The following is a 461,373-nucleotide window of genomic DNA, read 5'->3' on the forward strand; positions in this document are numbered from 1 at the left end:
CTGGATGTAGTCGGCCAGCACCTGATCCTGGATCTCTTCATAGGGAACCACCATGGGCGGAATATCCTGTTCCTTCTTCACGAGGTAGAGCTTGTCCTGCCCGCGTATGACATTGGTGTAGCGTCCCTGGGGCATCAGGAACGCCTCGCGTATCAGGCGGGTCTCACGCAGAAGGTCTTCGGGGATGGAGTTCTGGTCGAAGATATACGAGGTGACAAATTCCACCTCCATCTCTTCGGCAGTAGTGGCGAAATCCTTCTGTTGCTGAACGACGGCTTCGCGCAGGCTTTGCAGCACTTCTGAGGCCGTCTCCTGGGTTGAGCTGTCCTGCGGGTCGTAGGGAACAAAGGCGTAGGATATCTGGATGCTCTTGGGCGTTTCATACTGTTTGGCGTTGGTCTCATGGTAGGCGCGCAGTACCCGCTCATTGGTCTCTACGCTGTCAGCGAACAGCTCGGGGAAGAGGATGATGTAATCAAAGGCCACTCTGCCCTGCTGCCACTGGAATTCCTCCTGCAGATCGTCCTCGGTTATGCGCACTTCGGCAACGATCTGGTTCTGAATTTTTTCAACCAGCAGTGACTCTTTCTGCATTTCCTCGAAAATGGCGGGGGAGAGCTTGTTGGCTTCGAGAACATTGCGATACAGGGTGCGGCTGAATACGCCTTCTTCCTGGAACGCCTCAATGGCGGCAATGCTGTTGAAAAGCTCCTGGTCGGAGACGCGCAGATTGCGACGCTGCGCTTCCTGCAGGAGCAGCGCTTTTGATATGAGGTTGTCAATGACGATTTCGCGGATCTGGCGATTGATTTCCGCGTCACCCTGATTGCCGAAAAGGGCACTGATATTCTGGTGAACCTGATTGTAAGTGCGGTTGAACTCATTGGGGCCGATTTCAATGTCGTTGACCTTTATGACGTACCCACGGGAGCGCTGGTCACCACTCTGAATGCCCCAGACCACGAAAATTGAGCCGACAAAGGTGGCGATGACAAACCAGAGGAGAATCTTGACGGGAGCGCTGACGTTACGAAACTTGTGGATCATCTATATACCTCATGGTGAAATTTCTGATTCAGGACGATGGCCGTTCATGCTGTCCCGGAAGTTTTTAGCGGGTGAAAATATAATACATATACCACACATATGCCACAAGAAACAGCAGGCCCTCAATCCGTCCCAGTGCCTGCTTCTTGCGGGCGATGGGGTAGAGGACCGCGGTTATGAGCAGCATAAAGGGGATATCGAACTGGATCAGCGTGTGTTCAACGCTGATGGGGGCAAACAGGGCGATGAATCCACAGACGAAAAGAATGTTAAAAATATTGCTGCCGAGAATGTTCCCGATACTGATGTCCGCACGCTGTTTCATAGAGGCGATGATACTGGTTACCAGTTCTGGCAGGCTGGTGCCGACGGCGATGATGGTGATGCCGATGACCAGCTCGCTTACCCCAAGAAACCTTGCGATCTCTATGCCGTAGATGACCATGAATCTCGCGCCCAGCAGCAGTCCGATGCCGCCGGCCACGATGAGGCCCACATGTTTCCATGAGCCCGAGCCGCGCAGTATGTGTTCCGTTTCCACATCATCACTGACCGTGCGTCCCGAGCGCAGACAGTAGACGAGAAATGCTATCAGGGCGCAGAGCATGATGATGCCATCAAGGCGAGTGATGGTGCCATCCAGGCACATGAGGAAGAAGACCACGCTGGTGACCAGTACGATGGGAAGCTCAATGCGGGTAATGGAGCCATCCATGCGCACCGGACTGATGAGGGCACACAGGGCCAGCACCAGAGCGATATTGGCGATATTGCTGCCGACGATGTTGCCGATGGCTATATCGCTTGAGCCTTGAAGTAAACCGGTGAAGCTGACCAGAAACTCAGGCAGACTGGTTCCCAGCGCCACGATGGTCAGGCCGATCACCAGTGGCCGTATGCCACGGGTCAGGGCGAGGGCTACGGAGCCGCGAACCAGGAACTCTGCTCCAAAGTAGAGAATGACAATGCCCAGGGAAAACAGAAGGGCGGGAAGGAGGAGTGTCATGGTTTCGCTTGTCCGCACTCCAGCTGCGCGGCAGAGAAGACAGGCCCCTCTTTGCAGACAGTTTTGCGCTGCATCTGACCAGAATCATAGGTGTCGGTGACGCATCCCAGACAGACGCCGATGCCACAGGCCATGTGCGTTTCCAGGGAGAGCTGACATGAGGCTGCGCCAGCCTTGAGGGCCAGCGCGCCCACGGCGTTCATCATCACATCGGGACCACAGCAGTAGACGTGCCGGGAAGTGAGATCGCCGCCGATGGCCTGGGTGACAAAACCCTTATGGCCTCGGGTGCCGTCGTCGGTGGTGACGATCAGTGAGTCGCACACGCGATCCAGCTCTTTTTCAAAGAGCAGGTTCTCGGCTGAAGAGGCGCCGATAATGGCGTTGACGGTATTTCCAGCTGATTTGAGGTGTTCAGCCAGCATGAGCAGCGGTGCTATGCCGATCCCGCCTCCGATGAGCAGCGCGTCGCCCGACTGCAGGGTAAAACCATTGCCCAGCGGGCCGAGGATATCTATGGGCTGCCCTTCGCGGAAGGTACTGAGGATGTGGGTACCACGACCGACCACCTTGTAGGCGAATCCCATGACGCCGTCACCGGCAGAGGCGATGGAAAGGGGACGCTTCAGCAGGGGATCATAGCCACTGACACTGGCCTGCAGCATGCAGAATTGTCCCGGGGCTACGGTGAAGTCTTGGGGGATGGCGACTTCCAGCAGGAAATTGGAACCACTGAGGTGTGTGTTGCGGAGAATGGTGAAGGTATGCAAAGGGCACTCCTGATCGGAAAGTTTCCGGAAAAATGATAGGACGAGGATACTGCAGACGGCGAATCCAGACAAGTCCTGAAACAAAAACTCCCGGGCGAAGACGCGCTGTGCGTGTTCCCGCCCGGGAAAGTGATATGGCAGAACTGTAAGCCGGGTTCTGTACCCCCCACAGGGGGGTGATAGTCATTTCTCTAGGCTGTCAGTCACCCGACAGCTCAAGCAACCTACCCGAAGGCGAAGCGAGCCACTCCATCTGCCTTCCTATATGGTCTTGCACCGGGTGTGGTTTACCTGGCTTCCCCTGTCACCAGGGGAACCGGTGGTCTCTTACACCACCCTTTCACCCTTACCGGGCCGATGCCCGGCGGTCTGCTCTCTGTTGCACTTGCACTGGGGTTGCCCCCGGTTCGCGTTACGAACCACCCTGCTCTGTGGTGCCCGGACTTTCCTCCCGTGGATTTCTCCACCAGCGACTATCCGTTCTGCCATATCTCCATGAGCATACCAGACACGGGCTGCTCCCGCATCAAGAATCCTCAGGAGTGTCAGCTGCTGACAGGTTCCAGCAGTTCATCGTTTTTGTAGATTTCCACACCCTCCTGGGTGACCTTGCGGTAAAAGCTGCTCTCCAGGTGCGCTTCGGCCACATATTCTTCCAGGGAGAGGATTTTCAGGTCGAGCTTAATCTTCTTATCTACCTGTTCAAGCACTTCCTCCAGTGAGCGTGCCACATCGTTATCCTTCTGGTTCATGATCACCAGCACATTGAGGTCCTTGCGCTTGACGGGTTCGCTTTGTTTAATGGTGCTTCCGTAAATCACCGCATTGGTCACCACTTTTGCAAACTTTGTCTTAACCTGTTTCAGAGCCTTTTCCAGGGCTCGCGTTTCCTCGGCTGTGAGATTGGTTTGCTTCAAAGCTTCGTGCAGCACATTGTACTCCTTATCGTTATATGTTGCGTAATACCCGGTTTTCACGGACATCAATGATGGAAATAACATTTTGTGACTCGTCAAGGATAACAGCCGTTGGATTATCCTGCAAGTCTCCTTTTTGCAAGAGGCTCAATGCTGACATGTCCAATGGTCTGCCCTGCCGCAGATGGGTAATGACAGCGGCATCGGCGGTGTACATATCGTGATCGGCCAGGACGCGGGCTGGCGGGATGCTCCAGTGCTGCCATGGCGTGTCAGGGTCGAAATCCGTGAGGCTGACACACTCCTGGACGCTGATTCCGCAGCAGCGTGTACGCTGCAGCATGCACAGATGGCCGACAGTGCCCAGTCGTCGCGCGATCTCTTCACCCAGGGCGCGGATATAGGTTCCGCCGGAAACATCAACATCGATTTCGATGCCGTCGGGCTTTTCCTGCCACAGGCGCAGCGAGTGGAGTGTCGTGGTACGCGTTGGCATCTCGACCGACTCACCGCGGCGCGCGTACTCATAGGCTTTTTTGCCGCCTATCTTGACTGCCGAATAGGCGGGAACCTGCAGGGTTACGGTACCGGTCAGCTCCCGGCTCAGCTGCTCCAGCAGCTGTGGACTCAGGGTTGGAACTGGCTGCGTCTCCACCACCTGGCCTTCTGTATCCGCAGTTTCAGTGCGGGTTCCCAGGCGCAGGGTGGCCCGGTACTGCTTGTGAGAGTGGCTCAGGTAGGACATGAGCTTGGTGCAGGAACCCGTGACTACAATAAGGACGCCACTGGCGAAGGGATCCAGGGTCCCGCCATGACCGACCTTGGGGAGCTTGAGAAGTTTTTTGATCCGGTGCGTGATATCGTGGCTGGTGGGGCCAACCGGCTTATTGACGGCGAGAATGGCACCTGCCATTAGAGTTTCTCACAGATCTGTTCCATGACGCGGTTCACATCGGTGCACTGAATCTGGAAACCGCCGGCATTGCGGTGACCGCCGCCGCCAAAAGCTTCGCTGATCGCTGAAACATCGATATTGCCCTTGGAGCGAAAGGAGACTTTAAAGGAGTCGGCGGTGTCCTGGCGTACGAAGACCGCAACCTCGACACCGTCAATGGCCCGCAGACTGTTGATGAACCCGTCGGTATCGCTTGCCACCGTGCCCGTCTCCTGAAGATCCGAGAGGGTGAGGTAGCTCCAGGCTATCGCTTTCTTTCTGTCGAAGACCACCCGATCCAGGCAGCGCTTGTACAGCTGCACCTTCTCCCAGGTCATGGACTCGTATATCTCCACGGTGACCTGCCAGGGGTCAATTCCCTTGGCCAGGAGCTTGGCGGCTATCAGATGGCTCTGCACATTGGAGGAAGCGTAGCGGAAGCCTCCCGTATCGGTGAACAGTGCGGTGTAGAGGCACAGAGCCTCGTCAAAGACAAGAGGGCCAAGCTTCTCCAGCAGTTCATAGATGAGGGTTGCCGTGGCGGGTGCTTCACCGATGACGTAGTTATAGTCAGCGTAGCCACGGTTGGTGATATGGTGATCGATGTTGACCGTGGGGACACCCGGGGGGAGTTCAAAGTTACCGAAGCGGTCAACGGTTGAGGTATCCACGATGAACAGAGCATCCACATCTGCGGGGATCTGTTTGCGATAGTTTCTGGCGCCAGGGAGAAAGGCATATTCGCGGGGAATACTGCTTTCGCACAGCACCACCGGATCCTTGCCCATGGCGGTGAACCTATGGTAAAGGGCCAGGGCGCAACCGATGGTGTCTCCATCGGGGTTCACATGGGAGAAAATACCTGGGCGCTGGCAGGAGCTCATCAGGGAGAGGATCTCCTCGCGGTCATCAAAGAGTGTCACCGACATCAGTCCTCCTCTTTGTTTTTGAGCTCATCCAGTATCCTGGCAATGCGCACGCTGTGCTCAGAGCCCTGGTCAAAGATAAAGCGCAGTTTCGGTACGGTCTTCATATGGCGCAGCTGCTGGTTCAGCAGGTGCTGCAGGGAACGGCTGTGCTGGTCAATATAGTCGATGGCCATAGCCACCTGATCCTCACTGCCCAGAACACCGTAGTAGACTTTGGCCATGGAAAGATCCCCCGATGTCTGCACCGAGTTGACATTCACCAGTCCGTAATCCAGCGGAATCTCCTTCTGGATGATCTGAGAAAGCGTTTGCAGGACGAGGCTGTTGACTTTTTCCGTACGTATGCTCATTGAAGTTCCTCGACTTTCTGTTTCAGGGCATCCAGGCTGATGCCACATTTCTGGCGAATGGACTTCTGGTCACCGTGTTCCACAAAAACATCGGGCAGTCCCATCAGGTGGAGATGGGCAGGGAAATTTCCACTGCAGTGGAATTCGGCAATGGCAGAGCCAAAACCGCCCATGGCACTGTTTTCCTCAATGGTAATGACATGGGGATATTCCTGGAGAATTCCCTGCAGGCATGGGCCATCCAGGGGCTTGATGCTGCGACCGTTCACCAGGGTGATATCGTGCTCCTGGCAGAGGTTCAGGGACTCGGTGACCAGGTATCCGGTGGCAATGAGCGCGATGCGTTTTTTCTTTGAGTGGTGGAGAATCTCCCAGGATTCCATGTTGATGGGGGACTCCACTATCGGTACGCCAAAACCATTGCCACGGGCGTAGCGGATGGTTACAGGGCCGTCCAGGGTATTGGCCTGGAGCAGCATGTTGTAGAGTTCATTCTCATCCCTGGGAGAAAAAATCCGCATGTTGGGAATGCAGCGCAGGAAAGAAAGGTCGAAGGAACCGTTGTGTGTCTCGCCGTCGTTACCGACTATGCCAGCGCGATCAATGCAGAAGACTACCGGCAGGTTCTGCAGGCACACATCGTGGATGATCTGGTCATAAGCCCGCTGGAAAAACGTGGAATAGATAAAGACATGGGGCCTCAGGCCTTCCAGGGCGAGTCCGGCCGCAAAGGTTACGGCATGCTGTTCGGCAATACCCACGTCAAAAAAACGCTCAGGATACGCCGTCTTGAAATTCTGAATGCCGGTTCCTTCTGGCATGGCGGCTGTGATGGCGATGGTGCGCTGATCACGCCTGCCCAGCTCGACGATGGCCTGCCCGGCAATGGCCGTGTAGCTGGGAGTCGCAGTGGCGCCGTGAATCACGCCGCTTTCACGGTCAAAGGGGCCGACTCCATGGAATTTCTCGGGGTTGGTTTCCGCCGGCGCGTAGCCGGTGCCTTTTTTGGTGATGACGTGGAGCAGCAGGGGGCCCTCGATGCGCTTAATGTTTTCCAGAAAGGGAATCAGGCTCTCCAGGTCGTGTCCGTCCACGGGTCCGAAGTATTTGATGTTCAGCTCTTCAAAGAGAATTCCCGGAGTCATGAATCCCTTGATACCCTCTTCCACCTTCTTGGCGGCCCGCACCAGCCGCTCGCCCCGTGGCAGAATGTGGAGCATGTTTTCCAGATCCTTGCGGAAGCGGTTATAGACCTGGCCGGTGATGATTTTGGAAAAATAGTTGGAGAGTGCCCCCACGTTTTCGGCAATGCTCATCTCGTTATCATTGAGAATAATGATGAGATCCTTGTCCAGGTGGCCAGCGTGGTTCAGCCCCTCAAAGGCCATGCCGGCCCCGATGGAACCATCGCCGATCACGGCGATGACCTTGCCGGGGATCTGCTGGATATCGCGGCCAACCCGCATGCCCAGGGCGGCGGAAATGGAGGTGCTGGAGTGGCCGACATCCAGGTGGTCATGGGGGCTTTCATGGCGCTTGGGGAAGCCGCTCAGTCCACCGAGCTGGCGAATGGTACCAAACTGTTGGCGGCGTCCGGTCAGGAGCTTGTGGGGATAGCACTGGTGGCCGACATCCCAGATGATCTTGTCGCGGGGAGACTCAAAAACCCGGTGCAGGGCTACTGTGAGCTCGACAATTCCTAGATTGCTTGCCACATGTCCACCGACGCGACTGGTGGTGTCGATGATGGTTTCACGAAGCTCAGCGCACAGCTGTGTCATCTCCTGTCCGTCCAGGGTTTTGACATCCCCGGGTTCTTCTATGCGATCCAGCACTGACATCAGTTCTTCCTTTCGATGATAAAGCGTGCCAGATCCCGGAGCGCCGTAACGGCGGGTGAATCTCCCAGTGGATCAAGGGCGCGGTTGGCTTCATCGATCATTTCTTGCATGGCCTTGCGGGCACCGTTCATGCCCACCAGGGCGGGCCAGGTGGATTTGCGATTCTGCAGGTCACTGCCAACGGGTTTGCCCATCGTCGCCTCATCGCCTTCTATATCGAGGATATCATCGGCGATCTGGAAGGCCAGGCCGATATTATATCCATAGCGGTCAAACAGTTCAATTTGCTCCGCCGTGGCCTGACAGGCAATGGCGGAGCTGACCAGACAGCTGCGGATGATCCTGCCGGTCTTGTTTTCGTGGATATAGCGCATGGTGGGCATGTCGATGGATTTCCCTTCTGACTGGATATCCACGACCTGGCCACCGATCATTCCGGCGGTGCCGCTGGAACTGGCGATCTCTGCAATAACCCTGATGACCAGCTCCGGAGCCAGGGGGAGCTGGCAAAGCACTTCAAAGGCGCGATTGAGCAGGGCATCACCGGCCAGAATAGCCATGGCCTCGCCATAGACACGGTGATTCGTGGGCTTGCCACGGCGCAGGTCGTCATTGTCAAGGGCGGGCAGGTCATCGTGAATCAGGCTATAGGTGTGGATCATCTCTATGGCGCAGGCAATATCCAGGACGCGGGATTCATCCTGGCGCAATGCTCCGGCAGTCAACAGGCAGAGCAGGGGCCGCAGGCGTTTGCCTCCAGCACGCACCGAATAGAGCATGGCTTCGTGGATGGTGGTGAGCAATGGCTCGTCTGAAGGCGACAGAAGCTCTTCCAGGCGCTGATTGATCAGCGGGATGGCGTGTTGAAGGGACTGCTCAAGGCTATTCATGGCGCTCCTCCTGTGCGGTCGTGGTGGTTTCGGGAGCATAGGGGTGCAGTTGCCCATCACGCAGCACCTGGATTTTCCCCCGTGCCTGGGCCAGGTAGTCCTGACACTCCTGCAGGAGCCTGCGCCCCTTTTCATAGAGCTCCATGGAGCTGTCCAGCGTAATGGAATCGGACTCCATCTCCGTGACAATAGCTTCAATGGTCTTGAGCTTCTCTTCAAAGTTCATATCAGATCCCATAGAGTACGAGGTTGTGTTTCCGAGCCAGGGCGATGGACTCTTCGCGCTGAAAGAAGAAGACCTTTTCCGCTTCCATGGCCAGGCAGCGACAGCGTGCCTGAACGGCCCAGGTGACCGTCTCCAGGCCTACCACGGGAACATCAAAGCGCAGATCCTGGCGGGTTCTCTCCACCTTGACAATGGTGGTATCCCTGGCCAGTTCACCAGCGCGCACGATGGTGCGGTCAGTTCCCTCCAGCGCCTCTGCCGCTACCACGGCTTCCCGCAGCACGGCAACTGTCTGGCCGATCTCCTCATCAGCCAGCATCCGCGCGATGCGATAGCCGTACTGAATATCGCGGGCCAGATCCGGTTCTATCTTTCCCCAGATCACGCCCTTGGGAGCCAGAAGCTCTTCGAGGTACTGTGTCTGTGGGAGGATACGGAATCCCTCCTCCTCGAGAAAGTACATGATGACATTCATCATGGAGGCGTCACGGTGATCCTTGAAGCGGCGCAAAAGGCGCATGGCGGTGATATCAGTGAAGATGGTGCGGTAAACCACCTTCTTGTGCACCTTGCCGGCAAAGAGCAGATCCGTGACACCATGATCACGGAAAAACCGGATAATGCGTCCGATCTTCTCAATGGGCAGCTCCATGGAACGGTCGGCCTTGTCTGCCACTTCCATGGTGTTCTCTTCGCGCAGCACAATGGCAAAAGTGCGATAGCCCTTTTTCCGGTACGCGTCTATGGCGAGCCGGGCAAAATCCCCCTGCCCGCAGATGATTCCTACTGACGGTTCCTGCAATGGGCCAATCCTCGTTGTGAGTTACGGTAAAACTGCAGCATTTTTGCCACTGGAGGAGCGCTGGCAGCCAGCTCCTCCAGAGCCGCTTCGCGACTTTCTTTGGTCATGGTGGTGCGGAAGAGGATCCGGAAGGCCTTCTTGGTGGCGCTGATTTCATCGGCACTGAATCCACGGCGCTGCATGCCGATCTTGTTGATGGTGATCACCCGGGCGTGGTTGCCCTGGGCGATGACAAAAGGGGTGATATCCTGCACCACAATGGAGCCGCCGCCGAGCATGGCACCTTCGCCGATGGTGCAGAACTGGTGCACGGCACTCATACCCCCAAGGATAGCATTGTCCTGTACGGTGACGTGACCAGCCAGAATCGCGTTATTGGCGAAGACATTGCCACTGCCGACAACACAGTCGTGGGCCAGGTGGGAGTAGGCCATGAAGAGATTGCGGTTGCCGACGGAAGTCACGCCGCCTCCATGGGTGGTGCCCCGGTTCATGGTCACGAATTCGCGGATGGTGTTGTTGTCGCCGATGATCAGGCGCGTGTCCTCATCGCGTTTGAATTTCAGATCCTGGGGAATCTCACCGATGCTGGCGAAGGAGAAGATCTCATTGTCCCTGCCGATGGTCGTGCCTGAGCGCACGCACACATGGGCGTGGATGACAGTGCCGGCACCAATGGTGACATTGCCGTCTATGATGCAGTAAGGGCCGATGGAGGCGCCGTCTTCAATGGCGGCGTCCGGTGATACAAGAGCCGTAGGGTGGATGGACATCTCAGGTATCCCCGTTGACTTTGATCATGGCTTTGAGCTGGGATTCGCAGACCATCTCATCGTCCACAAAGGCTTGGGCTTCCAGCTGGCAGATGGCTCCCTTGCGTCTGGTCATGTGTATCTTGAAGGTCAGGGTATCGCCGGGAACCACGGGAACGCGAAATTTGGTTTTGTCCACGGTCATGAAGTAGATGAGGCAGTTATCCGTGCTGTGTCCTTCATGTTGCAGCAGCTTCAGGCCCAGTATTCCGCCCACCTGGGCCATGGCCTCAACAATCATCACGCCGGGCATGATGGGGTGGCCGGGAAAGTGCCCCTGGAAAAAAGGTTCGTTAAAGGTGACGTTCTTCATGGCCGTGATCTTCTGGCCTTCCAGGTCAATATCCAGAACCCGGTCGATGAGGAGGAAGGGGTAGCGGTGGGGCAGGTATTGCATAATCTCAGTCACGTTCATGGGCATTCCTTTCGAGCAGGGCAGCCAGAGTGCTCTCCAGCTGCTGTACTTTTTTTTGCAAAGCGTCCAGGCGCCGTATGCCGGCGACTTCCCGCTGCCATTGTTTTTGAGGGACTGCGGGATATCCCGCGTAAGTTCCCGGTTCATCGATGGATTTTGTGATGCCGCTCTTGGCGGCGAACATGGTGCGGCTGGCGACACTGAGATGGCCACTGACGCCACACTGGCCTCCCAGGGCCACATAGTCGCCGATGGTGGCTGAGCCGGCAAATCCACACTGGGCCGTAATGAAGCAGTGGGCCCCGATCCTGGCATTGTGCCCGATATGCACCAGGTTGTCGATTTTTGTTCCGCGGCCGATGCGGGCTTCGCCGAGCACAGCCCGGTCGATCACCGTTGAACCGCCGATTTCCACATCATCTTCAATGACCAGGGTGCCCACATGGGGGATCTTATGGTGAACGCCCTGGTGGGTTGCATAACCGTAGCCATCACAGCCCAGGACGCTGTTGGCGTGAACAATGACATTACTGCCAATGTGGCAGCCCGCATAGATCACGACACCGGGGTAGAGCAGGCAGTTTTTTCCGATGGTGACGCCCTCGCCCACATGCACGCCGGGGTGGATCACGCAGCCACTTTCAATGGTGGCCCCCCGTGCGACAAGGGCTCCACTGACAATGGCGTCTTCCGCCACGTGGGCTTCGGGGTGGATATGGGAGGGCAGAATATCCACTGGTTTTCTGGGGGGATGAAAGAGCCACAGCACCCGGGAGTAGGCGTAATAGGTGTCGCTGACGATAATCTGAGCCGCCGGGCACTGGGGATGGTGGCGATCCACCAGCACGGCTGCCGCCTGGGTTGTGGTCAGGTATTTCTGGTATTTGCTGTTAAGAAAAAAGGTGATGTGCTCCGGCCCGGCGTGCTGTATTTCCCGCACTCCGCTGACGGGGCGGTCATAACCGACCAGCTCCCCCTGTACATGGGCCGCGATTTCACTGAGGAGTATCGTGTTCACCGACGTGAGTTCCTTCCGTTTTGCTGCTGATCATAGAGTCTGACTATAATGCTGGTGATATCCTGGGCCTCATTGGCATAGAGGATGCCGCTGGTCTTCAGCTCGAAAATATAGCAGTAATTGTTTTCCTGGCCATACTGATGAACCAGGGCGCTGATTTCGCTGACAATACGGCTGGTGAGAGTGCGCTCCTGGGCTTCCAGCTGCCGGTTGGCATCTTCCACGAAGTTGCGCAGATTGAGCAGGTCCACGTTGTACATATCCACCGAGCGCTTGCGCTCTGACTCGGACATGGTGCCAAGGTTACTGTCAAGACGCTCCTTGACGCGCGCCAGTTCGGCTTTACGCTCCTCAATGACCTTGCGTTTCTGTTCAAACTCCTGCTTGACCTTTTCGATGGCCTGACTGCCGGAGCGGGAGCTGTCGATGGCGCGCTGTACGTCGATATAGCCGTAACGGCAGTCCCCCCCCTGCTGCGCCATGACGGTGGCCGGGATCATAAGGGCCAGCATCAGAAAGACGATCAAGATCTGTATGGTGCGGTGCTCTGTTGCCATAGAGAAACTCCTGGTCGGCCGTTTTCCTTTGTTGCCTATAGTACACCAGAAATTCGGAAAAGATAAGGAGACTCTTCGCGGTCTGCCTTGGGATATCTTATCAGAACGTAATTATTCACGGTACATTGGCAATCGTGCCAGCATTCCTCCCAGAGACGCTCACTTTCATCCATGGTTCGAGTCTCTGCCGCTCGCCATCCAGGCTCGCTCTCGGAACGCTGGCGCTCATGCGTAAAAATCGCAGGTTGGATGTGAATAGTTACATCAGAACATGGTTCCGATGGTGAAATCAAGGCGGCTTCGGCTTTCACCCGGCTCAGGGTCGACCTTATAGCCATACTCCAGGCGCAGGGGGCCAACGGGAGTCAGCCAGCGGATACCATAGCCGTAACTGCGCAGCACGTCGTCCAGGTAGTTCTCTCCGCGGTCGTAGACGTTCCCGATGTCGTAGAAGAGCACAAAGCGCAGGGAGCCGTCTTCGTTCAGGGGGTAGAGCATTTCCAGGTTCGTCAGGAAGCTTTTGTAGCCGCCCTGGGCTTCGCCTGTCTTATCCTTGGGCCCCACTTCGCGGAAGCGATAGCCGCGCATGGAGTTGATGCCGCCCATGTAGAGCCGTTCGTAGGGGGGGATCGAGGTACTGCCGGAGTGCCCCTCGGCAAAACGCATCTCCACGTTGACCGCGCCGATGAGTCTGGCCCAGAGCGGGTGGTAGATACTGTGAGTCAGGCCGTACTTGATGAAGTTATTGTCTCCGCCGATATCGCCACCGGCATACTCGACGAAGAGGGTTGAGCGGGTGCCACGCGTGGGCAGCCAGCGGTTGTCGAGGGTATTGCGGCTGAGGGAGGGCATGATGCTGCGGGTGGTGGCGCTGCCTTCCATCTCTTTGATGACATCGGCAGCCTGACTGTCCACATCGCGAATATTGATCTCCTCGTGCTTGACGCGGATGTTCCCCCGCACTTCTTCAAAGAGGGGGCGACCGAGGGTGACGGAGAACCCACGACGATGGTCGTCGTAGTAGGTGTACTGCCGCACCTGATCATAGAAGGAGAGCGAGAAGTTGATGTCGCGGTCAAACAGGTAGGGCTCCGTAAAACTCACGGAGTAGTAGGTGCGCTCGGAGCTTTTTTCCAGACTGAAGTTCAGCACCTGGCCACGCCCGAAGAGGTTCCCCTGGCTGACACTGGTGGTGCCGACAATCTTGTCCACGGTGCTGTAGCCGATACCCAGGTTGAACATGCCGGTAGGGGCCTCGCGTACATCGACGACAATATCCATTTCGCCCGGCTGATCGGTCTTGCGTTCCTGCAGACGCAGCTCTTCAAAGAAACGCAGGTTGTTCAGACGGCGCCTGGACTCATCGACGGCAGCGGCGCTGTACTCATCGCCCTCCAGCAGTTGCATCTGGCGTCGGATGACCTTGTCACGGGTCTTGTTGTTGCCAGTGATATCCACAAAACCGATAGTATAGGGTTCACCTGGCGTTATCTGGAAGGTCAGGTCGACGACCAGGTTATTGGAATCCATGGCATCCATGGGGCGAACGCTGGCATCGGCATAACCCTGATTCGCGAAGAGTCGGGTGATGGCAACGATGCTCTCGTGCACCCTGGACGAGTTGAAGTATTCACCTTCCTTGACCTTCATGGCCTCCTGCAGCTGCTCCTGGGTGACGAGATCGCGGGCACCGCGGAACTGCACTGTGCGCAGGCGGTAGCGATCTCCCTCTTGAATCTGGTAGCGGATGATATAGTTGCCGTTATCCTGGAGCAGATATTCGGGGCCGCTGATGGCGACATCCAGGTAGCCTCGGTCGAAGTAGAACTGCTGGAGACGCTGAACATCCATTTCCGCCTTGACCCGCGAGAGGTTTCCGCGCCCGGTGAGCCAGGAGTACCAGCGCTCTTCCCGGTTCTCCATATAGCGGTAGAAATCCTTGCGCTTGTAGGAAGCACCTTCAAAGATAAAGTCGGTGATACGCGCGCGGGTGCCCTCCTGTACGCGGAAGACGATGTCATAGGTGCGGGTGCTGGCGCGGAATGTGGACTCATCGGTGATGACCACATCCTGCATTCCCCGGCTGTCATAGATCTGTCTCAGCCCTTCGCGCAGTCGGGCGACCAGTTCGGGGCTGTAGATGGCATTGGGCTCCACAGAGAGCGCCTCTTCAATCTGGTCGGTTCGAATGCGTCTGTTTCCCTCTACGCTGAAAGAGCCAACACGGGGGCGTTCGACAAATACAAAGCGCAGCACCTCGTCGCCATCAACACTGGTGCGGTAGACACGGATATCCTCGAAATTTCCGAGCTGGTAGAGGCTCTTGATATCTTCGGTCAGAATGGTCGGGTCAAGGGCCTGGCCAGGCGAAATGCGGATGCGATCCAGGAAGGCACGGTGACTCATGGTGGTCAGGCCTTCGGTTTCTATGCGGTCTATGGGAGGAGCGGCCAGAGCAGAGAGGGAGAATGTGACACAGGCAAGAAATACAAGCAGAAATGTATGGAAATGCTTCAGCACAGATCCCTCCAACAAAAAATCGTGGGCCCTTATATCATCTTTCCCATAGCTGTGTAAACCGTGATATAAAGGGCAAACTTTTTGTGGAGCACGAAACATGCAGGCATTTTACATAAAGACCCTGGGATGTCGACTCAACCAGGCGGAATCAGCCATGATGAAAGAAGAACTTATCCTCAGCGGAATGCGCCAGGCAGAGCATCCCGGTCAGGCGGATTTTGTGCTGGTCAACTCCTGTACCGTAACCGCACGGGCCGATAGCAAGACCCTTGCCTACGCCCGCCGGGCCCGCCGCGAAAATCCCGCTGCCACCATCGCCATCATCGGCTGCATGGCCCAGACGGCCATGGAAGATCTGTTGGCACTGCCCTACGTGGATATGGTCTTCGGGAACCAGGAGAAAAATGCCCTGGTCACCACGCTGCTGCGTCAGGTTCCCCACAGTGTCGGGGTGCTTTCGGAGCACAGTGCTCCCCTGAAGCTCATCGCCCAGGCCAGTGGCGATGAACGGGTGAACCTGAAGATACAGGACGGCTGTGATAATACCTGCAGCTACTGCCTGGTGACCATTGCCCGTGGCCCCAGCCGCAGTATCGAAATGGAGCACGTCTTGGAAACAGCGGCGGAGCTGGCTCACACCTTCGACGAGATTATCCTGACCGGCGTACACATCGGCAGCTACGGGAAGGATCTGGCGGAGCCATCCAGCCTGGGGCGCCTGATGGAGCGCCTGCTGGAGATACCCCACCTGGGACGGCTGCGCCTGTCCAGCATTGAGCCTGCGGAAATCGACGAGACTATCCTCGGGCTGCTGAACCACCCCAAACTCTGCCGCCACCTCCATATTTCCCTGCAGAGTGCCGATGATCGTATCCTGGCCCTGATGAATCGTCATTACCGCTGGTCGGAGGCTCTGAAGGTCATGGAACAGGTGAAATCCATTGACCCGTTCCTGAAAATTGGCACCGATATCATCGCGGGGTTTCCCGGTGAGAGTCCAGCCACCTTCGAAAGCATCTGCCAGCGCATTGAAAGCTCCCCGCTGGACTATCTCCATATCTTTCCCTTCAGCGGGCGTCCCGGCACCCAGGCAGTGGATCTGCCCGACCAGTGCCCGGACCATGAGAAACACGCGCGCGTGCAGCGGCTGCAGGCGGTTGCCGCGCACCTGCAGGAACGATTTCATCGATCCTGCCTTGGCCAGCAGCGATGGGTTCTTCTGGAGAAGGGAGCGGGGTACCTCAAGGGTGAGACGGACAACTATATCAGCGTCCGTTTGAGGGAGAACCCCACTGGCCGCTCAAAGCAGCTGGTGCGACTGAGTGGCCTGGCGGACGATGGTCAGTCCATGGAAGGGGAAATCGTCACCGGCAGTTGAGGGCCGGTGATATCTCAGGACGTACCGTTCGCACTCCCGCAAAAGCGGGTTGTCGGCGTCTGCTCTGATGAACTGCTGAAATGAGGGAGTGGCTCTGTACAGACGGCGTCTCACGAAAAGAGAAATACCCGATGAGTCAAGCATGCAAAAGCAATACGGTTTCCGCGTGGTCAACATCAGAGCAATAATGTCTGAACCCAGGACGACAAGATGCCAAACCTGACTCAGGAGTGCTCGATGCGGTTGCGGCCGTTGTTCTTGGCTTTGTAGAGGGCATCGTCGGTGCGCTTGATCAGCTCGAAGGAGGTCAGCTCGTTGTTGAACTCCGCAACGCCGAAGCTGCAGGTCAGGTGTTCAATGAAGTCGAAGATGTGGCTGTCGATGGTCTCGCGAATCTTCTCTGCCAGAGCGCAGGCCCCTTCAAGGCCGGTCTCCGGCAGGAGAATGATGAACTCCTCGCCACCGTAGCGGCCAAAGACATCGGTGCGGCGCATGTGGAAACTCACCAGGGTGACGACTTCCTTGAGCACATAGTCACCCACCTGGTGGCCATAGGTATCGTTCACCGGCTTGAATCGGTCGATGTCGAACATGACCAGGGAGAAGGTGTGGTTGTAGCGCACCGAACGGGCGATTTCACGCTCCAGCTCCTGGACAAAGAACTTGCGGTTGAGGATATCAGTGAGGGGGTCGCGCATGGCCAGTTCCTGGAAGCGCTGCTTCTCCATTTCCAGCTCAGTTACATTGGCAAAGGTCACTACACAGATCTGGTGGGCTACATCAGGGTTGGCGGAAGCGGAAATGAGATTCGCCCTCACGATGTAGGCCTGGGCGTCAAGTTTCAGCTGTTCAGGGCTTTTGACAAAGACAATGTGCTCCTGATCCGGGTTCTGCTGAACCTGTTGCAGCCAGGTTTCACGGCCTTCCTGGGCGTAGAAGACGCCATCTTTTTCCACAAAGAAGTCACTGAGCTGGCTGTGCTCCGCCATCAGGTCAGGCAGGCAGGTGTAGCCCAGATACTGCAGGAACGATTTATTCATGTAGGTGATCTGGTTATTCACAAAGGTGGCAATGAAACCGGGGCTGTTGTCCAGAATGGCTTGGATAATGCGGTTCTGCTGCTCCAGCTCGCGTTTTTGCAGCAGGGTCTGGGCAGCGCGGTCGATGGCCGTGAAGAGCATCTGGGTGCGCAGGGGCTTTTTGATGTACTTTTCAATGCCCAGGTCGATGGACTCCATCATGAAACTGGAATCATCGTAGGCCGTGGTGATTATGATGGGGGTGGTGATGTCGATGGCCTTGATGTGCCTGGCCAGTTCCAGACCATCCATGACCGGCATTTGAATGTCGGTCACCACGACATGGGGGCGGTGTTTGCGGAACAGCTCAAGTCCTTCCTGCCCATTGGATGCCACATGAACCTCTCTGGCCCGCTTCTGCAGAAAGCGGGTCAGGGTATGGCGTATTTCGTCTTCGTCTTCCACATAGAGAATGGAGATACGGCTCATGTACTGGAAATCGTCCAAGGGGGCACATCCTTCCCGGGTTATATGACCTTGTGCAGCCAGTGGGAGAATTCTTCGTCTTTGCCCAGCTGAATGTCAAGCAGACGTTCATAGAGGCGGGTCGTCATCTGACCGGCGGAAACTCCATCACCAAACTGGTACGTGCGCTCGCCACTGGTCACGTGGCTGATGGGAGTGATGACAGCAGCAGTGCCGCAGCAGCCGGCCTCCACGAAGTTTTCCAGCTCGCTGAGGGCCACTGGCCGCTGTTCCACCTTCATGCCCATACTCTGGGCCACCTCAACCAGCGAGAGGCGGGTGATGCTCTCCAGAATCGATGAGGACACCGGTGTGATCAGGGTATTGTCAGCGGTAATGCCGAAGAAATTTGAAGTTCCCACTTCGTCAATATAGGTGCGGGTGGTGGCGTCCAGGAATATGGCTTCGGCAAAACCCTTCTGGCGGGCTTCCTGACTGGCCAGCAGGCCTGCAGCATAGTTACCGCCCACCTTGACGTTGCCGGTTCCGTGGGGAGCCGCGCGGTCATAGTCGGAAACCATCAGGTGAATGGGCTTGAAGCCATCTTTATAGTAGGGGCCAACGGGGCTGCAGTAAACCGTGAAGAGAAACTCCGAAGCCGATTTCAGCCCCAGGTTGTCGCCGATGCCCAGATAGAGTGGGCGCAGATACAGTGAAGCTCCATGGCCATAGGGGGGCACAAAGGCGTAATTTTCACGGACAACACGCTCCAGTCCCTCCATGAAAATATCAGCCGGAATCTCCTGCATCAGCAGGCGGCGGGCAGAGCGGTTGATGCGGGCTAGGTTCATGTCCGGGCGGAAGAGCACCACGTCACCGCTGGCAGTGGTGTAGGCCTTTAGCCCTTCAAAACACTGTTGCCCGTAGTTGAGGGCCTGTGAGCCCTCCGGCAGGGTGATGTTCTTGTCCGCTGACATATGGGCATCCCAGGAACCATTGCGGTAACAGGCACGGTAGCGGCTGCCGGTGTCCATGTAACTGAACGAGAGATTGCTCCAGTCGAGTGATGCCTTGGTCTGGGGAAACGCACACATATTCAATCACCTATGCCTTGAACTCAGTTCCCGTATTCGGGGTAAAACGTATCATAGCCAATTGCGCACCACGAGAAAAGTCTTTTCTCATGGCAGGACCGTTCAAAACACTTCCGCCGGGAATTCTTTCCATATGCACTTTTATTGATGTTCACGGTACCACTGACGCATCTGTTCCAGCATTGCGTACTCAAGCTGCAGACTGCCGTCGCCACGACCAAGCTCTATGCCTGGCCGGTTTTGTCCGTGATAGTCGGAGCCGCCGGTGACGACAACCTGAAGACTTCTGGCGATCCGACAAAACAGGGTGCGCTGGGATGGGCTATGGAACGGATAGTGGGCTTCAACGCCGCCGAGCCCCTTGCTCACAAGATTTTCAATGAAGGGATAATATTCGCTGTGTCCCCGCAGCGGCAGAGTACCCGGATGGGCCAGCACGGCATACCCCTGGTGGCTGCGGATCAGGTCGATGGCCTGCTGGGGATTGAGACGCTCCTTGGGCACATAGGCCTTGCCACCCGGACCCAGATAGCGGCTGAAGGCTTCGTTGATGGATCGGCAATGACCGGCAGCCATCAGGGCCTGGGCCATGTGGACCCTGCCCACCACATCGCCCTGTGCCAGGGCGCTGACGTCCTCAAGCTCAATGGCAATGCCCAGACGCTGCAGTTTGGTGATCATGGCCAGGTTGCGTTCCTCCCGGGCCTCCATCATGCAGCTGAGCGCCTCTTCAAAGCCATCGGAAACGCCATCGAAGAAGTAGCCGAGGATATGCACGCCCAGCGGTATGGTGCCGCGCAGAATGTGCAGTGCCGAAATTTCCACTCCGGCGATCCCCTCAACGCCACAGAGCGCGCACGCCTGCATGAAGGGCTCAACCCCCGCCACCGTGTCGTGGTCGGTGAGGGCCAGGGCCGACAGATGGGCCTCGGCAGCGCGGCTGGCCAGCATTGCTGGCGAATCGGAGCCGTCGGAAGCCGTGGAGTGTGCGTGCAGATCGATGGGCATCAAACCCCCCGGAAAAAAATATGGCGAATGTCTATCGAATTTGTTATGTTTCCGGCGTCCCGTTTCCGGGTATCCGGACGTTGTCAGGAGAAATGCTGGCAGTTTTCTCCCCGTGCCTGGCGACCATATCAGGAATACCTCACAACACTCTAACGAATCAAGGTGTATATCCATGAAAAAACCGAAAGTACTGGCAGCGTACAGCGGTGGCCTCGACTCAACCCTGGCGGCCCGTGTCATGGTGGAGCTGGGCTTCGAAGTGCTTGCCATCCAGTTTACTTCACCCTTTCTCGGGCGCAGCTACCTGAAAGAAAGCCCCGAAGATTATATTCGCGCCAAGGAGGCCACCATCGGCTGTACCCTGCGCCTGGTGGATATGGCCATCCCCCATATCGGCATCGTCAGGAATCCCCAGTATGGCTACGGTTCCCAGGTGAACCCCTGTATTGACTGCAAGGTTCTCTTTTTCAGCACCCTGCGCCGCATGATGGAGGAAGAGGGTGCCCTGGCCATAGTGACCGGCGAGGTGATGGGCCAGCGCCCCATGAGCCAGATGCCGAAGTCCCTGCGTCGCATTGAAAAGCTCGCGGGACTGGAGGGGAAAATCGTGCGCCCCCTGAGCCAGCAGCTGATGCCCGAGGTGGAGCTGGAAACCCTGGGACTGCTGGACCGGGAAAAACTCTACGCCTTCAAAAATCGCAGTCGCAAGCCGCAGATGCAGCTGGCAAAGGAGCTGGGGATCACCGAATACGCCAGTCCCGCCGGAGGATGCTTCCTTACCGATCCAGGCATGGCGCGACGCATTCGCCACCTGATGGAGAGCCCCTTTGAAGAGATGGATGAGGCCACCGTGCGCCTGAGCATGATCGGTCGCCAGCTTATCCTGGATGAAGCCCGCCTGGCCATCGGCCGCAATGAAACCGAGTGCCGCTACCTGCCGCATCTGCTCCGGGAGGGGGACGCCTTCCTGCGCATGGAAGATGAGCGCGGCGCCGTCGCTATCCTGCGCGGCAAGCAGAGCCCTGCCAACCACGAACTGGCTGCGCGCATCCTGGCCCGCTATTCGGCGCGCAGTGTGGAACGTGGCAGCCGTGTGCTCATGGAGTACCGGGGGCAGACCACCATGTTCCCGGCCGATCCTGTGGAAGAGCAGCGTCTTGAAAGGCTGCTGGTGGTCTGAGCGCCACTGCGGCCTGCGGTCGGTGGATCACCATTGGTCCAGTGCCCGCATCAGCAGTTCTCGATCGATATTTCCCCCGGTCAGGAGCACGGCAACGCGCCTGCCCTGATTGCGGGGCCTCTCCTGCAGAGCTGCCGCCAGAGCGGCGGCTCCCGCCCCTTCCGCCACATTGTGGGTGCATTCGTAGAGCATGCGTATGGCCGCGGCAACCTCCTGGTCGGAGACTTCCACAATGCGCTCCACTGCCTTGCAGATAACCTCAAGGGCCATTGGCTCCGGCGTCCGGCACGCCATGCCGTCGGCCAGTACTGTTGAAACGGCAGCTTCCGTCATCTGCTTGCGGGTAAAAGACTCGCTGTAGGCCCGGGCGTGGGATGACACCACGCCGACAATTTCCGTGGCAAGCCCCAAAGCCTCCCGCGCCGCCACCATGGCGCATATCCCCGATCCAAGTCCAATCGGCACATAGACGCGCTGCAGGTCAGGGACAGCGCGCAGCAGTTCCAGCGCGCCCGTTGCCACTCCGGCCACCAGCAGGGGATGGTAGGAGGGAACCAAGTGCAGATCGCGCTCTGCGGCCAGCTGCCGCGCGTACTCCAGGGACGCCTGGAAGTCTGCGCCATGTTCGATGAGCGTGACCCCCTGGGCTCCCATGGCGGCATTCTTTTCCCGGCTGTTGCCATGGGGCACGACAATGGTGGCCGCAATTCCCGCCAGGCGCGCAGCCAGACCCACCGACTGCCCATGATTGCCCCTGGTGGCGGCAATCACGCCATGGGGGCGAGCTTTGCTGGCAGCCAGATCGGCAAAATAGACCAGGCCACCCCGCACCTTGAAGGCACCCACGGGCGTGTGGTTTTCGTGTTTTACCCAGATGTCGGCGCCAAACTCCCGGCACAGCAGCGGCCAGCGGTACTGGGGTGTGGGCGGCATGGAGCGGTAGACGACGGACGCCGCCTGTTCCATGGCATGTAAAGCTGGAAGTGATGGCTTCATGGTGTCTCCTTGGTTGCCTGGGCTTCCATGGCGACGCGTCCGTCGGGCAGAACGGCCAGCAGGGTCGCTGCGCCATTGGTCAGCCGTGTCTCCATGGAGATGGTGTCGCCCAGAAATGCTGGATTGAGGGCGCGGTAGTGGAACGATTGCATATCTCCCTGAAGGCACTGGCGGGCCAGCCCTGCCAGCAGCGTGGCAATAAGGGGCCCGTGGATGACCAGGTCGGGATAACCCTCTTCGCGCCGGCAGTAGTCGGCATCGTAGTGGATGCGATGGCCGTTGAAGGTGAGGGCGGAGTAGCGAAACAGCGTGGTCGCAGCGGGGGTGAAGGTTTTTGCCCCGGATGAGGGGGTGTACGGTGTTTCCGGCAACGGGTCACGCTGACCCACAGGTCGGGGCTGGCGGTAGACGATGTCATGCTCTTCGCGCAGCAGCAGCTGGTCCTCGCGGCAGCGCAGTTCATGAAGCACGGTGACGAAGACCAGCTCGCCCCAGCTGCGGCTCTGCTTGTGCTGCACATCCAGTACGCGGGAATGCTTGTGTACGCTGTCGCCGATGATCAGGGGGCGGAGGAACTCCACCCGGCCACCAGCCCACATGCGGTTGCGCAGGGGCACCGGAGGCAGAAAGTCGCCACGGGGGCCATGTCCATCGGGGCCAAGGTCAGCAGCGTGAGCTCCTTCGCGAAAGTAGATCCAGTGCCACAACGGAGGCAGGGGTTCGCCTGGTCGTATGGCATTCCCATGGTCGATGGTGGCAGCCATCAGCTGTGCCTGGCGAATATCCAGGGTGTCTTCATCGTGTTGCTGCCTGCCAATCCAGCTGCGCAGGTATTCCATATTCACGGTTTTCATAGGTTGCCCCAGGCAGGTGAAAGAGTGGGCTCCAGGGAGCCGGTATCAGCGTAATACAAAGCGCACGGGGATTTCAACCAGACTGGACATGGTGCGGCCACCCAGCACTGCCGGGCGATAGCTGGAGGCGAGAGTGGCTTCCATGGCACTGCGGTCCAGCACCTGGTAGCCGGAGGTCTGAACGATTTCCAGGTCAGAGATCTGGCCCGCCTCGTCAATGATGGCCTGCAGGATGACGGTGCCCTGCCAGCCCTGGCGGCGGGCCAGGGCTGGATAGACGGGCTGAACCTGTCGGTGGTAGTCGGGGCCGCTGGGGCTGCCGAAGGTGGCTGCCACGGGTGCTGGGGCGGCTGATGCCTGTGGGGGTGCCACCAGGGTCGGGGTGCTCACTGGGGCCGCCTGCCTTGGCTGCTCGGTGCCTGCCACATTCATTGGCACGCTCTCAGAAGCAACCGCCTTCTGGGGCTTCCGTGGGGGCGCGCTGATTGTGAGGGGCTCAGGTGTCGGTTCCCGCGTCACTTGGGGCGCGGTCTGTTTGGCGGGTTCGGCAATGGTTGTCGGTGGTTCGGGCTGGGGTGGTGTCCCAGCCATTGCTGTTTCAGCCGGTGGCTGGGGGCGCTTCAGCAGGTGTACCATCACCTGGTTCTCTGTCTGCCCGAGTGTCAGCGTCGAGGGCAGCTGCCAGCTGTTGGCTGCCAGCAGCAGTGCCACGCTGTGCAGGCCCAGGGAGAGTGCCATCCACCACTTCATGGTCGGGCTCAGCAGGCGGTCCATTTCAGCTGCTCCCATGGCTGCGCAGGCTCCCCAGGGGGGTGACCCGGGGCGTGCCGCTGTGGGGGTTGATATCGACGGCCACGTGCACCCGCAGGGCGCTGGCCAGGTGTTCGGGGGTATAGACCTGGGTGGGAGTGCCGCTGGCCACGATCTGCCCGGTGGCGTTCAGCAGGATGATGCGGTGGGAGGTGGCGGCGGCCAGGTCCAGGTCGTGGGAAACCTGCACGATGGTGGTGGACTGCTGGCGGTTCATGTGTTGCAGCAGCCGGGCCGTATCCCAGCGGTGGTCCAGATCCAGGGAGCTGGTGGCTTCATCCAGCAGCAGCACCGTGGCCTGCTGGGCCAGGGCACGGGCCAGGTAGACCCGCTGGCGTTCGCCGCCACTGATGCGCATGATGGACTTGTGGCGCAGGTGGACGATGTCGGTGGCCTGCAGGGCCTCTTCAATGGCCTGCTGGTCACTGGCTCCCATAGTGCCCGTCAGCCCCAGGCGGGCGAAGCGGGCCATGCTGACCATCTCCTCCACCGTATAGCCAAAGAGGGGCTGTTCCGACTGGGAAACCACGGCGCAGCGGCGGGCCATTTCCCGGCGCTTGATGGCATGGGGCGGCTGCCCCTGCCAGCTCACCGTGCCCTGCTGGGGTTTCAGCACGCCGCGCAGCAGCTTCAGCAGGGTGGATTTGCCGCAGCCGTTGGGGCCAAGGATGCTGACGATCTCCCCCTGGCTGATGGTCATGGTGATGTCCCGCAGCACCGGGTTCGGGCCATAGGCAAAGTGCAGGTTTTCAAGGTGAATCACAGGTGCACCTCCCGCCGCCGCAGCAGGTAGAGGAAGCAGGGAGCGCCGATGATGGCGGTGATCACGCCCACGGGCAACTGGGCCGGGGCGAAGATGGTGCGTGCGATGGTGTCGGCCAGCAGCAGAAAGGTCGCCCCCAGCAGGGCCGAAGCGGGCAGCAGGAAGCGATGGTTCGGCCCCCACAGCAGGCGCACCACATGGGGAATCACCAGCCCCACAAAGCCGATCAGTCCCGCCAGTGCCACCGCCGTGGCTGTCAGCAGCCCCGCCGCAAAGAAGATCCCCAGCCGCGCCCAGGCCACACTCAGGCCCAGGTCAGCCGCGCTCTCCTCCCCCTGGGTGAAGATATCCAGAGCGGGAGCCATCAGCCACAATCCACCACAGGCCAGCAGTACACCCACAGCACCCGGCAGCAGCCAGCGGGTGTTTTCGGCGCTCAGGTCGCCCGCCAGCCAGAAGATGGCCCCGCGCACACTGTCGGCGGGCATGCTCCACAGCACAAACAGCAACAGGGCCGCCGCCAGGCTGCCCACCATGACACCCGCCAGAATCAGGGTCGGGGCCGCCGTGCGCTGGGTGCCCCCCACCAGATAGACCACCAGCAGCGCCAGCAGGGCACCGCCAAAGGCCAGGGCTGGCACGCTGAAGGTGAGCCACATGCCGAGGGCAAAGGCGCTGACGGCTCCCAGGGCGGCACCACCGGAAACTCCCAGAATATACGGATCGGCCAGAGGATTGCGCAGAACCGCCTGGAATGCTGCCCCCGCCACAGAGAGGGCGGCCCCCACCAGGAGGGCTAAAAGGCTGCGGGGCAGGCGGATTTCCTGCACGATGGTGCGATGAATATCCTCTGTACCCGTGCTGAACAGGGCGCTCCACACCTGCCCCGGCCCGATGTCGTAGGGGCCGGTGGTCAGGGATATACCCAGGCTCAGCAGCAGAGCCAGGGACAGAATCGCGAGGGACAGGGTGGCGCGCAGCATATGCCTACTCCTTCCCGTGCAGGGCCTGGTGCAGGGCTTCCAGACCCTGAACCAGGCGGGGGCCGGGGCGATGCACCCAGTCGGAGTGAATGCTGACAATGCGGTTCTGCTGTACGGCCTGCAGCTGGGGCCAGGCCAGGAAGTATTCGTGGGAAGTGGAATAGGCGGTGTGGGGCGTGGCGACAATCACCTCGGGATCGATGGCCAGCAACCCCTCGATGCCCCAGGTGGGATAGCGGGAAGGGCCGTCGGGCACCACATTGATGCCACCCGCCACCCGCAGCAGGTCGTCGGTCATGGTGCCGGGTCCGGCCACCACCAGGGGATTGACCATAACGCTGAAGAGCACACGGGGCGGCACCTTACCGGCAGCCCGCTCCTCCACCGCGCGGATGCGCTGTTCCATGGACGTTGCCAGCTCTTCCGCCTGGGCAGCCCTGCCCGCCACACGGCCCACGCCGCGCAGGGAAGCAACCACTTCCGCCATGGTGCCGGGATTGACCACATAGACCGCAATGCCCATGCGCTGCAGGCGCTCCACAAAACCGGGCCGGTGCATCTCCGCCGAAGCGAAGACCAGGTTGGGGCGGGCGGCCACAATGGCCTCCAGGCTGGGGTCCGAGTAGGCCCCCATCTGGGGTTTGCGGCGCGCCTCGGCGGGATAGTCGCAGAAGTCAGTTACGCCGACCAATTGCCCATCGGCCCCGATGGCGAAGAGGATTTCCGTCACACTGGGCACCAGGGAGACAATGCGCTGGGGTGGGCTGTCCAGCCGTACGCTGCGCCCCATATCATCTGTCCACTGGCCCGCAACGGCAGACCAGTGGAGGGTGGTGAGGCACAGCAGGACCAGCAGGGCCCGTATGGTGACAGTCCGGCCGTTCATCAGAAGCGGTAGCTGGCGTACAGATAGGCGCTGCGGCCGGGGGTGTTATAGGTCGCCACTTCTTCGTACTCCTTGTCCAGAACGTTTTCTATACGGGCCTGCAAGAGCCAGTTGGGGGCAATGTCATACTCGCCCCGCAGGTGCAGCAGCCCATAGCCGGGCAGGCGCACCGTGTTGGCCCCATCGTCGTAGCGCTCGCTGAAGCCCTGGGCCGTAACGCCCACGCGGGCCTTGCCGAAGTCGCCATCCAGGTTCACCGTCGCCATCTGCTCCGCGCGGCGGGCCAGAAGATTGCCCGAATCCCGGTCTTTGGGATCCTGCAGGGTAATGGCGGCGCTGATGTTCCACTGGCTGGTCAGCCGGTAGCCCCCATCCAGTTCCACCCCGTCAATGCGGGCGCGACTGATGTTCTCCGCTGGCCAGCCGCTGATCATATTGTCAATTTCCGTGCGGAAAATACTGGTGCGCCAGTAGGCATTCGGCAGGGACTGCTGCAGCGAAATCTCGTAACTGGTTGATTCCTCAGGTTTCAGGTCGGGGTTTCCACCGCCCCAACCCCAGGGATCGGGGTAGTACAGCTCGTTAAAGGTGGGGGCGCGGAAGGCCGTACCATAGTTCAGGTCCAGCTTCAGATCGTGGGGAAGGCGCAGGCCATAGCCAGCGTTGTACGTGGTGTGGCTGCCGAACTGTTCATTATCGTCGTAGCGCACACCCACCAGGATGCTGTGGTTCATATGCTCCAGCTGGTACTGGGTGAAAAGGGCGCTGTTATCGCGGCTGCGCTCGTCGTAGTCCGTGTCGCTGCGCACCTTGTCCTTCGTGTAGTCGTTACCGATGGTAAGCACGTCGCTGTCGCGCAGGAAGAGGTCGCCCTGCACGCTGAACTGCTGTTGTTTGGTGTCAAAGAGGCTGGAGAAAGTGCCATCCAGAAAGTTTTCTGAACGATCCTGGCTCTGGCTGGCCTGAGCAGTCACACTGAGCGTATCTGTGGGCAGCAGGTGCAGGGTGAGGCCCAGGGCCTGCTGAATAAAGTCGGCAGAGTTCTGACTTGTGCCGTCATACTCGCTCTCACCCTCGGCATGCAACCCGGTGAATTGCAGGGAATTGCCCGGTGAAAACTCATGGCCGAAGCGCACACTCAGGGAATCCTCCCGGTAGCCATCCTTGTCCGGTTCATCGGGGGTATTGCCCCAGCCAAAAGCGTCGGGGACATCGTTCTTCTGGGCATCAATGCCGTCACTGCGCAGGTGCCCGATACCCAGGCTGTAGTGGCTGTTGCCGCTGGCCGTGGCAAAAAAGGCCCGCCCTTCAGCAGTGCCGTGGCTGCCACCGCCCACCGTGACCTCGCCCCGCGTACCGGCCTCGCCGCTGCGGGTGAACACCTGAATAACCCCACCCACGGCATCGGCCCCATAGAGGGTGGAGCGGGGACCGCGTACCACCTCGACGCGGTCAATCTGACTGAGGGGAATATACTGGAGGGAAGCGGCTCCCGTAGTAGCCGAACGAATGCGGATACCGTCAACCAGCACCAGGGTCTGGTTGGTGCTCGTACCCCGCAGATAGATACTGGTGTTTGTCCCCAGACCACCATCCTGATTCACCTGCACCCCCGGAATGGTCGCCAGCAAATCGGGCAGGCTCTGGTACTGGCCACGCTCAATCTCCTCGCGGGTGATAACCGTGACCGAAGCCAGGGTTTCATCCACGGTCTGGGCCGTGCGGGTGGCGGTGACGACGGTGGTCTCCAGTCTGACGGGGGCTGCCTCTTCGGCAAGGACGGATACCGCTGCAAAGGACATCAGTGATGCACTGATGGCAGCGGGATACAACAAGGAACCAATACGCATGAAAATGCCTCCTGTGTATCCCGGTTGTGGGGAGGACGCAGGAGGCGTTATGGCTGTGTTCAGCAATAGACCTGCAGCACCCACCTTCCATACCCGGGAAGGATAGTGTAGTGACCCTTTCCGGCAGGTCTCCTGGCTCACGATTCGTCCTCCGGATCGCCTTCCCGGCCCGTGGCCAGTGGCATGTGATCCCTTGTCGTCGCTTACAGTGGCGGGTCCGCGGGGGATTTACACCCCTCTTCCCTTTTCATCCACACCTGTGGACACCGGAAAAAAGCTCGAACAGCTTAAAGAGTGCAGCGGGGGGATGTCAAGTGCTCATCACACATGGCGCTTGAGTGCGGGCGGCAGGGAAACCGGAGAAGTGAACCATGGAAAGCACGGAGGGCACGAAAGGAACCGCGAATGGAAAGGCAGGGTCTCACCCCCGTTCGCTGCGCTCACGGGGGTCGCAAAGCCCGCCAAGGTAAGGCAAGGGAGATTAACCACGGAAGGCGGCACCAAAAGTGGGTGTCCTTTTATAGTAGTGTTCTCGTTTTAAACTGTCCTCTTGACGGGAAAGCTTACCTCATTACTTGCATTTTCCCCGATATTTCCCGTATCTTGGCGCGATGAAAATTGCACCCATGAACCATACCAACCAGGTATTCCTCCACTTCCGAAGCCAGGGCAGCAAAGTTGAGCGCTACGGACTGGTGGAGCATACCGGAGTCCAGGCCATTGCGGGAAGCCTCTTCCATGAATGGATAAGAACTCCCGAAACCTCTGACATTTCCTCACTGGAAGGCATTCCCTTCTGTTACAGCGAAAACATCTACTTTCTTCAGAGCGACGGACAGGTCACCCACCATAAATCCGCGGCCCACTTCCGGACGGATATCCTCGCGCCCTCCATGGGTGAACCAGTTCTCCATATTGCCCTGGTTTGCGGCAATCGATGCGGCTATGGCTCAAGCAGCCAGATGCGTATCCTGGGGTTCACATGGCTGGCAGACCACCAGTGCGCAGCCTCGCCCTGTTATGCTGCGCAGACGCTACAGCTTTCGAGCTTCCTTCTGTGTTCGGCTCCCAAAGCCCTGGAAGTGGAGACGACAGCAGGCAGACAAGTGCTTCCCTTCGACTCCGGGATGCTTTTTCCTCTGGCAGGACAGATGGGAAGTGCGTATACTTTTTACCCCGGAGATATCATCGCCCTGCCGGTTACTCCACCAGTTCCCCCTGTGACCGCCGTCTTCTGCGGCAACCACAGAGAACCCCTGATCAGGTGAAACCCACATGAAAGCCCTTGTACTGACAGTGCTGGCCCTGCTGCTTCTGGGGGCCCCACTAAGCTATTATGCCTATACCTCCATCATTCACAGGCCATTGCCGCTGGCAGAGCCCGTTATCACAGAAATACCCCGTGGCGCGTCCCTCAACCGGATCGCTTCCATCCTCGAAGAGGATGGAGTGCTGCCGTCAAAGCTCCCCTTTGTGCTGTACAATCGCCTGCACCGCAACACCCTGAAAAGCGGAGAGTACCTGTTCCCCGCTGAAATATCACTGGCAGGCGCGTCGGCGATACTCATGCAGGGCATCCCCTATCAGCGTTCATTCACGGTCACCGAAGGAACAACCTATCGCGATATCCTCATGAGCGTTGACCAGAACCCCATCCTCGACGCCACCCTCTTCCACCAGCTTGTCCAGGATGCCGTGGAAGCATCAGCGCTCTTCTCCACCCCGGAAGGCCTGCTTTTCCCCGAAACCTACGCCTACTCGCGGCACAGCGCGGAGACACAACTGGTGCAGCGCATGAGCAACACGACGCTCCAGCACCTTGAGCGCTACCAGCGCCCCGGATGGAGCAAGATGGACATCCTGATCCTCGCTTCCATCATCGAAAAGGAAGCGGGCAACCGTGATGAAATGCCCCTGATCTCCTCGGTCTTCCATAACCGTCTGGAGCGGAGAATGCGGCTGCAGGCAGACCCAACCGTTATCTACGGTCTGGGGGATGACGACGTCCTGGAGGATCGCCTGCGCCGCAGGCACCTGGAGCAGGATACCCCCTATAACACCTATACCCGCCATGGGCTCCCGCCCACGCCCATCTGTTCGCCCTCCGAAGCCGCCATTGCCAGCGCCGCCAATCCCGCGCAGACGAACTACCTGTATTTTGTCGCGGCCCCGGGGGAATCGGGCCATGTATTCAGCACCACCCTTGCCGAGCACAATCGCCATGTCCAGCGATACTGGGACTTCATACGCTCCCAGCGCGCCAATCAGCCATAAACCAGCACAGGAGCAGCCATGATACGCCTCTACAACACCCAGAGCAGCAGCAAGGAAGACTTTATCCCCATAGAGCCCGGCAAAGCCCGCATCTATGTGTGCGGAGTCACCACCTATGACCACTGCCACATCGGTCACGCCCGCAGCGCGGTCGCCTTTGACAGTATCCGCCGCTATCTGAGCTATCGCGGATTCGAAGTCACCTTTGTCAAGAACTACACGGATATAGACGACAAAATCATTAACCGAGCCCGCGAAAATGGCGAAGAGTGGAAAGCGCTGGCCGAGCGCTTTATCAGCGAGCACGACCGCGATATGGCGGCGCTCTATGTGCTTCCGCCCACCATCGCACCACGGGCCACTGAGCACCTTCCTGAAATGATTGCCCTGATTGAAAAGCTTCTGGACAACGGCTACGCCTACAAGGGTGGTGATGATATCTTCTTCCGGGTTCACCGCTTCACCGAATATGGCAAACTCAGCCACAAGGCCCTGGAAGACCTGCAGAGCGGCTCACGGGTCGAGGTTAATCCCCTCAAGGAAAACCCCCTTGACTTCGTCCTCTGGAAAGGCAAAAAAACAGGTGAACCCTCATGGGAGGCCTCTTTTGGCGCCGGGCGTCCCGGCTGGCACATTGAGTGCTCCGCCATGGGCCACAAACACCTGGGCCGCGTCTTTGACATCCACGGCGGTGGCAAGGACCTCATCTTCCCCCACCATGAAAACGAGATAGCCCAGTCCCAGGCCGGTTACGGCTGCGCCCCAGCCCGCTACTGGATTCACAACGGCTTCGTCAACATCAATAACGAAAAGATGTCAAAGTCCCTGGGGAACTTCTTTACCATCAAAGAGATCCTGCAGCACTATGACCCGGAAGTCCTGCGCCTCTTCCTGGCCCAGACCCATTACCGCAGCCCCATCGACTTCTGTGAAGAGAACATGACCATGGCGCGCCAGGCACTGGAGAAGCTCTACCGCTTCCTGGAGAACTTTGAAAACCACGAAGACACCCGCACCTCGGGTTCCATCGCCCCTGTCCTCAGTGACATCACGCGGAAATTCGAGGAGGCCATGGATGACGACTTCAACAGCGCCCTGGCCCTGGCGAGCCTCTTTGAAGGGGTCCACACCCTCAATAAACTCAATCCCTCCAGCGCTGATGCCAAGGGCATCTATGACACCTACTGCCGCTTGGGCGACGTACTGGGAATCTTCCAGTCTCTGCCATCACAGTGGTTTGCCAGGCAGAGCACTTCACAGCTCAGCGCTGATGAAATTGCCGCCCGCATTGAAGCACGCAATGCCGCGCGCCGCGATAAGGATTTCGCTACCGCTGATCGCATCCGTGACGAACTGCTGGAAAATGGCGTGGAAATCAAGGACTCAAAAGAAGGAACAAGCTGGCGCTATCGCTGAAATCCATCAAAAAAAACCCCCGCCCTTCCGGACGGGGGTTTTTGCATTTTCATTCAGAACGCCTCGAACATGAAGTCATTGCCACCGTCGGAGGTGTCTTTCACCTCACGATCGTCCTTCAGGGGCAGGCTCACCGTGAACACGGTACTCTTGCCACCGGGGGCGGAAGTACAGTGAACACTTCCGCCAAGCAGATCGACCAGGCCCCTGGCCACATTCAACCCGAGGCCAAGGCCTTTCTGTAAACGGGTTTTCCCAGAGTGATACTGGTAGAATTTCTGAAATATATGCTCAAGGTGCTCCTCGGGGATCCCCTCGCCGGGATCTTCCACGCTGACCAGAATCCTGTCGCCTTCCACCGTGCCGCGAATGCGGATCGTGTCGCCACCATAGGAGTACTCACACGCATTGGACAGCAGGTTCATCAGCACCAGCTGCATTTTCCCGGCATCCGTGACCAGGGTCCCCTCCGGCAGGTCTATGGTACTTTCAATGCGCAGCTGCTTCTGCTTGACAACGTACTGCAAAATAGCCAGGGCATCTTCTATCAGACTCTCAAGACGCACCTTCACGTATGCATTCCGGGTCTCGCCAGCCTCAAGTTCAGCGGCGGCAAATATGTTTTTCATATGGAAATCTATGCGCAGAAGCTGCTGGTGCAGGTGGCTTCCAGTCGCCACCACATCGGTATTCCCGATATTCTCCACAAGCTGCTGGGACTCCTGGAGCAGCGAACTGATCGGAGTACGAAATTCCGTTTTGATAAGGGAGATAAACTCACTCTTGATGGTTTCGGTATGGCGAATCTGCTCATTGAGACTCAGCAGACGCCGAGTCATCTGCTCCATTTCCAGCAGTGAGGCACTCTTTTCATTGAGGCGCCGCTGCAGCTCCTTGACAATGGAAGCATCTTCAAGCTGGTTCAGTTCCTGTGCCATGGCCCTTCTCCTTATCCTATGCGTTCATAAATTGATGGTTGAATCATGCGAAAAAGCTTGTTGTTGCGGGTCAGAGATTCCGAGTGCCCGATAAACAGCAGACCACCCGGCGGCAAAACACGAGCAAACTCCGCGATAAGCTTATCACGGGTGGGCGTATCAAAGTAAATCATGACATTGCGGCAGAAAATCATATCAAAGGGATTAGTGAAGAGGGAGAAGTTCCCGTACACCAGATTGAAAAGGCGAAACAGCACCATCTCGCGCACAAAGGCCTTGATCTGATAAGACTCGCTTTTGCGATCCCGATCAAAGTACTTACTCACATAGTTTTTGGGAAGAGGTTCAACGTTCTTCGCCACATACCGCCCGCTGGTGGCGCGACGCAGGATATCAGCGGAGATATCTGTCGCCAGTATCTTGCACTGACGGACACTGACCGCTGGCAGATTTTCCAGCAGGAACATGGCGATGGAGTAAGGTTCCTCACCACTGGAGCACCCTGCCGACCAGATACGGAAAGCCGAGTTCGATCGCTTGGCGAAGATATCCTCAACATGGATCTTCAGGTACTCCCACTGTCCCCGTTCCCGAAAAAATGAGGTCACATTGGTCGAAATAGCATCAATCAGATGTATCAGTTCATCACCCGTATCATCAGAGACCAGATGATCGTAATACTGCTTATAGGAGTTCATGCCCAGTGTGCGCAGACGCTTGGAAAGCCTCCCCTGCACCAGAGCCATCTTCTGGTCAGAAAGGGAAATTCCGGCATTGGTATAGACAAACTTGCGCAGCAAGTCAAATTCCCGCTTCGTGAGAGCCTTCTCATCAACCATTTCAGTAGAGTCCTTCCACATTGAGGATAAGGGAAACCATTCCATTGCCCATCACTGCCGCACCGGAGACCTGGGGCACCCGGATGCTCCCTTCACCGATGGGCTTGATCACCACCTGCTGACGGCTGATCAGTTCGTCAACCAGCAGCGCGAAGTGGCCGTTGTCGTTCTCTACGTGCACCAGCGTGGCCTCTGCGGCTTTCAGGCGTTTTGCAGCCCTGATATTCAGCACTTCATCAAGGCGAACGATGGGCAGGATCTCTTCGCGCAGCTTCACAAACTCGCCCTTGCCCTGGTAGGTGAACACGCTGTCATTGCTGGGCTGGAAGGACTCCAGAATCGACAGCGTCGGGATGATAAAGGTCTCGTGCGCGCAGCGCACCAGCATGCCATCGATAATCGCCAGCGTCAGCGGAAGCTGCAGGCTGAAGGTCGTGCCCTGCTGGGCCATGGACTGGATTTCCACTTTCCCGCGCAGCTGTTCTACGGAGCTGCGCACCACATCAAGGCCAACACCACGGCCAGAGAGGTCGCTGATGGCTTCGGCGGTGGAGAAGCCTGCCTGCATGATCAGGCTGTACACCTGGGTGTCGCTGAGTTCCTCTTCGGCGCTCACCAGGCCCTGCCTGATGGCTTTGTGCAGTACTTTCTCACGGTTGATCCCACGGCCGTCGTCACTGATTTCGATCACGATGGAGCCGCCTTTGTGGAAGGCCCGCAGGAAGATATTCCCCTGGATCGGCTTGCCATGGAGGGTGCGTTCGGCGGGGTCGGATTCGATGCCGTGGTCGATGGCATTGCGGATCAGGTGGATCAGCGGGTCGCCAAGGGCGTCAACCATGTTCTTGTCGATTTCCGTGTCTTCGCCGCTGATGTGCAGCACGATGTCCTTGTCGATTTTGCGCGAGGCGTCGCGCACCACCCGGCGCATCTTCTCGAAGGTATCCCGGATGGGGACCATGCGCAGGGACATGACCCGGTTCTGGATCAGGCGCGTGATCTTCGACAGCACGTCCAGGGTCTTCTTCACGTGTTCGTCGGCGATGTCCTGAATGGTGGGGTTCTGGGTCAGGAAGCTCTGGGCGATCACCAGTTCGCCGACGGAGTCAAAGAGTTCGTCCAGTTTCTTCGTGTCGATGCGCACGAAGGAGCGTTTCTCGTCGCGACCGCGATTGGCGGGGGCGCTGCGCTCTGCGGCACGGTCCGCTTCGACCTCGGACTCTGCGGCAAGAGCAGTGGGTGCTGCGGCAATGGCGTCTGCACTCTCCGGGGCGGTGGGTGGCTCTGTGGGGAGCTCTGTGGATGCCTCTGCCGGGGCGGTGGGTGGTGCGCTGGCGGCAGTGTCCGGTGCTGGCGGTTCACGGTGCCCCTCATCAGGGCTTGTAGCTGCAGCGGTAACAGGAGCTGCCGGTGAAGGTGCCGGAGTCGGCGCGGGTGCGCTGTCGCTCTGGGCTATGGATGCCGGCTCGCTCGTTTCGTCGTCTACGACGCGAACGCGGTATTCAAAGTCGTCAAGGAATTCGAAGATCTCTTCGATTTCCCCCTGGGGATGGTCGCTGGCCATATAGATGTCCACGATGCCGATGTCGCAGCGCAGCGGGTCGATGTCGCTCAGGTGGCTCACCCGGCTGAGGTCCCAGCGGACACTCAGGATGCTGCCCTGTTCGCGCAGCAGGCGCAGGAAGATGGCGTGGTCGTAGCCGCGGATGTAGATGTCGCTGTCAAGGGTCAGCTGGATGTGATACAGGTGCTCGCCGGGGCCTTTGCGGCTCTGCAGTTCACCAAGGTCAATGTGGTCTGCGCCCTCACGGCTGCCGGGTTCTGACGGCGCGCGCCCTCCAACGGCGCTGGCACTGTCGGTGCTGTCGTCATGCTCTTCGGGCACGCTGGCAAACTCTTCGGCAAGGTCACGCAGCACTTCGCGGTAGGCGGTCTGACTGGGTCGTTGGTCGCTGGTGTCTTCTGCGGCGGCACTCCCGGTTTCCTCGGTGGGGCTGACGCGCACCAGCAGCTGGCGGATGTGCTCAAGGCTCTGTTCATAGCGGGCAGGATGGGTCAGTTCTGAGCGTTCCTGCACTTCGTCGTCAAAGACGTCCTTGATCACGTCCACCGCGTCAAGGAAGGTGTCGATCACGGCGGTGTTCACGGTGCCCTGGCCCGCGCGGTAGTAGTCAAGCGCGTCTTCAAAGCTGTGCACAAAGGTGCCAAGACGGGTGAAACCGATGGAGTTGGCGCTGCCCTTCAGGGTGTGCACGCCACGGAAGAGTTCGTTCAGGGTGTCGCTGTTGCCCGGGTCGCTCTCAAGGTCCATCACATCGCTGTCGAGCTTTTCGATGATTTCGCTGGCTTCCTCTATGAAAATCTGGCGCAGGCGCTCGCGGCTCATGGCACGCTCCAGTACTGACGACCAAGCTCGGGATGCTCAAGGGGCATGTCAAAGAGGTCGATCACGATGTCACGATGGCTGCGGCGGATCGCCCCGAGCAGCTGCAGAAGGCTGGAGCTGCCAAGGCTTTCACGGGGGTCCTGGATGCCGATGTGCTCGATGTACTCGATGCGGCTCAGCAGAAACTGCCGAAGCTGCTCCACGTCCTCGGCGTCCATGCCAAGGCTGATATTCAGGGTTTCGCCGTCTATTTCAAACATCGCTGTCCTTTCTGGAGAAGAGAAGCAAACCACGAAATACGCCAAACTGTTTGCGCCTGTATGCTCAGTTTTTTCTTCCCTTGGCGTCCTTCGCGTCTTTGCGAGAGAAATGGCTTTTTTTCTGGCTTTTCTTTATGCCCGAGCGATCTTTAGCGGCCTGCTTAGAATTCCTTCAGGTCGTCTTCATCCAGGGGAAAGATATCGTCGTTCTCGTTGCGCGCTTTCTTGCTGCCCCTGCCACTGCCGCTGCTGCCACGGGGATCATGGAAGGCCGGGGCAAGCTGCTTGGAGCCTGAGGGCTTCGCCGGGCTGCCCGGGGCGCTGACGCGCACACGATTACCGGCGGGCGGAAGCGGAGCACTCACACGGCTGCCGCTTTCGCTCTCCATGCGAAAACCTACGAAGTTCGCCACGGTGGAGACGCTGTTGAGCATGGCCACGGCCTGAGCGTTCAGTTCTTCAGCCGCGGCAGCGGCTTCTTCAGAGTTGGCGGCGTTCTGCTGGGTCACTTTATCTATCTGGCTCATGGCTGTCGAGATCTGGTTCATGCCTTCGGACTGCTCTTTCACCGAAACGGTGATCTCGCCGATCAGGTCCGAGGTCTTCTTGATCTGCTGACGGATTTCATCAAAGGCGCTGTTGGTCTCTTCGGCCACGCTGTTGCCCTGACGAATCTGACTGATGGTGCGCTGGATGATGTCGGCGGTCTCACGCGCTGCGTTGGCACTGCGCTGCGCAAGGCTCTTCACTTCCTCCGCCACCACTGCAAAACCAAGTCCGTGCTCGCCGGCGCGCGCCGCTTCAACGGCCGCGTTCAGCGCGAGAAGGTTCGTCTGGAAGGCGATTTCGTCGATGGTCTTGATGATCTGCGATATGCGCTCCGAGGACGCGGTCACTTCCTCCATGGAGCTCATCAGCTGCTGGACCTTCTCATAGCCCTCATTGGCGGCCTGCGTCGCCTGACCGGCAAGAATGTCTGCCTGACGCGTGTTCTCCGCATTCTGATTGTTAATCGATGTCGCTTCCTCAACGGTCGCCGTCACTTCCTCTACACTGTTGGCCTGCTCAGAGGCGCCTTCTGCAAGTGAACTCGACGACGACGCAATCTGGTCAGAGGCGCTTACCACCTGTGAGTTTGCTTCTGATATATTGCGGATCGCGGCGGTGAGAAGTCTGGATGAAGAGCGTATGATAAAGAAGGCGATGACCAGGGAAATAAGCAGGGTCCAGAGTATCGCCGCCACAATGGTTTTCTCGAGGAAAATGCCGAACTCAACGGCTCCATCCACCTGCTGACGCGTCACCGCCATGTTGTTGTCCACCATCTGCTGCATGGTACTGCCCATGGCGTCGGAGATGGGAACCATGCGCTCGACGGTTTCGCGATAGCGGGCAAAGAGCTCACGCTGGGTGGCGGAGTCGCGATTGGCGGCCAGCTGATCGATAATGCGATCAAGATCGACATAGATGGCACGCCAGGCGTCATACTGTGTCTGCAGCTGCTCCCATGCCCGGCGACCGGCTTCTGACTGGCGGGGTGTCTGTTCCAGGGTCTGCCAGTGTCGCTCTATGATCTGCCAGGAGTGCTGCCGCTGTTCGGCTATGGAGCGAAAGCGCTGCTGTGCTGCCATATTATACTCATACTGCAGCACATCAAGGGTCTGGGCGCGGATAGCCATACGCTCGCCATTCAGGGTGGACAGGGCGATCAGGGTCGGTATTCGCACCTCACTGGTATTGGCGATGCGATCCTTCAGGATATCAAGACCCCAGTACCCCATGCCCCCTATCCAGACAGTGCCGCACAGGAGTATTGCGGTCAGGGCGATGATGCGGGTGCGAAACTTCAGCTGGCGGAACCATTGCATAGTGTCACTCTTCCTATGAGGTTTTGGCGAGATTTTCCAGATCCCTGAGTTCATCGAGGTTGAAGGCCTTGTCCACATCAAGAATCATGATGACCCGATCATCGTAACGGGCAATTTTGTGGATAAAGTCTGTATTCACGGTGGTGCCGAAAGCAGGCGCATCGGAAAGCTGCTCATCGCCAATGGTGGCGACCTCTTCCACGTGATCAACAATAAAGCCGATATCCGCTTCGCCAACCTGAAGAATGATAATCGCGGTATCCATCTCCGGCTCTTTCTCGGGCATCTGAAATTTCAGGCGCAGGTCGATAACGGGAATGATATTCCCCCGCAGATTCATAACGCCCTTGATGTAACGGGGTGTCTTGGGGATCGGTGTGGTTTTCATCATGGCGATGATCTCGCGTACACTCATGATATCCACGGCAAAAACTTCATCTTCCAGGTGAAAGATAAGGTAGCGACTTCGGTGGGAAAGATTGGCATTGTTTTTCTTTTGATTCATTTCACAACCCCAGTACGAGTTTTATGGATTTTACAAGTTTCTCGTCACTGAACGGCTTTACCATCCAGCCGGTTACCCCGATGGCTTTGCCTTTTTCCTTCATCTCGGCGGAACTCTCCGTTGTAAGAATAAGGATAGGCTTACTCTTGAAGCGTGGATCCTGTTTGAGTCTGGCCGATACCTCCAACCCGCTGACCTGGGGCATGTTGATATCGGATATCAGCAGGTCGTAGTCCACCGAACCGGCGAAGACTTCATCCAGAAACTGCTGCGGATTGCTGTAGGTGAGAAAATGTATCTGCCCTGCCTGGATGATATCCTCCAGGGCCAGTTCCGCTGATGCCAGTATGGTGCGGGAGTCATCCACAAGTATAACTGTTTTGGCCATTATCACTCCTCTGCGTTGAAACCCGGCATGGGCAGTGTGACTTCCCTGGCCCAGCCGTGCACTCTCGTGCGGTGGGTTCTTCTTTCCTGCGCGATACGATACTGGAAATATTTCACAGAGTGTACAATAAAAGCGCAGAAGGTCACAGGAAAAACTGGTGAGATCGTTTTTGTGCCTTCCTGAGCCCTGAGTGCTCTGCTTGAACAAAGTCAAAGCACCCGCGACATCTGCGCCCGAACAGCTTACTCTCCCCCGGAAGTGTCGCTGCCGCCCGCTTCCGACTTGAGCTCGTAGAGAATCTGCAGCGCCTGTCGCGGTGTGCACTCATCCAGATTCAAGCCTCGAATTTTCTCCACGAGCGGATCTTCCACGGCACCGAAGAGAAAGGGAGGATCCTGGGAATGCACCACGGAACTGCGACCCTCGGGGGAGTACTCCCGCGCTTCCAGGTTCTGCAGAATCTCATGGGCGCGCTCGATGACTGACAGGGGAATCTGGGCCAGGCGCGCCACCTCTATGCCATAGGATTTGGGGGCTGCCCCGGGTGCCACCTTGCGCAGAAAGTGCAGGGTACCGTGGTTCTCGCGGATAAGAATATGAAAATTCACCACCCCGCGCAATTCGCGCTCCAGGTCCGTCAACTCGTGGAAGTGCGTGGCGAAAAGGGTTCGCGCGCCAATGGGCCCCTGGGAACTCAGGTGTTCCGCCACGCTCCAGGCGATGGAAATACCATCAAAAGTACTGGTTCCCCGCCCGACTTCATCAATGACGATCAGCGAGTTGCGGGTGGCATGGTGGAGGATGTTGGCCGTTTCGCTCATCTCCACCATGAAGGTGGACTTGCCTTCGGCCAGGTTGTCGCTGGCCCCGACACGGGTGAAGATGCGGTCGCACAGGCCTATCAGGGCTTCCGTGGCCGGCACAAAGCAGCCCATCTGGGCCATGATCACGGCCAGGGCGGCCTGACGCATATAGGTTGACTTCCCCGCCATATTGGGGCCGGTGATAATCATCAGCTGCTGGTCATCGGTATTCAGTACGAGGTCATTTGCCACAAAGGGTTCGACAGAGAGCTTTTCAATGACCGGATGGCGCAGACCCTGGACATGCAGCACCGGGTCCGGGCTGATGCGGGGCTTGCGGTAGTCATAGGCGACTGCCACTTCCGCGAAGGTGCTCAGCACATCAATGCAGGCGATGGATCGGGCAGCGCTGATAATCGGATCAAACCACTGGAGCACCTGCTGGCAGATATCGGCATAGATGCTTTCCTCGTAGGGAATCAGCTGTTCTTCTGCCTCCAGAATACTGGTTTCCAGCTCTTTAATGGCCTCGGTCACATAGCGTTCGGCGTTGACCAGGGTCTGCTTGCGTATGTATTCGGCAGGCACCCGGTTCTGGTGGGTTTTCGGAACCTCAATGTAATAACCGAATACTCTGTTATAGCGGATCTTCAGGCTGCTGATTCCCGTAGCCTGCTTCTCTCTGGCCTCCATGTGCAGAATCCTGTCACGGGCGTTGCCCCGCACATCCCGCAGCTGGTCGAGGTGCGCGTCATAACCGGACCGGATCACCTGCCCGTTTTTGACGGTCACTGGCGGTTCATCGCACATGGCTCGATCCAGCAGATCAAGCAGGGAGGTAAAGTCCTCCATATTGCCAAACTGACTCTGCAGCAAAGGAGAGTCCGCGCAGTGGGGAGCCTGCAGGCGCAACTCCTGAGTAAAGCGCAGAGACTGACGCAGAGCCACCAGATCGCGTGGTTTATGCTGATCAAGGGATATGCGGTTGATGAGCCGCTCAAGGTCGTGAATGCGGCCCAGGGTATCGCGAATACTGCCGGTGAGGGTGTACTGTCCGGCCAGGAGTTCAACCGCGTCCAGGCGCTGCTCGATGGCATGCTGCTGATAGAGCGGATGGCGCATCCAGTCCCGCAGCAGGCGTCCCCCCATGGCAGTGCGGGTGCGATCCAGCACCCACAGCAGGGTGTGTTCACGACCACCCCCCATATTGCGCAGCAGTTCGAGATTCACACAGGTATTTTCATCCATGAGCAGGAGTTCACGGGCGCTGAGATCTTCAATACTGCGCGGACGCACCGTGCGCAGCTGCGTCCCTTCCAGATAAGCGCTGGCCATGGTCAGTGCCATGGCATGGCCGTGCTCAAAGCGGGCAAAGTCTGCGGCGCTCTGCTGGGGCGCCTGCACCAGCTGGCCCTGCTCCAGCAGGCCATCGCGACATACCAGATACTCGGAGACGGGGTAACGGCGCAGGTCATCGGCCAGCTGCTCGCGGTTTGAACGCAGCAGTTTCACACTGGCCGTGGAGAGATCCCACAGGGCGATACAGATGTCATCGTCGTCGCCATGGAGTGCCGCCAGAAAATTATGCTGTGACGGGTCGACCCCGTCATGGTGAATGATCGTCGAGGGAGTCACAATGCGGGTAACACCGCGTTTGACAATACCTTTGGCCTGGCGCGGATCTTCCAGCTGATCACAGATAACCGCCTTATGCCCGGCTTTGACCAGCTTGTACAGGTACCCTTCCAGAGCGTGGTGTGGCACACCCGCCATGGGCGTCTTCTTCTCTCCCTTGTCCCGGGAGGTGAGGGTGATCTTCAGTATTTCCGATGCCAGGACGGCATCCTCGCCGAAAAGTTCATAGAAATCCCCCATGCGGAAAAAGAGCATGGCATCGGGGTACTGATCTTTGATTTCCATGAACTGACGCATCATGGGGGTCAGGGTATCGGACACGTGTGCACTCCTTCTTTACGCTTGCCTGTGCAGAATAATACGGCTCTTGCCGGGAAGCAACCGACACTTGAAGCCGGCGACGAAACTTTGCCATCGGCGGCAAAAAGTGGTATAGAGTATTGTTCTGCACAAAAAAGTTTGCTGGGAGGAAGACCCCCGTGAGTGAAGAAACACTGTTCCCTGAGGATATTCAGGTCGTCGATATCAAGCGGGAGATGGAAAGCGCCTATATCGACTACGCCATGAGCGTTATCGTCGGTCGGGCACTCCCCGATGTGCGTGACGGCCTTAAACCCGTTCACCGCCGGGTGCTTTTCGCCATGCACGAGCTGGGGGTTGCCTACAATAAGCCCTACAAGAAATCGGCCCGCATCGTGGGTGACGTGATCGGTAAATACCACCCCCACGGCGACAGCGCGGTCTATGACACCATCGTGCGCATGGTTCAGGACTTCAGCCTGCGCTACCCGCTCATTGACGGACAGGGAAACTTTGGCTCCGTGGACGGCGACAGTGCAGCGGCCATGCGTTATACGGAAGTCCGCCTCAAGCGCATCAGCGACGAGCTGCTGACAGACCTGGAAAAAAACACCGTTGAATTCCAAAGCAACTACGACGATACCATCCAGGAGCCCAAACTCCTGCCCGCCCGCATCCCCAACCTGCTCATCAATGGCTCCAGCGGGATTGCCGTGGGCATGGCCACCAACATCCCTCCCCACAACCTGGGCGAAGTGGTGGATGGCCTGCTCCTGCTGCTGGACAAACCGGAAGCGGATATTGCTGAGATCATGCAGCTCATCAAGGGGCCGGATTTTCCCACCGCGGGCTTCATTACCGGCAAACAGGGCATCATTGACGCCTACCGCACGGGTCGTGGCCGCATTCGCATGCGCGCCCGCGCCCAGATCGAAACCAGCAAGTCCGGCCGCGAAACCATCATCGTCACGGAAATTCCCTACCAGGTCAACAAATCCCGCCTGCTGGAGAAGATCGTCGAACTGGTCAAGGAAAAACGTATAGAAGGCATAGCCGACCTGCGCGATGAGTCCGACCGCGAGGGCATGCGCATTGTGGTTGAGATCAAAAGGGGCGAGCACGCCGAAAGCATCCTCAACCGCCTCTACAAGTTCACACCCATGGAAGGGACCTTCGGCGTCATCAACCTGGCGCTGGTGAACAACTCTCCCCGTGTCCTCAACCTCAAGGAGATCCTCGAATACTTCATCGAGCACCGCCGCGAGATCGTTATCGCCCGCATCAAGTTCGAACTGGCCAATGCCATCAAAAAAGCCCATATCCTCGAAGGTCTCAAGGTGGCCATCGAAAACCTGGATGAAGTCATTGAGCGCATTCGCGCCAGCGCCACCGGCAAGGAGGCCAAAGAGGACCTCATCGCGCGCTTCCAGTTCTCCGACGAGCAGGCCCAGGCCATCCTGGATATGCGTCTGCAGCGCCTGACTGGCCTGGAAATTGAAAAGATCATCCGCGATTACGAGGAAGTGCTCGCCCTCATCGATGACCTGCAGGATATCCTCGCCAACGACAGCCGTGTCATTGACATTATCCGCACCGAACTCCATGAGATCCGCGAAAAATACGCCGACCCCCGTCGCACCATCATCATCGACGACCACGAGGAGATCGACCTGGAAGACCTCATCGCCGATGAGCCCACGGTCATCACCCTCACCAATGACGGCTACGTCAAGCGCACGCCCGCTGACACCTACAAAAGCCAGCACCGTGGCGGCAAGGGCAAAGTGGGCCTCGATATCAAGGAAGGTGATTTCGTCACCGATATCTTTGTCTGCAGCACCCACGAATACCTGATGATCTTCACCGATCGCGGCCGCGTCTACTGGATCAAGGCCTACAATATCCCCGAGCAGGGACGTAACAGTCGCGGAAAGGCCATCGTCAATTTTGTCGATCTCGAGAAGGATGAAAAGATCAGCACGGTGTTCCCGGTGCGCGAATTCTCTGAAGACAAATTCCTGCTCTTCATCACCAAAAACGGCATCGCCAAGAAGACGCCCCTCTCGGAGTACGCCAATATCCGCAAGAAAGGGGTCAACGCCATCAACCTCGATGACGACGATGAGCTGATCCAGGTCATGCACACCAATGGCAGCAACAGCGTCATGGTCACCACCCGCTTTGGCGCCAGCATCCACTTCGAGGAGCAGGAAGTGCGCGCTGTGGGACGGGTCAGCCGTGGCGTCAAGGGCATCACCCTCGTCAATAACGACTATGTGGTGAGCGCCGAGACCATCTCCAAGGACATCGACCCTTCCTATATCCTCACGGTCACCGACCTGGGTTACGGCAAACGGACCATCACCGATGAGTACCGCCTGCAGAGCCGTGGCGGCAAAGGCAATCTGACCATCAAGACCACCACCAAAAACGGCCTGGTCGTACGGGGCCTGCAGGTGGTCGACGGCGATGAGATCCTGCTGCTCTCCAAGGAAGGCAAGATCATCCGCCTTGACTCCAAACACATTCGCATTACCGGACGCAACACCCAGGGCGTCAAGCTGGTCGACCTCTCCAGGGACGATCGCATTATCAGCGTCGCCGTTGCCAAAACTGACGATGAAGAAGAGGCCCAGCAAGCGTGATCTGTCAGGAAACCATAACGGCCGTGGCTACGGCACCCGGTGAGGGTGCCGTAGGCATTGTCCGGGTCAGCGGCCCTGCTGCCCCGACCCTCTTTCAGCAATTCTTTCGTTCCAGAAACCTGCAGCCAGTTCAACAGCCCAAACCACGCCACCTGTACTTCGGTCTGTTTCTCGATGAGGGTGGACACCCCCTAGACCAGGTGCTGGCAGTGCATATGCCCGGCCCCCACTCCTTTACCGGAGAGGATGTGGTGGAGTTCCACTGCCATGGAGGCAGCACCATTATCAGCCGCATCCTGGAGCTGTGCAGCACCCGCTGTCGCCTGGCCCAGCCCGGTGAATTTTCCCGGCGCGCCTTTCTCAACGGAAAACTCGACCTCACCCAGGCTGAAGCCATCATCGATGTCATCCGCTCCAAAACCCCCGAAGCCGCCCGCATCGCCAGCGATGTCATGCAGGGGAGACTGCGCGACACCCTCCAGGAACTTCGTGGGGAGCTGATTGCCATTCAGGGCAACCTGGAAGCCACCATGGAGTTCAGCGATGAGGACATCGCCCCCGCCAGCACAACGGCGCTGGCGCAGCGTTTGACCGGCGTCCGGCAGCAGCTGGAAACCCTGCTCGCCCACTCCCGTACGGGCATGCTCATGCGTGATGGCGCCGCCGTCGCCATCGTCGGCAAGCCCAATGTCGGCAAGTCGAGCCTGCTCAACGCCCTGAGCCGCAGTGAACGCTCCATCGTCACCGCCATCCCCGGCACCACACGCGATATTGTCGAACAGTATATCAGTGTCCACGGCCTGCCCATTCGTCTGCTGGACACCGCGGGCATTCGCCAGTCCCAGGATGCCGTGGAGCAGATCGGCATCGAACGCACCCGCAGCGCCATTCAGCAGGCGGATATTATCCTGTGGCTGCTGGACACCTCCAGGCCCGCCGATGAGGAAGACCATGAAATCGCCCGTCTCGTCCAGGGCAAACCCTGCCTGGTGCTCCTCAACAAGTCGGATCTGCCCCGCGCCATGGATGAAAGCATCCTCCACGCCATGGACCACGACACCATTCTCACCACCAGTCTGCAGACGGGAGACGGACTGGAAAAGCTCATGGATACGCTCTTCCGGAAGCTCAGCGGCGCGCATCACGAAAGCCACAGCAACCCGCTGCTCAGTCGCGCCCGGCAACGCGAAAGCATGGCAAATGCTCTTGAATCCCTGGGCCATGCCCAGGACACTTTGATCCGGGGGCTCGGGTACGAGCTGGTCAGCATGGATATCCAGCACGCCTTCAGCTATCTGGGGGAAATTCTTGGGGAAGTGGTCACCGACGATATCCTTGACACCATCTTCAGTGAGTTCTGTATCGGCAAGTAGGCGGCTCTGATACCGCAAAGGATACCTGGCATGTCACGATTGATACTGGAGAAGTTCCAGATTCTGTTTTACCTGTCCGCCATCGCCCTGGGCCTCGGCATCGGCTCGCTGGCGCACACGACACCCCAGGTGCTTGACGCCCTTCTGTGGCCACTACTTGGCCTTCTGCTCTACAGCACTTTCACCCAGGTCCCCCTTGAGGGCCTCTGGAAGCAGGGGCTGGCTGACCGACGCTTTCTCTGGGCCGCTGTAACCGGAAACTTTCTCCTTCTGCCCCTGCTGGTGCTGCTCATGACGTCCCTGCTGCCGGACTCCCCGGGACTGCGCCTGGGCGTCCTGCTGGTGCTGCTGGTGCCCTGCACCGACTGGTTTATCACCTTTACTCAGCTTGGCGGAGGCGACACCAGACGCGCCATTGCCTTTGCGCCGGTGAGCCTGCTGCTGCAGATGCTCTGCCTGCCCGCCTACCTCTGGTTCTTTTCCGGGGAGAGCGCCATGCTCGCCAGTACCGGCCACAATATGCTGCTCGCCTTCGGCGGGCTGATCCTCCTGCCCCTGGCGCTGGCATACCTGACACGCAAAAACGCCCACCAGAGCCGCAAGCGCCAGACACTCCTGGAAGGGCTCGGATGGCTGCCGGTACCCCTGCTCAGCATTGTGGTCTGTCTGATCGCCATCACCCAGGTGCATGTGGTTCTGGAGGCCGGAGCGCTACTGCTGCCAGCGGCCCTGGCCTTCATCGCCTTCCTGGTGGTGGCTGCACTGGCGGCGCGCCTGATGGCGCACTGCTTTCGCCTGCCCGTGCAGCAGGGCCGAGTGCTGGCTTTCAGCTACGGCACCCGCAATTCCTTTGTGGTGCTGCCCCTGGCACTGGCCTTACCCCAGGGCTATGAACTGGCGGTCAGTATTGTCGTCCTGCAGTCGCTCATTGAGCTCTTCGGGATGGTTCTCTACCTCTGGTGGGTTCCCACCAGACTCTTTCCCCCAGGACCACAGAAAGCCCACCCCGGGGGAGAGTAACACTGCGGCGTGCCTCAGCAGCAGGTTCCGCTTGAGCAGCAGCCATCTTCTTTTTTGCCCAGCATGGACATCATGGCCATCAGCTGGGACATATCCATGCCCGCCATCTGCTCCTGGCAGGCGGCAAAAATCTCCAGGGCGACCAGTGGGCTGGTACGCATCATTTCAAGGGCCTGAGGCATAATGGCCTTCAGGCATTCCACCTGCTGCTGCGGATCAAGTTCACTATAGGCTTGCTGTAACTGAGAAGGGGTCATGTTTTCCTCCATGGAATGGTCATTGCGCATTGACTGTCAGAGCCCGAGGGCTCATAATCCGTCGGCCCTGCATGGTAGTGTTCCGCGGGGATGATGTCAACGACGGGAGCCCTGTCACCGCCATGGTCTTTTTCCACCGCTACTGTACTGAACTCAGACATCTGACACGCCTGAGCCTTCCCCTCATTCTGGCCCAGGTGGCCCATATGGCCATGGGCTTTGTGGATACCGTCATGGCGGGGCGAGTCAGCCCGGCCGACCTGGCGGCGGTAGCCATTGGCAGCAGCATCTGGTTCCCCGTCTTTCTCTTTGCCGGAGGGGTACTGATGGCCGTCACCCCTATTGTCGCCCAGCACTTCGGGGCAGGAAACGTTTCCGCTATTCCCTCAGCCCTGCGTCAGGGCTTGTGGATAGCTCTGCTGCTTGGCATCGGAGGCTTCTTCCTGCTGCGCCATGTGGAGTGGATTCTCGACCTGCTGGAACTTGAAGAGGATGTCCAGCGCCTGGCGGTAGGCTATCTGAATGCCATTGCCTGGGGTCTGCCGGCGCTGGCACTCTACCAGGCACTGCGTTCCTTCAGCGAGGGAGTCTCCATAACACGTCCCATCATGGTCATCGGATTCATCGGCCTGGCCTTCAATGTCCCGGCAAACTATATTTTGATTTACGGCAAACTGGGTTTCCCCGCCATGGGTGGCGTCGGGTGTGGCTGGGCCAGTGCCCTGGTCATGTGGGTCATGCTTGCCACCATGACCTGGTTCGTCTGGCGAAGCCGCGGGTACCGTTTTCTGCCATCACTTCTGCTCTGGGAGTACCCCAACCTCCGTTCACTGTGGAGAATCATCCTGCTGGGCTTTCCCATCGGCATGTCCATTTTCATTGAAACCAGCATGTTCGCCGTCATTGCGCTGCTGGTGGCCTCCCTGGGCGCCGAAGTGGTGGCGGGACATCAGATCGCCCTGAACTTCACTTCTTTGCTCTTTATGGTGCCCCTGAGTATTTCCATGGCCATCACCATACGGGTCGGCCAGGCACTTGGGGCACGGCAGGGACAGGCTGCCCGCTTCAGCGCCTTTGCCGGCGTGCTGACGACCCTGGTCACGGCGCTGCTCTTCTCCACGATGATCATGCTCTTTTCACCCCAGATAGCGGCCCTCTACTCGCCCGATCCCCGGGTACAGAGCATAGCCGTCAGCCTGCTGTTTTTCGCGGCCCTCTTTCAGATATCAGACGCCGTCCAGGTCAGCGCGGCCGGCGGCCTCAGGGGCTACAAGGATACCCGCGTCCCCATGGTGATCACCTTTATCGCCTTCTGGGTCATCGGACTCCCCCTTGGCGTTCTGCTGGGCATATCGTCATGGGCCGGAATTCACATGGGCGCCCAGGGCTTCTGGACAGGCCTGGTGGCGGGCTTGAGTTGTGCCGCCCTGCTGCAGGGGTGGCGCCTGTGGTCCGTAGGCCGCCGCAACCTCTCCCTCTGACAGCCACCAACCCTGCTTCTCTGCCACCCAGGATTTTTTTCAACGCCATTTGATGCACTATGTTATAAAGATGTTATCTTTTTCGCAATCTCACCCAACTCTGTACTTTGAGGTTACCCATGGGAACTGATGAGCGCATACGCGACATGCACATCCTGCTGGTAGATGATTCCACCTACAATCTGGCCCTCTTCGAAACCATGCTGATGGACGACGGCTACACCCGCATTTCCACGGCGCTCAATGCGACCAGCGCCTATGAGCTTCTGGCAAGGCACGATGACATCGCCCTGGTGGTTCTGGACATCATCATGCCCGATATCGATGGACTGGAAGCCTGCCGTTATATCAAATCCCAGGCGCCACTCCAGGACATCCCCATACTGATAGCCACCGCCAAGACGGATCTTGAGACCCTGCAGTCGGCCTTTGACCTGGGCGCCAGTGACTATGTGCGCAAACCCCTGGTCAACAGCATTGAATTGCTGGCCCGCGTGCGTAACCTGCTCAACACCCAGCTGGAGCTCCAGCTGCGCCGACAGGGGGAGGAGCAGCTGCGAAAGCTGAATCAGGAGCTGGAAGAGCGGGTTCAGGCCGAGGTGGAAAAGAATCGTCAGAAGGATCAGGTCATGCTTCACCAGGCCCGGCTGGCAGAAATGGGCGAGATGATCGGTTACATTGCCCACCAGTGGCGGCAGCCCCTGAATGTGGTGGGACTGCTGTGCCAGGAGCACTACGATCACTACTGCAATGGTGAACTCTCCCGGGATATTATGGAAAGTGGAACCACAAAGATACTCGATCAGCTGGAATTCATGTCTCAGACCATCGACGACTTCCGCGACTTCTTCCGTCCCGACAAGTCCAAATCCCGCTTTTCCATTCGGCACGCCATTGAAACCACCCTGTCACTGGTAGGTGCCGCCATGGAAAAAAACAATATCCGGGTGCAGGTACAGTGCGACGCCACCCCCGAGGTGGAAGGCTATCCAAAAGAGTACGCCCAGGTGCTCCTCAATATCATCAACAATGCCCGCGATGCCATCATTGACAATAAGGTCGCCGACCCACGGATTCACATCCGCGTCTACACTGACCATGGCAAAGCGGTCGTGTCCATCCACGACAATGGCGGCGGCATTCCGGACGAGATCATCGAAAAGATGTACTACCCCTACTTTTCCACCAAGCAGGAAGGGCATGGCACCGGCCTTGGCCTCTACATGTCCAAGATGATTATTGAACGCAATATGGGTGGAAAAATCTGGGCCCGCAATCGCGATGGCGGTGCCGAGTTTTTCGTGGAAATGCCATAATCAGGAGCAACAATGCATATTTTTCACTATGTTGAGCGGGCTGCCCAGACAAGTCCGAGCAAAACTTTCCTCAAATTTGAAAAGGAGCGCATATCCTTTCGCCAGTTCCACAGGGAAACAGAGCGCCTGGCCAGCCTGCTGCGCCAGCACGGCGTCCAACCCGGCGACCGCGTCGCGCTTCTCATGGAGAATCACCCCCACTTTGTCATCAGCCTTTTCGCCATAGTCCGCCTCCAGGCCATCTTCATCCCCATAAACACTTTCCTCAAGCACGAGGAGGTGGAGCATATCCTCGACGACGCCACGCCCAGGCTGCTGATTTGCGGGGGCCGCTTTTCCCGCATCGGAGCCCATGCTTCCAACAAAGGCATTCCCGTACTCTATGGTGGCAAGGAGAGCGAATCGCGCACCCCCCATATCCTTGGCACACCAACAACCGCTGAACTGCCAGCCCTGGATGTGCAGGAGGCGTCCCAGGATGTGGCTTTCCTGCTCTACACCTCCGGCACGACAGGACAGCCCAAAGGGGTCATGCTGACCCATGCCAACCTCAGCGCCAACCTGGCCTCCATCGACCGCGCATTTTCGCCGGTTGTCAATTCCAGGCGTCGGTTCCTGCTCTTCCTGCCCCTGTTCCACACCTTCCCCCTGACGGCGAACCTCCTGCTGCCGCTCTACTTCGGCTGTACCATCCGCATGTTTGCCAGCCTGCGCCCCTTTTCGCCGATTTTCCGCAGCCTGCTGACAGAGCGCATGGACGTCTTCATTGCCGTACCTGCCATCTATTCCGTGCTCGCGCGCACGAAAATCCCCTGGTACGTGCGCATGCTGCTGGGCAAGAAGCTGTATATATCAGGAGGCAGCCCACTGCACGAAGATACCTGGACCACCCTGCAGGCAAAGCTGCCGGGGATGGTACTGGAAGGGTACGGCCTGAGCGAGTGCTCGCCCGTGGTCGCCTTCACACCGCCGGGCAAGCCCAAGGTCCGCTCCGTCGGACCAGCCCTGCCCGATGTGGAAGTCAAGGTAGTGGACGAGGACCTTTGCGAGCTGCCACGGAATGTGGATGGCGAGCTGATCGTGCGGGGACCGAACGTCATGAAGGGATACTACAACCGACCGGAGGAGACCGCCTCCACCATCATCAACGGCTGGCTGCGCACCGGCGATATTGCCAGAATCGATGAAGATGGCTATATCTACATTGTCGACCGCCTCAAGGATCTCATTATCACCAAGGGAATGAATATCTACCCCCGTGAAATCGAAGAAGTCCTCTACCAGCATGGAGCCGTGGAGCACGCTGCCGTGATCGGTATTCCCGATGAACACCTGGATGAAATTGCCGTGGCCTATGTGGTTCTCAACTCAGAGTATCCCGGCAAGATCGATGAGCTGATCCTCAAAAAATACCTGCGCCAGCATATGGCCAATTACAAGGTGCCAAAGCAGATTCACTTTATCGACGAAATCCCGCTGAATGCGGCTGGCAAGGTCATGAAACGTTTCCTCAAGGAAGAAGTGCTGGCCGCGCTGGACTATGTCAAAAATCACACCGGTGCTGAAAGCGTGAACGCCGCCGACCCGCAGTCCACTGTGCAGCCCCTGCCGGAAACTCCCGCTGAAGACAAAAAAACTGATGCCAATCGCAACGAAGAGTGATATGTGTTGTCTGGGAACCCGTCGATTATTTGTTTGCACACAGCTCCCATAAACAGGATATGCGGTAAATACCCATGAGACTTATGCACGACTATCACAACCAGTTTGACCGCGAGCCAGGCATGAAGCGTGAACTCTCACCCGATCAGATGCTGAAAGTCATCTTCGAGTATGTGGCGAAAATCTCCAATGAAAAGCAGGTTGACCGCATCCTGATGCTGATGGCAGATATGGGCCGCCAACTGGTGGTTGCCGACCGCTGCACCCTGTGGCTCCTGGACGAACAGAGCGGTGAACTCTGGACTAAAGTCGCCCACGGCATTCCGCCGATCCGTATTCCGGCCGGCACTGGCGTGGTTGGACACTCCATGAGCAGTGGTGAGGATATCATCATCAACGACGCCTACGCCGACGCCCGCTTCAACCAGGAAGTGGACAAGCAGACCGGCTACCGCACCCGCAATATCATCGCCCTGCCCATCCGTAATAACGATGGCGATATCATCGGCGCCTACCAGGCCATCAACAAACTCACCTCCCAGGGATATTTCACCGACAAGGACCGCGAGCACCTGGGCCTGGCGGCCTCCTACTCTGGCAAAGCCCTGGAGTCGGCCCTGCTCTACCAGGAAATCGAAGACACCCAGAAGGAGATCATCTTCACCATGGCCGAAGTGGGCGAAAGCCGCTCCAAGGAGACCGGCAACCACGTCAAGCGGGTGGCGGAATATTCCTATGTGCTCGCCCGTGGCCTGAATATGGATGAACGGGAACGCGAGATCCTGCGCATGGCCTCCCCCATGCACGATATCGGCAAGATCGGCATTCCCGACGCCATTCTGAAAAAACCCGGCAAACTTACCGATGAGGAATTCGACGTCATCAAGAGCCACTCCACCATGGGCTACGAAATGCTCAGGAAATCGCGCCGCTCCATCCTCAAGGCCGCCGCCACCGTGGCCCACGAACACCACGAGAAGTTCAATGGCCGTGGCTATCCCCGCGGTCTGGCCGGCGAGGAGATCCACCTCTTCGGGCGCATCACCGCCCTGGCCGACGTCTTCGACGCCCTTGGCAGCGACCGGGTATACAAGGCCGCCTGGCCACTGGAGCGCATCCTCAACCTCTTCAAGGAGGAGCGAAGCCAGCACTTTGACCCCAATGTGGTGGATGCCTTCTTCGAGAACCTCAAGGATATTCTTGAAATCCGGGACACCTTCCAGGACACCATGCCCGAATCTTCCAATGGCGGGGCAGACCAGTGAGTATCGTGCGCCTTTTCTGCGGCACGCTGCTGCTCCTTGGCCTGCTTGGCACGGGCCTCCTGGCCTCCACGGCGCAGCAGGTCACCCTGATCATCAAGTGGAGTGACAACCTGGACCCGCGTCAGGATGCCTCACTGGTGCAACAGCTTGAAGAGATAACCGAAACCCGCCTGCGCTATGTGCGTCCCACCTCCGGTGGCGCGCACCTGCTGCGCACCCAGGAAGCCCTGAACAGCCTGCAGCTGCGTCAATTGCTTTCGGAGCTGAACAGCCTCCCCCAGTTGGACTATGCCGAAGAGGATGCCCCGGTGCGCCTCAACCTCCCCAGCCCTGCCGGTGATCCTTCGCCATGAAATTTCCCATTCGCCTGAGTTGCCTGATCGCCATATTCTGCCAATGGGCAGCGGCCCAGGCTCCCATAGAACATATTATCATCAAGCCGACTCCAGGAGCACTGGCCACATCCCTGTCGGCCATCCATCAGGACGAATCCCTGAAAGCCGCTGCCCCCTCCCTGGAATTTGACAGCGCCCTTGCCGGCGGAGCCTACCGGCTGCGCCTGCCCTATGCCATGTCGCCAGCCGAAGCCGAAGCGTATGTGCTGAGCCTGCACAGCCACCTTGACCTGGAATATGCCGAGCCGGACTGGCGGGTGTATCCGGCGGTGATACCCAATGATTCTTACTACCAGCATGAGCAATGGAATCTGCATTCCCCAAACACTTCCAACTACGGTATCGACATGCCCGGAGCATGGGCGATCACCACGGGCAGTGCAGAAATTACGGTCGCAGTTATCGACACGGGAATTGTGTCACATGAGGACATTGAAGATAACAGAATACTGCCAGGATTAAACCTTCAAAACAAGCTACTTGCTCCTATTGACCCAGATGGTGGTGACGTACATGGCACCCATGTTACAGGGATAATTGCAGCGCAAAGTGACAATGGTATAGGTATTGCCGGTATAGACTGGAATGCTCAAATATTACCAGTCAGAGCTATTGGATTTAATTTTGGAAGTATAACAACACTCTCTGAGGGGATTCGATGGGCGGCAGGGGATGATTCAGTCTATAACTCAACAGTAAACTTAAATGTTGCCAATGTAATTAACCTAAGCGTTCAAACAGATGGTGATCGTGAGTGCTCAAGAACTCTTCAGGATGCTATCAATTTTGCTGTTGCGAATGACATAATTGTTGTTGCTGCTGCTGGAAATTTTAATTTAGATTCAACAGGTACTTCGCCAGCTAACTGTAAAAACGTAATTTCTGTCGGAGCAACCACATATGATGGCAACCGTGCTAGCTATAGCAATTATGGCAATATGGTGACTCTAAGTGCTCCAGGTGGCGCTATCGTAGGCAACTATAAAATCTTATCCACCATGTCAAATAATAATTATGGCTACCTTTCCGGCACGAGCATGGCCGCGCCCCATGTGGCCGGGGTCATCTCCCTGATGCTGGCGGCGAACCCCCTGCTCACTCAGGAGGATATTGAACTGATCCTCATCGGCAGTGCCACCCTGTATCCGGCAGATTCCGACTGCCACTCCAAAGGCTGTGGCGCCGGAATTCTCAACGCCCACCGCGCCCTGGAGTTTGCCAGCACCTATGACGAGCATCTGCGCAGCCTGCTGCAGAATTATGCCCGTCTGGTCAAAAACACAGACTACACCAATCTTCTCGTTCAATATGAACACCTGCAGGCGCAGTACGAGCAGCTGCAGCAGCAGATTCTGGAGCAGGAGCAGCTGCAGCAGTCCCAGCAGGAGCGTATTGAAAAACGGCTGCTGGGATCGTCAGGTTCATCGTCCAGTGGCGGCTGCGGCGCGGGGAGTTCTTCCGACGCCACCCTGCCGGCGGCCTTTTCCCTGGCCGGTATCTATCTCCTGCGACCTCGGAGGAATCCGTGAATCTTCCTCTCAGGCTGCTGCTCCCCATCCTGTGCCTTGTGTCCATGAGTGCCATGGCGCAAGCAGATACCGGCCAGATCGAAGTTTTCAGCGGCTACAATGCCTACGACAAGGGCATGGACAGCAGTTACCCCTTTGGGCTTCGCGTCGGCAGCGAGCTGCAGCCGGGGCTGCAGGCGGAAGTCGGATACATGCACATGGGAAAATCAGTGAACAGCAGCGCTGCCGGAAGGTATCGCTATGAAACGGCAACGTTCATGCTGGGAGCCAGAGGAGCCTGGCAATACGATGAGGAGGTGCCCATACGCGTCATTGGACGGGTGGGGCTGGGCATCTACGAAAACAGCCTGCGTGCCGACTGGTTCAGTGGCGAGCGCAGCAGCAGCGGCGAAGGCCTCTATGTGGGCGTGGGTGTGGAAGTACTGCTGAACGCCAGCAGCACGTTTTTTGTGGAGTGGCAACGGCACCAGGTCCACAGCATTCACCCCGTTCAGGTGCTCATGGGCTTTGGCAGAAGGTTCTGATCCTCAGGGAACTGACTCGAGGCGCACCACATCAATGGCGGGCTCCTCGTAGGGATGGGCCGCCCGCAGGGCGCCCAGAGCGTTTTCCAGGCTGCTCTGCACGCAGATCATCTCCACTTTGTACTCATCCACCAGTTCCAGCTGTCCGGGCACGCCACGGTAGGGGGTGCTGCCCGCCAGGGGACGGAACTGCCCCTGGCCTGGTGTCTGCCAGCAACAGGAGTCATAATTGCCCACCCTGCCGGCACCGGCGTCGAAGAGCGCCTGTTTGGTGGATTCCAGATAGCTGACGGGCACGTAGTATGAAAGCTTGTACATGTGCATACCTAAAAAAAATCGCCCCATGTGGGGCGATTTCAGTTTGTGTTTATTATACCTGCTGTTCCATCAGGTCGATGAAGTTGGTTGAGATGTCGCCTTTGATAAAGCTGTTCTCCCGCAGGACTCGTTTATGGAAGTCAATGGTGGTCTTGATACCGGTGATCTCGAATTCCGAGAGGGCACGACGCATGCGCCAGATGGCCTCTTCACGATCCTTTCCGTGCACGATGAGTTTCCCCACCATGGAATCGTAATAGGGCGGAACGCGGTAACCGGCATAGGCGCCGGAGTCCACGCGCACTCCGAAGCCACCGGGCACGATGTACTGTTCGATCGTCCCCGGACACGGGGTGAACTTCACCGGATCTTCGGCGTTAATGCGGCATTCTATGGCGTGGCCGGTGAAGGTGATATCCTCCTGGGTAAAGGAGAGGGGGTGGCCAGCGGCTACCCGGATCTGTTCCTTGATCAGGTCGATGCCGGTGATCATCTCCGTGACCGGATGCTCCACCTGGATGCGGGTGTTCATCTCGATAAAGAAGAACTCTCCGTGCTTGTCCACCAGGAATTCCACGGTGCCGGCATTCTCATAGCCGATATGCTTCAGGGCCTTCACGGCGGCTTCACCCATGCGCTTGCGCAGGTCGGGGGTCAGAAAGGGGCTGGGGGCTTCCTCCAGGAGCTTCTGGTGGCGGCGCTGGATGGAGCAGTCCCGCTCGCCCAGGTGTACGGCGTTCCCCTGGGAGTCGCCGAACACCTGAAATTCAATGTGCTTGGGCTCTTCGATATACTTTTCGATATAGACGGAAGCGTCGTTGAAGGCGTTGCGGGCTTCGTTCTGTGCCATGTTGAAGCTCGACTGCAGCGAAGCGTCATTGCGGGCAATGCGCATTCCTTTGCCACCACCGCCGGCAGAGGCTTTGATGATGACCGGATAGCCGATTTCCCGCGCGGTTTCCAGGGCGTCGCGTTCGTCGGTGATGGTGCCGTAGCTGCCCTGGATGACGGGAACTCCGGCTTCCATCATGGTCTGGCGTGCCCTGGCCTTGTCACCCATCAGGGTGATGTGATTGGCGGTTGGCCCGATGAACTTGATGGTACAGTCGTTGCAGATGTTGGCAAAGTTGGCGTTTTCGGCCAGAAAGCCATATCCGGGATGGATGGCGTCCACATTGGTCAGTTCCGCTGTGGCAATGATATTCTTGATATTCAGATAGGACTGGGAGCTCGGGTGCGGGCCGATGCATACGGCCTCATCGGCCATGCGCACGTGCATGGAGTCGCGATCGCCTTCTGAGTAGACGGCCACGGTGCTGATGCCCAGCTCACGACAGGCGCGTATGATGCGCACGGCGATTTCGCCGCGGTTGGCAATAAGAACTTTGCGAAACATGGGCTACTCTTCTTCGATCAGGAAGAGGGTCTGGCCGAATTCCACAGGTTTGCCGTTTTCCACCAGCACCTTCACGATGGTGCCGGAAAACTCTGATTCGATTTCATTCATGATTTTCATGGCTTCCACGATGCACAGTACCTGGCCCTTTTTGACTTTTTCACCGGGACGGGCATAGGGAGGGCTGTCGGGGGAGGGTGCCGAATAGAAGGTTCCCACAATGGGGGATTTGAGCTCCGCGTAGTTATGGGAGGGCGCGTCGGCGGCGGATACTGGCGCTGCCGATGCAGGTGCGGGCGCGGGCGCGGCAGCAACGGGAGCGGCCACCTGAACCGGGGCTGCCGCCACGGTGACATTGGGTGCCAGCTTGCGGATCTGGAGTTTAAAGCTATCCTGTTCGATACACAGCTCATTTACACTGGATGAGTCAACTTGTGCCACCAGGGCCTGAATGTCTTTAATGTCCATAGGTTATACCCTTTCCAAATATTCTGCAGTTCGTGTGTCCACTTTGACCACCTCCCCTTCGTTGACGAAGAGGGGTACCTGAATTTTCTTGCCGGTTTCCAGTATTGCCGGTTTCGTGCCGGCGGTAGCGGTATCACCGCGCAGGCCGGGCTCCGCTTTGGCGATAAGCAGTTCCATGAAGGTGGGGGGCTCAACGCTGATGGCCTTGCCGTTGAACATCATGATCTGGTAGTTCTCGTTCTCCTTCATGAAGTCCTTGGCGTTCTCAATCTGGCTGCCGTTCAGGGTTATCTGCTCATAGGTGCCGTTATCCATGAAGTGGTAAGCGTCATCGCCGTCACTGTACAGGTACTGGTACATGCGCTCATCCAGGTCCGGCTTCTTGACCTTTTCGCCACTGCGCCAGGTGATTTCAATAATCTTGTTGCTGAGCAGGTTGCGCACGGTTGCCCTGACAAAGGCTCCACCCTTGCCGGGCTTATAGTGGACAAAGTCGATAATGCTATAGGGTTCGCCTTCATGTTCGATTTTCATTCCTTTGCGAAAATCGCTGGTGGTGATCATGATTCCTCCGCATGACGTTTATTCAAAAGATTTCATCCTGTTTGACTCAACCAAGAAGCGCACTTTCATAGTCTTTCGGCATTGCAGCGGTCAGGATCTCCAGGCGGTCCGCGTGGACGACGATCAGATCTTCAATGCGCACCCCACCTTTGCCGGGCAGGTAGATTCCCGGTTCGATGGTCAAAACCATTCCCGGTTGGGCTGTGACCTCCGCGCTCCGGGGCGAAATGGCCGGGAATTCGTGGATATCGATACCCAGGCTGTGACCGGTTCCATGGCCAAAGAATTCCGCATAACCGGAGGACTTTATCACACTTCTGGCAGCATTATCCACATCCAGAAGTTTAACTCCCGGTTTTAACTGTTCGATGGCGCTCAATTGGGCTTCAAGTACAGTACGATAGATGCGGGACAGCTCCTCGTCCGGCTCTCCCAGGAAAAAGGTGCGCGTCATATCGGAGCAGTAGCGCTTGCGGGCACCCCAGTCCAGAAGCAGGGCATCCCCCTGCTCCACCACAGCACTCCCGGTCTGGTGGTGAGGGACGGCGCTGGACGGCCCTGCCGCGACAATGGTGTCAAAGGACATCTTGCGCGCGCCCAGCCTGCGGCAGCGGTACTCCAGTTCAGCGGCAATCTCTTCTTCGCGCATACCAGGAGCCAGCAGCGGACGGAGCTGCTCAAAGGCATTGATGGAAATGGCGCAGCTCTGGCGGATCTCCTCGAGTTCCAGCTCGTCCTTGATCATGCGCAGCTCTGCCAGTGGCTTCACCAGAGGTCGAATTTCCAGAAAAGAGAGATTTTCCTTCCAGAGCTGCCACTGTTCAAGGGTCAGACTGGGTTCAACGTGAAGCACCCTGATGGGGCGACTCTTCAGAAAGTCCGTCAGGAAGGGATCAAAGGCTCCCTCAAAGCAGACGATTTCATCGTAATAGCACTGCCCGCAGGCAGCGCTGTAATAGCGGGGGTCGGTAAAGAAAATCAGCCGCTGACGCCACAGCAGGCAGGAGCCGCTGGTCCCCTGGAAATCATTGAAATAGGCGAGGTTCGAGCGCTTGGTAATCAGCAGCGCTTCGCTGTCCGGCAAGGGATAGCGCTGACAGAGCTTTTCCTTGCGCGCCTGCAGGCAGGCTTCTGTGGAAAGGGTCACGGCTGGCGCACCTCGAAGGTGATGCGCGAGATCATGATGCCGCGGCGATCGGGCTGATCCATCAGCACGTCGATAAACAGGTCAGTGCGCTCGCCATAAAAGTTTTCAATGAGGTTCTCCACGTAGCGGGCGCGTTTCACCGCCAGGCCCTGTTGCTTCAGATCTGCCAGGGGAGGAGCATAGGCCAGCTCATCGGTGATACCCACGATGAGATAGACGGTCTGCTCCGACGGCATGGCAATTTCATTGAGAATAGCCTGGCGCTCCGCTTCCGGAAGAATCGCCTCACCGACGGGCATGCTGAAGTACTCATAGGACAGCTGCTCAACACGGCGCACCTTGAGGTCGCGGTGCACTTCAAGCCGCCGCTGAATCCACTGTTCCGTGACATCCTGGGTTTCCTGGACAACCGGTGCCTCAGCCAGCTCCAGACGCATGCGATCGTAGTCCTCGCGCAGGCTGTCAATTTCCATCAGCAGCATATTGTTGCGGTCGGCAATCAGACGACTTTCGTCCTTGCTGATGAAGTTCTCAGGCACATACCACTGAAAAAAAAGCCAGAAGAGGGCTGCGGAAAGAGCAATGCTGATCAGACCACCAAAGAGAAAGGATTTCATTCTGTGCCTCCTGCGCGGGCAATGGTCATTTCCAAAAGTCTGCGACTCCCAGTACCCTTTTACTATAGATGGCTTCAAGAATCAAAACCCACATGTTCGCATCACCGAAATCCCTTGGCTTTCCCGCTGCATTGCTTTATTTTACCCCAAAATCATTTTCTGCCTGTGAGGATACAGAATGGAATTCAGCATCGCCAATGTCTTCTCCCACGCCGACTTCTTCGGTAAGTTCATTATGATTTTCCTGCTGGGCATGTCGATTGTGAGCTGGGGAGTCATCATCCAGAAATTCCTGTACCTGCGTAACGTCAGCCAGATGAATGACCGCTTTCTCGATATATTCTGGTCCAACCAGTCCCTTTCCAAGGTCACTTCCTCCGCCGGAAGCATGAGCGCGCCCCTGCTTGATGTCTTCCGGGTCACCCACAAGAACTTCCAGGCACTCCCCCAGGAAACCGCCAGCGATGAAAAAGTGGCCTATGTGGAACGCATCGTGCGCGCGGAATCCATGGCCAAGGTGCGCGACATGGAATCGTCCCTCAGCACCCTGGCCATCATCGCCTCGTCGGCCCCCTATATCGGCCTGCTGGGGACCGTCTGGGGCATCATCCAATCCTTCCACACCATCGGTGCCATGCGCAGCGCGTCGCTGGCGGTTGTGGCGCCAGGGCTCTCCGAAGCGCTGGTGGCTACGGCCCTGGGCCTTTTCGCCGCCATCCCCGCCGTTATGTTCTACAATGTCTTTGCCGCCCGCATCAAACAGCAGGTCAGCATCATGGAGAGCTTCGCCGATGAACTCATGGCTATTCTCATGAGGAAGCAATGAAGATTCAGCGCAATCTTTACCCGGCCATGCCGGACATCAACGTCATTCCGCTGGTGGATGTGGTGCTGGTTCTGCTGATTATCTTCATGATCACCGCGCCCATGCTCCAGCACGGTATGAATGTCGACCTGCCCGAATCCCAGGCTGAGCTCAAGGTTGATGACGCAAAGCAGCAGATCATCATCACCGTTGACGAACAGGGTCAGGTATTCATCAATCAGAATGCCATCACCGTGGCTGATCTCCCGGTTCGTCTCCAGGGCCTCAAACAGCTGGGACAGGAGTACGACGTCATCATCGAGGGTGATCGCAAGGTCAACTATGGTGCCGTCGTGGCGGTTATGGATATTCTTCAGTCTGAAGGTTTTTTTAATATCGGCCTGGTAACTCAATAAAAGACTGGTTGCTGAAACTGATGCTTCAATGGATAACCCCACTGCTCTGCCTGCGTAACTCCACTGCCGCCTCCGTGGCACTGCACGGCGTCTTCATACTCATCTATGCCCTGCTCAGCCTGAGCAGCAGCGTAAGCCCGCCGGTTACGCCGAATATCCGTGTTCACCTCATCCCCGAAGTGGCTGACCGCACCACCACAACCCAGGCGACACCCCAGGAAGCGCCGGTGATCGCCACCTCCAGCAAACAGGCTTCCACCACGCCCCCCACCAGTGTGCAGCCACCGGCTCCAGCCCCTGACGTACGCCAGCAGGCCCAGGCTGCCGTTGATCGTCTGCGCCGGGAACAGGAGGGCCAGCGACTGCAGCAGCAGACCCAGCAGGCCATTGACCGCCTGGCCCGCCAGCAGGCGCAGACCGCACCGACACCGCCAGCACCGCCTGCCACCCGGCAGGAAGTCCCGGTCGCACCTCCCCAGGTAACCATTACCGGAAATTCGGGGGCAGAGACTGAAGCGCAGACTGCCTGGGATATGAGCGGTGATCGCGAAGCCATCAGCTATCTGGAGGCCATCACTGCTATCATCACGGAACATTTCAAAAATCGCATTGACCTCAGTGTGGAAGCCACCCGCGACCCGGTGGTGCGCTTCAGCCTGAGCCGTGATGGCCACATCATCCCCGAATCTGTGAGCATCAGAACCTCCAGCGGTTCCCAGATCATAGACCGTGCGCTCATACTGGCTGTCCAGCGAGGCAACCCCTACATGCCCTTCCCCGCCAGCATCCCGCGCCAGGCCATCACCATCGACGTTCGAGGAAACATTCATGACTGACCCCCGTCCATCTTTCTGCTCCGCCATGGGCCACATCAACCGTATCCTTTGCGCCCTGGCCACCGCACTCATCCTGACTGGTGCCGCCACAGCTGACGTTGCAGAGAGCGAAGCCTTTGCCATTGAAGTACGACCCACCGGCATCACCAGTATCCCCATAGCCATACCCACATTCACCTCGGACACCAGCCTCTCCGCCGAGTTCCGCGAAAACATGCGCGCCCTCATCCTGGAGGATCTCAGCTATGCGGGGATCATCAAAGTGCTGCCCCGTGAAGCGTACCTGGCCGAACCCGGCAGACCCGATGTCAATTATGAAGACTGGCTCTTTATCGGTGCCGAATTCATGGCAAGCGTAAGCCTGTTCTCCACGGGAACCCACCTGCGCGCGGAAGTGGCAGTCTATGACATGGCCATGAAGCGCAAGAAGTCCAAACAGAGCTTTGAGATCGCCTTTGATCGGTATGTCACGCTGGCCCATCGCCTCGCCGATCACATTCTCTACGAAGTCAGCGGCGTCCAAGGCTTCTTTGAAGCGCGCATCGCCTTTGTCTCCGACCGGACCAGCTCGGCAAATGCCGTCAGTAAAAATATCTACGCCATGGATTTTGACGGCAGCAATCTGCAGCCCGTTACCACCAACGACAGCATCAACATCAATCCCTTCTGGCACTCCATGAGCAAGGTGGCATTCACCTCCTACATCCGCCAACGACCCGAAATACTCCTGCGGGATCTGCAGTCGGGACGCACAGCACTGCTGGCCGCTTTCGGCGGCACCAATACCGGCGGCATCCCCAGCCCCGACGGCAAGTACATTGCTGTCACCGCGTCCCATAACGGAATTTCCAACATCTACCTGCTGCACAGCGATGGCCGCATGTATCGCCAGCTGACTCGCCACTGGTCCATTGACGTTTCACCCGCCTGGAGTCCCGACGGCAATTTCATCGCCTTTGTCTCCGACCGACCCGGCTCGCCGCAGGTATACAAGATAAACCTGCGTACCGATGAGATTACACGGGTCACCTATGAAGGACGTTACAATGTCTCGCCAGTCTGGAGTCCCGACGGCAATTACATTGCGTACACCTCGCTGGAAGAGAATAAGTTTAATATTTACATTGTCGAAAAGGACGGCTATAATCCTCAGCGTCTTACGTATAACTCTGGGCATAATGAAACCCCCCGCTGGTCACGGGACGGCAATTATCTCCTGTTCACTTCAAATCGGACCGGAGAATTCAAGCTGTACGTCATGGACCGGACGGGAACCTTTCAGAAACGCCTGAAAGACGGGCCGGGAAACAATAATATGCCCGACTGGGTATTTCCAGAGAAGGAAAAATGAGGAGGAAAAATGGCGAAGTTTAAAGGTCTATTTGCCCTGTTGGCGGGCATGATTTTTCTCGTTGCTGTGGGTTGTGCGCCACAGCAGGTAGTGATTGAAGATGGCGCTGTAAGTGAACCCACGGTCAGTGAAACGACCACGCCGACGGAAACCACAACAGCCCCTGAAATGCAGATCGAAGACCGCGAACAGTATGCCTTCACCAGCCCCGTGCTCGGGAAGATCTACCTCGACGGAACAGAACTCTACACCGTACATTTCGACTTTGATCGCTCCAGCATTCGCCCTGATGCACGCAAAGTGCTGGACAACAATATCGCGTACCTGAAGAAAAACCCCAATGCACGCATCGTCATTGAGGGCCACTGTGATGAGCGCGGCAGCAGCGACTACAACCTTGCCCTCGGCGATCGCCGTGCCCAGTCCGTAAAGGACTACCTGGTGACTGGCGGTATTGACGCCTCCCGTCTGACAACGATCTCCTATGGCAAAGAGCGTCCCGTCGACCCACGCAGCAACGAGTGGGCCTGGCAGAAAAACCGCCGTGGCGAGTTTGTCAACAAACGCTGACCACGTGCCCAGGAAACAGCCCAAAGCAAACTGACAAATTGCCTGCTCACCATGAGCAGGCAATTTGCTATGGATGGATACAATGAAACTGTGGACACATCGCCATACCTGGATCGCGGTCTTTTCGCTCATCCTGCTCACCGGATGCGCCAAGCAGGCTGACCTTGAAGCTCTGCAGGTACAGATTCACTATCTGAACGAAGAGCTGAACCGTGTGGAATCCGGAGTTACCGCAGCCTCGACACGGGTCAGCGAACTGGCCACCGACCAGGAGCGCCTGCGCCCGACCATTCAGCGCTCGCAGATGGATGTCTCCTTTCGCCTCGAGGAAGTGGAGCGGGAGATAGCCACCCTGCGCAACCAGCTGGAAACTTCATCGCGACGACATGACACCGGCCAGCGCTCACTGCAGGAGCAACTCGAAAGCAACCAGCAGCGAACCCAGAGCTCCCTGGAAACCATCAGCGGCACCGTTGCGGCCAACGAAAAGAAAAACCAGGAAGAACTCACCCGCATCCAGCAACAACTGCAGAGTATAGCCCGGGAAATCAGCGCCCTCGAGCGAACCCTCGGCGAAGTCAAGGCTGAAAGCTCAGCCACCGCCGCAACCCTGGCAGAAACCCTCACGGAAAGCAGCAAGCAGCCAGCAACCCGCGCCACCGCGACCCTGGACAAACAGGCTGGCGAAAATAATTACGACTACATCCGCCGGCTCTTCCGCGAAGAAAAGTACACCCAGGTCCGTGACCAGTATCCTCAGATCCTGGCCGGAGCAGAGTCCGACAATGAACGGGCAGGTATTATGTACTGGTACGGTAGTGCGGTGCAGCGCCTTGGTGACGAGCGCAATGCCATACTGATCTTTGAAGAGCAGGCGAAAAAATATCCCCGACACTGGAGTACCGCCTTCGCCATCCTTAAGCAAGGCCACGCCTTTCGCGCTCTCGGCGACACGGGCACGGCAAAACTCTTCTACCAGCGGGTACTGAGTGAATTCCCCGACTCCGACGCCGCCAACTATGCCCGCAGAGCCCTGGAATAATTCCACTTGCGCGCATGCTCCACTCATGGTATAGTACGGGCGTTTTGCGAGAGAAAACAGGATAAACCTTTAACAAGTGGGTTTTTATCGCCCACTTTTTTTATTGTGAAATCTGAGGTGAGAGGATGGATAAAGAGCGCATACTTCGCGGCGTCAGCGAACTCCTGCAACCCATTGTACAGGAACTCGCACTTGAGCTGTTCGATGTGGAGCTCATCAACGCCAGCGGTTGGATCCTGCGGGTCTACCTGGACAAGGAGGGCGGGGTATCTCTGGATGAATGCGAACGGGTCAGCATTGAGCTCGGCACCCTTCTCGATGTGGAGGATATCATCGGCTTCCGCTATACCCTGGAAGTATCAAGCCCTGGCGTAAACCGCAAACTGCGCCACCGTGCAGATTTCGAAAAATACCTGGGTCGTCTGGCACGTATTCGTACCAGCGAAGTCCTCCTGAACACAAAACTGCACATTGGCTATCTTGCTGATATCAGCGATACCGAGCTGACCATACGGGAAAAAGACCGGGGTATTCTCATACCGGTACCCCTTGCCATTATAGAAAAAGCCAATCTGGAATACGAATGGGAGTAACAACCTATGAAAAATGAATTCATCAGCTCCATCGAGCAATTGTGCCGCGAAAAGAACCTCGATAAAACTACCCTGCTTGAAGCCATTGAAACTGCTGTGGTTGCCGCACTCAAGCGCAAATACAGCCAGGAATGCGAAATATTCTTCCGCATAGACGACGAGACGGGAGTCTTTGACGTCTCCTTTGAAAAGGAAGTTGTGGAAAAGGTTCGCGATAAAAGCCTGGAAATTTCCCTGACCGACGCAATCAAAATTCAGGAAGACGCCAAGGTGGGACAGCGAATCCACGTCCCCATTGACATCCAGACCATCGCGCGAATTACCGCCCAGACTGCCAAACAGATTATCATGCAGCGGGTACGCGATGTTGAAAAAGCGTCCCTGATGGACGAATACCGCGAGCGCATTGGCGAACTCATCCTGGCGCCTGTTGAACGCGTGGAAGCAAGGCGCGTCGTCCTGAGCATGGGCGAGTGCGATGGTGTTCTGCTGCAGTCAGACATCCTCCCCACCGATACCTACAAACAGGGAGACGTCGTCAAGGCTGTAATCCGCGACGTACAGTTGAGCCGTCGCGGCGACGTGCAGATTCTCCTGAGCCGCACCAGCGAACAGTTCCTGCTCCAGCTTTTCCGCGAGGAAGTGCCCGAAATCTCCTCCAGTAACGTCGTCATCAAAGCCGTTGCCAGGGAGGGAGGCTCCCGCAGCAAGATTGCCGTCAAAGCCCTGAAGTCGGGCATGGACCCTGTCGGCGCCTGTGTTGGCGTCAAAGGCAGTCGTGTCAGCGCGGTGGTGGAAGAGATCGGTGGCGAAAAGATCGACATCATCGAGTGGAGCGACGAGCCCGCCCTGTTTATCTGCAATGCCCTGAATCCGGCTGAAGTCGTCAAAATGGATATTTATGATGAAGAAGGTGTGGCTGTGGTCGTTGTCCCGGAGCGTCAGCTCTCCCTGGCCATAGGTCGCAAGGGTCAGAACGCCCGCCTGGCTGCCAAACTCACCAACTGGAAGATAGACATTTACTCCGAAGAGGAGTACGAAGCATATCTGCGCGGTGAGACACCACAGGCACGCCGATCTTCCGACCCCACACAGTCGGTTCAGATTCAACCTGTTGCAAAGAGCAGCCTGGCTGAAGAGCAGGAGGAGAGCTGAGTTGCCGCAACCCGAACGCATGTGCATAGCCTGCCGCGCCAAAGGGAGCCCCAGGGAGTTCCTGCGGATTGTGGCAACCCCTGACAACACCATCATCTGGGATCTGAAACAAAAGCTTCCCGGACGGGGAGCCCATGTGTGTCCACAGACCAGGTGCGTCAGCAAAGGTCTGGAAAAGAAGAAGCTTATGCATGCCCTGCGGGTTGAAGAGCTGAGCCCTTTCAGTGTACAAGAGAAGTTGACCGAACTGCAGATACTTCTGCGCAACCAGGCACTGAACAGCCTGAAGATCGGAGTAAAAGCCCGCAAGGTTCTTTCCGGCTACACCCAGGTGCAGCAGGGAATGAAAAAAGGACTTGCCAAGGTACTCGTCCTCGCAGATGATATAAGTTTGGATCGCCGCAACGAACTGAGCGCAGATGCTGCACGACTGCAGATCCCCTGTGTCTTCCTGCTCAGCCAGGAGGAGATGGGCTCCCTGTTCGCAACGGCACAGCGCAGTTGCCTGGTCATTACTGATACCGGGCTGGCGTCAACGTTTATTCACAATTTTGAAAGATATAGAACCATGAAGAAGGAAGGGATGTAGATGGCAAAACTGAGAGTTCACGAACTGGCAAAAGAACTGGGTATGAACACCAAAGAAACCATGTCGGAACTGGAGAACATGGGATACCGGGTTACAAGCCCCTTGCAGAGCGTTGAACCGGAAATGGTTTCAAAGATGCGTCAGCACCAGCAAGACAGTGAAGCGCCGACGCCACAGCCCAAAGCATCTGCAGCTGACACTTCACCAGCAGATTCCCAAAAACCTTCCGAAGCAAAGAGCAGCTCACCAAAAGGCAGTGGAGCTTCGACTCCTGCCGAACCGCTGTACAATAAAGAAAGCGCGGCGAAACCTCGCCAGTTCAGTTTCTCCCGCGACAATAAAAAGGGCGCGATCCGCTTCCAGGAGCAGCGCTCAAGTACACCTTCAACAGAACGTCAGGCCGAGCGCCCCTCCCGTCCGGAATCTCCATCACGGGCTGAGCGCTCGCCAATGTATTCCAAGGCCAATGCCACGCCACCAGCTGCGGCGCCTGCCAAGCCGGCTGGACCTCCCCGCAAGGCCCCCGATCGTTCCTTCACGGGCGGCAAGGACGCCTTCGACAAGGACAGCAAGCCCGCATTCGGCCCACGTCCTGTCCGCAAACCGGCACCCGCCGATGGACGCACGGTCCTTGAGGAACTCGACCCCAAGGAAACCCGCAAAAAGGACAAGGTGAAGGAAAAAGAGCGCGACAAAGCCAAAGAGCGCGTCAAGGCAGACGATGTACCGGTAAAAAAACCCATAAAGAAAGCCGAGACCGTCGAAATCGACCCCAATAAAATCCGCAAAATGGACAGCTGGGATGCCGATGAAATCGCCCTGGGACGCAAGCGTGGCGGCAAAAAGAAAAAGCGCAAGGACAAAGGCTCGCAACAGCAGGTATCAACTGTCGAGTCGAAAAAGCAGTTGAAAATTATCGTTCACGAAGCCATCAGCGTTGCTGACTTCGCCAAAGCCGTATCAAAAAAAGCCACAGAAATTGTCGCCAAACTCATAAAACTTGGCGTCATGGCGAACATAAATCAGGTCATCGATGCCGAAACCGCCGAGTTACTGGCCGATGAATACGGCGCCATGGTTGAAATTCGCAAGCTCGACCACGAGCACCTGCTGAGCACCGAGGACGACATCCAGGAAAACCTGCAGTCACGCTCCCCCATTGTGACCATCATGGGTCACGTTGACCACGGGAAAACAAGTCTGCTGGACAGCATCCGTTCCAGTGCCGTAGTAACCGGCGAAGCAGGCGGCATCACCCAGCATATCGGTGCTTATAACGTGGACCTTGGCAGCGGTAAAAAAATCGCCTTCCTGGATACCCCAGGACACGAAGCCTTTACCCAGATGCGTGCCCGTGGAGCCAAGGTAACGGATATCGTTATCCTCGTCGTTGCCGCTGATGACGGCGTCATGCCCCAGACCATCGAAGCCATCAACCACGCCAAGGCCGCCGGCGTACCGATCATCGTTGCGGTCAACAAGATAGACAAGCCCGACGCCAACCCCCAGCGCGTCATGCAGGAGCTGGCTGAGCGCGACCTGCTCCCCGAAGAGTGGGGCGGCACGACCATCTACTGTAACATCTCCGCAAAAGAGCGCATCGGCATTGATAACCTGATGGAAATGATCATGCTGCAGGCGGAGATCCTCGATCTGAAAGCCAACCCCGAACGGGAAGCGCGTGGAACCGTGGTGGAGTCCAAGCTGGACAAACAGCGCGGCGCCGTTTCCACTATACTCGTCCAGAACGGTACCCTGCGCAAAGGGGATATTGTCATCGCCGGCACCTGCTATGGCCGTGTGCGCGCCATGTTCGATGACCGCGGCAAACCTATCAACGAAGCGGGCCCCTCTACTCCTGTCGAGGTGCTTGGCATCAACGGCGTCCCCGAAGCCGGCGATCTGGCTGCCGTTGTGGCGGATGAAAAAACCGCCCGCCAGATATGCACCAGCCGCGAAGAAAAAGTAAAAAACACCGAGCAGACCAGCAAGGGGAAAATGACCCTGGACGACCTGTTCAGCCATATGCAGAGTGGCACCATCAAGGAACTGGGTATCATCATCAAGGCCGACGTGCATGGCTCCGCCGAGGCAATCGCCACGTCCCTGGAGAAATTCCCCAGCGATCAGGTCAAGCTGCGCATTATCCACAAGGGTGCCGGTGGCATCACCGAGACCGACGTGAACCTGGCCAGCGCCTCCAACGCCATCATTATTGGCTTCAGTGTCCGCGCCGAGCCGAAGGCTGCCGAACTGGCTCAGCGTGAAGGCGTTGACGTCCGCCTCTACAACATCATCTATGAGGTGGTGGAAGACATCAAAAAAGCCATGGAAGGCCTGCTCGATAAGCAGGTTGAGGAACTGGTCATCGGTCAGGCCAACGTTCGTCAGGTCTTCCGCGTTCCCAAACAGGGCGAAATCGCCGGCTGCATGATGACTGAAGGCAAAGCCACGCGCAACAGCTTTGCCCGCCTGATCCGCAACGGCAACGTGCTCTTCAAGGGCAAACTGGCCTCCCTCAAACGCTTCAAGGACGATGTCAAGGAAGTGGTCAAGGGTTACGAGTGCGGCATAGGCCTCGACGGCTACAACGATCCCATCGAGGAAGGCGATACCCTGGAGTTTTACATCCTGGAGGAAAAGACCCAGACCCTGGACATCTGATCCAATCAGGACACCATTCCCACCGCAGCCCCCATCGGCTGCGGTTTTTTTATTCATTTACTGCTATTTTACAATGACTTCACACACTTCACGCCTCACTCCCCCATACTCCTGGCATACGCTTCCCAAGGAGTACGATATGATCATCGAAAGCATTCTTGAAGCTCCTGGCCTTACCTCACTGCACAAGACCATCAAAACCGAAAAACTGGTGAACTATCTGGTTCACACAAAAATGCGCAAGTTCACACCCAAATATCCCTTCGTCATTGAAAACAGCAAGTACCTGGTACGAACTGCCCTTGACGGCGAAGACCTGGAAAAGGTACTGACCCTCAGACACGACGTCTTCTACAGCGAGATGCTCAAGAAAAACAGGCCCCTGCAGATCGATATCGACAACTTCGACTTCATCTGCGACCACCTGATGATCATCGATAAGGCGACCGGGAGCTGTATCGGCACCTATCGGGTCAACTCATCTCGCTTCAGCAGCTCCTTCTACTCTGCCACAGAATTCTCCATCGGCAACATCCTGGCCCTGCCCGGCCACAAGCTTGAACTGGGTCGTGCCTGCATCCACCGCGACTACCGCAACAGCTACATGATCGCCCTGCTCTGGAAAGCCGTCGGGCACTATATCCAGCTCACCAAAAGCACTTATATCTTCGGCTGCTCAAGCATTCAGACCACTGCCCTGGATGAAATCGCCTCATTGCACCTCTACCTGAAGTGGAAGCATCGCTGCAGCGCCAACGAAAAAGTTCTCCCCCGCCGAAAATTCCGCATCAGCGGATTGGACGCCTACGCTGAATTTGTCGGGGCCATCCAGGACAGCTTTGCCGAAGATGCCAGAAAGCAGATTCCGACCCTGTTGAAATTCTATCTGAAATCGGGCGCGGTCATCTGCGGCGAGCCTGCACTGGATCGCAAATTCGCCTGTGTGGACTTCTTCACCCTGCTGGACACCACAAAACTCAATAACCGCATTGAGGAGAAATTCTCCGGAGTATGAACCCCCTGCTGAAATACCCCCTGGTAGTGCTCTCTCTGGTCGCCTATGCCCTGACGGGGTGGATAGTGCAGAATCTCCCCCTTCAGGCGCACAGGCGCAAGCGACTGTGCGCTGAAACCACCACCAGATACTGCCGGTGGGGGCTGCGCCTGCTGGGCATCCACGTCAGCCACCATGGCGCCCCCCAGCCAGGCACAGCCGCGTCTGCCTGTATCGTTGTCAGTAACCATCTCTCTTATGTTGACATCCTCGTTATCGCGGCTCAACACCCCACACTCTTCGTATCATCAACGGAAGTGGAACGCTCACCCCTGCTGGGTTTTCTGGCTCGCTGCGGTGGCACCATCTTTGTGGATCGGCGCAATCCCCGCAATATCCACCAGGAGCAGCAGATTATTGCGTCATGGGTAGAGCAGGGCCTGCGCGTCTGTATTTTTCCGGAAGCCACAACCTCCGATGGCAGCAATGTTCTCCCCTTTCGCAGTGGACTGCTGGAGATCGCCTGTCAGCGACATTTCACCATCCAGCCTCTTTGCCTCTGTTATCACACCATCAACTCCAGGCAGGCCAACCAGGCTGAACTTGATGTCATCTGCTATTATGGGGATATGGAATTCCTGGCCCATGTCAGGCGACTGCTCCAGACCCGATCCGTACATGCCTCCATGATTTTCATGGAGCCCGTATACAGTGCTTCGGGCACCAGACGCAAGGAGTTGTCAGACAACCTGCACAAACGCATCAGCAGTACGTACATCAGTGCGCGCACCGAACACGCCAGCACGCTGCTGCCCTGACCCATGAAAATCTATCGCTACTGCCGCCAGACTATGGTGACGGGCCTGATCGTCATCCTGCCCGCCACCGTCACCATTCTCGTCGCGCACTTTCTGTTCCAGAAAATCGACAGTTCCTTTTCCCCACTGGTCACCCATGCCCTCATATCACTGGGCATCAAACTTCCTCACAGTTACCGCATCCCGGGCATCGGAATGGTCGGTCTGCTGCTGCTGCTCTTTGTTACCGGCATGCTTACGAAACACTATGTGGGACGCAGCCTGTTCCACTACACCGAAGACCTTATGGGCCGCCTTCCCTTTGCCGGCTCCATTCACAGCGCCATGCGACAGCTGTTGAACGCCTTTGGCACCGCCAACGGACGCGCCTTCAAGCAGGTCGTCTGCGTGGAGTACCCCAAAGAGGGCATCTATTCCATCGGATTCCTGAGCACCAATGTGGAAAATCAACTGGCAGAGAAAATTGCCGGAACAGAGATGGTCTACGTCTTCATTCCCACCACCCCCAACCCCACCAGCGGACTGCTCATCGCCGTTCCCCGGCAGAACGTCATGCACCTGGACATGAGTGTGGAAGAGGGAATAAAACTGGTGGTCAGCGCGGGCATTGTCACTCCCGGCAATACAGACAAAAAAAAGCCCGCCTGAAGGATTCAGGCGGGACGCGACTGTGTGTTATCAGCTGTTCTCTATGCGCAGGGTCAGCACCGGACAGGTGGCCATGCGAACCACTTTTTCCGTCACACTGCCAATCAGAATGCTGTTCAAGCCAGAGTAACCGTGAGTGGCAATCACAATCAGATCGTAATTTCCATCCCTGGCAAAATCACAGATAACCTGGGAAGCATTGCCCTGCTTGAGCACCGCGTCAATGGCGACACCAGAAGAAGCGTACTTCTGAGCCAGCTGCTGCAGCTGCTCATCCATCTGGCGAGTCACCGAAGCCGTAATATCCTCCAGCTCAAGAATGCGGATGTAATTGCTGGTGTAGAATGAATCCCCCAGCACATTCAGGATGGTAATACTGGCATCACATTTCTTGGCCAGGGAAATCGCCTCCTCCAAAGCTTTCAGGGAAAAATCGCTCATGTCCACCGGAACAAGGATTTTTTTGAACTCTAACATGGTGTACTCCTTTGGCAAATAATGTCGTATGGGGTTGCATTCTGGAAACTTTATCATGCTAAACCACACACCACCATTTGCGGGTAAAAAAAAACCAAAGTGTTCAACAACAGGGGTGACAATCGCCATACGTCCCCCAGCTTACGGAAAGGCTGACCAGAGGCAAAGTCCCCCGCAAATCCCGCAAGAGCTGTGGATTTCACTGGTCATATCGAAACTGCAACTGGGACTTTCAGGAACTCTGCAATAGGTTGAATATATTTCCCGTGACCGAATTCTTCAAGACATGTGCCCCCACGACTACTACATTGGCGCATAATCCTTGAATAGCAAGCCAATCCATGGAGGACACAATGAGCATTGAGTCTGCGAGTCTGACCGTAGTCACGAACCATCTTCCACAAACCCGCCTTTTCTATGAAGCCCACTTTGGGGCATACTCGGTTTTTGATTGCGCCTGGTATGTTGTGCTCCGCTTCAAATCCTCTTCTGGACAGGAAATTTGTCTGATAGAGCCACAATCAGGCATGAATGTATTCGCCGGGGGAGCTTTTTTGAATCTTCAGGTAAAGGATGTTGACCAATTACACGCCAGGTTGAGTGCCGCAGGACTGTCGCCCGTTGTCCCCTTAGAGGACCATCCGTGGGGAGACCGCGGTTTTGGCGTCCTTGACCCAGCTGGTCTCATCGTCTACTGCTACCAGTCGATTGCTCCAGCCGCAGAGTTTCAGAAATACTTCATAATCAACCCCTGAACACCTTTCAGCCCCTCTGCAGTACATCGGGAGCAGCCAGCTGCCTCAGAGCCTGCTCTCGATGCACGCGGAGACTCATGGGCGTGCAGCCAAACCAGCGCTGAATCTCGCGACTCATATGCGCCTGATCGGAAAAACCGTGATCAGCGGCAAGTGACGCCAGTGGAATATCTGATTCGCAAATTTCTAGACCAGCCTTCCGCGCGCGAACCAGACCTTGCCAGTAGCGCGGCGCAGCTCCGGTCATCTGGACCATCTTCCTCCTGACACTGCGCTCACTCAACGAAGAACAGCGCTCAGGCATACCGGCCCGCAAGGCTTCAAAGTATTCCATGAGCCACTGCGGGGCTGGAAAACTCCATAAATCCTCATAGCAGAAGAGCTCAGCGAAAACACTTTCACCTTCAGCGAAAAAATCCAGAGACTGCCCCACTGTAGGAAAATATTGCGACACGTCCACATCAATACACTTTGAACCAACCTCAGCCTTGTCCCAGGGAAAGGCAACCCAAGGAGCAAAGCGGATACCGAAATACTGCGTATCGCCATCACAGACGACCAATCGTGGCGCAGCATCAAGCCCGCTGCAAATCACTTTTGGCGTTTCACCTTTCGGGAAAATCGCGATCACATCCCGGCAGCCATCAGGCCAGACTCCCAGATGCCCCTTCGCCAGATTTATATTCCACGTGCAAATTACCGGATTCATAATGTATCCACGATTATTATGAAGTATCCATGGACAGAACCGGGCACCGTTTTTGCCCCAATCATAATCCTTGCTTCACCCCGGCAAACACCCAGTATTCATCACCATCCAGCACATATCGCACCTCATGCACCTCAAAACCCGATGCGCCCAGAACCTCCCGCCACGTATCCAGTGGAAATATCCCCATGGTCCAGTGGTCTGATTCCACGCGCAGCTTCCCCTGCTCACGAATCAGGTACAGAATGGTGGTTTCATACTGCTCATCGCTGGGGTCGGGGTCGTAGACATTTTCGACAAAAACCACATCCAGACCGTCACGGGAGCCCGTCGTAGTTGTGGTGCGGTTCTGGCAGAAATTTTCCGTCGCCACATCGGGCGTGGCGATCAGTACACCGCCAGGGTGCAGGTGGGCAGAGGCCGTGCGAAAAGCCGCCTCAAAATCCTGCCGACAGGTCATGTGGGAAATGGCGTCGTCCATCAGCACCGCGTCAAACGTCCGCCCCAAGCGGCTTGTACGCATATCACCCTGCACAAAGGTGCATTCCGGGTTCAGCTCCCGCGCCTGGGCCAGCATTGCCGGACTCAGATCCAGTCCCGTGACATCAAACTCCTGCTTCAGATTCAGAACATTCTTCCCACCCCCGCATCCCAAATCCAGCAGTGACACCACCGGACGCCGGGCGTACTGGCGGATCAATCCCGCCACATGCTGACAGTAATCGGCATACTCCACCGTGGCATCGCCCCATAAGGGCCACAGCCAGGCAAGATCAGAGTAGAGGCGACTGGTGCTCATGGCTCCTCCTTGCTTGGCTATATTCATCAATGCATAAGCAACAATTTACTCTATAGGGGTATCACTAGGAGATGAGCGAGTGACGACAACTTTTAGCGACTCCACACTCAGCAGTATTTTTGTTTCCGCCATGGTCAGCACATTGCCATCACAGATATCTAATATTCCACGAGCGATACTTTTCATAAATCGCAGTTCTTCTGTGACTTTCTCGTGACTGCGAGAACCTTGCACAAGCGCTACCCTCATGCCCGGCTGGTCACTAAAGCTTCTTGGTGTATCCCAATTGCCTGGCAGACGATCGTGTCCAGGTCTATTTTTAAGGGCGAGATAGAAGTTATATCTTCAGAGGGTATATTTTGCATGGTTTTGCTCCGAGCGGACGGATTTTGAAATCTGCACTCTTCTTCGCCGTCCATCTCAACAAGGCGTGGGACTTTGGGACTCCCGCCATGACAAAATCTGCTGTCTCATGTCCTCATCAGAAATAACACGTCCACTGCGAGAGTCCTGCAAACCGCGCTCAATCATAAGATCAAAGGCAAGCTTGCGAATGATTTCCTCATAACTTGCATCATTTGAATGGGATTGAATCACTTCTGTCATTTTCTCTTTTACATTTGGCATGCCTAGGATCTCCAATGTTGGGTGCAAATCCAATTTGCTGACCGGACAGGAAACCTGCATTATGTTTAATGGGTTCAGTTTAGCAAAGTTTCTCTGGCAAACCAAAATGATTACTCCACCTGCTGCGTATAAATCTTTTCCTGATGAGCATACCAAGATTTTTTCCTTTCCTTGGCGGGCCAGCGCCTCAAGTGAGCGTATTGCCTTCCTGCTCCCTGCCTTTATCTGCGGAAATCTGCGTAATCTGCGGATAATTCACTAAGGTTCCATTCCCTATTCGCGTCAATTTGTGTTCATTTGCGGTAAAATCTCCCCGCCTTTCAGCACTGGAAATGCCCTCACCTTTCAGCTACCATAGCCTGGCTGCTGAAAACCGTTCTCTCGCGTTCGCTCCTTCTCTCACAGCGGGGCGCTCTGCACCATGAGTTTTTTCTCTTGTCTGATTTGCGGTGTTTCAGCAAGCGGGTATTCAACACAGGACGGAGTTGTATGAAAGCTGAACCGGATTTCTGCCCTTTCTGCGGAACCCAGGGCGAACTGAACGAGATTGAAAGCTCTATGCTTGAGGTCGATAGCGATTACTGGCTGATTTACCACTGGGTGTGCAATTTCTGCGGCGAGCAGTTTGACAAGGTGGAGCTCAGTGACTACCAGGAGATTGAGGAGGTCAGCGCCCTGGAGGATTTCCAGGATATTCCCTGAGGTCTCACTTGATGCGTGGCTGGGGGGGAGAGACGTAGTAGCCCTGGGAATAGTCGATGCCGATTTCCCGGACGATGCGGAAGATCTCCTCGCTTGAGACAAACTCGGCGACGGTCTGCATGTTTGTCTTGTCAGCGAAGGTCTTGATGGTTTCGACGATATGTCGCTTGACGGGGTTGTGGTCGATGTCCTTGACCAGGCTGCCGTCGATTTTCAGTACGTCGGCCTGCAGCTCCAGCAGGCGTTCAAAGTTTGAGTAGCCGCTGCCGAAGTCGTCTATGGCGATTTTCACGCCGTACTGTTTAATCTGATCGATAAACTTCTTCACCTGTCCGAAATTCTGCAGGGACTCATCTTCGACGAATTCGAAGGTCAGTCTCTTTGCGGTTTCGGGGTTTTCCATGATTTTTTTGAGCAGGAAGCCGCGGATAAAATCCTGTTCGATGTCATCTTTGGTGAGGTTGATGGAAAAGCCGGCCTCGCTGTCTGCAAAGATATCAAATGACTGTTCCACGACACTCTGGGTGAGGAAAAAGTAGTAGCGCGACGATTTGGCCACGGGCAGGAAGTGGAAGGGTGAGTGCACGGTGCCATCTTCGTCGATCAGGCGCACCAGCGACTCATAGCGCTCAATGGTATTGGTGGCGTTATTGAGCAGGGGCTGGTAGTAGGCGACAATGTTGTCGTCCTGGATGGCTTCCTTGAGTTTACGCAGCCAGTTGAAGTTGTGCTGCACGCTCTGGTGCACCTGCTCCTGTATTTCTTCGGCCAGGACATGGGGTCTCCGTGTTTTCTGGGCGTAGCGCAGTGCCATACGGGCATTTTCATAGGTGTTGCGCGAGCTGATGGAGTAACCGATGGTGACGCTGATTTCAAAGTCATTCTGATTGATGGTGATGGAGCCGCGCTGCACCAGGTCGTGCAGCTGCTGACAGATGTCCGAAGCCCTTTCAGGCCCCACTTCGCTGGTACCATTTTTCAGCAGCAGGGCAAACTCTCCGTCGCCAAAATGGTAGAGGCTCAGGGGCATGTCAAAGGAGTGCGGTACCGCACTGTAAAGCCGCTGGGCGAACTCCAGTTCAATGGAGTCCACCATTTCCCTGGCGTGTATTTCATGGAACTCTTCGTAACTGTCTATGGCCAGGATAAAAAGGGCGGTGTGCCGCTGACTGCGCAGGTCTTCCAGCAAGGCGGTGCGGTTGGCAAATCCTGAGAGGGGATTCTTGGTTGCCAGGACGTACTGGCGATTCAGCAGGGAGCTCTTGATAAAGGCCCGGCAGCGTACGCGCAGCTCCGTTTTATCAAAGGGCTTGGAGATGAAATCGTCCACGCCGGTTTCCAGCGCCCGCAGCTTGTCCCGTTTTTCGTCCAGGGCCGAGATCATGAGGACGGGAATGCGGCGGGTCTTTTCCTGTTCGCGCAGCTGGCGGGTCATCTCGAAGCCGTCCACCTGGGGCATCATGGCGTCGGTGATGATGAGATCGGGCATATGCGCAACTGCCTGGTCAAAGCCCTCCTGGCCGTTGTGGGCATCCAGAAAGGTGTACTCCTGCTTGCGCAGAGCGGCTTTGATGGCAAGCCGGTTATCTTCTATATCATCGACGATCAATATGCGATACGACTCCTGCCCCATGGTTCCCATCCTTCTCTGGTTAACCTATGCTACTGTGCTGGAGGCGTTCTGTCAAAGAGAAGTCGGAATGTGGTTCCGCGCCCTACTTCTGAGTCTATTTCGATACGGATATCCATTCCCTCGCACATTTTCTTCACCAGGCCAAGCCCCAGCCCGGTGCCCTGATCGAAGCGGTTGAGCTGGGAGAACGGGTCGAAAATCACCGGCATTTTCTCGGTGGGAATACCACGTCCGGTATCGGCGACCTCCACCACGACGCGGCCCGTTTCGTCGCTGGCACGCACGTTGACGCTACCACTGTCGGTGAACTTGATGGCGTTGGAAATCAGGTTCTGCAGTACCTGCAGAAAACGCAGTTCATCAATACAGACGTACAGCTTTTTCGGCACTTCAAGGTGCAGCTGAATATGCTTCTGCTGGGCCATGGGGTGGAAATCCTCCAGGCAGTCCCCCAGGAGAGGCACCACATTCTGCCACTCCATCTCGTAGTCCAGCTTGCTGGAGTCGGCTTTCGAATAGAGCAGGAGATCATTGATCAGGGCCAGCAGATGCCTGGCGTTGGAGAGGACGCGCTCCAGGTAGCCATGGTACTCCGCCTGCAGTTCGTCGTCGCTGAGCATCTCATCAAAGTCTTCAAGGATCTGATCCGTAAAGTTGATGATGGAGTTCAGCGGTGTCTTCAGCTCATGGGAGACATTGGCCATGAACTCCGAGCGGATATTCAGGCTCTGAATAGCGTCTTCCTTGGCCTGGCTGAGATCCTGGTTGATAACCTGGATCTCGCGGATCTTCTCTTCAAGCTCCCAGGTCTTACTGGCCACCAGCTGCTCAAGACTCTGGTTGACTTGCCGCAGATGCTGCTGCGAACGCTGGAGCTGGGCATAGGTGTTTTTCAGGCGCCCATCCATGAACGAAAAGGCAAAGGCGATATCGTGATACTCACGGCTGAAGCTGGAAAGAGCCTTGAAGTCAAAGGGGGCAGCCGGATCATAACTCCGCAGTGCTGCAACGATGGAACTGAGGGGTTTTTTGACGCGCAGGTAGAGGATCGCCAGAATGGCGATGACCAACAGCACAATAAACAGGACGATGATGAGGGAAATCCACTGAAAGGTCGGATAGTAATTGCGGGTAAACTGGGAGCGGGGGATTTCCACCGCCAGGTACCAGCCGATATCCTGCAGGGGAGTTATGAAGGTAAAGGCTTTGTCGCGTCCGTTGAGCGATGGAAAAAAATGCGTTCCGGCAACCCTTTTTTGCCGAACCAGTTCCAGCCAGCGCCGGTTGTCGGAGTGCTCCCCACTGAACCACGCCTGCCCCTGGTCAAAAATCACGTAGCGGGAGACCTGGCCCAGGACATCAAAATCAACCTGTTCCAACACCGTCTCCAGAGAAAAATCCATACCCATAAAACCGCAATCATTGCTTCCATTTTCAGCAGGAACCGACAACCGCGCCTTACGCTGATCGGAGTGAATGGAAAATACTGGGCGCGCCGGCGAAGAAAGCTCCCATGAAGAACGGGAAAGCCCTTGCGGGTTCACATAAGAGGTTCCACTGGCAGGGCAGTACATAAAAACCTCTGCGGCATGGTATCTGTCTTTTAATTGTTCGATATGCTCAGAGAAGGCATCACTGTCACGCCACTGCTCATCCAGAAAGAACCGCTGAGTGGTAAAGCGCATATCCGTGACTATCTGGTCAATATAATAATCAAAATGGACATGGAGGTGGCTGTTGATCACCGATGCCATGCCATCGCGCAAATTTTTCTCCACAGCGGAAAACAAAGAGGCATACATCAGGACATTTACCGCGATGATGGAGAGTGCGCTGAGAGCCAGAACCGGCAGGAGGATGTGACGAGCAAGAGATTTTCTTTTCTGCATGGAACTCCCGTTCTTTTCTCAAGCATCTTTTTGTTGACGAACTGTCCAGACAAACGGTAATGAAAACCCTCAGTCTCTGATAGCATTTTCTCACAGAAGTCACAAATACTCCAGCGGATGGTACCCTTGCAACCACTTGACTACATCAACCTCCTCAGCGGCCTGATGCTCCTGCTCTACGGCATCTCCCAGGTCAGTGCCAATATGCAGATCATAGCCGGTGCCAGGTTGCGCACCTATCTTTCCACCCTCACCCGCAACCGCCTGACAGGCATTATCACCGGCACCTTTGCCACAGCTCTGCTGCAGAGTTCATCGGCCACGACCGTGATCACCGTAACCCTTGTCGGCAGCGGTCTGATATCCTTTACCGCTTCGCTGGGAGTGCTGCTGGGTGCCAATATCGGCACCACCCTCACCGTACAGCTCATCTCCTTCAGCCTCCAGGATTATGCCCTGTTCATGACGGGGGTCGGTGCCGGCATCCGTTTTTTCGGCAAGAAAGACCGCACCATCTATTTCGGCCGCCTGATCCTGGGTTTTGGACTTATATTCCTGGGTATGAAATTCATGGGCGCCAGTGTTGATCCCCTGCGCCACAACGCCCAGTTCCTCTCCTATTTCGTTGAAGGGGGCGTGCCGAAAATCTTCCTGGTACTGGGCGCCTTTCTCTTTACCGCCATGGTGCAGGCATCGGCAGCCACCATCGCCCTGACCCTCTCCTTCGCCGCCAGCGGCCTGATCGACTTTCACTCCGCCATGTATATCGTCGTCGGCTCCAATATCGGCACCGGGGTCACCGCTCTGCTGGCCAGCTTCGGCTCCAACCTCCAGGCCCGCAAGACAGCCCTGGCCAATATCATATTCAATACCCTCGGCGCCCTGGCCATCATCCCCTTCCTGCCCTACATTCACGCCAACTTCTTTACGGAAGGGGATATTGCCCGCAATATCGCCAACTTCCACACCCTGTTCAATATCGCCCTGACCATCGTTTTTTTTCCGCTGATCGGACTGGTAGCCGCCATGATTGACCGCCTGATCAAGCCACGCAAAGTGACCACCGCTCCCGCCGAATATTTCCTTGACCGTTCCCTCCAGTCCTCGCCGGACCTGGCGATCCAGGAAGCCCGCAAACTCACCATCAACATGACGGGCATGTGCCGTGAAATGCTCACCAGCAGCTTTGCCCTGATAGATCGCTACGAAATCGACCGCTCCTGGAAAATCCAGAACATGGACGACCGCCTGGACGCCATGAACCTGGACATCCGCCTCTACCTCACCAGCCTCTCCCACCGCGAAATGAACCCGGCAGAATCCAACCTGCTCTTTGACACCATCAACTACGCCACCACCCTGGAATATGTGGGCGATGTCCTGGTGAAGAACGTCATCAAGCTTTCCCGCAAATTGAATCGCGAAAAAATCCGCCTCAGCGAAGAAGGCTACCGGGAACTGCAGGAACTGGAAGCCATGACCCTGGAAAACTTCGACCTGTGCCACCAGCTCTACCTGACCAGTCAGCGCTCCCTCCATGTGCAGCTGCAGGATAACCACCAGAAGGTGCGCAAAAAAGAAAACCAGCTGATGCAATCCCATATTCAGCGCCTGCAGCAGGGCCTGCAGGCCTCCGTCGCCACCACCACCGTGCACACCGACCTGGTGGCCAACCTGGAACGCATCAATTCCCACCTGTGCCGCTTTGAACCGCTGACCATGGTTGACGATAAAGCCATGGAGGAAGTCTCGTCATGAACGAGCCCCAAGCCACAAAACCCAGCGCACCCATGCGACTCCAGCACAAGCTGATTCTCCTGGTCACTGGCCTGCTGGCTGTCCTTATTCTTATTCTCAGTGCTATTTATGTCTATCAACTCGGCAGCATTATTGAGCAGCAGATTGGCTCAAAGGCTCTGCTGGTCGCTCAGAGCGTGGCCCAGATTCCCGCAGTTCGCACGGGTATCCCCACCGACGATCCAACGGGAGAGATCCAGCGAATTACGGAAAACATTCGAGGCAGAGTGGGGGCAGAGTTTGTGGTGGTGGGGAACCATGAGGGGCGTCGACTTTCCCATCCGAATCCGGAAAATATCGGCAGATTCATGGTTGGAGATGATAATCAACCCGCCCTGGAAGAAGGCCGATCCTATGTTTCGGTGGCAACTGGCACCCTGGGGCCTTCCATTCGGGGCAAAACCCCTGTTTTCTCCGATGATGGCGAAATTATCGGGGTGGTGTCAGTGGGCTTTCTGCTGGAAGAGGTGCGGCAGAGCATCCTGCGATCACGCCTGCAGCTGCTTCCTCTTGTGGCGTCAGTCCTGTTTCTGGGGGCATACGGTGCCATTGTCATCGCCCGGAATATCAAGCGCCAGATTCACGGGCTTGAACCGGCTGAAATTGCCAAACTCCTGCAGGAACGCACCGCCATACTCGAATCCATCCGCGAAGGGGTTATTGCCTGTGACCGGTTTGCCTCTCTGACCATGGCCAACCGCTCAGCACTGCGTCACGCCCAGGCAGAGGATATGGCCGAGCTGGAGCGCCTGCTGACCAGCAACCCCCTGCATGGCAAAATCGTGTCCCAGGTTCTGCATAATGGAGAACGCATATTAGGCCAGGAAATAACTATCAACGGCAACGCCCTGATATTCAACATCATCCCCTCCCGCCAGGAAGCGGTTATTACCGGGGCTGTCGCCAGCTTCCGCCCCAAGGACGAAGTGGACATTCTCTCCCGCGAGCTCTCCTCCCTGAAACAGTACGCCGACCTTCTCCGGGTGCAGTCCCATGAATATTCCAACAAGCTGCACACCATTTCCGGCCTTATTCAGACGGGAGCATACGACGAAGCACTGGATTTCATCGTGAAGGAAGGCAGCCACCTGCAGGACATCGTCAGCAAAATCGTACAGGTTGTCCCCGACCCGCTCCTTTCGGCTATGATCCTGGGGAAATTCACCTATGCCCAGGAACTGAAGGTTGATTTCAGCCTGAACACAGCTTCAGAGAAGTGCGCCGCCTGCAAGACCATTGAAAGCAGCAAACTGATCACCATAATGGGCAACCTGCTCGACAATGCCTTTGAAGCCGCCTCTTTGTGCGAAGAAGGGAAACGTCAGGTACAGCTCCTCATGAAGGAAGTTGGCAGATACCTGATTCTCGAGGTGGAAGACACTGGCACGGGTATTGGAGAAGAGATCCAGCACACCCTCTTTGATAAGGGAGTTTCCACGAAGAGTGGACAAAATCGCGGAATTGGCCTTTACTTGGTAAAGGAAACCGTCCACGATCTGGGAGGAACCATCAGGGTAGGACAGGCAAGCCTTGGTGGCGCCCGCTTTACCATCGCGCTGCCGATTCCGGGAAAGGAGAGCCTGTGAAAACCATCAGCGTGCTGATCATTGAGGACGACAGGAAAATATCCGAACTCCACAAGCGCTTTACCGAGCAGATTGCCGGATTCAGCGTGGTGGATGTAGCCAATACCATCGCCGATGGTCGCATGCTCAACGAAGTCTACGCCCCCAACCTCATTCTCCTGGACATCTACTTTCCCGATGGCAATGGCATTGACCTGCTCTGGGAGCTCCGCAGAAGCAAGCACGATGTTGATATCATCCTCATCACCGCCGCAACGGAAATCGAACCCCTGCGCGAAGCCATGCGCGGGGGCGTCTTTGATTATATCCTCAAACCGGTGGCCTTCGCGCGCTTCAAAGAGACCCTCCTGCGCTACCAGCAAGCCCGTGACAAGCTGAACGAGGAGACCTCCCTTGACCAGCACCATGTGGACGCCCTCCTGAAGCAGCCACTGGGAGCTGTGCCGGAAGCGGAGTTCCTGCCCAAGGGCATAGACGCCATAACCCTGGCACGGGTGCGCGGCGCCTTCACCACCGCCGATATCCCCCGTGGCCTCACCTCCGAGGAGGTCTCTGCCAAAACAGGCATAAGCCGCTCTACCGCAAGGCGCTACCTCGAATACCTTGCGGAAAGCGGCTGGCTGAAAGCCGACCTTGTCTATGGAACCGTGGGGCGCCCGGAGCGCAAGTATTTTCGTTCCTGAGTGCTACTGCCCCTGGATCTTCATGAGGACGAGACGGCTGACAATGGGAACGATCAGGAAAAGGGTAAATACCCTGATCGTGTGGAAAAACGCGACAACCGATGCCTGAAAGCCCTCAGCCTGCGCCAGCAGGCTCATGCCCGACATCCCGCCGGGCGCGAAGCCGAACAGGGCGGTGCTGAAATCCACAATGCCCATGCGCTGCGCCACATACGCCATGGCAATGGAAACCGCCAGCAGCACAACCGTACTCATGATAGCCACCGGAAAAATACTGCCCAGCAGGGGCAGGATGGTTCTGTCAAAGCTCATCCCCAGGGACACCCCAAGGATGATCTGAATGGCCACGGACACCGAACCCGGCACCGCAAAGGTTCCGGGAATCGCTATGGCGGTGAGGCTGGCACCCACCATGGAGCCCACAACAGCACCCCCGGGGAAGTGCACGCTTTTCGCCAGAAGACCAGACAGAATCCCGACACAGATAATGATCCCGATTCTTACCACATCACCCTCCACTCAGTTCCTCCTCCGGTTATGCTGCGGCTTTGCGCGTCCGGTAGCTGCGATAGAGTTTTTTCAGCACTGGCGCCAGGAGCGACACGGCCGCGAGAATCAACAGCCACATGGAGATGGGTTTATTCACAAAGATGCTCCAGTCGCCCCCTGAAATCTGCAACGCCCTTCGCATGGACTCCTCCATCAGGGCACCCAGAATCAGCGCCAGAATCAGAGGCGCTGCCGGAAAACCGTACAGGCGCATGATCAGGCCGATAACCCCAAAAGCCAGCAGCAGCAACAGGTCGAATTCGCTGAAACTCATGCCATAGACACCAAGCATGCAGAAGATGAGGATCATGGAGAGCAGAAGCGCGCGGGGAACATCCAGCAGGCGGGCGAACAGAGGGATGAGTGGCAGATTCAGAATCAACAGAAAGATATTGCCGATATACATGCTGGCAATAACTCCCCAGAACACATCGGGCCGCTGTTCAAGCATCAGTGGGCCAGGGGTCACCCCCATCACCAGCAGAGCCCCCAGCAGAATAGCCGTGGTACCGGAACCGGGCACCCCCAGGGTCAGCAGCGGCACAAAGGAGCCACCACAAGCCGCGTTATTTGCCGACTCCGGCGCGGCAATCCCCTTGATATTCCCCTGCCCGAAGGTACTGCTGTCCTTGGCCAGGCGCTTTTCCATACTGTACCCGAGGAAAGACCCGATCGTGGCCCCAGCACCGGGAAGAACGCCGGTGAAAAACCCGAGCAGTGAACTCCGCGCGATGGGAGCCGCAATCTCCTTCACCTCGCTCCCGCTGAGCTTCAGTGAACCGATGGTATTGCGGGGCTGCGACTTGGTGCTCCCTCGCAGCAGCATATAGAAGACTTCAGCCAGAGCAAATATGCCCAGGGCCACCACCAGAAAGTCAATGCCGTCAAGCAGCTCAATACTGCCAAAGATATAGCGCTCCGTACCCGTCTGCAGATCCATGCCGACGATGGAGATCATCATTCCGACCACCGCCGCAATCAGCCCCTTTACCAGCGACTTGTCCGACAGGCTCACCACCGCCGTCAGACCAAGAACCATCAGGGAAAAGTATTCAGCGGGGCCAAAACTCACCGCCACCTGTGAAAGCAGAGGTGCTACCAGCATCAATCCCACTACCGAAATGGTTCCACCGATAAAGGAAGCATAGGCCGCGATGGCAAGCGCCTTCCCGGCAAACCCCTTTTTGGCCAGCGGGTATCCATCGAACGAAGTTGCCACCGTACCGGCCACACCCGGAGCATTCAGAAGAATGGAAGAGGTGGAACCACCAAAAATCGCACCGTAGTAGACACCAGCCATCAGAATCAGGCCGGAAGAAGGGTCCATGGTAAAAGCGATGGGAATCATCAGCGCAAGCGCGCTGATAGGGCCGAGTCCCGGCAGCATGCCGATAACGGTCCCAGCAAGCACCCCGAGAAATACATAAAAAATATTCATGGGATCAAGGGCAATCTGAAAACCATACAGTAAATTTGTGAGTGCTTCCATAAAGCGGTCCTCATAGAGAATCATTCAGTGTTTTCAATATCTCCGGCAACGCGTACAAACGCCTTACCCTGTGCAGACCATTGCAGCATCCCGTGCACACGGCACCCGCAAAGCCAAGGAAAACCATGTCCGGCAACCACAAACGCCTGCCGGTAACACCGCAGATGAGCGGCATTCAACACTCTGCTAGAAAGGCAGAATGCCACGCGGCAGATAGACATCCATAACCCTTGTCATCAAGAGATAGGGAGCGACAACCACTCCCGCAGACGTCATGAAGTTCACCACATGCTGACGATACCCGTAGTACCAGGCCAGCCCGTAACACAGGAGAAAAGACGCCAGCACAAACCCCAGAGGCTTCAGCAGAAAGGTGTAGAGCACGATGGCAAGGGAAGTGACCACCACCTTCATGGGCGGCCTCACCAGCAAAGGAACTGCCGAGGCTTCCTCGTCTGACACGACACCCGCTTGTTCATCGACATTGTTCTTTTCAAAAAACAACAGCACTGACAGACCCAACAGCACAAACCCCAGCACCTTGGGGAAAAGATCTGAGTCGATGGGACGGGGAAGCGGGAACGCGGGAATCTGATAGGCCATCCAGATATAGAGAACCGCAACCCCTCCTATTACCACCGCTAATACACGATTGACATTCACGCTCTGCACGTCAGCCTCCTTTACCCGTATTTCCAGACACACCAGTGCACCACCGGAGTCCGGCAGTGCACTGTCAAGCATTCTCTGCGTTATTTCCTCAGCAGCCCCATATCGTTCAGGACCGTGCGGAACATTTCCAGCTGCCCGTCAAGGAATTCACCGAACTCCTCGCTGCTCTGGTAGGCATTAATCCAGCCCAGCTGGGTACGCGCCTTCTCCCAGCCTTCTGTCGCCATCATCCTGGCGAAGAGGTCTTCGTAGTAGCGCTGGGCTTCCTTGGGCATATCCTTGGGGCCCATGACCCCCCGCCAGATATCAAAGGTATAGTCCACTCCCTGCTCTCGGTACGTGGGCACATGGGAAAGCGGACCCTCCAGACGCTCAGGGGCAGAAATAGCCAGGGCGCGCATGCGATTTCCCGCCAGCTGTCCACTGGCCTCGCCCGCACCGGTAATCACCGCGTCAATATGATTCCCCATCAGACTGATCATCGCTTCGCCACCACCGGAAAAGGCGATGTAGTTCACACTGGCAGGAGCGATACCCGCCGCCGAAGCCGCCCCCGCAATGGAAATATGATCCATTGAACCCGCCGCCGAACCGCCGCCGATACTCATGCCAGGGTTCTTCTTCAGGGCGTCAAACAGATCGTTAATCGACTGATAGGGGGAATCCGACCTGACAAGCACAATGGAGTAGTCCGTGATCAGGCGCGCAATGGGAGTGAAATCCTGGTGATTAAAACGGGAAGTGCCCATCAGGGGAACCAGGATAATCGGCGGGCTGGTGGCGAAAATCTTGTGGGGGTTGCGGCTGTCACGCGCAATCTGCGCCCAGGCCACAGAACCACCACCACCGGGAATATTGATAGGAGCAAAATTCTGATTGGCAAGCCCCTCGGCCCGGATAACATTGGCCGTGGTGCGTACCAGAGTATCCCAACCGCCACCAGGATTCGCAGGAGCAATGTATTCAACCGTTCGCGTAGGCTGCCAGCTCCCCTGGGCAACCGCCAGCGCCGGCAGAATCAAAGCAATCAAACAGAACGCTTTTACAGATATCATTATCTTTCTCATCTCGACTCTCCTTGAAATTACGCATTGTCAATAAGCTGTTCATGCAATCATCACTTTTGCAACACATTCCCAGCGACGTCCGGATCGTCACTGGAAATAAACGATGTTTGAAAAACATACGGTCGAATAGCGCTCAAGTAAATATTGCAACCGTATTCTGCGTACTGTGCATATTGAGAATTACGCGCATATTCTTCACGGAAAGCCACGCCACTCATGCAGGAGGAGCAGAAAGCACGGACGTGACCGCGAATGAACGCAGATAAATACAGGAAGCAGGTTTCACGCCAAGCTCGCAAAGGAAAGGCAGGGGATTTTGCCACGAATGAACGCGAATACACGCGAATGGGAAAGCACATGGGGCGAAAACAACAGCAGACAAGGCCGCAGATGGGGGGGTTAGTCAGTCAGACGATCTTAACGCAAAGCATTTCCATGAGCCGCTCCAAGGGGAAAGTCACACATCTACCTTTTCCATACCGGTTAACAGAATTTTTGCAAAATTTACTGTGATGCCATGTAGACTGATTCAATTGACGCGACAATGCTTCGCTTCAGGAGGACGGTTTTGCAAACTGCATGTTTGATATCGAAACTGGTTCGGATAAAAACCTGACAGGGAAGTCGCGGTGTATGGAAAAGTTTCAAGACGCGCTGACTTGTGTAGGTTCCAAAACGCGAATAACTCATTCGGTTGACTTAAATCGTCATCAAATCTGCTTGCAAGTTGTGTTCGACTGAAGCGCAATGACCAACTTCGTGGGAGCGGCTGCTCCCCGAAGGTCTGAAGGGGATCGTGGTATCCGTCACCGCTTCGCTGGTGTCATGGGGCTGATTGTCGATGGTGCTACTGGTTGTTGAGCAGCTGTATCAGTCCGCGCGGCATCTGATTGGCCTGGGCCAGCATGGCCCTGGCAGCTTCGCTGAGCACTTGCTTGGAGGTCAGGGTGGATATTTCGTTGGCCATGTCCGTATCCCGTATGCGCGATTCAGAGTGCTGCAGACTCTGTTCCGCGACACTGAGGTTGTTTACGGTGTGGTCGAGACGGTTGCCAATAGCTCCCAGTCGCGAACGCTCGGTATTCACCAGCTCAATGGCCCGATCAACCTGAGTGATGGCCTTGGCGGCGCTCTCTTCAGTGACCAGGACCAGGTTGGCAATACCCAGTGCCCGGGCGTCGAGTTGAGAAATGTTGGCGACAATATCCTGTTCTTCATTGGGACCAACCTGGAAGACCAGCGCGGTATCCACCAGGTTGAGATAGGTGGTGCTCTTTTCCTGGTTCGCTTCAAACTCCAGTAACTGCTGGCGGGAGTTCCAGCTGGCAGTGACGCCGATATTGCCTTCGATCAGGATATCAGCTCCCTGCAGGACTCCCTCCATGATGCCATTGGCCACCAGGGCGCTCCCAATCAGAGTGCCCCGGTGAGCGTCAAAGACCTCAACGGTATATTCGTTCTCCTGGGACTGCTGCAGTTCATGGAAATTAAAGGCGTCGATGACGCGTTGATCGGCAACCATGGAGATCTCGCCCTGAAGGCCATTGAAGAGTGAGCGCAGGAAAAATGTCCCCTCTATAGAGGCCTGACTTTCGCTGATCGCTTCACCCCGTGAGATAAAATCGGCTACGTGTTTGTTTATGGTCACGCTTTCCAGGTTGATGCCCAGCCCTTCGGTCTTGTGGGTGATGGCGCGGGCGAATTTATCCACCATCATGGCAATGGTGTCGTTGCCGTTGAGGACAAGCTCTGTGCGCTTGGAATTTCCGTAGAGCATAATGCGCTGTGGCAGTTCAAAGGTGTTAATGCCTTCGGCAGTCTGGAAGGCCTGAATATCCTTGAGCCTGGTGTAAGTGGATGCGATACCGCCTTCACCGCGCAGTTCGATGGCCAGGTTCGAGTCAGTCATGGTGCCGGTGGAGCTTGGACGCATGTCCAGGGTGATGGAGCCGATGGATATGGCACCAGTGGATTCGTCCAGCTGGGGCAGATGGTAGAGAATCTGCTTGTTGCCGCTGGAAAGGGCGGTGTGCTGCAGCCCATTGGCGGTATAGGAAACATAGTAGGCGCCGCGGATTTCCCGCTCCACACCATTGTCCATGAAACGTTCGTCGATTTTGATGGCACCACCTCCCACGGTGAGGGTGCCATCCAGGTGTTCCGCCGCGTCTATGGAAAGCAGGATCTTGTCTCCTGTCTTTATGGTGCTGCCATCGCCGAAGTAGAGGCGGTTGTCCAGTGGGTCGGTGTTGTCGAAGATGTTGGCAAGAGGTACCTGCCCACCCGAGGTCAGTGTCCGCCATCCATTGACATTATTGGTGTCCAGATCAATGAAACCACTGCGATCCAGAGTCCCCATGGCCCAGTCACCCATATTGCCGGTTTTGACATCGATAAAGCGTATGCGCACACCCTGGGGGTCAACATCGGTGGCGCCACTTTCTATGGTAACGCCGGCCATGAACTCAATTTCCAGGTAGCCATGGACGCCTGCCTGGAGGTTGATGCCGGAACTGAAAACCATTTCACCACTGCTCAGAACGGCGGTATCGGAAAACTCGGTTCCCGTGATCATAAACTGCGAACCGGGCTGCTGATAGGTTCCCATAATACTGCCCAGATCGCCGACGGTGGAAAATATTTCCGGTGGCATGCCCTGGATCAGTGGTGCACCAGCGCTGGCCGCTGCGACGTTCACCTTGTAAATTCGCTGATCAGCAGTGCCAGTACGCAGGTTATCGGCTTCATAGATGCCGACCACACCCGAGTTGTTGGCCACATCACCCAGAAGGGTTCCCGATGTGATGATATCCCCGGCATAGGCGCCAGGCTGCAGAACCATGATGTTGGATTTGAGCACCTGATTCTTGCCGACTTTGGCTTCGACATCAATGCGATAATTTCCGGAGACAACCCGATCGCGGATGATGGCGGAGATACGGTCGGGATCTGTGCTGCGCCATGTGGCAGTGCCTTCACCGCTGAGGAGTTTTTTTGTGTTGAATTCAGTTGAGGAGGATATGCGATCCACTTCAGCGATGAGCTGATCCACTTCCCGCTGGATCTCCTGACGATCGCTGGCGTTAATACTGCTGGTGGCGGCCTGGACCGAGAGCTCCCGCATGCGCTGCAGGATGGCGGTGGTCTCCTGCAGAGCTCCTTCAGCGGTCTGAATCAGAGATATGCCATCCTGGGAGTTGCGAATGGCCCGGTTGATCCCCTGGATCTGGTTGCGCATCTTTTCTGATATAGCCATACCTGAGGCATCATCGGATGCCTGGTTGATACGTATGCCTGAGGAAATTCTTTCCAGTGCGTTTTTCAGGGGTGAGCCATGCATGTTCAGCGCGTTCATTGAACCCAATGCGGTTGCGTTACTATAGGTCTGCAATCCCATGAAAGTGCCTCCGGAAGATGATGTGTTGCGCAGGTGCTCCTGCAGAATATCGGAAAATTTTCGTTTACTTTTTCTGCCCATGACACTATTCCTTCACAGGTAAGGTCGACGAATACGCGGGCTTTCCCGGAACTCTTGCAATAAACTGACCACTTTTATCCGGAGCCATTTTTATGAGCGAAGCCATCTCCCTGTCAGAAGCTCACCCACGGACACACTATCCCATCTCTCCTCTTCACGGCGAGCCAGTACATGCGCTGCCTTCATCCCCTGGCGCCAGGTCGGTACAGCCGCCGGCCGATGACTATACCCGTCACTTTCACCCGCAGATCCGAACGGAACTGTGGCAGCAGGTGCAGCAGGAACAGGAGATCATGACCCGTCTGCAGGTACAGCGACAGGAACATGAATACACCGTCCGGCAACGTCATGAACAGCGCCAGGCGGAAGAGGCGAGCCAGCAGCAGGTGCGGCTTGTGGAGCAGCAGACCCGGGAAACTGTCCAAAGACACGAAGCAGGGGAATGGTATTCCGAAGGTGCAGCGGTGAGCGTTGAGGCGCAGACACCTCAGGCTCCACCGGAAAGTACCGATGTGGGAGGTCGGGAGCCGCTTCCGCCAGAACGGGACGCTGAAGTTACCCTTGCGCCTGAAGCTCCGCAAACCGCTACTGACTCCAGGGTATTGGCGGCTGAGGCCCGTGTCGCGGGGCTGGGGGAAATGGATCGTCTGGGAGCCAGAATCGAAGGCGATCTGCGCGAGCTTTCGCTCTCCCCCCTCCCTCAGTCGGAACCTCCACTGCGTCATCTGTTTGAGGCCCGTGAAGTTCTTGAGCAGATTGCGCGACAGGTGCAGGAGCGTGAAGGGGATTCCGGATTTGCGCAGCGGCTGCATCAGCATATTTCCGGTGCCCAGGTGGGGAAATTGCTGGGAGTGGAACCCTGAGTTTTTCCTTGACCCCACCATGATTGTTTACTATATAGCCATGTAGTTAATAATTACCGGGGAGTTTACCTATGCAGTTTTCTCGACGCTCATTTCTGGCGGGGATGGCTGCCGCGGCCACGGCCACCGCTGTGCCGACCAAGGCCAAGGCGGCGCGGCGCTATTCCGGCGACATATCACCAGATTCCTACGCCACCCTGATTGATCTCACCAAGTGCGACGGCTGTCCCGGCAAAGACATGGCAGCTTGTGTCAGCGCCTGTCGCACTGCCAATGTTCATAAGTTTCCCGAACCCGACCCGGCAATGCTCAAGCCCTACTGGCCCCAGAACTTTTATGATGACTGGAGCGACAGGAGGGATGTTCATGATCGCCTGACTCCCTATAACTGGATCTTCGTCCAGCACATTGCTGTCACCGAGAATGGCCATACCGAAGTGGTGCACGTGCCTCGCCGCTGCATGCACTGTGATAACCCTCCCTGTGCCAAGCTGTGCCCTTTTGGCGTCAAACACAAGCATCCTGAAGGTATGGTGACCATCGACCCCTTCCTCTGCTTTGGCGGCTCCAAGTGCAAGAGTGTGTGCCCGTGGCATATTCCCCAGCGGCAGGCTGGAGTGGGGATTTACACGCATCTGGATCCCCTTCCTGCCGGAGGCGGAGTCATGTTCAAGTGTGATCTGTGCAAGGATCGTCTGGATCGTGGCGAACAGCCTGCCTGTATACCTGCCTGCCCAAAAGATGCCATGACCTTCGGCGCCCGCAGTGAAATTGACGCTTTGGCAGAAAAACTGGCACAGGAATACTCCGGGTATATCTATGGCCAGGCCGAGAACGGCGGAACCTCGACGGTGTATGTTTCCCGGGTATCTTTTGAAAAGATGCAGCAGGCTCTGATGGCCGAGGCCAAAGATCCTCGTCAGGTCACCCAGCTGCATCGCCCTACCAATATGCTGGATCGCACATCGGGCTGGGCGGGCATGACCCTGACCGCCCCGGTAATCGGTGCCGTTGGTGCTTTCGCTGGTGCCATGGCGGCTGGCAGAAAACCTGACGCCAAACAGCAGAAGCCACCTGCCACCGACACTACCCCTTCCCAAGGAGAGTCCACCCATGAGTAAGTCTGCTCTGGTTGTCCGCCATAACCGGGTGGTGCGCGCCACCCACTGGACCATCGCCCTGAGCGCGCTGCTGTTGATTTTCTCCGGCTTTGGTGAAATGCCCATGTATGACCGTTACGGACTGACCCAGGTGCCGGGATTCCGCTGGAGTGGGAACTACGAGATCAACCTGATTCTGCATTACATTGCCGCGTTCTTTTTCACCGCAGCAGTGGTCTTCCATATGATCTACCATGCCATGCGCCGTGAGTTTGCGGCGCTGCCCAGGAAAGGCGATGTCACCGAGAGTGTGCATATCATCTGGGCCATGATACGGGGCAAGGAAGAGCCGCAGCACGGAAAGTTCCTGGCGGAGCAGCGCCTGGCCTACGCCGCCATGGGGTCAGTTTCGCTGATTCTGGTACTCACGGGCCTGATCAAAACCTATAAGAACATGGGTAATATCATCCTCGACCCCATGTTTCTGCAGGTGGTGACCTACGTGCATACCATCGCCGCCATCCCCTTTGTCCTGCTGCTGCTGGCTCACCTGGCAGCGTTTCTGGTCAAGGCCAACTGGCCTCTGTTCCCCTCCATGTTCAGCGGACGGGTCTCCCGCGAGTATGCCCGGCGGAGGCACGGGAAATGGGATATAGAGAGCCAGTAATTAGGCTTTCACCCACGAAACGTCAAATTTTCGACGTCTCCCCTGATGCTATGCTGGAATGGCGGAAATGGTTTTTCACAGACTGAGTCTTTTGACATTCCGATTCCATTGCTCAGGAATTTCCCTTGCCACTTTTTACCCGCAAAAAGTGGCGCAAAAGCGGCCCCCAGTGCTGCCCTTTTCAGCCGTCCGCTTGCCTGGAACTGGGGACCGCAAACAACCGCCCTCCGTGGCTTTTGGTTTGCGGTTGCCGCCCTCGTGGCGGCAACCCTGCGGGTCCATAGCGTTCCAGTTGGCGCGTCCTGGCTGGGCCAGCACACGGGGGAGAGGCAGAAGCAGGCCGCTCCCCCTGAGCCCGTCCGGTGAGTGCGACGCCTGGCTGGCAAGAGCCGAACGGGACACCTGCATGGAAACAGGGGTCAGGCAACGCAAAGAGCCCCAGGTGCAAGGCGTACTTCCTGTACGTCGTAGTGACGAGGTATTTCGCATTGCGTTTTGGATAGAGGCGAGTGTTTCCTGCTGTCCGCAGCACCTGTCGCGCCGCAGGATGGTGGTGAAAACTTCAAAATTTCAGCAGTTGTGAATTTTGTGTCAGATTTCTCAGTCTGACGCGGTTTTTCCCCTCAAGAAAGTGTCGGGGAAATCCGAAAAAAGAGCAGACGAAGCTTTTGCACAGGGAGGTGCGCTCGTGGATAACAAGGAAGTTATGCTTCAACATGCCTATCGTTTTTGCCAGTCAATTCAGAATTCCATCGAAGAAGACATCGAACGGGAAGCGCAGACCGCCAACTCTCCCCCAGATCACTGGTCTGAAGAGCGTATCAAGTGGGAGCTGGAGTATCGGCGTCAGCTGAACCGGCGCTACAGTCTGCTGCGCCAGGCCCAGGATTACAACTGGGATGACGCGTTGCGCTATTACTTGCGTTATCGAAAAAGGTGATCCATTACCTCTTCGACTGAACTGACCCCGGTTATTCCCTTCCGTTCACGGAGGGGAATTTTTTTTGCGCTTTGTTCGGGGACGATGAAGTGATGGAATCCCAGCTTGCGTCCTTCCTGTATGCGCAGCTGGGCCTGGGAGACGCTGCGCACTTCACCGCACAGGCCGATTTCGCCGAAGATCAGCAGCTGTTTGTCCAGGGGGATATTGCGGAAACTGCTGACCAGGGCAGCCGCAACGGCGAGGTCGCCGGAAGTTTCATTGATTTTGATGCCGCCGATGATATTGGTGTAGACGTCATTGTTGCTGATATTCATTCCAAGTTTCTTTTCCAGTACGGCGAGGATCATGTTCACCCGCGAGTGGTCTATGCCGATGGTGCTGCGTACCGGGTTGCCGAAGAACGAGCTGCTGACGAGGGACTGAATCTCCACAATCAGCGGGCGCGTTCCCTCCATGGTGGCGGTGGCCACTGATCCCGAAGCCATCTCCGGCTTCTCTGCCAGCAGCATCTGGCTGGGATTGTCGACGGAAACCAGCCCCTGGGCGGTCATCTCAAAAATCCCCACTTCGTTGGTGGAACCGAAGCGGTTCTTGACACTGCGCAGGATGCGGAAATTCTGGAAGCGGTCCCCTTCGAAGTAGAGTACCACGTCCACCAGGTGCTCCAGCACCCGTGGCCCCGCCAGCACGCCTTCCTTGGTGACATGGCCCACCAGGATGGTGGCCGTGCTGTTGGCTTTGGCCTGTTCCATGAGCGCAGCGGTGCAGTGGCGTATCTGGGAGACGGTGCCGGCGGCTGAATCCAGCTCCTGGGAGCTGAGGGTCTGAATGGAATCGATGATCAGCAGCTGGGGTGTGGTTTGCTGCAGCAGGGCCAGCACCTCTTCCAGGGAGGTGGAGGTGCAGACAAAGATTTTCCCCTGGGCAGTGCCAAGGCGATCCGCGCGCATCTTGAGCTGCTGCAGCGATTCTTCGCCGGAGATATAGAGAATGCTCAGGCCATCCTTGCAGAGGTTGCCGGCCAGCTGCATGGTCAGGGTGGATTTCCCGATACCGGGATCGCCGCCCAGCAGGACCATGCTGCCGGGAACCAGGCCTCCTCCCAGAACGGGCTCAAGCTCCTCCATGGAGGTGGGAATGCGGGAGGTGGCGCAGGAAGTCACCTGCTCCAGGCTGATGGTCTGCTGGGGTGTCGCGGCCGGGGCGCCGGAGGTCTTCTGTACCAGGGGAACCTTTTCCTCGCTGATGGAACCCCAGGTTCCGCAGTCGGGGCACTTGCCGTTCCAGCGGGGGAAACTGCTGCCGCACTGATTGCACTGGTAGACACTTCTGACTTTGGCCATGTGACACTCCATGGGAAAATTGGATGAAAAATACTAGCATACTTGCTACAACAAGCCTATCTGCTTCGAAGGAGGGCAACATGTCATACCGCATTGAAAAGGACACCATGGGTGAAATTGAAGTACCCGCCGAGAAGTACTGGGGCGCCCAGACCCAGCGCAGCCTGCAGAATTTCGCCATCGGCTGGGAGAAGATGCCCCATGGCCTTATTGAGGGCTTTGCGCTGCTGAAAAAAGCGGTGGCTCTGGTGAACCATGACCTGGAAAAGCTGGACCGCAAAAAGTGCGATGCCATTACGGCAGCCTGTGATGAGATCCTGGCCGGCAGCCTGGATGCGCAGTTTCCCCTCTCGGTGTGGCAGACGGGCAGCGGCACCCAGACAAACATGAACCTCAATGAAGTCATCGCCAACCGTGCCAGTGAGATTCTGGGCGCCGACTTCCGTACGGAAAAACCCATTCATCCCAACGATCATGTGAACATGTCCCAAAGCTCCAACGACACTTTTCCTTCGGCCATGCATATCGCGGCGGTCATCGCTGTGGAGAAGCAGTTGCTTCCCGCCCTGGATGCTCTGCACTCCACCCTGAAAGCCAAGTCAGAGGCTTTTGCCGGGATTGTGAAAATCGGTCGCACCCATCTGCAGGACGCCACTCCTCTGACCCTGGGGCAGGAGTTCAGCGGCTATGTGGCCATGCTGGAGCAAAGTCGTCAGCATATTGTGCAGAGTGTCGAGAGCCTGCGGGAGCTGGCCATCGGCGGTACCGCCGTGGGAACCGGACTGAACGCTCATCCCCAGCTGAGCGAGAAGGTGGCGGGCAAACTGACGGCGCTGACGGGCACCGCCTTCCACAGCGCTCCCAACAAGTTTCACGCGTTGACCTCCCACGATGCCCTGGTCTTTGCCAGTGGGGCCACCAAGGGGCTGGCGGCCAACCTTATGAAAATCGCCAATGATATCCGCTGGCTTGCCAGTGGTCCGCGCTGTGGTATTGGCGAAATCACCATTCCCGAGAATGAGCCGGGCAGTTCTATCATGCCGGGCAAGGTCAACCCCACCCAATCAGAGGCGCTGACCATGGTGGCCTGCCAGGTGTTCGGCAATGACAGCGCCATCGCCTTTGGCGCCAGTCAGGGAAACTTTGAGCTCAATGTATTCAAACCCCTGATCATTTATAATTTTCTGCAGAGTGTTCAGCTGCTCAGCGATGCCATGCACTCTTTCAACGACCATTGTGCCGTGGGAATCGAGCCGGATCGCGAAGTGATTGAGCGCAACCTGCACAACTCCCTGATGCTGGTGACAGCTTTGAACCCGCATATTGGCTATGATAATGCCGCCAGAATCGCCAAGACAGCGCATAAGGAAGGTGCCACCCTGAAAGAGACGGCCGTCAAACTGGGTATTCTCAGCGCTGAAGAGTTCGATCGCTATGTGGTTCCCGCTGATATGGTGCGGCCCAGATAATGGCGACACCGCTTCTGCTGGGCGCCCATACCAGCACCGCGAAAGGGCTGCACCTCTGTTTCGAGCGTGCCCAGGAGATCGGTGCCACGGCAGTGCAGATATTCACCCGCAACCAGCGACAGTGGAAGGCCCGACCGGTTACAGCGGAAGAAGTCACCCTTTTCCGGCGCACCCGGGAGAGGGTGGGATTGGCGCAGGTCATCTCCCATGCCTCTTACCTGCTGAATCTGGCTAATCCAGACTCCGGGAAGCGACAGCTCTGCGTGGACGCGCTGGTGGCTGAATACGAGCGCTGTACCCTGCTGGGAATCGAACAACTGGTGCTGCATCCGGGGGCGCATCTGCAATCGGGGTTGGATGTGGGAATCGGGCACATTGCCCAGACCCTGGATGCGGTACTGGAGCAGGTTGACCACAATGTTGGTCCCCGACTGGTGCTGGAGAACGTGGCCGGCCAGGGTACCACCATAGGCTCGACCGTGGCTGAACTGGGCATGATTCTTGAGCGGTGTGCCCACGGTGCCGAGCTTGGAATCTGCATTGATACGGCCCACGCCTTTGCCGCTGGCTATGATCTTCGCCACGCTGATGGCCTGGAGGGATTACTGGCCGAGGTTCAGGATGCCGTTGGCTTTTCACGGCTGAGCATGCTCCATCTCAATGATTCCCAGGCTGTCTTGGCTTCACGTCGCGATCGGCACGCCCGCATCGGCGAGGGTGAAATCGGCCTTGTGGCCATGCGGCAGGTGGTGCACCATCCGCGATTGCGCGGTCTGCCCATGATTCTGGAAACTCCGGCGGGAATGGAAGGCTGGGCCAGGGAAATTGACTTGCTGCGCGTGCCCCTATGATTTTGCTTCCCGTTTCGCTATACTGCCCTGAAACTTTCTGGAGGTGATACCATGAAAAAATCAGCACTCGTGCTCTTTGGTCTGGGGATCCTGTTTGCCCTCAGTACTACAGCTCTGGCCTCCGACAACATGAAGGCACTCATCGACCAGCGCTGTACCATGTGCCATACCACTGAACGCATCTACAATGCACCGCCAAAGTCACTGGATCAGTGGCGTGAAACCGTCCTGAATATGGTTATTAATGGAGCGGCCCTGGACAACGCGCAGATGGAATCTGTAGCCCAGTACCTGTACTCCCAGCAGAATAAGTAAGGTCGAGGTCTCCGTGGGTTTACTCGTCGATGGAAAATGGCATGACAAGTGGTATGACACCGCCAAGCACGGTGGACGATTTGTGCGCGAAGATGCCCGCTTTCGCAACTGGATCACCGCTGATGGCAGTGCTGGGCCAGGTGGCTCAGCTGGGTTTACCGCTGAAGCGGATCGCTATCACCTGTACGTCAGCCTTGCCTGCCCCTGGGCTCATCGTACTCTGATTTTTCGTGCTCTGAAGGGCCTGCAGGAACTGATACCGGTCAGCGTGGTGCACCCCCATATGCTCGCCAGCGGCTGGGAGTTCGCCCCCGATCCGGAACCCCTCCATGGCAGCCGTTTCCTGCACGAACTCTATACCCGTGCAGATGACACCTACACGGGACGGGTTACGGTGCCGGTACTGTGGGACAAGAAGCAGCAGACCATTGTGAGCAATGAGTCTGCTGAAATCATTCGCATGTTCAACGGCGCCTTTGATCATCTTACCGCAAATTCTGAAGACTTCTGCCCCATAGGGCTTCTGCCGGAGATAGACCGCATCAATGAGTTTGTCTATCACCGTGTGAATAACGGCGTCTATCGCTGTGGGTTCGCTACTACGCAGGATGCCTACGAAGAGGCCTTTCATGAGCTGTTTGGGGCCCTGGATGAACTGGAACTGCTGCTGGGAAAGAGTCGCTACCTGGTGGGAGATCGCCTGACCGAAGCGGATTGGCGTCTTTTCACAACCCTGGTGCGTTTTGACGCAGTCTATTTCTGTCATTTCAAGACAAACCAGCGGATGATCTCATCCTATGCCCACCTCCAGGGATATCTCAAGGAGCTCTATCAGTATCCGGGAGTGCGGGAGACGGTGAATTTCGAGCACATCAAGCAGCACTACTTTTTCAGCCACGGTCATATGAATCCGGCACGCATTGTGCCCCTGGGGCCGGTTCTGGATCTCGACTCCCCCCATGGGCGTCATATCTGATCTGCGAGGAGTCAGCCGGTGTTTTTCTCCCTTGTGCTTGATGTGGATATCAAGTCCAACTTCCATCTGTTCATCCAGCTTTTTCAGCAGATCGGTGTGTATGGCATTATTATTCTGCTGCTGGGAAAACACACCTGGGTGCGTCATTGCTTCTATGATCGCACCGATATCAAATGCCAGGCCCGGCTGCTTGTCTTTTTCCTGCTGATTATTACGGTGGGGGAATTTCTGGCCACCGCCTACCATGGAACGCGTCTCTATTCCACTTCGGCGGTGGTCATTGCCGCCGGTTACCTTCTGGGCAGCATGTTCTGGGGCCTTGTCCTGGGGGCTATCGCCGGGCTCTACCACTTCATCCTTGGAGACTGGGCCGGGACGGCCCAGTTCACCGCGTCGGCCATCGTCGGTTTTCTCGCGGGCTACTTCGGCCGTAACGCCTTTCGCTTCAATCTGAAGCTGATTCCTTTCGTCTTCTTCCTGGCATTTCTGAAGGTTCTCATCTTTTATGTGATGCTTTCCGACTATCCGGTGGCGCTCTTTCTGCTGATCAAGAGCGGTGTGGCCACCTTTGCCAGTGATTTTTTCGGTGGGTTGCTGCTGCTGTTCATGCTGAACTTCATGAACTCGGAACAGGAAAAGGAGCACAGTTTTGCCACCTCAAACGCGCTGCAGATTGCCAGCAAGACCATCGTTTTCTTTAAGGGCGGATTTACTGCCGATGGCGCGCGCCAGGTGTGCAGTATCATCCACCGCAGTATTCCCGTGGATGTGGTGGCGATTACTGACCATGAACAGGTGCTCTCCGCTTATGGAGCCATTGATGACGAGGTTCACGGAGACGGAGCGCGACTCTTCGACCGCGATGCCCGCAAGGCAATCCGTACGGGGGAGATTGTGTACAGCAAGCGTGAACGCCGTCGCAAGGGCAACCGGTTGCCGTACCATGGGCTCTATGTCCCCCTCAAGGCCTCCGATGAGGTGACAGGCCTGCTCGTGCTGCGCAACTGGGGCAGTCGCAGTTTCTCCCCCTATGTCATGGAACTCATCTCAGGACTGCAACAGCTGATTGGCGTGCAGATTGAGTTCGCCAAACTGCAGAAGCATAAGGAACTCTCTATTCAGGCGGAGCTGCTGGCTTTGCAGCGGCAGATCAATCCGCATTTTTTCTTTAACTCCCTCAATACCATTATGAGCCTTATTCGCATCGATCCGCCCAAGGCCCGCCGCCTGCTGCTGAAGATGAGTGAGATATTCCGGGTCACTTTCAAGAGCACGGCAGAAACGGTGCCGCTGAGCACGGAACTGGAGATTGTTCAGGGGTACCTGGAGCTGGAAAAAGCCCGCTTTGGCGACAATATCAGTGTGCAGCTGGACATCAGCCCTCCGGCCATGAAGTACCATCTCCCCCAGCTGATTGTGCAGCCACTGGTGGAAAACAGCTTCGCCCATGGTTTCAAGGGTCGTACCGGCAAATGGCTTATCGATATCAAGGCGCACTATGAGGAGGGGAGATTTTCCCTGAAGATCTGCGACAATGGTCATGGCGTAGCCCGTGAGCAGCTGAGGAATATCATGCAGATGGGTGTGGGGAAGGGCTCCGGTGTGGGGCTCAGTAATGTGTATGAGCGGCTGCGCAACCTCTATGGCTCACGCCTGGCGTTTGCTGTTGACTCCGATACCGGGAAAGGATTCACGATCACCATTGTGATCACCGATGCCCAGGAAAAGGAGAGCCGCAACCAGGCTGGTGCCTTTGGTGACCACTGAGCTTTCGCGCCACTTTGCGCAGTCTTGCTCCGGTGATCTCCGCTGCGTGGCAGAAAAAAGTGCATACAACATGGTCCTGTAATGGTAATATTTGCTGCAATACAAAAGCTGTATTATGAATGGCATCATTTGTCCCTCCAGGGGCGTGGTGGGCAAGGATTTTTTCGTTGGAAGTTGAAGAAATACTCAGAAACAAATCAGTTCTGATTGTCGAAGACGAGCCCCTGACCCGACAGATGCTGGCTCGAATCCTGAGTTTTCGCGTGGGTGAAGTGATCGTGGCAGCCAACGGCAAGGAAGGACTTGAGCTGTTTCATTCCCGCAATCCTGATATTATTCTCTCTGATCTGGAAATGCCGGTGATGAATGGGGCCGATATGATCCGGGCCATCAGGCAGGTGAGCCCTGATAAGCCGATTGTGGTGATAACGGCCTTTGACGATGATGAGCATCTCGCGTGCGAGGCTGATTGTGTCCTGGTAAAGCCTATTTTCAAAAAAGAGTTGCTCGGCGTGCTGGCCGCCGTTGCACAAAAACTCTGATGTCAGCAGTTCAGTCATGAGCCGTGCCTGTCCATCCCCAGTGCAGCGGGGGCCGCTGTCTGTCCGTTTAGTCTCGAGATGTCAACGCCTGCGCCACTGCACACGGCAACTCATCGCAATGCTTCTTGTCCTGGGGCTCGTCACGCACGCCTTTTCCCTGGAAGTTGTTAACCTTCAGCTGCGTTGGTATCATCAGTTTCAGTTTGCTGGATACTACGCGGCAGAGCAGATGGGCTATTACACTGACGCCGGACTTGATGTGCGCATTCACGCTGCTTCACCCGGACTGAATGCCACACGGCAGGTTCTGGAGGGCAAGGCAGATTTCGGTGTCGACAACAGCGGTGTCCTGTACGCCCGCATGCAGGGCATGCCCACCGTGGTGCTGGCGGCCCTCTTTCAGCACTCCCCTTCAGTACTCCTCACCAGGGCGCAGAGCCATATCCTTTCCCCTCACCAGCTCGCCGGCAGAAAGGTCATGATCACCGATCCCCTTGCCGAAGCGGATCTCCTTGCCATGATAATCCGGGAGGGGGTTCCCCTTGAGAAGGTTGAGATCATCACCAGTTCGTTCAACCTTGGCGACCTCGTCAGTGGCCAGGTCGACGCGTATCACGCCTATCTCACCAACGAGCCGTTTTCTCTGGGGCAGCGGGGCGTCGACTATCATGTGCTCAACCCGCGCACCTATGGAGTGGATTTCTACTCGGATTTTCTCTTCACTTCCGAAGAGATGCTGCGGCAACGTCCCGATACTGTGGAGCGCTTCCGCAATGCTTCCCTGCGGGGCTGGAAGTATGCCATGGCCAATCCCGATCAGGTGATTGATTGGCTGCAGCAGGTGTATGGCGTGGAGAAGACACGGGAGCACCTTGCATTTGAAGCCGAGGCCATGCGCGCGCTGATCATGCCGGAGTTGATCCCCATAGGCCACATCAATCCCGGTCGTATTCAGTATATGGCTCAGACCTTTGTAGAAGCCGGCCTTTCCGATGGCGAGTTTGACCTGGATGGCTTTCTCTTTACTGGGCCAAATCTCCTGGCAGAGCGCATGGAGCGTTACCGTCAGCAGTTCGCGCTCATGTGGGGGATTATCGGGTTGCTGCTGTTGCTGGCGACGGCGCTGGTGCTGCTGCTGCGCCGAATGAAACTGATCACGCAGCGCCTGGAAAGGAGCGAAGAACAGTATCGCCTGCTGGCGGAAAACGCCACTGACGTGATCTGGGTGATGGATATGCAGGGAAAGTTCACCTATATCAGTCCTTCGGTATTCCAGCTTCGCGGTTATACTCCAGACGAGGTCATGGCTCAGAGTTTTGACGAGGTGGTCTGTGCGGGATCCCGTGAAGTGGTGCTGCGTGGTCTGATGCTCGCCAATGAGCTGGCGGCCAGTGGCCAGGAGCGTCACCCGGTTTATGAGTATGTGGAACAGCCGTGTCGTGATGGTTCCACGGTCTGGACCGAAGTGCTTGCCCACCTCATGTACGATGCCAACGCGAAGGCTGTGGGCATTCTGGGGGTCTCCCGTGACATAACGCAACGTAAACGCACTGAGGACAACCTGCGTAAGCTCTCCCTGGCGGTGGAACAGGCGCCGGTTTCCATTATCATTACCAATGCTGTCGGGCAGATTGAATATGTGAATCCGAAATTTGAAGAGGTGACGGGTTTCAGTGCCAGTGACGTTCTCGGCAGAAATCCGCGTATTCTCCAGTCACAGTCACACCCCGACACGTTCTATCGTCAGATGTGGCAGACCATTGCCAGTGGCAGTCAGTGGAGTGGTGAAATACGCAATCGGCGCAAAAACGGAGAGCTGTACTGGGAACAGGCGACCATATCCTCCATCCGCGATGCTAAAGGTGCCATTACGCATTATGTGGGGATCAAGGAAGATATCACCATTCGCAAGGCCCACGAGCAGATGCAGCAGAATTTCCGTCAGGAGCTGGCTCTCCAGGTTGAGGTGGAAGTGGCGCGCAATCTGGAGAGTCAGAAGCAGTTTCAGGTACTGTTTGAGCAGAACCCTGAAGGCATTCTGATTCTCAATGACGACGGTGCCTTCGTGAAGTGTAATCCAGCGGCTGCGCGGATGCTGGAGTATGAACCCGACGAAATGATCGGAACGCTTATCTGGTCCTTGCAAAGTGTACGTGCTCCATTGAGCCCTCTCCAGGCTGCTGGCCTGGCGCGGCCTGTACATGCTGCCGAACCCGCCCGGTTTGAATGGCTGCTGGTCGCCCGCAGTGGCCGGGAAGTGCTCGTGGACGTGCAGATGGTTCCTTTTCATTACGATGGAAAGCCACAGCTGCTCTGCATCTGGCGCGATATTACTGAACTCAAACAGCTGCAGCAGGAGCGAGACCTGCAGCAGGCCATTGTTGTCCAGCAGGCCAAGATGGCTGAACTGGGCAGTATGATGGGTGCCATTGTCCACCAGTGGCATCAGCCCCTCAACAACGTATCACTGCTGATTCAGGATATGCAGGATCGCTATCACAGTGACGAACTTGATGCCGATATCCTGGATGAAACAGTGGAGAGAATTCTGAAACAGTTCCAGTTCATGAGCCGCACGCTGGATGATTTTCGTAATTTCTTCAAGCCATCAAGGCAAGTGGAGTCCTTTTCCATTGTGCAGTGTGTCGAAGAGGTGGTGGATCTCATGAAACCACAGCTGCAAAAGCAGGGGCTGCGTGTTGAGATCGGTGGTGACAGGGGCGTGAAGGTCATGGGATATGCCAGCGAATTTAAACAGGTCATTCTCAACCTTCTGTCAAATGCCCGTGATGCCCATGGTGTCCATGGAACCAATGACCCCTATGTGAACATTCAGCTGGAATGGTCACGGGGGAAGCCCGTCCTCCTTTTCAGCGATAATGCCGGAGGTATTCACCCTGATCTTTTGCCGGAAAAACTTTTCCAGCCCTTTACTTCCACCAGGGGTGAGCATGGCACCGGGATTGGTCTTTCCCTGAGTCGTCTGATCATGAAAAAGATGGGTGGAACGCTTCGTGTCACCAGCAATGCGCCGGGGGCCTGTTTTCGGATAGAATTTCCAGAAGAGGGTGGCGTGGTTACTGAAGGCTTCCCGGAAACGGAGCATGGATGAACTTTGCTGCTGGGCAGTTTCCGGGGCATTGTGATACTATTCGAGGCAGAGCCAGAATGGCAAATTCATCCGATGCAGTTAATACAGCGCAAGGCACCTGTTTCAGGGTGCGCCTGTGAGAATACCCAGGAGAAAAGGATGACGCCTGAAGAACAGCTGAAAACCAAAACCGTATTGATCGTAGAAGACGACCCCATGACTCGCAGCAGTCTCGCGCGCCTGATAAAGTACCGCGTGAAAAAGGTCTATGAGGCCGTTCATGGTCAGGATGGCCTTGATGTGTGCGAGCAGTTGGGGCCGGATATCGTCCTGACTGATCTGGAGATGCCTGTCATGAGTGGTATGGAGATGGTGTCACACCTGAAGCAGCTGCACCCTGATCTGCCGGTTATCGTGGTCACGGCTTTTGCCGACGAAGATCACCTGGTTCCTGAGGCCGACTTCTTTCTCGTGAAGCCTCTGCTGAAAACACAGCTTATTGATGCTCTGCAGTCTGCTGCCACAAGACCATGAAGCTTCTCATTGTGTTTTTCATAGTGGCGCTCTGGTTCCCCGCACAGGCCACTGAGACTGAGGAGACGCCTACCTTCGGTTATGAGATGTTTCAGCGCCACGGGGCCATTATGCTGCTCATTGATCCGGTGAGCGGAGCGATTCTCGACGCCAATCAGGCGGCGGAAGATTTCTATGGCTACACTTCAGAAGAGCTGCGCAGCTTTCACATTCAGGATCTCAATATGCTCAGTTCTGTCGAAGTGGAGTCGGAACGGCAAGCCGCTGCCGCAGAAGAGCGAAATTTCTTTGTCTTTCCCCACCGCCTCGCCAGCGGCGAAGTCCGCACTGTTGAGGTTTACTCCTGGCCCGTTGAACACAGTGGCCGGATAGTACTTTTTTCTATAATACAGGATATCACCGAAGAGTTGCAGGCCCGTGAGGAGCTGCATATGTATCAGCAGCATCTGGAACAGACCGTTGAACAGCGGACCTCTGAGCTGCGCACGCGCACTGGCTGGTTTGTGACTGCCCTTTCCGGTGCCTTGCTGGTGCAGTTCATCATCATCTTTGCCCTGCTCAAAGTCATCGTGAGCCGCAAAAAGTTAATGGAAGAGCTGCGCCAGAGTCAGGAATATAATCGGGTGCTCTTCCGCCACTCGCGCATTCCGCTGATTGTCATGGATGCGGAAGACTTTCATTATACCGATTGTAATGACGCAGCGGTTGCGATCTATGGAATGTCAAATCGCCAGGAGTTGCTTGGTTCCACGCCAGCCGATGTCTCGGCGGCAACCCAGGAGGATGGAAGTGACTCAGCAACGCTGGCGGTGGAAAAAATTCAACATGCTCTGAAAGAAGGGAATGCTCGATTTGAATGGTGGCATCAGCGTGCCGATGGCAACCAGTGGCTTGCCGATGTCCACTTGATGCGTTTTGAGCATGCGGGCAGGAGAATGCTGCAGTTCAGCCTCATTGATATCACCGAACGTAAACAGGCGCAGCAGGAGCTTCAGGCAACCCTGGCCAGCCTGCAGCAGCAGATCGACGATGCCGTTACCCGCTCGCGACAGCAGGATCGCATAATTTATGAGCAGAGCCGCCGTCAGTCGATGTCCCGTCTGCTGTTGAATCTGGCCCATCAGTGGCGCCAGCCTTTGAATGTGGCCGGTTTGCTGATTCAGGAGATTGAGGAGTGCTTCCTGGCTGAGGATGTTGACCATAAACACATACGCCAGTCGATTGCTCAGGCCATGGAGCAGCTTGTTGACCTTTCAGGCACCATCTCCAGCCTGACGCATCTCTACGAAACCCAGGGCGAGGTGGTTGCGGTACATCTTGCCGCGACATTCCGTCAGAGTCTGGGGTACCTGACCCAGGAACAGCGTGGTATGCTGTGCCTGGAACAGGATATCTGCCCGCACATCACCCTGCAGGCGGTGCAGAGCGATGTGGTTGAGATATTTGTCGAGCTGCTTGCCAATGCCATCTCCATTGCCCGTGCTCGCAAACGCAGTCAGGTGGCGGTGGCAATGACAGTGGTTACCACTGATGACGGTGCTGTCCAGATCGTCTGTCGTGATAATGCCGGCGGTATTGACCAGGAGATCCTGCCCATGCTCTTTGTTCCCTATACCACCAGCCAGTTCAGAAAGCGTGACAAGGGCATGGGCCTGTACTACCTCAGGCGCATGGTGGAGGATAGTTACTGCGGGTCGCTTGAAGCGGAAAATCGTGGTCAGGGGGCCTGTTTTATCGTCCGGCTCTATGACCATATTTCACGGGAGGGGGAGTCTTGTCCATGAAAGGTACAGGAGATTTGACCAGCTGTCATTCCCTATGGATATTGGGATTCGCAGCTTCTGCAGGCAGGGGCAGTGGCTATGAGTAGCGTACCATCAACAGCCTTCAGGCTGCACCCCCAATTGCATGAAGATACCATTCATCTTGGGGATTTTCCCCTGTGCCAGCTGTTGCTTCTGAAGAATGCCACCCTGCCCTGGTACATTCTGGTGCCCATGCTGCCCGGATTGCGGGAAATTCACGACTTGAGCCGCGCTCATCAGCACCAGCTCGTAGATGAATCCTCACAGCTTGCCATGCTCATGCAGCAACTTCATTCACCGTCGAAACTCAATATTGCCGCCCTGGGGAATATGGTTCCTCAGCTTCACCTTCACCATATCGCCCGTTATGAGAGCGATCCCGCCTGGCCTGGCCCGGTATGGGGAAATCTTCCCGCTGCAGCCTATGATGAGGCGGCGCTGGAGCAGCTCGTTGAGAGGTTGCACGCCCATATGCCTGCGTTTTTTACCTTTGCCCGGCCATGGGAGCGATAATGGCTTTCTGGTTAGTAAAAACAGAACCTCACGTATTTGCAATTCAAGATTTTCTGCGGATGCCGGACAGGGTCAGTGGATGGGATGGTGTACGCAACTATCAGGCCCGCAATAACCTGCGGGCCATGTCGCTGGGGGATGAGGTTTTTCTCTATCACTCCAATGTAAAGGAGCGCGGCATTGTCGGTCTGGCAACGGTAGTGCGCGAAGCCTATCCCGATGAAACGGCCCTTGACCCTGGCTCTGCCTCTTTTGATCCGCGCAGTGACCGTGCGAATCCCCGCTGGTACCAGGTGGACCTGCAGCTGGTGGAGATCTTTCCCCGGGTGCTTGAGCTGGGTTTCCTGAAGACGGTACCGGAACTGGCTTCCATGGTGCTGTTGAGCAAAGCGGGGCAACGGCTTTCTGTTCAGCCGGTTACCGGTGAGGAATTTCGGATTATCAGGGGTTTGGGTTGACAGGCTGCTGAAAAAGTCTCATCAGCGGCGCTTCGCGTGTTTTTCAATTGCCTGTCTGTCCTGAGGTGTTTCAGCAAGCGGTTAATGGGCGTGACTGAGAACCTTTGCCCGTCCATCGACGACGGCTATGGTGTGTTCAAACTGTGCAGACAGTGCGCCATCGGCTGTTCTGGCGGTCCAGCCATCATTTTTGTCGAGCACGCTGCGCCAGTTTTTACTCTGATTGACCATGGGCTCGATGGTGAAGACCATGCCATTCTCCAGGATATGGGAGGGGCTGTTGCTGCTGTAGTGCAGCACGGCCGGTTCTTCATGGAAGGATTCGCCAATTCCGTGTCCGCAGTAATCGCGCACCACCGAATAGCCGAAGCGACGAACATATTTCTCGATGGCATCACCAATCACCGTAAAAGGCTTGCCGGCCATTACAGCCTCTATACCTTTGTCCATGGCCTTCTCGACGCGCTCCACAAAGAGGCGTACCGGATTTGGTACTTCGCCGACGCAGAAGGTGCGTGAGGTGTCGCCGTAGTAGCCGCGGTAGATGGCGGTGATGTCGACGTTGATGATATCACCATCCTTGAGAACCTCACCCGTTGAGGGGATGCCGTGACAGATGACGTTGTTGATGGAGGTGCAGACGCTTTTTGGAAAACCCTTGTAGTTCAGGGGTGCCGCTGTAGCTCCATGGTCGGCAATCATCTGCGCGCACAGCGCGTCTATGGTCTCGGTGTCAATGCCGGGTTTGATCTGCTGTTCAATGTCGCGCAGGACGGTGGCGGCTATGCGGGCGGCCTGGGAGATGCTTTCGATCTCTTCCAGTGTGTAGAGTTTCAGGCCGGTGGCTGATCGTGTGCTCATGGGAAACAGTCCTTCTTGGGGAAGTTGCAACGGCGGCTAAATTATCATACCATGAGCACTATGAAAACCTTTTGGGACTACATGGCGGGGCAAAAATGAGAAAAAGCGCGATTCTCCTGTTCATGGTATTGGGAATAGGTGTCTGGGATGCCCAGGCTGTCACCGATCTGCCGCCGGTTCAACTGGATCCCCTTCAGGTGAACGTCCTTATTAAACCAGATACGATAACCGCACCTTTGTTCAAGCCTGGTGGCGAGGCACCCCAGACGGCCCTGATGCGTCTGCAGGTGGAGGAGTATACGGAAAGTCCTGAGATGTTGCGTCGCCCCCTGGAGTATCAGGTTCTGGTGGAAAAACCCGGCGGCTGTCTGTTCACTTCGCGCTTTGGCGCTTCCGTCGCAGCGGCCATGAGTGACGATGGCAAAGTGCGAGCGGCCCGCTTTCACTATGCAGCCCAGGACTATCAACAGGCCCTTGCCACCCTTGAAGGGATCGGGGAATCCTCGCCCCATTACCCTATTTCCCTCTATTTACGCGCCCTGTCCTGGAAAGGGATCGGGGATGAGCAGCAGAGTATCGAGTTCTTCCGCCGCGCAGCACGCTCCGCCTCACCGGAAGTGGCGGCGGAATCCTCCCTGGCCCTGGCGACCCTGCTCTACAATCGTGGCGACATGGAGTACGCTTCCTTTGTCAGGCGTTACCACGAGCGCACGCCAACGCAGAATATCCAGCCGGCACCCTGGCTGTTGCAGCAGATAGCCCTCTTCGATGCAGGGGAGTTTGAAGAATCCGTGCGGGTTGCCCGCAATCTCGAAGGGACGCCCTTCTCGGCCCACTCCCTCTACTTCAGGGGCCATGCCTACGAGCAGCTGCGCGAGCACGAGAAGGCCGTTGAATCCTTTGAAAAGGCCTTTGAACAGGGAATGTCCCTGGCATTTACGCGGGTGCTTGAGCACTACGCCAGCCAGGAAGATGATCGTCGTGTGCTGGGCATGGCCGCGGATCGCCTTGACCTGGCTGATGATGGTGTAGCCCGCCGGGCGGTGGTCAGCGCTGCGCGGCTTGGTGATATGGAGGCAGGGCGTTTCTGGCTTGAGCGTATCGGCTCTTCCACCATGAAATCCAGCGCCGCCTACGAGGCCTATATGGTCCAGCCGGATATCCGCATGCGCGATTACTTTGCCCGTGTGCTGGTCGAGTATTCGCCCTTTGATGTGCGCAATGAGGCGTACCTCCTCCAGGCGGAACACTTTATCAATACCGGGCGCTTTGCCCAGTCCATGTTCGACTCCCTCGAGCAGATTGTCGTGGACGCCCTGAGCAGCGAAAACAAACGCGCCTTCTTCCTGTTCTCCCTGATCAACCGTACGCAGATGGAACACTTTGCCGAATCTCAGCGGGTTATAACGGCAGGGCATCAGCACTTTCGGCCAGGGGTGGATTACTATGACCTGTGGCTCTTTGAAAGTGCCAAGGCCTCGCTGTTGATTGGAAATCTTGAGCGGGCTGCCCAGCTCTATGCCGAGATCCCCTCTTCGTCGGCCTACTACACCAGTGCCCGCTTTCACCTGGCAAACCTCCATACCCAGCGTGAGCGTTATGAAGAGGCCGAGAGAATCTATCGTGACCTTCTGCGCCGCCAGTATCGTGAAGATGACGTGCGCATTTCGCTGGCGATCCTCTATAACAACTGGGGCCGCTATCAGCAGGCCCTTGATACCGTGACGGAGAGCAGTGGCGCCGCCGTGCGCCAGCGCGGACATGCTTTCCTGAAGCTTGGGCACTACCAGGAGGCCACCCGCTCCTACTTCCTGTGCCGCCAGCGTTTTGACGAGCCGTCGGCCGACTATCTGGAGTGCACCTTCTTTCAGGCACTGTCCATGTTCCATGCCCAGGATTATGACCGGACGCTCATGGTGCTGGAGCGCTTTCAGGAGCGTTTTGAAGCCGACGCCTACTACCGAGAGCGTGCCCTGCGCCTCATGGGGGACGCTCACTATAACGCCGGGCGCTATGATCGGGCGCAGCGGTACTACGCCAGGGTGTCCAGCGACAGCTTCCACAGCGGATATTTCAACAGTCTGATCATGCAGGATCGCTTCCGCGAGGTGGAAACCTATGTCAGCGAACACCAGGCTTCCATGGATCGCGCCACACTCAGCAGCGCCTATGCCTACCTCAGCCGCAAGTATGTGGAGCTGGGTGACTATCAGCGGGCCCAGAGTCATGTGGAGCGTATTGGTGACCGGGACGCCTTTGTGGGTTTTGCCCGTGTGCTGCTGGAGCGCGGTGAATATGACCTTGTGGTGCGTTTTGCCGCTCAGCATCGTGAGCAGCACCCACAGCTGCGCTACTACCTGGGTATGGCATATCTGCGCCAGGGTAACTACCGTGATGCCTACCTCTTTCTGCAGCAGATGCTTGAGAACCCCAACTATCGCGAACAGGCCCGCCATCACGCCATTGAGGCGTCCATGGCCCTGGGCACCCCCGATGTCACCCTGCTGCTGCAGCAGGCGGAGTCCACCGGCAGTACCCGCAACCTGGCGGAAGCGCTGCCGATTCTCATGGAGCAGGGCAACGCCCAGGGCGCGCAGTCTATCAGCCGTGCCCTGCTGTTCACCTATACGGCACACCGGGATCTGGCGGGCTACGCCTTTGCGTGGTCCTTTGAAAAAACCGACCCGCAGCGGGCCATTGTGGAATACCTCAAGGTGACCTATCTGCACGAAAGCTCCCCCTATGTGCAGAAAGCCTTCCAAAGGCTCCATGAACTCTATATATTGACCAATCAGCCTGAAAGGGCTCAAGCACTTGAAGAGCGAATGAACCAAGGAGTAAATCGATGATCGACACGCTTTTGCACTACTTCTCCCTCGGTGGTTACTACATCATGACCCCCATATTTCTGTTCAGCGTCCTCTCCGTTGCCATCATTCTGGAGAAGGCCATCACCCTGCGCGCCAGCGTGGTGATCAATCCGCAGCTGGTGGCAAAGGTTAAACGCTCACTGGCCTCTGGCAATATTGATGATGCTGCGAAGTTCTGTGCTGAGCATAACACTCCCATGACACGCATCATTCTGGCGGGCCTTGAGTCCGGTGGCGAGCAGGCCCGCAACCGCATTCTTGACGCGGGGAAACTGGAAGCTCTGCGCCTGGAACGTTACCTGACAACGCTTGGAACCATAGCCAATATTTCGCCGCTCTTTGGCCTGCTGGGTACGGTCAGTGGCATGATCAAGGTTTTTTTCACCATACAGCAGCAGGGGCTTGGCCACTCACAGGCCATGGCCGGTGGTATCTCCGAGGCGCTTATGACCACGGCATTCGGACTCATCGTGGCGATTCCCGCCCTGGCTGCCCACAACTACTTTGAAGCCAAGGCCCAGAACCTGGTCACCCATATGGAAAAACACGCATCGGATATCGCGGGGATGCTATGAATTTCATTCCCAAACGACCGTCCCAGCTGATTATCAATCTAACGCCCATGATTGATGTGGTGTTCCTGCTGCTGATATTCTTCATGGTGACGACGACCTTTAACCCCACGGGTGGAGTTGAGGTGAGCCTGCCCCGCGGTGAGGCGACATCCACGGTCACGACACCGCTGGAGATCACCATCACCGCCGAGGGGGAATACTTCCATGGCGGTCAGCGCAAGACCCTGCAGGAAGTAGTGGAAGTGCTGCGGGGCAACCAGTACCCCTCAATCGTTATCATGGCCGATGAGCATGTCCAGCACGGCAGGGTCGTAGCGGTGATGGATGCGGCAAAGACCCATGGTATCGAAAAAATATCCATTGCCACGGTAGTGGATGGAAACTGAGCGGGCGAGCAAGCGTCTTCGACCGCGCACTCTGTCCTGATGGATGATATATGTTACGACTGCCTTTGCTGGTCTGCCTTTCGCTGCTGATTCACGGGGTTTTCTTCGCGCTCTTTCCCCGTTATCAGTCTCAGGAAATATCTGCGCCACAACCGGTGGCGGTGGAGTTTGAACGGCGCATGCGTCACCCCGTTGCGCCGGTTCCCGTCGCGCGGGAACTTCCGCGTCGCCTTGAGTTGGCTGGCGAAAATATCGATCAGATTTCCGGGCGCACGGTGGCTCTCCCCCGAACGGAGCAACCCGATGGGCAGGTGCGCGAATTTTCGATACCGCTGGCATCGGGTGTCTTCGGGCAGCGGGAGATGCGCGACTCCTCCCTGGAACGCAATCGACGCATGTCTCGCCCCACCCCGCCAGCGGAGCTTGGCTATGTGGATGAGCATATCCAGGAACTTTTCGCCCAGCGCCGCGAGGCCCAGGTCCAGCGCGTGGTGCCAGAGGTCAGTGGCGAACAGCTGGACGAGCGCGTTCAGATTACCGGTGACCTTTCCCAACGCAAGATTACTTTTATGCCGGCCTTTCCCCGCATCAGTGTCGCCTATGCCGTAACCATGGAGATGATGCTCTTTGTGGAGCCCTCGGGTACCGTATCCCAGGTGAATGTATTGCGCCGTACCGGTAACGAGGAGCTGGATCGCCAGGGCATGGGCTACGCGCAGCGTATCCGTTTTGAGTGGCTGCCAGTTAGTCATGTGCAACGGGGGACGCTTATGATAGAATTTTCATCACAGTCGCCTTGATACGTGTGCGGCACTGGTAAGAGACTACAGACAGGAAGTATACATGCATATGCGTTTACAGAAAATTCTGGCCCAGGCCGGTGTCGCTTCACGCCGTAAAGCGGAAGAGTACATACGGCAGGGTCGGGTCATGGTCAACGGCAAGGTGGTGACAGAACTCGGCACCCAGGCCGATCCCGATGAAGACTTTGTGGCCGTTGACGGCAAACGGATTCAGATATTCCACAACCACGCCTATATCATTCTCCATAAGCCGACGGGCTATATCACTTCCCGCTCTGATGACAAGGAACGTCCTGTGGTCATGGATCTGCTGCCCAATATCCGGGAGCCACTGATTCCGGTGGGGCGCCTTGACTGGGATACCTCGGGACTGCTGCTGCTCACCAATGACGGCGACCTGGCCTATGTGCTGACGCACCCCGCCTTCCATGTTTCGAAAACCTATCTGGTGCGCCTTGACAAGCCCATGACGGCTGAGCATATGCAGGTTTTTGAGAAGGGCATTCTCCTTGAAGATGGCAAGACCAAACCCGCCCGGGTACGTCGCGTGAACACCGGCAAACAGACGGCCACGCCCAACCTCTGGTACGAAGTTACCATCACCGAAGGTCGTAACCGGCAAATCCGCAAGATGTTTGAAGCCCTGAAGTATGATGTGCGCAAGCTCAAGCGGGTCAGTCTGGGTGAAATTCTGCTGGGGGGAGTCGGCGTCGGCAAGTATCGCAGGGCTGAAGCCTGGGAGATTGAGTACTTCGAGAAGCTGAAACGAGAAAAACTTACCAGGAAGCGAAAATGAAACCACTGAAGATCGGCAACGCGACTTTTCCCAATCGTGTCATGGTGGCCAGCGGAACCTTTGGTTATGGCCTTGAGTTCAATGAGTATTTCCCCGTGGCGCGCCTGGGCGGTATCAGCGTCAAGGGCCTGAGCCTCGCGGGCAGCCAGGGGAACAGAATGCCGCGTATCGCGGAGACCTATGGCGGCATGCTCAATGCCATCGGGCTGCAGAATATCGGCGTGCGCAGCTTTGTGGAAGAGAAGCTGCCCCGTCTGCGCGAAATCGGTGCCAGCGTGATCGCCAATTTCTATGGGAATACCGTGGAAGAGTACGTGGAATGCGCCAAAGCCCTTTCTGTGGAAGGTATCCAGGCACTGGAGATGAATATCTCCTGCCCTAATGTCAAAAGCGGTGGCATTGCCTTTGGCTCCGACGTGAGCATGACGGCAGCGGTGGTGCAGGCCGTGCGTGCCGCCACCGAAAAGCCCCTGATCGTCAAGCTCAGTCCGAATGTGGCCGATATCCGCCCTTTTGCCGAGACCGCTGTGGCGGCCGGAGCCGATTCCCTGAGCCTCATCAATACCCTGATCGGCATGGCCATTGACGTGGAGACTCGCAAGCCGCGCATCGGCAATCTGACTGGCGGGCTCAGTGGCCCCGCCATCAAGCCGGTGGGAGTGCGTATGGTCTATCAGGTCTGCGGTGTCACCGATGTTCCGGTGATTGGCATGGGCGGCATCATGAACTACCGGGATGCTCTGGAGTATTTCCTGGCCGGAGCCAGCGCGGTACAGGTCGGTACGGTGAACTTCACCGATCCCTGTGCTTCCCTGAATATCCTCGAAGATCTTGAACGGTACTTTTCCGAAAACTCCATTGACCTTGACTCGTACATCGGAGGGATGGTGGTATGATCGCATTTGGCACCAGTGGCTGGAGGGGACATCTGGCCTATGACTTTACCTTTGAAGGTGTATCCTGTGTGGTGAAGGCTATCGCGGAGGTGGTGAAGAAAGACCCCAGGGGCGCCAATGGTGTCATCATCGGGCGCGACCCCCGCTTTCTGGGCGACAAGTTCGCCCGGGATACGGCCCGCATCCTCGCCGCTGAAGGCGTGACGGCGTACCTGGTCGAGCGTGATGTTCCCACCCCGGTACTGGCCCATGCGGTCATTCATAACGAACTGGCTGGCGCCATCAATTTTACGGCCAGCCACAACCCCAGTGATTATGGCGGGATTAAATTCAGCATGTCCACCGGAGGTCCGGCGCTGCCCCATGTTACCAGAGAAATAGCCGACCTGGCCAATCAGCTGCTGAACTCTGGCTGGAAGCCCCGGTTCAGTGAAGACTATCGTACCATGGACCCCTTGGAGGCCTACTTCGACTCTATCGAGCGCATCATAGACTTCAGCCTGCTGCGCAACCACAAGTACGCGGTCAATCCGCTCTACGGAACGGCGGGGGGGGTTCTGGATGCCCTGCTGGAGCGCAATGGGGTGGACTACGACATTATTAACGACTATCGGGATGCTGCTTTCGGTGGCTATCCGCCTGAGCCGGCACCGGAGTATATTCAGGATTTCATCGATTTTATCCAGCCGGAACACACCCTTGGCCTGATGTGCGATGGCGATGGCGACCGTTTCGGCATCCTGACCAATGATGGCACCGTGCTTAACCCCAATGATGTTGCCACCGTTCTGGCGTGGTACCTGATCCGGGAAAAGCAGTTCCCCGGTGGCACGGGTCGCAGCGTGGCCACCACCCATATGCTGGATCGGGTCGCGGCTCATAACGGACGGGAGTATTTCGAAACTCCGGTTGGTTTCAAGTGGCTGGGGGAACTGATTACCCAGGACAAGATCGCCCTCGGTGCAGAGGAGAGCGCGGGGCTCTCCGTCTTTGGCCATGTTCCGGAAAAGGATGGGATTATTGCCGTGCTGCTCGTGGCTGAGGCGTTGGCTTTTTACGAAAAGGATTTTTTTCGCGTTCTGGCGGATATACACGAAACCGTGGGTTCACTTACCTGCAAGCGCATCAATGTGGCTCTGGAAGGTGTTGATATGGCGCAGCTGAAAGCTCGGCTCAGCCATGACACTGAGCGTGTTGGTTCATTTTCTGTGCAGGAAGTGAATCGGGCTGATGGAATAAAATTCCTTTTTGGAGACGACCGTTGGATTCTGGTTCGACTGTCTGGAACCGAGCCTGTGGCAAGGGTTTACGCGGAATCTGGTGATGCCGTCGAAGTAGAACAGCTGTTGGAAGCTGGAAAAAACTATTTACTTGGCCAGTAGAAACATGGGAAAAAACCTGTTTGTACCCGTAACCCTCCTGTGTTTTGCCATCGGTTTCTTTCTGTCATTTCTCTTCAGTGACATGGGGTTCCTGCGTTACCAAGAGATTGTGAAGAATAAAACAGAGCTGGATACGCGCCTGCGCGACCTGGCCTATGAGATCAGCCTGGTGGAAGATCAGATCAGCCGCCTGACCGATGACAAAGAGCACCTCATTCGTCTTGCCCGCCGTGAGCTGGGTATGATGATGCCAGGTGAGCGGGTGATAAAATTACTGGATGGAGAGATGAGTTATGATGAGCAATGAACAGGTTTTGGATGTTTTCAGGGAGACCGGAGCCCTCTTGAAAGGACACTTTCTGCTCACCAGTGGCAAGCACTCCGACAGCTATCTGCAGTGCGCGCGGGTGATGCAGTATCCGAAAAAGGGCGAGCTGCTGTGCTCTGAACTGGCATCCAAGATAGAAGACGCGATCGATGTGGTGCTGGCTCCGGCACTGGGAGGTATTCGTGCCGGACATGAAGTGGCTCGGGCCCTGGGAGCGCGGTCGATCTATGCTGAGCGCGAGCACGGCAAGTTTACCCTGCGTCGCGGTTTTGTGCTGCAGCCCGGCGAGCGCGTCCTGATCGTGGAAGATGTCATTACGACTGGCGGCAGTGTCAAGGAAGTCATCAAGCTGGCTCAGGCCCATGGGGCTGAAGTGGTGCGGGCTGCGTCGCTGGTTGACCGCAGCAACGGCACGGCGCAGCTGGGCGTGCCCTATACCAGTCTGCTGGTCATGAGTGTTCCCGCCTATGCCCCCGAGGAATGCCCCATGTGCCGTGAAGGAAAGATCGACCTGGTGAAGCCTGGCAGCCGTGACCTGATTAAACAGGTCTGACCGGGCAGCAGGGGGACCTTTGATGGTGATCCCGTTTTCTGGAGATATACTGATCGTTTTCTGTCCCGTGACAGAAAACGATTTTTTTGTTATCCTTGGCGCCCATTCCATACCGTGAGGACCTCTTGTGGATATAAAGATCATTCTTATGCCGTTTATAGGCCTATTCATTGGCTGGGGTACCAATATGCTGGCGATCAGAATGCTCTTTCGCCCTCACCGTCCGGTGTATTTTCTGGGCCTGAATTTTCAGGGTATCCTTCCGAAGCGGCGCGGCGAGATCGCCCGCAAAATCGCCGGAACCGTGCAGGACGAGCTCCTGAGCGTAGAGGAGATCACTCGCATCTTTCACGGTTTCGATATCCGCACACAGATTGAGGCCGCTGTCGATGAGCTGATTCGCGAGAAACTGCGCAACAAGATAACCGAGAAGATACCCATGATGGCATCGGTTATCGACAGCCTGATACCCAAGATCCGCCCCGTGGTGGTAGAGGACTTTTACGCCCAGGCCATGAAACTGAAACAGGATATGGTGGATAAGATTCACCGGGAAGTGGACATCGGCAAAATCGTCGAGGAGAAACTGGATCAGTTTGACCTCGATGAGTTCGAGGCGATGATCCTTCGCCTGGCAAAAAAAGAGCTGCGCCACATTGAGCTGCTGGGGGCCGTGCTCGGTTTTATTATTGGCTTGATTCAGTCTGTGATAATCATTTATCTTTAAGATTTTCCGTGTGGGCCTGCTGTATCAGTGCGCTCTTTTGCGTGATGACTGTTCGTCTGAATTTTACAAGGAGCTATACCTATGGAGTTGAAAGATACCCTGAATCTGCCTGTCACTGACTTTCCCATGCGCGGCAACCTGCCCCAGCGCGAACCCCAGTTTCTGGAAAAGTGGAAACAGGAGGACATTTATTCCGCGATTCAGCAGTCACGTCAGGGCAAGTCCCTCTTCGTACTCCATGATGGCCCCCCCTACGCGAACGGGCATCTGCACATAGGTCACGCACTCAACAAGATACTCAAGGACATTATCATCAAGCAGAAGTCCATGCAGGGTTTCCAGGCACCCTATGTGCCCGGTTGGGACTGCCATGGACTACCCATTGAATTGGGTGTTGACAAGGCCCTGGGCAAGGACAAGCATACGACCACGGCCGTTGACAAACGTCAGCTGTGCCGTGAACACGCCGCCAGGTACATTGAGATCCAGCGCGAGGAATTCCAGCGCTTTGGTGTCTTCGGCGCCTGGGATGAGCCGTATCTGACCATGGACTTCGCCTATGAGGCGGATATCGTGCGCGAGCTGGGCAGTTTTATGGCCAAGGGCTCCCTCTATCGCGGACTGAAGCCCATTTACTGGTGCTGCGACTGTGTTACCGCCCTGGCTGAGGCCGAAGTGGAGTACCATGACCACACTTCAGATTCGGTCTATGTCGCCTTCCCCGTTGTCTCCGCCCTTGGTGGCATTATACCGGAACTGCAGGGGAAGACGGATGTGTCCATTGTCATCTGGACGACCACGCCCTGGACCCTGCCCGCCAACCTGGCTGTCTGCCTGAACCCTGAGCTGGAGTACAGCGCTGTGGAGACAAGCCGCGGCATCCTGATTGTTGCCAGTCAGTTGCTGGGTTCTCTGATGCAGATCTTTGGCTTTGATGAGTTCTCCATTCTGGCCACTTTCCCCGGTGCTGTGCTGGAAAACAGCGTCTGTGGTCATCCTTTTATCGAACGCGACTCCATGGTGATCATGGGTGACCACGTGACCACCGAAGCCGGAACCGGCGCGGTGCACACTGCGCCAGGCCACGGGATGGAGGACTATATTGTCGGCCTGAAATATGGTCTTGAGCCCTATAACCCCGTGGATAACCATGGTGTTTTCCGTGCGGAGGTGCCTCACTTCGGTGGCATGCATATCAACAAGGCCAACCCGGCCATTATCGAGCACATGAAGCAGAGCGGTTCCTTGCTGGCGGGCAGTCGCATTGAACACTCCTACCCCCACTGCTGGCGCTGCAAGAAGCCGGTTATCTACCGCGCCACGCCCCAGTGGTTTATCTCCATGGAACACAATGACCTGCGCGAAAAGTCCCTTCAGCAGATCAAGGAAGAGGTCACCTGGGTGCCTGCCTGGGGACGTGACCGCATTTACAACATGATAGAGAATCGTCCCGACTGGTGTGTCTCCCGTCAGCGCCTGTGGGGAGTGCCCATAACGGTTCTGTACTGCTCACAGTGTGAAGAGCCCCTGCAGGATATCGCCGTGTTTGAGAAAGCCGCGAACCTGATTGAGTCCGAGGGCGTGGACGCCTGGTATGAGCGGCCGGTAAGTGATTTTCTCCAGCCGGGGACGACCTGCACCCACTGCGGCCATGGTGAGTTTTACAAGGAAAAGGACATTCTGGACGTCTGGTTCGACTCCGGCGTGACCCATGCGGCAGTGCTGCGCAAACGCGGCCTGCCCTGGCCGGCTGATATGTACCTGGAGGGCAGTGACCAGCACCGTGGCTGGTTCCACTCTTCCCTGCTGACTGCCGTGGCTACCCGTGGTCAGGCTCCCTATAAGACCGTGCTGACCCACGGCTTTGTGCTGGATGGCAAGGGGCGCAAGATGAGCAAATCCATGGGCAACGTGGTGGCCCCTGATGCGATTATCAAGAAATACGGTGCCGATATCCTGCGCCTGTGGGTGGCTGCCGAGGACTACCGTGATGACCTGCGCATCTCCGATGAGATCATCAATCGCCTGGCTGAATCCTACCGCCGCATCCGCAATACGGCGCGCTACATGCTGGGAAACCTGTATGACTTTAATCCGTTGACCGACGCGATTCTCTACGGGGATATGCTGGAGTTTGACCGTTACGCCCTGGCCAGGTACCACGCCTTCGAGAAGAGGGTACTGGATGCCTACGAAAACTATGAGTTCCACGTGATCTACCATGCCTGCAACAACTTCTGCAGTGTGGATATGTCGGCCCAGTATCTGGATATCATCAAGGATCGCCTCTACGCAGAGGATGCCGATGGATTCAAGCGGCGCAGTGCCCAGTCGGCGCTGCACCTCATCCTTTCGGGCATGATGCGCCTGCTGGCTCCCGTGCTCAGCTTCACCATGGAAGAGGTCTATCAGCACCTCAATGAGCCGGAAAAACTGGCCAGCGTGCACCTGCTGGACTTCCCTGAGCCCCGTGGCGAGTTTTTCAATGAAGCTCTCATGGCTCGCTGGGATCGACTGATGAAGTTGCGCTCCGATGTGAGTAAGGCCCTTGAGCTGGCCCGCAATGAGAAAGTCATCGGTCACTCCCTGGATGCCAGGGTCAGGGTATACTCCAACGACCGCGAGACCGTTGCTTTCCTGGAAAGCTTCACAAACGCCGAGCTGCGCGACTCCTGCATTGTCAGTCAGCTCAGTGTGGAACCACTCAGCGGCCTGGAGGAACTGGAGAACGGCCTGCTGGTGGAGGTGTCCAAGGCGCTTGGCGCCAAGTGTGAGCGCTGCTGGATCAGTGATGTGGATACCGGGAAGCAGGAAGCTGGTCTGTGCCCGCGCTGTGCCGCAGTGATTCGCGATCGATGAGGAAATTCGCCGTACTGGTTGTCCTGCTTGTCGTCGCGGATCAGGCGAGCAAGGTTTTTATGGATACATGGCTTTTCCTGGGTCAGAGCGTGCCGGTAATACCAGGTTTTTTTCAGTGGACACTGGTATATAACCCAGGTGCGGCTTTCGGGTTACTTGGTGGTCTGGACGCCAGCCTGCGCATTGGTTTTTTTGTGGTGGTAGGGTGTGTGGCCCTGGCTGTCTGTGTGTACCTCTACCGCCACGGCAGTACCTGGTTTCATCGCCAGGGCGCCTTGCTCATCGCGGCCGGAGCCATCGGCAATATGATAGATCGCGTACGCCTGGGGTATGTCATCGACTTTTTTGACGTTTTTCTTGGTTCATATCACTGGCCGGCCTTTAACGTGGCTGACATATGTATTACGGTCGGGGCAGCGTGTTATGCTGTAGCCCTCACCATGGAATTTCGCGCTGAGCAGCAAAGGAAATCCTCAAAAGAAAAGGAGAGTCTATGAGCACGGTCTTGATTATTGGCGCCGGTGGCGTTGGAAATGTGGTTGCCCGCAAGTGTGTCATGAATCCTCAGGTATTCACGCGGGTGGTACTGGCCAGTCGCACCCTCTCCAAGTGTGAGGAAATACAGCGTGCCGTTGGCACGGAGAAACTTGAAGTCGCCCAGGTGGATGCCGACAATGTTCCCGAGCTCGTGGCCCTGATTCGCAAGGTTCAGCCGGATCTGGTGCTCAATGTGGCCCTGCCCTATCAGGATCTGACCATCATGGATGCCTGCCTGGAGACGGGTGTGGACTATCTGGACACCGCCAACTACGAACCCAAGGACAACCCGGTCTTTGAGTACAAGTATCAGTGGGCCTATCGGGAACGCTACGAGAAGCGAGGCATTATGGCGCTCCTGGGTTCCGGTTTTGACCCCGGCGTGACCAACGTGTTCTGTGCCTACGCCCAGCAGTATCTCTTTGATGAAATCCACTATGTGGACATCCTGGACTGCAACGGTGGCGACCACGGTCTGCCCTTTGCCACCAACTTCAACCCAGAAATCAATATCCGCGAGATTACGGCCAATGGCCGCTACTGGGAGGATGGCGAGTGGAAGATCACCCCGCCCCTCTCCGAATCCTTTGAATATGACTTTGAAGAGGTCGGCCCCAAGCGCATGTACCTGCTCTACCACGAAGAGCTGGAATCCCTGTGCCGCAACATCAAGGGGCTGAAACGCATCCGCTTCTTCATGAGCTTCGGTGAGCAGTATCTCACCCACCTGCGTGTTCTGCAGAATGTGGGGATGACCAGTATTGAGCCCATCGAATTTCAGGGACAGCAGATTGTTCCCCTGCAGTTTCTCAAGGCCGTGCTGCCCGATCCCGGCGACCTGGGGCCCCTGACCAAAGGCAAGACCAACATTGGCTGCAACATCGAGGGCATCAAGGACGGCAAGGTGAAGCGCGTGCGCATCTACAACGTGTGCGACCATCAGGATGCCTACCGCGAAGTGGGCTCCCAGGCCATCTCCTATACCACCGGTGTCCCGGCGGTCATCGGCGCCATGCTCATGGTGCAGAAGATCTGGCACCGTGCCGGTGTGTTCAACATGGAAGAATTTGACGCCAAGCCCTTCATGGAGCTTCTCAACCAGCAGGGCCTGCCCTGGCACATCAAGGAGTACTGATGTCTCTGGATATAGCCCAGGTCCCCACGCCCTGCTACGTGCTGGAAGAGGAGAAACTGCAGCATAACCTGAATATTCTGGACCGGGTTCAGCGCGAGTCGGGGGCCAAGATTCTCCTGGCACTGAAGGGCTTTGCCATGTGGAGCACTTTTCCCATGATCCGCGAGGTACTCCACGGCACCGCTGCCAGCGGACTGCATGAGGCGCGCCTTGGCTGTGAGGAGATGGGACGCGAGGTGCACACCTTTTCGCCGGCCTTTACCGAGGAGTCTCTGCGGGAGATCCTGGGGTACAGTGATCATATCGTCTTCAACTCCTTCAGTCAGTGGGAGCGCCTGCAGCATGTGATCCGGGAAAAAGAAGGTGTCTCCTGCGGTATTCGGGTGAACCCCGAATACTCCGAAGTGGAGCCTCCTATCTACAACCCCTGCGTAGCCTTTTCCCGCTTTGGGGTTACCCGTGATCAGTTCCGTCCCGATCTCCTTGACGGCCTTGACGGGATTCACTTTCACACCCACTGCGAACAGAACTCCGATGCCCTGGAGCGTACCCTTGAAGTGGTCGAAGCCAAATTCAGCCAGTTTTTCCCACAGCTGAAATGGGTGAACTTCGGTGGAGGTCACCATATCACCCGGGCCGATTACGATGTGGACCGCCTGATCCGCATTATTCAGCAGTTCCGGCACCGCTATAACCTGGAGATCTACCTGGAGCCCGGCGAAGCCGTGGGCTGGCAGACGGGCCCGCTGGTGGCCAGCGTGGTGGATATTCTGCACAATGGCATGGATATCGCCATTCTCGACGCCTCGGCTGCTGCCCATATGCCCGATGTGCTGGAAATGCCCTATCGGCCGGCTATTCGTGGAGCTGCAGAGCCAGGTGAGTTGCCCTTCACCTATCGCCTTGGCGGGAATACCTGCCTGGCGGGCGATGTGATCGGGGATTATTCCTTTGCCAGCCCCCTGCAGCCGGGAGACCGCATTGTCTTTGAGGATATGACCCACTATACCATGGTGAAGAACAATACCTTCAATGGTGTCCCCCTCCCCTCCATTGCCATCTGGAGGAAGTCGGGCAGGCTTGATGTCGTCAGAAAATTCGGTTACGAAGACTATCGGATGCGTCTGTCCTGACGACCAGATGCTGTGTATGCATACAATGATGGATATTTTCCCGTGGAGGGGCATACCATGACCCGGTGGAAAGAACTCACAGAAGCACAGTGGCGCGAGCGCCTGACTGCCGAGCAGTATCATATCTGCCGCTGCAGGGGCACAGAACGACCGGGGAGCGGTCGCTATCTTCTCCATCACGAAGAGGGTACCTATACCTGTGCCTGTTGTGGCGCTCCCCTGTTTCACTCCATCTGGAAATACGATTCCGGCTCCGGCTGGCCAAGCTTTTGGGAAGCCATTGATGGTGCGCTGGCGTATCATGTCGACACAAGTCATGAAATGCAAAGAGTCGAGATCGTCTGTGCAGTGTGCAGCTGCCACCTGGGCCATGTCTTTGAAGACGGGCCTGCGCCCACCCACAAGCGGTATTGTACCAACTCCCTGTCCCTCAATTTTCTCGGCACGGGCCCATGAAGCCTGATCGCCTTTTCCTGCTGGCAGCAGCGGCGGTGATTCTCGTCAGCCTGCTTCTGCTGTTGCTGATACCTGTTTCCCATGAGCAGCGCCTTCAGCCTTCTTCCATGAACCGTACATTCCCGGTGGCTCTGGAGACGCCGTTCTCCGCATACCTGCAGCTGACAGAAGCGATGGTGCGTGCCGTGCGCGAGCAGCAGGAACACATAGCTCCCGATATTCTGGAGTTTTCCATTGACGCCAATACGCCCTACGAACTTCAGCCAGCTTCCCACTGCCCGGAGGCGGATGACGACGGAATGCACCGGCAGGGCATACTGCTGGTGCATGGACTGACGGATTCTCCTTACAGCATGCGCGCGCTGGCCGAGCACCTCTCACAACGCTGTTTTCTGGTGCGCACCATCCTTATGCCCGGCCATGGAACCATTCCCGGTGATCTGCTCACGGTGCATCACGATGAGTGGGTCAGAGCCGTAGAGTATGGCCTGCACCATCTGTCCCGCGCTGTGCACTCCCTGTATATGGGGGGCTTTTCCACCGGAGGTACCCTCAGTGTGCGCATGGCCCTGGAGGGCGGACATGACCTGCAGGGCATTGTGCTGCTGGCACCGGCCATCGCCATAGACAGTCCGTTTTCTCATCTGCTGCCACTGGCGGTACAGTTTCGCCCCTGGCTGCGCACTTCTGCAGACCTTGACGCGGTAAAGTATGAATCCTTTGCTCTGAATGGCGCATTGCAGGTATTTCGACTGATTCAGCACAATGACCGGCTCATGCGCAGTTCCGGCAGTTTGGGTCATGTGCCGGTTTTCCTGGCCATCTCCATGGATGATGCCACTGTGAGCGCGCCTGCCGCGATCAGGTTTTTTCAGGAGCAGGCCGTCCACGATGGGAGTCGTCTGCTGCTGTTTCAGAAGTCCAGTGGCGATCAGTTTCTCGCTCAGCAGAGAACGCATATTCTGAACAGTTATCTGCCGCAGCGGAACATCTATCACTTCTCCCACGTCAGCCTGCCCTACCACCCCGATGACAGACACTATGGTGTTGATGGCCGTTACGTGAACTGCCTCCACTACCGCGCTGCCGAAGAGGAAGAACAGTGCCGCAGGGCGCTGCAGGTCTGGTCTGGCGAAGTGTTCGTGCCTTTCAGTCAGGAGGGCGGGTATATGCGTCGGCTGACCTACAATCCCCGCTTCGGGGAGATGATGGATATCCTTGACCTGTGGCTGGAGCAGGTGGTGATCCATGAGTGACGCTCGTCTGCGCATGCTGCTGCACGCATGCTGTGCGCCCTGCTCCGGTCCGGTCATAGAGCAGCTGGTGCAAGAATATCAGGTGACTCTCTACTTCTATAACCCGAATATTCACCCGCGGGATGAGTATATCCAGCGTCGAAACGAACTTGTTCGCTGGGCACACCGCAATCCGGAAGTCGATATAGTCATTGCCGATGATGACAGTAGAACGTGGTTTGAAATAATTCGAGGGTACGAGCAGGAGCCGGAAAAAGGTCTGCGCTGTACCATATGCTATGGTATGCGCCTGGAAAAGAGCGCACAGTATGCCGCTGCCCATGGCTATGACATCTTCACCACGACGCTGAGTATATCTCCCCACAAAGACGCTGAGCGCATCAATGCGCTGGGAGAAGATGCCGCTTCCCGCTCTGGTGTCAGATTTCTGCAGGCGAACTTCAAAAAAAAAGGAGGCTTCCAGCGAAGCCTCCAGATATCACGCGAAATGGGTTTTTACCGTCAACACTACTGTGGATGCCTGTATTCCATGGAACGCCGCTGATCGCTCCTTCAGTTCATCTGCTATATGGCCCTGTCACACTCTTCGGCGTACTCTTCCTGGCTCTGCTGGCCGCCCAGGAGTTTTTGAAGCAGTTCGTGAAGCTGTTCGAGGTCGTGTTGGGAAAGCTTGGCGTTCAGAAGCTTTCCAATATTTTTTCGCTGTTCCGGCGCAATCCTTTTCAGCATTTTCTTGCCATCAGGTGTTAACTGAAGCAGTATTTCCCGCTTGCTGATGGGAGATATGGACCTGTCTATCCACCCTTTCTGAACCAGTTTATCCACCAGGCGACTGGCATTGCTGGGAGAAACCTCCATCAGGGTTGCTATATCCTTAAGGTTAACGCCGCCGCGCTTGCCGTGGGTATAGCGCATGATGCGGAACTGTGCTGGTCCTACATCGTATTTCTTCAGGAATTCCAGATCAGCGTGTTTGATTTCACGCAATGCTGCACACAGGTCCCAGTAAAACTGCATGGGGAAATCAGGTTCCAAAGTGCACCTCCGCTGCGTTAATCAGAACAACGTTTTAATTGAGCTGGAGGATACGGTAATATACTTGAGCTGTCAACACCTTTATATGGAATATTTTACGTGTGAAACTTTTCTCATGGCGCTCCTTACACCAGGTGCACGTCCCAATCTTTCCATACTGCTTCATAACCATGTTCTTTTATTGCCCTGGCTACTTCCCCTGCTGAGCGGGGGTCTTCCACATGAAACTGCTCTTCGGAGGCGTCATGGTCTGAATAACCGCCCGGGTTCGTCTTCGAGCCCGCCGACATCTGGGTAACCCCATAAGGGAAAACCAGGTCGCGAAACTGCGCCGACTCGCGGGTCGAAAGCACCAGTACCCCATCCTGGGTGAAGAGGCGAAAGGCGCAGATCAGCTTGAACAGGTGCTTGTCGCTGACTGGGTCAGATGGCTGGAAACCACCAGCTGCCACGCGCAGGCGGGGAAAGGAGACGGAAACCTGGGTACGCCAGTAGGTCTTCATCATGTATTGCACGTGCAGGGCCAGGTTGCAGGCATCCATGGCCCAGTTGCCCAGGCCCAGCAGAACTCCCAGCCCCACCTTGCGCATGCCACCCCGCGCACCCCGGTCAGGAGTGTCTATGCGGTAGTTAAAGTCGTGCTTGCGCCCCTTGGGGTGTACGTGGGCGTAGAGCTCGCGGTCATAGGTCTCCTGGTAGATGGTCAGGCTGTCCACTCCGGAGGTATTGAGCTGCGCGTATTCAGCCTCTTCCAGGGGTTGTACTTCGACGCCAATGGAACTGAACTGGCCCTTGAGCTGGCGAGCGATCTGGCACAGGTAGGGCGTGTCAGCATAGCGTCGGTCCTCACCGGAGACCAGCAGCAGATGGCGAAAACCCTCGCTGGCGATGATATGGGCATCCTGCATGACCTGTTCTGGTGTCAGCAGCAACCGATCAACCTGGTTGTCGTGGTTGAAACCACAGTAGAGACAGCCATTGGTGCAGTAGTTGCTGACATAGAGCGGAGCATACATCAGGATGGTGCGTCCGAAACGCTGGATGGTGAGCTGGCGGGCCTTGTTGGCAATCTGTTCCAGGTACGGGTCGGCGGCAGGACTGATAAGGGCGGCAAAATCCTTGATGCCAAGGTGCTCCTTCTCCAGGGCGATGCGCACATCCTGTTCACCCACCCCATCCACCATGCGCCGCAGTTCCGTCTGATCAATGCTGGCAAAGTGCTGACTGTACATATTCACTCCCACATCAGGCCCTTGAGGGGGCTGGAAGCTGAAGCCACACTGGATTGGGGGCCAAGTCCCGCCAGATACCCCTCACGGCCCGCCTGAACGGCCTTGGCAAAGGCGCGGGCCATGGCAGCTGGATCGCTGGCAATGGCAATGGCCGTATTTACCAGCACCGCGTCAGCCCCCATCTCCATGGCCTCAGCCGCGTGGGAAGGAGCGCCCAGCCCCGCATCCACAACCACCGGCACATGGGATTGCTCTATGATTATACGCAGGTTTTCGCGGGTCTTGATCCCCTTGTTGCTGCCTATGGGGCTGCCCAGGGGCATGACCGTGGCGCAGCCGATCTCCTCCAGGTGCTTGCACAGCACCGGATCGGCGTTGATATAGGGCAGCACCGTAAAGCCCTCCTTGATGAGGATCTGGGCCGCCTTGTAGGTCTCCAGCGGGTCAGGCAACAGGTAGCGCGGATCGGGCGTCACCTCCAGCTTCACCCAGGAAGGGCAACCCGCCATGCGGGCGTAGCGGGCCAGACGCACCGCCTCCTCCGCATCCCGTGCCCCCGCCGTATTGGGCAGCAGCAGAATGCGCTCCGTGTCAATGGCCGCCAGCATATCGTCCTGGGGCGCATCCAGATCAACCCGGCGCAGGGCCACCGTCACCACTTCCGTCTCGGAAGCGCGGATAGCCTCGGCCATAAGCTGATTGTTGGCGAATTTCCCGGTGCCCATGAGCAGGCGGGAAGTGAATGAACGGTCGGCTATGATCAGTTGGTCTGTTGACATATGAGTTTCCTTATGCAGTCACCATGCTGCGATCGGGTTAAATGGTTAATTGAGTCAGTTGCACCTTTTGACCCGCCAAAAGGTGCGCAAAAGCGGCCCCCAGTGCTTGCAGATTTCTGCCGTCAGCTTGTCTGGAACTGGGGCCGCAAACAACCGTCATCCCTGACTGTGTTTGCGGTCGCCGCCTTCGTGGCGGCGACCCTGCGGGCTGCCAGCGTTCCAGTCGGTGCTGCCTGGCAGAAGCAAGCACACGGGGGAGCAGCAAAGCATCTCACTCTCTCACCCCCCCCTGAGCCCGTCCTGTGAGTGCGAAGCCTGGTTGGCAAGACCCGAACGGGACGCCTGCAGGAGGCAGGTGGTCCGGAAGAGCTGCAGGGATGCAGCTTCTGCCGGATCTCCAGGACAGGCAAGCTAACGAGCTGGGAAAACGGGCGTTCGGGGGGCGGCTTTTTGGTTCCTTTTTGGCCGGTCAAAAAGGAACAGTATCAACCGCCTCCAGCCAGGGTAATAATCTCCACCGTACACTGGTCGTTAATGATCGCTTCCCCGAAGCGGTTCTGGTCGATCAGCTCGCCGTTGACTTCCACGGCCATGCGGCAGGCGTTGACGCCCAGCTGTTCTTTCAGCTGTTCAATGGAGATGGTTTCGGGGATGGGTACGGTGCGTCCGTTGACTTGTGCCATGGTTTCCTCCTTTACTTGGCTGCATTGGCAGCGTCGGCGTTCATGATCTGGTGGCTGATATTCATGGAGCAGAACTTGGGTCCGCACATGGAGCAGTGTTCGGTGCTGCAGTCGTTCCTGAGTTCTTCGGGCATGGATTCCATGCGGTACTGACGGGCGCGTTCGGGGTCGAGGGAGAGGGCGAACTGCTTCTGCCAGTCGAAGGCGAAGCGGGCGCGGCTCATCTCGTCGTCGCGATCGCGGACGCCGGGGAACTTGCGGGCGATATTGGCGCTGTGAGCGGCAATCTTGAAAGCGATGATGCCGTTGCGCACGTCTTCGGCGTTAGGCAGGCCCAGGTGCTCCTTGGGGGTGACGTAGCAGAGCATGGACACGCCGTAGTAGGCTGCCAGGGCGCCACCGATGGCGCCGGTGATGTGGTCGTAGCCGGGGGCTATGTCAGTGACCAGGGGGCCGAGGACATAGAAGGGGGCTTCGTGGCACAGCTCCTGTTGCTTACGCACGTTGAACTCGATCTGGTCGATGGGTACATGGCCGGGGCCTTCGATCATTACCTGAACATCCTGCTCCCAGGCCCGTTTGCATAATTGACCCAGGACTTCCAGCTCGCTGAGCTGGGCTTCGTCGGAGGCGTCGGCCAGGCAGCCGGGGCGCAGGCTGTCTCCCAGGGAGAGGGTGACGTCGTAGGCTTTGCAGATTTCCAGCAGCTCATCGTAGTGGTCGAAAATGGGGTTTTCCTTCTGGTGCTTCTGCATCCACTGAGCCATCAGGCTGCCACCACGGCTGACAATGCCTGTGGTGCGGCCAATGGCCATTGGAATGTGGCGGCGCAGAATGCCGCAGTGCACGGTCATGTAATCCACGCCCTGGCGGGCCTGCTCTTCTATGACATCGAGAATTTTGCGGGCACTCAGATCAAGGGGATCCTCCACTTCCTCTACGGCCTGGTACATGGGCACGGTGCCAATGGGCACGGGAGAGTTTTCAATGATGGCGGTACGGATGCGGTTGATATCCTCGCCTGTGGAAAGGTCCATGACCGTGTCGGCGCCATACCTGATGGCCATGTGCAGCTTTTCCAGCTCTTCACGGCAGCCGCTGGAGAGCTTGCTGTTGCCGATGTTGGCGTTTACCTTACAGCGGGCGTTGATGCCGATGCCCATGGGGACAAGGTTCTTGTGGTTAATGTTGGCGGTGATGACCATGCGGCCACGGGCCACTTCGCTGCGCACGAACTCCGGTTCGAGCTGTTCGCTGGCCGCTACCGTCTGCATGGCCTCGGTGATTTCGCCTTTGCGGGCCCGGTGCATCTGGGTTACATTCATGCTTGCTCCTTTGTGGAAAATAAAAAACCGTTTCCCGACGAAGGGGAAACGGTTGTATGTCGTGAACACGGCACCCGTTTCCCTTCGCCAGCATTACCTGGATCAGGTTCATGGGGTTCTTCTCAGCCTCCTTACGGAAGCGCCCCCAACGGAAAATGTATTGCAAGTATGGCAGTAATTCCGATAATTTCAAGGGGAAATTTGACCGCGAATACACGCGAATGAATACAAATCCAGAAGAGTGAAATCGGTCTCTCGCCCGTTCACTGCGCTCACACGGGACGCGGGGAACGCGGCGAATACACCATGGGGACAGTGTATCTGGCTGTCGTCTTCCCTGCGTTCCCAGCGGATCTGCGAGAGGGAGTTGTCTTTTTTGTATTCGAAAACTTCAAACTGAAGTTTCGCACCCCGAAGCGGCAGGTTGTCGGCGCCGACCTGGATACCATACTGGGATGGCCAAAATGGTTCTGCACAGACTGCGTTTCTTGACATTGCCCTCGCCTTGTCTATGAGTTTCTTTGCCACTTTTTACCCGCAAAAAGTGGCGCAAAAGCGGCCCCCAGTGCTGTCCTTTTCAGCCGTGCGCTTGCCTGGAACTGGGGACCGCAAACAACCGCCCTCCGTGGCTTTTGGTTTGCGGTTGCCGCCGTCGTGGCGTCAACCCTGCGGGTCCATAGCGTTCCAGTCGGCGCGTCCTGGCTGGGCCAGCACACGGGGGAAAGACAGAAGCAGGCCGTTCCCCCCTGAGCCCGTCCGGTGAGTGCGACGCCTGTCTGGCAAGACCCGAACGGGACACTCACAGGAAGTGAGTGGTCCGGCAGCACTGCAGGGAGGCAGTGTCTGTCGGATCTCCAGAACAGGCGAGTAATGATCCGGAAAAACGGGCGTTCGGGGGGCGCGTTTTTGCGTCCTTTTTGCGCGGTCAAAAAGGATAATACCCGGAAAACGAAAAGTGGGATACAGATGAGTCAAGCATGCAAAATCAATACGGTTTCCGCGCGATAAATGTCAGAATAATAGTACCTTAGCCTAAGACGACAAGATGCGAAACTTGAGTGAATTCTTATGAAAAAATTATGCCAGAAACAAGAGGAACACCTATGAAGATAACACACTTGATTTTCTCACTGTATGTGGCCTGCGCCCTTCTCCTTGCAGGCTGTGCTCCTGCCAATATCACCCTCTTCCCCCGCTACTCCGATCCTCTGGAGGAGCAGGTGCTGCAGGGGACTCACCAGGATAAGATTCTGGTTATCCCCATCCAGGGTTTTATTTCCAGTACTCCCCGGGAGGGAATGTTGACCACCAAGCCCAGTCTGGTGCAGGAGGTGGTTGCCCACCTGGATATGGCGCGTCGTGATCCTTTAATCCGGGCGGTTATCCTGACCGTGGACACTCCTGGGGGGACGACCGTTGACAGTGATATCCTCTATCATGAAATTGAGCGTTTCCGTCTTGAAACGGGCACTCCGGTGGTGGTAAGTCTGATGGGAATGGCAACTTCAGGCGGTTATTACATCAGCCTGGCTTCAGATCTTATTACGGCTCACCCGGCAACCATCACGGGATCGGTGGGCACGATCTTCATCCGTCCGAAGGTGCATGGGCTCATGGAGAAACTTGGGCTTGAGGCGCAGGTTACCAGGTCTGGCTCCCTGAAGGATATGGGCAGTCCCTTCCGCCCTGAGCTGCCTGCAGAGCAGGAGCTGATTCAGCAGATGGTTGATGATGTCAATGGCCTCTTTCTTGAACTGGTGCAGCAGCGCCGCAGGCTTTCGGCGGAACACATGGCCGATGTCGCGAGCGCAAGAATCTATACTGCCAGCCAGGCCCTTGAAGTGGGTCTGATAGACGAGGTTCTGCACTTTCCCCGCGTGCTCACACGGGCTGCAGAAATTTCCGGTGCCAGCCCCGATGCCAGGGTGGTTGTTTATCGCCGGAGTGCCTACGCAAATGACAACGTCTATAACACCATGACGAACAGTGCTCCGGGCCCAGCTCTGGTCGATTTTGGCTTTGTGGGCCACATGGCATCCCTGAAGAGCGGTTTTTACTATCTCTGGGCTCCCCAGTACGAATAATCAGGAAGGATCTGACACATACATGTCAACAACTATCTTTATCAATCATCGCAGTTATGAATCCCGCGTCGCCTATATGGAAAATGGTGAATTGAGTGAAATTCTCATCGAACGCAAGCGCGAAGGCGGCATTGTGGGGAATATTTACAAGGGGGTCGTCTCAAAGGTACTGCCCGGAATGCAGGCGGCTTTTGTGGATATCGGTCTGGAAAAGGCAGCCTTTCTCTATGTCGCTGATCTTGGACGCGAGCAGCTGGGTGTTGATGCCGCACTGCCGGATCTTGAAGATGGCGATGCCAACGGCGAAAAAGCCCGCAGCGCGGAATATCCTCCCATTGACGAAATCCTGCGCCTTGGCGATGAGCTGATAGTGCAGGTTTCCAAGGAGCCCATTTCCACCAAGGGCGCGCGTATCACCAGCTACATCACCCTTCCCGGCAGACACCTGGTGCTGATGCCCACCATCGACCATATCGGCATATCACGTCGCATTGCTTCGGAACAGGAACGGCACCGTCTGCGCAGCATCCTTAATGATCTCAAACCGGCGGGCATGGGGCTGATTGCGCGCACTGTTGCCGAGAACCGTCAAAAAGAGGACTTTGCCAGTGATCAGAGTTTTCTGACCAACCTGTGGGATGTGATCATGAAGAAGGCCGGGGAGGTGAAGGCCCCGGCACTCCTCTATCAGGATCTTGATCTGATCCTGAAGACCATGCGTGACCTGTTCACGCGGGAAGTCGCGACGCTCTACATTGATGATGAAGCGGAGTACCTGCGCTGTCGCGAGTTCGCATCGCGGCTGCTGCCCCACCTCTTTGATCGCATTGAGCTGTACCACGGCAAAGAGCCCCTTTTCGACGCCTTTAATATCGAAGTGGAGTTGAACAAGCTCAGTAACAAGAAGGTCTGGCTGAAGTCGGGTGGCTATATTGTCATCGACCAGGCTGAGGCCCTGACGGCCATCGATGTGAATACCGGGCGCTATGTGGGGAAGAAGAATCTGGAAGACACCATTTTGCAGACCAACCTGGAGGCCGCCCGCGAAATCTGCTACCAGCTCAGACTGCGCAATATCGGTGGGATCATCATCATCGACTTCATCGATATGGAGGAAGAGGAGAACCGCCTGAAGCTTTTGCAGGCCCTTGAGGTGAACCTGAAGAAAGATCGGGCCAAAACCAACGTATTACCTGTCAGCGAACTGGGACTGGTGGAGATGACCCGCAAGCGGGTGCGTGACAGCATCGGGCGCGTGTTGTATGAGTCCTGCCACTACTGTGAGGGACGCGGATTCCTGAAGTCGCCCCACACCGTCTGCTACGATATTTTCCGGGAGATTCAGCGTATCGCCGGTATTTACAAAGGCAAGAAGCTCTATATCGAGGCCTATGCCGATGTGGCTGATATCATGTTCTCAGAAGAAGCCGAATATGTGGAAAAGCTGGAAGAGGACTGCTGCGTCAAGCTGGTCATCAAGTCCAACCCCCATTTTCATCAGGAGCACTACGAGATAGTTCCCCTGTAGTTTCCCGCGAAAAGAAGCGGTGGTGCTGCGCGCTCTGGAGGCCACCACTTCTGCCTCGCCTGCGCCGAACTCTTCTGTGCCTGTGGTCGGCACTTCCCCTGTTTTCATTTCTGGCACGCTACATGCAAGACACTCCTGTACGACAGGAGGTGCAGCTTGATCACCCAGATTCTCGACATCGGGAACTTTCCCCTTCTAAAAAAAGCAGATAAAGGTACAGGAAGTGCCATGGCCGATGGCCAGCAAGGTGGTTTCCTGCAGCTCCTCTTCCAGTCCATGGACAAGGGAGCCAGTGAAAAAAATTCTCCTTTGCTTCCTGCAGATGTCCCTGAAGCCGAAAAGGCCATGGAGCGACTGAAACAGGAACTGCAGACAGCTCTTGAGTCACTGCCCCTTTCCGGCCGCAGCCTGCGCCAGCTGGCCCAGTCGGACGTACTGACTCCCCAGTTCAACCATGCCCTGCAGGATATTCTCAATCAGAATGTCCTTCCTCCCGAATCCATTGGACGTGCGCTGATTGCAGAAGTTATGGACTTCAACAGCACCGTGATGAATCTGGAAAAAAGTTCCTTTGAACTCTCCCCCCAACAGCTCCGTGATCTGACGCTCCTGATTGAAAAATTTTCTGCCCACCGCAAGGGCAAAGACGACAAGGATCAGGATGTACAGGCATATCATCACCTTGAGCGCTCCCTGCTCTTTGGTGCCCTGTTCCAGAAACAGGAAACCGTAGTGGCGCCCGATGAGCCTGCAGTGGAAGATCCTGATACCCATATCCCGGCAGACCTTCTCGCCAGAACTGACCTGGCGGAAGAACTCGGCACTCTTGTGCATTTCATGAAGCAGGCAGGTGAGCTCTTCATGCGCCTGATGGATGAGGCGGGCCTGCAGCCCGATGATCTGCCGGCCGGTATCGCCCAGGTATTCCAGGGCCTGATGACCATGAGCGCGATGATGGAAGAGGTACGTCAGAGCCGATCCATGACACCAGAGCATGATGGGCTGATATTGGCCCAGGTGCTTGATGGTGAAGAAGGCATGCAGCATTTTGTGCAGCTGATGCGTGATATCGAAAGCCTGGGGCTGCATGAGAAGCAGCCAGCGACGGAGCAGGTACTGCAGCGCCTTGTGGGCGAAACCGCTGAAGGGACCGAGACAGCCCGTCAGCTTGGCCAATCCCTTGCCGCCATGGGCATGGTGATTCAGGCGAACCAGAATCCTGGACGAACAGCCCAGGCGGATAATATAGCTACACCACGTCAATACGCGGGGTTTGAAGCTCTGCTGGAGAAGTCACCCCTGCGCCAGCTGGTGGAAGCCATGAATCGGGTTGTGGCTTCGGACGCTTCCAGCGAATCCCTGGAGGAGGAGCTCTCCCGAAAACAGCAGAATGCGAACCGACACAATGGGTCTGCTGCTGAAATAACTGTAGACAGGCAGAGCGCGGCAGTCGCACGACAACCGGTTGTCGCCCAGGCGGCCATGGCAAAGGAAACCCAGGGCCGCGACAGCGAGCTTGCCAGGGCTGTTATGAACAAAGCTCTGGAAGCCGAAGATGAGAGCCTGCAGGAAGAGCAGCGGCCCACGCGCACGCTGCCCACGGAAAAAACTTCTGCCACCGGGCGGGAAAACACCGTAACTGCCACCGGAGCCACACCGGTATCGGCACATGCCGAGTCCTCCGTGACTCTTCAGGCAGCAGGGAGCACCAGCTCGACGCCAGCAGGACAGCCGTTTGTCGGACAGCAGGGCAGCAGTGCAACCCAGAGTTCACTGACACCGGAGTCTGCCCCGGAGTCTGCCGGGCGCCGGGTTGACATGGACAGTGTCATCGACCAGATACTGCGCAAAGTCAGTGTCCATCAAAGCGGCTCATTGAAGACCATTACGGTCGCGTTGAATCCGCAGCATCTGGGCAAGGTGCATATCCGCCTCTCCATTGAGAATGCCCAGCTGGTGGGTCGCCTGATGGTGGAAGACAGTGGTCTGCGCGAAAACATGCAGCGCGCGGCTGCACAGTTGCGGGAGGCCCTGACCAACATGGGCCTGCGCGTTGAGCGTTTTGAAATAGTTCAGCCAGCTCATCAATCCGCAGCTCAGGATAACCAAAGTCAGTTTTCCGAGGAATTCCGTCACGCCCGCAATGATCAGCAAGGTGAGCGCGACGGAGGATCGCGGAATCATGATACCGAAACACACCAAAACCAAGGAAACCATGAACATGTCGATGACACTCGTGAAACCGATGCCATCGCTACGTCGGACGCTCTGGATATAACCGTTTGACAAGGAGGCTCTCATGCCAATGAACACATCAGCACCAGTTCGAAACATCGGGAACATTGATGACTGGAGCACCATGAAACCCGAGTTACCCAAGAAGGAGATGGACAAGGATGCTTTCCTGCATCTGATGATTACGCAGCTGCGCAATCAGGATCCCACCAACCCCCAGGACAACTCTCAGATGATTGCCCAGACGGCGCAGTTCTCCCAGCTGGAGCAGTTGACCAACATGACGGCCGCTGTGGATCGACTGGTGGCCATGCAGCAGCAGACCATGAACTTCAACGCCGCTGCCTATATCGGCCTGGAAGCACGCGCCCTTGGCAATACAGTTCAGGCCTACCAGGGCATGACCCAGAATATCGAGTTTAAACTGCCTAAAGCTTCCGATGAAGTACAGATAATGATCTACAACTCCCAGGGTTCGTTTGTGGATCGCCTTGATGTGGGAGCCCTTGGCAAAGGTGTCAACAGCATTGCCTGGGACGCCTATGATTCTTCCGGGCAGGTCCTGCCGGACGGTCACTATACCTACCGGGTGGTGGCGTTTGGTGATGATGGCAATCCCATGGATGTGGAAACCTATACCTATGGACTCATTACCGCTGTGCGCAATGAAGGAGGGGTGAGCTTGTTTATGATGAACAATGAAGAATTCCTGCTGGAGGAGCTGGAGAGCTTCTATATGCCGAATATCGCAGGGGCCATGCCGGATCCGGGCTCAGGGGGTGAGGAAGACGCTGAGTCCGATATGACATAGAGGACTGTGTCCGGTAAGGAGCCGGGCACTTCATGAACACAACAGGGATGGAAAATACAATGCACGGAGGCATACTACACTATTATGGAGCACAAACATGCTGCAATCCATGTATGCCGGTGTATCCGGTCTGGTCAATCATCAGCGGTCGATGGATATTATCGGTAACAACATTTCCAACGTAAACACCTTCGGCTACAAAAAAGCCCGTGCCGGTTTTGCTGATGTCATGAGTATCAGCATCGGCGGATCCGGCGTCAACCCCATGCAGGTGGGTATTGGTACGCGGGTCAACTCCACCAACCTTATCTTCAGCCAGGGCGGTATTGAAGCGTCCAACAAAGTTACCGACATGGCCATTGCCGGACGTGGCTTCTTCGTCGTCTCCAACGGCGCCCAGAACTTCTTTACCCGTAACGGAAACTTCATCTTCAATAAGGAAGGGATGATGGTCACCCCCGATGGTCTGGTCATGCAGGGCCGCATGGCAACCCAGAACCAGTACGGCGAGTTTACCATCAACCCCACCACCGTTGTGGGCAACATCCAGATTCCCGTGGGTATCAAATCCCCGGCCCAGGCCACCAGTAACGTGGAGCTGGGAGGCAACCTGAACGCTGAAGCTTCGGGAACCATTCTCAGTACGCCAGTCATACGTACCACCGCCGATGGCAACAAGGATCTCTCCACGCTCTTCAACGAACAGGGCAATGCCCTCTCCATCCTAGATGACCAGGCGGTGACCTTCAAGTCCCACGCCACGGCGCTTACCAGCATGGGGCAGCTCTACGACTCCGCCGACACCGGGCTGAGCATCGTGGACAACGAAACCTTCAAGGTGACCATCACCAAGGACGGTGTCCAGGAGACGGTGACCTTCCGCTACCGTCCCAGCGCCTCAAATGAATACAGTGCCAATGGCATTCCGCGGGACTTTGATGCCAATGACAACGTTTTCAGTACTCTCGGTGGCCTGGCTCGCAAGATTGAAGAGCGCTTTGCCGGGTATGTCCAGAGCGTTGATATTGTAGAAGGAAAACTGCGCGTCACGGCCCGTGAGAGCATGGACCTGAGCATGGAGTCAAGCAGCGTTCCCGCCAACACTAAATTCAACAACGTCATTTCCAGCCTGAATGGTCAGTACAACGCCAACGGCGTCAAGACATCCAGCGAATTCTTCTTCCAGGAGCAGTACAACAAGGGGCTTGACTTCAATACCCTGGAAGAACTGACTGCCCGCCTCCAGGGCTCAATGCAGAATGTCAGCGCCACCAGCCGCGCCTATATCGGCGATATCAGCGTCTTTAACTTCCAGGACGGCAATGACCGTATCCGCATTTCCATGGAAGTCAAGGGCAACCTGGTGACCCAGGAGTACTACTACTCCACGGCCACCAACCCCCAGGCTCTGGATACCACCGGGATAGGCGGCGTGGATAGCTTTGCCAAGCCCTTCTCGACCCTGGATGAACTGATCATGCAGATCAACTCCGACTTTGCCCCCGGTAATCACACCACCGCTTTCCCGGCCGGCTACGAGGTCAACGTCGATGCTCCCTATACGGGCATGCAGGCTGATGGTGTGCGCCTTTCCGAGCGTCTGGTCAATGGCACCATCGTCACCAACACCAGTGGCGCTCCCATGACCCTCTTTGATGGCAGTAAGGACCCCAATGGTCTCTACCGCAGCATTGAGCTTGCCGCCGGTGACTTTGTCACCATCCACGCCACCGACCCTAACCTGGTGCAGGTCAACGGTGTCGGTGACTGGATTCGCTTCAGCTTCTCCCCTGGCGTGAAGATCCCTGCTGGAGCCACGGTCAGTACCGCGTTCAGCGCCTATACCGTTGGTGACAGCCAGGATGGTTCCATTTCCACCGATGCCATGAACCTCATCCGCGCCTACAATGATGGTGGTCGCCTGTCTTTCGCCAATATAGCCGGGTTTGACCTGGGCAATATTCAGGTGAGCTACAGCGGTACCAATGTGGGTAACGACAAGGCCGTCAACGAGTACCTGGATAACCTGACCGGCGACTTTATCTTCGGCGCCGACCCCAAGAAGTCAGACCAGCTGGGTGGCAAGATCACCTACGACAATAACCACGATGGAGGATTCTCTCTCGAGAAGATGGGCTTTAAGGACGCCAATGATGCCATCTCCGTGGTCACGGGCACGGTAAACGTGGCCGGTGTCGATGTCCCTCAGATCGCCACCTTTGTCTATGACCCTGAAGGGATTCGTGGCAATAACAGCAACGCGGGAGCCTACTACTTCAGCTCCCTGGACGAACTGATCACCATCATCAATACCAACCCTGCCCTGGCCGATGTGAACATCACCCTGGAAGAGGACGGTCGATTGAATATTGATGCCACGGCAACGGGCGCGGTGAATGCTGACTTTGAGGCCACCGACTACTTCGGCTTTAACGGCTTGGGTTTTGACGGAGCCAACTTCGATATCACCTTCCGTCGCCCCGGACAGACGGTCCTGACCACCATTAACGTCGATGCCACCGCCATGACCTCCATGGCCAATATCGCCGCCCATATTCAGGATCAGATTGTGGCGGCAGGTGTTACGGGATTTACGGTGAACTGGACCGGCAAAGACTTTGAGTTCCGTAATCCCAGCAGTGGTGGACTGGCCGAACTGAGCGTTTCCATCAATGCCGGCGTTGATGCGGCCTATCAGGATCTGCTGAATCCCCTGTTTGAACCCCTGAGCAACGTCATCTTCTCACCGGGTGTTTCGGCCCGCACCATGCAGATCGGCATGACAGGTCCCATCAACTATGTGGGCCGGGACATCAATCTGCGCCACCAGCTGAACACCACAGCAAGTGGTCCATTCAGCAACCTGAATGTCAGTGCGGCCGGCACTTCCGGTATCCTGCGTGGCCCCATTAACCACCACATCACCGGTGCCGAAATCATTACCTCTTCGGCGCGCCTGAACCAGGCCCTGAACCTGCCCGCGACCCTGCTGACCGGTTCCATGTCAACGTCGGAGCGATTCCTGACCAGTGCCAACGAAAACACCAAGCTGGCACGTCTCTATAACAGTAATGGCACGAGCCTTGGCCTGGGTACCAACGACCGCATTTCCCTGAGTGCCACCCTTGGTATGGGGCAGCAGTTCAGCTCCTCCATGTCGGTGAACAATAACCTGGGACAGAGCGACACCACCCTGGGAGACCTGGCCTACGCCCTGGAGCAGTCCCTGAACCTCAAGAACAACAAGGGTGTGTATGTCAATGAGAATGGTTCACTGGTCATCAACGGCGACGATGGTGAACACTTCTCCATTCTCGACCTGAAGCTCTCGGTACCGGGCAACGCCATTTTCAATGCCATCACCACCTCCCTGAGTGTGGAACAGCGGGCTTCCGGAGGCTATCACTCCACCACGGTCAATATCATTGACTCCGAAAGCTTTGAACACTCGGTGAACTTTGAGTTCTATAAAGACCCAGATCCACGCAATGTGAACCAGTGGACCTGGAAGGCCAGCGTTCCCAAACCGGCTGAGATCACCGGCGGCGCCGGGTCGCTCTCCCTGCCGGAGGGAAGCATTACCTTCAGCCCCGATGGTGGCCTGGAAATGATGATCGGCGGACCGCTGTTCATCGTTCCCAACAATGGTGCCAGTCCAATGGAGGTTGTCATTGACATGGGCACACCTGGTGGCGGGTTCGACGGCTTTACGCAGTACGCCAGCAAGTCTGACACCACCAAACAGCGGCAGAACGGCTATAAGGAAGGAACACTTGAAGACTACGCCATTGACGAAAATGGTATTGTCTACGGCCAGTTCAGCAATGGGCTTTCCCGGCCACTGGCGCAGCTGAGTCTGGCGGACTTCACCAACCCTCAGGGCCTTTCCAAGGTAGGGAACTCCCTCTTTGTGGCCACCAATGCCAGTGGTCAGCCCAGTTATTCCGCCCCCGGCTCAGCCGGTTTCGGAACCATCATCAGTAACTCCCTGGAGATGAGTAACGTTGACCTTTCCATGGAGTTCACCCAGATGATCATCGTCGAGCGTGGCTTCCAGGCCAACTCGCGCATCATCTCCACCTCGGACAGCATGATTCAGGAAGTTCTGAACATGAAACGCTAAACAATTCCCCCTTCGGGGGGCAACCCGGGGAGCGCTGGCAAGGTGACCAGGCTCTCAGGGTTGCCCCCTTGAGGGGCACGGCAGTGATCTTCCGCGGGCAGACACGCGTCCGTACCTCTGCCCTCGTGGCGTACCAGGCCCTTGGGATACACCAGAGGCAAGTGAAACCCAAAAGATTCGAGCGGCTTTTGTGTGGAACAGGAAGAAAAACATTGCCACTATCCATGGTTCCCGTCAGGGAAGTGGACATGACAATATTCTTCGCTCATCGTATTTGGTTTTTCCCGCCTGCACCGCAGGCGGGAATTTTTTTTCTGCAAACTCAAGGTTTCACCCCCGAAACTGCAGGTTATCGGCACTGACCCTGATGCCATGCTGGAATGGAGGAAGTGGTTCTGCACAGACTGCGTTGCTTGACATTATCCTCACCATATATACGAGTTTCTTTTGCCACTTTTTACCCGCAAAAAGTGGCTGGGAAGCGGCCCCCAGTGCTGTCCTTATCAGCCGTCCGCTTGCCAACTGGGGACCGCAAACAACCGCCCTCCATGGCTTTTGGTTTGCGGTTGCCGCCCTCGTGGCGTCAACCCTGCGGGTCCATCGCGTTCCAGTCTTCGCGTCCTGGCTGGGTCAGCACACGGGGGGGAGGCAGAAACAGGCCGTTCCCCCCTGAGCCCGTCCGGTGAGTGCGACGCCTGACTGGCAAGACCCGAACGGGACACTCACAGGAAGTGAGTGGTCCGGCAGCACTGCAGGGAGGCAGTGTCTGCCGGATCTCCAGAACAGGCGAGCAATGAGCCGGAAGTACGGGCGTTCGGGGGGCGCGTTTTTGCGCCCTTTTTGCGCGGTCAAAAAGGGCAATATCCGGAAACGAAAAGAGATGCCAGATGAGTCAAGTACGCAAAATAAACACTGTTTCCTCGTGGTAAATCTCATTGTAGCAACATCTTAGCCCAGCGCGACAAGGTGCGAAAGTTGAGTTATTTTTAATGTTTTATATGAAAATTCTGGGATACGAAACTTTCGTTCACAGCAAAGGCGCGGGAGGAAAACAGAAGGCATGGAGGGGATTTTGGGGAATGAGGGAAAAAACGTGTCCGCAGATTACGCGGACGTACAGGCATAAAGACAATGGCAAAAGCTGGAAGAGTACTTTTGCAGGCGCAGAGAAAATGGGAAGCCAGGCTTTGCGTACCTCGTCCCCTCAATGGTTCCAGTCAGAGACGGGAGATTACTTGGCGCCCCACAGCAGATCACCGCGAATCCATCCCTGGTGACCATCGGGATGTTCAACCTGATACCAGTTACTGCGCTGACCAATGATGCGGAAGGCAACGCCATAGCTGGTGCGGAAGAGAATATCACTGTTGGTGGAGTTGGAGCTGCGCACATTTACATTGTTGCGGATGACGATGACGCCACGGTTTTCCTTGTTGGCAACACTGTTGTGAATCCACCCCTTGTCGCCCTCGAAGTCTTCCACCTGATACCAGTTGCCCTGTTGCTTCAGCACTTTCAAGGGGAAGTACTTGCCCAGGGTCCAGAGGACTTCGGCATTGGTGGAGGGTTGCGCGCGCAGATTGACCCGGTCGCCGGTAACGGCAACATAATTGTCGGCGATTGCCGTAAGAACCAGAGTGTGTATGAAAATAAACAGAAGCAGCAGTTTTTTCATGGTTCCCTCAATACAAAGTGGTGCTGTTTCGGGTGAATATGGCAGGTACTCTAGCAAAGTGAGCGTATTTTTTCCATGACTTTATCAGCGACAAGCTGGTAGTCAATGGCTTCTTCGTCCTGATTGACGGGGAGTATTTCATCAATGGCAAAGGGTTCGCCGAAGGTGAGAGCACCTTTCTGCCCCAGTTTCCACAGCCTCCAGGTATGCAGCCCATCAACACGGATGGGAACGATGGGCAATCCCGATTCATGCATGAGTTTCCCGATGGCGCGCTTGGGGCGTTTCATGATGCCATCTTTGGCCCTGGTGCCCTCGGGGAAGACAAGAATGGAGTTACCCTGGCGGATGTTCTGGAGGATGGCGGCATAGGCCTTCGCTCCGCTGCCCCGTTTGACGGGAATGATGTGAATGCTGCGCAGGACGCGGCCGATGACGGGTATTTGGAGAAGCTCTTCTTTGGCGGCGATACGCAAGGTGTGCACCTTTTGTCGTCCCACTATGGTCATGGGAATGGCCATGGTCTCAAGGAAGCTGACGTGGTTGGAAACGTACAGGACGGCCCTGGCGTCAGTGGGAATGTACTGATCCCCCTTCACCTGCAGTCTGTTCAGAACAAAGAAGAGCATTCGGCTGAAGTTCACGAGAAAGCCGATATAGAACTGATAAAGTCGGTGTTTCACAGTCTTCCCCATCCGGTGTGATTGTGCATGTATATGACCCAGGTGCCGCGTGTTGTCAAGGGTGTGCGACACTCTGGTTGCTGATGTAGAGGATGCTGGTGTCATCGGAGCCAGGTACCGGCTCCTGATTATTGGTGGCCTTGAAGAAGTCCTGCAGGATGTCATTCAGGCAGTGGCTTTTGACGAAGGATCTCCGCAGTTCCGTACCGCTGAAATCGTCGTTTTCGCACAGTCCGTCAGAGTAGATGAGGATATGGAAGTTGCGGGGAAGCGTGAACTGGTCGATGCGGATATCCTGGGAGTAGATCATAAGCGGCAGGTTATTGGTGCGGCACTCATGGAGGCTGTCCTTGTCGATATCCTTGATGAAGATCGGGTACATGCCGAACGAGCTGTACTCCATCAGCAGGCTCTGTGTGTCGATGCAGGCCATGGCGAGGGAAATGACCTCGTCATCAAGCAGGTAGCTCTTGATATAGTCGGCATAGGTGGTGACGATATCCTGTAATGATGGAGCTGTTGCTTTGGGTGTGGTCTTGAGGTACTGGTTGATGAATGATGCCGACAGAATGGCGGTGACGGAGGCGCCGATCCCCTTGCCCATGCTGTCGATGATATAGAAAAGGGTGCGGCGTTCATCGATTCTGAAAATTCCGTAGATGTCGCCGCTGAGGATATCCTGGGGCTTGTAGAATACCTCGGCTCTGATTCCTTCGAGCGTTGCGGCGTCGTTATGGATGATCAGCTCCTCCTTGGCGAAGGCTTCCTTCTGCTGCTGCTCTTCGCGTCTGCTCTTGTCCTTGAGGGCGAAAAACTCCTCTTCGCGGTGCCGCTGTTCCTCCTCCAGGCGTTTCTGGAGCTGCTGCTGCATCTGGATGATGCGTGCGTAATGTTCAAGGTGCATGCGCAGCTTGCCAAGCTGGACGGGCTTGTTGATAAAACGATCGACGCCGGCGTCGATGGCGCTCAGGATATGGTCCTTGTCGGAGAAGGCCGTTATCAGGAGGATCGGGATGTCGCGGTTGTGCTGGCGGATTTCCCGTGCCATATCGAGGCCGTTCATGACGGGCATCTGGATGTCGCTGAGGATGATGTCCGGATGAAATTTATGGAACAGCTCAAGGCCTTCCTGGCCGTTTTCCGCCACATAGAGGGATTTTGACATGCGCTTGAGCAGGCGAACATAGAGCTCCCGGGTCAGTTCGTCATCCTCTACATAGAGTATGGACACATCCCGCAGCGGTGAGTTCTGCAGTTCTTCCTCCGGGGTCGTTTTCCTGTGCTGAGTAATGGCGGAGAGACTGGTCAGGGAGAGGATCAGGTGAACCTGTCGCCCCTGGTCTGAGTAATACATGCCATCGCTGAGCTCCTGGGTAATTTTGATTCCACGGTTATTGAAGAGGCTTTGGGTTTCTGTCGCCTTTGTCCGCAGGTAACTTTCGTACTCAAAACCGTCACCGCTGTCGGAGATGGATATGCGCAGCACCCGGTTCGCAAAAAGTTCACAGCTGATATCAATCTGGCCGGTACAGGCCTTTTCCTGCTCAATGATAAAGCCTTCGTATTGTCCACTGCGGATCAGCTCCTGCTTCTGTTCCGATGTCATGCGCAGTACACCATGTTCAAAGGCGTTCAGCAGCATTTCATGGAAGATGAGCATGGCATTGTCCGCCAGCTCCTCGTGGAGGCCTGAAGCCGCCAAAGAGGCTTTGAATCGTATTTCAAGGTTGGAAAGGGCATCCAGATTCGGCTGCGTGACAGTCTCGCGGGAGAGGATCGTGACGGAGCCGGCTGGCAGGTGATTGATGAGGAGAAAGGAGCCGGTCTCTGCAGTCGGCTGTACATCCTCCAGTGCACTGTGCACATACAGAAACTGTTTTTTTGTGGTCAGCAGGGCCATATTGGCTTCAGCCATGCTGAGCAGCCTGGAATTGTTGGCAAAGAAGACGCTCTGAATATCGTTGAGGGGGTATACTTGGACGCGAAAGGGCGTAGGCTGTTCGGAAAGGGTGTTTTCGTGATCGCGGGCGGTGAAAATCCGTCCATCCGTATCCTTGAAGAGCACATAGTACATGCCGAAATTGATAAAGCGCAGGGTCTGGCTGCCCTGGTCCAGGACTCCCAGCAGCAGACGGTGCTTCAGGGTGAGTTCGCCCCGTGCGTATTCGCGCAGAAAAGGGACAAAGTTATAGCTGGTGAAAAAACGGTGTTCCGTGACATAGGCGCGCAAGCTTTTCAGCAACAGGTCGCTCAAATGCGTGTCATTGGACAGGGCAAAGAAGGTGAGCTGATCATTTATCTTTTCAATGGAGATGCAGGGGGCTTTTTCAGGAGTATGGTACTCCAGGATAAAGTGGTCAGTGTACTGGTACTGATAGTAAAATGCCATCCGTCCCCCTTTTTTCTCCAGAGTGAATACTAGCACAACAAGGGTGGGAACTACAGGGGAAACAGGAGAGGAACATTGTGATTATTGACGCTGGACCTTGATTTCGTCCTTGCCTTCTTCAACGCAGATCATGATTGGTATCTCGAAGCGATTCAAGTGCTTCGTCTGGGTAATGCCATAGAAGCGAATGCGATTGCCTTCTTCGGCGGCCTCTATGAAGAGGTTGGCTTCCTTGCTGGTTTTGATGATGCGGTCATAGAGTTTTTCTGTTTTGGCAAAATCGACTTTCAGTGTTTCCGTCTCGGTTACGATGGCTTCCAGCTCCGTCTTTTTGTCACGGACACTCTGGATGACGGCGATGGAGGAAGGAGGAATTTTTCTGCCCGCAGCCTTGCACTCCTTGACCGTGCGCATGGCCATTTCCAGGCGGGAGCGATCCTTCTGCAGTTCCGAGGATATGCGCCGCGCCTGCTTGCTCAGCTCGGTCATGCGCTCGCGATCCTTTTCCATGGTGGCCTTGTAGCCTTCGAGAACTTCGTTGACAGCGGGAACCAGGGTCGGATCGGCATGGACGCTGTTCTCATCGCCAACCATATGTCCCAGATGGGCGCTGTTGCCGGAGAAGAATACCTCGGCGTTGCGCATGGTTCCGTGATGGTTGATCTCTTCACAATAAATAGTGGCGTTGAGGATATGCTGTTTGATGAAGACCTGGCGCGCGTAGATGGTGCCCTGCTGGAAGGAGTCGCAGTGGACTACATCGGCTCGTACCGTGCCGCTGCCCAGGGTCAGGCTGACTTTTTCATCGGCCTCGATGGTGGCAGAGCGGTGAATGGTTCCCTCAATCTCCACATTCTCACCGGCAACCTTGGCGTTGGAGGCGATATTGCCCTTGATCTGGACATTTTTGCCCTGAACCGTGCGGCCAGCGCCTACGGCATCCTTGCTGACGCCCTGGTGGTTGATGATGACATCGCGGGCATCTTCCTTGAAGTAGATATCCCCGGTAACCGCCAGGTCAACGGCACCATCAATGGTGACATTATCCTTGATGTCGGCGTTACCGTTGTTGTCGACGCAGAAGAAGCCCTCCTGGCGCGCGTACACTTCGATACGGTCGGGACGGTCCACGACGCTGAGGCGGCTGGTGACCGAGTGGAAGGGGAAGGTGTCCTTGGTCTGCCCCACGTACTGGGGCGTCAACTTACCGTCGGGTAGTACGCCGGGGCTGCCTTTGAGGGCGCGGTAGTAGGTGACAATCAACTGGCCGTCTTCCACGTGCTGGGTAAAGTTCTTTTTGCTGTAATCGATATTGCCCTTTTCATCAATCTGCCCTGCCGTGTTATAGGTCTCAAAGTGGTATTCCGTCTTGGAATCCTTGCCGTTTTTGCGCAGGCGGCCGCGGGCAATGGGGAAGATAAGGGCGGGTTCCTTAACGGAGGAGTGGCTCATGCGGCCAATATCCACGATCTGCTGCGCGATCTTTTCCAGTTCCGGATAGCTGATGATGCCAAAGACGATATGGTTGTAGGCCAGAACCTTGCGTATTTCCGCCACCACCGATTTCAGGAGGTTGGGGTCATTGAGGTCAAACTTGCTCTGGGTCAGGAAGGTCAGCTCGCAGATAAGGGGATTTTCTCGATTGGGAGTGACGCGCATGATAGGGTGGTGCTGGTATTCGCGCAGAGCCTTGCGCATGATTTTGATCTGCCAGTTTTTGGTCACCTTCCCCATTTGCTTGCTTTCGTAGGGGTCGCTTTCAAAGGCAATGGAAAAGTCCAGCTCCTTCAGGGGGAGTTCGTTATCGCGAGCAAACTCTTTTATGGTGGTGGGTATGTCATTGGTTTTGATGATATCAGATACACCGGCAAACGTCCCCATACAAGCGACCCCTTCAAGGATATAATGCGAAAAATGTTACTTATTGTACGATTGTTGTACTTTTCCGAGGATTATAACAGAATAAAAGTATGTCCACTATAAAAATATGACCAGAGCCGCTCCGAGCAAAATCGTTGACGCTGAGCCGGAGCGCGGCTACTATGGCAACCTGGTTACATGCTGGCTGCGACAGCCTTTCGCAGGTGTGTGATCTTCGAACTGGTCTGGTTTTTACACCATGCACCCAAGCTAAGGAGGCCCCATGTTTCGTAAAATTCTCCTCTGCAGTGATCTTTCAGCGGCATCTGATGCCCTGGTTTCCTGCGTCGGCGACCTGCAGCAGCTTGGCCTTGAAGAGGTTATTCTGCTGCATGTGGTGTACGCCGCTGTGGTGCCGGGCCTTGAGAATGCCCTGAGAGCGGAAGCGACGAAGAAATTGACCCAGTACAAAGAACAACTTGAGGAGCTTGGTCTGCGGGTGCAGATTGATATTCCCCTTGGCATGCCGGTGTATGCCATTGAAGAAGAAGCGTCCAACTATGAAGTGGATGCCATTGTCATCGGTTCACGGGGTGAAAGCCTGTTGCGGGCGGCAGCTCTTGGCAGTGTCTCTTTTAAAGTGCTGCAGATAGCGCGTTGTCCGGTTCTGCTGGTGCGGGTGAAGCTGCTGGACTCCCCTGAAGGAGAGGGTGTTGCGCCCTGTCAGCGACTTTTCACCAGCCTGCTGGTGCCCTATGACTTTTCGGCGCTCTCTGCCCTGGCTCTCCAGAAAGCCCGTGATATCGCAATGGTGCACGGATGTCCCATCAGAATTCTCCACGTCAATGACAACCAGCGTCGACTGACCTACCTTTCAGCCGAAGCCATGAAGGAACAGGACGCCTTTGACGAAGAGCGCCTGTGCAAACTCAGGGACGCTCTGATTGCGGAAGGCCTGAGTGTCAGCCATGAACTGGTGGAAGGCGTTGTCCTGCAGGAGATTCTGAAGCGTGCCCATCCCCACGACACCTCGCTGATCATCATGGGCAATCAGGGCAAGGGTTTTCTCCGTGAAGCGGTTCTGGGCAGCGTGGCCAATGAGGTTGCCCGTCAGGCAGAGGTACCCGTGCTCTATGTGACGGCGAGGAGTTAGGCCATGGGAAGTTCTCTTGATGTGCTGTCCCGCAGACACCGTGAAGTGCTGGACGCCTTTGTCGCCTTACTGGAGCCATTGCCAGTGGTTCAGGGGGTCTATATTCTGGCCTTTCCGCCCTCCTCGGAACCTGATGCCATGGTGCGTGTCATTATTCTGGTCAGGGAGCGCAGCAGCGCTGTGCTGGCGGAAATCACCGCCCTGGCGCAGCAGGTGGAGAAGGAGTTTGACGCTGAGGTCCAGCCCGATATTTTTGCCACGGCAGCATTTGTGGGCCTGCTTGAAGCCGGTGCCCCCGACCTGGCGGGCTTTGCCAGCAATGCCGTCACCCTGATTCCTCTTCGTGTGGAGTAATTCACTGTCATTTTTTTGTTCCTCAGCGTGTATATACTTCCTGTGATGGGCTTTTTGTATCAAAAGATGTTGAAGATTGCGTAGGCTCGGTGAGGACTTTCCCTGGGGAAGGTGTGCTATTCACTCATTTATGGAGAGTTGGTATGCAGCGTTGTGATCTTACTCCCCGCGAACACTGGGCTTCGCGCTGGGGCTTTATTCTGGCCGCCATGGGCTCAGCCGTGGGTCTGGGCAACATCTGGCGCTTCTCGTATGTGGCCGGTGAAAATGGCGGTGGAACCTTTCTGCTGGTCTATGTTCTGTGCGTACTGCTCATTGGTCTGCCCATTGTCATGGCGGAATTCACCATCGGTCGGAAATCCCAGTGCGATGTGGTTGGTGCCTTCACCTCACTGGCTCCCGGCAAGCCCTGGGTGGTTGCGGGGATCATGGGTGTCTCCTCGGCCTTTATCATTCTCTCCTTTTACGGTGTTATTGGCGGCTGGACCGTCAAGTACCTGGTCAGTTATCTGACGGGTTCTCTGTGGAGTACACCGGAAAACGGTTATGACGGCTTCTTCATCGGCTTTATCACCAATGCCTATGAACCTCTGTTCTGGCAGTTTGTCTTCATGGCGTTTACCATTGGCATTGTCTTCCTGGGTGTGAAGAAAGGCATTGAAACCGCCAACCGCATCCTCATGCCCCTGCTGGCTATCCTGCTGCTGGTGCTGGCACTCTACAGCCTCAGCCTTGGCGCTGCCCGCGAAGCCATCTCTTTTCTGTTCTCGCCTGACTGGAGCGCTCTGTCCCGTCCGGAACTCTACCTGGCGGCACTTGGACAGGCCTTCTTCTCCCTGAGTCTCGGTATGGGGGCGCTGATTACCTACAGCAGCTACCTCACCCCAAAGGAAAAGCTGCCAGGAGCCGCCGTGGGTGTTGTCTCCCTCGACACGATGTTTGCCATCGTGGCAGGTCTGGTGATCTTTCCCGCTGTTTTCGCCTTTGGAGGCGAACCTGGAGCTGGCCCCGGACTGGTGTTCATCACCCTGCCCGATATCTTCCAGAATCTGGCAATCGGCGTTGTGGTGGGAATCGCCTTCTTCTTCCTGCTGGCCGCGGCTGCCCTTTCTTCCGCCATGTCACTGCTTGAGGTGGCCGTCTCCTATTTCATGCGTGTTTTCGGGTGGGGTCGGCATATGACGACGGTGGTAATCGGTGGTATTATTTTCCTGGTTGGTATACCATCTTCGCTTGGTCTTGGAGTGCTTTCCAACGTCACCATTTTCGGTAAGGACATCCTGGACTCCATGGATTTTCTCGCCTCGAATATCTTCCTGCCGCTGGGGGGCATGATCATCGCTCTCTTTATCGGCTGGGGATGGAAGAAGTCCGACGCGCTGGAATCCTCTGATTTTGGAGATACCCTGTGGGGCAATGCCTGGATCTTTATCCTGCGCTTTGTGGCACCAGTTGCCATTGGCCTGGTGTTTCTGCGGGCCATCGGCCTGTTTTAGGACGTCCCTGGAACCAAGCCACAGATCCTTGTTACCATGAATGCCTCTCTCCGGAATCGGTCACCGGGGAGAGGTTTGTTTTTCAGGAGGTTTTATGATTCGTACCAGTGATCTGAACGTCAGTCGTCTGACCCCCATTATCAGCCCTGCCAGTCTGAAGCAGGTCTTCCCCCTCTCCAGTGAAGGGGCTGCCTTTGTCACCCAGGCGCGGCAGCATATCCGCAATATCCTCTCGGGCAAGGACAGTCGCCTGATGGTGGTGGTGGGCCCCTGCTCCATTCACGACCCGAAAGCCGCCCTTGAGTATGCCCAGCGCCTGGCCAGGCTGAATCGCGAGGTGAGCGATCAGCTGTTCATCGTCATGCGCGTCTACTTTGAAAAGCCTCGGACCACCATTGGCTGGAAAGGTCTCATCAACGATCCCGATCTGGACGGCAGCCACCAGATATCCAAAGGGCTGGGGGTTGCCCGTCAGCTGCTGTGCGCCATTACCGATCTGGAGCTGCCCATTGCCACGGAAATGCTGGACCCCATCACGCCCCAGTATCTCTCGGACATGATCAGCTGGGGTGCCATCGGCGCCCGCACCACGGAGTCGCAGCCACACCGGGAAATGGCCAGTGGCCTCTCCTTCCCCGTTGGTTTCAAAAACGGCACCGACGGAAGCCTGCAGATTGCCATAGACGCTATGAAGGCGGCTCAGCACCCCCACAGCTTTATCGGTATCAACCTGGAAGGTCGCACGGCCATTGTGCAGACCACGGGCAATCAGTCGGTACACATCGTGCTGCGGGGCGGCAGTCAGAAGCCCAATTATGAACCCGCTGATATCAGGGACACCGAGGAAGTCCTCCACAAGGCCGGCCTGGCTCCTTCCATCATGGTGGATTGCTCCCACGCCAATTCCTTCAAAGATCACGACCGCCAGGCTGAAGTGCTGCACTCTGTTCTGGAGCAGATCACGGGTGGCAATACCTCCATTTTCGGCGTAATGATGGAAAGCAACCTGCAGGCCGGCAATCAACCCATGGCCCCTTGTTCCTCCAAACTCTGCTACGGGGTCTCCATCACCGACAAGTGTATTGACTGGCCGACAACGGAAGAATTACTGCGTTCCGCGCGACAGACTCTGGAGCGTACGGGTGGGCGCAATGTCGTCTGAATGGTGTGTCATTGGCTCCTGATATTTTCCGACGCATTGCAGATGGTTTCGGCACCGACGCAGACAGGCACAACGCGCAGCCACTCGCTGTACGTATCCTCGGCTATCACCGTGGGGTGGTGCTGGGTTCCCTGGCCGCTTTTCTCCTCATTATACTGGTGATAGCAGCGGAGGGCTGGCGTTCCCACCGTGATGTGGTGGCAGCGCAGGAGGCAGAAGTTCGGGCAGTCCTGGAAAATGCCCGCCAGGCGCTTGTTCACGAACTGGACTTCCTCAGTCAAAGTGCGCAGTTTCTCGGTCAGCTTCAACACGACTGGGCGCAGGAGCGACAGGTTGAGCTATTCCAGGGATTTCTGACCGTACGCAATTACCAGGCCCTGGCGGTGTGGGACAGAGAAGGTGCCCTGCGCCTGGCAGTGACACGCGATGGATCGATCCTCGTGAATCAGCAGGTACCCTTCTGGAAAGGGCAGGTGAGTGGCCCACGCCTAGAATTTCATGGTGGTGTGCCGGTAAGTGAGTCCATGCGTCTGTCGGTACCGCTGGGGGATGGTTCAGCCATGAGCGTTTCCTTCAGCCCGCAACGCCTCTTTCGGGTGCTGCCACACCAGGTTCTTGTCGTCAATCCGATTTACGGAGAGATTCTCTGGCAGCATGACATGCAAATGCAGGGCGCCTTGCCCCTGAGCGCGAGCCATGGTGAAGGTGCTGTGGTTGATGTCGAGTCATTGCCGCATCTTGCCCATGATTTCATGGGGACTCCCCTGGTTTTTGTGGTGGCTGCTGATCAGCGTTTCGCGGAGAATCAGACCCTGAAGTCGACCCTGCTGATCCTCTTCGCGGTGAGTCTGCTCTATGGCTTGCTGGCAAGCCTTGGGTACGCCAAGTTCCGGCGTTTTCATGAATCCCTGAAAACCAAGAAGGCGACGGTCTTTTCCCTGGCGAATCTGGCGGAGTGGCGCGATCCCGAAACCGGCGATCACCTGGAACGCACCCGCAACTACGGGATGCTCCTGGCGCTGCAGTTGTGCCATAACCCGAAATTTTCCCGTCTGCTGCGCAAAACATTTATTAAAGACATGGCCGACGCTTCCTTACTCCATGACATTGGTAAGGTGGGCGTACCCGACCACGTGCTCCTGAAACCGGGGAAGCTCAGCGATGAGGAGTTTGCCATCATGCGCTCCCACTCCACCATCGGTCGCAATGTGATTCAGTCCATCATCGACCAGTGCGGGCTCCACGACCCCTTTCTGGAGATCGGGCGCAATATCGCCCACTACCACCATGAGCGTTACGATGGCCGTGGATATCCCGATCAGCTCAAAGGCGAAGAGATTCCCCTGGAGGCGAGGATCTTCGCCCTGTGCGACGTGTATGATGCCCTGCGCTCACGACGCCCCTATAAAGAGCCCATCAGCCATGAAAGAACCTGTGAGATCATCCGCAGTGAACGTGGTGGCCACTTCGACCCCGATATTGTAGACGCCTTCCTGGTATGCGAACAGGAGTTCATGGAAATACACGCCGCCTATGACTCCGTGGATCAGTCATTTCATAAACAGTTCAGCGGTCTGACGGCCAGGCATCTGCACATTCAGTGGAGCGAAAATATTGCCGTGGGCATTGCGCAAATCGACCAGCAGCATCGTGAACTGATCAACCGCATCAATAATCTCTTTGACGCACTGCTGCTTGGCCGTGCCAAAGACGCCATTTATCAGACCATGGCGTTTCTTGAAGAGTATATTCACGAACACTTTACCACCGAAGAACGGTACATGCGCGAAAACAGCTATCCGGAATATCAGCAGCATGTCGCCCAGCATGAACACTTTCGCGCGCAGGTGCAGCAGATGAAGCAGCAGCTCCTGGACGAGGGCGCCTCATCGGCTCTGGTGATGGATCTGAACCGGCAGATCGTGCACTGGCTGACGAATCACATAGCTGTTACCGACAAACGAATGGCGCAGTTCATCGCTCATCACACTCTAACCCGTTAAGGAGGCCTCATGGAAAGCCCTGTGAAGGAATACACTGACCACGGGCACTGGGGGGAATTTACCTTCCCGTGCCATCAGTCGTGCCACTGGCTGATCCATCAGCTTCAGCTCTCGCTTACCCGTCTGTCCCGGGAATGGCAGGTGTCTTTTCAGTACAAGCTTGAAGAAAATTCCGGGAATATCCCCCTTCGCTTTCAAGAGCGAACAACCACCAGTAGCAAGCTGCAGCGACACCTTTTCCGGGAAACCGAAGACACGCTTTCCCTGCTGCCGTGTCTCCCGGATCGCTCTGTGGTTATCCGTCCGGCCCAGCCAAGCACCATCCATCCGGGGGAGAAAGTGACCCTCTACGTCGGCACACCGGTGTGGGTGAAGCTGGTGACCGGCTCTGGGAATCACCTTCTTCAGGAAATTCCTACCCAGCCGCTCTCGGATACCTGGTTTGGAGCGAATACCCGCAGTGGCGAACTCTGCTACCTCCTGCGCACCCGTGGACGCACCCAGACTGGTGATATCAGTTTTGAACGCTACCGGGCACTCACCCCCGTGACCATCGAAAATCACGCGTCCACCCCATTGAACTTCGAACGATTCTGCCTGCCTCTTCCCATGGTCAGCCTGTATCAGGACGAGTCCACCGGTCAGCTCTCCACCCAGGAAATCCTGGTGAAACGCGGTGATGACGACCAGGCCGCCGAGCTGAAAATCCAGCCCGGTGCCCCCTCCATATGCGGGCAAAGCGTGGAGATAGCGCCGCCACGCCGTAAACCGGATCGTCAGGTACTCGTCAAGGCATTCAGCTCCATATTCTCGGGAGGAGGTTCGTAACATGGAATGGGAAAAACTTTTACACGCTGACCTGCTGCTGCACCTGCTGCGGGCGTCCCTGTACCTGCTGGCAGGCTTTGTGGTGGCGCGCATCGTCTCGCGCCTGATGGGAAAAGTGGCCAGCAGAAAACTGGATTCACACCAGGTGCTGATCCTTGGCAAGGTCATCCGCTACGCCATTCTCCTGCTCTTCTTCATCTCTGCCCTGAACGAGCTCGGCTTCAGCCTCAGTATTCTGCTGGGCGCCGCCGGCATCCTGACCGTGGCCATCGGCTTTGCCTCCCAGACTTCGGCATCAAACCTCATCAGCGGACTCTTCCTGCTGGGTGAACGTCCCTTTTCCGTGGGCGATGTGGTGAAAATAGGAGGGACCACCGGGGAAGTCATCGCCATAGACCTGCTCTCCGTGAAAATGCGCACCTTTGACAACCTCTACGTGCGCATACCCAATGAGAGCATCCTGAAATCAGAAGTGACCACCCTGACCAAATTCCCCATCAGACGAATGGAAATAGCCGTTGGCGTCGCCTACAAAGAAGACCTGCGACGGGTAAAGGAAATCCTGCTGGCCGTCGCCAACGCCAACCCCAACTGCCTGGATGAGCCAGCGCCCGTCTTTATCATCACTGGCTTTGGCAGCTCTTCCATGGATATTCTCTTCTGTGTCTGGGCCAGGCGCGAAATCTTCCTGGATGCGCGCAACGCCCTCTACGAGGAGATCAAGGAAGCCTTCGACCGCAATGGCATCGAAATCCCCTTCCCGCACCTCTCACTGTACACCGGTGAAGTCACGCGCCCCTTCCCCGTCACCCTCGACCAGGGCAGAACCGATTAAACGCAGAACACCCCCGCTGCCAGACAGCGGGGGTGTTGAAGTCTACCGGGAAAATGCTTTCATCGGCCAGTGCTACGAGCGGGCCGCCTTCTCCTCGTGACCACCCGTGCCGAAACGCCGTGCCAGCTCATCCTTGATCAGACCCAGGCCAATACCCTTGTCGGCCATGCACACCGCCATGTGAAAGAGCACATCAGCCGCTTCCGCCACCACCCTGGCCGAGTCCCTGTCCTTCACAGCACAGGCAAATTCCATTGACTCTTCGCCAACCTTCTTCAGTTGCGTATCCTCGCCCTTTTCCAGCAGACTCTTGACATAGGACTTCTCGCCGGTGGAGAGACGACGTTCTTCAATAACCCCCTCCAGACGCTCCAGAACATCAAAAACCGACTCACCCGCACGCATCACCTCGAAAAAACAGGAACGCTCACCCGTATGACAGGCACCACCGCCCAGCTGTTCAATCTTGATCAGCAGCGCGTCGCGATCGCAATCCGTGCGGATTTCCTTGACCAGCTGGAAAGCCCCGCTGGACTCCCCCTTGAGCCACAGTGACTGACGGGAGCGGGAATAGTAGTGCACCCTGCCCGTTTCAAACGTCTTCTGAACCGCCTCGCGATTGGCAAAAGCCACCATCAGGACCTCGCCCGTGCGCCAGTCCTGAGCAATCACCGTCAACAGACCACGATCATCAAATTTTAAATCATCAATCACCATAAATATTCATCCTTGGCAGAGTATATGTACTTGCTATCGCGGAAAAAGGTATGGTATACCATCTCCCGTTGAAACGGAAGAGTGGCCGAGTGGTTTAAGGCGGCGGTCTTGAAAACCGTTGAGCGAAAGCTCCGTGGGTTCGAATCCTACCTCTTCCGCCATTTTGATTATGACACAATTCAAGAAAGCCCCTGAAATCTTTGTTTCAGGGGCTTTTTCTGTTGTTTATCATGTGATCAATCGGATGAAATTTTTTCTTGTTTGATCTCAACTTTCGCACCCCCGAAACGGGAGGTTGTCGGCGCCGACCCTTATGCCATGCAGTAATGGCGGAAATAGCTCTGCACAGATTGCATTTCTTGACATTGCCCGTGAGTTTCTTTTGCCACTTTGGACCCGCAAAAAGTGGCTGGGAAGCGGCCCCCAGTGCTGTCCTTATCAGCCGTTCGCTTGCCTGGAACTGGGGACCGCAAACAACCGCCCTCCGTGGCTTTTGGTTTGCGGTTGCCGCCGTCATGGCGTCAACCCTGCGGGTCCATAGCGTTATGCAGGCAATTGAAAAGCTCTCAGGTGCAAGGCGCGAGCAAGGTGAGGAGTGAGGCGTACTCCCTGTACGTCGCAGCGACGAGCACTGGTGAGCAACGCCGCAGATGAGGGCTTTTCAGCAGCCTGACAGTCGGCGCGTCCTGGCTGGGAAAGTACACGGGGAGAGACAGAAGCAGGCCATTCCCCCCTGAGCCCGTCCGGTGAGTGCGACGCCTGGCTGGCAAGACCCGAACGGGACACTCACAGGAAGTGAGTGGTCCGGCAGCACTGCAGGGAAGCAGGGGTCAGGCAACGCAAAGAGGCCCAGGTGCAAGGCGCGGGCAAAGCGAGAAAGGAGGCGTACTCCCTGTACGTCGCAGTGACGAGCGATGCCCGGCAACGCAGCAGATGGGGGTTTTCAGCAGCCTCTCAGGAGATACCGATTTCTCATTGGTGTGTATGGGGATTTTTGGATTGGCTCTCTCTCATGCTTTGCCAGGTAAAACGCAGAAATACGATGCCGTATGTCGTGAAATGCTGTTTGAAAATATGATTTCCGCAGATTTCCTGGTTGTTGTGGTGGTGGGTTCGCTTATGGGGATAAATTAATTGTAAACGCATGTCATGATTGACAGGGCAAGTGAGCGAGTCGTTTAAGGTCATTGAGGATCTTTAAATGCAGTGGTATTCCCTGTAGAAGATTGACAGGGTAAATATATCTGATTGAGTAGGGGATTATCGAAGGCGTCAAGATTATAAATACGTTTTATTTTGATGTTGACATGAACGTAAAGGGTCGATAAACTTGATGCTGTTGCTTGCCTGTATCATGTGATAATCTTTGAAAACGTTATCAGCGAGGTGGAGAGATGAGTGGAAAGAGAATGGCGTTTGCGGTAAGTGCGCTGCTGTGCAGTGGAATTACCCACGCTTATGGCGCAGGTTTTGGTATAACGACCCAGGGGGTGAGCGGGCTTGGGAACGCGTATTCCGGGGGTGCCGCTATTGGTGCTGATGCAACGACGGTTTATTTTAACGGTTCATCCGGTTAAAGCGTACTTTGAATTATGGAGGGCCTTTATTCTGAGCTCGAAGAATTCCATATCTCTGTATCCATAGGCTTGCCTTTTGAGGGTATCAATTTTGTTGTTGATCCCCTCAAGTGGTCCTGTTGATATGGGGTGATCATACCAGTTCAGGATTCCCTCTCGGTGCTTCTCCAGCGTTTTGGCCATTTTCTTCAACCCTTTGATGGCTGATGCCTGAGCCCTGTTGATCCAGTCATCGAGGAATACCGTGGCAGCTACCTTGTCAGTTTGTTGCCATATCTGGCGGAGATCTTCTTTCATATAGTAGGCAACCGCCAATGGTCGATTGGCCTGCAGGGCAAGTTCAAGGCGTTCATGATCGCTGGTTTGCTCGCCAATGCTCTGCGGATTTTTGAGAAGCATCCAGCGAGTGCCTTTGAGAATGCTCTTGTCATGCTGACTTGTGAGCTCATGGTACAGCTCGCGGCGAATATCGGTAAGGCGTTCATTCATAAGCTTGACGACATGGAAACGATCAAACACCAACGCAGCAGATGGAAGGTGTTCGAGCACTGCCGACCGGTAAGCCGGACTCATGTCAGCAGCAACGGCTTTGATAGATGACTTGCGACGACCAAGGCGTTTCCAGAAACCATCAAGCGCTTCTGCCTGTTTGCCTGCTCCAACGTATACGACCCTGGCTGAACCAAGGTCAATGACGAGAGTAATGAAGCCATGTTTGCGTCCGGTGTATTTCTCATCAATGGCGATATACTCAAGCCCAGCAAGTGAAGGGCTACTATAGTGATGATGCAGATACCGCTTGAAAATGGACTTGACCAGGTCCCAGCCTATACCAAGAAGCCGTGCTACATCAATGAGGCTCATAGCTTGGGCAAGGGAGACCACATACCGAGCAAATGCATGGGTGTAGGAACACCGTGGAGAGGCTATTTTCAGACTCACCCGCCTGACGCTACCGCACTGAAGGCACTGGATGCGTGGAACGTGGACGTGCAACCAAGTGGACTTGATCCCCAAAGGCAAACCTCGTAACCGACGAATGCTACTGCCTCGCAATATGACAGAACGGCCAAGGCACGCAGGGCAGCGAATCAGCTTTTTACGGGGCCGGACATGGAAATTGATGGTATTGCCGCGATACTGTGTACGGATGTAATCGTAGCCAGCAAGGCCGTAGGCATGGTAAAGAACACTGGTGGGCATGGTGCTTCTCCCGGAATTATTTGGTTGTAATCCCGATAAATGGCACCATGCTCACTTTTTTGTCAATGTATCCTCAATACGGAAGAGCCATTTTAACCCTGCGGCTATGACGCTGCTGAAGGGGAAGCAGGTTGTTGGTGGCATGACGCTGATTGTTCCTGATCTGAAGTTTAAGGACGATGGTTCGACGACGGGTGGAAGCACTGGCGGGCAGCTTGGGCAGAACACGATTGTGCCGAACTTTTACTCTGTGGTTGAGCTGGAGAATGGTCTGTACGTCGGACTGGGGATTAACGCGCCATTTGGCAATGCCACGGATTACAAGGAAGACTGGTATGGCCGTTACTATGCCATTAAATCGGATTTCATGACCGTGAACGTCAATCCGTCCATCGCGTGGCGCGTCAATGATCAGTTCAGTGTCGGGGCCGGCCTGAGCCTGCAGTACCTGGATGCCGAGCTCTCCAACGCCATAGATTTCGGGACTATCGCCTATGCGCAATCTGGTTACAACGAGGCACTGGCTCCCCTGGTGCATAACCGTGATGGCAAGGTGGTGCTGGAGGCGGACGATACCGGCTATGGGTTTAACTTCGGGTTCCTCTATGAGTTTAACGATCAGACCCGCATGGGTTTTGCCTATCGTTCCACCATCAGCTATACGGCCAGCGGCAGTGCCAAGTTCACAGTTCCGGAAACCATATCGGGAAATCCAGCTCTTGATGGCGCCATTGCCGCTTCGCCCAATTTTGCCAACGGCAGCGCCAAGGCCAAGATCAAGGTTCCCGATAGTGCCTCCTTGAGTGTGCATCATCAGGTGAATCCCGACTGGGCAGTTATGGCTGACGTGACCTGGATGGGCTGGAGCTCCTTTGATGAGCTGCGGGTGCAGTTCAGTGACGGTCGTGATGACAGTGTCACCACCTTCGACTGGGAAGATCAGATGCGCTATTCGGTGGGAACCACGTATCGCCTGAGTCCACGCACGATTCTGCGCGCCGGCCTGGCCCTTGACGAGGAGGCGATTCCCGATGCTCAGGCCCGTCAGCCACGGGTCCCCGGTAATGATCGCACCTGGATTTCTGTTGGTCTTGGGTACCAGGTGAATGAGCGTATGGGTATTGATGTGGGCTACGCTCACCTCATGGTGAAGGACGCAAAAATTGACCAGCAGCAGAGTGTTCCCGAGAATACCCTGAAAGGTTCTTTGCGGGGTGAGTACAGTAACACCATTAACATTGTCGGTGTTTCATTGACCTACTCCTTCTGAGTTTTTTTACGGGGCGCGCCTCAGGTGCGTCCCGTTCTCGCATTTATAAAGACGTTTGTTTTTTGGTTGACTTGCACGTAAAGGTTATGTATTTTCGACCCATGCTCCAGGAGGCTGTGCTATGGATATGATGTCATATGGTTCCATATTAAAAATCCTGCAATTGAACGCGAAGCGCCATGCCCATAAGGCAGCGGTGACCTTCAAGCGGCGTGGTGAGTGGGTGACGCTGAGCTACGCGCAGTTTTATGATCGCATTCTGATGGCCTCCAGGGGGTTGCGCAAGGCTGGTATCAAGCCTGGTGACCGGGTGGCTATTTTCTCGGAAAATCGTACCGGTTGGGCAATTGCGGACTTTGGTGTCCAGGCGGCGCGGGCCATAACGGTGCCTATCTACGCCACCAATACAGCTGAGCAGGCAGAGTATGTGATCAACCACTCCGAATCGCGCATTGTGTTCGTCTCCACGCGGTTGCAGTACGAGAAGATCCTGCAGATCCGGCAGAATATTCCCCATGTGGAGCGGGTGGTCTCTTTTGAGCAGTTCCTCGGCTCCGATGATCTGCCGGTGAATACCCTTCAGCAGCTTTCGGAAGTATCCCATCCCCTGACCGATGAAGAGCGTGTTGAGCTCGAAGAGGAGATAGCACAGATCACACCTGAAGATCTGATTACGGTTATCTACACTTCCGGTACTACGGGTGTACCCAAGGGTGTCATGCTTACGCACTCCAACATGCTTTTTGACGCCTGCGCCGGTGTGCAGAAGCTTGGTGGCATGGCGGAAGACGAGGTCTTCCTCAGCTTTCTGCCCCTGAGCCACGTTCTTGAGCGCACGGCGGGCTACCATGCTCCGCTGATGTACGGTGCCCATGTGGCCTTTGCGGAAAACGTGGACAAGGTGGTGGAGAATATTCTGGAGATTCGTCCCACGGTCATGGTCAGTGTGCCAAGGCTCTTTGAGAAGATCTATTCCCGGATTTACGAAAATGTGCACCAGGCGCCGGCGGTGCGACGCAGTCTGTTCCACTGGGCAGTGGATGTCGGCAAACAGTACGTCTATCGCCGTTATATAGAAAAGCAGCCGGTCGGTTCGCTGGGCGTGAAGTACGGGCTCGCGAAGCGCCTGGTGTTCAGCAAGATCAAGCCTCGCTTCGGCGGCCGCATGCGGTTCTTTATTTCCGGTGGTGCTCCATTGGACAAGACCATCAACGAATTTATGTGGGCAGTGGGGATTCCCGTGTTTGAAGGGTATGGGCTCACCGAAACCAGTCCGGCTCTGACACTGAACACCATTGCCGATAACCGGTTTGGTTCTGTGGGTCAGGTACTGGATCAGACGGAAGTCAAAACTGCCGAGGACGGTGAACTGCTGGTGCGTGGCCCTCAGGTGATGCAGGGGTATTACAAGAATCCTGAAGCCACTGCCCAGACGATCATCGATGGCTGGCTGTACACCGGCGATATTGCGCGGATTGATGAAAACGGCTTTGTGTATATCGTCGATCGCAAAAAGGAGATCATTGTCACCGCTGGTGGCAAGAATGTGGCTCCCCAGCCGATTGAAGATGAACTCAAGCTGGACAAGTACATCTCCCAGGCGTTTGTGTATGGCGATCGCAAGCCGTACCTGGTAGCGCTCCTGACGCCCAATGTTGAGCGGCTGCTGGAATTCGCCCAGGACAAAAAGCTGAACTATATCGAAATTCGCGACCTGGTTACCCATAAAAAAGTTCATAAGCTCTTTGAAGAGCGGGTGCGCGATGTGAACGCGAAGCTGCCCTCTTACGAGACCATCAAAAAATTCGTCATTCTGCCCCGCGACTTCTCCATCGAAGATGGCGAGCTCACGCCGACCCTGAAGCTCAAGCGCAAGGTCATTGCCGAGAAGTATCGGGTCAGCATTGAGGGCATGTTCGACGCCAACGGTAACGGCAATGGCAACGCTCAGAAGTAAACTGAATGAATACAGGCCAGTGAACAGAGAAACTATGCGTATATGGAGGAAAACATGAGGCAAATCAGAAGGGTAGCCGTGCTCGGTTCGGGTGTGATGGGTGCCACCATTGCTGCCCATTTGGTCAATGGAGGGTTCGATGTGCTGTTGCTTGACATCGCGCCCCGTGAAGCCAGCGAGGCTGAAAAAGCCAGTGGCCTCAGCGTGGAGAGCGCCACAGTGCGCAATCGCATCGTCCGTGGCGGTTATGAAGGGCTGCTGAAGATGAAGCCCGCGCCGTTCTATTTGAAGGAAGATGCCCGGCGCATCGAAACCGGCAACTTCGAAGACGATATGGGTCGACTCCGGGAGTGCGACTGGATCATTGAGGTGATTATCGAAAATATGGCGATCAAGAAGCAGTTCTTCACGGAAAAGGTCGTGCCGAATCTGTCAGCGGGAGCCATTCTGTCCACCAACACCAGCGGCCTCTCCGTCAACGAGCTGGCCAGTGTACTGCCCATGGAAGTGCGCCGGAATTTCCTGGTGACCCACTTCTTCAACCCACCCCGTTACATGCGCCTGCTGGAAATTGTGGGCTGCAGTGATACGGACCCCGAGCTGCTGAGCTCAATGTCAACTTTCCTGGGCAAGAGCCTCGGCAAGGGCATTGTCTCGGCCAAGGATACTCCGAATTTTATCGCCAACCGCATTGGCGTGTACGCCATCTTTAAATCCATGCGTCACATGCTGGACATGGGCATGAGCGTGGAAGAGGTAGACGCCGTCGCCGGAACCGCCACCGCCCGGCCCAAAAGTGCCGCATTCCGTACTGCTGATCTGGTGGGTAATGACACCCTGGCCCATGTGGGTTCCAACTCCTATGACGTACTGGTGAATGACGAAGAGCGGGATGTCTTCCAGGTGCCCGATTTCCTGCGCGCCATGATCGACAAGGGGCTGCTGGGCAACAAGACCAAGGGTGGTTTCTACCGCAAGGAAAAGGGAGAGGGCGGTTCAAAGGTCTTCTACTATGACTACATCAGTGGCGAATACAAGCCCTCCGAGCGCCCCCGCTTTGGTTCCGTGGATGCGGTCAAGCAGGTTGACGACCCGGCGCAGCGCCTCAAAATGGTGGTCAACGGCAGTGATAAGGGCGCCGAGTTCGCCTGGAAGAGCATGCGCGACACGCTGATCTACACCTTCAACCGCATTCCTGAAATCGCCGATGATATTGTCAACGTGGACAATGCCATGCGCTGGGGCTTCAACTGGGAGATCGGTCCCTTTGAGATGTTTGACGCCATCGGCGTGGCAGAATTTGTCAAGCGGGCCAAGGCCGACGGAGTCGCCGTGCCGGCTGCCCTGGAGAAGATCGAAAGCTTCTACCGGTTTGAAGGCGCCACCCGCCTCTACTACGACATCCAGAGCGGACAGTACCGCGAAGTTCCCATGGACCCAGAGCATATCCACTTTGATATCCTGCGACGGGCCGGAGCGGTGGTGGAGAAGAACAGCAACTGCTCCATCGTGGATCTGGGTGATGGCGTGTTCGCCTTTGAGTTCCACTCCAAGATGAATGCCCTCAGCGGCGATATTCTCTCCATGACCCACAAGGCCATCAAACGGGCTGAGAGCGAAGGGGTTGGCCTGGTGATCACCAACCAGGGTGCCAACTTCTCGGTCGGTGCCAACCTGATGATGCTGGCCGTGGCGCTGGCCGAAGGTGCCTACGATGACGTCGCCATGGTCGTCAAGGCCTTCCAGCAGGCCACCATGGCCGTCAAGTACTCGCGGGTTCCCGTGGTGGTGGCGCCCTTTGGGATGACGCTGGGCGGTGGCTGTGAATTCGCCCTCCATGGCGACGCCATAAACGCCCACGCCGAAACCTACATGGGCCTGGTGGAAGTGGGTGTCGGCCTGCTGCCCGCCGGTGGCGGCACCAAGGAGATGTGTCTGCGGGCTGTAAGCCTGGCCCAGCAGTTTGATACGGATGTCTCCCCCTTCATCTTCAAGAATTTCCAGAATATCGGCATGGCCAAAGTTTCCATGGGAGCCGCAGAGGCTTTTGGCATGGGGTACCTGCGCCAGGGCGACTCCATCTCCATGAACATCGATCGTCTGGTGGCCGATGCCAAGAGCAAGGTTCAGAGCCTGGCCCGCACCTACCGTCCCGCTAAACCACTGGAGAATATCCCCGCGCCTGGCCGCAGTGTTGCCGCCAGCATCAAGAGCCAGCTGTGGAATATGGCTCAGGGTGGGTTTGCCACAGAATACGAAGCCGTCATGGGCAGTGTGATTGCCGATGTCATCTGCGGTGGTGATGTGCCTGCGGGAACACCCATCAGCGAACAGTATCTGCTGGATCTGGAGCGTGAAGGCTTCCTGAAGCTCTGCGGCAATAAAAAGACGGTGGAACGTGTTCAGCACATGTTGAAAAAAGGCAAGCCATTACGCAACTGATGAGGAGGGATACATGAAGACAGCATACATACTGGCGGCCTACCGGACTCCCGGCTGCCGCGCGAAAAAAGGCATGTTCAAGGACATGCGCCCCGACGATCTGGCCGCCGCCGCTATCAAAGGGCTGGTGGAGCGCACGGGTATTGATGGAAACGATGTGGAAGATATTATCCTCGGCTGCGCCTTTCCCGAGGGCGAACAGGGCATGAACTTTGCCCGTGTGGCTGCCATGAAGGCGGGGCTGCCCTACCAGGTGCCTGGTCAGACGGTGAACCGTTTCTGTTCTTCGGGCCTGCAGACCATTGCTCAGGCAGCGGAGCGCATCATGGCCGGCTTTGGTGACTGCATTATCGCCGGGGGTGCCGAGTCCATGACCATGGTTCCCATGGGCGGAAACAAGTACAGCGCCAACCCCGATCTGGTGAACAACTGGCCCGAAGCCTACGCCTCCATGGGCATAACCGCAGAGAAAGTAGCCGAGCAGTTCAACATCGGCCGCGAAGACCAGGACACCTTTGCGGTGGCCAGCCATCGAAAGGCCGCCGATGCCATCGCCTCCGGGCGCTTCACGGATGAGATTCTGCCCGTGGAAGTGGAGCAGGTGAGCCTGGCTGGCAGCAAGGTGCAGAGAAAGAAGGAAGTGGTCAGTGTTGACGATGGTGTGCGGGCGGATACTACCCTGGAGGGCCTGGCAAAGCTGAAGCCCGTCTTCCGCATGGGAGGATCGGTTACCGCCGGCAACTCTTCGCAGATGACCGATGGGGCCGCTGTGGCCCTGGTGGTTTCCGAAGCGTACCTGAAGAAGATATCCAAGGACCCCATTGCCCGTTATGTCAGTTTTGCCGTACGGGGAGTGGCACCGGAGATCATGGGAATCGGCCCCGTGGCGGCCATTCCCGCTGCCCTGGCAATGGCCGGCCTGAAACAGAGCGACCTGGGGCTCATTGAGCTCAACGAGGCCTTTGCCGCCCAGTCGCTGGCCGTGGTGCGCGAACTCGGACTGAACCCGGACATCATCAACGTCAATGGTGGAGCCATTGCCCTGGGCCATCCCCTGGGCTGTTCCGGCGCCAAGCTCACCGCCACACTGCTGGCCGAAATGGGACGCCGCAAGGAACGCTTCGGCATGGTTTCCATGTGTATTGGCGGCGGCATGGGCGCAGCAGGTATCTTTGAGCGCCTGTAGGCAGCTGACTGACACGCTGGATTCTGGCACCACTGCAGGTGTCTTTCTGAAAATCACACAATGGCGAGGTTGACATGGCACGAATTTTCAAAGGCGGCGAATACCTGATCACCGAGATGGATCCCGCAGATATCTTTACTCCCGAAGACTTTACCGATGAGCAGCGACAGATTGCCGATACCACGCAGCAGTTTGTCACCAACGATGTCATTCCCCATATTGACGAGATCGAACAGCAGAACTTTGATCTGGTCGTGGAGCTGATGGGCAAAGCTGGTGAGCTTGGCCTCCTGATGACCGACGCCTCCGAGGAAGAGGGCGGACTGGAGCTTGACAAGGCCACCAGCATGCTGGTGGCGGAGAAAATTGCTCCCGCCGGCAGCTTTTCGGTGGCCTTTGCCGCCCATACCGGCATCGGCACGCTGCCCCTCATCTACTATGGCACAGCGGAGCAGAAAGAGCGCTACCTGTCCCGAATCATCACCGGCGAGTGGATGTCCGCCTACTGCCTGACCGAGCCTGGTTCCGGTTCCGACGCCCTGGGCGCTCAGGCCACGGCCGTGCTGTCCGAGGATGGCAAGTACTACATCCTCAACGGCACCAAACAGTTCATCACCAATGGCGGTTTTGCCCAGCTCTTTACGGTCTTCGCCAAGATCGACAAGGAGCACTTCACCGCGTTCCTGGTGGAAAAGGATTTTGAAGGGCTGGAGATTGGCGCCGAGGAAAAGAAACTCGGCATCAAGGGCTCTTCCACCACTCAGGTTATTCTCAATAACTGCAGGGTCCCCGTGGAAAACCTGCTGGGGGAGATCGGCAAGGGTCACAAGATTGCCTTTAACGTCCTCAATGTGGGTCGCTTCAAGCTGGGTGCCGCCGTGAGCGGCGCGGCCAAGATGGCTTTGCAGGAGGGCATCAAGTATGCCAATGAGCGCAAGCAGTTCGGCAGGCCCATCAGCTCCTTTGGTGCCATCAGCGAAAAGATTGCAAATATGACCGCTGATATCTTCGCCGCCGAAAGCCTGATCTATCGTCTGGCCGGCCTGCTGGATAACAAGCTGGCCACCATTGAGAAGGGCATTGACAATTATTACGAAGAGTATCAGAAGGGCATTGAGGAGTATGCTCCCGAGTGCGGTATCGCCAAAGTCTTCTGCAGCGAGGTGCTGGCGCGAACCGTCGACGAAGTGCTGCAGATTCACGGTGGTTACGGGTTTGTCAGTGAATATCCGGCAGAGCGTTTTTACCGAGATGAGCGAATTAACAGGATATTTGAAGGAACTAACGAAATCAACCGACTGCTGGTTCCCGGCATGATCCTGCGCAAAGCCATGAAGGGAGAGCTTCCCCTGCAGAGTGAAGCCATGAAAGCCTTTGAACAGCTGATGACTCCTTCCTTCGAAGAGCTTGACGAAAATGACCCCTTTGCCCGTGAGAAGCAGCTGGTGAAGAACCTGAAAACCCTCTTCCTGATCCTCTCCGGTGCGGCGGTACAGAAGTACATGGACAAGCTTCAGGATGAGCAGGAGATTCTGCTGGCCGCCGCCGACCTCTGCATTCAGATTTTCGCTCTGGAGAGCGTGCTGAAGCGGGTGGAGAAGGCCCAGTCCAGCCAGCTCAGCGCCCAGAAGAAGGAACTGATGGCGGCAACCCTGAAGATCTGCGCCTTCAGCGCCTGTGAAGCAGCGGGAGCAGCCGCGCAGCGCGGTGCCTTCTATGCGGAGGAGGGTGATACGCTGACCATGATCCTTTCCGGTATCCGACGCTTTGCCAAGTACGACGCTACCGGGTTGCTGCAGGCCAAGCGTGCCCTGGCGGCAACTGCCATTGAACAGGAAAAGTATATCTTCTGAGCCGCAACGACTCCGGCAGGACACCCGGCAACGGGTGTCCTTTTTCTTTCCCTGCTGCCGGGCAGAAAGAGCATTACGTCTGGAAGGACAAACCCATGCAACAACACTCCATAGACACACCCTACATTGCCGGTGAGGTGCACTGCTACAGTATGGAAACCGATGGCGAGATCATTCTCTTCGACAGCGGTCCCCCTACTCCGGCAGCTCAGCGCTACTTCCAGGAACATATGGATCTGGAGCGCCTGCGCCATGTGATCATCACCCACTGCCATATCGACCACTATGGCCTGGCCTCGTGGCTGCAGGAGAACAGTCCCGCCCAGATATGGCTCCCCTATCGCGACAGCCTCAAGATTACCCGCCACGGCGAGTGGCTGGATGGCCTGGGAGACCTGCTGGGCAGTCTGGGTTTCAGCCCTGCCTATGTGAAGCAGTTCCGGGACTCCATGGATGAGGGAACCATTTTCCCCCGGGTGCCTGAGGAGTACCGTATTCTCGAGGAATCGGATCTGCCCGCGCGTCTGGGGTTCGAGGTTCTCCCCTGTCCGGGACACTCCCAGAGTGACCTGGTGTATGTGGGAAGCGACTGGGCTGTCACCGGCGATACCCTCCTCCAGGGAATCTTCCAGTCACCCCTGCTGGACGTGGATCTGGAAAGTGGAGGGCGTTTCCACAACTACCATGCCTACAGCGAAACCATCGGCAAACTGGCGACACTGCGGGGTAAGGAGATTTACCCCGGCCACCGCACCCGCATCAGCGGTGTGGATGACACCATCCTCTTCTATGTCTCCAAACTGCTGGAACGGGCGCGTCGCCTGCTGCCCCTCATGGATCGTCCCAGCGTGGTGGCCATCATCGAAGAGCTCTTCGGCTCCACCCTCAAAGACCCGTTTCACAAGTATCTGAAGGCCTCGGAAGTCGTCTTCATGCAGGACTTCCTGCAGGAGCCCGAACCCCTGCGGCGCGCGCTGGAAAACAGTGGCCTGCTGGAGCCGGTGGCCGCCGAGTTCGCAAGCCTCTTCGAATCCAGCGGGCCCTCGCCCAAAGCCTCCCAGTGCTTTACGGAAACAGATACTGCTGAAGATATCCTCTTCACGCCGGTGCAGATTGGCACCATGGAAATCCCCAATCGCATCTGCATGCCGGCCATGCACATGAACATGTGTCGCAACTACCAGGTGACTGATGCCCTGGTGGCCTTCTATTCCGAGCGTGCCAAGGGCGGGGCAGGCCTGATCTGTGTCGGATATGCCACCGTGGACGAGCTTTCCGGTAATCCCGGTAATATAGGTGCCCACGATGACCGGTATGTGGAAGGACTGCGTCGCCTGGCCCTGGCCATTCAGGAGCATGGTGCCCGCAGTGCCGTGCAGATCAACCATGCTGGACGTTACAACCACTCCATGCTGCTGGGCGGCAAAAAACCCGTGGCTCCGTCTCCAGTGGCATCGCGGCTTACCGGCGAGACGCCCCGCGAACTCAGCGCCCAGGAGATTCAGGACATCGTTGGTCGCTTTGCCAGCAGTGCCGCGCGGATCCGTGAGGCGGGCTTTGATGCCGTGGAGATTCTGGCGGGAACCGGATATCTCATCAGCGAGTTTCTCTCACCCCTGACCAATCAACGTCAGGATGAATACGGAGGAAGCCTGGAGAATCGCATGCGCTTTGGCCTGGAGGTGGTGCGTGCCGTCAAGGAGGCCACGGGAAATGCCTATCCGGTGATGGTGCGTCTCAACGGCAACGACTTTATGCCCGGTGGTATCGGTCGCCGCGACCTGCAGACCTTCGCCCTGGCTCTCGAGGCCGTCGGGGCCGATGCCATCTGTGTCAATGTGGGCTGGCATGAAGCCCAGGTTCCGCAGATAGTTACCAAGGTGCCACGGGGTGCCTTCGCCTATTTGGCCCGTGAAATACGCACCCTTGTGGGGATTCCCGTCATTGCCAGCCATCGTATCAACGATCCTGCGACAGCGCGCAGGCTGCTTGGGCAGGGCATGTGCGATATGGTGGCCATGGGGCGCGCGTTGATTGCCGACCCCTGGCTGCCCCGCAAAGCGGCGACCGGCCGCGAGCGGGAGATCATTCACTGTGTGGCCTGCGGTCAGGGCTGTTTTGACAATCTCTTCAAGATGAAATCGGTGGAGTGCCTGTGCAATCCCGAGGCGGGCCATGAGCTGGAGACCATGCTGGAGCCAGCGGAAACCCCGCGCAGGGTACTGGTGGCCGGTGGTGGCCCTGCGGGCATGAGTGCCGCGCTGGCAGCCGGGCGCCGTGGACATCGGGTACTGCTCTGCGAGAAGGGCTCACGGCTCGGTGGACAGTTACTCCTGGCCGGGGCTCCACCGGGACGCGAAGAGTTTGTACAGTTGGCGAAGGATCTTGCCCATCAACTCAGTCGCCAGCGGGTGGAGGTGCACCTCAACCGCGAAGTGGATGAGGAACTGCTGAAAGCCCAGCGCCCCGATGTTCTGATCGTGGCCACCGGTGCGCAGCCGGTGCTGCCAAAAATCGCCGGTGCCGAAAAACCCCATGTTGTTCAGGCGTGGGATGTGCTCTGTGGTAAAGCCCAAGCGGGCCGAAGGGTCGTGATCATCGGCGGTGGCGCGGTGGGAATCGAAACCGCCCTGCTGCTGGCCGAGTCCGGCACGCTCAGCGGTGAGGAGTTGAAATTCCTGCTGGCCCATCGCGCCGAGGAACCCGCAGAACTGCTGCGCATGGCGACCCGAGGCGAGAAGGATATCACCATCGTTGAAGCCACAGACAAGCTCGGACGCAACTTTGGCAAGACGACCCGCTGGACCATGCTGCAGGATCTGCAACGCTTTGGCATTCGCACCCTCACCCAGACGAACGTGGAGCAGATCGAAGAGGCCAGCGTGCGCGTCAGTGGATCTTCGGGCAGTCAGCTGCTGGCAGCGGATACCGTGGTGCTGGCAGTGGGCAGTCGCAGTGTGCGCGGTCTGCAGACCCTGGCATCACAGCAGCACATTGCCTGCCATGTGGTGGGAGACGCCCATGAACCGGCCATGGTTATTGACGCTGTACATCAAGGCTTTGCAGCCGGGAGGAAAGTGTAATGAAAGGATTTGCTCTGTTGCGTACACTGCTGGGGCGCGCCCGGCACTCGAAATTCTGGTTGTGGGTGCTGAACCTGGTGCTTGGGAGGATGATCCCCTTTAACCGGCCCCACGGCTTCTGCATCCTCAGTATTGACGAGAAGGGCATTATGACCACAGCGCCCTATAGGCGCAGTAATTTCAACCATATCCGTGGCATACACGCCTGTGCCATTGCCACCATCGCCGAATTTTCTTCGGGCATAACCCTGCTGAGCCATATAGACCCTTCCCGGTTTCGCCTGATTATGGCGCGTCTGGAAGTGGAGTATGCCTATCAGGCGAAAAGTCGTCTGCGGGCCGTTACCGATCTGACGGAGCAGCAGATTGCCGAAGAATTTCTCAGACCGCTTCAGACAGACGGTGTGGTCCAGCGACAGGTGCAGACACGCGTGTACGACCAGGATGACAGGCTGGTGGCGACGGGATTCATCACCTGGCAGGTCAAGAGCTGGGAGCTGGTGAGAACCCGGGTTGAGTAGGGGTCTGATGTATGGTGAAACTGAAGAACATGTGAGGGAGAGAGTCATGAGAGTTCTGTCAATCGTACTGCTGATTCTGCTGACCGGAACAGGTGCCGGTGCTGTGGAGGTTGCCGGAGTGCGTCTGCCCGCGGTGGTGACCCTGGAGAATGATGAGTTGAAGTTGAACGGATATGGAGTGCGTAAACGCATGATTTTCGATATCTACATTGGCTCACTGTACACCGCTGCTCCCGTGCGCAGTTTCCAGGAAGCCGTAAACGAGCCAGCTGGCAAGATCATACGCATGGACTTCCTCCATCGCAGGGTCGGCAAACAGAATATCGTGGAAGCCTTTGAGGCAGGGCTGCGAAACAATTCACCCGAAATGGCCGCACAGGCAGACACGGTCGCGTTCCTTGATTGGTTCACTCAGGATTTTGTCCGGGGTGATCAGGTGGAATTGCGGTTGCTGCGCGATGGAACCATCACCGCCCTGCAGAATGGAACCGTACTGGGTTCCCTGCGAAACCCTGAACTGGCGAAAGGCATCCTGGGGATCTACCTAGGCCATACTCCGGCTGACCCCAGCCTGAAGCGAGGAATGCTGGGACTTTAGCAGGCTGCTCTGCAGGCGCCTTGCACCTGTGGATTTTCAATTGCCTGCGTGTTTAAGGTATCTCAGCAACCTGTTAGGGCGGGACAGCATGATCGCCTGTTTTGTGTCTCTGATGGCTGCGCGCGCGGTGCGCTTTTTCGATGGAAGATTGGACGATAACACTTTGAAGAGTCACCTGGATAACAAGAAAAGCTGAAGAGAACCTCCTTGTTTTGGGAAGCCTGCGGGCTTCCCTTTTTTCTGCAGGTGGGTCGGTGCTGATAATGGGGAGTGAGGGGAAAAGCAGAACAGCCGAAACATGCCCCTCCCATGTCGTTGAGGGGCAGTGTGTTCAGGCTGGTGCGGTCAGGTGCTCTGTCAGCAGGGTACGCAGCTCTTCGGGAATGGACACGGGTTTGCCCGACTGTTTTTCGAGGCAGACCATTGTGGTTTTGGCTTCAGCGTAGAGGGAGGTTCCGTCATGAATGCGGTAGGTGATCGTAAAGCTGCTGCGGCCAATGTGGGCGATATCCATGTCGATGTTCACCGATTCACAGAGCGGGATGGACTTGCGGTAGGTACATTCTGCATGGGCGACCAGAAAGAGCAGCCCCTGGTCAAGGAAGTGGCGGAACGACTGAAGGAAGAAGTTGGTGCGGGCTGTCTCCAGGTAGGTAAAGAAAACAGCGTTATTGACATGACCGTAAGCGTCAATATCAGAAAACCGCATTTGCACAGGGTACTGAAAAGACATTATGATCCTCCGGTGAATCCACGGGTTATTGTATGGGTTGCGTTTTTCCTTTGAGAATGTCCACGATGCGCGCGCGATACTCGACGACTTCCTTGCGCAGTGAACTGAGTTTCGCGATCTTTTCATCGACTTTGTTGATATGGCTGTCGAGTATGTCGAGCAGCTTCGGCGTAATGGTGGCAAAATCCTGATTGTGGACGTCGAAGTTCTCCGCCAGTTCCTGCATTTCCTTCAGGGTGATGCCGAGCTCCTTGAGCTTCAGGATGAATTTCAGTCGCAGTATGTCGGGGCGACCGTACATGCGAGTGTTGCCGCTGAGTCGCTCAGGGCAGCCCATCAGGCCGATTTCCTCGTAATAACGGATGGTCCTGGTGGTTATTCCCAATTGATTTGCGACTTCGCCGATGGGGATGAGGGCACTTTTCTGAGTTGGCATTGAATTACCTTTACGTAAGATTTTCTGCAAATTATCACTCCATGGCGAAGTTGTCAATTGCCGAATATGGTTAACTGGTTGGTTAGCTGCTGCTTTACTGGGAATATAATAGCGTTTTGTTTATAGTTGACATTAACGTAAAGATGATGTAATCAGGTCTGCATGCATATGGAAAACCTGCGCGAATCATGGAAGTCAAAACTGGCGCGACTGGCCTTCAATATCTTTCCTGCCTATCGCCGAACCGGCGCGCGGGTGGTGTTCATATCCCACGACTGGAAACGGGTGAGGGTGAAGCTGCCTTTGAATATCTGGACGCGCAATGCTGTGGGAACGCTTTTTGGCGGTTCCATGTTTGCCGCCGTTGACCCGGTGTACATGGTGATGTTCATGCGCCTGCTCGGGAAAGCGTATGTGGTGTGGGACAAGTCTGCTGAAATCGCATTTCTTAAACCTGGCAGGACAACGCTGTACGCTGAGTTCTCCATTGAAGACGCGGAGCTTGAGTATATCCGCAGGGAGCTGGAGTCAGCGCACTCCCTGGATCGCGTCTATCGGATCAGCCTCTGTGACCATGACCACGTTGAGCATGCCGTAGTGAATAAAACGCTGTATTTTCGCAAAAACCGAGAGCGGTAAGTGATGGAGGTTGCTGGAAAATGATGCCCTGTGTATTACGTGAACGTAAAAGAGTGGTGGTGCTATGAACGAAACAGTATATGTTGTAGATGCACGAAGGACGCCCTTTGGCAGTTTTGGCGGCCAGTTGTCGGATATGCCCGCTCCAGAACTGGCGGCAACGGTCATGCGCTGTATGCTGACCGAGGCGGGCCTTGAGGGGGAGCAGGTCAGCCAGGTGATCATCGGTCAGGTGCTGACCGGTGGAGCCGGGCAGGCCCCGGCACGTCAGGCCATGCGCGCTGCGGAGGTACCTGACAGTGTTCCGGCGCTGACGGTGAACAAGGTTTGCGGGAGTGGTTTGAAGGCGATCATGCTCGGGGCCGATGCCATTCGCCTGGGTGACTCGTCACTGGTGATGGCCGGGGGTATGGAGAATATGTCCATGAGCCCTTACGCTCTTCCATCCATGCGGTTCGGTGCGCGCATGGGCGCGGTACAATCCGTTGATCTGATGCTCCATGACGCCCTTATCGACCCGTACAGCGGCCGTCATATGGGTCTGGTGACGGAAGAACTCATAAAACACCATCGTATCTCCCGTCAGGAACAGGACAAGTATGCCATCTGCTCCTATGAGCGATCCCAGTCGGCGACCCGCGACGGCCGCTTTTTTGAGGAAATGGTTCCCATTCTCAAGGCTGTGCGTAAGGGGGAAAAGCTGATCTCCGATGACGAGGAACCCTTCAAAGTGGTCTTCGAAAAGATTGAAGGGCTGAAACCGGTCTTTTCCAAAGAAGGCACCATCACGGCAGCCAACGCCTCGACGATCAATGATGGTGCGGCCATGGCGCTGCTGGCTGACGAGGACTCGGTGCAACGGCACGCTTTGCAGCCACTTGGACGCCTTGTGGCCTACACCACCTTCAGTACCCATCCCGATCGCTTTGCTGAGGCGCCCATAGGGGCTATCGAAAGGGCCTGCGCTCTGGCGGGGTTGAAGACAGGGGATATCGATCTCTTCGAGGTCAACGAAGCATTTTCTGCGGTTCCACTCATGGTGATGAAGTCCCTGGGCATAGATCTGGCAAAAATGAATGTCAATGGGGGAGCGGTTTCCATCGGTCATCCTGTCGGTGCCAGTGGTGCCCGCATTGCCGGAACCCTGCTCCATGAAATGAAACGCGAAGGCCTTCGCTATGGACTGACTACCCTGTGCATTGGCGGGGGCGAGGCGGTTGCCGCCATATTTGAACGGGTGTAGGAGCAGGATATGCAGTATATCGGAGTTGTCGGCGCGGGGCAGATGGGCAGTGGAATCGCCCAGGTGTGTGCTCAGTACGGATATAAGGTTATCATTCACGATATGAGTGAAGAGCAGTTGAAGCGGTGTGTCGCGGGCATTGAAAAAAACCTTATCCGTCAGGTGGAGAAGGGCAAGCTGGAAGAAAACGCCATTCGACCGATTCTCGGGCGTATAGGGTGCACCCGTTCCCTGAAGGAATTTCAGTCCTGTGATATGGCCATAGAAGCGGTAACAGAAAAGTTCATGGCCAAGCTGGAAACCCTGCAGCACCTTGATGACATTCTCAAGCCGGAAGCGATTATCGCTTCCAACACTTCTTCCATTTCCATCACGCGCCTGGCCAGCAACACCAGGCGCCCCGAACGATTTATCGGCCTGCACTTCATGAATCCCGTGCCGGTCATGGGCCTTGTGGAAATCATCCGTGGCCTGGGGACTTCCGAAGAGACCTTTTCCCGTGCCCGTCAGCTGGTGGAATCCATGGACAAGGAAGTGGCCATCTCCGCCGATTACCCCGGATTTATCGTAAACCGCATCCTGATTCCCATGATCAACGAGGCCATCTGCACTCTCCATGAGGGGGTGGCCACTGCAGAAGATATAGACCTGGCCATGCGCCTTGGCACCAATCAGCCCATGGGCCCGCTGGCACTGGCGGATCTGATTGGTCTTGACACGGTGCTTTCGATCATGGAGGTGCTCTTTGACGGCTTCAAGGACAGCAAGTACCGCCCGTGTCCGCTGCTCACCCAGATGGTGGCCGCCGGGCGACTGGGCCGCAAGAGTGGTCAGGGATTTTATTCATACCCTTAGCAGGCTGCTGAAAAAACCAAGTGGACGCGCCTGCAGTTATTTTGGCTGCCGGCCTGATTTCATGTATCTGCGCACACTGTGAGGAGGTTCACGTGCAATACCGGCATCTGATTCTTGAAAGAGACGAACACACCGCCCTGGTCAGCATTCACCGGCCCAAGGCGCTGAACGCCCTGAACGCCGAGGTTGTCATGGAGCTGCAGCAGGCGCTGCAGGAGCTTGAAGCAAACAGCGCCATAGGTGCCATCATCCTGACAGGTGCTGGCGAGAAGGCCTTTGTGGCGGGCGCGGATATTGCCGCCATGGTTGCTATGACACCCGCCCAGGCACTGAACTTTGCGCGGCAGGGGCAGGAGCTCCTGCGTCGCATTGTCTCCATGAAGACGCCGGTGCTGGCGGCAGTCAATGGGTTTGCCCTGGGGGGAGGTCTGGAACTGGCCATGGCCTGTGATTTCGTTTACATGAGCTCCACGGCCAAAGTGGGGCTGCCGGAAGTGACCCTGGGAATCATGCCGGGATTTGGTGGAACCCAGCGGCTGCCACAGCTGGTGGGGCGCAACCGTGCCAATGAACTCATCATGACCGGACGCATGATAAGCGCCCGTGAAGCCTGTGAATGGGGCATTGCCAACGCTCTGTGTGAGCCCGCTGAACTGCTGGAGAGAACCCGGGAGTGTGCCCGGCGGATAGCCGCAAACAGTCGCAATGCGGTGGCCAGTGCCAAGGAGGCCATTGCCCGTGGCCTGGATATGGGTCATGACGATGGACTGGCCTATGAAAGCGCGCTGTTCGCAGGACTCTTTGCCGGTGCTGACCAGCGTGAAGGCATGCAGGCTTTTTTACAGAAGCGAGCGCCTCAATTTATACCAGGTGGGGAGTAGACCATGCACTTTACCTTGAACGAAGAGCAGCGATTGATCCGTGATACCGTGCGCGAATTTGCCACGCAGGAGGTAGCGGCGACAGCTGCCCAGCGTGACGAGACAGAAACCTTTGACCGCGAGCTCATGTTTGATCGCCTGGCGCAGCTGGGGCTGACCGGCATTCTTTTTCCGGAAACCTATGGCGGGGCCGGTGCTGACTATCTGAGTTATGCACTGACGGTGGAAGAGCTCTCCCGGGTGTGCGCCTCCACCGGGGTGACCCTGTCGGCCCACGTCTCCCTGGGGGCCAACCCCATCAATCTGTTCGGTACGCCACAGCAGAAGGAGCGTTACCTGAGACCCCTGGCAACGGGTGAGAAGATGGGCGCTTTCGGGCTGACGGAACCCTCGGCGGGTTCCGATGCCGGTGGTACCCGTACGACGGCGGTGCGGGATGGGGAGAGCTGGATCCTCAATGGCAGCAAGAACTTCATCACCAATGGCGGCGAAGCTGACATCTATGTGGTGTTCGCCCGTACCGATCCCCAGGCCCGCAAGCACCATGGTATCAGTGCCTTTCTGGTGGAAAAGGGGACACCTGGCTTTTCCTTTGGCAAGAAAGAGGTCAAGATGGGCATCCGCTCGTCGCCCACCACGGAACTTGTCTTTGAAAACTGCCATATCCCGCTGGAAAACCTCCTGGGCAGTGAAAGCGAAGGCTTCAAGGTGGCCATGAAGACCCTTGATGGAGGCCGTATCGGCATAGCCGCTCAGGCCCTGGGCATCGCCCAGGGGGCCCTGGATCATGCTGTTGCCTATGCCCGTGAACGCAGGCAGTTTGATCAGCCCATCGGCAATTTCCAGGCAATCACGTTTGCGCTGGCGGATATGCAGACGCGGGTCGATGCGGCCCGGATGCTGGTATACCGCGCGGCGGTTCAGGCGGACAGCGGCAGTTCCTACTCTCGGGAGGCCGCCATGGCCAAGCTCTTCGCGTCGGAGACTGCCATGGATGTGACCACCAGAGCCGTACAGATTCACGGTGGCTATGGATACACGCGGGAGTACCCGGTGGAGCGCATGATGCGCGACGCCAAGATCACGGAAATCTATGAAGGCACCAGCGAAATTCAGCGTCTGGTGATCGGTACCGCGCTGTTACGGAACTGATGACAACTTCACAGCCGCAAGAGAAGTTTACCCAAGGGGGAATTATGGAGTTTACACGGGAAATTTACTGGAATGTCGGTGGCAGCGCACTCACGCTGGTGCCCATGTACCTGTTGAGCTTTCTGGCAATCGGCATCATGGCCTGGGGCTTCTGGCGCCGTATAAAGGTGTATCGCCAGGGTGGAGAGTTGACACGCACCGATAATCTGCGCGAACGCATCATCAGTCTGCTGAAGAACATGCTGCTGCAGACCAGGGTCATGAGGGTTCGGGGAGCCGGAACGGCTCATGGATTGTTCTTCTGGGGCTTTGCCATCCTCTTTATCGGCACCTGCCTGATCCTGCTGCAGGCCGATATCACTGACCCCATTTTCGGCATACAGTTCCTGAAGGGGAACTTCTATAAAGTCTTTTCCCTCAGCCTCGATATTGCCGGACTCGTCGCCATGCTCATGCTGCTTGGCCTGCTGGTGCGGCGCTATCTCGTTCGCCCGCGGGGCCTTGAAACCAGCTGGGAAAACGCCTTCATGCACGGACTCCTGCTGTTGATTCTGTTCAGCGGATTTGTGCTGGAAGGGGCGCGTATGGCCGTGACCGAGCTGGGCACCCCCCTGGCCATCTGGTCGCCGGTGGGCCTGGTGTTCGCCCATGGTCTGAAGGGGCTGGGTGAGTCCACACTGCTGAACCTCCACCTGTATCTGTGGTGGGTGCACTTTGCCCTGGCGCTGCTGTTCATCGTGTCCATACCCTTTACCAAGCTGCGCCACCTCTTCACCACGCCTGCCAACTCCCTGCTGGCCTATCGTGGGCCCATGGGGAAAATGTCCACCCTGAACCTGGAAGATGAAAGCGCGGAGCGCTTCGGTGCGGCCACCGTCAAGGATCTGACATGGAAAGATATCTTTGACGCGGACGCCTGCACACAATGCAAACGCTGCCAGGATCGCTGTCCGGCCCATGTTACCGACAAACCCCTCTCGCCCATGAAGGTTGTCAACCAGGTGGGTGAGGTCGCCTTTGCTGGTGGTGAGGCGAACCTCATCGACACCGTGTCGCGGGATGCCCTGTGGTCGTGCACCACCTGTCGTGCCTGTGAGGATATCTGTCCCGCCTCCATTGAGCATCTGCGCAAGATTCTCGACATGCGTCGCAATCTGGTGCTGATGGAGGGCGAGTTTCCCGGTGAAGAGGTCATGGCGGCCATGGAAAATACTGAGGTAAATGGAAATCCCCTGGGTATGCCCTTTGCTGCCCGTGGCGACTGGGCACAGGATCTGGGCATCCGGACTCTGGCTGAGGATGCTGACGTGGATATACTGTTCTTTGTGGGCTGTTACGCTTCCTTTGACAAACGCAATCAGAACGTGGCCCGCAGCTTTGTGAAGCTGTGTCAGCAGGCTGGCGTACGGGTGGGTATCCTGGGTAAAGAGGAGAAGTGCTGTGGTGAGCCGATGCGCAAGCTGGGTAATGAATATCTCTACCAGACCCTGGCGGCGGAGAATATCGCGCTGATGGAGGGGTATGGTGTGAAGAAGATCGTTTCCACCTGCCCCCACTGTTTCAATACTCTGGCCAAGGACTACCAAGACCTGGGACTGAATGTGGAGGTGGAGCACTCCACTGTCTTTCTGCAGAAACTGCTGGAAGCGGGGCGACTCAAGCTCAGCTCCCGCGATTTCGAGTGCACCTACCACGACTCCTGCTACCTCAGCCGTCATAATGAGATACTCGACCCGCCCCGCCAGCTGCTCAAGGCTGCTGGTGCCCGCATTGTGGAGATGGAGCGCTGTGGTATGGAGAACTTCTGCTGCGGAGCTGGAGGCGGGCGAATTCTGGCCGAGGAGAATCTGGGCAGCCGCATCAGCCAGCATCGGGTGGAAATGGCTTCACAGACTGGCGCGCCGGTGCTCATCTCCAACTGTCCTTTCTGTCTGACCATGTTTGAAGATGGCGTGAAGGGAGCCGAGCTGGAGGGTGACCTCAAACCGCTGGATATCGCGGAAATCCTGGCCGAGCGCCTGTGATGTATACCTGTAGAATAAGGAAACCGAAGGTTAATGGGAGGCTATGATGAAAATTCTCGTGTGTATCAAGCAGGTTCCCGATATGGAATCGCGCTTCAAGGTTAATGGCGAAGGCACCTGGTATGAGGACAGCGATCTGGCCTGGCGCATGAACGAGTACGATGAGTACGCCGTGGAGCAGGCGGTACAGCTGCAGTCCCAGGGTGGTGGCGCGGAAATCACAGTGCTTTCCATCGGCCCTGACCGGGTCAAGGAGGCCATGAAGAAGGCATTGGCCATGGGCGCGGATAAGGGGCTGCATATTCAGGATGACAGCAGCCACAAGCGCGACCCCTGGGAAATTGCCACCATGATTGCCAATTTTGCCCGGAATGAAGGGTTTGATCTGATCTTCACGGGAATGCAGTCCCAGGATCGCGGTTCAGCACAGGTGGGGATTCTGGTGGCGCAGATGCTGGGTATTCCCGCAGTCAGCACCGTGGTCAGCTTCCATTACGACGGTGGCACCGTGACGGTGAAGCGTGAACTCGAGGGCGGTACCAAGGCGGTGGTCAAGGTGCCCACGCCGGCTCTGTTCACCTGTCAGCTGGGGTTGAACACTCCCCGTTACCCCACCCTGCCCAACATCATGAAAGCCAAAAAGAAGGAGCTGACCAGCATTCCGGCGGCACAGGTTCTGCCTGAGCCTGCTGCGGTTGTGAGCACCCGGGCCCTCTTCGTTCCGCAGAAGAAGGGCGGCGCCCGCGTGCTGGAAGGGGAAGTTCCTGTCCTGGTAACGCAGCTGGTGGGCATACTCAAAGAAAAAACCGGCCTGGTGAAGTAAGGAGGCAGCCATGAACGTATTACTGATAGGAGAATCTCGCGAAGGAAAGATACAGGACTCCACATACGAGCTGGTGGCATTCGCCCAGGCGCTGGGTGCCGAAGCCACCATGTTTCTGGCTGGCAGCGCTGAGCAGCTTCCCGCCTGGAATGGAACCCTCCATCTGCTGGAGACGCCAGCTGGCAGAGAATTTCAACCAGATGCCCACGCCGATGCCATAGCCGCGATTGTTGACCAGCTGAAGCCGCAGATGGTGGTCTTCTCTCACTCCTCCTCTGGATGGGATCTGGCGCCACGGGTGGCGTTCCGACTGGGAGCCGGACAGATTTCCGAAGTCATGGAGGTGGCGGAGGACGGCTATATTGTTCCGGCATGTAATGCCAAACTGCGACGCACCGTCCAGGCCACCACCGAGCTGACGGTGCTGACGCTGCAGGCGGGGGCGTTCAATCCCCAGGCGGAACCAGCGGGTACACCCGATGTGCGGAAAGTGGACGCCGTCGGCCAGGGAAAAATGGAGTTCGTGGGCTATGAGGCCGCCGAAGCAACCGGCGTGGATCTCAGCCGCGCCGAAATCATCGTCAGCGCTGGCCGTGGTATCGGCAAGGCTGAAAACGTGGAGATGGTTCAGGCCCTGGCCCAGGCCCTGGGCGGCGAACTGGGCGCGAGCCGTCCGGTGGTGGACGCTGGCTGGGTCGATCACAGCCGTCAGGTGGGTAACACGGGGCAGACGGTCACGCCCAAGCTCTATGTGGCCTGCGGGATTTCCGGCGCCATTCAGCACCTGGCGGGCATGAAGAATTCCGACTATGTGGTTGCCATCAATACCGACAAGGACGCGCCCATCGGCGAAGTGGCCGATGTGCTGGTGGTGGCTGATGTGAAACAGTTTGTCCCTGCGTTGACGGAGGCCCTGCGCCGTTAGGCGCAGGGTTCTTCCCTGGTGAGCGCCATGATTGCCGATATCTTTGCCAGCCTGGATCAGCACTTTCAGCCCCAGGCTCTGCAGAAACCACAGAGCTACTATTTTTCCATTGATGATCAGAAAAAGACGGTGCTCCTGAGCCCGGAGGGCTGCCGGGTGGAGGAGGGCAAGACCCTGGAAAACGCCGACTGTGTCTGCAAGACCAGCGCCGAATTTTTCCTGAAGGTCTGGAATGACTGCTACCAGCCCAGCCTCAGTGATTTTCTCACCGGCAGGATCAAATCCAACAACCCCGACATGCTCAAACTCTTTCTGCGCGCATTTGGCAAATGAATCCCCTGAACCTCTATGTCAATCTCTTCACCCCGGCTGGCCAGAGCTTCCATGATGGACACCATCCCCAGGAGAAGATGGCGCTTCTCTTTGGCTTCTACGGCGTCCTGGTGGCTCTGTACAGCTTCTTTAAATGGTCGGGCCTGGGGGGAACCAGCCTGGCTGCTACCTCGGCACTCATGCTCCTGCTGGTGCTGTTCTCGGGTCTGCTGCTGCGCTGGCAGGCGCCCACTGCATTCAGCGTCAATGTGATCCTGGGGGGATTCATTATCCACGCCCTGAACATGGTCTATCAGCTGGGCGGCATCAACTCGCCCCATATCTTCTGGCTGGTGGCGCTGATTGTGCTGGTCTACTTCATGGCTGACGGGCGTTCCGCCTTCTTTTGGTCTGTGCTGCTGACGCTGGTGACAGTCTGGCTGCTCTACCGGGATGCCAGCGGGGCAACCATGGTGCCTGTAGTGCTGGAGGGCAGGGCCGCCAGCGTGGACACCTGGTCGGGCTATCTGCTGCCCCTGGCCATCGTCTGGCTGGCGCAGAGCATCAGCCGTCGCGTGCGCACCGAGGCGCAGCGAATTTCCCAGGAGGCCCTGGAGAGCGCCCAGATCAGCACCCGTGACTCCGCGCGCAACGCCCAACGGCTGCAGCATGTTCTGGTGCAGGTGGAGCAGAGCGTTGACCAGTTGCGAAGGGGGGGTGACAACCTGGAGGAGCTGCAGTCTACGGTGCACGAGCAGAATCAGCATATCCAGGAGCACTCCCAGCACCTTGCCGACGCGGCGGTCTATTTTACCGAGCGGCTGAGCCAGGTCTCCACCTCCCTGAATCAGGGCAGTGAACTGGTACAGCAGATGAACGATACTGCCCGCCAGGCAGCTTGCCTGAGTCAGGAGAGTGGTGCCACCATGGAAGCCGTTGTCGAGAGTATCCGCAAGATCAAGGAAAATAACGATCGCATCGAGGAGGCCACGCGTCTGATCAACGATATTGCGGATCAGACCAACCTGCTGGCTCTCAATGCCGCTATCGAATCGGCGCGTGCCGGGGATGCGGGGCAGGGGTTCGCCGTAGTGGCCGATGAGGTGCGCAAGCTCTCCCAGCGCTCCGATGAGTCGGCCAATGAAATCCGCAAACTGCTCAGTCGCAGCATCGCCGATATAGACAATGGCGTGCGTGTTGTGGGAAAAGCCCGGCAGACCCTGCAGGAGGTGCTGCGCTCGGTTACGGCAATCAGCGATACCATTGCCTCAGTCAGCCAGCAGATCGTACACCAGAATCAGGAGATCGCTGATATGGTGCAGTCGAGTCGTGAGCTCTCCAGCATCAGTTCCCAACAGAAAGTGTCATCCCTGGCCCTGGCTCAGAGTCAGCAGGCCCTCAAACAGCAGTCCCGAGAGCTGACACAGCTCGCCCGTGACATGCAGGCAATCCTGCAGATGGTCTCCTGAGCTGCCTGTCCTTACTGATTCCAGAACATCCCTGCAGTGGTCGAACCCGCTGACGCCGATCCGTGCTTGACGTCGGGTTCGGTTCCTTCTGCACGGCACGTGCTGTCAGATTCCTTTTCACCAGTTCAGCTGCAGGATCTTAAACTGATTATCCTGGTGCATGACATGGAATTGCGCTCCGGCCTGGTGGCACAGCTTTTCATAGGGCAAAAAGCGGTTGGCCACGATGTAGAGACTGCCGCCTGGCAGCAGAAAGCCTGGTGCCTGAGCGATGATACTCTGGGGTACATGGTAGTCGGTGCTGACTCCCTGGTGAAAAGGGGGGTTCACCAGGATACTGCCGTAACGCTGCTGAACATGGGAGTAGATGTCGGAAGCAAAGGGCAGTGGCAGGGAGTTGGCCCTGGCGTTTGCGCTGGCAGCTTCAATGGCGCGTGCGCTGACGTCGCACATGTGGATGGCGCGGAAGCCCATGGAAGCCAGCAGGGTTGACACCAGTCCACTGCCGCAGGCCAGGTCCAGCAGCGGTTCACGTAAGGCAATGCTGCTGATGGTGGTGAGCATGAGCATGGTGCCGGGGTCGGATTTTCCGTGGGCAAAGGTTCCGGCCAGGGAGGTGTAGGGCACCAGCGTCTCCCGGAAGGGCACCTCCAGGGTAAGGGGCTGGCTGTAGGCGGCAAAGTCCTCGCTGAAGGGGCTTGATGGTGTGGTCCTGCGTATCTGCAGGGCTTTGCCGCCTTCGCAGTTGGCAACTTTGGCGCAGGGGATGCCACGCTTGTGCAGCAGGCGCTGTATGCTGCCGATTCCCTCATTGGTATACCCCCAGAGAATCACCTGACCTTCCATGGCGCAGGCCGTCCACGCCATATGCAGGTAGGCCAGCTGCTGCAGTTTTCCCTTGGGAAGGCCCAGGACGACCGCGTCAAAGATGGGCTGATCAGAGTGTGTGGCCCAGGTGGAGGGGGTGGCGAAGTCGACGGAACAGCCGGCGCTGCGCAGGGCGGTGAACTGGCCGAAGTGATCGGTAATGACGTGTTCATGGTATGAAATGCCGGGGAGTACACCGTGGAAAGGCATATTGATATAGCACAGGGATTGTGGTAAGAATGTTTTCAGGTGCGCAGTTACAGCATGATACAGGCGTGACAAGTTGCATCTCCTTGCAGACAAAGGGCAGGTTCCGTGAGCCCTGCTGCAGTCAATCTCTTGGAGAAGGAGTATACCTGCTATGGATATGGATATGAAGGATTACTTCGCCGGCCACGATGGCCAGGGAGTTCTGGCGACGGCTACCGCTGAGGGGAAGGTGAATATGGCGGTGTACTCCAAGCCCTTTTTCCTCTCGGCGACTGATGAAGAGCTGGCCTTTGTGATGGCCCGACGCATGACCTTTGAGAATGTCCAGGCCAACCCCCACGCGTGCTATATGTTTACCGAGGCTGGGTCCCAGCATAAAGGGTGTCGCATCTACCTGAAACGGACCGAAGTGATTGAAGATCCGGCGCTGATTGCCCAGCTCATGGAAAAGGGCGGGTACCGTTTCAGTGCTGGGGAAAGCGCTGACTCTGTGGTGCTGGTGAATTTTCATGTGGAAGGGGTTGTGCCCCTGGTGACGCACAGTGTGGCTTTCAAGGCTGACTGACCAGCGCCACTGTCTGTTTACGGTTATACTATTTTTCTATTTCACAACAGGGGACACCAGGTCCCCTGTCTGTATTTAAGGGAAGTTGCATGAGCGAGTTAGTGACCAATCTGGCCGAAGAGTTTAAAGACAGCTGTGGTTTCGGGATTATCGCCAATATTCGGAATACTCCCAGCCACCAGCTGCTGACCGACGCGGTAACAGCCCTGAGCCGCATGATGCACCGCGGGGCTATTGCAGCCGATGGCAAGACCGGTGATGGCAGCGGTATTCTGTGTGCCATGCCCGTCCAGTTTATGCGGGAGCAGGCGCAGGCTATGGGAATTTCCCTGCCTGCGCAGTTTGCCGTGGCAGTGCTGTTTCTGACCGACGAGGACCAGCAGAAGAAGGTTTTTGAAGAGTGTTGTGGTCGCAACGACCTGAAAGTGCTGGGATACCGCGGAGTGCCGGTCAATACCGAGGCCCTTGGTGAGCACGCCGCTTCCATGTTACCTTCCATCGTACACGCCTTTGTGGTGCCGGATTCCCTGATTGCCACCAAGCGGATGGATGCCCTGCTCTATCTGAGTCGGCGTCAGATGGAACGGCACTTTGCCTCCGATGATCACTTTCACGTGGCGTCCTTCTCCCGTACGGTGGTCTCCTACAAGGGTCTGGTGATGCCCCTCCACCTGCAGACCCTCTATGCCGACCTGAGTGATCCGGACTTCAAGATCAGCTTTGCGCTCTTCCACCAGCGTTTCTCCACGAACACGCTGCCGAAGTGGAAGCTGGCCCAGCCCTTCCGCATGATCTGTCACAATGGTGAAATCAATTCGCTGCGCGCCAATGCCTTCAATTCCCTCTACAAGTTCAACGCGGCCCGCAGTCGCGTATTCAGCCGTGACGAGCTGCAGAGCCTGCTGCCAGTGCTGCAGGATGGGGTCAGTGACAGTGCCAATCTGGATAACATGTTCGAGTTCCTGATTGCCAATGGCATTGATTTCTTCAAGGCAATTCGATCCCTGATTCCTCCACCCCGTCATAACGTGGCCAATATGCCGGCCAAGCTGCGCTCTTTCTACGAATACACTTCCGGCTCCTTTGAGCCCTGGGACGGTCCGGCTGCCGTGGGCGTGACCGATGGCCGCTATGTTGGCTGTGTGCTGGACCGCAATGGTCTGCGCCCCGCCAAGTACATTGTCACCCGTGATGGTCGCTTTATCATCACCAGCGAATTCGGCGTCCTGGATATTGCGCCCGAGAACATCCGGGAGCGAGGTCGTCTGCAGAGCGGTCAGATGATTGCGGCCGACCTGAAAAACGGGCGCATCTTCTACTCCGATGATATCGACGAATACCTCATGAACTCCCAGCCCTACAGCAAGTGGCTCACGGAGAACACCTACTATCTGCAGGAGTTCATGGATCGGCAGTTTGAGAATCACGATGACTACCGCTACGAAAATCTCGTGGCCATGCAGCGTTACCATAATGTCACCCACGAGACTGTGGAACTCCTGGTAAAACCCATGCTGATCAGCGGACAGGAACCCACTGGTTCCATGGGTGATGACTGCCCCGTTGCCGCGTTCAGCGACGTTCAGCGCAACTTCACCGACTTTTTCCGTCAGAAGTTTGCCCAGGTCACCAATCCTCCCATCGACCCCATTCGCGAGAAGGTGGTCATGTCCACCACCACGGGTTTCGGCGAGCTCTATAATGTGCTGGATGAAACCCCGGATCGGGCCAAGCGACTGAAGACCATTTCCCCGATTCTCTCCAGGGATATCCTCGATGCTCTGCTCTCCTTCGGTGACCCCGATCGGCCACGCTTTGACCCCTGCTACAAGTATGGTTTCTTTGGAACCGCCTACCATGGGGTCTGCCTGCGTGAGGCCCTGGAGAACCTCAGTCAGCAGGTTATCGCGGCTGTGCGCGACCATGGTGTGCGCATCGTGCTGCTGGATGACCGTGGACTGGATGCCCAGAATCGTCTTATTCCCATGGCCATGGCGGTGGGGTACGTCAATCAGCAGCTGGTGGAGGCGAACCTGCGCCACCGCGCCACGCTGGTGGTCTGCACTGGCGAGGTGTTTGACTCCCATTCGGCGGCAGTGATGATGGCTTTTGGCGCCATGGCCATCTACCCCTACCTGTTGTACGCTACCACGCTTTCTGTACTCTCCAGCGAGTCGCGACTGAGCCAGCGCGATATTCGCATCGCCCTGAAGCATACGTTCGATGCCATCACCAAGGGCATTCTGAAGGTCATGTCAAAAATGGGGATCAGCGCCGTTTCCAGCTACCGTAACTCGGCGCTCTTTGACGTGATCGGCCTCAGCCGTGAGGTGGTGGAAAACTGCTTCCGCGGTGCCAGTATTCTCCTGCCTGGACTGGATTATCAGGACATTGAGGAGCGTATCGAAAAAGTTCACGGCGAAGTTTTCCGCCGACAGCACATGCAGCCGATTTATCCGCTGCCCATGGGTGGCTTTTACAAGCACCACACGGGTGGTGAGTATCACGATTACTCGCCCCGTGCCGTGCAGCTGCTCCATGGGTTCGCTTCCAGCCAGAAGCGCGAGGACTATATCGCTTTCCGTGATCTCATAGAGAGTCGCGGACTGAAAATGATACGGGACTTTTTCACCCTGCGTCCGGCGGGTACCCCTCTGCCCATTGAAGAAGTGGAGGATATCAAGGCCATCTGCAGTCGCTTCGACTCCGCCGCCATGTCCCTGGGCGCCCTTTCGCCCGAGGCCCACGAGGCCCTGGCCGAGGCCATGAATATCCTCGGAGGCAAGTCCAACTGCGGCGAGGGTGGTGAGGCCGCTGAACGCTACAAAAGTGTCAAGAACAGCAAGATAAAGCAGATAGCTTCGGGCCGCTTTGGCGTTACGCCGGCCTACCTGCGCAGTGCCGAGGAGATTCAGATCAAGATCGCCCAGGGTGCCAAGCCCGGCGAGGGGGGGCAGCTGCCCGGCGAGAAGGTGACGCCGCTGATCGCTTCCCTGCGCTTCACCATTCCCGGTGTGACACTGATATCGCCGCCGCCCCACCATGATATCTACTCCATTGAGGATCTTGCCCAGCTGATCTTCGATATGAAACAGGTCAATCCCGATGCGCGCGTCAGTGTCAAGCTGGTCTCCTCTGCCGGGGTAGGGACTATTGCCGCTGGTGTTGCCAAAGCCTATGCCGATAAGATCATCATTTCCGGCAGCGACGGTGGCACGGGTGCGGCTCAGTATGCCTCCATCAAGTTTGCTGGCAACCCCTGGGAGATCGGACTGACGGAAGCTCACAACGCCCTGAAGGCCAATAACCTGCGCCAGATGGTGGAGCTGCAGACCGACGGAGGCCTGAAGACGGGGCGTGATGTGGTCAAGGCAGCGCTGATGGGCGCCGAGAGCTATGGTTTCGGAACGTCTTTGCTGGCCATTCTGGGCTGCAAGTTGCTGCGGGTCTGCCACCTCAACCGCTGCAGTGTGGGCATCGCCACCCAGAGCGACCAGCTGCGGGAACACTATCAGGGCACGGTGGACAAGGTGGTCGCCTACCTGACCAATGTGGCCGAGGATGTACGGGAGATTCTGGCTTCTCTGGGCCTGCGCTCGCTGCAGGAGGCCGTGGGTCGCGTTGACCTGCTGGAAGTGGTTGATCAGCCGCTGGCGAAGAAATTTGATTTCAGCGCTGTGCTGCGCCAGATACCTGGCCAGAACACGGTTACGGCTCCCTCCAATCCCCCCTTTGACCATAATGAGTTTGAGAAGGGTGTGCTCAAGGAGATCGCCACGGTACTGCGCAATCCCCAGCAGAGTATTCTGGTGGAGCGAACCATTCAGAACGTGCACCGCAGCTTCGGCGCCATGATCAGTGGAGAAGTGGCCAAATACTATGGTGATGCTGGCCTCGACAAGGATCAGATCCTCATTCACCTCAAGGGGATCGCCGGGCAGTCGCTGGGGGCTTTCCTCATCGATGGTATTTCCATCAACCTCAATGGCGTGGCCAACGACTATGTGGGGAAGGGGATGCATGGCGGTAAAATCATCATCGTACCCACCAACCAGTGGGAAAACTACTCGGCGGTGGGGAACACCTGTCTTTACGGTGCCACCGGTGGCAAGCTCTTTGTCTGCGGTACAGCGGGTGAGCGTTTTGCCGTGCGGAACTCCGGCGCGCTGGCCGTGGTGGAGGGCACCGGCGACCACGCCTGCGAATACATGACCGGAGGAACGGTGGTTATCCTCGGTGACACGGGCATCAATTTCGGCGCCGGCATGACCGGTGGCGCAGCCTTTGTCTATGACCGCAAGAATCGCTTTATCGACAAACTCAACCAGGAGCTGGTGGAGGCCAAGCGCATTGACGTGGATGCCGATAATGAAGGCAAGCTCTACCTGAAGAAAATTCTCTTCAGTTACTACAGCCACACCCGCAACGCGCGGGCCAAGATGATTCTGGATAACTACCGGGAAGAGCTGGAGTACTTCTGGATGGTGGTGCCCAAGGATATGAAAGCTCCCCTGAACCCCAAAGACGGCAACTGATCGCGGAGTATATATGCAGACTTTTGTGGAAACCAATCGCATTGAAGGGAAGAAGACCTCTTCCAAGGATCGCATACAGCATTACCAGGAAATCTACGAAACCTTCACCCGTGGCCGGACATCCCAGCAGGCAGAGCGTTGCATCCAGTGTGGCGATCCCTTCTGCTCCGCCACGGGCTGCCCCCTGGCCAACAATATTCCCCAGTGGCTCAAGGCGGTGGCGGAAAACGATCTGACGACGGCTTTCGCCCTTTCCAATGAGACTTCGCCCTTTCCCGAAATTCTCGGCCGAGTCTGCCCCCAGAACCGCCTGTGCGAAGGGGACTGCAGCCTCAACGATGGCTGGGGTGCTATTACCATCGGGGCCATAGAGACGGCCATCACCGAGCTGGCCTTTGAGCGGGGGCTGACCCTGCCCTTCCCTGGCGTCACCCGTGGACGCAAGGTGGCAGTCATCGGTTCCGGGCCTGCCGGCATGTCCGCGGCCCACTTCCTGCTGCGCGCCGGTATTGGTGTGGATATGTATGAGCGGGCCAGCCGTCCCGGTGGCCTGCTGACCTATGGGATTCCCGGCTTCAAACTCGACAAGCAGGTGGTGCAGAGACGCTTTGCGCTGCTGGAGCAGGCGGGATTGCGACTGCACCTGCAGACAGAGGTGGGTCGTGATATCAGCATGAAAGAACTGCAGCGTTCCTGTGACGCGGTTTTTGTGGGTATAGGTGCTACCCGTGGCCGGCGGCTGGGGCTGCCTGGCGAGGATCATCAGCAGGTGCTGATGGCTCTGGACTTTCTTACAGCCGTTCAGGGCAAGCTCTTTGGCGAGGAGCTGGACAGCCGTCATGATGTCAGTGGCCGGCAGGTGCTGGTGATCGGTGGCGGCGATACGGCCATGGATTGCCTGCGTACGAGTATCCGGGAGGGAGCGGCCAGTGTCACCTGTGCCTATCGCCGTGATGAAGCCAATATGCCTGGCAGTACCAAGGAGTACGTGAATGCCCGTGAAGAAGGGGCGCGTTTTCTCTTTCACGAAAGCCCCACGGAGCTGCTCTTTCATGACAATGGCGCACTGCGTGGTGTGCGCTTTGTGCGTACCGAACTGGGTGAGCCCGGAGCCGATGGCCGACGCCAGGTGCAGGAGATTGCCGGCAGTGAACATGAGATTGCGGCCGATGTGGTCATCCTCTCCCTGGGTTTTGACATGGAGAACCAGGCTATGCTTGGCGACAGCGGACTGAAGACTTCCCGCTGGGGCACGGTGCTTGCTGATGAACACGGAGTGACTTCCGGAGCCTCGGTGTATGCGGGCGGTGACTGTGTGCGCGGAGCTGACCTGGTGGTGACGGCAGCCCTGGATGGCAGGCGCGCCGCACTGCGCATCATGGCAGACCTGCTGTGATGGAGCATCGGGAGAGTTCCGTGGTGCAGATGTCCCTCAATGATGAGTGTGGTGACGAAGAGGCCTGTCGCATTGCGCAGCATACCTGGGATATGGTTGCCCGGGAGGCATTCGGCGATGTGGTGGGGGTGGTCAATGTGCTGCTGTGTGGTCGCGAGGCCATGCAGCAGATGAACGCCCAATTCCGGTCCCGGGACTATGCCACCGATGTCTTGAGCTTTCAGTACTACGAGTCCACCGAGCTGTCCGGAAACACCGATCCCGACGAGGTTATCGGCGATATGGCCCTGTGCCTGGATGTCATCCGCGAAAACGCTGTCAGCCGTGGCGTAAGTTTTGAAGAAGAATTGTCCTTTATGATAATTCATGGCATACTTCATGTCTGTGGTTATGACCACGAAATTTCAGAGGAGCATGCACAGCAAATGCAACAGCAAGAATTACGTCTTCTGGATCTGCTGATCCAGAGCGGGCGGTGAGAACACAATGGAAAGTGGCGAGCCGTTTTCGTTGTATCTTGAATTGACGATTCTGTTTATCTGTATCATTTTTTCAGGTGTTTTTTCCGCCAGTGAGACAACCCTGACATCACTCTCGGAGCTCAAGTGCCGTCGTCTTTACGAGTCCGGTGGTTCACGGGCCCGGCGCCTGAAGCTTTGGCTGAACTACCCCAATCGCACGATCACGACCATTCTCATCGGCAATAACCTGGTGAATATTCTTGGTTCCGCCATCGCCACCGGTATTGCGCTGCGGCTTTTCGGCAACCTTGGCATCGGGGTGGCAACAGGGGTGATGACCCTGATTATCCTCACTTTCGGTGAAATTATCCCCAAGACCTTTGCCAAGCATAATGCGGAAAAGCTGGCTGTGCCGGTAATCAATTTTCTGTCGCTGTTCTATGTGCTGCTTTTTCCCATTGTGTTCATCATGACCCGTTTTGCCACCAAAATAATTGCGGCCACGGGCGCCAAGGCCCACACCCGTGGCCCCATGATGACTTCCGAGGAGATTGAATACATCATCAGTACCAGCAAAGAGGAAGGGGTCATGGAGGAGGAGAAGACGGAGATGCTCTCATCCATTTTCGAATTCAGCGACACCATTGTCAAGGAAGTCATGGTTCCACGGCCACATATATACGCTCTCAGTGCTGACCTGCCCCTGGCGGTCATTGTCGATAAGATCATCGAGGGTGGATTCTCCCGCATCCCGGTGTTCCGGGGCGATCTGGATAACATCATCGGGATTCTCTATGCCAAGGATCTGTTGCAGATTCTGCGCACCGGCGGCCTGAAGGAAGAATTTAATATCGAAGCTTTTCTGCGCGCGCCCATGTACGTGCCCGAGGTGAAAAAGGTGGACGCGCTTTTCCGGGAACTGCAGAACAGCCGTATTCATATGGCCATCGTGGTGGATGAGTACGGCGCGCTGACGGGTCTGGTTTCCATGGAGGATCTGCTGGAAGAAATCGTTGGGGAAATCCGCGATGAGTATGACAGCAAGGAAAAGGATCTCATCCATCCCCTTTCTGAGGAGAGCTGGAGTGTTGATCCGCGCATTAATCTGGACGACTTCAAGTATTACTTCAAGATGGAGAATTTCGAGCATCCCCTGGAAGAGGACGGTGATTTTGACAGCGTAGGGGGGCTCCTGTGTGCTATCCACGATGGGCTGCCCCTGAAGGGCGATGTGTTTGCATACGGTGACTATGTCTTCACGGTGGAAGACGTGGATGAGCGACGGCTGAAAAAACTGTTGCTGAAAAAAGCCATGGCTCCATCGGAAAACGGTGAAGGCGCGGAAGAGAGTGGATCCGACCGCGAACAGGAGGCGGTGAAATGAGTTTTCGTTCCGGTTTTGTGGGTATAGTCGGACGCCCCAATGTGGGCAAGTCGACCCTCATGGGCGCGATCATCGGCGAGAAAATCAGTATTATCAGCGATAAACCCCAGACCACGCGCAATCGCATCATGGGTGTCTGGCACGGTGACGACTTTCAGGTGGTCTTTCTGGACACTCCGGGAGTGCACAAGGGCAAGTACGGCATCAACGATTTCATGCTCAACACGGCGTTTTCCGTCCTTTCGGAGGTGGATATCCTGCTGCTGGTGGTGGAGTACTGGGAGACCGGAGGGCAGGAATTCAACCTGCTGCTTGGCGAACTGCGCTCCCGGCATCGGGAGTTGCCACCGGTGTTTCTGGTGGTCAACAAGATCGATCTGGCTGAGGACAAACACGAAATTCTCGAATCCATCGCGAGGCAGAAGGATCTGTTTGACTTTGCCGGTATCATTCCCGTCAGTGCCCTGAACGGCGAAAACCTCGATCGACTCAAGGCGTTGATCGTGGAACAGATGGAGGAAGGCCCTCGCTACTTCCCCGAGGACATGATCACTGACCAGAGCGAACGCTTCCTGGTGGCGGAGTTTATCCGCGAAAAGGTCTTTGTGCTGACCCGTGACGAAATTCCCCACTCCATCGCCGTGCAGGTGGAGCAGTTTGTGACCGAAGAGAATCGTCTGGTCATCAGTGCCTGTATCTACGTGGAGCGGGACTCCCAGAAGGGCATGATCATCGGCAAGCGCGGTGCCATGATCAAGGAAATCGGCAGCCAGGCCCGTGTGGATCTTGAACGAATGCTCGGCACGAAGGTGTTTCTGGAGCTGCACGTGAAGGTTTCCCGCGACTGGCGCAAGACCAGTGCCCGTCTGCGTGAATTCGGCTATACGGAGCAGGTGTGAGCGAATCGGGAATTGTGCTGCATACGAGCCCCATACGCATTCGCTCACTGCTGGTGGTCTTTCTGACTGCCGAAGGGGTGCGGGAATGTATCCTGCCGGACAGCAGCCATGGCGCGCCGGTGTTTGGGGGACGCTATGATTTCATCTTCCAGGGGAAACTGCTACGCTCCTTCAGCCCTGTCTGCGAGGTTCCTCTGGCTCTGGAGCAGATGCTCTATGGGCAGGCCCTCTGTGAATTTCTCAATAAACTTGGCCGCGATGCTGATATCAGCGAACTCTTTGAGCCGGCCTGGGAGGTGCTTGGGCATTCGCCGAGCTTCCAGGATCGACTGCCTGTCTTCTATCGGCGCTTCCTGCAGTTTCTCGGTACCGGGGAGCTGGTTGCGGCATGCAGTTATTGCCAGCGAGGAGTGATTTCCTATATAGTGACTGATTTGGGAGTGCAATGCGATCAGTGTGCTGTGCCATCCGAGGGCATCTGCTTCAGTCCGGTGGAATCTGCCTTGCTGAGCGGACTTTCCTCCTTTGACAGCACGTCTTCAGCGGTGTCCGAAGCGCTGTGTCGCAAGATATTCTCCCACTTCAGCATGCATACCGGGACGCTGCGAACCCTGTCATGGCTTGACATGGCAGCTGCAGCGCCCTGATGGATTAATTCTGCCTATACTTCAAGGAGGCTCTTTTGACTTTTCAGGAACTCATACTTGCTTTGCAGGATTATTGGAGCAAACAAGGCTGCCTGGTTGTGCAGCCCTATGATATTGAGGTGGGCGCAGGAACCTTCAATCCGGCGACCTTTCTGAGATCTTTGGGGCCGGAGCCCTGGAACGTGGCCTATGTTGAGCCTTCCCGTCGCCCTACCGATGGGCGGTATGGCGAGAACCCCAATCGCCTGCAGCACTACTATCAGTTTCAGGTTCTGCTTAAACCTTCACCCGATAATATCGTGGAGCTCTACCTTGAGAGCCTGAAGGCCTTTGGTATCGACCCACTGAAGCACGATATACGTTTCGTTGAGGACGACTGGGAATCTCCGACCCTGGGCGCCTGGGGCCTCGGCTGGGAAGTGTGGCTGGACGGTATGGAGATCACCCAGTTCACGTATTTTCAGCAGTGTGGCGGCATCGACCTGTCACCGGTCAGTGGCGAAATCACCTATGGGATTGAGCGCATTGCCATGTACATTCAGCAGGTGGACAATGTGTATGACCTGGAGTGGTCGCGCGGGGTCACCTACGGCGATGTCTACCATCGCAATGAAGTAGAGTTCTCGCGGTACAACTTTGAGCAGGCCGATGTGAATATGCAGTTCAGCCTTTTTGACATGTACGAAAAGGAGGCGCTGCGCCTCATGGATGCGCAGCTGGTGCTGCCAGCCTATGACTATACGCTGAAGTGCTCCCACGCCTTCAATATGCTGGATGCCCGCGGGGCGATCAGCGTCACCGAGCGCACATCCTATATCGCCCGGGTGCGCCATCTGGCAAAACTGTGCGCCGAAGGCTATGTGAAGCTGCGCGCGGATCTTGGTTATCCACTCTGCAAGGAAGGGAAGTTTTCATGAGCACACAGGATATACTGCTTGAACTGGGAACCGAAGAGATTCCGGCTGGATTTATCGATGATCTGCTGCTGCAGATGGAGCGATTCAGTGCGAAGTGGTTTGGTGAGCGTAACATATCTTTCGCCACAGCGCGCACCATGGGAACACCGCGCAGGCTGACACTCATTCTGGAAGGCGTTGCCGTCAGTGGCCACGCCACCACCCAGGAACTGCTCGGACCGGCCCGCAATATCGCCTTCGACGCGAATGGTCAACTGACCCGTGCTGGCGAAGGCTTTCTGCGCAGCAAGGGATTCGCTGCTTCCGATGCCTATGTCAAAGAAACGTCCAAGGGTGAGTATCTCGCGGTGATGCAGCGCCAGGAGGCGGTGCAGACCATGGCGGTGCTGCCGCAGTTCTTTGAGGAGCTGATTCGCTCGCTCTCCTGTCGCAAGAGCATGCAGTGGGGCAGTGGCACTTTCCGTTTCGCCCGCCCCCTGCGCCATATCGCCGCTTTTTTCGGCACTCAGTCGGTGGATTTCGCCATGGAAGGACTGCGTTCTGGTGGAACCACCTATGGACACCGTTTTCTGGGCAGCCGTGAGATTGCCCTGCAAGGGGCGTCCAGCTATCAGGCGCAATTGGAAGCCCAGCAGGTCATTGTGGATATCTCCAGGCGGCGCGCCATGATCCAGGAGGCCTGTGATGCCGTGGCGAAACAGCATGGTGGCCGTGTTATCGGGGGAGAGTCCCTGGTGAATCTGACATCGCATCTGGTGGAATATCCCGTGGCCGTGGTGGGCGATTTTGACGAGCGCTTTCTGCGTCTGCCACGGGAGCTGCTGATTGTGACCATGCGTGAGCACCAGAAGTACTTTGCCCTTGAGGACGCGGGCGGCAGACTGCTGCCCCACTTTATCACCATATCCAATATGCCCATTGACGATATGTCCAGCATCAAGCGTGGCAATGAGCGGGTGCTGCGTGCCCGCCTCTCCGATGCGGAATTCTATTACGATGAAGATCTCAAGATTCCCCTGGCCAGTCGCAAGGCGCAGCTGGACAAGGTTGTCTTCCAGGAGCAGCTGGGCTCCATCGGTCAGAAAGTGGAACGCATCGCCGGGATTGCTGACGCTCTGGCGCAGGCCGCAGGCCTTTCTGAGTCGCAGCGTGCCGATATCGCCACGCTGGCGCTCCTGAGCAAGTGTGATCTGGTCAGTGGCATGGTCTATGAGTTCCCTGAGCTCCAGGGGGTCATGGGTAAGGAGTATGCCGCCCAGGAGGGATATTCAGAGACGGTTTCCCGTGGCATCATGGAACACTGGTTCCCGCGTCACGCTGGTGATACTCTGCCTTCCTCAATGGAAGCGGCCATGGTGAGTATTGCTGACAAGATGGATACCATTGCCGGCTGTTTCGGTATAGGTCTGCTGCCCTCCAGCTCCAATGATCCCTATGCCCTGCGTCGGCAGGCTCTGGGGATTTTGCACACCCTGTCCCACTGGAAACTTTCCGTAAGCCTGGACGCGGTTATTCATATGGCACTGCAGCGACTGGCAAAGGTGATCAGCCGCGAGTCCCGGCAGGTGGCCGAAGAGATCGCGAATTTCATCATCCAGCGCTCCAAGGTATTCTTCACCACCACTGAGGGATTCGACCACGATGTCGTGGAGTCCGTGTTCAGCGGAAGGTTCAGCGATGTGATCACGGTCAGCCGGAAGCTGCAGGCACTGCAGTCCCTGAAAAGCCGCCAGGATTACCGCAGTGTCGTGGAAACATTCCGTCGTGCGGTGAATATTATTCCCGAGGGTTTCAGCGGCAGCGTCAATGCCGCTCTGTTTCAGCACGCCAGTGAAGGCGAGCTCCTCGGACGGCTTAATGAAGTTCTTCCCCAAGCGTTGGACTGCGTGAAAAAGAATGACTTCGATGGGGTGTTTGGTATAGCTTTGCAACTGAAACCCCATGTTGATAAACTTTTTGATAATGTGATGGTCATGGATAAGGATGTGACTGTGCGTAACAACCGATTGGCGCTCCTGCAGCAGGTTGGACAGCTTTTCACCGGGGTAGCGGATTTCAGTAAGCTCGTCGTCGAGTAGCTCTGCTCTTGAGTCGCTGAAGTGCATTGAGTCCACATACTCGGGAGGGTGCCCTGCAGAAGGATTCCGATACCAGGTGGAAAAAAGCCGTTGCCCTGAAGTATCAGGACAAGAGCCGTGCGCCCCTTGTCAGTGCCAAAGGACAGGGGCATGTTGCCGAGGCCATTATTGATAAGGCCCGCGAGCATGGGGTGGCGATTCATGAAGATCCGGATCTGGTCGTGGCTCTGAGCGCGCTGGAAATTGATCAGGAAATTCCCGAGGAACTGTATCAGGCCGTTGCAGAAGTACTGGCCTTTCTTTATAAACAAAATGCCTTGAAAAGTGATTGGTAGAAGTTATGACAGACCGTGATGATAAGCAGCCGTACTCCACCGTTCCTGCACAGGATGCAGACGCGTTTCTGAACTCACTGCAGAAAAGCGATGACGACAGCAAGCCGGAAAAACCCCGCCAGGTCAAGGCTTCCAAATGGAAGCTGGTTGGCCGTTTCTTCCTCTTTCTCTTTCTCTCCTTTTTTGTCTTTGGTGCCGGAGCGGGCTCCTATGCGCTCTATTTCTTTACCAAGAGCCTGCCGGATTTCGCTGAACTTGAGAACTTCCGTCCCGGCTCCATTACCCGCGTCTATGACCGCAATGACGAATTGATTGCGGAGTTCTTCCAGGAAAAGCGGATTCCGGTGTCCATTGAAGACCTGCCCCCGTACGTCTATATGGCCAGTGTCGCCGTGGAGGACTCCACCTTCTTTGAACATGCGGGACTGGACTTCCAGGGTATCACCCGAGCCTTCTACACCAACCTGCAGGCAGGACGGGTCGTCGAGGGCGGCAGTACCATCACACAGCAGCTTGCCAAGACGATGTTTCTGACTCCGGAGCGTAAGCTGACGCGGAAAATCCGCGAAGCCATGCTGGCCTACAAGATTGACAAGTCTCTGGACAAGATGCGTATTCTGGAGCTTTACCTCAATCAGATCTACTACGGCAGAGGGGCCTATGGTATTGAGGCGGCGGCCCAGAATTTCTTCAATAAGTCGGCCCATGAGCTTTCCATCAGCGAGGCAGCTCTCTTGGCGGGTATGCCCCAGGCGCCTTCCCGTTATTCCCGTGATATTCACTCCACCATGACCCGCAACCGTCATTTGCATGTACTCAGTCGTATGCGGGAGGATCTGGTTATCACGGCCAGTCAGTACGATTCCGCTGTCAATGAACAACTGAGCATAACCGGAACCCATCGCCAGTTGAACCTGGCTCCCTATGTCAACGAGATGGTGCGTAACCATGTCCTGGAACGTTACGGTTCCGATGCCCTCTACCATCATGGTCTGAATATTTACACCACCATTGATCTGCCGGCACAGCTGGCTGCCCAGGAGGCTATACGCAAGGGTCATGAAGAGTACGCTCAACGCCATGCCAAAGGTCTGCCCCATGATACCCCACCCGAAGATGTCCAGTTCGCTCTGCTGAGTATTGATAACCATGATGGCAGTATTGTGGCCCTGGTTGGTGGCACAAGCTTCCATACCAGTCAGTTTAACCGTGCAACTGCAAGTCTGCGGCAGTCAGGCTCCGCGTTCAAGCCCCTGATCTTTGCCGCCGGACTTTCACGGGGTTTTACGGCAGCTTCGATAATTATCGATTCTCCCATCATCTTCGCTTCTGACGAGCTGGTATGGAAACCGGAGAACTACAGCGAGCGGTTTTACGGACCAACTACCCTGCGCGAGGCACTGGCCATGTCGCGCAATATTGTGACCGTAAAGCTTCTGCGTGAAGTGGGAATACCCTATGCCACAGAATTTATCCAGAAAATGGGAATCAGCAGTACGATCAGTCAGGATCTTTCCATCGCCCTTGGCAGTACCAGTGTCTCTTTGCTGGAGTTGACCCGCGCCTATGCGGCCTTTCCTTCTGGTGGCAAACTGCACGACCTCTTTCTGATTCGGCGTGTGGAAGACCGCGATGGCAATGTCCTTGAGGAGCGAGCGCCTTCCAGTGTACGCGTAATCTCTCCCCAGGATGCCTATATCATGACATCCATGCTGGAGAGTGCGGTACAGGATGGCACGGGCTTCCGGGCCAAGCGTCTGAACAGACCTGTTGCCGGTAAGACGGGGAGTACCAACAATTTTGTGGATGCCTGGTTTATCGGCTTCAGCCCTGAGATAACTACTGGCGTCTGGACAGGTTTTGACTCCCCCCGTACCCTGGGCAACCAGGAGACCGGCTCCCGGGCTGCCGCACCGGTATGGGTTGATTATATGGAGCGCTATTTTGTGGGCAAACCGGTGCGCAACTTCACCGTTCCAGAGGATCTGGTCTTCCGCCTCGTCGATCCGAAAACCGGCAAGCTGGCTCACAGCCGTGAAGGCGCGGTCTATGAGGTGTTTATCGCTGGCACTGAACCTACGGAATACTCCGTGCGCTCAGAACGTCAGAACATCGACGAGATGTATCGCCTCCGTGGTGGAGGCCAATGAGTCGCTGGAAATCCATTGCCAACAGCCTGCCTGTCGGTGTGTTGCTGGTGGGGGCTGATGGCCGGGTTGGTGATATCAACCATGAAGGGGAGAATATCCTGGGAATCTCCCGCAACCGGCTGATCGGAACGCCGGTGCAGCGGTATTTTGACAATGAGGGGCTTCTTCAGGAGCAGATCCGGCAGTGCCTTACTTCGGGCAGAACCATCAGCCTTGACGAAATATCCCAGCTGCGCTCTTCCCTCAGTAAACCGGTTTCCGTGGAGGTCAGCTACTCCTATTACGATGAGCAGTATGTGATCATGCTCATTCGGGATATTTCCAAACGTCTGGACATTGCCAAGAATAATGCGCTGCTCTTTGACTACCATTATATTGAGCGGATTCTCAGTGAAGTGGCCCATGAAATCAAAAATCCGTTGAGTGCCATCCTGGGGGCTTCACGTTTGATTCAGGAGAGTGAGGACAGTTCTGTGGTGCCCCTGGCGGGCATTATTTCCGAAGAGGCGCTGCGCCTGGAAAACATGCTCTCCAGTATCCAGTCATTTGCGCGTCCCCCTCAGCTGGAGCCAGCAGCGGTCAATATTCACCGTATTCTGAAAAATCTGGTGCAGCGGCAGTTACCGATGCTGGATGAAAAGCACATTGAGGTGCGGGAGTATTACGACCCAAGTATTCCCGAAATCTATGCCGATGAGGAGAAGCTCTACCAGGTCTTTCTGAATCTCTTCAAAAATGCCATGGAGGCGAGCACGCTGCATTCGAGTATCGCTATTATCACGGGAGTATCCCTGGGTGATTCACCTGGTACTGGGTATAATACCTGGATATTCATCCGTTTTCAGGATCAGGGGAGCGGTGTGGTTCCTGATGCGAAAGACAAGCTCTTTATGCCTTTTTTCACCACCAAGACTCAGGGTAGTGGCCTCGGATTGCCTATCAGCATGAAGATCGTGCGGGCCCATGGCGGAAAAATTGAGATCGAAAGCACCGTCGGAATCGGCACCAGCGTAACCGTATTTCTCCCACTGAAGCAGCGGCCTGCCCGCCAAGAGGCTTTCCATGACGTTGACTCCTAAATCGGTTCTGATCGTTGATGACGAAAAAAATATTCAGATAGTCATGCGCAGGGCCCTGGATGCCCAATTCCGGGTTCATGTGGCATCAAACGCTGCAGAGGCGCTGACAATGCTGGAAAATACGCCTGTGGACCTGGTGTTCATGGACATTAATATGCCGGGTATGAGTGGTCTGGAGGCCCTTGAGAAGATTCATGCCCTCTATGGTATTCCCGTTATCATCATGACAGCGCGCACCAGCATGCAGAGTGTTATTGATGCCATGAAACTCTCGGCCTATGATTTTGTGACCAAACCATTTGAGATCAGCCAGATCCGTGAGCTGGCGTCCCAGGCCACCAGCCTGCAGGTGGGTGCTTTCCTGCGTGAGAGCACAGATGGGGCCCCGCGCCGTTTTGAAAAGATCATCGGCTCCTCCATGGCCATGCGCGAAGTCTTCAAGCTTATCGGTAAGGTGGCTCCCACGCGGGTGACGGTGCTGATAGAGGGAGAGTCCGGTACGGGCAAGGAGCTGGTAGCGCGGGTGATTCATCAGAACTCCCTGTGTGCTGATAAGCCTTTTATTCCCGTCAATCTTGCCGCCATACCCCGTGAGCTTATGGAAAGTGAATTCTTCGGCCATGAAAAAGGCTCGTTCACCGGCGCCACTGATCAGCGCATGGGGCTTTTTCGCGAGGCCCAGGGTGGCACTCTCTTTCTTGACGAGCTGGGTCATATGCCCCTTGACCTGCAGGCAAAGCTGCTGCGGGTTCTGCAGGAGGGTGAAGTTTCCCCGGTGGGCAGCTCCCGTATCTATCACGTTGATGTGCGTATTATCGCCGCCACCAATCGCAACCTGCTGGAGATGGTCAAGAAGAACCTCTTCCGCGAGGATCTCTACTATCGGCTCAATGTTTTCAGTCTTCGTCTGCCGCCACTGCGTGAGCGCATGGAGGATCTGAAGGAGATTCTCGACTACTTTATTTATCGCTACTCCCAGGAGTATCGTGTTCCCCAGAAGCAGCCGACTCCCGAGGCGCTGGCCAAGCTTCGCCAGTACGAGTGGCCGGGAAATGTCCGTGAGCTGGAGAATGTGGTGCGCAGAGCGCTGCTGCTCTCGAACCTCCCTTATCTGACTCCTGAGGATTTCCCCCTGACTGACGGTGACGGGGTGCCCTTCAACGCGTCGGAATCGACCCAGACTCTGCACCAGATGATCCGTTCCACCGCACTGCCCTACCTGCATCAGATGATGGATCATGGCACCGGGAATCTGCACGAACTCATCATCGGTAGTGCCGAGAAGAGCCTGTATGAAATTGTGCTGGAGTATACCGGTGGGAATCAGGTCAGCGCGGCCGCGATCCTGGGGGTGAACCGCAATACGGTACGCAAAAAGATTCAGGATTACGAAATCAATATGGGCATGTGCCGCCGGAAAAAGGAGTAGGTATGCGCAGAACAGGGACGGCTGCAATACGAACAGGGCACCTGGGCTTTCCTCGTGCACGCCATGTTCTGTTTGGGCTGATCCTGCTGCTTCTGCTCCCCCCGTATCTCTTCGGCGCCTGTGCCACCCAGGTGACGCCGGTATTTGACCGCGATTTCCGTCAGGTATTTCTGGATGTGGTTTCCCGTTCCACAGATTCCATTTACCTCTCCATATACATCTTCAAAACAGACAGTCCATTTCAGAATTCTGCCGCCGACCTGCAGGAAGCACTGATTCTCGCGGCAAAGCGAGGTGTTGAAGTGCATGTGCTGTTTGAAGAGACCGACGAGTCTGACCATTTCCTGATGGAAGCCAATATGGATACGGCCAGGGGGTTGGCATACTTCGGTATCAACTGCTACTTCTACTCGGCGGCGCGCATGCACACCAAGCTACTGGTGGTGGACGAGCACCTGACCCTCATGGGCAGCCACAATTACACGGTGAGCGCCTTACGCCATAATCGGGAGGCATCTGTCCTCATTGAAAGTCATGAATTTGCAGAGGTTGCGCTCTCATATATTCGGGACATGATGCGGAAGTCACAAAAGCTTCAGGAGATCGGCGCAACGAAACAGTAAAGTAATTTCGTTGTCACGACGATAGGTGATATCAGGATACTTCAGTTCCCGATACCTGTGATTTCACTTGTTGACGGAGTATTGAGCATTTGCTAATTAATGTCAGTGGTTATGTTTTCATCGCGAAGAGGGGTCTATGGATATTGCAACACTTGTAGGTATAATACTTGCCTTTAGTCTCGTAATCATGGCCATGGCCCTTGCCGGCTCCCTGGGCTGGTTTGTCAGCATTCCGTCAGTTTTGATCGTCTTCGGCGGAACCATGGGGGTTATCCTCATCAACTTCTCCCTTTCACAGGTAACCAGTGTGATGGGCGTAGTGAAAAAATCGTTTTTTCATAAATCAGAAGACCCCACAGAGGTCATTAATCGGCTGGTGGATTTTGCCACGCGGGCACGTCGCGATGGTATTCTCGCACTGGAGACAGCCGCCGAAGAGGTTGATGACGAATTCCTGCGTGAAGGGATAAAACTGGCAGTCGACGGCACTGACCCTGAACTCGTCAACGCCATTATGGAGACAAAGCTGCAGTATATTGCCCAGCGACACCAGTCGGGAATGGGTATACTCAACTCCATCGGCATGTTCGCGCCTTCCATGGGTATGATCGGTACCCTGATCGGTCTGGTTGCCATGCTGCAGACCATGGATGACCCCTCCACCATCGGTCCTGCCATGGCCATCGCTCTGCTGACAACCCTGTACGGTTCCATGATCGCCAATATGTTTGCCCTGCCGGTGGCCGGGAAGCTCGCTGAGCGCTCCCAGGAAGAGCTGCTGGTGAAGGAGATCGTCATCATGGGTATTATGTCCATACAGGCGGGAGACAACCCGCGCATTGTTGAGCAGAAGCTCAATGCTTTCCTGCCACCTTCCCAACGCAAAACACAGTTTGACTCATGAAGAAACGTCAGCCCCGCAAGAAGCGTGCGCAGCCAAGTGCCCCTTTCTTTCTGGTTACCTTTTCGGATCTCGCGATCCTGCTGCTTACGTTCTTTATTCTGCTGCTCTCCATGGCAACCCTGGATAAAATCAAGATTGTCCAATCCCTGGGGACTCTGCGCGACTCCCTCGGTGTCCTGAACCTTGGACGACAGACGGAAGTTTCACCCGTTCCGGTGGTGGTGACGGCCCAGATCCAGGAAGTCGAGCAGATACAGATGGAAGAGGTTATCAACGCCATACAGGCACTGGTGCAGGCCACGGGACTTGAAGACAGTGTTGAGGTGGACAGCCAGCAGGACACCGAGGGAATCAAGGTGACCCTGGCCGAGGAGATTCTCTTCGATCGTGGCCGCGCTGAGATCAAGCCTGCGGCGTTTCCGATTCTCGATCAGCTGGCCGCCATTATCCACCAGTCAAAGCGTAAAGTGCGCATAGAAGGACATACGGACAATGTGCAGGTGCCGGCATCGCGTTACCCCACAAACTGGGAGCTCTCCACGGCGCGCTCTGTGAATGTGGTGAAGTACTTTGTACAGGCCCGCAACCTTGATCCACGGATATTTGTGGCGGCAGGCTATGGCGAGTTCAGTCCAGTGGTTCCCAATATTACGGAAAGCAACCGCGCCAAAAACCGACGGGTCGAGATATACTTTGAAGGCCTTGATGAAGAGTCACAGGAGCTGCAGCGACTGCGTGAAATGTTGACGCCCTAGCCCTATTTCACTTACCTCAGTCGGAAATTTATGCTAAAAAATGGACTCAGAACCGTATAAGGAGAACACATATGGCCATTGAAGACAAGGAAGAGAAGGAGTCGTCCAACTCGCCGGCGAAGGGTGGTGGATCGAAAAAGCTTCTTATCATTATACTCATACTCGTTCTTGTGCTGCTGCTGGCTGGTGCAGGCGCGTATTTCCTGTTGCGCAGTCCAGCGCCTGCTGCGGCTCCTGGCGGGGGAGCTGATGTTCCGGGCGCGCCAACAGAGACGACGGAAATCGGCACCATGTACCCCATGGATACGTTTATCGTGAACCTGGCTGACGTCCTCGGCAAGCGCTATCTGCGGGTGACCATTCAGCTTGAGATGGATAATCCCCGTCTGGCCCGCGAACTTGATCGGCGCTCCCCCCAGCTTCGCGATGCGGTCCTGACAATCCTCTCCAGTAAGAAATATGAGGATATCTCCACTGCCCAGGGCAAGTTACGGCTGCGCAGTGAAATTGTATCCAGGGTAAACGCCTTTCTGACCAGTGGCAGTATCCGCAGGGTTTACTTTACTGAGTTCGTGGTGCAGTGACGTGGCCGTTCCCCAGAAGAAAAACCAGCTCCAGATCGAAAATGAGGAGCTCCTCAAGAAGCTGGAGTGGTATGGAGATATCATGTTCAACCTCGATGTTGAACTTGGCCGTATCGCCATGACGCTGAGGGAAGTGCTGGAGCTCAAAGAAGGCTCAATCGTCGAGCTGAAGAAGACGGCGGGCGAGTCGGTGGATGTCATGGTGAACCAGTGCCTGCTGGCAACAGCGGAAATTGTGGTAATTGAGGACAATTTTGCGATCCGGATAACGGATATAATCGACGATGACACGGTTCTGCAGAAATACCTCCAGGGAGCTTATCAGGAATGATGGGGCGTCTATGACCACGTGCTTTTCCCGTTTTGGTTCAGGTTTCAGACGACCAATTCATTGTCGACCGCTGCTGTTGCTCACAGCAGCGGCTGTTTGTCTTTTGCTGCTGCCATTCAGCCTGAACGCACATATTCATGCTTTGAACTATGATCGCAAGAATGGTATTTCGCGGGTGATCGTTTCAACCGACGCGCCCGTTGCCGATTATCGCCTGCACCAGGATAAGACGGGCAAGGTTCTGGTGCTTACGTTGAGTGGCCTTGGGGTGAGCTCTGAGTTGCCTGTGCGTTACCAGGTGGAGGACAGCTATTTCCATACGTTGAAGCTGGCATCGGTAAAAGATGAGGCCACCGTGCAGGTGGAGCTGCGCCAGGAGCTGGATCAGGTATATTTCCGCGTTGCTCCGCGGGAGTCGGGCCATGGACTTGAACTGCATTTTTCCCCCCCGGGTGGTGGCATCAGTGACTATGTCCCTGGTGAAACCCTGCAGACCATGGAGGATATAGACCTCTTCGAGGGCGCCTACACCATGATCGTTTCGCTTCTGGTGGTGCTGGTGCTCTTTGCCGTTGTCGTCTGGTTCATGCGGCGACTCTCAGGGAAACAGGTACTGCTGGAGACCAGCGATATCCGGGTGATTTCCCGTACTCCCATTGGCAACAAGAAAAACTTGGTTGTGGTTGAGGTTTTCGAGGAGACCCTGTTGATTGGGGAGTGGGACGATGGTCTGTGCTTTATGAAAACCATAGAAAACGAGAAGACCCTGAGCCGGATACGCCTTCATGACAAGAAAGTGCATGCGAACTTTTCATCTTATCTCAAGCGTGCGGTGACCCGCAACAATGTCAGTGGCCTGACCCACAGCATACGGAGCCGAATGGATAATCTGCGGAGTGAGCAACGTGATGAAAAAAATCCTTAAGGGTCTGGCTCTTCTGGGGCTTCTTGGCCTGGCCCAGGGTGTTTTTGCCCAGGAGCAGATTCCGCTTCCCGTCATTACTTTCGGCGTTGAATCTTCCAGTGATCCCTCCAATGTGGCGGTAACGCTGCAGGTTCTATTTCTGCTCACCATACTGACACTGGCGCCCTCTATTCTGGTGCTGATGACGTCATTTGTGCGCATTCTCATCGTGCTGAGCTTTCTGCGTCAGGCCATGGGCACGATGCAGTCGCCACCAAACCAGGTGCTGGTGAGTCTGGCGCTTTTTCTCACCTTTTACATCATGATGCCGACTTTCCAACAGATTAACGACGTGGCCCTGCAGCCCTACCTGAATCAGGAGATCGGTACTCAGGAAGCACTGGATAACGCGGCCAGGCCCCTGTCGGAATTCATGCTCAAGCACACCCGAGAAAAGGATCTGGCACTCTTTGTGCACTTCAGTGGTGATGAGCGTCCCGCGACCAAAGAGGACGTGTCATTTTTTACCCTGGTACCCGCATTCGTCATCAGTGAGCTGAAGACGGCGTTTCAGATGGGTTTCATGATCTTTATTCCCTTTCTGATCATTGATATGGTGGTGGCCAGCACCCTGATGAGCATGGGGATGATGATGCTGCCGCCAGCCATGATCAGTATGCCCTTCAAGGTCATTCTCTTTGTCCTCGTGGATGGCTGGAATCTGGTGATGTCCAGCTTGCTGCGCAGCTTTGTGGAGCGCTAGCCATGTCGCCGGAATTTGTCACGGAACTGCTGGTCAACTCCCTGATTCTCGCGCTGATGATCGCGTCGCCCATGCTGGTTCTCGGCCTGATTGTAGGGGTGGCTATTTCCATTGTGCAGGCGGCAACTTCCGTACAGGAAATGACACTTACCTTTATCCCGAAAATTGTGATTGTCGTTTTAGGGCTTATGTATTTTCTGCCCTGGATGATCGCGAAACTGACCGCTTTCACCATCAACCTCATCACCAATATGCCCCAGGCGATCGGGTAGGGTGATCTTTCATGCCCTTTGATCCCGCACTCTTGAATCTGCAGGAAATCAATACGTTTATCCTCTCATTCATTCGCACCCTCTCCATTGTGGTAAGTATGCCGGTTCTCGGCGGAGAACAGGTCAAAATGCAGGTGAAAATCGGCCTGAGTCTGCTGGTCAGCGCCCTGCTCTTTCCCATGGTTTCAGCACATGGTGCTGTTATTCCGCCGAATATCTTTGAACTCATGATCGTGATCTTCAAGGAGATATTCATTGGCCTGGCCATTGGTTTTGCTGGTCAGATCATTTTGGGCATCATTCAGTTTGCCGGTCAGATCATGGGTTTTCAGGTGGGGCTGAGCATGTCCAACGTCCTTGATCCCATGACCAATATACAGGTTCCCATTATTGGTCAGTTTCTGACTATTTTCGTGGTACTGCTCTTCCTGCTGGCCAATGGACACCACTATGTGTTTATGGGGCTGTATGAGAGTTACACCCTCATCCCCTTAGGTATGCTCAGCTTCGGGAACCTGGGTGGATTTGCCCAATTGGTGATTGAACTCGCCGCGACGATATTCTATGTTGGCTTCAAGATTACCGGGCCTGTATTTGTGGTTGTTCTCATCTCACAGTCCATTAACGGCATACTCGGGAAAATGGTGCCCCAGATTAACCTGCTCACCGTTGGTCTGCCGGTGCAGATATTTTTTGGTCTACTGACGCTGGCACTGGTTATTCCGGCATTGCGGGTGGTGCTGGAGGGTATTTTCTCCCAATTTTATCGCAATATCTTTATTATTCTGCGGATATTTGCCGCATAAATCCTTGGTGGATACGTACAGGTGAACCATGCCTCCCGAATCAGATCAGGAGAAAACCGAGGAACCGACCCCGAAAAAGCTTGAGAAAGCCAGGGAAGAGGGGAACGTTGCCAAAAGCAAGGATATGAGTGACACGGCGGTTCTCTTTGCCGGAGTCATGACTTTGTATTTTCTCCACGAGCGCATGTTAGAGGGTTTTTTTGCCATTATGCGCAATTATCTCGATCTGACGCGCAACACCTTTCCGACTATTAATGAAATGCCCTCCTTCGGCATTACCATTCTGCTGCAGATGCTACATATTCTCTGGCCCCTCTTCCTTGCCCTCACTCTCTTTGCGCTGGCAATCAATATTGGGCAGATCGGTCTGCTGTGGTCGAGCAAAGCGGTTGCGCCAAAATGGTCCAAGCTCAACCCTATCAAGGGAATAGCCCAGAAGTTTTCTCTGAAGAACCTCATAGAGGTCACAAAAAGTCTGCTGAAGGTCTCGGTCTTTGGTCCAGTGGCGTATTTTATTGCCAAGGATGAGTTTGGCTCAATTTTAATGATGATGCATCTGCCCCCCATAGAGATCTTTGCCACAGCGCTCATGATAATTTTTAAGATCTGGATCACTATTATTCTCATTATGCTGATAGTTTCGGCGGTGGATTTTTACTTTCAGAAGTACCAGCACCATGAAAAACTCAAGATGAGTAAACAGGAGGTAAAGGAAGAACGCAAGCAGATGGATGGGAATCCCGAAGTCAAGCAGCGTATACGCTCCCTGCAGAGGGAGATGGCCATGAAGCGCATGATGGGCGATGTGCCCAAGTCGGATGTCGTCATCACCAACCCCCTGTTCCTGGCGGTGGCGCTCAAATACGATACTGAGGTCAAGGCCGCCCCCTATCTTGTTGCAAAAGGACAGGAACTGGTGGCTCAGCGTATACGGGATCTGGCCCTTGAACATGAGATTCCCATTCAACAGGACCCCCTGCTGGCTCGACAGTTGTACGACTCCCTTGAACCAGGCGATGAGATTACCCATGAACTCTACCAGGCGGTGGCGGAAATCCTGGCTGAGATTTATAGACAAAAAGGAAAAATATAGGTATTATTTTTCGGATAAAGGCTTTTGCCAAGCCTTTCAATATCCTTCCCGTGAGGAGCAAACACTTGGCGCCAAAAGCTCCTGGATTCACTGCCGGCAAAGCGATCAAGATGTCTACAAGTCCTGATATAATAGCAGCTTTTGGCATTTTATCGGTTATTGCCATAATGGTGCTTCCTGTTCCAGCTCCGCTGCTGGATATTCTGCTCACGATCAGTATAACTTTGGGTGTCCTGGTTATCCTGGTTTCACTCTATATTCGTGAGCCGCTGGATTTCTCCATATTTCCTTCGGTACTCCTGATTGTCACACTCTTTCGGCTTTCCCTGAACGTTGCAACCACGAGGACAATCCTGCTGCATGGCCATGAGGGCGAAGCAGCCGCTGGTCAGGTTATCCAGGCTTTCGGCCAGTTTGTCGTCGGTGGTAACTACGTGGTCGGTATCATTGTCTTCATTATTCTTGTCATCATTAACTTTAAGGTTATCACCAATGGTGCCAGTCGCGTGGCTGAAGTTGCTGCGCGCTTTACCCTTGACGCCATGCCCGGTAAACAGATGGCCATTGATGCCGATCTGAATGCCGGCTTCATTGACGACAAGGAAGCAAAAGTACGGCGTGAGCATATTCGCCGTGAAGCGGACTTCCATGGCGCCATGGATGGTGCTTCCAAGTTTGTGAAGGGTGACGCCGTTGCCGGGATTATTATCACGATCATCAATATCGTGGGTGGATTGATCATCGGCATGGCCCAGGGGGGCATGGGCTTCAGCGAGGCGGCCCAGGTCTATACCCTGTTGACCATCGGTGACGGCCTGGTGAGTCAGATACCGGCGCTGATTGTCTCTACCGCGGTGGGTATCGTAGTGACCCGTGCGGCCAGTGAGTCAAACCTTGGTGAGGACATCGCCCAACAGTTTATCGTGAGCCCGAAAGTCATCTGGGTTGCCAGCGTGATCCTCTTCATCTTCGGCATTATTCCCGGCATGCCCTTTATCCCCTTTATGACTCTGGCAGCTTTACTGGCGACACTGGCGTACTTCATTCAAACAGGGAAGATAGGCAAGATACTGGAAGAGGGCCTGGGTGCGTCTGAATCCGACAGTGATGCCGCCCAGGACGAAGCGCCGAAATCCCACGAGGAAGAGGTGGAAGAGCTCCTCCAGATGGATTCCCTGGAGCTCGAAGTGGGATATGGCGTCATCCCTTTGGTGGACAGTTCCCAGGGTGGTGACCTGCTGAACCGCATCAAGTCCCTGCGCAAGAATATTGCACTGGAGCTAGGCTTTATTGTGCCGCCCATTCGCATTCGGGACAATCTGCAGCTCAAGCCCAACGACTATGTCTTCAAAGTCAAGGGGATTGAGGTGGGCTCCGGTGATGTCTATCCTGGTCAGCTTCTTGCCATGAACCCGGTTGGCGACGATATCACCCTGCCCGGGACGCCGACGGTCGAGCCGGCTTTTGGCCTGAAAGCGATGTGGGTTACGGATAATTACAGTGATGAAGCAGAGATGCTTGGCTATACGGTTGTCGATGCTGGTACGGTCATTTCCACCCATATTGGCGAACTGATCAAGCAGCACTCCAAGGATATTCTCGGAAAGCAGGAAACCCAGAGCCTGCTTGATAATATTCAGAAATCCCATCCCAGTGTGGTGGGTGATCTGGTTCCGGGTCAGCTTCCCCTGGGAGCGGTACAGCATGTGCTGCAGAATCTTCTGAGTGAACGTATATCCATCCGTAATATGCTGACAATACTTGAGACCCTTGGTGATTACGCTGCTGCCACCAAGGATCCGGATATCCTCACGGACTATGTGCGCGGGCGACTCAGTCGCCAGATTACCAAGATGTATGCTGATGAAACCAATACCATACGGGTTCTGACACTCGATCCGCACCTGGAACAGATGATCTCCGAGTCTATCCAGAAGTCCGATCAGGGGCGTGTGGTGGTGATGGAGCCCCACAAGGCACAGCGTTTCCTGGTAAATCTCATTCACACCGCTGACCGGATCAGCGAACAGGGGGTTACGCCGGTGCTCATGGTTTCCCCCGTAGTGCGCGCGCCACTGAAACGCCTGGTGATGCGTTATGCGCCCAAGCTTGTTATTCTGGCACATACCGAACTTGCTGACAGTGTGAATATTGAAGCCCTCGGCACCGTCGGACTTGAAGAAAAGAGAGAGTAACCATGCAGGTAAAACGCTACGAAGTATTCGACATGAAAGAGGCCATGGAGAAGATCAAGCAGGACCTTGGCCCGGAAGCCGTGATCCTCTCCACCAAGACCATAAGCAAGTCGGGCTCCTTTGGTATGTTTTCACGTCCTCTAATGGAAGTGACGGCTGCCGTAGATGTTGAAAGCCAGAAACTCACGCAGCAGGAGAGACCTGTCGCTGGAATGGCAAAAAACCTGCATGCAGCCTATAACAGTCGGGGAGCGTTGAGCACAGTGGAAGATGTTGACAGTGATGCCGATGTGCAACGCATTCTCAGTGCCTTCAAGGATGCCACCTCCGATGAGGGGCGTGGGAGTATCCCCTCCGCACGACAAAACGCTGCGGGCGCAGGGCGCCGATCCGCCACGGCAGGAGTGAAGACCACGACAACACCGCAACAGGAACAGATTCAGACAATTTTGCAGGAATTGAAGGCGTTGCGTGAGTCCATGCTGCAGCAGCACGCAACGGATCAGATGTTTCGTCAGCAGCAAGAGCAGATCGCCGAGTTGAAGGGTATCCTGCTCAGTCTGGCTACGGAAAAATATTCCGCCAGACCGGTTTTCGAGGAAAAGCCTCTGAATGATCTCTACACCATGCTGCTGCGCGCTGGAGTGGACCGGTATATCTGCCATAAAATGGTTGATGCCCTGAAGGCAAAGCTTGGATCTGTTGACGACACTGAGCTGGTCATGCGCAATGCGCGGCAGTTGGTGTCGCGCATTGTTCCCATGGGTGACGGTATTGAGGTCGATGGTATTCATCCGAAAATCGTGGCGCTGATCGGGCCGACCGGAGTTGGGAAGACGACTACCATTGCCAAGATAGCAGCAGATCATCTGCTGCGCCAGGGGGTTTCGGTAGGGCTTATCACGCTGGATACCTACCGGATCGCGGCAGTTGAACAACTGAAAACCTATGCCAATATCATCAAGATACCGGTCGAGGTGGTCAACCAGAACGAGTCGCTTCTGCTGGCGCTGCGCAAAAATCTTGATAAAGACCTGGTGCTGGTTGATACGGCGGGCCGCTCCCACCGCGATACTCAGCAGATAGAAGACCTGATGCGTTTTCTGAGGGAGGAGAAGATAAAGGTGGAAGTACATATTGTCCTGAGTGCCTCCACCAAAGAAGCAGATCTCAATGACATCATGCAGAGCTTTGAAAAGGTAGGTATTGACCGGGCAATTATTACCAAACTTGATGAATCAAGCAGTTTTGGCGGGGTATTCAACTGCCTGGCCAAGCGGGGTCTTCCGGTCTCCTACTTCGCCAATGGTCAGGATGTGCCCAATGACCTGATACCTGCCAGTAATCATGCTTTTTTTGAGCTGCTGACCGGTACGCCGGCTGAGGAGAAACGATGAGTACAGATCAGGCCGCATCATTGCGGAGCCTTGCTACCAGTAAACTCACATCACCCAAGGCAGCGCCAGGCCCAGGTCGCAATACCCGCGTTATCGCGGTCACCAGCGGCAAGGGCGGTGTCGGCAAAACCAATACGTCAGCAAACCTTGCCTTTGTCGCTGCCGGAACGGGTAAAAAAGTTCTGGTTATAGATGCGGATATTGGCCTGGCAAACCTCGACATTACCTTGGGTATAACGCCGAAATACCATATGGGCGATGTTCTACGCGGCACCTGCACCCTGAAAGAGGTCATCATTCCAGGCCCCAATGGCATGTGGGTCATTCCCGGGGGCAGTGGACTTGATGAGGTGGCGCGCGTTGAAGAGCAGCAGATGCTCAGTATCCTTGGACAATCACAGGAACTTGATGACTTTGATATCGTCATTATCGACACCGGGGCGGGAATATCCGAACTGGTGCTGAATTTTCTGCTGGTCGCCCATGAGATTGTGATTGTGACAACACCTGAGCCCACGGCATTCAGTGATGCCTATGCTGTTATCAAGCATTTGACGACAAAATATCAGAAGCAGAATCTCAAATTGCTGGTGAATATGGTGAAGAGCTCTTCCGAAGGGCAGCAGATTCACATGAAGATGAACATCATGCTGAAGCGCTTTATTCAAAGTGAAATAGCCTATCTCGGCAGTGTCAGTGATGACGCCATGCTGCGCAAATGTGTGCGCAAGCAGAAGCTGGTCTGCGACCTGTACCCGGCCAGCCCGGCTTCGAAGAACTTCCAGAACCTGGCACAACGCCTTTTCGACGGCAGCACGAATATTATCAGTACCGCACAGGCTGGTTTTTTCTCCAGTTTTTTTGAGCGCATACTCAGCGGGAGGCGATCGTGAACATCAAGATTGATCCTGCCCGCGTTGCCATTGCCATGGGTCTGGTGGGCACTTCCCTTGTCGCAGGAGTCGCTCTGCTGCTGACAGAGGAATTCTCCTTTTTCTTTAAAGTCGCGGCGGTATCCCTTATCATACTTTCTTTGCTTGGCTATATCGTGGGGGTGTTAATCAGAGAGCTGCATGAAGAGTACCTCAACTTTAAGGGTGTACTGTTGAAAAAGCATGCGCTGAAAGTTCCTATGGCGCAGAAAGTTCCCGTGCATCGTGACTTTCAGGATCACGATGACGATGAGAGCACATTGGATCTGAATATTGATTATGCGCGTGAGCAGCAGGATTTTGATGAAGACACCATGGCGGAATCTTCCTACGAGGAGGCTGTCAGTGAGAGCAGGGGCTAATTGGTGTGATGCTGGTATCAGGAGGTGTTCGAGATGAGGAAATTTGAGGAATTTTGCCCCAGGGCAGAACTCAAAAATACTCCTGCCATTCGTAACCAGATTATCGAGGAGTACGCTCCTTTGATAAAGTACATAGCTACACGCATACACGCAGGTCTCCCTTCGAATATCGAACTCGATGACCTTATCAGTATTGGAGCGCTGGGGCTTATTGATGCCATTGATAAATTTGATATGAATCGCGGCGTGCTCTTCAAAACCTATGCTGAATCGCGAATTCGTGGCAAGATACTCGACGAACTGCGTAAGCTTGACTGGTTGCCCCGTGGATTGCGACAAAAAAACAAGGCACTGGATCGTGCCTACAGTAAGCTGGGCATCAATGAGGGCAGGGAAGTCTCTGACGGAGAGCTGGCTGCGGAACTGGGCATTGATGAGGCAGAAGTTCAGCAGTATATCTCCCAGGCCGGTGGGTACACCATGCTGAGTCTGGATGAACAGATGTATGACCGTGATGGCAGCGAATCAGGGACGCTGAGCGACCTGATTCCTGATCGCGAAAACGCTGGTCCGGAGGAGCACCTGGAGATTACTCAGAACCAGGAATTTCTAAAAAAACATATACGCTTGCTTTCGGAGAAGGAACAGCAGATGCTGGCCCTCTATTATTACGAAGAGTTGACCATGAAGGAAATTGGGACTGTGCTGGGGATAACGGAATCCCGGGTTTCTCAGATTCACTCACAGGCCCTTTTTAAGTTAAAGAAAGCCATGGGGCGCCTCTAGGACTCGCAGAGAATATTTCGGTAAAGGATGACTTCCATGCAGCAGATCCGAGTGCTGGTAGTTGATGATTCAGCTTTCATGCGAAAAATGCTCACGACCATGATGGAGAAAGATCCAGCCATCAAGGTGGTGGGTACTGCCAAAAATGGTCAGGATGCCCTGGAGCAGATCAGTGCCTTGCAGCCCGATCTGGTGACCATGGACATAGAAATGCCGATTATGGATGGCCTGACAGCTCTGGAGCAGATCATGGAGAGGACTCCTGTTCCGGTTATCATGGTCAGTTCACTCACCACTGAGGGGGCGGAAGCTACCCTGAAGGCCCTTGATCTGGGTGCGCTGGACTTTATTGCCAAACAGACCAGCTTTGTCAGCACCGATATCGTGAAGATAGAAAAAGAGCTGATTCATAAAGTGAAGCTGTTTGCGCGCAAACAGCCGACCCAGCGTTTCCGCATTCACCGTCCGCTTACCGAGCAGCGCGTTTCAAAACGGGTGCCTGCACCCCCACCGGCATCAGTTCCTCAACAGCCGCCAAGAACGACCCCAAGACGCGCAGGAAAGGCACGTATCATCGCCATTGGCACCTCGACTGGTGGTCCCCCAGCGCTCCAGGCGGTACTTACCAGGTTGCCTGCTGCCACACCGGTGCCCATCGTTATTGTGCAACATATGCCACCTGCCTTTACCGGTCCCCTGGCCAAACGTCTGAATTCACTGTGCGCCATCGAGGTACGTGAAGCCCAGCACGGGGATGTGTTGCAACCTGGGCTGGCTCTGCTGGCCCCCGGAGCAAAGCATATGACAATCAAGGCAGGTCGCATTCAGCTTTCTGACCTGCCTGACAATACCTTGCATAAGCCAAGTGTTGATGTTATGGCACAGAGTGTGTGTCAGGAGTTTGGCGCCTCGACTCTTGGGGTGATCATGACGGGAATGGGTAATGACGGGTTGCAGGCATTCAGGATGCTCTATGAAATGGGTGGATCGGTTATCGCCCAGAGCGCTGAAACCTGCGTGGTATATGGCATGCCAAGGGCCGTCGTGGAACATGGTGTTTACACGGAAATTGCAGATCTCCAGGACATTGCCGCGCGAATACAGACCTACTGGTAATGAAGATATCGAGAACGGTCGAAGAGTATGTATATCACTCTAGAGAAGGAGAAGGGAGAACACCATGGCTGATATTCTCTCCCAGGAGGAAATAGACCAGCTGCTCTCATCGGTCAGTGCCGATGATGAGCCGGAGGCAGCCGTAGAAACCCTTACGGTTACCAAGAAGAAGGTTTCCCTCTATGATTTCAAGCGCCCTGATCGGGTCAGCAAAGATCAGATGCGGTCTATCAAGAACCTGCACGACAAGTTCGCCCGCAACTTTTCTTCCAGCCTCTCAGGGTACCTGCGTTCCATTACCGACATGAACCTCATCAGTGTCGATCAGATGACCTATGGTGAGTTTCTGATGAGCCTTCCCAACCCCACCAGCTTCAATATCATCAGCATGTTACCCCTGGATGGCAATGCTGTCCTTGAGGTCAACCCGTCTCTGGTTTTTCCAATTATCGACAAACTTCTGGGGGGGCAGGGCGAGCCCATAGATGAAGTGCGAGAAATCACTGATATTGAGCAGAACGTCATCGGTGGCGTGCTGGCCATCGCTTTGCGTGAGCTGGCAGAGGTCTGGCAACCCATCATAAATATCCGCTTCAAGATAGAGCTTCGTGAAACCAGCCCCCATGTCATCCAGATTGTCAGCCAGAACGAAGTGGTTATTCTGCTTGTTTTTGAAATTAAAGTTGGTGATGTCAGTGGTATGATGAATATCTGCATCCCTGCCATTGTCCTTGAGCCGATCATGCAGAAAATCGACTCGCAGGACTGGCTTATCGGCGCAAAGAAAATGCATGCCACGGCCAATGTTCAGCAGATTACCAGTATCGTGTCAAAATCCAGGACGAATCTGCAGGCGGTACTGGGGGAATCCACCATGACGCTGCGTGAAATTCTTGACCTTGAAATTGGCGACATACTGACGTTAAGCACCAAGGTTCGAGATCCCATGGTTCTGCAGGTTGGCGATATGAAGAAGTATTACGGCGAAATCGGCATCATCGACAATAACAAGGCATTCAAAATCCACCGTAAAATTGTGAAAGAAGATGTGTAGCCATGACACCAGAAGGATTGAGTCAAGAAGAAATTAACGCGATGCTTAATATGGTTGGAGACAGTGAAGATGATGGGCCTGATCTGAGCGATTTCTCCCGCATTGTGGTGAGTAATCTGTCGTCGTCCATGGGTACCAGTATCAACAATCCTTTGGAGATGCAGGTTGCCGGTGAAGGCATGGTAAGTGGTGATGCGCTGGGAGCTGAACCACAGGTGATACTGTCACGAGTTCCCTTTGAAGAGGGAGCCACTGGAACCATGTTCCTCGTGGCACCGATTTCCATGGCCAGTATCTTTGTCGATCTCATGATGATGGGTGAGGGCACGGCGAAGGACAGCATGGAGGAGGATGATCTTGATGCCTACAGTGATCTGCTTAATACGTCCTTTTCCAGTTGTGTTGTCCCTCTGAATGAAGCAGCTCAGGGGGTAAAGTTCCGTTTTGCCTCAGTGAGTTCGTCGGTCTTTGACCAGGACTCACTTGCCAGCGCACTCGGGGATGAGAGTCTGTATCGCCTGGAGATCAGTGTGAATGCTCCCGGCAAAGTGGATGGTACTCTGCAGCTTTTGATACCCCAGACTCTGGCCCAAGAAATTTCATCCGCATTTAGCGAGCAGGAAAGCGCCAGTGATGGTGATGATCTGTTTGACTTCAGTGATGTGGACCTGGAGAATCTGGCTGCAGATGACAGTTCAGCTGATTTCGGTGGTTTTGACAGTGGTGGCGGTGGTGGAGGCGCCGGTTCCTCCAGCCTCAACAAGGAGCAGATGCGGAACATCGAAATGCTGCTGGATATTGATCTGGCAGTTATCATTCGCATCGGTTCAACCAAGATATACCTGAAAGACCTGCTGAAACTGGGCTCCGGCTCTATTGTGGAACTGGATAAAAAAGCGGGTGATCCCGTGGAACTTGTCGTAAACAAGAAAGTCATTGCCCGCGGGGAAGTGGTGGTCATCGACGCGAATTTCGGCCTGCGCATCAACGAGATTCTCAGCAAGCGTGATCGACTGGAAAGTCTGCGGGGCTAGCGGGGAATACTGATGTCAAAAATTATCGGCATAGATTTTGGCACGACCAACTCGGTGGTGGCCTATATAGACAGTGGCAGACCAGTGGTTATCCCCAACAGTTCCGGGGAGGCCCTGACCCCGAGTGCTGTGGCATTTCAGAAAGATGGCAGTGCTCTGATCGGCAATACTGCAAAGAATCAGGCCGTGATCAACAGTGAACGAACCTTTCTCTCCATCAAACGCCATATGGGGACAAGCTTCACTTCAACCATAGATGGCATACGCTATCGTCCTGAGATGATAGCCGCCATGATCATACGCCAACTGCGCAGTGAAGCGGAAGAAGCCCTTGGTATGCCAATTCAGCGCGCTGTCATTACCGTCCCCGCCTACTTCAGTGATCAGCAGCGGCAATCGGTGAAGGATGCCGGACGCCTTGCCGGGCTGGAAGTGGCGCGTATTATTAACGAGCCTACAGCGGCAGCACTGGCCTACGGTATTGATCGTGGGAACCATGAAATCATCGCTGTTTTTGACCTGGGTGGAGGAACATACGATATTTCTATCCTTGAAGTGTGCGATGGTGTTGTGGAAGTGCTGGCCACCTCCGGAAACAACCACCTTGGTGGTGATGATCTGGACAGCGCCCTGATACAGCACATCGCACAGCAGTTTTATCGTCAGCACTCCATTGACCTCACCGAGGATAAAATGGCCATGCAGAAACTTCGCGAGGACGCTGAAAAAGCAAAAATCATGCTCTCGGAAGTTTCGGAAGTCACTATTAACATACCCTTTATCACTGCTGACAATACCGGACCGAAGCACCTGGAAGTCACCATAAACAGGGCACAGTTTGATGAGATCATCAAACCCATCGTGGCGCAGCTCATCCCTCCCGCCGAAGCGGCTCTCAATGATGCTGGTCTCAAACCCGAAGATATTTCGCGGGCATTACTGGTCGGAGGTACCACGCGCGTGCCACTGGTGCAGAAAACCATAGAAAAATTTACCGGGAAGCCTGTCTCAAAAAATGTCAACCCCGTCGAGTGCGTTGCATTGGGCGCTGCGGTGCAGGCAGGTATCATAGAAGGTGATGTCAAGGATCTTATACTGGTTGATATCACTCCGCTGACCCTGGGGATTGAAACCGAGGGTGACAGATTTATCCCCATCATCAACCGCAATACCGCTCTTCCCTGCTCAAACTCCAAAGTCTTCACTACCATCAGCGATAATCAGAATGTGGTGGAGGTGCATATTCTGCAGGGTGAAAGTGAACGTGCCTCCAATAATATCTCCCTGGGAAAATTTCAACTGACAGGCATACGCATGGCAGCCAAGGGGGAGCCTCGCATTGAAGTGACCTTTAATATTGATGTCGACGGTATCGTGTCTGTTTCCGCCATAGATCTGGATACGCGCAACCGGCAGGAGATTAACATCAAGGATTTTAATCGGATATCTGAGATTCAGATGCGATCACAGGTCCGTTTCATAGAAAAAAAGGTGCTGCGAAATGCACAATAATTGCCTTTTTCTGAAGAGTTTATTATAGTATCCTCTTAAAAAAATGCATCAAAATGTTTCGAAATTATAGTAATGGAGGATTAGATGGATCGCAAGGATATAAAGATCATCACCGTAGATGATTCTTCCACTATGAGGCGTATCATCAAGAATACGCTTACCCGCCTTGGCTTCAAGGATATCATTGAAGCTGACAATGGTGTGACTGGCCTTGCAGCACTGGGCGAAAACAAGGTGGATCTCGTGATTACCGACTGGAATATGCCGGAAATGGACGGGCTTCAGTTTGTCAAGGCGATCCGTACCAATGAAGAGTACAAACACCTGCCTATTCTTATGATCACGACGGAAGCCGCCAAGGAAGATATTCTCGAAGCTCTGCGCTCAGGCGTGAATAATTACATTGTCAAACCCTTTACTCCTGAGACCCTGGAAGAGAAAATATCCAAGGTACTGGGACTGTAAAATGACCCACGTTCAGGATGCCTCCCATGGATAGCGAAACACGACGGGAGCTGGTGTCTATTCTGCAACGGATGGTTGATGGAGACTTGAAACACGTCACCAGGGACACCACCCACCTGCAGCCACACATAGTTGAGAAGCTGAACAGGCTTTGTCAGAAGCTCAACCCTATAGCGCCGGTGATGTCATCCTGTTTACACGATATACCAGTGATGGAGAAATCCCTTGAAGAGATCGTTTCCATCACGGAAGACTCAGTAGTGCACCTTATGTCATCCAGTGAGCAATTGCTTGATCGCTTTAACAGCGTCAAGGATCTGCTGGAACGGACGGTGGCTTCTGAGAGTGATTATGGTATTCATTTTCAGAAAATAGAGGAACTGAACCAGCAGAATCAGGACGAAATATATGACATGATGAGTTCCCTGGAATTCCAGGATATTACTCATCAGAAGGTTGACAGGCTCAGCAAACTTGTCGGTGACATGCAGACCCGTGTTGACGAGCTGGCAGCCGTACTTTCGTTGAGGCAAAGCCATGGGGCCGCACCTCAACTGTTGAAACGTGAAGAAGAAACATCAGCAGATGACCAGGGGTTGGTCGATAAACTTCTCGCTGAATTCGGACTCTGACAGGGGGAGCAATGGGACACGAAGATACAGAAATTATCGAGGACTTTCTGGTCGAGACAGACGAACTGCTGGAAAAGCTTGACCAGGATCTTATCGAGCTTGAAAACAGTCCGGATAATTACGACCTCCTGAACGCCATTTTCCGCTGCGCCCATACGGTAAAGGGCACCAGCGGATTTCTGGGTTTTACCACCATGGCGGAGCTGACTCACCATGCTGAAGATGTTTTGAATAAACTGCGCAAGGGCGATCTTGTCATGAATCCCCATACCATGGATATTCTGCTGGAAGCCTTTGATCTGGTGAAGAGCATCACTGAGGATATTCGCTCTGGCCGTGGCGACTCCCAGCAGGATATCAGCGGGGTTGTCGAGCGATTGCACCTGATTACCGAAGGCAAAGAAGGCGAAGTCGTTCTGGACCATGAGACGCCGCCAGCGCCCCAGACTCTGCCAGCCGAAGAAACGGCTGCAGTTCCACCCGCTGTGTCGCCCCGCCCTGCTGCGGCAGTTGCCGCAACTGCTCCGGTTGCTGATCCCCACCCCATTGCCCCAGCGTCTGAACCCACCAAAAAAACTCCACCCCCGGCTCCCGCTGCCAAGAACGCTCCCAAGCAGGCAGCTGCCGATGATCGAAAAAAAGGTGAACAGACGATCCGTGTCGATGTAGACCGCCTGGACGCGCTTATGAATCTGGTTGGAGAGCTGGTTCTTGGACGTAACCGCATACTTCAGCTTACCAGCCAGATGGAGTCTGATCGTGATAACGAGCATGTGGAAGCCCTCAGTGAGACCAGTGCCCAGTTGAGCCTGATCACCACCGAGCTTCAGATGGCGGTCATGAAGACACGCATGCTGCCTGTTGGTAAAGTGTTCAATCGGTTTCCGCGGATGGTGCGCGATCTCTCCCGCGAATTGAAAAAAGACATCGAACTCATCATCACTGGCGAAGATACCGAACTTGACAAGTCTGTGGTTGAAGAGATCGGAGACCCTCTGGTTCACCTGATCCGCAACTCCTGCGACCATGGGGTGGAAACACCGGAAGAGCGCAAGGCGGTTGGCAAACCCGCAACGGGGAAAGTACACCTTTCAGCTTTCCATGAAGGGAACCATATCGTCATCGAAATCAAGGATGATGGCAAGGGTATAGATGCCGATGTCATCAAGGCCAAGGCTGTTGAAAAAGGCGTCATCACCGAAGCCGAAGCCAGTCGCATGGGCAAGACCGAGGCGCTGAACCTGATCTTTGCGCCGGGTTTCTCTACCGCCGCCAAGGTTACAGATGTCAGTGGACGCGGTGTTGGTATGGATGTGGTGCGTACCAATATTGAAAAACTCAATGGTCTGATTGTCATCGATACAGACCTTGGCAAAGGTTCCACCTTTACGATCAAAATCCCCCTTACCCTGGCCATCATTCAAGTGCTTCTGGTGGGTGTATCCGACGAAAGCTATGCGATTCCCCTGGTGTCGGTGGTTGAAACGGTCAAAGTCACCAGAGGAGAAATTAAAACCATCGAACGTAAACAAGTGCTGCGATTACGTGATGAAGTGGTCCCCCTGGTAAAGCTGTCCGGCATTTTCGATGTGCCTACAGAAGAAAAAAACGACGTCTATATTGTCATCCTCGGGCTCGCGGAGCGGCGTATTGGTTTGATTGTCGATACACTGCTGGGGCAGGAGGAAATCGTCATTAAGACCCTCGGCGACTATCTCAAGGGGACCCCTGGCATAACCGGTGCTACCATCATGGGTGATGGTAGGGTGAATCTCATCGTCGATGTGGCCTCCATGATTGAGATGGCAGCGGAAGGTGCCGCATCATGAAATCGCTGAAGCGCCGTGACATGCTGAAGCTCTGTGCTGTCCTGGCCGTGCTTCTGGTTGGCGGCGGCAGCTTTCACGAAGCCAGTGCCTATCGAACCACGAAATATTTTCTTCTGGAAGTTTATCCGGTGGAGGGTGTACCCTTTCGCACTCTCTCACACCTTCCTCCCATGTCATACTTTCATCATTATGGTGGTGAAAGCGCCTTTATCAATGTATACCCTCTTTACTCGATCCAGGCTCCCAACAATAACCTGTCAACCTTTCAGCAACTGGTGGAGCAAGAGGGCCTCGGCCCGGCCAATTACCTTCCCCTTGATCCCGGGCAAGCGCAAAATCGAGGCAAAGGCAGATTGGCCAAGGATCGACAATGGTATCGGTAACATGGAGCACTCATGGTTAAGCGCGTAACCTCTGACAGTCTGATAATGATGAGCGAAGGCGAATTTGAGTTCCTGATCAGTCGTCTGCTGCGACATATTGGCTTTTCCATCAATGAAAGCCTTGATTTTGGCAACAACGAGCGTATCTACATCGCCCAGGGACGCAAAAAACCCTATATGGGGAAGTTTGTCATACGGTACAAGCGCAATACCGGGGAAGATGACGTTCTCGATATGGAGTTCCTGAACGGGACATCCCATTGGACGATCCGCGAAGCCACCAACAAGGTTCTTATTGTCAGTAACTGTAACTTCTCGGAAGAACTGCAGTTTCACGCCGATAACTCGGAAGTCGAACTGATAGGAGCCGATGAAATCGTTCGACTCGCCAATGAGATCGCCGAAGAAGATGAAAGGCGCAAAAAAGAGCAGGAAAGCATCAAGAAGCGCCGCAAGCGCCCAAATGTGCCCTATGGACGCACCCTGATACTTAAACTTGAAACTGAATACACTATTGATCTCGCACCGGTTACAGTGAAGGAATGGCTCAATGTCTGGCTGCGCATCAAGTCGGAAATCGAAGTTATTCTGGCCACCGCCCTGAAAATCGACCCGGAATCCGTGGACAAGAATGATTCCGAGCGCCTGAAGTCCCTGACCACAAAACTTGAAGGCCTCTACTTCGACCTCATGAAGTACAAGGTGCCCGATGTGGCGCAACTCAGTCGTGATATGGCGGAACGGGTGCTGGAAAACGTCATCCTGCTGGTCACGGGAACGCTCTACGAGGAACCCTTGGAGGACATTGAAGACTATCGTGCCAATATCACGAAACTTGATAATGAGCTGACGGCGGTGAACAAGGAGCTGGTGGAGTACCTGGAAGAGAAGGAAAAGGAAGTCAAGCGTCGGGAAAAGTTCCGCAATATCGTCCTGGTGGGCTATGTGGTGGGGATCCTGCTGCTGATGGCCATACTGGTGTCCAAGACATGACCCGTGCAGAACTCCAGAAACAGATCCATGGACTGCTGCAGACAGTAGTTTTTCTCCGTGATGAGTCCCAGAATCTGCGTGAGCAGCTTAGGGATGGTGACATCAAGGTTGGCAGAAAGCTCAATATGAGCGCAGACTACCTGGAGTTGGCTTCACGTCTGAGCGCGGAAATAGAAAAAAAACTGCAGGAACTTTCCACGGTGGTGGAGTCACAGGAGAGCCCCGATGGTGAGTTCCGTTTTCAGGATGACTACGGGACATTTGACAGTCGTCTTAACGAATTTCTGGGCCCTGGTGGCTCAAAACAGCAGTGACCTGAGGGAAGATTGACCCCTGGCACCCGCAAATTACCCCTTATCGCTGCTTCCTCCCGGACCTGACGAGGTTCAGAGTCTTGCGCCGCAGGGGATCTTCCCTACAGGTCGCGTGCAACATACCATAGGCATATCAGGGCCGCAAGGTCTCCCCATAGAAAAATTCAGGAGTAGAAACGCAATGCAGAAAAATGTTCAGATTTCCCGTGCCCTCATCAGTGTCTCCGACAAAACCGGCATTGTTGAGCTGGCCCGGTTTCTCCATAGTCGAGGAGTACAGATACTTTCCACAGGCGGCACTGCCAGACTGCTGCAGCAGAGCGAAATTCCCGTAGTGGAAGTTGGCGATTATACTGGAACCCGTGAAATGCTTGATGGTCGTGTGAAAACCCTTCATCCGAAGGTACATGGCGGCATTCTGGGCATGCGCGATAACGCTGAGCATCGTCAGCAGATGAAGGACCACGGCATCGACCCCATCGACCTGGTGGTGGTCAATCTGTATCCCTTTGAACAGACAGTCAGAAAGGGCTGCACCTACGAGGAAGCCGTTGAAAACATCGACATCGGTGGGCCGACCATGCTGCGCAGTGCCGCCAAGAATCATCAGGATGTGGTAGTCGTGGTGGACCCAAGCGACTATACTGCCCTGCAGGCTGAAGTTGAATCCACTGGAGTGGTAAGCTTTGATACGCGCAGGAATCTTGCCCGTAAGGTCTACCTGCACACTGCCAGCTATGACGCCATCATCAGCGGATATTTCAATGAAGAGCAGTCTGTGGACTTTCCAGACACCTGGGTAATGAGCGGGGCGAAACTGCAGGACCTGCGTTATGGCGAAAATCCACACCAGCAGGCCGCTTTTTATGGCGATCCCTTCCGTAGTGAGGCCAGTGTGGCGACCGCCAGGCAGCTGCATGGCAAGGAACTCAGCTACAATAACATCATTGACGCTGACGCGGCTCTGGAACTGGTTAAAGAGTTCCAACTGCCCACTGTCGTCATTATCAAACACACCAACCCCAGCGGTGTTGCTTCCGCTGGGACCATAGCCGAGGCATATGCAAAAGCGCTCGCAACTGACCCCGTCAGCGCCTTTGGTGGTGTGATCGCCGCCAATCGCCCCATAGACGAGACAGCTGCCGGCGAAATGGCTCAGCTCTTTGTGGAGATTATTATCGCACCTTCCTTTACCCCGCAGGCTCTGGAAATACTCACTCGCAAGAAAAACATCCGTCTGCTGGAGACTGGCACCCTTGACGCGAAACGTGATCGTGAGAAATTCGTGCGCAAGGTTACCGGCGGATTCCTGGTGCAGGATCGCGACCTCGGCATGATCGACAATATTGAAACCTGTCGGGTCGCCACTGAAATCAAGCCGACGGCCGAGCAGTACCGCGCTCTCATCTTTGCCTGGAAAGTGTGCAAACACGTCAAGTCCAACGCCATTGTCTACGCCAATGATGGTCAACTGGTCGGCGTGGGCGCTGGCCAGATGAGCCGGGTCGACTCAAGCCGCCTGGGAGTGCAGCGCGCGCAGATGCCGATCGAAGATACGGTGATGGCATCTGACGCCTTTTTCCCCTTCCGTGACAGCATTGACGCCGCAGCCGCTGTTGGCGTGAAGGCCATCATTCAACCAGGTGGCTCGGTCAGGGACGAAGAAGTTATCGCTGCCTGCAATGAGCATGGCATCGCCATGGTTTTGACTGGCATGCGTCACTTCCGGCACTGATGATGTCGATTCAGAGACGTCAGACACCATCACTGTGGATCGGCAAGGTTGAGGTCGGGGGCTCTGCCCCCGTTTCCATTCAAAGTATGACCACAACCAGGACCACGGATATCCGTGCAACAGTGGCACAGATCAGCGAGCTGGCCACTGCCGGCTGCGATATCGTACGCGTCGCCGTTCCCGACGAGGCGTCCTCCCACAGTCTGGCGGAGCTGGTTCCCCTTTCGCCTCTCCCCGTAGTTGCCGATATCCACTTTAACCATACCTTTGCCCTGCGCGCGCTTGATGCTGGAGTGCACGGGTTACGCATCAACCCTGGAAATATCGGTTCTGCGGAGCGCATTGCCAGTGTTGTGGAAAAGGCGCGCAGCCGCAATGTGCCGATTCGCATTGGCGTCAATGCGGGGAGCCTTGAGAAGGATATCCTGCAGCGCCACGGGCACCCTGGCCCAGAAGCCATGGTGGAGAGTGGTCTGCGCCATATCGCGCTGCTGGAAAAGCTCAACTACCGCAATATGAAGATTTCCCTCAAAGCCAGTGATGTCTACACCACCATGCAGGCATATCGGCTGATAGCGTCAAAGGTTCCCTATCCCCTCCACCTGGGAGTCACCGAAGCCGGCACGGAATTCGGCGGTACTGTCAAAAGCGCCATTGGCATCGGTGGCCTGCTGTCTGAAGGTATCGGCGATACCATCCGCGTCTCACTGACTGCTGACCCCGTCCGCGAAATCCGTGTGGCCCGGAAGATCCTGCAATCCCTGGGTCTGCGCAGAGAGGGGGTCAACTTTGTCTCCTGCCCGACCTGCGGTCGGGTCGAGGTTGATCTGGTCAGCCTGGCAAACCGTGTGGAAGAAGCGCTGCAGCATATCCCCCACCCCATTACCGTCGCGGTGATGGGCTGTCCGGTCAATGGCCCCGGTGAAGCCCGTGAAGCCGATTATGGCATTGCCGGGGGCAAGGGCCGGGGGCTGGTCATGCACCATGGTGAGGTGGTGGGCTGGTTTCCCGAGGATCAGCTGGTGGAAACCCTCTTGGCATTGATTCATAAGGATTTCCCCGCCCCCTCCGATTTTGCTTGATTTTTCAGAGCGAAAAGCCATATATCGTCCAATCTCAAACCCTTGGGTGGTGGTACTAAACCCTTGGGATTTTCCCTGCCGGGGGCACCTCCATGGACGAACTCTCCTTCACCTTTTCCTGGTTTTCGACACTGCTTCTGCCACTGCTTATCATGATTGCGAAAGTTGTGGAGGTAGCCGTAGGGACCATCCGTATCATGTTCGTCTCCCGGGGAATGAAATACCTGGCTCCACTGGTGGGGTTTATCGAGGTCATTATCTGGCTGGCCGCCATCACTCAGGTCATGTCGAACATGGGAAATATCGCCAACTATATGGCCTACGCCATTGGCTTTACTGTGGGAAACTACCTTGGCATTATCATTGAGGAGCGTATCAGCCTGGGGTACAGCCTGGTGCGTGTCATCACCCGGCGCGATGCCACAGAACTGGTGCACTACCTGAAGGAGTCCCGCTATCATGTCACCCATGTGGACGCTGAAGGAGAGCTCGGCGATGTCAAGGTCATCTTCACGACCATACGCAGACGTGAACTGCCCCGGGTACTTGAAATCATCAAGACGTTTAACCCTCGGGCCTGTTACACCATAGAAGATCTGCGTTTTGTCAGTGAAAGCGGCTTACCCCATGGTGCCACCCGCAGTGCCATGGGTCTGCAGTCATTGCTCCCTGTTGCCTTGCGTCGTCAGACGGTGAAGGAGCAGGTGGTCGCCCCCTGATTTCAAAGGGTGATTTTCCCTCATTTTTGCGATAGTATGCCCCTATGAAACAGCCAGAGAAGGAGTACCGGACACATGATGGAACAGGATTCCAATGAACAGATAGAACAGCGCAAACTGAAGCTGAGCCAGCTGCAGGAGATGGGTGTTAACCCCTACAGTGGTCGCAGTGAGCGTAATACGGATATTGTCACCATCCACCATGCCCATGGTGAACAGGACAGACAGCAGCTCGAGGATACCAGGGAGAGTCTGCCTCGCTATACCATTGCCGGCAGGATAATGGCTTTGCGGAGTTTCGGTAAGGCCGCTTTTGTGAAACTGCGCGACCGTACCGGTTCGGTACAGGCCTATGTGGCCCGAGATGATATCGGCAGTGACGCCTTTGGACAGTTCAAGAAAATCGAAGTGGGCGATATCATCGAAGTCTGTGGCTTTCCCTTTCGCACAAAGACCGATGAACTGTCACTGCATGCCACCACATGTCGTCTGCTCGTCAAGGCCGTGCGACCACTGCCGGAGAAATGGCACGGGCTGAAGGATCGGGAAACCTGTTACCGGCAGCGCTATGTGGATCTTATGGTGAACGAGGAGTCACGGGAGCGTTTTCTCATGCGCGGGCGCATCGTGAAGTTTATCCGCGACTACTTCACCGCCCGTGACTATCTGGAAGTGGAAACACCCATGATGCATCCTCTCCTGGGCGGAGCTGCTGCCAAACCCTTTGTGACCCATCACAATACCCTGGATATGGATCTCTATCTGCGCATCGCGCCGGAACTTTATCTGAAGCGCCTGGTGGTAGGGGGTTTTGATCGGGTATTTGAAATTAATCGAAACTTCCGCAATGAAGGCATATCGCCGAAACATAATCCAGAGTTCACCATGATCGAGTGGTATCAGGCCTACGCCACTTACCACGACCTCATGGATCTGACCGAAGACATGCTCTGTACCATGACCCGACAGTTGCTTGGCAGCGACACCATCACATACGGTGAACACCAGATTCGCCTGCAGGCGCCCTTTCCCCGGCTGACCATTCGCCAGGCCCTGTTGCAGTATTCCCACCTCACGGAGGCAGAACTTGAGGATGTACAGAGCCTCCAGCGGCTGCTCAAGGAATTGGGTGTCGACGGGGAGCATATGTCCCATGAGCGCATTCTCTTTGCCCTGTTCGAAGAACTTGTGGAGAGTAAACTGATTCAGCCGACGTTTATCGTGGACTTCCCCAAGGAGATCAGTCCGCTGGCGAAATCGCATCAGGACAATCCCGATATCACCGAGCGATTTGAACTCTTTGTGGCTGGCTGGGAGCTGTGTAACGGGTTCACAGAGCTCAATGACCCGGTGGATCAGTATGAGCGATTCCTGAAGCAGGTCGAAGCGAAGCAGTCTGGCGATGAAGAAGCCACCGACATGGATCTGGACTATATCCGCGCCCTGGAATACGGGTTGCCGCCCACGGCCGGCGAAGGCATGGGTATCGACAGACTGGTGATGCTGATGACGAATGCACAGACGATACGTGATGTCATACTCTTCCCCCATATGCGCCCTGAGCATATCTGAGGTGAGGGCTTCATAAGCAGAAGCCCCTTCAGGGCTTACCAAGAAGTCCTTGCATTTTGCACAAACAGCTCCGATAATTCTGCCCAGTGAAGAGACTTCAGTAACCACAAACCCTCATGGAGGCTTATATGGCAAAGCGATTTGAAGTGTACAAGTGTGAAGTGTGCGGCAATATCACCCAGGTTTTTCACGCATCAAACGGTCCGCTTGCCTGCTGCGGACAGCCCATGGTTCTCATGGTGGAAAATACTGTTGATGCCGCCAAGGAAAAACATGTACCTGTGGTGGAAAAGATTGACGGTGGCATCAAGGTCAGCGTGGGCAGTGTTGAGCACCCTATGGAAGACAAGCATTACATAGAGTGGATAGAGGTTATCGCGGGCGACACGTTCTACGTTCAGTTCCTGAAACCCGGTCAGAAACCCGAGGCCACCTTCCCCATTACCGATGACAATATTATCGTGAGGGAGTACTGCAACCTGCACGGTCTCTGGAAAGCCTGATTCTCGGTAACTCTTTACGGTGTGTTGGTACTCGCGCCAGCATTCCTCCCAGAGACGCTCACTTTCGTCCGAGGACCAACGTCTCTGCCGCTCGCCATCCGGGCTCGCTCTCGGAATACTGGGCTCCTGCTGAAACAAACGCAGGGTAGCTGTGAATGGTTACGATTCTCGTAAAGAAAGAATACGAAAGAAAAGCGGTGGGAATCCCACCGCTTTTCTTCTTTCTGCACATGAGAGCGAGAGCGTCAGAGCTCCTTACGTAAAGCCCGTAAAGACACAGGCCAAGGCAACGCATTTCGCCAGGAACCTTCATCTTTCAGAATCCAAGCCCCGCTCTGAGATAGACGCGATCTTCTCCCCCCTCATCCAGCCCCCTGGCGACACCAAGGGTGGTACGTATTCCCAGATGATAATAAACGAACAGGTCACCATGAATTTCCGCGCCAATACTGCGGGAGTACTGCTGTGGCGAGCTGCCGGTATTCCAGGCAGCACCCTGCTCTGCGAAAAGAGTTCCCCATACCTGGCCAGCGCCAAGCGGTGGCGTAATAAAGCCCCGCTCAATGGTCGCGAGGGGGAAGTTCCACTCCAGGCTGCCCAGGACCATACGACGGCCATGCAGGTGCTGCAGTCCCTCGGGGTATCCCCGTAAAGGGTATCCTCGTCGAAGGAATACCGAAGAACCCAGCAGACTGCCACTGCTGCCGGTACTGCCACCGAGCTGAAACGGGACCGGGTCATCATCACCCCAACCCACATATCCTTTGATATGCAGGGTCTGTCGATGCGATGGAGTCAGGGCGAGATACTCTTTCCAGCTGGCAGTGTAGGTTCTGCCGCGAAAGTCACCGGAGAATGCGGAACTGTCCTCAGCGACCACCAGCAGTGTGCGCCCCTGTGATGGAAGTATCTGACGGAAATGCTGTTGCGCATTGCTGGAGTGCAGGGCCAGGCCAATACTTTCATCGACGCGATCTGGCGATGAGGGGTAAAGCGCATGGCGGGAGCGTTCGTGGAAATCCTTGCGACTGACTCCAAGGTGGACACTGCTGCGCCAATCTGTGCGCAGGAAAGGAAACATGGTTTCTGCCTGCACATGCTGGCTTTTGCGGGCACCAACCACATCACCATCATTATTGCGGCGCAGGCTTGCCGAACGGTCAATACCCAGGGAGAAATGCGGCCAGAAGCGCCGATACTCATATTCCGCCCGGCCAAGCAGCCATTCATGCTCAAAGTCATAGGACCCCTGCAGTGCGTAGCGGTGACGGCCAAGGGCGTCTTCACCAGAAGTGATGAAGCCGAGTTCGGAGTGATCATCATCGAAAAGTGCTACGGGGAACCACCAGCGTGGCTGCAGCCCCTGCCAGGGTCTATAGGCAGACACGCTGCCCAGATGAAGATCGGGTTGACTCCTTGGCTGAGGTCGTTCAGGAGTTGCTTCCGAGTGATGTCGTTGTGGCGAGGGATCGGCGATGTGGTAGAGATCGGCGCCACCGGAATGGAAGCCGATATAGAAGAGGCCTGCGTCGGTACGCGCCGGATGAAAAGCACCACCGCGAACGTTAGTCAATACAGTGGTTTCTCCGCTTTCGAGGGAATACTGGTGGATGTTGTAAATACCATCACTATCGCTGGAAAATAGGATATGGGAGCCGTCGTGATCAAAGTGCGGATGAGCCTGAATGCCTGCCCTGCGGATAAGGGGAGTCCACTGGGCGGTTCGCAGATCAAACCGCTCCAGATTCCAGCCCTGCTGCTGGCGCCACATGGAGATGAGCAGCCAGTCTTCGTGGGGATGGTGTACCATGTGGGCGGGAACTTCGCCAGGTTCTCCCTGCCACAGCTCCCGAAGCAGTACTCCATCGCGGTTCAGGAGGTGCAGACTGCTCTGGCCAGCCTGGTGCTGCACGGCAATGATATGTTCTGCATCGTGAGTCAGGGTGGCATACCGGTAGCGCTGGCACTTGGTCAGGCGCGTTGAATGTCCACTGTCTGGATCAATATGATAAATATCCATATACCAGTTGCGGTTATTACAGATTGCAGGCTGTGTGATCAGAATGCCGAATTTTGGATGGAGACTGAAACGGCTGCTGCGCACCGGTGCCACCGAACGCAACTGTGCGCGTTTGACATCATAGGCCATAAGCTGTTGGCGCTGGTGTCCATCGTGCCGAACAAAGTAAACCTCATCCTGGAGGGAGGCGGTTCCGCCGGTGAAGTAACCGAAATGGCTGATGCGATTCCCCTCGCGAAGGCCACGGGCCTCCAGGGACGCCAGTTGCTCCGTATACTGTTCTTGCAGCCACAGGTCGAACTCCTGCCACAAGTGGCTCATACTCTGGCCATAGGCACGACGCGCCGCTCCCTGCAGTCGGGTGATATCCAAAATCTGCCCACTGTAATCTTCCACATAGGCTCTGATGGAATCCTCACCCCGGGTCTCGTGAAGAAACCGGAAGAAGTGGGTGCCGTAGAGGTATGGTGTGGCGGCCCCGGGCCACTGGACCATGGGCTGGTTAACCTGGTGAAGATCCTTGATGCCGGCCATGGTTTCCAGACGCATCTGCATGTGGGAGTAGCTGCTGAAAACCCGCCCCGTACGAAGCATGTGATCGGACTCGTGGTGAATGGCCAGTCCTTCCAACACCCATAGCGGTTGCAGATAGGCTGGAAAGAGCAGGAAATTTCTGCCGAATACCTGTCTGAGCCCCTGGGGCAGGCCGCGCACCTTATCCATATGGAGTATATGGGTGTATTCATGCAGAAGCAGGGTCTCCAGCCAGTTTCCAGAATTCTCCAGCCCATCGATGGCGTCAGGCGGCGCCATGTAAATGACAATGCGATTGGAGGGAAATACCGACGCAAAACCATTGGGAAAATCGGTGGAATCGGTGATGACAACTTCCGTGGGTCGAGTGGGTTGCCAGTTGAAAAACGGGGTAAGGCGCAGGTGAATCTCTTCGGCCAGTGCAGCTGTCTGCCGGGCGAATGTTTCGGTCTCTGGCGCGTGGTGGATGGTGAAATGGGCGGTACGGAGGGTCTGCCAGGAAACCCAGGGGTCTGGCGTGATGGCAGCACTGGCATGGGGCCGTATTATGCTGAAAACCAGCAGAAACACAAGGGCAGGCAGGACTCGGAACATGGAATTTCTGCCTCGTTGATTACAGCGTTCTGAGCGCTTGTGTGAGTTCCGCCAAAGAGCGGTGGATGGTGCCACCGCTGGCGAGAATGAAGTACTCCACCTGCAGATTGACGATGCTGCCTTCGTTGTCCGCGCTGAGGCGAAAATCTCCACGGTAGCCGAAGATCTTTTTATTCAGGGCGAAGGCGTAGCCGACTTCCGCAGCTGTTCCACTGTCGACATCGGTGCCGTCAAGTATGGCGATCAGAATATCGCACTGGCGGATAGCCTCAGCATTATTGCGGGCGATCATGGCATTGACCTCGCGCCAACGTGCTATTTTGTCGTGACCTGCGGGCAGACTGGCTGCACTCTGGATCAGGTGCTGTGGCGTCAGCTGCCAGGGGTCCACCACGTTCAGGGAACTCTCCCGCAATGCAGGAATCAGAATCCCGTGATAGTAGTGGCGCCCGGCCTCACTGAAGCCGAGGGGTGAGGCTATATAGGCGTCCATTATGACACCTGCAGGCTGTACTGACGGATGAGTCGTGAGATGAGAAAGGCCATTTCAAGGCTTTGGGAGTAGTTCAGGCGGGGATCACAGGAGCTGACATAGTTCTTGCCCAGGTCAGTATCCTGCAGGTTGGCGGCACCACCTGTGCATTCGGTGACATCTTCGCCGGTAAGTTCGAAATGAACTCCCGCCAGGATGGTGCCATGGTGACGATGGATACGGAAGCATGACTCCAGTTCCGCTTCTATGTGCGCGAAGGCACGGGTTTTGATGTTCTCCCCCACCACACGGGTATTGCCGTGCATGGGATCACAGCTCCAGGCGACAGGCATTCCACTGCGCTTTACTGCGCAGACCAGAGGCGGCAGGGCTTTTTCGACGCGATCCATGCCCATGCGGGTAATGATGGTGACGCGACCCGCCTCATTGGTGGGATTCAGGCGGTGAATCAGGTCTGTCACTTCTTCGGGATCGGCATTCGGCCCTATTTTGACTCCGACGGGGTTCGCCAGGCCACGGAAGTACTCCACGTGGGCACCGTCGAGCTGACGGGTTCGCTCGCCGATCCACAGCATGTGGGCTCCGAGGTTGTAGAAACGACCAGACGCGGGATCCTTGCGGGTCAGGGCCGACTCGTACTCCAGCAGCAGCCCTTCGTGGGATGTGAAGAAGTCGATGGTGTCCAGCAGGTGAGAGTTGACACCGCAGGACTCCATGAAATGAATGGCATCCAGTATGGTTTCCACCATATCGCGATAGTCCTTCCATTTCTCGGCCTTTTCAATGGAATGCAGGTTCCATTCAAAAGCGTGGCGAAGATCGGCAAAACCGCCACTGATCATGGCGCGAATATAGTTCAGGGTCAGAGCTGAGCAGGTATAGGCAGTGGTGAGTCTTTCCGGGTCAGGAACCCGCCTGGCCTGGTCCGGGGCAAGGTCATTGACCGAATCGCCACGGTAGCTGGGATAGCTGATGCCTTCAATGGTCTCCTGCGCTTGCGAGCGGGGTTTGGCATACTGTCCGGCAATACGTCCAAGGCGAACCACCGGTTTGCGGGCGCCATAGGTGAGAATCAGGCTCATCTGCAGCAGGATTTTCATCTTATTGGTGATATTCTGCTCGTTGCAGTCTGTGAAGCGCTCCGCACAGTCACCACCTTGCAGTATAAAACCTCCACCCCTGGCAGCGGCAGCGATACTGCCTTTCAGGCGTTCAACTTCCGCCGGATAGACCAGGGGCGGCAGGACGGAAAGCGCGTTCGTTATATGGCTGAGAGCCTGCATGTCGGGATAAGGGGGTTGTTGATGGGCGGGGAAATGTTTCCAGCTGGTGGGGGTCCAGGTGCTGTGGTTCATGTTTTTCCTTTACTGCTGCACAGAGGGTGTTGAGGCGGTTTCCTTTGGATTACGTACAGTATACATGATCAGGGTGATGGTGCGTGCAAAAAAGCCAGCGCGGAGCCATAGGCCTGCTGCAGGCGAAGAAAGCTTTCATGATCGCCACCATTATCGGGATGGGTGCGCCTGGCCAGCCGGAGGAAGTGTCGGCGCAGGCCCTTGGGACCCAGGGCAGACAGGGCTTCACGGCTTTCAATCTGCAGAACCTCCAGCGCCCCGTCATCCAGGTGCGGCGCGATACGCTGTTGCGTGCCGATTCTGTGCCAGAATTTCCCCACCTCTTCGCGCAGCTGCTCTTCGGTGTAGGCGAACAGATGCTCCTTCCAGCCATAGAAGGCGAACATGATGGTCTGCGCGTCGGCCATATCCTGTGGCATATTCCACCAGGCACAGGGCTGGTGAAGGTGGCAAAAGGGCGAATCCGCCGCTGTTATCGATGAACAACAGGTATTGTGGTAAGGGTCATAGGCGCGACACATGCCGTTCTTTTGCCAGCTCAGGTGGCAGCCGAGGGCGGAAAAGCTCAGCACCGGCAAAAGATCTCCTCTGGTGAGTTCCCTGAAGAGCCCCTGGAGTTCGCGCAGCTGTTGCGGGACATCCAGATCGAAAAGCGCAGAGAGCTCCTGGTGCTCTCTGCACGTGCTGCCATTGGTGCCGTACATATGGAGCAGGGCGGCACCCTGGGTGATGGTATGGCGCAGGGAGAAGGAAAGGGCGTAGAGGCCGCTGTAGCCATGCAGAAAGTATTCTGATCGTGTCTGTGGGCTGAGCAGTTCCTTGAAAATAGAGGTATCAGTCAGTGTCAGGGAATTCTGCTGGTGAAGAAGGGTGCCCGATGTCGGGTAAGGGGTATGGTATGACTCCCGCACCAGCATACGCAGCAGTGCGCTGAGCGGGAAAAGGCCAAAGGGCTCCAGGATCTGAGGAGTGGGAAGCGTGTTCACATGAGCATCCTCGTACAGAATGCATACAGCCTAACACACTTCAGCGTCAGACGTCCATGCAGCCTGAAAGGCCCCTCGCGGGAGGGGCCGCAGACGAATCATACTCCGAAATGACGCTTGAGCAATCCCGCAAAAGCCGCACCATGGCGGGCTTCATCTTTACACATTTCATGTACGGTATCGTGGATAGCATCAAGATTCTGTTGCTTGGCGCGGGTGGCAAGATCCTTCTTGCCGGAGCAGGCGCCAAATTCCGCGTCAACGCGCATCTGGAGATTGGTTTTGGTGTCGGCAACCACAACCTCTCCTAGTAACTCAGCGAATTTTGCGGCGTGCTCAGCTTCTTCCCAGGCGATGCGTTTATAGGCTTCGGCAATTTCCGGATAGCCTTCGCGGTCAGCCTGGCGGCTCATGGCCAGGTACATGCCCACCTCGGTGCACTCACCGGTGAAGTTCATGCGCAGATCTTCAATGATGGTCGGATCGATATCCCTGGCGACACCAATGCGGTGCTCATCCGCCCAGTTGCGTTCTCCGGCCACCTGCTCATTGAACTTGCTGGCGGGTGCCTTGCAGGTTGGGCAGATTTCGGGAGCCTGTTCGCCTTCAGCAACATAACCACATACGGTACAGATAAATTTTTTCATGTCATCTCCAGATTGAATGTGTTTAACGAGAAGCCTTCTTATCTTCTGCGAGCAATTGTGTCAACAGGAGAAATTCCTGATTATGTGTGGCAGTACTAACATGGCGCAAAATGTTTCGATACTGTTTGGGAAATGCCTTCTCAGGAAAGTTTACAAGCGTTACACAATCACTTGAATTTTCTTTCACAAGTGGTATGCTTCCGGTGATTTCAACATATGCATTCATTGACATGGGATTTGCAGAGAACTGGGCAGGTGATTTATGAAAATCGGATTAAAACTGGGAAGCGCTTTTGGCGCCGTCATTCTCATTACGCTTGGGACCGTTATTATTGGCTATAACGCAATGGGGCGCGTCCACAGCAGTTCAGCAACAGGGCTTGCCATGAATCAGATCGCCACGGAAACCTCCCGCGCCATGGAAGAGATTCAACGATATATCGCCAGCGAGGAACCGCAGGACTTCGCATCTGCACTTACGGGCCTGAGCACTTCTGCTTAGCAGGTTCAGACACTTCTTACAGGTGTTGATGGAGAGATTCGTCAGCATCTTGCGGATTCTCAACAAACCCTTCGTCAGGTATCCGAGCAATTCCGTCACTATCGCGAGCTGGTGGGCCAGAAACAGGATGCCACAGGGCAAATGGATGTGCTGGCAGCGCAGCTGCGTGACAATGTGCGATATACCGGCGATGCCCTGGCTGATCTTCTGCGGAGCCGAAACCGGGAGATGAGCACCAGTGCCTTTGCCGAAGCACTGGCCATGGTGCGCCTTGAGACCAGCCTCGCTGAGCGTATCGCCCTGGTGAATCTCAATGTGGAATCCTATGAAAACACCCTCGATGAAGAGTATATCAATGAAGCGTGGGAACAGCTGCTGGAGATTTTCCATGTCGCGGACAGCATCCAGTCCTGGGCACAGGTTCATGGAACCGGAGTTGAACTGCAAGAGCAGCTTGACCAGGCAGTAGAGCGTATGCGGCAGTATCGCCATACGCTGGACATGTGGACTGAGGCGGTTTACGAATTACGCGAAACTGCGAGCCAGTTCCGTACCAGTCTGGAGGCAGTGAATTCCTCCGTCAATGCTGCCCTGACAGCGACTGATATTTATATGGCACTGGAGGTGGCACGCTCTGGCCGGATGCTGATTATTGGAGCCATTCTCGCTGTAGTGACGGCATTGACATTGGCTTTGGTGAGCACGGTGATGATTGTGCGACCGCTGAACACAGCAGCAAAATTTGTACATAGAGTAGCCGAAGGAGATCTCAGTGAACACCTGGAGTTACAGAGAAGTGATGAAATCGGTGATCTGACGCGCTCCCTCAACGCCATGGTCAATCATCTGCGTCAGATGGTTCAGGGAATACGTCAAGCCGCCTCTGATGTGGCTTCATCCAGTGAAGAGCTTTCCAGTTCTTCCTCTCATATGAGCGATGGCATTGCCCATCATGCCGGTAATATTTCTCAGATAGCTTCCGCATCGCTACAGATGTCACAAACCGTACGCAGCCTCATGGAGAATACCAGCGGTATTGAACAGGACGCGCAGACCACCGTGGATGCCTCCCGCGGTGGTGGTGATCTGATCAGTCAATCGACCAGGGAAATGAACACCATCCTTGAGCATGTGCGTCAGGCGGAACAGTATTCCCTCGCCCTGGAAGAAAAGGCATCTCGGGTTGAGCAGATTATCGCCGCCATCAATGATATTTCTGAGCAGACGAACCTGCTGGCTCTGAATGCCGCCATCGAAGCGGCGAGAGCTGGTGATGTGGGACGCGGTTTTGCGGTGGTGGCAGACGAAGTGCGTAAATTGGCAGAACGCAGTGGCCAATCCACGGGAGAAATTACCGCCATAGTGCAGAGCATTCAAAGCGGGGTTTCCCAGATGTCCGGTGCCATGCAGAGCGTCAGCGAAAAGGCGAGCACTGGCAGTACCCTGGCGGTGCGCACTGAATCTTCATTCAAACAGGTGTTGCTGAGCATGGAAAGCCTCCTGCAGCGCATAGAACAGAATGTGGCGGCCATGGAACAGATGTCTGCCGTATCTGACCAGATGAGTGGCGATATTCAGTCCGTTTCCGCTGCCTCTGAACAAACCGCCCGCTCGGCAAACGAAATCTCCCAGGCATCCCTTGGACTCTCGCAGCTGGCCTCCGACGTCCAGCAGATGCTCAGTCAGTTCCGCACTGGCGAAGAGGATAACCCGCGAGCACCGCTCCTGGGCTCAGGGAAAAGCCACTGATTGCGACTGCCGCCTGGGTCATGCTATCCTGATTCCTGTAGATACCCTCGGGAGTAAGAGCCAGGAATGGTATGATGCCTGAAGTGTCTGCATGATGTTGAATTTTCTGTTGGAGGCTGACGTACCATGAGCACAGAGGCGAACAAGATCATTTATTCCATGATCCGGGTCAGTAAATTTCGCGATAAAAAACCAGTATTGAAGGACATTTCCCTCTCTTACTTTTACGGCGCAAAAATCGGAGTACTGGGCCTGAACGGCTCGGGAAAAAGTACCCTGCTGCGTATACTGGCAGGCGTGGACAAGGACTTCAATGGCGAAACCGTTCTCGCTCCCGGCTACACCGTTGGCCTTCTGGAACAGGAGCCCCTGGTCGACAGCACCAAAACCGTACGCGAGGTGGTGGAGGAAGGAGCCCAGGAAACGGTGGACCTGCTGAAGGAATTTGAAGCAATCAATCTCAAATTCGCTGAACCCATGAGCGATGACGAGATGACCAAATTGTGTGATCGCCAGGCAGTGGTTCAGGATAAGCTGGATGCCCTGAACGCCTGGGATCTCGACTCGCGCCTGGAAATGGCCATGGATGCCCTGCGCTGCCCCGCCCCTGATACTCTTGTCAGTGTCCTCTCCGGCGGAGAAAAAAGGCGGGTCGCCATGTGCCGTCTCCTGCTGCAAAAACCAGATATTCTTCTGCTGGATGAACCCACCAACCACCTTGACGCGGAATCCGTCGCCTGGCTGGAACATCACCTGCAGCAATACGAAGGGACAATTATTGCCGTAACCCATGATCGCTACTTCCTCGATAACGTGGCCGGCTGGATTCTTGAACTGGACCGTGGCGAAGGCATTCCCTGGAAAGGGAACTACTCCTCCTGGCTTGAACAGAAGCAGGAGCGGCTGCGCCTTGAGGAGAAGTCGGAATCGAATCGTCAGAAAACCCTGGAGCGCGAGCTGGACTGGATACGCATGTCCCCCAAGGGCCGTCACGCCAAGAGCCAGGCACGCATCAGCGCCTATGAAAAGCTGCTCAGCGAAGAAGGCGAAAAGAGAGCCAAGGATCTGGAGCTCTACATACCGCCTGGGCCACGGCTGGGCGATAAAGTCATCGAAGCAGACCGCATTACGAAAGCCTTCGAAGACCGCATACTCATGGAAAACATCTCCTTCTCCCTGCCCCCCGGTGGCATTGTGGGTGTTATTGGTCCCAATGGAGCGGGGAAGTCGACCCTTTTTCGCATGATCTGCGGACAGGAAAAGCCCGACACCGGCAGCATCCGCATTGGTGAAACTGTCAAGCTGGCCTATGTGGACCAGAGTCGCCAGCTGGATGGCAACAAGAGCATCTGGGATGTCATCAGCGATGGACAGGAACAGATAAAACTCGGCAATCAGCTGGTGAATTCACGGGCGTACGTTGCCCGCTTCAACTTCTCCGGGGCCGATCAGCAGAAGAAGGTGGCCAACCTTTCGGGAGGCGAACGCAACCGGGTTCACCTGGCAAAAATGCTGAAGGAAGGTGCCAACGTCATCCTCCTTGACGAACCCACCAATGACCTGGATGTGAACACCATGCGCGCTCTGGAAGAAGCTCTGGAGAATTTTGCCGGCTGTGCCGTGGTGATCAGTCACGATCGCTGGTTCCTGGACCGCATTGCGACCCATATCCTGGCCTTTGAAGGCGACAGTCAGGTGATCTGGTTTGAAGGCAACTACAGTGAATACGAAGCTGATCGCAAGAAGCGCCTGGGCCCGGAAGCTGAGCGTCCACACCGCATCAAGTACCGTCAGCTGACGCGATAAACACCGTCACGCAAGAGTATGATCATGAGCCGTGACAACCGCTTTCAACAGCTTGTCGAGCAGGCAGGTGATGCCATCCTGGCCTCGGATCGCGCTGGAAATATTGTCTTGTGGAATGCTTCGGCTGGCCGTATTTTCGGTTTCAGTGAAACTGAAGCCCTGGGCCAATCTCTGGATATTATCATTCCAGAACGCTTTCGCCAGCGCCATTGGGAAGGGTATCACCAGACGATGGCTACCGGGATTACCCGGTATGGCACCACAGTACTGCGGGTACCAGCCATTGATCAGAAAGGTCGTGCGCTCTCTATCGCTTTTACGGTAGTGGTCCTTACCAATGAGTGTGGTACTCCTGAGGCGATTGGAGCCATAGTCAGGGATGAAACCGAGCGCTGGGCCGAGGAAATTCAAATGCGACAGGAGCTTACGCGTCTGAAACAGGAGGGAAAACCCGGGGGCGCTTGCGGGTTATCCTTATGACTCAACTAGTCGTTTTGTGATATCAGATAAAAAAAAGGCCGGGGAGAACTCCCCGGCCTTTCATCAGTTGAACCCTGCCTGGTCCGAATGATGTGGTGTGACTGCCAAACCGTCCATGGTTTATCGCAGGAGCTGCATGATGCCCTGAGGTATGGCGTTGGCCTGGGCCAGCATACTCTGGGCAGCCTGAGTCAGCATCTGGTTGAGGGTGAACTGGGACATTTCCTTGGCCACGTTGACGTCGCGGATACGGGACTCTGCAGCCTGCAGGTTTTCATAGGCGACGCTGAGGCTGTTGATGGTGTGATCCAGACGGTTGGAGATGGCACCCATCTTGGCCCGTTCAGTGGAAACCATGCCCAGTGCTTTATCAATGTCGGTGATGGCTGATTGGGCCAGCTCCTGGCTTACCACGAGGACATTTTCGATACCCAGTGACTTCACATCGATCTGGGCGATATTTGCGCTCATGGTCTGACCGGCGTTGGCACCAATCTGGAAGCTCATGGAGTTATCCACCAGGTGCAGGTTCATGGTGTCGGGATTGGTCTTGGCCGTGAATTCAAAGCGCGCATTTGTTGCATCGAAGGAGGCTTCTACGCCGATGTTGCCCTTGAAGGCCACATCCACGCCCTGAATGACGTTCTTCATCACGCCGTCTCCAACGGTGTCACTGCCGACGGGGCGGCCAGTGTGGGCATTGGTGACCCGCACGTTGTAGATATTCTCCTCGGAGGCCTGTACCTGATCGAGGTTCAGGGCATCGATGAGCTTCTGCTCGCCAACAAAGGCCAGCTCGCCCTGGGCACCGTTAAAGAGGGAGCGGATCAGCAGCGTGCCTTCCACGGCAGCGTCGCTGTTTTCAACGGATGAACCCTTGCCCACGAAGTCAACCACGCGGTTGTCGGTGGTGGTGTTACCCATGGAGATGCCAAGATCCTTGGTGATGGCCTTGATCAGCTTCTCTTCCAGGCGGGCGAGAGTGTCATTGCCCTCCAGGTACACATCGGCAGACTTGCCGTTACCGTAGATGGTCAGCTTCTGAGAAGTGTCGAAGACATTGGTGCCATCGGGAGTGATGAAGGCATCGATGTCCTTGAGCTTGGTGTAGGCAGAGGCCAGTCCACCCGTACCGCGCACTTCCATGTTCACCTGATCGTCATGCTGCGTGCCAGTCTGGTTGGCAGCAAAGTCCAGGGTGATGGAGCCGATGGTGACGGAGCCGGTATTGGCGTCCAGCTGGGCCATATGGTATTGGTGCTGTTTGGGACCTTCGCTGAGGACGGTGTTCTGCATGCCACCGGCAGCAGAAGTGCCGTTTGTGATGACGTAGTAGGCGCCCATATTCTGTACAACAGAGCCGGAACCCACTTCATTGTAGTAGCGCTCGTCGATTTTGAAAGCACCGCCGGCACCACCGGTTGCACTGCCGTCAATCCGTGCGGCATCCACCTCACCGTTGATGCTCAACAGCATCTTGTCACCGGTTTTGATCATGGCGCCGTCGTTGAAGAGCAGCTGTGCTCCGGCATCAAACTGGGCCAGTCCACCAAGGCTCAGGGCATTGTCAACGATGTTGACGGTGGCCCAGGCTTCGGCTTCACCTGTAGTGACGCTGATAAAGCGTACGCGGGCAGCGCCGGTGACATCGGAACCACCAGTGGTCAGGTGGGCATCCTGCAGGAACTCGATTTCCATATAGCCATGGTATCCCGTGACGACCCCTCCATGGGTGGCGAAGATATTCATGCCATTATGGTTTTCAAGTTCTCCTGAGCCATTGCTCAGAACGGACCAGTTCGATCCTGCCTGCTGGTAGGTGCCATTGATGGCCATGCTTCCGCTGCTGATGCTGGCAAAAGCCAAGGCTGAATCTCCGTTAAAGGACGCGCCAGCCAGCGATGTGGTGGCCACATTGACCAGGTAGGTGCGGTCGGTGATATCACCGGTGCGCACACCCTCGGCGGCGTAGATGCCGGCAATACCGGAGGAGTTGACGGACGCGCTGACCGCAACACCGGCCAGGGTGAGCACGTCACCGGCGAAGGCGCCTTCACGCAGGGTCATGATGTTGGACTTCAGCACCTGGTTCTTGCCCACCTTGGCGGTGACATCGATTTTGTAGTTTCCGGTGATGACCTGGTCGCGGATGATGGCTTCCATGAGGTCACTGTTGGAAGTACTCCAGCGTGCGGTGGCGTCACCATTGAGCAGCTTCTTGGTGTTGAACTCAGTGGAGGTGGAGATACGGTCGATTTCGCTCTTGAGCTGATCCACTTCGCGCTGGATGTGCTGGCGATCGTCAGAGGTCAGGGTGCCGTTGGCGGCCTGAACACTCAGTTCACGCATACGCTGCAGGATGGCGGTGGTCTCGTTCAGAGCGCCTTCTGCGGTCTGAATCAGAGAGATGCCGTCCTGGGCGTTGGCGACAGCACGGTCAAGGCCGCGGATCTGTCCGCGCATCTTCTCGGAGATGGCCAGACCGGAGGCGTCGTCGGAAGCGCGGTTGATGCGCAGGCCCGAAGACAGGCGCTCAATGGACTGTGAAAGGTTCTGTGAATTGACGCGCAGGTTGTTCTGCGCATTGATAGACGGAATGTTGTTGTAGATAACACTGGACATGACAATATCCTCCGTGATTTGTTCAGGTGGTACCAGCACCTGGTGTGCTCTTCATCCTTGAAGAACTGTGATGTGCCTTTGCCTGTGGGGCGGTTTTTGCCGTCTCTCCACTGGTTCAGGCCTTTGCGAGATCTGTCCTGATTCTCTGTCTGGAACACCTCCTGTCAGTTATCCTGCCTCTCTTTAACGCGCCTGGGAACCAGGCTGAGAGGACTTGCGGGTTAGCGATTTCGGCCGAAGAGTCCGGCGGTCAGGGCTTTCTGGGAACAAAAGCCCTGGCGGACAGACTCTTTCCTCGCCCGGGGAGGTCCGGGGAGCTGCCGACTCCCCGGATCACCGGTCGATGGTACTGTCTGTCTCTGTTATGCCAGCAGTTGCATGATTCCCTGAGGCATGGCGTTGGCCTGGGCCAGCATGCTCTGGGCTGCCTGGGTAAGCATCTGGTTGAGGGTGAACTGGGACATTTCCTTGGCCACGTTTACGTCACGGATACGGGATTCAGCAGCCTGCAGGTTCTCTGCGGCAATGCTGAGGCTGTTGATGGTATGGTCCAGTCGGTTGGAGATGGCACCCATTTTGGCTCGTTCGCTGGAAACCTGAGTTATGGCCTTATCAATCCGTCCTACGGCCTCCTGGGCCAGCTCTTGGCTGACAAGGTAGACATTCTCCAGTCCGAGTGACTTCACATCGATCTGGGCAATGTTGGCCCGCATGGTCTGGCCTTCGTTGGCTCCAATCTGGAAGCTCATGGAGGAGTCCACCAGGTGCAGATACATGGTTGCCGGATCAGTATTCGCAGAAAATTCAAATTTCTGCAGTGTTTCGTTGAAGGAAGCGCCTATGCCGATATTTCCCTTGAAGTGCACATCCACTCCCTGGATGGTGTCTTTCATGACGCCATCGCCTACCACATCACTGCCGACGGGTCTGCCGGTGTGCGCGTCACGTACGGTGACACTGTAGAGGTTCTCTTCGGCTTCCTGAATTTCTGCCAGGTTCAGAGCATCCAGCAGCTTCTGGTCGGCGACGAAGGCCAGCTCTCCCTGGGCACCATTAAAGAGGGACCGAATGACCATGGTGCCGTCAACGGCGGCATCGGAGTTTGCGACACCGGAACCTTTCGTGATGAAGTCCACCACGCGATTATCAGTGCTGACGTTGCCCATGGTGATTCCCAGATCCTGGGTAATGGCTTTGGTCAACTTCTCTTCAAGGCGGGCTATGGTGTCATTGCCTTCCAGGTACACATCGGCAGATTTGCCATTTCCGTAAATGGTCAGCTTCTGGGCTGTCTCAAAAACACTGGGACCATCAGGGGTGATAAAAGCTTCAATATCCCTGAGCCTGGTATAGGATGAGGCCAGACCACCAGTTCCGCGGATTTCCATGGCCAGGGAGTCATCGGTCTGGGTCCCTGTAGCCGACGCATTGAAATCAAGGCTAATGGCGCCAATGGTAACAGCACCTGTTGAAGCATCAAGCTGTGCCAAGTGGTATTCATGGGTCAGGTTCCCCTGACTGATGACAACATTCTGAAGGCCATCACCTGAGCCAGTGGCGGTTCCAGTGGTAATGATGTAGTAAGCTCCGCGATTGTGTACCACGGACCCGGTTCCCACTTCATTCAGGTATCGCTCGTCAATTTTGAAAGCGCCATTTCCGAGGGACGCGGTCGCTGCGGTAAGGCTGCGGGCAGCGTCGACGCTCAACAACATCTTGTCACCGGTTTTGATCATGGAACCGTCAATAAGGGCGAAGTTTGCACCGGCGCCGAATATGGCTGTTGAATCCAGTTCCAGTTCGCCACCAGCGATATCAATGGTGGTCCAGGCCGTGGGTTCTCCGGTCTTAACGTCGATGAAGCGCACGCGGGCAGCATCGCTGACGTTCGCGCCTGCTGAGAGATGCATGTCTTTTATGAACTCAATTTCCACATAACCGTGGTAGCCGGACACGACAAACCCCCCAGCCGCTGAGAATCGATTCATTCCATCAATGTTCGCCATGGCTCCAAAACCACCGGTAGATGCGATGCCCCAGTTTGAGCCAGACTGTTGATAGAAACCGTTGACTCCGACACCACCGGTGGTGAGAGTATTCACGCCATCGGTTCCGCCAAGGGTGGAAACGCCGCTGATGACGTTTGCGCCGCCGCCGGAAAGGTTGGAAAGTACGTTTACCACATAGGTGCGCTCATTGATGCCACCGGTACGTACGCCTTCTGCAGCATAGATGCCGGCAATGCCGGAAGAATTTGTCTGGCCGGTCAAGGCTACGCCATTGGCCGTCAGCACATCCCCTGCAAAGGCGCCTTCGCGCAGGGCCATGATATTAGACTTGAGCACCTGGTTTTTGCCTACCTTGGCGGTGACGTCCAGCTGATAGTTGCCGGAAACCACGCGGTCACGGATGACGGCTTCCATCAGATTGGGGTTGGAGGTACTCCAGCGTGCTGTGGCATCGCCATTGAGCAGCTTTTTTGTATTGAATTCGGTTGAGGTGGAGATACGATCGATTTCGTGCTTCAGCTGATCAACTTCACGCTGAATGTGCTGGCGGTCATCGGAAGTCATGGTTCCGTTACCAGCCTGAATAGCCAGTTCACGCATACGTTGCAGAATGGCGGTGGTTTCGTTCAGAGCAGCCTCAGCAGTCTGAATCAGAGAAATACCATCCTGAGCATTGGCGACAGCACGGTTCAGACCGCTGATCTGACCACGCATTTTCTCGGAGATGGCAAGTCCCGAGGCGTCGTCGGATGCACGGTTGATGCGCAGTCCGGAAGAGAGTCGTTCAATGGAGTTGGAAAGGGCACTGGAATTGACGCGCAGATTATTCTGCGCATTGAGAGACGGCAGGTTGTTATACAGTACAGACATCGACATGGCACTATCCTCCCTGATAGTTTTCGTTTGGCATCCTTGCCTTTGGGAAGCTTTTCGGAAACGCCGGGAGGAAACTTAAGGGGGATTATGAGAAATTTTTCAAGCGATGCTCTTATCAGTGGTTTCGACCACTTCTGTGTTTTGCCGGATACGCTCAGCGTATCCGGCGGCACTCCAGATAGAAACGCTTTTCATGGGACTCTCCCATGGAAAATGTTTTGCGGGGAAAAGGACCATCCTGAAGGATCGAAGGGAAGAAGTTCTGTTTGTCGATGGGCGGCAGGAAAAAACCCATGTTGCCAGGTCGGCTGCCGATGGTGGCTACAGCCTCCGCGCCATGGACATAGTCCAGATCAATATTCAGTTCACGCTCAAGATAGTCGTCCAGGAAGTTCTGCAGCGATGCCGTGGCCAGTTTGGTGTCCGGTGGCGTTATCTCGATAATGCCAGAGGTGTTCTGCCAGATGACAGGAATCCGATGGCACTGCGGTGAACTGGAGGCAAGCATCGCCATGGATTTTTCACTGATATCCTGGGGGAAGTCCTGGCTGATGAAGTGAGCGTCGATATTCTTGCGGCCGAAATAAGTTTCCATGGCCCTGAGCAGATGGTGGGGGTCGACTCCGAAGAGCACGCGGTGGATGGCCTCAAACACCAGTGAGGTGTCGTGGAGATTCACCAGCTCTACCATGGCAAAGCGGGCTGGATGCTCCTGAATCGACTCAAGATCATGGGTGCTGTTTTTCACCTCTTCCCACAGCGCTTTGGCTGTCGCCAGGGAGTGATTGCCATCGCCGACGGCATAGAGCAGTGCACTTCCCTGGCTGTCACGGTGAGTGAGTCTGGCCAGAGCGTCTGCCACGGACTGCATTTCCAGGCGATCATTGACGCCAAAGGCGCTGACACGGCCGCTGTCCAGCATGAGGTCAAAGTCGTACAATGGCGTGCGCTGATTGTGACAAAGAGGCGCTATGACAGTATTCTGGGGGTCGTCGATGAGCACCATGATGTGGGAGACTTCCAGGGGAGCCTGGCGGCGGATATCCATGCGAGGGGGGAGACGGTGGGCAATGGTGCCTTCCGTGGGACGGATCAGACTGGTGCTGGTGGGGCTGAAATTATACTGCTCCAGATCCAGGGCCACCAGAAGTCCGTGGCGCTTGCGCCCGCATTTAAGCTGGCGTTGCAGGAGTATCCAACCCGGTCCCCAGGGTTGAAGAACCCCTTCCCTGAGATACTGCTCCATCCTGTCCTGGATGCGGGGTGTCATCTCTGCGGCTTTATCCAGATATATTTCGGGCAGGGTGATGTGCAGGGTTGATGGATGTTCACCGACATACTGGTTCACGGTCTCCCAGTATTCCGGTTCAGACGTATATTGATCGCAGGCTATGACTGTCCAGCGACACAGGTCGATGTTCTGGTTTGGCAACAGGAACTGGGGAGCTTGCAGAGCTATGGAGTTAAAGTTCATACAGACACCTTTATCAGAGACTTTAGGAGCAAACCTTTGGATACTAGCAAAGCTTGTCCCGGAAAAAAACCGGAAATTAGGCTTCCGGGTCAGGCTGACAGGAATCCCTGACCAACAAAGCTGTGATTTCATCAAATGCCTTGGGTTTGCCGTATTCGTCAATGGAGGCTCCGGTCATACAGGCATCGATGATCAGCTTGCCATCGCTTTGCCGGTGGATCTGCTGGACAAAGAGAAAGCGTACGCGTGAAATCGGCTCCATGTGAACGCTGACCCGAAAGGTATCTCCACTGCGCAGGGATGCGCGATATTCGATTTCCGCTTTCACCAGCACCAGATTGATGTTTTCCTGAGCCAGTTTCACCACATCGAGCCCCCGACTTTTGACAAATTCATGGCGCGCGTGCTCCAGGTAATTCATGTACACCGCATTGTTGACGATGCCCTGAAAGTCGCATTCATAATCACGCACAGTCAGAAGAATGGAAAATGTTGAAGATGGCATGGCAGCCCTCCGGATATCGTAAAATTTCACGGGAATTTTTTCTGTCTAGAGCATACCATAGAATAAAAGCTTTGCCTGCATTACCTGTTGACGCAGGCTGCAAATTACTGTTCAGGAGGAATAATCATGAAATCTCGGCTTCTTGTAGCTCTTATGGCGCTGATTCTTTTTGCAGGAGGATGTGCCACGGTCGGAAAACCATGGCCCCAGGAGCGGGTCAACGACATTATTATCGGTCAGACCTCCCAGGGTGAGATTCTGGAAATGTTTGGCACGCCCTGGCGTACCGGAGTGGAAGACGGTTATCGCACATGGACCTATGGACGGTATCAGTATCGCCTTCTGGGCGATTCCTCCACTTCAGATCTGGTGGTTCGGTTTGGCGCTGACAATCGTGTACGTTCCTATACCTATAACACCACAGAAGCACACCCGCGCTGATGTGAATGCAACGCCTGCCACTGGCTGCAACGTAGCATTTCCGTGGCAGGCGCAGACGGTTTTGCTGTAACCACGCTTTTTTCAAAGGGATAATAATCTGGCAACAGTTCTGCAGATCAGGCTTGCAGAACTGTTTTTTTTTGCCATCTGTAAATATCCTTAGAGGAGGACCTTATGCGTTATGTGGATATCTTTGATGAAATGGACAACCTGATGCGCGGTTTTGGGAACCTTACTCCCATGGCAGTTCCAGCCAGCAGGCGCAGCGGCTCACCACACGGGTATCCTGCCCTGAATATCTGGGAGGACAGCAACAGTTTCCATGTGGATGTGGCGTGTCCCGGAGTGCGCAAGGAGGACATTGATATTTCTGTAAACCAGAACATGCTGACATTGGAGTTCGAGCGCAAGCAGCTCCAGGGAGACAGTTTGGAGTACAGTCGTATTGAAAGCCGCTACGGGAAATTCAAGCGTAATGTTGCCCTGAAGGCCGATGTGGAAATAGATGCCATAGCAGCCTCCTATGAGGATGGCATTCTCTCCATAGCTATTCCTAAAGCAGCACACGCGAAACCACGCAAGATCGAAATTTCTGCCTGAATCCAGCACAACGCGCACCAGGAGGTGACCCATGAGTAATATTGAACAACACAATCAGCAGGGAGAGCTTGAGGCTTCACTGAAAACAGACAGCACCATAGCCCCACACGTCGATGTGCTGGAGTATGATGACAGCCTGCATCTGATCTTTCAGCTTCCAGGAGTCAAGCGAAGTCAGTTGGATATTCATGCTGAAGGCGACATGCTCTCCGTCTCAACCACAGGTATTTCCAGCGCCGAACGTGAATACCGTCATCAGGAATTTCTTCTTCAGAACTATGCCCGTCAGTTCCGTGTGAGCCGTAAATACGACCTTTCCCGGATTCACGCTGTCTATGAAGATGGTGAACTGCGGCTGCGGGTACCAAAGTCAGAAAAGGAAAAAGCCCGCAAAGTGACCATTCAGTAAAGATCGCAAAGCGGTCAAAGGGTGAGCCTGTCGCCATTGTGACAGGCTCGTTTTATTGGCAAAGGTTTGTAAATATGCTATCTTGAAACAAATTGCAGTGGAGAGAGGCATGACCCAGTCAATAAAAACGGTACTTGTGGTGGACGATGAAGACCAGATGCGGCTCGCTTTGCGTGAAACCCTTACCCGTGCCGGTTATGAAGTCATAACTGCCTTTGATGGCAACAATGGCCTGAGCAAGTTACAGAACAATTCCATTGACGCCGTTATAACCGACCTGCGCATGCCGGTCATGGATGGTATGGAGTTTCTGCAAAAGGCACTGCAGGAAAAACCCGGTTTGCCCATCGTGCTGATGACCGCGTACGCCACGGTAAACACCGCAGTGGATGCCATGAAATCCGGCGCGTTTGACTATATCATGAAGCCGTTTTCGCCTGAAGTCATTGAGTCCACCCTGGAAAGGGTTTTTCAGTATCACGGCGCCCTGGAGCAAAACACACCAGCACCAGCTCAGAAAAATGAAGCTGCCGCCAACCATAAAGCACCGACCATCATCACCCGCAATAAACGCATGGAAGAACTCATTCATCTTGCCACCGATGTGGCCAGCTCTTCCGCCAACGTGCTGGTGAACGGTGAATCGGGTACCGGGAAAGAGCTCTTCGCACGTCTTCTCCACTACGCAGGCAATCGGCAGGATAAGCCTTTTGTGGCTGTCAACTGCGCAGCACTCCCCGATAATTTGCTGGAAAGTGAACTGTTCGGCTACGAAAAGGGTGCCTTTACCGGAGCCGCCAACCGCAAGATCGGCAAGTTTGAAATGGCCGATGGTGGAACCCTGCTGCTGGATGAAATCACGGAAATGCCCTTTCACCTGCAGGCCAAGCTCTTGCGGGTACTCCAGGAAGGGGAAGTTGATCGACTGGGTGGCTCAAAGCCCATCAATGTGGATGTGCGCATTGTAGCCACTACGAACCGCGATATTCAGGAGAGCATCAAGGAAAAGACCTTCCGCGAAGATCTCTACTACCGCCTGAACGTTATCCCCCTGCATATCCCTCCGCTGCGTAGGCGCAAGGAGGATATCGCGCTTCTGGTTGACCACTTTATCGCCAAATATAACCGGAAGAACAGCAAGAGTATTACCGCTGTAACCCCGGAAGGCATGAACGCTCTGATGAATCATCAATGGCATGGCAATGTGCGTGAGCTGGAGAATATCATCGAACGGGCTGTGGTCATCTGTCGGACTCAGACACTGACACCGGGTAACCTCTTTCTTCACGGCACCCTGCTGGATATACCCACCGCAGGAGACGAGGGGCAAACGGTTTGCGTGGAACAGGTGCAGTCCGTGGAAGAAGGATGTATGCCAGCGCTGGCCGACGATGACCCCCTGTTGATCGAGGTGGGTACCAGTGTCCATGAGATGGAGAAGCGTCTGATTCTTCAAACGCTGGAGAAGTGCAGCGGGAATCGGAAGCAGGCGGCTGATATGCTGGGAATCACCAGCCGCACCCTGCTGAACAAGATCAAAGAATATCGCGAACTGGGTATCCATATCGAGTGATACTGGAGTTTCAGTCGCCTGACAGAATAAAACTCGAGAATGAGTGTGAAAAACCAACAGAGGCCCCGTCTGCCGGATTCGTGACGGGGCCTCTGTCGTCTGACACTAAGTTCTGGCACGCAACGTCGTGACCGACTCCCCACCAACCCCCCAGTTATCCGTTTCCACTTCATCGATGATGACAAAGGTGGTCTTGGGATTTTTGCCCAGCACGTCAACCAGCAGGTTGGTAACCCCCTCAATGAGTTGTTCTTTTTGTTCCCTGGTCGCGCCTTCTCTGGTGATGCGGATGTTGACAAATGGCATATGGCCTCCTCAAAAAAGAGTGAATAGCTGAATCAGCTACTGGAAAAGTCAGGTGTTCAGGCACGATTTCTGTCGGGCCACAGAAGGATGGTACCTGCTGCAACCACAAGGGCCGCCATGATCAGTGGACCATCGAAGTTCCCTCTGCTGGCTGCCATAAATCCGGCAATCACAGGGGCGATAATCTGTCCCAGGCTGAATAGGCCCGTCAGCCAGCCCACCACCTGTCCACCGCTGGCCAGGGTGCGCCCATAAATCAGTGACATGCCCACGATCCCCATGAAGGTGCCGCCAAAACAGAGTGCGCCGACATACGCTGCCCAGGCATGGCTGAAAAATACGGGCAGAATTATACCCACAGCCTGAACGCCGTGTGCGACGATCAGTGTTTTAACAAACCCAAAACGGGCACCAAAGCGTGGCCAGAACAGGGTGGACACGGCGGCAGCGGTTCCCACCAGTACCCATGCCGACTGGCTGACAAAGGCTGAGCCTGTCTTTTGCTGAAGGATAGCTACCAGAAATGTAGCCGAAATGATATAGCCAAACCCTTCACAGAAATAGGCGGCCCAGAGGCGCATCATGGAAGCGCCGCCAGCGGTGAGCCTGTAAGAACGGCTCAGGGTTTTGGTGACAGGAACGGCAGAAAGAGCCTGGGGCTGCACAAACACCCATGCCAGCAGCAGCGGCACGAGACTGAGGAAGGCTGTACCTATCCACGCGCCCTGCCAGCCAAGAAGCAAATCCAGGGCCGGTACGGCCAGTCCTGTCAGGACGATACCCACTCCGACACCGCCGAATATCTGGCCACCAGCATTGGTGTAGCCCATGGTGTTCAGTCGATCCAACACCAGAACAGAGCCGAGCACAAATACCCCAGCGCTGGCCAGGCCAGTGATGGCCCGCAGGACAAACCAGATTCCATGGGTGTCGCTTACACCCATCAGACCTGTCAGGAGCACGCACAACAGCAGGCTGATGCGAAAACAGAGCAGCCGCCTGGCCGGCGACACATAGCCAAAGGCGATAGCTCCAACCAGATAGCCTGCGTAGTTGGCGGAGGCCAGCATGCCGGCAAAGTCCGTGCCGAAGCCAACCGCCTCCTGCATGATGGGCAGTATGGGGGTAAAGGCGAAGCGCCCAACCCCTATGGCCAGGGACAGGCTGGCAATACCGCCAAGAATGACCCATAAAGCACTGTTATAAGATGAAGTTAAGGGGGCCATGCTCTTTCCTCTCTGGTGTCACTCACCGTAAGCTATCCCTTGACTTTCGTTCAGTCAAATGAAATGTTTAGATGAATTCCATCATAAGTAATGATTCATGGAGAGGGTATGGAGCACTATCTGCTGGAAACCTTTATCACGGTAGCAAAGACTGGAAGTGTTACCAGGGCGGCGTCTGAGCTTGGATGCGTGCAGTCCAATGTGACCACACGCATACGCAGGCTGGAAGAGAGCCTGGGGAAGCCACTGTTCTGGCGTAAGAATCGCAGAATGACCATCACGGAAGCCGGTCAAGCCCTTTTGCCCTATGCACTGAAGATCCTCGAGCTTCAGGCTGAAGCTCGGTCGCATATTCAACAGAGCCGTTTTGAGCAGAAGCTGACTATCGGTTCAACAGAATCCTGTGCCGCCTTGCACCTTTCATCAATTCTTTTGGCCTTTCACCAGCAGCATCCCCAGGTTCGACTGGAACTGGTCACCGGCACAACAGCAGAAATGCAGCAACAGACAGCACAGCAGAAACTCGACTGCGCTTTTGTCAATGCCGGAGGATCCGATGCAAAGGCTTTGCATACAGAGATATTCCTGATGGAGCCCATGAGTATCGTGGGGAAGCAGAAGGAAGCTGACACAAAGGGAGGCGTCACAGTGCTTGCTTTCCGGCGAGGCTGCTCATATCGGGAGTTTCTTGAGCAGCACCTCCTCCAGAACCAGGTGACTATCGGTAAAATCCTGGAATTTGGGTCCCTGGAGACTCTCTTGGCGTGTGCCGCTGCAGGTATGGGCTACACGCTTCTACCAAAGGGAATTGCACAGAAGATGGGACAGCAGCCACTCGTGGAACATGGCATTGCGGCTCCCCCGGCACTGGCGACCAGCATCATACACCACTGGACTGGCGACGCACAGCCTCCACAGGTCAGTGACTTTCTCACCCTCTGTCGTCAGTATGCCAGGAGGAAGGCGGAAGCAGGAGTCACATGGTGATCGCCGGCACCTGTTACAGCTTCTGGAAAGCTCAGCTATTGGGTTTTTCAAAGAGCCTTTTAAAGTAGAAATCACTGGTGTACAGGGCTGCAGCCGGGTTATGGGCCAGGACGCGATCCTTGACGACGCCATAGGTTACCGGTGCTGCAGAGTACTTGATGAACAGGGTGTCATGGCCTACACACAGTCCCATGATCACGTTAAGATCCGTTTTTTCCCGTTCCAGCAGCTGCGCCTGCAGTACGGGGTTACACATGGCTTCAAAATTTCCTGGTGTGATTTTATCTTCCTCGGGGACACCAACGTCTGTCTTGTCTTTGGATCCCAGTTTGCATGAGAAGCCGGTCGTTGTAAAACCGCGTATCTGCAGGAACTTTGCCAGCAGGCGAGATTCCCGGACCATCCCGATACAGGTGGCGATGCCTATGTGGTGAGCATCTATACGCTTGGCAAATTCCGCGATCTCCTCAACCCGGGTGAGTTTTCCATAGAAATGGCCTTCCACTTCCGCCGCCGCTTTGAAGGCTTTCTCAACAAATGGATCCAAACGATACGCTGCAAGGGAATTTTCCAGTATCTGCGGATCAAGTTCCGTGGTTGGACAGAATTCAGGATACTGCGAATTCCGCTTGTAGCAGTGAAGTGCGGAACACTCGGTGCAGGTCAGTTGCTGCATATTGCCTCCTTGTGATGATGTTGAGCCGCTGATCAGAGAAGTTCTGATTTTGCCAGTGCAAGAATGCTTCCCAGCACCTCATGGTGCTTCTGCTCCTGAGCGATGGTGATATCTATAATGGAACGCTCCTCGTCGCTGCTCATGAGACTGCGTATCATCTTGTACATCTGGACTGCCGACTCTTCTTCCGCCACGCTGAGCACCAGGGCGGGAAGAATATCATCATGAATCTCGATGGGAATACTGTCCGGCAGCTCGGGGGTTCCCCCCATGCGGAAGATAAACTCCATCAGCATGACTGCATGCTGTTGTTCTTCGTCATAAAATTTCTTGAGGGCAGATTTGATTCGGGGATGATTCTCTCTGGCAGCGTAGTACATATAGGTGTACATGGCCTTGTATTCTGAGTGCAGTTGTTTGTTCAGGTATGACAGAAGCATGTCAGACATGGCATTTCACCTTAGTTCGGGATGTGATGGATTCTCCTATACTAACCACGAAATGAATGGAGTTCAACGCAAATCCCTACTTGGTTGTCATCACCCAGACACCGTTCCACTCCCCATGGGGCGGGTTCTCCTGCAGGTGGCGGCAGCGCTGCGCAAACACCTCTGAGGCACGATCCGCAGCATTCAACTCCCGTGCCCTCTCAAAAGCCTCCATCGCTTCCTGCCATTGCTGAGCACGATAGAGCTGAAGCCCTTCCTCGAAGCTGGTGATCCAGGGAGGTATGCGGTTGAAGTCGCTTCGTTCCCCCAGCGGTTCGAAAATAGCAACTGGCAGATGCTTGCCCTTGACCTGTACCAGGTCGATTTCGCGACATAACAGTGTGTCTTTCACCAATTCAAAGGTGCTCTGACTGATCAGGATACTGACACCATAGCTTTTGGTGAGACCTTCCAGGCGGGAGCCCAGATTGACATTATCACCCATAACCGTGTAGTCAAAACGGCTCTGCGAACCCATATTGCCCACAACCATCTGTCCGGTGTTCACCCCGACGCCAATATGCATTGGCGGATACCCCTGCGACACCCACTGATCCCTCAGAGAGTCGAGCCTGTGGATCATTTCCAGCGCTACTCGGCAACCCCGCAACGCATGGTCATCCTGGGGCAGAGGAGCACCGAAAAAGGCCATTATGGCGTCACCCAGGTACTTGTCCAGAGTACCACCCCTCTGCATGACAATATCGGTCATGGCGGTAAGATATTCGTTGATAAAAGTCACGAGTTCAGCAGGGCTCATGCCCTCGGAGATGGTTGTAAAGCTGCGGATATCACTGAATAACACCGTCAGCTCACGTTGTTCTCCTCCCAGCTGCAGTCGATCGGGATCCTTGAGCAGTTCGCTGATGAAAGCCGGGCTGAGATAGTGCTGAAACGCTCCATGGATCTGTTCGCGACTCTTCTCTTCACTCCAGAATTTCAGGAGCGTCAGCAGACTGAAGTTTGCCGCCAGGGTCAGCATGGGCATCATGGGGGAGACATAGATTCCCTGGTGCGTGAAAAGGTATGTGGAGCCAAACCAGGCTGCCGCCAGACACAACAGCAGTGGTATAAGGAGCCAGTAGCTGCGCGTCCAGGTAATGGCCACGGTCGAGACAACTCCCAGGGCCAGCACGAGAAGCAGCTCAAGGCCTGGCACCCAGTCAGGGCGCGCCAGAAAGTCGCCCTGAAGGATGGTGTCAGCAACGGTTGCGTGGGCTTCTACTCCCGGGTAGACGGTATCAAAGGGTGTGCTGCGCAGATCCTTCAGGCCTGCGGCCGAAGTGCCGATCAGAACCATGCGCCCGTCAAAGGCACCCTGGGGAACGCTGCCATCAAGAACGTCGGCAGCGGAGTAATAGGTGAAGGTCTTCCCCGGCCCGCGATAGTGCAGCAGCATCTGGCCACGGTGATCAAGCGGTATTTCTGTGCCTTCGAAGACAAGGGATTCCACGCCTCCCGCCGTCAGCTTCAGCAGCACCTGTCGGGTGCCCAGGGCCTGGGCCAGGGTGGAAAGTCCAAGGCTTGGATAGATCTCGCCATCGTGATAGATGACCAGTGGCGTCCGGCGAATGATGCCGTCGGCGTCCGGGGCGACATTGTAAAAACCGGAAGAAGTGGCTGCGTTGCTTATGATATCGATATTACAGAGCACATAGGGGGCATTCAGCAGAATTTCTGCGGGTTCTGCGGCACCGCTTTCCCGGAGGGTCACCACCTGAAAAGGGTGCGGTTTGCAGGGAGTATGCTCTTCCATGACCGTTTCGCCGGAAAAATCAAAGAAGTAGCCCAGGGTATAGGGGCCCTGCTCAAGTATGGAGGCCAGTACGGCGTCATTGTCCTCAAGGGCTGGCGGAAGCCCTTCAAAGTGAATACTGACCCCCAGCTCGCGTTGCAACTGCTGCTGCAGTATGCGGGGCGAAGTGCGATCTTCTTCCGCAAAGAGAATATCAAGCCCCACGGCCAGTGCGCCACCACGGCGCAGCTGTTCGAGCAACAGGGCTACCCGATAGCGGGGCCATGGCCATTGTCCGTAGCTGGCCAGACTCTTTTCGTCAAGGTCCACGATAATCACGGCATCCGACAACTCAGTGGCGTGGTTCGCTTTCAGAATGGTATCGTATACTTTGTGGTCCATGATGCGCAGAAAGGGGGGCATGTAGATATACAGCGCTGCCATCACCAGGCTGAAGAGGACCCCCGCCAGAAAAGTGCTGGCATTGCGCCGCGACAGTATGTTGAGAACATGCTTTAATGAGAGTTGTCCCATGGTATTTCCCCTCCCTCATAGCAGCGCTTCACGGCGGCGTGCCGGGTTTTTGCTTGCAATTTCACCGCGAATTCACTAGATTTTTTCGCCTGGCCCTATAGCTCAGGTGGATAGAGCACCGGTTTCCTAAACCGGGTTAGCCCAGGTTCGAGTCCTGGTAGGGCCACCATATACGCATATATCGCACGGCGTGACACTTACCCAGATGTCAGCCAACGCAGCAGATGGGGCTCTTTGAGCAGCCAGCTGCTGGATATCCTGAGCAGACAAGCCGGAGAAACGCGCGTTCAGGTGCCCTTGAAAAATCTGCCTTCACAGCCGGGTTCCCTTAATATTCTCCTCCTCCGGATAGAAGAAAACCCTGGACCATAAGCGGTTCCAGGGTTTATTGCGTTTATTCCTGCGCCTCGGGAACGGTACCTATATGGATACAGGCGACCCCAAAGGTAAGATTGCGACAGTAGACATCGCGCAGCCCTGAGAGGCTCATGAGCTGGCAGAATTCATCCCGTGAAGGGAAGCGACTGACAGACTCCGGCAGGTAGGTGTAGGCCTCGCGCTGTCCGGAGATTAAGCCGCCGATAAAGGGCAGCAGTCGGAAGAAGTAGTAGTGGTAGAGTGTGCGCAACAGGGGAATATCGGGAGTGGTGAATTCCAGGATAACCACTGTGCCGCCGGGGCGTACCACCCTGGCCATTTCGCGCAGTGCCTTGGCGCGATCCGGGATGTTGCGGATGCCGAAGGCAATGATACACGAGTCGAAAATATCCTCGTCAAAGGGTAAATCCTGCGCGTCCGCAATTTGCAGGTCTATACGGTGGGAGTACTTGGAGGCACTGACCTTGCTTTTGCCGATTGCGAGCATGTTCTCGCTGAAGTCGACACCGGTGATTTTGACGGTCTCCTTGGTCTGGCGGGCGATTTCCAGGGCGACATCGGCAGTGCCCGTGGCAATATCAAGGATCCGTGACCTGTCACCCCATTTAAGATATGAAACGGCTTTGCGTCGCCATGCGACGTCGCGCCTGCCACTGAGCAGACGGTTCAGGAAGTCGTATTTCGGCGCAATTTCCTGGAACATCTCCTGGACTTTATCCTGATCCGGGAGCTGCTGGTTTGCGTCCTGGTTTTCTTTGTTTTTCATGCTCAACCTTTCCATTCTCTCCTCTGCGTACTGAGGCTGGTATCAAACGTATCCTGTACTCTCTGACAGGTTCGGCAGCGTTTTTACAGGGAATATACGGTATTTGGGATATTTCTGCTGCAAGAAAGTGCATGCTGACTGCAGACAGTCCTGATCCGGGAAGATGCCAAAGACTGTGGACCCGCTGCCGCTCAGACATGCCGCACCCGCGCCACAGGAGATCAGATCTGATTTTATGGTATCCATTTCAGGGAACAGCGGGCGTGCCCCTTTCTCAAGGTCGTTGTGGCAGACTCTGATGATATCATCATATTTCCAGACTTGCCCGGGAGCAATACTGGATCCTCCTGATGCAGGAGGATCGCCCCTGTAATCCAGGTTGCGGTATACCTGGGGGGTAGAGAGCCCTCGGTCTGGACTTATCAGTAAAATATGCAGGGGCGCAACGATGACATCGTCGAGAACTTCCCCGATTCCACGTGCCAGCGCCGGAGTGCAGCGCAGGAAAAAAGGAACATCGGCTCCGAGCGTGAGCGCTATGGCACTGAGCTCTGCATAGCCGATATCAAGGCGATAAAGCTGAGAGAGCGCTGTCAGAGTCACTGCTGCATTGGAGCTGCCGCCCCCAAGTCCGCCGCCCATGGGAATGTGTTTCTGGTGCACAACGTCAACGCCCCCTACAGGGTAGCGTTGACGCAACTCTCTCCAGGCACGATAGATAAGGTTTTCCTTGTTCGTAAGCGATCCCGGCCCGCAATAGCTGAACTCATGGGAAGGAGCAAACTTCAGCGTATCGCTGAGGGAGACGGGCACCATCAGACTTTCCAGCAGGTGATAACCATCGGCTCGTTTACCGGTGATGTGCAGGGTCAGGTTGATTTTAGCGTAGCTTTTGGCGTGATAGGGGTAATGCTTCATAGTGATCCGGTATAGTGTATTCGTGTGGCGGTACGCTTACGCACTGCCTGCTGAGAATGCGCAGATTCATATCAGCGAGCATGGCGTGCCGACAGGTGTAGATCTCACTTTCCGGTAAGTGCTCAGTTTGACACTGGTATGAATCGAGGCTGAACTGTCTTTGGCGGCTGAAGTCTCCTGCCAGCAGGTATATGAAATCCTCGCCACCAAAACAGATGTCCTGCTGGAAGCAGAGTTCATCATAACTGGCGACCGAATAGCTGCGCTGGGGATGATTGAACAAAGAAACGTGATTCTCTGTGAGAACCAGTGTGGCATAACGCTGGGCAAAAGCGCCGGTAAAATGCACTGTTGCCACGGTATCAGGACGTGTCACGACAAAGTCCATCCGCAGGGATGTGTTGTCTTCAATGCGCAGTCGCGCCGCCCCTTCAATATACTCACAATCAACAGCTGGATGCAGAACCGCAGGAATTTTCACTGCACAGCTGCTGAGCAAGAGCACTGAAAACATCAGGCAGGTGACTGCGAAGGTGGAGAGCACGCGGAGCATCAGGGGTACCACGCCATCTCAACGCTGAGCGTCGACAGAACGCCGAATGGCCTGCATTTTATTGAATACTCTGGGTTCATCGCGAAAGGCATAGGAACGTGCGTAATACGCGAAGGCACGGTATTGGTCTCCGAGGCGTTGGAGTATATCGCCGGCGTGCTCAAAGATAATGGCATCGTCGGGCTCAGGATCTCGCTCCTGCAGCAGCATGATGGATCGCTCTATGTAGATGCGGGCATTGGTGTAGTCGCGGGTTCGGTAGTAATACCAGGCCAGGCTGTCAATGTAGTAAGGGTTATTGCTCTCCTGCTCCACCGCGCGCCGGATGTAGTTGCCACCGACGGTGATCTGCATATGATGATCGACCATGATATAGCCAAGGAAGTTCAGGAGTTCTGCAGGCGCATCTTTCTTCTTCGCATAGGGTTCAGCTATGCTGACGGCCTGCTGAAGGTTGCCTGAGTCATAATGCGCCCAGGCAAGCTGAAGTGCTGAGACGGAATCCGGATACTGTTCGTAGAGATCTGCAGCGTAGGTCAGCTGGAGCTCGGTATTGTCGATCATATCGGCGATGGTAATCCCCATGGCAAGGGCTTCACGGGGGCTTTCCGCAAGGCTTTGCAAAAGTTCCAGCAGCATTTTGGGGCCTTGTGATCGCCCAAAGCGTTTGTCGATATCCAGAAAAGGGCGCATGGATTGCACCAGTATACCCTGTGACTGGCTATCATTAAGCAGATGCAGGATCTGCGCCCTGTCTTCAGGGGTGGAGGTGTCAAGATACTGAAAGAGCAAACGGGTGAAAGCGTGCCCTGATCCCGCTGGAAGGCTGATGTTGCCATTGCACTCGTCCGGTACCGCATTTGTCTGCATGGCATAGAGGCCGAGAGTGCAGTAGTCCACTGTCCATATCCAGCTGGGATTGTCCTGCAGCATGCGCTTTGCGAGCTTTATGGAAAGATCGTAGTGACCATATTCATGAAGCGTTTCCATGATGCGCATGGAATAGCCGGTGGCTATTTGTGTGTCCATGGGAAGCGAGCTGCGGTAAATCTCCTCGTAGATATCCAGGGCCTGATCAAGATAGCCTTGTTCCAGTCGCAGCTTTCCGAGCATGAAACGGTAGGAGAGAGTATCCCCTCCGCGAATTTCCATGGCAGTTCTGATACTGCGGGCGGCATCGTCATAGCGCTGTTGTCGATAAAAGGCAACGCCAAGTGAGTAGTGGGCCACATAATTATCGGTGTGTTCCAGGGTGAGCTGGTGCAGAACCTGCACCATGGACTCATAGTCGCCGATTTTCTCCAGGACATCTGCGAGAAAGAGAAAGTCTTCTCCACTGGTCTGCCCAAGATCAATGGCACGGGTGATAGCGTCGCGGGCCCGCAGGAAATCGTACTCCTGGTAGTAGTAGAGACTGAGGAGCTTATAGAGGTTGGGGTCATAGGGATTCAGCGCCACAGCCTGCTCCAGGACAGATATGGCTCGTTCCTGATCGTGCTGCAGAGAGTAGAGAGCTGAAAGCTCCATCAGAAGCTCTGCGCTGGGTGACGGCGAAGCTCCGATACTCATCTGGAAGTGTTCCAGGGCTTTCTGGTCATCGCCGTGGAGGCGATACATGGTATAGAGAAGGTAGTGGTATGTGCTTTCCGCTTCTGAAGGGACGTAAAAGTCCACCAGAGGGTGATCATCAAGGGGGAACATTCCCACACTGGTCTTCTTTTCGGCGCAGCCAGCCAGCAGGAGGCTTATGAGAATCAGTATGCATGTGCGCAGGCACTTCATGGGTATTCCACCTTTACAGAGAACAAAAACATTCGTACAGTATACAATAAACATTGAAAACTCAAAGGAAATTTCCCATCGTATGGTTGCGTTCCTGCAAAGACTCTTCCTTTATCCATGCCTGTTGACCGCACTTCTTTTGCTGCCGGCACAGGCACAGGAGGTCAGGGCTCTGCATGGCAGAGTTGCCCAGATATCCTATGTGCAGATGGGAGAACACGCCGATCTGGATCGGCTTTTCATACGACTGAAAGCCCAGGGGTACAGTGCGGTCATCCTGCGGTTGTTCCATAATGAGGGTGACCGCTACCTGAGCCTTGGGAACCGTTCCCCTGACAGACCTCCCAGTGGAGTGTACTTTCCAACCACGCACGCACCGGTTATAGAGGACGTCCTGACACCAGCCCTGGCCCTGGCAAACAGACACGGCCTGCAGCTCTACGGATGGCTTGGTACCAGGCGCGCGGACTGGCTGGCGCCCGATCACCCCCTGAAAGACCCACGCACCAATCGGATATCCCTGTTCCATCAGCAGAGTCTCCCATATCTGCGTGCCCTCTACGCCGATCTGGCACGCAGTGGCGTACACGGCATTCTCATTCAGGATGACCTTATCTATCGCACAGAGGATGAGTTACCCACCGGTATCATCGTTCGAAATCCCTCGGGCTATACCCGTGAATACCACGAGGTGGCACAGCAGCGTGCACGGGTGATTGCTGGAACCCTTGCGGGGATCATTGAAGAGGTGCATCACCACCATAAAGACTGCAGGATACTCCTGAATATCTACTATGAACATGGAACCAATCCCGACCATGCACTTCTGTGGCTCGCCCAGGATCTGCAGCTTCTCGCGCAGCTGCCGGTTTACCGTTTTTCCATAATGAGCTATCACCGTCAGATCGGAGATGAGCTGGGCCTCAGTCGCGAAGGTTCAATTTACCAGGCCGCGCTGATTGTCGAGAACATTGCCCGGATTGTAGGCCATCACCGGATTCTGCCGAAGATTCAGACCGAAGACTTCCGCACCGGTGAAGCTATCTCCCCTGCTGAGGTACACGCCCTGGAGCGCCTTTTGCCACCCGGCATTCCTGTAGCCTATATGCCTGTGCGCAGGGATCCCTGATGAGTTCCCGTCAGGCCCAGTTGCGCCTTCCCTATGGTGAGAATCTGCAAGTCCACCTTCAGCGGCATCTTGGACTCTCAAGTCACGAGGAAATCAGCGATATTCGCATCATCAGACGCAGTATAGATGCCCGGCAGAAGCGACAGGTTATCTATGAACTCCTGCAGGTCGAGTATGCGCTCACCGGGGAGAAACTGCCGGAATACTCCCTGGAGAATACATCCACCATGGGCACCCTGCGCCGCTTCCCAAAGGTGCAAAACCGACAGGTCACCGTCGTAGGCAGTGGGCCTGCGGGGTTGTTCTGTGCCTACGCATTGGCGGTTGCCGGGGTGCGCGTTCGGCTGATTGAGCAGGGCCGCCAGGTAGACGAACGCAAACGCGACGTCTATGAGTTCTGGAGAAACGCAAACCTGGATCCCATGTCCAATGTACAGTTTGGGGAGGGTGGAGCTGGCACCTTCAGCGACGGGAAACTCACCACGCGCATAAAAAGTCCCCATCGTGATTTTGTGCTGCACCTGCTGGTGAGCCTGGGAGCCAGTCGAGCCATACTTTGGGACGCGAAACCCCATGTGGGTACCGATCAGCTGCAACAGGTGCTGCGTCGCTTCCGTGAGCAACTTGAAATGCACAGCGTCTCACTGCATTTCGGCGAGAAAGTGGTTGACCTTCGCCCCCATGGCTCCGGGGTTGACGCGCTGACCACTGGGCAAAGTTATTATGGTGACGCGCTGGTACTGGCTGTGGGCAACAGCGCCCGCGATACCTTCGAGCGCCTCAGCCGCAAACTGCAGCTGCAATCAAAACCCCTGGCGGTGGGAGTACGCATAGAGCATCCCCGTGACCTGGTGGACCACTGTCAGTATGGCCGCTGGCACCTGAACATGCCGGCGGCGGAGTACCAGTTCAGCGCCCAGTGTGCGGAACGCGGAGTCTACACCTTCTGCATGTGTCCAGGGGGGCTGGTGGTGAATGCCAGCTCTGAGGTGGATCATATCGCTGTCAACGGCATGAGTTACCAGAGTCGCAGCGCGAAATACTCCAACAGCGCCCTGGTGGTCACCGTCGATCAGCGCGATTTCGGCAGCACAGATCCCCTGGCAGGCCTGGCCTATCAACGCGCCATCGAATCCGCCTGTTACCGTTTCAGCCAGAGCTACCGCCCGCCAGCCATGACCGCTGCCGACTTCCTGCGGGGTACGCCACAGGGGCAATTGCCTGGCTCCAGCAGTTCTCCGGCGCCGGTTGAGGCGAATCTCCACCACCTGCTGCCACAACCGGTGGCCACGGCACTGGGGCATGGCTTACGAGAATTTGAACGCAAGATGCCCGGTTTTATTGAACACGGGCTGCTGATTGCTCCGGAAACCCGAACATCCAGCCCGGTGCGCATCCCCCGTGAACGTGAAACCCTGTCCAGCAGTGCCTGGCCTCAGATATACCCCTGTGGCGAAGGTGCCGGCTATGCCGGTGGCATCGTCAGCGCCGCCGTGGATGGGGTCAACACGGCCCTGGCAATCCTGCGCCGCTGGAACTGAGAGCGCAGAGGCCCCATGCACGAATTCCCTTGAAACCGCGATATCTTTTGCTTACCTTAAACGGGACACCACGTATGGAGGTTAGTCATGGAGAACAGGATAAAAGATCTGATCCTCTTTGGTCTCGGAAGCGCCCTGATGACCAGGGAGAAAATTGAATCCCTGGTTGACGAATTCGCGCGGCACGGGAAGATGAGTCGTGAAGAAGCCAGGAGTTTTGTGGATGAGACCATCGCCAAGGGAAAATCCGAAGGCGAGCAACTGGAAACCAGACTTCGGCAGATCATCAAGGATGTGGTGCACGAACTGGATCTGGTGACCAGGGAGGACCTGGAAAAGCTCCGCGAAGAACTCACCCGGAAAGAGTAAACGACAGGCGTATCCATGTGTGGGTACGCCTTTTTTGTAACGGTTTGCTGAAATACCAGAAATCAGGCAGGCAAATGAAGAACGCCAGGCGCCAGAAGCTTGCAGATCGAGGAGTGACGTGGACATACAGTGCGCTGCACCGACCTGCGACAGCGGGCAACACTGCAGAAAGCGTTTTCTCAGCAGCCAGCTGAAGGATTACCCTTGTCGACCCGCATAGCCCTTTTTTTCCGGCTGTATAATCCGCTGAGGATTTACGGCGTCTTTCGTTTTCTCCTGACTATTTTCCTGCTCATCAAGCGCAAAGAGCATTTTCTCGGCGTACGTCCGCTGTCACCACCAATGCTCCTGCTTATCATCCAGCAGCTTGGAACCAGCTTTATAAAGCTCTCCCAGGTGCTTGCCACCCGTACGGATTTCTTTGATGCTGCGTACATCCATGAATTACGAAAGTTACACGACCAGATACCCCAAATGAGCCCCAAAGACTTTCAGACGGTCTTCAAGAGGGCTTTTGGTAATGGCGCCGTCTTTGTTGAGTTTGAGCACGAGGCCATGGCCAGCGCCTCCATCGGGCAGGTGCACCGGGCCACCCTGGCGGTCGATAACCAGCAGGTGGCGGTGAAGCTTCGCCGCAATGCCATAGCCTTTATGGTAACGCAGGATATTCGCATTCTCAGCTTTTTCCACCACCTCTTCCGCCCGCTGTTCTCCGACTACACCCGCAATTCCGTAGAATCCGTGCTTGAGGCCTTTGCCACCATGATCCTGCAGGAAGTCGATATGGCACGGGAACTGGAGAATCTTGAACACTTCCGTGGAGTCTATGCCACGACTCAGGTGCGTTTCCCCGTCCCCTACCCGGAGTACTCATGTGCAGACGCTCTGGTTATGAGCTTTGAGGAGGGGTATCGTTTTGATGATCGCGCGCACCTGCAGAAGCTTGACATCTCTTTTCATGACCTCATGGAAAAACTGGTGATGTTCTATACAGAGCAGATGCTCGTCAAGGGCTACTTTCACGCCGACCCTCATCCGGGAAATCTCCTCGTCAACCGTCAAGGTGAACTGATACTGCTGGATTTCGGCATGGTGACGCGCATACCACGACGCATACGAATAGCAACCATTCAACTGGTGAAATCAGCGTACGAGCGCAATTACGAAAACCTCGTTTCAGCGGCCCGCAAGCTGGGTATTATCACGGAAGACGCCCCGGCCGACGAACTGCAGGATCTGGCAGAGCAGATTTTCGATATCTTCGATGATAACTCCCTGAATGCCAGCAGTATGCAGCAACTGGCAACTGACCTGCTTGGCTCCATGAAGCAGATGCCCTTTAAACTCCCCCAGGAAACCATTTACATCATGCGCGCCAGCGCCATCGTCGAAGGGCTGGGAACAACCTATATTGAAAATTTCAATGGAATTAAGGATATCCTGCCCATTCTGAAGCAGAATCTTTCCCGTGCCCTGGAGAAGGAAAACGTTGTGGGAAAGCTGCTGAAAGAGGGTCGGCAGTTTCCCATGACCCTTCTGAAAGTGCAGAAGATCGTCGATCAGATGTACGATGACGAATTCACCGTGCGCCTTAACAGAGAGGATAAACTTCAACTGCTGGATGCGGTGAAATCCTACCTTCGGCAGATGCTTATTTCGGTGATCCTTATTGTCAGTGGCCTTTTCGTGCTGGACTCATCTCTGCACCACGCCCTCCCGGCAGGTGTACTCCTCATGCTTGCCGGTATTTTCAAGGCGCTGCGCCTGCGTTAAATATTTCATTTGATTTTATCGGGGAAAATGTTCCATTATTTCAAAAGGCAATGCACATGAAACAATTCAATCAATTCCATCCAATGAAATAAGTAATTTCATTGGATAATATTGCCGGGTGTGCTATCCTGGGTTCATGAACACCAGGGATATGGAAAAACACTATCAGCGGTATCTGAAATACGAGTGTGGTCTGTCACAACAGACAATAGACCGCTATCTCTTTGAAATGCGCAGGTTTCTTGAATTCCTTCAACAGGAAGAACTCACTGTGGAAACCGCAGGGCCGCGAGAATTACGCATGTACCTGACCCACAAGGCCATGGGGAAGAGCAAGTCAACCTATGCCAACGTCCTGTGTTATGTGCGGGCGATCTTTAACTGGCTGCAATATGAAGGGTTTCTCGAAGAGAATCCCGCCAGGGATCTCAAGAGCCCCAAAGGAGCCTATAAAAATGAGATGCCGGTTTTCCTCAAAGACGATGAACAGAAGCGCCTGCGGGCCTATCTGAACGGGCTGGAGCGCAACTTTCACAATGACCGCGACACAGCGGTCATGCTGTGTGTGCTGTACACCGGCATGCGGGCCTCCGAAATCTGCCAGTTAACCCGCAGAAACTTCCATCACCAGGGCAAGGCCTTCCAGATAACCCGAAAGGGCCAGAAGGAGCAAATTCTGCCCATTGCGGACGCTTTAATGGAAACCCTGCAGTTTTACTGGTACGAGCACATGGACTCCATTGACTCTGACTTTTTTTTCTGCCGCACCAACGGCAAACCACTGACACCCTACATTATCTGGCAGCGTACCAGCCTGCATATCAAAGCGGCGGGCATTGACCTTCCTCGCAAGCGCGGGGCACACCTGTTGCGTCACACCTTTGCCACGAATCTGGTGCGCAAGGGTGTAAACCTCATTGAAATACAGCGTCTGCTTGGGCACTCCCACGTGGCGGTGACAGAAATTTACACCCATACGTCGCCGGAAGGCTTGCGCAGCGCCGTCAGTGTTCTCGATTGAGGAGAAAAAAGACTTGACGCCGAACCATTATTTCTGTAATTTGCCGGCTTGTTTGCAGGAGTGGCGGAACTGGTAGACGCGCTATCTTGAGGGGGTAGTGGTCGTAAGGCCGTGGGGGTTCAAGTCCCCCCTTCTGCACCATCTTACAGAATCAGCCCACAGCTTTTGCTGCGGGCTTTTTTTTGTACACTCTTCGCTGAATTCTTTCATTTGATTGTACCGGCAACGTGCAGGCAATGAAAAGCCAACAGGAGTTCCAGGTACGCTGAGAGCTGAAAAAATCAGCACTGTGCCGCCTCCCAGCCACTTTGGCAGGTCCAAAGCGGCAAGGAAAACAGCGCGAAGCCTGAGTTACATGCCGTACAGCTCGCTTCCCTTGACAATATCCACTCCTTGGGCTGTCAGACACGCGATGGCGTCATCCAGATTTTCGAAGCGGAAGATAATCACGGCATTATCCTGAAAGTCCCTGTCCACATAGGCATACATGTATTCCACATTGATATTGCAGTTATCGAGAATGGCCAGAATTGCCGCCATACCCCCTGGTTTATCGGGAACCTTAATGGCAACGACATCCGTGATGCCAACGGTGAAGCTCTTCTCTTCAAGGAGTTTACGTGCGGCCTGCACGTCGTTGACAATCAGCCGGAGTATGCCAAAGTCCTGGGTATCAGCCAGGCTCAAGGCTCTGATATTGATATTGCCTTCAGCCAGACAGCGTGTTACTTCGGCCAGCCTGCCAGCCTGATTCTCGATAAATATCGATATCTGTTGCACTTTCATGTCATTTATCCTTTCTGCGATCGATTACCCGTACTGCTTTGCCCTGGGAGCGGGTAATGGTTTTGGGTTCAACCAGGGACACTTTACTGGAGATGCCGTACAGATCCTTGATATCCTTCTGGATACTTTTGCTGAGGTTCTGTAAATGGCGGATCTCATCGCTGAAGAGCTGCTGGTTGACTTCAACCTGAACCTCCAGGGTATCCATATGGTCATGTGTGTCGACAATCAGCTGATAGTGAGGCTCAATGCCCTTGACATTGATGAGCAGAGCTTCAATCTGTGAAGGGAAGACATTGACGCCACGGATAATCAGCATATCATCACTGCGCCCGGATACTTTTTCCATGCGATAGAAGGTGCGCCCACAGCGGCAGGGTTCGCTGATGAGACGTGTAATGTCGCGTGTTCGATAGCGAATGAGGGGAAAGGCCTCCTTGGTGATGGTGGTGAATACCAGCTCGCCCTTTTCACCAAGGGGAAGGGACTCGCCGGTGTCCGGATCTATGATTTCCGGAATGAAGTGATCTTCCATAATATGCATACCATGCTTGGCCTCACGGCACTCAATGGAGACGCCTGGCCCCATGATTTCACTCAGGCCATAGATGTCGATGGCATCAAGATGCAGTTTACTCTCCAGCTCATGACGCATGGCATCGCTCCAGGGCTCCGCGCCAAAAATACCCACTTTGAGTTTGAGAGATTCCATGGGAATTCCTTCCTCCTGAGCAACCTCTGCCAGATGCAGAGCGTAGGATGGCGTAGCCGTCAGCACCGTTGAGCCGAAATCCTGCATGATCATAATCTGTTTTTTGCTGTTGCCACCAGACATGGGGATAACGGATGCCCCAACTTTCTCGGCGCCATAATGAGCGCCAAGTCCTCCGGTAAAAAGGCCGTATCCATAGGCGTTGTGGACAATATCGCCCCGCGTGACACCTGCGGCGGCAAAGCAACGGGCCATGAGCTCCGACCAGGTGTCAATATCACGTCTGGTGTAACCTACAACTGTAGGCTTGCCTGTGGTGCCGCTGGAAGCGTGTATGCGAACCACATGCTCCATGGGGGTGCAGAACATACCATAGGGATAATTGTCACGCAGATCCTGCTTGCCCGTGAAGGGCAACCGGTGCAGGTCATTGAGGCTTTTGATATCAGCGGGCGTTATCCCTGCCTGGTCGAATGCAGCGCGGTAATAGGGTACGTTGGCGTAGACACGGGCGCATGTATTTTGCAGTCGTTTCAGTTGAAGGGCCTCAAGGGCTTCCCGGGGAAGGGTTTCAAATTCCTCATTCCATAACATAGGGCAACGATCCTTTTTGAGCGAAATAAAAAAAGGCAGACACGTAACATGCCTGCCTTTTAAAATAAAGGAAATGAGACTTACTTGTCCACCAGCTCTTTCAGAGCCTTGCCGGGAACAAACTTGGGCGACTTGCGAGCAGGGATGGTGATGGGTGTTTTTGTGCGGGGATTGATGCCCTGGCGCTTTGCACGCTCAGAAACCTGGAAAGTACCAAAACCAACAAGCGTTACTTTCTCTCCGGACTTGAGTGTAGAGCTCACTGAATCGATAAATGCATTCAGAGCCTTCTCCGCCTGAACCTTCGTAATACCAGAAGCCTCAGCCATCTTACCGATCAATTCTTTCTTCGTCATGCCCCCTCCTTATATGGGTCATTGGTACGTTAGGATGTTCTGAAAAAATATTACTTATCGCAAAACCCTTTGTCAACGAATTATACGCAATATTTGCGCAAAGATGCGCATAATTTTTCGTATTGGATTCTTTGTTCATGGTACTCCGGGCGGTCAAGCAGTGCGTAAGTATATTCCTTTCCTTGCTCTACGCCAGGCTGATCTATAGGGTTCACCCCGAGCAGCTCACCTGCGGCAACGGTCGCATACATATATAAATACATAAGATAACCCATGTTCCACTCGTTGAGTTCATCCATCTCAATTCGCAGGCTGCAGCGCTGTTTCTGCAGCAGGGCAATCTGGGTTGCGTGCAGCTGTGCACGCAGGAGTTTTGCCATGGTCTGTCCATTAAAGTAGTCGATTTCACCATCCAGTGAAATATCATTCTGGTGGCGAAGAATTTCGATAAAAGTGATAATCTTGTCGTCGGGGCCTTCCATGTAGAGTTGCACTTGGGAATGCTGGTCAACAGTGCCAAGCGCATCCACAGGAGTCTGGCCAACAGGCTTTCCATCGCGGTTAATTTTCCCGAGACTTTCGGCCCAGAGCTGTCGGAACCACTGCCCAAAGGGGTGCAAACGGTCGGAATAGGGCATGAGCACATTGATGGTGCGTCCCTTCTGATAGTTTGCGATATAAAGTGCCGCCAGCAGCAGACCTTTGTTGGTGCGCAGGGAATCAGAGAGACAGTCGTTTGCAGCAGCATGGGCACCCTGCAACAGACTCTCAAGGTCTATACCCTTGAATCCTGAGCTCAGAAGTCCAACGGTTGAAAGAACTGAGAATCGTCCACCCAGTGGCGAGGGGATGTGAAAAGTAGGGATGCCATCGCGCTGCCGTATTTCCTGCAGGTAGCCTTTTTGCGGATCCGTGGTGAATATAAGATGTTTTTGCAGGGGGAGTCGTTTGCGCTCCAGCACATTGCGAACGGCAATATAGTTGGCAAGGGTCTCAGAGGTGGACCCTGATTTGGTGATAATGTTAAAAACAGTCTCCTGCAGGTTTATCTCCTGGAAAAGACGGTGAATCTTATCGGGCTCGACATTGTCAAGATAATAGATACTCTTGCCATTTCCGCGAAATGCCCTGTCGAGGACGAGGTTTCCGAGGTTTGAACCACCGATGCCCACAACCACGAAATTTCTCATCCCGCCAAGGTTTTCCTGCAGAAATCGCTTTATGGAAGGGAGCTCATCGTGCGCTATGGAAAGGCCTGCACGAAAGGCATAGGTGCTGTCGGCAAGTCTGGCTTCAAGCTGCCGATGGAGTTGCGTGCGAAAACGCAGGTCAATGGCTTCAAGCACTTCAGAGTTCAGACCGGTAGCAACGTTCTCTTTCATGGTCAGCGTATAATCGATGGTAATCATTACAGCCCCCCTTTTTTAGTATGTTAGAATATCGCCATGATCTCGACAAAAGACAAGTAAAATTCCCGCAAAGGATTCGTATATGCGAAAGCGCGTTGCCCGTCTGACCATCTCACCCCGGCAGTTCCAGCAGCTGGTGCCATTTGAGCAGAAAATCCTGGAAAGTGCCGGATTTGCTTATACATGCGTGCATCATGAAAAGGGAGAAATACCTCACCCTGCGGTACGCGACGCCCATGTCATCATACCCAATACCTCCTATGTAATAAGTGCCGAGGTCCTGGCATACTTCCCCAACCTTGAGGGGATTCTGATACCGAATTCCGGGTATGACCATGTGGATATGGCGGCTGTGGCAGACCGTGGAATTCGCTGGCAGCATCTTCCAGTGCCACGCAGTATTGACGTAAGCGAGTCGACGATCATGATGATGCTTGATCTTCTGAGGAAGTCCAGCTCCATCTATCAATCCATGCAACAAGGGCACTGGGTGCGCAACCAGATCAGAGGTACGGGACGTCTCCATGGCAAGGATATCGGCATTATTGGTTACGGCGTTATCGGCCGCCGGGTCAGTGGCATGCTGAAATCTTTCGAGCCGCGCAGCCTGGGATACTATGATCCTTTTGTCGCAGCAGATGAGGTATATGACCATGCTGTGCAGCGCTATAGCGATCTGAAAACCCTGCTCTCTTCATGCTCAGTGGTCAGTCTGCACTGTTCACTGACAACATCTTCACAGAATATGATCGACGACGAGGCACTGTCACACCTTCAACCAGGATCATACCTTCTCAATACTGCGCGGGGAAAAGTGGTCGATGAATCTGCGGTGCAAAGGGCTCTGAATGGGGGGATCCTTGCGGGTTATGCTGCGGATGTCTTCCAGGATGAACCTCTGGGTGCGAACCACTGGATGCGTTCACATCCACAGGTGCTGTGCACTCCCCATATCGCCGGTTACACTTTTGAAATGCTGGAGCAGCTTGTGGAACACGAACGCGCGGCTCTGATCAGCTGGTATCCGGAGATGCGGTCGTCAGATCGTTGAAAAGTGATCAATGAGGCGTTTGGCAGCGCGATCTCGGATCTGCGAGCTGGGCGCATTGAGAATCACCGTGATGAGATTACGGTTATTCTTGTTCGATGTGGTGATCACGCAGAAACCTGCACTGTTGGTATAACCGGTTTTCAGGCCAGTGACGTAGTCCAGTCGCACAAGAGGACGATTGCGGTTCACCAGCAGAAAATCCTGTCCTCCGGGACGGCGGAAATAATCCACTTCGGTGCTGGCGATTTCAAAGATTTCCGGGTTTCTCGCCATCAGTTTAAAGGTAAACTGTGCCAGTTCATAGGGAGTAGATATATTATCAGGTCCTCCACGGTTCGGCAGACCATTGACGTTATAGAGCCTGGTGTTTTTCAGCCCCAGAGTCTGTGCCTTGGCCGTCAGTAGCTGGGCGGCATGGTTCGCGTCACCTCCACCAATGACCTCTCCCAGCAGGTAGGCAGCATCATTGGCGGAGTGAATCATCGTGGCCTTGGCAAGTTGCTCTATGGTGGTATTTTCGTGCTCGCGCAGATACACTCGCGAACCCCCGATAAGCGAAGACCTGGTCGAGGCCCGTAATTCTTTGTCAAAAGTGAGGGCCCCCTGCTGAATACGGTCAAGAAGCTCTTCCATCAGAAACACCTTTGTCAGTGAAGCTATTGGCATAACCTCGTGCAGGTTTTTGGCATAGACGATCTCCTGCCGGTTTGCGTCAACGACTATTATGGCTCCAAGCTGCGAGGCCTCGGGAAAGAAAAAAGAACGTTGGTTCAGACGAAATTCCGGCAACGCAAAGGGCATCTGCTGGGTCGCTGCACGCATCTGAATCTGCAGGTGCCCCACGCGCGGTTCTTCCGGACGCATACTGTAATAGGAGACCAGCAGATAGGAGAAGAACAAAAACGGGAAGAGTCCGAGCAGAACCTGGTTCAGTCTCGGCGCTGTGATAATTCGAATAAAGGCGTTTCTGGCCAGAGGATCAGAATTCATCAGGACTTGATTGTGTGTCTTCATTTACGTTCTCGCTGATCTGAGCAGGTTTTCGGTGGGATACAATGACTGAAGGCGTCACCAGCTCAACATTCATCTCTTCAAGCCGGCCAGTAAATTCTTCCAGTGCTTCAATGGTGCGAGAGCGCACATGACCGATGCCGATGGCTGAACCGTAGCGCTGCGCATCACGGACCAGGATATCCAGCTGTCGCAGGATGGCCTCCACATCGCTTTCGTTATCTATAAACACATCACGGAACCCGCTGGATACCTGAAATTCTGTGGCAACGGCATAGGCTTGCGAGTCGCTGGTAGTATAACTGTCAATAAAGTAAAGGTCCCGCTCCGCTATCATCTCCATGACAATGCGCAGCCGGTCAGGGTCCTGAGTAAACCTGGAGCCCATGTGATTGTTAATCCCTGCGGCTCCGGGAAGTGACTCCAAAGCAGCGGTGAAAGTACTGCGGATCTCTTCTTCGTCCATGGTAGTCAGCAACGCTGCCCAACCGGGATTAATAAGGGGATTCTGCGCCTCCATGGGCTGATGAAGCATGTATTCCAGTCCCATGCGGTCAAGAAGCTGCGATATTTCGCGGGAGAAAGGACGTTTCGGAAGTATGGAAAGGGTAACCGCCGGATGGATCTGTACCGCCTGTTTTGCCAGCTGAAAGTTGTCACCGGCATCGTCAAGGATAATGGCTATCCGCGCCGGTTTCTCCCACGGCTCTTCCACCTGAAGGGGTTCAAGAGGTGTTCCTGGACGAGGAGGAACCGGTATTTCATCCATGGGCACCCCTTCAGGCTCTGCCGGATGATAGGCAATTTCCGGTGTGAAGAAGAGCAGCGAATGGGTCGTGATCCCCTGGGGCAGAGAGAGCCGAATCTTGTAGTACGCCTTGTTGTCCCGGGAACCGGCTTCCCGAGAAGAAAGACGCACTTTCCACGGGGCCAGTGCTCTCATTATTTTACGTTCCAGGGCAAGGAGGTCATCATCGCCCATGACGTTGATCTCGCGGTAGTAGTAATTCCACTGCTGATTATCGCGGGAGGCCAGTCGCATCTGTTCATGGGTGATATCACCGGATGAGATGCCGTGCTCGAGAAGAACAGCCTGCAGTGCGTTTTCAACGCCCGTGCTGGTACGGGTATAATCCAACAGCACCGGCTTCTCCCTGTTTACGTGGGAGTACGCGCCAATGGCGAAAACGAGCGTCAGGATTGAAGCCAGAATCAAGATCGACCAGAGAAAGGTTGTGTATCGCTGCATAGGTGATTAACCGTCTATCATCCCTTCAGGCGTAGCGGTACGCCAGCTGCGTAGACATCCGAATATCAGATGCCATGCCGTGCTGGCGCACTCTTTGGCGGATTACTTGTTGTTCAGATCCAGTTTTCCACCGAATACGTGAATGGCGCTGAGGACATCAATGGCCCTGAGGAGCTGCAGGTCATCCAAGGGCATTTCCGATGTGCTGTTGTCCTCAGCAGGGATCCCTTCGAATTCGCCGCGAATATGGCCGGGAATATCTGCCTCACGCATTCCCTCGGTGCCTTCGTCTCGCACAATGCGCCCCTGCTCGACGATAACATCTGGTGTTATGCCGACACCCTGTATGGCTCCGCCAAAAGGGGTGTAGTAACGCGCGGTAGTCAATCGCATGCCACTGCCATCTGAGAGGGGAATAACCGTCTGAACCGAGGCTTTCCCGAAGGTCTGCGTGCCCATGATAATCGCGCGTTTATAGTCCTGCAGTGCACCGCTGACGATTTCCGAAGCGGAGGCACTGCCACCGTTGACGAGCACCACCATGGGATATTCACGTTGTTTATTGTCGAAAACCTTGGAATGCAGCTCTGTTCGACTGCTGGTACGACCTTCGGTATAGACGACCAGTTTGTTCGGCGAGATGAACGCACTGGTGACATCAATTGCCTGATTCAATAATCCACCCGGGTTGTTGCGCATATCCAGAACAAGTCCACTCAGAGGCTGGCTTTCAAGGTCCTTCAGAGAGTCGCGCAGCTCACTTGAGGTATTCTCGTTGAAGTTGGTAATGCGTACGTAACCAATATCTCCATAACGCTCATGACGCACACTTTTCACTTTAATGATATCACGGACAATGGTGAAATCCTTGCCCGTGCTCTGGCCTTCACGCCAGATGGTAATGGTGACAGGCGTGTTGGGCTCACCTCGCAGAATGCGCACCGCGTCCATCACACTCATGCCCTCGGTGGCCTGGTTTTCGATTCTGATGATACGATCGCCGCTTTTAATGCCCGCCTTCCATGCCGGAGTATCTTCAATGGGCGCAATGACCGTGAGTACCCGATCACGAATGGCAATCTGTATACCAAGCCCACCAAATTCCCCACGCGTATCAGTTTTAAACTCCTGATAGGTCTCGGGTTTCATAAAAGATGAATGGGGGTCAAGAGTGGTGAGCATTCCCTGGATAGCACCGTAGATGAGTTCTTTCTGGTCAGGGACTTCCACATAGTTGACATTTATATAGGACAGAGTTTCGCTGAAAAGCTTGAGCTGCTGACGAAGCAGGTCGTTGTTTATGGCAAAAGCAGTAGCTGCCATGGTTGCAAATATGGCTACAACAAAAAGTATCTTCTTCACATTTCCTCCAGAAAAATCCATTCTTGTGGGTCGAGGGGCGTCGATCGGTGTCTGAGTTCAAAATACAGATAGAGGCTTGAACCCAGGAGTTCATTGGCGTAAACGCGATCCCCTTCATTGACGATGACATCAACCAAGCCACCGTACACGGAATAATAATTGTTGCCATGATCAATAATGATCACGTTTTCAAAACGATAAAGGTTCCCTCTATATACAACTTCTCCATCAAAGATACAATAGACGCGGGCATCATTTTTCATATCGATAAGAAGGGAATTGTCGTCCTGGGACACGAAGTACGGGCCATCAGCGGGCAGCGGTATATAGCCTTTGAAGTGCTGGATGTCCTTAACGGTTTCATAGAAATCCGCTTTACGGTTCAAAAGGTCGCGAAAGATTTCCTGCAGATCCTGCTGCTCCTCATGCAGGTGATCCAGAATCCGTTTTTTCTCCTGGGTCAGGGCGAAAGAGCTCTGCACCTTCCGGGTGATGGCATCAATCTCTTCCAGGAGCCCATGGGAGCGGCTGGAAAAACGTTGTATCATAGACTGGTGCTCAAGAACCTTCTTATGATTGTCATTGCGAGCCACCTGCAACTGACGCAGATCACGATACAGAGCCTCCAGGAATGTGCCGATTTCCATGAACACTGACTGGAGATAGCGCGTATCGTCATGGGGGATATGTATATCGCGATAAAGCAGCCTCGATGAGCGCTCAAGGGAGTTACGGCGTTCGCTCATGGATGCCTCCATCATGGAGATTTCACGATCAAGCTCTTCAAGGAGAGTCTGCCCCTCCCTGAGACGGTTCCGCATATTCTGAAGCTCCATGTCGATGGCTTTTACCTCCGCCAGAAGCCCAAGCCGCAGGCGCTCCTGTTCCTCAGTCTCATCCACGATAGTGGCAATATCCGCCACAAGGGCGCCGATACGGGTGGAAACCCTGGAAATCTGCTGGTTCACTTCCTGGATTGAGTGATCAATCTGGCGTAGGCTCATCAGAGGCTCTGCCATTGCAGGAGCGGTAAGCACAAACAGAATCAGTGTGGCGCAGGAGGCAGTGAGGGATTTCCGCAGCGATGTCCATGGCATTCAGGAGGCTCCACGCAGGGTAAACATACTGACGATGACAGAGAGCAGGGCCACAATAGAAGAGTTCAAGGCAACCTGTTCCATGGTGGGGTAGTGCAGCGCGTAGCTGCCGAGTATAGTGAGAAAGGACGTATCGGATGCCAGAAAATAGACACTGTAAAGTGAGGCGCCGATGGCAATGGCAATACTGCAGACGCCGATGAGAAAGGCCTCAAGGAAGTACGGACCTTTGATGAACATGCTGGATGCGCCCAGGATACGCAGAATCCTGATGTCGTCCATATATTTGTAATAGGAGATGCGTATGGTGTTGGACACCATGACGGCGCAGACAAAGACTACAAAAGCACCGATGATAAGACGAAACCTCTCCGTCAGATCCAGGGCTTCAAGCAGAACGGATATCTCATGGAAACTGTATTCGACAGACAGGACCGAATCACCAGAGGAGTTGATGCCGTTGATGATGGAGCGGAAGTACTGAATGTTGTGGGAATCCATGCTGACCAGGTAGCTCTGGGGTAGGGGGTTGACCTCCATGGCGCTCAACAGATCGGACTCATCTGGATACCGTTGCGAAAATATTACCAGGGCTTCCTTGTGGTCAATAAACCGAAAGTTGAGATTATAGCGCTTCAGGAATGCCTCTAGATCCCCATCACGATCTCCGTGCATATAGACGACTATCCGACTGCCATCTATGCGGTAGTCAATATAATTGCGAAGGTTATGAAGAAAAGTCTGGTAGAGAATCAGGCAGGTCAACGCTATGGAGATAGTCAGAATGGCCACCAGCGTCACCAGTGGGGTAGACAGCATGTTAAACCAGGCTCGTTTAAGGTGAAACATCATAGCTGATCATTCCGTTATCCACCCGATAGACAGGAATGCCGGAGCCTTCCACCAGGTGATTGTCGTGGGTTGCAAAAAAAACCGTGGTGCCCATATCGCATATCTTCCTGAAAATACGAAAGATATCGATGGATTGCTTCATGTCAAGGTTACCGGTCGGCTCATCGGCAATGATGACGGGAGGATTGTGTATAAGTGCGCGGGCTATTGCCACGCGCTGCTTTTCACCGCCAGAGAGCTGCATCACAGGCGCATGAATGTACTTCACCAGGCCCAGCATTTTACAGACTGCCTCCACCCTGCGGTCGATTTCTCTGCGAGCGGTGAATCCACAGATATGCAGCGCAAGTGCGATGTTATCGTAAACATTGAGACGCTCAATAAGGCGATAGTCCTGAAAGACCACACCAACGTCGCGACGATGCCTGGCCAGCTCATTGCCACGCAGATCCGGCACATTACGGCGGTTCACCAGCACGCTTCCCTGGTTCGGGTGCTCTTCGCCCAGGATCAGGTTGATAATCGTCGTTTTCCCCGCGCCACTGGGACCACAGAGAAAGCAGAACTGTCCCTTGGCGATGCGTATGTTCACACCGGAAAGTTCAAAGTGATCCCCATAACTTTTCGTAACATTGTAAAATTGAATCATGGCGATTGGTCCTTCGCGACACTTTCTGATGCTTTGCACCTCCTAGTTGTACTCAATTCCTCCCATTAACCGCAAGATGAATGCGCCTTATTCCCATTTATGTTTTCCTGGGCCAAATTAAACGTTTTTCCCTTCTTTCACCTTCTGCGAGGGGCAAGGTATACCCGGCGAGGATTTCGTGTCCTGATTTTCATTTTTCGAATGCGAATTTCCCTCCTATTCATGGCAATTACACCATGGACAGTGATATGCAAAATTCCCGATAGATTTAATAGGGTTTGATCTTTCGCATATTTGTAATGAAATAATATATTTCATTACAAATATGATTGTAAATACTCCACTGCAATGGTAACGTGTTCCGCATAAATGTCTTACGAAATGCAGCGCATGAGTAAACTAAAAATGGGCCACCTGGTCTCATAGAGTAAAGCACGGGGGTAATGAAACCATGAATTCCATGCAGAGGATCATAAAAAATTTTTGCAGCTATATGCGCATGGAGAAGGGTTGCTCCCCGGGAACCATTTCAAAATATTCCCAGGAGCTGGGAAGGCTTGCGGAACATCTGTACGAGCAGGGTATCCATGACTGGCAGGAGGTTACGCACCTGGAGCTGCGGGCATATCTCTATCAGCGAGCCGGCAATCTCTCAAAACACACGTTCTCCACAGTGCTTGCGACCCTGAAGTCCTTCTTCCGCTTTACGGTACGCGAAGAGATAACCCACGCCAATCCAACCACGAAACTCTCTTTTCCCCGCAGGTCTCCACAGGATAAACTCCCGCAGTATGTGAACTCAGAAGCTCAGTCGGAGTTCCTGCAACAGCTTCTGTCACTGAAGCGCAATTTCACCAATGACCGGAACCGCTCCATTATTTTCACGTTTCTCATGACGGGCATGCGAACATCGGAGCTGTGTTCTCTCAAGCGCAGTAACGTTTCCGCTGGAACCCAGACCTTTATCATCACGCGCAAGGGTGGTAAGCAACAGGTTCTGCCCATGGCCACAGAACTTGTAAAAATTCTGGATACCTACTGGACACCTTGGTATGATGCCATTCCTTCGGAATACTACTTCTGCACAAAACAGGGACAGCCCATGACGCCGCGCACGATATGGCACCTGGTGTCGCGCCAGCTGCAGAGAGTAGATACCCTCAGCTGTACGAAGCAAGGTGCCCACGTCCTGCGTCACACCTTTGCCACGAATCTTGTGCGACGCAAGGCGAACCTCATTGAAATACAGAATCTTCTGGGCCACGCCGATGTGCGCATGACACAGATATACACTCATGTATCCCCAGAATCCCTGCGCAGTACGGTCAACCTCCTCAACCTCCAGGAAAGGGATAACCATTGATAAACGAGAAAGATACCCTGGCCATAGAGCATGCATGCATCCACGGGCTGCTGCAGCTCTCCCCTGAAGCAACACTGCGGCACGCTCCCCTCAGTGTCTCCCCCTACACCATCAGTCAGCACCTGCAGCACACCATGACGACATTGACACCTGTCTGCAACCAGCTGCTCCATAATCTGTCACGGGATCATGAGTGTCTGCTGGACATGCATACTCCCCTTGCTGATGGCGACGAGTTTATGGCGATTCTCCTGGATATAGCCCGCAGTGCGTCTTCCACCCAGCCGGCAAGCCTGCATATGTTCCGCAATGACTTTATGGTGGAAGAACACGAAGGTGTTCTGTGGCCAAAGCTGGTGGAGTGCAATACCATTTCGGCAAGCTTTCATGGCCTCATGCAGCGCGCGACTCAGGTGCACTCTCACCTGGCGAAACTCGGACACCTGCCGGCTATCCTTCCCCAGGAACCCCTGGCAGAGCTGTGCAGTGGTTTTCAGGCCGCGTTAGCCATAATGGGGCTCCCCGACCCCTGCATACTCTTCGTCGTGCAGCCCCATGAGCGGAACATTTTTGATCAGCGCCTGATTCAGTTCGCCATAGAGAGCCACCTCGGCGTACCCGTAGTTCGCCTGAGTCTGACAGAAATAGCCCGCGAGGGCGTCCTGCGTAATGGCCACCTTTTTGTGCAGGGCAAACCTGTCGCCGTGGCCTATTTCCGCTCCGGTTACACTCCGGAGGACTATCCCAGCCAGATGGCCATTGATGGCCGCAAACTGTTGGAAGCTGCCGACTGCATCAGGACACCGGATATCTTTACCCACCTGGCGGGAACAAAACTTGCGCAGCGCGCACTGGGAAAGCCCGAATTTCTTCGGAACTACCTGGATGCCACCTCCATCGCACCTCTGCTTCAGGTCACCAAAGCCATGTACCACCTTGATGAAATCCACCCGTCGGGTGTGCCGATCACGGATCACGTCAGGCGCTTTCCCCAGAACTATGTCCTGAAGCCACAGCGCGAAGGTGGTGGGAATAACACCTACGCAGATGATATTCCCCCTGCCCTGGGCGCTCTCAGCGCCAAGCGCAGACAAGCCCATGTGCTTATGGAGAAGATTCACGCCCACACCCACACCGCTCGACTGATTGTCGATGGAAACGCGGAAGATCAACTTTGCATCAGTGAAACAGGGCGCTATGGCATGATGGTCCATGATGGCACCGCAACGCTGATCAACCGGGATATCGGCTACCTGGTGCGCACCAAAGCGGCCAGCAACAACGAAGGTGGCGTCTGCTCAGGCTACGCCTGTCTGAATACCTTAACCCTGGAGGCGCATCCCTGATGGCTTTGTATGCGATCCTGCTCATTGCCATAGCGCTGGCCATGGATTCCTTTGCGGTATCCATCGTCAACGGGTGCACCATCCGCAACCTGCGCGTACATCATGTCATGAAAGTTGCCTTCTGTTTCGCGGTATTTCAGGCCCTGATGCCGCTGGCAGGCTATGTTGCCGGTGTCGGCTTCCGCGACTATGTCAACAGTTACGGCCATTGGATTGCCTTTTTCATTCTCCTCTTTGTTGGCGCAAAAATGGTATATGAGTCCTTTTCGCTGGGCAGTGAGGCGCAGCACTGCCCCATTGCCCGCGAAGAGCGCGCCCACTCTCTGCGACGCATCCTGTTGCTCTCCTTCGCCACCAGCATAGATGCCCTTGCTGTTGGCGTCAGTTTCTCCTTGCTGAATCTTTCCATCTGGTTTCCTGTATTCATCATAGGTCTTGTCACCTTTGCGTTTTCCTTCGCAGGAGTGTACATCGGCAATCGCTTCGGTCGTGTGCGCGAAGAGTATATCGAGCGTCTGGGCGGGGCGATCCTCATCGCTATCGGTGTGAAAATTCTTCTGGAGCATCTGTAATATCAAACAAATGAAACCATGTGACACAGCCGTTAAAAGTCAGTGTTAAGAAAATTCATTGACACTCCACAGGGCAGTATATAACATTACAGCCACGATATTATACCGATCAGTATACTGAACATTGTGCACCCGCCCCGCCAAGTTTATAAGTTTCATTTAACCTCATTCAGTCAGGTGTAGAGCATGTCTTCAAAAAAATCACCTATTCACCCTCTTTATCAATACCGGGTTTTCCGTGACCTCACCCAGGAACATATCGCCAAAAGCATAGGTGTTTCCAGGGCCCATATCAGTGGCATAGAGCGAGGCACCCACGTCCCGTCAAAAAAACTGGCTCAGGCAATTGAGCAGGCAACCATTGGCGTGGTAAAGGCAGAAGATATTTTGCTGTTCCACGACCATTACTCTGAAGAGAATTCCAAACCCAAGTGAGCGCGAAGCAAAAGCTCTACTGGCACATCGAAATAAACGGGATAGTCCAGGGTGTTGGATTTCGTCCCTTTGTCTATCGAATCGCCCGCCAGATGAATTTGCCCGGCACTGTCAGAAACAACAGTGCCGGAGTGGAAATACAGGTGTGTGGGAGTAACGATGACATCAATGTCTTCTGTGAACGTATCCGCACTGAAGCTCCGCGAGTCTCCAGGATTGAGACACTCACCGCCACCATAACAGCACCCTGTAACCTTCCAGAGTCATTCACCATTGACGCAAGTCACGGAACAGCGCCGCCCCTGACATCCATCAGCCCGGATCTCGCCATTTGCCATGAGTGCCTGCAGGAGATGTTCGACCCCCGGAATCGACGCTACCTGTACCCATTCATCACCTGCACCCACTGCGGACCGCGATATACCATCATGGCCAACATCCCCTATGATCGCCCCAACACCTCCATGGCAGCCTTTGCCATGTGTGATGACTGCCGACAGGAATATACTGATCCCGTCGACCGCCGTTACCATGCGCAACCAGTGAGCTGCTTTCACTGCGGGCCAACTCTGCGTTTCCTGAACCAGCAAAGCCAGTGTCTTGCCACGCAAACCGATGCTGTGCGCCTGGCAGCCCGTGAAATACTTCAGGGAAACGTAATCGCCGTCAAGGGATTGGGCGGCTTTCACCTGCTGTGCGATGCAACGAATCACCGGGCAGTGGAGTCGCTGCGCGAGCGCAAACACCGCTACGGAAAGCCGCTGGCAGTCATGTTCCGTGACCGTGAGCATCTGTTATCCTATTCACCCTGCGATGAAACGGCATTGCAGCTCCTCGAAAGTCATCGTGCGCCCATTGTCCTGCTGGAACGTCTGCCGCACTCCCGCCACCGTCCCCTCAGTGAACTGGTCGCGCCGGGTGTTCCAACGCTGGGAGTCTTTCTTGCCTATACACCGCTGCACCGCCTCCTGCTGCATCTGGTCAACCGCCCAGTGGTCGCCACCAGTGCCAACATCAGTGATGAACCGATCATCACGAATGTTCATGACCTCTACGCCAGACTCAGTGGTGGTTTTGCATTTGCCCTTGATCACGATCGCCCGATACTCAATGGCTGTGATGACAGCGTCATGACCTTTGCAGGCACTCGTCCGCTTATGTTGAGAAGCGGCCGGGGCTATGCACCTGTCAGCTTTCCCCTTGAACATTCATTTCGCCAGCACGTGCTGGCAACGGGGCCCCAACAAAAAGTCACCATTGCCCTCGGCATCGAAGATCAGCTTGTGGTCAGCCCGCACATTGGTGACCTTGAATCGCCGGAGTCCCTGCAGTTTTTCTCGGAAACCAGGAAGACTCTGTGCCGGCTGTATCAGTCAGAGCCAGAGCGCCTGCAGCACGACCTTCATCCGCGTTATATGACGACGCAGTGGGCGCTCCAGCAAGGCGTACACTGCCACGGCGTACAGCACCACCACGCCCATGCCCTCGCGGTCATGATGGAACACGGCCTGCATGAACCCGCACTGGCCTTTGTGTGGGACGGCACAGGCTATGGCACTGATAACACCCTTTGGGGAGCCGAGACCCTGTTGCTGCATGGCGAGTCCTGTGAGCGCCTGTATACGATACATCCACTGCGCTTACTTGGTGGTGAAGCCGCCGTACGCGAGCCCCGCCGCATCGCCCTGGCCTGCCTGCTGCAGATGTATGGTCCAGACGCGCTTCCTGCCTACCGCCACTGCCCCTCACTGCGCAGTTACAGCGACGGGGAACTGCAGATCCTCATCAAAGCGTGGCAAAAAGGTGTAAACGCACCGCTGAGTACCTCCGTAGGGCGCCTCTTCGACGCCGTTGCCAGCCTGTGTGGCATCTGTCAGAAAGCCGACTATGAAGGCCAGACCGGACTGCTTCTGGAAGCCCTTTTTGACCCCTCGGTACCGTACCCGCCTCTGGTTTCTCTGCCAGCGGCAGGCCACAGAATTGACTACCGTGAGCTCTTCAACTATATACTCCAGGGAAGCGATGTGCGGCAGTCGGTCAGCGTCTTTTTCCGCGCACTGGTGCACACCATCGAGCAGATCAGCCAGCGGCATCCTCAGTTGCCTGTCATCTGCACCGGTGGAGTGTTTCAGAACAGAGTTCTGGTCAAGTTGCTGGACGAGTATTTTCAATGTTCCGGCCAACGCTTGTACATGCCGGTCGTTCTGCCTCCCAACGATGCATCCATTGCGGCGGGGCAGGCATACGCGGCTCTTCTATCATCCTAATCATTCGGGAGTTTTCCATGTGTACGAATTGCGGCTGCCCGGCATCAGGCCAACAGCACCATGACCACAGTCATTCTCACTCTCATTCTCACGAACATGGCCACAGCCACGGGCGTGACCATCATCACCATGGCACCCTAGAGGAAAACCCTCACCTGTCTTCAGCAAAAACCCTTGAGGTGATGTCGAGCCTGCTGGATCAGAACAACCGGTATGCCATGGTCAATCGCAAGCGGTTTGACCAGCATGGCATTACCGCTATCAACCTCATGGGCAGCCCCGGAAGTGGTAAGACAAGTCTGCTTGAGGCCACGGGAACCTTTCCCCAGATTCGTCTGGGGGTCATAGAGGGCGACCTTGAAACCTCCCAGGACGCGCAGCGACTGCAGGCTATTGGCGTACCGGCTTACCAGATCACCACAGGCACAGCGTGCCATCTCGACGCCCATATGGTTGGCCATGGCATGGACCATATCCCCCTGCATGAGCTCGATTACGTCGTGGTGGAAAACGTCGGCAACCTGGTCTGCCCTGCCAACTTCGAACTGGGCACACACGCCAATGTGGTACTGCTCTCGGTTCCCGAAGGTCATGACAAGATAACCAAGTATCCGGTCATCTACCGCTATGCTGATATTATCATCATCACGAAGGTGGACCTGCTGCCCCATTTTGATTTTTCCCTGGATCGGGTACGCCACGATCTTTCCCATATCAACCCAGGCGCGACCCTGTTAACGCTCTCCACCAAAGACCCGCAGTCGTTGCAGAACTGGCTTGCCACCCTGCAGAATCTTCGTCAGAAGGAAGGTTGACATGTGCCTCTCCATTCCTTCAGAAATACTCTCCATTGACGAAAATAACATGGCCCTGATTGACACCATGGGGGTACGTCGCCATATCAGCCTTGACCTGATGCCGGAGCCCGTTGAAGTGGGAGACTTTATACTGCTGCATGTGGGATTCGCCATTGGCAAGATTTCCCGTGAAGAGGCTCTGGCCAGTCTTGAAACCTATCGCGAGCTCCTGGAGCAAATGGAAAACCGGGACGGCACCCTGTGAAGAATACGCTGGAACTGACCGCGGCCCTGCGCCATCCACAGGCGATTCAAGCCATGGCGTCAGCCATCGGAACCGCTGCCACAATGCTTGAGACACCCCTGCACATCATGGAAATCTGTGGCGGGCACACCCACTCCATCATGAAATATGGCATCGATACTCTGATGCCGGAAAACATCCGCTTTGTCCATGGCCCCGGGTGCCCCGTTTGCGTGCTGCCCAAGGTACGTGTCGACCATGCCATCTGCATGGCAACCCAGCCTGACACTATTCTCGTCTGCCTGGGCGATATGATGCGCGTTCCAGGCAGTGGCGGCCAAAGCCTGCAGCATGTCCGGGCAAACGGCGCCGATGTGCGCTTTGTGTACTCACCGCTGGATGTGCTCCCCATTGCGGCAGAAAACCCCGGCAAGACCGTGGTGTTTTTTGCCATCGGCTTTGAGACTACGACACCGACCACGGCATCACTGCTGCATACGGTCCAGGCAAATAACCTGAGCAATATCGTCTTCCATATCAATCACGTCATGGTGCCTCCTGCCGTAACAGCACTTCTGCAATCGGGATCTTCATCTGTTAACGCCTTTATCGTCCCGGGCCATGTCAGCGCCATCAGTGGCTGGAAGCCCTATGAAAAGCTTGCGGAAGAACATCAGGTTCCCTTTGTGGTCTCCGGCTTTGAGCCGGTGGACATCCTGGCAGCCGTACGAACGATAGTCACGCAGTCGCTGGAAAAAAAACCTGCGGCACACAACGACTACAGGCGGGTCGTCTCCTATGAAGGCAATTCACGCGCCCGTGAGCTGGTGGACTTATATTTTGAACCGCGCAGCACCTTTCCCTGGCGCGGACTCGGCGATATCCCTGCCAGTGCCCTGCAACTGAGGGAACGCTTCCGTCATCTTGACGCGGAAATCCTCTTTCAGTCCGTTTTACCGGAAAATTCCAGTGATGATCATCGCAACTGCCTGTGTGGAGCTATTCTCCGTGGCGTAGCCCTGCCCGGACAGTGCCAGCTCTTTGGCAGGCAGTGTACTCCGTCCAATCCTCAGGGAAGTTGCATGGTAAGCAGTGAAGGTGCCTGTGCCGCTTATTACAAGTATCGCGGAGAAGCCCTATGAAGGAATCCATTCAATTAGCCCATGGAGGCGGAGCAGCGCAGTCAGCTGAGCTTATCCGCGAACTGTTTTTTCGCTACTTTTCCAATGAAATACTTTTACAGGCCGAAGACGCCGCCGTCCTTCCCATGTCGGGAGGAAAACTGGCCTTTACTACTGACGGATTTACCGTTTCTCCACGCCAATTTCCCGGTGGCGATATCGGCAAGCTGGCGGTTTGCGGAACCTGTAATGATCTGGCCATGATGGGTGCCAGACCACGGTATATGAGTGCTGGATTCATTCTCGAAGAAGGGTTCGCCCTCAGTGAGCTGGAGGCACTTGTGCGCTCCATGGCTGAAGAACTGGCCCACAATGGCTGCCAGATCGTTACCGGTGACACGAAAGTTGTTCCACGTGGCAGTGCTGATGGCCTCTATATCACCACCAGCGCTGTAGGTTCCGTGGAAATACCCTCGCTGAGTGCCGCAGCTCTGCAGCCGGGGCACAGAATCGTCGTATCCGGCCCGGTTGGAGATCATGGTACCGTGATTTTTGCCCAGCGTGAAGGAATGGACCTGCAGACCGACCTGGTCAGCGACTGTGCATCACTGTGGCCTGCCGTGCAGGAAATTATCCAAAGCGGCATCCCACTTGTCGCCATGCGCGATGCTACCCGAGGGGGACTCAGCGCCGTGCTCCATGAGTGGGCGCAGCAGTCTTCAGTTTCCCTCACGGTGCAACAGGATGCCATTCCCGTGCGGCCTGAAGTGCTCGGCATCTGTGAACTGCTGGGATTTGAGCCCTATCACCTGGCCAATGAAGGCACCTTTGTACTGGCTGTGGAGGCTCGTCATGCCGCAGAACTCGTGGAAGTTCTGCGCACGAAAACCGCTTGCCATCAGGCCAGCATCATTGGTGAAGTGTGCGAAGGGCATCAGGGAAAAGTCATTCTGGAAACGGCCTGGGGAACCCGCAGATTCATGGAGATGGGATCAGGAGAGCTGTTGCCGAGGATCTGCTGAGTTCACGCCATGGCGTTAAACGTTGTTGATGAAATCATTGAGCCACTCATGACTCGCGTTTACGGCTTCATCAAAGGTGACCGGGGAGATTCCCAGGGACTCCAGGGCATCATACATCTCGCTGTGATGGCGCTGCTCTTCGGCGATGACAATAAAGAGCAGCCGCCCCAGCAGGCCCTTCTGTGTCAGAAGCGCTTGAGCCATTTCTGCCGGCAACAGAATGTTTTTCACGAGCTCCTGTTTGGAAATACCGATAACCGTATCCACCAGAGAGAGGATTCCCAGGAAGAACGCCGAATCACCCAATGGTGCGTACTTGCCGCCGCTGTAGCGGATAAGAAGTTCTTCCATCAGCTTTGCCCGCATCAGGGCCGTTTCAAAGATAACGTCCTTTTTCTTTTTCTGGGAAGCAGTGCCACTGTCGGGATATGCGAAATTCAGCAGCATCAGCCAGCTTTTGAGCTTCTTGAGCCCCAGGAGTTTTATGGCATGCCCGATAGACCGTATGGGAGTGGTGAAGTTCATGGCACCGGAGTTCATGTAGCGCAACAACGTATAGCTGAGCTCAGGATGCCCCTTGAACTCGTGTTCAATAACCGATGGTTCACTGTTCTGGTTTATCAGTCGCAGGATGCGCAGGATGGGGGCTTTGCTGGGATTATACTCTTCTGAGCGCAGAACCTCCGGCTGAGCGTAGAAGTATCCCTGAAAGTAGTGAAATCCGATCTTTTTGCACTCATGGAAGATATCCCAGCTCTCCACCTTCTCGGCCACCAGCTTGGCCGGAAGCTTCTTCAGTATGGGGATCTTCTGAGCCAGCCTGGGAATAGTGACTTTCTGCAGGTCAATCTTGATATAGTTGGCCTTTTTAATGAGGGGGCCGAAACGCTCAATATACCAGTTTTCAAACTCAAAGTCCCCAAGGGCAAAGCGAAAACCATTCTGCTTGTAGGCATCCATCTTCGCCAGGAACTTCTCATCCACATCGGTTTTGGCCAGAATCTCCAGCACCAGCTGATCCTTTGGAATAATATCAACAAAATCCTGGGAGAAAAAGGCCGTATCGACATTGATAAAGCCCGGGCGATCGCCGAGTACCTTTTTCGTGCCGAAGTTCCCCAGAATATTGGCCATCATCTTGGCGTTGACAATCTTGTCATCGGAGATAATCGCCCGATTCATCATGCCCTGACGGAAGAAAAGTTCGTAGGCAAAAACCTGCTGATCAGCATCTATGATTGGTTGACGTCCGATAAAGACTTCAGACACGGTAACCTCTGTTTCATGGTGTAAGCTTGGATCTTTCTTGATAAACAGAAGCGATTATAGTGCACCTGAAGGGTATGTCAAAGAAAAAAGGGCGGATGAAATCCGCCCTCAATGAAGGGTTAATGCGGTATGGTCAGCACAATTTTGCCGAAGTGATGATCCTCTTCCATGGTGCGGTGAGCTTCGACAACCTCATCCAGACTGAAGGTACGGTGAATCATGGGAACGATGGTGCCATCGGCAAATTTTGGCAGGGCGGTGCGGGTGAATTCCGCCACAATTTCCGCCTTTTCCTTGACTGGACGACTGCGCAGAACAGAACCGATGATCTGCTGTCTTTTCACCATCATCAGAGCCAGGTTGAGTTCAGCCTTTATGCCACTGGTAACACCTATGATCACCAGCCTGCCCTTGTAGGCCAGGGACTTCATATTGGGATCAAGATATTTGGCGCCCACATGGTCGAGAATAACGTCTACGCCCTTCTTGGCGGTAAATTCCTTGACGGCATCGGCAAAATTGGGCGTCTCTTCATAGTTGACTACCAGATCCACCCCAAGATCCTTGACGCGATCCTGCTTTTTTGTGGAGGCCGTCACGATCAGTTTGGTATTGGGAGTGAGCGCCTTGCACAGTTGGATGGCTGCGGTATTGACGCCACCACCTCCACCGTGGAGGATAGCCGTCTGGCCATCGCGTAATTCGCCAATCATAAAGACGTTCAGAAATGCGGTTATATAGGATTCACAGACACAGGCGGCCTGTTCAAAACTCATGGAATCGGGAATCGGCATCAAATGGCTGGCATAGGCCACGGCATACTGGGCATATCCTCCACCACCGACCAGAGACATGACACGATCACCAACCTGGTACCCGGTGACACCCGGACCAATTTCTTCAATGGTGCCGGCCACTTCCAGGCCGAGAATTTCCGAATCACCAGGCGGGGGCGGATAATTACCCTCCCGCTGCACCAGGTCCGGACGATTAATGGACGTCGCCATAACCTTGATTAAAACCTGGCCTTCGGCAGGTGCCGGCTTGGGTACATCCCCAACCTTCAGTACCTCAAGCCCTCCAAAACCCTCCATTAACACTGCGCGCATCTATGCACCTCCGTACAGATATAATCAAACAGGGTTTCAAAGCTACCATATTTTACAACCAGGTCACAAGTCTGTGTTTCCCTGAGCATGAGTTCAGGAGGATCGACGCAGCTGGCGCTCACGCCACCTATATCGACAGCGCATCACCGTTATAGATATTCATGGCGGACTCCAGGCCGTGGGCGGCACTGTGGAGCACTGCCTCGGCGGCATGGTTGAGAAAGGAGTCGAGGCTCTGAATCTGTTCGGAGCTGAAGCTGGAGAGCACATGCTGGTTGACGCTCATGGGAGGCTCCGGTTTCCCAATACCGCATTTGGCGCGTATATACTGAGGAGTTCCGCACTTGCGGGTAATGTCGGCAATACCGTTGTGCCCTCCCGGCGACCCTCCCATTTTCAGCTTAAACCGCCCATAGGCCATATCAAGATCGTCCTGAATCACGATCATATCAACAGGAGAGAGCTTGTGCCACCCGAGTACCTGACTGACCGAATCTCCACTGAGATTCATATAGGTCTGGGGCATGAGCAGCAGGATTTTCTGCTGCGCAAAAGTTCCCTCACCCAGAAGCCCGCTGAACTTCTGGCGAAAACTCGGAACGCCGAGTTTCTGAGCGATTCGTTCTACGACCATAAAGCCGATGTTATGCCGATGGTTGCGATACTGCGCACCGGGATTTCCAAGTCCAACGATCAGTTTCATCAGACCTTAACCGAAGAGGGAGCTGATACTTTGACCGTGATATACCCGTGAAATAGCTTCAGCAAAGAGCTTTGATACGCTTACCGTCTGAATCTTCTCACAACCCGCATTGCCTTGGGGCAGCGCAATGGTGTCGGTGACGATCACTTCCTTGAACGGGGTTTCGGTAATGCGGCTGATGGCAGGCCCGCTGAGTACCGCGTGGGTGCAGAGGCCGTAGACATCGCAGGCACCATTGGACTTCAAGGCCTCGACGGCTTTACAGATAGTTCCAGCCGTATCGATGATATCATCAACGATAACGAGATTCTTTCCCCTGACGTCGCCGATGACATTCATGACTTCACTGACGTTCGGCCCGGTACGACGCTTATCTATCATAGCCAGCCCGGCATTGAGCATCTTGGCAAATCCACGCGCGCGTTCCATGCCACCGGCATCGGGACTGACAACGATAAGATCCTGGATCTGTTTTTTTCGGAGATTTTCCACGAGAATGGGCATAGCGTAGAGGTTATCCACGGGAATGTCGAAGTATCCCTGAATCTGACCAGCATGCAGATCCATGGTCAGCACACGGCTGACTCCAACCGTCTGCATCAGGTCGGCGACCATTTTGGCGGTTATGGGTACGCGCGGTTCGGCCTTGCGATCCTGACGGGCATACCCGAAATAGGGCACAACCGCAGTAATGCTCTTGACGGAAGCTCTTTTCAGGGCGTCACACATGATCAGCAGTTCCATGAGGTGGTCATTTACCGGAGCGTGGGTGGACTGCACGATATACACATCGCGTCCACGGACATTCTCATTGATTTTCACACGAATTTCGCCGTCACTGAAACGTCCCACATGGGCGTCGCCCAGGGGCAGCCCCAGCTCGTTGGAAATACTGAACGCCAGATCTTTGCTGGCATTGCCGGAAAAAATAACCAAGTCATTCTGCATGTGGCGGCTCCTGAGTGATCTGAATATGCTGTCGGCGGAGGTTATGCCCAATTACGCCATCTTTTGCAAGCATAAACCGAACGTGATTTTTCCTCAATACACGTGAGCACTTTGCACCTGTCGGGTTATTATGCTATTTTACGCACTTCTTTTATGTTACCTGCAACCAAATGTGGAGGCACCATGACTCAGTTACAGAAAAAAGACCGCTACAATGTCGCCATCGCCGGGGTAACCGGTGCTGTGGGGGAAGTTTTCCTGCAGATTCTTGAAGAGCGCCAGTTCCCCATCGACCAGCTGAAGCTGCTGGCATCACCACGCAGCGCGGGCAAGAAGATCACCTATGCCGGCAAGGAATATACGGTAGAAGCACTGACCCAGGATTCATTTGCCGACGTGGATATCGCCCTGTTCTCAGCGGGAGGAGGAACCAGTAAAGAGTTTGCCCCCATTGCCGCCCAGGCGGGTGCCGTCGTCATCGATAACAGCTCTGCGTTCCGCATGGATGAAGATGTTCCCCTGGTCGTCCCTGAGGTCAATCCGGCCGATGCCTTCAGGCATAAGGGAATCATTGCCAACCCTAACTGCACCACCATTATCATGGTAGTCGCCCTGAAACCCCTGCACGACTACAGCCCCATCAAGCGTGTGGTGGTGTCATCCTACCAGTCTGCCTCCGGCGCTGGTGCCAAGGGTATGTACGAACTGCAGAATCAGACAAAGCAGTTTTGCGCTGGCCAGCCCCTTGAAATTCAGGCCTTCGCCCACCAGCTCCTGCAAAACGTCATACCGCATATAGATACCCCACAGGACAACGGCTACACCCGCGAAGAGATGAAAATGTTCCATGAAACCCGTAAGATCATGGGTGACCAGAATATCCGCGTCAGTGCCACCTGTGTACGCGTACCGGTTATCTCCGCCCATTCCGAAGCGGTGACCATAGAAACGGAGCAGCCCATCAGCGTGGAAAAGGCCCGCGAACTGCTCAGCGCGGCACCTGGCATCAAGGTAGTTGATGACCTGCCCAACAAGGTTTATCCCATGCCACTTTTTGTGGCAGGACGTGATGACTGCGAAGTTGGCCGCATCCGCAAGGATCTGGCCTTTGAGAATGGCCTCACCTTCTGGGTTGTCGGTGACCAGCTGCGCAAAGGAGCCGCGTTGAATGCCATTCAGATTGCCGAACTGCTGATTCAGAAGTAATTCTCCTATGCTGTCCGCACCCCCTGCCACCGCCATAGTCACCGGGGCGTCCGATCGTATCGGACGTGCCGTAGCTCTGCACCTGGCGAAGCGAGGGTATCGCGTGGCCATCACCTATCACACCAACCGTGAGGGTGCTCTGGCCACGCAAAAGCTGCTGGAGCAATACACTCCATGCACTGTCCTTTGCCACGATCTGGCGACCCTGAATAACCCCGGTGATATCCTGGATCAGGCCCATGCGGCTACGGGCGCACCTGTGCATTGTGTGATTTACGCTGCCAGCTTTTTTGAAAAGTCTACTCTGAAAGCCATTGATACTGACCATATGCTCCAGAATTTCTGGGTGCACCTCTTTTCTCCCATACTCATGGCCAAAGCGCTCCATCTTCATATGACACGTGCGGACGTGCAAAACGGCAACTTCGTAGTTTTCTGCGACCAAAGGGTCTATCAACGCACCACTACCCGCGCTGCCTATGAGCTCAGCAAGAAATCCCTGGCAGAGTTCACCAGAATGGCAGCCAAGACCTTTGCCCCCACGTTGCGCTGCAACTCCATTTCTCCCGGTCCTATCCTGCAGGCCACGACAGAAACCGACGCGGAATTTCGCACCCTGATCGAAAAGAACGTTCCCCTGAAACGCCAGGGGAGTGTTGAGCATATACTGCAGGCACTGGACTTTCTGTTGCAGTGTGACTATGTAACCGGAATCGATATCCCCGTTGACGGGGGAGAACATCTCTGACCCTGCCATCCCAAGGAGCCTTTTGTCATGCCAAAATCCCTTTTAAAGCATATACTTGATGATGCGTGCCCCTCCACACAGCAGTGGCGCCAGCTGTTCACCGCCGACACGACGCTGTTGCGCAATTGCGCTGAAGTGCTGCGGCGACGCTATCTGAGTAACGTTCAGTTGATCGGCCGCTACTATGAAGAACTCCCCGAAACGCATCAGCTGCGCGACGATCTGCGCAGGGGATACCGTCTCTTTCTGACTCCCGGCCCCCTTTGTCCTGAAGATTCGGATTTCCCACTGATAGATGAACGCCAGTACTTTCTCTCTACCCGAAGTGCCCTTCCTGCCCCCGGAACAGAGGCTATCCCTTCGCTGCGCGTTCTGGAACTTCACCAGGTAGAGCACCTCACCTTGCCCCAGGAGGAGGCCCAGCAGATATTTCTTATTCGTCACCATCCCCAGGAGTCCGAAAACCGTCACATTCACCTGCTGAGCCTCCTGCGCATCGCCTTTCCGGCAAGCACCATCGGCATAATCAACAGTCCTGCCCACTATCAGGATCTGTGCAATCTGACCCTGGTGCAGCACGATGACCAGCACGCGCCCAGTGTGCTGGACGATGAGGCGTACCGCATAACCCGCAGCAAGTTCATTCCCAGCATTCACTGGCAGAAGGCCCCCTTCTCTCCCCGTCAGAGCGGCACCTATGAAGCGGGAGCGGCCCTTTCCCTGCGCTACTTCTGCCGTATTATCTCCGACGAGGATACCCGTGCGGATATCATTCGTTTCTGCAACCACTGTCTCTACACCAATACACCCCGCTATCCCCGGAACTTCGCGAAACGCCTGGAACACGAAGATGAACGGGATATCCCGGAAATCCCCCATTGATGAGCCTGGCGATCTATGTCATCACCGACAGCCGGAGTTTCGAGACCTCCGACGCCTTTGTCGACCACTACCGTGCTCTCGCCTGCGACCATCGTGTCACGGGGGTTCTTCTGCGGGAACCGGGCATGGCCAGCGATGCGTATCTGCGACTCGTACACCGTCTTGCCGACTGTGGCAAGCTGATCGTCCACTCACGCAACATCACCACACCTCAGCACGCCCACGAGCTGTATGAACAGCACCTGTGCACCGCCATCCACTGCGCCGGGCGCGATATGGACTTCCTGGGCGCCATGAAACTTCCCTGCTCAGTATCATGCCACCACCCGGAACAGGCCCAGGCACTGCTGCGCGCCTATGAACATCTGCGCTTTGTGACCCTCAGTCCGATCTTTCCCACACCAAAGCCCTATAGCGTCACACCGCTCGGAATCTCAGCCCTGATGGATGTGGATGTCTCGCTCCGCTCACGGGTCGTTGCCCTGGGTGGTATCAACCAGCAGACGTTGCCTTTGCTGCAGCGGGTGGAGGGGCTCGGTGGCTGGGCCGCAATCGGCTGTTTTCTGCGCGATTCCCACAACATCCTGGCAACGCCGTTCTGCGATAACCCATGAAGAAGACGAACCGCCCGGCCCCCTATCACATTTTTGGCAACGACATTGAGCCGGCAGCCATGGAACAGTTTCTCAGCGCCATGGATCAGCCCTATGTGGTTCGCGGAGCACTGATGCCCGATGCCCACAAGGGCTACGCGCTGCCTATAGGAGCCGTCGTCGCTGCCGATGGTGTTGTTGTGCCCGCATGGGTGGGGTACGACATCGGCTGCGGTGTCCTGGGTGTGCCCACCACATTTCCCTTGTCTGAAGTCCGCCAGAATGCCGCAGCCATTTTCCGCTCCCTCTACGAACACATCCCTGTGGGTTCTGCCCACAACCAAAGGCCTGTGCCCTGGAACTGTTCCCATCTTCCACGCTCAGCGGTTCTGGAAGAGTACTTCCGACGCAAAGGGCTTTATCAGCTTGGTACCCTGGGCTCAGGCAATCACTTTCTCGAGATCGGTTACGATGAACTGGAGCGGATCTGGATTCTCGTACACTCCGGTTCCCGTCATCTGGGGCATACCATAGCCACACACTACATGAAGGTCGCCAGTAAGAGCTCAAGGGCCCGCGAAGGCCACTACGCACTGGATGTCCGCTCGGCAGCTGGCAAAGCTTATATTGATGATATGCACTTCTGCCTGTCGTTTGCCCTGGAAAATCGTCTCGAAATTGCGCGCAGAGCAGCAGAAGTGCTCTCTCGGCGCATCAATGGTTCCCCACAGTGGGTGTCCCTGATCAATCGCAACCACAACCACGCGGCCCTGTATAACGGCTGGTGGATCCATCGCAAAGGGGCAACGCACGCGGAAAGTGGCATGGCTGGTATTATTCCCGGCAATATGCGTGACGGGAGTTTTGTGGTGGAAGGACTGGGCAACCCCAAAGCACTGTGGTCGAGTTCCCATGGTGCCGGACGTCTACTGGGTCGAGCGGAGGCGAAACGTGAACTCAGTCTGCACGAGTTCCGACAGTCCATGGAATCCGTCGTTGCCCGCGTACAGGAAAGTACCCTTGATGAGGCACCCATGGCCTACAAGAACATTCACGCCGTGCTGGAAGCGCAATCAGAGCTCGTGGTTATCCGCCATCATGTTCAACCCCTGATCAATATCAAAGGCTGACAGGCGTGAGTTCCTCATTTACAACCGCCAGTCAATTGCCTACATTAAACCTCAGTGGTTTGCACACCACTGTTGAGACTCCTGAAAGGTTCACGGAATGCTGACAAAAAAACGCATTTTTGGAATAGTTCTCGCCTTTTTCCTGCTCTATGGCTTTTTCCTCGTCACCACGATTCCGGCAGCGTACATCTGGGCGAAGATTCCCGCCCAGGACACCATCACCCTTACCAGGATATCCGGAACCCTGTGGAATGGGAATGCCTCCTTGCATTACGGCCCTCTTCCGCCACTGCCCGTAAGCTGGAAAATATCTCCCCGCCTGCTGTGGCAGGGAAAGGTGCTGCTGGCTTTCCGTGTTCAGGAAGGCCGGACTGACATAGATCTCGGCATTGCCGCTGCTCCCTGGGGTGCAGTACAGCTTATGGCATCGGGGAGACTTGATGCCACGACAGTGCAGCCCTTGCTGCAGACGCTGAATCTGCGTGTTCCAGGGCACCTTGAGATTCGGCGGGTTCACGTGAACATCCATGGCGATGAAATTCGACAGGCTGACGGCACGCTGCACTGGAGTGGCGGACTGGTTGAATCCACCCAAAGCGGCAACGCGTTTACCATTAACATGCCGGTTCTGGTCGGCAATCTCAGCCATGAGGAACAACGCGCCATCCTGCGTATTGGCCGTGAAGGTGACGATCAACCGGTAGGTGAGATCAGCCTTGGACCCGATGGTTGGGCCCGCCTGCAGATCATGTCCCATCTCACCCGCGCCATTCCTTTACCCTGGAATATTCCGGGGCGAGCTGGTAGTATTCTCTTTACTTATGAAGAAAAGGTATTCTGACATGCGGAACCCTATGCGTATACTCGCTGCTTCTCGAGATGTAACTCCCCTGAGTATAATTCACCATGACCGATAAGCTGCCAGTATTTTCCGCTCTTGCCGCCATTAACGGAACCCGGCTCCTGCAGATCAGCAGCATGCTGCTGATTCTCGGCGTACTGGCAAGCACCTCCCACACCCTTGCGCGTCTCACCTGGACGCTCCTGGAGCCTGTGCCGGTGATATTTGCGTCACCAAAGACACCAGCTCCGCGTCAGCAGGCCGTACCGGAAGCTTCCCTGGCACAGAACATAGAACAATTACACCTGTTCGGCAAACCAGCACCGCCGGAAGAGCCTCAGAGTGTCTCCCTCGATGAGGTGCAGGCACCGGAAACCCGTATGCGACTTCGCCTTGAGGGAGTGTTCCTTTCAGAAGTACCAGAGTATTCCAGCGCCTTTATTGCTGAACAGTCCCGACCAGGTGAAAGGTATACTATAGGCGACCGCGTCAGCCAGGGGGTAACCCTCGCCGCCGTTTTCGCTGATCGCGTTCTGCTGCAACGGGGAGAAGCCTATGAAACCTTGCGTTTCCCCGACAGCGGGGACTCCGACAGTGGGATACGGGCAGAAACACCGGCAAACGCTTCGCGATCATCGCGTCCCTCGGCACGTCGTGCTGCCGCGGATATACCAGCAGATCTGACAGCTTCCCAGCAGCTGACAGAGAATATCCAGCAGATGGACGCAGGCTCCTTTATGGAAACCTATATGCCCATCATGCAGACGAATCCACAGGCCATTCTTGATGGGGCAGGTCTGGAACCACGGGGTTCTTCTGGTGAAAGCAGGGGTTATACGGTGGGAGCTCAGGCCCCGGCTGCCCTCATGAGCCAGCTGGGACTGCAGCAGGGCGATGTAATTGTCTCGGTCAACAGCCACCCCGTTGGAGATGTACAACGTGACCGCCAGCTCATCAATCAGATTGTGGAATCTGGCGTCGCCCGCATAGAAATACAACGAGGTCAGCGAACCTTTGTGGTTACCTATCCGTTGCGCTGACCGCCGCACACCGGCTTAATCCACACCTTTGGTGGTCTTTTGGCAGGCAACTGAAGGGAATTTCACTTGAACCAGGCTCCAGAACGTGAAATGATGCCTTTCCGATCATCTTTACTGAATGACACTCCACTTATACAGAGCAGGTATATGAGATTGCGCACCATCACCACCATTACAGCAGTAGTGACACTTCTCTTGTTTTACACTCTGAATTCGGCAGTCGCTCAGGAGCGGCAGACCTGGACGGTCAACCTCAAAGAAGCCGAGATCAGCACCCTCATAGACCAGGTCTCATCCATCACCAAAAAGAATTTCGTGGTTGACCCCCGGGTGCGAGGCAAAGTCACCGTCATCTCGCAGACGCCCATGAACCGTGACAGCATCTATGAGCTTTTCATGGCGGTTCTGAATGTGCATGGATTTATCACTGTCGAGGGTGAAGAAGCCATTAAGATTCTGCCCAACGCCATAGCGCGTCAGGGAGCCATCCCCTATGACGCAGAGGGCACCATGTTGGGAGAAACTCTCATAACCCGCGTGCTGCCACTGCGTAATACGCCTGCAGCCGAGCTGATTCCCATCCTGCGCCCCCTGGTGCCCCAGTACGGCCACCTGGCCGGTGTGCCTTCCGCCAACGCCATCATCATCAGTGATCACGCGGAGAATGTCTCGCGCATAGCCGATATCGTCGATCGCCTCGACCAGGAAGAGAGTGAAGCCATTGCCATTGTCGACCTTCAGCACGCCTGGGTTGGACAGTTAGCCGGCCTGCTGGAGAAAATAGCTACTCCCCAGGGAGGACAGCAGCAACGCTCCCCTGCGGCGGGCATCCGCATTATCGCCGATGAGCGCAGTAACCGCCTTATACTGAAGGGAACACAGAAAGCGCTGGAGGAATACCGGCAGCTGATCGGTTCCCTGGATATTCCCGTTAAGACCACAGGCTCAACCATGGTCCTGCGCCTGAGCCATGCCGATGCCACCAAAATGGCGGAACTGCTGAAGGGCCTGGTGGAGGGAAGAACAGCGTCAGCCAGTGGCTCCGGTCGTGATTCAGCTCCGGCGCCAGCGGAAAAATTCAGCATTCAGGCCGACGAATCACTGAACGCCCTGGTGATCCGCGCCGAACCAGCCACCATGGCTGAAATACAATCCATTATCGCGCAACTTGATGTGCGAAGAGCCCAAGTGCTCATTGAAGCCGTTATTGTCGAAGTTGTCGGCGACTCCCTGAATCAATTAGGTGTACAACTGGCGGCCCGCAGCGCTGGTGACACACTTGGCCCCATCGGTGGAACTTCGTTTTCCAATGCAGGCACAAGCCTCAGTAATATTCTCACCAGCATAGCGACACAGACCCCCCCCACTATCAGCGATGGAATGAGCCTGGGAGTAGCAACCACCAGTGGCAGCGTGGAGATGGGTGCCCTGCTGACGGCTCTTGCCTCCGTAACCAACGCCAACCTGCTTTCCACTCCCAGTATTCTCACCCTGGATAACCAGGAGGCCAGCATTCTGGTCGGCCAGAATATTCCTGTGCGTACCGGTACCTACTCCCACGATTCCGGCACCAACCCTTTCACCACCATTCAGCGTCAGGATGTGGGCATTGTCCTGAAAACCACACCCAGTATCTATGAAGGGAACTCCGTGCGCATGCAGGTAGAACTGGAGGCATCCTCTGTGCTCACGGAAGGCACCGATGGCATCATCACGAATAAGCGGGAGATCATCACCACTATACTGGCCGATAACAATGAAACCATTGTTCTTGGCGGCCTGATTAAAGATGATGTCCAGGAAGTCGTCAGCAAGGTTCCGCTGCTCGGTGACATCCCTCTGCTGGGAAGACTCTTCCAGGCACGACGTCAGCGGGTTGAAAAGCGCAATCTCCTGGTTTTTCTGCGACCGACCATTCTACTGACCCAGGAAGACTCCGCTTCCCTGAGCCGTGAAAAGTATACCGGCATTTATGAGCTGCAGCTGAATCCACCAAAACTGAGGGGGATACCCATGGGTGTCAAACCATCCTTACCGGAAAACATCGAAGATATATACCGTTAGAGCGAGCCAGTACTTCTATGCCCTTACCCCAGAGATTACCCTTTGGATTTGCGAAACGCCATCAGCTCCTCTTACAGGAAGATGAAAACGGCGACGTTCACGTCCTCTACCGTCAACCACCTGCACCGGCTGCTATCGCAGAAGTCCAGCGATTCGTCGGACAGCTGACCCCTTTTCTGCAGGTGGATGAGCAGGAGTTTTCTGCGGCCCTTTCCACGGCGTACCAGAACGACTCTTCCGCTGCCATGGAGATGGTGGAGGAGCTGGGTGACGATATGGATCTCGCCAGCCTGGCCGACTCTGTGCCTGAGACCGAAGACCTTCTGGAACAGGAAGATGACGCCCCCATCATCCGTCTGATCAATGCCCTGCTCACGGAAGCCATACGGGAAAACGCTTCGGATATCCATATCGAGACCTTTGAGCGCAACCTGATCGTGCGCTTTCGCATTGATGGCGTCCTGCGCGAGATGGTGCGGCCCAAGCGAGCCCTTGCACCGCTGCTGACTTCGCGCATCAAGGTCATGGCCCGTCTTGATATCGCCGAAAAGCGCATCCCCCAGGATGGTCGCATCTCCCTGAAAGTCGGTGGCAAGGAAGTGGATGTGCGGGTATCCACCATGCCTTCCATTAACGGTGAACGCATCGTCCTGCGCCTGCTGGACAAACAGGCAGGACGCCTGGATCTGGCACAGCTGGGAATGTCCACACAGAACGCGCGACTCCTCAACGACATCATCCACAAGCCCCATGGCATTATCCTGATCACCGGACCCACCGGCTCCGGGAAAACCACGACACTCTACGCCATGCTGACCCGACTCAACGACAAGAGTCGCAATATCCTCACCGTAGAAGACCCCATTGAATACAACCTCGAAGGCATCGGCCAGACCCAGGTGAACACCAAAATTGATATGACCTTTGCCCGCGGGCTGCGCGCCATACTGCGCCAGGATCCCGATGTGGTCATGGTCGGTGAAATCCGCGATCTGGAAACAGCGGAGATATCCATCCAGGCCAGTCTGACTGGCCACCTTGTCCTCTCGACCCTGCACACCAACAGCGCCGCCGGAGCCATCACCCGCCTGCAGGATATGGGAATCGAGCCCTTTCTGCTCTCCTCCAGCATGCTCGGCGTACTGGCCCAACGACTGGTGCGCGTCCTGTGTAAACACTGCCGCGAAGCCTATGAGGCCAGCGAGGAGGAGTGCGCGCTTCTGCAGGTGAATGGCAGTCTGCAGGCTCCGGTCATTTATCGCGCCACTGGCTGCAAGGAGTGTAACCACCTTGGATATCGCGGCAGAACAGGTATTTACGAGCTGATTACCTTTAACGACGAGCTGCGCACCATGGTGCACCGCCGCTCGTCGGAACAGGAGCTGGAAGCCTATGCCCGCAAACACAGTGCCAGTATACGCGCTGATGGGGCCAGAAAAGTACTGGAGGGTGAGACCACGCTGGAAGAAGTTCTGCGCGTCACCCTTGAGGACGGCTGAGCGTGGCGGCTTTTGAGTACCAGGCCCTCGATGGCCGTGGCAGAACCCGCAAAGGCATTCTGGAAGCTGACAGTCCGCGCCAGGTACGACAACAGCTGCGCGAAAAAGGCTGGACGCCACTGCAGATTGAGGCAACCCACAGCCGCGAAAACAATGCCCGCAAAACCTCTTTCTCCCTCTTTCGGCCATCCATGAGTGTTAACGACCTCTCCCTGTGTACCCGCCAGATGGCGACCCTCATTCAGGCCGGACTCCCCGTAGAGGAAGCTCTCAAGGCTGTCGCCGCCCAGACAGAAAAGAATCGCGTCCGCAGCATACTTCTGGGCGTCCGCGCCAAGGTCATGGAAGGCTACTCCCTGGCCAAGAGCCTGGCTCAGTATCCCCGTGCCTTCCCGGATCTCTATCGCTCCACCGTAGCCGCTGGTGAGCACGCCGGCCACCTTGACCTGGTGCTTGAGCGCCTGGCAGATTACACCGAAGGCCAGCAGCGCAGCCGCCAGAAAGTTCAGCTGGCACTGCTCTACCCTGCCATCCTCACCGTCACCTCGATTCTGATTGTCACCTTCCTGCTCGGCTATGTGGTTCCCGACGTCATAAAAGTCTTTGTGGACACCGGCCAGGAACTGCCGGGACTGACCATCGCCCTGATCAGCCTCAGTGATTTCGTAAAAAACTACGGCCTGCTCAGCCTGCTGTTGATCGCAACCTTCGCTTTTCTCTGGAAAAAGCTTCTCAAGCGACCAGCTCTGCGCATGCGCGTCCATGAAACCCTGTTAAAGCTTCCCATGATCGGACGACTGTCGCGGGGGATAAACACCGCTCGCTTTGCCAGCACACTCAGTATCCTGGCCCAGAGTGGTGTGCCTCTGGTGGAAGCCATTCGCATTGCCGGTCAGGTACTGGGGAATGATTTCATAAAGGAACGCTCAATGGATATCGGCCGGATGGTCAGCGAAGGGGAGAGTCTGCATCTCGCCCTCGACAAGGCAAAATGCTTTCCGCCAATGATGATACACATGGTGGCCAGCGGCGAATCAAGCGGTGAACTGGACACCATGCTCAGTCGGGTGGCGGCCAATCAGGAGCGGGACATGGAGAGCCTGGTGGCAACCTTTGTGGGTCTCTTTGAACCTTTTATGCTCGTCGTCATGGGCACCGTAGTCCTGCTGATCGTACTGGCAATTCTCATGCCCATCCTGAGTATCAATCAGTTGGTAATGTAAGGAATCCAATGCAGGAAAACAACACGCCCATACACAGCCTCTCCCATGACCTGAGCACGCTTGTAGATGACCCAGACAGAGGAACCCTGAAACTGCAGGATGTCATAGAACAGCTTGGAAGCCGTGGGTTCGGGCTGTTGCTGCTGCTCTTTTCCTTCCCCAGTGCTCTGCCTGTCCCTGCGCCCGGCTACAGTATCCCCTTCGGGGCCCTGCTGCTGCTGCTTGGATTCCAACTGCTGCTGCAGCGCCGAACTCCCTGGTTTCCTATGTTCATGCTGAACTGGAGCATACCCACCGCCAAAGCGCGCAACACGCTTCACCGGAGTGCACGATTCTTTGCCATGCTAGAACGCATCGTCAAGCCCCGCTATCTGTGGACCACCGGCTCATGGCTGCGGCCCCTCTCCGGAGGGATCGTCTGTACCATGGCTTTCCTGATGCTTTTCCCCATCCCCCTTACCAACACCCTGCCCGCTATCGTGATTTTCTGTTGCGGCGTGGGCATGAGCGAACGTGATGGACTATTTACGCTGGCGGCGCTGGCACTGGGTATTCTCGCCGTGATGCTCTACGCGACGATTATCGCAGTGTTACTGTTCTATGGAGCCGATGCGCTGGCATGGCTGACAGGGTAAAGGCTACCCTCTGAGGATTTCCCCCAGGGTGGTAATAATATAATCCTGCTGTTCCTGGGTAATTCCTGGATGTAGCGGCAGGGAAAGTGCTCTCTCGTAATGCGTTAACGCCGCTGGGTAGTCTTCGGCACGGAAACCCAGGGCGCGGTAGTAGGGTTGCATGGGAACCGGAATATAGTGCACGTTTACGCCAATATCCTTTGCACGCAGAGCTTCAAATACCCCGCGACGATCCTTTCCGGTCTCTTCAGGCCGAAGCCGAACGACGAAAAGGTGCCAGGCGGACTCACTGTCTGCGAACTCTCCCGGCAGATCCAGAGGCAGGAAGCGCAGCTGCTCGCGATAGCGCCTGACCAGCAAACGCCTTTTCTGCAGAAAGTCATCAATGCGCTTCATCTGGCTTACGCCGAGAGCCGCCTGCAGGTCGGTCATGCGATAGTTAAAGCCCAGATCCTGCTGTTCGTAGTACCACCCACCCTCATTGCGGTTCTCAAGCATTTCATGATCACGGGTCACACCATGGCTGCGCAGCAGGGTCATTTTCCTGTAGAGGGTTTCGTCATTGGTCAGCGCCATTCCCCCCTCGCCGGTGGTGATTATTTTGACGGGATGAAAGCTGAATACGGTTATGTGGCTGTAGGCGCAGCTGCCGACAGGTTGCTGGCGGTAGGTCGCCCCGATGGCGTGGGAGGCATCTTCCAGGATGGCGAACCCATACTGCTGTGCCAGGCGCTGTATTGGTTCCATGGGACACGAGAGCCCGGCAAAGTGTACAGGAGCGACAATTCGCGGAAGCTTTCCCTGCTGAGCGGCGATCTGCAGTTTTCTCTCCAGACAGACAACATCCATGTTCCCTGTTTCCAGGTCAATGTCGACAAAATCAACATCGGCACCGCAGTAGAGAGCGGCGTTCGCAGTAGCAACAAAGGTGTTCGGGGATGTCCACAGGGTATCACCGGGGCCAAGTCCCAGGGCTTTGCAGGCAATGTGCAGTGCTGCGGTGGCATTGCTGCAGGCAACACTAAAACGGCTGGAGCACGCACTGCTGACCATGTGTTCAAATTCGGTAATGGATGGACCCTGGGTAAGCCAGTCCGACTCCAGGACTGCCAGGACGCTCCTGATATCATCGGGGGAAATATCCTGTCGACCATAAGGTATCATGGGGAGGCTCCGCGAAAAAAAGCGGAAGGGATATCTCCCCTCCGCTTCGAGTTGTGTCGTATGTGCCTTACTGAGGCATATGGAACTGCTGCCCGGGAGCAGGTTGAGGAGTGCCGGTGGGGAAGGCATTGTACTGCTGTATCACGGGCATCTGACCTGGCATGACCACACCGACTGGTTGATAGGCTTTGCGTTTCTCATAACGGACCACCGGTACCCAGACCTCAGTCTCCTGATAGGCTCCCTGCGGCTGGTAGTGGTAGGTGGTGATGGGCTGGGCCTGCTGCTGTTGCGGCATCATGCCATACCCGTACTGCTGGTATGGGTTGTACTGCTGATAGGCGGCATAGGGCGAGGCTCCATGCCAGTATCCTGCGCCGTACTGCTGGACAGGCTGTTGATAGAACCCCTGCGCAGCCGCGCTCAGCGGGAAGATCAGAAAGGCTATCATCGTAAGTATCATTCTTTTTTTCATGGGTATCCTCCTGGCTTATTGAACGCTGAACGGAACAGGCTGCACTGGCATGATGGGAACGGGTTGTCCTGCGTATGGCAGTGCCTGGTGTGGCATCATGGGTGACCCATAGGGATGGGGAGGGGCAAAAGGAGCACCCATTCCCATGGCTGGTGGCCCATAGGGACCGGGCATTCCCATTCCCTGTTGAGGCGCAAAACCCTGTTGCATGCCATATGCTGGTGGCATGAACTGTGGCTGATGGTAGTACTGATATGAGTTGTTGATCACAGGGGCACCGAATGCTGGCTGCTGGCTGCCGTTAAAGCCCTGCTGTTGTCCCATGGCATTGGAAGTATTTCTGGATGATTGGGACGAATACAGCGGAGGTGGCAGTAAATCAGTTCGATTTACCCGCTCGGTTTCTGCTGCCCTGGGAGCTGCTGCCTTTGCAGAGTGCTCCGCCGGATATGCGGGTATATGAGGAGGAACCACCTGACGTCCGATCTCAACGACCGTTGTTTCGGGAGTGGCCCCTTCCTTGATAACAAAATAATGCTGCGTGTCCTGATCTGGACGCTCAATGGCGAGCTTCTTGGTCATAACATGCACATTGGAATTGCTGGGCGCAAAAATCTCGACTGGCTTGCTGCAGCCTGTCAGTATCAGCAGCGGCACGGTTATGATAAGAAAAAGAGTGTAAATATAACGTAACACGACAACCCTCCTGGGATTTGTTCAACGAAAAGGAGCCCATAGAGCCTTTCAGTGCAGCAATAATCGCTTCATGGTCACCTCCTTGTATCCCAATCACATCCCTGTTATTACACTGTCTCCATAGAGCAGTTCCCTTTCATCCTGAAGGGCGCTCTGGTGTTTGCATGACAAAGTCAATATAGGAAACCACCCATAACTTGACAAGGTTTTTTCTTGCTTTGCTACTCTATCGACATATTTTTTACAAAACCAAAGGTATTTTTTGCAAAAAAAACCAAAAGTAATTCTTGGCAAAACCCCGTAACTCTTCCTATACTCAAATAAGTTTTTTCGCGCAATTCCGCTTCTGCTACAACGCGCTGCTGATTATCGAAAACGCAGAATTCATATTCTTCCGAGGTCTACATGAACATTCGCTTTGATGATATCGCCACCAAGTTCAAGTGTCTGTCTGACCCCACCCGCCTGCAGATCCTTCATCTGTTGATGGAAGGAGAACACTGTGTTGGCGATATAGCGTTAAAAATAGGAACCACACAGGCCAACATCTCCAAGCATCTTTCGCTGCTGAAAAACGCCGGGCTGGTGGTTTCCAACAAACAGGGCATGAAGGTCATTTACTCCCTCCAGGGAAACAAAGTACAGCAACTCTGCCAACTCATGTGCTCTGACTGAGCCGGAGGAGTTATGTCATCCCCACACTCCCATCATCGTGTAAAATTCCTGTGGGGATGGGGAATGGTTCTGGTGATCAGCCTGCTGGTCTCCCTCCTGCATCACCAGGGGGGCTTACAGCGTATGGAGTGGATTACCTACGACAGCCGCATGAAACTTTTCCGGGAAGATGTGGCCGCCCATCCAGACATTGCCGTGATCCTTATTGACGAAGCCACTCTGCAGGCCATGAATCCGCTGGTGGGGCGCTGGCCCTGGCCACGAGCCGTATATGCCGAGCTCATGGAATTCCTTGCCATGGGCGAGCCCCGCGCCATCATCTTTGACATTCTGTTCAGCGAATATCAGCGAGAAGGAGACGTTGCCTCAGGTCAACCCGGCTTCAACGACGATACTTTCGCCCTCGCCACCCAATACTTCGGCAATATCTATCACGCCTTTCAGATTCTCCATGAGGCAGAGGATGAAGCTGGCCAGCATCAGCTTTATCGTCCGGTTCCCAGTGAATTTTCCGAGCGCTTTGCATTCCAGACGACAGGCGATCACCGCGATATGGAACCATCGGGCAATCACTTTATACTGCCCTTTGCGGAGCTTTACCGGGGAGCCAGGGGCGCCGGTGTCGTCAATATAGACGCTGACCCCGATGGCATCTACCGCCGCACCCCACTGTATTTTGCCTATGATGATCAGTTCTACCTTCCCCTATCGCTGGCAGCACTTTCCCACGACTCCACACTTGAGCTGGGCATAGGCGCCGATGGTGTAACCATTGCCGGCGAAACTCTCTCCCAGCAGCGCGACCGCTTCTTCCTCCCCAACTACTACGGTTCGTTTAACGCATTCTCCATGGGGGGCATTTTCGCCTCTTACCAGGCCATTCTCCACGGCGATTTTGCCAGTGTTCTCATTGACCCGGCCGAATTTCACGACAAATACGTCTTTATCGGTTCCAGTGCCATAGGCCTGCAGGATGTGAAGGCGACCCCCCTCTCCCACAACACTCCAGGGGTTTTCATTCATGCCAGCGTCGCCTCCAACGTACTTGACAATGACTACCTGACAACTCCCCCCATGGCGGTAACCTTTGTGCTGATATTTGTCATGGCGGGTGTATCCATAGCGTCTATCCTCTACCTTCCACGCTTTTCCCTCCAGTTCATGCTCCCGGCGGGAATCATCATTCTCTATGCCGCTGCGGCGGTCTGGCAGTTCGGCAATCAGCTCGTCCTGGACATGGTTTCACCGGTCACTTCCGGTATACTGGCGTGGCTTGGTGGCTTTGCCTACCTCACCTTCACCGAAGGCAGGGATAAGCGCAAGGTTCGTCGCATGCTTTCCCAGTATGTTTCGCCGGCGATTCTTTCGGAAGTAGTCGACAAGTATGATTCCATTGCCACCGCCGATGTGGGTACTGATGAAAACCTCACCATTCTCTTTTCCGATATCCGCAGCTTCACCAGTATCTCCGAAAAACTGCAGGCAGACCAGGTGGTGGATCTGCTGAACATCTACCTGAAAGACATGTGTGATGTCATATTTGAATATCAGGGCACCCTGGATAAATTCATTGGAGACGCCATCATGGCCTTCTGGGGAGCACCCATCCGCATTGAAAACCATGCCGATCGCGGCGTCTGCGCCGCCATTGCCATGCACCGCAGGCTGGCCGAAGTCAACCTGCGACTCCAGGAGAAGGGATACCCTCCCATCGCCATCGGCATAGGCCTGCACACCGGCAATGTCATACTCGGCAACATCGGCTCCGAAAAGAAACTGGATTACACCGTCATCGGCGACAACGTCAACCTGGCCTCCCGCACGGAAGGTCTTACCAAGCAATATGGCTGTCCCGTACTCTTTACCGAGAACACCTACCACGCCCTGAGCCTCCCTGTGCCCTGCGCCCAGGTCGACCTCGTACGCGTCAAGGGCAAAGTAAAGCCCATCGCCATGTATCGTCCGCTGGCGGCCCCTGATGACCCAGCGGAAGTCCTGCAGCAGGCCCATGAAACTGCGGCACTCGCCGCCGCTGCTTTTGATGCCTACCTGCATCGCCGATGGCAGGAGGCCATTGATCTTTTTGAACAAATTCCGGAACATTTGTCTATTACCATGATGCTTGAACGCTGTCGTTCCTACGCGCACCAGGAGCCACCAGACTCCTGGGATGGTGTCCATACCATGGAAACGAAATAAGAGCAGAAGAGGGGGGATTTATGAAAAAAGGGGTATTATCACTGATGGCCGTGCTTGCCATGGGCATGGCAGCCATGGCATCGACCATGTACGTACAGAGCCGTGAGGCTCCACTGATGCAGGAACCGTCCTTTGGCGCGGCCGTGCTGGGCACCTTCACCCAGGGGAGTGAAGTGCGTGTTCTGGAGACCCAGGGCACCTGGCACAGAGTACAGGCAGAAGAACAGCAGGGCTGGATGTCCAGACTGGCCCTGACCTCCAATCCCCCCCTTGGGCGGGTTGGTGTGATCGGAGCCGGAGAAGAGCGCCTGGAAGACAGTGTCCGACGTCGTACCTCAGCCGTGGTTACCGCTGGTGCCGCCCGGGGACTCACTCCGGAAGACCGCGCCCGGGCCAGCGAAATGGGACTCTCCAACTACCATGCCCTGGCGCAGATGGAACGCCTGCACCTTGAAGAAGAGGAAATCATTCGCTTTCACCGGGAGGTAGTGGCCCCATGAACGTAAGAGCACTGCATTTTTCTCTTCTTACCGTAGCAATTGCCTCCATTCTGATAGTCGGTTGTGGCAGTGCCGAGTATTCGGCACTGCCCGACACCAGTCCCAAGGAATACCGCAGCCGCCTCTCCCATGTGCATGTCACCATTGCCGACCTGGAGAGCGATGTGACCGCCGAAGTGGAGTTCGGCAAGGAGGTGGGCGCGCGCATCCTCGGCACCTACCGCCCCCTGAACAACCCGGAGCTGAACCACTACGTCAATCTGGTGGGACGCTCTGTCGCCCTGCACGCCAGCAGGCCCGAGCTGGAATTCCGCTTTCAGGTGCTTGACTCCGACACCATCAACGCCTTCGCCGCTCCCGGTGGCTATATCTTCATCACCACCGGCGCCTTGCGAATGATGAGTGACGAAGCCCAACTGGCTGCCGTCCTGGCCCACGAGATAGCCCACGTCACCGAGAAACATATTGTCAATGAACTGGGCATCAGGGGCGTTGATGACAGCCCGGTCACCGGACTCTCACGCCTGCTGGGTGCCGGCTCCGATCCTATCCGCGTCGCTTTCGCCCAGGCGGTGGATCAGGCCGTGGATATCCTCTTCACCTATGGCCTGAAGCAGGAAGATGAATTCGAAGCCGACTACATCGGTACCCTGCTGCTGGCCCAGACCGGTTACGAAGCCACCGCCATGCTGCGCTACCTGGAATCCATTGCTGAAATCAAAGGCGAAGCCCTGGAGGTCATCGACCGCACACACCCCGCCATGGATGCGCGCTTCAGCGCACTCAGAGAAATCATTGACCTCTACGATCTGGCCGAGCTGGATAACCCCACCATGAAGGAGCGCTTCGAAAGCCATGTCAAAATCATACGCAACTAAACTCGCCCTGGCGGGTGCTCTGCTCATTTGCGCAAGTGCATTCTTTTCCACAGCGAGTGCTGACGAGTATCATTACAACAACATTCTCATCGGTGAACGGGCCATGGGCATGGGTGGCGCCTATACGGCGATTTCCGATGATCCTTCCGGTCTCTACTACAATCCGGCGGGAATCGTTTATGGTTATGCGCCAAACCTCTCAGCCAGCGTCAACTCCTTTCACACCTCCCAGACCACCTATAAGGATGTCCTTGGTGGACACACTGACTGGAACCGGCAATCCGCTGACCTGATCCCCAACTTCTTCGGCGTCACCCAGCCCCTGGGCGATTTCACCGTGGGCTTTTCCTTTGCAGTCACCGATAACATGCGCGAGGACATGATCCAACGCTACCAGAACGTCAATGTGTTCGAAGAGTTCAGCGTGCATCTCGATAACACCCATGTGGTGAACAAGATCGGGCCCTCCATCGCCATGGCCGTCAATGACAATCTGGCCATCGGCTTTACCCTCTACTTTCACCTGCTCCAGTCCAAGGTCATCTTCACTCAGATAGGCCGTGTTGGCACCAAGAGCCATGCCAATGGCGATATCCCCGACGTGGAGTACCAGGAGCTGGCACCGAGTTCGGCCTGAACCCCGTGCTGGGCGTCATGTGGAGTCCCCTGGAGAGGCTTGCTTTTGGTGCGACTCTGCGCAGCACCACGATCATAACCTCAGACACCGAAAGCTTCATGGTATTCCATGGCATTGAGAATGACAGTATCAAACCGCCAGGATACCCGGATTACAACGGCATAGACTTCGCCTACTATGAGTCCAACCTGCGTCGTTCCTATCCCACCGAGCTCTCCTTCGGTGCCGCCTGGTTTGCCGATGATCGTCTGCTGCTGTCGGCAGATGTCTTTCACTATCTGAGTACCGATGACACCCATGCGGTTACCAACCTCGCTGTGGGGGCCGAATACTACCTGAGTCCCCGCTGGGCAGTTCGTGGTGGCGCCTTTACGAACTATCACAATGGCTACGGGCCGGAAAATGAGGTCGATCTGTACGGCGTCACCTTCAGCCTGACCCGCTTCACCCGCAACTCTTCCCTGACCATGGGCATAAACAGCAGTTTTGGTTCAGGCAAAGGTGCCATCGTCCAGGGCGGGGACTCCAGTGATATGGAAATGTTCTCACTGACAGCCTTTCTGGGGTCATCCTATTCCTACTAACCACGGAGGTCTTTCCCTATGTCTGTCATAGCCCGGCAGGGCAATCTGGTTGAAGAACCCGATGCCACCTTTATCGTCAACGCCTCCAACACGGAGCTTGTGCTGGGCAGCGGCGTTTCCGCTGCCTTTCGCGCCCACTGCGGCGACGACGAGTATCAGCAGTACCTGCACACCTGCAAAACGGCCTATGAACGCGAACATGGGCCCATCCAGCAGGGCGATGTCGTATGCACCGGGGCGGGCACAGCCCGCAATATCCGCAATGTGCTCCACGGCGCGGTGATGGACTACTCCAGCGGCAAGAGCAGCATGCCCACCATACACACCGTCGAAAAGATTCTCGAAGGCATAGGGGAGTGCATCAGCCGCATGCGGCCTTCCCTGCCATCCGATCTGTCGCGAATCAAACTGGTCCTGCCCCTGATGGGTACCGGCGTGGGTGGTCTGGACAAGCGCAGCGTACTGGAAAGCTACGCCAGACATCTCATCCCCATGGCGCGGGAGCTTGATATGGACATTGTCGTCTATGGTTACAGTCGCGATGATTTCTTCCTCATCCGGGCCGCCCTGAAAGGAGCCTGAGATTGCGTGCAAGGTGGCTGCGCAGATGGTTTCGCCTCTTCTCTGACAGCGAAGGCCTTGATCTGGCCCTGTGGCAGAATCTGCGCCAGACCATGCCCTTGCTGAAAAATCTGTCGCGGGAGCAGCAGCGAAAGCTCCAGCGGATCACCGATGAATTCCTGTCCAGGAAAACACTTCTCCCGGCCGCTGGTTTTGCCATCGACGCGAGGATGAAGCACCTCATCGCCCTGCAGGCCTGCGTACCCCTGGTGAATCTGAACCTGAACGTCTATCGTTCATTCGATTCCATAATTGTTTACGCCGACGAGTTCATTCCGCGCCATGCACTGGAGGACGAAAATGGCATCGTCCATCTGGACGAAGAACCGCTGATCGGTGAATCCTGGTATCATGGCCCCGTGATTCTCTCCTGGAATGACGTCAGCCACGATGCCTTCAGCGAAGGCAACACCAATGTGGTCATCCACGAAATGGCGCACCAGATCGACATGCTCAGCGGTGACGCCGACGGAGTGCCGCTGCTCCATCCTGACATGAGCCGCGATACCTGGCGCACCATACTGCAGGCGGCCTTTCGCGAACATGGACGCCTGGTGAAGGCGGACGAGGACACGGTGCTCGATCCTTATGGCGCCGAAGACCCCGCTGAATTTTTTGCCGTAAGCTGTGAGTGTTTTTTCAAGCAGCCCAGACAACTCAGGCAATGGAATCCACAGTGGTATGAACAGCTGGCACGGCTTTTCGCGTGGGATACTGCCCACAAATAATCGCGGGTTTTTCTTGCAACATCTTCCTGTGATCACTAGACTTATGTCAATACACACGGATCAGTGAACCGAAAAACCACATGTGCTGGAGGTGAAGACTATGGAGTATACGGAGAAGTACCGCAAGGCAGCTGATGTTATACGGAACGCCGAAGCCATGATCATTACCTCGGGAGCCGGCATGGGTGTGGATTCAGGCCTGCCCGACTTCCGCGGTGAAAAGGGTTTCTGGAACGCCTACCCCATGTATGAACGGCTTGGCCTGAGCTTTGCCGGAGCAGCCAATCCGCGCCATTTCGACGAAGATCCCGCCTTCGGCTGGGGTTTCTATGGCCACCGTACCAACCTGTACCGTTCCACCACACCCCACGACGGCTTTAACTGGCTGAAGGAGTGGTCAAAGAAGTTCGGCATAGATCACTTTGTGGTCACCTCCAATGTCGATGGACAGTTCCAGCAGGCAGGCTATGCCGACTCCCGTATCCTGGAGGTTCACGGCTCCATTCACCACCTGCAGTGCACGACCCCATGCTCTTCGGAAATATGGGCCAACGAGGAAGATATACCAGTGGATCTCGATACCATGCGAGCCGGATATATTCCGTCCTGTATCCGCTGCAACGCTGTGGCGCGACCCAACATTCTGATGTTCGGTGATTACGCCTGGATCAGCAGCCGTACTGCTGAACAGGAGGAGCGTTTTTCCGCCTTTCTCAACCGTCACCGCGGCCACCGCAAAATCATCATTGAGATGGGTGCCGGCACTTCGGTTCCCACCATCAGGAACCTGGGAGATCGCCTGAGCACCATAGAGGATGTCACCCTGATTCGCATCAACCCCCGCGAATATGGGGTGCGCGGCGCCCATATCTCCATTGACAAAGGTGCCCTGGAAGCACTGCAGGGGATTGGTGAGCACCTTGCCCGCTGAGATGCACACTTATGTCACTGGCCATTAAGGTTGCGCTGGGGGCAGTGGCCGTCCTGCTCATCGCCCTGCTCTCCAAAACGCGCAATTACGCCATTGCCGGACTGGTACCCCTCTTTCCCACCTTTGCGCTCATCGCCCACTTCATTATTGGAACCGAGCGCTCCGTTGCGGATCTGAAAACGACTATCATTTTCGGCGCCTGGTCCATGGTGCCCTATTCCATCTACCTGCTCAGCCTGTACCTCTTTGCCGACCGGATGCGTCTTGGCATGGCCCTCGGTTCGGCAGTGGCCTGCTGGGCAGTATCCGCCTGGGTTCTGATCATCCTGTGGACCCGCCACAGCAGCTGATTATGATACAGCAAAGCCCCGGCAGGAGCCAGGGCTTCAAGAATTCTTTGCGCAGCTCAGACACCGCAAGAGTAACACCGCAGCGAATTTTCACCCGCGGTTAAACGGCCTGAACCGGAATCACTTTCTCCTCGTACATGGGCTTGTTTTCGTTGAGTCTCAGCCAGCCCTTGACGATTCGGTAAATGATCCACACGAAGTTTGCCAGCAGAATCACCCAGCCGATAAGGATGGTCAGGGCGACCGCACCAATCACCGACCAGAGGAGACCGAACCAGAAAGTCCGTATTTGCCAGCGAAAGTGGCTCTCCAGATAGGTTCCGGCGACCTCATTTTTTTCAGATAGTTCAGGATAATCCCAACAATCGCCGTCAGGCCCACAAAAAAGGATGCCGCGTACAGCGCATAGATAACGGTTGTCAGGGTTTTTGCTGATTTGAGATCTTCCGCATTGTTCATAATCCAACTCCTCCCAGAGATAGGGCAGCTGATACGGGCCAGCAGTGAAACGTATATGTTATTAGCCACTGGCAACGTTTTCCGCATGCAACTTTTGCCCTTTAATAATATCACTTCTATGACAATTAACACACGTCCTTCCATTCGTCAAACGTGAATATCCCCCCGTGGGAACGTAACATTCCCTTGAGTTCTGGTGGCAAAAAACCTATTCTTGAATGGCCATATATGCAAATATCTTTCGAACATGACTCTTCACGCACAGGCAAGACTGCGGATAGAGGCACCGGCATTTCTTCACTTCATGCACAAGGGAGTCCTTTATGTCGAAATCACAATCAGCACTTCTCCCCTTTCTGTTTCTTCTGCTGGGCATACCGGCTTTCGCCCTGGAAACCACGGTGGTCAATCACCGAGTGAAAACCGAATACCTGCAGCTTGATGGAACCGTCGAGGCGGTCAGACAGAGCACCGTCTCGGCCCAGACAAGCGGCACGGTGAAGGCAATTTACTTTGATGTGGACGATGCTGTGCCGGCGGGAGCGCTTATCCTTGAGCTGGATGACCGCGAGCACCGCGCACGCGTCAACCAGGCCAGAGCGGCTTTCAACGAGGCAACTGCCGGCCTTAATGATGCCCAATCCAACCATGAACGTGTCAAAAGACTCCATGAACAGGGCATTGCATCTTCGGCTCAGTTTGACCAGGCGCGCAATCAGCTCTCAGCAGCACAGGCTCGACTGGCGCGCTCACAGGCCGCGCTGGAAGAGTCTCAGCAACACCTGGCCTACACCAGCATCAGCGCCCCCTATGGAGGCCTGGTAACCCGCCGGCACGTGGAAATCGGAGAGGCTGTCAGCCCAGGAACTCCACTGCTCAGCGGCCTTACCCTGGAAGAACTGCGGGTGGTTACGGCCCTGCCCCAGCGCTTTGCCGCCTTAAGCCGCCAGGAGCGAAAATTCCGCGTAATCATGGACGATGGAACTCCCCTTGAAACCGGTGTTACCACCTTGTATCCCTACGCTGATCCATCCACCCATACCTTCAGGGTGCGCATAGACATAGAAAATCCTGCCGCCAGCCTCTTTCCCGGCATGCTGGTGAGAGTCGAGGTGCCAGTGGCGCAACGGTCGGCTCTCTGGATTCCCACCACTTCACTGGTGCGCCAGGGAGAACTGCGGGCGGTCTATGTCGTGGATGAAAGCATGCGGCCTCGTCTGCGTCAGGTGCGTGTGGGCAGTCACGATGGGGAGCTCCTGGAGATTCTCGCAGGACTGTCCGCCGGGGAAATTATCGCGCTGCATCCCCACGAGGCGCTGCAGCTTCTCCAGACGAGGTCACACTGATGACGAAGAACACGGGATTTTCGGGAAGAATAGCGGCGGCATTTCAGGCGTCACCCATCACGCCACTGCTGGCCATAGCGGGACTGCTCATGGGACTCTTTGCCATCACGGTCACCCCCAAAGAGGAAGAACCCCAGATTGATGTGACCATGGCCGATGTCTTTATCGCATATCCAGGCGCCAGCCCGGTGGAGGTGGAGCAGCTCATCGCCACTCCAGCCGAGCAGGTACTCAGTGAAATCGAGGGTCTTGAACACATCTACTCTGTCTCGCGCCATGGCATGGCCGTGGTGACCCTGCAGTTTAAGGTGGGTGTGCCACGACAGGACGCGCTGGTTCGCCTGTACAATCAGGTTTATGCAAACCAGGACTGGCTGCCTCCCCATCTGGGCACCATGCCTCCCATTATCAAGGCCAAGGGCATTGATGATGTTCCCATCATGTCCCTGACGCTCTTCAGCCCGCAAGACACACGCAGCCCGGCCGACCTCACTGCCGTGGCCCATGCTCTGGAAGTCGAGCTCAAGCGCATTCCCGGCACCAGGGATATCTATACCATTGGCTCCGCGCCGGAGCAGGTTCAGGTGATTTTTGATCCAGCCAGGCTCCATGGCTACAACCTTGCCCTGGATGACATCCGCCAGGCACTGCTGGCCGCCAATACCACCAGCCAGGAAAGCCGCATTGTACGGGAAGGAGTCGCTCTTCCGGTTCAGGTCGGAAGTTTTCTGGAACATGTGGATGAAGTGCGTGGACTGGTGATCGGCATGCACAACGGGGCACCGGTCTTTCTGGAGGATGTGGCTGTCATTACCCGTGAGGCCGCTGTGCCTGACCACAGTGTCATACTGGGCTTTGGTCCTGGAGAACATCGCCATGGATCACAGCAGTTTTTCCCGGCGGTTACCATGGCTATCGCCAAACAACCCGGTCAGAATGCCATTGACATAACCACTGCCATTACAGAACGCCTGGAGCTGCTGCGGGATCTGGTTATCCCTGACGGCGTCGAGATCCTCATTACCCGTGATTACGGCCAGACTGCCGCCGATAAGTCCAACACCCTGATTGCCAAACTGATGTTGGCAACCGGTTCCGTAATCCTGCTGGTACTGGCAACCCTTGGCTGGCGTCAGGCGTTGATCGTCGGCATAGCTGTGGTCATCACCCTGGCCATTACCCTCTTCTTCTCCTGGGCGTGGGGATTCACCCTCAACCGGGTCTCCCTCTTCGCCCTGATCTTCTCCATCGGTATCCTGGTGGATGACGCCATTGTCGTGGTGGAGAACATCCACCGCCATATGCAGATGGGCAATAAAACCCTGGCCGAAGCCATTCCCCTGGCTGTCGACGAGGTGGGCGGGCCGACGATTCTGGCCACATTCACGGTTATCGCGGCTCTGCTGCCCATGGCCTTTGTCAGCGGCCTCATGGGCCCTTATATGAGCCCCATTCCCATTAACGCCTCTGCCGGAATGCTGATATCGCTGATCATCGCCTTTGTGGTCACTCCCTGGCTGACCCTGAAGCTCATGCAACATCCGCAGCACCCTGCCGGTGAAGCCCCAGCGCCCCACGAGGGTCCGAATCCCCGTGTAGAGCGCTTTTTCCAGCGGGTATTTGATCCATTTCTCGGTGGCCGACGTGGCAGGCGCTGGCTACTGGCTGCCGGTGTAGTCGCCCTTACCCTGGCGGCCATGCTGCTGCCCGTTGGCAAACTGGTGATCATGAAAATGCTGCCCTTCGATAACAAGTCGGAGTTTCAGATTCTGGTCGACATGCCCGAGGGAACGCCCATGGAGCAGACCATGGCTACGCTGCTGGCTTTTGGACAATACCTGGAAACAGTACCCGAAGTAACCAACTGGCAGGCCTACGCAGCCACTTCCTCACCCATGAGCTTTAATGGACTGGTCCGTCAGTACTACCTGCGCAGTGAGTCCCACCATGGCGATATTCAGGTGAATCTCTCTGACCGGCGCGAACGCAAGCGCAAGTCCCATGAAATTGCCCTGGCGGTACGCGCTCCGCTGCAGGAAATTGCCCGCGAGAGCAAAGCCAATGTGAAAATTGTCGAAGTACCACCGGGACCACCGGTTCTGGCACCCATAGTCGCGGAAATCTATGGTCCTTCTCCCGAAACGCGCGCCCGTATGGCTGAGCGCATCACCGATCTGCTGCGCCAGCGCGAAGGGGTCGTGGACGTGGACAACACCCTGGAAACTCCTTCTCCAAAATGGTTTATCCATGTGGATCGCCAGCGTGCCGCCAACCTGGGCGTGGCCCAGTCCCAAGTGGTCGACGCCCTGACCATGGCACTGGGCACTGAGCAGGTCAGCTTTCTGCATGATCCCTATCGTAAGTATCCTCTACCGATACGGGTCCATCTCAGCGAAGCGGACAAGGCGCAGCCTTCACAGCTGCTGTCACTAAAAGTGCGCAACCGCAGCGGCCAGCTCGTCTTTCTGGGGGAAGTGGCGGATATCGTGGAATCCAGCTGGCAGGGCGCGATCTATCATAAGGATCTGCTCCCGGTAAGCTATGTAATGGCCGATATGGCCGGCAAGCTCGACTCGCCACTGTATGGCATGTTTGACGCCGTGGCAGTCCTGGCGGGAGAAGAGAACGCGCCCGAACAGTATTTCATCCGCCAGCCTTCGTGGCCGGCAACGCCGGCCATCAAGTGGGATGGCGAGTGGCAGATTACCTATGAGACCTTTCGCGATATGGGCATTGCCTACGCTGTTGGCTTGATTCTCATCTACATGCTGGTGGTGGGGCAGTTCCGCTCCTACCTGGTGCCCCTGGTGATCATGGCCCCTATCCCCCTGACCCTGGTGGGCATTATGCCGGGACACGCTCTCCTGGGGCAGCAGTTTACTGCCACCAGTATGATCGGCATGATCGCCCTGGCGGGCATTATCGTGCGCAACTCTATCCTGCTGGTGGACTTCATGAATCACAGTCTGCGCAGTGGTCAGAGCTGGGAGGAAGCCGTGGTACACGCCAGCGCGGTGCGCGCGCAGCCTATTATTCTGACGGCTGTGGCCGCCATGATCGGCGCTCTGTTCATCATTGATGATCCGATCTTCAACGGCCTGGCCATATCGCTGATCTTCGGACTGGCCGTCTCCACCCTGCTGACGCTGGTGGTCATTCCGCTGCTCTACTACGCGCTCTTTCGCCACCGGGGCATTCCCGTATAGGGAGTGCCCCCAAAGGCCCTTCAGGTGATGCGGAAGTCAGCGCTGAAGTCGTATTGCTCGTAGAGCACTTCCTCCATCACTAACCCGCAGGGGGCCGCTGTCCTGCCACCCCGGGTACGGTCACGACTCAGGAGTATTTCCGGAATGCTGCGATCCAGGCACCCGATGGCGCGATCTACGGCGGTGCCGACCATGATGCGGATCATGTGTTTGAGGAACCCATTGCCATGGAAGTGAATGTGCAGCTTGTGGGGGCTCTCCACCCGGACACCGATGGAATAGATGGTGCGGACGGTGGTTTTGGTGGTGGCTTTCTTGGCCCGGCAGGCTTTGAAGTCGTGCTCGCCCACAAAGTGGTTCAACTCCTCCTGCAGACGAGCCGGATCGATGGTCTGTCGCACATGCCAGCTGTAAAGCCGCTGCAGAGGATCGGGCTGACAGCCGTGCAGAATGGCATAACTATATTTTTTGCTGTGGGTTGAATACTGGCTGTGGAAATCTTCATCCACATCAAAGGCGTTGCGCACACGGATATCACGGGGCAGCATGGAGTTCATGCCCATGATGATCTTGAACAGGGGAATCGTGCTGGTGGTGGTCAGATGGCAGATCTGCCCCCGGGCGTGCACACCGGTGTCGGTGCGGCCGGAACCATGGATATACAGCGGGTGATTGCATACGCTTCCCGCCGCGTGCTCCAGAATGGCCTGGATGGTGTTTGCGGCGTTTTCCTGGGTCTGCCAGCCGTGGTAATGGGTGCCGTCATAGGCGACTTTCAGGGCTATGCGCCGGTTGGTGGTTCCTTCGGTCATGATTCCAGCTGATCCATATAGCGACGTGCGTGGGAGAGGGATTCGGCCGTGATATCGACGCCGCTGAGAATTCGGGCGATTTCAGCGACCTTCTCCTCATGGTCAAGGGCGTCCACACGGGTCATGGTGGCATTGCCACTGGTAATTTTGGTAATGCGGTAGTTCTGATCACCCTGTACCGCGACCTGGGGCAGGTGGGTGATCACCATGACCTGGTGCCGGCGGGCCAGCTCCTTGAGTTTTTTGCCCACCATTTCCGCCACAGCGCCGCTGACGCCGGTGTCAACCTCATCAAAGACCATGGTGGCGGCGTGGGTTTCCCGTTCGGCCAGTGCCCCCTTGATGGCCAGCATAATGCGACTCATCTCGCCGCCACTGGCGACTTTGGCAAGGGGCTTCAGGGATTCACCCTTATTGGCGGAAAGAAGGAATTCCACCTGCTCCAGACCTTCTTCAGCTGGCTCGTCAAGGGATGTCATGCTGACCTCAAAGCGACAGTTCTTCATATGCAGCTGGTTGAGGTGCTGCAGGATGCTGCTGGTGATGTAGGCGGCTGCCTTCTGCCGCTGCGCGCTCAGTTGCCGTCCACTGTCCATGGCTTTGGCCAGGGCCTCTTCGCTGTCCGCCTGCAGTTTCTCCAGGTCAAGACTCTGCTCAAGTTCCGATTGCTCTGCCCGCAGCTCTTCCCCATATTCCAGGATGGCCTGAACTGTCGTGCCATACTTGAGCTTCAGGCTGTCAATCAGCCGTATCCGTCCTTCCACAATGGCAAGCTGTTTTTCATCAGCTTCAATTTCCTGGGCTTTCTGGCCGGCAACGGCTGAAATATCCGTGATGGTGGTCACGGCCCCTTCCAGCTCACTCAGGTAGGAGTGAAAGTCGTTGTCAAATCTGGTCAGACTGACGAGCTGCCGTTTAACCTGGGCAAGCCGTGCCAGGATGGCATCATCGGCCTCTTCAAGGGCGTCATACACCTGCTGACACAGGTCGACGATATCCTGGGCATGGGTCAGCACCCGCAGCTGGTTCTCCAGTTCCTCATCTTCACCGGGCTGCAGGCGGGCGCTGTCAATTTCCTCCAGCTGTCCCTGAATAAAGTCGAGGCGCTGACGGGCTTCGCGTACCCGGGAAGCGGCCTCGTCATAGTGGCGACGCTTGCGACGGTAGTCCTGATAGTGCTCTCGATAGGCTTCAAGCTGTTGCGGCGCTTCCAGAAAAGCGTCAAGAAAACTGACGTGGCGCGCTGGCTGCAGGAGCATCTGGTGGTGATTCTGGGCGTGGATGGTTACCAGGTGATCGGCAAGGGTCTTCAGAAAAGCCACCGGCTGCATGGCGGCATTGACGTACACCTTGTTCTGCCCGTTGACATTGACCACACGGCGGATAATCAACTGGTCATCATCGCAGTCGATATCCTGCTCCCGCAGCAGCTGGCACAGCTCAGGGTGCAGGTTCTCAAAGAGCGCCTGCACTTCCATGCTCTCCTCGCCGCTGCGAATCAGCTCCTTGGGGGCCTTGGCACCACAGATAAGCCCCAGGGCGTCAATGATGATGGATTTCCCGGCTCCGGTTTCACCAGTCAGAATATTCAGTTGATGGTGGAAGTTGACGGTAACCTCTTTAATGATGGCGAGGTTTTTTATGGTGAGTTCCTGCAGCATGGTTCAGAGCTCCGCCCATTTCATCTTTTCTTTGAGAATCGCGTAATAATTCTTCTTCGGGTGGGTGATCATTCTGATCACCGCGTCTGATTTCGCAATATGAATGATATCATCGGTCTGCAGTCCCACTCCCACCTGTCCGTCCAGGGTAAGCATCACATCGCTGCTGTGACTTTTGACGCGGATGGAAAGGTGCACTCCATCGGCGGGAATCACAATGGACCGGTTGGTGAGCATATGGGGGCAGATCGGCGTGATGATCATGTTTGTCAGGGACGGATGGATGATGGGGCCGTTGGCGGCCAGGTTGTAGGCCGTCGAGCCCGTGGGGGTTGAGACAATCAGGCCATCGGAGCGGTAGCGGGTGACAAACTGGTCGTTGACAAAGAGTTCCAGCTCGATAATGCGTGCCAGGGCACCCTTGTTGATGACAACGTCATTGAGCACATTATGGGTGCCGAAACGCTCTCCGCGACGATGTACATGGGCATTGAGCATCATACGATTATCGACGCGATAGTTTCCCTTGAGTATCTCAGCCAGCACGGGAAAGAGCTGATCGACGGTCACTTCCGTCAGGAAGCCAAGGCGTCCCAGATTCACCGCCAGTATGGGAGTGGAGGTGGCCGCCATGAGACGTGCCACGCCAAGGATCGTGCCATCGCCTCCCAGGGCGACCAGCAGGTCGACTTCGTTGACCAGTTGACTTTTATTCACCCACTTTTCCATATTGCAGGTGCGGGCGGTATCTTCGTCGAGATCGTAGCGGATACCCTGGGATTCGAGAAAGGCGATCAACTCACTGACAACGGTGCGGGTGAGCTCCTGTTTCGGTTTCCCGATAATCCCCACATACTTAATGGTTTCCATGTACCTTCCCTATCAGCGCGGCTGCCTGGGAGGCAATCCCTTCACCGCGACCAGTAAAGCCAAGTTTTTCCGTGGTGGTGGCCTTCACATTCACCTCGTCGACGGTTATGCAGAGATCTTCGGCGATATTACGACGCATCTGGTCGATATAGGACGCCATTTTGGGTGCCTGGGCAATGATGGTAGCATCGATGTTCACTACCGTATACCCCGACTGCGCAATGCGTTGACGGACTTCGCGCAGCAGTATCCGGCTGTCTATATCCTTGAACGCCTGCTGATTGTCGGGGAAGTGCCTGCCGATATCGCCCAGAGCCGCAGCACCCAGGAGCGCGTCACAAATGGCATGCAGCAGCACATCCGCGTCGGAGTGCCCCTGAAGCCCAAGGGGGAAGGGTATTTCAACCCCGCCGACTATCAGTTTGCGCCCGGCTGCCAGGGCGTGGACATCAAATCCCGTGCCGATTCGGTACATGCACGCTCCGCATCACTCTGCTTTTCTGGGTTTACGCCGGTTTCTGGAGCGCGATGAACGCTTGGGGCCCGAGGCAGCTTCCTGTGGTGCAGCCTCCCTTTTCTGTGGAGCGGGAAGCGGTCGCAGCAGCTCATCCCCGGGATATTTACAGGTGAGTTTCTTCCCGATGTAGTCTTCGATGGCAGGGATATAAAAGGAATCGTTTTCACAGGCAAAGCTGACCGAGATGCCGGAGGCTCCGGCTCTGCCGGTACGGCCGATACGGTGCACGTAGTCTTCGGGGTTTTCGGGCAGGTTGTAGTTGATGACGTGGCTGATGCTGTCCACGTGGATGCCGCGACCGGCCACGTCGGTGGCCACCAGGACGGCGATCTTGCCTTCGCGGAAGTTTTCCAGGGTGCGAATACGCTTTGCCTGGGGCACTTCACCGGAAAGTATCGCATTGGTGACACCATAGCGAGTCAGTTTTTCCGAAAGGTGGCGGGTCTCATCGCGGCGGTTGGCGAAGACGATGACGCGGGTCAGGTTCGCCTGATTAATGGTGTTCCACAGCAGGGTGAATTTTTCCTCACGGGTGGTGATATAGACGAGCTGATCGACGGTTTCTACGGTTACCTGTTCCGGCTCGATCTCCACCATGAAGGGCTCGGTCATCCAGGCGGATGCCAGACGGGTGACTTCATTGGAAAGCGTGGCCGAGAAAAGCAGTGTCTGGCGCAGGTGCTTGGGCATGGTGGAGTTGACGATCTGGCGCACATCGGGAATAAATCCCATGTCCAGCATGCGGTCGGCTTCATCGATAACCAGTATTTCGACTTTCCCCAGGAAGACGCACTTCTGATACTTCAGATCCAGCAGTCTGCCAGGGGTAGCCACCACAATATCCACCGCTTCGTTCTCCAGGCGCTGGCGCTGTTTGTTCATGTCCATGCCGCCAAAGAGCGTCACGATCTTCAGGGGGGTATAACGACACAGGTCATGGGCATCCTTGGATATCTGCATTGCCAGCTCACGGGTCGGAGCGAGAATCAGGGCTCGTGGACGTCCAATGCTGGCTTTTTCTTGGGGACGGGACAGCAGCCGGCAGATGATGGTCATGAGAAAAGCCGCGCTCTTGCCGGTTCCTGTCTGGGCTTTCCCTATGGCATCCTTGCCCTCTATGGCCCGGGGCAGTACCTGTTCCTGGATCGGCGTACAGTACGCAAAACCAAGATCGTAAATGGCATGCATCAACTCTTCCGGCAGATTCAGGTCGTGAAAACGGACGCGCCCTTCCTGGGGGTCAACCTGAAAGACTTCGGGAGTCCAGGGTGTTGATTCCGGTCGCACGGTCTGCTCGGTTTTTTCGGCAGATGCCCGGCGCTTTTTTCCGCCACTGCGGGGGACGCGCTCCGGTTCAGTATTTGGCGTTTCCTTGGGCTTTGGAGCTGTTTTGGCACTCTTTTTCCGCTGGGACTTGTACAGGGGCTTTGGCGATGTCGTGTCTGTCGTGTTCTCAGCGGACGATGAACTCTGTGATGACTGCCCTTTGAGTTTTCGCAGGGGCAGTTTGCGGATTTTGTTCAGTAAGTAGCGTAACAATGGCTTCCCCGATGCAGGTATTGATATACAGGGGCTGGCTCATCCCAGGGATGGCTGCAGCCACTGAGCAAAGCTGTGTTCAGCGCTTCGCGCATCCATCGATAGCGGCGATGCGGTAAGCTTCGCTGAAAGTAGGCGTATTGAACACCATCGCCGGGAAATGGTCAATTTTTTTATTGGCGAGTATGGCCATATACCCGGTATGGATGATTTCCGTCGCCGCGGTGCCAATGACGTGTACGCCGAGGATCTCGCCAGTGTCCTGGTGGAAGAGGATCTTCAGCATGCCCTGGATATCGCTGGAAATTATCCCCCGTGGGAGATCGCTGAAGCGCACACGACCACAGTTGTATTGAAATCCCCTGGCAACACACTCCTGAGTGGTCATGCCAACCATGCTGATCTCGGGAATGGTATAGACTCCGTAGGGAAAGACCGTCGGGAACGGTGTTGTGGGGGTGCGGAAGGCGAAGCGAACCGCCATCTGGCCCTGCAGGGCACTGGTGCTGGCAAGACTCGGCCAGCCGATCACGTCACCAGTGGCAAATATATGGCGAACCTCGGTTTGATAAAGGTCGTTGACTGGGATATACCCGCGATCGTTCAAGGCTATGCCGGCGTTTTCCAGCTTCAGGGACTCCGTGTTGGCTACCCGCCCCAGGGCATAGAGCACAAGATCAGCCTGATAGGTCTGATGTTCCGTCTGCACAATACCTGTATCGCCATCGCGCCGGACGCTTACAATCTGCTCGGCATGGGCGAAGCCGACTCCGTTTTCCCCCATGATAGAGGTCAGTGTCTCCCCGATCTCTTCATCCAGGAACTGCAGGGGCCTCTGATTGCGATCCAGCAACAGGACTTTGGTACCGAGAGCCGCGAAAATGGTAGCATACTCGGTACCGATTACCCCACCACCGATGACAATCATGGTTTTTGGAATACGCCCCGCCCGCAGCAGGCCCGTACTTTCGAAGATGACCTCGTTATCTATGGGAATATCCTGGGGCGTACGTGGTCGACTGCCTGTGGCGATGAGAATCGTATCTCCTGTTACGGCACTGCGCTGCTGTGGGCCACGGACCTCAAGGGTATGGGCATTGATAAACCGCGCGCTCCCCGTCAGCACTTCCACACCCAGGGCGCTGAGCTGGCGCGTGATATTGGTCAGGCCAAACCTGATCACCGAGGATACTTCACGTTCAAGATCTTCAAAGGAGACCTGCTGGCAGTGATCAAGGCTCGGCTCCTGGGCACACTGTTCCTGAACGGACAGGGTGGATGTCAGGATACTTCCCTTGCCCGTAAGCTTCAGAACGGCTTCACGCAGGGTCTTACTGGGGATGGTGCCATTATGCAGATAGTTGCCCCCTTCAAAACCCATCTCTTCGACCACCAGGATTTTTTTTCCCAGTTTTACCGCCTCCAGGGCAGCGTTCAGGCCTGCCGGGCCGCTGCCAATGACAATAAGATCATATTGATATGCCATCTGCTCACCTGCTCTCTCTGACTTTTTTTGCCACTATACCACAGTTTCCGGCTGTACGCTGAAACTGCCACAATTCCCCGCTGACGCCCCATACTGACACTGGATCACGGCTGCTCGCACTGATCACCCCGACACAGGCGTCGTCGCCAGACAAATTTCTCCACTTCAACCACAAGAAAGATAGCGACGCCGATCCAGATAATGCGCAGCCAGGCTGTGAGGTCCAGCGGACCGGTTCCGAAGAGCTGCTGCATGGGTGGAAAATACGTGAAAAGCCCCTGCAGGACAATGACCACACCAATGGCTATCCAGGCGTAAATATTCCCGGTAAACGCCAGCGGGCTGAAGCTGGTATCAATAATACGGCGCACACTGAAGAGGTAGAAGATCTGCCCCACCACGAGTCCGTTGATGGCAGCGCTGCGGGCACTCTCCAGGCTCATGTGTTTATTGTCGAGCCCCCACTGAAACATGCTCAGACTGCCAATGACCAGAATCATGGAGACAAAGGCGATACGCCAGATCAGGAAGGGCGACAGTATGGGTTCTCCAGGGTCACGGGGTGGACGATTCATGACATTGCGTTCTGAGGGGTCAAAGGCCAGTACCAGAGCCAGGGTCACCGCCGTGACCATATTGACCCAGAGTATCTGTACCGGCGTGATGGGCATGGCCGCCATGCCCAGCAGAATGGCAACCAGAATGGCACCGGCCTGACCACCGTTGGTAGGCAGGATAAAGAGAATCGCCTTCTTGAGATTATCGTAAATGGTACGGCCCTCCTTGACCGCTGCCACGATGGAGGCAAAGTTGTCATCGGCCAGCACCATCTTGGAAGCTTCCTTGGAGACCTCGGTTCCCTTGATGCCCATGGCCACACCAACATCAGCCCGTTTCAGGGCGGGAGCATCGTTCACTCCGTCACCGGTCATGGCGACAATATTCCCCTGACTCTGCAGGGCCTTTACCAGGCGCAGCTTGTGTTCAGGACTGGAGCGGGCGAAAATATCAACCTCGTCAATTCGGCGCATCAGCTCCTCATCATCCATGGTTTCCAGCTCACTGCCCGTCAGGGCCGTGGTACCATCGCCAATACCAAGTTCCTTGCCGATAGCGCGCGCGGTAAGCGCGTGATCTCCAGTGATCATTTTGACACGTATTCCCGCACTCAGGCACTGGCGTATGCCCTCAATGGCCTCCGTGCGCGGTGGATCGATAATGCCCACCATACCCAGCAGAACCAGCCCGCTTTGCACGTCGTCAAAGGACAGTTCCGTCTGCTGCGCCGGCATGGGCTTGCAGGCCAGTGCCAAAGTACGCTGCCCCTGGCTGGCTATCTGCTGGATGCACTCCTGCCAGTATGCTTTCTCCAGCGAGACATTGCTGCCATCCTGAGTACGCTGCTGTTCACACATCTCCAGCAGTCTTTCGGGAGCCCCCTTGACAAAAGCGAAACCCTTGCCATTGTGGTCGTGGTGCAAAGTCGCCATGAAGCGGTGATCTGACTCAAAGGGAATGGAGTCGTCGCGTGGGTATTTTCCCTGCTCCTGCCTGCGGTCCATGCCCGCTTTCAGGGCAAGGGTAATCAGGGCTCCTTCGGTTGGGTCACCCTGAATGGTCCACTCATTTTCCGACTGGGAAAGCACCGAGTCATTACACAGCAGGCCCACACGGCACAGATGACGCAGCAGCGTGTCGGTATCGGCTTCTATGCGCTCACCGTTGCGGTGAAAATTCCCTACAGGCTGGTAGCCGACTCCGTCCACTTCAATCAGGCCATCAGCCGTTGCTATGGTGGTTACGGTCATCTCATTGCGGGTCAGGGTGCCGGTTTTATCGGAGCAGATCACCGTTACTGAGCCGAGGGTTTCCACTGCCGGCAGCTGACGGATAATGGAATTGCGCCTGGCCATACGCTGTACGCCCAGGGCAAGGGTGATGGTCATAATGGCCGGCAGACCTTCAGGTATGGCGGCAACGGCAAGGCTTACGGCGGCCAGAAGGTTTTCCACCAGATTGTACCCCTGAAAAAGCAGCCCAATGGTGAAGGAAAAAGCCGCCAGAAGAAGAATGGCCATGGTGAGAATGCGACCGAAGTGATCCATTTTCCTGAGCAGTGGAGTTGTAATGGCCTCGACTTCCGTGAGCATGGCATTGATGCGACCGATCTCCGTCGCCACACCCGTGCCGCTGACCACGCCACGGGCCTGCCCATAGGTGACCAGGGTTCCCGAGTAGGCCATGCCTTTGCGATCACCTATAGGCGCATCTTCCGGAACCGCGGTGGTGTATTTTTCCGCTGGTACGGATTCGCCCGTGAGCATTGCCTCGTCGATACGCAGATCACGCGCACGGAAGATACGCACATCAGCGGGTACCTTATCGCCGGACTGCAGGATCACCACATCGCCGGGCACCAGGGTATCCGCGGCAACCTGGAGCTGCTTGCCATCACGCAGAACCAGCGCCTGGGGCGAGAGCATATTGCGGATGGCGTCAAGGGCCTTTTCGGCTTTGCCTTCCTGAATAAATCCGATAAAGGTATTGATAATCACCACGCCCAGGATGACTCCGGTATCCACCCACTCTCCCAGGAAGGCGGTAACCACAGCGGCCACCAGCAGCAGGTAGATGAGCACATTGTGCAGCTGCGAAAGGAAACGCATGAGCGCGCTTTTTTTCAGGGGCGCTGGCAGACTGTTGGGGCCATATTCCTTCAGACGCTCCTGAACTTCCTCGGGGGTCAGGCCTTCCGGACGGCTCTTCAGTTGTTCCATAGCCACATCGGCTTCAAGTGCGTGCCAGTTCATGGTGTCAGACGTGCGACCGGACATTGGACCTCCTTCGTCATGCATCAGGGTGTTCTGTGTGTTGCTGTCGGGGGTATTGGTATGTCAATCCATCTTCCTGGTATTTTTCCAGTGTTTCATGGCAGTGTCTGCCAGTTCCATGATGCCGGCAAGGGTTTTGCGATAGAAGCGGCGAACCGGAATATCGTTGATCGTCACCTGATCGGCATCCCGCTGCAGCAGAATTTTCTCGCCCACTTCCAGTGGCGCAATGGAGGCCAGAGCAGCAGGGTCGACGGCAATCAGAAAGCGGTACTCCTTCTTATCCACCCGGGCTCGGAAAAGCAGCAGTGAGTTCATGGGGGTTTCGCCGCGAAAGTTATAGCGTGTGGTGCTGCTCAGAAGCCGTGCCATCACTTCCTTTTTACCACTGAAAAGGGCTTCAAGGGTTACCTGTTCTGGTTTCATGGCCGAGAGCACTGGAAACTCCTCGCGCACCGGTTTATAGGGAATCGGCTGCCGTTGATGGTTATGGGAAGTACGCTCCAGCAGGATAACCACGTTGTTGTTAATGGGGCCACCGATGGAGTGGCTCAGCCCCGCTTCAAACTGACCGTCGCGGATCATCTGATGATTTTCCACCACCTGTACCATGCCCGTGGCTCCCAGGGGGTGGCCACGCCCCTTCAGCCCACCTGTCAGGTTAGTGGGAAAGCGACCATTCTCACCGGTAATGCGGTCATCAAGGTAGGATTCCAGCATATCATCGCGGTCAAGGATGCCAAAATCAGCCAGATTAACTGGCCCGAACCCGTTGAATGGATCGTGCATATTGATGTGAACGCGGTTTTCCAGTTCCTGGAGTGTTGTCAGGCCAGCCATGGCCAGGGCGTAGCGCAGGGCGATTATGGTGGCGGGGAAGGTGGTGAAGGTTTCGCGATCGGCGATAGTGGGAATATCGGTTCCGGAACCAACGCCGGCGACCATGACTTCCCGGGGAGTGCTGGTCAGCAGGCAGGCTGCCAGTCCATCGGACATGGGACAGAAATCGTGGTAACGCATGGGATCGAAGTACAGGCTGTTTTTCCCGTTGCGGATTTCTTCGAAATATTTTTCGACGGGTAATTCAAAGTCAAAGTGGGCGTTGGGATTGCGCGCTGAATAGAAGTGAGCCCGCTGGGTCAGGCGAGCGGAGTACTGGCTCCACTGTTCCTGGCTGAGATTGAAGCGCGCCATCAGCGCCTTGGCAACCAGGGCGCCACAGGCTGGCATGGTCAGACCGAACTCAGCCTCTTCACGATCAATGACTCCAGCGATGATATTGGTGGCTTTTTCCGTGGAGGTATCGCTCATCTTCTGGATGCCAATAGCCAGAACATTCTCGTGCCGTCCCGAAGCGACCTCCAGATAGGCTTCTTCAAAAGCACTGGCTCCCGATGACGAAGCGGTATCGATGAGAATGGATTTGGCACCACTGATGCGCAGAATCCCGGCTATTTTCGCCGCCACGTTATCGACTTGGCTGAAGGCAAAGGGATTCTGGCTGCCGACGATTACAGCGTCGATGGAAGAGCGGGGTACAGGGCCATTGTCGAGAAAGGAATCGAGCATCTTGACAAGCTCGAAGAACGTTTTCTTTTCCCGATGGCGGCCATCGTATTTGCCCACGGGGATCATAAAGGAATCGGCAATATAAACGGATTGGGGGCGGAATATACTCATAGGCGCTCCTCATCAATCTGCATGGCACAGGAGCATACCATAAGTGATTCTCCGGAGCACGTTCTCACCGTGGAATTCACAGAAATATCACAACGAGATCAAACGGACAAAGGATCAGATACCGGAAATAAAGTCAGTAATCCACTGATAGGCTGAAAGCTTCGCCTGGTTATAGTGTTCCACGCTCACATTCATCTCCTGCAGAGCACCCTGCACCAGGGTGTAATCGTCCTGTTCGGAAGCCATGACCAGCCAGAGCAGTTTCCCCAGCAGACCATCATAGTTGACGACGGCCTCATAGATATCCTGTGGGACATTCAGACGGGTCAGAATGTCCTCCTTCAGGGAATGAAACACCACGTCCACAAGCGAGAGAACCCCCACAAAGAACGCGGTGTCAGAGCGCCTGGAAACAGCATTCTTTTCAATGGCGACAAAGAGATTTTCCATGAGTTTGGCCCGGAAGAGGGCGGTCTGAAAAACGGCGTCATAAACCCCGAGATGCTCCTTACTGGGGTTGGCGTATACGAGAAGCATAAGCCAGTTCAGCAGCTGACGCATGCCGATCATGACAATAGCCTGTTGCACTGACTCGATGCGGTTGCGCAGAAACATGGCACCTGAATTGATGAAGCGCAGCAGCAAAAAGGTAAGCTGAGGACTTTGGCGGAACGCCTCGACTATCTTGATGTTCTCGGCATCGCTGCGGATGAGAGTTACCAGATTCATAATGGAAAGTTTCGAGGGTTCTATGGATTTTTGCTGCATGATCTGCGGTTTCGCGAAATAGTACCCCTGAAAGTAGTTGATACCCAGGTCCCTGCAGTATTCATACTCTTCGCGGGTTTCCACTTTCTCGGCCAGCAGTTTCACGGAAAAGCGTTTCAGAAGCTCAATCTGTTTCGGAAACCGCTCACGATTGATGCTGGGAACTTCTATTTTGATATACTCGACTTTTTTCAACAAAGGGGTAAACTTCTCGACATATTCAGCAGTGAACTCAAAATCATCAAGGGCAAAGCGGTAGCCCTTCTCCCGCAGCTCATCGACGCGACGGATGAGGAACTGGTCGACCCGACAGGATTCCAGAATCTCCAGCACAAAGTTTTCGCGCGGTATGATCTCCACCGCCTCGCCCATAAGCAGATTGCGATCCACATTGATAAAGCCGGTGCCGCCGGAAGTAAGATTTTCCGCACCAAAATTGCCGAAAATATTGGTAATCATGCGCGCGCTGACATGATTCACGTCAATGACTTCGGCATGGTTCGCGCTGCCCCCCTGCCGGAAGAGGAATTCGTACGCGCAGACCTGTTGTCGATCGTCCAATATGGGCTGACGGGCGATGAACACATCATCCATGATAGCAACTCCTTGTTATCTGCCAGGTAATATACGGCAGTACCAAAGTTTGTCAATGAAATGCCGCCGTCCGTGCGGCACTCCGTTGTACCTCAGGTTCTGTCCCCCAGAACGGCAAATTATCGACGATCATCCTGATACCCTGCTGAAATGAGGAGGCGGCCCTCAACACCACCCTTTTCTTCCATCCACTAACCTCGCAACGCGGTTCATGAGCTTCTTTTTTGGAGAGGGGACTTCTGTCGGCTATCCTGAACAGGTGAGCCAACGATCCGGAAAAACGGGCGTTCGGGGGGGCGCATTTTTGAGTCCTTTCTGCGCGGTCATAAAGGACAATATCCAGAGGCGAAAAAGTGGAATACCAGATAAGTCAAGCATTCAAAATCAATACAGTTTCCACGAGATACATGCCAGTATAATAATACGTTAACTCAAGACAGCAAGGTGCGAAAGTTGAGAAACATAGTCGTAAAATCAGATGCATCGCGTATGCAAGCCACACTTTCCCATGCGATAAACACTTATGCCGAAAAACCTTAACCTATGCCAGCAGGGCGCTGAACTTCCATCATACGCTGCGCAAAGCTTGCGTCAAACCAGGGTTTTTCCCTATTGAAAAGCTGAGGGGAATACAGTACAAATTGGAGAGTTTAAAGAGTCTGCCCCAGCAAACAGCGGGGCAACTGGAGGAAATATGTTTGGTTTGGGTGTTTGGGAACTTGCTATTATTCTGGTCATCATCCTTGTGATATTTGGCGCAGGTAAGCTCCCACAGATCGGTGCAGGCCTTGGAAAAGGTATTAAGAATTTCAAAGACTCCGTCAAGGAAGAAGACAAGGCCATAGAAAACAAGACCGAGTCACCGGGTAAAGAAGAAGAGAAGAAAGATGTTTAACATCGGATTACCGGAGCTGCTGGTTATTATGGTGGTCGCTCTGCTGATCATCGGCCCCAAAAAACTTCCCGATGTCGCCAAAAGTCTTGGAAAGGGTTTCGGTGAATTCAAACGAGCCATGAATGACCTGCGCGACACCGTCAACATTCACGAAACCGGCCCGACATCAAACCAGCGTGAAAACGCTCAGTCAGGCAACAATCGAGTGATTGACGTCAAGAAAGCCGATGAGTCCGCCGCGCCCACACAAACGGCAGAGAACCCTTCTGCTGCACCTCAGGAAAACGATTCGAAGAAAGAGAACTCATAAATGGCCCCGAACCGCGATGACGCGGCAGAGCAGCTCAACGATGACCAGGTGATGCCCCTGACGGCTCACCTGGAAGAATTGCGTACCAGGCTTGTTCGCTCATTCATAGCCATTGGCGTGTGCTTTGCCGTCGTATATTTTTTCAGTAAAGAGATCATGCTCTTCCTGCAACAACCGGTACTGGCAGCCTTCCCACCAGGAGCTACCCCTTTCGCCCTGCTGCGTCTGCCGGAAGGCTTTTTCACCGAGCTGAAGGCGTCACTGCTGGTTGCTGTCTGTGTTGCCATGCCTTACATCCTCTTTCAGGCATGGAAGTTTATCGCACCTGGCCTGTATCCCCGTGAGCGCAAAGCCACCATTCCCCTGGTAGTCTTTGCGACCATCTTCTTCTTCGTCGGTGCCAGCTTTGCCTACTATATTGTCTTTCCACTGGGCTTTCAGTTTTTCCTGAACTATGCCGAAGGCAGTGTTATTGCCAGCCTTTCGCTGGGATGGTATCTGACCTTTGTGGTAAAGCTGATCATGGCGTTCGGCATTGCCTTTGAACTGCCGGTCATCGTCTTTGTACTGGGCCGCCTGGGGCTGGTCAGCGCCGCTGCCATGCGCAAAGGCCGCAAGATCGCCATTCTTGTCATTTTCGCTGGCGCAGCCATACTCACGCCACCGGATATTGTCACCCAGGTCATGATGGCCGGACCTATGATTCTGCTCTACGAGGGCAGTATCATTATCGTCAGGCTTTTCGGCAAAAAACCGGAAGACTTCACCCTGGAAGATGAGTCTCCCGCCTCCTGAGTGTTCATTCACAGGCCGCAGCCTGAATCTGCGGCCTGATTCCTTTGTGGGAGAACCCCATGCACGTTGCCTTCCATGCCCTTGCGCACCTCTATAAAATGCCCACCTATCAGAGCGAAGGCGCCAGTGGACTTGACCTGTATGCCGCTGAAGACGCCCTGCTCATTCCCCATGAGCCCCACGTGGTCGCGACGGGATTTGCCATGGAAATACCCAGTGGCTACGAAGCCCAGATTCGACCGCGCAGTGGATTAGCCCTCAGGCACGCCATTACCCTGCCCAACAGTCCAGGCACCATCGACTGTGATTACCGCGGCGAAATCAAAGTCATCCTTCTGAACCTTGGCAGAGAACCCTACGCCGTGAAGCGCGGCGATCGCATTGCCCAGATGGTATTTGCGCCCGTAACACGAGTCACACTCACTGACGTCGGGAACCTGAGTGATACGGCGCGCGCCAGCGGGGGATTCGGCAGCACCGGGCTCCGTGACACTACCTCTTGATGCGCGCTCTTTACGGTAACACCTCAAATTTCACACTTGTTGTCCTGGGTTAAGACACTATTATCATGACATTTATCGCGCGGCAACTGCATTGATTTTGAATGTTTGTTTCCGGATATTGTCCTTTTTGACCGCGCAAAAAGGACACAAAAACGCGCCCCCCGAACGCCCGTTTTTCCGGATCGCCTGCTCGCCTGTCCTGGAGATCCGGCAGCAGGCTGCTCAAAGAGGCCCATCTGCTGCGTTGCCGGGCATCGCTCGTCACTGCGACGTACAGGGAGTACGCCTCCTTTCTCGCTTTGCCCGCGCCTTGCACCTGGGCCTCTTTGCGTTGCCTGACCACTGCCTCCCTGCAGTGCTGCCGGACCACTCACTTCCTGTGAGTGTCCCGTTCGGGTCTTGCCAGCCAGGCGTCGCACTCACCGGACGGGCTCAGGGGGGGGAACGGCCTGCTCCTGTCTCTCCCCCGTGTTCTTTCCCAGCCAGGGCGCGCCGACTGTCAGGCTGCTGAAAAGCCACGGAGGGCGGTTGTTTGCGGTCCCCAGTTCCAGGCAAGCGGACGGCTGAAAAGGACAGCACTGAGGGTCGCTTCCCAGCCACTTTTGGCGACCCAAAAGTGGCAAAAGAGACTCATGAACAGGGTGAGGGCAATGTCAAGCGACGCAGTCTGTGCAGAACCATTTCCTCCATTTCAGCATGACATGTGGGTCGGCGCCGACAACCTGCCGCTTCGGGGGTGCGAAACTTCAGTCTGTAGAGTAATGATTCTTTTTCATTTCCCATGTACCAGAAAATTGATATCCTGAAAACTGTGTCCTACCTGATGTGAACAAGCGGAAAGGGGTACTTTATGTTGTTTCAACATTACCAGGTATCTGCCGAGCGCTATGACGAGGCCTTTCACGACAAGCGGGTCCGCGAAGCGTACCGCAATATCGTCAATCAGTTTGAAGCCCTCTCCATGGAAGAGCTGCTCTATCTCAATGAATACGCTAAAATTTCCTTCTTCAATCAGGGAATAACCTTTAACGTATACTCTGAGTCTGCTGGAACAGAGAAGATCTTCCCCTTTGACCTCTTCCCCCGCATCATCACGGGTCAGGAGTGGTCGACTCTTGAACAGGGTCTGCTCCAGCGCACCCATGCCATCAATACCTTTCTTCAGGACATCTACAATGACAAGAAAATCATACGCGACAAAATAATCCCGGCTGATCTTCTGCTGAAATGCAAGAGCTACAACAGACATATGGAGGGATTCATACCGCGCTCCGGTGTCTACTGCCACATCTCCGGCACTGACCTGATACGTCACTGTGATGGCGAGTATTATGTCCTTGAGGACAATGTTCGTTGCCCTTCCGGTGTCAGCTATGTCTACGCCAATCGTACTGCCGTGAAACGCAGTTTTGCCAATGTTCTCTTTCAGGATTCGGTCATTTCCATTGAATCCTACACAGAAGAACTGCTGGCGACCATGGAGTCAGTGGCACCCGATGGCGTCGACGAACCCAACTGCGTACTCCTGACACCAGGCATGTATAATTCCGCCTATTATGAACACACTTTTCTCGCCTATATGATGGGCATAGAGCTGGTGGAAGGCCGTGACCTCTTTGTGGACAACAACTTCGTCTATATGAAGACCATCTATGGCCCAGCCAGAGTGGATGTCATTTACCGGCGCATCGATGAAGAGTTCCTAGACCCTCTGGTCTACCGCCCCGACTCACTCCTTGGGGTTCCCGGCATCATGGAGGCATACCGTCAGGGCAATGTCACCATCATCAACGCTCCAGGCACCGGAATTGCCGACGACAAAGCCATCTACGCCTATCTCCCCCATATCATCCGCTATTACCTCGGTGAGGAACCCATACTGAATAATGTACCCACCTATATCTGCGCCCATGACGATGATTGCCGATATGTGCTGGAGAATCTCAAGGATCTGGTCACAAAGCCCGTGGGGGAGTCAGGAGGCTATGGTATTGTCATCGGCCCCAAAGCCACCCGCAAGGAACTGGCCCAGTGCCGGGAGAACATCCTCGCAAATCCCCGCAATTATATCGCGCAACCGGTCATGAGCCTCTCCGTGCACCCCACATTTATTGACGATAAGTCTTTTGAACCACGCCATATCGACCTGCGCACCTTTACCCTCATCGGCAGAGAACGCGAGTACATCCTCAAGGGTGGCCTCACTCGGGTGGCCCTGAAAAAAGACAGCCTCATTGTCAATTCTTCCCAGGGTGGCGGTTCCAAGGACACCTGGGTGATGGAGGAATAGCAACATGCTCTCACGAATTGCCGAAAGCCTTTTCTGGATCGGACGCTATATCGAGCGCACGGAAAATATGGCCCGTTATGCTGATGTGCAGTACTACACCACCATGGATATCCCCATTCCCGGTCGCAAGCAGATGGTCATGGAATCGATCCTCTCCATGTATGATTGTGAAGAGGAATATTTCCAGCGCTATAGCACCCTTTCCGAAAAGAAACTCTTCTACTTTGCCGCCCTGGATCAGAGCAACCCCATGTCGATGTTTTCCGCGGTTGCCTTCGCCCGTGAAAACGCCCGTGGCATCCGCGAATCCGTCTCCATCGAGTTGTGGGAGAACCTCAACAAGTTCTACCACTCCGTCAAGGACTACTCTCCCGAAAATTTTCAGATAAAAGGGATTCACGAACTCACCAAACATGTCATCGAATACTGCTCTTTGCTGCATGGCTTCATCGACAACTCATTACCCCACGGCATTACCTGGAGCTTTCTCAAAATTGGCATACACCTGGAGCGTACCACCCAGATCTGCCGGATGTTCATGACCAAGCTGGAAGATATCCGGAAAATCCGCGAAGCGGGAATGGGTGAAGTCATCGAACGGCTTATGCTGCGCAACCTCCTGCAGAGTAACAGCGCCCTTGACCTGAGTCGTCGCACCTACAAGTGGATGCTGGATATGGACAATGTCCTGGACATCATGATCCTCCACCAGGAGTTTCCCCGCTCACTGTGCTTCAACCTCCTGCAGCTGCGACACCACCTGTTCCAGCTGGCAGGCACCAACTCGCCTCGACGCGGAACCGTAGAGTTTGACGCCGGTAGACTGGCCTCATATGCCCGCTACCTCAATATTGAAGATATGCAGCAAATGCACCTGTATGATTTCCTCTTCGAGATGCTTGACAAGACCCAGGCCCTGGGCACAAAACTCGAACAGACCTATTTTGAGCACTGAATCACCCAACGCAGCAGGTTTTCGTCGCAATGCACCACTTCGCCACGCCACACAGCGTGGCTTTTTTTCGTCCCAGAACAGCAACATACCGTTCTGAAAGCAGTTTGTCACATGGCATGGAGTTTGCGTTTCTCCCGAGCTTGAAAACTCCACCGCAAAAGACATCATTAACAACAAACACCAAGGAGGATCCCATGGACCTGAACAAGTTTACCCATAAAGCTGCTGAAGCCATTCAGGACGCTCACAACCGCGCACTCACCGCTTCTCACCAACAGATTCTCCCCCTGCACCTGCTGGCGGCGCTGACACAGCAAAGCGGTGGTACCATACCCGCACTGATCAGCAAACTGGGCGTCAACATCAACGCACTGAACACTGACATTGAACAGCAACTGAACAGGCTCCCTCAGGTCTCCGGTTCGGGAGCCCAGGTTTACCTCTCCCAGGAGCTGGCCAGACTCCTCGCCTTTGCGGAAAAAATCCAGAAGGAATACAGCGACAGCTTTATCAGTGTTGAACATCTTTTTCTCAGCCTGATACAGCATGGCGGCAGCGCAGTTGATGAAATTCTGCGCCGTTTTCAGCTGGAGCAGAAGAAGGTAACCGAGGCTATCAGCGCACTACGCGGCAAACAGCATGTGGATACTCAGGACCCTGAAGGAACTTTCAACGCCCTGGAAAAATACGGACGAGACCTGGTGCGTGCTGCCCGTGATGGCAAACTTGATCCGGTCATTGGTCGAGACGAAGAGATTCGGCGTGCCGTGCGCATTCTTTCGCGACGCACCAAAAACAACCCAGTGCTTATCGGCGAGCCAGGCGTGGGCAAAACCGCCATTGTCGAAGGGCTCGCTCACCGTATCGTCAACAGTGATGTCCCCGAAGGGCTCAAAGAGAAGATGATTTTCTCCCTGGATATGGGAGCCCTGATCGCCGGAGCCAAATACCGTGGCGAGTTTGAAGAGCGCCTGAAAGCAGTACTGAAGGAAGTCAGTGAGAGCAGCGGGCGCATTATTCTCTTCATAGACGAGCTGCATACCATCGTCGGTGCCGGCAAGAGCGAAGGCGCCATGGATGCCGGCAATCTCCTGAAGCCAATGCTGGCCAGAGGAGAGCTGCGCTGCATTGGCGCCACTACCCTTGACGAATACCGCAAGCATATAGAAAAGGACCCCGCCCTGGAGCGCCGCTTTCAGCCTATTCAGGTACAGGAACCCACGGTGGAGGACACCATCTCCATCCTGCGTGGGCTCAAGGAGAAATTTGAAATTCACCATGGGGTGACCATACACGACCACGCCATTGTGGCAGCCGCAACACTCTCTGATCGCTATATTACCGACCGATTCCTGCCTGACAAAGCCATCGATCTGGTGGACGAAGCCGCCGCCATGGTGCGCACTGAGATTGATTCTTCGCCGGCAGAAATGGATACCCTCTACCGCCGGATCATGCAGCTGGAAATTGAACAGGAAGCACTGAAACGGGAGAAAGATCGTGCCTCACAGGAGCGCCTTGAAAAGCTCAGTCAAGAGTTGGCGGATGTGCGGGAATCCTACAATGCCATGAAAACCCGCTGGGAAATGGAAAAGCAGGCCATCGGTGGACTACAGCATATCAAGGAAGAAATCGAGCGCACACGGCACGAAATTGAGCGCTTCCAGCGGGAGTATAACCTGGAAAAGGTTGCCGAACTGAAGTATGGCAGACTCACGGAACTGGAAAAGAAGCTCCAGGAGGCTGAAGAGTACCAGAAAACCCGTGATCGTGGAGACTCGCTGTTGAAAGAGGAAGTGACGGAAAGCGAAATAGCGGCCATTGTGGCCCGCTGGACCGGTATTCCCGTCACCAAGCTGGTTGAAGGCGAGAAGGAGAAGGTTCTTCGCCTGGGAGAAACCCTGCACCAACGGGTCATCGGGCAGGATGAGGCGGTTGACTCCGTCGTGGACGCGGTGATTCGCGCCAGAGGTGGCATCCAGGACCCAGATCGCCCCCTTGGCTCCTTTATCTTCCTCGGCCCTACAGGAGTCGGCAAGACGGAACTGGCCCGCAGCCTGGCTGAGGCCCTTTTTGACAGCGAGGAAAACATGATCCGCATCGACATGTCCGAGTACATGGAAAAACATGCGGTTTCCCGCCTGATCGGGGCCCCTCCGGGATATGTTGGCTATGATGAAGGTGGCCAGCTGACGGAGGCCGTACGGCGCAAGCCTTACAGTGTCCTGCTCTTCGATGAAATTGAAAAGGCTCATGCTGACGTATTTAACCTGCTGCTGCAGCTCCTGGATGACGGCAGACTCACTGACAGCCATGGACGCACTGTCAATTTCCGCAACACGGTCATTATCATGACCTCCAACATAGGCAGCCATCTGTTACTGGACGCGGCCATAAGCGGCAGCGGCATCACCGAGGATGTCCGCCAGCAGGTAACCCGCGAGTTGCGTCATCACTTCCGTCCGGAGTTTCTCAACCGGGTGGACGAGACCATTATCTTTGAGCCCCTCAGTGTGGATCAGGTGAAACAGATTGTGAAGCTGCAGGTCATTCGACTGAACAGGCGCCTGGCTGAGCAGTTTATCCATGTTGAGCTCACCGAGAGCGCCCTGGAGTTCTTCGCCCGGAAATCCTACGAACCCCAGTACGGAGCGCGTCCAGTCAAACGCTATCTCCAGCGCAACCTGGAAACGCCCCTGGCACGTAAAATCATCGCTGGAGAAATCCGCGAAGAGCAGGAGGTGCATGTGGATGTGGAAGGGGATCAGCTGATCTTCAGGTAAAAGAAGAGAGAGACTGACACAGAGATACCAAGGGAGAAGTTTTTAGCGGTGAGCGCCAGCACTCCGAAAGCGAGCCTGGATGGCGAGCGGCAGACCCTCTCGCCAGGAAGAAAAGCGAGCGTGGTCTGCGAGGAGTGTTGGCGCTCACATTTGTTTTACGCATGTTTATTTGCGTTCATTCTCGGTTTCATCGGCCTTTTTCGTATTTCGTGGTTTTCTTTTATTTATTTCGAAATATGCTCCACAGCCTTCAGCACTTCGGATGGAATATCGGACAGGGGCGTGACCACATCGATACCCCCTTTGTCGATGGCAACCTTGGGCATGCCGAAGACCACACAACTCTTCTCATCCTGGGCAATGGTACGCGCACCCTCTTCGCGCATATGCAGAATACCCTTGGCACCATCGCCACCCATGCCGGTCATGATGACACCCACCGCGTTGCGACCAGCCGTCTTGGCCACCGAGTTAAACAGCACATCAACACTGGGACGATGTCCGGATACCTTGTGACCGGAGCCGATTTCCACGTAATAAAAGGCCCCACTGCGACGCAGCACCATATGGAAGTCGCCTGGACACAACAGGGCAAGCCCGCGACCCACCTGATCTCCATTTTTGGCTTCCCGCACCTCAATGCCGCATACTGTATTCAAACGCTCGGCAAAGAGCTTCGTAAAGTCCTTGGGCATGTGCTGCACAATCACAATCCCTGGGCAATCTATGGGCAGTGCAGACAGAACCTGCTTCAGCGCTTCGGTTCCACCCGTGGAAGCGCCCATGGCAATGACTTTCTGGGTCGTCTCCGAAAGGGCCATGGAAGAAAGCTTCGGGACCGGTCGGGTTAAGGCTTTTTCGTGCTGAGCCTTCACATTGGCTCTGGCTGCTGACTTCACCTTTTCGATCAGTTCAGCGCGGATCTCGTCAGCACCATCATAAATATTGGAGTGGGGCTTTGGTACATAGTCAACGGCACCCGCCTCCAGGGCATCCAGTGTCGTACGTGCGCCCTCCTGGGTCAGCGATGACACCATTACCACCGGTGTCGGCATGAACTTCATGAGTTTACGCAGGAACGAAATCCCATCCATGCGTGGCATCTCAACATCAAGACAAATGACGTCAGGTCGCAGCTGAATTATCTTATCCCTGGCAACATAGGCATCTGGAGCGACACCCACCACCTCAATATCGCGATCAGCTTCCAGTATTTCCCGCAGGACCGCGCGTGCTGTAGCACTGTCGTCAACAATCAGGACGCGGATGGGCATCGCTAGACTCCTTCATTGGGATTCTTGGTATATTTGAGAAAGACCTTCCCCGTATCACTCTGGACCAGAATGCGACGGCCCCGTGCACCTTCGAGATCCTGGGCGACGATGGGAATGCGATACTCCTGGAGAATCTCCTTGGCAACAATCACATTGCGTTTGCCTATCATGAGCTGTTCATTAGTAGTCGTATTGAGATTGGCACCACCAAAAACCTTGGCCTGCAGGTTGCGGATATTGCAGCCGACATTTTCCATGGACTCAATCAGGCGAGGAATGGAAATATTGCCATATTTTGGACTCTGAAGCTCCGTTCCATTCCACAGGGGCATCAGGTAGTGATTCAGGGAAGATATTCCTTCATAGGGGTCATGAAGACACACCGCCACACACGAGCCAAGCACTGTGACGATTTCCGTGGGTTTGACCCCGACAAATATCTCACCGACTTTGATATAGCGTTTCTGATACACTCCGTTCATCGTGCTGCTCACATTTCCACCATATCTTCGTCATCAAACTCCCCGTCAAAGGAGTCCCCATCGGCAAAATCGTCAAAACGAACAGGTTGAGCAGGCAGTCGCACCGTAAAAACGGTCTGCTCACTGGAGGAATAACTTTCTATGGATCCATCTAAAGACTCCACAAGCCCTTTCACCACGCTCAGCCCCAGACCCAGTCCAGTATGCGGTCGATTCTTGCCGGAATGAAACTGGGTGAAACGGTTAAAAATCTTGCCGTGATATTGAGTGGGTATCCCTTCGCCAAAATCCTTCACAAAGATGACGATACTTCCATCATCAACCCCGGCCCACACGACAATTCTGCCATGGACATGGGAGTATTCGCAGGCGTTGGAAAGCAGATTCAGCAGAATCGTAAAGAGTTTGGCACTATCGGACTGTACCGCGCCGGACAGCTCGTTAAACAGCTGAATGTCCAGATGTTTATCCGCAATGATATAGCGCAGACTGGAGCGAACCTCATTGACAAGTTCATCCAGATAAACGTCTTCAAAGGTATTCTGTATCTGACCGGATTCAATCTCCGCCGCCGCGAATATATTCTTCATATGAAAATCAATGCGCTGCAGTTCCTGATGAGTCATGCGGGCGATATCGGCGATTTTTTCTGTATGGCGACCACTGGCAAGGGCCTGGGAAAAACTGAGAAGCGATGAGATGGGGTTGTTGAATTCATTTTTTATCAGTGAAAGAAATTCACTTTTCACCGCCTCAGCCTGACGCGCCTTGTCATTGAGATCCAGAAGGTTCTGCGTCATGCGCTGCATCTCTTCAATGGAAGCATTCTTCTCGCGAAAACGTCGCTGAATTTCCCCGAGAAAATCGCCATCTTCCACTTTCGTTATGTCAATCACCCATCACCTCCTCGTATATCGTGATTCCATCAGTTTTTCAGTAGAGTCCTTCCACATTGAGGATAAGGGAGACCATTCCATTGCCCATCACTGCCGCACCGGAGACCTGGGGCACCCGGATGCTCCCTTCACCGATGGGCTTGATCACCACCTGCTGACGGCTGATCAGTTCGTCAACCAGCAGCGCGAAGTGGCCGTTGTCGTTCTCTACGTGCACCAGCGTGGCCTCTGCGGCTTTCAGGCGTTTTGCAGCCCTGATATTCAGCACTTCATCAAGGCGAACGATGGGCAGGATTTCTTCGCGCAGCTTCACAAACTCGCCCTTGCCTTGGTAGGTGAACACGCTGTCATTGCTGGGCTGGAAGGACTCCAGAATCGACAGCGTCGGGATGATAAAGGTTTCGTGCGCGCAGCGCACCAGCATGCCATCGATAATCGCCAGCGTCAGCGGAAGCTGCAGGCTGAAGGTCGTGCCCTGCTGGGCCATGGACTGGATTTCCACTTTCCCGCGCAGCTGTTCTACGGAACTGCGCACCACATCAAGGCCAACACCACGGCCAGAGAGGTCGCTGATGGCTTCGGCGGTGGAGAAGCCTGCCTGCATGATCAGGCTGTACACCTGGGTGTCGCTGAGTTCCTCTTCGGCGCTCACCAGGCCCTGCCTGATGGCTTTGTGCAGTACTTTCTCACGGTTGATCCCACGGCCGTCGTCACTGATTTCGATCACGATGGAGCCGCCTTTGTGGAAGGCCCGCAGGAAGATATTCCCCTGGATCGGCTTGCCATGGAGGGTGCGTTCGGCGGGGTCGGATTCGATGCCGTGGTCGATGGCATTGCGGATCAGGTGGATCAGCGGGTCGCCAAGGGCGTCAACCATGTTCTTGTCGATTTCCGTGTCTTCGCCGCTGATGTGCAGCACGATGTCCTTGTCGATTTTGCGCGAGGCGTCGCGCACCACCCGGCGCATCTTCTCGAAGGTATCCCGGATGGGGACCATGCGCAGGGACATGACCCGGTTCTGGATCAGGCGCGTGATCTTCGACAGCACGTCCAGGGTCTTCTTCACGTGTTCGTCGGCGATGTCCTGAATGGTGGGGTTCTGGGTCAGGAAGCTCTGGGCGATCACCAGTTCGCCGACGGAGTCGAAGAGTTCGTCCAGTTTCTTCGTGTCGATGCGCACGAAGGAGCGTTTCTCGTCGCGACCGCGATTGGCGGGGGCGCTGCGCTCTGCGGCACGGTCCGCTTCGACCTCGGACTCTGCGGCAAGAGCAGTGGGTGCTGCGGCAATGGCGTCTGCACTCTCCGGGGCGGTGGGTGGCTCTGTGGGGAGCTCTGTGGATGCCTCTGCCGGGGCGGTGGGAGGCGCGCTGGCGGCAGTGTCCGGTGCTGGCGGTTCACGGTGCCCCTCATCAGGGCTTGTAGCTGCAGCGGTAACAGGAGCTGCCGGTGAAGGTGCCGGAGTCGGCGCGGGTGCGCTGTCGCTCTGGGCTATGGATGCCGGCTCGCTCGTTTCGTCGTCTACGACGCGAACGCGGTATTCAAAGTCGTCAAGGAATTCGAAGATCTCTTCGATTTCCCCCTGGGGATGGTCGCTGGCCATATAGATGTCCACGATGCCAATGTCGCAGCGCAGCGGGTCGATGTCGCTCAGGTGGCTCACCCGGCTGAGGTCCCAGCGGACACTCAGGATGCTGCCCTGTTCGCGCAGCAGGCGCAGGAAGATGGCGTGGTCGTAGCCGCGGATGTAGATGTCGCTGTCAAGGGTCAGCTGGATGTGATACAGGTGCTCGCCGGGGCCTTTGCGGCTCTGCAGTTCACCAAGGTCAATGTGGTCTGCGCCCTCACGGCTGCCGGGATCTGACGGCGCGCGCCCTCCAACGGCGCTGGCACTGTCGGTGCTGTCGTCAGGGGCTTCGGGCACGCTGGCAAACTCTTCGGCAAGGTCACGCAGCACTTCGCGGTAGGCGGTCTGACTGGGTCGTTGGTCGCTGGTGTCTTCTGCGGTGGCACTCCCGGTTTCCTCGGCGGGGCTGACGCGCACCAGCAGCTGGCGGATGTGCTCAAGGCTCTGTTCATAGCGGGCAGGATGGGTCAGTTCTGAGCGTTCCTGCACTTCGTCGTCAAAGACGTCCTTGATCACGTCCACCGCGTCAAGGAAGGTGTCGATCACGGCGGTGTTCACGGTGCCCTGGCCCGCGCGGTAGTAGTCAAGCGCGTCTTCAAAGCTGTGCACAAAGGTGCCAAGACGGGTGAAACCGATGGAGTTGGCGCTGCCCTTCAGGGTGTGCACGCCACGGAAGAGTTCGTTCAGGGTGTCGCTGTTGCCCGGGTCGCTCTCAAGGTCCATCACATCGCTGTCGAGCTTTTCGATGATTTCGCTGGCTTCCTCTATGAAAATCTGGCGCAGGCGCTCGCGGCTCATGGCACGCTCCAGTACTGACGACCAAGCTCGGGATGCTCAAGGGGCATGTCAAAGAGGTCGATCACGATGTCACGATGGCTGCGGCGGATCGCCCCGAGCAGCTGCAGAAGGCTGGAGCTGCCAAGGCTTTCACGGGCGTCCTGGATGCCGATGTGCTCGATGTACTCGATGCGGCTCAGCAGAAACTGCCGAAGCTGCTCCACGTCCTCGGCGTCCATGCCAAGGCTGATATTCAGGGTTTCGCCGTCTATTTCAAACATCGCTGTCCTTTCTGGAGAAGAGAAGCAAACCACGAAATACACCAAACTGTTTGCGCCTGTATGCTCAGTTTTTTCTTCCCTTGGCGTCCTTCGCGTCTTTGCGAGAGAAATGGCTTTTTTTCTGGCTTTTCTTTATGCCCGAGCGATCTTCAGCGGCCTGCTTAGAATTCCTTCAGGTCGTCTTCATCCAGGGGAAAGATATCGTCGTTCTCGTTGCGCGCTTTCTTGCTGCCCCTGCCACTGCCGCTGCTGCCACGGGGATCATGGAAGGCCGGGGCAAGCTGCTTGGAGCCTGAGGGCTTCGCCGGGCTGCCCGGGGCGCTGACGCGCACACGACCACCGGCGGGCGGAAGCGGAGCACTCACACGGCTGCCGCTTTCGCTCTCCATGCGAAAACCTACGAAGTTCGCCACGGTGGAGACGCTGTTGAGCATGGCCACGGCCTGAGCGTTCAGCTCTTCAGCCGCGGCAGCGGCTTCTTCAGAGTTGGCGGCGTTCTGCTGGGTCACTTTATCTATCTGGCTCATGGCTGTCGAGATCTGGTTCATGCCTTCGGACTGCTCTTTCACCGAAACGGTGATCTCGCCGATCAGGTCCGAGGTCTTCTTGATCTGCTGACGGATTTCATCAAAGGCGCTGTTGGTCTCTTCGGCCACGCTGTTGCCCTGACGAATCTGACTGATGGTGCGCTGGATGATGTCGGCGGTCTCACGCGCCGCATTGGCACTGCGCTGCGCAAGGCTCTTCACTTCCTCCGCCACCACTGCAAAACCAAGTCCGTGCTCGCCGGCGCGCGCCGCTTCAACGGCCGCGTTCAGCGCGAGAAGGTTCGTCTGGAAGGCGATTTCGTCGATGGTCTTGATGATCTGCGATATGCGCTCCGAGGACGCGGTCACTTCCTCCATGGAGCTCATCAGCTGCTGGACCTTCTCATAGCCCTCATTGGCGGCCTGCGTCGCCTGACCGGCAAGAATGTCTGCCTGACGCGTGTTCTCCGCATTCTGATTGTTAATCGATGTCGCTTCCTCAACGGTCGCCGTCACTTCCTCTACACTGTTGGCCTGCTCAGAGGCGCCTTCTGCAAGTGAACTCGACGACGACGCAATCTGGTCAGAGGCGCTTACCACCTGTGAGTTTGCTTCTGATATATTGCGGATCGCGGCGATTATGGGCTTGGCCAGTATATAAGCCATCAGAAAGGCGATGGCGCCGACAACTGCCAGAATGATGGCACCAAGCATAAGGGAGACATTACGCAGCTGATATACGGGTTCCAACACTTCATCCTGGAACATCTCCGTCAGGATAGCCCAGCGAACGCCATACACTTCTACAGGGCCGTAGGCAGAAAGCACTTGATGCCCCAGATAGTCTGTACCGACACGCACGCCATTTTCTCCGCGAAGGGCAGCCTGGGCCATTTCCGTACGCACCGCTCCCTGACTGGGGTTGCGAAATGAGTTGGCGACAGAGTGGGTATTGGGCTCCAGGAAACTGTCACTGCGCATAAGGTTATCGGGGCCGACGAGATAGCTTTCACCGGTTTCACCCAGTCCGGTACGATTCTGCATAATGTTGTTGACAGTCGCGATACTGATGTCCAGCACCATGACACCCAGCATGGTGTTGCCTGCCATGATAGGGATACCCATGAACATGGTGGGGCGGTTACCAGCGGGACCATAGGGAGCCATGTCGACAAAAGCCACCTGCTGGGTAGAGACCACCCGACGCCAGGCTTCTGCCAGGCCACTGTTACGCAGGGGACCACTGCCCACGTTCTGTCCAAGATCATCACGTTTCGCCAGAGAGTACATGACATGGCCGTGGAGACGGCAGACCATATAGATATCATTCAGTTCGAAGGCTTCAGCGGCACCACGGTAGAGGGGCTCAAAGCGCTGGTAAACTTCCCGCACATCGGGATAGTCAGTAATAAAGAATGGATCTTCCGCTCCGACATTGTGTTCGTTGTGCAGGCGCACCAGCTCGCGGAACATTTCAGCCACATCAGAGCTGCGGGCAAAAACGCCAATGCCTTCAGCGGTACTGTCAAGGTACAGGGAGAGCTCCCCCCGCACAAGGTCCCGAATAGCCTCCAGCTTAGCGGAAGCTTCACGATCCAGAGCATTTGCTGCAGAAAAATAGGAAAGGGTTCCCATTATCATAAAGGGCAGCAAGCCGACGATGAGCAGTACGGCTATCAGTTGTTTTTTTAATGTCATAGTGGAAGATCTCATGTCGATTCTCCTTAAAATTGGATCGTGTCAAGGTGAGATGGTGCCCCATTCACCTCTTCGTTACTTTCACCATTTAAATGCCCAGAACCATTTTTATTGATTTGACCAGTTTCTGGTCACTGAACGGCTTTACCATCCAGCCGGTTACCCCGATGGCTTTGCCTTTTTCCTTCATCTCGGCTGAACTCTCTGTGGTGAGAATGAGAATGGGTTTACTCTTGAAGCGCGGGTCCTGTTTTAATTTCGCAGACACCTCAAGGCCACTGACCTGGGGCATATTGATGTCAGATATCAAAAGGTCATAGTCTATACTACCGCCAAGTGCTTCATCCAGGAACTGCTGAGGATTACTGTACGTAAAAAAATGCACCTGCCCTGACTGCACAAGCTCTTCCAGCGCCAATTCAGCTGAGGCCAGGATCGTCCGCGAGTCATCCACCAGAATTACTTTTTTCGCCATATATTCCCCTATCAGAATAAATCGTTACTTAATGGCGTTATAACATCAAAGTGTTACCCTTGCATCTGAATTTTAGATAGCGCTGGCAAAATAATTGTCTTATGACATAATAGGAATTCATTTACTTAGAACTTGTCCATAAATAATCATTGACCCGAGCAATGTTTCGCTGTAGAATGATCCACAAAAGATCATTCATGGCGGTGATTTATGTCTAAAGTGCAATCATGGGAAGTTTCAGATGCCTTCTGGCAAAGAGTTGAGCCTTTACTGCCAATCCAGCAAAGAGATCCTGACAAGATCTACAAGCGCAAGCCTGGTGGTGGGCGCAAGCGACTTGACCCCAGGAAGGCGTTTTCCGGCATTGTCTATGTGCTGCGCACCGGTTGTCAGTGGAAAGCGATACCCAAGGAGCAGTTTGGTTGCGCCAGTGCAGTGCACAAGTACTTCATTGAATGGAGTAAGGCCGGTGTATTCGAAGCTATTTGGCGTCAGGGGCTGGCTGAGTATGACGAGATGGAGGGGATAGCTTGGGAGTGGCAAAGCATAGATGGCGGAATGTACAAAGCTCCAATGGCTCTTGAAACCGTAGGGAAGAACCCGACGGATCGGGGAAAAAAACGGGAGCAAGCGTCATGTCCTGGTGGACGGTCGTGGCGTCCCGTTGTCCATCGTCGTAACCGGAGCGAACCGGCATGATGTGAGCCAGCTTGAAGCCGTTCTTGATGGCGTAGTCTTCGAGAAGCCTGCAGAGCAGGAGCAGCATCTTTGCGCAGATTGTGGCTACAAGGGAAAGCCGGCGCTCAGCAGCATTCTTCAGCGCGGATACATACCCCATGTAAAGCAGCGAAAAGAAGAGATCGAGGACAAGAAGCGTGACCCATCAAAGAAGGCGAGGCGCTGGATAGTGGAAGCATCTATTTCCTGGTTCAACCGTTTCAGGAAGATTCATGTGCGCTTTGAGAAGCTTGAGGTCACTCACTACGGATTGACGTGTCTCGCGGCGGCGATAATCACATACAGGAAAATCGGCGTAATTTATGGATAAGTCCTTATTCTGAGGTGGACGATGCTCAAGCAGGATATTCTGGCGCTGGCGAAAAATACTTCCGTTTTGTATGTCGAAGACGAAGATGCCACCCGCAATTCCATTGCGCTTCTCTTTGAACGTCTGTTCAGGGAAGTTCTGCTGGCTACCAATGGTAAAGAAGGTCTGGATATATATCGGCAGAAGCGCCCCGACCTCATCATCACCGATGTCACCATGCCTGTGATGGATGGTTTTCAGATGATCGAGTCGATCCGTGAAAATGACCTGGACCAGAAAGTCATTGTCATTTCGGCCCATGGGGACTCCCGCTTTCTGCAGCGCGCCATTAATCTGCGCGTCAACGGCTACGTCATGAAACCGGTGATGCAGGACTCCCTTCTGAACTCCATCACCGATGCCCTGGAACTGCTGTGGTCGAAGCGACAACTGGAAGAACTCAATTCGCACCTTGAAGAGCGGGTGCGGCAGGAGGTGGAAAAAAACCGCCAGAAAGACACGTTGACCATACAGATGCTGGAACAGGTTCTGGAGGCTTATCCCAACCCGACCATTGTCTACGAAGCGTCCACCATTCGCTATATCAACCAGGCCCTGGGCGCCATGGTGCAAAAGGAGAATTACGCGGATCTTGTGGGAAGGGACTTTGACATCAGCCAATGCTTTCTGCAGGAGAAGGGCTCGGTACATCAGCTGAAAGATCTGCGCCCCGGAGACACCACACCCAAAACCGTCTCAATAAAAACCACCATGGGCCGAAAAATCTACCTGGTGCTGGTGCGGGAGCTGAACCTCCACGGCACTCCACACGTTCTCTACACCTTCAATGACATTACCCTGCCCGAATACCAGAAAATTAAAATAGCCCAGTATACTGAATTCCTGGAAGAGTTTGTATTCACCTCACGCTCACAGAAAACGCCAGAGGTCGCAACCCCAGAGCCGGCACCCGCCAGACAAACACCGGCTTCATCACCGGCCACTCCAAAGAAGCAAGCTGAACTGGATCAGTCCCTCAACGACAAGGAAAAGAATGTCCTGCGCAAAAGCCACAGCGAAAAGGTTACGGCCCAGGAGTTTGTCGCGGACATCGGCGAAGAGATACTCTATGAACTCTATGAACTTGAAGAGCTGGAAGAGGACATTGATATAGCCCTGGAGCAATTTGCCGGCTCACCTCACAAGGCAAACCTGGAACGCGTCTCCAGTCTGTTCAGCAAATATGCCAGCACAATGTCACTGATCTTCGAATTCTCCGACCTCTCCTACGCCATCACTTCCCTGTCCTCCATTCTGCGTAACGTAGAAATGGCACAGCTCGACGATCGCAAGATCGTCATCCTGAAAACCTACCTCAAAGCTATCCGCGAAGATCTGCAGAACTGGCGGACAACCATTTTTGTCACCCGGGAATCAAAGGACATCCACTATCTGGACAGCTCGCTCTTCAGTTCCTGCCTGCAGATTGAGTATACCCTTTCCGGAAAGGAAGAGGAGCAGAGTCAGGAAGAGGATGATCTGGATATCTTTTTCTGAAGCATTCGCTCGCGATATCAAAAAAAAAGCATCCGAAAAATAAAAAACATTGATTTTCCGATCACATGACAGATATTGTGATAGTGGCTTCGAAATAGAATTGCCAGGGAAGGCGATTGAAGTGACTGTTTGCAGGGAAGCAAGGCATTTCCCTCATCTGCGCACGACGCAGGAAGCACCTCTTTCATTCCCCCTTCTTATCGGCAGCATTTCCAGCCCCCTTGAGTGTTTTTTTCGCGCAGGCAAAATTTATGATGCCAGGAGGGTCACACTTTTTCGCATCCTTTGCCACGCAGACACGCACTCGCAATGTATCGACCCCAAGGACTGGAGTCGAAATCTTACCAGGTGCTGGTACCACCTGAACAAATCACGGAGGATATTGTCATGTCCAATGTTATCTACAACAACATTCCGTCTATCAATGCGCAGAACAACCTGCGCGTCAATTCACAGAACCTTTCACAGTCCATTGAGCGCCTGTCTTCGGGCCTGCGCATCAACCGCGCTTCCGACGACGCCTCCGGTCTGGCCATCTCCGAGAAGATGCGCGGACAGATCCGCGGCCTTGACCGTGCTGTCGCCAACGCCCAGGACGGCATCTCCCTGATTCAGACCGCAGAAGGCGCTCTGAACGAGACCACCGCCATCCTGCAGCGTATGCGTGAACTGAGTGTTCAGGCCGCCAACGGCACCCTGACCTCTGACGATCGCCAGCACATCCAGCGCGAAGTGGATCAGCTCAAGAGCGAAATCGACCGTATCTCCACCTCCACTGAGTTCAACACCAAGAAGCTGCTCAATGGTGACGCCACCGCACGCTGGAGTACTTCCAACAGTGACCTCATGGAAGCCATCATCCGCGACCAGGTCATCACCGGAAACTACAAAATCGATGTCACCGCCAAGGTGGGCAAGAACCAGGTGCTGAAGTCCAACATCATGACCCTGCGTGAAGGCGCCTTCGCCGGTGACGTGCTCACCCTGGCCGGTGTTTCGGTCAGCGCGTCCGTCAACTCCTCCGGTATTGCCGGCATCTACGCCGCCGAGGGTGTGCGCACCGGTGATATCACCGACCGCACCTACCTGGTCAATGTGGCCACCACATCGCTGGCTGGCGCGTCCTTTAACGGAGATTCAGCCTTGGCTTTTGCCAGCATCAGCAGCGGAAGCATGGCCATCAATGGCACCTACCAGCAGGCAGGATCGAACTGGTCCGTTCTGAGCAATGGCTCAGGAGAACTTGAAAACCATAATGGCATGAATATCTTCGCCACCCATGGAGGGGTCGTCACGGGATACCATGGCTATATGGAAATCGAGTTCCTGCAGGATGCCCACCTGACCACTGGTGGTTCCGATGTCACCGGCGCTGCCCGCGTACGCTTTATCAGCGTCACTACAGGTGAAGCCGAAGCCTGGGCCACCGTCAACATCGTTGACAATGCCCTGAGCCTTGGTGGACTGGCCCAGTTTGATGCCGGAGCACAGCTGCTCTTCAACGACGGCGCCATGATCAAAACCGGTGACAAGATGCTGTTGAGCATCAACGGTGAGGTGGATGCCGCACGGATTGACGGCAGTGCAACCGGTGGTGCCGGCGGTGCTTTCAAAATCGACGAGCGCTACTACAATGAAGTGGGTTCCGGCTCTGTTGTACAGAATATGGGCGCCTACTACGTCATCACAAACGGCACTTCTGCTGCCGGTGGCATGCAGAACACCGTCCTCAGCGAAGGTCCCAAACAGCACCAGTACCATATGGCCCAGATGGACGCCAATACCGGCTCCGTCACCATCGGCTCCATCACCCTGGACTTTGCTGCCAACCAGACTGGCACGCAGCATGACGATCAGGTGAACATGGAAGTGCGCGGTACGGGTGGACTGGCCTCTGCCTACACCAAGCTCAAGGACATCGATGCCTTCATCACTCCCGATGGCACCAATGTCTTCGACACTTCCCAGAAGCTGACCATCTACGGTAACGGCAAGTCTGCCGATGTGTACCTGGAAGGTAATGACTCCATCGCCCGCCTGGAAGAGAAGCTGATCAAGGCCATCACCAAGGATCTTGGAATCTCCATGGGTAACACCACCACCGACAACCGCGTGGTTGACTTCGTGGGCAAGGGTTCATCCGTTGAAAACAGCGACGCTGCCGTGGAAGGCACGCTGCTGATCCGCTCCCTCTTTAACGGTGCCCAGGGCGAGCTGGCCTTTGTTGGCGAGCAGAAGCTCATCGATGCCCTGAACCTCGATCAGGTACAGGCCTCCGAGGAGAACACCTACAATGTGCGGGTCACCAATGCCCACACTGGCCGCCCCGTCGGCAGTGACACCGTTGGAGACGGCGTGATGAAGAACGTCATTCAGGGCGTGGATGTGGTGTTTAAAGGCAACATCGGCATTGAAGCAAGTTTCGATGCTACCAGAGCACGCTTTGAATTCACGGCGGAAACTGACCCTGCAACCATGAACCTGCACCTGGTGGATAACTCCATGAGCTTCCAGATTGGTGCCAACGCCGGTCAGACCATGCAGTCAAACATCGCCCAGATTGACACCAAGTCTTTGGGAATTGACCGCGTCCTGGTGGTCAGCCAGAGTCTGGCCCAATCAGCCATCACCGACATCGACAAAGCCATTGGCATGGTTTCCACCGAGCGGGCCAAGATGGGTGCGGTGTCCAACCGTCTGGATCACACCATCAACAGCCTCAGCGTCGCCTATGAAAACCTGCAGGCTGCAGAGTCCCGTATCCGCGACGTGAACGTGGCCAAGGAAATGTCCCAGTTCACCCTCAACCAGATGCTGACTCAGGCTGCCCAGAGCATGCTGGCCCAGGCCAACGCACTGCCCCAGGGCGTCATGCAGCTCCTGCGTTAATGAACTACCATTAGGAACAGCAATCCCGGAGGTACTCCCTCCGGGAGGCTTTCCGCAGGAGGTGCGCGATGCAGGTTGAAAGCTATCAGGCTGTGTCACCTTCCGCAGGAGATCGGGCTGACGTCCTGCAGCAGCGACGTAATGCTGCTGTAGACCGGTTGGCCGCTGGCAAAACACCGGATGGCGCAGTGCCACGGCCTCAGAAAAGTGAAGCCACCCAGGCTCCCAGCAAGGAGGAGCTCCAACGCGCTGTTGAGGAGCTGAATCGCAATATGAATTTTCTGAACGTTTCACGCCAGTTTGAAGTGGAAGAGACCACGGATACCCTGGTGGTGAAGCTGATGGACAAACAGACGGGAGAAGTCATCCGTCAGATTCCTTCAGAAGAGGCCATAAAGCGAATGTCCCATATGCAGGATTTTCTGGGTATGCTCTACGACGGCAATGCGTGACACATGAATTGAATTTTGCTACAAAGGCACTGAAAGGCGACTTTCAGTGCCTTTGCTTTTCCGGAACTTCCCAACACTGGAGGACATATGGCCATTTTCAATAACCCCCGTGAACGTGAGGCGGCAGCAGCCAAACTTTTCAAGCAGGCTACCGAATTGCACAAAGCTGGCCAGTTTACCGAAGCTCAGAATATCTACTTCCAGATCCTCAAGTTTCATCCCACTCACTATGGTGTCCTCCACTACCTGGGAGTGCTGGCCTATCAGCACCAGAATTACCCGGAAGCGGAAAAATACTTTCTGAAATCCCTGGCCCTGAACCGTGAATCCTCCGATGGTTTTTTCAGCCTTGGCAATACCCTGAAACTGCAGGGGAAGTTCATGGATGCAGCCACGGCTTTTCGCAAGTCCCTCGCCCTCAAAGAAGACGATCACGAGTGTCATTACTGCCTCGGTCAGACGCTTGAGGAAATGGGGAAATGTGAAGAGGCCAAGGAATCCTACGCGCGGGCAGTGATTCTGAAAGAGGACTATCAGGAAGCAATGGATGCGCTCAACGCCCTGGTACTGAAAACACAGAGCCAGGGCTGATATTGCCACACCACCCATGTCTGCATATCAGTATCTTCCGTTCCCCTGACTCTTCTCTTTCCAGGCTGATGCCGAACACCACGTACTCTTGGCAAAAAAATCCTGCAGGGCTGTTTCACAACCCCGCAGACGAAGATCATGCGGATTCCAGCAACCGTTGACCCCTGTCCTGGGGCAGCATATCACTGGTTTTGAAGACGCCGAGCCGATTCTGCACATCGCTGGCCAGATGGGCCAGATCCGTAGAGGCGTGACCGACTTCTTCGGAGGCCTGGGCCGACTCTTCTGCCGCTGCCGAAATGGTCTGGATATCCGCACTGATCTGATCAGACGTGGTGGACATCTCTTCCATGGCTGCTACATTCTGCTCTATGAGCACCTGCAGGCCCTCTATGCCAGCCAGTATCTCTTCAAAGGCCAGATCAGTCTGACGGGCCAGCTGATTTCCACTCTGGGCTCTGCCGTTGACATTTGCCATGGCTTTGGTCACCTGTTCCACACCGCTTTGAATACTCTGGACAATATTGATGATCTCCTGGGTCGACTCGGTGCTTCTTTCGGCTAATTTGCGCACTTCATCTGCCACCACAGCAAATCCACGTCCAGCTTCTCCGGCACGGGCCGCTTCGATAGCGGCGTTCAGGGCCAGCAGGTTGGTCTGATCGGCGATATCATTGATCACCTGTATGACTTCTTCCACGCGTGCAGCTTTCTCTTCCAGGGCGTGGGCAGCCTGTGTGGCCTGTTCGGCTTCACCGGCGATGGCTTCCATCTCACGGGTTGACTGCTGGACGATCTGCCCACCCTTACGCGCCTGGCCCAGAGCTTCGATGGAATTTTCCTGAATGGATGCGATATTGCGGGTGGTTTCATTGACGGTCTGGGACATCTGCAGGGTTGCCGAGGCTATCTGGGCAATGCTTTGGGCCTGACTGTTCATGCCTGCGCTCATCTGTGAAGAGGAGCTGCTGAGCTGCTCACTGGCGGAGGCAACGCCCTGGGAGGACTCGCGTACCCCAATAACAATGTCATGGATGCGATCCAGGAATTGATTCACATACCCCGATGCTTCGGTAAGCTCATCTTTTCCCATCAGGGGAATGCGCCGCGTCAGATCACCTTCACCGCTGGCAAGATCCCTGGCAACCCGGGCAATGGACGAAGAGGAGGTAATGATTGAGCGCATGATAAAGAACATGGGGATCATGAGTGCGATCACCAGCAGTACTATGGCTGTGGAGAGATTGCGCACCTGGGTCCAGAAGACTTTCTGGATATCATCTATATACACCCCGGTTCCGATTATCCAACCCCAGGGCTCAAAACCCATGACATAGGAGGTTTTGGCTACAGGGTTGCTGAATCCAGGCTTCGGCCAACGGTAACTTACATGTCCTTTCCCATCCTTGCGCACCACATCGACAAATTCCACAAAGAGGCGAACGCCGTCGGGATCAGTCATACTGCTGAGGTCCTGTCCATCCAGGGCTGGGTTGGTAGGGTGCATGATCATGCGTGGCCGCATGTCGTTCACCCAGAAGTAGTCATCATCGCCATAACGTACCGACTTCAGGGATTCAAGCGCCGCCTGCTGCGCCGCCTGCTGCGTCATCCGACCTTCCTGCGCCAGCTTCCAGTAGTGCTCCACGACGGTATAATGTGATTCGGTGATATCCCGTACCGCGTCTTCCTTGGCCTGATAGAGACTGCCATACAGGGCATTGAGTGAAAGGATGATAAGCAACCCAAGACTTGCCACGGTGATAAGAATAAAGACAATCAATTTCCCCTTGATAGTGTAAAACGCCTGCATATGTAATCTCCTGAATGACGGTTATTGTGTAAAAACGTCTACGCCCCGAGAGCAGCTGGCTCATGGACTTCCAGACCGCTTTCAATACTGCCGATAATGGCCCGAAAATCGAGCATAAGGATTAACCGCCCATCCATGCGCACGACCGACTGCACACAGTCGCGCTCATTGTGTTGTTGGAAGTCGCGGCAGGACTCCATTTTTGTGTTTGCGATCTGATAGATCCGATTGACGGAATCCACCAGAAAGCCATGGAAGTGCTCGCCAAACTGGGTCACAATCACCCGCTTTTCGCTCAAAGGGGCACTGGTTTCGGCTCGGAGCCAGCTGGCAAGATCAACCAGGGGAATGATGTGCTCACGCAGATTGAAAATACCCAGCACACTGGGGTGAGAATTGGGATACTGGGTGGTTTCGGGCACTTTTATGATCTCCCGCACATGGCTGACATCTATGCCATAATGCACCGGATTGCGCCCCCCGCCACTGGTGCGGTGAAACAACTGAAATTCAATAATTTCCACGTCACTGCCTTTTACGGCCACGTGCTCCTGCTGACTCATATCAAAACTCCTTTCTCTTGCTGAATGCTTGCCTGGGGCTTATCCTGGGCACAGGGGTCGCCCTGAAATCCGATGGTCTGATGGATATTCCAGAAGGCTTCCTCGGTATTCAGGAAAGCGCGTACTATAAAAGGATCAAAGTGTCCGCCCCCTTCACTGGCGATGATGTCACGGCAGACGCTGCGAGTGTAGGCGGGCTTATAACATCGGGGGCTGCTGAGCGCGTCATAGACATCAGCCAACGCCACAATGCGGGCGCACACGGGGATATCCTCGCCGTTGAGAGCATAGGGGTAGCCTTTGCCATCGAAGCGTTCATGGTGGTAGACCACGATATTCCAGGCCGTCTGATAGGTGCAGACATCCATGTTCAGGCAGAGGTCGTCCAGAATATATCCACCAAACTCCGTATGCCTTCTGACGCGCTCCATCTGCTCATCTGTCAAAGGGCCAGCTCTATTCAGAATGGATTCGGGGATGCATACCTTGCCGATATCGTGAATATGGGAGAGTTCCACGGTGCGGCAGGCCTGCTCAGGAGTCAGCCCCTTCATTTCCATTCGCAACAGTTCGCTGGCCAGAATCTGGGTGAAGTAGCGCACACGCTTGATATGCCAGCTGGTTTCCGGGCAGTGGTGTCGTGTCACCTGGGCCAGCTGTCGGATAAATATTCGGCTGGATCGGATCGACCTCATCATGGAACACCTCTTTTCAGGCCGGATTCAACAGATGCGTGCTCACCTGATTTTCGTGGATGGTAAAGCGGTCGGTCAGCAGCTGCAGTGATTCCGCCTGGGCCTGCAGATCATTGACTGTGCGGGCCACTTCCACAACGACCGATGAACTCTCCTCCACTCCGGAAGCAATCATCTGAACATTGGACGAAATATCCCGAATGGCCTGATACTGCTGCTCGACCGCAGAGGCTATGGCATCATTCGACTCCACAATCTCTTCCACTGAATTGACAATATGGTTAAAGGTTTCATTGGTGCGCTCCATGGCCACCGAACCTTCGCGTACTCGGTTCTCGGTGGCCCCCATTCCGTCGGAAATACTGCTGGCCTGACTTTTGACAGCGTTGATGATCTGCTCAATATCCAGAATGGACTCCTGGGTCTTTTCCGCCAGCTTGCGAACCTCATCGGCAACCACAGCAAACCCGCGCCCCGCGTCTCCAGCTCGAGCTGCTTCGATAGCGGCGTTGAGGGCCAGCAGATTCGTCTGCTCCGAGATATCGTTGATCACGGCAAGCACCTGGGTAATTTCTGCCGTCAGGGACCCAAGGTTCTGCACATCCTCAGCAAGTGCGTCGCTCTGACGCTGGACAGCCTGAATAGCACAGACGGCTTTGGCAACCATTTCACGGCCCTCGTTGGTCTTCTCCATGGCATTGCGGGATTTCTCCTGACTCAGCTCCACATTGTTTTTCACCTCAAGGGCTGTGGCATCCATCTCCTCCAGAGCACTGGCCACACTGGCAATCTGTGCCGACTGCTCGTTGAAGGTCGATGAGAGCTGCTCTGTAGTGGCCGAAAGCTCCGAATTGCCCGATGCCACACTGTAGGCACTGGATTTGACGTCAAAGACAATGTCGTGGATCTTGTCCACAAAAAGATTGAAATGCCCGGAAAGCAGACCCAGTTCATCGCGGCTTGTCACCTGTATGCGCTGGGTCAGATCTCCATCGCCGCTGGCGATATCCTCCACCAGTCCGCACAGCACCTTTATCTTTCGTATAATCAAACGGTGAAGCAGAATCCCCAGAGTCACCATAAAGAGAATCACCAGTGCCCCGGTAATTCCCTGGGAGACACGAACAATACCCCGCGACGCATCCACTGCCGCCATCACACTCTCTAGAGACTCACCAATAATGAACACACCCACCTGCTGAGCCTGGAAGTCCAGAACCGGCTGATGGGTGAAGAAAAACTGGCGTCCGCTCTGGTGGGAGTGGCCAAAGAGTGCAGATGATGAAATACGCTCAAAGTCCTGAAAGAATTGGTCATGTATCTGATTTTGAGCCAGCACCAGATTGCCACTGCGCCGGTTTCCGGCCATTTCTGTCGCAACGCTCAACTGATCGGCATTCATCATCAGAATAAGATGACGGTTCTTCTGCGCCATGGCCTGCACCACCGAGTTCATCCCCTGAATGACTTCCAGGGAACCAACATACGTCTGACCATCAAAGATGGGAACAATGGATCGGTGGGTCATGCCGGCGCGCCCCACCTCAAAGGCAACCAGAGCCTTACCGGTGCGCTTCACCTCATGGAGTGTCTGTCGAAAACCACTCAGATCATCGCCATGGCTGGCAGGATTCCATGAACGCAGAAAGGAGCGCAGATCCGCCGTGTGAATATGCACACGCACATTCTGATAATTGGATTGATTGCGCAGCGATTCAGAAATGGCTGCGAGAGTGGAAATACTCAACTCACGATTACCACTGGCCAGGGATTCAATAATCCGGTCATTACTGGCGATGGTCAAAGCTGTCGTCAACCCCACATCATTCTTGGTGACCAGCTGCTCATGGAGCATCTCGCGCAGAAAGTCACCCCGCTCCGCCAGCACCGCGCGCTCCACGTCATTGCCAAGACGCTCCAGGTACCAGAAAGTACCTCCGAAAATGACTAAACCAATAATAAGAATGGAACCCAGAATTTTTTGTCCAAGAGACCAGGATTTCATGATGCTCCTCCTCCACTTCCACTGTTTGCCGTGGAATACCGCAAGGAGCATGCCAGAATGATTGCTTTTATTTAAAAGAGGTTACAACTACCATGACAGTCAAACATAATTGACCAGAGACACAAAAAAACACAGATATGACAGTAAAGAGAGGAGATAGCGAGAATATTGACACCTCTGGGCCGGTCAAGCATGCTTGACCGGCCGGCTGCTGGAATCAAACAGGCTGCCCAAAACACCACTATTTTATGCAGGGTGGTGTTTCATAGTATGCTGCCAAAAAAGTTTTACGAACTCCTTCTTCAGATTCAGACGCTCGTTGCAATCGGTAGTGTTTGCGCGATAAGCAGCGCCCTTGCGACACAGCAGCAAAGCGTTGTCACCGGAAAATTCTAAGGTGTAGTTCCCTGCGTCACAATCAGGGAAGCAGAAGATCCTTTAATGCCTTTTAAAGGTTAGAATCCAGTGGCAGGAGATTGGTCAAAGAGTTGGTCAGGGGCTCGGATTACTGAGAAGCTGGTACCTGGCAGTAAATATGGCAGAGCCCAAGATGGAGAGGAGGTGGACAGCAGGGAAGATTACTCCCACTGTTTTTATCGACGATATGGCTCACCCACGGGATCTCCTCTGACAGAGGGGTGAGAGAAAATAAGAATGAATATTGAAACAGGAAGTTCGGCTTACGCACCGCGAATACGGAAGAGGGGATAGCGCCAGGAAAGCTCAAGAAAATCATCGCACACGCGCCACGAAAACAGCACGTTCTTGGTGGCATGCAGGTACTCCTGCCACAGGTTCAGTGTTCCGTTGTCTGAAAGGCGAGTCGCGTCCTTCTCACCACAAATCGGTGAAAGCCGCATTTCCAGCACCAGGTCACCTCCGTGCTGATACAGAGCTGTTCGCATGCAGGTATTCTTCTGTGGCGAAACCTGTTCCAGCAACTTCAGCAGAATACTTAAATGAATCATGAATACCTGCTGTCGCTGTTCAAAGACCAGCATGCCGTCAGGTGGACAATGCTCCCATCCCTGACCATGAGAAGAATGTTGACAATCAGCTTCTGCCAGGGGCTGACAGCTCCAGGAAAGCGATATCCTGCGGCTGCGCAGTTGATCAGCGGCAAGCTCAAAGACTTCGCGCATCAGCATGCGCATGTCAAACGCGGTCGCCACGTGTTGAAAATCCTGCAGCTGTTCTGTCTGGGCGAGTATCTGCATGATTTCATTGACACTGACCTGGGCTTTTTCCTGCCAGCGCCGACCAGCCGGACTGACATCCTGCTCACTGTCTATACTCAGGAGTGCCAGTGCCAGCATATTCATGGGCTTGCGAATTCGGCTGGCAACCGCGCCCATGCCACTGGCCATGGTGCGGGTAGAGATGGGCAGCCCACGATAGAGACTTGAGCCGCAGGCAAACTCCACTGGCTCCAGGAACACAGTGTACCCTTGGTAGCCCTGAAATGTACCATCTTGTCGAAAGCATGGTTCACCTACGGTATGCACACGCCACCAGACGCGCTCCTGAGCATTCAGGTGATGGGTAGCCCTGAAGGGACGATGATGCGCAAATGCTTCCTGCCATTGGCGTTTCAGCTGCTCGTGATCATCGGGGTGGGAGTCTGTGAGCCAGTTCTGATAAGATACCGGAGAGATTATCCGGGGAAATACTCCGTCAACCGCATCACGGAAGGTTCCGTCAGCATCGCACTGCCACAGCGTCAAAGCGCAGTGGAAGCCTAAGGACTTATCCATAAATTACGCCGATTTTCCTGTATGTGATTATCGCCGCCGCGAGACACGTCAATCCGTAGTGAGTGACCTCAAGCTTCTCAAAGCGCACATGAATCTTCCTGAAACGGTTGAACCAGGAAATAGATGCTTCCACTATCCAGCGCCTCGCCTTCTTTGATGGGTCACGCTTCTTGTCCTCGATCTCTTCTTTTCGCTGCTTTACATGGGGTATGTATCCGCGCTGAAGAATGCTGCTGAGCGCCGGCTTTCCCTTGTAGCCACAATCTGCGCAAAGATGCTGCTCCTGCTCTGCAGGCTTCTCGAAGACTACGCCATCAAGAACGGCTTCAAGCTGGCTCACATCATGCCGGTTCGCTCCGGTTACGACGATGGACAACGGGACGCCACGACCGTCCACCAGGACATGACGCTTGCTCCCGTTTTTTTCCCCGATCCGTCGGGTTCTTCCCTACGGTTTCAAGAGCCATTGGAGCTTTGTACATTCCGCCATCTATGCTTTGCCACTCCCAAGCTATCCCCTCCATCTCGTCATACTCAGCCAGCCCCTGACGCCAAATAGCTTCGAATACACCGGCCTTACTCCATTCAATGAAGTACTTGTGCACTGCACTGGCGCAACCAAACTGCTCCTTGGGTATCGCTTTCCACTGACAACCGGTGCGCAGCACATAGACAATGCCGGAAAACGCCTTCCTGGGGTCAAGTCGCTTGCGCCCACCACCAGGCTTGCGCTTGTAGATCTTGTCAGGATCTCTTTGCTGGATTGGCAGTAAAGGCTCAACTCTTTGCCAGAAGGCATCTGAAACTTCCCATGATTGCACTTTAGACATAAATCACCGCCATGAATGATCTTTTGTGGATCATTCTACAGCGAAACATTGCTCGGGTCAATGATTATTTATGGACAAGTTCTAAATTCTTCTGCCCATTCCCGCCCTCTCCATGGTTTTGCATGGTCACCTCCAGTTTCAACAGAAACCAGCAATATCCATGCCACAGCAAAACCAATGGTTTAAAGGCTCTCGAGATCAGACACGTCCCCATCGCGTCAATCAGGATTGACATTCCGGAACAACTATCAAGAACTTACTTTTTATGAAGGCGTTAGTCGAGTTCCACCTGCTTGACCCGTCAAGCAGGGTTGACGGAAGAGATCCTGAAACCACTGCAAGCTCTTCATGATATACCCCCTCTGGTTCTGCACCTTTGACATGAGCGTGAAGCAGTAAATATTTTGCTTACGTCAAAATGACAATATCGTAAACGAAAAGAGGAGTACCAGATGAGTCAAGCGTGCAAAATCATTACTGTTTTCGCGTAGTAAACATCAGGACAATAATACCTTAAGCAAAGACGACAAGATGCGTAACTTCAGTTAAGTATTTTCTTTTTGAGTTTCTGATTAAGCGCCTGCTTCGAAATTCCCAACAGGGTTGCCGCCTTTGCCTGCACGCCACAGGTGATGTCCAGGGCATTGGAAACGGCAAATGCTTCCAGCTCTTTGAGTGTAGGAAAGTAGCCGAACAGATGTACCAGCGAGTTGCCTTCCCCGTTGGTCACCATGGGTGAAAAGCCATGGGTCTCATGCAGGCTGCTGTTTTCCCGCACCATTTCCATGAAATGGGTAACGCCCAGGGTGCCTTCATGGCAGCGAGCGACAGCATCAAACACCAAAGCCTCAAGTTCCCGCACATTTCCTGGAAATGGGCAGCTCTTCAGGAAGGCAACCACTTCCCCACTGATAGCCGGTGCCTCGCAGCCGTAACTGCGGGCGGTCTTTTCCACGAAGTGATGCAGCAGAAGGGGAATATCTTCACGACGCTCCCGCAGTGGCGGAATTCGCACCAAATGCGTGCGGATACGATAGAACAGATCCTTGCGAAAGCTTCCGTCGGCAACAGCACTGACCAGGTCACGGTTGGTGGCCAGCACCACTCTGGCGTTGGTAGTACTGGGAGTATCCGAGCCCAGCGGGTAGTAAGTACCCTCCTGCAGCAGGCGCAGCAGTTTCACCTGACTCGCCTCACTGAGATCTCCAATTTCATCGAGAAAGATGGTGCCATTCTGCGCCCTGGCAAGCAGCCCTTCGCGCGTCTTCTCCGCACCAGTGAAGGCGCCTTTCGTATGCCCGAAGAGGGTATCGGAAAACATGGTGTCATCAAGGCCGGCAATATTTATGGGGACAAAAGCCCCCGGTCTTTGCGAAACTTTGTGAACAGCGCGCGCAAAGAGCTCCTTGCCACTGCCGGTCTCCCCGTTGATCAGAACGGGTTGCATACTCTGGGCAACGGCTCCTATGTACTTGAAAAGGGTTTTCATGCGCGGGCTCTGGGTTACGATTTCTTCGAAGGCAGCAGGGGTGCTGTCGGGGTTTTCCAGCAGGCTTTCACGCATGCGGGAAACCTGAGCGCGCAGTTGACTGACTTCTACCGCCTTCTGAACAGTTGCCATAAGTCTGCTTTTGTCAAAGGGTTTGACAATATAGTCAAAGGCACCGGATTTCATACATTCAATAGCTGTCTCCACGTCATTGACTGCCGTCATGACAATGGCGGTAAGCTCAGGAAACTCCATCATCAACTGCGCCAGCAGTTCCTGCCCTGACAGATGGGGCATCATGAGGTCAAGAATGACTACGGACGCCCCCTGCTGCCGCACGGCGTCCAGGCCCTGTCGGGGATCACAGAGTGTGGTTATGTTACGGTAACCGGCGGATCGCAGGGCTACTTTGGCAGAAAAGAGGCTGTCTTCCTCATCATCTATAATAACCAGTGGCAATTGAAAAAATGACATAAACCTCCCCTGATTGCTGATGTTTTTCTGATTTCATCAATACTGGGCCAGTATTCCGGCGATGACTGAGCGCAAATCGCTGAAGTCGATGGGCTTTTGCAGTATGTGCGTGACTCCTGACCGGTGACAGCGCTCCAGTATCTTGCGGTCACTGGTTGCGCTGAGAATAACAGTCGGATGCGCAATATTCTGGGAACGGAGCTCTTCAAGCAGTGAAGCGCCATCAAGGACTGGCATGACCAGGTCGAGTATCAGAAGTGCAGGCGTCCGATCACTACCCATGAAATCCAGTGCCTTGCGTGAATCACTGAAGGTGTGAATATCCTGAAAATAGAGCCGCAGTGGCAGCCTGATGGTATCGAGCATATCCTGTTCATCATCAACTACTATCACCCTCTTGAGTTCAGTGCTTCGGGTCACTGCTCACCCCCTTTGCCTTGCGACTTACTGGCAGGCTCACCGTAAACGTGGTTCCGATTCCCGGTGAAGAATCTACACGTATGCTGCCCATATGCTCTTCAATAATCGACTGGCAGATGGCAAGACCAAGGCCGGTACCACCTGCTGCGTATTTTGTAGTAAAAAAAGGTTCAAAGAGGTGCTTCAGGGTATCCGGCTCTATACCGCACCCAGTATCGCTGACCGTCACTTCAACCATGCTGGTATCCGCGTTGAACCGGCTCGCCACAATCACTTCCTCCTGCATGCCATGGGTTGCCTCAAGGGCGTTCATTACCAGATTGATGATCACCTGCTCAAGACGCGGTCCACGTCCGCGCAACAGGGGAAGTTGATCTGTCAGTTCCAGCCGGAACTGCTCCCCATGTTTCCTGATCTCATTGGCCATCATGGTCAGTCCATCGCGAATAACCTGATTGATATCCACATCGTCCCGGAGAGTGGCTTTCTCCTGTGAAGAAAACTCCTTCAGGTGATCGACGATGACTTTGATGCGCTGTGAACCACGATGAATACGGGACAACATCTGTGGAATCTCGTCACGAAGTTCATCAAAGGTGAAACCGCCGGCATGCAAGGGCTGGTGAGCATGCATGCGTTCGAGGAGCATGGAGATATCGCCCCAGATATCCTGCAGAACAGAGGTGTTCAGCATAATAAAATTATTCGGGTTGTTGATTTCATGGGCCACTCCGGCGCTGAGCTGACCCATGAGAGAAAGATGGGCCGCGCGCATGGCCTCCTGCTGCATATGGGTGCGTTCGGTGACATCACGTCCGACGATAATCACCGTATCGAAAGTGGAGTCGTGAAAATTGGCAGGAACCGCGTTGATTTCCCAGATACGATTTCCGGAGAGATATTTGGTCTGGCTGGCTGGTGTTGAGGTTTCAAAAACCTGGCGTACGGGGCACTCCGAACACGGTTCGCTGGAATCGGCGATCAGGTGGTGGCAATGATTGCCGGTAATGACTTCGGGATCACGCCCATAGAGGAAACGGGCCGCGTCATTCACCCATCGAATGGTGTACTGACGGTCAATCTCCGCAATGGCGTCCGGTATTCCGTTCAGCACAGCCACAAAACGCTCGGAGAGATTGCGATGTTTCTCCTCACTGGCCGTGAGTTCCTGTTCCACCCGCTTCACCCTGGTAATATCGTGCACAGTGCCCGTCATCGTGACGGCGCGGCCATCACGGAAGATCACCTCTCCCTGCTCCCGGACGACACGCTCTTGGCCATCGGGCAACAGAATCCGATGATCAATATCATAAGGGGAACCGTCGGCAACACTTGCGTTTACCGCGGCAACAACTCTCTGGCGGTCACAGGGGTGGACCCGCGCAAGAAAAGCATCATAGGTGGCTGTGAACTGCTGGGGCTTCAGGCCGAAAATCCGATAGATCTCATCGGACCAGTGCAGGGCGTTGTTTTCAATATTCCACTCCCAATTACCCACACTGGCAATGCGCTGAGCCTCGCGCAGGCGATATTCGCTTAACTGCAGCGCGCGGTTGAAACGTCGCTGATTGCGAACCAGCAGCAGCAGAAAGAGGACAAAGGCACCTGCCCCGATACCCCCAACGGCAAACCCAATGGTTTGCAGTGAATAGCCACCGTCATAGATTCGTCCATACCAGTGATGGTAAATCCGGTCATAGTCACCACTGGCCCGAACACGCCGCAATCCTTCATTGAGCAATTCAAGCAGCTCGCCATTGCCCTTTGCCACAACCATTGACCAGGTCAGAGTACGCAGGGGCGTTCCCACTTCCTTGACACTATCCAGCACATTCAGGCGATGGGCATAGAAGAGGATAATCTGTCGGGGAAAGATAAAGGCGTCAACATCACCGGCAACCAGGTGGTAGATACCTTCTGCGGGAGTATCTGCCATGAAACAATCGATATAGGGAAATTGCTTAAGGTAAAGATGGGTTATATCTGAAGTTTCGCATCCTTTGATTCTAGCGCAAGGTCTTTAAAAGCTAGCATTTAACTAGCGATGACCCCCGCAATTTGGTATACTTGAGTTAACACAAAACGAGTATCCAAGCCACAGGAGGTCATCAATGGCAAAAGTTACCCTGAGTGATGAAAAACTGCAAGCGCGTCTTCTTGAACAGTTCGAAGTATTACGGGTTTTGCGCATGCTGGACTTTCAGCGTTTGGCCAGGAAGTGTGGCATGAACAAGCAGCAGGGCGAAGATGGGGTGAAGGTCTTTGTCTCCCTGTTTATGGCAGTATTTACCTCCAGCACGATAGCCAGGTTTGTGCGTAAAGCACAGGGCTCCGTATTCAGCCTGAAGAAGGACACTGCCTACCGCTATGCACAGCGCCAGTGCATTCACTGGCGCAAACTGCTTTTGTGTGTTGCCATGCGCGCTGTTGGCATCCTGGGTAAATACTATCCGGATAGTGGACGCTACCTGACTATTGACGACTCCCAGCTGGAAAAGACCGGCAAGCGTATTGAGTACCTGAGCTGGATATTCGACAAGAGCAAGAAGCGCTCAACCATGGGTTTCGAAATACCGTGCCTGAGCTACACCGATGGAACTTCCACTATCCCCATGGACTTTGCCATCAAGTCTTCAGCGAACCGGGTCAGTGAGCATTTGGAACCTGCTGATCTTGATGGGCGCTCGTATGCAGCAAGACGTCGCATGGAAGTGGGAATGAAGAAAACCGACCTGGTGCTGGAAATGCTGAGAAGAGCCCGGAACCAGGGAGTTGAGGCCGATGCGGTACTCTTTGACAGCTGGTATTGCTATCCCAAACTGGTGGGCAAGATTTACCACGAGATCGGCTACAACGTCTGCGCTCAGCTCAAAGCGACAAGGACGATCATGGTGACCTGCCAAGGGAAACCTTACGCAACACAGCAGCTTTGGAATACGGTTGTTCCCAGCCTGCGCGCAAAAGTCATCACCGTGCGCAATGTGGAGGTGGAAGTTCGCTCCATAAGAGCAGACTTCGGCAATACTCCGGTAAAGCTGGTGTTCTGCCGTCCTGTAGACAAGCGCAGCCACTACAAGCCTATTATCCTGCTGAGCACCCTGACCCACCACAGCGAGCAGGAAGTTATAGATACCTATGCCAATCGCTGGTCCATAGAAACGCTTTTTAAGGAGCTCAAGCACACCTGGGACTTTGGCAAAAGCCAGTGCCGCAACTTTGAGTCAAATATCTGCTTTTTAACCATCAGCATGATCAGGAGCATCGTGTTCACCATCATGCAGCGACAAGAAGAAGACTATCGCTACAAAGGAACCCTATTCGAGAAAACCGAGTGCGAGCTGCAAACACTCAGTGTGCTTTTTAATCTCGATCAGTACATTGAGTTCGTCTATGAGCTCTGCGGCGAGATATTGAAGTCAAGCACTGCTGTCTTTGTAGAACAAATCGCTGCATTCCAGCAGAGAATCAAAGACTGCGTCGTCAGCATGCTCTTTCAAGGGTGCGAAACTTGAGTTATATGCTGATCGATACAGGCAACTTTCTTGCCACTCAGGGATTCCAGGTCGACAATATCAAAACGTTCCGGTCGAACGAATATGACTTCGGGCATCTCCAGGATGGGGTCACTGAAATCCAGGAATTCGGCGCGCTGAGGGGTCCAGGCGGTATCGTGAATCAGGTCTATACGACCCTGTTCCAGCCACTGCAGCACTTCGGAATAACGGGATGAGTGCTGGTAGCGGGTACGCAATCCCATGGCATCGGCAACAGCCGAAGAGAGATCACGTCCAAAACCCTGCAGCCGACCCTGCTCATCCAGCATATTCACCGGAGGGAAGTTATTACTGCTCCCGATAGTCAGCGTATCAGCGGCAGAGGTATACAGGGGCACCGTACTCAGCAGCAGCACCACCAGCCCACGCGCACATCTGACAATGGAACGAAACAGAACCTGCATGACCCCCCCTCCAGGAACCCCTTCCTTTCGCGTGAAAAGCATCGCTATGGCAGCAATTTGAGCGAATGGCAACTATGTCATAACTTTCTCAGCACTGTCAAGAAAAGCTCCTATTAGACCAACAGAAAAATAATGTTACAATTCACTACCATTTGATAACCGCTTAAATCCTCCGTAGGTTACTATTCTCCAGAGACATAGCGAAAAATCTTCCCCCAGGTTCTCCATAATCGCGATGAAGTACATCACACGGCCAACAAGATGAGATTCTCGCGATCGCTTGAACGGAAATAGTTTTTTTCAGAGTGGTTTCCTGAGTGATTGACAACGGGAAGAGCACTTCAGGGAGATACAGGGAGCACAATCGTGAAACAAGCGCCATTGTCGCGATTGGTTGCCATCAACTGCCCAGACATTTTCTCTCCTATGATGGTACGGGACAGGGAGAGGCCAATTCCAGTACCACCACGAGCTCCCTTTGTTGTCGTAAATGGTTCGAAAAGTTTGTGTGGAAGCAGCTCCTGAGCAATGCCGCCCGCATTATCACAGATACAGACTTCAGCTGCGTCACGGTGGGAGTGAAACGTGATCGTCAATATTTTCTCGTCAATCTGATGTTCATCGAAAGCATCAATTGCGTTATTCACGATGCAGAGGATTACCTGACGGTATTCACTGGTGTACCCTCTGACCATCAAAGTGACGGCCTCCTGCATTCGCAGTTTCACGCGACAGGCATCAAGGCGTGGTTTCAGGAGCATAAGCACGGCGTTGGTCTGCTGCCACAGGTCAAATGACTCAAGCTCGCTGGAAGCAGAATAGAACCGTCGGAAATCCGACACGGTCTCCGACATGTAGTCAACCTGGTCGAGGATCCGTGCAACATGGAAATCCATCTCCGCTGCGGTGAGTTCATTGTCACGGTAGATTTCCTGTAACTGCTGCGCAAGTATTGCGACATTATTGAGGGGCTGCTTCCACTGATGGGCAATGGTGTCGATCATCGACCCCATTTCGGCTTCTTTGGATTTCTGAATAAGAAGCGCCTCGTGCATGCGCTTTTCCTGCTGCAGCTGCCGTACCTCCGTGTTATCCCGCCACAACATCAAGAAGTGTTCAGAGTCCTTCTTTCCTATATCGGTAATGATCACTTCAATGTTCTTTGTCTGTCCGCCTGGAACCGTAATATTCCAGGCGAAGCGAGCCTTGCGCTGCTCCTTGAGCTGCATCAGCATTGACTGGGGAGCGACAGATTCCTCCTGAGCTCCCAGCAGCTGTGTGGTTTGAAACAGTTTCCACGGTCGCACACCGATAAGTTCGCGAATATCAATTCCCAGGATAGCGCCAGCTGCGGGATTCGCACTGATAACCTGTCCTTGCCCATTCAACAGCAGCACTCCATCAGGCGACTGTTCAACCAGCGTCTGATACCTGCGCTCCAGCTGCATTCGCTGGGAGAGTTCAGCTTCTATTTCCTTCACCATGCGGATGCTGAAGTCCTGCAACATGATTTCATGTTCTTTGTGCTCCGTAATATCATCGGCAACTCCAACCCAGCCAGTAAACTCACCTCGATCATCGTGAAGAGGAAAGGTGCGGGCATGGATCCAGCGAACCCGGCCATCAGCGCGAATAATGCGATACTCAAGGTCAAAACCCAGCCTCTGCTCACTCAGGGTGTATATGGTTTCCTGGGTCGCCGCTCGATCATCCGGATGAAGCGCATTCAGGAAAGAAGCAGGAGCATCATAGAGACTTTGACAACTGTAGCCCCAAACCTTTTCATAGGCGGGACTGATGTAGTTGACACAGTCGGGGGAACTTACCCAGAAGACCGTATCCGTGTGCTCCGCGAATTGTTGAAGCCACAGCTGACTTTGATCCAGGTGGCGCTTCGCCTCGTGCAGTGCCGTAATATCAATGGCCGTCGTCACGACCATTGAGGGCTCAGGGATATCGTGAAAAAAGAGGGGCTCACTGTTGCACAGCAACCAGGTAACCTGTTGATTTTGATGTACAACACCCATAACCACATTGCGCTGGGGAAGCCCAGTGCGCAGGGCTTTCTGGGTCGGACGTTCCTCACTGGGAAAATCCGAACCGTCTGGATAGATAGCTGGGCGATTCAGTCGGGTCATGCTGCTTCCCAGCAACTGACCAGGCTCAAGACCCAGTATGCGTTCAATAGCAGGATTACAGGAAACAATGGTGCCATCAGCCTGCTGAATTGTCACCCCCTCGTTCATAACCCCGATAACGGCCCGATAGCGCTCTTCGCTCTCGCGCAGCGCGTCCTCGGATGCCTTGCGCCGGGTGATATCCTGGCACGTTGCCAGCACGGTCAATTTCCCGTTAATGGTGATGGTCTTCAGGGTCACCTCTTCCCAGAGGGGGAGACCGCTGACATGATGGCGTTTCCACTCCACACACAGGGAACCTTCTGCGACGGCTCTGCGCACCAGCTCTCTGGCGTCAGCCAAGGAATACGGTGACGCACTCCAAGAAGACTCTGCGTTGAGATCAGCAGTGGCAGCTACGCCAGAGGATTCCAGTGCCGCCGAATTGGCATCCAGGATTTCCGCTGTAACGGGATGGAAAATGAGCACCCTGGCGCTCAGACTGTCCAGCAGTTCACGATAGAGGCGCTTTTGGGAAGCCAGCCGCAGACTCAGCTGAATATGCAAAGCTCCAAGAACTGCCGCCAGCAGCAGCAGTACCGTAAGAGTCGGAAGCGCGAAGGGATGATACTGGCGCAGGTGTTCACAGGAAAAAACAGCCGGTGGTGGGGTGGCACTGGCAGCGGCAGGGAGAAAAACCCAAAGAAGAAATGCGGCGAAGGTGACTACGAATATACGACTCACGAAAAAACGAAGTACCATAACCACCCACTATTGAGAACTCTCGACAGTTTGTAACAGATTATGCCGCTCACCACAACTTCTAACAGATTGACGAAATACCTCACATCAGCAGGCAATCGAAAATACACCGCTGCCGGACGTGGACAAATCGCGGAAAGAGGTGGAGTCTCCTGCATAGCAGTGACGAGCAATGCCAGGCAACGCAGCTGATGGGTGCTTTACCGTTGCGGAACACTATGAACGCAGAGCTTGCCGCCACGGCAGAGGCAAATACAAACCAAAAGCCAGGAAGGGCGGGAGTCTGCGGACCCAAAGTCGTGGAAGCCACTCACGCGTACAGTGAGGACAAAGTCAAGGGACGGCATCTTTCATCCTGATTCGGTTGCGAAAGCTGCGCTGTGGTGTTCTCTCAGTGGTGGTGCAGGAGCTGGTGAGGTACCAGTGAGTGGGGCTTTTCCTGTCCATGGGCGCACATCAACCCTTCATCGGCCATAATCGCTCGGGGTTCGCCATCGGCCACGATAGCACCATCATCTATCAGGATCACCCTGGTACAGACCTCCAGAATCAGCTCCAGGTCGTGGGAAGCCAACAGCATGGCGTGGCGAGAGCGTTGCAGCAGACCGATAAGCTGGCGGCGAGAGCGTATATCGAGACTGGCACTGGGCTCATCATAGAGCACCAGACGGGGCTCCATGGCCAGAGCACCGGCGATGGCAACCATGCGCTTCTGGCCCACGGAAAGATGGTGCACCGCCTTCTGGGCAAACGCGGATGTTCCCGTCCGCTCCAGAGCGTCAGCTACCCGCTTTTCCACAGTGACATTATCCAGCCCCATGTTGCGAGGACCAAATGCCACATCTTCACGAACTGTCGGGCAGAAGAGCTGATCGTCGGACTGCTGAAAGACCAAAGCCATGTCAGGATGAAACTGCCCGATTCGCAATGGCTTTCCCATAAAGTCAATACAGCCCTGCTCTGCCGCGAGAATACCGCTGATCAGCAGAAACAACGTACTCTTCCCTGCTCCGTTGGGCCCGATCACACCGACTTTTTCTTCAGGCAGAACTTCCAGATTCAGAGCTCTGATGACATGGGGCGTATCGGGATAGGAGAAGCACAGCCCTTCAATACGCAGTACCGGAGTATGAGATTCAGCCATGGGAATATCCTGCCTGTAATTGAAGAAATATAATAAACGCGCAGACCACAAGCACCAGCCCCAGCAACACCAGGTGGCGCCAGGGAGGAAACGGGTGACCTGTCGGTCTGCCCAGGTGGTAGCCACGCAGGATCATCGCCTGGTAGACCCGCTGGGAACGCTCATGGCTGCGCAGAAACAGACTGCCCCACAGCCAGGCCATGGTGCGCAGTGACAGAAGTGACCATGGTTTTATCGAGTAACCGCGCAGGGTCATGGCGGTGGTCATGCGTCCATGGTCATCGGCAATGACATGGAAATACCTCAGCACAAGCCCGGCCATATCGGCCATCACCGGCGGCAGCCCCAGGGACTTCAAGGTATTTATTGTTACCTCCAGGGGCATGGTTCCTATCATCGCGAACACCACCATCATGATGGCATAAAAGCGGGCCGCAATCAAAAGAGCGGCGTGCGTCCCCTCACGGGAGACACTGACCATCCCGAGATCCAACAGCACCGTCTGGCCACCAGCAAAGGGGAGGAAAATCACCATGGCCACAATAATGAACGATGGCAGACGCAGACGGTTGAAGAGGGCCATTGGCCCAAGGCCCGCCAGCACTGAACACGCAAACCCAACCCCCAGAATCAGTGGCAGCAAATGCAGCGCTTTGACAAAGGAAAAGCTGAAGGCCAGCACCAGGGCAGCCAGCAAACGACAACGCGGATCCCAACGGTGGAGAAAACAAAAACACCCCATGGATCGTGCTATGCCTCCATGTTTTCGTCGAGCAGCGCAGGGCTGGTTCGCTGAAAATAGTGCACCAGCCAGGCACAGAAGGCACCCTCCAGGAGGACTAAAGGAATATGCACCAGCACCAGGACGAGCAGAGCCGCCCGTTCAGCGGCAGCGTCTATATGTACTGGCATCCACAGGAGTACGGTTGATGCAAAAATGATGACTGCCAGCACCGACCCCAGGGAGCCCACAAAAAAAGCCAGTCCGAGATACAGGTGGTTGCCGCCACGCATGGCCACAGGACGCATCATCCGATAAACCCCACTGGCCACCAGTGCAGGAATACCAATGATCAGGGAATTTATGCCTATGGTGGTCAGCCCGCCATGGCCCAGCATGATTGCCTGCAGAAAAATGGCGATGACCACCGCTGGCAGCGCGTAATAGCCCAGCATAACACCCAGTATGCCACTGAGCATAAGGTGCGCGCTGGTGGGAGGGATGGGAATATGCACAGTGGAGAGGACGAAGAAAGCTGCCGTAAACAGCGCCGCGCGGGGAATCCCTTCCCGGGGGTCTGCCATGCGGTTGATTCTTGCCACTGCCACCGCCGTCAGGCCAATAGTGAGCGCAAAGGCTCCAACAGTTACCGGCAGTGGCAATATGCCGTCAGGAATATGCATGACTCTTCTTTCCTTTGCGGAAATAGAGCGCCGTTCCCACAGCACCCCAGACGACCAGGCCGAACATGAGAAGGGTGCGCAGTCTTCCTGTTTCTGTACGGGAAGTAATGGTAATATCCTCATCGCCCAGATCAACATGGATCATGGCCCCATGGCCCGCCTGTCGCAGCTGAATGCTCCAGGTACCTGAAATCTGCTGATCCGGGGTAACGCGCACATGCCCCTGCTCATCGGCCACAGTGGTCAGCCAGGGCGTGCGGGGATTCTGAGGCGAAAAGACCACCACCTGGGCGCCAGCCATGGGCGTGCCATCCTCATAGATAGCTTCCACGAAGATCACCCTCTGGATTTCCGTACGGGTAACCACACCATGGGCATGGGCAATACCCGAGCTCAACAGAAAAGCACAGAGAACCAGCAGGGCAAACCGCATTGACACGGTAGTGCCCGAAACGATTACCATCGGTGATATTCCGGAATATCTGGGGGAACAACAAGAGCTCGCACTGGACATAAAAAAGCCTCCTGGGATCTGCCCCGGATACGGAAGAACCCAGAAGGCGTCGTGGCTGTTAACCCCAACGTCTCTGCGCACCCGCCTTCCATACCCGGGAAGGGTCGTGTGTACTTTCCGGCAGGTCTCCTGGCTTGCGAATCATCCTCCAGATCGCCTTCCCGGCACGGGCCAGTGGCTTGTGATCCATCGTCATCGCTTACAGTGGCGGGTCCGCGGGGGATTTGCACCCCTCTTCCCTTTTCACCCGGATACGGGCACCGAAAATGAGAACTAAACGTGTTTACGGTACCTGTACCCATTTGTCAAGATACCTGCCATTGCACCTCTTCAGCAGTGACTCAGTGCCATTGGACACTGCAGTGTCCTTCGCCGGCATGACCCACATGCATACCCTGAAGCTTCAGTCTGTCAGCGCCAGCGGCGAAAACAGCAAAGCCGATACCTTCGAGATTCACATCATCGTCAGCATCCTTGTCGGCTCTGCCGAATATATGATCAAAGTGAAACGTCATTTCCAGATCACCGTCTTCGTCCTTACTGACAAATCCTTTGCGCTCATCACCCACAAATTCGCCACAGCGATAGGTGGCAACGTCATCGGAAGTTATCTGAAAGCTGACACTGCGACCATCCTTCCGGGCGGTGCCAATCAGCACCATAGACGCTCCCTTGAGCATGCCCGACTCCGCCTTGACAACCTGCCAGGAAAGGGCATTGTAGTGACCAGGCGTGACGTTCTCAACGACACCTACCAGCACTGGTGGCTCTTCCACGCTGCCGCGGGCCAGGTCAACCACATGAACCCCTTCCAGGGAAGCCTTGGCGCTGTAGGTGATGGCATCGGCCACCTCGGGGTCAAAGGGCGGGGTAGTCTGGTAGGCCGTGATATTCTGGAGCACCACAAAGGCGTGGTCAAAATTCAGCTGCCAGCCATCCTTGGTGAGTTTCGGACTCATAAACCCCTCGGTTATCAGTTCTTCGCCATTGGCAAAGAATTTCAGCGTTCCGGCAGAAGCCATGCTGAAGCATGACAGCAGCGCCAGGGTGCTGGCCAGGAAAAGCCCGGTAGATCGCATTGTTTTCTTCATGGAAAATCTCCCTGCAACGTGCATATACACGGTATTTCCTGCCACAACTACGCTTTATCGCTCGAAAAAGTCAAGAAAAATATTACGAAATTTATTTTCGTGTCACCCCGTAGTATTCATAAAAATCGGTTTCATTTTGGTTTTGTCACTTCATGCGCTATATTGCGGGGAACTGACGCGTGGAGGAGAGATGACCAGATACAGAATCAGAAGGCAGGTACTTGTTCCTCTGACCCTCACCTTTATTGTGCTTGTCAGCGCTTTCGTGTACGCCAGCTACCAGATTCGCCTCGATGATTATGCAAACAGCCTTGATAACCGGTATCAGCGGGTGCAGAGTATTCTCACCAGCCTGCTGCAGAATCGTAGTCTTACCATGCTCTCCATTACCGAGTTCATCGCTGACCGTCACCGCTTTCAGGAGGCAATGATCCAGAAGGATCGCGATGCATTGATTCTGCACGGAGCAACACTCTTTGAGCGAATATCGGCGGGACAGAACATCACCCACTTCTATTTCCATGACGCCGCGGGCTCAACGTACCTGAGAATCTATGACCCCGAGAATACGCGGGAATCCGCACCGCGCCACACAAAGCTTAGCGCCATGGAAACCGGAAAGCCTTCATGGGGACTTGAGCTGGGTGGCTCGGGTACGTTTACCTTGCGCATCGTCTACCCCTGGTTCATTGAAGGAGAGCTTGTTGGCTATATTGAGCTGGGTCAGGAGATCGACTCCATCCTCCATGAACTGCAGTCCATTACGCAGATTGATTTTCTCATTGCCCTCTATAAGTCCGCCCTGAATCAGCAGGAGTGGCAGGATGGCATGACGCTGCTCGGTCGGGATGGGCATTGGGAAATGCTTCCGGATATGGTTGTCATTGACCAGACCCTGGCCATACCGGAGGAACTTGTTCAGGAAATCATGGCAACGGACTCCCTGTACTCCGATTATGGCAAGACGCTCCAGATCCATGACAGTACCCTGCTGGCCCGCGCTTTTGTATTGAAGGATGTGGCCGGAGACCATGTCGGCGAATTTGTTATTTTCAAGGATATGACCCTGGAAGTCAGCTCCTTTCGTCAGTTCACTGCCCGGGTCGTGCTCTTCAGCAGCGCGCTCTGCATGGGCCTCTTTGTTTTCGCGTTTTCCGTACTGGGCAGAGTTGAGCGGCGGCTGCAGCACGCTCACCTGCTTCTGGAGCAGGAAGTGGACAATCAGGCACGGGCCAATCTGCAACTGGAAAGGGAAGTCCGCGAACGCGCCAGGGCTGAAGAGAATCTACGTGTGCTGAACGAGAATCTTGAGGAGCGGGTTGAAGAGCGAACGGCCAAACTTCATGAATTAAACCTTGACCTGGAAAAGGCCTATAACGAGCTGCAGGCGCAGCAGGCCACGATCCTGCAGCAGGACAAAATGGCCTGCATCGGTCAACTGGCTGCCGGCGTCGCCCACGATATTAACAATCCCATCGGCTTTGTCAGCGGCAACCTGGAAGTACTGCAGAAGTATCATGGTATCTTCACCCAGTACCTGGAAAAAGAAGCTCATTTCCTTGCGGAGAGTCCGCAAATGGCGGCAACCATAGCCAAGCTGCGAGCGGATTGCCGCGTCGAAGCCATTATGGGGGATTTCAGGGATATCCTGGACGAGTCACTTGAGGGAACAGAGCGCGTCAGTCGCATCGTTCAGAACCTGAAGGGATTCGCCAGGCCAGAGGGCTCTGAGATTCAAATGACCGATATTCACGAGTGTCTGGAAAGCACCATAGGGATCATCAACAATGAAATCCGTTACAAAGCTGAGCTGATACGGGATTACGGCGATCTTCCCCTGATTCCCTGCTATCCTCAGCAGCTGAACCAGGTATTCATGAATCTGCTCATAAATGCCGCCCAGGCCATAGAGACATGGGGCACCATTACCATTGGCACTCGGACCGATGAGAAGCATGTTGTCGTCTCCATAAGTGATACCGGATGCGGGATACCCGAAGAGCAGATGGAGAAAATCTTCGAGCCGTTTTTCACCACCAAGCCGTCGGGGATCGGAACTGGCCTCGGGCTGAGCATCGTCTATGATATTATCAGCAGGCACAATGGCGATATGCTGATACACAGTGCCCCCGGTTCGGGAACCACGTTCACGCTCCGGCTCCCGCGAGACGGGATCGCGCCATGAGCAGTGGAAATGGCGCGATCATACTTTGCGTTGACGACGAAGCCAACATCCTCAATACCCTGCGGCGCCAGCTGCGGATGGAGGGCCATACCGTCCACACCGCCGCCGATGCCCTCGCGGGCCTGCAGATTCTGCAGCAGGAGCCTGTGGACGTTATCATCAGCGATTACCGCATGTCCGGCATGAACGGGCTGCAATTCCTTGAGCAGGCCCTTCGCGTCAGGCCGAATGCCAGGGCTATCATGCTTTCGGGCTTCGCTGATGTTCCGGGGGTGATGGATCTGCTGCGCCAGCACTCCATGATCCAGTTTCTGCAGAAGCCATGGAAGACAGAGGAACTGCTTCGCGCCATAACCAGGAGTGAGCCCATATGAATGAACAGAAAATTCCCCTGCTGTATGTGGATGATGAACCCGCCTACGCGAAGCTTTTTCTGCGCACCATGGCAGATGATGAGCGCTTTGAAGTGCGAACCGCCGGGGATGGGGTGGATGCCCTGGATATACTGAAGACCTTCCCCGCCCAGATTATCCTCACCGACCTGCTCATGCCCCGCATGGATGGACTGGCGCTTCTGCAAAACCTGAAGGAGCAGTACCCCGATATCTTCGTGCTCCTCATAACCGGTGTTGACTCAGCCGCCAAAGCTGTTGAAGCCATGAAAGCCGGTGCCTATGACTATCTGGTGAAACCCCTGGACATGACCATGGTCAAACGACAGCTTGACGGCATCTGTCATCACCTGGAGCTCCTGAAGACATCACAGGGAACCGCCACACATGAATTCCGCTTTGAGAACCTGATAGGCAAAGATCGGGCCATGTTTGCCATCTACCAGAAGATCGCCGCCGTTTCCGCCACAGATTCCACCGTGCTCATCACTGGCGAAAGCGGAACTGGAAAAGAGCTTATTGCCGAAGCCATCCATGCCCGCAGCCAACGCAAGGATCGTCCCTTTATACGCGTCAATTGTGCCGCTCTCACCGAGACGCTCATCAACAGCGCCCTGTTTGGCCATGAAAAAGGAGCCTTTACCGGAGCGAGCACCCAAAAAAAAGGCTTCTTTGAGGAAGCCCACGGCGGAACCATTCTGCTGGATGAAATTGGCGACATTCCCATAACCACCCAGGTCGCCCTGCTCAGAGTACTGGAGCTGGGCAGCTTTCAGCGAGTGGGCGGCACACGTACCATCGAGGTTGATGTGCGAATTATCTGCTCGACCAATCGCAATCTTGGCGAAGCCGTGCAGCAGAAAACCTTCCGTGACGACCTGTACTACCGCATCAATGTCATCACCCTGCACGCGCCACCACTGCGCGAGCGCGTTGAGGATATCCCCCTGCTCGCCGGATTCTTCCTGAAGAAGTACAGCCAGCAGAACAACAAGGCCATACCCTCCATCTCTCCCCGCGCCCTGACTATTCTCAAAGCATCCCCCTGGCCAGGCAATGTCCGTGAACTTGCCAATGCTATAGAGCACGCGGCCGTCTTCTGCAACGGCAGGCAGATCGACCCCGAACACCTGCCCGTGAACATTTCCCAGGCCCCCGCTGCGACCCCGGTCACCTTCCCTGACAGCAACCTGGCAACTGTCGAATCCACGCTGATTCGTCAGGTCTTAACGCGCAATCAGGGAAATCTCAGCAGCGCAGCCCGTGAACTTGGCATAGCCCGCGGCACCCTCTACAGCAAGATGCAGAAGTACGGCATCGACCTGGACACCTGACAGCCTGCTCAGGGAACTCCATCTGCGGTATCAGCCGGCATCGCATATCCCTCATGCCCTCGTTACCGGTAGCCTTTGTGTTGGATTTGCCATTGCGCATTTGACGCCGTGAATGGTTTCATCTTGACACCTGCCGGATTCTGAACACTTCCCTGACGTTGTTGCCAGCTGGCATCAAAGTTCGACGTACGCCCTGGCGCCCCTGACGAGGCGCCCGATTTTGAACACTTCTCTCGGTGACACCTCAGGCTTACTTCTTGTAAGTTTCTTCTAATGAAAGCGATACAGACTCGGCACTTCACTTGCAAACATCTTCACAAGAAGAGGCAGCCATGGGCAGAAGAGCACCATGGCACCTCGAGAGGAAAAGAATGCGGAGGTGCTGAACCCTTACATTCAAGGAATTCCAGGAAGTTTGTACGCTATGAAATCAAGAACAGGAGAGAGTCTATGTTACACAAGTTGAAAAACACGACCCGCTATCTGATGATAGCCTTGGTAACCCTGGCCGCTGGCTTTGCCACCGGCTGCGGCAGCGATGGGAAGGACGGGGTGACAACCGTCATCCATGAGTACAAGGAGCTGGAGCCGGCGACGTTTAACGTACCAGGCCATGAACCCCGCCAGCTTCTGCCTTCTGAAATATCTGAAGTGACTGTAACCAATGGGGAGTTCACCGTAACCTTTACCGTCGATGGCCTTGAGGACGAGAGCAAGGTCGGTGTCGAGTTCACCATTGCCAAGTATGTTGACAGCGAAGGCGACTGGATCAGCATGCTGCAGCGCAATCGAATTTACAATCATAACAGTAGTGATCCTACCGCTGATTGTCACCTGGGCACAGAGGCTGCTTGTGATGAAAACGTAATCCGCGCCAGCAACCTGCGCATGGAAGGAGCAAACGCGTTGTCAGCCAATGCAGACGGTTCCTTCACCTGGACCATCAGCCATGGAGGCAGTGCCATCGATTTCACCCAGGGCGCGTACTGGACCCACACTGCCCCAACCGGAGCAGTGGCTGATCCCATTGTGACGAGCATCAATACACACGGCGCCTGGGATGCCGATGCGGTCTACCGTATCGGGGTGACCAGCCGTCAGGGCGAGCGCTTTACCGCAGTAGCCTATGTAAATGGCAGCGGTGCTTTTGTGGATAATCCCACTGCCACGGATACTGCCCTGCTCTCCTGTATTGATTGTCACGGTGACCGTGGCAATGGTCTCACCGCATTTGGAGCCCACAGTGACCGCCGTCACGACCCGCAGCTGTGCGCCAGCTGCCATAACCAGTGGACTTTTGACAGTTCCAACTCCACTGACACGGCCTGGGCTCCCGTGGACATGATGACCATGATCCACAAAATTCACGGAGATACCCCATACCCTATTGCTGAATCTACTTACGGCGAAATCCGCTTCCCCGACTGGGCATTTGGTCGTGGCAATGGGCCACAGAACTGCGCGGCATGTCACGTCAGTGGGGACAACTGGAATATCACCGTCCCGGCTATAAGTGATGGAAACGATGTAAACATTTCAAACTGCATCACTTGTCATACCGATGCGCCTTTCAACGCTACCGTGGCTCAAGATAATCATACCGCGAACACTGGACAAGCGAGCTGCGGTGCCTGCCATGGGCAAAACATGGATGCAATCCACAGCATAACCCCAACCCTCAGCGCCATCCAGGCGGCCAATGACTATGTGTTCGTGGTTCACAGTGTGGAGAAGGCAGTAGCCGGACAAGCACCTGTTGTGAAATGGTCCATTGAGAAAGATGGCGTGGCCATCGACCTTGCTGCGGCTGCTGCCCTTGGCAACTTTGAAGTGGCCATTGGCTGGGGTGCTGGTGACGACTTCACCAATGATGGCTTCAACCGTGGCACGAATGGTGCCCAGGGCCATCCCCAGTTTGTCTCCGTGACAGGTGACACAACCACCCTTGGAACAGGCAACACCATCGCCACCACGACATTTGCAGAGCCCCTTGTGGATGCCGCGGAAGCCGGTCGTTACGGTTACGTGACCATCATGGGTACCTTCAACACCGCCAGCGGTGGTATCACCATCGATGGTGAAAACATCAAACCGAATACCTATGTTGGCACTTTTGCCCTGGCAGCCACCAAGGTGGAAACCTTTGGTGAGCGTCGCCAGATTGTGGACACCGCCAGCTGTGTTGGCTGTCACACCGATGTCTACCGTCACCACACCCGCGCCAATGTGGATATCGTTGGCTGTATCGCCTGTCATAACGCCGGATCGCTCAGTCGTGACGCCAGCGCAGTACAGGGAACCGTGGACTTGATGTATATCGTGCACGCTATCCATGGCCTGGGCGAAAACCGTGACAAGTTTGAGCGACGCTATGCTGCCGCTGATGGCTTCATGTATCGTAACTACTCGGTAAATTATCCCAACACCATTGCAGACTGCACGGCATGTCACATGAATGACAGCCATAAGGCCGTGGATACCGGCAAGCGCCTCGGAGTGATTGCCAACTACGATGAAGGCGTGAACCTTCCCCACATGTCCACCTGCGTATCCTGCCATGCCGATGAAACAGGTACCTGGGAGCACTTCAGCATGATTGCTGCCGGAAAAGTCGGTAAGGGCTCCCATACTGACCTTGCTGCCGGCAATGCCCGCGAAGCATGCGCCATGTGCCATGAGTAATATCCTGTAACCCGGCACAGCCGGTCAGGCACGGGCCCGCATGGGCCCGTGTTCTCTCCGGGGTGCAATCAGCACCTGAACCTCGGAGACGCGGTGTATGCCGCATTCTTTCCTGATTCCGGGGGAGCCTGGCTCCCCCAATTTTCTCATGAAAAGGGAGTTTACGATGCCAGTGGTGTTACGCCTGCCTTTCCTCGCGGCTTTCAGTATGGTTTTGTTCGTTCTGCTCAGCACTGCTCTCTGCCAGTACGCCCAATGGTGATATTCTGACTCGCCAGGCCATGCTGAGTGCGCTTCACGCGGAGTGCAGCCAGGATGTCCCGGCCCCATACCGCGACATCTCACAGGAGTTCTCTCTCCTTCTTCTTCACAACCCCCATGACGATCTCTCTCGCCATGGGGGTTTGTCTCTTGGGAGCCTGACCGAAAACACTTGTCAACGCTCTGCATTCTGGTATTATTCTGAGCCTCTGAAACAGCGAATTCAGATATCACGAACGGTTTGTCAGCCGGCTAACAGCTTGCTGAAATACCTCAAATCATGCAGGCAATTGAAAAACCCACAGGTGCAAGACACCCGTAGAGCGAGGCGTGAAGCGTACTTCCCGTACGTTGCAGCAACGCGCGACAGCGGACAACACCGCAGATGGGGGTTTTTCAGCAGCCGGCTAACTCTTCAAGGAGGGTTCCATGCGTATACTGCTCTTTCTGGCTACCAACCTGGCGGTCATTGTCGTCGCCAGCATTACCCTGAGCCTGCTGGGCGTTGGTTCCATCCTGGATGCTTCGGGCACCGGGCTCAACCTGACCAGCCTGCTCATTTTCTGTTTTGTCTTCGGCATGTCCGGTTCTTTTGTCTCCCTGCTGCTTTCGAAATGGATAGCAAAAAAAGGGACTGGCACCGTTATCATCGAGCGCCCGCGTAACGAGCGCGAGCAGTGGCTTGTGCAGACGGTGCGTGAGCTTTCCCAGAAAGCCGGCATCGGCATGCCTGAAGTGGGCGTTTTTCCGGCTCAGCAGTCTAACGCCTTTGCCACCGGCTGGAATCGCAACAACGCCCTGGTGGCGGTGAGCCAGGGGATGCTCCAGCGTTTCAGTGACGAGGAGATCCGCGCCGTGCTCGGACATGAAATCGGCCACGTGGCCAACGGCGATATGGTAACCCTGGCCCTGATCCAGGGTGTGGTGAATACCTTTGTCATGTTTTTCGCCCGCATCATCGGTTACACCGTGGATCGCGTGGTCTTCAAGACCGAGCGTGGCCTGGGCATCGGCTATTACATCGTAACTATTGTGGCGGAGATCGTTCTGGCCATCCTGGCTTCCATGATCGTTTTCTGGTTCTCCCGTCGCCGTGAATACCGTGCCGATGCGGCTGGTGCCTCTCTGGCGGGAGCGGGCCCCATGATTGCCGCCCTTGAGCGCCTGAAGCGCGAGCAGGGGCTGCCCGATGAGATGCCAGAATCCATGAGTGCTTTCGGCATCAACTCCGGCGTTCGCACCGGCATCAAGCAGCTCTTCATGACGCACCCGCCCCTGGACGATCGTATCGCTGCCCTGCGTAATCGCAGATAAGGATTCTTCCATTACCAAAGGCCTGGAGCATCGTCTCCAGGCCTTTTTCAGGACACTGCCATGGATATACTGGACAATCTCTATTTTATCGCGGGAATAGCTCTGGCGGGTGGATTCAGCCACTGTATCGGCATGTGCGGCGGCATCGTGGTTGCCTACACTACCGCCAAGGGGGAAGCACTCAGCCGCTGGCAGCGTCTGAGTGGACACCTGCTCTATAACCTGGGGCGCACCACAACCTACGTGGCCATGGGCGCCCTGCTGGCGCTGCTGGGTATCGCCTTTCGACTTGACCGCACCCTGCACGGTATCTTCTTTGTGGCGGTGGCGCTGCTCATGGTTGTAATCGGCCTGCAGTTTCTGGGAGTGGGCCGGATTCCCCTGCTGTGGGATCCGGCTTCCAGCGGCGTTTTCCAACAAACCTTCCGCCGCTTTACCCGGAGCCCTTCGCTGTGGAGCTATTTCGGCCTGGGACTTTTGAACGGTCTGCTGCCCTGCGGTTTTGTCTACTTCTTTGCCGCCATGGCGGCAGCCAGCGGCTCACCCCTGCAGGGCGCGCTGATTATGGGGGTATTCGGGCTGTGCACCATTCCCCCCATGTATCTGCTGGCCATCTCCATCGACTTCTTCAAACGCTACCAGGGGCTGCGCAGGCTGCTCAACACTCTTGCTGGACTGAGCATCCTCTTCTTCGCGGCGGTTTTTCTCTACAAGGCTGCCAGGCTGACAGGGGTTTTTCCGGTCACTTAAAGCTGAACGTTCGCTCCCCGAAACGACAGGTTGTCTGCGTGTTCCAGATGATATGCTGAAATGGCGGAATGGTTCCGCACAACTGCGTCGCTTGACATTGCCCTCGCCTTGTCTATGAGTTTCTTTGCCACTTTGGACCCGCCCAAAGTGGCGCAAAAGCGGCCCCCAGTGCTGTCCTTTTCAGCCGCCCGCTTGCCTGGAACTGGGGACCGCAAACAACCGCCCTCCGTGGCTTTTGGTTTGCGGTTGCCGCCCTCGTGGCGGCAACCCTGCGGGTCCATAGCGTTCCAGTCGGCGCGTCCTGGCTGGGCCAGCACACGGGGGAGAGACAGAAACAGGCCGTTCCCCCCTGAGCCCGTCCGATGAGTGCGACGCCTGGCTGGCAAGACCCGAACGGGACACTCACAGGAAGTGAGTGGTCCGGCAGCACTGCAAGGATGCAGGGGTCAGGCAACGCAAAGAGGCCCAGGTGCAAGGCGCGGGCGAAGCGAAGGAGTGAGGCGTACTTCCCTGTACGTCGCAGTGACGAGCGATGCCCTGCAACGCAGCAGATGGGCCTCTTTGAGCAGCCTGCTGCCGGATCTCCAGAACAGGCGAGCAAACGAGCCGGAAAAACGGGCGTTCGGGGGGCGCGTTTTTGCGTCCTTTTTGCGCGGTCAAAAAGGACAATATCCGCAAACATAAAGACGAATACGAGATGACAAGCATGCAAAATGAACGCTGTTTCTGCGCGGTAAGCATTGGTACAATATCACCTTAATTCGAGGCGATAAGATGCAATGCTTCAGTTCAAAGCCTGCTAGACAGCCTGCTCCATCTCGCACTGCTTCAGATACTCTTTCAGTGTGGGGCACTGTTCCAGCTGATCATAGGAGAGGATGCTGGGCAGGCGCGTGAAAAAGAGGTGCATCTTCTCCAGGATCTCGCCGTGGAAGTCCATGGCGCGGTCCTCTGCTTCCAGGTAGCTTTCTCCTGGCAGTTTTTCAAAGGGTGCCGTGGTCCTGATGTATTCGGAAAACTCCGGGCAGAAGTCTTCAACATCAGGCAGAAATTTCTCATATACCGCCCTTGCTTTGGCGTACTCTTTTTTGACCATGGTGTAGGTCTGTTCAAAACGATGGATGGTTTCCGCCACTGGCTCCGTTGATCGCATCTGATTGAGTATCTGGCGCATTTTTTCATCGGTCATTGGTTCCATACATCCTCCTGGAATATTGCTTTTGACATGGTGGCGTGTTACATATGCAAATCAATCACCAACTTACGCCACGCGTTCTTCAGTGGACGTGAGGCTTTTTTCTTTTAAGGAGATAGAACTATGTCCCTCGTCTTTGAAACACACCCCGACGCCCTGAGAGTCACCCTGCTGTCCCCGGCTCAACTGGAAGGAATTTCCCATGCCCAGGAGCTCAAGCGGTTGGGTTTTTTCGCAAAGCCCAAGGAATCTGTGATTTATAAAAATGGCAGCGACTATCTTCTCTATGTGGGCTGTGATGAAAAATCTTCAGACCGCTTCATGGTTGCTGGAGCAGTCGCCCTGAAAGTGGCTCGCAAAGCGCGCTTCTCCCATATGGCTTTCTCAGTGGATAGCGGCGAAGCTGCCCGCGATTGCGCCATGGGCGCGGTGTTGGCTTCCTACATCTACACCAGAACCAGAAGTGTTGACGAAAAAGACCCCCAGTGGCAGGTACAAGGGCTTTTTTGCACCAGTCATGAAACTGACTTCCAGGAAGGCATGGCCATCGCGGCTTCCATGAACTTCACCCGCGAGCTGGGCGATCTGCCGGGAAATATCGTCACTCCGGCCTCTCTGGCCCAAACCGCCACCCAGCTGGCGCAACAGTTTGGCTTTGAATGCACCGTCATTGACCAGGAAGAGGCCGCGAAGCTTGGCATGGGAGCGTTTTACAGTGTTGCCAAGGGAAGTGCTCAACCGGGAAAAATGATCATCCTGCGCAATACCTCACCAGAGAAGAAAGCTCCCCTGATGCTGGTGGGCAAGGGCCTCACCTTTGACACCGGCGGCATTTCCATCAAGCCATCGGCATCCATGGAAGAGATGAAGTATGATATGTGCGGAGGCGCAGCGGTTCTGGGTGCCTTTCACCTGATGGGCTCGCTGGGGATCCGCAAGGATGTGGTGGGCATAGTCCCGGCTGCGGAGAACATGCCCAGCGGCACCGCCAACAAGCCGGGCGATATCGTCACCGCCTGCAACGGCAAGACCATAGAAGTCATCAACACTGACGCCGAAGGTCGCCTGATTCTGTGCGATGCCCTGGCCCATGGCACAAAAACCTTTCAACCCTCCGCCATTGTGGATATCGCGACTCTCACCGGCGCCTGCGTCGTGGCCCTGGGCTCCCATGCCATCGGCGTCATCTCCAATAATGACGAGTACGCCCGCGAAGTGACCGCGAAAGGAGCGATTCTTCACGAACGCCTGTGGCAACTGCCCGCCTACGCTGAGTACGACGAGCAGCTGAAGAGCGATTTCGCCGACATGCAGAATGTGGGCGGCAAGGAAGCGGGAACCATCACCGCTGGTCTTTTCCTGCAGAAATTTGTCCCCGAAAACACCCCCTGGGTACACCTGGACGTGGCGGGTACCGCCTGGGATGGAAAGAAGGAGTACTTCCATAAAAAAGGTGCCACTGGCAGCGGCGTGCGCACCTTCTACGCTCTGATCAAGGATCTCTAAAGCATGTCCTTCGCGCAGCCGCCACTGATTTACAATCAGCACGGCAGCATCCGGCATGTTGGTGTGGAACTGGAGTATACACACGTTGAGCCATTAATGGTCGTGCGGGATATACAGAAACTGTGGGGTGGCCGGCACCATGAGGTGAATTCCCATGTCCACAAGATCAAGGATACTGAGCTGGGTGATTTCACCGTGGAGCTCGACTCCATTCTCCTGAGCTCTGGAAAGTATACCGAGTTCCTGCAGAAGATGGGTGTCGATGGTGACACCCTGATTCTGGGAGATGACCTGGAAGCCTTGTTGGCCAACGTGGCTTCTGTACTGGTTCCCTATGAGCTGGTAACGCCACCACTGCCCATGGATCAGCTCCACCATGCCGAGACCCTGCGGGAGTGCCTTCGGCAGCGCGGCGCCCTGGGTACCAGGTCAGCATGGCGATTTGCCTTCGGCCTGCACTTCAACCCGGAGGTGCCAAGCTTTGAGGTATCCTCAATCCTGGCTCACCTGCAGGCATTCTGTGTACTCTACCCCTGGATATTCCGCGAATCTGCCATCGACTACACCAGACGCATCAGCCCCTATATTGATGAATTTCCGGCAGAGTATCTGAAACTCATACTCCAGCCAGAGTACGCTCCAGATATGGGCCAGCTGATAGAGCACTACCTGGAGCACAATCCCACCCGCAACCGCCCCCTGGACATGCTGCCCCTGTTCAGCCACATAGCTCCTGATCTGGTAGACCGTTACCCCATCGAAAGTGAGCTCAATAAAAGCCGCCCGACCTTTCACTATCGCCTGCCCAACAGTCTGGTAGATGAAGAAGACTGGCACATTGCCCATCCGTGGCGCTACTGGGTTGAGGTGGAAAAACTGGCTGCCAACAGCCATGTTCTTCACGCCATGTCCCAGGAGCTGCTTGAACTTCTGCACAGCCCCCTGAGCATTATCAGCTGGCAATGGCCCGGCAAGGTTGAGGGTTGGCTGCAGTGAACCCACGACCGATTATAGGCGTGACTGGTCCCCACACCGGCGGACTGGCAGCCTGGTGGTCGTGCCGGCTGGCAATAGGTTTTTGCGGCGGGCGCGCCCGTCGTATCACAGTATCTTCCCCCGCTGACATTCAGAGCATTGACGGACTGATCATCGGCGGAGGCGCTGACGTCAGTCCTTCGCTCTACACAGATGAACCCGATGAAAATGAAGCCGTCTGGCGCGAATTCCGCTGGAAAAACCTCGTCAGCGCCATCGTATTTGCTCCGTTCTTTCTGGTTCTGCGCCTGCTCCTGAGCACCAAAAATCCCAGAACCATTGACCAGATGAGAGATACGCTGGAAAAAGAGCTAATCCAGCAGGCACTTGCTCGGGACATACCTCTGCTCGGTATCTGCCGGGGCGCACAACTTCTTAACGTGGTCTGCGGAGGAACCCTCCTGCGCGATATCTCTTCAATGTACGAAGAGGTCCCACGACTGCGCACCATACTCCCTCGCAAACAGGTACAGTTGGCAGGTGGTTCAAAACTCGCCGCCTGCACCGGCACCAACGTACTCCTGGTCAATGCCCTGCACGATCAGGCAATTGATCACGCCGGTGAGGAAATTCTTGTCTGCGCCCGTGAGGAAAGTGGTATAGTGCAGGCCATCGAACACAGCAAAAAGACTTTTACGATCGGCGTGCAGTGGCATCCGGAGTACCTTGTTTACCGGCGTGACCAGAGAGCGCTCTTTTGCGCTCTCGTTGACGCGACCCGCAAAACCATAAAGGAAAAAACATGCAAGACTGGCTGAAAAAATCCCTGCAGGGCCTGGGTCTGGTTCTTCCCCTGGCACTGACGCTCTATATCCTGTACTGGCTCATCTCAACAGTGGAAAACCTGATCGGCTCCGGTTTGCGCTTCTTTCTGCCCGGCAGCATCTACTTCCCTGGCCTGGGAATTCTGGCCAGCATCGCGCTGTTGCTGCTGATCGGCTGGATGGTCAATCTCTACCTGTTCCGCCAGGTTATTGAAATAGGCGAAAGGCTCCTGCAGCGTATTCCCCTGGTGAAGACCGCCCTGACCGGCCTGCAGGATCTCATGCTCTTTGTCACCAGGAGTAAAGAACAAAAGCAGTTCGGCTCCGTCGTCACCATTGAATATCAGGGAATGAAGCTGATCGGCTTTGTCACCGACCACCAGGGGGGACAGACCATCGGCTCCGACAATCCCGACGACGTGGCTGTCTATATTCCCCTGAGCTACCAGATCGGCGGATTTACGGTCTATGTGGATCGCGCGCGCCTGACCTCCCTTGATCTCAGCGTAGAAGACGCCATGCGCATTGTTCTCACGGCCAATATGACCAAACGTAAAGAGAGATAACCAAACCATGTACACCCTCTACACCATCAGCCTGGGCTGCTCAAAAAACCTTGTGGATACGGAACGCATGCTGGCGCGCCTGCTGCGCCGCCCCGTCGACCCGGTGGATGACCCCGCGGCTGCAGACATTATCTTCATCAACACCTGTGGCTTCATCCTGGACGCCAAGGATGAGTCCATCTCCACCATTGTCGAGCACTCCCAGTTTAAGCAGGACGGACGCTGCCAGGTGCTCATCGTGGCAGGCTGCCTGGTGACGCTCTATGAACAGCAACTGCGCCAGGAACTACCAGAGGTGGATATCTTTATCGACACCAAGGAGTCCAGCATGGAGTCCATCGGGGATCAGCTGTCCCGCAGGCTGGTGAACTTCACCCCCCAGGATCACCTGGAAGCCCTTCCCGGCGAGCGACTCCTGACCACTCCATCCTATATGGCCTACTTGAAAATCGCTGAAGGCTGCAGCAACACCTGTACCTACTGCGTGATTCCACGCATACGCGGCCCCTACCAGTCCGTCCCGCAGGAAAAACTCGTGAGCGAGGCCCGGGAACTGGCCGCTAGTGGTGTGCGCGAGCTGGTGCTCATCAGTCAGGATTCCACCGAGTACGGCCTGGATCTCTACGGCAAACGCAGTCTGGCACCTCTGTTGGCAGAGCTGGCAAAGATTGAAAACCTCCACTGGATACGGGTTCTCTACACGTACCCCAACCACTTTGACGACGAACTCATCGAGACCATCGCCCGTGAACCGAAAATCTGCAAGTATGTGGATATTCCCTTTCAGCATATGAGCAATTCGGTGCTCAAACGCATGAACCGCCATATCCGTGTCGAACAGATGGAAAACCTGGTGCAGCGCCTTCGCCAACGCATCCCTGGCATTGCCATCCGTACTACCATGCTCACCGGATTTCCCGGCGAGACTGAAGCGGACTTTCAGGCATTGCTGGAAGGGGTGGAGCGCGTGGAGTTCGATCACCTGGGAGCCTTTGCCTACTCCGATGAGGAGCTGGCCGCTTCCCATAAGCTTCCGGGAAAAGTAAACCCCGACACGGCCAGGGAGCGGGCTGAAGCCCTGATGGAGCTCCAGCACAGCATCTCCCTGCGCCGCAATGAACAGAGGGTCGGCCAGACCTTTGAAGTTCTGGTGGAGGGAATCAGCCAGGAGACGGAGCTGCTGCTGCAGGGTCGAGCCAGCTTCCAGGCTCCGGAAGTGGACGGACATATCCTCATCAATGATGGCACTGCTCATCCCGGTGACTTTGTGATGGTGCGTATTGAACAGGCGCTGCCCTATGATCTGGTAGGTGGAATGGTCGATTCATGATCCCGTCAACACCCGACGCTGATGCTGAACGCTTCATGGCAGTTGCCCTGGAGGAAGCGAGACAGGCCGCGCAGCGGGGCGAAGTTCCCGTAGGCGCAGTCATTGTGCGCCATGGCGAAATCATCGCCCGGGCCGGCAACCGCAAGGAAGAGCACCGTGACCCCACTGCCCACGCCGAAGTGCTCGCCATTCGCGAGGCGGCCGCAGCCTGCGCCAACTGGCGTCTGGAGGACGTGGAGCTTTATGTTACCCTGGAACCCTGCGTCATGTGCTGTGGTGCCATCATCGCGGCCCGCATTCCCCGCGTCTACTATGCCTGTTCCGATGAAAAATATGGTGGCATCAGCCTCTTCGCCATGACCGCCGACCAGCGGCTGAACCATCAGGTGGATGCGCGCAGGGGACTTCTGGAACAGCGCTGCCGGCAACTGCTGGAGACTTTTTTCTCCACAAGGCGCGCGGAACACCCTCCGCTGCCATACATCCACACAGGCCCGTAAGCAATGCCTGAGAAGGTTCGTCCCATTCAGATACACAGCCACTTTCAACCGATCATCAGCCTTGCCCATCGCCGCGTTGTCGGCTATGAAGCCCTGCTGCGGGCACAAACCGGAACTGACACTTCCTGTTCGCCTGCCGACGCCTTTGCGCTGGCGGTACAGGAAAACCGTGTGCACCAGTTCGACCGGGAATGCATCGCTACCCATATCCGCAACTTCAGCCATTTGAACACCGAGGATCAGTGGCTCTTCCTCAACCTGCGCGCCGAAACCATCCAACCCGGCAACCAGCGCTCGGAACTGCTGGAGAAATTCCTGAAGCGACAGAACCTCGCCAGTGAACGCATTGTCCTGGAGATCCTCGAAGATGCCGTCGCGGACCCCTTACGGCTCAAGGATTTTGTCCACTACTACCGGGAGGCGGGATTCTTCATCGCCATAGATGACTTTGGCACGGGCCAATCCAACTTTGACCGCATCTGGCAGATTGAGCCCCACATCGTCAAGCTTGACCGCTCAATGCTCGTCAACGCCCGCAACAATCCCCGGCGGCAGCGCTGGCTGGCGCGCTGTGTTGCCCTCCTGCGAGAAACCGGTGCCCTGGTCCTGCTGGAAGGGGTAGAAACCGAAGATGACGCCCTGCTGGCCTTGGACAGTGAATGCGAACTGGCCCAGGGATACTACTTTGCCCGCCCTTCCCCCACAGGCTCCTACCATGGAGAACAGCTTTCTGGCGCCATACAGAAACTGCACCAACAGACACTCCAGCAGCAGCTTAACCGCCAGCGCAACCAGGAACGCAAACAGGCCACTCTGAAGCGAAGACTCAAGGAGGCCGCCGTCAGCCTGGAGCACGGACTGGAATTCCATCAGGCAACTCAACCACTGCAGTCGCATCCGGCCATCGAACGCATCTACCTGCTGGATGCCGAGGGTATTCAGATCGTGGAAAACCTCTACCCCGGGGAGCGCACTGCCGCCGCCAAAGTCTATGCTCCGTTTCGGCGGACCACTGGCGCTCTCTGGGCCCGCAGAAGTTACTTTCGCAACGCCCTGGAACAGCCGGGCGCAGTTCAGGTGTCAGCACCCTATCTGGGGCTGCCCGACGCCACCCTGGATGTGACCCTCTCCATTGCTCTGCACAATGGAAAGAGCGGTCATTTTCACGTTCTCTGTGCCGATCTGCCTGCGGGCTGGCTGGAAGAGGAACCATTATAAACATGAACTGAAGTTCCGCACCTTGTAGCACTGAGCTAAGGTGTTGTTATCATGAAATTTACCATGCGGAAACAGTGTTTATTTTGCGCATTTGACTCATCTGGTATCTCTTTTCGTTTTGCCCTTTTTGACCGCGCAAAAAGGGCGCAAAAACGCGCCCCCCGAACGCCCGTTTTTCCGGATCATTGCTCGCCTGTTCTGGAGATCCGGCAGACACTGCATCCCTGCAGTGCTGCCGGACCACTCACTTCCTGTGAGTGCCCCTTCGGGTCTTACCAGCCAGGCGTCGCACTCACCGGACGGGCTCAGGGGGGAATGGCCTGTATCTGTCTTTCCCCCGTGTGCTGGCCCAGCCAGTACGCTGCCCTTAGAACACTATGGACCCGCAGGGTTGCCGCCATGAGGGCGGCAACCGCAAACCCAAAGCCACGGAGGGCGGTTGTTTGCGGTCCCCAGTTCCAGGCAAGCGGATGACTGATAAGGACACCCAGCCACTTTTTGCGGGTAAAAAGTGGCAAGGGAAATCCTGCGTAATGGCGTCGGAATGTCTAAAGACGCAGTCTGCGCAGAACCATTTCCGCCATTCCAGCATGGCATCAGGATCGGCGCAAAGAATCTGCCGTTTCGGGGGTGCGAAAGTAAAGCATGAAGTAACTTTCGCACCTCACTTCGCTCAGAAACGCTGCTGCCACCCCACGCCCATAACGGGCCTGCGCTGCTCATAGTAGTCGCGGACGGCGTCGTCAACGGCCTGCTGGTTATGAAGACGAGCGCTGTTGATCGCATTGAAGATATTTCCCCCGTACCAGCCAATCCCGAAAACCCCCACCCCGGCGGCCAGTAGTGTATGCCCGGCGTCCACTGCGGAAACTGTGGCGCCAAGAAAGATCAGATTGACCGTAAAGGCCACTGCCGCGTCCACAGGTCGTCCAGCGTACAGCTGGCCGGCTCCGGGCAGCACGGCCGAGAGTGAACCGGCGAGAGGCAGGCTTTTGCGCGATATGGAAATATCCTCAATGGACGCGTTCAACCGGGGATCAAGCTCCAGCGCCAGCTGCCTCTGATCCAGGGCCAGGTAGACCGCACTGAGGCGGGCGGTGACCTCCCCCAGCTGCGCCTCACTGGGCCACGTGTCGTAATAGAACTCAAGGTAGGCGCGGGCTTCCCCATAGCGTCCCGCGTCGAAAAGCAGGCGACCGGCTTCCGCCACGGCCGGAGCCGCCGCAGCATGTCTTTCAAGCATCATGTCCTCAAGGGAATGCAGCCCCTGATCCAGCTGCCCCCCCGCGAAGTACGCCAACACCATTTCCACTCGTACATGCGGACGCTGCTCATCTTCCGGGGCCAGGCTGTAGAGGTAGCGCTTATATTCTGTTATGGCCCGGTAGTACTCACCGGAAGCCACCAGGTGACGGGCAAATCCCAGCACATCCTGCTGGGCGGCGGTCAGGCCAGCGGGGAGGCTCATCAACAGCAAGAGGGTACAGAGCAGACGCATGGTACTCCTTTCCTTTACGGGTGCAATATCCAGTAAAAGTAGCAGGGATCCTTTTGCAACGCCATTGCGAATTGCTGATATTTGTGCGATACCCTGAGTACCCGCAGTGGCAACAGGCAGGCAGGAGGCAATCATGGGACAGGGCAGCGAAAATCTGGCGCATATCTTCCATAAAGTTGAAACTCAACAGTGTCTTGCCAAGGACGAATACAAGGCCAGCATCAAGGAGCTACGCCTGAACCTCCTGCAGCTCCAGGCACAGGCCCGTGAGCTTTCCATTCCGGTGGTAATTCTGATTGTCGGCCTTGATGGTTCCGGCCGTGGTGACGCCCTCAACCTGATGGCGGAATTCCTTGACCCTCGCCATATCAATACCCATAACCTCTGGTCGCCCACCGATGAAGAGCTGCAACGTCCGCTTTTCTGGCGCTACTGGCGCGCCATGCCCGCCACCGGGGAAATCGGTGTCTTCTTCAACGGCTGGTATCGTGATCCTTTCTATGAAAATGCTCTCGGCTCCATGGGCGACGAGGATTTTGAGCGCAAGATGCGCTCTATTTCCCGCTTTGAAAAGATGCTGGTGGATGACGGGGCTCTGGTGCTGAAATTCTGGTTTCACCTGACCGCCAAAGCGCAGCGTGAACGTATCCGCACCTATCGCAAAAATCCCGGCTCCGGCTTTATCGTCACCCGTGAGGAGATCGAGCGGGTGGAGCACTACAGCCAGCTGGTGCACACCGCCGCCCGCGGCATCACGGTCACCAATACCACCGAGGCCCCCTGGTTCCTCATAGACTCTTATGACAGGCGCTTTCGCGATGTGCAGTTTCTGCAGAACCTTGCAGAAGGCTTTCGGCAGGCCATTGAGAAGAAACAGAGCGCCCCGGTTCACACCACCTCGACGGCACCACTTTCCCACTGGGAAAACACCGCGTCGATTCTGGATGCCGTGGATCTGGAGCGCTCTGTGGAGGGCAACGGCTACGCCAAACAGCTCAAAGCCCAGCAGAAACGGCTGGGAACCGCTGCATGGAAAGCACTGGAGCAGGGCATATCCAGCATCATTATCTTTGAAGGCTGGGACGCAGCGGGCAAGGGCGGCACCATCAGACGTATGGTACAAGCCATGGATGCCCGTCTCTACAAGGTTATTTCCGTCGCGGCTCCCACCGACGAGGAAAAAAAGCACCACTACCTGTGGCGCTTCTGGCGTCATGTGCCCCGCGCTGGTTTTGTGACTATATATGACCGTTCATGGTATGGCCGCGTGCTGGTGGAGCGCGTTGAAGAGCTGGCGCAGTTCCATGAGTGGAACCGCGCTTACCAGGAAATCAACGATTTTGAGTACCAGCTGGTGCGCCACGGCATTGTGGTGGTGAAGTTCTGGCTGCATATCAGCCATGAAGAGCAGCTGCAGCGCTTTCGACACCGTCAGGAAACGCCCTGGAAGCAGCACAAGATCACCGAAGAGGATTGGCGTAACCGCGACAAGTGGGATCAGTACAAGCGTGCTGTCGATGATATGGTGGCCAAGACCAGCACGACCCTTGCCCCTTGGCATATTATTCCCGCCAATTCCAAAAGGAGCGCGCGGGTGGAAGTGATCCGCACAGTCAGCGACGCGCTGGAAGTCGCGATCAGAAAATAAGGAGGACTCCACCTGGAGTGTGGAGCAGCTATGATCCGCATACCCCTCTCCCGCTATCCCCATCTCCCCATCTATAAGTGGAGCGCCTACACGTTGCTGGTGCTCGTCTTCATGATCGGTGTCTACCATCGCTTCGCACCAGCCACCCTGGGAAGCCCCATCAGCCGCGATCTGGCGCTGAGTACTGGCATGCTGGGCGCGTTGGCGTCCATGCACTTCTGGGCCTACACCATCGCCCAGGTTCCCGCCGGCCACCTGGTGGATCGCCATGGCCTGCGCGCATCAGCTATCGCGGGTTGTGTACTCATGGCAACTGGTGGTCTGATGCTGGCCACCGCAACGCAACCCTGGCAGGCATTCTGCGGCCCGGTCCTGGTGGCTCTGGGCATGTCCCTGATCTTTGTGAGCCTGATGAAATACAACCTGGCGTGGTTTCCACCGCGCCACTTCAGCCTGGTCACCGGAATCACCATCCTGCTGGCCTCCCTGGGCAGTGTGCTGGCCGAGAGCCCTACGGCTTACGCGCTGCGCTTTCTGGACTGGCGTCAGATTCTCGGCGGCCTGAGCGCCTTCTGCCTGCTGACGGCCCTGGCGCTCCTGCTGATCTGCCACGAGTCACCCCGGGCACTGCGCCGGGCTGGTGCGAACCTCCACACCGTCACCTCGCCCAGATCCGGTGTGCGCTGGAGCGACTTCTCCCACATTCTGCGCAATCGTCGTGTGTTGACACTGTTTCTGGTCATCAGTGCCACCAGTGGCCCCTTTTACGCCTTCCTCGGGCTGTGGGCCATCCCCCTGTTCACCGACAGCTTTGGCCTTTCGGTCATAGAAGCCAGCCACTACGCCACCGTGGCTCTGCTGGTCTACTCTCTGGGAGCACCGTTTCTGGGTCTGCTTTCCGATCGTTCCGGGGTCAGGCGGCCATTTATTATCGTCAGTACCCTCTGTGGAACCCTGGGTTGGGCCGGACTCACCCTGGCACCCTGGACTCCTGGATGGTGGCCAATGCTGATGTTCCTGCTGCTGGCTCTCTCCGGTGCTTCACTGGCGGTCATTTTCACCGCCACCCGCGAGTCAGTCAGTCGATCACGCATGGGCACCGCCACTGCTTTTGTCAATGCCGGAGCCTTTCTCTTCACGGCAATCCTGCAGTACCTGATGGGGGTGACCCTTGGGTTCTTCCACAATGACACATCCACTCCAGGGCTGCAGGAATACCAGCTGGTTCTCATGCTGCCCATGGTGTGCAGTGCCATTGGCCTGGCAGCAGCCTGGAGTTTTCCGAAGTCACATGATGAGGAAATACGGGACAGCGCACGAGGGTGAGGAAAGCAGCAGTCGGCTCCCTTATCAGGCGAGCAGCGGCTGACAAAGCGGGCAGAAATGGGTCGAGCGCTGGATCAGGATGATGCGCTCAATGGTGGTTCCACAGGCGCAACAGGGCGTGCCCGTGCGCCGAAAGACCTTCAGTTCGTCTTCATTACGGCCTGGGCGGCCAGCCACGGAATAGAAGTTGCCCTTGCTGGTACCCAGGGAAGTCCCCATATTCCGCAGGCCCCGCTGAAGCACCATGATGATGGCGCCATGGAGGGAAGCCACCTGCTCCGCGGCCACCAGGCGACAGGGGTTTGCCGGGTGTAGGCGGGCTTCAAACAGCGCTTCATCGGCGTAGATATTGCCAATGCCTGCGACCTTGGTCTGATCCAGCAGAAAGCTCTTCAGCATGGTGTTTCGCCCTGCCAGCAGTCTGCCCAGCACTTCGGGAGTAAATTCCGGTGACAGCGGCTCCACACCGAGGTGGGACAGTGCCCCCACGGTGTCGGGCACCAGTGAAAATCGTCCGAATTTGCGCGTATCGTGAAAACGCAGTTCCTGACCGCTCCCAAGGCAAAGAATGACGTGTTCATGTATATCGCGGGGTTTCACGGGATCACACAGGTCAAACTTGCCCGTCATGCGCAGATGCACCAGCAGACCCCAGCCACTGCTCAGTTCCATGACAAGGTACTTGGCTCGCCGTCGTATAGCAGTAAGGGTCTGCCCGGTAAGCTGATGCCTGAAATCGGCGGGAGTGTGGCTGGCAATGGAGCGAGGCCAGGTAACCTGGACATCGGAGATGGTCTGTCCCACAAGGGCACGATGGCACAGGTCATCCACCAGGGTCTGTACCTCAGGAAGTTCCGGCATGGTTTCCCCTGGTGCTGGCAATATGGTTTTTCAGTGCTTCAATACTCTCAAACTCCTTGATGGCACTCACGGCTTCCTGGAAAAACAAGTGTGGCGGCTGATCCGCGGCAAAGAGTCGGAAGAAATCCGATAGCTCTTCACGGCTCCAGCGGGCTACCACAGACGCTGCCACCAGTCCATAAAACTTCAGCTGCTGAATCTGCAGCCCCGTCTGCACGACCTCGATACTCAGTTTTTCTTTTGAGGCAAGCTGCACGACCGCTTCGCGGCCATCCTGATACTTCAGTATGGTACCCATATGATTTCCTGACATTGAGAGTTTTTCCCCGATCATAACTCTGTTATAGTATGGGAAAAAGTTTGGAAAATCCAGCTGGGAAACACCACCAAAAGACCACAGGAGATACTGCCATGGGACATATACTGTTGCCAGTGAAAGAATCAGAACAGCGCATCACAGCATTTCAGAACGCTCTGCAGCAGCACCACCTGGATGGAGCCATCGTGGTGGGAACCACCAATATGTACTACCTGAGCGGCACCATGCAGTCCGGCGCGCTCTATGTTCCAGCCGCTGGACCAGCCATTCTCATGGTTCGCCGCTCCCTGGAACGAGCACAGATCGAGTCTCCCATGCAAAACATCGTCCCCTTCTCCTCCTACCGCGCCTTCCATGACATTCTGCAGCAGTTTGGCCTGCCGACCCCTGCGACCATCGGGGTTGAGTACTCCATGCCCATGGACGCCTTTGGCCGCATGGAAAAATACGTCAAGGGCACCTTCAAGGACATACAGGGACTGCTGGCCAAATGCCGCTCGCGCAAAACCGCCTATGAAATAGATCTGCTCTTTGAAGCGGGGCGGCGCCATGTGGAAAACTTCTCCCGCATCCCTTCGCTCTTTCGCGGCAATATGACCGAGCTCGAGCTGGGAGCTGCCATTGAGTACCAGATGCTCCTGCTGGGCCACCACGGCATGTCCAATATTCAGACCTGGGGCAACCGCCTGCATATCGGTTATGTGAGCGCTGGCGACAGCGGGTACTATCCCCACATGTTTGACGGGCCAGGCGGCTGCAAAGGCATCTGTCCAGCTGTACCGGAGCTTGGCAGCCAGCGTCCCATCAACAAGGATGAGCCCGTGCTCATCGACCTGGCATTCGGCTACCAGGGATATCATGTGGACATGACCCGCATCTTCTGTAGAGGGAAGTTACCTCAGGAGGCCCTGGACGCGCAGAAACGCTGTATTGAAGTTCAGCAGTGGGTGGTTGAAAAGCTCAAGCCCGGCAATGTGCCAAGCCAGATCTATCAGGACATCATGGAACGCCTGAAGGCGCTGAACTGGGATGAGCATTTCATGGGATATGGCGACCGTGCCGTGAAGTTTCTGGGCCACGGAGTCGGCCTGGCCGTGGACGAATATCCTGCCATTGCCAAAGGGTTCGATGAGCCACTGGAAGCTGGCATGACCCTGGCCGTTGAGCCCAAGAAAGTCATCCCCGGACTTGGCGTCGTTGGTATTGAAAACACCTGGCTGATCATGGAAAATGGAGACGCGCGCAAGATGACCGAGATGGACGACGAAATCCAGGTACTGCCCACCTGAACAGGCAGTACTTATGAAACCCAAGGAATAACCATGGAATGCAAAGCAGAAAGTATTGACTTTATCTTCCCCGAAGATCTCAACCATCACGGTACGCTCTTTGGCGGAAAAATCACGAAACAGATGGCCAAGACCGCCGCCATAGTGGCAACCCGTTACGCCCACAGCAAAATACTGCTCGTTTCCATTAACAATTTCACCTTCCTGGCCCCTGTCAATCTGGGCGACACCTTCCGTATTGAAGCGCGGGTCATCGGCACCGGACGCACCAGCATCGAGATCCGTGCCGAAGGATTTACCCAGAATCCCCTGGAAGGCGAAGAGATACGCGCCTGCTTCGCCTATTTCACCTTTGTGAAACTGGCTGAGGACAACACCCCTCTGCCGGTGGACCCCTTCAGAAGTGAAAACGACTATACCCGCGAGATGGAGATGGTCAGAACCATCAAGGAAATGAGTCGGAACCTGCGTGATATTGTGCAGTAGCATGGAGTGCGGGTGCAGTTTCGCAATCCTTCAGCACCCTTGACCTGGACATGAAGCGTTGAACAATTGTCGTTTGCCTCAAGTAAATGACTTCAATCTGCCATGCTTGACTCATTCAGCATTCAGACTATGCATACATTGTCCTTTTGTAACCATTCACGGTCACCCAGCGCTTTTTCAGCAGGAGCGCCAGTGTTCCGAAAGCGAGCCCGGATGGCGAGCGGCAGAGACTCGAACCACGGACGAAAAGGAGCTTCTCTGGGAGGAATGCTGGCGCGAGTGCCATTACACCGTGAAGAGTTACGTAAAGCCTGCTCCCCGCAAGGCGCCCGTCTCAGCGGGAAGCGCGGCGCAGCACATCCTCTATCACAGCCTGGGTATACGCCTTCAGCCCCCATTTCTGGGCCAGCATCACGGCGTTTTCGGCGATGGCGGGTATTTCGTCAATGGGTATACCGCCTTCGTGCAGGCTGGCGGGGATATCCATGGAGCGAAGCCAGCGTTCAAGTTCGGCGATGGCAGCCTGGGCACCCTGCAGGTCATCCTGGTGACTGATTCCGAAAATACGCTGCCCGAACTGATTCACTTTGGCGGGAGAACTGTCGCTGTGGTATTTGAGCCAACCGGGCAGGATCATGGCCAGTCCGGCACCATGGGAAACATCATACAGGGCACTGAGTGAGTGCTCGATCATGTGCATGGGGAATCCGGCAGGCCCGATGCCACAGGGAGCCAGTCCGTTGAAGGCAAGGGTCGCCCCCCACATGATGTTGGCGCGGGCATCATAGTGATCGGGCTGCTCACGTATAATGGCGGCGCATTCCATGAGGGTTCTGATGATTCCTTCGGCGTAACGATCCTGCAGGGGCGTCCAGGGATCGCTGCCGTTGAAGTAGCCTTCCAGCAGGTGCACCATGGCATCCACGACACCGTAGAGGGAGTGGTTGACCGGCGCACTGAAGCTGTTGACGGGGTCCAGAATGGACACCTTGGGAGAGAGGGGTTCGCCACCCAGGTTGAACTTCTGTCTGGTCTGTTCGTTGGTGATGACGCCCCCGCTGTTCATCTCCGACGCTGCGGCGGGCAAGGTCAGGACAACGGTAATGGGCGCGGCGTCAAGCACATTGGCCTTGCCGGTGAAAAAGTCCCAGACGTCACCTTCGTAACGGACTCCCGCCGCCACGGCCTTGGCCGTGTCGATAACGCTGCCACCGCCTACGGCGACGATGGCGTCGAGATTTTCACGCCGGAAGATGTCAATGGCCTGGCGCACAAAACCCAGGAGGGGATTGGGCTGCACGCCGGAACACTCCACCCAGGATATTCCCGCTGCGCTCAGGCTGCTGGTGACCTTTGCCAGGATGCCATGCTTCACGACGCTTCCCTGACCGGTGAGCAGCAGCACCCGCCTGCCGTAGGGCAGTGTCACCTTGCCGATGGACGCGGTCTTGTCACGACCAAATACGATGCGGGTGGGGTTATGGAAGACAAAGTTCTGCACAAGTTTCTCCTTTCGTATTCATTCAGGATTTTCGAATGCAAGAAAGGCTCTTTCCTCTCGCCAAGCCGCAGAGAACGCAGAGAAGACTGGTGGTCAAATTAATTTCCTTGTATTTCCTTGGCGTGCTCCGCGTCTTGAGTGAGCGCAGCGAACGGGCGAGAGATATCGCCTTTTCTTTTACCAGCCTTTCCCTAAAGGCTTTGTGTGTGACGTTCTATAACGTTTCTTGCCGTATACCGTGAAGAGTTATCACCTTTCTACTCGCCGCTCAGGAGTGCCTGGTAACGTTCTTCTATTTCCGCTACGCTGGTGTGCTCCTCTCCGTAGAGGCGCAGCATTTCGTGGGAGAAGATCACGGCGTCACGGACCGCTTCCAGCATGTCGCCATGACTCCCTTTGCGGTGTGCTTCCACGATGCTCATGCCATCGAGGAAATCCAGGGGACCCTGGGGGAAGTCGTCGAGAAAGCCGGCAGGAGCGCTGACGATGTGTTCGGCGTCGAGAAAACGCAGGTCTTCCTCGTCGTCAAACTCACGGTCGCCGTCAAACTCAATATGGTCGTTCAAAGCCTCTTCTATCATGTCCATGGCTTCTTCCAGGTCGTTCCCCTCGACGCACTCCACAATAAGCTGCCGCTCCTGTTCGTCAACACCAAGAATGGCAAAACCTTCCAGGCCGTCATAGCTGATGGGCAGGTAGAAGGCATGGGGCGAAGTGGCTTCGAGGGTTGCCAGATAGCGGCGTACTTCATCCATGTTGTTGATGAGGTAATCGGCGGCGTAATAGGTTTCCGGCGAGCCTTCCTTTTGACTGACTTCTTCCATGAGGTCGAGAATCGCGCCTTCGTTACGACTGAGGAAGTCGGAAAGGGGCTGTGGGGTCATGATGCCCTCTTCGCGACAGATTTTCAGCTCCTCCTCATAGCTGGCCAGCAGACCCGAACGCAGCGATGGCATGTGCAGGGGAGAGGCCGGCTGAGAAAGAGAGAGGGGAACCAGCCTGCCATCCACTTCCATGAAGCGGGCCATGAATATGGCTTTCAGGGGATACCGGTCCAGGTGCGAGGCCTCAATGGTTCGCTCTTCATCCAGGAAGATGTCGTGGATATGCGCCACGCTCTGCTCTCTTTGCCGCAGCTGATAGACTGACGGGTAACTTTTCAGTGCCTGCTCGACATAGGCGCGCTTGAGGGGATGAATGCGCTTGTTTGAACGCAGAAAGCTTTCGGCGATGGTTTCATCCTGGGCTGTCGGCAGAAAATCAAAGAAGAGATGGCACATAAAGGCATCGGTCATGAGTTCCTGAAACATCTCTTCGCCCAGGATATTGGCCAGTTCGTCTTCATCCACATCATCGCGATCGATGCTGTAATAGTCGTAAATGGCTTCAACCATGGTCAACGCGTGCTTGCCAGCGGTATAACGCGCCAGCTCCTCCAGCAGCTGACCGGTCCAGAAGAGAGGATCATGTCCGTTGCCAAAATCTTCAATTGTGGAGGATGAGGTAAAATCCGGTTTAATAATCTTTTTGTTTTTTTTCTTGTCCATGGAAATGCCTTTCTTTCGTGCAAAACGGTTTATAATCATAAAAGGTGTGACAAAGGCACATGAGCGCTGCTCTGTGGAAGCTGACACTCTTCAGAAAACCAGGCTCAGCATCCCCAGCCCCATCATCAGACCAAAACCCACAAAGACATACCCACTGAGACGATACAGGTGGAAGATATTCACCGTCACCATGTCTTTAAAGGTTACCACCACATATGTGGAGAGGATGGCAGCAAAGGCAAAACCCATGATAAGTGGCACCGGAGTACTGTAGTGGAGCGCCAGTCCGGCCATAACCCCCTGGGTTTTGTCGCCGAACTCTGTCACAAAACATGCCAGCGCGCAAGTGTATACGGGATTGGAAAACTCCCGCACGCTCTTGCGGATAACATTGCCCGGCGGTCGCGAATAGAGCATGTACAGGCCAAGCAGCGCAAAAAAGACAAAACACAGCCCTGAAGTGTAGATCGCTGACAGGGGCGCACCCACATAGGATGCCAGGATAATCACGGGGACGTTGGCCAGCAGCACCCCGATTATGGCTCCGGCAAAGACATGGGGTGGAGCATAGATCGTGAGCAGAAAGAGAATCATGATCTGCGATTTGTCATACATTTCCGCTGGAAACGCCAGGGTAAATGCCATTATAAAGGCTTCGTGATAGGAACCCACCTGGTACTCCCTTGCTCGGAGGCTGCTGCACCACGCAGCGGTTACAGAGGAAACAGCTTCTGAAATTCCACGTCATCACGCTGTGCAACCGCAACCTGCTGTGATAGTATCACCATACACTTCCCGATTAAAGGACAGATTACCCCATGGAATGGATACAACGACTGATCATAGCGCTTCCCGTGCTCCTCATTGCCATTACCTTCCACGAGCTGGCCCACGGCTACGTGGCCTATCGGCTCGGTGATCCCACGGCCAAGAATCAGGGGCGGCTTACCCTCAACCCGATCAAACACCTGGACGCACTGGGCACACTGACCCTCATAGTGACGCAGATTATCGGCTGGGCCAAACCGGTGCCCGTTGACTACCGCTACTTCGCCAACCCGAAACGGGACATGATGTGGGTGGCCCTGGCCGGGCCGGCTGCCAATTTTACCCTGGCGTGCGTCTTCGCCGTGATCTTCCACGCCATGAAAGACATGCAGGTCAGCGCCGATGCCATGGTCTATGTGTACCCCATCTTTCTCATGGTGCAGATGGGGGTGATCATCAACCTGGCCCTGGGGATCTTTAACCTCATCCCCATCCCCCCACTGGACGGCGGCCGCATTCTCGTATCACTGCTGCCAGACCGACAGGCCTATCAGGTCGCCCGTATTGAACCTTACGGTTTTTTCATAATCCTGGCCCTGCTGTTTTTCGGTGGAACCCAGAAAGTTATCTGGCCCTTGATTCAAACTTTCCGCTTACTCCTGGGGGTGTAATATGAAACCATCAGCCGTTGCCCTGCTTTCCGGGGGCATGGACTCAACCTGTGCCCTGCTGAAATACCTGCACGATGGAGGTGTTGTCCGGCACGCGTTGACCATGGCCTACGGACAGCTGGCGCAAGAGAAGGAAATTGCCGCTGCTGCGGCCATCTGTGATCACTTGGGTATACCCCATGAAACCGTCGAACTGCCCTTTCTGGCCCGTTTGAGCAACTCAAGCCTCAATCGCGGCACCATCCCCGAAAATATTGACATCAATGACACCAGACAATCGGAGCAGAGCGCCCGCAGCGTCTGGGTTCCCAACCGCAACGGCCTGTTCATCAATATTGCCGCGGTCTTTGCCGAGAGCATGGGCTGTCAGCACATTATCACGGGGTTCAATGTCGAAGAGGCGCAAACCTTCCCTGACAACTCACGGGACTTCCTGATGGCCGCCAACGGTGCTTTGCACTTCTCTACCCTGGATACCCTGTTTGTGGTCAGTGGCACCATCGACATGGACAAAAAGGAGATTGCCGGCTACCTCATGCGTAACGCTTTCCCCATGGAGCTTATCTGGAGCTGTTACAAGGGTGAAGAGGTTCCCTGCGGCACCTGTGAAAGCTGCCTGCGCATGAAACGGGCCATAGAAGAGGCACAATGACCTATTCAGCACGAGTTATCACATTAAGCGACAAAGGGTATACAGGGCAGCGCACTGACACCAGTGGCCCGGCTCTGGTCAGCAGGCTGCGGGAGCTGGGATTCGCCGTCGAGCCGGAGCCGGTGATTCTGCCGGACACCAGCGATATGATAGAAGAAGCTCTCCGCAAAGCTGTCAAAGAAAATATTGCCCTTGTCCTGACCACCGGCGGAACCGGCGTGTCTCCCCGTGACGTCACCCCTGAAGCAACGCGCATGGTGGTGGAAAAGGAAATCCCCGGCATGGCCGAAGCCATGCGCGCCGCCAGCATGCTCAAGACTCCCCACGCCATGATCTCCCGGGCCGTGGTGGGCATCTGCAAGGCCAGCCTGATTGTGAACCTGCCCGGATCGGAAAAGGGAGCGAGGGAAAATCTGGCTGCCATAGAACCAGCCCTGTTCCACACCATAAAAAAAATTCACGGTGATCCCAGCGACTGTGCTTCTGCACCCTGAAAGAACACATTTCCCAGAAACAGGAGGGTATATGCTGACACATAAGCTCTATGTAGCCGGCCAGTGGATGGATACCGGCACAACCATTGACGTTTGCAACCCCTACGATGGCAGTGTCATCGCAAAAGTCTGTCAGGCGACTTCCGAGGTAACCGAACGCGCCCTGTCATCGGCCAGTGCGGCTCGCAGCACCATGGCGCAACTGACTGCCAGACAACGGGGCGAGATCCTTGATCGTCTGAGCCACGCTATTGCCAGGGATAAAGAGGAGATCGCCCGCACTATTGCCCTCGAAGCTGGCAAAGGCATCAGCTTTGCCCGTGGGGAAGTGGATCGCAGTGTAGAAACCTTTCAGTTCGCCGCCGATGAAGCCCGCCGTCTGTGTGGCGAACTGATTCCCTTTGATGCAGCCGCGACCGGTTCCGGTCGCTTCGGCTACTTCCGTCGCTACCCCGTGGGGGCCATTGGCGCCATAACGCCCTTTAACTTTCCACTCAACCTCGTCGCCCATAAAGTCGGCCCCGCCATCGCGGCTGGCTGCCCCGTTGTCCTCAAACCCGCTTCCACTACACCACTGACATCTATCAAACTGGTAGAGCTCCTGCTTGAAGTCGGACTGCCGGCAGAAGGCATCAACCTGCTGGTTGGTTCAGGATCCACTGTCGGCAACGCCATGGTCACCTCCGAGAAACTGGATATGATCACATTTACTGGTTCCCCGGGAGTAGGACTTGGAATCAAGGCTGCTTCAGGTATAAAAAAAGTGACACTGGAGCTTGGCTCCAACTCAGCAGTGGTCATCCACCAGGACGCTGACATCCAGAAAGCGCTCCCCCGCTGTGTCATCGGAGGCTTCGCCAATTCGGGCCAGGTATGCATCAGTATTCAGCGCATCTACGTACACCGCTCACGCTACGAGGAATTCCGCACGGCTTTTGTGGAGGCAGTGAAACAGGCGGTAACCGGTGACCCCATGCAGGAGCAGACCCTTGTCGGCCCCATGATTGAGGAAAGGGAAGCGGAGCGCATCGAAAAATGGGTGCAGGAAGCACTCACACAAGGGGCGACGATACTCTGCGGTGGCAAACGGCGCGGCACACTGATGGAACCCACGGTGCTGGAGAACACCACAGAAAAGATGACCGTGGTGTGGGAGGAGGCATTTGCCCCGGTCGTCTGCCTGATGGCCTACGACAACATCGAGGAAGCGGTGGCACGGGTGAATGACTCCCAGTTCGGCCTGCAGGCGGGCATCTTTACCACAGACATCAAGACGGCTTTCTACGCCGTTGATCACATGCATGTCGGCGGTGTCATGGTCAATGACATGCCAACGTTCCGCGTTGACAACATGCCCTATGGCGGCGTGAAGCTCAGCGGAACCGGCCGCGAGGGAGCCCGTTTCAGTGTGGAGGAAATGACCGAACTGAAGACGGTGATGTTTAATCTGAACTGAACGTGGTTTTCCGAATTTCATGAGATGGAAGGCGATACATGACGAAATTTATCAAGTGGTTCCTGATCCTGCTGGTTATCATCTTTGTGACCAGCGCGGTCATCAGCTCCATGGACCGTCAGAAGAAGTTGAAAGAGCCCCATATCGGACTGGTTACCCTTGAGGGCATTCTCTATGACATAGATTTTGTGTCCGGCGCCCTGGACGATTTCGCCCGCAATCCCATGATCACCGGCGTCCTGGTGCGGGTCAATTCACCTGGCGGCGTGGTCACGCCCTCACAGGAGCTGTACTCTCTTATTCGCCACTATCCCAAACCCGTGTGGGCATTCCATGACGGCCTGGCCGCCAGTGGCGCGCTCTTCGCCACCATAGGTGCAGATCGCATCGGCACCCAGAGCACCACCATAACCGGCAGCATAGGGGTTATCATCCGCTCCATCAATGCCCGGGAGCTCTACGAGAAAATCGGCATTGAAGAGATCACGGTCAAAACCGGCCCCTTCAAGAACATCCTCAGCACCAACCAGCCCCTTGGCGACGACGAACGCAGGATCCTCGAAGAGTTGATCGGTGACAGCTACGATGAGTTCGTGAACGCTATTGCCAGCTCGCGGGATATGGACAAACAACTGCTCATTGACATTGCCGACGGACGTATCTTCAGTGGCCTGCGAGCTGTTGAGTATGGCCTGGCTGATGAGATTTCATCCTATCACGAGTTTCGCAACAAATTCGCCCAGGAGCTGCAGGTACACCCGGACAACTATTTCGTCTATCAGCGCAGCCGAGGAGAGCGTTTGAGAGAGCTGCTCTCGACCGTTCAGGCAACCTTTGACACCTCCGTTTCCATGATGTATCTGCTGGATTGACATGGAAGCCCGGTACTGGAGCCCTATGAACGATCAACAGCTGCGCTGCGATCTTTGTCCTCACAGGTGCGTGATCGCCCCAGGCAACAGCGGCATATGCAGGATACGTCACAATCGGGGCGGGCGCATGGAAGCACTCTCCTATGGAAGGGTTATCAGCACGCATATTGACCCCATTGAAAAAAAGCCCCTGGCCCGTTTTTTCCCGGGCCAGGGCACCCTGAGCATCAGCTGTGGTGGCTGTAACATGCGCTGCCAACACTGCCAGAACTTCCCCATTTCCTGTGAATTCTCCCCCGACCTGTACGAGCAGATCCCTGTGCTCAGCTTTGCCCATATTCTGGCTCAGCTGAAGAAATCCGGCACCTCCATACTCAGCTTTACCTATGCCGAACCCTCCATAGCCTATGAGTTCACCATCGACTGCGCCCGTGCCGTCCGTGAAGCGGGAATGCATACCGCTTTGATCACTAATGGCTACCTCAGCGACGCGCCTTGGCAGGAACTGACGCCCTGGATCAGCGCCATGAATATCGACCTCAAAGGTGATGAAGGGATATACCGAACCATCTGCAAGGCGCCAGGGGGTTATGGACAGGTGCTGCGCAATATTGCCACCGCCTTTGAGGCGGGAGTACATATAGAGCTGACAACCCTGCTGATTCCCTCTATCACTGATACTGTCATGGATCAGCTCATAGAAGACGTCTGCGCCATCTCTACCACGATCCCCTGGCATATCAGTGCCTATTTCCCCCGCTACCAATCCCATGAGCCAGCTACCACCCGCGAGCAGGTACTTCGTGTTGCGGATAAAATCCGGGAAAAAAAATGTAACTTTGTCTATACTGGCAATATATAATTCAAGCATCTCAGAGTACGTCAGGTACTTTAATTTCGCAGAAACACAAGAGTGGGAATCCTCAAGAACACTTTCTCTCTAGTCGAGATTCAATGAGCCGGGAGCCTTATGAAAGGAAGCCTGTGAAACATACCTTCCGCTGGATTCTGAAAGAACCTTTTATGGCAGCCGCTGCGCTTGTTCTCCTGTTTGGCGTGCTGTCAAGCTGGTTTACCATTGAAACCCGTCACCAGCATATACTTCAGGGGCTTCAGCGTGACGCCCGACTGATCGCCCAGGCTCTGAACCAGCAGCACATCGCAGACTTTGACGGCTCCATCAGGGACAGACAGCAGCCCGCCTACCGGCGTCTGCAGGAGCAACTCGCAGCTTTGGTTCCTCTCTATCCCAGTATTGAAATTATCTCTCTCCTGAAGCACGATCATAACGGCACTCTTGTCACTCTGCTTGAGACAGGTGTCGATTTCACAGAAGGCGATCCTGTCCCGGCACAAACGTCTCCGGGTGTGGCTGAAGCCATGCAGACCGGTGCTGAATATCTCATTGGGCCGCTGAAGACGGAGCGCGGCAGACAGATACACGTTCTTATCCCAGTTACCCACGCAAACACTGGCCAGCTGCTGGCGGTTCTCAAAGCCGAAGCGGACGCAGTAAAAATCCGTTATCACTCCCGCGGCGCTGCTCTCATCCCTCTGGTAACCTGTGCTTTGCTCATGGGAACTCTTCTGTGCGGACGATTCATTCAGCACTTTCAACAGCGGGAAAATCTGCATCGTGTGCGCCACACGCAGGTCTGGATCGTCGCCCTGTGCGGCCTTACCCTGACACTTTGTGGTACATGGATGAGCTATACCTTCGAACAGCAGCGTATCCAGCGAACCTTTGAGCAGATGGCCGACACCGAGTCCCTGGGACTCTCCATAACCCTCAACATCCTGCGTGACATCAGCCTGGCGGGACTCTCCAGCTTTATGGCAGGGAAACCCGATCTGTCCATGGAGGATTTCCAGGAGTACACCAGTCATCTTCTGCATATACCCGCTATAGACGCACTTTCCTGGAGCCCTCTTGTTCCGCGCAACGACCGTGAAGCCTTTGAAGCAAACGCGAGACGCGAAATCACCCCTTCTTTCCGGATATGGGAGCGTAACGACTCAGGGAGAATTATTCCCGCGCAGGATCGAGATCTCTACTATCCACTGCTCTACCGGGCTCCTTTGGCTGGCAATGAGCATGTTCTTGGCTTTGATATCGCGTCGGAACCCTTGCGCCGCATTGCCATGGAAACAACCCTGAATGATGGAATACCATCCGCCTCGGATCCCCTGGTTCTTCAGAAAGGCGAATACCGTGAATATGGGCTCCTGTTGTACCTGCCAATATTCCAACAGAACACAGAAGTTCTCAGGGGTTTTATCACCTCCGTTCTCCCACTGGAATCACTGTTGGCAAGCACCACAGGCGGAACATGGAACCCGCAGACTCCATTGATGCATCTGGATATCTGGCAGCTGCGCACCGGCCACCCCCCCCTTTTGCTGACCTCCACAGATCAGGCGCTTGCGCACCACGACCGCACACCAGACTTTTCCGTTAACCGCCCCCTGCTGGTTTTCGGCAAAGCTTTTATGGTATCGGCAGAGCCTGGCACCAGCTTCCATGCCATGCACCCCAATAACATGATAACACTGACCCTTCTCTCAGGACTGCTGATAACGTCTGCCCTGACTCTGCTGGTCGCCACGTTTATCAACAGGCACACTGAACTTGAACATCTGGTTCAGGAACGCACCCAGGCTCTGCACTCCAGTAATGAGTACCTTTACGCAACCCTGCGAAGTATTGGCGATGGGGTTATCAGCACCGACGCGTCGGGCAACGTCACCGGCCTCAACCTGGTGGCTCAGGCACTGACAGGCTGGCATGAGGAACAGGCGATCGGACATCCCATCACAGAAATTTTTCACATTGTCCACGCCACAACCCGACAGACGGCTTTCAATCCGGTAGAACGCTCACTCCGTGAGGGAGTCATTGTTGGCCTTGCCAACCACACTGTGCTTATTTCCCGCGATGGAACAGAATACCAGATCGCTGACAGCTGCGCCCCCATTCGCGACAAAGCGGGTACCGTCAGTGGAGCGGTGCTGGTCTTCCGTGATGTCACTGAGGAGTACCTGGCCAGGCAGAAGCTTCAGGAGAGTGAAGAAACCTATCGGGCCCTGGTAAGCGGACTGCCGGATATTGTCTTGCGTTTCGACCACGAAGGCCGCCACGTATTCGCCTCCGACAATATCGCCCTGACAGGCGCCCACGAACCAGCTAGCCTCCTGGGAAAAACCCATATGGACCTTGGCTTGCCGCGCGCATGGCATGAAGCCGTCATGCAGGTCTTCGCCAGTGGCCAGGCAAATGAACTGGAGTATTCCTATGACGGAGCATTGGGATACCGCCAGTATAACTGGCGGCTGGTGCCGGAGTTTAACGCCGATGGCACTGTCAGCTCCGTGCTGACCATCAGCCGGGACATCACCGAACACCGGCGAGCTGAGCAGCACTACCGCATGCTCTTTCAGCGCATGCTCGACGGGTTTGCCCTGCATGAAATGCTGTGCAACGAACAGGGAACCGCTATAGATTACCGCTTTCTGACGGTAAACCCTGCTTTTGAACAGCTGACCGGGCTCAAAGGCATGGATGTCGTCGGCAGAACCATCCGCGAAATTATGCCCGAAATAGAGGATATATGGATTCAGTGTTATGCCGGGGTGGCCCTGTCAGGGGAAGAGAAGGTGTTTGACCAGTACTCCGTCGAGCTTGGCCGGCACTTCCATGTGCGGGCATTCAATACCGGCAAAGGGCAGTTCGCGACCCTCTTCACCGATATCACCGAGCGCAAACGCCACGAAGAAGAGCTGCACGAGCAAATCAGACAGGGTATCGAACAGGTGCGCCAGCAAGATCTTATCATCTATGAGCAGCGTCGCAAGGAAGCCCTGCTGCAATTGCTGGTCAACCTGGCTCACCAGTGGCGCCAGCCTCTGAATGTCATCGGACTGCTGGCTCAGCAGATTGAAGATGAACTTGAACTGGATCACCAGCAACGACTCTTTGTAAAAAAATGGGTCAATGGCATCATGGGACAGCTTGAAGACCTCTCCACTATCATTGACCGCTTCACCGGCCTTCACGATGCCAAGGATATACCTGCATCCTACGCCTTGAGGGATCTGTGCGAAGAAGCAAAAGAGCTGCTGCTCGGCCACCTGCGTGGGCGAGGTATCGAGGTCTGCTGTACCATTGATCCTGGCCTGACCCTGCGCGCATGTCGTTCCGACTGGGTGGAGATTTTCCTGAAGCTGCTGGAAAATGTCGCAAACATCGTTGATGAGCGTCATCTGGAAGGAGCCCAGATCATGATCGCCGCCGAAAGCCAGGGTGCCGAAACCATCATTACAATTGAAGATAACGCAGGTGGAATCCGCGCGGAGATACTGCCCAGGGTGTTTGATCCGTATGTCACCACCGCTTTCATGAGTCGCGATAAAGGGCTCGGCCTCTATCTGGTGCAACGCATTATCGTCGACCGCTATCAAGGCTCAGTTATGGCAGAGAACACGGAGTTCGGAGCGCGCTTTATCCTGAGGGTTAAAGACATGCTGTAACAGCGGGAACTGCCAGACACAAGAAAAGCCGTAATCTTTCGCGGAAGTGCTGAAAACACAGACTCAATGGAAGTATCGAAAAACCTTTTTTCCTGAGCCGCTTTTGCACTCCAGCCTGGTGTCAGAGTGAGCGTCGATAATCTGCTGTTTCGGAGGTGCGAAACTTGCGTTTTGAGTATTTCAGCAAGCTGTGAGATAGTGCATACGAATCATTTTCATGTATACAATGGAGGAACCTTTGGACTTTGCCAGTAAAATCCGCGATGTTGTCGACTTTCCGAAACCAGGAATTGTTTTCAAGGACATCACCCCACTGCTCCAGGACCCCCGTGCTTTCCAGACCGCCGTGGACGTCATCGCTGACCGCCATGTGGGCAGCAAGCTTGATGCCATAGTAGCGGTGGAATCACGGGGCTTCATTATCGGCAGTGCCCTGGCCTATAAGCTCGGTTGCTCTCTGGTCGTCGTTCGCAAAGCGGGAAAACTGCCAGCGAAGACCATTTCTACCAGGTACGCCCTGGAGTACGGCGAAGATGAGCTGCACATTCATGAAGATGCCCTGCAACCAGGCCAGAAAGTACTCATCGCCGACGACCTGCTGGCTACCGGCGGCACCGTCAGAGCTACGGGCCAGCTGATTCGCCAGCTTGGCGCAACCCCTGTGGAAGCGGTTTTCCTGGTAGAACTCAATGGGCTTGGCGGCAGAGAGCTGGTCAACGATATTCCCTGTTTCTCTCTCATGAGCTTTGATGTTGAGGAATAATCTGCAGGAACCTTCATAGTGGTTGCCAACGGATGATATTTCCTATACTATCCCCACGCCTTTGAGACTGAGCCACCCCTGTGGCTCCCGCCCTCGGGCAGTAGCAGTACGCCTTATTATTCACGCGCCACCATGCCTTTTGCGGTTTCCCCAAGTGTCAAGTGTGTGTTTGTCGCAAGGATAATAGCGTTCCATGAAACACACACAGTAAAGGACAATCAATGACCGCATCTTCACCAGTGGATTCCTTTGAATCCCTTGGACTCTCAGCACAAACACTCCAGGCCCTGCGCGAAAAGGGATTTGAAAAACCAACAAGCATTCAGAAGGCCTGCATCCCCCTGGTGCTCCATCAGCATGTGGACGTGGTGGGCCAGGCACAGACCGGCACCGGAAAAACTGCCGCCTTTGGTCTGCCCATCATCGAAACGGTCAAACCGGAACGCCGCCAGATCCAGGCCCTCATCCTGACCCCCACCCGGGAACTGGCCCTGCAGGTCGCCGACGAGATCACCTCTCTGTGCGGTTCCATGAAGCTTGATATTGCAACCCTCTATGGCGGACAGTCCATTGGCCTGCAGATTCAGAAACTGCGCCGGGGCGTTCACATTGCCGTGGGCACCCCCGGCCGTATCCAGGATCTGATCGACCGGGGCAACCTTGACCTGAGCCACCTGGAGTATGTGGTGCTGGACGAAGCTGATGAAATGCTCAACATGGGCTTCATCGAAGATATCGAAAATATCCTGCAGCACACCCCCGCCGAAAAGCGCATGCTGCTCTTCTCCGCCACCATGCCCCGCCCTATACTCAATCTTGCCAAACGCTACATGTCCACCTATGAACATGTGGTAGCCGAGCAAACCCAGAAGACCACTTCACTGACCGACCAGATCTATTACGAAGTTCGTGAAGCCGATAAATTTGAAGCCCTGTGCCGGGTCATCGACATCACCCCCGATTTCTACGGTGTGGTGTTCTGCCGGACCAAGGTGGATGCCGATGAGATCACACGCAGGCTGCAGCATCGAAAATATGTCACCGAAGCCCTCCACGGTGATGTCTCCCAAAATCAGCGGGAAAAGATCCTGGATGCCTTCCGCCGCAAGCGTCTCAACATTCTGGTGGCCACGGATGTGGCGGCTCGTGGCATTGATGTGCAGAACCTCACCCACGTCATCAACTTCTCACTGCCCCAGAGCCCCGAAAGCTACGTCCACCGCGTCGGCCGCACAGGCCGTGCCGGCAAGGAAGGTACCGCCATCACCTTTATCAGTCCGGCGGAGTTCCGTAAACTGGCCTTTATTCAGAAGATTACCCAGACGACCATCCGCCGCCAGGAACTGCCCGATGTGAATACGGTTATCAAGCTGAAAAAAGAGAGCATCGCCGGAGCGCTCGAGAGTCTCATCGAAAGCGGCGAATACCGGCAGCACGGCGACTTTGCCCAGGACATCCTGCAGAAGCATTCCGCCCAGAATATCGTGGCGGCGCTGATTCAACACGTTTATCGCGATGAGCTTGATCCGGCCTCCTACCGGGAAATCCAGCGCGTCGTCTTCGAGAAGGATAAATTGAAGCCCAAAGCACCTTTTGTGAAAGGCCGAAAATCCAGCGGACCAAAAAAACCATTCAAACCTGCCAACAAGCGTGTCAAACACACGGGTTCCGCGCCGCGCAAGAAATAAGTGCCGTCCCCTGCTCTCAAAAAAAAATCCGAAGCACCACCTGGTGCTTCGGATTTTTGCTTTGCGGAAACCTCACTCCTGGCCAGATTCAGCATCGTCCTTCTTGAGATTCTGATGCAGGGCAGCCTTGGCCAGAAAGTGCGCGCTGATGGGCGCGGTGATAAAGAGAAAGAGCGTTATCAGCACTTCATGCAGGCTGATGCCGCTTTGCTGGAAACTGAAGTAGATGGCAGATGCCACGGCGATGCCGCCAACGCCGAGGGTCGTGGCCTTTGTGGGACCATGCAGGCGGGTAAAGAAATCCCGCAGTCGATAGAGACCGATGGAGCCAGCCAAGGCGAAAAATGCCCCCACCAGAATGAAGAATGAAACGATGAATTCCACGATAATCATGGCGACTCCTTATTCCACGATGTCGCCGCGCAGCAGATACTTGCTGGCGGCAACGGTGCTGATAAAACCCATGACGGCAATGATCAGCGCCGCTTCAAAGTAGGTGGTGGTGTCAAAGAAAATTCCCAGCAGGATAAACAGCGCAATGGCGTTGATATACATGGTATCCAGGGCCAGAATGCGATCGGGCAGGCTGGGACCCTTCAGCAGGCGATAGAGGTTCAGCAACTGGGCAATACACATCATGACAAAGGCAATGGGTATGGCGATGCTCAGCATGAGAATATCTCCTTCAGTGGTGCTTCATATCGGGTTTTTATGGCCTGTATTGCCTCCTGCTTGTCAGGAACATTCAGGTTATGCACCAGCAGGGTTTTGCGGTCGGCGCTGACTTCCGAAGAAACCGTCCCCGGCGTCAGGGAAATGACACTGGCCAGTATGGAGATGACCAGGTCATCGGCAGCCTCAAGGGGTATCTCGATGAAATCCGGCTGCAGCTTGCCAATATCGGGCTGGAGTATCAGCCGCACCACGGTAATATTCGCCACCACCACGTCATAGAGAAAGACCACAAAGAAAAAGTGGAAAAACTTGCGGTAGCTTGAGATGCAGGGACGCTCCGGCCAGAATTTGTTGGTAAACAGGGGAATAGCCACACCAAACACCGCTCCGAGCACCACGTGCCCGAATGAGAAGGTATTGTTCAGCAGCAACCACAGAACAATCAGTACAACGGTCATCAGGGGGTGGGGGAGCCACTTACTGGATTTCATCACTGACCTCCCGCGATTTTCATAAGGGCAACGGCATCAGATCCCAGCACAGCACGGATATACTCGGTGGGAGTCGTGATCTGCTGGGACGCTGCGGTGGCAAACTCACTTAAAGGGCCGGCAAACATTACCAGCAACGGACTGATGGCAATCAGGGCAAGCGCGGGGAACGCGTAGCCCAGGGAGAATATGCGCGCATCGGGATGGGGCTTTTTCGTATAGGCATCCTTTCCACCATCATCAAGGGGCAGGACTTTCCAGAAGATAATGCTGCCGGCGCGGCCAATGGCAATCAGTCCCATCAGGCCACCCAGCAGGATAATCGCCCAGATAAAGGCCACTGAAGAACTCTGCTGTACCGCAACCAGCATCATGGCTTTCGCCATGAAGCCACTCAGGGGTGGCAGACCGGCAATGGCGATGGCGCCTGCGAAAAAGAGCAGCCCCAGCAGATGATGCTGGGCCACTGGCAGATCCGGACGCAGGGTGGTGGCCTCGTGAATGCGCTGCTGACGAATCATGTCGGCAACCAGGAACATGCCCGCCGTCACGAAGGTGGTGTGGGGCAGATAGACCAGCGCCGAAGCAATGGCGTCGGCAGTGAAGGTGCCTATTACGGCCAGGAGCGTTCCCACGGAGACCACCACCATATAGGCAATGGCACGGCGCAGGTCACGGGCCGCCACAACGCCAATGGCGCCGCATACCAGGGTGATCAGCGCCACGGGCAACAGCCAGGGCTCTACGAGATTGGCCGCCACGCCGGCATGCTCACCGAATATCAGGCTGTACACCCGCAGGATGACATAGACGCCAACCTTGGTCATAATGGCGAAGAGCGCGGCCACTGGCGCACTGGTAAAGCCATAGGTATTGGGAAGCCAGAAATAGAGGGGCAGCATGGCGGCCTTGAGAGCAAAGACGCTGAAGAGAATCAGGCCACTGGCCTGCAGCAGCGCTGCGTTCTCTTCCCCTGCCAGACTCATGCGCACGGCCAGGTCGGCCATGTTCAGGCTGCCGAGTATGCTGTAGAGCACGCCCACCCCGACCAGGAAGAGCGCGGAACCCAGCAGGTTGATAACCACATAGTGCAGGCTGGCTGCTGTGCGTTTCGCGCCACCGCCGTGGAGCACCAGTCCGTAGGAGGCCAGCAGCATGATTTCAAAGAAGACAAAGAGGTTAAAGATATCGCCTGTCATGAAGGCGCCATTGATCCCCAGCAGCTGCATCTGGAAAAGGGCGTGAAAGTTCTTGCCCAGGGAGTCGGTTCCGCCCATGGCGTAGAGCAGGCAGAACAGTGACAGCACCGCAGTAATGAAGATCATGAACGCGCTGAGACGATCGACCACGAGCACAATACCAAAGGGCGGATTCCAGTCCCCCATGGCATAAACCTGAATGGGCCCAGATGCACTCTGCAGCAGCAGAATGCCTGTAATGACAACCAGCGAAACCGTGCTGAGCAATCCGAGGGAACGTTGCCAGTGCAGGCTGCGATTGACACCCATGACCATGAGGATACCGACGATAAGCGGCAACAGCAGAGGCAGTGCGACAAAGTGACTCATTGGGCGCTCTCCTTCCCGTCAACATGATCGGTTCCCAGCTCGCCTTTGGCCCTGAGGGCCAGCACGACCACAAAGGCCGTCATGCCGAAACCGATGACGATAGCCGTCAGCACGAGCGCCTGGGGCAATGGGTCAGCATAGGCGACCCGGTCCGGGGAAATGACCGCGGGAAGATTGCTGTGAATGCGACCCGAAAAAAACAGAAACATATTTACCGCGTAACCAATCATGGTCAGACCCACCACGACGGGAAAGGTTCTTGCCCTGAGCATAAGATAGACGCCACAGGCTACCAGCAGACCGAGGCAGAGAGATACAAGCAGTTCCATCAGTTGCTCCTCTTTCCTTTTTCCTGTTCCATGGCAGCCGTTGAGACGGTCATGGCATCAGGAGAGTTCATGGACCCGAGTTTTACCAGGATCAGCAGCACCGAGCCGATAACCGTCAGGTACACGCCGATGTCAAAGGCGATGGCACTGGCCACTTCAAAGGTACCCACCAGCGGCCAGGTCAGGTAGGTGAAGGAGCTGGTAAGGAAGGGATAGCCCACAACCCAGCTGCCAAGGCCCGTCAGCACGGCAATCAGCAGACCCCAGGCCATGATGATATGGTTGTCAAAGTTCAGGCGCGGACGCGTCCAGACAATACCACTGGCAATATACTGCAGGATAAGGACGGTCGCCGTAATCAATCCGGCGATAAAGCCGCCACCTGGCTCATTGTGACCACGCAGGAAAATGTAGAAGGAGAACAGCAGCGCCAGTGGCAGCAGCGGTCTGGTGATGGATGCCAGAATAACTGGGAAGCGATCGGAAGACCAGAAGCGGCCAAAGGCATCGGTACGGGGCGCTTTGAGCTCAAGGCCATGCAGCATGGCGTAAATGCCAAGGCCGGCTATGCCAAGAACCGCAATTTCCCCCAGAGTATCAAAGCCCCGGAAGTCAACCAGGATGACGTTCACCACATTGGTGCCGCCTCCCAAAGGTTTACTGTTTTCGAGGAAGTAGGTCGCAATGGTGTCGTAGGGGCGGGTAAAGAAAGCCATCATCAGAGCGGCAATACCCGCGCCCGAGAGGCCGGCGATGGTGATATCACGCCAGCGCCTGGCGGGAGTGGACTCCTGGGGTGTCGTGCGGGGCAGCATGTGCAGTGCCATCAACAGCAGAATAATCGTCACCACCTCTACAGAGATCTGGGTCAGGGCCAGATCCGGCGCCGAGAAGCGCACAAAGGCCAGCGAGACCAGCAGACCCACGGTGCTGAGCATCAGCAGCGACACAATGCGATTGTGATGGGTCAGGACCGTGGCCACCGTCGCGACCACAAGCACGAGAGCCATTACCAGCGTCACTGGATCAATAGCCGTCATGGGGAGTGTGCCGAGGAACGGTGAAGCGCTGCCGAGAAACGGACTGGCTCCCAGTATCAGGGCTGAACCGACCAGCAGCGCCAGATATCGCTGCAATGAGCCGTTTTCCAGAGTTCCGGTAATCCAGCGCGAGCTTTTAACCAGGGCGCTGATAATGGCCTCAAAATTCCCCTTGCCATCAAAGTGGGCATAAAACCAGGTGTGGGCATCAAAGGCCTTGGACTTGAAGAAGTAGAGGGCGGCACCACCGATCAGGGCGATGACACTCAGAGCCAGGGCCATGTTGAAGCCATGCCAGATGGCAATATGGTAGTCGGGCAAGTCGGCACCCAGGATGCTTCCGGCTGCGACATTGACGATGGGGCCAGCCAGCAGGGCCGGGAAGAGGCCGACGGCCACACAGAGCACCATCAGGATTTCCGAAGGCAGACGCATGCCGTGGGGTGGCTCATGGGGCTTTTTGGGCAGATCCTGTGCTTCGCCATTGAAGAACACGTCATGCACCATACGGATAGAGTAGGCCACGGCGAAGATCGCCGCCAGGGTCGCCCCCAGGGGAACAATCCAGGAAGCTGCGCCAAAGAGGTTCGGCTCCAGGGTTTCCGCCAGGAACATCTCCTTGCTCAGGAAACCGTTAAACAAGGGAACCCCGGCCATGGAGGCGCAGCCAACCATAACCAGCGTGCCAGTAATAGGCATATACTTCCAGAGGCCTGCCAGTTTCTTCATGTCACGGGTTCCGGTTTCATGGTCAATGATACCGGCCAGCATAAAGAGCCCGGCCTTGAAGGTAGCATGGTTGAGAATATGGAACACCGCCGTGAAGGCCGCCAGGGGGCTGCCAAGGCCCAGCAGCAAGGTGATCAGGCCCAGGTGGCTGACTGTGGAATAGGCCAGCAGGCCCTTGAGGTCATCTTTAAAAATGGCCATGTAGGCAGCGAACATAAGGGTCGCCAGACCGACGGGAGTGACAATATAAAACCACAGTGAGCTGCCGGAAAGCACGGGGAAGAGCAGGGCCAACAGGAAAACCCCGGCCTTGACCATGGTTGCCGAGTGCAGGTAGGCGCTGACAGGGGTGGGAGCCGCCATGGCGTGGGGTAACCAGAACTGGAAGGGGAACTGGGCCGACTTGGTAAAGGCACCCAGCAGCACCAGAATCAGCATAACCGGATAGAGGGGATGGGCATGCACAATGTCTTTTGCAGCCAGGACATCGGTCAGTTCAAAACTGCCCACCATGTTGCCCAGCAGGATAAATCCCGCCAGCATGGCCAGTCCACCGGCACCGGTAATGACCAGAGCCATGCGCGCGCCCTCACGGGCATCGGTGCGGTAGCTCCAGAAGCCGATCAGCAGAAAGGAGCTGATACTGGTAAGCTCCCAGAACATCACCAGCAGAATCAGGTTTTCGGAGAGGACGATCCCCAGCATGGAGCCCATGAAAAGGAGCAGGTAACTGTAGAAACGCCCCATGGGATCTTCAGCGCTGATGTAATAACGGGCATAGAGGATGATCAGCAGGCCGATAAAAAGGATGAGAAAGGCAAAGAAAAAGCCGAAACCGCTGACACGGAAGGCAAAGTTCAGGCCGATGGCCGGAACCCAGCTCCAGCTGACCAGAGGCATTTCACCGGAAAATACTGCTGGCGCGTGAAGCAGGAGCAGCAACAGTGATAAAGCCGCGATAACACCGGCACTGATGGCATTGGCATTTCGACTCTGAAACAGCGGGGGTATGATGGCCCCCAGGAGAGGCAGCAGAGGAATCAGTGGTAAGCTCATAGTTCCGCAACTTCCATTTCTCAAATTTTTTGGTTATATGTGTTATAAAAAATCTCCAAAACAGCATTACTATGTATAAAGTAACATGGCAAAATGCAAGCAATATCGGCTGAAAATCAACCAATTCACAAATGAAAACACCTTGAAACTAAGGGGATAGCAAACTGACTTCCACAGCAGCCCGTAAATCGAAAAGATGTTCTGTTCTCCTTCATTTCACGAAAAACCTCCTGATATTTTTCTTTCTTTTTCTGCTGGCTCTTTTTCTCACAGGTTGCACCCTCAAGGCACCCCAGGAGCCACCACTGCTCAAAAAATCCACCTGGAATGAACTGAGCGGCCTTGCGGATGATAATCTGACGGAATTCTGGCAGGCGTTTGTTCGCACCTGTCAGCAGGTGCAAACCGACCGCAGCGACTGGACCCACATCTGTCAGGCCACCTCCAGTCAGAACATGGATCAGCGACGTATCCTCGCCTTCCTGCACGAGCACTTCGAGCCGCACCGTGTCAATCCTGCCGCCGCGCAGTCCCGCACCTTGATCACCGGCTACTATGAACCCCTGCTGCAAGGCAGCCTCACGTCCAGCGACCACTTCCGCTATCCGGTACACAGAGTGCCCGAAGATATGCTGCGGGTTGAACTGGGAGTCCAGGTTCAGGGGACCGACCCGCGGGGACGCCTGGAAAACCGGCGTGTTCTGCCCTACTGGACGCGCCGGGACATTGACCAGGGCAAAGCGCACACCCCACAGCCAATCGCCTGGGTTGCTGACCCCGTCGACCTCTTTTTCCTTCACGTACAGGGCTCCGGACGAATTCAGCTGACCGATGGATCTTTTGTGTCCGTAGGATTTGCCGACCATAACGGGCACCCCTATCGCTCCATCGGCAGGGTTCTGATCGACGAAGGAGCCATCAGCCGTGAAGAGATGTCAATGCAGGCCATCAGAGCCTGGCTCAGGCAGAACCCGGAGCGCAGCATGCCGTTGCTGCACCACAACCCGCGCTATATCTTCTTCCGCGAACTCGATCCGCTGCGCAGCCCCCTTGGCAGTGCCGGAGTCGTGCTCACCCCCTGGCGGTCGGTGGCAACCGACCCCGCCTCTATCCCCACAGGCACTCCGGTGTTTCTCCAGACCAGGAACCCGCTCAGCGACGAGCCCATCACAATCCTGACTGTAGCCCAGGATCGCGGGGCCGCCATCAAGGGGCCGGCCCGCATTGACCTGTTCTTCGGATTCGGTCAGGATGCGGAACTGCTGGCAGGTCACATGAAAGAGCAGGGAAATCTCTATATCTTCCTGCCGAAGCAGCCGGGGCCCTGACCACGCATCAGGCGAACAGTTGACAACACTGCGTCAAAGCAGTTACATAAGCCCTTGAATCCCATTTGACCACTCCACGCGAAGGACACTCCATTGAATACCACCCCTGAGCCACATCACGACCGCGAGACCCTCCCACGCCACCTGGGTATCATCATGGATGGAAACGGGCGCTGGGCGCAGCAGCGAGGTATGGAGCGCATTGAAGGACACGCCAGAGGCATGGAGGTGGCTCGCACCATCGTCACCTACCTGGCCCGTCGCCATATTCCCTATGTGACCCTGTACGCCTTCAGTACCGAGAACTGGAATCGCGATGCCGCCGAAGTGGCATTTCTGAATCTTGCCCTCAAGAGCTATCTCGAAGAAGAGATGCCAATCATGATGGAAAACAATATCCGCTTCCGCGCCATCGGCACCATTGACCGCTTCTCGTCTGAGTTGGTGCGCCTGATCAGGGAAGCCGAAGAACGCTCAGCGAGCAATACCGGCACCACTCTGGTGCTGGCCATCTCCTATGGTGGGCAACAGGAAGTTGTTGACAGCGTTCGCAATATCGGCAATAAACTTCTGCAAGGGCATATGAAGCTGGAAGATATCTCTATTCAGACGCTCCTTGAGCACTGCTACTTCCCCGAGCTCGGCGAATGTGATTATATTGTTCGCACCAGCGGAGAGATGCGCTTGAGCAATTTTCTCACCTTCCAGTCCGCGTACAGCGAACTGTATTTCACGCCGACCCTGTGGCCCGACTTCACTGAAACGGAAATGGCAGCGGCGCTGGAGGACTTCACCCGACGCACCCGACGCTTTGGCAAATAATCCCCCTGAGGTACCCATGATTCGCATTGCACCAAGTATTCTCTCTGCCGACTTCGCCCGCCTTGGGGAAGACATCGACCGCTGCACCGGCGCGGATCTCATCCATGTGGATGTCATGGATGGCCATTTCGTACCGAACATCACCATCGGCCCCCCCGTGGTCGCCTCCCTGAAAAAGCACACCAGCGTTCCTCTTGATGTTCACCTGATGATTGCCAACCCACAGCAGTATGTTGAAGCTTTTGCCGATGCCGGAGCAGATCTCATCACACTGCACGCCGAATCCGACGTCCACCTGCACCGGGCGATCCACCAGGTAAAAGCCCTCGGCAGACAGGTTGGCGTTTCCCTCAATCCAGCTACGCCCCTGTGCATGATAGAAGAAGTTCTGCCCGACCTGGACATGGTGCTTATCATGAGCGTCAACCCCGGCTTTGGCGGTCAGAAGTTCATCGACGCCTCACTGGACAAAATCCGTCGTCTGCGCGCCATGATCAGCGCCACAGGCAAGGATATTTCCATTGAAGTTGACGGAGGAGTGACCATGGACAACATCGCCCAGATCCACCGTGCCGGCGCTGACACCTTTGTGGCCGGCAGCGCCATATTCTCCACACCGGACTACGGGCACACCATCAACGCCCTGCGCCAGCAGTGCCGGTGAATACCATGACGTCCCGAATCACGGCCATTGGCATGCTGCTGATCGCTTTGCTGGCAGCTGGCTGCGCCGGAAAAATTTACACCGGAAAAAACTACACAACGCGGGTCACTGAATATATTTCCATGTACCCTTCCGTCACCACCGACTTTCGCGACCACACGCTGGGAGTACTCAACTTCAAACCAGCGCGGGACGCCCAGTTTTCCGGACGCATGATGGGTCTCTCCACCGTGCAGGCCTTTCACCTCAAGCGTCTGTTTTTCGCGGTGGAGGACATTGACTCCAACAGCTGGTTCAGCCTGGAGCCAGGGGCCAATGAAGAGCAGGAGATACGACGCGCCATAGAGTTCGCCCGCCAGGAGCGCTACAAATATATTATCGTCGGTCACGTGCGCTCCTATGTGGATGGTGTCAATGAGTCCCTCATCAACAGTACGGTGCGCCTGGTGCGCGCCTCCGACGGCATGACCCTGTGGTATGGCGATGTGGCCGTGCTCGGGAAATTCAACGCCGGACTCTTTGACAACATGTATCCAAGCCTCAGCCAGCAGGCCCCCAACATGAGCGAACTGGCCCTGATCGCGGGAAAACTGGTGACGGACAAGGTTCACGAAATGTACCGCCCCAAGCCCCCCGACTCGGTAAAACCCCTGCACCTCAAGATCTGGGAAGGATTCACCGAAGACAACGGACAGTGGAAATAGCCCTGGCATAAAACCTGCATGCTCCTCTGTAAAAATCATGAGGAGAGTAATATGCGTGTCTTACTTCTGCTCTTCAGTGCCCTGGCCCTGGTGGGGTGCTCACAGAAAGTTCAGTATACCATTCCCGAGCTCAGTCACGTGGAAGACTATGAAGTCGCCCCCGATGATCGCAGCGTACAAAATGGAAGTCTCTGGAGTGACACCAATGTCACCAGCATCTACTTCCTTGATCAAAAAGCCCGTCGTATCAACGACATCATCACCGTGCGAGTTGTCGAATCCAGCTCGGCCAGTAACAGCGGTAACGTTGCCACTTCCCGCGACAGCTCGGTGAATATGGGAGTCACTTCAGTGCTTGGCAAAGAGCGCGGATCACTGAATCCCGCCGTGCAGGCAAACGCGGGGAACAGCTTTTCCGGTTCCGGGCAGCTCCAGAAAGCCGACAACATCACCGCCACCGTATCAACACGCATCGTCAAGGTACTCAATAACGGCAACATGGTTCTGCGCGGCAAGCGCGAAATCATGATCGACAACGAGAAGCAGGTGCTCTTTGTCAGCGGAGTCATCCGTCCCGAAGATATTGACGCCGACAACACCGTCATGTCCTCCGCCCTCGCCGATGCCCAGATCATGTATACCGGCAGTGGCGCACTGGCCGCTTCGCGCAAGCCGGGCTGGGGCACCACCTTCCTGAACACCATCTGGCCATTCTAGGAGCACGACATGCAACGCATTCTCGACACCCTCTATCTGCTTATTCCCCTCGCACTGGCAGCCTTTCTGATGGTCGCGCCGGTCAGCGCTGGCCCCGTGGCATCGCTGAAGGAAATCGCCACCGTCGAAGGCGTCCGCTATAACCAGCTCATCGGCTACGGTCTGGTGGTTGGACTGGATGGCACTGGTGACGGCAGCCGCACCGGATTCACCAATCAGTCACTGACAAACATGCTCAGCCGCATGGGCATTTCCGCTCATCCCGACGACATTAACGTCGACAACGTCGCTGCCGTCATGGTCACCGCCATGCTGCCTCCCTTTGCCAGTCCGGGAGCCCGTATCGACATCACTGTTTCCAGTATGGGCAACGCCGACAGCCTGCAGGGAGGCACCCTGCTGTTGACGCCGCTGAAGGCTCCCAATGGAGATGTGTACGCCGTCGCCCAGGGGCAGGTGAGCCTTGGTGGCTCCGCCAATGCCGCCCATGCCACCGCCGGCAGGATTGTCAATGGAGCCATTGTCGAGCGCTCCATCCCCTTCAGCCTCGAAGGCCGCAGCAGCATCACCCTGCTGCTCAAGAATGCGGACTTTATCGCCGCCAACAATGCTCAGGATGCCATTAACAACCAATATGGCGAAGAAATAGCCCATGCTCGCTCCTCCGGCGTCATCGAAGTGATCGTGCCGGAAAACCTCAGAAACAATATCCCCCGCTTTATCGCACAGTTGGAAACCATTCCCGTGCAACTCTCCAATTCCGGCAAGATCATCGTCAACGAACGCACCGGAACCATCGTGGTGGGTTCGGATATTCGCCTGAGCACCGTCGCCGTCAGCCACGGCAACCTGACCGTGCGCATTGAGCCACAGTTCAATGACGAAGGAGAAGTGGTTGAACCCGGACGCAACGACCGGGTCGCTCTCTTCGAAAATGGAATAAGCATCGGCAATGTGGTGGATGCTCTCAATCGCATGGGCATGACCGCCGAGGACATGATCGCCATTCTGCAGGCCATGAAGCAGGCAGGTGCCCTCAGCGGTGATCTGGAATTCATCTGACCCGTTGTTGCAGTAAAAAGGGGCCCGACTCAGAGAGTCGGGCCCCTTTTCCGGTATTATGTGAATCATCTTTTACTGTACCGCGCCTATACCCTGTGGATGATCACGCTTGCGCATCTCAATCTGCGTGTCTATAAACTTATAGGGTTTGGGGGTAAAGTAGGCGTATATCCCCAGTGCGGTAAAGAAAATGACCGCCAGAATGAGGAACGTAATCAGCTTTCTGAGCTGACGCCTGGTCTGTTTTACTTCTTGATCTTTCTGCATGCCACACCTCCTGAGCAACCACAGAATTCCTGCTATTTCCCGCACTTTTCAAGCAAGTCGGCTATCTTCTCCAGAAGCTGTGGCAAATGTACCGGCTTGCTCTCGAAGTCACTGCAGCCGACCTCAAAGGCCCGGCGTCTATCCTCAGGCAGAGCGTGGGCTGTCAACGCCAGCACCGGGATATGAGTGGTGCGCTGGTTATCGCGGATTCTGCGCGTCGCCTCCCAGCCATCCATAACCGGCAGGCTCATATCCATCAGGATCAGATCGGGCTGATGCTCGGTGGCCTTCCGCAAACCCTCCGCTCCATCACCAGCCGTGATGACCTCATATCCTTTGCGGGTCAGGCGCCTGGTCAGCATGTCACAGTTCAGTTCATTGTCCTCGATGAGGAGAATGGTCGCCATGGCGACTCCTTCCTGAGGTTTTCTGGCACTATAATACCTTCCACGGTAAATGGGAAGCTATAGGGCGTACTTTTTCACAGATTGCAGACCGCTTACGGTAACGCTGTTTTATTGAACGGGAAATGCCTGAGCACTGAGTGCCTGCCTGGCGCCATACAGGACAGATTATCAACCCTTCAGGGAATGACTGATTGACAGTTCATAAAAAGCTGCCCTATATATAATTGAGAAGTAAATTTGGTCCCCGATGTTGCAAAATTATGAAGGAGGAGACTATGACTTTCAGAAAGTACCTGAAACGGGCACTGGTAGGCACTGCCGCCGTTGCCATTTCACTGACCTTTGCATCCAACGTTTCGGCCCAGCGTTCACAGCAGCAGTTTGTCACCATTGGAACTGGTGGAGTAACAGGTGTTTATTATCCGGTAGGCGGCGCTATCTGCCGTCTGGTCAATGCCAATCGCGCTGACCATGGTATCCGCTGCACCGTGGAATCAACCGGTGGTTCTATTTTCAACCTCAACAGCATCCGCGCCGGCGAACTTGACGTGGGAATTGTACAGTCCGACTGGCAGTACCATGCCTATCACGGCACCAGCCGTTTCTCCGATGCCGGCCCCAACAAAAATCTGCGCGCCCTGTTCTCCATCCACCCTGAAGCCTTTACCGTGATCGCACGCAAAGACGCCAACGCCACCAAATTTGCTGATCTTCGCGGCAAGCGCGTGAGCATCGGTGACCCTGGCTCAGGACAACGTGCTTCCATGGACCTGCTGTTGGAAACCCTTGGCTGGGATCACTCCGTGTTCAGCGCCACCTTCGACCTGAAGGCAGCTGAGCAATCCATCGCCCTGTGCAATAACCAGATAGACGCCATGGTCTACTTTGTCGGTCACCCCAATGGTTCCATTCAGGAAGCCACGACCACCTGCGACAGTGTTATCGTTGAAGTCGCCGGTGAAGCGGTGGAAAAGATGATCGCCGAGCGTCCCTACTACCGTACTGCCACTATCCCCGGCGGCATGTACCGCGGCAACCCCAATGATGTACAAACTTTTGGCGTTGGAGCTCTTCTGGTCGCGTCCACCAACGTCCCCGAGAACGTGGTCTACCAGATGGTCAAGTCTCTCTTTGAAGGCCTTGACCAGTTCAAGCGCCTGCACCCGGCCCTTGAGCACCTGGATAAAGAATCCATGGTCTCCGATGCCATTGCCATCCCCCTGCATCCCGGTGCGGAAAAATACTTCCGGGAAGTCGGACTCATCAAGTAATCACCAACTGGGGGAGCACATGCTCCCCCGCTTTGATTCCGCTTCTTTTCGCAAGGCTATTCTCAATGGCTTTACGAAAGTGAGCCAGCAATCAAATCTCTGCTGACACTCGCATCTAAGTCTTGAATCTGCGCACGAAAGGGACCCTATGACACCAGCCAAACAGCCACCCACTCCTGAGGAGCTGGAGCGGATCACACAATCAGAGACCGGAGGCCGCCAGCCAATGGGAATCCAGGGGAAAATCATCTGGACCGTGGCGTTGACATGGTCGCTGTTTCAGCTCTGGTATGCCTCGCCCCTGCCATTTGCGCTGGGTTTCGGGGTCTTTAATACCACCGAAGCACGCTCCATCCACCTTTCCTTTGCGGTATTTCTGGCCCTGACAGCTTATCCGGCCCTGAAGAGCTCGCCCCGCGACTCCATCCCCATACTCGACTGGATACTGGCCATCGCGGCAACCATGAGCGCCAGCTACCTCTACTTCTTCTATGACAGTCTGGCGACCCGTGCCGGAGCTCCCATCACCCAGGATCTGGTGGTGGCCGTTATCGGCATTATCCTGCTGCTGGAAGCAACGCGACGCTCGCTGGGGCTCCCCCTGATGATCGTAGCCATTGTCTTTCTCGGTTATACATTTTTCGGCCCCTATATGCCGGAACTCATCTCCCACCGGGGTGCCAGCCTGGGACGCACCATGTCCCACCAGTGGCTGACCACTGAAGGGGTCTTCGGCGTGGCCATTGGCGTATCCTCAAGCTTTGTGTTTCTCTTTGTCCTTTTTGGCTCTCTGCTTGAGCGAGCTGGGGCCGGAGCCTACTTTATTAAAGTCGCCTTCTCCCTGCTGGGACACATGCGCGGCGGACCAGCCAAAGCCGCCGTGGTTGCCTCCGGCTTCAGTGGCATCATTTCCGGTTCTTCCATAGCCAATGTGGTCACCACCGGAACCTTTACCATTCCCCTCATGAAACGGGTCGGCTTCCCCGGCACCAAGGCGGGCGCCATCGAGGTTGCGGCCTCTACCAATGGCCAGCTGACACCTCCCATCATGGGCGCTGCGGCATTCCTGATGGTGGAGTACGTGGGAATCTCCTATCTGGAAGTCATTAAACACGCCCTTCTGCCCGCCATCATCTCCTACATCGCCCTCATCTATATCGTGCACCTGGAAGCCGTCAAAGCCAACATGAAAGGCCTGCCCCGCACGGCTCAGTCCTCCATGGCCCGCAGCGCGCTGTCCTTTGTGGGAACCTTCCTGGGTATGTGTCTTCTCTCCCTGCTGGTCTATTACGGGGTGGGCTGGACCCGCGATGTTTTCGGTCCCGTGGCCTCCGTGGTGCTGGCCGTGGCCATGGGCGTGGCCTATGTCGCGCTTCTGCGCGTGGCTTCCCGTTACCCTGACAGCGGCGAGGAACTGTCGGTGGAGTCCCTCAAGGAAGTCCCGGCCCTCAAGCCCATTCTCCTTTCCGGACTGCACTTCCTGCTGCCGGTCTTTGTCCTGGTATGGTGCCTGATGGTGGAGCGTTTCAGCCCGGGCCTTTCCGCCTTCTGGGCCACCACCTTCATGGTCTTTATCCTGATTACCCAGCGACCTGTACTGGCCTTCTTCCGCCGCTCCGGCGATATTGTACCCGCCGTGTATCGAGGCATTGATGATCTGTTCAGCGGCCTGGTTACCGGCGCGCGGAACATGATCGGCATCGGCGTGGCAACGGCTACCGCCGGCATCGTGGTGGGCACCGTGACCCTGACCGGTATCGGACTTGTCATGACGGATCTGGTAGAATTCATCTCCGGTGGCAACCTTATGCTCATGCTGATCTTTACGGCGATCATCAGTCTGATTCTGGGGATGGGCCTGCCCACCACTGCTAACTACATCGTCGTATCCACCCTGATGGCTCCGGTCATCGTGGCCCTGGGCGCACAACACGGCCTCATTGTGCCCCTGATCGCCGTCCACCTCTTTGTCTTCTACTTCGGGATTCTGGCCGACGACACTCCACCGGTGGGACTGGCGGCCTATGCCGCTGCCGCCATATCACGCAGCGATCCCATTGCCACCGGCATCCAGGGCTTCACCTACGATATGCGCACCGCGATCCTGCCCTTTATGTTCATATTCAATACACAACTGCTGCTGATTGACATCCCAAACATCTGGGAGCTGATCTTTACCGTGGCAGGTGCCATTGGCGCCATGCTCACCTTCGCCTCCGCTACCCAGGGATACTGGATGGTGAAGAATCGCCTGTGGGAATCCCTGGTCATGCTGGTGGTTGCTTTCAGCCTCTTCCGTCCCGGATTCTGGATGGATATGGTCTACCATCCCATGACCAAACTCGACCCGGTGCACATTGCCGATGTTGCCGAGAAGGTGCCTTCCCATGACACCCTGCGCATGCGCGTGGCTGGTGAGACCTTTGACGGCCGCGAATTTGATCGCATCATCCTGCTGCCCCTGGGAAAAAAAGGCGCCGATGGCATGACGCGCATTGAAGAGACGGGCCTTATACTCCACACCACCGACGACCAGCGGGTTATCGTGGACATGGTGGTCTTCGGCAGCAAAGCGCAGCAGATGGGCTTTGACTTTGACTGGGAAATCCTCTATGTGGAGCGCGAAGAGGACCAGCCACCCAAGCACCTGATGTTTATTCCGGCCATTGCTGCCATGGTGGCAATAGGCATGCTACAGCGCAGACGCCAGAAACTGCAGGCCACCTGATCAGGACGAACACTGCAGGGCAGAAGGGTACTCCTCTTCTGCCCTGTTTGTATTTCCCTTCCACCGTGCTACTATTTCCCGTCGCAGGACAGACACAGCTCTGCCTGCCGAAAGACCACATCGACGACCGCAATGGAGCATGTACATGTCCACCACCAACACACCACAGCGCCGCCTGCCTGCTGAATGGGAACCACAGGATGCCATTCTGCTGGCATGGCCCCACGGGGCCAGCGACTGGCAACCCGTACTCACACAGGCCCGCCAGACCTTTTGCGATATTGCCGGCCATATCAGCCAGCGCCAGATGGTCATCATCGTCGCTCCTGACACCCGGATGCCCCTTGCCGACCTGACCAGCTCGGGTGCCAGGCTGGAGAATGTGCGCTGTTATGACATCAAGACCAATGACACCTGGATTCGCGATTTCGGTCCCATAACTGTCGAGGATCAGCAGCAGCTGAGGCTGCTCGACTTCAGCTTCAACGGCTGGGGCAAAAAGTTTGAGGCGACCCACGATAATAACGTCACCCGGCAGCTGCATCAGCTGGGAGCGTTCACCGCGCCCCAACACCGTTTCGACTGGGTTCTGGAGGGCGGCAGCATTGAAAGCGATGGCCGCGGCACCATTTTAACCACCTCCAACTGCCTGCTGGAGCCAAATCGCAACCCACAGCTGAACCAGCAGGAGATCGAAGAACAGATTCTGCGCACCGTCCTGGGTGCCCGCAAAGTGCTCTGGCTGGACCACGGCCACCTGGAAGGCGATGATACCGACGCCCACATCGACACCCTGGCGCGCCTCTGTCCCGACAATACCATCGTGTATGTCGCCTGCGACGACCCCGACGACTCCCACTTCAGCGCCCTCAAGGCCATGGAGGCGCAGCTTGCCTCCTTTACCTGTGCTGATGGCAGACCCTATCGCCTGCTCCCCCTGCCATGGCCGGCTCCCTGCCATGCCGCCGACGGCCATCGCCTGCCGGCCACCTACGCCAACTTCCTGATCATTAACGGTGCCGTACTGGTTCCCGTCTATGGCGATCCCGCCGATGCCCTGGCCCTGCAGGTGGTTGCCACCGCCTTTCCCGACCACGAAATCATCGGCGTCAACTGCCGGACCCTGATCGAACAGCATGGTTCACTGCACTGTGTGACCATGCAACTTCCCCAAGGAGCCGTTACCCCATGAGCACCATCAAAACCGCATTAATACAGCAGACATGCACGGACAACCGCCAGCAGACCATGGACAGAACCGCCAGCGCCATCGCGCACGCTGCTCGCAGCGGGGCCACGCTGATTGTCCTGCAGGAGCTGCACTGCAGCCTCTACTTCTGTCAGCAGGAGCAGGTGGAGTGTTTCGACCTGGCCGAACACATACCCGGCCCGTCTACAGCGTTTTTTGGCGATCTGGCCCGCCAGCACCAGGTGGTGCTGGTCACGTCCCTCTTTGAAAAACGCGCTCCCGGGCTCTACCACAACACGGCGGTGGTGCTGGAAAAGGATGGCTCCATCGCCGGCACCTATCGCAAAATGCATATTCCCGATGATCCGGGATTTTACGAAAAATTCTACTTCACCCCCGGCGACCTTGGCTTTGAACCAGTCCAGACCTCTGTGGGCAGGCTTGGCGTGCTGGTCTGCTGGGATCAGTGGTACCCTGAAGCGGCGCGACTCATGGCCCTGGCCGGAGCGGATCTGCTGCTCTACCCCACGGCCATCGGCTGGGATCCCACCGATACCGACGCGGAAAAGCAGCGCCAGCGCGATGCCTGGATAACCATTCAGCGCAGCCACGCCATTGCCAACGGCCTGCCCGTCATCAGCGTCAACCGCACCGGGCGGGAAGCCGATCCAGCCAATCCCTCCAGCGGTATCGACTTCTGGGGCAGCAGTTTTGTCTGTGGCCCCCAGGGAGAATTCCTGGCCCAGGCGTCCAAAGACCGTGAAGAGACCCTCCTGGTGGATATCGACCTGCAGCGCAGCGAAGATGTGCGCCGTATCTGGCCCTTCCTGCGCGATCGTCGCATCGACGCCTATGACGACATCCTGCTGCGCTACCGGGATCGCTGATGGCACTGCTCAGTCTGCGCAATCTCTCCATCGCCTTCGGCCAGCACCCCCTTCTCGATGGCATCGCATTTCACGCCGAAGCGGGCGAACGCATCTGCCTGACCGGTCGCAACGGCGCGGGCAAGTCAACCCTCATGAAGATCCTGGCCGGCACTCTCACCGCCGACAGTGGTGAAATAGTCCGTCAGCCCGACCTGCGTGTCTCGCTGCTCCCCCAGGAAATTCCCGGGGAACTTGACGGCAGCGTCTGGGAAGTCATCGCCAGTGGTCTGGCCGACAAGGCACAACTGCTGGAATCCTATCATCAGCTCACCCGGCATCTGGAAAGTGCTGAGTTGTCCACGCAGCAGCGTCTGCTTGAGCAGCTGGACCAGTACCAGCGCGAACTGGAGAGTCAGGGAGCCTGGCAGTTCTATGGGGAAATCGACCGTATGGTCAGCCTGCTCCAGCTTGATGGCAACCTGGCTTTCCGGGAACTTTCCGGCGGCATGAAGCGCCGAGTCCTGCTGGGTCGAGCCCTGGTCAGTGATCCCCATATTCTGCTGCTGGACGAGCCCACCAACCACCTGGACATCAGCGCCATCACCTGGCTGGAAGACTTTCTGCTGCGCAGCAGTCGCACCATAGTCTTCATCACCCACGATCGAGCCTTCCTGCGCAGCCTGGCAACGCGCATCGTGGAGATTGACCGGGGCAACCTGCGCAACTGGGACTGCACCTTCGACCAATACCTGGAGCGCCGCGAAGCGGTGCTTCAGGATGAGCTCAAAGCGCAGCAGCACTTCGACCGCAAACTCAGCGAAGAGGAGCAGTGGATACGCCAGGGCATCAAGGCCCGTCGCACCCGCAACATGGGGCGCGTACGCGCCCTTGAGGAGCTTCGTCGCCAGCGCAGCCAAAGGCGCAGTGCCGAAGGCAAAGCGCGCATGGAAATTCAACAGGCGGGTCGCTCCGGTAACCTGGTGGCCGAAGCCACGGGAGCTGGCTGGAGCGTCGATGGCAGAACCATTGTCGCCCCCATGGATCTTACCATCATGCGCGGTGACCGCATCGGTATCATCGGGCCAAACGGCTGCGGCAAGACAACCTTGCTGCGCCTGATGCTGGGGCAGCTTCCTCCCACCACGGGAAGAGTGGAGCTGGGAACCAATCTGCATATCCGCTACTTTGACCAGCATCGACAACAGCTGGACGAAGAAAAAAGCGTGCGGGAGAATGTAGCCGATGGCAACGACATGCTGGAAATCAATGGCAGGAACCGTCATGTGATTGGGTATCTTCAGGACTTTCTCTTCACCCCTGAGCGCTTCCATACCCCCGTCAAAGCCCTTTCGGGAGGTGAGCGCAATCGCCTGCTGCTGGCGAAGCTCTTTGCCGCACCGTCCAACCTGCTGATCATGGACGAGCCCACTAACGATCTTGACGTGGAGACGCTGGAACTGCTGGAAGAACTGCTGATGGAATATCAGGGCACCCTGCTGCTGGTCAGCCACGACCGTGCCTTCCTCAACAATGTGGTCACCAGCACCATTGCCTATGAAGATGGCCGCTTCCGGGAGTATGTGGGCGGATACGACGACTGGCTTCGCCAGCGCCCGACTCCGGCTGTGGCGCGCACCGTTGTTCCGGAACCGGCGGCAAAGACCCGTGGTGCCGGCAGACCCGCGAAGCCGAAGTTGAGCTTTCAGCAGAAAAAGGAGCTTGAGGAGCTGCCCGCACGTATCGAAGAGCTGGAGCAGCGCCAGCAGGAGCTGTACGACCTTATGGCCGATCCGCAGTTCTACCAGCGGGAGGGGGAATCCATAGCCACCACCAAGGCAAAGCTGGAGGAGGTGCAGGCAGAGCTGGAAGGGCTCTTTGCGCGCTGGGAGGAACTGGAGTCCCTGGTGCGCGAAATGGAAAAATCACAGGCCTGAAAGTATCCTTTACGGCTGCTCAGGCTTGTCGGGGGTATTCAGGCGATAGCGCAGGTTTCGTTCGCTGATGCCGAGCACTTCAGCCGTTTTGCGGCGGTGGCCATCCATGATCTCCAGGGTCTCCTGAATAAACAGATCCTGCAGCTGCTGCAGAGTCATCCCCACAAAGGGTTTCAGGCTGGGGAGCTCGCCATCATGGGCGACCGGTCCGCTGTCCTTGAGGCTGGCCGGCAGATCGTGAATTTCTATGATTTCCCCCATGGCCATGACCAGGGAAGATTCAATGATATTGCCCAATTCCCGGATATTCCCTGGATAGGTATAGCTCATCAGCCGTGCTTCCGCAGCGCGGCTGAAGCGCTTGGGGCAGGTACCCTGCTCCTGGCAGAATTTCTCCACCAGAAACTTCGTCAGCATGGGAATATCCTCAGTGCGTTCGCGCAGCGGTGGCAGATGCAGGTGAATGACATTGATGCGGAAATACAGATCCTCGCGAAAGCTGTTTTCGCGGACGGCTTTCAGCAGGTCGCGATTGGTGGCCGTAATGACCCGCACATCCAGGGCGATGGTCCTGTTGGAGCCCAGCCGTGAGATTTCCCGCTTCTGCAACACGCGCAGCAGTTTGGCCTGCAGTGGTGGAGACATTTCGCCAATCTCATCGAGAAAAATGGTTCCACCCTGCGCCACTTCGAAGCGGCCCTGTCGTGAACCGCTGGCTCCGGTGAAAGCCCCCTTTTCGTATCCGAACAGTTCACTTTCCAGCAGCTGTTCGGGAATGGCGGCACAGTTCAGCACCTCGAAGGGCTCCTTGGCCCGTTTGCCGGAATAATGAATGGCACGGGCCACCAGCTCTTTGCCTGTGCCACTCTCCCCGGTAATAAGCACCGTCGAGGAGACATCCTTGACCTTGTCGATCAGACCATAGATTCTCTGCATGGAATCACTCTTGCCAATAAGCTCTTCGTAGCGGTATTTTTTCTCAAGCTCCTTTGAAAGGTATTCCACCTGGCTGTTCAGCTGCTTAAAGTGAAGGGCCCGCTCGATATTGACGATGAGCTCATCGATGTTGATGGGCTTGGTGATATAGGTGAACGCGCCGTTCTGCAGCGCTTTTACCGAGGATTCGATGGTGCCGAAGGCCGTGATGATGATGACTTCAATGCCGGGCTGAATCTCCTTGATCTGCTTCAGGACATCAATACCATCGACATTGCCGATTTTGAGATCCAACAGACAGATATGAAAGAGCTCCTGGCGGATCTCCTCAAGGGCCCTGTGGGGCTCGGTGAAGACACTGACCTCATACTGATCCTCCAGGGCGAAGGAGAGAGAAGCGCCAATGGACGCTTCATCATCCAGTATGAGTATGCGATTCATGGGAGTCATGGTACCTCGGCATTTGTGGTTTCGCGCCCGTTCACTCTCAGGGCCGCCTGTGCATTCTCACTGGGTTACCCCATGCCTCGCCTGCTCGCTGGACAGGTTCAGAGCTGTCAACCCGTGCTGGCTCAGGCAGGGTGCAAACTGTCAGGCTGCTGTTGCGGGGATGCGTACATGTCATTATAACGCAGAATCAAAATATACCGAAATAACCGTGCCAAATTTCTGGTTGCTGGAGATATGCAGTTCACCACGGTTCTCCTTGATCAGCTGGTCGGCAATGGGTATACCCAGTCCGGTGCCCTTGGGTTTGGTGGTAAAAAAGGGTTCCAGGGCCTTCACGCGGCCATCCTCATCCATGCCGATTCCATCATCAACGATCTGGATACAGACCCGATCAGCCTTATCGCGGGTTCTCAGGGTGATGTGCAGGGGCTCGCCACTCTTGAGGCGCTTCTCTTCCAGGGCGTCCAGGGCATTAATCAGAAAGTTGATGACCACCTGCTTGATCTGATTGTGGTCGACGCAGATCTGGCGATGGGACTGATAATCGCGCAACAGGGCAAATCCTTTGTTCATGACGCTGCGTTCGAAGAGAATATAACACTCATCCAGAATGGTGCTGGCGGCAATGGTCTCGAATATCTGCTGCCGTGGACGGGCGTAATTGATCAGTCCTTCGATGAGCTGATTGACCCGCGTGATCTCACGGGGCACGTAGGTGGATATTTCCTTCTGGAAACGCTCATTATGGAGCTTGGTGGGAATAAGTTCCACGAATGTCTTGATGGAACTCAAAGGGTTGCGTATTTCATGGGCGATGCCGGCCACTACGCGGCTTAACGCCTTGCTCTTCTCCTGCTCAAAAAGCTTCTTGCGCAGCTCCGTCTCTTCGGTCACATCCTCGAAAGTCAGGATGAGTCCGTTGATGTGCTGCTCAAAACTGAAGAGGGGATAGACATAGTAGCGCAGCTGGTAGAGGGTTTCCGGGTCACGCTCCCACTCTTTTGTTTCACCGAGATAGTAGTTTTTCCGGCCACTGAGAACCTCATCAGCCTTGTTCTTCAGCAGCTCACTGATCAGCTGCACCCGGGAATAGTGCTCCCCCAGGGGCAGTTCCCTGAGCCCCACGATTACCGATGCCTTCTGGTTGAATTTGGTGATCAGTCCTTCACGATTCAGGGTGACGATGCCCCGGGGGCTGCTGTCGATAATCTGTCGCAGGAACTCGACATTATTTCTGGTCAGTTCAACCTGTTCGACGAGGGACGCGTTCAGATGGCTGAGATCACGGGTCTTGCGGTCCACTTCCTTCTTCAGCTGTCGATTCCAACGGGCTCCCACCAGGAAGAGGATCAGAAAGACCGCGATGAGGGCCAGGGTGATTTTCACGACCACCAGCAGCGTTCCCGAGGCAAACTCCTGCGATGTTTTGAACCATTTCTGGTACATATCCCCATACTCACCCGTCGACTTGACATGCCGTATACCGCTGTTGAGGGTATGCAGCAGGCGATAGTTGTCTTTGGATACGGCAAAGGAGTAGTCCAGCGGCATAAGATAGGTGCGCGCGAAGCTGTAGCGATCTTCCAGGTGGTGTTGTTCCAGATAGTGCTCCGCGATGGCGACATCGCCCACAAACACATCGGCCCGGCCGAGCAGGAACGCTTCGATGGCGGCACGCTGGCTGCCGGCAACCTGGTAGTGAATGCGCCGGATATTCTTCAGGAAATCATACTCAATGGTGTGACTCTGCAGGGCAACCAGCGTCTCGGAAAGATCCGTCACCGCATCGATGCCATGCCTGTCTGCTGGAGTGAGGATACCAACGGAAGTCGAATAGAATGGCTCGGAAAAATCCATGAGTTCCGCGTAGCTGCGCGAGAAAGGGATGCTGACGATGATGTCAACCTGCTGTTCCCGGATGGCCTCAATGGCACGGGATCTGGCCATGGGCACATACTGCAGCCTGATATGGTGCAGGGCGGCAATGCGGTCGAGAACTTCAATGGCAAAACCGGCTGGCACCCCTTCCTGCGCGGCATTCAGGGGGGCCAGATCCGGTTCATAGGCGACGATGAGGGTCTGATGGCTGTATTCATGACGAGGCTCGCCAAAGGATGTTCCCACGAAGAACACCATCAGCACAAAGACATATAAACAACGCACGGCAGAAAGTTCCCTTTCCATAAAGAGCCAGTGGTGGCGCCAGCTTCTTGCCCACCGGCACCCCCGCTGGCATAACGGTGAAGAGTGTCCTCAGGCCTCCGCAACGGCTTCCTTCGATCGATTCAGGGTGGGCTGGTTGATTCCGCCCTCGCGCCTGGCTTTACGCCACTGAATGAAGATCGTCAGTAATACGATGCTGAAGCCGAGGATATCCTGAAGTATATTCGGGTTCATGAACAGCAGTGCTCCACCGAAGAGCACCACCCGCAACAGGGTATTGATACGGGTCAGGAAGTATCCTTCCGCCGCAGTCCCCAGCATGACCACGCCCACAATGGAGGTGGCGGTAACCATCAGTCCTTCCAGCAAGGTGGTGTTGATCAGCAGCAACGAGCTGTTATACACGAAAATATAGGGAACAATAAAGCCGGCGATAGAGAGCTTCATGGACATGAAGCCGGTCTTCATCTGATCCCCACCCGAGATTCCCGCTGCGGCAAACGATGCCAGCGCCACGGGAGGCGTGATATTGGCGAAGATACCGAAGTAGAAGACAAACAGGTGCGCTACCAGGGGCTCAATGCCAATGGCCACAAGAGCCGGTGCCGCCATGGTCGCCGTGATGATGTAGGTGGGAATACTGGGCAGACCCATGCCGAGGACGATACAGGCAATCATGGTAAATACCAGGGTCAGGAAAAGGGACTCACCACCCAGCAGAACAATGCCATTCGCCAGTTTCAGTCCGAAACCGGTAAGCGTCGCCACACCCACGATCAGGCCGACACAGGCACAGGCGATGGCGACGGGCACCACGGAGCGCGCGCCATTTTCCAGGGCATCCAGAATATCCTTCAGACCCAGGCGCGTGGTCTGGCGCAGCATGGCCACTGCCACCGTTACCAGAATCGTCAGAAATGCGGAGTAAATGATAGTCCTGCCCGTAAAGAAGAGCATGAAGATCAGGAAGAGCAGGGGTATCAGCAGGTGTCCGCGCTCCTTGAGCACTTCCATGACCCGAGGCAGATTCTCGCGGGAGATTCCCTGCAGGCCATCCTTGGTGGCGCGCAGATGAATCTGCACGATCACGCCAAGGTAAAAGAGCAGAGCGGGCAGCAGGGCGGCAATGGCGATATCGCGATAGGGTACCCCCAGAACCTCCGCCATGATGAAAGCGGCTGCCCCCATGATCGGCGGCAGAATCTGCCCCCCCACACTGGCCGAAGCCTCTACGGCGCCGGCAAATTCACGGTTATAGCCAACCCGCTTCATAAGAGGAATGGTGAAGGAGCCCGTTGTCACCACATTGGCAACGGCCGCTCCATTGATACTTCCCAGAAAGCCACTGGAGATAACGGCAACTTTTGCCGGTCCGCCCCGGGACTGTCCGGCAATGGCCAGGGCAAGGTCATTAAAGAGCTGGCCCATCCCCGATTTCGCCAGAAAGGCGCCAAAGAGGATAAAGAGAAAGATATAGGTGGCTGAAACACCGATGGCAGTTCCGTAGACGCCTTCGGTGGTCACATACATAAAGTTGACGATATCTTCCCACAGGTAACCACGGTGACGGAATATACCGGAAAACTGTCGTCCGAACAGGCCGTACAGCAAAAAGGTAGCGGCCAGCACAGGCAGAGCCCAGCCGGTCACCCGCCGCGCACCTTCCAGCACCAGAACCACCAGAATACCGCCGAAAAGCAGATCCCACTGGTTGGGCATGCCACCGCGCATATAGATGGCCGTATGCTCGAACATGATATAGATGGTGGTACTGAAGGCCATCAGCGCCAGTACCGCGTCATACCAGTGCAGCTTGTCACGCCGCAGCTTGCGGGAAGCGGGGTAGAGTAGAAAAATGAGCCCCAGCACCACTGCCACGTGCAGCGAGCGGTGAATCAGTGTCACCGGTGTGCCGAAGTAAGAGGTATAGAGGTGGTAGAGGGAGAGCGTGATCGCCAGGGCGGAGACGATCAGGGTAATGGGCTTGGAACTGAAGGTGCGAAAGCGCGATTCGTTATCATATTTCTCGAGAACTTCCTGCAGCTTCGAGTCAGGCTGTTGTGTTTCTTTACTCATTGGGATCACCTTGATTGTATGGAGAGTCTGAGCGGTTCATGGTGGGGGAGGTCGTCACGGTCCAGCAGAATCCGTTGATTCAGAAGGACATGGTATTCGGCATCGAATGAGTGGATCCACTGGAGAAAGTCGAGCTGTAAATCAAATCCCGTGCAGACCACCTGCCCACCATTCACCGAACAGTTTCCACTCTGAAGGGGAACACCCGCCCCATAAGAGAAAAAGCGCGTCTGCGTCAGCACAAGCGTTCCATCGATCTGCACCTGGTAGGTTTCTGTCCAGGGGGTCAGTTCCACCGAGTGAATCCAGGCAAGCGTGATTTCATCATCGGGCTCCACCGGGGCGTGGAAGTGGACCTCATGGCTGCGTACGTGGCGTATTTCCAGCACGAGTCCCTCGGCGCTGACCGTGGAAACGGCGAGAAACAGCAACAGCAGCAGACGCACCATGAACACCACCAGAGTACCTCCCGAAATGCGGGGCGCCCCCAAGGGCACCCCTGGTTTCACTTTGACTTACTTCAGTGCGCCGACTTCGCGGAAATAGCGCTCGGCACCAGGATGGAAGGGCACCGGCATGCCGTCGGCAACTGTCTCCAGCTTGATGTTACGCGCGGCGTTATGGGCTCCGTACAGTGTGTCCAGATTTTCAAACAATGATTTGGTGATATGATAGACCACATCGTCGGAGAGGCGATGGTTGACCAGCATGACGTTGGTGATGGTTGCAGTCTGCACATCGTTTTTATCGTTGTAGGTTCCGCCGGGAATAATACCTGCGGCAAAGAAAGGGTAATTTTTGGTGAGGTAGGCAAGCGCGTCATTGTCAATGGGAATGATCTTGGCCTCATGGGTGGTGGAGAGATCAATGACCGTCGCATTGGGAATTCCGCTGGTGACAAAGGCCGCGTCAATCATGCCGTTTTTGATCTGATCAACCGCTTCGCTGTAGGAGAGGTAATCCTGGCGGATGTTATCATAGCTCATGCCATGGGCTTCCAGGATCAGGCGGGCGTTCAACTCAACCCCGGAGTTGGCGGCACCCACGCCCACACGGCGGCCTTCCAGATCACGCACAGAGTTGATGCCGGTGCGCGTCGTGGTCACCAGCTGCACATAGTTGGGGTAGAGGGCCGTCAGGCCACGCAGATCCTTGTTACCGGGACGACCTTCAAAGGCGCCGATTCCCTCATAGGCCTGAGCCACCGCGTCGCCCATGACGATGGCCAGTTCAACACGGTTGCGATTCAGCAGGTTGATGTTTTCCACAGAGGCTCCTGTGGACTGGACAGAGGTGTCCACTTTCAGGTCACGGGCGATAATATTGGCTACCGCTCCGCCGATGGGATAGTAAACTCCTGAAGTACCGCCAGTGGCGATGGTGATAAACAGGTTTCTGTCAAACTGCTGGGCAGCAGCACTCACGGCCAGAAGCGCCAGGGAAAGAAAAATACTCAGGGATACCAGGATCTTCTTCATGGAAAGCCTCCTCAAATGTTGGATGCCACGGTACATGAGCAATACCTGTACCACTTGAGTTGAGTGCTTGCAAAACAGTGTTTTCGGGGGACAACTTCCCCCTTGTTCCCAACGAAGAGACCGCCCCACAGGCGGCAGAATCTGCCGCCTGTGGCAAATCCTGCCGCCTACGACTCGGCCGCCGTGCTCTGCCACTGCAGGTAGGCTTTAATAAATTCATCCAGAGCGCCGTCGAGAACCGCTTCCGCGTTGCCGGTTTCGTGACGGGTGCGCAGGTCCTTGACCATTTTATAGGGGTGCAGGACATAGCTGCGAATCTGGCTGCCCCAGGCGATATCCATCTTGCTGTCCTCCACTTCCCGCAGCCCCTGCCGTTTCTTCTCCAGCTCCAGCTCATAGAGCTTGGCCCGCAGCATCTTCATGGCCTGATCCTTGTTCTGGTGCTGTGAGCGTTCGCTCTGACACTGGGTGACCACGCCAGTGGGCGTATGGGTAATGCGCACGGCGGAATCCGTGGTATTGACGTGCTGTCCGCCAGCGCCACTGGAACGGTATGTATCGATACGCAGATCGCTCTCCCTGATGTCCACTTCAATGGAGTCGTCGATCTCGGGACTGACAAAAACAGACGTAAACGAGGTGTGACGGCGTGCGTTGGAATCAAACGGCGATATACGCACCAGGCGGTGAACACCCGTTTCCGATTTCAGGTTTCCATAGGCGTAGAGGCCTTCAATAAACAGCGTTACGCTCTTGATACCGGCTTCCTCGCCCTCCTGGTACTCCATGATGGTGACCTTGAACTTGCGCTTTTCCGCCCAACGGGTGTACATGCGCATAAGCATACTCCCCCAGTCCTGGCTTTCCGTTCCTCCGGCGCCAGCGTTGATGGTCAGGTAGGCGTTAGAAGGGTCGTGTTCATCGGAGAGCAGCACTGTCAACTCGTAGTCGGCAACGAGTTTTTCCAGTCTCGCGAGATTCTGCGTCAGCTCGTCGACGTTACTCTCGTCCTCCTGGCAGAATTCGTGGAGTACCTTGACATCTTCCAGCAGACGGTGAATCTCGTTAAAGTCGGCCAGGGCATCCTTGAGCATTTTGTCTTCGCGCAGGATACCCTGCGCCTGCTGGGGATCATTCCACAGTGTAGGGTCTTCAATCATGGGAACCAGTTCGGCCAGACGCTCCTCTTTGGCAGGAACGTCAAAGACACCTCCGGAAAAACTCGACCTTTTCCTCCATGGCATCTATGCGGGGCTGAAAATCGATAATCATGGCGCTATCTCCTTTTTCATAAGTGATTTTTGAATATAATTCAGAGAGTCAATGCGAGCGACCCTGGCCAGGGGCAGATAGACTGCAGCCGCAACGCCCAGGTAGAGGACCACCCGCAGGCCTGTGCCCGCGTCCAGCCAGGGCAACAGCGCGAACTTCATCACCAGCAGGACGGCGCCAAGCATACCACTGACCAGCAGAATTCTCCAGGTCTCGCCATTGAACAGGCGCACATCAGTCATCCCCCGCTGACGGGCAATATGCCACAGATAGAGGAAGTTCCCCCAGCTGGCCGCAGAGGTGGCCAGCGCCAGTCCGGCGTGCCCCAGAGGATACATCAGGGCGAGATTCAGGAGGATATTGACCAGCATGGCCCAGGCAGCTGCCTTCAGTGGGGTCTTACTGTCTTCCAGGGAGTAGAAGAGCGAAACCACCAGCTTGACCAGAGCAAAGGCCAGCAAACCAAGGGAGTAGGCCGCCAGGGCCATGTAGGTCATCAACGCGTCGTACTCAGTGAACTCACCCCGCTGAAAAAGCAGGCGGATAATATCATCACCGGCGATCACCAGCCCCACAATGCACGGCAGAGTGATAAAGTTGATCAGGTCTATCCCGCGACGCAGCAGGCCGTTGAGCTCGCCGCTATTCCTGTCAACAACACTGCGGCTCAATCCGGGCAGAATCGCCGTGGATACAGCCACACCAAACACACCCAGGGGAAACTGCACCAGACGGTTGGCATAGTACAGGAAGCTGACACTGCCGGCCACCAGGTAACTGGCGATGATGGAATCGACGGTGGTGTTCACCTGGGCCACGGCAAGGCCGATCACCCCAGGCCCCATCAGGGTGACAATCTGCACGATGCGGGGATCGCGGAAGTCCAGACGAAAGCGCAGCCGGTAGCGCAGGCGATAGAGGCTTGGGATCTGCATGAGAAACTGCAGAAGGCCGCCGATGGTCACACCAATGCCAAGGGCGTATATGGATTGATCAAAGGCGTAGTAGCCGACGATCGCCGCCACGATAATGGCGAGGTTAAAGGCAAATGAGGTAAAGGACGCGATAAAGAATTTCCCCTTGGTATTCAGCACCGCCATCACGGTGGTCGCCATGCCGATAAAGAAGAGAAAGGGAAACATGATGCGGGTCAGCAGCACTGTCATCTCATGCTTGCCCTCAACCTGGCCAAAACCGGGAGCCATGACCCAGACCAGCAAGGGCGCGGCAATCACACCGACCAGCGTCACTCCCGCCAGCACCACGCTCAGCAGGCTGAGCACTTTCTGGAAGAGCTCGTTGCCCTGTTCGTCACCATCGCTTTTCACGGTTTTGGAGAGTATGGAAACAAAAGAGGCCGAAAGGGCTCCTTCGGCAAAAAGTCGCCTGAGCAGCGAAGGAATGCTGAAGGCGATGAAAAAGGCATCGGCGCGGTGGCCTGCGCCAAAAAACATGGCGATGACCATATCGCGGACAAAGCCCACTATGCGACTGAGAAATGTGGCGGAAGCGAATGAGGCCACTGCGCGGGCCAGAAGACGACTTTCTCCCTGCTGGGACATGCGTGATCCTTCATACTGTTCTCACCTGCCCGCAAAAGGGGGCAGACACCGCGGCCAACCGTGAACAGGCAGCAACTGAACATCATAGTGGGCTGAACACAAAAAAGCCACAGCATTGTCGACATGACAATGCTGTGGCAGGGAAAATTGTGTCTTCAGACAGATTTGGTGCAGTCCGGGCAGATACCGGAGAACTCCAGACGATGCTCACTGATGGAGAAACCGGTTCGCGACTCCACCTGGTCGTGCAGATGATCGTAGGTGTCGAACTCCACATCGTCGATGCGGCCACACTGAATGCAGCGCACATGGTAGTGGGGTTCCACCGTCCCGTCGTAACGGGACTGGCCTTTGCCATAATTCATCTCCAGCACCAGACCTTCCTGCTGCAGGGTGTTCAGATTACGGTACACCGTCCCCAGACTGACATTGGGTATGATCTTCCGAACCTGGTTGTAAATCCACTCCGCCGATGGATGCTGTTTGGTGCTGCGCAGCACATCGAGGATAACCCGGCGCTGCTGTGTCATCTTCATGCCCTTGTCGCGCAGAGAAGAGGTAATTTCCGAAATACTCTTTTTATGTGTCTGCATACTTCACCCCGCAGTGGAATTTTCTGTGCTGCTTGTTAACTTTGCGAGTCATTATTGATTCTGCCATTTTTTTTCTTAACTTACAATACCATACTTTTCCGATAGATAAAAAAAGACGGGGTCTGGAACCAGGTAGCGCAGTGGTCGATTCTCCAGCAGCGCGTTGCGAATATAGGTACTGGAGATCTCAAGCTCAGGCATGGGAATAAGATAGCAGGATTTAGCGGTATCCTCCAGATCAGCGGTAATGTGCGATCGGTACCAGGGTGGCAGGTGCTCAGCAATGGAGTCCAGACTGATGCTGCCCGGGCGGCTGGCAACGGCGAAGCGCAGATTCCTGAGCAGGTACTCACTGTCCTGCCAGTTCGTTATGGTGGAAAAGATATCCGCGCCGGTGATAAAGCAGTAGTTGCGCGGGTTCTCCAGATTGCGGATGGTGTCGGCGGTATAACTGTACCCGGAACGCTCAATCTCCATGGTGGAGATAAAAAATCGTGGATTGTCCTCCACGGCCAGATGCAGCATATGCAGCCGCTCAATGGAGTCCATGACGTCCACTTCTTTATGGGCCGGCTTATTGGAGGGCAGAAACATGACCTTTTCCAGACGCAGGGTGTGCATCACGTATTCAGCCAGAAAGAGATGTCCGTTGTGAATCGGGCTGAATACGCCCCCCAGTATACCGATCATCGGATCTGTCCACTCCCGCTGACAATATACTTGGTAGTGGTCAGCTCGCGCACACCCATGGGGCCTCGACAGTGCAGCTTCTGAGTGGAAATGCCGATTTCCGCCCCCATGCCGAACTGGCCACCATCGGTAAAGCGGGTAGAGGCGTTGACATAAACGGCAGCGGCATCCACGATCTTCTGAAAGAGTCCGGCCGCGTGGTAGTTCTCGGTGACAATGGCTTCCGAATGACCTGTGCCATGCTGCTGGATGTGCTCAACTGCCTGTTCCAGCGAATCAACCACGCGCAGATTCATGATGAGATCCAGGTACTCGGTGTCCCAGTCCTCCGCCTTTGCCGCCACGATGCCCGCATCGGGACACAGTTTTATGCTGGCTTCACAGCCACGGATCTCCACTTTTTTCCTTGTCATCTCCTTACAGAGAAGGGGCAGAATCGCTGGTGCGATGGACTGATGCACCAGCAGCGTTTCCATGGCATTGCAGACGCCAGGTCGCTGAGTTTTGGCGTTGACGGCAATCCTGATGGCCATGTCCATATCCGCATACTGGTCGATGTACACATGGCACAAACCCTTATCGTGTTTGACCACAGGAATGCGCGAATGCTCAGTCACGTAATTGATGAGCCCTTCGCCGCCACGGGGTACCACCAGGTCGATACTGCTGGTCATGCGCAGCAGATCCTCCATAATGGCGCGATCCGCATCCTCCACCATGGTGACAACCTGGGCGGGTAGCTTCATTTCCGACAGGGCATGCTTCAGGGCACGGCCAATGGCCGTCACTGAGTGAATGGATTCCTTACCACCACGCAGAATACTGGCGTTACCCGACTTCACGCAGAGGGCGGCGGCATCGCTGGCCACATTGGGCCTTGATTCAAATATAACCATCACCACGCCAATGGGCACGCGAACCTTGGTAAGTTCCAGCCCATTATCCAGGACACGGTGGTCAAACTTCTCCCCAACGGGATCGGGCATATCGGCAATCTGGCGCACCGAGTCTGCCATGTCTTCAATGCGTTCGGGATTCAGCAGCAGTCGGTCGAGCATGGCATTGGAGAGCCCACTCTTGCGCCCATTGACCATATCCTGCTGGTTGCTTTCCAGAATAGCGTCGCTGTGGGCAATAAGCTGATCGGCCATTTTATGGAGCAGCGTCCTTTTTTGCGGGCTGCCCAGTTGAGCCAGGGCGAATCTGGCACTTTTCGCATCACTGGCGTAATTGATGGCAAGCTGGTTCATGGCGTTCTCCTTGATTTACGCATTGTAAAGGACCATGTTGTCGCGGTGAACGAGGTCATCGTGATTGGTATACCCTAAAACCTGCTCTATTTCAGTAGATTTTTTCCCTTTGATACGGACGATCTCATCGGAACTGTAAAGGGCCAGGCCCTTGGCAACTGCCACGCCATCTGCGCCTACAATGTCCACACAGTCTCCACGCTCAAAGCGCCCCTGCACCCCTGTCACCCCGATGGGCAGCAGGCTGGCGTCCTTGCGGGTCAGCGCCTGCCTGGCTCCGTCATCGATAACCAGCTTTCCCTTGCTGGTGAGGGACTGCAGTATCCAGCGTTTTTTAGCGGAGACCGCGTCAATGGAAGGCTCAAAGAGCGTCCCCCGGGTCTTCCCCTTCATCAGACGCCGCAGGGCGTGGTTGCCTCTGCCACAGCCGATAATCATGTGAATGCCGGCATTCATGCAGATTTTCGCCGCCTGCATTTTGGTGATCATGCCACCAGTACCGACACTGGAGAGGCTGTTACCCGCCATCTTCTCCACCTGCTCATCAATACTGGTCACCAGCGCAATGTGCGTGGCGCCGGGTTCAAGCTGTGGGTTGGCAGTATAGAGGCCATCGATATCACTGAGGATAATATTGACATCGGCGTTCACCACCCCGGCAACCATGGCCGAGAGAGAGTCATTATCACCGAAACGGATTTCATCAGTGGCCACGGTGTCATTTTCATTGACTATGGGAATGACACCCAGATCAAAGAGCGCCATAAAGGTATTGTGGGAATTGAGATACCGTTTGCGGTTTTCCAGATCACCCCTGGTCAGCAACACCTGGGCTACAGGAATATTATAGACGCGAAATGCCCGTTCATACTCCCACATCAGCCCCAGCTGCCCTACAGCGGCGTAGGCCTGCTTCAGGGGAAGGGCCTTGGGCCGGGCAGGAGTGGCGAGTTTGACCATGGCCGTGGCAATGGAGCCCGAGGTGACAATGACCACTTTTTTTCCGGCCTGGCGCAGTTCGTGAATATCCTCCGCCAGTGTGTACAGGAAGGGCAGGTCAAGGCCGGTGCCACGCACCAGCACGTTGCTGCCAACCTTGATGACAATACACTGAGCTTCCTGAATAACCTGAACGAGCGAACTTGCAGACATGGCTTCTTCCTTGGAATACGTCAATTGAGAAACAGCCGGCGCGTGAAGATTCTCAGCAGCCTCCGGGTACGCCTCCATCAGTTTGGCGCAACAGCGACAAAAAAAGCAACTCTCTTTTTGGGAGAGTTGCTTGATTGATGAATGGCTGGGGTGCGAGGATTCGAACCTCGGAATGGCGGTACCAAAAACCGCTGCCTTACCGCTTGGCTACACCCCAAGAGTCTGCCGTGTTTTGTGCAACGGCGATAATGAATACGTCAATGCGGACCAAATGTCAACAGAAAATTCTGAACCCCGGCACCAGCACCTCCAAATAGCGCATATGCAAGAGTTGCAGACTCACTGCAGCAGGTGCTGAAACTGTGGAAACTCGCAAATATGACGCAGGCGCTCACCGGAATTCACCCCATACTGCAGCGCGAAGCGTCTGCCACTGAAAGTGCCCTCCATGGGAACCTGCAGAATCCGCAGGTGCAGCAGCTCATCGGCGGCAGCACAGTACAGCTCACCATCCTCAAACAGCAGGCTGCCGGGAACCCCATCGCTGGCCCGACCTGTCAGATCGGCCTCGACAATTTCGATATTTTTGTCGCGAAACATGGTCTGGGCGTAATGGAAGGGGTTACAGGCACGAACCAGCGCCTCAATACCGCGCGCGCCTTCATTGAAGTCGATGAAGATATCACCCAGCGTCACCTTGCCGTAGTAACGGCCCTTGCCCTGGGGAGTGCGAGGCAGCGGCCCCCTGTTCATCAGAGCCATCAGCTGCTGCACAACCGCCGGTGCCAGCTCGCACACTTTCTGCACATAGGTACCCTGAGTCTCCAGGGGACTGAGGGAGAAGGGCACCTGCAGCACCAGATCGCCACTGTCCCAGCGCGAAGTCATGTGATGCAGACACAGAGCCGAAGACTCAGCGCCATGACGCAGAGGCCAGAACCAGGCATTGGCAGTACGAAAGGCTGGCAGAGGCGCCGGGTGAAAGTTCACCGAGCCATGGCGGGCCATGGAGAGAATATGATCGGGCACCAGATGGGAAAAGATGATGGAAAAGAGATAATCAGGGGAAAAATCGCGCAGGGCGTCAAGCAGTACGGGATCATCCATGTCGTGAAAAATGAGCTGCTGCACCGCGATTTCGTGCATGCCATAACTTGCAAACAGTTCACGATCACACTCGGGACACAGCAGCAGAATGTCCATACCGCGCTGCTGCAGCTCCAGCACACAGCGCCGCGTAAACTCGGAGTAGCCAAAAATCACAATTTTCATTAAGGTACCCATTCCCACAGAATATACCGAGTATAGGAGCACCACCCATGGCGAACAAGCAAAAGTTGCGCCCCCTCCACCCCTCAGCACTGAGTCTGCCCTTTCTTTTCCTGCTGAGCTCCCTGTACATCGGCTGGATTCTCCTCGGTTCCGTCAACTTTCTCTACCCCCAATGGTACAGCCTCCTGCACATCGAGGCCCACATCCAGGAGTACGCCCCGCAGAATATCCACGGCAAGGGAAACTTTGCCTACACCGCCACCGCAGAGCACTTTCGCCTGTTCCAGCAGATCGTCCACGGCATCCATGGGCGAAGCGACCTCGCCACCATCACCTATCATGCCCCTGATGGCCGGAAACTCGGAACCCTGTTGAGCGCCGATGAAGTCACCCACCTGCAGGATGTCGCCCATATCGTCACCCTGCTCACCCGCGTCGGGGCAACCTGCCTGATCCTGACACTGCTCCTGGCACTGCTGCTGTGGCACCGGCGCAGCAGACTGCTGCACCCCCTGCGCGCCACCGCCCTGCTCGGCATCACCGCACTGTGTATCAGTCTCGGCGTGTATATCCTCGGCCCCGTCAGGGTCTTCTACCAGCTCCACGACTGGTTCTTCCCCCCCGATAACCCCTGGTTTTTTTACTACCAGGAGTCCCTGATGACCACCCTCATGAAGGCCCCGGACATATTCGGTGCCATAGCAGTCAGCTGGCTCCTGTTGAGCGTCTTCATTGCCGCCACTGCCTACAGCGGCCTGTGGTATATGCTCGGACGGCGCTGAAGCCACACCACAGCCAACGTATTTTCAATTGACAAAAAACTACCATGCCGCTACATTTCACAACCGTTAACAGGCTGCGTGTTTTATGGTATTTCAGCACACGGTCAGGCACCATCCAGAAGCCCGGATGGCGGAACTGGTAGACGCACCGGACTCAAAATCCGGCGGTAGCAATATCGTGCGAGTTCGATTCTCGCTCCGGGCACCAACATATCCTTTACACGAAAGCCTGAAAGCTCCTCGCCTTTCAGGCTTTTCCCACTTGGATCTGAAGTTTCGCATCTTGTCGTCTTGGATAAGATATTATGGTCCCGATGTTGAGCACGCAGAAGCCGTATGTATTTTGCATGTTTGACTCATCTGGTATTCCATTTTTCGTTCCTGGGTATTGTCCTTTTTGACCGCGCAAAAAAGACAGCACTGGGGGCCGCTTCCCAGCCACTTTTTGCGGGTAAAAAGTGGTAAAAGAAACTCATAAACAAGGCGAGGGCAATGTCAAGAGACGCTATCTGTGCAGAACCATTTTCACCATTACTGCATGGCATCAGGGTAAACGTCGACAACCTGCTCTTTTGGTGCACCAAAACTTGAGTCAGATGTACAAGAACGTTCACACCTGAAGAAAGGAGACCCCATGACCCCCCTCCTTGAACTGCAGAATATTACCGTGATGCAGGGGCAGAACATGGCCCTAAAGCATCTTTCCATGCGAATTTTCCCCGGTGAGCATGTGGCGATTCTGGGCCCCAATGGCAGCGGCAAGTCCACGTTGATCAAACTGCTGACCCGTGAGCTCTACCCGGTGCGAAGCGCGGACAGCGCATTGCGCATTCTGGGGCAGGAACTGTGGAACGTAGCCCAGCTGCGCCGCAGTTTCGGTATTGTCACCAACGATCTGGTTGCCGAGCTGACCCGTCCTTCCATCAGTGCTCTGGAGGCGGTGCTCTCCGGCTATTTCTCCACTCATGGCTTGTAGCCCCATCTGGAGGCAACCGAAGAGATGGTTCACAGGGCGCGGGGGCTCCTGGACATGCTGGGTATCGCCCACCTTGCAAAGCGGGCCCTGACAGAGATGTCGTCAGGGGAACTCAGGCGCGTGGTGCTGGCACGGGCTCTGGTACACGCGCCGCAATCGCTGATTCTGGATGAGCCTTCCAACAGCCTTGATGTGGCGGCGCAGCGGGAGCTGCATCGCACCATGGAACAGCTGGCCGGGGAGGGTATCAGCATCATCGTGGTCACCCACCATCTGCCCGATATCATTCCCCAGATCGACCGGGTCATCTGCCTGCGGGAGGGGCGTATCTTCGCCGACGCGCCCAAGGCGGAAGTACTGTGCAGTGATCTGCTCAGCCGCCTCTTCGCCGCACCGGTCCAGGTACATGAGTCTGACGGCTGGTACCGGTTTTAACCGGCTGCCATCAACCTGAAGTTTCGCACCCCCGAAGCGGCAGGTTGTCGGCGTCGACCTGGATACCATGCTGGAATAGCGGAAATGGTTCTGCACAGACTGGGTTTCTTGACATTGCCCTCACCTTGTTTGTGAGAAGTGAGACGTACTTCCTGTACGTCGCAGCGATGAGCACTGGTGAGCAACGTCGCAGATGAGGCTTTTCAGCAACCTGACAGTCGGCGTGTCCTGGCTGGGAAAGAACGCGGGGGAGAGGCAGAAGCAGGCCGTTCCCCCCTAAGCCCGTCCGGTGAGTGCGACGCCTGGCTGGTAAGACCCGAACGGGACACTCACAGGAAGTGAGTGGTCCGGCAGCACTGCAGGGATGCAGGGGTCAGGCAACGCAAAGAGGCCCAGGTGCAAGGCGCGGGTAAAGCGAGAAGCGAGGCGTACTCCCTGTACGTCGCAGTGACGAGCGATGCCCGGCAACGCAGCAGATGGGCCTCTTTGAGCAGCCTGCTGCCGGATCTCCTGAACAGGCGAGCCAACGATCCGCAAAAACGGGCGTTCGGGGGGCGCGTTTTTGCGTCCTTTTTGCGCGGTCAAAAAGGACAATACCCGGAAACAAAAAGTGGAATACCAGATAAGTCAAGCATTCAAAATCAATACAGTTTCCGCGCGATAACTGTCAGAATAATAAACCTTAACCCAAGACAACAAGATGCGAAACTTGAGATCAACGTTTCAAAGCCATTTACGGCGACGGAAGAACCACAGCAGACCCAGGGCGATGGCGGTCATAAAGCCCAGGACACCAAAGTAGGCGTATTTCCAGCTCAGCTCGGGCATATATTCGAAATTCATACCGTAGATGCCCGCCAGGAAGGTCAGGGGAACGAAGATTGCCGTGATGATGGTGAGGATCTTCATGATACTGCCCAGACGGTGGGACGAGAGGGAGAGGTAGCCGTTCATGAGGTCGTTGGCAATGTCGCCGTACAGGGTGCACAGACTGCCCACCCGCTCCAGGTTCTCGTAGGCGTTGTTCAGCTCATGGCGCAGGCTGCGCGGAAAATAGGGGATGCCGCCCTCGCGGAGGCGCACGAAGATATACTCCTGGTACGCGGCGCTGCGACGCAGCTTTTTGAGCTGACGCTTATAGTAGAGCAGCTCGTTCAGGTGCTCATCGCGCGGGCTGACGAACATGCCGTCTTCGATGGCCTCCAGGCGTTCCTCAAGCTCCTGAACCAGGGGCAGGTACTGCTCGGTGATGATGGTGGCCAGCATAATGGCGATATAGGAAGTACCACGCTCCAGCGCGCTGCGACTGGACATGAGGTAGCCCCACTGGGCGGCGCTGGCGCTGCTCATCTGGCCCTGGTGGCGCGTCACGATAAAACGTGGCGCCACAAACATGGCCAGTTGCTGATAGGTGAAGCTGAGAGGCTCTTCGCCGGCGATGACGCCACGCAGAATAAAAAAAACGTGGTCGGAGAAAACTTCCAGCTTGGGCTGGTGGTTCTTGCGCAGGGTATCCTCAATCGCCAGGGGGTGAAACTGAAAGTAGTCCTCCAGGAGCTGGCTCTCCAATCCGGGGTCAACCTTGATCAGATCCATCCAGATGATGGCGTTGGGGTTGGCATCCCAGTTCTGCAGCAGCTCCTGGCCGCCGCGTGTCAGTTCACCGCTGACTGTGTCGAATACACTGACGTTGATATACAACTGCCCCCTCCGAATTTCCCTTATTCCGCCAGGAAGATAAAGCGCAGGACAAACAGGGCTCCCAGGATCCACACCATGAAGGAGACATCCCGCAGCTTGCCGCTGAGGGCCTTGATGATGGGGTAGGAGATAAAGCCAAAGGCCAGTCCAGTGGCGATGCTGAAGGTCAGGGGCATCATGATCATGGTCAGAAAGGCGGGGATGACCTCGCTCATGTCATCAAAGTCCAGATCACGCACATTCTGCAGCATGAGCGCGCCGACAATAATCAGCGCTGGCGCTGTGGCAACTGCGGGCACCGCGCCGATAATCGGTGTGAAAAAGAGTGCCAGCAGAAAGAGCACGCCCACCACTACGGCAGTCAGCCCCGTACGCCCCCCTTCGGCAATACCGGAAGCACTTTCAATATAGGCAGTAACCGTGCTGGTTCCGAGGCAGGCGCCAACGGTGGTGCCCACGCCGTCAGCCATGAGCGCTTTGTCGGCACGGGGCAGCTTACCATTGGCATCCAGGTACCCCGCCTGCTTGCTCAGGCCGGTCATGGTTCCGATGGAGTCGAAGATATCCACAAAGAGGAAGACGAAAATAATTTCCAGCAGTCCAATGGTGATCGCCGCCTTGATATCCATCTGGAAGAAGGTCATGGAGACGTCCGAGAGCGTGGGAACGCCGAAGACGGCGGTGGGCGCATTGGAGACACCTGTCATGATCGCCAGGAGGGTTGATGCCAGTATTCCCCAGAGAATCGCGCCTTTGATTTTGCGGCTGACCAGCACGGCAATGAGAAGCAGTCCGAAGATCGCCACCAGAACCGCAGGCTGGGTGATACTGCCGATGGTGACCATGGTGGCGGGATGTTTGACGATGATGCCGGCGTTTTTCAGTCCGATAAAGGCGATAAACAGGCCGATCCCCAAAACCGTGCCGACTTTGATGCCTTTGGGGATGGCATTCATTATCAGCTCGCGGGCCTTGATGAGAGTCAGAATGATAAAGGCCACACCCGAGATGAAAACAGCGCCAAGGGCCGTCTGCCAGTCGTACCCCATCCCCAGCACAACGCCGTAGGTGAAATAGGCGTTGATGCCCATTCCGGGAGCCAGAGCGAAGGGGTAATTGGCGTAGAGACCCATGAGAATGGTGGCTATGGCGGCGGAAACACAGGTGGCAAAGAGAACCGCGTTGAAGTTCATGCCCGCGTCAGAGAGCATGGCCGGGTTGACGAAAATGATATAGCCCATGGTGACAAAGGTCGTTACGCCAGCCATGAGCTCCTGTCGAACATTGGTCTTGTTTGCGGAGAGCCGAAACATCGATTCAAGCATGAAATCCCCCGATGAGAAAACTATGATCCAGTCAATTTTCTGTTGCTTACTACAGTTACGCCAAGAAAAAAAGTGTATTTGTTTCAATTGATGAAAAAGCTGCTCCAGGGATCAGTACTGACAGCAGTCTGTCAGCGCTGGGCGGTGATCAGCCGCGCTGCCAGCGCCAGAAAGACCAGGGCCGCCATATTCCTGGTTATGGCGTACAATCCTGGCCTGCGCCCGAGGCAGGCACCTGCCGCTCCGGCCAGGCTGGCAATGGCACCGAAAACCAGAATGGTGGAGAGGATAAAAAGGCCGCCAAGCAACACTATCTGCAGTGGAATGGAGCCTCGGGCAGGGTCGGCAAATTGTGGCAGAAAGGCCAGAAAGAAAAGCGATACCTTGGGATTGGAGATATTCATGAGAATTCCGCGCGTATAGAGCGAACGCAGGCGTGCACGGGGCACCGACACGCACCCACCCCCCTCTCCCCGCGACCGGAAGGTCTGCCATGCCAGGTACACCAGATAGGCCGCCCCGCAGTACTTCAACACGGTAAAGGCCAGGGCGGAGGTCTGAAAGATCACGGCGGCACCCAGGGCCACCGCCACACTGTGCAGAATCAGGCCCGTGCAGAGGCCCAGGATAACGCAGTAGCCTGACACCCGGCCCTGCAGGGCCGATACCGAAAGCACATAAAAGTTATCGGGACCGGGGACCAGTGCCAGCACCAGCGCTGCCACGCTGAACGTGATCATGACTTCCAGGGGGAGCATGGGTCAGCTTCAGTTGCGCTGGCGCAGAAAAAGATTCAGCTCGTAGTTTTCCTGCAGGATACTCAGATGCTGAAAGAGCGCGTAGAGATCATTATTGTCGGGCACATCAAGATGCTGATGGTGGCGCATGCAGTACTCAATGGATTCCAGCAGGGTCATATGCTGATCCGCAAGGGAGTTATGCCTGGGAAAACTGCCACGGGATACCACGTCATAGCCCTCGAAGTGACACCCAGCGCAGCTGATGCCCATGGGGTTTTCTTCACTGTTCCAGGCAACACGCCCCGCCTCAAAGGAGGAGCCATCAAAGGCCTGCTGGGCCAGGGCAATGCCGAGCACCAGTGGGATGAAGAAAAACAGCACCATAAAGAGGAGTTTCTTAATCATGGCCATCCTTGATCATATAGGTGTAGCTGTTGAGGTATGAGCGAAAACGGCGGAAGAGCTTTGGGTTATCCATACTCTGAAAAAATCTCTTGGACTGATTGTTAATAAAGGCATCATCATAACGCATGCCATTGAGCACATCCTTGACGGTGTCTCCCTGTTCACTGGAAACCACGTCCAGCTTGCCCTCTTCGTTGAAGTCCACGGAGATCTCGTTCATCTGCCCCAGCAGATTGTGTTTGTTGGCCAGTACCTCCTGGTAGGCACCGGTGAGGAATATCCCAATGGGGTAGTCAGCCATCTCGTCGTGCAGCGGCAGGTATTCGTTCTCGGCGGTATCGGGAAACTGATAGGCATTGACAACGCCATCGGAATCACAGGTGATGTCGGTAATCACGCCAAAGTTATCACAGGGCCTGTCCAGATGTTTGAGAGGCATAATGGGAAAGAGCTGCCGAATAGCCCAGGAGTCGGGAATGGCGTTGAATACCGAGAAATTGCAGAGGTATTTTTCAGCCAGAAACTTGCGCAGGAAAGGGTCTTTCTCGAAATTTTCTCCTTTGCGCAGGGCAATGGCGATGGTTTTTTCGACAATTTCCTGGAAGAGAATATCGCCGTTGGACTTATCCACCAGTGAGCACAGCCCCAGGGTGAACATGGTACGCAGGTCTTCCTTGAATTCCAGGGCGTCGTGGTAGTATTCGATGTAGTTTTTCTCGTTCATGTATTCAAGAGCGTATTTGAGCTCCAGCAGAGGCTTGACCTCATTCTGAGTCTGCTGGTAATGGGAAAGGTCGTATTCCGCCCCCATGATCTCCACCAGATCAGTGACCACGATGGCGTGGTAGGCGGCGATCACGCGACCCGATTCCGTCACAATGCCGGGCCGCTCCAGGCCATGCTTATTACACATGTCTTCCATGGTAAAGACCACGTCATTGGCAAACTCTTCGATACTGTACTCGGCGCTGGCCAGAGAAGAGGACTTGCTGCCGGAATAGTCCACTCCAATACCGCCACCGATGTTGAGGTACTTGATGTTCAAACCAAGCTTGGCGACTTCGGCAAAGATCACCCCCGCTTCGCGAATAGCCCGCTTCATGGTGCGCACGTTGGTGATCTGGCTGCCGATATGGAAGTGCAGCAGATTGACGCGATCGAGCAGGTCATGTTCCTTGAGCAGGTCGATGGCCAGCAGGATCTCCGTAGAGCTCAGGCCGAACTTGGCTCCTTCACCGCTGGATTTCTCCCATTTGCCGGAGCCCCGCGAGGAGAGCTTGATGCGAAAGCCAATGGCGGGAATGGTCTCGGCACGCCGGTAAATATCTATCAGACCCACCAGCTCCTCGACACTTTCAATGATGACGCAGATATCCTTGCCCAGCTGCTTGCCGATGACAGCCAGGTCGAGGAACTCGCGATCCTTGAAGCCGTTGCAGGTGATCAGGGCGTTTTCGGGAATATCGGAGATGAGCACGGCGAACAGTTCCGCCTTGCTGCCTGCTTCCAGTCCGTAGGAAAAATCCTTGCCATAGTGCAGCAGCCGTTCGATAAAGTGGCGGTTCTGGTTGACCTTGATGGGGAACACCGCCTTGTGCTCACCCTTGTAGTTGAACTCTTCCTTGGCGTGCTGAAAGGCGCGGTAGAACTTTTTGATCTGCTCACCGATCAGAAAGGGGAAGCGAATGATGAAGGGCGTGGAAAGCCCCAGGTTGTGGGCCGCTTCAATAACGTGGGTCAAAGGAACCGACTGTCCCTGACAGCGCACCACCACTTCACCGGCTTCATTAATGGAAAAATAGCCTTCGCTCCAGTTATCAACCCTGAAGCGTCTGAGGTTTTCTGCTATGATATCTGCCTTCTGCAATGAAGCTCTCCCTTAGCTGGCTGCCGAAAAACCCATCTGCGGTGCCAGGCGCTGGACATTCACGCGCCGGAACCTGCGGGGACGCTCCACTCCTCACAGGGCGAGTGTTGCGCAGGGTCTTCCAATGACCTGCCTGATTTTGACGTATTTTCAGCAAGCTGTTCCGTGATTCAGAAAGTCAAAAAGCCCTCAGGACGGGCTCTCTTCCTCGGGGTCAAACTGCAGGGGGGTGTCGGACCCGCCATGTGGCCTCGTACCAGGCTCATCCTCCAGCATGCGTTCCAGTACAATGACTTCGTTCACCCACTGCTCAAGCTTTTGTATTTCCTTGTCCAGAGTCGTGCTGAATGAATCGCCCAGGTTCGGTTCGTTGAGCTGCTCCTTGGCCTTGAGAATCAGTCGGTCAACTTCTTCACTCTTGGCAATATGACGCAGGACAAACATGATGACATCGATCTTCTTGTTGGTCTGCTCCAGCTCGAGGTGGTACTTCACCTGAATGGTATTGAGGGTGTTGATAATATCCCTGAGAATCATATGGAGTTTCTGACGTTCCACGGCGTTCATGGCTTGCTCCTTGTCGGAAGAGTCGGATTTCATGGAATCAACTCAAGGCCTTCTTGCTGCCGGATTTCCCGTATTTCTATTCCACATTCCTGATCCAGTGAAAGCAGAAAATGCTCCAGGGCCTCGGCGGTATCCGACGTGGTGTAGAACACCACGTCCCCGGTCTTTTCGTTCACCGTGCGTATGATCCCGATACCTTCGTAGGAATCCAGCAGGCTGTTGACATACATGATCTGCGGAGAGTGAACCTTACAGACATATACGAGCTCTTTCACGGGTGGTCTTCTTTGTACTGGTTCAAAACCACATTGACAAAGCGGAAGGAGTTCTCCGCGCCATACAGTTTGGCAAGTTCAATATATTCATTGATTACCGTCTGAGCAGGGGAGTGTTTCATACTCAGCTCGCACATGCCCTGTATCATGAGAATCCGATCGAGATGCGCGATCATGTCATCGTTTTTGGCCAGGGACTCAATGAGCTGTCCACAGGCCGGGTTCGCCTGCAGCGATATCTGCACCAGCTCACGGGTGAACTCCGTCACTTCCATGCCGAACTGACTGGCCGTCCGCTGGATGTGGGGCTCATCAAAGCTGCCGCTGAAAATCTGCAGCGCGTAATTGAGTTTCAGGGCGTTTTCCCTTTGGTTGCGGCGCGTAGGCACCGGAATCACCTTACTCTCTTTATGCTATGAAGTTGTTAACGAAAAAGCAGAAGCTCCGCTGGGCCTTACAGGACGGGAACCGTTCAGCCGGGAATCTGCTCCAGCAGATTCATCATTTCCACCACCGAAGCTGCCGCCTCGGCACCCTTGTTGCCGGCCTTGGTTCCGGCACGTTCAATGGCCTGTTCGATGGAGTCGGTGGTCAGCACGCCGAAGGAGACGGGAATGCCGCGCTGCAAGGAGACATGGGCCACGCCCTTGGTCACCTCTGACGCCACATAGTCGAAATGGGGAGTGCCACCGCGAATCACCGCGCCCAGACAGATGATGCCGCTGTATTTGCCCGTCAGGGCCAGGCGGTCAGCCACCAGGGGGATTTCGAAGGCACCGGGGGCACGGACGACGTCGATATCACTCTCGCTCATGCCGTGGCGCTTCAGAAAATCCAGTGCGCCCTGCAGAAGACTCTCGGTGATAAAGGCGTTAAATCGCGAGACAACGATGGCAACAGGTTTATGCGGAGCAATCAGGCTCCCTTCA

General features: G+C 55.5%; 408 protein-coding genes, 5 tRNA genes, 2 other RNA genes, 2 pseudogenes and 3 riboswitches (2 of these 420 cut by a window edge). Of the genes and pseudogenes, 241 read left to right on the forward strand and 176 right to left on the reverse strand.

The annotated features are described in order from the left end of the window. From ACZ46I_RS09120 to bamA, 17 genes are all read right to left on the reverse strand, one after another. A protein-coding gene (locus tag ACZ46I_RS09120) for a peptidylprolyl isomerase (protein WP_464280592.1) crosses the window boundary here: on the reverse strand, window positions 1–1,047 show its 5' portion. Its footprint begins 396 nt before the window's first position; only the first 1,047 of its 1,443 coding nucleotides appear in the window; its start codon is at window positions 1,045–1,047; its stop codon lies beyond the left edge, outside the window. A gap of 64 nt (window positions 1,048–1,111) precedes the next feature. Then, window positions 1,112–2,053: a calcium/sodium antiporter gene (locus tag ACZ46I_RS09125; RefSeq protein WP_226507682.1), complete on the reverse strand. Its 942-nt coding sequence runs from the start codon at window positions 2,051–2,053 to the stop codon at window positions 1,112–1,114. After that, window positions 2,050–2,823: a dihydroorotate dehydrogenase electron transfer subunit gene (locus ACZ46I_RS09130; protein ID WP_464280593.1), complete on the reverse strand. Its 774-nt coding sequence runs from the start codon at window positions 2,821–2,823 to the stop codon at window positions 2,050–2,052. Before ACZ46I_RS09130 ends, ACZ46I_RS09125 begins: the two co-directional genes overlap by 4 nt. Window positions 2,824–2,953: 130 nt before the next feature. Beyond that, window positions 2,954–3,312, reverse strand: an RNA gene (gene rnpB, locus ACZ46I_RS09135) — RNase P RNA component class A. 56 nt (window positions 3,313–3,368) lie between these two features. Further along, the gene (locus ACZ46I_RS09140; RefSeq protein ID WP_013506240.1) at window positions 3,369–3,755 is read right to left on the reverse strand and encodes a hypothetical protein; all 387 of its coding nucleotides are present in this window, start codon (window positions 3,753–3,755) and stop codon (window positions 3,369–3,371) included. A 16-nt stretch (window positions 3,756–3,771) separates the two neighbouring features. Beyond that, the gene (gene truB / locus ACZ46I_RS09145) at window positions 3,772–4,653 is read right to left on the reverse strand and encodes a tRNA pseudouridine(55) synthase TruB (protein ID WP_464280594.1); all 882 of its coding nucleotides are present in this window, start codon (window positions 4,651–4,653) and stop codon (window positions 3,772–3,774) included. Continuing rightward, window positions 4,653–5,603: a DHH family phosphoesterase gene (locus ACZ46I_RS09150; protein ID WP_013506238.1), complete on the reverse strand. Its 951-nt coding sequence runs from the start codon at window positions 5,601–5,603 to the stop codon at window positions 4,653–4,655. The genes truB and ACZ46I_RS09150 overlap by 1 nt, the downstream gene beginning before the upstream one ends. Then, window positions 5,603–5,953, reverse strand: a complete 351-nt coding sequence (gene rbfA, locus ACZ46I_RS09155) for a 30S ribosome-binding factor RbfA (protein ID WP_013506237.1) — start codon at window positions 5,951–5,953, stop codon at window positions 5,603–5,605. The genes ACZ46I_RS09150 and rbfA overlap by 1 nt, the downstream gene beginning before the upstream one ends. Beyond that, window positions 5,950–7,797: a 1-deoxy-D-xylulose-5-phosphate synthase gene (gene dxs, locus ACZ46I_RS09160; RefSeq protein WP_464281851.1), complete on the reverse strand. Its 1,848-nt coding sequence runs from the start codon at window positions 7,795–7,797 to the stop codon at window positions 5,950–5,952. The genes rbfA and dxs overlap by 4 nt, the downstream gene beginning before the upstream one ends. Continuing rightward, window positions 7,794–8,684: a polyprenyl synthetase family protein gene (locus tag ACZ46I_RS09165; protein ID WP_464280595.1), complete on the reverse strand. Its 891-nt coding sequence runs from the start codon at window positions 8,682–8,684 to the stop codon at window positions 7,794–7,796. The genes dxs and ACZ46I_RS09165 overlap by 4 nt, the downstream gene beginning before the upstream one ends. Beyond that, window positions 8,677–8,910 (reverse strand): exodeoxyribonuclease VII small subunit, encoded by a 234-nt coding sequence (xseB, locus tag ACZ46I_RS09170; RefSeq protein WP_013506234.1) that lies wholly within the window; start codon window positions 8,908–8,910, stop codon window positions 8,677–8,679. Before xseB ends, ACZ46I_RS09165 begins: the two co-directional genes overlap by 8 nt. A gap of 1 nt (window position 8,911) precedes the next feature. After that, on the reverse strand, window positions 8,912–9,712 hold the full coding sequence (locus tag ACZ46I_RS09175; protein ID WP_464280596.1) for an LpxI family protein: 801 nt from the start codon (window positions 9,710–9,712) through the stop codon (window positions 8,912–8,914). Continuing rightward, the gene (gene lpxA / locus ACZ46I_RS09180) at window positions 9,694–10,485 is read right to left on the reverse strand and encodes an acyl-ACP--UDP-N-acetylglucosamine O-acyltransferase (RefSeq protein ID WP_464280597.1); all 792 of its coding nucleotides are present in this window, start codon (window positions 10,483–10,485) and stop codon (window positions 9,694–9,696) included. Before lpxA ends, ACZ46I_RS09175 begins: the two co-directional genes overlap by 19 nt. Window position 10,486: 1 nt before the next feature. Next, window positions 10,487–10,939, reverse strand: a complete 453-nt coding sequence (fabZ, locus tag ACZ46I_RS09185; RefSeq protein ID WP_464280598.1) for a 3-hydroxyacyl-ACP dehydratase FabZ — start codon at window positions 10,937–10,939, stop codon at window positions 10,487–10,489. Next, on the reverse strand, window positions 10,926–11,957 hold the full coding sequence (gene lpxD, locus ACZ46I_RS09190) for a UDP-3-O-(3-hydroxymyristoyl)glucosamine N-acyltransferase (protein ID WP_464280599.1): 1,032 nt from the start codon (window positions 11,955–11,957) through the stop codon (window positions 10,926–10,928). Before lpxD ends, fabZ begins: the two co-directional genes overlap by 14 nt. Then, window positions 11,954–12,514: an OmpH/Skp family outer membrane protein gene (locus ACZ46I_RS09195; RefSeq protein ID WP_226507678.1), complete on the reverse strand. Its 561-nt coding sequence runs from the start codon at window positions 12,512–12,514 to the stop codon at window positions 11,954–11,956. Before ACZ46I_RS09195 ends, lpxD begins: the two co-directional genes overlap by 4 nt. Before the next feature lie 264 nt (window positions 12,515–12,778). Next, window positions 12,779–15,034 carry an outer membrane protein assembly factor BamA gene (bamA, locus tag ACZ46I_RS09200; RefSeq protein ID WP_464280600.1) on the reverse strand — a complete coding sequence of 752 codons (2,256 nt, stop codon included), beginning with the start codon at window positions 15,032–15,034 and terminating at the stop codon, window positions 12,779–12,781. 97 nt (window positions 15,035–15,131) lie between these two features. Here bamA and mtaB point away from each other — a divergent pair, with 97 nt between their 5' ends. Continuing rightward, window positions 15,132–16,412 carry a tRNA (N(6)-L-threonylcarbamoyladenosine(37)-C(2))-methylthiotransferase MtaB gene (mtaB, locus tag ACZ46I_RS09205; protein ID WP_464280601.1) on the forward strand — a complete coding sequence of 427 codons (1,281 nt, stop codon included), beginning with the start codon at window positions 15,132–15,134 and terminating at the stop codon, window positions 16,410–16,412. Window positions 16,413–16,636: 224 nt separating this feature from the next. Here mtaB and ACZ46I_RS09210 read toward each other — a convergent pair whose 3' ends face one another. From ACZ46I_RS09210 to ACZ46I_RS09220, 3 genes are all read right to left on the reverse strand, one after another. Then, on the reverse strand, window positions 16,637–17,938 hold the full coding sequence (locus ACZ46I_RS09210) for a GGDEF domain-containing response regulator (RefSeq protein WP_013506226.1): 1,302 nt from the start codon (window positions 17,936–17,938) through the stop codon (window positions 16,637–16,639). Between the two features lie 20 nt (window positions 17,939–17,958). Next, window positions 17,959–18,990 (reverse strand): branched-chain amino acid aminotransferase, encoded by a 1,032-nt coding sequence (locus ACZ46I_RS09215; RefSeq protein WP_013506225.1) that lies wholly within the window; start codon window positions 18,988–18,990, stop codon window positions 17,959–17,961. A gap of 141 nt (window positions 18,991–19,131) precedes the next feature. Then, window positions 19,132–19,998 (reverse strand): PHP domain-containing protein, encoded by an 867-nt coding sequence (locus tag ACZ46I_RS09220; RefSeq protein ID WP_226507674.1) that lies wholly within the window; start codon window positions 19,996–19,998, stop codon window positions 19,132–19,134. Between the two features lie 172 nt (window positions 19,999–20,170). Between ACZ46I_RS09220 and ACZ46I_RS09225 the strand changes: the two genes are divergently transcribed. Then, window positions 20,171–21,178 carry a thiamine biosynthesis protein gene (locus tag ACZ46I_RS09225; RefSeq protein WP_464280602.1) on the forward strand — a complete coding sequence of 336 codons (1,008 nt, stop codon included), beginning with the start codon at window positions 20,171–20,173 and terminating at the stop codon, window positions 21,176–21,178. A 27-nt stretch (window positions 21,179–21,205) separates the two neighbouring features. Here ACZ46I_RS09225 and ACZ46I_RS09230 read toward each other — a convergent pair whose 3' ends face one another. Genes ACZ46I_RS09230 through ACZ46I_RS09260 form a run of 7 tightly spaced genes read right to left on the reverse strand, consistent with a single transcriptional unit; the run spans window position 21,206 to window position 28,320 of the window. Continuing rightward, a complete protein-coding gene (locus ACZ46I_RS09230) occupies window positions 21,206–22,174 on the reverse strand; it encodes a threonine dehydratase (RefSeq protein ID WP_226507673.1) in 969 nt (322 codons plus the stop codon). Next, window positions 22,171–23,028 carry an HTD2 family dehydratase gene (locus tag ACZ46I_RS09235; protein ID WP_464280603.1) on the reverse strand — a complete coding sequence of 286 codons (858 nt, stop codon included), beginning with the start codon at window positions 23,026–23,028 and terminating at the stop codon, window positions 22,171–22,173. The genes ACZ46I_RS09230 and ACZ46I_RS09235 overlap by 4 nt, the downstream gene beginning before the upstream one ends. Before the next feature lie 45 nt (window positions 23,029–23,073). After that, window positions 23,074–23,817: an energy transducer TonB gene (locus ACZ46I_RS09240; RefSeq protein ID WP_464280604.1), complete on the reverse strand. Its 744-nt coding sequence runs from the start codon at window positions 23,815–23,817 to the stop codon at window positions 23,074–23,076. Further along, a complete protein-coding gene (locus ACZ46I_RS09245) occupies window positions 23,804–24,601 on the reverse strand; it encodes an ABC transporter ATP-binding protein (protein ID WP_464280605.1) in 798 nt (265 codons plus the stop codon). Before ACZ46I_RS09245 ends, ACZ46I_RS09240 begins: the two co-directional genes overlap by 14 nt. Then, entirely contained in the window at window positions 24,598–25,584 is a 987-nt protein-coding gene (locus tag ACZ46I_RS09250; RefSeq protein ID WP_464280606.1) for a FecCD family ABC transporter permease, read from the reverse strand. The genes ACZ46I_RS09245 and ACZ46I_RS09250 overlap by 4 nt, the downstream gene beginning before the upstream one ends. 4 nt (window positions 25,585–25,588) lie before the next feature. Further along, entirely contained in the window at window positions 25,589–26,470 is an 882-nt protein-coding gene (locus ACZ46I_RS09255; RefSeq protein ID WP_464280607.1) for a cobalamin-binding protein, read from the reverse strand. Next, window positions 26,470–28,320, reverse strand: coding sequence for a TonB-dependent receptor domain-containing protein (locus ACZ46I_RS09260; protein WP_464280608.1), 1,851 nt, complete (start codon window positions 28,318–28,320; stop codon window positions 26,470–26,472). Before ACZ46I_RS09260 ends, ACZ46I_RS09255 begins: the two co-directional genes overlap by 1 nt. Window positions 28,321–28,425: 105 nt before the next feature. Next, window positions 28,426–28,606, reverse strand: a riboswitch (cobalamin riboswitch). Between the two features lie 340 nt (window positions 28,607–28,946). On the opposite strand from ACZ46I_RS09260, the gene ACZ46I_RS09265 reads away from it, so the two are divergent. Genes ACZ46I_RS09265 through cysS form a run of 3 tightly spaced genes read left to right on the forward strand, consistent with a single transcriptional unit; the run spans window position 28,947 to window position 32,010 of the window. Beyond that, window positions 28,947–29,588: a hypothetical protein gene (locus tag ACZ46I_RS09265; protein ID WP_464280609.1), complete on the forward strand. Its 642-nt coding sequence runs from the start codon at window positions 28,947–28,949 to the stop codon at window positions 29,586–29,588. Between the two features lie 7 nt (window positions 29,589–29,595). Next, window positions 29,596–30,594 carry an endolytic transglycosylase MltG gene (gene mltG / locus ACZ46I_RS09270; protein ID WP_464280610.1) on the forward strand — a complete coding sequence of 333 codons (999 nt, stop codon included), beginning with the start codon at window positions 29,596–29,598 and terminating at the stop codon, window positions 30,592–30,594. Window positions 30,595–30,612: 18 nt separating this feature from the next. Beyond that, window positions 30,613–32,010, forward strand: coding sequence for a cysteine--tRNA ligase (gene cysS, locus ACZ46I_RS09275; protein ID WP_464280611.1), 1,398 nt, complete (start codon window positions 30,613–30,615; stop codon window positions 32,008–32,010). Between the two features lie 53 nt (window positions 32,011–32,063). On the opposite strand, the gene ACZ46I_RS09280 is transcribed toward cysS, so the two are convergent. The 8 genes from ACZ46I_RS09280 to mutS all read right to left on the reverse strand — a co-directional run bounded on the left by ACZ46I_RS09280 (window position 32,064) and on the right by mutS (window position 41,953). Further along, window positions 32,064–32,948 (reverse strand): sensor histidine kinase, encoded by an 885-nt coding sequence (locus tag ACZ46I_RS09280; protein ID WP_013506212.1) that lies wholly within the window; start codon window positions 32,946–32,948, stop codon window positions 32,064–32,066. Window positions 32,949–32,959: 11 nt separating this feature from the next. Continuing rightward, window positions 32,960–33,787, reverse strand: a complete 828-nt coding sequence (locus tag ACZ46I_RS09285) for a CheR family methyltransferase (RefSeq protein WP_464280612.1) — start codon at window positions 33,785–33,787, stop codon at window positions 32,960–32,962. A 1-nt stretch (window position 33,788) separates the two neighbouring features. Further along, the gene (locus ACZ46I_RS09290; RefSeq protein ID WP_464280613.1) at window positions 33,789–36,173 is read right to left on the reverse strand and encodes a chemotaxis protein CheA; all 2,385 of its coding nucleotides are present in this window, start codon (window positions 36,171–36,173) and stop codon (window positions 33,789–33,791) included. Then, a complete protein-coding gene (locus ACZ46I_RS09295) occupies window positions 36,170–36,433 on the reverse strand; it encodes a hypothetical protein (protein WP_013505860.1) in 264 nt (87 codons plus the stop codon). Before ACZ46I_RS09295 ends, ACZ46I_RS09290 begins: the two co-directional genes overlap by 4 nt. 161 nt (window positions 36,434–36,594) lie before the next feature. Further along, the gene (locus ACZ46I_RS09300) at window positions 36,595–38,301 is read right to left on the reverse strand and encodes a HAMP domain-containing methyl-accepting chemotaxis protein (RefSeq protein WP_464280614.1); all 1,707 of its coding nucleotides are present in this window, start codon (window positions 38,299–38,301) and stop codon (window positions 36,595–36,597) included. 13 nt (window positions 38,302–38,314) lie between these two features. Then, window positions 38,315–38,806 carry a chemotaxis protein CheW gene (locus ACZ46I_RS09305; RefSeq protein ID WP_013506208.1) on the reverse strand — a complete coding sequence of 164 codons (492 nt, stop codon included), beginning with the start codon at window positions 38,804–38,806 and terminating at the stop codon, window positions 38,315–38,317. Between the two features lies 1 nt (window position 38,807). Beyond that, window positions 38,808–39,194 (reverse strand): response regulator, encoded by a 387-nt coding sequence (locus ACZ46I_RS09310; protein WP_013506207.1) that lies wholly within the window; start codon window positions 39,192–39,194, stop codon window positions 38,808–38,810. A 242-nt stretch (window positions 39,195–39,436) separates the two neighbouring features. Then, window positions 39,437–41,953 carry a DNA mismatch repair protein MutS gene (mutS, locus tag ACZ46I_RS09315; RefSeq protein WP_464280615.1) on the reverse strand — a complete coding sequence of 839 codons (2,517 nt, stop codon included), beginning with the start codon at window positions 41,951–41,953 and terminating at the stop codon, window positions 39,437–39,439. A gap of 158 nt (window positions 41,954–42,111) precedes the next feature. On the opposite strand from mutS, the gene gyrA reads away from it, so the two are divergent. Genes gyrA through ACZ46I_RS09330 form a run of 3 tightly spaced genes read left to right on the forward strand, consistent with a single transcriptional unit; the run spans window position 42,112 to window position 46,970 of the window. Next, window positions 42,112–44,577, forward strand: a complete 2,466-nt coding sequence (gyrA, locus tag ACZ46I_RS09320; RefSeq protein WP_013506205.1) for a DNA gyrase subunit A — start codon at window positions 42,112–42,114, stop codon at window positions 44,575–44,577. Next, complete coding sequence (mnmE, locus tag ACZ46I_RS09325; RefSeq protein WP_013506204.1) at window positions 44,574–45,950, forward strand: tRNA uridine-5-carboxymethylaminomethyl(34) synthesis GTPase MnmE; 1,377 nt, start codon at window positions 44,574–44,576, stop codon at window positions 45,948–45,950. The genes gyrA and mnmE overlap by 4 nt, the downstream gene beginning before the upstream one ends. A gap of 30 nt (window positions 45,951–45,980) precedes the next feature. Beyond that, a complete protein-coding gene (locus tag ACZ46I_RS09330) occupies window positions 45,981–46,970 on the forward strand; it encodes an arsenic resistance protein (RefSeq protein ID WP_226507661.1) in 990 nt (329 codons plus the stop codon). A 14-nt stretch (window positions 46,971–46,984) separates the two neighbouring features. Here ACZ46I_RS09330 and ACZ46I_RS09335 read toward each other — a convergent pair whose 3' ends face one another. Next, the gene (locus ACZ46I_RS09335; RefSeq protein ID WP_013506202.1) at window positions 46,985–47,227 is read right to left on the reverse strand and encodes a hypothetical protein; all 243 of its coding nucleotides are present in this window, start codon (window positions 47,225–47,227) and stop codon (window positions 46,985–46,987) included. A 71-nt stretch (window positions 47,228–47,298) separates the two neighbouring features. On the opposite strand from ACZ46I_RS09335, the gene ACZ46I_RS09340 reads away from it, so the two are divergent. The 7 genes from ACZ46I_RS09340 to ACZ46I_RS09370 all read left to right on the forward strand — a co-directional run bounded on the left by ACZ46I_RS09340 (window position 47,299) and on the right by ACZ46I_RS09370 (window position 55,399). Beyond that, window positions 47,299–48,708: an MATE family efflux transporter gene (locus tag ACZ46I_RS09340; protein ID WP_226507660.1), complete on the forward strand. Its 1,410-nt coding sequence runs from the start codon at window positions 47,299–47,301 to the stop codon at window positions 48,706–48,708. 119 nt (window positions 48,709–48,827) lie between these two features. Continuing rightward, on the forward strand, window positions 48,828–50,024 hold the full coding sequence (locus ACZ46I_RS09345) for a hybrid sensor histidine kinase/response regulator (protein WP_464280616.1): 1,197 nt from the start codon (window positions 48,828–48,830) through the stop codon (window positions 50,022–50,024). Window positions 50,025–50,036: 12 nt separating this feature from the next. Further along, window positions 50,037–51,686, forward strand: a complete 1,650-nt coding sequence (locus ACZ46I_RS09350) for a long-chain-fatty-acid--CoA ligase (RefSeq protein WP_013506199.1) — start codon at window positions 50,037–50,039, stop codon at window positions 51,684–51,686. A 74-nt stretch (window positions 51,687–51,760) separates the two neighbouring features. Continuing rightward, window positions 51,761–52,951, forward strand: coding sequence for an HD-GYP domain-containing protein (locus tag ACZ46I_RS09355; RefSeq protein WP_464280617.1), 1,191 nt, complete (start codon window positions 51,761–51,763; stop codon window positions 52,949–52,951). Then, entirely contained in the window at window positions 52,948–53,304 is a 357-nt protein-coding gene (locus ACZ46I_RS09360) for a hypothetical protein (RefSeq protein WP_464280618.1), read from the forward strand. Before ACZ46I_RS09355 ends, ACZ46I_RS09360 begins: the two co-directional genes overlap by 4 nt. Then, window positions 53,301–54,875 carry a S8 family serine peptidase gene (locus ACZ46I_RS09365; protein ID WP_464280619.1) on the forward strand — a complete coding sequence of 525 codons (1,575 nt, stop codon included), beginning with the start codon at window positions 53,301–53,303 and terminating at the stop codon, window positions 54,873–54,875. The genes ACZ46I_RS09360 and ACZ46I_RS09365 overlap by 4 nt, the downstream gene beginning before the upstream one ends. Beyond that, window positions 54,872–55,399 carry an outer membrane beta-barrel protein gene (locus ACZ46I_RS09370; protein ID WP_226507656.1) on the forward strand — a complete coding sequence of 176 codons (528 nt, stop codon included), beginning with the start codon at window positions 54,872–54,874 and terminating at the stop codon, window positions 55,397–55,399. The genes ACZ46I_RS09365 and ACZ46I_RS09370 overlap by 4 nt, the downstream gene beginning before the upstream one ends. Window positions 55,400–55,402: 3 nt before the next feature. Here the strand turns inward: ACZ46I_RS09370 and ACZ46I_RS09375 are convergent, their stop codons facing one another. The 6 genes from ACZ46I_RS09375 to ACZ46I_RS09400 are packed head-to-tail and all read right to left on the reverse strand — an operon-like array spanning window position 55,403 to window position 59,909. Then, window positions 55,403–55,717: an NGG1p interacting factor NIF3 gene (locus ACZ46I_RS09375; RefSeq protein WP_464280620.1), complete on the reverse strand. Its 315-nt coding sequence runs from the start codon at window positions 55,715–55,717 to the stop codon at window positions 55,403–55,405. Window positions 55,718–55,769: 52 nt separating this feature from the next. Further along, the gene (gene accC / locus ACZ46I_RS09380; protein ID WP_013506193.1) at window positions 55,770–57,113 is read right to left on the reverse strand and encodes an acetyl-CoA carboxylase biotin carboxylase subunit; all 1,344 of its coding nucleotides are present in this window, start codon (window positions 57,111–57,113) and stop codon (window positions 55,770–55,772) included. A 3-nt stretch (window positions 57,114–57,116) separates the two neighbouring features. Continuing rightward, complete coding sequence (accB, locus tag ACZ46I_RS09385; RefSeq protein ID WP_013506192.1) at window positions 57,117–57,581, reverse strand: acetyl-CoA carboxylase biotin carboxyl carrier protein; 465 nt, start codon at window positions 57,579–57,581, stop codon at window positions 57,117–57,119. A 3-nt stretch (window positions 57,582–57,584) separates the two neighbouring features. Beyond that, complete coding sequence (gene efp, locus ACZ46I_RS09390) at window positions 57,585–58,145, reverse strand: elongation factor P (protein ID WP_013506191.1); 561 nt, start codon at window positions 58,143–58,145, stop codon at window positions 57,585–57,587. Between the two features lie 46 nt (window positions 58,146–58,191). After that, a complete protein-coding gene (locus ACZ46I_RS09395) occupies window positions 58,192–59,292 on the reverse strand; it encodes a M24 family metallopeptidase (protein WP_464280621.1) in 1,101 nt (366 codons plus the stop codon). After that, entirely contained in the window at window positions 59,289–59,909 is a 621-nt protein-coding gene (locus tag ACZ46I_RS09400; protein ID WP_013506189.1) for a hypothetical protein, read from the reverse strand. The genes ACZ46I_RS09395 and ACZ46I_RS09400 overlap by 4 nt, the downstream gene beginning before the upstream one ends. Window positions 59,910–60,087: 178 nt before the next feature. On the opposite strand from ACZ46I_RS09400, the gene ACZ46I_RS09405 reads away from it, so the two are divergent. The 13 genes from ACZ46I_RS09405 to ACZ46I_RS09465 all read left to right on the forward strand — a co-directional run bounded on the left by ACZ46I_RS09405 (window position 60,088) and on the right by ACZ46I_RS09465 (window position 72,390). Then, window positions 60,088–60,735 carry a MotA/TolQ/ExbB proton channel family protein gene (locus tag ACZ46I_RS09405; protein ID WP_464280622.1) on the forward strand — a complete coding sequence of 216 codons (648 nt, stop codon included), beginning with the start codon at window positions 60,088–60,090 and terminating at the stop codon, window positions 60,733–60,735. Continuing rightward, window positions 60,732–61,130, forward strand: a complete 399-nt coding sequence (locus tag ACZ46I_RS09410) for an ExbD/TolR family protein (protein WP_226507653.1) — start codon at window positions 60,732–60,734, stop codon at window positions 61,128–61,130. Before ACZ46I_RS09405 ends, ACZ46I_RS09410 begins: the two co-directional genes overlap by 4 nt. Window positions 61,131–61,150: 20 nt before the next feature. Continuing rightward, complete coding sequence (locus tag ACZ46I_RS09415) at window positions 61,151–61,966, forward strand: TonB C-terminal domain-containing protein (RefSeq protein ID WP_464280623.1); 816 nt, start codon at window positions 61,151–61,153, stop codon at window positions 61,964–61,966. After that, entirely contained in the window at window positions 61,959–63,317 is a 1,359-nt protein-coding gene (locus tag ACZ46I_RS09420; protein ID WP_464280624.1) for a hypothetical protein, read from the forward strand. Before ACZ46I_RS09415 ends, ACZ46I_RS09420 begins: the two co-directional genes overlap by 8 nt. Before the next feature lie 9 nt (window positions 63,318–63,326). Next, a complete protein-coding gene (gene pal / locus ACZ46I_RS09425; RefSeq protein WP_464280625.1) occupies window positions 63,327–63,887 on the forward strand; it encodes a peptidoglycan-associated lipoprotein Pal in 561 nt (186 codons plus the stop codon). An 82-nt stretch (window positions 63,888–63,969) separates the two neighbouring features. Then, a complete protein-coding gene (locus tag ACZ46I_RS09430) occupies window positions 63,970–64,929 on the forward strand; it encodes a tetratricopeptide repeat protein (protein WP_013506183.1) in 960 nt (319 codons plus the stop codon). A 125-nt stretch (window positions 64,930–65,054) separates the two neighbouring features. Continuing rightward, window positions 65,055–65,522 carry a ribosome maturation factor RimP gene (locus tag ACZ46I_RS09435; RefSeq protein ID WP_013506182.1) on the forward strand — a complete coding sequence of 156 codons (468 nt, stop codon included), beginning with the start codon at window positions 65,055–65,057 and terminating at the stop codon, window positions 65,520–65,522. 6 nt (window positions 65,523–65,528) lie between these two features. Beyond that, window positions 65,529–66,677 (forward strand): transcription termination factor NusA, encoded by a 1,149-nt coding sequence (nusA, locus tag ACZ46I_RS09440; RefSeq protein ID WP_464280626.1) that lies wholly within the window; start codon window positions 65,529–65,531, stop codon window positions 66,675–66,677. A 1-nt stretch (window position 66,678) separates the two neighbouring features. After that, on the forward strand, window positions 66,679–67,266 hold the full coding sequence (locus tag ACZ46I_RS09445) for a DUF448 domain-containing protein (RefSeq protein ID WP_013506180.1): 588 nt from the start codon (window positions 66,679–66,681) through the stop codon (window positions 67,264–67,266). Further along, a complete protein-coding gene (infB, locus tag ACZ46I_RS09450; RefSeq protein ID WP_464280627.1) occupies window positions 67,267–69,930 on the forward strand; it encodes a translation initiation factor IF-2 in 2,664 nt (887 codons plus the stop codon). A 139-nt stretch (window positions 69,931–70,069) separates the two neighbouring features. Beyond that, window positions 70,070–70,945 carry a GNAT family N-acetyltransferase gene (locus ACZ46I_RS09455; protein ID WP_013506178.1) on the forward strand — a complete coding sequence of 292 codons (876 nt, stop codon included), beginning with the start codon at window positions 70,070–70,072 and terminating at the stop codon, window positions 70,943–70,945. Continuing rightward, the gene (locus ACZ46I_RS09460; RefSeq protein WP_464280628.1) at window positions 70,942–71,742 is read left to right on the forward strand and encodes a lysophospholipid acyltransferase family protein; all 801 of its coding nucleotides are present in this window, start codon (window positions 70,942–70,944) and stop codon (window positions 71,740–71,742) included. Before ACZ46I_RS09455 ends, ACZ46I_RS09460 begins: the two co-directional genes overlap by 4 nt. 3 nt (window positions 71,743–71,745) lie before the next feature. Continuing rightward, window positions 71,746–72,390 carry a DUF502 domain-containing protein gene (locus ACZ46I_RS09465; RefSeq protein WP_013506176.1) on the forward strand — a complete coding sequence of 215 codons (645 nt, stop codon included), beginning with the start codon at window positions 71,746–71,748 and terminating at the stop codon, window positions 72,388–72,390. Between the two features lie 30 nt (window positions 72,391–72,420). Here ACZ46I_RS09465 and ACZ46I_RS09470 read toward each other — a convergent pair whose 3' ends face one another. Beyond that, window positions 72,421–72,867 (reverse strand): universal stress protein, encoded by a 447-nt coding sequence (locus ACZ46I_RS09470; RefSeq protein ID WP_464280629.1) that lies wholly within the window; start codon window positions 72,865–72,867, stop codon window positions 72,421–72,423. A 353-nt stretch (window positions 72,868–73,220) separates the two neighbouring features. On the opposite strand from ACZ46I_RS09470, the gene ACZ46I_RS09475 reads away from it, so the two are divergent. Then, a complete protein-coding gene (locus tag ACZ46I_RS09475; RefSeq protein ID WP_013506174.1) occupies window positions 73,221–73,622 on the forward strand; it encodes a VOC family protein in 402 nt (133 codons plus the stop codon). Between the two features lie 7 nt (window positions 73,623–73,629). Here ACZ46I_RS09475 and ACZ46I_RS09480 read toward each other — a convergent pair whose 3' ends face one another. The 3 genes from ACZ46I_RS09480 to ACZ46I_RS09490 form a co-directional block, all read right to left on the reverse strand. Continuing rightward, the gene (locus tag ACZ46I_RS09480) at window positions 73,630–74,331 is read right to left on the reverse strand and encodes a helix-turn-helix domain-containing protein (protein WP_464280630.1); all 702 of its coding nucleotides are present in this window, start codon (window positions 74,329–74,331) and stop codon (window positions 73,630–73,632) included. 61 nt (window positions 74,332–74,392) lie between these two features. Further along, window positions 74,393–75,130 (reverse strand): class I SAM-dependent methyltransferase, encoded by a 738-nt coding sequence (locus tag ACZ46I_RS09485; RefSeq protein ID WP_464280631.1) that lies wholly within the window; start codon window positions 75,128–75,130, stop codon window positions 74,393–74,395. A 420-nt stretch (window positions 75,131–75,550) separates the two neighbouring features. After that, on the reverse strand, window positions 75,551–75,913 hold the full coding sequence (locus ACZ46I_RS09490) for a hypothetical protein (protein ID WP_464280632.1): 363 nt from the start codon (window positions 75,911–75,913) through the stop codon (window positions 75,551–75,553). 333 nt (window positions 75,914–76,246) lie between these two features. Between ACZ46I_RS09490 and ACZ46I_RS09495 the strand changes: the two genes are divergently transcribed. Further along, window positions 76,247–76,459, forward strand: a complete 213-nt coding sequence (locus tag ACZ46I_RS09495; protein WP_013506171.1) for a hypothetical protein — start codon at window positions 76,247–76,249, stop codon at window positions 76,457–76,459. A gap of 4 nt (window positions 76,460–76,463) precedes the next feature. Here ACZ46I_RS09495 and ACZ46I_RS09500 read toward each other — a convergent pair whose 3' ends face one another. Both ACZ46I_RS09500 and ACZ46I_RS09505 read right to left on the reverse strand, forming a co-directional pair. Further along, entirely contained in the window at window positions 76,464–78,092 is a 1,629-nt protein-coding gene (locus ACZ46I_RS09500) for an EAL domain-containing protein (RefSeq protein ID WP_226507644.1), read from the reverse strand. Window positions 78,093–78,121: 29 nt separating this feature from the next. After that, window positions 78,122–79,981 (reverse strand): sensor histidine kinase, encoded by a 1,860-nt coding sequence (locus ACZ46I_RS09505; RefSeq protein ID WP_464280633.1) that lies wholly within the window; start codon window positions 79,979–79,981, stop codon window positions 78,122–78,124. A 126-nt stretch (window positions 79,982–80,107) separates the two neighbouring features. Between ACZ46I_RS09505 and ACZ46I_RS09510 the strand changes: the two genes are divergently transcribed. From ACZ46I_RS09510 to ACZ46I_RS09520, 3 genes are read left to right on the forward strand one after another with little or no spacing between them, the layout of a single operon-like run. After that, on the forward strand, window positions 80,108–81,739 hold the full coding sequence (locus tag ACZ46I_RS09510) for a Na/Pi cotransporter family protein (RefSeq protein WP_464280634.1): 1,632 nt from the start codon (window positions 80,108–80,110) through the stop codon (window positions 81,737–81,739). After that, window positions 81,736–83,364, forward strand: a complete 1,629-nt coding sequence (locus tag ACZ46I_RS09515; RefSeq protein WP_464280635.1) for an ATP-binding protein — start codon at window positions 81,736–81,738, stop codon at window positions 83,362–83,364. The genes ACZ46I_RS09510 and ACZ46I_RS09515 overlap by 4 nt, the downstream gene beginning before the upstream one ends. Next, window positions 83,361–84,047 (forward strand): response regulator, encoded by a 687-nt coding sequence (locus ACZ46I_RS09520; protein ID WP_464280636.1) that lies wholly within the window; start codon window positions 83,361–83,363, stop codon window positions 84,045–84,047. Before ACZ46I_RS09515 ends, ACZ46I_RS09520 begins: the two co-directional genes overlap by 4 nt. A 3-nt stretch (window positions 84,048–84,050) precedes the next feature. On the opposite strand, the gene ACZ46I_RS09525 is transcribed toward ACZ46I_RS09520, so the two are convergent. From ACZ46I_RS09525 to ACZ46I_RS09545, 5 genes are all read right to left on the reverse strand, one after another. Next, window positions 84,051–84,554, reverse strand: coding sequence for an AbrB family transcriptional regulator (locus ACZ46I_RS09525; RefSeq protein WP_464280637.1), 504 nt, complete (start codon window positions 84,552–84,554; stop codon window positions 84,051–84,053). 28 nt (window positions 84,555–84,582) lie between these two features. After that, window positions 84,583–86,085, reverse strand: coding sequence for a tripartite tricarboxylate transporter permease (locus tag ACZ46I_RS09530; protein ID WP_464280638.1), 1,503 nt, complete (start codon window positions 86,083–86,085; stop codon window positions 84,583–84,585). Window positions 86,086–86,271: 186 nt separating this feature from the next. After that, entirely contained in the window at window positions 86,272–86,829 is a 558-nt protein-coding gene (locus ACZ46I_RS09535; RefSeq protein WP_464280639.1) for a tripartite tricarboxylate transporter TctB family protein, read from the reverse strand. A gap of 8 nt (window positions 86,830–86,837) precedes the next feature. Further along, window positions 86,838–87,824 carry a Bug family tripartite tricarboxylate transporter substrate binding protein gene (locus ACZ46I_RS09540; RefSeq protein WP_464280640.1) on the reverse strand — a complete coding sequence of 329 codons (987 nt, stop codon included), beginning with the start codon at window positions 87,822–87,824 and terminating at the stop codon, window positions 86,838–86,840. An 847-nt stretch (window positions 87,825–88,671) separates the two neighbouring features. Continuing rightward, window positions 88,672–91,302, reverse strand: a complete 2,631-nt coding sequence (locus ACZ46I_RS09545; protein WP_041725990.1) for a flagellin N-terminal helical domain-containing protein — start codon at window positions 91,300–91,302, stop codon at window positions 88,672–88,674. 92 nt (window positions 91,303–91,394) lie between these two features. On the opposite strand from ACZ46I_RS09545, the gene ACZ46I_RS09550 reads away from it, so the two are divergent. The 4 genes from ACZ46I_RS09550 to ACZ46I_RS09565 all read left to right on the forward strand — a co-directional run bounded on the left by ACZ46I_RS09550 (window position 91,395) and on the right by ACZ46I_RS09565 (window position 94,872). Continuing rightward, window positions 91,395–92,165: a hypothetical protein gene (locus ACZ46I_RS09550; RefSeq protein WP_464280641.1), complete on the forward strand. Its 771-nt coding sequence runs from the start codon at window positions 91,395–91,397 to the stop codon at window positions 92,163–92,165. A 71-nt stretch (window positions 92,166–92,236) separates the two neighbouring features. Next, complete coding sequence (locus ACZ46I_RS09555; protein WP_464280642.1) at window positions 92,237–93,286, forward strand: 4Fe-4S dicluster domain-containing protein; 1,050 nt, start codon at window positions 92,237–92,239, stop codon at window positions 93,284–93,286. Beyond that, the gene (locus ACZ46I_RS09560; RefSeq protein WP_464280643.1) at window positions 93,279–93,932 is read left to right on the forward strand and encodes a formate dehydrogenase subunit gamma; all 654 of its coding nucleotides are present in this window, start codon (window positions 93,279–93,281) and stop codon (window positions 93,930–93,932) included. Before ACZ46I_RS09555 ends, ACZ46I_RS09560 begins: the two co-directional genes overlap by 8 nt. Window positions 93,933–94,620: 688 nt before the next feature. After that, window positions 94,621–94,872, forward strand: coding sequence for a hypothetical protein (locus tag ACZ46I_RS09565; RefSeq protein WP_013506163.1), 252 nt, complete (start codon window positions 94,621–94,623; stop codon window positions 94,870–94,872). On the opposite strand, the gene radA is transcribed toward ACZ46I_RS09565, so the two are convergent. After that, window positions 94,857–96,218 (reverse strand): DNA repair protein RadA, encoded by a 1,362-nt coding sequence (gene radA, locus ACZ46I_RS09570; RefSeq protein WP_013506162.1) that lies wholly within the window; start codon window positions 96,216–96,218, stop codon window positions 94,857–94,859. The two genes, ACZ46I_RS09565 and radA, sit on opposite strands and share 16 nt — an antisense overlap. A gap of 80 nt (window positions 96,219–96,298) precedes the next feature. On the opposite strand from radA, the gene fumC reads away from it, so the two are divergent. The 11 genes from fumC (at window position 96,299) to ACZ46I_RS09625 (ending at window position 108,539) form a co-directional block, all read left to right on the forward strand. After that, entirely contained in the window at window positions 96,299–97,687 is a 1,389-nt protein-coding gene (fumC, locus tag ACZ46I_RS09575; protein ID WP_464280644.1) for a class II fumarate hydratase, read from the forward strand. Beyond that, window positions 97,687–98,538, forward strand: a complete 852-nt coding sequence (locus ACZ46I_RS09580; protein ID WP_464280645.1) for a deoxyribonuclease IV — start codon at window positions 97,687–97,689, stop codon at window positions 98,536–98,538. Before fumC ends, ACZ46I_RS09580 begins: the two co-directional genes overlap by 1 nt. Before the next feature lie 51 nt (window positions 98,539–98,589). After that, a complete protein-coding gene (locus ACZ46I_RS09585; protein WP_464280646.1) occupies window positions 98,590–98,853 on the forward strand; it encodes a hypothetical protein in 264 nt (87 codons plus the stop codon). 13 nt (window positions 98,854–98,866) lie between these two features. Further along, window positions 98,867–99,829 carry a glutathione S-transferase family protein gene (locus ACZ46I_RS09590; protein WP_464280647.1) on the forward strand — a complete coding sequence of 321 codons (963 nt, stop codon included), beginning with the start codon at window positions 98,867–98,869 and terminating at the stop codon, window positions 99,827–99,829. An 18-nt stretch (window positions 99,830–99,847) separates the two neighbouring features. Further along, on the forward strand, window positions 99,848–101,596 hold the full coding sequence (locus tag ACZ46I_RS09595; protein WP_464280648.1) for a histidine kinase: 1,749 nt from the start codon (window positions 99,848–99,850) through the stop codon (window positions 101,594–101,596). Window positions 101,597–101,763: 167 nt separating this feature from the next. Beyond that, window positions 101,764–102,138 (forward strand): response regulator transcription factor, encoded by a 375-nt coding sequence (locus tag ACZ46I_RS09600; protein WP_464280649.1) that lies wholly within the window; start codon window positions 101,764–101,766, stop codon window positions 102,136–102,138. Between the two features lie 118 nt (window positions 102,139–102,256). Next, window positions 102,257–105,250, forward strand: a complete 2,994-nt coding sequence (locus tag ACZ46I_RS09605; RefSeq protein WP_226507627.1) for a PAS domain S-box protein — start codon at window positions 102,257–102,259, stop codon at window positions 105,248–105,250. Between the two features lie 138 nt (window positions 105,251–105,388). Beyond that, window positions 105,389–105,763 (forward strand): response regulator transcription factor, encoded by a 375-nt coding sequence (locus ACZ46I_RS09610; RefSeq protein ID WP_013506154.1) that lies wholly within the window; start codon window positions 105,389–105,391, stop codon window positions 105,761–105,763. Then, window positions 105,760–107,547: a PAS domain S-box protein gene (locus tag ACZ46I_RS09615; RefSeq protein ID WP_464280650.1), complete on the forward strand. Its 1,788-nt coding sequence runs from the start codon at window positions 105,760–105,762 to the stop codon at window positions 107,545–107,547. The genes ACZ46I_RS09610 and ACZ46I_RS09615 overlap by 4 nt, the downstream gene beginning before the upstream one ends. 78 nt (window positions 107,548–107,625) lie before the next feature. Beyond that, a complete protein-coding gene (locus ACZ46I_RS09620; protein WP_013506152.1) occupies window positions 107,626–108,081 on the forward strand; it encodes an HIT domain-containing protein in 456 nt (151 codons plus the stop codon). Then, window positions 108,081–108,539 (forward strand): EVE domain-containing protein, encoded by a 459-nt coding sequence (locus tag ACZ46I_RS09625; protein WP_013506151.1) that lies wholly within the window; start codon window positions 108,081–108,083, stop codon window positions 108,537–108,539. The genes ACZ46I_RS09620 and ACZ46I_RS09625 overlap by 1 nt, the downstream gene beginning before the upstream one ends. An 81-nt stretch (window positions 108,540–108,620) precedes the next feature. On the opposite strand, the gene map is transcribed toward ACZ46I_RS09625, so the two are convergent. Beyond that, window positions 108,621–109,400, reverse strand: a complete 780-nt coding sequence (map, locus tag ACZ46I_RS09630) for a type I methionyl aminopeptidase (protein ID WP_226507623.1) — start codon at window positions 109,398–109,400, stop codon at window positions 108,621–108,623. Window positions 109,401–109,495: 95 nt separating this feature from the next. Here map and ACZ46I_RS09635 point away from each other — a divergent pair, with 95 nt between their 5' ends. From ACZ46I_RS09635 to ACZ46I_RS09715, 17 genes are all read left to right on the forward strand, one after another. Further along, window positions 109,496–112,249 (forward strand): tetratricopeptide repeat protein, encoded by a 2,754-nt coding sequence (locus ACZ46I_RS09635; RefSeq protein ID WP_464280651.1) that lies wholly within the window; start codon window positions 109,496–109,498, stop codon window positions 112,247–112,249. Next, entirely contained in the window at window positions 112,246–112,845 is a 600-nt protein-coding gene (locus tag ACZ46I_RS09640) for a MotA/TolQ/ExbB proton channel family protein (RefSeq protein ID WP_013506148.1), read from the forward strand. Before ACZ46I_RS09635 ends, ACZ46I_RS09640 begins: the two co-directional genes overlap by 4 nt. Beyond that, window positions 112,842–113,231 carry an ExbD/TolR family protein gene (locus tag ACZ46I_RS09645; RefSeq protein WP_013506147.1) on the forward strand — a complete coding sequence of 130 codons (390 nt, stop codon included), beginning with the start codon at window positions 112,842–112,844 and terminating at the stop codon, window positions 113,229–113,231. Before ACZ46I_RS09640 ends, ACZ46I_RS09645 begins: the two co-directional genes overlap by 4 nt. A 50-nt stretch (window positions 113,232–113,281) precedes the next feature. Further along, entirely contained in the window at window positions 113,282–114,031 is a 750-nt protein-coding gene (locus ACZ46I_RS09650; protein WP_464280652.1) for an energy transducer TonB, read from the forward strand. 49 nt (window positions 114,032–114,080) lie between these two features. Beyond that, window positions 114,081–114,830: a pseudouridine synthase gene (locus ACZ46I_RS09655; RefSeq protein ID WP_464281852.1), complete on the forward strand. Its 750-nt coding sequence runs from the start codon at window positions 114,081–114,083 to the stop codon at window positions 114,828–114,830. Further along, window positions 114,827–115,726, forward strand: a complete 900-nt coding sequence (locus ACZ46I_RS09660) for a dihydroorotate dehydrogenase (protein ID WP_464280653.1) — start codon at window positions 114,827–114,829, stop codon at window positions 115,724–115,726. The genes ACZ46I_RS09655 and ACZ46I_RS09660 overlap by 4 nt, the downstream gene beginning before the upstream one ends. Next, on the forward strand, window positions 115,723–117,108 hold the full coding sequence (locus tag ACZ46I_RS09665) for a phosphohexomutase domain-containing protein (protein ID WP_013506143.1): 1,386 nt from the start codon (window positions 115,723–115,725) through the stop codon (window positions 117,106–117,108). The genes ACZ46I_RS09660 and ACZ46I_RS09665 overlap by 4 nt, the downstream gene beginning before the upstream one ends. A 4-nt stretch (window positions 117,109–117,112) precedes the next feature. Continuing rightward, window positions 117,113–117,415, forward strand: a complete 303-nt coding sequence (locus ACZ46I_RS09670) for an FtsB family cell division protein (RefSeq protein ID WP_013506142.1) — start codon at window positions 117,113–117,115, stop codon at window positions 117,413–117,415. Then, window positions 117,402–117,989, forward strand: coding sequence for an orotate phosphoribosyltransferase (gene pyrE / locus ACZ46I_RS09675; RefSeq protein ID WP_013506141.1), 588 nt, complete (start codon window positions 117,402–117,404; stop codon window positions 117,987–117,989). The genes ACZ46I_RS09670 and pyrE overlap by 14 nt, the downstream gene beginning before the upstream one ends. Before the next feature lie 148 nt (window positions 117,990–118,137). Beyond that, on the forward strand, window positions 118,138–118,716 hold the full coding sequence (locus ACZ46I_RS09680; RefSeq protein WP_226509079.1) for a DUF445 domain-containing protein: 579 nt from the start codon (window positions 118,138–118,140) through the stop codon (window positions 118,714–118,716). Window positions 118,717–118,797: 81 nt separating this feature from the next. After that, complete coding sequence (ileS, locus tag ACZ46I_RS09685) at window positions 118,798–121,575, forward strand: isoleucine--tRNA ligase (RefSeq protein WP_464280654.1); 2,778 nt, start codon at window positions 118,798–118,800, stop codon at window positions 121,573–121,575. Further along, entirely contained in the window at window positions 121,572–122,072 is a 501-nt protein-coding gene (gene lspA, locus ACZ46I_RS09690) for a signal peptidase II (RefSeq protein WP_464280655.1), read from the forward strand. The genes ileS and lspA overlap by 4 nt, the downstream gene beginning before the upstream one ends. Continuing rightward, window positions 122,069–123,247, forward strand: a complete 1,179-nt coding sequence (locus ACZ46I_RS09695) for a saccharopine dehydrogenase family protein (protein ID WP_464280656.1) — start codon at window positions 122,069–122,071, stop codon at window positions 123,245–123,247. The genes lspA and ACZ46I_RS09695 overlap by 4 nt, the downstream gene beginning before the upstream one ends. Next, the gene (gene nspC / locus ACZ46I_RS09700) at window positions 123,247–124,380 is read left to right on the forward strand and encodes a carboxynorspermidine decarboxylase (RefSeq protein ID WP_013506136.1); all 1,134 of its coding nucleotides are present in this window, start codon (window positions 123,247–123,249) and stop codon (window positions 124,378–124,380) included. Before ACZ46I_RS09695 ends, nspC begins: the two co-directional genes overlap by 1 nt. 57 nt (window positions 124,381–124,437) lie before the next feature. Further along, entirely contained in the window at window positions 124,438–124,836 is a 399-nt protein-coding gene (gene msrB / locus ACZ46I_RS09705; RefSeq protein WP_464280657.1) for a peptide-methionine (R)-S-oxide reductase MsrB, read from the forward strand. Further along, window positions 124,833–126,092: an alpha/beta hydrolase gene (locus tag ACZ46I_RS09710; protein ID WP_464280658.1), complete on the forward strand. Its 1,260-nt coding sequence runs from the start codon at window positions 124,833–124,835 to the stop codon at window positions 126,090–126,092. The genes msrB and ACZ46I_RS09710 overlap by 4 nt, the downstream gene beginning before the upstream one ends. Beyond that, complete coding sequence (locus ACZ46I_RS09715) at window positions 126,085–126,636, forward strand: epoxyqueuosine reductase QueH (protein WP_464280659.1); 552 nt, start codon at window positions 126,085–126,087, stop codon at window positions 126,634–126,636. The genes ACZ46I_RS09710 and ACZ46I_RS09715 overlap by 8 nt, the downstream gene beginning before the upstream one ends. Window positions 126,637–126,656: 20 nt before the next feature. Here the strand turns inward: ACZ46I_RS09715 and ACZ46I_RS09720 are convergent, their stop codons facing one another. The 5 genes from ACZ46I_RS09720 to thiC all read right to left on the reverse strand — a co-directional run bounded on the left by ACZ46I_RS09720 (window position 126,657) and on the right by thiC (window position 131,146). After that, window positions 126,657–127,127, reverse strand: a complete 471-nt coding sequence (locus tag ACZ46I_RS09720) for a MarR family winged helix-turn-helix transcriptional regulator (RefSeq protein ID WP_013506132.1) — start codon at window positions 127,125–127,127, stop codon at window positions 126,657–126,659. Window positions 127,128–127,252: 125 nt separating this feature from the next. Next, entirely contained in the window at window positions 127,253–128,359 is a 1,107-nt protein-coding gene (thiH, locus tag ACZ46I_RS09725) for a 2-iminoacetate synthase ThiH (protein WP_464280660.1), read from the reverse strand. Window positions 128,360–128,361: 2 nt separating this feature from the next. Then, window positions 128,362–129,138 (reverse strand): thiazole synthase, encoded by a 777-nt coding sequence (locus tag ACZ46I_RS09730; protein ID WP_464280661.1) that lies wholly within the window; start codon window positions 129,136–129,138, stop codon window positions 128,362–128,364. A 485-nt stretch (window positions 129,139–129,623) separates the two neighbouring features. Further along, window positions 129,624–129,821 (reverse strand): sulfur carrier protein ThiS, encoded by a 198-nt coding sequence (gene thiS / locus ACZ46I_RS09735; protein ID WP_464280662.1) that lies wholly within the window; start codon window positions 129,819–129,821, stop codon window positions 129,624–129,626. An 11-nt stretch (window positions 129,822–129,832) separates the two neighbouring features. Further along, window positions 129,833–131,146 carry a phosphomethylpyrimidine synthase ThiC gene (thiC, locus tag ACZ46I_RS09740; RefSeq protein WP_049871114.1) on the reverse strand — a complete coding sequence of 438 codons (1,314 nt, stop codon included), beginning with the start codon at window positions 131,144–131,146 and terminating at the stop codon, window positions 129,833–129,835. A 62-nt stretch (window positions 131,147–131,208) separates the two neighbouring features. Continuing rightward, window positions 131,209–131,303, reverse strand: a riboswitch (TPP riboswitch). Between the two features lie 946 nt (window positions 131,304–132,249). On the opposite strand from thiC, the gene sppA (ACZ46I_RS09745) reads away from it, so the two are divergent. From sppA (ACZ46I_RS09745) to ACZ46I_RS09765, 5 genes are all read left to right on the forward strand, one after another. Beyond that, window positions 132,250–133,230 carry a signal peptide peptidase SppA gene (sppA, locus tag ACZ46I_RS09745; protein ID WP_464280663.1) on the forward strand — a complete coding sequence of 327 codons (981 nt, stop codon included), beginning with the start codon at window positions 132,250–132,252 and terminating at the stop codon, window positions 133,228–133,230. A 22-nt stretch (window positions 133,231–133,252) separates the two neighbouring features. Further along, window positions 133,253–134,758 (forward strand): Rne/Rng family ribonuclease, encoded by a 1,506-nt coding sequence (locus ACZ46I_RS09750; protein WP_013506125.1) that lies wholly within the window; start codon window positions 133,253–133,255, stop codon window positions 134,756–134,758. 156 nt (window positions 134,759–134,914) lie between these two features. Beyond that, window positions 134,915–137,044, forward strand: coding sequence for a flagellar hook-length control protein FliK (locus ACZ46I_RS09755; RefSeq protein WP_464280664.1), 2,130 nt, complete (start codon window positions 134,915–134,917; stop codon window positions 137,042–137,044). Window positions 137,045–137,057: 13 nt separating this feature from the next. Continuing rightward, a complete protein-coding gene (locus tag ACZ46I_RS09760; RefSeq protein WP_464280665.1) occupies window positions 137,058–137,804 on the forward strand; it encodes a flagellar hook assembly protein FlgD in 747 nt (248 codons plus the stop codon). A gap of 97 nt (window positions 137,805–137,901) precedes the next feature. Further along, window positions 137,902–141,927 (forward strand): flagellar hook-basal body complex protein, encoded by a 4,026-nt coding sequence (locus tag ACZ46I_RS09765; RefSeq protein WP_464280666.1) that lies wholly within the window; start codon window positions 137,902–137,904, stop codon window positions 141,925–141,927. A 1,231-nt stretch (window positions 141,928–143,158) separates the two neighbouring features. Here ACZ46I_RS09765 and ACZ46I_RS09770 read toward each other — a convergent pair. The 4 genes from ACZ46I_RS09770 to ACZ46I_RS09785 form a co-directional block, all read right to left on the reverse strand. Beyond that, window positions 143,159–143,602 (reverse strand): SH3 domain-containing protein, encoded by a 444-nt coding sequence (locus tag ACZ46I_RS09770; protein WP_013506120.1) that lies wholly within the window; start codon window positions 143,600–143,602, stop codon window positions 143,159–143,161. 50 nt (window positions 143,603–143,652) lie between these two features. Beyond that, window positions 143,653–144,285 (reverse strand): lysophospholipid acyltransferase family protein, encoded by a 633-nt coding sequence (locus ACZ46I_RS09775; protein ID WP_464280667.1) that lies wholly within the window; start codon window positions 144,283–144,285, stop codon window positions 143,653–143,655. Window positions 144,286–144,340: 55 nt separating this feature from the next. Continuing rightward, window positions 144,341–146,674: a response regulator gene (locus ACZ46I_RS09780; RefSeq protein WP_464280668.1), complete on the reverse strand. Its 2,334-nt coding sequence runs from the start codon at window positions 146,672–146,674 to the stop codon at window positions 144,341–144,343. Window positions 146,675–146,755: 81 nt separating this feature from the next. Next, entirely contained in the window at window positions 146,756–148,555 is a 1,800-nt protein-coding gene (locus ACZ46I_RS09785) for a flagellar assembly protein A (protein WP_464280669.1), read from the reverse strand. A gap of 262 nt (window positions 148,556–148,817) precedes the next feature. Between ACZ46I_RS09785 and ACZ46I_RS09790 the strand changes: the two genes are divergently transcribed. The 7 genes from ACZ46I_RS09790 (at window position 148,818) to ACZ46I_RS09820 (ending at window position 156,365) form a co-directional block, all read left to right on the forward strand. Further along, the gene (locus tag ACZ46I_RS09790) at window positions 148,818–149,687 is read left to right on the forward strand and encodes a universal stress protein (RefSeq protein WP_464280670.1); all 870 of its coding nucleotides are present in this window, start codon (window positions 148,818–148,820) and stop codon (window positions 149,685–149,687) included. Window positions 149,688–149,690: 3 nt separating this feature from the next. Beyond that, window positions 149,691–150,041, forward strand: coding sequence for a hypothetical protein (locus tag ACZ46I_RS09795; protein ID WP_464280671.1), 351 nt, complete (start codon window positions 149,691–149,693; stop codon window positions 150,039–150,041). Window positions 150,042–150,184: 143 nt separating this feature from the next. After that, a complete protein-coding gene (locus ACZ46I_RS09800) occupies window positions 150,185–151,537 on the forward strand; it encodes a sodium-dependent transporter (protein ID WP_464280672.1) in 1,353 nt (450 codons plus the stop codon). A gap of 94 nt (window positions 151,538–151,631) precedes the next feature. After that, window positions 151,632–152,699: a 3-deoxy-7-phosphoheptulonate synthase gene (locus tag ACZ46I_RS09805; RefSeq protein ID WP_013506113.1), complete on the forward strand. Its 1,068-nt coding sequence runs from the start codon at window positions 151,632–151,634 to the stop codon at window positions 152,697–152,699. Window positions 152,700–152,710: 11 nt separating this feature from the next. Next, window positions 152,711–154,702 (forward strand): bacteriohemerythrin, encoded by a 1,992-nt coding sequence (locus ACZ46I_RS09810; RefSeq protein ID WP_464280673.1) that lies wholly within the window; start codon window positions 152,711–152,713, stop codon window positions 154,700–154,702. Window positions 154,703–154,711: 9 nt separating this feature from the next. Continuing rightward, complete coding sequence (locus ACZ46I_RS09815; RefSeq protein ID WP_464280674.1) at window positions 154,712–155,530, forward strand: hypothetical protein; 819 nt, start codon at window positions 154,712–154,714, stop codon at window positions 155,528–155,530. 1 nt (window position 155,531) lies between these two features. Continuing rightward, window positions 155,532–156,365, forward strand: a complete 834-nt coding sequence (locus ACZ46I_RS09820) for a mechanosensitive ion channel family protein (protein WP_013506110.1) — start codon at window positions 155,532–155,534, stop codon at window positions 156,363–156,365. Window positions 156,366–156,437: 72 nt separating this feature from the next. Here ACZ46I_RS09820 and hisIE read toward each other — a convergent pair whose 3' ends face one another. Next, window positions 156,438–157,082 carry a bifunctional phosphoribosyl-AMP cyclohydrolase/phosphoribosyl-ATP diphosphatase HisIE gene (hisIE, locus tag ACZ46I_RS09825; RefSeq protein WP_013506109.1) on the reverse strand — a complete coding sequence of 215 codons (645 nt, stop codon included), beginning with the start codon at window positions 157,080–157,082 and terminating at the stop codon, window positions 156,438–156,440. 75 nt (window positions 157,083–157,157) lie between these two features. Between hisIE and ACZ46I_RS09830 the strand changes: the two genes are divergently transcribed. After that, window positions 157,158–157,243, forward strand: a tRNA-Ser gene (locus ACZ46I_RS09830). A 1,404-nt stretch (window positions 157,244–158,647) separates the two neighbouring features. Here the strand turns inward: ACZ46I_RS09830 and ACZ46I_RS09835 are convergent. Further along, on the reverse strand, window positions 158,648–159,862 hold the full coding sequence (locus ACZ46I_RS09835) for an ISL3 family transposase (RefSeq protein WP_464280675.1): 1,215 nt from the start codon (window positions 159,860–159,862) through the stop codon (window positions 158,648–158,650). Here ACZ46I_RS09835 and ACZ46I_RS09840 point away from each other — a divergent pair. From ACZ46I_RS09840 to ACZ46I_RS09875, 8 genes are all read left to right on the forward strand, one after another. Then, window positions 159,861–161,132, forward strand: coding sequence for an OmpP1/FadL family transporter (locus tag ACZ46I_RS09840; protein ID WP_464280676.1), 1,272 nt, complete (start codon window positions 159,861–159,863; stop codon window positions 161,130–161,132). The two genes, ACZ46I_RS09835 and ACZ46I_RS09840, sit on opposite strands and share 2 nt — an antisense overlap. A gap of 121 nt (window positions 161,133–161,253) precedes the next feature. Continuing rightward, window positions 161,254–163,089, forward strand: a complete 1,836-nt coding sequence (locus ACZ46I_RS09845) for an AMP-dependent synthetase/ligase (RefSeq protein WP_464280677.1) — start codon at window positions 161,254–161,256, stop codon at window positions 163,087–163,089. 54 nt (window positions 163,090–163,143) lie between these two features. Continuing rightward, a complete protein-coding gene (locus ACZ46I_RS09850; protein WP_226507588.1) occupies window positions 163,144–165,531 on the forward strand; it encodes a 3-hydroxyacyl-CoA dehydrogenase/enoyl-CoA hydratase family protein in 2,388 nt (795 codons plus the stop codon). Between the two features lie 13 nt (window positions 165,532–165,544). Beyond that, complete coding sequence (locus ACZ46I_RS09855; RefSeq protein WP_464280678.1) at window positions 165,545–166,717, forward strand: acetyl-CoA C-acyltransferase; 1,173 nt, start codon at window positions 165,545–165,547, stop codon at window positions 166,715–166,717. A 74-nt stretch (window positions 166,718–166,791) separates the two neighbouring features. Further along, on the forward strand, window positions 166,792–168,570 hold the full coding sequence (locus ACZ46I_RS09860) for an acyl-CoA dehydrogenase family protein (RefSeq protein WP_464280679.1): 1,779 nt from the start codon (window positions 166,792–166,794) through the stop codon (window positions 168,568–168,570). Window positions 168,571–168,665: 95 nt separating this feature from the next. Further along, window positions 168,666–171,653 carry an oxidoreductase gene (locus tag ACZ46I_RS09865; RefSeq protein WP_464280680.1) on the forward strand — a complete coding sequence of 996 codons (2,988 nt, stop codon included), beginning with the start codon at window positions 168,666–168,668 and terminating at the stop codon, window positions 171,651–171,653. After that, window positions 171,653–172,174, forward strand: a complete 522-nt coding sequence (locus ACZ46I_RS09870; RefSeq protein WP_226507584.1) for a DUF4442 domain-containing protein — start codon at window positions 171,653–171,655, stop codon at window positions 172,172–172,174. Before ACZ46I_RS09865 ends, ACZ46I_RS09870 begins: the two co-directional genes overlap by 1 nt. Window positions 172,175–172,220: 46 nt before the next feature. Further along, the gene (locus ACZ46I_RS09875) at window positions 172,221–172,772 is read left to right on the forward strand and encodes a chalcone isomerase family protein (protein ID WP_226507583.1); all 552 of its coding nucleotides are present in this window, start codon (window positions 172,221–172,223) and stop codon (window positions 172,770–172,772) included. Window positions 172,773–173,103: 331 nt separating this feature from the next. Here ACZ46I_RS09875 and ACZ46I_RS09880 read toward each other — a convergent pair whose 3' ends face one another. Further along, on the reverse strand, window positions 173,104–173,505 hold the full coding sequence (locus tag ACZ46I_RS09880; protein ID WP_464280681.1) for an acyl-CoA thioesterase: 402 nt from the start codon (window positions 173,503–173,505) through the stop codon (window positions 173,104–173,106). A gap of 25 nt (window positions 173,506–173,530) precedes the next feature. Next, window positions 173,531–173,941: a helix-turn-helix domain-containing protein gene (locus tag ACZ46I_RS09885; RefSeq protein ID WP_464280682.1), complete on the reverse strand. Its 411-nt coding sequence runs from the start codon at window positions 173,939–173,941 to the stop codon at window positions 173,531–173,533. Between the two features lie 168 nt (window positions 173,942–174,109). Between ACZ46I_RS09885 and ACZ46I_RS09890 the strand changes: the two genes are divergently transcribed. From ACZ46I_RS09890 to ACZ46I_RS09935, 10 genes are all read left to right on the forward strand, one after another. Beyond that, window positions 174,110–174,580, forward strand: a complete 471-nt coding sequence (locus tag ACZ46I_RS09890; protein ID WP_464280683.1) for a DUF4442 domain-containing protein — start codon at window positions 174,110–174,112, stop codon at window positions 174,578–174,580. 64 nt (window positions 174,581–174,644) lie between these two features. Next, the gene (locus tag ACZ46I_RS09895; RefSeq protein WP_464280684.1) at window positions 174,645–175,823 is read left to right on the forward strand and encodes a thiolase family protein; all 1,179 of its coding nucleotides are present in this window, start codon (window positions 174,645–174,647) and stop codon (window positions 175,821–175,823) included. A gap of 9 nt (window positions 175,824–175,832) precedes the next feature. Then, on the forward strand, window positions 175,833–176,678 hold the full coding sequence (locus ACZ46I_RS09900) for a 3-hydroxybutyryl-CoA dehydrogenase (protein WP_464280685.1): 846 nt from the start codon (window positions 175,833–175,835) through the stop codon (window positions 176,676–176,678). A gap of 92 nt (window positions 176,679–176,770) precedes the next feature. Then, complete coding sequence (locus ACZ46I_RS09905) at window positions 176,771–177,559, forward strand: enoyl-CoA hydratase/isomerase family protein (protein WP_464280686.1); 789 nt, start codon at window positions 176,771–176,773, stop codon at window positions 177,557–177,559. Between the two features lie 3 nt (window positions 177,560–177,562). After that, window positions 177,563–178,711, forward strand: coding sequence for an acyl-CoA dehydrogenase (locus ACZ46I_RS09910; protein WP_013506012.1), 1,149 nt, complete (start codon window positions 177,563–177,565; stop codon window positions 178,709–178,711). 44 nt (window positions 178,712–178,755) lie between these two features. After that, entirely contained in the window at window positions 178,756–180,735 is a 1,980-nt protein-coding gene (locus tag ACZ46I_RS09915) for a heterodisulfide reductase-related iron-sulfur binding cluster (RefSeq protein ID WP_226507576.1), read from the forward strand. A gap of 46 nt (window positions 180,736–180,781) precedes the next feature. After that, window positions 180,782–181,558: an electron transfer flavoprotein subunit beta/FixA family protein gene (locus ACZ46I_RS09920; RefSeq protein WP_464280687.1), complete on the forward strand. Its 777-nt coding sequence runs from the start codon at window positions 180,782–180,784 to the stop codon at window positions 181,556–181,558. A gap of 10 nt (window positions 181,559–181,568) precedes the next feature. Then, window positions 181,569–182,483: an electron transfer flavoprotein subunit alpha/FixB family protein gene (locus ACZ46I_RS09925; RefSeq protein WP_013506009.1), complete on the forward strand. Its 915-nt coding sequence runs from the start codon at window positions 181,569–181,571 to the stop codon at window positions 182,481–182,483. A 27-nt stretch (window positions 182,484–182,510) separates the two neighbouring features. Beyond that, entirely contained in the window at window positions 182,511–182,816 is a 306-nt protein-coding gene (locus tag ACZ46I_RS09930) for a hypothetical protein (RefSeq protein ID WP_226507574.1), read from the forward strand. After that, window positions 182,813–184,264, forward strand: coding sequence for a methyl-accepting chemotaxis protein (locus ACZ46I_RS09935; protein WP_013506007.1), 1,452 nt, complete (start codon window positions 182,813–182,815; stop codon window positions 184,262–184,264). The genes ACZ46I_RS09930 and ACZ46I_RS09935 overlap by 4 nt, the downstream gene beginning before the upstream one ends. Window positions 184,265–184,381: 117 nt before the next feature. Here ACZ46I_RS09935 and ACZ46I_RS09940 read toward each other — a convergent pair whose 3' ends face one another. Further along, on the reverse strand, window positions 184,382–185,413 hold the full coding sequence (locus ACZ46I_RS09940; RefSeq protein WP_464280688.1) for a methyltransferase: 1,032 nt from the start codon (window positions 185,411–185,413) through the stop codon (window positions 184,382–184,384). Window positions 185,414–185,492: 79 nt separating this feature from the next. Here ACZ46I_RS09940 and ACZ46I_RS09945 point away from each other — a divergent pair, with 79 nt between their 5' ends. From ACZ46I_RS09945 to ACZ46I_RS10130, 38 genes are all read left to right on the forward strand, one after another. Then, complete coding sequence (locus tag ACZ46I_RS09945; protein ID WP_013506005.1) at window positions 185,493–185,906, forward strand: pyridoxamine 5'-phosphate oxidase family protein; 414 nt, start codon at window positions 185,493–185,495, stop codon at window positions 185,904–185,906. An 89-nt stretch (window positions 185,907–185,995) separates the two neighbouring features. After that, window positions 185,996–190,441 carry a glutamate synthase large subunit gene (gltB, locus tag ACZ46I_RS09950; RefSeq protein ID WP_464280689.1) on the forward strand — a complete coding sequence of 1,482 codons (4,446 nt, stop codon included), beginning with the start codon at window positions 185,996–185,998 and terminating at the stop codon, window positions 190,439–190,441. Between the two features lie 13 nt (window positions 190,442–190,454). Further along, window positions 190,455–191,837 carry a glutamate synthase subunit beta gene (locus ACZ46I_RS09955; RefSeq protein ID WP_464280690.1) on the forward strand — a complete coding sequence of 461 codons (1,383 nt, stop codon included), beginning with the start codon at window positions 190,455–190,457 and terminating at the stop codon, window positions 191,835–191,837. Between the two features lie 29 nt (window positions 191,838–191,866). Next, window positions 191,867–192,316: an rRNA maturation RNase YbeY gene (ybeY, locus tag ACZ46I_RS09960; RefSeq protein ID WP_464281853.1), complete on the forward strand. Its 450-nt coding sequence runs from the start codon at window positions 191,867–191,869 to the stop codon at window positions 192,314–192,316. Between the two features lie 7 nt (window positions 192,317–192,323). After that, window positions 192,324–193,682: a hemolysin family protein gene (locus ACZ46I_RS09965; protein ID WP_013506001.1), complete on the forward strand. Its 1,359-nt coding sequence runs from the start codon at window positions 192,324–192,326 to the stop codon at window positions 193,680–193,682. After that, window positions 193,679–194,581, forward strand: coding sequence for a GTPase Era (gene era, locus ACZ46I_RS09970; RefSeq protein WP_013506000.1), 903 nt, complete (start codon window positions 193,679–193,681; stop codon window positions 194,579–194,581). The genes ACZ46I_RS09965 and era overlap by 4 nt, the downstream gene beginning before the upstream one ends. After that, entirely contained in the window at window positions 194,578–195,228 is a 651-nt protein-coding gene (locus tag ACZ46I_RS09975) for a hypothetical protein (protein ID WP_013505999.1), read from the forward strand. The genes era and ACZ46I_RS09975 overlap by 4 nt, the downstream gene beginning before the upstream one ends. Window positions 195,229–195,263: 35 nt before the next feature. Continuing rightward, window positions 195,264–196,145 carry a glycine--tRNA ligase subunit alpha gene (gene glyQ, locus ACZ46I_RS09980; RefSeq protein ID WP_013505998.1) on the forward strand — a complete coding sequence of 294 codons (882 nt, stop codon included), beginning with the start codon at window positions 195,264–195,266 and terminating at the stop codon, window positions 196,143–196,145. After that, window positions 196,142–198,223 (forward strand): glycine--tRNA ligase subunit beta, encoded by a 2,082-nt coding sequence (glyS, locus tag ACZ46I_RS09985; protein ID WP_464280691.1) that lies wholly within the window; start codon window positions 196,142–196,144, stop codon window positions 198,221–198,223. Before glyQ ends, glyS begins: the two co-directional genes overlap by 4 nt. Window positions 198,224–198,249: 26 nt before the next feature. Then, complete coding sequence (locus ACZ46I_RS09990) at window positions 198,250–198,558, forward strand: EscU/YscU/HrcU family type III secretion system export apparatus switch protein (protein WP_464280692.1); 309 nt, start codon at window positions 198,250–198,252, stop codon at window positions 198,556–198,558. 5 nt (window positions 198,559–198,563) lie between these two features. Continuing rightward, the gene (locus ACZ46I_RS09995) at window positions 198,564–200,708 is read left to right on the forward strand and encodes a penicillin-binding protein 1A (protein ID WP_464280693.1); all 2,145 of its coding nucleotides are present in this window, start codon (window positions 198,564–198,566) and stop codon (window positions 200,706–200,708) included. After that, window positions 200,705–201,787 (forward strand): two-component system sensor histidine kinase NtrB, encoded by a 1,083-nt coding sequence (locus tag ACZ46I_RS10000; RefSeq protein ID WP_013505994.1) that lies wholly within the window; start codon window positions 200,705–200,707, stop codon window positions 201,785–201,787. The genes ACZ46I_RS09995 and ACZ46I_RS10000 overlap by 4 nt, the downstream gene beginning before the upstream one ends. Next, window positions 201,771–203,216: a sigma-54-dependent transcriptional regulator gene (locus tag ACZ46I_RS10005; protein WP_464280694.1), complete on the forward strand. Its 1,446-nt coding sequence runs from the start codon at window positions 201,771–201,773 to the stop codon at window positions 203,214–203,216. The genes ACZ46I_RS10000 and ACZ46I_RS10005 overlap by 17 nt, the downstream gene beginning before the upstream one ends. A 2-nt stretch (window positions 203,217–203,218) precedes the next feature. After that, the gene (locus ACZ46I_RS10010; RefSeq protein WP_464280695.1) at window positions 203,219–203,839 is read left to right on the forward strand and encodes a phospholipase D-like domain-containing protein; all 621 of its coding nucleotides are present in this window, start codon (window positions 203,219–203,221) and stop codon (window positions 203,837–203,839) included. 136 nt (window positions 203,840–203,975) lie between these two features. Further along, window positions 203,976–204,743 carry a motility protein A gene (locus ACZ46I_RS10015; protein WP_013505991.1) on the forward strand — a complete coding sequence of 256 codons (768 nt, stop codon included), beginning with the start codon at window positions 203,976–203,978 and terminating at the stop codon, window positions 204,741–204,743. Next, on the forward strand, window positions 204,740–205,498 hold the full coding sequence (locus ACZ46I_RS10020) for an OmpA/MotB family protein (protein WP_464280696.1): 759 nt from the start codon (window positions 204,740–204,742) through the stop codon (window positions 205,496–205,498). Before ACZ46I_RS10015 ends, ACZ46I_RS10020 begins: the two co-directional genes overlap by 4 nt. 71 nt (window positions 205,499–205,569) lie before the next feature. Next, window positions 205,570–206,082, forward strand: coding sequence for a flagellar basal body-associated FliL family protein (locus tag ACZ46I_RS10025; protein WP_464280697.1), 513 nt, complete (start codon window positions 205,570–205,572; stop codon window positions 206,080–206,082). Between the two features lies 1 nt (window position 206,083). Beyond that, a complete protein-coding gene (gene fliN, locus ACZ46I_RS10030; RefSeq protein WP_013505988.1) occupies window positions 206,084–206,413 on the forward strand; it encodes a flagellar motor switch protein FliN in 330 nt (109 codons plus the stop codon). Window positions 206,414–206,588: 175 nt separating this feature from the next. Then, entirely contained in the window at window positions 206,589–207,338 is a 750-nt protein-coding gene (gene fliO / locus ACZ46I_RS10035) for a flagellar biosynthetic protein FliO (protein ID WP_464280698.1), read from the forward strand. Next, a complete protein-coding gene (fliP, locus tag ACZ46I_RS10040; protein ID WP_464280699.1) occupies window positions 207,322–208,080 on the forward strand; it encodes a flagellar type III secretion system pore protein FliP in 759 nt (252 codons plus the stop codon). Before fliO ends, fliP begins: the two co-directional genes overlap by 17 nt. Window positions 208,081–208,082: 2 nt before the next feature. Further along, window positions 208,083–208,352 carry a flagellar biosynthesis protein FliQ gene (gene fliQ / locus ACZ46I_RS10045; RefSeq protein WP_013505985.1) on the forward strand — a complete coding sequence of 90 codons (270 nt, stop codon included), beginning with the start codon at window positions 208,083–208,085 and terminating at the stop codon, window positions 208,350–208,352. 11 nt (window positions 208,353–208,363) lie between these two features. Beyond that, entirely contained in the window at window positions 208,364–209,158 is a 795-nt protein-coding gene (gene fliR, locus ACZ46I_RS10050; RefSeq protein ID WP_013505984.1) for a flagellar biosynthetic protein FliR, read from the forward strand. A 28-nt stretch (window positions 209,159–209,186) separates the two neighbouring features. Continuing rightward, window positions 209,187–210,251 (forward strand): flagellar biosynthesis protein FlhB, encoded by a 1,065-nt coding sequence (flhB, locus tag ACZ46I_RS10055; protein WP_464280700.1) that lies wholly within the window; start codon window positions 209,187–209,189, stop codon window positions 210,249–210,251. A gap of 110 nt (window positions 210,252–210,361) precedes the next feature. Then, window positions 210,362–212,446, forward strand: a complete 2,085-nt coding sequence (flhA, locus tag ACZ46I_RS10060; protein WP_464280701.1) for a flagellar biosynthesis protein FlhA — start codon at window positions 210,362–210,364, stop codon at window positions 212,444–212,446. Window positions 212,447–212,448: 2 nt separating this feature from the next. Continuing rightward, window positions 212,449–213,843 (forward strand): flagellar biosynthesis protein FlhF, encoded by a 1,395-nt coding sequence (gene flhF / locus ACZ46I_RS10065; protein ID WP_464280702.1) that lies wholly within the window; start codon window positions 212,449–212,451, stop codon window positions 213,841–213,843. After that, window positions 213,840–214,736, forward strand: a complete 897-nt coding sequence (locus ACZ46I_RS10070) for a MinD/ParA family protein (protein WP_013505980.1) — start codon at window positions 213,840–213,842, stop codon at window positions 214,734–214,736. The genes flhF and ACZ46I_RS10070 overlap by 4 nt, the downstream gene beginning before the upstream one ends. Next, window positions 214,733–215,137, forward strand: a complete 405-nt coding sequence (locus tag ACZ46I_RS10075; RefSeq protein WP_013505979.1) for a hypothetical protein — start codon at window positions 214,733–214,735, stop codon at window positions 215,135–215,137. Before ACZ46I_RS10070 ends, ACZ46I_RS10075 begins: the two co-directional genes overlap by 4 nt. Before the next feature lie 33 nt (window positions 215,138–215,170). Then, window positions 215,171–215,923 (forward strand): sigma-70 family RNA polymerase sigma factor, encoded by a 753-nt coding sequence (locus ACZ46I_RS10080; RefSeq protein ID WP_013505978.1) that lies wholly within the window; start codon window positions 215,171–215,173, stop codon window positions 215,921–215,923. A 36-nt stretch (window positions 215,924–215,959) separates the two neighbouring features. Next, window positions 215,960–217,039, forward strand: a complete 1,080-nt coding sequence (locus ACZ46I_RS10085) for a protein-glutamate methylesterase/protein-glutamine glutaminase (protein ID WP_013505977.1) — start codon at window positions 215,960–215,962, stop codon at window positions 217,037–217,039. 64 nt (window positions 217,040–217,103) lie between these two features. Further along, window positions 217,104–218,093: a flagellar motor switch protein FliM gene (gene fliM, locus ACZ46I_RS10090; RefSeq protein WP_013505976.1), complete on the forward strand. Its 990-nt coding sequence runs from the start codon at window positions 217,104–217,106 to the stop codon at window positions 218,091–218,093. Between the two features lie 41 nt (window positions 218,094–218,134). Continuing rightward, window positions 218,135–219,127 (forward strand): flagellar motor switch protein FliN, encoded by a 993-nt coding sequence (gene fliN, locus ACZ46I_RS10095; RefSeq protein ID WP_013505975.1) that lies wholly within the window; start codon window positions 218,135–218,137, stop codon window positions 219,125–219,127. A 12-nt stretch (window positions 219,128–219,139) separates the two neighbouring features. Next, complete coding sequence (dnaK, locus tag ACZ46I_RS10100; protein WP_013505974.1) at window positions 219,140–220,639, forward strand: molecular chaperone DnaK; 1,500 nt, start codon at window positions 219,140–219,142, stop codon at window positions 220,637–220,639. An 84-nt stretch (window positions 220,640–220,723) separates the two neighbouring features. After that, window positions 220,724–221,104, forward strand: a complete 381-nt coding sequence (locus tag ACZ46I_RS10105) for a chemotaxis response regulator CheY (protein WP_013505973.1) — start codon at window positions 220,724–220,726, stop codon at window positions 221,102–221,104. Between the two features lie 26 nt (window positions 221,105–221,130). Then, entirely contained in the window at window positions 221,131–221,736 is a 606-nt protein-coding gene (locus ACZ46I_RS10110; protein ID WP_013505972.1) for a hypothetical protein, read from the forward strand. A gap of 11 nt (window positions 221,737–221,747) precedes the next feature. Next, entirely contained in the window at window positions 221,748–223,565 is a 1,818-nt protein-coding gene (locus ACZ46I_RS10115) for a chemotaxis protein CheA (RefSeq protein WP_464280703.1), read from the forward strand. Next, on the forward strand, window positions 223,562–223,948 hold the full coding sequence (locus ACZ46I_RS10120; RefSeq protein ID WP_464280704.1) for a hypothetical protein: 387 nt from the start codon (window positions 223,562–223,564) through the stop codon (window positions 223,946–223,948). Before ACZ46I_RS10115 ends, ACZ46I_RS10120 begins: the two co-directional genes overlap by 4 nt. A gap of 12 nt (window positions 223,949–223,960) precedes the next feature. Continuing rightward, the gene (locus ACZ46I_RS10125; RefSeq protein ID WP_013505969.1) at window positions 223,961–224,941 is read left to right on the forward strand and encodes a restriction endonuclease; all 981 of its coding nucleotides are present in this window, start codon (window positions 223,961–223,963) and stop codon (window positions 224,939–224,941) included. After that, window positions 224,938–225,255: a hypothetical protein gene (locus ACZ46I_RS10130; protein ID WP_013505968.1), complete on the forward strand. Its 318-nt coding sequence runs from the start codon at window positions 224,938–224,940 to the stop codon at window positions 225,253–225,255. The genes ACZ46I_RS10125 and ACZ46I_RS10130 overlap by 4 nt, the downstream gene beginning before the upstream one ends. 2 nt (window positions 225,256–225,257) lie before the next feature. Here ACZ46I_RS10130 and ffs read toward each other — a convergent pair. Then, window positions 225,258–225,357: signal recognition particle sRNA small type (gene ffs, locus ACZ46I_RS10135), an RNA gene on the reverse strand. Window positions 225,358–225,436: 79 nt separating this feature from the next. Between ffs and purH the strand changes: the two genes are divergently transcribed. The 5 genes from purH to ACZ46I_RS10160 all read left to right on the forward strand — a co-directional run bounded on the left by purH (window position 225,437) and on the right by ACZ46I_RS10160 (window position 230,866). Next, window positions 225,437–226,990 (forward strand): bifunctional phosphoribosylaminoimidazolecarboxamide formyltransferase/IMP cyclohydrolase, encoded by a 1,554-nt coding sequence (purH, locus tag ACZ46I_RS10140; RefSeq protein ID WP_464280705.1) that lies wholly within the window; start codon window positions 225,437–225,439, stop codon window positions 226,988–226,990. Next, complete coding sequence (ispG, locus tag ACZ46I_RS10145; protein WP_013505966.1) at window positions 226,990–228,072, forward strand: flavodoxin-dependent (E)-4-hydroxy-3-methylbut-2-enyl-diphosphate synthase; 1,083 nt, start codon at window positions 226,990–226,992, stop codon at window positions 228,070–228,072. The genes purH and ispG overlap by 1 nt, the downstream gene beginning before the upstream one ends. 92 nt (window positions 228,073–228,164) lie before the next feature. Then, the gene (locus ACZ46I_RS10150; protein WP_464280706.1) at window positions 228,165–228,791 is read left to right on the forward strand and encodes a DUF2179 domain-containing protein; all 627 of its coding nucleotides are present in this window, start codon (window positions 228,165–228,167) and stop codon (window positions 228,789–228,791) included. Between the two features lie 75 nt (window positions 228,792–228,866). Then, on the forward strand, window positions 228,867–230,363 hold the full coding sequence (gene lysS / locus ACZ46I_RS10155) for a lysine--tRNA ligase (protein ID WP_464280707.1): 1,497 nt from the start codon (window positions 228,867–228,869) through the stop codon (window positions 230,361–230,363). A 128-nt stretch (window positions 230,364–230,491) separates the two neighbouring features. Beyond that, window positions 230,492–230,866, forward strand: a complete 375-nt coding sequence (locus tag ACZ46I_RS10160) for a desulfoferrodoxin (RefSeq protein WP_226507554.1) — start codon at window positions 230,492–230,494, stop codon at window positions 230,864–230,866. Window positions 230,867–231,182: 316 nt separating this feature from the next. Here the strand turns inward: ACZ46I_RS10160 and ACZ46I_RS10165 are convergent, their stop codons facing one another. The 5 genes from ACZ46I_RS10165 to ACZ46I_RS10185 form a co-directional block, all read right to left on the reverse strand. Then, a complete protein-coding gene (locus ACZ46I_RS10165; protein WP_464280708.1) occupies window positions 231,183–234,014 on the reverse strand; it encodes a hypothetical protein in 2,832 nt (943 codons plus the stop codon). Window positions 234,015–234,033: 19 nt separating this feature from the next. After that, a complete protein-coding gene (locus ACZ46I_RS10170; RefSeq protein ID WP_464280709.1) occupies window positions 234,034–234,507 on the reverse strand; it encodes a nucleoside 2-deoxyribosyltransferase in 474 nt (157 codons plus the stop codon). Continuing rightward, window positions 234,507–235,862 (reverse strand): class II 3-deoxy-7-phosphoheptulonate synthase, encoded by a 1,356-nt coding sequence (locus ACZ46I_RS10175; protein ID WP_464280710.1) that lies wholly within the window; start codon window positions 235,860–235,862, stop codon window positions 234,507–234,509. Before ACZ46I_RS10175 ends, ACZ46I_RS10170 begins: the two co-directional genes overlap by 1 nt. Before the next feature lie 68 nt (window positions 235,863–235,930). Then, window positions 235,931–236,848 (reverse strand): hypothetical protein, encoded by a 918-nt coding sequence (locus ACZ46I_RS10180; protein WP_464280711.1) that lies wholly within the window; start codon window positions 236,846–236,848, stop codon window positions 235,931–235,933. 98 nt (window positions 236,849–236,946) lie between these two features. After that, entirely contained in the window at window positions 236,947–237,495 is a 549-nt protein-coding gene (locus ACZ46I_RS10185) for an NADH peroxidase (RefSeq protein WP_013505958.1), read from the reverse strand. A gap of 262 nt (window positions 237,496–237,757) precedes the next feature. Here ACZ46I_RS10185 and ACZ46I_RS10190 point away from each other — a divergent pair, with 262 nt between their 5' ends. From ACZ46I_RS10190 to ACZ46I_RS10205, 4 genes are all read left to right on the forward strand, one after another. Then, on the forward strand, window positions 237,758–237,997 hold the full coding sequence (locus ACZ46I_RS10190; RefSeq protein WP_464280712.1) for a hypothetical protein: 240 nt from the start codon (window positions 237,758–237,760) through the stop codon (window positions 237,995–237,997). Between the two features lie 111 nt (window positions 237,998–238,108). Next, window positions 238,109–239,746 (forward strand): methyl-accepting chemotaxis protein, encoded by a 1,638-nt coding sequence (locus ACZ46I_RS10195; RefSeq protein ID WP_464280713.1) that lies wholly within the window; start codon window positions 238,109–238,111, stop codon window positions 239,744–239,746. A 126-nt stretch (window positions 239,747–239,872) separates the two neighbouring features. Then, window positions 239,873–241,552, forward strand: coding sequence for an energy-dependent translational throttle protein EttA (gene ettA, locus ACZ46I_RS10200; protein ID WP_464280714.1), 1,680 nt, complete (start codon window positions 239,873–239,875; stop codon window positions 241,550–241,552). 24 nt (window positions 241,553–241,576) lie between these two features. Next, window positions 241,577–242,032 carry a PAS domain-containing protein gene (locus tag ACZ46I_RS10205; RefSeq protein ID WP_464280715.1) on the forward strand — a complete coding sequence of 152 codons (456 nt, stop codon included), beginning with the start codon at window positions 241,577–241,579 and terminating at the stop codon, window positions 242,030–242,032. 120 nt (window positions 242,033–242,152) lie between these two features. Here the strand turns inward: ACZ46I_RS10205 and ACZ46I_RS10210 are convergent, their stop codons facing one another. From ACZ46I_RS10210 to ACZ46I_RS10225, 4 genes are all read right to left on the reverse strand, one after another. Then, window positions 242,153–244,654: a flagellin N-terminal helical domain-containing protein gene (locus tag ACZ46I_RS10210; RefSeq protein WP_464280716.1), complete on the reverse strand. Its 2,502-nt coding sequence runs from the start codon at window positions 244,652–244,654 to the stop codon at window positions 242,153–242,155. A gap of 362 nt (window positions 244,655–245,016) precedes the next feature. Then, window positions 245,017–247,539 carry a flagellin N-terminal helical domain-containing protein gene (locus ACZ46I_RS10215; RefSeq protein ID WP_464280717.1) on the reverse strand — a complete coding sequence of 841 codons (2,523 nt, stop codon included), beginning with the start codon at window positions 247,537–247,539 and terminating at the stop codon, window positions 245,017–245,019. A gap of 154 nt (window positions 247,540–247,693) precedes the next feature. Next, window positions 247,694–249,013 (reverse strand): DUF1015 domain-containing protein, encoded by a 1,320-nt coding sequence (locus ACZ46I_RS10220; protein WP_464280718.1) that lies wholly within the window; start codon window positions 249,011–249,013, stop codon window positions 247,694–247,696. 76 nt (window positions 249,014–249,089) lie between these two features. Beyond that, window positions 249,090–249,518 carry an acyl-CoA thioesterase gene (locus ACZ46I_RS10225; protein WP_226507547.1) on the reverse strand — a complete coding sequence of 143 codons (429 nt, stop codon included), beginning with the start codon at window positions 249,516–249,518 and terminating at the stop codon, window positions 249,090–249,092. Window positions 249,519–249,644: 126 nt separating this feature from the next. Here ACZ46I_RS10225 and ACZ46I_RS10230 point away from each other — a divergent pair, with 126 nt between their 5' ends. The 4 genes from ACZ46I_RS10230 to ACZ46I_RS10245 all read left to right on the forward strand — a co-directional run bounded on the left by ACZ46I_RS10230 (window position 249,645) and on the right by ACZ46I_RS10245 (window position 252,541). Continuing rightward, window positions 249,645–249,959 (forward strand): hypothetical protein, encoded by a 315-nt coding sequence (locus tag ACZ46I_RS10230; RefSeq protein WP_013505950.1) that lies wholly within the window; start codon window positions 249,645–249,647, stop codon window positions 249,957–249,959. Between the two features lie 174 nt (window positions 249,960–250,133). Next, the gene (locus ACZ46I_RS10235; RefSeq protein ID WP_013505949.1) at window positions 250,134–250,559 is read left to right on the forward strand and encodes an Hsp20/alpha crystallin family protein; all 426 of its coding nucleotides are present in this window, start codon (window positions 250,134–250,136) and stop codon (window positions 250,557–250,559) included. Window positions 250,560–250,590: 31 nt separating this feature from the next. Beyond that, on the forward strand, window positions 250,591–250,968 hold the full coding sequence (locus ACZ46I_RS10240) for an Hsp20/alpha crystallin family protein (protein ID WP_464280719.1): 378 nt from the start codon (window positions 250,591–250,593) through the stop codon (window positions 250,966–250,968). Window positions 250,969–251,077: 109 nt separating this feature from the next. Then, complete coding sequence (locus ACZ46I_RS10245) at window positions 251,078–252,541, forward strand: sigma-54-dependent transcriptional regulator (RefSeq protein WP_464280720.1); 1,464 nt, start codon at window positions 251,078–251,080, stop codon at window positions 252,539–252,541. Between the two features lie 105 nt (window positions 252,542–252,646). Here ACZ46I_RS10245 and ACZ46I_RS10250 read toward each other — a convergent pair whose 3' ends face one another. Then, window positions 252,647–252,847 carry a 2-hydroxymuconate tautomerase family protein gene (locus tag ACZ46I_RS10250; protein WP_013505946.1) on the reverse strand — a complete coding sequence of 67 codons (201 nt, stop codon included), beginning with the start codon at window positions 252,845–252,847 and terminating at the stop codon, window positions 252,647–252,649. A gap of 56 nt (window positions 252,848–252,903) precedes the next feature. After that, window positions 252,904–254,073, reverse strand: coding sequence for a YbfB/YjiJ family MFS transporter (locus ACZ46I_RS10255; protein ID WP_464280721.1), 1,170 nt, complete (start codon window positions 254,071–254,073; stop codon window positions 252,904–252,906). Between the two features lie 108 nt (window positions 254,074–254,181). Here ACZ46I_RS10255 and ACZ46I_RS10260 point away from each other — a divergent pair, with 108 nt between their 5' ends. After that, window positions 254,182–255,060 carry a LysR family transcriptional regulator gene (locus ACZ46I_RS10260; RefSeq protein ID WP_464280722.1) on the forward strand — a complete coding sequence of 293 codons (879 nt, stop codon included), beginning with the start codon at window positions 254,182–254,184 and terminating at the stop codon, window positions 255,058–255,060. A gap of 31 nt (window positions 255,061–255,091) precedes the next feature. Here ACZ46I_RS10260 and ACZ46I_RS10265 read toward each other — a convergent pair whose 3' ends face one another. The 3 genes from ACZ46I_RS10265 to ACZ46I_RS10275 all read right to left on the reverse strand — a co-directional run bounded on the left by ACZ46I_RS10265 (window position 255,092) and on the right by ACZ46I_RS10275 (window position 258,493). Continuing rightward, window positions 255,092–255,736 (reverse strand): DUF1847 domain-containing protein, encoded by a 645-nt coding sequence (locus ACZ46I_RS10265; protein WP_013505943.1) that lies wholly within the window; start codon window positions 255,734–255,736, stop codon window positions 255,092–255,094. A 32-nt stretch (window positions 255,737–255,768) separates the two neighbouring features. Further along, window positions 255,769–256,185, reverse strand: a complete 417-nt coding sequence (locus ACZ46I_RS10270) for a ferritin-like domain-containing protein (RefSeq protein ID WP_464280723.1) — start codon at window positions 256,183–256,185, stop codon at window positions 255,769–255,771. A 76-nt stretch (window positions 256,186–256,261) separates the two neighbouring features. Beyond that, entirely contained in the window at window positions 256,262–258,493 is a 2,232-nt protein-coding gene (locus ACZ46I_RS10275) for a CHASE2 domain-containing protein (protein WP_226507540.1), read from the reverse strand. Between the two features lie 91 nt (window positions 258,494–258,584). Here ACZ46I_RS10275 and ACZ46I_RS10280 point away from each other — a divergent pair. Beyond that, a tRNA-Arg gene (locus ACZ46I_RS10280) sits at window positions 258,585–258,662 on the forward strand. 225 nt (window positions 258,663–258,887) lie between these two features. Here the strand turns inward: ACZ46I_RS10280 and ubiE are convergent. From ubiE to ACZ46I_RS10300, 4 genes are read right to left on the reverse strand one after another with little or no spacing between them, the layout of a single operon-like run. After that, the gene (ubiE, locus tag ACZ46I_RS10285) at window positions 258,888–259,637 is read right to left on the reverse strand and encodes a bifunctional demethylmenaquinone methyltransferase/2-methoxy-6-polyprenyl-1,4-benzoquinol methylase UbiE (protein ID WP_464280724.1); all 750 of its coding nucleotides are present in this window, start codon (window positions 259,635–259,637) and stop codon (window positions 258,888–258,890) included. 42 nt (window positions 259,638–259,679) lie between these two features. Further along, window positions 259,680–260,555: a 4-(cytidine 5'-diphospho)-2-C-methyl-D-erythritol kinase gene (locus ACZ46I_RS10290; RefSeq protein ID WP_464280725.1), complete on the reverse strand. Its 876-nt coding sequence runs from the start codon at window positions 260,553–260,555 to the stop codon at window positions 259,680–259,682. Beyond that, window positions 260,518–261,120, reverse strand: coding sequence for a hypothetical protein (locus tag ACZ46I_RS10295; RefSeq protein WP_464280726.1), 603 nt, complete (start codon window positions 261,118–261,120; stop codon window positions 260,518–260,520). Before ACZ46I_RS10295 ends, ACZ46I_RS10290 begins: the two co-directional genes overlap by 38 nt. Window positions 261,121–261,126: 6 nt before the next feature. After that, window positions 261,127–262,890 carry a tetratricopeptide repeat protein gene (locus ACZ46I_RS10300; RefSeq protein ID WP_464280727.1) on the reverse strand — a complete coding sequence of 588 codons (1,764 nt, stop codon included), beginning with the start codon at window positions 262,888–262,890 and terminating at the stop codon, window positions 261,127–261,129. Between the two features lie 82 nt (window positions 262,891–262,972). On the opposite strand from ACZ46I_RS10300, the gene ACZ46I_RS10305 reads away from it, so the two are divergent. The 6 genes from ACZ46I_RS10305 (at window position 262,973) to ACZ46I_RS10330 (ending at window position 268,864) form a co-directional block, all read left to right on the forward strand. Then, window positions 262,973–264,019, forward strand: coding sequence for a poly-beta-1,6-N-acetyl-D-glucosamine N-deacetylase PgaB (locus ACZ46I_RS10305; protein ID WP_464280728.1), 1,047 nt, complete (start codon window positions 262,973–262,975; stop codon window positions 264,017–264,019). Next, window positions 264,019–265,560, forward strand: coding sequence for an NAD(P)/FAD-dependent oxidoreductase (locus tag ACZ46I_RS10310; RefSeq protein ID WP_464280729.1), 1,542 nt, complete (start codon window positions 264,019–264,021; stop codon window positions 265,558–265,560). Before ACZ46I_RS10305 ends, ACZ46I_RS10310 begins: the two co-directional genes overlap by 1 nt. Window positions 265,561–265,647: 87 nt before the next feature. Next, window positions 265,648–265,929 carry a phasin family protein gene (locus tag ACZ46I_RS10315; RefSeq protein WP_226507536.1) on the forward strand — a complete coding sequence of 94 codons (282 nt, stop codon included), beginning with the start codon at window positions 265,648–265,650 and terminating at the stop codon, window positions 265,927–265,929. A gap of 204 nt (window positions 265,930–266,133) precedes the next feature. Further along, complete coding sequence (locus ACZ46I_RS10320; protein WP_464280730.1) at window positions 266,134–267,702, forward strand: ABC1 kinase family protein; 1,569 nt, start codon at window positions 266,134–266,136, stop codon at window positions 267,700–267,702. Between the two features lie 136 nt (window positions 267,703–267,838). Beyond that, on the forward strand, window positions 267,839–268,723 hold the full coding sequence (locus ACZ46I_RS10325) for a tyrosine-type recombinase/integrase (RefSeq protein ID WP_464280731.1): 885 nt from the start codon (window positions 267,839–267,841) through the stop codon (window positions 268,721–268,723). 54 nt (window positions 268,724–268,777) lie between these two features. Beyond that, window positions 268,778–268,864 (forward strand) — tRNA-Leu (locus ACZ46I_RS10330). Between the two features lie 210 nt (window positions 268,865–269,074). On the opposite strand, the gene ACZ46I_RS10335 is transcribed toward ACZ46I_RS10330, so the two are convergent. From ACZ46I_RS10335 to ACZ46I_RS10350, 4 genes are all read right to left on the reverse strand, one after another. Continuing rightward, window positions 269,075–269,509, reverse strand: a complete 435-nt coding sequence (locus ACZ46I_RS10335) for an amino acid-binding protein (RefSeq protein WP_013505931.1) — start codon at window positions 269,507–269,509, stop codon at window positions 269,075–269,077. 1 nt (window position 269,510) lies between these two features. Next, window positions 269,511–270,815, reverse strand: a complete 1,305-nt coding sequence (locus tag ACZ46I_RS10340) for a phenylacetate--CoA ligase family protein (RefSeq protein WP_013505930.1) — start codon at window positions 270,813–270,815, stop codon at window positions 269,511–269,513. Window positions 270,816–270,895: 80 nt separating this feature from the next. Beyond that, window positions 270,896–271,171, reverse strand: coding sequence for an HU family DNA-binding protein (locus ACZ46I_RS10345; RefSeq protein WP_013505929.1), 276 nt, complete (start codon window positions 271,169–271,171; stop codon window positions 270,896–270,898). Window positions 271,172–271,251: 80 nt separating this feature from the next. Then, window positions 271,252–272,580 (reverse strand): glucose-6-phosphate isomerase, encoded by a 1,329-nt coding sequence (locus tag ACZ46I_RS10350; RefSeq protein ID WP_013505928.1) that lies wholly within the window; start codon window positions 272,578–272,580, stop codon window positions 271,252–271,254. A gap of 82 nt (window positions 272,581–272,662) precedes the next feature. Here ACZ46I_RS10350 and ACZ46I_RS10355 point away from each other — a divergent pair, with 82 nt between their 5' ends. After that, window positions 272,663–273,631 carry an NAD(P)-dependent oxidoreductase gene (locus ACZ46I_RS10355; protein ID WP_464280732.1) on the forward strand — a complete coding sequence of 323 codons (969 nt, stop codon included), beginning with the start codon at window positions 272,663–272,665 and terminating at the stop codon, window positions 273,629–273,631. Here the strand turns inward: ACZ46I_RS10355 and ACZ46I_RS10360 are convergent. The 6 genes from ACZ46I_RS10360 to ACZ46I_RS10385 all read right to left on the reverse strand — a co-directional run bounded on the left by ACZ46I_RS10360 (window position 273,620) and on the right by ACZ46I_RS10385 (window position 279,851). Beyond that, on the reverse strand, window positions 273,620–274,621 hold the full coding sequence (locus ACZ46I_RS10360; RefSeq protein ID WP_464280733.1) for a D-alanyl-D-alanine carboxypeptidase family protein: 1,002 nt from the start codon (window positions 274,619–274,621) through the stop codon (window positions 273,620–273,622). The two genes, ACZ46I_RS10355 and ACZ46I_RS10360, sit on opposite strands and share 12 nt — an antisense overlap. Then, entirely contained in the window at window positions 274,611–275,786 is a 1,176-nt protein-coding gene (locus ACZ46I_RS10365) for a divergent polysaccharide deacetylase family protein (protein WP_464280734.1), read from the reverse strand. The genes ACZ46I_RS10360 and ACZ46I_RS10365 overlap by 11 nt, the downstream gene beginning before the upstream one ends. Before the next feature lie 207 nt (window positions 275,787–275,993). Further along, window positions 275,994–277,253, reverse strand: coding sequence for a S41 family peptidase (locus tag ACZ46I_RS10370; RefSeq protein ID WP_013505924.1), 1,260 nt, complete (start codon window positions 277,251–277,253; stop codon window positions 275,994–275,996). Further along, on the reverse strand, window positions 277,250–278,350 hold the full coding sequence (locus ACZ46I_RS10375) for a murein hydrolase activator EnvC family protein (RefSeq protein WP_464280735.1): 1,101 nt from the start codon (window positions 278,348–278,350) through the stop codon (window positions 277,250–277,252). The genes ACZ46I_RS10370 and ACZ46I_RS10375 overlap by 4 nt, the downstream gene beginning before the upstream one ends. Further along, window positions 278,351–279,169 carry a cell division protein FtsX gene (locus ACZ46I_RS10380; RefSeq protein WP_226509053.1) on the reverse strand — a complete coding sequence of 273 codons (819 nt, stop codon included), beginning with the start codon at window positions 279,167–279,169 and terminating at the stop codon, window positions 278,351–278,353. A 16-nt stretch (window positions 279,170–279,185) separates the two neighbouring features. Further along, window positions 279,186–279,851 carry a cell division ATP-binding protein FtsE gene (locus ACZ46I_RS10385; RefSeq protein WP_013505921.1) on the reverse strand — a complete coding sequence of 222 codons (666 nt, stop codon included), beginning with the start codon at window positions 279,849–279,851 and terminating at the stop codon, window positions 279,186–279,188. A 451-nt stretch (window positions 279,852–280,302) separates the two neighbouring features. Here ACZ46I_RS10385 and ACZ46I_RS10390 point away from each other — a divergent pair, with 451 nt between their 5' ends. The 9 genes from ACZ46I_RS10390 to hypE all read left to right on the forward strand — a co-directional run bounded on the left by ACZ46I_RS10390 (window position 280,303) and on the right by hypE (window position 289,018). Beyond that, window positions 280,303–281,214: a tyrosine-type recombinase/integrase gene (locus ACZ46I_RS10390; RefSeq protein WP_013505920.1), complete on the forward strand. Its 912-nt coding sequence runs from the start codon at window positions 280,303–280,305 to the stop codon at window positions 281,212–281,214. After that, on the forward strand, window positions 281,211–282,560 hold the full coding sequence (locus ACZ46I_RS10395) for a hypothetical protein (RefSeq protein WP_464280736.1): 1,350 nt from the start codon (window positions 281,211–281,213) through the stop codon (window positions 282,558–282,560). Before ACZ46I_RS10390 ends, ACZ46I_RS10395 begins: the two co-directional genes overlap by 4 nt. Beyond that, entirely contained in the window at window positions 282,560–283,132 is a 573-nt protein-coding gene (locus ACZ46I_RS10400; RefSeq protein ID WP_013505918.1) for a manganese efflux pump MntP, read from the forward strand. The genes ACZ46I_RS10395 and ACZ46I_RS10400 overlap by 1 nt, the downstream gene beginning before the upstream one ends. 186 nt (window positions 283,133–283,318) lie before the next feature. After that, window positions 283,319–283,567, forward strand: coding sequence for a helix-turn-helix transcriptional regulator (locus ACZ46I_RS10405; RefSeq protein ID WP_013505917.1), 249 nt, complete (start codon window positions 283,319–283,321; stop codon window positions 283,565–283,567). Beyond that, entirely contained in the window at window positions 283,564–285,834 is a 2,271-nt protein-coding gene (hypF, locus tag ACZ46I_RS10410; RefSeq protein ID WP_464280737.1) for a carbamoyltransferase HypF, read from the forward strand. Before ACZ46I_RS10405 ends, hypF begins: the two co-directional genes overlap by 4 nt. Window positions 285,835–285,851: 17 nt before the next feature. Next, entirely contained in the window at window positions 285,852–286,649 is a 798-nt protein-coding gene (gene hypB, locus ACZ46I_RS10415; protein ID WP_464280738.1) for a hydrogenase nickel incorporation protein HypB, read from the forward strand. 1 nt (window position 286,650) lies between these two features. Then, window positions 286,651–286,896: a HypC/HybG/HupF family hydrogenase formation chaperone gene (locus ACZ46I_RS10420; RefSeq protein WP_013505914.1), complete on the forward strand. Its 246-nt coding sequence runs from the start codon at window positions 286,651–286,653 to the stop codon at window positions 286,894–286,896. Then, window positions 286,893–288,017: a hydrogenase formation protein HypD gene (gene hypD / locus ACZ46I_RS10425; protein ID WP_226509047.1), complete on the forward strand. Its 1,125-nt coding sequence runs from the start codon at window positions 286,893–286,895 to the stop codon at window positions 288,015–288,017. Before ACZ46I_RS10420 ends, hypD begins: the two co-directional genes overlap by 4 nt. Continuing rightward, a complete protein-coding gene (hypE, locus tag ACZ46I_RS10430) occupies window positions 288,014–289,018 on the forward strand; it encodes a hydrogenase expression/formation protein HypE (protein WP_226509046.1) in 1,005 nt (334 codons plus the stop codon). Before hypD ends, hypE begins: the two co-directional genes overlap by 4 nt. 15 nt (window positions 289,019–289,033) lie before the next feature. On the opposite strand, the gene ACZ46I_RS10435 is transcribed toward hypE, so the two are convergent. From ACZ46I_RS10435 to ACZ46I_RS10450, 4 genes are all read right to left on the reverse strand, one after another. Beyond that, window positions 289,034–290,287 carry an EAL and HDOD domain-containing protein gene (locus ACZ46I_RS10435; RefSeq protein WP_013505911.1) on the reverse strand — a complete coding sequence of 418 codons (1,254 nt, stop codon included), beginning with the start codon at window positions 290,285–290,287 and terminating at the stop codon, window positions 289,034–289,036. A 119-nt stretch (window positions 290,288–290,406) separates the two neighbouring features. After that, entirely contained in the window at window positions 290,407–291,396 is a 990-nt protein-coding gene (locus ACZ46I_RS10440; RefSeq protein ID WP_464280739.1) for an NAD(P)H-quinone oxidoreductase, read from the reverse strand. A 127-nt stretch (window positions 291,397–291,523) separates the two neighbouring features. Beyond that, entirely contained in the window at window positions 291,524–292,099 is a 576-nt protein-coding gene (gene pth / locus ACZ46I_RS10445; protein ID WP_013505909.1) for an aminoacyl-tRNA hydrolase, read from the reverse strand. A gap of 6 nt (window positions 292,100–292,105) precedes the next feature. After that, window positions 292,106–293,047, reverse strand: coding sequence for a ribose-phosphate diphosphokinase (locus ACZ46I_RS10450; RefSeq protein ID WP_013505908.1), 942 nt, complete (start codon window positions 293,045–293,047; stop codon window positions 292,106–292,108). 183 nt (window positions 293,048–293,230) lie between these two features. Between ACZ46I_RS10450 and ACZ46I_RS10455 the strand changes: the two genes are divergently transcribed. The 11 genes from ACZ46I_RS10455 to ACZ46I_RS10505 all read left to right on the forward strand — a co-directional run bounded on the left by ACZ46I_RS10455 (window position 293,231) and on the right by ACZ46I_RS10505 (window position 304,908). After that, the gene (locus ACZ46I_RS10455) at window positions 293,231–294,253 is read left to right on the forward strand and encodes an aspartate-semialdehyde dehydrogenase (RefSeq protein ID WP_226509043.1); all 1,023 of its coding nucleotides are present in this window, start codon (window positions 293,231–293,233) and stop codon (window positions 294,251–294,253) included. A gap of 7 nt (window positions 294,254–294,260) precedes the next feature. After that, window positions 294,261–295,001, forward strand: coding sequence for an SDR family oxidoreductase (locus tag ACZ46I_RS10460; protein ID WP_464280740.1), 741 nt, complete (start codon window positions 294,261–294,263; stop codon window positions 294,999–295,001). 27 nt (window positions 295,002–295,028) lie between these two features. Next, window positions 295,029–295,883: a hypothetical protein gene (locus tag ACZ46I_RS10465; protein WP_464280741.1), complete on the forward strand. Its 855-nt coding sequence runs from the start codon at window positions 295,029–295,031 to the stop codon at window positions 295,881–295,883. Then, window positions 295,883–296,497, forward strand: coding sequence for a thiamine phosphate synthase (locus ACZ46I_RS10470; protein ID WP_464280742.1), 615 nt, complete (start codon window positions 295,883–295,885; stop codon window positions 296,495–296,497). Before ACZ46I_RS10465 ends, ACZ46I_RS10470 begins: the two co-directional genes overlap by 1 nt. Beyond that, window positions 296,494–297,606, forward strand: coding sequence for an RtcB family protein (locus ACZ46I_RS10475; protein WP_226509040.1), 1,113 nt, complete (start codon window positions 296,494–296,496; stop codon window positions 297,604–297,606). The genes ACZ46I_RS10470 and ACZ46I_RS10475 overlap by 4 nt, the downstream gene beginning before the upstream one ends. Window positions 297,607–297,703: 97 nt before the next feature. Next, window positions 297,704–298,447 carry a type II secretion system protein N gene (gspN, locus tag ACZ46I_RS10480; protein ID WP_013505902.1) on the forward strand — a complete coding sequence of 248 codons (744 nt, stop codon included), beginning with the start codon at window positions 297,704–297,706 and terminating at the stop codon, window positions 298,445–298,447. Window positions 298,448–298,512: 65 nt separating this feature from the next. Further along, window positions 298,513–299,487, forward strand: coding sequence for a type II secretion system protein N (locus tag ACZ46I_RS10485; protein WP_013505901.1), 975 nt, complete (start codon window positions 298,513–298,515; stop codon window positions 299,485–299,487). A gap of 147 nt (window positions 299,488–299,634) precedes the next feature. Beyond that, the gene (gene gspD, locus ACZ46I_RS10490) at window positions 299,635–301,551 is read left to right on the forward strand and encodes a type II secretion system secretin GspD (RefSeq protein WP_464280743.1); all 1,917 of its coding nucleotides are present in this window, start codon (window positions 299,635–299,637) and stop codon (window positions 301,549–301,551) included. A 17-nt stretch (window positions 301,552–301,568) separates the two neighbouring features. Further along, the gene (gspE, locus tag ACZ46I_RS10495; protein WP_464280744.1) at window positions 301,569–303,050 is read left to right on the forward strand and encodes a type II secretion system ATPase GspE; all 1,482 of its coding nucleotides are present in this window, start codon (window positions 301,569–301,571) and stop codon (window positions 303,048–303,050) included. A 2-nt stretch (window positions 303,051–303,052) separates the two neighbouring features. Next, a complete protein-coding gene (gene gspF / locus ACZ46I_RS10500; protein ID WP_013505898.1) occupies window positions 303,053–304,273 on the forward strand; it encodes a type II secretion system inner membrane protein GspF in 1,221 nt (406 codons plus the stop codon). 8 nt (window positions 304,274–304,281) lie between these two features. Continuing rightward, a complete protein-coding gene (locus tag ACZ46I_RS10505) occupies window positions 304,282–304,908 on the forward strand; it encodes an exopolysaccharide biosynthesis protein (protein WP_226509038.1) in 627 nt (208 codons plus the stop codon). 3 nt (window positions 304,909–304,911) lie between these two features. Here the strand turns inward: ACZ46I_RS10505 and pseC are convergent, their stop codons facing one another. From pseC to ACZ46I_RS10520, 3 genes are all read right to left on the reverse strand, one after another. Next, the gene (pseC, locus tag ACZ46I_RS10510; RefSeq protein WP_464280745.1) at window positions 304,912–306,072 is read right to left on the reverse strand and encodes a UDP-4-amino-4,6-dideoxy-N-acetyl-beta-L-altrosamine transaminase; all 1,161 of its coding nucleotides are present in this window, start codon (window positions 306,070–306,072) and stop codon (window positions 304,912–304,914) included. Between the two features lie 67 nt (window positions 306,073–306,139). Continuing rightward, a complete protein-coding gene (locus ACZ46I_RS10515; RefSeq protein WP_464280746.1) occupies window positions 306,140–306,547 on the reverse strand; it encodes a hypothetical protein in 408 nt (135 codons plus the stop codon). Between the two features lie 15 nt (window positions 306,548–306,562). After that, window positions 306,563–307,243, reverse strand: coding sequence for a hypothetical protein (locus tag ACZ46I_RS10520; RefSeq protein WP_464280747.1), 681 nt, complete (start codon window positions 307,241–307,243; stop codon window positions 306,563–306,565). A 405-nt stretch (window positions 307,244–307,648) separates the two neighbouring features. Here ACZ46I_RS10520 and ACZ46I_RS10525 point away from each other — a divergent pair, with 405 nt between their 5' ends. The 10 genes from ACZ46I_RS10525 to ACZ46I_RS10570 all read left to right on the forward strand — a co-directional run bounded on the left by ACZ46I_RS10525 (window position 307,649) and on the right by ACZ46I_RS10570 (window position 315,346). Continuing rightward, window positions 307,649–307,918 carry an ArsR/SmtB family transcription factor gene (locus tag ACZ46I_RS10525; protein WP_013505893.1) on the forward strand — a complete coding sequence of 90 codons (270 nt, stop codon included), beginning with the start codon at window positions 307,649–307,651 and terminating at the stop codon, window positions 307,916–307,918. Window positions 307,919–307,930: 12 nt separating this feature from the next. After that, window positions 307,931–310,117: a CHASE2 domain-containing protein gene (locus ACZ46I_RS10530; RefSeq protein WP_464280748.1), complete on the forward strand. Its 2,187-nt coding sequence runs from the start codon at window positions 307,931–307,933 to the stop codon at window positions 310,115–310,117. A gap of 20 nt (window positions 310,118–310,137) precedes the next feature. Next, entirely contained in the window at window positions 310,138–310,617 is a 480-nt protein-coding gene (locus tag ACZ46I_RS10535) for an SH3 domain-containing protein (protein ID WP_226509033.1), read from the forward strand. Next, window positions 310,614–311,495, forward strand: coding sequence for a M48 family metalloprotease (locus ACZ46I_RS10540; protein WP_464280749.1), 882 nt, complete (start codon window positions 310,614–310,616; stop codon window positions 311,493–311,495). Before ACZ46I_RS10535 ends, ACZ46I_RS10540 begins: the two co-directional genes overlap by 4 nt. Further along, the gene (locus ACZ46I_RS10545; RefSeq protein ID WP_464280750.1) at window positions 311,473–312,132 is read left to right on the forward strand and encodes an OmpP1/FadL family transporter; all 660 of its coding nucleotides are present in this window, start codon (window positions 311,473–311,475) and stop codon (window positions 312,130–312,132) included. The genes ACZ46I_RS10540 and ACZ46I_RS10545 overlap by 23 nt, the downstream gene beginning before the upstream one ends. A gap of 17 nt (window positions 312,133–312,149) precedes the next feature. Further along, window positions 312,150–312,716 carry a hypothetical protein gene (locus tag ACZ46I_RS10550; protein ID WP_464280751.1) on the forward strand — a complete coding sequence of 189 codons (567 nt, stop codon included), beginning with the start codon at window positions 312,150–312,152 and terminating at the stop codon, window positions 312,714–312,716. Window positions 312,717–312,734: 18 nt separating this feature from the next. Beyond that, window positions 312,735–313,298: a macro domain-containing protein gene (locus ACZ46I_RS10555; protein WP_464280752.1), complete on the forward strand. Its 564-nt coding sequence runs from the start codon at window positions 312,735–312,737 to the stop codon at window positions 313,296–313,298. Window positions 313,299–313,300: 2 nt separating this feature from the next. After that, the gene (locus ACZ46I_RS10560; protein ID WP_464280753.1) at window positions 313,301–314,065 is read left to right on the forward strand and encodes a M90 family metallopeptidase; all 765 of its coding nucleotides are present in this window, start codon (window positions 313,301–313,303) and stop codon (window positions 314,063–314,065) included. A 100-nt stretch (window positions 314,066–314,165) separates the two neighbouring features. Further along, window positions 314,166–314,996, forward strand: a complete 831-nt coding sequence (locus ACZ46I_RS10565) for an SIR2 family NAD-dependent protein deacylase (protein ID WP_464280754.1) — start codon at window positions 314,166–314,168, stop codon at window positions 314,994–314,996. An 11-nt stretch (window positions 314,997–315,007) separates the two neighbouring features. Next, window positions 315,008–315,346 (forward strand): GlpM family protein, encoded by a 339-nt coding sequence (locus ACZ46I_RS10570; protein ID WP_464280755.1) that lies wholly within the window; start codon window positions 315,008–315,010, stop codon window positions 315,344–315,346. Window positions 315,347–315,446: 100 nt separating this feature from the next. On the opposite strand, the pseudogene ACZ46I_RS10575 reads toward ACZ46I_RS10570, so the two are convergent. Continuing rightward, window positions 315,447–315,805 (reverse strand): annotated as a pseudogene (locus tag ACZ46I_RS10575) (DUF4870 family protein). A 323-nt stretch (window positions 315,806–316,128) separates the two neighbouring features. Here ACZ46I_RS10575 and ACZ46I_RS10580 point away from each other — a divergent pair. Both ACZ46I_RS10580 and ACZ46I_RS10585 read left to right on the forward strand, forming a co-directional pair. Beyond that, window positions 316,129–317,151 carry an efflux RND transporter periplasmic adaptor subunit gene (locus ACZ46I_RS10580; RefSeq protein WP_464280756.1) on the forward strand — a complete coding sequence of 341 codons (1,023 nt, stop codon included), beginning with the start codon at window positions 316,129–316,131 and terminating at the stop codon, window positions 317,149–317,151. After that, window positions 317,151–320,357 carry an efflux RND transporter permease subunit gene (locus tag ACZ46I_RS10585; RefSeq protein WP_464280757.1) on the forward strand — a complete coding sequence of 1,069 codons (3,207 nt, stop codon included), beginning with the start codon at window positions 317,151–317,153 and terminating at the stop codon, window positions 320,355–320,357. Before ACZ46I_RS10580 ends, ACZ46I_RS10585 begins: the two co-directional genes overlap by 1 nt. 20 nt (window positions 320,358–320,377) lie before the next feature. Here the strand turns inward: ACZ46I_RS10585 and truA are convergent, their stop codons facing one another. From truA to ACZ46I_RS10630, 9 genes are all read right to left on the reverse strand, one after another. After that, complete coding sequence (gene truA, locus ACZ46I_RS10590; RefSeq protein ID WP_013505881.1) at window positions 320,378–321,169, reverse strand: tRNA pseudouridine(38-40) synthase TruA; 792 nt, start codon at window positions 321,167–321,169, stop codon at window positions 320,378–320,380. Next, a complete protein-coding gene (gene recN / locus ACZ46I_RS10595) occupies window positions 321,166–322,830 on the reverse strand; it encodes a DNA repair protein RecN (protein ID WP_464280758.1) in 1,665 nt (554 codons plus the stop codon). The genes truA and recN overlap by 4 nt, the downstream gene beginning before the upstream one ends. A 3-nt stretch (window positions 322,831–322,833) precedes the next feature. Next, window positions 322,834–323,700 (reverse strand): NAD(+)/NADH kinase, encoded by an 867-nt coding sequence (locus ACZ46I_RS10600; protein ID WP_226509025.1) that lies wholly within the window; start codon window positions 323,698–323,700, stop codon window positions 322,834–322,836. Next, window positions 323,687–324,175 (reverse strand): 2-C-methyl-D-erythritol 2,4-cyclodiphosphate synthase, encoded by a 489-nt coding sequence (ispF, locus tag ACZ46I_RS10605; protein ID WP_464280759.1) that lies wholly within the window; start codon window positions 324,173–324,175, stop codon window positions 323,687–323,689. The genes ACZ46I_RS10600 and ispF overlap by 14 nt, the downstream gene beginning before the upstream one ends. A gap of 12 nt (window positions 324,176–324,187) precedes the next feature. Next, the gene (locus tag ACZ46I_RS10610) at window positions 324,188–325,756 is read right to left on the reverse strand and encodes a DEAD/DEAH box helicase (RefSeq protein WP_464280760.1); all 1,569 of its coding nucleotides are present in this window, start codon (window positions 325,754–325,756) and stop codon (window positions 324,188–324,190) included. Between the two features lie 79 nt (window positions 325,757–325,835). Continuing rightward, window positions 325,836–327,242 (reverse strand): Si-specific NAD(P)(+) transhydrogenase, encoded by a 1,407-nt coding sequence (sthA, locus tag ACZ46I_RS10615; protein WP_464280761.1) that lies wholly within the window; start codon window positions 327,240–327,242, stop codon window positions 325,836–325,838. 104 nt (window positions 327,243–327,346) lie between these two features. Further along, window positions 327,347–330,076, reverse strand: coding sequence for a cation-transporting P-type ATPase (locus tag ACZ46I_RS10620; protein WP_226509023.1), 2,730 nt, complete (start codon window positions 330,074–330,076; stop codon window positions 327,347–327,349). 60 nt (window positions 330,077–330,136) lie between these two features. Next, complete coding sequence (locus ACZ46I_RS10625; RefSeq protein WP_013505874.1) at window positions 330,137–331,753, reverse strand: thiolase family protein; 1,617 nt, start codon at window positions 331,751–331,753, stop codon at window positions 330,137–330,139. Window positions 331,754–331,867: 114 nt separating this feature from the next. Further along, the gene (locus ACZ46I_RS10630) at window positions 331,868–333,115 is read right to left on the reverse strand and encodes an EAL and HDOD domain-containing protein (RefSeq protein WP_464280762.1); all 1,248 of its coding nucleotides are present in this window, start codon (window positions 333,113–333,115) and stop codon (window positions 331,868–331,870) included. A gap of 694 nt (window positions 333,116–333,809) precedes the next feature. Between ACZ46I_RS10630 and tatA the strand changes: the two genes are divergently transcribed. The 7 genes from tatA (at window position 333,810) to clpB (ending at window position 341,646) form a co-directional block, all read left to right on the forward strand. Next, window positions 333,810–334,010 (forward strand): twin-arginine translocase TatA/TatE family subunit, encoded by a 201-nt coding sequence (tatA, locus tag ACZ46I_RS10635; protein WP_013505872.1) that lies wholly within the window; start codon window positions 333,810–333,812, stop codon window positions 334,008–334,010. Beyond that, window positions 334,003–334,320: a twin-arginine translocase TatA/TatE family subunit gene (locus ACZ46I_RS10640; RefSeq protein WP_013505871.1), complete on the forward strand. Its 318-nt coding sequence runs from the start codon at window positions 334,003–334,005 to the stop codon at window positions 334,318–334,320. Before tatA ends, ACZ46I_RS10640 begins: the two co-directional genes overlap by 8 nt. Then, window positions 334,321–335,115 carry a twin-arginine translocase subunit TatC gene (gene tatC / locus ACZ46I_RS10645; RefSeq protein WP_464280763.1) on the forward strand — a complete coding sequence of 265 codons (795 nt, stop codon included), beginning with the start codon at window positions 334,321–334,323 and terminating at the stop codon, window positions 335,113–335,115. Between the two features lie 59 nt (window positions 335,116–335,174). After that, a complete protein-coding gene (gene dut, locus ACZ46I_RS10650; protein WP_464280764.1) occupies window positions 335,175–335,618 on the forward strand; it encodes a dUTP diphosphatase in 444 nt (147 codons plus the stop codon). A gap of 850 nt (window positions 335,619–336,468) precedes the next feature. Next, on the forward strand, window positions 336,469–337,908 hold the full coding sequence (locus ACZ46I_RS10655) for a circularly permuted type 2 ATP-grasp protein (protein WP_226509022.1): 1,440 nt from the start codon (window positions 336,469–336,471) through the stop codon (window positions 337,906–337,908). Between the two features lie 4 nt (window positions 337,909–337,912). Further along, a complete protein-coding gene (locus ACZ46I_RS10660; RefSeq protein ID WP_464280765.1) occupies window positions 337,913–338,863 on the forward strand; it encodes an alpha-E domain-containing protein in 951 nt (316 codons plus the stop codon). Between the two features lie 194 nt (window positions 338,864–339,057). After that, on the forward strand, window positions 339,058–341,646 hold the full coding sequence (gene clpB / locus ACZ46I_RS10665) for an ATP-dependent chaperone ClpB (RefSeq protein WP_464280766.1): 2,589 nt from the start codon (window positions 339,058–339,060) through the stop codon (window positions 341,644–341,646). A gap of 224 nt (window positions 341,647–341,870) precedes the next feature. Here the strand turns inward: clpB and ACZ46I_RS10670 are convergent, their stop codons facing one another. From ACZ46I_RS10670 to ACZ46I_RS10700, 7 genes are all read right to left on the reverse strand, one after another. Then, a complete protein-coding gene (locus tag ACZ46I_RS10670; protein ID WP_013505864.1) occupies window positions 341,871–342,920 on the reverse strand; it encodes a protein-glutamate methylesterase/protein-glutamine glutaminase in 1,050 nt (349 codons plus the stop codon). Between the two features lie 2 nt (window positions 342,921–342,922). Beyond that, window positions 342,923–343,414 (reverse strand): chemotaxis protein CheD, encoded by a 492-nt coding sequence (locus tag ACZ46I_RS10675; RefSeq protein ID WP_198007133.1) that lies wholly within the window; start codon window positions 343,412–343,414, stop codon window positions 342,923–342,925. Then, on the reverse strand, window positions 343,411–344,298 hold the full coding sequence (locus tag ACZ46I_RS10680; RefSeq protein ID WP_464280767.1) for a sensor histidine kinase: 888 nt from the start codon (window positions 344,296–344,298) through the stop codon (window positions 343,411–343,413). The genes ACZ46I_RS10675 and ACZ46I_RS10680 overlap by 4 nt, the downstream gene beginning before the upstream one ends. A gap of 37 nt (window positions 344,299–344,335) precedes the next feature. Then, window positions 344,336–346,720, reverse strand: a complete 2,385-nt coding sequence (locus ACZ46I_RS10685) for a chemotaxis protein CheA (RefSeq protein ID WP_464280768.1) — start codon at window positions 346,718–346,720, stop codon at window positions 344,336–344,338. Beyond that, the gene (locus tag ACZ46I_RS10690) at window positions 346,717–346,980 is read right to left on the reverse strand and encodes a hypothetical protein (RefSeq protein ID WP_464280769.1); all 264 of its coding nucleotides are present in this window, start codon (window positions 346,978–346,980) and stop codon (window positions 346,717–346,719) included. Before ACZ46I_RS10690 ends, ACZ46I_RS10685 begins: the two co-directional genes overlap by 4 nt. A gap of 161 nt (window positions 346,981–347,141) precedes the next feature. Beyond that, a complete protein-coding gene (locus tag ACZ46I_RS10695) occupies window positions 347,142–349,220 on the reverse strand; it encodes a methyl-accepting chemotaxis protein (protein ID WP_464280770.1) in 2,079 nt (692 codons plus the stop codon). A gap of 73 nt (window positions 349,221–349,293) precedes the next feature. Beyond that, window positions 349,294–349,680 (reverse strand): response regulator, encoded by a 387-nt coding sequence (locus ACZ46I_RS10700; protein ID WP_013505858.1) that lies wholly within the window; start codon window positions 349,678–349,680, stop codon window positions 349,294–349,296. Window positions 349,681–349,890: 210 nt separating this feature from the next. Between ACZ46I_RS10700 and ACZ46I_RS10705 the strand changes: the two genes are divergently transcribed. The 5 genes from ACZ46I_RS10705 (at window position 349,891) to ACZ46I_RS10725 (ending at window position 356,196) form a co-directional block, all read left to right on the forward strand. Beyond that, window positions 349,891–350,728, forward strand: a protein-coding gene (locus ACZ46I_RS10705) for an IS5 family transposase (protein WP_464280308.1) whose coding sequence is annotated in 2 segments (ribosomal slippage) — window positions 349,891–350,295 and window positions 350,297–350,728 — 837 coding nt in all. Because the reading frame shifts where the segments join, the coding sequence is not laid out codon by codon here. A 21-nt stretch (window positions 350,729–350,749) separates the two neighbouring features. Further along, a complete protein-coding gene (locus ACZ46I_RS10710) occupies window positions 350,750–352,264 on the forward strand; it encodes a response regulator transcription factor (protein WP_464280771.1) in 1,515 nt (504 codons plus the stop codon). Window positions 352,265–352,651: 387 nt separating this feature from the next. Next, the gene (locus ACZ46I_RS10715) at window positions 352,652–355,153 is read left to right on the forward strand and encodes a flagellin N-terminal helical domain-containing protein (RefSeq protein ID WP_464280772.1); all 2,502 of its coding nucleotides are present in this window, start codon (window positions 352,652–352,654) and stop codon (window positions 355,151–355,153) included. 68 nt (window positions 355,154–355,221) lie between these two features. Continuing rightward, window positions 355,222–355,605, forward strand: a complete 384-nt coding sequence (locus ACZ46I_RS10720; RefSeq protein ID WP_464280773.1) for a flagellar protein FlaG — start codon at window positions 355,222–355,224, stop codon at window positions 355,603–355,605. Between the two features lie 87 nt (window positions 355,606–355,692). Beyond that, window positions 355,693–356,196, forward strand: a complete 504-nt coding sequence (locus ACZ46I_RS10725; protein WP_464280774.1) for a tetratricopeptide repeat protein — start codon at window positions 355,693–355,695, stop codon at window positions 356,194–356,196. 136 nt (window positions 356,197–356,332) lie between these two features. Here ACZ46I_RS10725 and ACZ46I_RS10730 read toward each other — a convergent pair whose 3' ends face one another. The 9 genes from ACZ46I_RS10730 to ACZ46I_RS10770 form a co-directional block, all read right to left on the reverse strand. Then, window positions 356,333–358,009, reverse strand: coding sequence for a methyl-accepting chemotaxis protein (locus ACZ46I_RS10730; RefSeq protein ID WP_464280775.1), 1,677 nt, complete (start codon window positions 358,007–358,009; stop codon window positions 356,333–356,335). A gap of 38 nt (window positions 358,010–358,047) precedes the next feature. Then, window positions 358,048–358,572, reverse strand: a complete 525-nt coding sequence (locus ACZ46I_RS10735) for a chemotaxis protein CheW (protein ID WP_226509013.1) — start codon at window positions 358,570–358,572, stop codon at window positions 358,048–358,050. Continuing rightward, complete coding sequence (locus ACZ46I_RS10740) at window positions 358,569–359,270, reverse strand: HD-GYP domain-containing protein (protein WP_226509012.1); 702 nt, start codon at window positions 359,268–359,270, stop codon at window positions 358,569–358,571. The genes ACZ46I_RS10735 and ACZ46I_RS10740 overlap by 4 nt, the downstream gene beginning before the upstream one ends. A gap of 13 nt (window positions 359,271–359,283) precedes the next feature. Beyond that, a complete protein-coding gene (locus tag ACZ46I_RS10745; protein ID WP_464280776.1) occupies window positions 359,284–361,272 on the reverse strand; it encodes a methyl-accepting chemotaxis protein in 1,989 nt (662 codons plus the stop codon). Between the two features lie 680 nt (window positions 361,273–361,952). Beyond that, the gene (locus ACZ46I_RS10750; protein WP_464280777.1) at window positions 361,953–363,026 is read right to left on the reverse strand and encodes a hypothetical protein; all 1,074 of its coding nucleotides are present in this window, start codon (window positions 363,024–363,026) and stop codon (window positions 361,953–361,955) included. Further along, window positions 363,019–363,856, reverse strand: a protein-coding gene (locus ACZ46I_RS10755; RefSeq protein ID WP_464280308.1) for an IS5 family transposase whose coding sequence is annotated in 2 segments (ribosomal slippage) — window positions 363,019–363,450 and window positions 363,452–363,856 — 837 coding nt in all. Because the reading frame shifts where the segments join, the coding sequence is not laid out codon by codon here. Before ACZ46I_RS10755 ends, ACZ46I_RS10750 begins: the two co-directional genes overlap by 8 nt. 541 nt (window positions 363,857–364,397) lie before the next feature. After that, window positions 364,398–365,819 carry a sigma-54-dependent transcriptional regulator gene (locus ACZ46I_RS10760; protein WP_464280778.1) on the reverse strand — a complete coding sequence of 474 codons (1,422 nt, stop codon included), beginning with the start codon at window positions 365,817–365,819 and terminating at the stop codon, window positions 364,398–364,400. A gap of 36 nt (window positions 365,820–365,855) precedes the next feature. Continuing rightward, window positions 365,856–366,239 carry a response regulator gene (locus tag ACZ46I_RS10765; protein WP_464280779.1) on the reverse strand — a complete coding sequence of 128 codons (384 nt, stop codon included), beginning with the start codon at window positions 366,237–366,239 and terminating at the stop codon, window positions 365,856–365,858. Next, complete coding sequence (locus ACZ46I_RS10770) at window positions 366,223–368,175, reverse strand: ATP-binding protein (RefSeq protein WP_464280780.1); 1,953 nt, start codon at window positions 368,173–368,175, stop codon at window positions 366,223–366,225. Before ACZ46I_RS10770 ends, ACZ46I_RS10765 begins: the two co-directional genes overlap by 17 nt. Window positions 368,176–368,350: 175 nt before the next feature. Between ACZ46I_RS10770 and ACZ46I_RS10775 the strand changes: the two genes are divergently transcribed. Next, window positions 368,351–369,751 carry an IS4 family transposase gene (locus ACZ46I_RS10775; protein WP_464280369.1) on the forward strand — a complete coding sequence of 467 codons (1,401 nt, stop codon included), beginning with the start codon at window positions 368,351–368,353 and terminating at the stop codon, window positions 369,749–369,751. Here ACZ46I_RS10775 and ACZ46I_RS10780 read toward each other — a convergent pair. From ACZ46I_RS10780 to ACZ46I_RS10810, 7 genes are all read right to left on the reverse strand, one after another. Further along, window positions 369,733–370,197 carry a transporter substrate-binding domain-containing protein gene (locus ACZ46I_RS10780; protein ID WP_464280781.1) on the reverse strand — a complete coding sequence of 155 codons (465 nt, stop codon included), beginning with the start codon at window positions 370,195–370,197 and terminating at the stop codon, window positions 369,733–369,735. The two genes, ACZ46I_RS10775 and ACZ46I_RS10780, sit on opposite strands and share 19 nt — an antisense overlap. A gap of 341 nt (window positions 370,198–370,538) precedes the next feature. Further along, window positions 370,539–373,076 (reverse strand): PAS domain S-box protein, encoded by a 2,538-nt coding sequence (locus ACZ46I_RS10785; RefSeq protein WP_464280782.1) that lies wholly within the window; start codon window positions 373,074–373,076, stop codon window positions 370,539–370,541. A gap of 391 nt (window positions 373,077–373,467) precedes the next feature. Beyond that, complete coding sequence (locus ACZ46I_RS10790; RefSeq protein WP_464280783.1) at window positions 373,468–374,220, reverse strand: energy-coupling factor ABC transporter ATP-binding protein; 753 nt, start codon at window positions 374,218–374,220, stop codon at window positions 373,468–373,470. Further along, window positions 374,213–374,962, reverse strand: coding sequence for a cobalt ECF transporter T component CbiQ (gene cbiQ, locus ACZ46I_RS10795; RefSeq protein ID WP_464280784.1), 750 nt, complete (start codon window positions 374,960–374,962; stop codon window positions 374,213–374,215). Before cbiQ ends, ACZ46I_RS10790 begins: the two co-directional genes overlap by 8 nt. An 8-nt stretch (window positions 374,963–374,970) precedes the next feature. Beyond that, window positions 374,971–375,624, reverse strand: a complete 654-nt coding sequence (gene cbiM, locus ACZ46I_RS10800) for a cobalt transporter CbiM (protein WP_226509001.1) — start codon at window positions 375,622–375,624, stop codon at window positions 374,971–374,973. Beyond that, a complete protein-coding gene (locus tag ACZ46I_RS10805; protein WP_049871102.1) occupies window positions 375,611–376,087 on the reverse strand; it encodes a hypothetical protein in 477 nt (158 codons plus the stop codon). The genes cbiM and ACZ46I_RS10805 overlap by 14 nt, the downstream gene beginning before the upstream one ends. Before the next feature lie 153 nt (window positions 376,088–376,240). Further along, window positions 376,241–376,418: riboswitch (cobalamin riboswitch) on the reverse strand. 61 nt (window positions 376,419–376,479) lie between these two features. Then, the gene (locus ACZ46I_RS10810; protein ID WP_226509000.1) at window positions 376,480–377,229 is read right to left on the reverse strand and encodes a hypothetical protein; all 750 of its coding nucleotides are present in this window, start codon (window positions 377,227–377,229) and stop codon (window positions 376,480–376,482) included. Between the two features lie 190 nt (window positions 377,230–377,419). On the opposite strand from ACZ46I_RS10810, the gene ACZ46I_RS10815 reads away from it, so the two are divergent. From ACZ46I_RS10815 to ACZ46I_RS10840, 6 genes are all read left to right on the forward strand, one after another. After that, the gene (locus tag ACZ46I_RS10815; RefSeq protein WP_226508999.1) at window positions 377,420–379,414 is read left to right on the forward strand and encodes an ATP-binding protein; all 1,995 of its coding nucleotides are present in this window, start codon (window positions 377,420–377,422) and stop codon (window positions 379,412–379,414) included. Then, window positions 379,411–379,788 carry a response regulator gene (locus tag ACZ46I_RS10820; protein ID WP_226508998.1) on the forward strand — a complete coding sequence of 126 codons (378 nt, stop codon included), beginning with the start codon at window positions 379,411–379,413 and terminating at the stop codon, window positions 379,786–379,788. The genes ACZ46I_RS10815 and ACZ46I_RS10820 overlap by 4 nt, the downstream gene beginning before the upstream one ends. Then, entirely contained in the window at window positions 379,785–381,140 is a 1,356-nt protein-coding gene (locus ACZ46I_RS10825; RefSeq protein WP_226508997.1) for a sigma-54-dependent transcriptional regulator, read from the forward strand. The genes ACZ46I_RS10820 and ACZ46I_RS10825 overlap by 4 nt, the downstream gene beginning before the upstream one ends. Window positions 381,141–381,590: 450 nt before the next feature. Further along, window positions 381,591–383,822 carry an OmcA/MtrC family decaheme c-type cytochrome gene (locus ACZ46I_RS10830; RefSeq protein ID WP_464280785.1) on the forward strand — a complete coding sequence of 744 codons (2,232 nt, stop codon included), beginning with the start codon at window positions 381,591–381,593 and terminating at the stop codon, window positions 383,820–383,822. 690 nt (window positions 383,823–384,512) lie between these two features. Further along, window positions 384,513–385,397 (forward strand): protease HtpX, encoded by an 885-nt coding sequence (gene htpX / locus ACZ46I_RS10835; protein WP_013505839.1) that lies wholly within the window; start codon window positions 384,513–384,515, stop codon window positions 385,395–385,397. A 60-nt stretch (window positions 385,398–385,457) separates the two neighbouring features. Next, on the forward strand, window positions 385,458–386,147 hold the full coding sequence (locus ACZ46I_RS10840) for a sulfite exporter TauE/SafE family protein (RefSeq protein WP_464280786.1): 690 nt from the start codon (window positions 385,458–385,460) through the stop codon (window positions 386,145–386,147). A gap of 799 nt (window positions 386,148–386,946) precedes the next feature. Here the strand turns inward: ACZ46I_RS10840 and ACZ46I_RS10845 are convergent. Further along, complete coding sequence (locus ACZ46I_RS10845) at window positions 386,947–387,345, reverse strand: hypothetical protein (protein WP_464280787.1); 399 nt, start codon at window positions 387,343–387,345, stop codon at window positions 386,947–386,949. 120 nt (window positions 387,346–387,465) lie between these two features. Here ACZ46I_RS10845 and ACZ46I_RS10850 point away from each other — a divergent pair, with 120 nt between their 5' ends. The 7 genes from ACZ46I_RS10850 to ACZ46I_RS10880 are packed head-to-tail and all read left to right on the forward strand — an operon-like array spanning window position 387,466 to window position 394,261. Further along, complete coding sequence (locus ACZ46I_RS10850; protein ID WP_464280788.1) at window positions 387,466–388,848, forward strand: leucyl aminopeptidase; 1,383 nt, start codon at window positions 387,466–387,468, stop codon at window positions 388,846–388,848. A 3-nt stretch (window positions 388,849–388,851) separates the two neighbouring features. Next, window positions 388,852–389,844: an amidoligase family protein gene (locus ACZ46I_RS10855; protein ID WP_464280789.1), complete on the forward strand. Its 993-nt coding sequence runs from the start codon at window positions 388,852–388,854 to the stop codon at window positions 389,842–389,844. Beyond that, window positions 389,841–390,641, forward strand: a complete 801-nt coding sequence (locus ACZ46I_RS10860) for a gamma-glutamyl-gamma-aminobutyrate hydrolase family protein (RefSeq protein ID WP_464280790.1) — start codon at window positions 389,841–389,843, stop codon at window positions 390,639–390,641. The genes ACZ46I_RS10855 and ACZ46I_RS10860 overlap by 4 nt, the downstream gene beginning before the upstream one ends. Continuing rightward, window positions 390,626–391,213, forward strand: a complete 588-nt coding sequence (locus ACZ46I_RS10865) for a DUF502 domain-containing protein (RefSeq protein WP_013505832.1) — start codon at window positions 390,626–390,628, stop codon at window positions 391,211–391,213. Before ACZ46I_RS10860 ends, ACZ46I_RS10865 begins: the two co-directional genes overlap by 16 nt. A 7-nt stretch (window positions 391,214–391,220) precedes the next feature. Continuing rightward, window positions 391,221–392,543, forward strand: coding sequence for a 30S ribosomal protein S12 methylthiotransferase RimO (rimO, locus tag ACZ46I_RS10870; protein WP_464280791.1), 1,323 nt, complete (start codon window positions 391,221–391,223; stop codon window positions 392,541–392,543). Beyond that, window positions 392,540–393,043, forward strand: coding sequence for a tRNA adenosine(34) deaminase TadA (tadA, locus tag ACZ46I_RS10875; protein ID WP_464280792.1), 504 nt, complete (start codon window positions 392,540–392,542; stop codon window positions 393,041–393,043). Before rimO ends, tadA begins: the two co-directional genes overlap by 4 nt. 3 nt (window positions 393,044–393,046) lie before the next feature. Further along, window positions 393,047–394,261, forward strand: a complete 1,215-nt coding sequence (locus ACZ46I_RS10880; protein WP_226508990.1) for a sensor domain-containing phosphodiesterase — start codon at window positions 393,047–393,049, stop codon at window positions 394,259–394,261. A 673-nt stretch (window positions 394,262–394,934) separates the two neighbouring features. Here ACZ46I_RS10880 and ACZ46I_RS10885 read toward each other — a convergent pair. After that, complete coding sequence (locus ACZ46I_RS10885) at window positions 394,935–395,759, reverse strand: tetratricopeptide repeat protein (protein WP_464280793.1); 825 nt, start codon at window positions 395,757–395,759, stop codon at window positions 394,935–394,937. Window positions 395,760–395,892: 133 nt separating this feature from the next. Here ACZ46I_RS10885 and pap point away from each other — a divergent pair, with 133 nt between their 5' ends. Further along, complete coding sequence (gene pap, locus ACZ46I_RS10890) at window positions 395,893–397,407, forward strand: polyphosphate:AMP phosphotransferase (RefSeq protein ID WP_464280794.1); 1,515 nt, start codon at window positions 395,893–395,895, stop codon at window positions 397,405–397,407. A gap of 30 nt (window positions 397,408–397,437) precedes the next feature. Beyond that, window positions 397,438–398,733: an MFS transporter gene (locus tag ACZ46I_RS10895; protein ID WP_464280795.1), complete on the forward strand. Its 1,296-nt coding sequence runs from the start codon at window positions 397,438–397,440 to the stop codon at window positions 398,731–398,733. 24 nt (window positions 398,734–398,757) lie between these two features. Here the strand turns inward: ACZ46I_RS10895 and mutM are convergent, their stop codons facing one another. Further along, the gene (gene mutM, locus ACZ46I_RS10900) at window positions 398,758–399,594 is read right to left on the reverse strand and encodes a bifunctional DNA-formamidopyrimidine glycosylase/DNA-(apurinic or apyrimidinic site) lyase (protein WP_013505824.1); all 837 of its coding nucleotides are present in this window, start codon (window positions 399,592–399,594) and stop codon (window positions 398,758–398,760) included. Then, window positions 399,578–399,892, reverse strand: a complete 315-nt coding sequence (locus tag ACZ46I_RS10905; RefSeq protein ID WP_464280796.1) for a hypothetical protein — start codon at window positions 399,890–399,892, stop codon at window positions 399,578–399,580. Before ACZ46I_RS10905 ends, mutM begins: the two co-directional genes overlap by 17 nt. 113 nt (window positions 399,893–400,005) lie before the next feature. Between ACZ46I_RS10905 and ACZ46I_RS10910 the strand changes: the two genes are divergently transcribed. Further along, on the forward strand, window positions 400,006–401,202 hold the full coding sequence (locus ACZ46I_RS10910; RefSeq protein WP_226508986.1) for a M24 family metallopeptidase: 1,197 nt from the start codon (window positions 400,006–400,008) through the stop codon (window positions 401,200–401,202). Between the two features lie 33 nt (window positions 401,203–401,235). Then, window positions 401,236–401,688 carry an acyl-CoA thioesterase gene (locus ACZ46I_RS10915; protein ID WP_464280797.1) on the forward strand — a complete coding sequence of 151 codons (453 nt, stop codon included), beginning with the start codon at window positions 401,236–401,238 and terminating at the stop codon, window positions 401,686–401,688. A 334-nt stretch (window positions 401,689–402,022) separates the two neighbouring features. On the opposite strand, the gene ACZ46I_RS10920 is transcribed toward ACZ46I_RS10915, so the two are convergent. From ACZ46I_RS10920 to ACZ46I_RS10930, 3 genes are all read right to left on the reverse strand, one after another. Beyond that, window positions 402,023–403,189, reverse strand: coding sequence for an iron-containing alcohol dehydrogenase (locus tag ACZ46I_RS10920; RefSeq protein WP_464280798.1), 1,167 nt, complete (start codon window positions 403,187–403,189; stop codon window positions 402,023–402,025). A 257-nt stretch (window positions 403,190–403,446) separates the two neighbouring features. Beyond that, on the reverse strand, window positions 403,447–404,736 hold the full coding sequence (locus ACZ46I_RS10925) for a hypothetical protein (protein WP_464280799.1): 1,290 nt from the start codon (window positions 404,734–404,736) through the stop codon (window positions 403,447–403,449). Between the two features lie 90 nt (window positions 404,737–404,826). Next, window positions 404,827–405,408 (reverse strand): TMEM165/GDT1 family protein, encoded by a 582-nt coding sequence (locus ACZ46I_RS10930; protein ID WP_464280800.1) that lies wholly within the window; start codon window positions 405,406–405,408, stop codon window positions 404,827–404,829. Between the two features lie 146 nt (window positions 405,409–405,554). Here ACZ46I_RS10930 and ACZ46I_RS10935 point away from each other — a divergent pair, with 146 nt between their 5' ends. From ACZ46I_RS10935 to ACZ46I_RS10975, 9 genes are all read left to right on the forward strand, one after another. Beyond that, complete coding sequence (locus ACZ46I_RS10935) at window positions 405,555–406,175, forward strand: site-2 protease family protein (RefSeq protein WP_464280801.1); 621 nt, start codon at window positions 405,555–405,557, stop codon at window positions 406,173–406,175. 1 nt (window position 406,176) lies between these two features. Beyond that, the gene (gene queC, locus ACZ46I_RS10940; protein ID WP_013505816.1) at window positions 406,177–406,827 is read left to right on the forward strand and encodes a 7-cyano-7-deazaguanine synthase QueC; all 651 of its coding nucleotides are present in this window, start codon (window positions 406,177–406,179) and stop codon (window positions 406,825–406,827) included. After that, window positions 406,824–407,321, forward strand: a complete 498-nt coding sequence (locus ACZ46I_RS10945; RefSeq protein ID WP_464280802.1) for a MogA/MoaB family molybdenum cofactor biosynthesis protein — start codon at window positions 406,824–406,826, stop codon at window positions 407,319–407,321. Before queC ends, ACZ46I_RS10945 begins: the two co-directional genes overlap by 4 nt. Before the next feature lie 31 nt (window positions 407,322–407,352). Further along, window positions 407,353–408,777, forward strand: coding sequence for an aldehyde dehydrogenase family protein (locus tag ACZ46I_RS10950; RefSeq protein WP_464280803.1), 1,425 nt, complete (start codon window positions 407,353–407,355; stop codon window positions 408,775–408,777). Window positions 408,778–408,815: 38 nt separating this feature from the next. Further along, window positions 408,816–409,649 carry a signal peptide peptidase SppA gene (gene sppA, locus ACZ46I_RS10955; RefSeq protein ID WP_226508980.1) on the forward strand — a complete coding sequence of 278 codons (834 nt, stop codon included), beginning with the start codon at window positions 408,816–408,818 and terminating at the stop codon, window positions 409,647–409,649. 127 nt (window positions 409,650–409,776) lie between these two features. Further along, on the forward strand, window positions 409,777–410,511 hold the full coding sequence (locus ACZ46I_RS10960) for a radical SAM protein (protein ID WP_049871100.1): 735 nt from the start codon (window positions 409,777–409,779) through the stop codon (window positions 410,509–410,511). A 122-nt stretch (window positions 410,512–410,633) separates the two neighbouring features. Then, a complete protein-coding gene (locus ACZ46I_RS10965) occupies window positions 410,634–414,176 on the forward strand; it encodes a CHASE domain-containing protein (RefSeq protein ID WP_464280804.1) in 3,543 nt (1,180 codons plus the stop codon). A 238-nt stretch (window positions 414,177–414,414) separates the two neighbouring features. Then, the gene (locus ACZ46I_RS10970) at window positions 414,415–414,939 is read left to right on the forward strand and encodes an adenine phosphoribosyltransferase (RefSeq protein ID WP_013505810.1); all 525 of its coding nucleotides are present in this window, start codon (window positions 414,415–414,417) and stop codon (window positions 414,937–414,939) included. A gap of 221 nt (window positions 414,940–415,160) precedes the next feature. After that, window positions 415,161–416,627 (forward strand): DEAD/DEAH box helicase, encoded by a 1,467-nt coding sequence (locus ACZ46I_RS10975; RefSeq protein ID WP_464280805.1) that lies wholly within the window; start codon window positions 415,161–415,163, stop codon window positions 416,625–416,627. Window positions 416,628–416,699: 72 nt separating this feature from the next. Here ACZ46I_RS10975 and ACZ46I_RS10980 read toward each other — a convergent pair whose 3' ends face one another. From ACZ46I_RS10980 to ACZ46I_RS11010, 7 genes are all read right to left on the reverse strand, one after another. Further along, the gene (locus ACZ46I_RS10980; RefSeq protein WP_013505808.1) at window positions 416,700–417,020 is read right to left on the reverse strand and encodes a Na+/H+ antiporter subunit G; all 321 of its coding nucleotides are present in this window, start codon (window positions 417,018–417,020) and stop codon (window positions 416,700–416,702) included. Between the two features lie 9 nt (window positions 417,021–417,029). Continuing rightward, on the reverse strand, window positions 417,030–417,299 hold the full coding sequence (locus ACZ46I_RS10985) for a K+/H+ antiporter subunit F (RefSeq protein WP_226508977.1): 270 nt from the start codon (window positions 417,297–417,299) through the stop codon (window positions 417,030–417,032). Next, window positions 417,293–417,793: a Na+/H+ antiporter subunit E gene (locus ACZ46I_RS10990; RefSeq protein ID WP_013505806.1), complete on the reverse strand. Its 501-nt coding sequence runs from the start codon at window positions 417,791–417,793 to the stop codon at window positions 417,293–417,295. Before ACZ46I_RS10990 ends, ACZ46I_RS10985 begins: the two co-directional genes overlap by 7 nt. Then, window positions 417,793–419,361, reverse strand: coding sequence for a monovalent cation/H+ antiporter subunit D (locus ACZ46I_RS10995; RefSeq protein WP_464280806.1), 1,569 nt, complete (start codon window positions 419,359–419,361; stop codon window positions 417,793–417,795). Before ACZ46I_RS10995 ends, ACZ46I_RS10990 begins: the two co-directional genes overlap by 1 nt. Further along, the gene (locus ACZ46I_RS11000; protein WP_013505804.1) at window positions 419,358–419,690 is read right to left on the reverse strand and encodes a Na+/H+ antiporter subunit C; all 333 of its coding nucleotides are present in this window, start codon (window positions 419,688–419,690) and stop codon (window positions 419,358–419,360) included. Before ACZ46I_RS11000 ends, ACZ46I_RS10995 begins: the two co-directional genes overlap by 4 nt. Then, window positions 419,690–422,515 (reverse strand): monovalent cation/H+ antiporter subunit A, encoded by a 2,826-nt coding sequence (locus ACZ46I_RS11005; protein WP_464280807.1) that lies wholly within the window; start codon window positions 422,513–422,515, stop codon window positions 419,690–419,692. The genes ACZ46I_RS11000 and ACZ46I_RS11005 overlap by 1 nt, the downstream gene beginning before the upstream one ends. A 125-nt stretch (window positions 422,516–422,640) precedes the next feature. Continuing rightward, window positions 422,641–422,943: a hypothetical protein gene (locus ACZ46I_RS11010; protein ID WP_464280808.1), complete on the reverse strand. Its 303-nt coding sequence runs from the start codon at window positions 422,941–422,943 to the stop codon at window positions 422,641–422,643. Window positions 422,944–422,970: 27 nt separating this feature from the next. On the opposite strand from ACZ46I_RS11010, the gene mltA reads away from it, so the two are divergent. The 6 genes from mltA to ACZ46I_RS11040 all read left to right on the forward strand — a co-directional run bounded on the left by mltA (window position 422,971) and on the right by ACZ46I_RS11040 (window position 427,812). Continuing rightward, window positions 422,971–423,843: a murein transglycosylase A gene (gene mltA, locus ACZ46I_RS11015; RefSeq protein WP_464280809.1), complete on the forward strand. Its 873-nt coding sequence runs from the start codon at window positions 422,971–422,973 to the stop codon at window positions 423,841–423,843. 93 nt (window positions 423,844–423,936) lie between these two features. Next, window positions 423,937–424,665: a polyprenyl diphosphate synthase gene (gene uppS / locus ACZ46I_RS11020; RefSeq protein WP_013505801.1), complete on the forward strand. Its 729-nt coding sequence runs from the start codon at window positions 423,937–423,939 to the stop codon at window positions 424,663–424,665. Window positions 424,666–424,681: 16 nt separating this feature from the next. After that, complete coding sequence (rpe, locus tag ACZ46I_RS11025) at window positions 424,682–425,329, forward strand: ribulose-phosphate 3-epimerase (protein ID WP_464280810.1); 648 nt, start codon at window positions 424,682–424,684, stop codon at window positions 425,327–425,329. Window positions 425,330–425,334: 5 nt separating this feature from the next. Next, window positions 425,335–426,033 (forward strand): hypothetical protein, encoded by a 699-nt coding sequence (locus ACZ46I_RS11030; RefSeq protein ID WP_464280811.1) that lies wholly within the window; start codon window positions 425,335–425,337, stop codon window positions 426,031–426,033. A 51-nt stretch (window positions 426,034–426,084) separates the two neighbouring features. After that, window positions 426,085–426,750: a flagellar basal body L-ring protein FlgH gene (locus ACZ46I_RS11035; protein WP_464280812.1), complete on the forward strand. Its 666-nt coding sequence runs from the start codon at window positions 426,085–426,087 to the stop codon at window positions 426,748–426,750. Between the two features lie 9 nt (window positions 426,751–426,759). Continuing rightward, window positions 426,760–427,812, forward strand: coding sequence for a flagellar basal body P-ring protein FlgI (locus ACZ46I_RS11040; protein ID WP_464280813.1), 1,053 nt, complete (start codon window positions 426,760–426,762; stop codon window positions 427,810–427,812). A 72-nt stretch (window positions 427,813–427,884) separates the two neighbouring features. Here the strand turns inward: ACZ46I_RS11040 and ACZ46I_RS11045 are convergent, their stop codons facing one another. Further along, entirely contained in the window at window positions 427,885–428,079 is a 195-nt protein-coding gene (locus tag ACZ46I_RS11045; RefSeq protein WP_464280814.1) for a hypothetical protein, read from the reverse strand. Window positions 428,080–428,111: 32 nt separating this feature from the next. Then, complete coding sequence (locus ACZ46I_RS11050; RefSeq protein WP_464280815.1) at window positions 428,112–428,486, reverse strand: response regulator; 375 nt, start codon at window positions 428,484–428,486, stop codon at window positions 428,112–428,114. A gap of 275 nt (window positions 428,487–428,761) precedes the next feature. On the opposite strand from ACZ46I_RS11050, the gene ACZ46I_RS11055 reads away from it, so the two are divergent. The 5 genes from ACZ46I_RS11055 (at window position 428,762) to ACZ46I_RS11075 (ending at window position 436,477) form a co-directional block, all read left to right on the forward strand. Then, the gene (locus tag ACZ46I_RS11055; protein ID WP_013505794.1) at window positions 428,762–429,757 is read left to right on the forward strand and encodes a TAXI family TRAP transporter solute-binding subunit; all 996 of its coding nucleotides are present in this window, start codon (window positions 428,762–428,764) and stop codon (window positions 429,755–429,757) included. A 148-nt stretch (window positions 429,758–429,905) separates the two neighbouring features. Beyond that, window positions 429,906–432,485 carry a TRAP transporter permease gene (locus tag ACZ46I_RS11060; RefSeq protein WP_464280816.1) on the forward strand — a complete coding sequence of 860 codons (2,580 nt, stop codon included), beginning with the start codon at window positions 429,906–429,908 and terminating at the stop codon, window positions 432,483–432,485. A 145-nt stretch (window positions 432,486–432,630) separates the two neighbouring features. Then, on the forward strand, window positions 432,631–433,677 hold the full coding sequence (locus ACZ46I_RS11065; protein ID WP_464280817.1) for an agmatine deiminase family protein: 1,047 nt from the start codon (window positions 432,631–432,633) through the stop codon (window positions 433,675–433,677). Continuing rightward, window positions 433,674–434,561 (forward strand): carbon-nitrogen hydrolase, encoded by an 888-nt coding sequence (locus ACZ46I_RS11070; RefSeq protein ID WP_464280818.1) that lies wholly within the window; start codon window positions 433,674–433,676, stop codon window positions 434,559–434,561. Before ACZ46I_RS11065 ends, ACZ46I_RS11070 begins: the two co-directional genes overlap by 4 nt. Continuing rightward, a complete protein-coding gene (locus ACZ46I_RS11075) occupies window positions 434,561–436,477 on the forward strand; it encodes an ATP-binding cassette domain-containing protein (RefSeq protein ID WP_464280819.1) in 1,917 nt (638 codons plus the stop codon). Before ACZ46I_RS11070 ends, ACZ46I_RS11075 begins: the two co-directional genes overlap by 1 nt. 9 nt (window positions 436,478–436,486) lie before the next feature. Here the strand turns inward: ACZ46I_RS11075 and ACZ46I_RS11080 are convergent, their stop codons facing one another. The 13 genes from ACZ46I_RS11080 to ACZ46I_RS11140 all read right to left on the reverse strand — a co-directional run bounded on the left by ACZ46I_RS11080 (window position 436,487) and on the right by ACZ46I_RS11140 (window position 451,371). Then, the gene (locus ACZ46I_RS11080; RefSeq protein WP_464280820.1) at window positions 436,487–437,863 is read right to left on the reverse strand and encodes a sigma-54-dependent transcriptional regulator; all 1,377 of its coding nucleotides are present in this window, start codon (window positions 437,861–437,863) and stop codon (window positions 436,487–436,489) included. A 174-nt stretch (window positions 437,864–438,037) separates the two neighbouring features. Next, window positions 438,038–439,987, reverse strand: coding sequence for a transporter substrate-binding domain-containing protein (locus ACZ46I_RS11085; protein WP_464280821.1), 1,950 nt, complete (start codon window positions 439,985–439,987; stop codon window positions 438,038–438,040). Window positions 439,988–440,116: 129 nt separating this feature from the next. Further along, entirely contained in the window at window positions 440,117–442,102 is a 1,986-nt protein-coding gene (locus ACZ46I_RS11090) for a TRAP transporter permease (RefSeq protein ID WP_464280822.1), read from the reverse strand. A 5-nt stretch (window positions 442,103–442,107) separates the two neighbouring features. Then, on the reverse strand, window positions 442,108–442,551 hold the full coding sequence (locus tag ACZ46I_RS11095) for a DUF1850 domain-containing protein (protein WP_464280823.1): 444 nt from the start codon (window positions 442,549–442,551) through the stop codon (window positions 442,108–442,110). Between the two features lie 66 nt (window positions 442,552–442,617). Further along, on the reverse strand, window positions 442,618–443,580 hold the full coding sequence (locus ACZ46I_RS11100) for a TAXI family TRAP transporter solute-binding subunit (protein WP_464280824.1): 963 nt from the start codon (window positions 443,578–443,580) through the stop codon (window positions 442,618–442,620). Window positions 443,581–443,747: 167 nt separating this feature from the next. Continuing rightward, window positions 443,748–444,852 (reverse strand): peptide chain release factor 2 gene (prfB, locus tag ACZ46I_RS11105; RefSeq protein WP_464280825.1). Its coding sequence is split into 2 segments (ribosomal slippage): window positions 443,748–444,782 and window positions 444,784–444,852, totalling 1,104 coding nucleotides; the frame shifts between segments, so codons are not numbered across the junction. Beyond that, a complete protein-coding gene (gene murJ / locus ACZ46I_RS11110; protein WP_464280826.1) occupies window positions 444,849–446,414 on the reverse strand; it encodes a murein biosynthesis integral membrane protein MurJ in 1,566 nt (521 codons plus the stop codon). The genes prfB and murJ overlap by 4 nt, the downstream gene beginning before the upstream one ends. Before the next feature lie 155 nt (window positions 446,415–446,569). Beyond that, window positions 446,570–447,007, reverse strand: a complete 438-nt coding sequence (locus ACZ46I_RS11115; protein ID WP_013505782.1) for a Fur family transcriptional regulator — start codon at window positions 447,005–447,007, stop codon at window positions 446,570–446,572. 75 nt (window positions 447,008–447,082) lie between these two features. Next, complete coding sequence (nadD, locus tag ACZ46I_RS11120; protein ID WP_464280827.1) at window positions 447,083–447,697, reverse strand: nicotinate-nucleotide adenylyltransferase; 615 nt, start codon at window positions 447,695–447,697, stop codon at window positions 447,083–447,085. Beyond that, window positions 447,694–448,947 (reverse strand): glutamate-5-semialdehyde dehydrogenase, encoded by a 1,254-nt coding sequence (locus tag ACZ46I_RS11125; RefSeq protein WP_464280828.1) that lies wholly within the window; start codon window positions 448,945–448,947, stop codon window positions 447,694–447,696. The genes nadD and ACZ46I_RS11125 overlap by 4 nt, the downstream gene beginning before the upstream one ends. A gap of 15 nt (window positions 448,948–448,962) precedes the next feature. Then, window positions 448,963–450,099 (reverse strand): glutamate 5-kinase, encoded by a 1,137-nt coding sequence (gene proB / locus ACZ46I_RS11130; protein WP_013505779.1) that lies wholly within the window; start codon window positions 450,097–450,099, stop codon window positions 448,963–448,965. 142 nt (window positions 450,100–450,241) lie between these two features. Next, window positions 450,242–450,316 (reverse strand) — tRNA-Gln (locus tag ACZ46I_RS11135). Between the two features lie 122 nt (window positions 450,317–450,438). Continuing rightward, entirely contained in the window at window positions 450,439–451,371 is a 933-nt protein-coding gene (locus ACZ46I_RS11140; RefSeq protein ID WP_464280829.1) for a methionyl-tRNA formyltransferase, read from the reverse strand. A gap of 47 nt (window positions 451,372–451,418) precedes the next feature. Here ACZ46I_RS11140 and ACZ46I_RS11145 point away from each other — a divergent pair, with 47 nt between their 5' ends. From ACZ46I_RS11145 to ACZ46I_RS11155, 3 genes and pseudogenes are all read left to right on the forward strand, one after another. Next, a complete protein-coding gene (locus ACZ46I_RS11145) occupies window positions 451,419–452,153 on the forward strand; it encodes a lipoprotein intramolecular transacylase Lit (protein ID WP_464280830.1) in 735 nt (244 codons plus the stop codon). A 121-nt stretch (window positions 452,154–452,274) separates the two neighbouring features. Next, window positions 452,275–452,361 (forward strand) — tRNA-Leu (locus ACZ46I_RS11150). A gap of 477 nt (window positions 452,362–452,838) precedes the next feature. Next, a pseudogene (locus tag ACZ46I_RS11155) lies at window positions 452,839–453,564 on the forward strand (ABC transporter ATP-binding protein). Between the two features lie 723 nt (window positions 453,565–454,287). Here the strand turns inward: ACZ46I_RS11155 and corA are convergent. The 9 genes from corA to ribH all read right to left on the reverse strand — a co-directional run. Next, complete coding sequence (corA, locus tag ACZ46I_RS11160; protein WP_013505775.1) at window positions 454,288–455,265, reverse strand: magnesium/cobalt transporter CorA; 978 nt, start codon at window positions 455,263–455,265, stop codon at window positions 454,288–454,290. A 20-nt stretch (window positions 455,266–455,285) separates the two neighbouring features. After that, entirely contained in the window at window positions 455,286–456,590 is a 1,305-nt protein-coding gene (locus ACZ46I_RS11165; protein ID WP_013505774.1) for an NCS2 family permease, read from the reverse strand. A 131-nt stretch (window positions 456,591–456,721) separates the two neighbouring features. Continuing rightward, window positions 456,722–457,348, reverse strand: coding sequence for a LysE family translocator (locus tag ACZ46I_RS11170; protein ID WP_464280831.1), 627 nt, complete (start codon window positions 457,346–457,348; stop codon window positions 456,722–456,724). Window positions 457,349–457,357: 9 nt separating this feature from the next. Continuing rightward, a complete protein-coding gene (locus tag ACZ46I_RS11175) occupies window positions 457,358–457,735 on the reverse strand; it encodes a hypothetical protein (RefSeq protein ID WP_226508950.1) in 378 nt (125 codons plus the stop codon). Next, on the reverse strand, window positions 457,728–459,602 hold the full coding sequence (gene speA, locus ACZ46I_RS11180) for a biosynthetic arginine decarboxylase (protein WP_464280832.1): 1,875 nt from the start codon (window positions 459,600–459,602) through the stop codon (window positions 457,728–457,730). Before speA ends, ACZ46I_RS11175 begins: the two co-directional genes overlap by 8 nt. A gap of 189 nt (window positions 459,603–459,791) precedes the next feature. Next, window positions 459,792–460,169 carry a hypothetical protein gene (locus tag ACZ46I_RS11185; RefSeq protein WP_226508948.1) on the reverse strand — a complete coding sequence of 126 codons (378 nt, stop codon included), beginning with the start codon at window positions 460,167–460,169 and terminating at the stop codon, window positions 459,792–459,794. A gap of 29 nt (window positions 460,170–460,198) precedes the next feature. Continuing rightward, entirely contained in the window at window positions 460,199–460,444 is a 246-nt protein-coding gene (locus tag ACZ46I_RS11190) for a DUF4911 domain-containing protein (protein WP_013505769.1), read from the reverse strand. Beyond that, window positions 460,441–460,842: a transcription antitermination factor NusB gene (locus tag ACZ46I_RS11195; RefSeq protein ID WP_464280833.1), complete on the reverse strand. Its 402-nt coding sequence runs from the start codon at window positions 460,840–460,842 to the stop codon at window positions 460,441–460,443. Before ACZ46I_RS11195 ends, ACZ46I_RS11190 begins: the two co-directional genes overlap by 4 nt. Window positions 460,843–460,916: 74 nt before the next feature. Continuing rightward, window positions 460,917–461,373, reverse strand: the 3' portion of a protein-coding gene (ribH, locus tag ACZ46I_RS11200) for a 6,7-dimethyl-8-ribityllumazine synthase (protein ID WP_226508946.1). It continues 11 nt past the right edge of the window; only the last 457 of its 468 coding nucleotides appear in the window; its start codon lies beyond the right edge, outside the window; it ends in the stop codon at window positions 460,917–460,919.

Source organism: Desulfurispirillum alkaliphilum, from assembly GCF_055378285.1.

Excerpts from the sequence above, each read along its gene's own strand:
- ACZ46I_RS09125 (WP_226507682.1), bottom strand. The coding sequence starts at position 2,053 with ATGACACTCCTCCTTCCCGCCCTTCTGTTTTCCCTGGGCATTGTCATT.
- truB (WP_464280594.1), bottom strand. The coding sequence starts at position 4,653 with ATGGCAGGTGCCATTCTCGCCGTCAATAAGCCGGTTGGCCCCACCAGC.
- ACZ46I_RS09150 (WP_013506238.1), bottom strand. The coding sequence starts at position 5,603 with ATGTCGGTGACACTCTTTGATGACCGCGAGGAGATCCTCTCCCTGATG.
- rbfA (WP_013506237.1), bottom strand. The coding sequence starts at position 5,953 with ATGAGCATACGTACGGAAAAAGTCAACAGCCTCGTCCTGCAAACGCTT.
- ACZ46I_RS09165 (WP_464280595.1), bottom strand. The coding sequence starts at position 8,684 with ATGAATAGCCTTGAGCAGTCCCTTCAACACGCCATCCCGCTGATCAAT.
- xseB (WP_013506234.1), bottom strand. The coding sequence starts at position 8,910 with ATGAACTTTGAAGAGAAGCTCAAGACCATTGAAGCTATTGTCACGGAG.
- lpxA (WP_464280597.1), bottom strand. The coding sequence starts at position 10,485 with ATGTCCATCCACCCTACGGCTCTTGTATCACCGGACGCCGCCATTGAA.
- fabZ (WP_464280598.1), bottom strand. The coding sequence starts at position 10,939 with ATGAACGTGACTGAGATTATGCAATACCTGCCCCACCGCTACCCCTTC.
- ACZ46I_RS09195 (WP_226507678.1), bottom strand. The coding sequence starts at position 12,514 with ATGGCAACAGAGCACCGCACCATACAGATCTTGATCGTCTTTCTGATG.
- mtaB (WP_464280601.1), top strand. The coding sequence starts at position 15,132 with ATGCAGGCATTTTACATAAAGACCCTGGGATGTCGACTCAACCAGGCG.
- ACZ46I_RS09215 (WP_013506225.1), bottom strand. The coding sequence starts at position 18,990 with ATGTGTGCGTTTCCCCAGACCAAGGCATCACTCGACTGGAGCAATCTC.
- ACZ46I_RS09220 (WP_226507674.1), bottom strand. The coding sequence starts at position 19,998 with ATGCCCATCGATCTGCACGCACACTCCACGGCTTCCGACGGCTCCGAT.
- ACZ46I_RS09225 (WP_464280602.1), top strand. The coding sequence starts at position 20,171 with ATGAAAAAACCGAAAGTACTGGCAGCGTACAGCGGTGGCCTCGACTCA.
- ACZ46I_RS09230 (WP_226507673.1), bottom strand. The coding sequence starts at position 22,174 with ATGAAGCCATCACTTCCAGCTTTACATGCCATGGAACAGGCGGCGTCC.
- ACZ46I_RS09235 (WP_464280603.1), bottom strand. The coding sequence starts at position 23,028 with ATGAAAACCGTGAATATGGAATACCTGCGCAGCTGGATTGGCAGGCAG.
- ACZ46I_RS09240 (WP_464280604.1), bottom strand. The coding sequence starts at position 23,817 with ATGGGAGCAGCTGAAATGGACCGCCTGCTGAGCCCGACCATGAAGTGG.
- ACZ46I_RS09250 (WP_464280606.1), bottom strand. The coding sequence starts at position 25,584 with ATGCTGCGCGCCACCCTGTCCCTCGCGATTCTGTCCCTGGCTCTGCTG.
- ACZ46I_RS09255 (WP_464280607.1), bottom strand. The coding sequence starts at position 26,470 with ATGAACGGCCGGACTGTCACCATACGGGCCCTGCTGGTCCTGCTGTGC.
- ACZ46I_RS09260 (WP_464280608.1), bottom strand. The coding sequence starts at position 28,320 with ATGCGTATTGGTTCCTTGTTGTATCCCGCTGCCATCAGTGCATCACTG.
- ACZ46I_RS09265 (WP_464280609.1), top strand. The coding sequence starts at position 28,947 with ATGAACCATACCAACCAGGTATTCCTCCACTTCCGAAGCCAGGGCAGC.
- mltG (WP_464280610.1), top strand. The coding sequence starts at position 29,596 with ATGAAAGCCCTTGTACTGACAGTGCTGGCCCTGCTGCTTCTGGGGGCC.
- cysS (WP_464280611.1), top strand. The coding sequence starts at position 30,613 with ATGATACGCCTCTACAACACCCAGAGCAGCAGCAAGGAAGACTTTATC.
- ACZ46I_RS09280 (WP_013506212.1), bottom strand. The coding sequence starts at position 32,948 with ATGGCACAGGAACTGAACCAGCTTGAAGATGCTTCCATTGTCAAGGAG.
- ACZ46I_RS09285 (WP_464280612.1), bottom strand. The coding sequence starts at position 33,787 with ATGGTTGATGAGAAGGCTCTCACGAAGCGGGAATTTGACTTGCTGCGC.
- ACZ46I_RS09290 (WP_464280613.1), bottom strand. The coding sequence starts at position 36,173 with ATGAGCCGCGAGCGCCTGCGCCAGATTTTCATAGAGGAAGCCAGCGAA.
- ACZ46I_RS09295 (WP_013505860.1), bottom strand. The coding sequence starts at position 36,433 with ATGTTTGAAATAGACGGCGAAACCCTGAATATCAGCCTTGGCATGGAC.
- ACZ46I_RS09300 (WP_464280614.1), bottom strand. The coding sequence starts at position 38,301 with ATGCAATGGTTCCGCCAGCTGAAGTTTCGCACCCGCATCATCGCCCTG.
- ACZ46I_RS09305 (WP_013506208.1), bottom strand. The coding sequence starts at position 38,806 with ATGAATCAAAAGAAAAACAATGCCAATCTTTCCCACCGAAGTCGCTAC.
- ACZ46I_RS09310 (WP_013506207.1), bottom strand. The coding sequence starts at position 39,194 with ATGGCCAAAACAGTTATACTTGTGGATGACTCCCGCACCATACTGGCA.
- ACZ46I_RS09330 (WP_226507661.1), top strand. The coding sequence starts at position 45,981 with ATGTCACGATTGATACTGGAGAAGTTCCAGATTCTGTTTTACCTGTCC.
- ACZ46I_RS09335 (WP_013506202.1), bottom strand. The coding sequence starts at position 47,227 with ATGACCCCTTCTCAGTTACAGCAAGCCTATAGTGAACTTGATCCGCAG.
- ACZ46I_RS09340 (WP_226507660.1), top strand. The coding sequence starts at position 47,299 with ATGGTAGTGTTCCGCGGGGATGATGTCAACGACGGGAGCCCTGTCACC.
- ACZ46I_RS09345 (WP_464280616.1), top strand. The coding sequence starts at position 48,828 with ATGGGAACTGATGAGCGCATACGCGACATGCACATCCTGCTGGTAGAT.
- ACZ46I_RS09350 (WP_013506199.1), top strand. The coding sequence starts at position 50,037 with ATGCATATTTTTCACTATGTTGAGCGGGCTGCCCAGACAAGTCCGAGC.
- ACZ46I_RS09355 (WP_464280617.1), top strand. The coding sequence starts at position 51,761 with ATGAGACTTATGCACGACTATCACAACCAGTTTGACCGCGAGCCAGGC.
- ACZ46I_RS09365 (WP_464280619.1), top strand. The coding sequence starts at position 53,301 with ATGAAATTTCCCATTCGCCTGAGTTGCCTGATCGCCATATTCTGCCAA.
- ACZ46I_RS09375 (WP_464280620.1), bottom strand. The coding sequence starts at position 55,717 with ATGTACAAGCTTTCATACTACGTGCCCGTCAGCTATCTGGAATCCACC.
- accC (WP_013506193.1), bottom strand. The coding sequence starts at position 57,113 with ATGTTTCGCAAAGTTCTTATTGCCAACCGCGGCGAAATCGCCGTGCGC.
- accB (WP_013506192.1), bottom strand. The coding sequence starts at position 57,581 with ATGGACATTAAAGACATTCAGGCCCTGGTGGCACAAGTTGACTCATCC.
- efp (WP_013506191.1), bottom strand. The coding sequence starts at position 58,145 with ATGATCACCACCAGCGATTTTCGCAAAGGAATGAAAATCGAACATGAA.
- ACZ46I_RS09400 (WP_013506189.1), bottom strand. The coding sequence starts at position 59,909 with ATGAAATCCTTTCTCTTTGGTGGTCTGATCAGCATTGCTCTTTCCGCA.
- ACZ46I_RS09405 (WP_464280622.1), top strand. The coding sequence starts at position 60,088 with ATGGAATTCAGCATCGCCAATGTCTTCTCCCACGCCGACTTCTTCGGT.
- ACZ46I_RS09410 (WP_226507653.1), top strand. The coding sequence starts at position 60,732 with ATGAAGATTCAGCGCAATCTTTACCCGGCCATGCCGGACATCAACGTC.
- ACZ46I_RS09415 (WP_464280623.1), top strand. The coding sequence starts at position 61,151 with ATGCTTCAATGGATAACCCCACTGCTCTGCCTGCGTAACTCCACTGCC.
- ACZ46I_RS09420 (WP_464280624.1), top strand. The coding sequence starts at position 61,959 with ATGACTGACCCCCGTCCATCTTTCTGCTCCGCCATGGGCCACATCAAC.
- pal (WP_464280625.1), top strand. The coding sequence starts at position 63,327 with ATGGCGAAGTTTAAAGGTCTATTTGCCCTGTTGGCGGGCATGATTTTT.
- ACZ46I_RS09430 (WP_013506183.1), top strand. The coding sequence starts at position 63,970 with ATGAAACTGTGGACACATCGCCATACCTGGATCGCGGTCTTTTCGCTC.
- ACZ46I_RS09435 (WP_013506182.1), top strand. The coding sequence starts at position 65,055 with ATGGATAAAGAGCGCATACTTCGCGGCGTCAGCGAACTCCTGCAACCC.
- nusA (WP_464280626.1), top strand. The coding sequence starts at position 65,529 with ATGAAAAATGAATTCATCAGCTCCATCGAGCAATTGTGCCGCGAAAAG.
- infB (WP_464280627.1), top strand. The coding sequence starts at position 67,267 with ATGGCAAAACTGAGAGTTCACGAACTGGCAAAAGAACTGGGTATGAAC.
- ACZ46I_RS09455 (WP_013506178.1), top strand. The coding sequence starts at position 70,070 with ATGATCATCGAAAGCATTCTTGAAGCTCCTGGCCTTACCTCACTGCAC.
- ACZ46I_RS09460 (WP_464280628.1), top strand. The coding sequence starts at position 70,942 with ATGAACCCCCTGCTGAAATACCCCCTGGTAGTGCTCTCTCTGGTCGCC.
- ACZ46I_RS09465 (WP_013506176.1), top strand. The coding sequence starts at position 71,746 with ATGAAAATCTATCGCTACTGCCGCCAGACTATGGTGACGGGCCTGATC.
- ACZ46I_RS09470 (WP_464280629.1), bottom strand. The coding sequence starts at position 72,867 with ATGTTAGAGTTCAAAAAAATCCTTGTTCCGGTGGACATGAGCGATTTT.
- ACZ46I_RS09475 (WP_013506174.1), top strand. The coding sequence starts at position 73,221 with ATGAGCATTGAGTCTGCGAGTCTGACCGTAGTCACGAACCATCTTCCA.
- ACZ46I_RS09480 (WP_464280630.1), bottom strand. The coding sequence starts at position 74,331 with ATGAATCCGGTAATTTGCACGTGGAATATAAATCTGGCGAAGGGGCAT.
- ACZ46I_RS09485 (WP_464280631.1), bottom strand. The coding sequence starts at position 75,130 with ATGAGCACCAGTCGCCTCTACTCTGATCTTGCCTGGCTGTGGCCCTTA.
- ACZ46I_RS09495 (WP_013506171.1), top strand. The coding sequence starts at position 76,247 with ATGAAAGCTGAACCGGATTTCTGCCCTTTCTGCGGAACCCAGGGCGAA.
- ACZ46I_RS09500 (WP_226507644.1), bottom strand. The coding sequence starts at position 78,092 with ATGGGGCAGGAGTCGTATCGCATATTGATCGTCGATGATATAGAAGAT.
- ACZ46I_RS09505 (WP_464280633.1), bottom strand. The coding sequence starts at position 79,981 with ATGCAGAAAAGAAAATCTCTTGCTCGTCACATCCTCCTGCCGGTTCTG.
- ACZ46I_RS09515 (WP_464280635.1), top strand. The coding sequence starts at position 81,736 with ATGAACGAGCCCCAAGCCACAAAACCCAGCGCACCCATGCGACTCCAG.
- ACZ46I_RS09530 (WP_464280638.1), bottom strand. The coding sequence starts at position 86,085 with ATGGAAGCACTCACAAATTTACTGTATGGTTTTCAGATTGCCCTTGAT.
- ACZ46I_RS09535 (WP_464280639.1), bottom strand. The coding sequence starts at position 86,829 with ATGCTTGACAGTGCACTGCCGGACTCCGGTGGTGCACTGGTGTGTCTG.
- ACZ46I_RS09540 (WP_464280640.1), bottom strand. The coding sequence starts at position 87,824 with ATGAGAAAGATAATGATATCTGTAAAAGCGTTCTGTTTGATTGCTTTG.
- ACZ46I_RS09545 (WP_041725990.1), bottom strand. The coding sequence starts at position 91,302 with ATGGGCAGAAAAAGTAAACGAAAATTTTCCGATATTCTGCAGGAGCAC.
- ACZ46I_RS09550 (WP_464280641.1), top strand. The coding sequence starts at position 91,395 with ATGAGCGAAGCCATCTCCCTGTCAGAAGCTCACCCACGGACACACTAT.
- ACZ46I_RS09555 (WP_464280642.1), top strand. The coding sequence starts at position 92,237 with ATGCAGTTTTCTCGACGCTCATTTCTGGCGGGGATGGCTGCCGCGGCC.
- ACZ46I_RS09560 (WP_464280643.1), top strand. The coding sequence starts at position 93,279 with ATGAGTAAGTCTGCTCTGGTTGTCCGCCATAACCGGGTGGTGCGCGCC.
- radA (WP_013506162.1), bottom strand. The coding sequence starts at position 96,218 with ATGGCCAAAGTCAGAAGTGTCTACCAGTGCAATCAGTGCGGCAGCAGT.
- fumC (WP_464280644.1), top strand. The coding sequence starts at position 96,299 with ATGTCATACCGCATTGAAAAGGACACCATGGGTGAAATTGAAGTACCC.
- ACZ46I_RS09580 (WP_464280645.1), top strand. The coding sequence starts at position 97,687 with ATGGCGACACCGCTTCTGCTGGGCGCCCATACCAGCACCGCGAAAGGG.
- ACZ46I_RS09585 (WP_464280646.1), top strand. The coding sequence starts at position 98,590 with ATGAAAAAATCAGCACTCGTGCTCTTTGGTCTGGGGATCCTGTTTGCC.
- ACZ46I_RS09605 (WP_226507627.1), top strand. The coding sequence starts at position 102,257 with ATGCTTCTTGTCCTGGGGCTCGTCACGCACGCCTTTTCCCTGGAAGTT.
- ACZ46I_RS09610 (WP_013506154.1), top strand. The coding sequence starts at position 105,389 with ATGACGCCTGAAGAACAGCTGAAAACCAAAACCGTATTGATCGTAGAA.
- ACZ46I_RS09615 (WP_464280650.1), top strand. The coding sequence starts at position 105,760 with ATGAAGCTTCTCATTGTGTTTTTCATAGTGGCGCTCTGGTTCCCCGCA.
- ACZ46I_RS09620 (WP_013506152.1), top strand. The coding sequence starts at position 107,626 with ATGAGTAGCGTACCATCAACAGCCTTCAGGCTGCACCCCCAATTGCAT.
- ACZ46I_RS09625 (WP_013506151.1), top strand. The coding sequence starts at position 108,081 with ATGGCTTTCTGGTTAGTAAAAACAGAACCTCACGTATTTGCAATTCAA.
- map (WP_226507623.1), bottom strand. The coding sequence starts at position 109,400 with ATGAGCACACGATCAGCCACCGGCCTGAAACTCTACACACTGGAAGAG.
- ACZ46I_RS09635 (WP_464280651.1), top strand. The coding sequence starts at position 109,496 with ATGAGAAAAAGCGCGATTCTCCTGTTCATGGTATTGGGAATAGGTGTC.
- ACZ46I_RS09640 (WP_013506148.1), top strand. The coding sequence starts at position 112,246 with ATGATCGACACGCTTTTGCACTACTTCTCCCTCGGTGGTTACTACATC.
- ACZ46I_RS09645 (WP_013506147.1), top strand. The coding sequence starts at position 112,842 with ATGAATTTCATTCCCAAACGACCGTCCCAGCTGATTATCAATCTAACG.
- ACZ46I_RS09650 (WP_464280652.1), top strand. The coding sequence starts at position 113,282 with ATGTTACGACTGCCTTTGCTGGTCTGCCTTTCGCTGCTGATTCACGGG.
- ACZ46I_RS09655 (WP_464281852.1), top strand. The coding sequence starts at position 114,081 with ATGCGTTTACAGAAAATTCTGGCCCAGGCCGGTGTCGCTTCACGCCGT.
- ACZ46I_RS09660 (WP_464280653.1), top strand. The coding sequence starts at position 114,827 with ATGAAACCACTGAAGATCGGCAACGCGACTTTTCCCAATCGTGTCATG.
- ACZ46I_RS09665 (WP_013506143.1), top strand. The coding sequence starts at position 115,723 with ATGATCGCATTTGGCACCAGTGGCTGGAGGGGACATCTGGCCTATGAC.
- ACZ46I_RS09670 (WP_013506142.1), top strand. The coding sequence starts at position 117,113 with ATGGGAAAAAACCTGTTTGTACCCGTAACCCTCCTGTGTTTTGCCATC.
- pyrE (WP_013506141.1), top strand. The coding sequence starts at position 117,402 with ATGATGAGCAATGAACAGGTTTTGGATGTTTTCAGGGAGACCGGAGCC.
- ACZ46I_RS09680 (WP_226509079.1), top strand. The coding sequence starts at position 118,138 with ATGCCGTTTATAGGCCTATTCATTGGCTGGGGTACCAATATGCTGGCG.
- ileS (WP_464280654.1), top strand. The coding sequence starts at position 118,798 with ATGGAGTTGAAAGATACCCTGAATCTGCCTGTCACTGACTTTCCCATG.
- lspA (WP_464280655.1), top strand. The coding sequence starts at position 121,572 with ATGAGGAAATTCGCCGTACTGGTTGTCCTGCTTGTCGTCGCGGATCAG.
- ACZ46I_RS09695 (WP_464280656.1), top strand. The coding sequence starts at position 122,069 with ATGAGCACGGTCTTGATTATTGGCGCCGGTGGCGTTGGAAATGTGGTT.
- nspC (WP_013506136.1), top strand. The coding sequence starts at position 123,247 with ATGTCTCTGGATATAGCCCAGGTCCCCACGCCCTGCTACGTGCTGGAA.
- msrB (WP_464280657.1), top strand. The coding sequence starts at position 124,438 with ATGACCCGGTGGAAAGAACTCACAGAAGCACAGTGGCGCGAGCGCCTG.
- ACZ46I_RS09710 (WP_464280658.1), top strand. The coding sequence starts at position 124,833 with ATGAAGCCTGATCGCCTTTTCCTGCTGGCAGCAGCGGCGGTGATTCTC.
- ACZ46I_RS09715 (WP_464280659.1), top strand. The coding sequence starts at position 126,085 with ATGAGTGACGCTCGTCTGCGCATGCTGCTGCACGCATGCTGTGCGCCC.
- thiH (WP_464280660.1), bottom strand. The coding sequence starts at position 128,359 with ATGTACAGTCAGCACTTTGCCAGCATTGATCAGACGGAACTGCGGCGC.
- ACZ46I_RS09730 (WP_464280661.1), bottom strand. The coding sequence starts at position 129,138 with ATGTCAACAGACCAACTGATCATAGCCGACCGTTCATTCACTTCCCGC.
- thiS (WP_464280662.1), bottom strand. The coding sequence starts at position 129,821 with ATGGCACAAGTCAACGGACGCACCGTACCCATCCCCGAAACCATCTCC.
- thiC (WP_049871114.1), bottom strand. The coding sequence starts at position 131,146 with ATGAATGTAACCCAGATGCACCGGGCCCGCAAAGGCGAAATCACCGAG.
- sppA (WP_464280663.1), top strand. The coding sequence starts at position 132,250 with ATGAAGATAACACACTTGATTTTCTCACTGTATGTGGCCTGCGCCCTT.
- ACZ46I_RS09750 (WP_013506125.1), top strand. The coding sequence starts at position 133,253 with ATGTCAACAACTATCTTTATCAATCATCGCAGTTATGAATCCCGCGTC.
- ACZ46I_RS09760 (WP_464280665.1), top strand. The coding sequence starts at position 137,058 with ATGCCAATGAACACATCAGCACCAGTTCGAAACATCGGGAACATTGAT.
- ACZ46I_RS09765 (WP_464280666.1), top strand. The coding sequence starts at position 137,902 with ATGCTGCAATCCATGTATGCCGGTGTATCCGGTCTGGTCAATCATCAG.
- ACZ46I_RS09770 (WP_013506120.1), bottom strand. The coding sequence starts at position 143,602 with ATGAAAAAACTGCTGCTTCTGTTTATTTTCATACACACTCTGGTTCTT.
- ACZ46I_RS09780 (WP_464280668.1), bottom strand. The coding sequence starts at position 146,674 with ATGGCATTTTACTATCAGTACCAGTACACTGACCACTTTATCCTGGAG.
- ACZ46I_RS09785 (WP_464280669.1), bottom strand. The coding sequence starts at position 148,555 with ATGGGGACGTTTGCCGGTGTATCTGATATCATCAAAACCAATGACATA.
- ACZ46I_RS09790 (WP_464280670.1), top strand. The coding sequence starts at position 148,818 with ATGTTTCGTAAAATTCTCCTCTGCAGTGATCTTTCAGCGGCATCTGAT.
- ACZ46I_RS09795 (WP_464280671.1), top strand. The coding sequence starts at position 149,691 with ATGGGAAGTTCTCTTGATGTGCTGTCCCGCAGACACCGTGAAGTGCTG.
- ACZ46I_RS09800 (WP_464280672.1), top strand. The coding sequence starts at position 150,185 with ATGCAGCGTTGTGATCTTACTCCCCGCGAACACTGGGCTTCGCGCTGG.
- ACZ46I_RS09805 (WP_013506113.1), top strand. The coding sequence starts at position 151,632 with ATGATTCGTACCAGTGATCTGAACGTCAGTCGTCTGACCCCCATTATC.
- ACZ46I_RS09815 (WP_464280674.1), top strand. The coding sequence starts at position 154,712 with ATGGAAAGCCCTGTGAAGGAATACACTGACCACGGGCACTGGGGGGAA.
- ACZ46I_RS09820 (WP_013506110.1), top strand. The coding sequence starts at position 155,532 with ATGGAATGGGAAAAACTTTTACACGCTGACCTGCTGCTGCACCTGCTG.
- hisIE (WP_013506109.1), bottom strand. The coding sequence starts at position 157,082 with ATGGTGATTGATGATTTAAAATTTGATGATCGTGGTCTGTTGACGGTG.
- ACZ46I_RS09840 (WP_464280676.1), top strand. The coding sequence starts at position 159,861 with ATGGTGCTTCTCCCGGAATTATTTGGTTGTAATCCCGATAAATGGCAC.
- ACZ46I_RS09835 (WP_464280675.1), bottom strand. The coding sequence starts at position 159,862 with ATGCCCACCAGTGTTCTTTACCATGCCTACGGCCTTGCTGGCTACGAT.
- ACZ46I_RS09845 (WP_464280677.1), top strand. The coding sequence starts at position 161,254 with ATGGATATGATGTCATATGGTTCCATATTAAAAATCCTGCAATTGAAC.
- ACZ46I_RS09850 (WP_226507588.1), top strand. The coding sequence starts at position 163,144 with ATGAGGCAAATCAGAAGGGTAGCCGTGCTCGGTTCGGGTGTGATGGGT.
- ACZ46I_RS09855 (WP_464280678.1), top strand. The coding sequence starts at position 165,545 with ATGAAGACAGCATACATACTGGCGGCCTACCGGACTCCCGGCTGCCGC.
- ACZ46I_RS09860 (WP_464280679.1), top strand. The coding sequence starts at position 166,792 with ATGGCACGAATTTTCAAAGGCGGCGAATACCTGATCACCGAGATGGAT.
- ACZ46I_RS09865 (WP_464280680.1), top strand. The coding sequence starts at position 168,666 with ATGCAACAACACTCCATAGACACACCCTACATTGCCGGTGAGGTGCAC.
- ACZ46I_RS09870 (WP_226507584.1), top strand. The coding sequence starts at position 171,653 with ATGAAAGGATTTGCTCTGTTGCGTACACTGCTGGGGCGCGCCCGGCAC.
- ACZ46I_RS09875 (WP_226507583.1), top strand. The coding sequence starts at position 172,221 with ATGAGAGTTCTGTCAATCGTACTGCTGATTCTGCTGACCGGAACAGGT.
- ACZ46I_RS09880 (WP_464280681.1), bottom strand. The coding sequence starts at position 173,505 with ATGTCTTTTCAGTACCCTGTGCAAATGCGGTTTTCTGATATTGACGCT.
- ACZ46I_RS09885 (WP_464280682.1), bottom strand. The coding sequence starts at position 173,941 with ATGCCAACTCAGAAAAGTGCCCTCATCCCCATCGGCGAAGTCGCAAAT.
- ACZ46I_RS09890 (WP_464280683.1), top strand. The coding sequence starts at position 174,110 with ATGGAAAACCTGCGCGAATCATGGAAGTCAAAACTGGCGCGACTGGCC.
- ACZ46I_RS09895 (WP_464280684.1), top strand. The coding sequence starts at position 174,645 with ATGAACGAAACAGTATATGTTGTAGATGCACGAAGGACGCCCTTTGGC.
- ACZ46I_RS09900 (WP_464280685.1), top strand. The coding sequence starts at position 175,833 with ATGCAGTATATCGGAGTTGTCGGCGCGGGGCAGATGGGCAGTGGAATC.
- ACZ46I_RS09910 (WP_013506012.1), top strand. The coding sequence starts at position 177,563 with ATGCACTTTACCTTGAACGAAGAGCAGCGATTGATCCGTGATACCGTG.
- ACZ46I_RS09915 (WP_226507576.1), top strand. The coding sequence starts at position 178,756 with ATGGAGTTTACACGGGAAATTTACTGGAATGTCGGTGGCAGCGCACTC.
- ACZ46I_RS09920 (WP_464280687.1), top strand. The coding sequence starts at position 180,782 with ATGAAAATTCTCGTGTGTATCAAGCAGGTTCCCGATATGGAATCGCGC.
- ACZ46I_RS09925 (WP_013506009.1), top strand. The coding sequence starts at position 181,569 with ATGAACGTATTACTGATAGGAGAATCTCGCGAAGGAAAGATACAGGAC.
- ACZ46I_RS09930 (WP_226507574.1), top strand. The coding sequence starts at position 182,511 with ATGATTGCCGATATCTTTGCCAGCCTGGATCAGCACTTTCAGCCCCAG.
- ACZ46I_RS09935 (WP_013506007.1), top strand. The coding sequence starts at position 182,813 with ATGAATCCCCTGAACCTCTATGTCAATCTCTTCACCCCGGCTGGCCAG.
- ACZ46I_RS09945 (WP_013506005.1), top strand. The coding sequence starts at position 185,493 with ATGGATATGGATATGAAGGATTACTTCGCCGGCCACGATGGCCAGGGA.
- gltB (WP_464280689.1), top strand. The coding sequence starts at position 185,996 with ATGAGCGAGTTAGTGACCAATCTGGCCGAAGAGTTTAAAGACAGCTGT.
- ACZ46I_RS09955 (WP_464280690.1), top strand. The coding sequence starts at position 190,455 with ATGCAGACTTTTGTGGAAACCAATCGCATTGAAGGGAAGAAGACCTCT.
- ybeY (WP_464281853.1), top strand. The coding sequence starts at position 191,867 with ATGTCCCTCAATGATGAGTGTGGTGACGAAGAGGCCTGTCGCATTGCG.
- ACZ46I_RS09965 (WP_013506001.1), top strand. The coding sequence starts at position 192,324 with ATGGAAAGTGGCGAGCCGTTTTCGTTGTATCTTGAATTGACGATTCTG.
- era (WP_013506000.1), top strand. The coding sequence starts at position 193,679 with ATGAGTTTTCGTTCCGGTTTTGTGGGTATAGTCGGACGCCCCAATGTG.
- glyS (WP_464280691.1), top strand. The coding sequence starts at position 196,142 with ATGAGCACACAGGATATACTGCTTGAACTGGGAACCGAAGAGATTCCG.
- ACZ46I_RS09995 (WP_464280693.1), top strand. The coding sequence starts at position 198,564 with ATGACAGACCGTGATGATAAGCAGCCGTACTCCACCGTTCCTGCACAG.
- ACZ46I_RS10000 (WP_013505994.1), top strand. The coding sequence starts at position 200,705 with ATGAGTCGCTGGAAATCCATTGCCAACAGCCTGCCTGTCGGTGTGTTG.
- ACZ46I_RS10005 (WP_464280694.1), top strand. The coding sequence starts at position 201,771 with ATGACGTTGACTCCTAAATCGGTTCTGATCGTTGATGACGAAAAAAAT.
- ACZ46I_RS10010 (WP_464280695.1), top strand. The coding sequence starts at position 203,219 with ATGCGCAGAACAGGGACGGCTGCAATACGAACAGGGCACCTGGGCTTT.
- ACZ46I_RS10015 (WP_013505991.1), top strand. The coding sequence starts at position 203,976 with ATGGATATTGCAACACTTGTAGGTATAATACTTGCCTTTAGTCTCGTA.
- ACZ46I_RS10020 (WP_464280696.1), top strand. The coding sequence starts at position 204,740 with ATGAAGAAACGTCAGCCCCGCAAGAAGCGTGCGCAGCCAAGTGCCCCT.
- ACZ46I_RS10025 (WP_464280697.1), top strand. The coding sequence starts at position 205,570 with ATGGCCATTGAAGACAAGGAAGAGAAGGAGTCGTCCAACTCGCCGGCG.
- fliP (WP_464280699.1), top strand. The coding sequence starts at position 207,322 with ATGAAAAAAATCCTTAAGGGTCTGGCTCTTCTGGGGCTTCTTGGCCTG.
- fliQ (WP_013505985.1), top strand. The coding sequence starts at position 208,083 with ATGTCGCCGGAATTTGTCACGGAACTGCTGGTCAACTCCCTGATTCTC.
- fliR (WP_013505984.1), top strand. The coding sequence starts at position 208,364 with ATGCCCTTTGATCCCGCACTCTTGAATCTGCAGGAAATCAATACGTTT.
- flhB (WP_464280700.1), top strand. The coding sequence starts at position 209,187 with ATGCCTCCCGAATCAGATCAGGAGAAAACCGAGGAACCGACCCCGAAA.
- flhA (WP_464280701.1), top strand. The coding sequence starts at position 210,362 with ATGTCTACAAGTCCTGATATAATAGCAGCTTTTGGCATTTTATCGGTT.
- flhF (WP_464280702.1), top strand. The coding sequence starts at position 212,449 with ATGCAGGTAAAACGCTACGAAGTATTCGACATGAAAGAGGCCATGGAG.
- ACZ46I_RS10070 (WP_013505980.1), top strand. The coding sequence starts at position 213,840 with ATGAGTACAGATCAGGCCGCATCATTGCGGAGCCTTGCTACCAGTAAA.
- ACZ46I_RS10080 (WP_013505978.1), top strand. The coding sequence starts at position 215,171 with ATGAGGAAATTTGAGGAATTTTGCCCCAGGGCAGAACTCAAAAATACT.
- ACZ46I_RS10085 (WP_013505977.1), top strand. The coding sequence starts at position 215,960 with ATGCAGCAGATCCGAGTGCTGGTAGTTGATGATTCAGCTTTCATGCGA.
- fliM (WP_013505976.1), top strand. The coding sequence starts at position 217,104 with ATGGCTGATATTCTCTCCCAGGAGGAAATAGACCAGCTGCTCTCATCG.
- fliN (WP_013505975.1), top strand. The coding sequence starts at position 218,135 with ATGCTTAATATGGTTGGAGACAGTGAAGATGATGGGCCTGATCTGAGC.
- dnaK (WP_013505974.1), top strand. The coding sequence starts at position 219,140 with ATGTCAAAAATTATCGGCATAGATTTTGGCACGACCAACTCGGTGGTG.
- ACZ46I_RS10105 (WP_013505973.1), top strand. The coding sequence starts at position 220,724 with ATGGATCGCAAGGATATAAAGATCATCACCGTAGATGATTCTTCCACT.
- ACZ46I_RS10110 (WP_013505972.1), top strand. The coding sequence starts at position 221,131 with ATGGATAGCGAAACACGACGGGAGCTGGTGTCTATTCTGCAACGGATG.
- ACZ46I_RS10115 (WP_464280703.1), top strand. The coding sequence starts at position 221,748 with ATGGGACACGAAGATACAGAAATTATCGAGGACTTTCTGGTCGAGACA.
- ACZ46I_RS10120 (WP_464280704.1), top strand. The coding sequence starts at position 223,562 with ATGAAATCGCTGAAGCGCCGTGACATGCTGAAGCTCTGTGCTGTCCTG.
- ACZ46I_RS10125 (WP_013505969.1), top strand. The coding sequence starts at position 223,961 with ATGGTTAAGCGCGTAACCTCTGACAGTCTGATAATGATGAGCGAAGGC.
- ACZ46I_RS10130 (WP_013505968.1), top strand. The coding sequence starts at position 224,938 with ATGACCCGTGCAGAACTCCAGAAACAGATCCATGGACTGCTGCAGACA.
- purH (WP_464280705.1), top strand. The coding sequence starts at position 225,437 with ATGCAGAAAAATGTTCAGATTTCCCGTGCCCTCATCAGTGTCTCCGAC.
- ispG (WP_013505966.1), top strand. The coding sequence starts at position 226,990 with ATGATGTCGATTCAGAGACGTCAGACACCATCACTGTGGATCGGCAAG.
- ACZ46I_RS10150 (WP_464280706.1), top strand. The coding sequence starts at position 228,165 with ATGGACGAACTCTCCTTCACCTTTTCCTGGTTTTCGACACTGCTTCTG.
- lysS (WP_464280707.1), top strand. The coding sequence starts at position 228,867 with ATGATGGAACAGGATTCCAATGAACAGATAGAACAGCGCAAACTGAAG.
- ACZ46I_RS10160 (WP_226507554.1), top strand. The coding sequence starts at position 230,492 with ATGGCAAAGCGATTTGAAGTGTACAAGTGTGAAGTGTGCGGCAATATC.
- ACZ46I_RS10165 (WP_464280708.1), bottom strand. The coding sequence starts at position 234,014 with ATGTTCCGAGTCCTGCCTGCCCTTGTGTTTCTGCTGGTTTTCAGCATA.
- ACZ46I_RS10170 (WP_464280709.1), bottom strand. The coding sequence starts at position 234,507 with ATGGACGCCTATATAGCCTCACCCCTCGGCTTCAGTGAGGCCGGGCGC.
- ACZ46I_RS10175 (WP_464280710.1), bottom strand. The coding sequence starts at position 235,862 with ATGAACCACAGCACCTGGACCCCCACCAGCTGGAAACATTTCCCCGCC.
- ACZ46I_RS10185 (WP_013505958.1), bottom strand. The coding sequence starts at position 237,495 with ATGAAAAAATTTATCTGTACCGTATGTGGTTATGTTGCTGAAGGCGAA.
- ACZ46I_RS10190 (WP_464280712.1), top strand. The coding sequence starts at position 237,758 with ATGAAAATCGGATTAAAACTGGGAAGCGCTTTTGGCGCCGTCATTCTC.
- ettA (WP_464280714.1), top strand. The coding sequence starts at position 239,873 with ATGAGCACAGAGGCGAACAAGATCATTTATTCCATGATCCGGGTCAGT.
- ACZ46I_RS10205 (WP_464280715.1), top strand. The coding sequence starts at position 241,577 with ATGAGCCGTGACAACCGCTTTCAACAGCTTGTCGAGCAGGCAGGTGAT.
- ACZ46I_RS10210 (WP_464280716.1), bottom strand. The coding sequence starts at position 244,654 with ATGTCCAGTGTTATCTACAACAACATTCCGTCTATCAATGCGCAGAAC.
- ACZ46I_RS10215 (WP_464280717.1), bottom strand. The coding sequence starts at position 247,539 with ATGTCGATGTCTGTACTGTATAACAACCTGCCGTCTCTCAATGCGCAG.
- ACZ46I_RS10220 (WP_464280718.1), bottom strand. The coding sequence starts at position 249,013 with ATGAACTTTAACTCCATAGCTCTGCAAGCTCCCCAGTTCCTGTTGCCA.
- ACZ46I_RS10225 (WP_226507547.1), bottom strand. The coding sequence starts at position 249,518 with ATGCCATCTTCAACATTTTCCATTCTTCTGACTGTGCGTGATTATGAA.
- ACZ46I_RS10230 (WP_013505950.1), top strand. The coding sequence starts at position 249,645 with ATGAAATCTCGGCTTCTTGTAGCTCTTATGGCGCTGATTCTTTTTGCA.
- ACZ46I_RS10235 (WP_013505949.1), top strand. The coding sequence starts at position 250,134 with ATGCGTTATGTGGATATCTTTGATGAAATGGACAACCTGATGCGCGGT.
- ACZ46I_RS10240 (WP_464280719.1), top strand. The coding sequence starts at position 250,591 with ATGAGTAATATTGAACAACACAATCAGCAGGGAGAGCTTGAGGCTTCA.
- ACZ46I_RS10245 (WP_464280720.1), top strand. The coding sequence starts at position 251,078 with ATGACCCAGTCAATAAAAACGGTACTTGTGGTGGACGATGAAGACCAG.
- ACZ46I_RS10250 (WP_013505946.1), bottom strand. The coding sequence starts at position 252,847 with ATGCCATTTGTCAACATCCGCATCACCAGAGAAGGCGCGACCAGGGAA.
- ACZ46I_RS10255 (WP_464280721.1), bottom strand. The coding sequence starts at position 254,073 with ATGGCCCCCTTAACTTCATCTTATAACAGTGCTTTATGGGTCATTCTT.
- ACZ46I_RS10260 (WP_464280722.1), top strand. The coding sequence starts at position 254,182 with ATGGAGCACTATCTGCTGGAAACCTTTATCACGGTAGCAAAGACTGGA.
- ACZ46I_RS10265 (WP_013505943.1), bottom strand. The coding sequence starts at position 255,736 with ATGCAGCAACTGACCTGCACCGAGTGTTCCGCACTTCACTGCTACAAG.
- ACZ46I_RS10270 (WP_464280723.1), bottom strand. The coding sequence starts at position 256,185 with ATGTCTGACATGCTTCTGTCATACCTGAACAAACAACTGCACTCAGAA.
- ACZ46I_RS10275 (WP_226507540.1), bottom strand. The coding sequence starts at position 258,493 with ATGGGACAACTCTCATTAAAGCATGTTCTCAACATACTGTCGCGGCGC.
- ubiE (WP_464280724.1), bottom strand. The coding sequence starts at position 259,637 with ATGAAAAACAAAGAAAACCAGGACGCAAACCAGCAGCTCCCGGATCAG.
- ACZ46I_RS10290 (WP_464280725.1), bottom strand. The coding sequence starts at position 260,555 with ATGAAGCATTACCCCTATCACGCCAAAAGCTACGCTAAAATCAACCTG.
- ACZ46I_RS10300 (WP_464280727.1), bottom strand. The coding sequence starts at position 262,890 with ATGAAGTGCCTGCGCACATGCATACTGATTCTCATAAGCCTCCTGCTG.
- ACZ46I_RS10305 (WP_464280728.1), top strand. The coding sequence starts at position 262,973 with ATGGTTGCGTTCCTGCAAAGACTCTTCCTTTATCCATGCCTGTTGACC.
- ACZ46I_RS10310 (WP_464280729.1), top strand. The coding sequence starts at position 264,019 with ATGAGTTCCCGTCAGGCCCAGTTGCGCCTTCCCTATGGTGAGAATCTG.
- ACZ46I_RS10315 (WP_226507536.1), top strand. The coding sequence starts at position 265,648 with ATGGAGAACAGGATAAAAGATCTGATCCTCTTTGGTCTCGGAAGCGCC.
- ACZ46I_RS10325 (WP_464280731.1), top strand. The coding sequence starts at position 267,839 with ATGAACACCAGGGATATGGAAAAACACTATCAGCGGTATCTGAAATAC.
- ACZ46I_RS10335 (WP_013505931.1), bottom strand. The coding sequence starts at position 269,509 with ATGAAAGTGCAACAGATATCGATATTTATCGAGAATCAGGCTGGCAGG.
- ACZ46I_RS10340 (WP_013505930.1), bottom strand. The coding sequence starts at position 270,815 with ATGTTATGGAATGAGGAATTTGAAACCCTTCCCCGGGAAGCCCTTGAG.
- ACZ46I_RS10345 (WP_013505929.1), bottom strand. The coding sequence starts at position 271,171 with ATGACGAAGAAAGAATTGATCGGTAAGATGGCTGAGGCTTCTGGTATT.
- ACZ46I_RS10350 (WP_013505928.1), bottom strand. The coding sequence starts at position 272,580 with ATGATTACCATCGATTATACGCTGACCATGAAAGAGAACGTTGCTACC.
- ACZ46I_RS10355 (WP_464280732.1), top strand. The coding sequence starts at position 272,663 with ATGCGAAAGCGCGTTGCCCGTCTGACCATCTCACCCCGGCAGTTCCAG.
- ACZ46I_RS10360 (WP_464280733.1), bottom strand. The coding sequence starts at position 274,621 with ATGAATTCTGATCCTCTGGCCAGAAACGCCTTTATTCGAATTATCACA.
- ACZ46I_RS10375 (WP_464280735.1), bottom strand. The coding sequence starts at position 278,350 with ATGCCATGGACATCGCTGCGGAAATCCCTCACTGCCTCCTGCGCCACA.
- ACZ46I_RS10380 (WP_226509053.1), bottom strand. The coding sequence starts at position 279,169 with ATGCTGTCTACCCCACTGGTGACGCTGGTGGCCATTCTGACTATCTCC.
- ACZ46I_RS10385 (WP_013505921.1), bottom strand. The coding sequence starts at position 279,851 with ATGATTCAATTTTACAATGTTACGAAAAGTTATGGGGATCACTTTGAA.
- ACZ46I_RS10390 (WP_013505920.1), top strand. The coding sequence starts at position 280,303 with ATGAATTCCATGCAGAGGATCATAAAAAATTTTTGCAGCTATATGCGC.
- ACZ46I_RS10400 (WP_013505918.1), top strand. The coding sequence starts at position 282,560 with ATGGCTTTGTATGCGATCCTGCTCATTGCCATAGCGCTGGCCATGGAT.
- ACZ46I_RS10405 (WP_013505917.1), top strand. The coding sequence starts at position 283,319 with ATGTCTTCAAAAAAATCACCTATTCACCCTCTTTATCAATACCGGGTT.
- hypB (WP_464280738.1), top strand. The coding sequence starts at position 285,852 with ATGTGTACGAATTGCGGCTGCCCGGCATCAGGCCAACAGCACCATGAC.
- ACZ46I_RS10420 (WP_013505914.1), top strand. The coding sequence starts at position 286,651 with ATGTGCCTCTCCATTCCTTCAGAAATACTCTCCATTGACGAAAATAAC.
- hypE (WP_226509046.1), top strand. The coding sequence starts at position 288,014 with ATGAAGGAATCCATTCAATTAGCCCATGGAGGCGGAGCAGCGCAGTCA.
- ACZ46I_RS10440 (WP_464280739.1), bottom strand. The coding sequence starts at position 291,396 with ATGCGCGCAGTGTTAATGGAGGGTTTTGGAGGGCTTGAGGTACTGAAG.
- pth (WP_013505909.1), bottom strand. The coding sequence starts at position 292,099 with ATGAAACTGATCGTTGGACTTGGAAATCCCGGTGCGCAGTATCGCAAC.
- ACZ46I_RS10450 (WP_013505908.1), bottom strand. The coding sequence starts at position 293,047 with ATGCAGAATGACTTGGTTATTTTTTCCGGCAATGCCAGCAAAGATCTG.
- ACZ46I_RS10455 (WP_226509043.1), top strand. The coding sequence starts at position 293,231 with ATGACTCAGTTACAGAAAAAAGACCGCTACAATGTCGCCATCGCCGGG.
- ACZ46I_RS10460 (WP_464280740.1), top strand. The coding sequence starts at position 294,261 with ATGCTGTCCGCACCCCCTGCCACCGCCATAGTCACCGGGGCGTCCGAT.
- ACZ46I_RS10465 (WP_464280741.1), top strand. The coding sequence starts at position 295,029 with ATGCCAAAATCCCTTTTAAAGCATATACTTGATGATGCGTGCCCCTCC.
- ACZ46I_RS10470 (WP_464280742.1), top strand. The coding sequence starts at position 295,883 with ATGAGCCTGGCGATCTATGTCATCACCGACAGCCGGAGTTTCGAGACC.
- ACZ46I_RS10475 (WP_226509040.1), top strand. The coding sequence starts at position 296,494 with ATGAAGAAGACGAACCGCCCGGCCCCCTATCACATTTTTGGCAACGAC.
- gspN (WP_013505902.1), top strand. The coding sequence starts at position 297,704 with ATGCTGACAAAAAAACGCATTTTTGGAATAGTTCTCGCCTTTTTCCTG.
- ACZ46I_RS10485 (WP_013505901.1), top strand. The coding sequence starts at position 298,513 with ATGACCGATAAGCTGCCAGTATTTTCCGCTCTTGCCGCCATTAACGGA.
- gspD (WP_464280743.1), top strand. The coding sequence starts at position 299,635 with ATGAGATTGCGCACCATCACCACCATTACAGCAGTAGTGACACTTCTC.
- gspE (WP_464280744.1), top strand. The coding sequence starts at position 301,569 with ATGCCCTTACCCCAGAGATTACCCTTTGGATTTGCGAAACGCCATCAG.
- ACZ46I_RS10505 (WP_226509038.1), top strand. The coding sequence starts at position 304,282 with ATGCAGGAAAACAACACGCCCATACACAGCCTCTCCCATGACCTGAGC.
- pseC (WP_464280745.1), bottom strand. The coding sequence starts at position 306,072 with ATGATACCTTATGGTCGACAGGATATTTCCCCCGATGATATCAGGAGC.
- ACZ46I_RS10515 (WP_464280746.1), bottom strand. The coding sequence starts at position 306,547 with ATGAAAAAAAGAATGATACTTACGATGATAGCCTTTCTGATCTTCCCG.
- ACZ46I_RS10525 (WP_013505893.1), top strand. The coding sequence starts at position 307,649 with ATGAACATTCGCTTTGATGATATCGCCACCAAGTTCAAGTGTCTGTCT.
- ACZ46I_RS10530 (WP_464280748.1), top strand. The coding sequence starts at position 307,931 with ATGTCATCCCCACACTCCCATCATCGTGTAAAATTCCTGTGGGGATGG.
- ACZ46I_RS10535 (WP_226509033.1), top strand. The coding sequence starts at position 310,138 with ATGAAAAAAGGGGTATTATCACTGATGGCCGTGCTTGCCATGGGCATG.
- ACZ46I_RS10540 (WP_464280749.1), top strand. The coding sequence starts at position 310,614 with ATGAACGTAAGAGCACTGCATTTTTCTCTTCTTACCGTAGCAATTGCC.
- ACZ46I_RS10545 (WP_464280750.1), top strand. The coding sequence starts at position 311,473 with ATGTCAAAATCATACGCAACTAAACTCGCCCTGGCGGGTGCTCTGCTC.
- ACZ46I_RS10550 (WP_464280751.1), top strand. The coding sequence starts at position 312,150 with ATGTGGAGTCCCCTGGAGAGGCTTGCTTTTGGTGCGACTCTGCGCAGC.
- ACZ46I_RS10555 (WP_464280752.1), top strand. The coding sequence starts at position 312,735 with ATGTCTGTCATAGCCCGGCAGGGCAATCTGGTTGAAGAACCCGATGCC.
- ACZ46I_RS10565 (WP_464280754.1), top strand. The coding sequence starts at position 314,166 with ATGGAGTATACGGAGAAGTACCGCAAGGCAGCTGATGTTATACGGAAC.
- ACZ46I_RS10570 (WP_464280755.1), top strand. The coding sequence starts at position 315,008 with ATGTCACTGGCCATTAAGGTTGCGCTGGGGGCAGTGGCCGTCCTGCTC.
- ACZ46I_RS10580 (WP_464280756.1), top strand. The coding sequence starts at position 316,129 with ATGTCGAAATCACAATCAGCACTTCTCCCCTTTCTGTTTCTTCTGCTG.
- ACZ46I_RS10585 (WP_464280757.1), top strand. The coding sequence starts at position 317,151 with ATGACGAAGAACACGGGATTTTCGGGAAGAATAGCGGCGGCATTTCAG.
- truA (WP_013505881.1), bottom strand. The coding sequence starts at position 321,169 with ATGACCGAAGGAACCACCAACCGGCGCATAGCCCTGAAAGTCGCCTAT.
- recN (WP_464280758.1), bottom strand. The coding sequence starts at position 322,830 with ATGCTGCAGGAACTCACCATAAAAAACCTCGCCATCATTAAAGAGGTT.
- ACZ46I_RS10600 (WP_226509025.1), bottom strand. The coding sequence starts at position 323,700 with ATGGAAACCATTAAGTATGTGGGGATTATCGGGAAACCGAAACAGGAG.
- ispF (WP_464280759.1), bottom strand. The coding sequence starts at position 324,175 with ATGTACCGAATCGGCACGGGATTTGATGTCCACGCCCTGGCAGCCGGG.
- sthA (WP_464280761.1), bottom strand. The coding sequence starts at position 327,242 with ATGGCATATCAATATGATCTTATTGTCATTGGCAGCGGCCCGGCAGGC.
- ACZ46I_RS10620 (WP_226509023.1), bottom strand. The coding sequence starts at position 330,076 with ATGTCCGGTCGCACGTCTGACACCATGAACTGGCACGCACTTGAAGCC.
- ACZ46I_RS10625 (WP_013505874.1), bottom strand. The coding sequence starts at position 331,753 with ATGAGTATATTCCGCCCCCAATCCGTTTATATTGCCGATTCCTTTATG.
- ACZ46I_RS10630 (WP_464280762.1), bottom strand. The coding sequence starts at position 333,115 with ATGGATGATGTGTTCATCGCCCGTCAGCCCATATTGGACGATCGACAA.
- tatA (WP_013505872.1), top strand. The coding sequence starts at position 333,810 with ATGTTTGGTTTGGGTGTTTGGGAACTTGCTATTATTCTGGTCATCATC.
- ACZ46I_RS10640 (WP_013505871.1), top strand. The coding sequence starts at position 334,003 with ATGTTTAACATCGGATTACCGGAGCTGCTGGTTATTATGGTGGTCGCT.
- tatC (WP_464280763.1), top strand. The coding sequence starts at position 334,321 with ATGGCCCCGAACCGCGATGACGCGGCAGAGCAGCTCAACGATGACCAG.
- dut (WP_464280764.1), top strand. The coding sequence starts at position 335,175 with ATGCACGTTGCCTTCCATGCCCTTGCGCACCTCTATAAAATGCCCACC.
- ACZ46I_RS10655 (WP_226509022.1), top strand. The coding sequence starts at position 336,469 with ATGTTGTTTCAACATTACCAGGTATCTGCCGAGCGCTATGACGAGGCC.
- ACZ46I_RS10660 (WP_464280765.1), top strand. The coding sequence starts at position 337,913 with ATGCTCTCACGAATTGCCGAAAGCCTTTTCTGGATCGGACGCTATATC.
- clpB (WP_464280766.1), top strand. The coding sequence starts at position 339,058 with ATGGACCTGAACAAGTTTACCCATAAAGCTGCTGAAGCCATTCAGGAC.
- ACZ46I_RS10670 (WP_013505864.1), bottom strand. The coding sequence starts at position 342,920 with ATGCCCATCCGCGTCCTGATTGTTGACGACAGTGCTACAGCACGCGCG.
- ACZ46I_RS10685 (WP_464280768.1), bottom strand. The coding sequence starts at position 346,720 with ATGAGCCGCGAGCGCCTGCGCCAGATTTTCATAGAGGAAGCCAGCGAA.
- ACZ46I_RS10690 (WP_464280769.1), bottom strand. The coding sequence starts at position 346,980 with ATGTTTGAAATAGACGGCGAAACCCTGAATATCAGCCTTGGCATGGAC.
- ACZ46I_RS10695 (WP_464280770.1), bottom strand. The coding sequence starts at position 349,220 with ATGAGATCTTCCACTATGACATTAAAAAAACAACTGATAGCCGTACTG.
- ACZ46I_RS10700 (WP_013505858.1), bottom strand. The coding sequence starts at position 349,680 with ATGGCGAAAAAAGTAATTCTGGTGGATGACTCGCGGACGATCCTGGCC.
- ACZ46I_RS10710 (WP_464280771.1), top strand. The coding sequence starts at position 350,750 with ATGCTCAAGCAGGATATTCTGGCGCTGGCGAAAAATACTTCCGTTTTG.
- ACZ46I_RS10715 (WP_464280772.1), top strand. The coding sequence starts at position 352,652 with ATGTCCAATGTTATCTACAACAACATTCCGTCTATCAATGCGCAGAAC.
- ACZ46I_RS10720 (WP_464280773.1), top strand. The coding sequence starts at position 355,222 with ATGCAGGTTGAAAGCTATCAGGCTGTGTCACCTTCCGCAGGAGATCGG.
- ACZ46I_RS10725 (WP_464280774.1), top strand. The coding sequence starts at position 355,693 with ATGGCCATTTTCAATAACCCCCGTGAACGTGAGGCGGCAGCAGCCAAA.
- ACZ46I_RS10730 (WP_464280775.1), bottom strand. The coding sequence starts at position 358,009 with ATGCAGGCGTTTTACACTATCAAGGGGAAATTGATTGTCTTTATTCTT.
- ACZ46I_RS10735 (WP_226509013.1), bottom strand. The coding sequence starts at position 358,572 with ATGAGTCAGCAGGAGCACGTGGCCGTAAAAGGCAGTGACGTGGAAATT.
- ACZ46I_RS10740 (WP_226509012.1), bottom strand. The coding sequence starts at position 359,270 with ATGATGAGGTCGATCCGATCCAGCCGAATATTTATCCGACAGCTGGCC.
- ACZ46I_RS10745 (WP_464280776.1), bottom strand. The coding sequence starts at position 361,272 with ATGAAATCCTGGTCTCTTGGACAAAAAATTCTGGGTTCCATTCTTATT.
- ACZ46I_RS10750 (WP_464280777.1), bottom strand. The coding sequence starts at position 363,026 with ATGGATAAGTCCTTAGGCTTCCACTGCGCTTTGACGCTGTGGCAGTGC.
- ACZ46I_RS10760 (WP_464280778.1), bottom strand. The coding sequence starts at position 365,819 with ATGTCATTTTTTCAATTGCCACTGGTTATTATAGATGATGAGGAAGAC.
- ACZ46I_RS10770 (WP_464280780.1), bottom strand. The coding sequence starts at position 368,175 with ATGGCAGATACTCCCGCAGAAGGTATCTACCACCTGGTTGCCGGTGAT.
- ACZ46I_RS10775 (WP_464280369.1), top strand. The coding sequence starts at position 368,351 with ATGGCAAAAGTTACCCTGAGTGATGAAAAACTGCAAGCGCGTCTTCTT.
- ACZ46I_RS10780 (WP_464280781.1), bottom strand. The coding sequence starts at position 370,197 with ATGCAGGTTCTGTTTCGTTCCATTGTCAGATGTGCGCGTGGGCTGGTG.
- ACZ46I_RS10785 (WP_464280782.1), bottom strand. The coding sequence starts at position 373,076 with ATGGTACTTCGTTTTTTCGTGAGTCGTATATTCGTAGTCACCTTCGCC.
- ACZ46I_RS10790 (WP_464280783.1), bottom strand. The coding sequence starts at position 374,220 with ATGGCTGAATCTCATACTCCGGTACTGCGTATTGAAGGGCTGTGCTTC.
- cbiQ (WP_464280784.1), bottom strand. The coding sequence starts at position 374,962 with ATGGGGTGTTTTTGTTTTCTCCACCGTTGGGATCCGCGTTGTCGTTTG.
- cbiM (WP_226509001.1), bottom strand. The coding sequence starts at position 375,624 with ATGCATATTCCTGACGGCATATTGCCACTGCCGGTAACTGTTGGAGCC.
- ACZ46I_RS10805 (WP_049871102.1), bottom strand. The coding sequence starts at position 376,087 with ATGGTAATCGTTTCGGGCACTACCGTGTCAATGCGGTTTGCCCTGCTG.
- ACZ46I_RS10810 (WP_226509000.1), bottom strand. The coding sequence starts at position 377,229 with ATGAAGAAAACAATGCGATCTACCGGGCTTTTCCTGGCCAGCACCCTG.
- ACZ46I_RS10815 (WP_226508999.1), top strand. The coding sequence starts at position 377,420 with ATGACCAGATACAGAATCAGAAGGCAGGTACTTGTTCCTCTGACCCTC.
- ACZ46I_RS10820 (WP_226508998.1), top strand. The coding sequence starts at position 379,411 with ATGAGCAGTGGAAATGGCGCGATCATACTTTGCGTTGACGACGAAGCC.
- ACZ46I_RS10825 (WP_226508997.1), top strand. The coding sequence starts at position 379,785 with ATGAATGAACAGAAAATTCCCCTGCTGTATGTGGATGATGAACCCGCC.
- ACZ46I_RS10830 (WP_464280785.1), top strand. The coding sequence starts at position 381,591 with ATGTTACACAAGTTGAAAAACACGACCCGCTATCTGATGATAGCCTTG.
- htpX (WP_013505839.1), top strand. The coding sequence starts at position 384,513 with ATGCGTATACTGCTCTTTCTGGCTACCAACCTGGCGGTCATTGTCGTC.
- ACZ46I_RS10840 (WP_464280786.1), top strand. The coding sequence starts at position 385,458 with ATGGATATACTGGACAATCTCTATTTTATCGCGGGAATAGCTCTGGCG.
- ACZ46I_RS10845 (WP_464280787.1), bottom strand. The coding sequence starts at position 387,345 with ATGGAACCAATGACCGATGAAAAAATGCGCCAGATACTCAATCAGATG.
- ACZ46I_RS10850 (WP_464280788.1), top strand. The coding sequence starts at position 387,466 with ATGTCCCTCGTCTTTGAAACACACCCCGACGCCCTGAGAGTCACCCTG.
- ACZ46I_RS10855 (WP_464280789.1), top strand. The coding sequence starts at position 388,852 with ATGTCCTTCGCGCAGCCGCCACTGATTTACAATCAGCACGGCAGCATC.
- ACZ46I_RS10865 (WP_013505832.1), top strand. The coding sequence starts at position 390,626 with ATGCAAGACTGGCTGAAAAAATCCCTGCAGGGCCTGGGTCTGGTTCTT.
- rimO (WP_464280791.1), top strand. The coding sequence starts at position 391,221 with ATGTACACCCTCTACACCATCAGCCTGGGCTGCTCAAAAAACCTTGTG.
- tadA (WP_464280792.1), top strand. The coding sequence starts at position 392,540 with ATGATCCCGTCAACACCCGACGCTGATGCTGAACGCTTCATGGCAGTT.
- ACZ46I_RS10880 (WP_226508990.1), top strand. The coding sequence starts at position 393,047 with ATGCCTGAGAAGGTTCGTCCCATTCAGATACACAGCCACTTTCAACCG.
- ACZ46I_RS10885 (WP_464280793.1), bottom strand. The coding sequence starts at position 395,759 with ATGCGTCTGCTCTGTACCCTCTTGCTGTTGATGAGCCTCCCCGCTGGC.
- pap (WP_464280794.1), top strand. The coding sequence starts at position 395,893 with ATGGGACAGGGCAGCGAAAATCTGGCGCATATCTTCCATAAAGTTGAA.
- ACZ46I_RS10895 (WP_464280795.1), top strand. The coding sequence starts at position 397,438 with ATGATCCGCATACCCCTCTCCCGCTATCCCCATCTCCCCATCTATAAG.
- mutM (WP_013505824.1), bottom strand. The coding sequence starts at position 399,594 with ATGCCGGAACTTCCTGAGGTACAGACCCTGGTGGATGACCTGTGCCAT.
- ACZ46I_RS10905 (WP_464280796.1), bottom strand. The coding sequence starts at position 399,892 with ATGGGTACCATACTGAAGTATCAGGATGGCCGCGAAGCGGTCGTGCAG.
- ACZ46I_RS10910 (WP_226508986.1), top strand. The coding sequence starts at position 400,006 with ATGGGACATATACTGTTGCCAGTGAAAGAATCAGAACAGCGCATCACA.
- ACZ46I_RS10915 (WP_464280797.1), top strand. The coding sequence starts at position 401,236 with ATGGAATGCAAAGCAGAAAGTATTGACTTTATCTTCCCCGAAGATCTC.
- ACZ46I_RS10925 (WP_464280799.1), bottom strand. The coding sequence starts at position 404,736 with ATGGACAAGAAAAAAAACAAAAAGATTATTAAACCGGATTTTACCTCA.
- ACZ46I_RS10935 (WP_464280801.1), top strand. The coding sequence starts at position 405,555 with ATGGAATGGATACAACGACTGATCATAGCGCTTCCCGTGCTCCTCATT.
- queC (WP_013505816.1), top strand. The coding sequence starts at position 406,177 with ATGAAACCATCAGCCGTTGCCCTGCTTTCCGGGGGCATGGACTCAACC.
- ACZ46I_RS10945 (WP_464280802.1), top strand. The coding sequence starts at position 406,824 with ATGACCTATTCAGCACGAGTTATCACATTAAGCGACAAAGGGTATACA.
- ACZ46I_RS10950 (WP_464280803.1), top strand. The coding sequence starts at position 407,353 with ATGCTGACACATAAGCTCTATGTAGCCGGCCAGTGGATGGATACCGGC.
- sppA (WP_226508980.1), top strand. The coding sequence starts at position 408,816 with ATGACGAAATTTATCAAGTGGTTCCTGATCCTGCTGGTTATCATCTTT.
- ACZ46I_RS10960 (WP_049871100.1), top strand. The coding sequence starts at position 409,777 with ATGGAAGCACTCTCCTATGGAAGGGTTATCAGCACGCATATTGACCCC.
- ACZ46I_RS10975 (WP_464280805.1), top strand. The coding sequence starts at position 415,161 with ATGACCGCATCTTCACCAGTGGATTCCTTTGAATCCCTTGGACTCTCA.
- ACZ46I_RS10980 (WP_013505808.1), bottom strand. The coding sequence starts at position 417,020 with ATGATTATCGTGGAATTCATCGTTTCATTCTTCATTCTGGTGGGGGCA.
- ACZ46I_RS10985 (WP_226508977.1), bottom strand. The coding sequence starts at position 417,299 with ATGCTGAGCATCGCCATACCCATTGCCTTTGTCATGATGTGTATTGCC.
- ACZ46I_RS10990 (WP_013505806.1), bottom strand. The coding sequence starts at position 417,793 with ATGAAATCCAGTAAGTGGCTCCCCCACCCCCTGATGACCGTTGTACTG.
- ACZ46I_RS10995 (WP_464280806.1), bottom strand. The coding sequence starts at position 419,361 with ATGAGTCACTTTGTCGCACTGCCTCTGCTGTTGCCGCTTATCGTCGGT.
- ACZ46I_RS11000 (WP_013505804.1), bottom strand. The coding sequence starts at position 419,690 with ATGGAACTGCTTGTATCTCTCTGCCTCGGTCTGCTGGTAGCCTGTGGC.
- ACZ46I_RS11005 (WP_464280807.1), bottom strand. The coding sequence starts at position 422,515 with ATGAGCTTACCACTGATTCCTCTGCTGCCTCTCCTGGGGGCCATCATA.
- mltA (WP_464280809.1), top strand. The coding sequence starts at position 422,971 with ATGGATCAGCGACGTATCCTCGCCTTCCTGCACGAGCACTTCGAGCCG.
- rpe (WP_464280810.1), top strand. The coding sequence starts at position 424,682 with ATGATTCGCATTGCACCAAGTATTCTCTCTGCCGACTTCGCCCGCCTT.
- ACZ46I_RS11030 (WP_464280811.1), top strand. The coding sequence starts at position 425,335 with ATGACGTCCCGAATCACGGCCATTGGCATGCTGCTGATCGCTTTGCTG.
- ACZ46I_RS11035 (WP_464280812.1), top strand. The coding sequence starts at position 426,085 with ATGCGTGTCTTACTTCTGCTCTTCAGTGCCCTGGCCCTGGTGGGGTGC.
- ACZ46I_RS11040 (WP_464280813.1), top strand. The coding sequence starts at position 426,760 with ATGCAACGCATTCTCGACACCCTCTATCTGCTTATTCCCCTCGCACTG.
- ACZ46I_RS11045 (WP_464280814.1), bottom strand. The coding sequence starts at position 428,079 with ATGCAGAAAGATCAAGAAGTAAAACAGACCAGGCGTCAGCTCAGAAAG.
- ACZ46I_RS11050 (WP_464280815.1), bottom strand. The coding sequence starts at position 428,486 with ATGGCGACCATTCTCCTCATCGAGGACAATGAACTGAACTGTGACATG.
- ACZ46I_RS11055 (WP_013505794.1), top strand. The coding sequence starts at position 428,762 with ATGACTTTCAGAAAGTACCTGAAACGGGCACTGGTAGGCACTGCCGCC.
- ACZ46I_RS11060 (WP_464280816.1), top strand. The coding sequence starts at position 429,906 with ATGACACCAGCCAAACAGCCACCCACTCCTGAGGAGCTGGAGCGGATC.
- ACZ46I_RS11065 (WP_464280817.1), top strand. The coding sequence starts at position 432,631 with ATGTCCACCACCAACACACCACAGCGCCGCCTGCCTGCTGAATGGGAA.
- ACZ46I_RS11070 (WP_464280818.1), top strand. The coding sequence starts at position 433,674 with ATGAGCACCATCAAAACCGCATTAATACAGCAGACATGCACGGACAAC.
- ACZ46I_RS11075 (WP_464280819.1), top strand. The coding sequence starts at position 434,561 with ATGGCACTGCTCAGTCTGCGCAATCTCTCCATCGCCTTCGGCCAGCAC.
- ACZ46I_RS11080 (WP_464280820.1), bottom strand. The coding sequence starts at position 437,863 with ATGACTCCCATGAATCGCATACTCATACTGGATGATGAAGCGTCCATT.
- ACZ46I_RS11090 (WP_464280822.1), bottom strand. The coding sequence starts at position 442,102 with ATGAGTAAAGAAACACAACAGCCTGACTCGAAGCTGCAGGAAGTTCTC.
- ACZ46I_RS11095 (WP_464280823.1), bottom strand. The coding sequence starts at position 442,551 with ATGGTGCGTCTGCTGCTGTTGCTGTTTCTCGCCGTTTCCACGGTCAGC.
- ACZ46I_RS11100 (WP_464280824.1), bottom strand. The coding sequence starts at position 443,580 with ATGAAGAAGATCCTGGTATCCCTGAGTATTTTTCTTTCCCTGGCGCTT.
- murJ (WP_464280826.1), bottom strand. The coding sequence starts at position 446,414 with ATGTCCCAGCAGGGAGAAAGTCGTCTTCTGGCCCGCGCAGTGGCCTCA.
- ACZ46I_RS11115 (WP_013505782.1), bottom strand. The coding sequence starts at position 447,007 with ATGCAGACACATAAAAAGAGTATTTCGGAAATTACCTCTTCTCTGCGC.
- nadD (WP_464280827.1), bottom strand. The coding sequence starts at position 447,697 with ATGATCGGTATACTGGGGGGCGTATTCAGCCCGATTCACAACGGACAT.
- ACZ46I_RS11125 (WP_464280828.1), bottom strand. The coding sequence starts at position 448,947 with ATGAACCAGCTTGCCATCAATTACGCCAGTGATGCGAAAAGTGCCAGA.
- proB (WP_013505779.1), bottom strand. The coding sequence starts at position 450,099 with ATGTCTGCAAGTTCGCTCGTTCAGGTTATTCAGGAAGCTCAGTGTATT.
- ACZ46I_RS11140 (WP_464280829.1), bottom strand. The coding sequence starts at position 451,371 with ATGAAAATTGTGATTTTTGGCTACTCCGAGTTTACGCGGCGCTGTGTG.
- ACZ46I_RS11145 (WP_464280830.1), top strand. The coding sequence starts at position 451,419 with ATGGCGAACAAGCAAAAGTTGCGCCCCCTCCACCCCTCAGCACTGAGT.
- ACZ46I_RS11165 (WP_013505774.1), bottom strand. The coding sequence starts at position 456,590 with ATGCTTGAATCGATGTTTCGGCTCTCCGCAAACAAGACCAATGTTCGA.
- ACZ46I_RS11170 (WP_464280831.1), bottom strand. The coding sequence starts at position 457,348 with ATGCTCCCCCTGGAAGTCATGATCACGTTCAGCGTGGCAGCGCTGGTG.
- ACZ46I_RS11175 (WP_226508950.1), bottom strand. The coding sequence starts at position 457,735 with ATGATTAAGAAACTCCTCTTTATGGTGCTGTTTTTCTTCATCCCACTG.
- ACZ46I_RS11185 (WP_226508948.1), bottom strand. The coding sequence starts at position 460,169 with ATGAACGCCGTGGAACGTCAGAAACTCCATATGATTCTCAGGGATATT.